General features: G+C 68.4%; 406 protein-coding genes, 7 tRNA genes, 3 rRNA genes, 1 other RNA gene, 7 pseudogenes and 1 riboswitch (2 of these 425 only partly in view). Of the genes and pseudogenes, 186 read left to right on the top strand and 238 right to left on the bottom strand.

Annotated elements, in window-relative coordinates:
• Window positions 1-91 carry the 5' portion of a helix-turn-helix transcriptional regulator gene (locus JWS14_RS23920; RefSeq protein ID WP_072947367.1) on the bottom strand. 860 nt of this gene lie to the left of the window's left edge, so 91 of the gene's 951 nt are visible here — the first part of the coding sequence; it begins with the start codon at window positions 89-91; the stop codon falls past the left edge of the window.
• Window positions 92-152: 61 nt separating this feature from the next.
• Here JWS14_RS23920 and JWS14_RS23915 point away from each other — a divergent pair, with 61 nt between their 5' ends.
• Window positions 153-734: a TIGR03086 family metal-binding protein gene (locus tag JWS14_RS23915; protein ID WP_095862998.1), complete on the top strand. Its 582-nt coding sequence runs from the start codon at window positions 153-155 to the stop codon at window positions 732-734.
• Window positions 735-802: 68 nt separating this feature from the next.
• On the opposite strand, the gene JWS14_RS23910 is transcribed toward JWS14_RS23915, so the two are convergent.
• The 18 genes from JWS14_RS23910 to JWS14_RS23825 form a co-directional block, all read right to left on the bottom strand.
• A complete protein-coding gene (locus tag JWS14_RS23910; protein WP_072947365.1) occupies window positions 803-3,340 on the bottom strand; it encodes an ATP-dependent Clp protease ATP-binding subunit in 2,538 nt (845 codons plus the stop codon).
• Between the two features lie 485 nt (window positions 3,341-3,825).
• Entirely contained in the window at window positions 3,826-4,761 is a 936-nt protein-coding gene (locus tag JWS14_RS23905; RefSeq protein WP_206014532.1) for an esterase/lipase family protein, read from the bottom strand.
• 99 nt (window positions 4,762-4,860) lie between these two features.
• On the bottom strand, window positions 4,861-5,211 hold the full coding sequence (locus JWS14_RS23900; RefSeq protein ID WP_072947363.1) for a histone-like nucleoid-structuring protein Lsr2: 351 nt from the start codon (window positions 5,209-5,211) through the stop codon (window positions 4,861-4,863).
• 138 nt (window positions 5,212-5,349) lie between these two features.
• Window positions 5,350-6,861 (bottom strand): lysine--tRNA ligase, encoded by a 1,512-nt coding sequence (lysS, locus tag JWS14_RS23895; protein WP_072947362.1) that lies wholly within the window; start codon window positions 6,859-6,861, stop codon window positions 5,350-5,352.
• Between the two features lie 143 nt (window positions 6,862-7,004).
• The gene (locus JWS14_RS23890; RefSeq protein ID WP_012691510.1) at window positions 7,005-7,427 is read right to left on the bottom strand and encodes a rhodanese-like domain-containing protein; all 423 of its coding nucleotides are present in this window, start codon (window positions 7,425-7,427) and stop codon (window positions 7,005-7,007) included.
• A complete protein-coding gene (locus JWS14_RS23885) occupies window positions 7,424-7,957 on the bottom strand; it encodes a cysteine dioxygenase (protein WP_072947361.1) in 534 nt (177 codons plus the stop codon). The genes JWS14_RS23890 and JWS14_RS23885 overlap by 4 nt, the downstream gene beginning before the upstream one ends.
• A gap of 122 nt (window positions 7,958-8,079) precedes the next feature.
• A complete protein-coding gene (locus JWS14_RS23880) occupies window positions 8,080-8,895 on the bottom strand; it encodes a type III pantothenate kinase (protein WP_072947360.1) in 816 nt (271 codons plus the stop codon).
• A 3-nt stretch (window positions 8,896-8,898) separates the two neighbouring features.
• Entirely contained in the window at window positions 8,899-9,345 is a 447-nt protein-coding gene (gene panD, locus JWS14_RS23875) for an aspartate 1-decarboxylase (RefSeq protein WP_072947359.1), read from the bottom strand.
• Between the two features lie 18 nt (window positions 9,346-9,363).
• Entirely contained in the window at window positions 9,364-10,299 is a 936-nt protein-coding gene (gene panC / locus JWS14_RS23870) for a pantoate--beta-alanine ligase (RefSeq protein WP_072947400.1), read from the bottom strand.
• Window positions 10,300-10,304: 5 nt separating this feature from the next.
• Window positions 10,305-11,231, bottom strand: a complete 927-nt coding sequence (locus JWS14_RS23865; protein WP_072947358.1) for a Rossmann-like and DUF2520 domain-containing protein — start codon at window positions 11,229-11,231, stop codon at window positions 10,305-10,307.
• Between the two features lie 147 nt (window positions 11,232-11,378).
• Window positions 11,379-12,356, bottom strand: coding sequence for a DUF6779 domain-containing protein (locus JWS14_RS23860; protein ID WP_072947357.1), 978 nt, complete (start codon window positions 12,354-12,356; stop codon window positions 11,379-11,381).
• 70 nt (window positions 12,357-12,426) lie between these two features.
• On the bottom strand, window positions 12,427-12,894 hold the full coding sequence (locus tag JWS14_RS23855) for a DUF3180 domain-containing protein (RefSeq protein WP_206014531.1): 468 nt from the start codon (window positions 12,892-12,894) through the stop codon (window positions 12,427-12,429).
• Between the two features lie 20 nt (window positions 12,895-12,914).
• A complete protein-coding gene (gene folK / locus JWS14_RS23850; protein ID WP_095862991.1) occupies window positions 12,915-13,427 on the bottom strand; it encodes a 2-amino-4-hydroxy-6-hydroxymethyldihydropteridine diphosphokinase in 513 nt (170 codons plus the stop codon).
• Window positions 13,424-13,786: a dihydroneopterin aldolase gene (gene folB / locus JWS14_RS23845; RefSeq protein WP_072947354.1), complete on the bottom strand. Its 363-nt coding sequence runs from the start codon at window positions 13,784-13,786 to the stop codon at window positions 13,424-13,426. The genes folK and folB overlap by 4 nt, the downstream gene beginning before the upstream one ends.
• Entirely contained in the window at window positions 13,779-14,636 is an 858-nt protein-coding gene (gene folP, locus JWS14_RS23840; protein WP_206014530.1) for a dihydropteroate synthase, read from the bottom strand. Before folP ends, folB begins: the two co-directional genes overlap by 8 nt.
• Window positions 14,633-15,250 carry a GTP cyclohydrolase I FolE gene (folE, locus tag JWS14_RS23835; RefSeq protein WP_043826734.1) on the bottom strand — a complete coding sequence of 206 codons (618 nt, stop codon included), beginning with the start codon at window positions 15,248-15,250 and terminating at the stop codon, window positions 14,633-14,635. Before folE ends, folP begins: the two co-directional genes overlap by 4 nt.
• A 60-nt stretch (window positions 15,251-15,310) precedes the next feature.
• Complete coding sequence (ftsH, locus tag JWS14_RS23830) at window positions 15,311-17,599, bottom strand: ATP-dependent zinc metalloprotease FtsH (protein ID WP_206014529.1); 2,289 nt, start codon at window positions 17,597-17,599, stop codon at window positions 15,311-15,313.
• A 212-nt stretch (window positions 17,600-17,811) separates the two neighbouring features.
• A complete protein-coding gene (locus JWS14_RS23825; protein ID WP_206014528.1) occupies window positions 17,812-19,158 on the bottom strand; it encodes an amidase in 1,347 nt (448 codons plus the stop codon).
• 164 nt (window positions 19,159-19,322) lie between these two features.
• Between JWS14_RS23825 and JWS14_RS23820 the strand changes: the two genes are divergently transcribed.
• Window positions 19,323-21,443 (top strand): serine/threonine-protein kinase, encoded by a 2,121-nt coding sequence (locus tag JWS14_RS23820; RefSeq protein WP_206014527.1) that lies wholly within the window; start codon window positions 19,323-19,325, stop codon window positions 21,441-21,443.
• A gap of 10 nt (window positions 21,444-21,453) precedes the next feature.
• Here the strand turns inward: JWS14_RS23820 and hpt are convergent, their stop codons facing one another.
• Genes hpt through dacB form a run of 4 tightly spaced genes read right to left on the bottom strand, consistent with a single transcriptional unit; the run spans window position 21,454 to window position 25,444 of the window.
• Entirely contained in the window at window positions 21,454-22,008 is a 555-nt protein-coding gene (hpt, locus tag JWS14_RS23815) for a hypoxanthine phosphoribosyltransferase (RefSeq protein WP_072947351.1), read from the bottom strand.
• Between the two features lie 4 nt (window positions 22,009-22,012).
• Window positions 22,013-22,993, bottom strand: coding sequence for a tRNA lysidine(34) synthetase TilS (gene tilS, locus JWS14_RS23810; protein WP_206014526.1), 981 nt, complete (start codon window positions 22,991-22,993; stop codon window positions 22,013-22,015).
• A 19-nt stretch (window positions 22,994-23,012) separates the two neighbouring features.
• Window positions 23,013-24,059: a zinc-dependent metalloprotease gene (locus JWS14_RS23805; protein WP_095863583.1), complete on the bottom strand. Its 1,047-nt coding sequence runs from the start codon at window positions 24,057-24,059 to the stop codon at window positions 23,013-23,015.
• Window positions 24,059-25,444 (bottom strand): D-alanyl-D-alanine carboxypeptidase/D-alanyl-D-alanine endopeptidase, encoded by a 1,386-nt coding sequence (gene dacB, locus JWS14_RS23800; RefSeq protein ID WP_072947397.1) that lies wholly within the window; start codon window positions 25,442-25,444, stop codon window positions 24,059-24,061. Before dacB ends, JWS14_RS23805 begins: the two co-directional genes overlap by 1 nt.
• Before the next feature lie 131 nt (window positions 25,445-25,575).
• On the opposite strand from dacB, the gene JWS14_RS23795 reads away from it, so the two are divergent.
• A complete protein-coding gene (locus JWS14_RS23795; protein ID WP_072947348.1) occupies window positions 25,576-26,067 on the top strand; it encodes an inorganic diphosphatase in 492 nt (163 codons plus the stop codon).
• Between the two features lie 66 nt (window positions 26,068-26,133).
• Here the strand turns inward: JWS14_RS23795 and JWS14_RS23790 are convergent, their stop codons facing one another.
• The gene (locus tag JWS14_RS23790) at window positions 26,134-27,831 is read right to left on the bottom strand and encodes an MDR family MFS transporter (RefSeq protein ID WP_206014525.1); all 1,698 of its coding nucleotides are present in this window, start codon (window positions 27,829-27,831) and stop codon (window positions 26,134-26,136) included.
• A 75-nt stretch (window positions 27,832-27,906) separates the two neighbouring features.
• A complete protein-coding gene (locus tag JWS14_RS23785; RefSeq protein ID WP_206014524.1) occupies window positions 27,907-28,737 on the bottom strand; it encodes a crotonase/enoyl-CoA hydratase family protein in 831 nt (276 codons plus the stop codon).
• Between the two features lie 82 nt (window positions 28,738-28,819).
• On the opposite strand from JWS14_RS23785, the gene JWS14_RS23780 reads away from it, so the two are divergent.
• Together JWS14_RS23780 and JWS14_RS23775 are read left to right on the top strand one after the other, a co-directional pair.
• The gene (locus tag JWS14_RS23780) at window positions 28,820-30,139 is read left to right on the top strand and encodes an FAD-dependent monooxygenase family protein (RefSeq protein WP_206014523.1); all 1,320 of its coding nucleotides are present in this window, start codon (window positions 28,820-28,822) and stop codon (window positions 30,137-30,139) included.
• A 75-nt stretch (window positions 30,140-30,214) separates the two neighbouring features.
• Entirely contained in the window at window positions 30,215-31,282 is a 1,068-nt protein-coding gene (locus tag JWS14_RS23775) for an alpha/beta fold hydrolase (RefSeq protein ID WP_206014522.1), read from the top strand.
• Between the two features lie 21 nt (window positions 31,283-31,303).
• Here JWS14_RS23775 and JWS14_RS23770 read toward each other — a convergent pair whose 3' ends face one another.
• Window positions 31,304-32,014, bottom strand: coding sequence for a TetR/AcrR family transcriptional regulator (locus JWS14_RS23770; protein WP_206016170.1), 711 nt, complete (start codon window positions 32,012-32,014; stop codon window positions 31,304-31,306).
• Here JWS14_RS23770 and JWS14_RS23765 point away from each other — a divergent pair.
• The 3 genes from JWS14_RS23765 (at window position 32,007) to JWS14_RS23755 (ending at window position 34,311) form a co-directional block, all read left to right on the top strand.
• Window positions 32,007-33,098 carry an ABC transporter permease gene (locus JWS14_RS23765; protein ID WP_206014521.1) on the top strand — a complete coding sequence of 364 codons (1,092 nt, stop codon included), beginning with the start codon at window positions 32,007-32,009 and terminating at the stop codon, window positions 33,096-33,098. The genes JWS14_RS23770 and JWS14_RS23765 overlap by 8 nt on opposite strands.
• Before the next feature lie 34 nt (window positions 33,099-33,132).
• Entirely contained in the window at window positions 33,133-33,606 is a 474-nt protein-coding gene (locus JWS14_RS23760; protein WP_072947342.1) for a YbaK/EbsC family protein, read from the top strand.
• A 66-nt stretch (window positions 33,607-33,672) separates the two neighbouring features.
• Entirely contained in the window at window positions 33,673-34,311 is a 639-nt protein-coding gene (locus tag JWS14_RS23755; RefSeq protein WP_206014520.1) for a flavin reductase family protein, read from the top strand.
• A gap of 5 nt (window positions 34,312-34,316) precedes the next feature.
• Here the strand turns inward: JWS14_RS23755 and JWS14_RS23750 are convergent, their stop codons facing one another.
• The 3 genes and pseudogenes from JWS14_RS23750 to JWS14_RS23740 all read right to left on the bottom strand — a co-directional run.
• Window positions 34,317-34,943, bottom strand: coding sequence for an LLM class oxidoreductase (locus tag JWS14_RS23750; protein WP_072947341.1), 627 nt, complete (start codon window positions 34,941-34,943; stop codon window positions 34,317-34,319).
• Between the two features lie 152 nt (window positions 34,944-35,095).
• The gene (locus JWS14_RS23745) at window positions 35,096-36,391 is read right to left on the bottom strand and encodes an aminotransferase class V-fold PLP-dependent enzyme (RefSeq protein ID WP_095862983.1); all 1,296 of its coding nucleotides are present in this window, start codon (window positions 36,389-36,391) and stop codon (window positions 35,096-35,098) included.
• Window positions 36,392-36,442: 51 nt separating this feature from the next.
• A riboswitch (SAM riboswitch) is annotated at window positions 36,443-36,557 on the bottom strand.
• A gap of 79 nt (window positions 36,558-36,636) precedes the next feature.
• A pseudogene (locus JWS14_RS23740) lies at window positions 36,637-37,301 on the bottom strand (mammalian cell entry protein); the annotation flags it as partial.
• Window positions 37,302-37,610: 309 nt separating this feature from the next.
• On the opposite strand from JWS14_RS23740, the gene JWS14_RS23735 reads away from it, so the two are divergent.
• The 4 genes from JWS14_RS23735 to JWS14_RS23720 are packed head-to-tail and all read left to right on the top strand — an operon-like array spanning window position 37,611 to window position 41,762.
• Window positions 37,611-39,092 carry a purine-cytosine permease family protein gene (locus JWS14_RS23735; protein WP_087559826.1) on the top strand — a complete coding sequence of 494 codons (1,482 nt, stop codon included), beginning with the start codon at window positions 37,611-37,613 and terminating at the stop codon, window positions 39,090-39,092.
• A gap of 26 nt (window positions 39,093-39,118) precedes the next feature.
• Complete coding sequence (locus tag JWS14_RS23730; protein ID WP_072947337.1) at window positions 39,119-39,745, top strand: TetR/AcrR family transcriptional regulator; 627 nt, start codon at window positions 39,119-39,121, stop codon at window positions 39,743-39,745.
• Complete coding sequence (locus tag JWS14_RS23725; protein WP_206014519.1) at window positions 39,742-40,740, top strand: nitrilase-related carbon-nitrogen hydrolase; 999 nt, start codon at window positions 39,742-39,744, stop codon at window positions 40,738-40,740. The genes JWS14_RS23730 and JWS14_RS23725 overlap by 4 nt, the downstream gene beginning before the upstream one ends.
• Window positions 40,737-41,762, top strand: a complete 1,026-nt coding sequence (locus tag JWS14_RS23720; protein ID WP_072947335.1) for an agmatine deiminase family protein — start codon at window positions 40,737-40,739, stop codon at window positions 41,760-41,762. Before JWS14_RS23725 ends, JWS14_RS23720 begins: the two co-directional genes overlap by 4 nt.
• On the opposite strand, the gene JWS14_RS23715 is transcribed toward JWS14_RS23720, so the two are convergent.
• Both JWS14_RS23715 and JWS14_RS23710 read right to left on the bottom strand, forming a co-directional pair.
• Window positions 41,741-42,994 carry an RNA polymerase sigma factor gene (locus tag JWS14_RS23715; RefSeq protein WP_206014518.1) on the bottom strand — a complete coding sequence of 418 codons (1,254 nt, stop codon included), beginning with the start codon at window positions 42,992-42,994 and terminating at the stop codon, window positions 41,741-41,743. The genes JWS14_RS23720 and JWS14_RS23715 overlap by 22 nt on opposite strands.
• Complete coding sequence (locus JWS14_RS23710) at window positions 42,994-43,695, bottom strand: YciI family protein (RefSeq protein ID WP_206014517.1); 702 nt, start codon at window positions 43,693-43,695, stop codon at window positions 42,994-42,996. Before JWS14_RS23710 ends, JWS14_RS23715 begins: the two co-directional genes overlap by 1 nt.
• Before the next feature lie 219 nt (window positions 43,696-43,914).
• Between JWS14_RS23710 and JWS14_RS23705 the strand changes: the two genes are divergently transcribed.
• The gene (locus JWS14_RS23705; RefSeq protein ID WP_095862979.1) at window positions 43,915-47,805 is read left to right on the top strand and encodes a Pls/PosA family non-ribosomal peptide synthetase; all 3,891 of its coding nucleotides are present in this window, start codon (window positions 43,915-43,917) and stop codon (window positions 47,803-47,805) included.
• Window positions 47,806-47,819: 14 nt separating this feature from the next.
• Window positions 47,820-49,118 (top strand): M1 family metallopeptidase, encoded by a 1,299-nt coding sequence (locus tag JWS14_RS23700; RefSeq protein ID WP_072947393.1) that lies wholly within the window; start codon window positions 47,820-47,822, stop codon window positions 49,116-49,118.
• Here JWS14_RS23700 and JWS14_RS23695 read toward each other — a convergent pair.
• The 10 genes from JWS14_RS23695 to JWS14_RS23650 form a co-directional block, all read right to left on the bottom strand.
• On the bottom strand, window positions 49,049-50,383 hold the full coding sequence (locus tag JWS14_RS23695; RefSeq protein WP_206014516.1) for an MFS transporter: 1,335 nt from the start codon (window positions 50,381-50,383) through the stop codon (window positions 49,049-49,051). The two genes, JWS14_RS23700 and JWS14_RS23695, sit on opposite strands and share 70 nt — an antisense overlap.
• The gene (locus tag JWS14_RS23690) at window positions 50,380-51,027 is read right to left on the bottom strand and encodes a GntR family transcriptional regulator (RefSeq protein WP_095862977.1); all 648 of its coding nucleotides are present in this window, start codon (window positions 51,025-51,027) and stop codon (window positions 50,380-50,382) included. Before JWS14_RS23690 ends, JWS14_RS23695 begins: the two co-directional genes overlap by 4 nt.
• Window positions 51,028-51,067: 40 nt before the next feature.
• Complete coding sequence (locus JWS14_RS23685) at window positions 51,068-51,499, bottom strand: RidA family protein (protein WP_095862976.1); 432 nt, start codon at window positions 51,497-51,499, stop codon at window positions 51,068-51,070.
• On the bottom strand, window positions 51,492-53,084 hold the full coding sequence (locus JWS14_RS23680; protein ID WP_206014515.1) for a gamma-glutamyltransferase family protein: 1,593 nt from the start codon (window positions 53,082-53,084) through the stop codon (window positions 51,492-51,494). Before JWS14_RS23680 ends, JWS14_RS23685 begins: the two co-directional genes overlap by 8 nt.
• Window positions 53,081-53,443: a Rieske (2Fe-2S) protein gene (locus JWS14_RS23675; protein WP_206014514.1), complete on the bottom strand. Its 363-nt coding sequence runs from the start codon at window positions 53,441-53,443 to the stop codon at window positions 53,081-53,083. The genes JWS14_RS23680 and JWS14_RS23675 overlap by 4 nt, the downstream gene beginning before the upstream one ends.
• Before the next feature lie 29 nt (window positions 53,444-53,472).
• Window positions 53,473-54,915 carry an aldehyde dehydrogenase family protein gene (locus JWS14_RS23670; RefSeq protein ID WP_206014513.1) on the bottom strand — a complete coding sequence of 481 codons (1,443 nt, stop codon included), beginning with the start codon at window positions 54,913-54,915 and terminating at the stop codon, window positions 53,473-53,475.
• Complete coding sequence (locus tag JWS14_RS23665) at window positions 54,912-56,153, bottom strand: NAD(P)/FAD-dependent oxidoreductase (RefSeq protein ID WP_206014512.1); 1,242 nt, start codon at window positions 56,151-56,153, stop codon at window positions 54,912-54,914. The genes JWS14_RS23670 and JWS14_RS23665 overlap by 4 nt, the downstream gene beginning before the upstream one ends.
• Before the next feature lie 16 nt (window positions 56,154-56,169).
• Complete coding sequence (locus tag JWS14_RS23660; RefSeq protein ID WP_087559799.1) at window positions 56,170-56,526, bottom strand: Rieske (2Fe-2S) protein; 357 nt, start codon at window positions 56,524-56,526, stop codon at window positions 56,170-56,172.
• Window positions 56,527-56,590: 64 nt separating this feature from the next.
• Complete coding sequence (locus JWS14_RS23655) at window positions 56,591-57,310, bottom strand: iron-containing redox enzyme family protein (protein WP_072947323.1); 720 nt, start codon at window positions 57,308-57,310, stop codon at window positions 56,591-56,593.
• Between the two features lie 154 nt (window positions 57,311-57,464).
• Entirely contained in the window at window positions 57,465-57,911 is a 447-nt protein-coding gene (locus JWS14_RS23650; RefSeq protein ID WP_072947392.1) for a GlcG/HbpS family heme-binding protein, read from the bottom strand.
• A gap of 179 nt (window positions 57,912-58,090) precedes the next feature.
• Between JWS14_RS23650 and JWS14_RS23645 the strand changes: the two genes are divergently transcribed.
• Window positions 58,091-59,782: a PucR family transcriptional regulator gene (locus tag JWS14_RS23645; RefSeq protein WP_206014511.1), complete on the top strand. Its 1,692-nt coding sequence runs from the start codon at window positions 58,091-58,093 to the stop codon at window positions 59,780-59,782.
• A gap of 3 nt (window positions 59,783-59,785) precedes the next feature.
• On the opposite strand, the gene JWS14_RS23640 is transcribed toward JWS14_RS23645, so the two are convergent.
• The gene (locus tag JWS14_RS23640; protein WP_206016168.1) at window positions 59,786-61,168 is read right to left on the bottom strand and encodes an MFS transporter; all 1,383 of its coding nucleotides are present in this window, start codon (window positions 61,166-61,168) and stop codon (window positions 59,786-59,788) included.
• A 312-nt stretch (window positions 61,169-61,480) separates the two neighbouring features.
• Between JWS14_RS23640 and JWS14_RS23635 the strand changes: the two genes are divergently transcribed.
• Complete coding sequence (locus JWS14_RS23635) at window positions 61,481-63,058, top strand: hypothetical protein (protein WP_206014510.1); 1,578 nt, start codon at window positions 61,481-61,483, stop codon at window positions 63,056-63,058.
• Between the two features lie 39 nt (window positions 63,059-63,097).
• Here JWS14_RS23635 and JWS14_RS23630 read toward each other — a convergent pair whose 3' ends face one another.
• Complete coding sequence (locus JWS14_RS23630; protein ID WP_206014509.1) at window positions 63,098-63,958, bottom strand: LysR family transcriptional regulator; 861 nt, start codon at window positions 63,956-63,958, stop codon at window positions 63,098-63,100.
• A gap of 83 nt (window positions 63,959-64,041) precedes the next feature.
• Here JWS14_RS23630 and JWS14_RS23625 point away from each other — a divergent pair, with 83 nt between their 5' ends.
• Complete coding sequence (locus JWS14_RS23625; protein ID WP_072947319.1) at window positions 64,042-65,046, top strand: bile acid:sodium symporter family protein; 1,005 nt, start codon at window positions 64,042-64,044, stop codon at window positions 65,044-65,046.
• 8 nt (window positions 65,047-65,054) lie between these two features.
• Here JWS14_RS23625 and ehuA read toward each other — a convergent pair whose 3' ends face one another.
• The 15 genes from ehuA to JWS14_RS23555 form a co-directional block, all read right to left on the bottom strand.
• Window positions 65,055-65,816 (bottom strand): ectoine/hydroxyectoine ABC transporter ATP-binding protein EhuA, encoded by a 762-nt coding sequence (gene ehuA, locus JWS14_RS23620; protein ID WP_072947318.1) that lies wholly within the window; start codon window positions 65,814-65,816, stop codon window positions 65,055-65,057.
• A 19-nt stretch (window positions 65,817-65,835) separates the two neighbouring features.
• Window positions 65,836-66,480 (bottom strand): ectoine/hydroxyectoine ABC transporter permease subunit EhuD, encoded by a 645-nt coding sequence (ehuD, locus tag JWS14_RS23615; protein ID WP_072947317.1) that lies wholly within the window; start codon window positions 66,478-66,480, stop codon window positions 65,836-65,838.
• A complete protein-coding gene (ehuC, locus tag JWS14_RS23610; RefSeq protein WP_072947316.1) occupies window positions 66,477-67,208 on the bottom strand; it encodes an ectoine/hydroxyectoine ABC transporter permease subunit EhuC in 732 nt (243 codons plus the stop codon). Before ehuC ends, ehuD begins: the two co-directional genes overlap by 4 nt.
• 22 nt (window positions 67,209-67,230) lie before the next feature.
• The gene (ehuB, locus tag JWS14_RS23605; RefSeq protein WP_206014508.1) at window positions 67,231-68,115 is read right to left on the bottom strand and encodes an ectoine/hydroxyectoine ABC transporter substrate-binding protein EhuB; all 885 of its coding nucleotides are present in this window, start codon (window positions 68,113-68,115) and stop codon (window positions 67,231-67,233) included.
• A gap of 227 nt (window positions 68,116-68,342) precedes the next feature.
• Window positions 68,343-68,459 (bottom strand): 5S ribosomal RNA (rrf, locus tag JWS14_RS23600).
• Window positions 68,460-68,596: 137 nt separating this feature from the next.
• Window positions 68,597-71,729: ribosomal RNA gene (locus JWS14_RS23595) — 23S ribosomal RNA — on the bottom strand.
• 328 nt (window positions 71,730-72,057) lie between these two features.
• Window positions 72,058-73,575, bottom strand: a 16S ribosomal RNA gene (locus JWS14_RS23590).
• Together the 16S, 23S and 5S rRNA genes form the textbook arrangement of a ribosomal RNA operon.
• Window positions 73,576-74,114: 539 nt before the next feature.
• A complete protein-coding gene (locus JWS14_RS23585) occupies window positions 74,115-74,312 on the bottom strand; it encodes a hypothetical protein (RefSeq protein ID WP_072938013.1) in 198 nt (65 codons plus the stop codon).
• Window positions 74,313-74,360: 48 nt separating this feature from the next.
• Complete coding sequence (locus JWS14_RS51170) at window positions 74,361-74,483, bottom strand: hypothetical protein (RefSeq protein ID WP_005248443.1); 123 nt, start codon at window positions 74,481-74,483, stop codon at window positions 74,361-74,363.
• Window positions 74,484-74,525: 42 nt separating this feature from the next.
• Window positions 74,526-74,963 (bottom strand): DUF2752 domain-containing protein, encoded by a 438-nt coding sequence (locus JWS14_RS23580; protein WP_072938015.1) that lies wholly within the window; start codon window positions 74,961-74,963, stop codon window positions 74,526-74,528.
• Between the two features lie 98 nt (window positions 74,964-75,061).
• Window positions 75,062-75,134, bottom strand: a tRNA-Thr gene (locus JWS14_RS23575).
• A gap of 31 nt (window positions 75,135-75,165) precedes the next feature.
• Window positions 75,166-76,380, bottom strand: coding sequence for a DNA polymerase III subunit delta' (locus JWS14_RS23570; protein ID WP_206014507.1), 1,215 nt, complete (start codon window positions 76,378-76,380; stop codon window positions 75,166-75,168).
• 52 nt (window positions 76,381-76,432) lie between these two features.
• A complete protein-coding gene (topA, locus tag JWS14_RS23565) occupies window positions 76,433-79,354 on the bottom strand; it encodes a type I DNA topoisomerase (RefSeq protein ID WP_072938018.1) in 2,922 nt (973 codons plus the stop codon).
• A 137-nt stretch (window positions 79,355-79,491) separates the two neighbouring features.
• A complete protein-coding gene (locus JWS14_RS23560; RefSeq protein WP_072938019.1) occupies window positions 79,492-80,076 on the bottom strand; it encodes a hypothetical protein in 585 nt (194 codons plus the stop codon).
• Between the two features lie 141 nt (window positions 80,077-80,217).
• Window positions 80,218-80,421: a cold-shock protein gene (locus tag JWS14_RS23555; RefSeq protein ID WP_005248460.1), complete on the bottom strand. Its 204-nt coding sequence runs from the start codon at window positions 80,419-80,421 to the stop codon at window positions 80,218-80,220.
• Window positions 80,422-80,817: 396 nt separating this feature from the next.
• Between JWS14_RS23555 and JWS14_RS23550 the strand changes: the two genes are divergently transcribed.
• Complete coding sequence (locus JWS14_RS23550) at window positions 80,818-83,181, top strand: DEAD/DEAH box helicase (protein ID WP_206014506.1); 2,364 nt, start codon at window positions 80,818-80,820, stop codon at window positions 83,179-83,181.
• Window positions 83,182-83,196: 15 nt separating this feature from the next.
• Here the strand turns inward: JWS14_RS23550 and JWS14_RS23545 are convergent, their stop codons facing one another.
• Window positions 83,197-83,979, bottom strand: a complete 783-nt coding sequence (locus tag JWS14_RS23545; protein ID WP_206014505.1) for a CoA-transferase subunit beta — start codon at window positions 83,977-83,979, stop codon at window positions 83,197-83,199.
• Window positions 83,976-84,896: a CoA transferase subunit A gene (locus JWS14_RS23540; RefSeq protein ID WP_095862969.1), complete on the bottom strand. Its 921-nt coding sequence runs from the start codon at window positions 84,894-84,896 to the stop codon at window positions 83,976-83,978. Before JWS14_RS23540 ends, JWS14_RS23545 begins: the two co-directional genes overlap by 4 nt.
• Window positions 84,897-85,006: 110 nt before the next feature.
• Between JWS14_RS23540 and JWS14_RS23535 the strand changes: the two genes are divergently transcribed.
• Window positions 85,007-85,903, top strand: coding sequence for a LysR family transcriptional regulator (locus tag JWS14_RS23535; RefSeq protein WP_095862968.1), 897 nt, complete (start codon window positions 85,007-85,009; stop codon window positions 85,901-85,903).
• Window positions 85,904-85,931: 28 nt separating this feature from the next.
• Here the strand turns inward: JWS14_RS23535 and JWS14_RS23530 are convergent, their stop codons facing one another.
• The 8 genes from JWS14_RS23530 to ssd form a co-directional block, all read right to left on the bottom strand.
• Window positions 85,932-87,341 carry an MFS transporter gene (locus JWS14_RS23530; protein WP_206014504.1) on the bottom strand — a complete coding sequence of 470 codons (1,410 nt, stop codon included), beginning with the start codon at window positions 87,339-87,341 and terminating at the stop codon, window positions 85,932-85,934.
• A 189-nt stretch (window positions 87,342-87,530) separates the two neighbouring features.
• Window positions 87,531-87,887, bottom strand: a complete 357-nt coding sequence (locus JWS14_RS23525) for an Rv3654c family TadE-like protein (protein ID WP_206014503.1) — start codon at window positions 87,885-87,887, stop codon at window positions 87,531-87,533.
• Window positions 87,884-88,258, bottom strand: coding sequence for a TadE family type IV pilus minor pilin (locus JWS14_RS23520; RefSeq protein WP_206014502.1), 375 nt, complete (start codon window positions 88,256-88,258; stop codon window positions 87,884-87,886). Before JWS14_RS23520 ends, JWS14_RS23525 begins: the two co-directional genes overlap by 4 nt.
• Window positions 88,258-88,476, bottom strand: a complete 219-nt coding sequence (locus JWS14_RS23515) for a DUF4244 domain-containing protein (RefSeq protein WP_012691430.1) — start codon at window positions 88,474-88,476, stop codon at window positions 88,258-88,260. Before JWS14_RS23515 ends, JWS14_RS23520 begins: the two co-directional genes overlap by 1 nt.
• A gap of 57 nt (window positions 88,477-88,533) precedes the next feature.
• The gene (locus JWS14_RS23510) at window positions 88,534-89,121 is read right to left on the bottom strand and encodes a type II secretion system F family protein (RefSeq protein WP_072938032.1); all 588 of its coding nucleotides are present in this window, start codon (window positions 89,119-89,121) and stop codon (window positions 88,534-88,536) included.
• Window positions 89,118-89,909, bottom strand: coding sequence for a type II secretion system F family protein (locus tag JWS14_RS23505; RefSeq protein ID WP_095863579.1), 792 nt, complete (start codon window positions 89,907-89,909; stop codon window positions 89,118-89,120). The genes JWS14_RS23510 and JWS14_RS23505 overlap by 4 nt, the downstream gene beginning before the upstream one ends.
• The gene (locus JWS14_RS23500; RefSeq protein WP_206014501.1) at window positions 89,906-91,105 is read right to left on the bottom strand and encodes a TadA family conjugal transfer-associated ATPase; all 1,200 of its coding nucleotides are present in this window, start codon (window positions 91,103-91,105) and stop codon (window positions 89,906-89,908) included. Before JWS14_RS23500 ends, JWS14_RS23505 begins: the two co-directional genes overlap by 4 nt.
• Window positions 91,102-92,187: a septum site-determining protein Ssd gene (gene ssd / locus JWS14_RS23495; RefSeq protein WP_206014500.1), complete on the bottom strand. Its 1,086-nt coding sequence runs from the start codon at window positions 92,185-92,187 to the stop codon at window positions 91,102-91,104. The genes JWS14_RS23500 and ssd overlap by 4 nt, the downstream gene beginning before the upstream one ends.
• A 383-nt stretch (window positions 92,188-92,570) precedes the next feature.
• Between ssd and JWS14_RS23490 the strand changes: the two genes are divergently transcribed.
• Entirely contained in the window at window positions 92,571-93,407 is an 837-nt protein-coding gene (locus tag JWS14_RS23490; RefSeq protein WP_072938036.1) for an HAD-IB family hydrolase, read from the top strand.
• A 414-nt stretch (window positions 93,408-93,821) separates the two neighbouring features.
• Here JWS14_RS23490 and JWS14_RS23485 read toward each other — a convergent pair whose 3' ends face one another.
• From JWS14_RS23485 to JWS14_RS23465, 5 genes are all read right to left on the bottom strand, one after another.
• The gene (locus JWS14_RS23485; RefSeq protein WP_206014499.1) at window positions 93,822-94,571 is read right to left on the bottom strand and encodes a Fic family protein; all 750 of its coding nucleotides are present in this window, start codon (window positions 94,569-94,571) and stop codon (window positions 93,822-93,824) included.
• Window positions 94,572-94,602: 31 nt separating this feature from the next.
• On the bottom strand, window positions 94,603-96,339 hold the full coding sequence (locus JWS14_RS23480; RefSeq protein ID WP_241031449.1) for a dipeptide ABC transporter ATP-binding protein: 1,737 nt from the start codon (window positions 96,337-96,339) through the stop codon (window positions 94,603-94,605).
• Between the two features lie 5 nt (window positions 96,340-96,344).
• A complete protein-coding gene (locus JWS14_RS23475; RefSeq protein WP_072938040.1) occupies window positions 96,345-97,319 on the bottom strand; it encodes an ABC transporter permease in 975 nt (324 codons plus the stop codon).
• Window positions 97,312-98,238, bottom strand: a complete 927-nt coding sequence (locus JWS14_RS23470) for an ABC transporter permease (protein ID WP_072938042.1) — start codon at window positions 98,236-98,238, stop codon at window positions 97,312-97,314. Before JWS14_RS23470 ends, JWS14_RS23475 begins: the two co-directional genes overlap by 8 nt.
• A 122-nt stretch (window positions 98,239-98,360) precedes the next feature.
• Window positions 98,361-99,977, bottom strand: coding sequence for a peptide ABC transporter substrate-binding protein (locus tag JWS14_RS23465; RefSeq protein ID WP_072938044.1), 1,617 nt, complete (start codon window positions 99,975-99,977; stop codon window positions 98,361-98,363).
• A 316-nt stretch (window positions 99,978-100,293) separates the two neighbouring features.
• On the opposite strand from JWS14_RS23465, the gene acs reads away from it, so the two are divergent.
• Window positions 100,294-102,288: an acetate--CoA ligase gene (acs, locus tag JWS14_RS23460; protein WP_206014498.1), complete on the top strand. Its 1,995-nt coding sequence runs from the start codon at window positions 100,294-100,296 to the stop codon at window positions 102,286-102,288.
• Between the two features lie 51 nt (window positions 102,289-102,339).
• Here acs and JWS14_RS23455 read toward each other — a convergent pair whose 3' ends face one another.
• Together JWS14_RS23455 and JWS14_RS23450 are read right to left on the bottom strand one after the other, a co-directional pair.
• Window positions 102,340-104,157 carry an adenylate/guanylate cyclase domain-containing protein gene (locus JWS14_RS23455; RefSeq protein ID WP_206014497.1) on the bottom strand — a complete coding sequence of 606 codons (1,818 nt, stop codon included), beginning with the start codon at window positions 104,155-104,157 and terminating at the stop codon, window positions 102,340-102,342.
• A 71-nt stretch (window positions 104,158-104,228) separates the two neighbouring features.
• Window positions 104,229-105,614 (bottom strand): MFS transporter, encoded by a 1,386-nt coding sequence (locus JWS14_RS23450; RefSeq protein ID WP_072938050.1) that lies wholly within the window; start codon window positions 105,612-105,614, stop codon window positions 104,229-104,231.
• Between the two features lie 176 nt (window positions 105,615-105,790).
• Between JWS14_RS23450 and nhaA the strand changes: the two genes are divergently transcribed.
• Genes nhaA through JWS14_RS23435 form a run of 3 tightly spaced genes read left to right on the top strand, consistent with a single transcriptional unit; the run spans window position 105,791 to window position 108,495 of the window.
• Complete coding sequence (nhaA, locus tag JWS14_RS23445; RefSeq protein WP_206014496.1) at window positions 105,791-107,026, top strand: Na+/H+ antiporter NhaA; 1,236 nt, start codon at window positions 105,791-105,793, stop codon at window positions 107,024-107,026.
• Entirely contained in the window at window positions 107,023-107,547 is a 525-nt protein-coding gene (locus JWS14_RS23440; protein ID WP_072938053.1) for a phage holin family protein, read from the top strand. The genes nhaA and JWS14_RS23440 overlap by 4 nt, the downstream gene beginning before the upstream one ends.
• 9 nt (window positions 107,548-107,556) lie before the next feature.
• Window positions 107,557-108,495: an alpha/beta fold hydrolase gene (locus tag JWS14_RS23435; protein WP_206014495.1), complete on the top strand. Its 939-nt coding sequence runs from the start codon at window positions 107,557-107,559 to the stop codon at window positions 108,493-108,495.
• Window positions 108,496-108,498: 3 nt separating this feature from the next.
• Here JWS14_RS23435 and marP read toward each other — a convergent pair whose 3' ends face one another.
• Genes marP through nth form a run of 4 tightly spaced genes read right to left on the bottom strand, consistent with a single transcriptional unit; the run spans window position 108,499 to window position 111,964 of the window.
• Window positions 108,499-109,689 carry an acid resistance serine protease MarP gene (gene marP, locus JWS14_RS23430; RefSeq protein WP_072938056.1) on the bottom strand — a complete coding sequence of 397 codons (1,191 nt, stop codon included), beginning with the start codon at window positions 109,687-109,689 and terminating at the stop codon, window positions 108,499-108,501.
• Window positions 109,686-110,447: an NUDIX hydrolase gene (locus tag JWS14_RS23425; protein ID WP_206014494.1), complete on the bottom strand. Its 762-nt coding sequence runs from the start codon at window positions 110,445-110,447 to the stop codon at window positions 109,686-109,688. Before JWS14_RS23425 ends, marP begins: the two co-directional genes overlap by 4 nt.
• Complete coding sequence (locus tag JWS14_RS23420) at window positions 110,444-111,106, bottom strand: TlpA family protein disulfide reductase (protein ID WP_095862957.1); 663 nt, start codon at window positions 111,104-111,106, stop codon at window positions 110,444-110,446. Before JWS14_RS23420 ends, JWS14_RS23425 begins: the two co-directional genes overlap by 4 nt.
• A gap of 12 nt (window positions 111,107-111,118) precedes the next feature.
• The gene (gene nth, locus JWS14_RS23415; protein WP_072938061.1) at window positions 111,119-111,964 is read right to left on the bottom strand and encodes an endonuclease III; all 846 of its coding nucleotides are present in this window, start codon (window positions 111,962-111,964) and stop codon (window positions 111,119-111,121) included.
• A 21-nt stretch (window positions 111,965-111,985) separates the two neighbouring features.
• Between nth and JWS14_RS23410 the strand changes: the two genes are divergently transcribed.
• Window positions 111,986-112,258 carry a hypothetical protein gene (locus JWS14_RS23410; RefSeq protein WP_072938063.1) on the top strand — a complete coding sequence of 91 codons (273 nt, stop codon included), beginning with the start codon at window positions 111,986-111,988 and terminating at the stop codon, window positions 112,256-112,258.
• A gap of 218 nt (window positions 112,259-112,476) precedes the next feature.
• Complete coding sequence (locus JWS14_RS23405) at window positions 112,477-113,151, top strand: Crp/Fnr family transcriptional regulator (protein WP_005256089.1); 675 nt, start codon at window positions 112,477-112,479, stop codon at window positions 113,149-113,151.
• 63 nt (window positions 113,152-113,214) lie between these two features.
• Here the strand turns inward: JWS14_RS23405 and JWS14_RS23400 are convergent, their stop codons facing one another.
• The 3 genes from JWS14_RS23400 to JWS14_RS23390 are packed head-to-tail and all read right to left on the bottom strand — an operon-like array spanning window position 113,215 to window position 114,657.
• Window positions 113,215-114,006 carry an MBL fold metallo-hydrolase gene (locus tag JWS14_RS23400; protein WP_206014493.1) on the bottom strand — a complete coding sequence of 264 codons (792 nt, stop codon included), beginning with the start codon at window positions 114,004-114,006 and terminating at the stop codon, window positions 113,215-113,217.
• Between the two features lie 4 nt (window positions 114,007-114,010).
• A complete protein-coding gene (locus JWS14_RS23395) occupies window positions 114,011-114,487 on the bottom strand; it encodes a RidA family protein (RefSeq protein WP_206014492.1) in 477 nt (158 codons plus the stop codon).
• Between the two features lie 5 nt (window positions 114,488-114,492).
• Window positions 114,493-114,657 carry a Sp36 family protein gene (locus JWS14_RS23390; protein ID WP_005248493.1) on the bottom strand — a complete coding sequence of 55 codons (165 nt, stop codon included), beginning with the start codon at window positions 114,655-114,657 and terminating at the stop codon, window positions 114,493-114,495.
• Window positions 114,658-114,712: 55 nt separating this feature from the next.
• Between JWS14_RS23390 and bagA the strand changes: the two genes are divergently transcribed.
• Window positions 114,713-115,729, top strand: coding sequence for an ATPase BagA (gene bagA, locus JWS14_RS23385; RefSeq protein ID WP_095862954.1), 1,017 nt, complete (start codon window positions 114,713-114,715; stop codon window positions 115,727-115,729).
• Window positions 115,726-116,865, top strand: coding sequence for an ATPase BagB (gene bagB / locus JWS14_RS23380; protein ID WP_072938071.1), 1,140 nt, complete (start codon window positions 115,726-115,728; stop codon window positions 116,863-116,865). Before bagA ends, bagB begins: the two co-directional genes overlap by 4 nt.
• A 67-nt stretch (window positions 116,866-116,932) precedes the next feature.
• On the opposite strand, the gene JWS14_RS23375 is transcribed toward bagB, so the two are convergent.
• Window positions 116,933-117,256 (bottom strand): WhiB family transcriptional regulator, encoded by a 324-nt coding sequence (locus JWS14_RS23375; RefSeq protein WP_072938072.1) that lies wholly within the window; start codon window positions 117,254-117,256, stop codon window positions 116,933-116,935.
• A gap of 259 nt (window positions 117,257-117,515) precedes the next feature.
• On the opposite strand from JWS14_RS23375, the gene JWS14_RS23370 reads away from it, so the two are divergent.
• Window positions 117,516-119,861: a penicillin-binding protein gene (locus JWS14_RS23370; protein WP_072938074.1), complete on the top strand. Its 2,346-nt coding sequence runs from the start codon at window positions 117,516-117,518 to the stop codon at window positions 119,859-119,861.
• 54 nt (window positions 119,862-119,915) lie between these two features.
• On the opposite strand, the gene JWS14_RS23365 is transcribed toward JWS14_RS23370, so the two are convergent.
• Window positions 119,916-120,383 (bottom strand): GatB/YqeY domain-containing protein, encoded by a 468-nt coding sequence (locus tag JWS14_RS23365; protein WP_005248498.1) that lies wholly within the window; start codon window positions 120,381-120,383, stop codon window positions 119,916-119,918.
• A 67-nt stretch (window positions 120,384-120,450) separates the two neighbouring features.
• On the opposite strand from JWS14_RS23365, the gene JWS14_RS23360 reads away from it, so the two are divergent.
• From JWS14_RS23360 to JWS14_RS23350, 3 genes are all read left to right on the top strand, one after another.
• Window positions 120,451-121,422, top strand: coding sequence for a metallophosphoesterase (locus JWS14_RS23360; protein WP_072938076.1), 972 nt, complete (start codon window positions 120,451-120,453; stop codon window positions 121,420-121,422).
• A gap of 54 nt (window positions 121,423-121,476) precedes the next feature.
• Window positions 121,477-121,550, top strand: a tRNA-Pro gene (locus JWS14_RS23355).
• Window positions 121,551-121,678: 128 nt separating this feature from the next.
• Complete coding sequence (locus JWS14_RS23350; RefSeq protein WP_095862952.1) at window positions 121,679-122,686, top strand: ABC transporter substrate-binding protein; 1,008 nt, start codon at window positions 121,679-121,681, stop codon at window positions 122,684-122,686.
• 17 nt (window positions 122,687-122,703) lie between these two features.
• Here the strand turns inward: JWS14_RS23350 and JWS14_RS23345 are convergent, their stop codons facing one another.
• From JWS14_RS23345 to JWS14_RS23330, 4 genes and pseudogenes are all read right to left on the bottom strand, one after another.
• Window positions 122,704-123,507: a metal-dependent hydrolase gene (locus JWS14_RS23345; protein ID WP_206014491.1), complete on the bottom strand. Its 804-nt coding sequence runs from the start codon at window positions 123,505-123,507 to the stop codon at window positions 122,704-122,706.
• Between the two features lie 289 nt (window positions 123,508-123,796).
• A pseudogene (locus JWS14_RS23340) lies at window positions 123,797-125,260 on the bottom strand (catalase); the annotation flags it as partial.
• Window positions 125,261-125,275: 15 nt separating this feature from the next.
• Window positions 125,276-127,079: pseudogene (locus JWS14_RS23335) on the bottom strand (zinc ribbon domain-containing protein).
• A 551-nt stretch (window positions 127,080-127,630) separates the two neighbouring features.
• Window positions 127,631-128,089 (bottom strand): Fur family transcriptional regulator, encoded by a 459-nt coding sequence (locus JWS14_RS23330; protein WP_206014490.1) that lies wholly within the window; start codon window positions 128,087-128,089, stop codon window positions 127,631-127,633.
• A 93-nt stretch (window positions 128,090-128,182) separates the two neighbouring features.
• Between JWS14_RS23330 and JWS14_RS23325 the strand changes: the two genes are divergently transcribed.
• Both JWS14_RS23325 and JWS14_RS23320 read left to right on the top strand, forming a co-directional pair.
• On the top strand, window positions 128,183-128,494 hold the full coding sequence (locus tag JWS14_RS23325; protein ID WP_206014489.1) for an ArsR/SmtB family transcription factor: 312 nt from the start codon (window positions 128,183-128,185) through the stop codon (window positions 128,492-128,494).
• Window positions 128,491-128,901, top strand: coding sequence for an SRPBCC family protein (locus JWS14_RS23320; RefSeq protein ID WP_095862949.1), 411 nt, complete (start codon window positions 128,491-128,493; stop codon window positions 128,899-128,901). The genes JWS14_RS23325 and JWS14_RS23320 overlap by 4 nt, the downstream gene beginning before the upstream one ends.
• A gap of 12 nt (window positions 128,902-128,913) precedes the next feature.
• Here JWS14_RS23320 and JWS14_RS23315 read toward each other — a convergent pair whose 3' ends face one another.
• From JWS14_RS23315 to JWS14_RS23290, 6 genes are all read right to left on the bottom strand, one after another.
• A complete protein-coding gene (locus JWS14_RS23315) occupies window positions 128,914-129,564 on the bottom strand; it encodes an acetoacetate decarboxylase family protein (RefSeq protein WP_095862948.1) in 651 nt (216 codons plus the stop codon).
• On the bottom strand, window positions 129,548-131,260 hold the full coding sequence (locus JWS14_RS23310; protein ID WP_206014488.1) for an FAD-dependent oxidoreductase: 1,713 nt from the start codon (window positions 131,258-131,260) through the stop codon (window positions 129,548-129,550). Before JWS14_RS23310 ends, JWS14_RS23315 begins: the two co-directional genes overlap by 17 nt.
• Window positions 131,257-132,747: a flavin-containing monooxygenase gene (locus JWS14_RS23305; protein WP_206014487.1), complete on the bottom strand. Its 1,491-nt coding sequence runs from the start codon at window positions 132,745-132,747 to the stop codon at window positions 131,257-131,259. The genes JWS14_RS23310 and JWS14_RS23305 overlap by 4 nt, the downstream gene beginning before the upstream one ends.
• A complete protein-coding gene (locus tag JWS14_RS23300) occupies window positions 132,744-133,337 on the bottom strand; it encodes a TetR/AcrR family transcriptional regulator (protein WP_206014486.1) in 594 nt (197 codons plus the stop codon). Before JWS14_RS23300 ends, JWS14_RS23305 begins: the two co-directional genes overlap by 4 nt.
• Before the next feature lie 157 nt (window positions 133,338-133,494).
• Window positions 133,495-135,174, bottom strand: coding sequence for a transposase (locus JWS14_RS23295; protein WP_420855122.1), 1,680 nt, complete (start codon window positions 135,172-135,174; stop codon window positions 133,495-133,497).
• 99 nt (window positions 135,175-135,273) lie between these two features.
• Window positions 135,274-137,064: a multicopper oxidase family protein gene (locus JWS14_RS23290; protein ID WP_206014484.1), complete on the bottom strand. Its 1,791-nt coding sequence runs from the start codon at window positions 137,062-137,064 to the stop codon at window positions 135,274-135,276.
• Window positions 137,065-137,209: 145 nt separating this feature from the next.
• Here JWS14_RS23290 and JWS14_RS23285 point away from each other — a divergent pair, with 145 nt between their 5' ends.
• Both JWS14_RS23285 and JWS14_RS23280 read left to right on the top strand, forming a co-directional pair.
• On the top strand, window positions 137,210-138,148 hold the full coding sequence (locus JWS14_RS23285; RefSeq protein WP_206014483.1) for a formylglycine-generating enzyme family protein: 939 nt from the start codon (window positions 137,210-137,212) through the stop codon (window positions 138,146-138,148).
• An 87-nt stretch (window positions 138,149-138,235) separates the two neighbouring features.
• Window positions 138,236-139,141, top strand: coding sequence for a hypothetical protein (locus JWS14_RS23280; protein WP_206014482.1), 906 nt, complete (start codon window positions 138,236-138,238; stop codon window positions 139,139-139,141).
• On the opposite strand, the gene JWS14_RS23275 is transcribed toward JWS14_RS23280, so the two are convergent.
• The 8 genes from JWS14_RS23275 to JWS14_RS23240 all read right to left on the bottom strand — a co-directional run bounded on the left by JWS14_RS23275 (window position 139,088) and on the right by JWS14_RS23240 (window position 147,950).
• Entirely contained in the window at window positions 139,088-139,753 is a 666-nt protein-coding gene (locus JWS14_RS23275; RefSeq protein WP_206014481.1) for a GAP family protein, read from the bottom strand. The genes JWS14_RS23280 and JWS14_RS23275 overlap by 54 nt on opposite strands.
• 88 nt (window positions 139,754-139,841) lie before the next feature.
• The gene (locus JWS14_RS23270) at window positions 139,842-140,963 is read right to left on the bottom strand and encodes an alpha/beta hydrolase family protein (protein WP_206014480.1); all 1,122 of its coding nucleotides are present in this window, start codon (window positions 140,961-140,963) and stop codon (window positions 139,842-139,844) included.
• A gap of 78 nt (window positions 140,964-141,041) precedes the next feature.
• A complete protein-coding gene (locus tag JWS14_RS23265) occupies window positions 141,042-142,073 on the bottom strand; it encodes an aspartate-semialdehyde dehydrogenase (RefSeq protein ID WP_072938097.1) in 1,032 nt (343 codons plus the stop codon).
• 2 nt (window positions 142,074-142,075) lie between these two features.
• On the bottom strand, window positions 142,076-143,341 hold the full coding sequence (locus JWS14_RS23260) for an aspartate kinase (RefSeq protein WP_072938098.1): 1,266 nt from the start codon (window positions 143,339-143,341) through the stop codon (window positions 142,076-142,078).
• Between the two features lie 95 nt (window positions 143,342-143,436).
• Window positions 143,437-144,408, bottom strand: a complete 972-nt coding sequence (locus tag JWS14_RS23255) for a hypothetical protein (RefSeq protein ID WP_206014479.1) — start codon at window positions 144,406-144,408, stop codon at window positions 143,437-143,439.
• Between the two features lie 54 nt (window positions 144,409-144,462).
• The gene (locus JWS14_RS23250) at window positions 144,463-145,806 is read right to left on the bottom strand and encodes a DUF1254 domain-containing protein (RefSeq protein WP_241031448.1); all 1,344 of its coding nucleotides are present in this window, start codon (window positions 145,804-145,806) and stop codon (window positions 144,463-144,465) included.
• Window positions 145,803-147,515 carry a SulP family inorganic anion transporter gene (locus JWS14_RS23245; RefSeq protein WP_206014478.1) on the bottom strand — a complete coding sequence of 571 codons (1,713 nt, stop codon included), beginning with the start codon at window positions 147,513-147,515 and terminating at the stop codon, window positions 145,803-145,805. The genes JWS14_RS23250 and JWS14_RS23245 overlap by 4 nt, the downstream gene beginning before the upstream one ends.
• Before the next feature lie 12 nt (window positions 147,516-147,527).
• Window positions 147,528-147,950 carry a DUF7144 family membrane protein gene (locus JWS14_RS23240; RefSeq protein WP_083395660.1) on the bottom strand — a complete coding sequence of 141 codons (423 nt, stop codon included), beginning with the start codon at window positions 147,948-147,950 and terminating at the stop codon, window positions 147,528-147,530.
• Between the two features lie 172 nt (window positions 147,951-148,122).
• Here JWS14_RS23240 and JWS14_RS23235 point away from each other — a divergent pair, with 172 nt between their 5' ends.
• Together JWS14_RS23235 and JWS14_RS23230 are read left to right on the top strand one after the other, a co-directional pair.
• Window positions 148,123-149,247, top strand: a complete 1,125-nt coding sequence (locus JWS14_RS23235; RefSeq protein ID WP_206014477.1) for an AI-2E family transporter — start codon at window positions 148,123-148,125, stop codon at window positions 149,245-149,247.
• Complete coding sequence (locus JWS14_RS23230; RefSeq protein ID WP_095862935.1) at window positions 149,244-151,052, top strand: alkyl/aryl-sulfatase; 1,809 nt, start codon at window positions 149,244-149,246, stop codon at window positions 151,050-151,052. The genes JWS14_RS23235 and JWS14_RS23230 overlap by 4 nt, the downstream gene beginning before the upstream one ends.
• Window positions 151,053-151,121: 69 nt before the next feature.
• On the opposite strand, the gene JWS14_RS23225 is transcribed toward JWS14_RS23230, so the two are convergent.
• Window positions 151,122-152,411: a M23 family metallopeptidase gene (locus JWS14_RS23225; protein ID WP_206014476.1), complete on the bottom strand. Its 1,290-nt coding sequence runs from the start codon at window positions 152,409-152,411 to the stop codon at window positions 151,122-151,124.
• A gap of 335 nt (window positions 152,412-152,746) precedes the next feature.
• On the opposite strand from JWS14_RS23225, the gene JWS14_RS23220 reads away from it, so the two are divergent.
• The 3 genes from JWS14_RS23220 (at window position 152,747) to JWS14_RS23210 (ending at window position 157,497) form a co-directional block, all read left to right on the top strand.
• Window positions 152,747-155,299: a winged helix-turn-helix domain-containing protein gene (locus JWS14_RS23220; protein ID WP_206014475.1), complete on the top strand. Its 2,553-nt coding sequence runs from the start codon at window positions 152,747-152,749 to the stop codon at window positions 155,297-155,299.
• Between the two features lie 90 nt (window positions 155,300-155,389).
• Window positions 155,390-155,638 carry a hypothetical protein gene (locus JWS14_RS23215; RefSeq protein ID WP_072938116.1) on the top strand — a complete coding sequence of 83 codons (249 nt, stop codon included), beginning with the start codon at window positions 155,390-155,392 and terminating at the stop codon, window positions 155,636-155,638.
• A 50-nt stretch (window positions 155,639-155,688) separates the two neighbouring features.
• Window positions 155,689-157,497 carry a serine/threonine-protein kinase PknD gene (locus JWS14_RS23210; RefSeq protein WP_206014474.1) on the top strand — a complete coding sequence of 603 codons (1,809 nt, stop codon included), beginning with the start codon at window positions 155,689-155,691 and terminating at the stop codon, window positions 157,495-157,497.
• 4 nt (window positions 157,498-157,501) lie between these two features.
• On the opposite strand, the gene JWS14_RS23205 is transcribed toward JWS14_RS23210, so the two are convergent.
• Together JWS14_RS23205 and JWS14_RS23200 are read right to left on the bottom strand one after the other, a co-directional pair.
• Entirely contained in the window at window positions 157,502-157,837 is a 336-nt protein-coding gene (locus JWS14_RS23205) for a WhiB family transcriptional regulator (protein ID WP_005253437.1), read from the bottom strand.
• Window positions 157,822-158,826: an ROK family glucokinase gene (locus JWS14_RS23200; RefSeq protein WP_072938118.1), complete on the bottom strand. Its 1,005-nt coding sequence runs from the start codon at window positions 158,824-158,826 to the stop codon at window positions 157,822-157,824. The genes JWS14_RS23205 and JWS14_RS23200 overlap by 16 nt, the downstream gene beginning before the upstream one ends.
• A 264-nt stretch (window positions 158,827-159,090) precedes the next feature.
• On the opposite strand from JWS14_RS23200, the gene JWS14_RS23195 reads away from it, so the two are divergent.
• Together JWS14_RS23195 and JWS14_RS23190 are read left to right on the top strand one after the other, a co-directional pair.
• Window positions 159,091-160,098: an FUSC family protein gene (locus JWS14_RS23195; protein ID WP_206014473.1), complete on the top strand. Its 1,008-nt coding sequence runs from the start codon at window positions 159,091-159,093 to the stop codon at window positions 160,096-160,098.
• A gap of 209 nt (window positions 160,099-160,307) precedes the next feature.
• Window positions 160,308-161,390, top strand: a complete 1,083-nt coding sequence (locus JWS14_RS23190) for an ABC transporter ATP-binding protein (RefSeq protein ID WP_206014472.1) — start codon at window positions 160,308-160,310, stop codon at window positions 161,388-161,390.
• 2 nt (window positions 161,391-161,392) lie between these two features.
• On the opposite strand, the gene JWS14_RS23185 is transcribed toward JWS14_RS23190, so the two are convergent.
• The gene (locus tag JWS14_RS23185) at window positions 161,393-162,409 is read right to left on the bottom strand and encodes a LacI family DNA-binding transcriptional regulator (RefSeq protein ID WP_206014471.1); all 1,017 of its coding nucleotides are present in this window, start codon (window positions 162,407-162,409) and stop codon (window positions 161,393-161,395) included.
• 183 nt (window positions 162,410-162,592) lie between these two features.
• On the opposite strand from JWS14_RS23185, the gene JWS14_RS23180 reads away from it, so the two are divergent.
• From JWS14_RS23180 to JWS14_RS23140, 9 genes are all read left to right on the top strand, one after another.
• Window positions 162,593-164,278 carry a glycoside hydrolase family 13 protein gene (locus JWS14_RS23180; protein ID WP_206014470.1) on the top strand — a complete coding sequence of 562 codons (1,686 nt, stop codon included), beginning with the start codon at window positions 162,593-162,595 and terminating at the stop codon, window positions 164,276-164,278.
• On the top strand, window positions 164,275-165,540 hold the full coding sequence (locus JWS14_RS23175) for an ABC transporter substrate-binding protein (RefSeq protein WP_206014469.1): 1,266 nt from the start codon (window positions 164,275-164,277) through the stop codon (window positions 165,538-165,540). The genes JWS14_RS23180 and JWS14_RS23175 overlap by 4 nt, the downstream gene beginning before the upstream one ends.
• A 13-nt stretch (window positions 165,541-165,553) precedes the next feature.
• Window positions 165,554-166,579 (top strand): carbohydrate ABC transporter permease, encoded by a 1,026-nt coding sequence (locus JWS14_RS23170; RefSeq protein WP_072938123.1) that lies wholly within the window; start codon window positions 165,554-165,556, stop codon window positions 166,577-166,579.
• A gap of 3 nt (window positions 166,580-166,582) precedes the next feature.
• Entirely contained in the window at window positions 166,583-167,470 is an 888-nt protein-coding gene (locus JWS14_RS23165) for a carbohydrate ABC transporter permease (RefSeq protein WP_095862930.1), read from the top strand.
• A gap of 90 nt (window positions 167,471-167,560) precedes the next feature.
• On the top strand, window positions 167,561-168,766 hold the full coding sequence (locus JWS14_RS23160; RefSeq protein ID WP_206014468.1) for a low temperature requirement protein A: 1,206 nt from the start codon (window positions 167,561-167,563) through the stop codon (window positions 168,764-168,766).
• A 124-nt stretch (window positions 168,767-168,890) separates the two neighbouring features.
• Entirely contained in the window at window positions 168,891-170,141 is a 1,251-nt protein-coding gene (locus JWS14_RS23155; RefSeq protein ID WP_206014467.1) for a molybdopterin-dependent oxidoreductase, read from the top strand.
• A 1-nt stretch (window position 170,142) separates the two neighbouring features.
• Complete coding sequence (locus tag JWS14_RS23150; RefSeq protein ID WP_206014466.1) at window positions 170,143-170,655, top strand: hypothetical protein; 513 nt, start codon at window positions 170,143-170,145, stop codon at window positions 170,653-170,655.
• Between the two features lie 11 nt (window positions 170,656-170,666).
• Complete coding sequence (locus JWS14_RS23145; protein WP_241031447.1) at window positions 170,667-171,311, top strand: methyltransferase domain-containing protein; 645 nt, start codon at window positions 170,667-170,669, stop codon at window positions 171,309-171,311.
• Window positions 171,312-171,398: 87 nt separating this feature from the next.
• On the top strand, window positions 171,399-172,067 hold the full coding sequence (locus tag JWS14_RS23140; RefSeq protein ID WP_206014464.1) for a hypothetical protein: 669 nt from the start codon (window positions 171,399-171,401) through the stop codon (window positions 172,065-172,067).
• 38 nt (window positions 172,068-172,105) lie between these two features.
• Here the strand turns inward: JWS14_RS23140 and JWS14_RS23135 are convergent, their stop codons facing one another.
• On the bottom strand, window positions 172,106-173,518 hold the full coding sequence (locus JWS14_RS23135) for a hypothetical protein (RefSeq protein ID WP_206014463.1): 1,413 nt from the start codon (window positions 173,516-173,518) through the stop codon (window positions 172,106-172,108).
• Window positions 173,519-173,538: 20 nt separating this feature from the next.
• Here JWS14_RS23135 and JWS14_RS23130 point away from each other — a divergent pair, with 20 nt between their 5' ends.
• The 5 genes from JWS14_RS23130 to JWS14_RS23110 are packed head-to-tail and all read left to right on the top strand — an operon-like array spanning window position 173,539 to window position 177,951.
• The gene (locus JWS14_RS23130; protein ID WP_206014462.1) at window positions 173,539-174,345 is read left to right on the top strand and encodes an S-methyl-5'-thioadenosine phosphorylase; all 807 of its coding nucleotides are present in this window, start codon (window positions 173,539-173,541) and stop codon (window positions 174,343-174,345) included.
• On the top strand, window positions 174,342-175,409 hold the full coding sequence (locus JWS14_RS23125; RefSeq protein ID WP_206014461.1) for an NAD-dependent epimerase/dehydratase family protein: 1,068 nt from the start codon (window positions 174,342-174,344) through the stop codon (window positions 175,407-175,409). The genes JWS14_RS23130 and JWS14_RS23125 overlap by 4 nt, the downstream gene beginning before the upstream one ends.
• The gene (locus tag JWS14_RS23120; protein WP_420855121.1) at window positions 175,402-176,064 is read left to right on the top strand and encodes a glycosyltransferase family 2 protein; all 663 of its coding nucleotides are present in this window, start codon (window positions 175,402-175,404) and stop codon (window positions 176,062-176,064) included. The genes JWS14_RS23125 and JWS14_RS23120 overlap by 8 nt, the downstream gene beginning before the upstream one ends.
• The gene (locus JWS14_RS23115) at window positions 176,061-176,735 is read left to right on the top strand and encodes a TIGR04282 family arsenosugar biosynthesis glycosyltransferase (protein ID WP_072938138.1); all 675 of its coding nucleotides are present in this window, start codon (window positions 176,061-176,063) and stop codon (window positions 176,733-176,735) included. The genes JWS14_RS23120 and JWS14_RS23115 overlap by 4 nt, the downstream gene beginning before the upstream one ends.
• Before the next feature lie 46 nt (window positions 176,736-176,781).
• Complete coding sequence (locus JWS14_RS23110; RefSeq protein WP_206014460.1) at window positions 176,782-177,951, top strand: alpha/beta fold hydrolase; 1,170 nt, start codon at window positions 176,782-176,784, stop codon at window positions 177,949-177,951.
• On the opposite strand, the gene JWS14_RS23105 is transcribed toward JWS14_RS23110, so the two are convergent.
• Window positions 177,920-178,846: a phosphatase PAP2 family protein gene (locus JWS14_RS23105; RefSeq protein ID WP_241031446.1), complete on the bottom strand. Its 927-nt coding sequence runs from the start codon at window positions 178,844-178,846 to the stop codon at window positions 177,920-177,922. The genes JWS14_RS23110 and JWS14_RS23105 overlap by 32 nt on opposite strands.
• A 6-nt stretch (window positions 178,847-178,852) precedes the next feature.
• Window positions 178,853-179,638 carry a crotonase/enoyl-CoA hydratase family protein gene (locus JWS14_RS23100; protein WP_206014458.1) on the bottom strand — a complete coding sequence of 262 codons (786 nt, stop codon included), beginning with the start codon at window positions 179,636-179,638 and terminating at the stop codon, window positions 178,853-178,855.
• A 79-nt stretch (window positions 179,639-179,717) separates the two neighbouring features.
• On the opposite strand from JWS14_RS23100, the gene JWS14_RS23095 reads away from it, so the two are divergent.
• From JWS14_RS23095 to JWS14_RS23085, 3 genes are read left to right on the top strand one after another with little or no spacing between them, the layout of a single operon-like run.
• The gene (locus JWS14_RS23095; protein WP_206014457.1) at window positions 179,718-180,329 is read left to right on the top strand and encodes a TetR/AcrR family transcriptional regulator; all 612 of its coding nucleotides are present in this window, start codon (window positions 179,718-179,720) and stop codon (window positions 180,327-180,329) included.
• Window positions 180,326-181,963 carry an acyl-CoA dehydrogenase family protein gene (locus JWS14_RS23090; RefSeq protein ID WP_072938147.1) on the top strand — a complete coding sequence of 546 codons (1,638 nt, stop codon included), beginning with the start codon at window positions 180,326-180,328 and terminating at the stop codon, window positions 181,961-181,963. Before JWS14_RS23095 ends, JWS14_RS23090 begins: the two co-directional genes overlap by 4 nt.
• Entirely contained in the window at window positions 181,960-182,973 is a 1,014-nt protein-coding gene (locus tag JWS14_RS23085) for a crotonase/enoyl-CoA hydratase family protein (protein WP_206014456.1), read from the top strand. Before JWS14_RS23090 ends, JWS14_RS23085 begins: the two co-directional genes overlap by 4 nt.
• Before the next feature lie 24 nt (window positions 182,974-182,997).
• Here the strand turns inward: JWS14_RS23085 and JWS14_RS23080 are convergent, their stop codons facing one another.
• Entirely contained in the window at window positions 182,998-184,257 is a 1,260-nt protein-coding gene (locus tag JWS14_RS23080) for an RNA polymerase sigma factor (RefSeq protein WP_206014455.1), read from the bottom strand.
• Between the two features lies 1 nt (window position 184,258).
• The gene (locus JWS14_RS23075; protein ID WP_072938154.1) at window positions 184,259-184,699 is read right to left on the bottom strand and encodes a YciI family protein; all 441 of its coding nucleotides are present in this window, start codon (window positions 184,697-184,699) and stop codon (window positions 184,259-184,261) included.
• A 215-nt stretch (window positions 184,700-184,914) separates the two neighbouring features.
• Between JWS14_RS23075 and JWS14_RS23070 the strand changes: the two genes are divergently transcribed.
• The gene (locus tag JWS14_RS23070; protein WP_206014454.1) at window positions 184,915-186,738 is read left to right on the top strand and encodes a flavin-containing monooxygenase; all 1,824 of its coding nucleotides are present in this window, start codon (window positions 184,915-184,917) and stop codon (window positions 186,736-186,738) included.
• A gap of 101 nt (window positions 186,739-186,839) precedes the next feature.
• On the opposite strand, the gene JWS14_RS23065 is transcribed toward JWS14_RS23070, so the two are convergent.
• Window positions 186,840-187,274, bottom strand: coding sequence for an SRPBCC family protein (locus JWS14_RS23065; protein WP_206014453.1), 435 nt, complete (start codon window positions 187,272-187,274; stop codon window positions 186,840-186,842).
• Between the two features lie 9 nt (window positions 187,275-187,283).
• Window positions 187,284-187,583: a DUF4193 domain-containing protein gene (locus JWS14_RS23060; protein WP_005248611.1), complete on the bottom strand. Its 300-nt coding sequence runs from the start codon at window positions 187,581-187,583 to the stop codon at window positions 187,284-187,286.
• Between the two features lie 459 nt (window positions 187,584-188,042).
• On the opposite strand from JWS14_RS23060, the gene JWS14_RS23055 reads away from it, so the two are divergent.
• A complete protein-coding gene (locus JWS14_RS23055; RefSeq protein ID WP_206014452.1) occupies window positions 188,043-189,053 on the top strand; it encodes an iron-siderophore ABC transporter substrate-binding protein in 1,011 nt (336 codons plus the stop codon).
• Window positions 189,054-189,057: 4 nt separating this feature from the next.
• Here JWS14_RS23055 and JWS14_RS23050 read toward each other — a convergent pair whose 3' ends face one another.
• From JWS14_RS23050 to JWS14_RS23035, 4 genes are all read right to left on the bottom strand, one after another.
• Window positions 189,058-191,442 (bottom strand): glutamate--cysteine ligase, encoded by a 2,385-nt coding sequence (locus JWS14_RS23050; protein WP_206014451.1) that lies wholly within the window; start codon window positions 191,440-191,442, stop codon window positions 189,058-189,060.
• A gap of 167 nt (window positions 191,443-191,609) precedes the next feature.
• Window positions 191,610-193,580: a gamma-glutamyltransferase gene (gene ggt, locus JWS14_RS23045; RefSeq protein ID WP_206014450.1), complete on the bottom strand. Its 1,971-nt coding sequence runs from the start codon at window positions 193,578-193,580 to the stop codon at window positions 191,610-191,612.
• Window positions 193,581-193,617: 37 nt separating this feature from the next.
• Window positions 193,618-195,183 (bottom strand): FUSC family protein, encoded by a 1,566-nt coding sequence (locus tag JWS14_RS23040; RefSeq protein WP_241031445.1) that lies wholly within the window; start codon window positions 195,181-195,183, stop codon window positions 193,618-193,620.
• Window positions 195,184-195,374: 191 nt separating this feature from the next.
• Entirely contained in the window at window positions 195,375-196,163 is a 789-nt protein-coding gene (locus JWS14_RS23035) for a putative protein N(5)-glutamine methyltransferase (RefSeq protein WP_072938174.1), read from the bottom strand.
• A 348-nt stretch (window positions 196,164-196,511) separates the two neighbouring features.
• Between JWS14_RS23035 and JWS14_RS23030 the strand changes: the two genes are divergently transcribed.
• From JWS14_RS23030 to JWS14_RS23020, 3 genes are all read left to right on the top strand, one after another.
• Window positions 196,512-207,095 carry a type I polyketide synthase gene (locus tag JWS14_RS23030; protein WP_206014449.1) on the top strand — a complete coding sequence of 3,528 codons (10,584 nt, stop codon included), beginning with the start codon at window positions 196,512-196,514 and terminating at the stop codon, window positions 207,093-207,095.
• Between the two features lie 94 nt (window positions 207,096-207,189).
• The gene (locus JWS14_RS23025) at window positions 207,190-207,603 is read left to right on the top strand and encodes a DUF732 domain-containing protein (RefSeq protein ID WP_072938179.1); all 414 of its coding nucleotides are present in this window, start codon (window positions 207,190-207,192) and stop codon (window positions 207,601-207,603) included.
• A gap of 152 nt (window positions 207,604-207,755) precedes the next feature.
• Window positions 207,756-208,721 carry a pirin family protein gene (locus tag JWS14_RS23020; protein ID WP_072938182.1) on the top strand — a complete coding sequence of 322 codons (966 nt, stop codon included), beginning with the start codon at window positions 207,756-207,758 and terminating at the stop codon, window positions 208,719-208,721.
• Window positions 208,722-208,811: 90 nt separating this feature from the next.
• Here JWS14_RS23020 and JWS14_RS23015 read toward each other — a convergent pair whose 3' ends face one another.
• Together JWS14_RS23015 and JWS14_RS23010 are read right to left on the bottom strand one after the other, a co-directional pair.
• Window positions 208,812-209,162, bottom strand: coding sequence for a DUF8021 domain-containing protein (locus JWS14_RS23015; RefSeq protein ID WP_072938185.1), 351 nt, complete (start codon window positions 209,160-209,162; stop codon window positions 208,812-208,814).
• A gap of 1 nt (window position 209,163) precedes the next feature.
• On the bottom strand, window positions 209,164-210,183 hold the full coding sequence (locus JWS14_RS23010; protein WP_206014448.1) for a hypothetical protein: 1,020 nt from the start codon (window positions 210,181-210,183) through the stop codon (window positions 209,164-209,166).
• A gap of 203 nt (window positions 210,184-210,386) precedes the next feature.
• Here JWS14_RS23010 and leuA point away from each other — a divergent pair, with 203 nt between their 5' ends.
• From leuA to JWS14_RS22990, 4 genes are all read left to right on the top strand, one after another.
• Window positions 210,387-212,195 (top strand): 2-isopropylmalate synthase, encoded by a 1,809-nt coding sequence (gene leuA / locus JWS14_RS23005; RefSeq protein WP_095862918.1) that lies wholly within the window; start codon window positions 210,387-210,389, stop codon window positions 212,193-212,195.
• Between the two features lie 176 nt (window positions 212,196-212,371).
• Window positions 212,372-214,111 carry an aa3-type cytochrome oxidase subunit I gene (gene ctaD / locus JWS14_RS23000; RefSeq protein WP_072938193.1) on the top strand — a complete coding sequence of 580 codons (1,740 nt, stop codon included), beginning with the start codon at window positions 212,372-212,374 and terminating at the stop codon, window positions 214,109-214,111.
• 416 nt (window positions 214,112-214,527) lie between these two features.
• Window positions 214,528-220,014, top strand: a complete 5,487-nt coding sequence (locus JWS14_RS22995) for an ATP-binding protein (protein ID WP_206014447.1) — start codon at window positions 214,528-214,530, stop codon at window positions 220,012-220,014.
• A 164-nt stretch (window positions 220,015-220,178) separates the two neighbouring features.
• The gene (locus JWS14_RS22990; protein WP_072938202.1) at window positions 220,179-220,559 is read left to right on the top strand and encodes an SHOCT domain-containing protein; all 381 of its coding nucleotides are present in this window, start codon (window positions 220,179-220,181) and stop codon (window positions 220,557-220,559) included.
• A 58-nt stretch (window positions 220,560-220,617) separates the two neighbouring features.
• On the opposite strand, the gene JWS14_RS22985 is transcribed toward JWS14_RS22990, so the two are convergent.
• The gene (locus JWS14_RS22985; protein ID WP_206014446.1) at window positions 220,618-221,511 is read right to left on the bottom strand and encodes a LysR family transcriptional regulator; all 894 of its coding nucleotides are present in this window, start codon (window positions 221,509-221,511) and stop codon (window positions 220,618-220,620) included.
• A 72-nt stretch (window positions 221,512-221,583) separates the two neighbouring features.
• Between JWS14_RS22985 and JWS14_RS22980 the strand changes: the two are divergent.
• From JWS14_RS22980 to JWS14_RS22970, 3 genes and pseudogenes are all read left to right on the top strand, one after another.
• Window positions 221,584-222,502, top strand: a pseudogene (locus tag JWS14_RS22980) (EamA family transporter).
• Window positions 222,503-222,527: 25 nt separating this feature from the next.
• A complete protein-coding gene (locus tag JWS14_RS22975) occupies window positions 222,528-223,781 on the top strand; it encodes a Mur ligase family protein (RefSeq protein ID WP_072938465.1) in 1,254 nt (417 codons plus the stop codon).
• Entirely contained in the window at window positions 223,774-224,484 is a 711-nt protein-coding gene (locus tag JWS14_RS22970) for a type 1 glutamine amidotransferase (protein WP_206014445.1), read from the top strand. Before JWS14_RS22975 ends, JWS14_RS22970 begins: the two co-directional genes overlap by 8 nt.
• An 80-nt stretch (window positions 224,485-224,564) precedes the next feature.
• Here the strand turns inward: JWS14_RS22970 and JWS14_RS22965 are convergent, their stop codons facing one another.
• A complete protein-coding gene (locus JWS14_RS22965) occupies window positions 224,565-225,581 on the bottom strand; it encodes a type IV toxin-antitoxin system AbiEi family antitoxin domain-containing protein (RefSeq protein ID WP_206014444.1) in 1,017 nt (338 codons plus the stop codon).
• Window positions 225,582-225,783: 202 nt separating this feature from the next.
• On the opposite strand from JWS14_RS22965, the gene JWS14_RS22960 reads away from it, so the two are divergent.
• A complete protein-coding gene (locus tag JWS14_RS22960; protein WP_072938213.1) occupies window positions 225,784-226,230 on the top strand; it encodes an SRPBCC family protein in 447 nt (148 codons plus the stop codon).
• Window positions 226,227-226,559: an ArsR/SmtB family transcription factor gene (locus tag JWS14_RS22955; protein ID WP_072938215.1), complete on the top strand. Its 333-nt coding sequence runs from the start codon at window positions 226,227-226,229 to the stop codon at window positions 226,557-226,559. The genes JWS14_RS22960 and JWS14_RS22955 overlap by 4 nt, the downstream gene beginning before the upstream one ends.
• A gap of 125 nt (window positions 226,560-226,684) precedes the next feature.
• On the opposite strand, the gene JWS14_RS22950 is transcribed toward JWS14_RS22955, so the two are convergent.
• From JWS14_RS22950 to JWS14_RS22930, 5 genes are all read right to left on the bottom strand, one after another.
• The gene (locus tag JWS14_RS22950; RefSeq protein WP_206014443.1) at window positions 226,685-228,142 is read right to left on the bottom strand and encodes an MFS transporter; all 1,458 of its coding nucleotides are present in this window, start codon (window positions 228,140-228,142) and stop codon (window positions 226,685-226,687) included.
• An 84-nt stretch (window positions 228,143-228,226) separates the two neighbouring features.
• Window positions 228,227-228,799, bottom strand: coding sequence for a TetR/AcrR family transcriptional regulator (locus tag JWS14_RS22945; RefSeq protein ID WP_072938221.1), 573 nt, complete (start codon window positions 228,797-228,799; stop codon window positions 228,227-228,229).
• Entirely contained in the window at window positions 228,796-229,404 is a 609-nt protein-coding gene (gene recR / locus JWS14_RS22940; RefSeq protein ID WP_005248644.1) for a recombination mediator RecR, read from the bottom strand. The genes JWS14_RS22945 and recR overlap by 4 nt, the downstream gene beginning before the upstream one ends.
• A 9-nt stretch (window positions 229,405-229,413) precedes the next feature.
• Window positions 229,414-229,755, bottom strand: coding sequence for a YbaB/EbfC family nucleoid-associated protein (locus JWS14_RS22935; protein ID WP_012691319.1), 342 nt, complete (start codon window positions 229,753-229,755; stop codon window positions 229,414-229,416).
• Window positions 229,756-229,871: 116 nt separating this feature from the next.
• Window positions 229,872-230,306, bottom strand: coding sequence for an SRPBCC family protein (locus JWS14_RS22930; RefSeq protein WP_072938224.1), 435 nt, complete (start codon window positions 230,304-230,306; stop codon window positions 229,872-229,874).
• A 247-nt stretch (window positions 230,307-230,553) separates the two neighbouring features.
• On the opposite strand from JWS14_RS22930, the gene JWS14_RS22925 reads away from it, so the two are divergent.
• Together JWS14_RS22925 and JWS14_RS22920 are read left to right on the top strand one after the other, a co-directional pair.
• A complete protein-coding gene (locus tag JWS14_RS22925; protein ID WP_072938227.1) occupies window positions 230,554-232,005 on the top strand; it encodes an FAD-binding oxidoreductase in 1,452 nt (483 codons plus the stop codon).
• Complete coding sequence (locus JWS14_RS22920; protein WP_206014442.1) at window positions 232,002-233,303, top strand: class I SAM-dependent methyltransferase; 1,302 nt, start codon at window positions 232,002-232,004, stop codon at window positions 233,301-233,303. Before JWS14_RS22925 ends, JWS14_RS22920 begins: the two co-directional genes overlap by 4 nt.
• 23 nt (window positions 233,304-233,326) lie before the next feature.
• Here the strand turns inward: JWS14_RS22920 and JWS14_RS22915 are convergent, their stop codons facing one another.
• The 3 genes from JWS14_RS22915 to JWS14_RS22905 all read right to left on the bottom strand — a co-directional run bounded on the left by JWS14_RS22915 (window position 233,327) and on the right by JWS14_RS22905 (window position 237,916).
• On the bottom strand, window positions 233,327-234,376 hold the full coding sequence (locus JWS14_RS22915) for a type IV toxin-antitoxin system AbiEi family antitoxin domain-containing protein (RefSeq protein ID WP_206014441.1): 1,050 nt from the start codon (window positions 234,374-234,376) through the stop codon (window positions 233,327-233,329).
• Between the two features lie 154 nt (window positions 234,377-234,530).
• Complete coding sequence (locus JWS14_RS22910) at window positions 234,531-236,672, bottom strand: 3-hydroxyacyl-CoA dehydrogenase NAD-binding domain-containing protein (protein ID WP_206014440.1); 2,142 nt, start codon at window positions 236,670-236,672, stop codon at window positions 234,531-234,533.
• 29 nt (window positions 236,673-236,701) lie between these two features.
• Window positions 236,702-237,916, bottom strand: a complete 1,215-nt coding sequence (locus JWS14_RS22905) for an acetyl-CoA C-acetyltransferase (protein ID WP_095862907.1) — start codon at window positions 237,914-237,916, stop codon at window positions 236,702-236,704.
• Between the two features lie 235 nt (window positions 237,917-238,151).
• Between JWS14_RS22905 and JWS14_RS22900 the strand changes: the two genes are divergently transcribed.
• Window positions 238,152-239,801: an amidase gene (locus JWS14_RS22900; RefSeq protein WP_206014439.1), complete on the top strand. Its 1,650-nt coding sequence runs from the start codon at window positions 238,152-238,154 to the stop codon at window positions 239,799-239,801.
• A gap of 10 nt (window positions 239,802-239,811) precedes the next feature.
• Here the strand turns inward: JWS14_RS22900 and JWS14_RS22895 are convergent, their stop codons facing one another.
• The 4 genes from JWS14_RS22895 to JWS14_RS22880 form a co-directional block, all read right to left on the bottom strand.
• On the bottom strand, window positions 239,812-240,486 hold the full coding sequence (locus tag JWS14_RS22895; RefSeq protein WP_095862905.1) for a response regulator: 675 nt from the start codon (window positions 240,484-240,486) through the stop codon (window positions 239,812-239,814).
• A complete protein-coding gene (locus tag JWS14_RS22890; protein ID WP_206014438.1) occupies window positions 240,483-242,450 on the bottom strand; it encodes a sensor histidine kinase in 1,968 nt (655 codons plus the stop codon). Before JWS14_RS22890 ends, JWS14_RS22895 begins: the two co-directional genes overlap by 4 nt.
• A 20-nt stretch (window positions 242,451-242,470) precedes the next feature.
• Window positions 242,471-243,169, bottom strand: coding sequence for a hypothetical protein (locus tag JWS14_RS22885; protein ID WP_179377629.1), 699 nt, complete (start codon window positions 243,167-243,169; stop codon window positions 242,471-242,473).
• Window positions 243,170-243,245: 76 nt separating this feature from the next.
• On the bottom strand, window positions 243,246-245,489 hold the full coding sequence (locus tag JWS14_RS22880) for a DNA polymerase III subunit gamma and tau (RefSeq protein ID WP_206014437.1): 2,244 nt from the start codon (window positions 245,487-245,489) through the stop codon (window positions 243,246-243,248).
• 210 nt (window positions 245,490-245,699) lie between these two features.
• On the opposite strand from JWS14_RS22880, the gene JWS14_RS22875 reads away from it, so the two are divergent.
• Window positions 245,700-247,046, top strand: a complete 1,347-nt coding sequence (locus JWS14_RS22875; protein WP_072938252.1) for an ammonium transporter — start codon at window positions 245,700-245,702, stop codon at window positions 247,044-247,046.
• 36 nt (window positions 247,047-247,082) lie between these two features.
• Here the strand turns inward: JWS14_RS22875 and JWS14_RS22870 are convergent, their stop codons facing one another.
• The gene (locus tag JWS14_RS22870) at window positions 247,083-247,676 is read right to left on the bottom strand and encodes an HhH-GPD-type base excision DNA repair protein (RefSeq protein ID WP_072938255.1); all 594 of its coding nucleotides are present in this window, start codon (window positions 247,674-247,676) and stop codon (window positions 247,083-247,085) included.
• A gap of 78 nt (window positions 247,677-247,754) precedes the next feature.
• A complete protein-coding gene (gene fes, locus JWS14_RS22865; protein ID WP_206014436.1) occupies window positions 247,755-248,987 on the bottom strand; it encodes an enterochelin esterase in 1,233 nt (410 codons plus the stop codon).
• 73 nt (window positions 248,988-249,060) lie between these two features.
• On the opposite strand from fes, the gene fepB reads away from it, so the two are divergent.
• Both fepB and JWS14_RS22855 read left to right on the top strand, forming a co-directional pair.
• A complete protein-coding gene (gene fepB, locus JWS14_RS22860; protein WP_206014435.1) occupies window positions 249,061-250,071 on the top strand; it encodes a Fe2+-enterobactin ABC transporter substrate-binding protein in 1,011 nt (336 codons plus the stop codon).
• 86 nt (window positions 250,072-250,157) lie between these two features.
• A complete protein-coding gene (locus JWS14_RS22855; RefSeq protein WP_072938260.1) occupies window positions 250,158-250,985 on the top strand; it encodes a DUF1206 domain-containing protein in 828 nt (275 codons plus the stop codon).
• A 51-nt stretch (window positions 250,986-251,036) separates the two neighbouring features.
• Here JWS14_RS22855 and JWS14_RS22850 read toward each other — a convergent pair whose 3' ends face one another.
• Both JWS14_RS22850 and ffs read right to left on the bottom strand, forming a co-directional pair.
• Entirely contained in the window at window positions 251,037-252,335 is a 1,299-nt protein-coding gene (locus JWS14_RS22850) for an aspartate aminotransferase type Ic (RefSeq protein ID WP_206014434.1), read from the bottom strand.
• A 43-nt stretch (window positions 252,336-252,378) separates the two neighbouring features.
• Window positions 252,379-252,473: signal recognition particle sRNA small type (gene ffs, locus JWS14_RS22845), an RNA gene on the bottom strand.
• Window positions 252,474-252,598: 125 nt separating this feature from the next.
• Between ffs and JWS14_RS22840 the strand changes: the two genes are divergently transcribed.
• From JWS14_RS22840 to JWS14_RS22825, 4 genes are all read left to right on the top strand, one after another.
• The gene (locus JWS14_RS22840) at window positions 252,599-253,093 is read left to right on the top strand and encodes a DUF3558 family protein (RefSeq protein WP_206014433.1); all 495 of its coding nucleotides are present in this window, start codon (window positions 252,599-252,601) and stop codon (window positions 253,091-253,093) included.
• Between the two features lie 59 nt (window positions 253,094-253,152).
• Window positions 253,153-253,240 (top strand) — tRNA-Ser (locus JWS14_RS22835).
• Window positions 253,241-253,451: 211 nt separating this feature from the next.
• Window positions 253,452-254,411 carry an alpha/beta hydrolase gene (locus JWS14_RS22830; RefSeq protein ID WP_095862900.1) on the top strand — a complete coding sequence of 320 codons (960 nt, stop codon included), beginning with the start codon at window positions 253,452-253,454 and terminating at the stop codon, window positions 254,409-254,411.
• An 84-nt stretch (window positions 254,412-254,495) separates the two neighbouring features.
• Entirely contained in the window at window positions 254,496-255,179 is a 684-nt protein-coding gene (locus tag JWS14_RS22825; RefSeq protein ID WP_206014432.1) for a YoaK family protein, read from the top strand.
• Here JWS14_RS22825 and JWS14_RS22820 read toward each other — a convergent pair.
• Entirely contained in the window at window positions 255,154-255,735 is a 582-nt protein-coding gene (locus JWS14_RS22820; RefSeq protein ID WP_241031443.1) for a COG4315 family predicted lipoprotein, read from the bottom strand. The two genes, JWS14_RS22825 and JWS14_RS22820, sit on opposite strands and share 26 nt — an antisense overlap.
• A 90-nt stretch (window positions 255,736-255,825) precedes the next feature.
• On the opposite strand from JWS14_RS22820, the gene JWS14_RS22815 reads away from it, so the two are divergent.
• The 3 genes from JWS14_RS22815 to JWS14_RS22805 are packed head-to-tail and all read left to right on the top strand — an operon-like array spanning window position 255,826 to window position 258,779.
• Window positions 255,826-256,635, top strand: coding sequence for a helix-turn-helix domain-containing protein (locus JWS14_RS22815; RefSeq protein ID WP_206014431.1), 810 nt, complete (start codon window positions 255,826-255,828; stop codon window positions 256,633-256,635).
• Window positions 256,632-257,192, top strand: a complete 561-nt coding sequence (locus tag JWS14_RS22810) for a TIGR03086 family metal-binding protein (protein ID WP_206014430.1) — start codon at window positions 256,632-256,634, stop codon at window positions 257,190-257,192. Before JWS14_RS22815 ends, JWS14_RS22810 begins: the two co-directional genes overlap by 4 nt.
• Window positions 257,193-257,240: 48 nt before the next feature.
• Entirely contained in the window at window positions 257,241-258,779 is a 1,539-nt protein-coding gene (locus tag JWS14_RS22805; RefSeq protein WP_206014429.1) for a metallophosphoesterase, read from the top strand.
• 112 nt (window positions 258,780-258,891) lie between these two features.
• On the opposite strand, the gene JWS14_RS22800 is transcribed toward JWS14_RS22805, so the two are convergent.
• The gene (locus tag JWS14_RS22800; RefSeq protein ID WP_206014428.1) at window positions 258,892-259,473 is read right to left on the bottom strand and encodes a TetR/AcrR family transcriptional regulator; all 582 of its coding nucleotides are present in this window, start codon (window positions 259,471-259,473) and stop codon (window positions 258,892-258,894) included.
• An 82-nt stretch (window positions 259,474-259,555) separates the two neighbouring features.
• On the opposite strand from JWS14_RS22800, the gene JWS14_RS22795 reads away from it, so the two are divergent.
• The 3 genes from JWS14_RS22795 to gluQRS all read left to right on the top strand — a co-directional run bounded on the left by JWS14_RS22795 (window position 259,556) and on the right by gluQRS (window position 261,794).
• Window positions 259,556-260,134: a dihydrofolate reductase family protein gene (locus JWS14_RS22795; RefSeq protein WP_206014427.1), complete on the top strand. Its 579-nt coding sequence runs from the start codon at window positions 259,556-259,558 to the stop codon at window positions 260,132-260,134.
• A 79-nt stretch (window positions 260,135-260,213) separates the two neighbouring features.
• Window positions 260,214-260,825, top strand: coding sequence for a TetR/AcrR family transcriptional regulator (locus tag JWS14_RS22790; RefSeq protein ID WP_206014426.1), 612 nt, complete (start codon window positions 260,214-260,216; stop codon window positions 260,823-260,825).
• 12 nt (window positions 260,826-260,837) lie between these two features.
• The gene (gluQRS, locus tag JWS14_RS22785) at window positions 260,838-261,794 is read left to right on the top strand and encodes a tRNA glutamyl-Q(34) synthetase GluQRS (protein WP_206014425.1); all 957 of its coding nucleotides are present in this window, start codon (window positions 260,838-260,840) and stop codon (window positions 261,792-261,794) included.
• Here gluQRS and JWS14_RS22780 read toward each other — a convergent pair.
• The gene (locus tag JWS14_RS22780; protein WP_206016157.1) at window positions 261,763-262,326 is read right to left on the bottom strand and encodes a DUF4190 domain-containing protein; all 564 of its coding nucleotides are present in this window, start codon (window positions 262,324-262,326) and stop codon (window positions 261,763-261,765) included. The two genes, gluQRS and JWS14_RS22780, sit on opposite strands and share 32 nt — an antisense overlap.
• 207 nt (window positions 262,327-262,533) lie before the next feature.
• Between JWS14_RS22780 and JWS14_RS22775 the strand changes: the two genes are divergently transcribed.
• From JWS14_RS22775 to JWS14_RS22765, 3 genes are all read left to right on the top strand, one after another.
• Window positions 262,534-263,538: a DUF2189 domain-containing protein gene (locus JWS14_RS22775; RefSeq protein WP_241031442.1), complete on the top strand. Its 1,005-nt coding sequence runs from the start codon at window positions 262,534-262,536 to the stop codon at window positions 263,536-263,538.
• Window positions 263,539-263,682: 144 nt separating this feature from the next.
• Window positions 263,683-264,318 (top strand): RDD family protein, encoded by a 636-nt coding sequence (locus JWS14_RS22770; protein WP_206014424.1) that lies wholly within the window; start codon window positions 263,683-263,685, stop codon window positions 264,316-264,318.
• Between the two features lie 115 nt (window positions 264,319-264,433).
• Window positions 264,434-265,159: a queuosine precursor transporter gene (locus tag JWS14_RS22765; RefSeq protein ID WP_095862892.1), complete on the top strand. Its 726-nt coding sequence runs from the start codon at window positions 264,434-264,436 to the stop codon at window positions 265,157-265,159.
• Window positions 265,160-265,202: 43 nt separating this feature from the next.
• Here JWS14_RS22765 and tgt read toward each other — a convergent pair whose 3' ends face one another.
• Window positions 265,203-266,447, bottom strand: coding sequence for a tRNA guanosine(34) transglycosylase Tgt (tgt, locus tag JWS14_RS22760; protein ID WP_206014423.1), 1,245 nt, complete (start codon window positions 266,445-266,447; stop codon window positions 265,203-265,205).
• 106 nt (window positions 266,448-266,553) lie between these two features.
• Between tgt and JWS14_RS22755 the strand changes: the two genes are divergently transcribed.
• The gene (locus JWS14_RS22755; RefSeq protein WP_206014422.1) at window positions 266,554-268,437 is read left to right on the top strand and encodes a sulfatase-like hydrolase/transferase; all 1,884 of its coding nucleotides are present in this window, start codon (window positions 266,554-266,556) and stop codon (window positions 268,435-268,437) included.
• 5 nt (window positions 268,438-268,442) lie between these two features.
• Complete coding sequence (locus JWS14_RS22750) at window positions 268,443-269,684, top strand: hypothetical protein (RefSeq protein WP_206014421.1); 1,242 nt, start codon at window positions 268,443-268,445, stop codon at window positions 269,682-269,684.
• Window positions 269,685-269,726: 42 nt separating this feature from the next.
• Here JWS14_RS22750 and JWS14_RS22745 read toward each other — a convergent pair whose 3' ends face one another.
• The 4 genes from JWS14_RS22745 to JWS14_RS22730 form a co-directional block, all read right to left on the bottom strand.
• Entirely contained in the window at window positions 269,727-271,676 is a 1,950-nt protein-coding gene (locus JWS14_RS22745; protein ID WP_072938308.1) for an ABC transporter ATP-binding protein, read from the bottom strand.
• Window positions 271,673-273,406: an ABC transporter ATP-binding protein gene (locus JWS14_RS22740; RefSeq protein ID WP_206014420.1), complete on the bottom strand. Its 1,734-nt coding sequence runs from the start codon at window positions 273,404-273,406 to the stop codon at window positions 271,673-271,675. The genes JWS14_RS22745 and JWS14_RS22740 overlap by 4 nt, the downstream gene beginning before the upstream one ends.
• Window positions 273,407-273,550: 144 nt before the next feature.
• Window positions 273,551-275,899: an MMPL family transporter gene (locus tag JWS14_RS22735; protein ID WP_206014419.1), complete on the bottom strand. Its 2,349-nt coding sequence runs from the start codon at window positions 275,897-275,899 to the stop codon at window positions 273,551-273,553.
• Between the two features lie 50 nt (window positions 275,900-275,949).
• A complete protein-coding gene (locus JWS14_RS22730) occupies window positions 275,950-276,552 on the bottom strand; it encodes a TetR/AcrR family transcriptional regulator (RefSeq protein ID WP_072938316.1) in 603 nt (200 codons plus the stop codon).
• Between the two features lie 121 nt (window positions 276,553-276,673).
• Here JWS14_RS22730 and JWS14_RS22725 point away from each other — a divergent pair, with 121 nt between their 5' ends.
• From JWS14_RS22725 to JWS14_RS22705, 5 genes are all read left to right on the top strand, one after another.
• Window positions 276,674-277,489, top strand: coding sequence for a class I SAM-dependent methyltransferase (locus JWS14_RS22725; RefSeq protein WP_206014418.1), 816 nt, complete (start codon window positions 276,674-276,676; stop codon window positions 277,487-277,489).
• A 136-nt stretch (window positions 277,490-277,625) separates the two neighbouring features.
• On the top strand, window positions 277,626-278,696 hold the full coding sequence (locus tag JWS14_RS22720; protein WP_072938477.1) for an aromatic ring-hydroxylating oxygenase subunit alpha: 1,071 nt from the start codon (window positions 277,626-277,628) through the stop codon (window positions 278,694-278,696).
• 18 nt (window positions 278,697-278,714) lie between these two features.
• Entirely contained in the window at window positions 278,715-278,930 is a 216-nt protein-coding gene (locus JWS14_RS22715; RefSeq protein WP_072938321.1) for a hypothetical protein, read from the top strand.
• Window positions 278,931-278,949: 19 nt separating this feature from the next.
• Window positions 278,950-279,909: a PDR/VanB family oxidoreductase gene (locus JWS14_RS22710; RefSeq protein ID WP_206014417.1), complete on the top strand. Its 960-nt coding sequence runs from the start codon at window positions 278,950-278,952 to the stop codon at window positions 279,907-279,909.
• A gap of 15 nt (window positions 279,910-279,924) precedes the next feature.
• Window positions 279,925-280,677, top strand: a complete 753-nt coding sequence (locus tag JWS14_RS22705; protein ID WP_072938327.1) for an IclR family transcriptional regulator — start codon at window positions 279,925-279,927, stop codon at window positions 280,675-280,677.
• On the opposite strand, the gene JWS14_RS22700 is transcribed toward JWS14_RS22705, so the two are convergent.
• Window positions 280,643-281,140 (bottom strand): RrF2 family transcriptional regulator, encoded by a 498-nt coding sequence (locus tag JWS14_RS22700; protein WP_206014416.1) that lies wholly within the window; start codon window positions 281,138-281,140, stop codon window positions 280,643-280,645. The two genes, JWS14_RS22705 and JWS14_RS22700, sit on opposite strands and share 35 nt — an antisense overlap.
• A 108-nt stretch (window positions 281,141-281,248) precedes the next feature.
• Between JWS14_RS22700 and JWS14_RS22695 the strand changes: the two genes are divergently transcribed.
• Window positions 281,249-282,217: a sterol desaturase family protein gene (locus tag JWS14_RS22695; protein WP_206014415.1), complete on the top strand. Its 969-nt coding sequence runs from the start codon at window positions 281,249-281,251 to the stop codon at window positions 282,215-282,217.
• Here JWS14_RS22695 and JWS14_RS22690 read toward each other — a convergent pair.
• From JWS14_RS22690 to JWS14_RS22670, 5 genes are all read right to left on the bottom strand, one after another.
• A complete protein-coding gene (locus JWS14_RS22690) occupies window positions 282,149-282,832 on the bottom strand; it encodes a YceI family protein (RefSeq protein WP_072938333.1) in 684 nt (227 codons plus the stop codon). The genes JWS14_RS22695 and JWS14_RS22690 overlap by 69 nt on opposite strands.
• A gap of 125 nt (window positions 282,833-282,957) precedes the next feature.
• Window positions 282,958-283,048, bottom strand: a tRNA-Ser gene (locus JWS14_RS22685).
• Window positions 283,049-283,104: 56 nt separating this feature from the next.
• Complete coding sequence (locus JWS14_RS22680; protein WP_009477222.1) at window positions 283,105-283,296, bottom strand: CsbD family protein; 192 nt, start codon at window positions 283,294-283,296, stop codon at window positions 283,105-283,107.
• 138 nt (window positions 283,297-283,434) lie between these two features.
• The gene (locus JWS14_RS22675) at window positions 283,435-283,893 is read right to left on the bottom strand and encodes a nucleoside deaminase (protein ID WP_005561213.1); all 459 of its coding nucleotides are present in this window, start codon (window positions 283,891-283,893) and stop codon (window positions 283,435-283,437) included.
• A gap of 11 nt (window positions 283,894-283,904) precedes the next feature.
• Window positions 283,905-284,444, bottom strand: a complete 540-nt coding sequence (locus JWS14_RS22670; RefSeq protein ID WP_095862882.1) for a tRNA adenosine deaminase-associated protein — start codon at window positions 284,442-284,444, stop codon at window positions 283,905-283,907.
• A 49-nt stretch (window positions 284,445-284,493) separates the two neighbouring features.
• Between JWS14_RS22670 and JWS14_RS22665 the strand changes: the two genes are divergently transcribed.
• On the top strand, window positions 284,494-285,462 hold the full coding sequence (locus tag JWS14_RS22665) for a prephenate dehydrogenase (RefSeq protein ID WP_206014414.1): 969 nt from the start codon (window positions 284,494-284,496) through the stop codon (window positions 285,460-285,462).
• 49 nt (window positions 285,463-285,511) lie between these two features.
• On the opposite strand, the gene JWS14_RS22660 is transcribed toward JWS14_RS22665, so the two are convergent.
• Genes JWS14_RS22660 through JWS14_RS22650 form a run of 3 tightly spaced genes read right to left on the bottom strand, consistent with a single transcriptional unit; the run spans window position 285,512 to window position 288,815 of the window.
• Window positions 285,512-286,099, bottom strand: coding sequence for a putative glycolipid-binding domain-containing protein (locus JWS14_RS22660; RefSeq protein ID WP_072938341.1), 588 nt, complete (start codon window positions 286,097-286,099; stop codon window positions 285,512-285,514).
• Window positions 286,096-287,193 carry a hypothetical protein gene (locus JWS14_RS22655; protein WP_072938344.1) on the bottom strand — a complete coding sequence of 366 codons (1,098 nt, stop codon included), beginning with the start codon at window positions 287,191-287,193 and terminating at the stop codon, window positions 286,096-286,098. The genes JWS14_RS22660 and JWS14_RS22655 overlap by 4 nt, the downstream gene beginning before the upstream one ends.
• 41 nt (window positions 287,194-287,234) lie before the next feature.
• Complete coding sequence (locus JWS14_RS22650) at window positions 287,235-288,815, bottom strand: cation:proton antiporter (protein WP_206014413.1); 1,581 nt, start codon at window positions 288,813-288,815, stop codon at window positions 287,235-287,237.
• A 175-nt stretch (window positions 288,816-288,990) separates the two neighbouring features.
• Between JWS14_RS22650 and JWS14_RS22645 the strand changes: the two genes are divergently transcribed.
• From JWS14_RS22645 to JWS14_RS22625, 5 genes are all read left to right on the top strand, one after another.
• Window positions 288,991-290,136 (top strand): DNA cytosine methyltransferase, encoded by a 1,146-nt coding sequence (locus tag JWS14_RS22645; protein ID WP_206016155.1) that lies wholly within the window; start codon window positions 288,991-288,993, stop codon window positions 290,134-290,136.
• A 15-nt stretch (window positions 290,137-290,151) separates the two neighbouring features.
• Window positions 290,152-290,553, top strand: coding sequence for a very short patch repair endonuclease (locus tag JWS14_RS22640; RefSeq protein ID WP_206014412.1), 402 nt, complete (start codon window positions 290,152-290,154; stop codon window positions 290,551-290,553).
• Window positions 290,554-290,657: 104 nt separating this feature from the next.
• On the top strand, window positions 290,658-290,927 hold the full coding sequence (locus JWS14_RS22635) for a hypothetical protein (protein WP_095863575.1): 270 nt from the start codon (window positions 290,658-290,660) through the stop codon (window positions 290,925-290,927).
• 61 nt (window positions 290,928-290,988) lie between these two features.
• Window positions 290,989-291,645 (top strand): class I SAM-dependent methyltransferase, encoded by a 657-nt coding sequence (locus JWS14_RS22630; protein ID WP_095862880.1) that lies wholly within the window; start codon window positions 290,989-290,991, stop codon window positions 291,643-291,645.
• Window positions 291,646-291,697: 52 nt separating this feature from the next.
• Window positions 291,698-292,129 carry a nitroreductase family deazaflavin-dependent oxidoreductase gene (locus JWS14_RS22625; protein ID WP_095862879.1) on the top strand — a complete coding sequence of 144 codons (432 nt, stop codon included), beginning with the start codon at window positions 291,698-291,700 and terminating at the stop codon, window positions 292,127-292,129.
• Here the strand turns inward: JWS14_RS22625 and JWS14_RS22620 are convergent.
• The 4 genes from JWS14_RS22620 to JWS14_RS22605 all read right to left on the bottom strand — a co-directional run bounded on the left by JWS14_RS22620 (window position 292,113) and on the right by JWS14_RS22605 (window position 297,232).
• Entirely contained in the window at window positions 292,113-292,925 is an 813-nt protein-coding gene (locus JWS14_RS22620) for an NAD(P)H-binding protein (RefSeq protein WP_095862878.1), read from the bottom strand. The genes JWS14_RS22625 and JWS14_RS22620 overlap by 17 nt on opposite strands.
• A 77-nt stretch (window positions 292,926-293,002) precedes the next feature.
• Window positions 293,003-294,319 carry a serine hydrolase domain-containing protein gene (locus tag JWS14_RS22615; protein WP_206014411.1) on the bottom strand — a complete coding sequence of 439 codons (1,317 nt, stop codon included), beginning with the start codon at window positions 294,317-294,319 and terminating at the stop codon, window positions 293,003-293,005.
• Window positions 294,320-294,422: 103 nt separating this feature from the next.
• Complete coding sequence (locus tag JWS14_RS22610) at window positions 294,423-295,991, bottom strand: MFS transporter (protein ID WP_072938366.1); 1,569 nt, start codon at window positions 295,989-295,991, stop codon at window positions 294,423-294,425.
• Window positions 295,988-297,232, bottom strand: coding sequence for a cation:proton antiporter (locus JWS14_RS22605; protein WP_206014410.1), 1,245 nt, complete (start codon window positions 297,230-297,232; stop codon window positions 295,988-295,990). Before JWS14_RS22605 ends, JWS14_RS22610 begins: the two co-directional genes overlap by 4 nt.
• Window positions 297,233-297,415: 183 nt before the next feature.
• Between JWS14_RS22605 and JWS14_RS22600 the strand changes: the two genes are divergently transcribed.
• Together JWS14_RS22600 and JWS14_RS22595 are read left to right on the top strand one after the other, a co-directional pair.
• Entirely contained in the window at window positions 297,416-297,844 is a 429-nt protein-coding gene (locus JWS14_RS22600) for a DUF6325 family protein (protein WP_072938371.1), read from the top strand.
• A 28-nt stretch (window positions 297,845-297,872) separates the two neighbouring features.
• Entirely contained in the window at window positions 297,873-298,208 is a 336-nt protein-coding gene (locus tag JWS14_RS22595) for an SHOCT domain-containing protein (RefSeq protein ID WP_095862875.1), read from the top strand.
• A 50-nt stretch (window positions 298,209-298,258) separates the two neighbouring features.
• On the opposite strand, the pseudogene JWS14_RS22590 reads toward JWS14_RS22595, so the two are convergent.
• Window positions 298,259-299,072: pseudogene (locus JWS14_RS22590) on the bottom strand (NAD(P)-dependent oxidoreductase).
• A 17-nt stretch (window positions 299,073-299,089) separates the two neighbouring features.
• Here JWS14_RS22590 and JWS14_RS51475 point away from each other — a divergent pair.
• Window positions 299,090-299,246: pseudogene (locus JWS14_RS51475) on the top strand (MFS transporter); the annotation flags it as partial.
• Window positions 299,247-299,324: 78 nt separating this feature from the next.
• On the opposite strand, the gene JWS14_RS22585 reads toward JWS14_RS51475, so the two are convergent.
• Window positions 299,325-300,467 (bottom strand): RNA-guided endonuclease InsQ/TnpB family protein, encoded by a 1,143-nt coding sequence (locus tag JWS14_RS22585; protein ID WP_206014409.1) that lies wholly within the window; start codon window positions 300,465-300,467, stop codon window positions 299,325-299,327.
• A gap of 73 nt (window positions 300,468-300,540) precedes the next feature.
• Between JWS14_RS22585 and JWS14_RS22580 the strand changes: the two are divergent.
• The 3 genes and pseudogenes from JWS14_RS22580 to JWS14_RS22570 form a co-directional block, all read left to right on the top strand.
• Window positions 300,541-301,247: pseudogene (locus tag JWS14_RS22580) on the top strand (MFS transporter); the annotation flags it as partial.
• Complete coding sequence (locus JWS14_RS22575) at window positions 301,244-301,984, top strand: fumarylacetoacetate hydrolase family protein (protein ID WP_206014408.1); 741 nt, start codon at window positions 301,244-301,246, stop codon at window positions 301,982-301,984. The pseudogene JWS14_RS22580 and the gene JWS14_RS22575, both read left to right, overlap by 4 nt.
• A complete protein-coding gene (locus JWS14_RS22570) occupies window positions 301,981-302,748 on the top strand; it encodes an SDR family oxidoreductase (RefSeq protein ID WP_206014407.1) in 768 nt (255 codons plus the stop codon). The genes JWS14_RS22575 and JWS14_RS22570 overlap by 4 nt, the downstream gene beginning before the upstream one ends.
• Window positions 302,749-302,752: 4 nt before the next feature.
• Here the strand turns inward: JWS14_RS22570 and JWS14_RS22565 are convergent, their stop codons facing one another.
• The gene (locus tag JWS14_RS22565; RefSeq protein WP_206014406.1) at window positions 302,753-303,664 is read right to left on the bottom strand and encodes a LysR family transcriptional regulator; all 912 of its coding nucleotides are present in this window, start codon (window positions 303,662-303,664) and stop codon (window positions 302,753-302,755) included.
• A gap of 101 nt (window positions 303,665-303,765) precedes the next feature.
• Between JWS14_RS22565 and JWS14_RS22560 the strand changes: the two genes are divergently transcribed.
• The gene (locus JWS14_RS22560; RefSeq protein WP_087561567.1) at window positions 303,766-304,131 is read left to right on the top strand and encodes a YybH family protein; all 366 of its coding nucleotides are present in this window, start codon (window positions 303,766-303,768) and stop codon (window positions 304,129-304,131) included.
• An 86-nt stretch (window positions 304,132-304,217) separates the two neighbouring features.
• Window positions 304,218-304,691: a hypothetical protein gene (locus tag JWS14_RS22555; protein WP_179377628.1), complete on the top strand. Its 474-nt coding sequence runs from the start codon at window positions 304,218-304,220 to the stop codon at window positions 304,689-304,691.
• 3 nt (window positions 304,692-304,694) lie between these two features.
• Here the strand turns inward: JWS14_RS22555 and JWS14_RS22550 are convergent, their stop codons facing one another.
• On the bottom strand, window positions 304,695-305,054 hold the full coding sequence (locus tag JWS14_RS22550) for an Rv2640c family ArsR-like transcriptional regulator (RefSeq protein WP_072938387.1): 360 nt from the start codon (window positions 305,052-305,054) through the stop codon (window positions 304,695-304,697).
• A gap of 93 nt (window positions 305,055-305,147) precedes the next feature.
• Here JWS14_RS22550 and JWS14_RS22545 point away from each other — a divergent pair, with 93 nt between their 5' ends.
• On the top strand, window positions 305,148-305,621 hold the full coding sequence (locus tag JWS14_RS22545; protein WP_206014405.1) for an ArsI/CadI family heavy metal resistance metalloenzyme: 474 nt from the start codon (window positions 305,148-305,150) through the stop codon (window positions 305,619-305,621).
• A gap of 54 nt (window positions 305,622-305,675) precedes the next feature.
• Here JWS14_RS22545 and JWS14_RS22540 read toward each other — a convergent pair.
• The 3 genes from JWS14_RS22540 to JWS14_RS22530 form a co-directional block, all read right to left on the bottom strand.
• Window positions 305,676-305,748: transfer RNA gene (locus JWS14_RS22540), tRNA-Arg, on the bottom strand.
• Between the two features lie 45 nt (window positions 305,749-305,793).
• Window positions 305,794-305,885: transfer RNA gene (locus tag JWS14_RS22535), tRNA-Ser, on the bottom strand.
• Between the two features lie 99 nt (window positions 305,886-305,984).
• Window positions 305,985-306,710, bottom strand: a complete 726-nt coding sequence (locus tag JWS14_RS22530; protein WP_206014404.1) for a dienelactone hydrolase family protein — start codon at window positions 306,708-306,710, stop codon at window positions 305,985-305,987.
• A 61-nt stretch (window positions 306,711-306,771) separates the two neighbouring features.
• On the opposite strand from JWS14_RS22530, the gene hisC reads away from it, so the two are divergent.
• Both hisC and JWS14_RS22520 read left to right on the top strand, forming a co-directional pair.
• Window positions 306,772-307,848, top strand: a complete 1,077-nt coding sequence (hisC, locus tag JWS14_RS22525) for a histidinol-phosphate transaminase (RefSeq protein WP_206014403.1) — start codon at window positions 306,772-306,774, stop codon at window positions 307,846-307,848.
• 89 nt (window positions 307,849-307,937) lie between these two features.
• Complete coding sequence (locus JWS14_RS22520; protein ID WP_206014402.1) at window positions 307,938-309,635, top strand: bifunctional metallophosphatase/5'-nucleotidase; 1,698 nt, start codon at window positions 307,938-307,940, stop codon at window positions 309,633-309,635.
• 9 nt (window positions 309,636-309,644) lie between these two features.
• Here JWS14_RS22520 and JWS14_RS22515 read toward each other — a convergent pair whose 3' ends face one another.
• Together JWS14_RS22515 and JWS14_RS22510 are read right to left on the bottom strand one after the other, a co-directional pair.
• Window positions 309,645-310,646, bottom strand: a complete 1,002-nt coding sequence (locus tag JWS14_RS22515; RefSeq protein ID WP_206014401.1) for an alpha/beta hydrolase — start codon at window positions 310,644-310,646, stop codon at window positions 309,645-309,647.
• A 155-nt stretch (window positions 310,647-310,801) separates the two neighbouring features.
• Window positions 310,802-311,434: a maleylpyruvate isomerase family mycothiol-dependent enzyme gene (locus tag JWS14_RS22510; RefSeq protein WP_072938407.1), complete on the bottom strand. Its 633-nt coding sequence runs from the start codon at window positions 311,432-311,434 to the stop codon at window positions 310,802-310,804.
• A gap of 142 nt (window positions 311,435-311,576) precedes the next feature.
• Here JWS14_RS22510 and JWS14_RS51780 point away from each other — a divergent pair, with 142 nt between their 5' ends.
• The 4 genes from JWS14_RS51780 to JWS14_RS22490 are packed head-to-tail and all read left to right on the top strand — an operon-like array spanning window position 311,577 to window position 314,009.
• Window positions 311,577-311,843: an ArsR/SmtB family transcription factor gene (locus JWS14_RS51780; protein ID WP_241031441.1), complete on the top strand. Its 267-nt coding sequence runs from the start codon at window positions 311,577-311,579 to the stop codon at window positions 311,841-311,843.
• Window positions 311,843-312,826: a TIGR03086 family metal-binding protein gene (locus JWS14_RS22500; RefSeq protein ID WP_072938412.1), complete on the top strand. Its 984-nt coding sequence runs from the start codon at window positions 311,843-311,845 to the stop codon at window positions 312,824-312,826. The genes JWS14_RS51780 and JWS14_RS22500 overlap by 1 nt, the downstream gene beginning before the upstream one ends.
• 26 nt (window positions 312,827-312,852) lie before the next feature.
• The gene (locus tag JWS14_RS22495; RefSeq protein WP_095862864.1) at window positions 312,853-313,644 is read left to right on the top strand and encodes a VOC family protein; all 792 of its coding nucleotides are present in this window, start codon (window positions 312,853-312,855) and stop codon (window positions 313,642-313,644) included.
• A 2-nt stretch (window positions 313,645-313,646) separates the two neighbouring features.
• Window positions 313,647-314,009: a TfoX/Sxy family protein gene (locus tag JWS14_RS22490; RefSeq protein ID WP_095862863.1), complete on the top strand. Its 363-nt coding sequence runs from the start codon at window positions 313,647-313,649 to the stop codon at window positions 314,007-314,009.
• 52 nt (window positions 314,010-314,061) lie between these two features.
• Here JWS14_RS22490 and JWS14_RS22485 read toward each other — a convergent pair.
• Window positions 314,062-314,149, bottom strand: a tRNA-Ser gene (locus JWS14_RS22485).
• Between the two features lie 42 nt (window positions 314,150-314,191).
• Window positions 314,192-314,674: a MarR family winged helix-turn-helix transcriptional regulator gene (locus tag JWS14_RS22480; protein WP_072938420.1), complete on the bottom strand. Its 483-nt coding sequence runs from the start codon at window positions 314,672-314,674 to the stop codon at window positions 314,192-314,194.
• A 122-nt stretch (window positions 314,675-314,796) separates the two neighbouring features.
• On the opposite strand from JWS14_RS22480, the gene JWS14_RS22475 reads away from it, so the two are divergent.
• A complete protein-coding gene (locus JWS14_RS22475) occupies window positions 314,797-315,792 on the top strand; it encodes an NAD(P)H-quinone oxidoreductase (RefSeq protein ID WP_072938423.1) in 996 nt (331 codons plus the stop codon).
• A 72-nt stretch (window positions 315,793-315,864) separates the two neighbouring features.
• Here JWS14_RS22475 and JWS14_RS22470 read toward each other — a convergent pair whose 3' ends face one another.
• Window positions 315,865-317,067, bottom strand: coding sequence for a cysteine desulfurase-like protein (locus tag JWS14_RS22470; protein WP_012691164.1), 1,203 nt, complete (start codon window positions 317,065-317,067; stop codon window positions 315,865-315,867).
• A gap of 132 nt (window positions 317,068-317,199) precedes the next feature.
• Between JWS14_RS22470 and JWS14_RS22465 the strand changes: the two genes are divergently transcribed.
• The 6 genes from JWS14_RS22465 to JWS14_RS22440 all read left to right on the top strand — a co-directional run bounded on the left by JWS14_RS22465 (window position 317,200) and on the right by JWS14_RS22440 (window position 322,718).
• The gene (locus JWS14_RS22465; protein ID WP_206014400.1) at window positions 317,200-317,787 is read left to right on the top strand and encodes a bacterial proteasome activator family protein; all 588 of its coding nucleotides are present in this window, start codon (window positions 317,200-317,202) and stop codon (window positions 317,785-317,787) included.
• A 48-nt stretch (window positions 317,788-317,835) separates the two neighbouring features.
• On the top strand, window positions 317,836-318,708 hold the full coding sequence (gene wzm / locus JWS14_RS22460) for a galactan export ABC transporter permease subunit Wzm/RfbD (protein WP_005248784.1): 873 nt from the start codon (window positions 317,836-317,838) through the stop codon (window positions 318,706-318,708).
• 9 nt (window positions 318,709-318,717) lie between these two features.
• Window positions 318,718-319,614 carry a galactan export ABC transporter ATP-binding subunit Wzt/RfbE gene (wzt, locus tag JWS14_RS22455; protein WP_072938429.1) on the top strand — a complete coding sequence of 299 codons (897 nt, stop codon included), beginning with the start codon at window positions 318,718-318,720 and terminating at the stop codon, window positions 319,612-319,614.
• Window positions 319,611-320,522, top strand: coding sequence for a galactofuranosyltransferase GlfT1 (gene glfT1 / locus JWS14_RS22450; RefSeq protein ID WP_206014399.1), 912 nt, complete (start codon window positions 319,611-319,613; stop codon window positions 320,520-320,522). Before wzt ends, glfT1 begins: the two co-directional genes overlap by 4 nt.
• 172 nt (window positions 320,523-320,694) lie before the next feature.
• On the top strand, window positions 320,695-321,777 hold the full coding sequence (gene rsgA / locus JWS14_RS22445) for a ribosome small subunit-dependent GTPase A (protein ID WP_206014398.1): 1,083 nt from the start codon (window positions 320,695-320,697) through the stop codon (window positions 321,775-321,777).
• A 65-nt stretch (window positions 321,778-321,842) separates the two neighbouring features.
• Complete coding sequence (locus JWS14_RS22440) at window positions 321,843-322,718, top strand: class I SAM-dependent methyltransferase (RefSeq protein ID WP_206014397.1); 876 nt, start codon at window positions 321,843-321,845, stop codon at window positions 322,716-322,718.
• Here the strand turns inward: JWS14_RS22440 and JWS14_RS22435 are convergent.
• The 3 genes from JWS14_RS22435 to JWS14_RS22425 all read right to left on the bottom strand — a co-directional run bounded on the left by JWS14_RS22435 (window position 322,690) and on the right by JWS14_RS22425 (window position 326,984).
• The gene (locus tag JWS14_RS22435; protein ID WP_095862859.1) at window positions 322,690-324,213 is read right to left on the bottom strand and encodes a glycosyltransferase family 39 protein; all 1,524 of its coding nucleotides are present in this window, start codon (window positions 324,211-324,213) and stop codon (window positions 322,690-322,692) included. The genes JWS14_RS22440 and JWS14_RS22435 overlap by 29 nt on opposite strands.
• A complete protein-coding gene (locus tag JWS14_RS22430) occupies window positions 324,210-326,099 on the bottom strand; it encodes a glycosyltransferase (RefSeq protein ID WP_206014396.1) in 1,890 nt (629 codons plus the stop codon). The genes JWS14_RS22435 and JWS14_RS22430 overlap by 4 nt, the downstream gene beginning before the upstream one ends.
• An 81-nt stretch (window positions 326,100-326,180) precedes the next feature.
• Window positions 326,181-326,984: a glycosyltransferase gene (locus tag JWS14_RS22425; RefSeq protein ID WP_206014395.1), complete on the bottom strand. Its 804-nt coding sequence runs from the start codon at window positions 326,982-326,984 to the stop codon at window positions 326,181-326,183.
• A 49-nt stretch (window positions 326,985-327,033) separates the two neighbouring features.
• Here JWS14_RS22425 and JWS14_RS22420 point away from each other — a divergent pair, with 49 nt between their 5' ends.
• Window positions 327,034-329,250 carry a glycosyltransferase family protein gene (locus JWS14_RS22420; RefSeq protein ID WP_206016153.1) on the top strand — a complete coding sequence of 739 codons (2,217 nt, stop codon included), beginning with the start codon at window positions 327,034-327,036 and terminating at the stop codon, window positions 329,248-329,250.
• Here the strand turns inward: JWS14_RS22420 and JWS14_RS22415 are convergent.
• The gene (locus tag JWS14_RS22415; RefSeq protein ID WP_206014394.1) at window positions 329,222-330,064 is read right to left on the bottom strand and encodes an SGNH/GDSL hydrolase family protein; all 843 of its coding nucleotides are present in this window, start codon (window positions 330,062-330,064) and stop codon (window positions 329,222-329,224) included. The genes JWS14_RS22420 and JWS14_RS22415 overlap by 29 nt on opposite strands.
• Window positions 330,065-330,125: 61 nt before the next feature.
• Window positions 330,126-330,749 (bottom strand): helix-turn-helix domain-containing protein, encoded by a 624-nt coding sequence (locus tag JWS14_RS22410; RefSeq protein WP_072938491.1) that lies wholly within the window; start codon window positions 330,747-330,749, stop codon window positions 330,126-330,128.
• An 86-nt stretch (window positions 330,750-330,835) separates the two neighbouring features.
• On the opposite strand from JWS14_RS22410, the gene JWS14_RS22405 reads away from it, so the two are divergent.
• A complete protein-coding gene (locus JWS14_RS22405; protein ID WP_206014393.1) occupies window positions 330,836-331,792 on the top strand; it encodes an NAD(P)/FAD-dependent oxidoreductase in 957 nt (318 codons plus the stop codon).
• Here JWS14_RS22405 and JWS14_RS22400 read toward each other — a convergent pair.
• Both JWS14_RS22400 and JWS14_RS22395 read right to left on the bottom strand, forming a co-directional pair.
• The gene (locus tag JWS14_RS22400) at window positions 331,782-332,741 is read right to left on the bottom strand and encodes a Gfo/Idh/MocA family protein (protein WP_072938496.1); all 960 of its coding nucleotides are present in this window, start codon (window positions 332,739-332,741) and stop codon (window positions 331,782-331,784) included. The two genes, JWS14_RS22405 and JWS14_RS22400, sit on opposite strands and share 11 nt — an antisense overlap.
• Window positions 332,741-333,841, bottom strand: coding sequence for a DegT/DnrJ/EryC1/StrS family aminotransferase (locus JWS14_RS22395; protein WP_206014392.1), 1,101 nt, complete (start codon window positions 333,839-333,841; stop codon window positions 332,741-332,743). Before JWS14_RS22395 ends, JWS14_RS22400 begins: the two co-directional genes overlap by 1 nt.
• A 105-nt stretch (window positions 333,842-333,946) precedes the next feature.
• Between JWS14_RS22395 and JWS14_RS22390 the strand changes: the two genes are divergently transcribed.
• The 3 genes from JWS14_RS22390 (at window position 333,947) to JWS14_RS22380 (ending at window position 336,530) form a co-directional block, all read left to right on the top strand.
• The gene (locus tag JWS14_RS22390) at window positions 333,947-334,666 is read left to right on the top strand and encodes a DapH/DapD/GlmU-related protein (protein ID WP_206014391.1); all 720 of its coding nucleotides are present in this window, start codon (window positions 333,947-333,949) and stop codon (window positions 334,664-334,666) included.
• Window positions 334,667-334,735: 69 nt separating this feature from the next.
• Window positions 334,736-335,728 (top strand): lysylphosphatidylglycerol synthase transmembrane domain-containing protein, encoded by a 993-nt coding sequence (locus JWS14_RS22385; RefSeq protein WP_206014390.1) that lies wholly within the window; start codon window positions 334,736-334,738, stop codon window positions 335,726-335,728.
• A gap of 10 nt (window positions 335,729-335,738) precedes the next feature.
• Window positions 335,739-336,530, top strand: coding sequence for a class I SAM-dependent methyltransferase (locus JWS14_RS22380; RefSeq protein ID WP_206014389.1), 792 nt, complete (start codon window positions 335,739-335,741; stop codon window positions 336,528-336,530).
• A 22-nt stretch (window positions 336,531-336,552) separates the two neighbouring features.
• Here JWS14_RS22380 and rfbB read toward each other — a convergent pair whose 3' ends face one another.
• Complete coding sequence (gene rfbB, locus JWS14_RS22375; RefSeq protein WP_206014388.1) at window positions 336,553-337,557, bottom strand: dTDP-glucose 4,6-dehydratase; 1,005 nt, start codon at window positions 337,555-337,557, stop codon at window positions 336,553-336,555.
• Window positions 337,558-337,620: 63 nt separating this feature from the next.
• Here rfbB and rfbA point away from each other — a divergent pair, with 63 nt between their 5' ends.
• The 3 genes from rfbA to JWS14_RS22360 all read left to right on the top strand — a co-directional run bounded on the left by rfbA (window position 337,621) and on the right by JWS14_RS22360 (window position 339,966).
• Window positions 337,621-338,496 (top strand): glucose-1-phosphate thymidylyltransferase RfbA, encoded by an 876-nt coding sequence (gene rfbA, locus JWS14_RS22370; protein WP_095862848.1) that lies wholly within the window; start codon window positions 337,621-337,623, stop codon window positions 338,494-338,496.
• A 1-nt stretch (window position 338,497) separates the two neighbouring features.
• Window positions 338,498-339,079 carry a dTDP-4-dehydrorhamnose 3,5-epimerase family protein gene (locus JWS14_RS22365; RefSeq protein WP_072938515.1) on the top strand — a complete coding sequence of 194 codons (582 nt, stop codon included), beginning with the start codon at window positions 338,498-338,500 and terminating at the stop codon, window positions 339,077-339,079.
• 77 nt (window positions 339,080-339,156) lie between these two features.
• A complete protein-coding gene (locus JWS14_RS22360; protein ID WP_072938518.1) occupies window positions 339,157-339,966 on the top strand; it encodes an enoyl-CoA hydratase in 810 nt (269 codons plus the stop codon).
• Here the strand turns inward: JWS14_RS22360 and JWS14_RS22355 are convergent.
• From JWS14_RS22355 to JWS14_RS22315, 9 genes are all read right to left on the bottom strand, one after another.
• Complete coding sequence (locus JWS14_RS22355; RefSeq protein WP_206014387.1) at window positions 339,963-341,411, bottom strand: rhamnulokinase; 1,449 nt, start codon at window positions 341,409-341,411, stop codon at window positions 339,963-339,965. The two genes, JWS14_RS22360 and JWS14_RS22355, sit on opposite strands and share 4 nt — an antisense overlap.
• Window positions 341,411-343,450, bottom strand: coding sequence for a bifunctional aldolase/short-chain dehydrogenase (locus JWS14_RS22350; RefSeq protein WP_206014386.1), 2,040 nt, complete (start codon window positions 343,448-343,450; stop codon window positions 341,411-341,413). Before JWS14_RS22350 ends, JWS14_RS22355 begins: the two co-directional genes overlap by 1 nt.
• A 29-nt stretch (window positions 343,451-343,479) precedes the next feature.
• On the bottom strand, window positions 343,480-344,925 hold the full coding sequence (locus JWS14_RS22345; protein ID WP_206014385.1) for an L-fucose/L-arabinose isomerase family protein: 1,446 nt from the start codon (window positions 344,923-344,925) through the stop codon (window positions 343,480-343,482).
• Window positions 344,925-346,106, bottom strand: coding sequence for an L-rhamnose isomerase (rhaI, locus tag JWS14_RS22340; RefSeq protein ID WP_095862843.1), 1,182 nt, complete (start codon window positions 346,104-346,106; stop codon window positions 344,925-344,927). Before rhaI ends, JWS14_RS22345 begins: the two co-directional genes overlap by 1 nt.
• Before the next feature lie 6 nt (window positions 346,107-346,112).
• Window positions 346,113-346,475: an L-rhamnose mutarotase gene (locus tag JWS14_RS22335; RefSeq protein WP_206014384.1), complete on the bottom strand. Its 363-nt coding sequence runs from the start codon at window positions 346,473-346,475 to the stop codon at window positions 346,113-346,115.
• 8 nt (window positions 346,476-346,483) lie between these two features.
• Complete coding sequence (rhaS, locus tag JWS14_RS22330; protein ID WP_037228161.1) at window positions 346,484-347,560, bottom strand: rhamnose ABC transporter substrate-binding protein; 1,077 nt, start codon at window positions 347,558-347,560, stop codon at window positions 346,484-346,486.
• Window positions 347,561-347,629: 69 nt separating this feature from the next.
• Complete coding sequence (locus tag JWS14_RS22325; RefSeq protein ID WP_206014383.1) at window positions 347,630-348,676, bottom strand: ABC transporter permease; 1,047 nt, start codon at window positions 348,674-348,676, stop codon at window positions 347,630-347,632.
• Window positions 348,666-349,721: an ABC transporter permease gene (locus tag JWS14_RS22320; RefSeq protein ID WP_206014382.1), complete on the bottom strand. Its 1,056-nt coding sequence runs from the start codon at window positions 349,719-349,721 to the stop codon at window positions 348,666-348,668. The genes JWS14_RS22325 and JWS14_RS22320 overlap by 11 nt, the downstream gene beginning before the upstream one ends.
• Entirely contained in the window at window positions 349,718-351,229 is a 1,512-nt protein-coding gene (locus tag JWS14_RS22315) for a sugar ABC transporter ATP-binding protein (protein ID WP_206014381.1), read from the bottom strand. The genes JWS14_RS22320 and JWS14_RS22315 overlap by 4 nt, the downstream gene beginning before the upstream one ends.
• A 292-nt stretch (window positions 351,230-351,521) precedes the next feature.
• On the opposite strand from JWS14_RS22315, the gene JWS14_RS22310 reads away from it, so the two are divergent.
• Genes JWS14_RS22310 through JWS14_RS22300 form a run of 3 tightly spaced genes read left to right on the top strand, consistent with a single transcriptional unit; the run spans window position 351,522 to window position 354,113 of the window.
• The gene (locus JWS14_RS22310; RefSeq protein WP_206014380.1) at window positions 351,522-352,541 is read left to right on the top strand and encodes a LacI family DNA-binding transcriptional regulator; all 1,020 of its coding nucleotides are present in this window, start codon (window positions 351,522-351,524) and stop codon (window positions 352,539-352,541) included.
• A 60-nt stretch (window positions 352,542-352,601) separates the two neighbouring features.
• Complete coding sequence (locus JWS14_RS22305) at window positions 352,602-353,009, top strand: TIGR03618 family F420-dependent PPOX class oxidoreductase (protein ID WP_206014379.1); 408 nt, start codon at window positions 352,602-352,604, stop codon at window positions 353,007-353,009.
• Between the two features lie 27 nt (window positions 353,010-353,036).
• The gene (locus tag JWS14_RS22300; protein WP_206014378.1) at window positions 353,037-354,113 is read left to right on the top strand and encodes a S1C family serine protease; all 1,077 of its coding nucleotides are present in this window, start codon (window positions 353,037-353,039) and stop codon (window positions 354,111-354,113) included.
• On the opposite strand, the gene JWS14_RS22295 is transcribed toward JWS14_RS22300, so the two are convergent.
• The 3 genes from JWS14_RS22295 to JWS14_RS22285 form a co-directional block, all read right to left on the bottom strand.
• The gene (locus JWS14_RS22295; protein WP_072938547.1) at window positions 354,114-355,151 is read right to left on the bottom strand and encodes an alpha/beta hydrolase; all 1,038 of its coding nucleotides are present in this window, start codon (window positions 355,149-355,151) and stop codon (window positions 354,114-354,116) included.
• Between the two features lie 147 nt (window positions 355,152-355,298).
• The gene (locus JWS14_RS22290; protein ID WP_206014377.1) at window positions 355,299-356,240 is read right to left on the bottom strand and encodes a PIN domain-containing protein; all 942 of its coding nucleotides are present in this window, start codon (window positions 356,238-356,240) and stop codon (window positions 355,299-355,301) included.
• A 124-nt stretch (window positions 356,241-356,364) separates the two neighbouring features.
• Window positions 356,365-356,841, bottom strand: a complete 477-nt coding sequence (locus tag JWS14_RS22285; RefSeq protein WP_072938553.1) for a GtrA family protein — start codon at window positions 356,839-356,841, stop codon at window positions 356,365-356,367.
• A gap of 80 nt (window positions 356,842-356,921) precedes the next feature.
• Here JWS14_RS22285 and JWS14_RS22280 point away from each other — a divergent pair, with 80 nt between their 5' ends.
• From JWS14_RS22280 to JWS14_RS22265, 4 genes are all read left to right on the top strand, one after another.
• Entirely contained in the window at window positions 356,922-358,355 is a 1,434-nt protein-coding gene (locus JWS14_RS22280) for a decaprenylphosphoryl-beta-D-ribose oxidase (protein ID WP_072938591.1), read from the top strand.
• Complete coding sequence (locus JWS14_RS22275) at window positions 358,355-359,116, top strand: decaprenylphospho-beta-D-erythro-pentofuranosid-2-ulose 2-reductase (protein WP_072938555.1); 762 nt, start codon at window positions 358,355-358,357, stop codon at window positions 359,114-359,116. Before JWS14_RS22280 ends, JWS14_RS22275 begins: the two co-directional genes overlap by 1 nt.
• 11 nt (window positions 359,117-359,127) lie before the next feature.
• Window positions 359,128-361,020, top strand: coding sequence for a galactan 5-O-arabinofuranosyltransferase (locus JWS14_RS22270; RefSeq protein WP_206014376.1), 1,893 nt, complete (start codon window positions 359,128-359,130; stop codon window positions 361,018-361,020).
• Between the two features lie 112 nt (window positions 361,021-361,132).
• Window positions 361,133-361,408, top strand: a complete 276-nt coding sequence (locus JWS14_RS22265; RefSeq protein WP_072938560.1) for a hypothetical protein — start codon at window positions 361,133-361,135, stop codon at window positions 361,406-361,408.
• On the opposite strand, the gene JWS14_RS22260 is transcribed toward JWS14_RS22265, so the two are convergent.
• Complete coding sequence (locus JWS14_RS22260) at window positions 361,405-362,106, bottom strand: MspA family porin (RefSeq protein ID WP_072938563.1); 702 nt, start codon at window positions 362,104-362,106, stop codon at window positions 361,405-361,407. The two genes, JWS14_RS22265 and JWS14_RS22260, sit on opposite strands and share 4 nt — an antisense overlap.
• Before the next feature lie 214 nt (window positions 362,107-362,320).
• On the opposite strand from JWS14_RS22260, the gene JWS14_RS22255 reads away from it, so the two are divergent.
• From JWS14_RS22255 to JWS14_RS22240, 4 genes are all read left to right on the top strand, one after another.
• The gene (locus JWS14_RS22255; RefSeq protein ID WP_206014375.1) at window positions 362,321-364,117 is read left to right on the top strand and encodes a glycosyl transferase; all 1,797 of its coding nucleotides are present in this window, start codon (window positions 362,321-362,323) and stop codon (window positions 364,115-364,117) included.
• Window positions 364,118-364,172: 55 nt separating this feature from the next.
• On the top strand, window positions 364,173-367,406 hold the full coding sequence (locus tag JWS14_RS22250) for an arabinosyltransferase domain-containing protein (protein ID WP_206014374.1): 3,234 nt from the start codon (window positions 364,173-364,175) through the stop codon (window positions 367,404-367,406).
• 66 nt (window positions 367,407-367,472) lie between these two features.
• Window positions 367,473-370,796 carry an arabinosyltransferase domain-containing protein gene (locus JWS14_RS22245; RefSeq protein WP_206014373.1) on the top strand — a complete coding sequence of 1,108 codons (3,324 nt, stop codon included), beginning with the start codon at window positions 367,473-367,475 and terminating at the stop codon, window positions 370,794-370,796.
• 108 nt (window positions 370,797-370,904) lie between these two features.
• Window positions 370,905-371,879 carry a hypothetical protein gene (locus JWS14_RS22240; protein ID WP_206014372.1) on the top strand — a complete coding sequence of 325 codons (975 nt, stop codon included), beginning with the start codon at window positions 370,905-370,907 and terminating at the stop codon, window positions 371,877-371,879.
• Between the two features lie 26 nt (window positions 371,880-371,905).
• Here JWS14_RS22240 and JWS14_RS22235 read toward each other — a convergent pair whose 3' ends face one another.
• The 14 genes from JWS14_RS22235 to glf all read right to left on the bottom strand — a co-directional run bounded on the left by JWS14_RS22235 (window position 371,906) and on the right by glf (window position 394,610).
• Window positions 371,906-373,450, bottom strand: a complete 1,545-nt coding sequence (locus JWS14_RS22235) for an acyl-CoA carboxylase subunit beta (protein WP_072938577.1) — start codon at window positions 373,448-373,450, stop codon at window positions 371,906-371,908.
• The gene (pks13, locus tag JWS14_RS22230) at window positions 373,447-378,516 is read right to left on the bottom strand and encodes a polyketide synthase Pks13 (protein WP_420855120.1); all 5,070 of its coding nucleotides are present in this window, start codon (window positions 378,514-378,516) and stop codon (window positions 373,447-373,449) included. Before pks13 ends, JWS14_RS22235 begins: the two co-directional genes overlap by 4 nt.
• Before the next feature lie 31 nt (window positions 378,517-378,547).
• Window positions 378,548-380,443 (bottom strand): long-chain-fatty-acid--AMP ligase FadD32, encoded by a 1,896-nt coding sequence (gene fadD32 / locus JWS14_RS22225; RefSeq protein ID WP_072938582.1) that lies wholly within the window; start codon window positions 380,441-380,443, stop codon window positions 378,548-378,550.
• A 187-nt stretch (window positions 380,444-380,630) separates the two neighbouring features.
• Window positions 380,631-381,620 (bottom strand): LLM class F420-dependent oxidoreductase, encoded by a 990-nt coding sequence (locus JWS14_RS22220; protein ID WP_009477140.1) that lies wholly within the window; start codon window positions 381,618-381,620, stop codon window positions 380,631-380,633.
• A gap of 192 nt (window positions 381,621-381,812) precedes the next feature.
• Window positions 381,813-382,793 (bottom strand): cutinase family protein, encoded by a 981-nt coding sequence (locus JWS14_RS22215; protein WP_074933804.1) that lies wholly within the window; start codon window positions 382,791-382,793, stop codon window positions 381,813-381,815.
• A 6-nt stretch (window positions 382,794-382,799) separates the two neighbouring features.
• Window positions 382,800-383,378: a DUF732 domain-containing protein gene (locus JWS14_RS22210; RefSeq protein ID WP_095862829.1), complete on the bottom strand. Its 579-nt coding sequence runs from the start codon at window positions 383,376-383,378 to the stop codon at window positions 382,800-382,802.
• Between the two features lie 126 nt (window positions 383,379-383,504).
• A complete protein-coding gene (locus JWS14_RS22205) occupies window positions 383,505-385,391 on the bottom strand; it encodes an alpha/beta hydrolase-fold protein (RefSeq protein ID WP_206014371.1) in 1,887 nt (628 codons plus the stop codon).
• Between the two features lie 131 nt (window positions 385,392-385,522).
• The gene (locus JWS14_RS22200) at window positions 385,523-386,518 is read right to left on the bottom strand and encodes an alpha/beta hydrolase (protein ID WP_083395667.1); all 996 of its coding nucleotides are present in this window, start codon (window positions 386,516-386,518) and stop codon (window positions 385,523-385,525) included.
• 291 nt (window positions 386,519-386,809) lie between these two features.
• A complete protein-coding gene (locus tag JWS14_RS22195) occupies window positions 386,810-387,820 on the bottom strand; it encodes an alpha/beta hydrolase (RefSeq protein ID WP_072938600.1) in 1,011 nt (336 codons plus the stop codon).
• A 337-nt stretch (window positions 387,821-388,157) separates the two neighbouring features.
• Window positions 388,158-390,077, bottom strand: a complete 1,920-nt coding sequence (locus tag JWS14_RS22190; RefSeq protein WP_095862828.1) for an arabinofuranosyltransferase AftB family protein — start codon at window positions 390,075-390,077, stop codon at window positions 388,158-388,160.
• Window position 390,078: 1 nt separating this feature from the next.
• The gene (locus tag JWS14_RS22185; protein ID WP_072938605.1) at window positions 390,079-390,984 is read right to left on the bottom strand and encodes a decaprenyl-phosphate phosphoribosyltransferase; all 906 of its coding nucleotides are present in this window, start codon (window positions 390,982-390,984) and stop codon (window positions 390,079-390,081) included.
• The gene (locus tag JWS14_RS22180; RefSeq protein ID WP_012691118.1) at window positions 390,981-391,499 is read right to left on the bottom strand and encodes a phosphatase PAP2 family protein; all 519 of its coding nucleotides are present in this window, start codon (window positions 391,497-391,499) and stop codon (window positions 390,981-390,983) included. The genes JWS14_RS22185 and JWS14_RS22180 overlap by 4 nt, the downstream gene beginning before the upstream one ends.
• Window positions 391,480-393,396, bottom strand: coding sequence for a glycosyltransferase (locus tag JWS14_RS22175; RefSeq protein ID WP_072938608.1), 1,917 nt, complete (start codon window positions 393,394-393,396; stop codon window positions 391,480-391,482). The genes JWS14_RS22180 and JWS14_RS22175 overlap by 20 nt, the downstream gene beginning before the upstream one ends.
• Complete coding sequence (gene glf / locus JWS14_RS22170) at window positions 393,393-394,610, bottom strand: UDP-galactopyranose mutase (protein ID WP_206014370.1); 1,218 nt, start codon at window positions 394,608-394,610, stop codon at window positions 393,393-393,395. Before glf ends, JWS14_RS22175 begins: the two co-directional genes overlap by 4 nt.
• A 147-nt stretch (window positions 394,611-394,757) precedes the next feature.
• Here glf and JWS14_RS22165 point away from each other — a divergent pair, with 147 nt between their 5' ends.
• Window positions 394,758-395,882 (top strand): glycosyltransferase, encoded by a 1,125-nt coding sequence (locus tag JWS14_RS22165; RefSeq protein ID WP_095862825.1) that lies wholly within the window; start codon window positions 394,758-394,760, stop codon window positions 395,880-395,882.
• Here the strand turns inward: JWS14_RS22165 and JWS14_RS22160 are convergent.
• A complete protein-coding gene (locus tag JWS14_RS22160) occupies window positions 395,879-397,459 on the bottom strand; it encodes a SpoIID/LytB domain-containing protein (protein WP_206014369.1) in 1,581 nt (526 codons plus the stop codon). The two genes, JWS14_RS22165 and JWS14_RS22160, sit on opposite strands and share 4 nt — an antisense overlap.
• Before the next feature lie 236 nt (window positions 397,460-397,695).
• Between JWS14_RS22160 and JWS14_RS22155 the strand changes: the two genes are divergently transcribed.
• A complete protein-coding gene (locus JWS14_RS22155) occupies window positions 397,696-399,849 on the top strand; it encodes an N-acetylmuramoyl-L-alanine amidase (RefSeq protein ID WP_206014368.1) in 2,154 nt (717 codons plus the stop codon).
• A 31-nt stretch (window positions 399,850-399,880) separates the two neighbouring features.
• Here the strand turns inward: JWS14_RS22155 and JWS14_RS22150 are convergent, their stop codons facing one another.
• From JWS14_RS22150 to JWS14_RS22140, 3 genes are read right to left on the bottom strand one after another with little or no spacing between them, the layout of a single operon-like run.
• A complete protein-coding gene (locus tag JWS14_RS22150) occupies window positions 399,881-400,702 on the bottom strand; it encodes a Cof-type HAD-IIB family hydrolase (protein ID WP_072938619.1) in 822 nt (273 codons plus the stop codon).
• Between the two features lie 44 nt (window positions 400,703-400,746).
• A complete protein-coding gene (locus tag JWS14_RS22145; RefSeq protein WP_095862821.1) occupies window positions 400,747-401,478 on the bottom strand; it encodes a lysophospholipid acyltransferase family protein in 732 nt (243 codons plus the stop codon).
• An 11-nt stretch (window positions 401,479-401,489) separates the two neighbouring features.
• Entirely contained in the window at window positions 401,490-402,245 is a 756-nt protein-coding gene (locus JWS14_RS22140; protein ID WP_072938622.1) for a lysophospholipid acyltransferase family protein, read from the bottom strand.
• Between the two features lie 89 nt (window positions 402,246-402,334).
• Between JWS14_RS22140 and JWS14_RS22135 the strand changes: the two genes are divergently transcribed.
• Entirely contained in the window at window positions 402,335-403,162 is an 828-nt protein-coding gene (locus JWS14_RS22135; RefSeq protein ID WP_206014367.1) for a hypothetical protein, read from the top strand.
• A 99-nt stretch (window positions 403,163-403,261) separates the two neighbouring features.
• The gene (locus JWS14_RS22130) at window positions 403,262-404,809 is read left to right on the top strand and encodes a Rieske 2Fe-2S domain-containing protein (RefSeq protein ID WP_072938627.1); all 1,548 of its coding nucleotides are present in this window, start codon (window positions 403,262-403,264) and stop codon (window positions 404,807-404,809) included.
• Window positions 404,810-404,861: 52 nt separating this feature from the next.
• Here the strand turns inward: JWS14_RS22130 and bfr are convergent, their stop codons facing one another.
• From bfr to JWS14_RS22110, 4 genes are all read right to left on the bottom strand, one after another.
• Window positions 404,862-405,347 (bottom strand): bacterioferritin, encoded by a 486-nt coding sequence (bfr, locus tag JWS14_RS22125; protein WP_072938629.1) that lies wholly within the window; start codon window positions 405,345-405,347, stop codon window positions 404,862-404,864.
• A 90-nt stretch (window positions 405,348-405,437) separates the two neighbouring features.
• Window positions 405,438-405,620, bottom strand: a complete 183-nt coding sequence (locus tag JWS14_RS22120) for a (2Fe-2S)-binding protein (protein ID WP_012691106.1) — start codon at window positions 405,618-405,620, stop codon at window positions 405,438-405,440.
• Window positions 405,621-405,714: 94 nt separating this feature from the next.
• Window positions 405,715-406,971 (bottom strand): serine--tRNA ligase, encoded by a 1,257-nt coding sequence (gene serS / locus JWS14_RS22115; protein WP_072938633.1) that lies wholly within the window; start codon window positions 406,969-406,971, stop codon window positions 405,715-405,717.
• 33 nt (window positions 406,972-407,004) lie between these two features.
• Window positions 407,005-407,424: an ankyrin repeat domain-containing protein gene (locus JWS14_RS22110; RefSeq protein WP_072938635.1), complete on the bottom strand. Its 420-nt coding sequence runs from the start codon at window positions 407,422-407,424 to the stop codon at window positions 407,005-407,007.
• A gap of 81 nt (window positions 407,425-407,505) precedes the next feature.
• Between JWS14_RS22110 and JWS14_RS22105 the strand changes: the two genes are divergently transcribed.
• The 5 genes from JWS14_RS22105 (at window position 407,506) to JWS14_RS22085 (ending at window position 411,443) form a co-directional block, all read left to right on the top strand.
• Window positions 407,506-408,612: a septum formation family protein gene (locus JWS14_RS22105; protein WP_206014366.1), complete on the top strand. Its 1,107-nt coding sequence runs from the start codon at window positions 407,506-407,508 to the stop codon at window positions 408,610-408,612.
• A 1-nt stretch (window position 408,613) separates the two neighbouring features.
• Entirely contained in the window at window positions 408,614-408,964 is a 351-nt protein-coding gene (locus JWS14_RS22100) for a metallopeptidase family protein (RefSeq protein WP_009477115.1), read from the top strand.
• A gap of 151 nt (window positions 408,965-409,115) precedes the next feature.
• Complete coding sequence (locus JWS14_RS22095) at window positions 409,116-409,421, top strand: PE family protein (RefSeq protein ID WP_072938642.1); 306 nt, start codon at window positions 409,116-409,118, stop codon at window positions 409,419-409,421.
• Window positions 409,422-409,455: 34 nt separating this feature from the next.
• Window positions 409,456-410,652 (top strand): PPE family protein, encoded by a 1,197-nt coding sequence (locus JWS14_RS22090; RefSeq protein WP_206014365.1) that lies wholly within the window; start codon window positions 409,456-409,458, stop codon window positions 410,650-410,652.
• Window positions 410,649-411,443 carry an ESX secretion-associated protein EspG gene (locus JWS14_RS22085; RefSeq protein ID WP_206014364.1) on the top strand — a complete coding sequence of 265 codons (795 nt, stop codon included), beginning with the start codon at window positions 410,649-410,651 and terminating at the stop codon, window positions 411,441-411,443. The genes JWS14_RS22090 and JWS14_RS22085 overlap by 4 nt, the downstream gene beginning before the upstream one ends.
• A gap of 1 nt (window position 411,444) precedes the next feature.
• Here the strand turns inward: JWS14_RS22085 and JWS14_RS22080 are convergent, their stop codons facing one another.
• The 4 genes from JWS14_RS22080 to JWS14_RS22065 are packed head-to-tail and all read right to left on the bottom strand — an operon-like array spanning window position 411,445 to window position 415,237.
• Window positions 411,445-412,848, bottom strand: a complete 1,404-nt coding sequence (locus JWS14_RS22080) for a lipase maturation factor family protein (protein ID WP_072938648.1) — start codon at window positions 412,846-412,848, stop codon at window positions 411,445-411,447.
• 55 nt (window positions 412,849-412,903) lie between these two features.
• A complete protein-coding gene (locus JWS14_RS22075) occupies window positions 412,904-413,575 on the bottom strand; it encodes a histidine phosphatase family protein (protein ID WP_072938650.1) in 672 nt (223 codons plus the stop codon).
• Window positions 413,572-414,489: a prephenate dehydratase gene (pheA, locus tag JWS14_RS22070; RefSeq protein WP_206014363.1), complete on the bottom strand. Its 918-nt coding sequence runs from the start codon at window positions 414,487-414,489 to the stop codon at window positions 413,572-413,574. Before pheA ends, JWS14_RS22075 begins: the two co-directional genes overlap by 4 nt.
• Window positions 414,490-414,544: 55 nt before the next feature.
• The gene (locus JWS14_RS22065; RefSeq protein WP_206014362.1) at window positions 414,545-415,237 is read right to left on the bottom strand and encodes a hypothetical protein; all 693 of its coding nucleotides are present in this window, start codon (window positions 415,235-415,237) and stop codon (window positions 414,545-414,547) included.
• Between the two features lie 114 nt (window positions 415,238-415,351).
• Here JWS14_RS22065 and JWS14_RS22060 point away from each other — a divergent pair, with 114 nt between their 5' ends.
• The 4 genes from JWS14_RS22060 (at window position 415,352) to JWS14_RS22045 (ending at window position 419,020) form a co-directional block, all read left to right on the top strand.
• Window positions 415,352-416,116 (top strand): DUF2470 domain-containing protein, encoded by a 765-nt coding sequence (locus JWS14_RS22060; RefSeq protein WP_007298301.1) that lies wholly within the window; start codon window positions 415,352-415,354, stop codon window positions 416,114-416,116.
• Window positions 416,117-416,153: 37 nt separating this feature from the next.
• Window positions 416,154-416,972, top strand: coding sequence for a CPBP family intramembrane glutamic endopeptidase (locus JWS14_RS22055; RefSeq protein WP_072938656.1), 819 nt, complete (start codon window positions 416,154-416,156; stop codon window positions 416,970-416,972).
• Between the two features lie 258 nt (window positions 416,973-417,230).
• Window positions 417,231-418,445 carry an LCP family protein gene (locus JWS14_RS22050; protein WP_241031438.1) on the top strand — a complete coding sequence of 405 codons (1,215 nt, stop codon included), beginning with the start codon at window positions 417,231-417,233 and terminating at the stop codon, window positions 418,443-418,445.
• A 23-nt stretch (window positions 418,446-418,468) separates the two neighbouring features.
• Entirely contained in the window at window positions 418,469-419,020 is a 552-nt protein-coding gene (locus JWS14_RS22045; protein ID WP_206014361.1) for a ferritin, read from the top strand.
• Window positions 419,021-419,029: 9 nt separating this feature from the next.
• On the opposite strand, the gene JWS14_RS22040 is transcribed toward JWS14_RS22045, so the two are convergent.
• Window positions 419,030-420,220, bottom strand: a complete 1,191-nt coding sequence (locus JWS14_RS22040) for a lipase family protein (protein WP_206014360.1) — start codon at window positions 420,218-420,220, stop codon at window positions 419,030-419,032.
• A gap of 224 nt (window positions 420,221-420,444) precedes the next feature.
• Between JWS14_RS22040 and JWS14_RS22035 the strand changes: the two genes are divergently transcribed.
• Window positions 420,445-420,990 carry a ferritin gene (locus JWS14_RS22035; RefSeq protein WP_124390723.1) on the top strand — a complete coding sequence of 182 codons (546 nt, stop codon included), beginning with the start codon at window positions 420,445-420,447 and terminating at the stop codon, window positions 420,988-420,990.
• Between the two features lie 66 nt (window positions 420,991-421,056).
• On the opposite strand, the gene JWS14_RS22030 is transcribed toward JWS14_RS22035, so the two are convergent.
• The 3 genes from JWS14_RS22030 to JWS14_RS22020 are packed head-to-tail and all read right to left on the bottom strand — an operon-like array spanning window position 421,057 to window position 423,761.
• The gene (locus tag JWS14_RS22030) at window positions 421,057-421,971 is read right to left on the bottom strand and encodes a DUF5926 family protein (protein WP_005248874.1); all 915 of its coding nucleotides are present in this window, start codon (window positions 421,969-421,971) and stop codon (window positions 421,057-421,059) included.
• Between the two features lie 33 nt (window positions 421,972-422,004).
• Window positions 422,005-422,769, bottom strand: a complete 765-nt coding sequence (locus tag JWS14_RS22025) for a glycerophosphodiester phosphodiesterase (protein WP_072938670.1) — start codon at window positions 422,767-422,769, stop codon at window positions 422,005-422,007.
• Window positions 422,766-423,761, bottom strand: coding sequence for a DUF4328 domain-containing protein (locus JWS14_RS22020; RefSeq protein ID WP_072938673.1), 996 nt, complete (start codon window positions 423,759-423,761; stop codon window positions 422,766-422,768). The genes JWS14_RS22025 and JWS14_RS22020 overlap by 4 nt, the downstream gene beginning before the upstream one ends.
• A gap of 456 nt (window positions 423,762-424,217) precedes the next feature.
• Between JWS14_RS22020 and JWS14_RS22015 the strand changes: the two genes are divergently transcribed.
• Complete coding sequence (locus tag JWS14_RS22015) at window positions 424,218-425,999, top strand: hypothetical protein (protein ID WP_206014359.1); 1,782 nt, start codon at window positions 424,218-424,220, stop codon at window positions 425,997-425,999.
• Here JWS14_RS22015 and JWS14_RS22010 read toward each other — a convergent pair whose 3' ends face one another.
• Window positions 426,000-426,866 (bottom strand): S49 family peptidase, encoded by an 867-nt coding sequence (locus JWS14_RS22010; protein ID WP_072938680.1) that lies wholly within the window; start codon window positions 426,864-426,866, stop codon window positions 426,000-426,002.
• 41 nt (window positions 426,867-426,907) lie between these two features.
• On the opposite strand from JWS14_RS22010, the gene JWS14_RS22005 reads away from it, so the two are divergent.
• Both JWS14_RS22005 and JWS14_RS22000 read left to right on the top strand, forming a co-directional pair.
• Window positions 426,908-427,837: an LLM class F420-dependent oxidoreductase gene (locus tag JWS14_RS22005; protein ID WP_072938683.1), complete on the top strand. Its 930-nt coding sequence runs from the start codon at window positions 426,908-426,910 to the stop codon at window positions 427,835-427,837.
• 153 nt (window positions 427,838-427,990) lie between these two features.
• Window positions 427,991-428,302, top strand: a complete 312-nt coding sequence (locus JWS14_RS22000; protein ID WP_072938686.1) for a DUF3303 domain-containing protein — start codon at window positions 427,991-427,993, stop codon at window positions 428,300-428,302.
• A 7-nt stretch (window positions 428,303-428,309) separates the two neighbouring features.
• On the opposite strand, the gene JWS14_RS21995 is transcribed toward JWS14_RS22000, so the two are convergent.
• Both JWS14_RS21995 and JWS14_RS21990 read right to left on the bottom strand, forming a co-directional pair.
• Window positions 428,310-428,903 (bottom strand): Rv1733c family protein, encoded by a 594-nt coding sequence (locus JWS14_RS21995; protein ID WP_072938689.1) that lies wholly within the window; start codon window positions 428,901-428,903, stop codon window positions 428,310-428,312.
• A gap of 108 nt (window positions 428,904-429,011) precedes the next feature.
• The gene (locus JWS14_RS21990; RefSeq protein WP_206014358.1) at window positions 429,012-429,953 is read right to left on the bottom strand and encodes an AraC family transcriptional regulator; all 942 of its coding nucleotides are present in this window, start codon (window positions 429,951-429,953) and stop codon (window positions 429,012-429,014) included.
• Between the two features lie 79 nt (window positions 429,954-430,032).
• Between JWS14_RS21990 and JWS14_RS21985 the strand changes: the two genes are divergently transcribed.
• Window positions 430,033-430,863, top strand: coding sequence for a Rossmann-fold NAD(P)-binding domain-containing protein (locus JWS14_RS21985; RefSeq protein WP_206014357.1), 831 nt, complete (start codon window positions 430,033-430,035; stop codon window positions 430,861-430,863).
• Window positions 430,864-430,865: 2 nt separating this feature from the next.
• Entirely contained in the window at window positions 430,866-431,333 is a 468-nt protein-coding gene (locus JWS14_RS21980; RefSeq protein WP_072938697.1) for an anthrone oxygenase family protein, read from the top strand.
• Between the two features lie 11 nt (window positions 431,334-431,344).
• Here JWS14_RS21980 and msrA read toward each other — a convergent pair whose 3' ends face one another.
• Complete coding sequence (gene msrA / locus JWS14_RS21975) at window positions 431,345-432,055, bottom strand: peptide-methionine (S)-S-oxide reductase MsrA (RefSeq protein ID WP_072938700.1); 711 nt, start codon at window positions 432,053-432,055, stop codon at window positions 431,345-431,347.
• Window positions 432,015-433,208 carry an acyltransferase family protein gene (locus tag JWS14_RS21970; RefSeq protein WP_206014356.1) on the bottom strand — a complete coding sequence of 398 codons (1,194 nt, stop codon included), beginning with the start codon at window positions 433,206-433,208 and terminating at the stop codon, window positions 432,015-432,017. Before JWS14_RS21970 ends, msrA begins: the two co-directional genes overlap by 41 nt.
• 258 nt (window positions 433,209-433,466) lie before the next feature.
• Between JWS14_RS21970 and JWS14_RS21965 the strand changes: the two genes are divergently transcribed.
• Both JWS14_RS21965 and JWS14_RS21960 read left to right on the top strand, forming a co-directional pair.
• Entirely contained in the window at window positions 433,467-434,090 is a 624-nt protein-coding gene (locus JWS14_RS21965; protein ID WP_012691075.1) for a superoxide dismutase, read from the top strand.
• Between the two features lie 117 nt (window positions 434,091-434,207).
• Window positions 434,208-435,647 carry an amidase gene (locus JWS14_RS21960; protein ID WP_206014355.1) on the top strand — a complete coding sequence of 480 codons (1,440 nt, stop codon included), beginning with the start codon at window positions 434,208-434,210 and terminating at the stop codon, window positions 435,645-435,647.
• A gap of 3 nt (window positions 435,648-435,650) precedes the next feature.
• Here the strand turns inward: JWS14_RS21960 and JWS14_RS21955 are convergent, their stop codons facing one another.
• Window positions 435,651-437,000 (bottom strand): YhgE/Pip domain-containing protein, encoded by a 1,350-nt coding sequence (locus JWS14_RS21955; RefSeq protein WP_206014354.1) that lies wholly within the window; start codon window positions 436,998-437,000, stop codon window positions 435,651-435,653.
• 201 nt (window positions 437,001-437,201) lie between these two features.
• On the opposite strand from JWS14_RS21955, the gene JWS14_RS21950 reads away from it, so the two are divergent.
• The 5 genes from JWS14_RS21950 (at window position 437,202) to JWS14_RS21930 (ending at window position 442,276) form a co-directional block, all read left to right on the top strand.
• Window positions 437,202-437,729, top strand: coding sequence for a peptidase (locus JWS14_RS21950; RefSeq protein ID WP_072938714.1), 528 nt, complete (start codon window positions 437,202-437,204; stop codon window positions 437,727-437,729).
• A gap of 281 nt (window positions 437,730-438,010) precedes the next feature.
• Window positions 438,011-438,715 (top strand): TMEM165/GDT1 family protein, encoded by a 705-nt coding sequence (locus JWS14_RS21945; protein ID WP_095862800.1) that lies wholly within the window; start codon window positions 438,011-438,013, stop codon window positions 438,713-438,715.
• Window positions 438,716-438,797: 82 nt separating this feature from the next.
• Window positions 438,798-440,474 (top strand): NAD(P)/FAD-dependent oxidoreductase, encoded by a 1,677-nt coding sequence (locus JWS14_RS21940; RefSeq protein WP_072938720.1) that lies wholly within the window; start codon window positions 438,798-438,800, stop codon window positions 440,472-440,474.
• A gap of 13 nt (window positions 440,475-440,487) precedes the next feature.
• The gene (locus JWS14_RS21935; RefSeq protein ID WP_072938722.1) at window positions 440,488-441,936 is read left to right on the top strand and encodes an ATP-binding protein; all 1,449 of its coding nucleotides are present in this window, start codon (window positions 440,488-440,490) and stop codon (window positions 441,934-441,936) included.
• A complete protein-coding gene (locus JWS14_RS21930) occupies window positions 441,929-442,276 on the top strand; it encodes a UBP-type zinc finger domain-containing protein (protein WP_206014353.1) in 348 nt (115 codons plus the stop codon). Before JWS14_RS21935 ends, JWS14_RS21930 begins: the two co-directional genes overlap by 8 nt.
• Before the next feature lies 1 nt (window position 442,277).
• Here JWS14_RS21930 and JWS14_RS21925 read toward each other — a convergent pair whose 3' ends face one another.
• Complete coding sequence (locus tag JWS14_RS21925; RefSeq protein ID WP_072938728.1) at window positions 442,278-442,625, bottom strand: hypothetical protein; 348 nt, start codon at window positions 442,623-442,625, stop codon at window positions 442,278-442,280.
• 156 nt (window positions 442,626-442,781) lie between these two features.
• Here JWS14_RS21925 and JWS14_RS21920 point away from each other — a divergent pair, with 156 nt between their 5' ends.
• The 5 genes from JWS14_RS21920 to JWS14_RS21900 all read left to right on the top strand — a co-directional run bounded on the left by JWS14_RS21920 (window position 442,782) and on the right by JWS14_RS21900 (window position 447,738).
• The gene (locus JWS14_RS21920; RefSeq protein WP_206014352.1) at window positions 442,782-443,549 is read left to right on the top strand and encodes an SDR family NAD(P)-dependent oxidoreductase; all 768 of its coding nucleotides are present in this window, start codon (window positions 442,782-442,784) and stop codon (window positions 443,547-443,549) included.
• Between the two features lie 83 nt (window positions 443,550-443,632).
• Window positions 443,633-444,262 (top strand): class I SAM-dependent methyltransferase, encoded by a 630-nt coding sequence (locus JWS14_RS21915; RefSeq protein ID WP_206014351.1) that lies wholly within the window; start codon window positions 443,633-443,635, stop codon window positions 444,260-444,262.
• Between the two features lie 74 nt (window positions 444,263-444,336).
• Window positions 444,337-444,672 carry a hypothetical protein gene (locus JWS14_RS21910; RefSeq protein WP_206014350.1) on the top strand — a complete coding sequence of 112 codons (336 nt, stop codon included), beginning with the start codon at window positions 444,337-444,339 and terminating at the stop codon, window positions 444,670-444,672.
• A complete protein-coding gene (locus tag JWS14_RS21905; RefSeq protein WP_206014349.1) occupies window positions 444,669-446,954 on the top strand; it encodes a TPR repeat domain-containing protein in 2,286 nt (761 codons plus the stop codon). Before JWS14_RS21910 ends, JWS14_RS21905 begins: the two co-directional genes overlap by 4 nt.
• Before the next feature lie 148 nt (window positions 446,955-447,102).
• Entirely contained in the window at window positions 447,103-447,738 is a 636-nt protein-coding gene (locus tag JWS14_RS21900) for a hypothetical protein (protein WP_143051418.1), read from the top strand.
• A 51-nt stretch (window positions 447,739-447,789) separates the two neighbouring features.
• Here JWS14_RS21900 and JWS14_RS21895 read toward each other — a convergent pair whose 3' ends face one another.
• Both JWS14_RS21895 and JWS14_RS21890 read right to left on the bottom strand, forming a co-directional pair.
• Window positions 447,790-448,464 (bottom strand): YoaK family protein, encoded by a 675-nt coding sequence (locus JWS14_RS21895; RefSeq protein ID WP_072938743.1) that lies wholly within the window; start codon window positions 448,462-448,464, stop codon window positions 447,790-447,792.
• Between the two features lie 37 nt (window positions 448,465-448,501).
• Window positions 448,502-450,058, bottom strand: a complete 1,557-nt coding sequence (locus tag JWS14_RS21890) for a TM0106 family RecB-like putative nuclease (protein WP_206014348.1) — start codon at window positions 450,056-450,058, stop codon at window positions 448,502-448,504.
• Between the two features lie 162 nt (window positions 450,059-450,220).
• Here JWS14_RS21890 and JWS14_RS21885 point away from each other — a divergent pair, with 162 nt between their 5' ends.
• Genes JWS14_RS21885 through JWS14_RS21865 form a run of 5 tightly spaced genes read left to right on the top strand, consistent with a single transcriptional unit; the run spans window position 450,221 to window position 453,593 of the window.
• Entirely contained in the window at window positions 450,221-450,874 is a 654-nt protein-coding gene (locus JWS14_RS21885; RefSeq protein WP_095862793.1) for a DUF6474 family protein, read from the top strand.
• Window positions 450,875-450,890: 16 nt separating this feature from the next.
• On the top strand, window positions 450,891-451,409 hold the full coding sequence (locus JWS14_RS21880) for a hypothetical protein (protein WP_206014347.1): 519 nt from the start codon (window positions 450,891-450,893) through the stop codon (window positions 451,407-451,409).
• Window positions 451,410-451,450: 41 nt separating this feature from the next.
• A complete protein-coding gene (locus tag JWS14_RS21875) occupies window positions 451,451-452,119 on the top strand; it encodes a YcnI family copper-binding membrane protein (RefSeq protein ID WP_206014346.1) in 669 nt (222 codons plus the stop codon).
• The gene (locus JWS14_RS21870; RefSeq protein WP_206014345.1) at window positions 452,116-452,649 is read left to right on the top strand and encodes a copper resistance CopC family protein; all 534 of its coding nucleotides are present in this window, start codon (window positions 452,116-452,118) and stop codon (window positions 452,647-452,649) included. Before JWS14_RS21875 ends, JWS14_RS21870 begins: the two co-directional genes overlap by 4 nt.
• A gap of 5 nt (window positions 452,650-452,654) precedes the next feature.
• Complete coding sequence (locus JWS14_RS21865; RefSeq protein ID WP_072938754.1) at window positions 452,655-453,593, top strand: CopD family protein; 939 nt, start codon at window positions 452,655-452,657, stop codon at window positions 453,591-453,593.
• A gap of 50 nt (window positions 453,594-453,643) precedes the next feature.
• Here the strand turns inward: JWS14_RS21865 and JWS14_RS21860 are convergent, their stop codons facing one another.
• On the bottom strand, window positions 453,644-454,549 hold the full coding sequence (locus tag JWS14_RS21860) for an NADP-dependent oxidoreductase (protein WP_476748565.1): 906 nt from the start codon (window positions 454,547-454,549) through the stop codon (window positions 453,644-453,646).
• A gap of 149 nt (window positions 454,550-454,698) precedes the next feature.
• Between JWS14_RS21860 and JWS14_RS21855 the strand changes: the two genes are divergently transcribed.
• Window positions 454,699-455,064, top strand: coding sequence for a RidA family protein (locus JWS14_RS21855; RefSeq protein WP_072949157.1), 366 nt, complete (start codon window positions 454,699-454,701; stop codon window positions 455,062-455,064).
• 108 nt (window positions 455,065-455,172) lie between these two features.
• A complete protein-coding gene (locus tag JWS14_RS21850; RefSeq protein ID WP_174705575.1) occupies window positions 455,173-455,733 on the top strand; it encodes a MarR family winged helix-turn-helix transcriptional regulator in 561 nt (186 codons plus the stop codon).
• A gap of 9 nt (window positions 455,734-455,742) precedes the next feature.
• Here JWS14_RS21850 and JWS14_RS21845 read toward each other — a convergent pair whose 3' ends face one another.
• The 7 genes from JWS14_RS21845 to JWS14_RS21815 all read right to left on the bottom strand — a co-directional run.
• Window positions 455,743-456,360 carry a TetR/AcrR family transcriptional regulator gene (locus JWS14_RS21845; protein WP_206014344.1) on the bottom strand — a complete coding sequence of 206 codons (618 nt, stop codon included), beginning with the start codon at window positions 456,358-456,360 and terminating at the stop codon, window positions 455,743-455,745.
• A gap of 90 nt (window positions 456,361-456,450) precedes the next feature.
• A complete protein-coding gene (locus JWS14_RS21840) occupies window positions 456,451-457,482 on the bottom strand; it encodes an aromatic ring-hydroxylating oxygenase subunit alpha (RefSeq protein ID WP_072949159.1) in 1,032 nt (343 codons plus the stop codon).
• Window positions 457,483-457,484: 2 nt separating this feature from the next.
• The gene (locus JWS14_RS21835; RefSeq protein ID WP_072949161.1) at window positions 457,485-457,697 is read right to left on the bottom strand and encodes a recombinase-like helix-turn-helix domain-containing protein; all 213 of its coding nucleotides are present in this window, start codon (window positions 457,695-457,697) and stop codon (window positions 457,485-457,487) included.
• Window positions 457,698-457,709: 12 nt separating this feature from the next.
• A complete protein-coding gene (locus JWS14_RS21830; protein ID WP_206014343.1) occupies window positions 457,710-458,669 on the bottom strand; it encodes a PDR/VanB family oxidoreductase in 960 nt (319 codons plus the stop codon).
• Window positions 458,670-458,772: 103 nt separating this feature from the next.
• On the bottom strand, window positions 458,773-459,507 hold the full coding sequence (locus tag JWS14_RS21825) for an oxygen-binding di-iron domain-containing protein (RefSeq protein WP_072949163.1): 735 nt from the start codon (window positions 459,505-459,507) through the stop codon (window positions 458,773-458,775).
• Window positions 459,508-459,519: 12 nt separating this feature from the next.
• A complete protein-coding gene (locus tag JWS14_RS21820; protein WP_167372184.1) occupies window positions 459,520-459,660 on the bottom strand; it encodes a hypothetical protein in 141 nt (46 codons plus the stop codon).
• A gap of 8 nt (window positions 459,661-459,668) precedes the next feature.
• On the bottom strand, window positions 459,669-459,942 hold the final stretch of the coding sequence (locus JWS14_RS21815; protein WP_206014342.1) for an FAD-dependent monooxygenase. Its footprint extends 845 nt past the window's final position; only the last 274 of its 1,119 coding nucleotides appear in the window; its start codon lies off the right edge, out of view; it ends in the stop codon at window positions 459,669-459,671.

Here is a 459,942-nt window from a genome sequence, read left to right as displayed (position 1 = left end):
ACACCTCGAGTTCGCGGGCCAGCGCCGCAGCCGACATTCGCCCACGGTTGCGGAGCAGGAGGACGAGCGAGAGCAGACGGTCGGCGCGCATGCGGAAAGTCTGTCAGAAATACACGACAGAGGATGTCATGTATTGCGGCGATAGTTGCCTCATGACAAACACGACAGATCCCCGGCCCCTGTACCGCGAAGCCCTCACCTGGACCACCGGTCTCATCGAGAACGTCCGCGAGGACCAGTTGACGGCATCCACCCCGTGCGCCGACTTCGACGTCCGCACCATGCTCGGCCACCTCGTCGCCACCGTGGAGCGTGCCCGCGTGATCGGTGAGGGCGGCGACCCGGCCACCGTTCCGCTCGTCGTCACCGACATCCCCGACGAGGGCTACGCGGACGCCTACCGGTCGGCCGCCGACCGCATGTGGCCCGTCTGGACCGACGACAGCCGCCTCGACGCAACGGTGACCGCCCCGTGGGGCACCGTCCCCGGCCGCGCCGCGATCTGGGGCTACATCAACGAGACGCTCGTGCACGGCTGGGATCTGGCGGTCGCCACCGGCCAGCCCTCCGAAACCCGCCCCGAACTCGCGGAGGCCATGCTCGCCGTCGCACAGCGCGCGATCCCGGCGGAACCACGCGGCGGGCACGTGCCGTTCGCGGACGTGGTCGAGCCGCACCCCACCGCCGGTCCCACCGAGCGCCTCGTCAACTGGTCGGGACGCAAGAGCATCTGAACCCCGCACACACGAACGGGCCGCCGGTGGAAACCACCGGCGGCCCGTCTCGTTCGACTACTGCCCGACTACTCCGAGTCGGCTGCGCCCGACTTGGCCAGGTCGACCGGAACCTCGTCGGGCACCGTGACCGGCTTCGTCTCGCCGCGGAACGTGAACTTCGCGTCCTCGCCCGCGCCTTCGCCGTCCCAGTTCTCGACGTCGACGTACACGATCTGACCGGGGCCGACCTCGCCGAAGAGGATCTTCTCCGACAGCTGGTCCTCGATCTCGCGCTGGATGGTGCGACGCAGCGGCCGCGCACCCAGGACCGGATCGAAGCCACGCTTGGCCAGCAGCGACTTCGCCTTGTCGGTGACCTCCATCGTCATGTCCTTGTTCTTCAAGGCCACCTCGACGCGCGCAACCATCAGGTCCACCATCTGAACGATCTGCTCGGTGGTGAGCTGGTGGAACACGACGATGTCGTCGATGCGGTTGAGGAACTCGGGCCGGAAGTGCTTCTTCAGCTCGTCGTGGACCTTGAGCTTCATCCGCTCGTAGTTCGACTCGTCGCCCTTACCGGACGTGAAGCCGAGACCCACTGCCTTGGAGATGTCCGACGTGCCGAGGTTCGAGGTGAAGATGAGCACCGTGTTCTTGAAGTCCACGGTCCGGCCCTGACCGTCGGTGAGACGGCCGTCTTCGAGCACCTGCAGGAGGGTGTTGTAGATCTCCTGGTGTGCCTTCTCGATCTCGTCGAACAGCACCACGCTGAACGGCTTGCGGCGCACCTTCTCGGTGAGCTGTCCGCCCTCTTCGTAGCCGACGTAGCCGGGAGGGGCACCGAACAGCCGCGACGCGGTGAAGCGGTCGTGGAACTCACCCATGTCGATCTGGATGAGAGCGTCGTCCTCACCGAACAGGAAGTTGGCGAGCGACTTGGCCAGCTCGGTCTTACCGACACCGGACGGGCCGGCGAAGATGAACGAACCGGACGGACGCTTCGGGTCCTTCAGGCCGGCACGGGTACGACGGATGGCCTTGGCGACGGCCTTGACCGCGTCTTCCTGACCGATGATCCGCTTGTGCAGCTCCTCCTCCATGCGGAGCAGACGGGTGGTCTCCTCCTCGGTGAGCTTGAACACGGGGATGCCGGTCCAGTTACCCAGGACCTCGGCGATCTGCTCGTCGTCGACCTCGGCGATGACGTCCAGGTCACCGGAACGCCACTGCTTCTCCCGCTCTGCACGCTGAGCGACGAGGGTCTTCTCCTTGTCGCGCAGGTTCGCGGCCTTCTCGAAGTCCTGCGCGTCGATCGCGGACTCCTTCTCGCGGCGGGCGTCGGCGATCTTGTCGTCGAACTCGCGGAGGTCCGGCGGTGCGGTCATCCGGCGGATGCGCATCCGTGCTCCGGCCTCGTCGATGAGGTCGATGGCCTTGTCCGGCAGGAAGCGGTCGTTGATGTAGCGATCGGCCAGGGTGGCCGCGGCGACGAGTGCACCGTCCGTGATGGACACGCGGTGATGCGCCTCGTAACGGTCGCGCAGACCCTTGAGGATCTCGATGGTGTGCTCCACCGTCGGCTCGCCGACCTGCACCGGCTGGAAGCGGCGCTCGAGTGCGGCGTCCTTCTCGATGTACTTGCGGTACTCGTCGAGGGTGGTCGCACCGATGGTCTGCAGCTCACCGCGGGCCAGCTTCGGCTTGAGGATCGAGGCCGCGTCGATGGCGCCCTCGGCCGCGCCGGCACCCACCAGGGTGTGCAGCTCGTCGATGAACAGAATGATGTCGCCGCGGGTGTTGATCTCCTTGAGGACCTTCTTCAGGCGCTCTTCGAAGTCACCGCGGTAGCGGCTGCCTGCCACGAGCGACCCGAGGTCGAGCGTGTACAGCTGCTTGTCCTTGAGCGTCTCGGGGACCTCGCCGTTGACGATGGCCTGAGCGAGACCTTCGACGACGGCGGTCTTACCGACACCGGGCTCACCGATCAGCACGGGGTTGTTCTTGGTACGGCGCGACAGCACCTGCATGACGCGCTCGATTTCCTTCGAGCGGCCGATGACGGGGTCGAGCTTGCCTTCGAGGGCCGCCTGGGTGAGGTTGCGACCGAACTGGTCGAGCACCAGCGACGTGGACGGGGTGCCCGCCTCGCCACGAGTGCCGCCGGATTCGGCCGGCTCCTTGCCCTGGTAACCGGAAAGCAGCTGGATGACCTGCTGACGGACCCGGTTGAGATCGGCGCCGAGCTTCACCAGAACCTGCGCTGCGACGCCTTCACCCTCGCGGATGAGGCCGAGCAGGATGTGCTCCGTACCGATGTAGTTGTGTCCGAGCTGCAGTGCCTCGCGCAGGCTGAGCTCCAGGACTTTTTTGGCACGCGGGGTGAAGGGGATGTGGCCGGACGGGGCCTGCTGGCCCTGGCCGATGATCTCCTCGACCTGGCTGCGCACTCCTTCGAGGGAGATGCCCAACGACTCCAGCGACTTGGCAGCGACACCTTCGCCCTCGTGAATGAGGCCGAGCAGGATGTGCTCCGTACCGATGTAGTTGTGGTTGAGCATCCTGGCTTCTTCTTGAGCCAGGACAACAACGCGCCGTGCGCGATCGGTGAACCTCTCGAACATCGCTCTCCCTCACACTTTCCGACGTGCAGTCACGAGACCGGGTGTCTCGTCCCTGTTCGCCGCGTTTCGCTCCGGCACTACAAGCAGATCGCCAGCGCCTGCTCCGAGGGCAGAAGCCCCCAACCGACGAAGGTTCCACGACCCCAGCTATTACTCTAGTTGGCTGCCGATCGACCTGCTGCCCCTCCACCCCTTTAGGTGGGCGAGCACGCCTGCTTATTCGTATTTAACGCCCCAGCTCCGGCAATCGTTTCCCCTTCGCTGTACGCCTGGAGCGAACAGGTCCGGTGGTGCCTGTGAAGGGCACCCGGTCGATAGAGGCCGGCGGCCCGCTCCCCGAGGGGGCGAGACCTGCGTATCCGGACAGGGTATGTCGACGAGCTGTGAGTTCGCCACCCATTCGTTTCCGCCGGGGTCGGCGGCGTTACCCAGCGGGTTGCCCAGGCCTCCCCCGGTAACTGGCGGCAGATGGATCTCGCGGGGGGCTACCCCGCGACAGGGGCGACGAAACTGCACGGCACCACGCGCGGATTGTCGCGGTCCAGCGCGTTCAGGACGAAACCGGCGGCGCGGGCGGAGCCGGCGACGGCGACGTGGTCGGAATAGTCCTGCTGGCACCCGTCCTGGACGACGATGTTGATGGTGTCCGGCCCCGGCTCGAGGCCGCTCGTGTACGGGACGACCAGTTCGTCGTAGCGAGTGACGATGTTCGTGTACTCGATCCCGGGGACGTAGACCCCGCCCGCGCGCATGCGGTCGATGAACTTCGACCCCTGAAGCATCTCGGGACACGCCTGGCAGACGGGGAAACCTGCCGCCACCGCGTCGTCGATGCCGAGCGAACGCAGGAACCGGCCTGCACTGATCTGATCGTTTCCGTACGTGCCCTGCCACGGCGGGGCGAGCGACACGATCTTCGCGACCTTGTCCGCACCCCCGAAGAACTTCACGTAATTGTTCGCCTGCACCGTGCCCTGGGAATGTCCCACCAGGTCGACTTTCGCGGCGCCCGTACTCGCCAGCACCTGATCGACGAACGCGGCGATCTGAGCGGTGCCGGTGTCGATGGGCGTCATTCCGCCGATCGCGTCGAGCGGCCAGGGCAGGTCGGGGAAGTTGCCGTAGGTGAGGGAGTACACGCAGTAGCCCTCGTTGGCGAGCAGGGGTGCATACACCGCCCAGTTGGTCTGGCGCGCGCCTCCCGTCCCGTGGACGAGGACCACCGGTTCGGGATGCGCGTCACTCGGCCGGCAGGACCAGTCGTTCGAGCCCGGGGCCGAACCGTCCGGATTTCCCAATTCGAGGGGCACTCCGGCGAGGAACGAATCCGGCACCGGATAGGCAGGCGCTGCGGATGCCACCCCGGCCCACATAACGAAAGCCAGGAACAGAATCCCTGAAACGGACACGCAGCGGCGCACAGCTACCCCCAGACTCCCCGAATGTCGGATCAGAGCGGGACGGTAACAGTCCAGGTCGCCTTGCGGAGCGAATCAGCGAATTCTGTTCCCAGCTAACTTTCAGTTCGCCTTGTTGTAGGCCTCGATAATTTCGGCGGAGATACGGCCGCGCGCAGAAACCTTTTTGTTGTTCTTGCGCGCCCATTCCCGGATAGCGGCGCTCTGTTCCCGGTCGACCGAAACTCGGGACTTGGTGACGGCCGGGGCCGCCACCGCTTTGCCGCGCTTGCGCGAGCTCACCTTGCGCGCGTGGGAAACCCACACGTCGAGCTGCTCGCGCAATTTCGCCGCATTCTCCGAGGAAAGGTCGATCTCGTACTGAACACCATCGAGTCCGAACTCGACCGTCTCGTCGGCAGACGCCTCTTGATCGACATCGTCGATCAGGGTGACAGTGACCTTCTTAGCCATGGGATGAAATTCCTCTCGAATGAAGCGACGTCTCATCGTCAACGTGAGCTACGACCCGAGGTAACCATACCCCTGTTCTTCCGATTCGGAATACGAGGAATGGATCGAATTTATCCGCGCGAATTCACCCCCAGCGAATCAGCGAGAAGAAGGCCGAACAATGGGAAAGAGGATTGTTTCGCGGATTCCCAATCCCGTCAATGCCATGAGCAGACGGTCGATTCCCATTCCGGTACCGGTGGTCGGCGGCATTCCCTGCTCCATTGCGGCGAGGAATTCTTCGTCGAGGGCCATCGCCTCGTCGTCGCCGGCCGACGCGAGACGCGCCTGATCGACGAACCGCTCACGCTGGATCACAGGATCGACCAATTCCGAATAGCCCGTGGCCAACTCGAACCCACGGATGTAGAGGTCCCACTTCTCGGTCACCCCGGCCTTGCTGCGGTGGTCACGAGTCAGCGGTGACGTCTCGACCGGGAAATCACGGACGAAAGTCGGCTCGAACAACTGGTCGCCGCACTGGTGCTCCCACAGTTCCTCGACCAGCTTCCCGTGCCCGTAACCCTTGTCCTTCGGGACTTCGAGGCCCACCTTCTCGGCGAGAGCCAGCAATTCCTCGACCGTGGTATCCGGAGTGACCTCGACACCGATCGCCTGCGACAGCGACGGATACATCTCGAGGGTCTTCCATTCACCGCTCAGGTCGTATTCGGTGCCATCGGCAAGAGTGACGACCTGCGAACCGAAAGCGGCCTGCGCCACCTCCTGAACGAGTTCGCGGATCATGACGGCCGAATCGTCATATGTGCCGTAAGCCTCGTACGTCTCGAGCATCGCGAATTCCGGCGAGTGCGTCGAGTCGACGCCCTCGTTGCGGAAATTCCGGTTGATCTCGAAAACCTTCTCGATACCGCCCACGACGCACCGCTTCAGGAACAGTTCGGGGGCGATCCGGAGATACAGGTCGATGTCGAGGGCATTGGAATGCGTGATGAAGGGACGGGCCGCCGCGCCACCTGCCACCGTCTGCAGCATCGGCGTCTCGACCTCGAGGAACCCGCGACGCTCGAGCGCGTTCCGGAGCTCACGGACCACTGCCACACGCTTACGCGCATTGTCCCGCGCCTCGGGGCGCACGATCAGATCGGCGTAACGCTGCCGGACCCGGGACTCCTCGTTCATCTCCTTGTGCGCAACGGGCAGAGGCCGGAGCGACTTGGACGCAATCTGCCACGAATCGGCCATCACGCTCAGCTCACCGCGACGGGAGCTGATCACCTCACCGTGCACGAACACGAAGTCACCGAGGTCGACATCGGCCTTCCACGACACGAGAGCGTCCTCGCCGACAGCGGCGAGACTGATCATCGCCTGCAGCTGAGTGCCGTCGCCTTCCTGCAGCGTCGCGAAGCACAACTTGCCCGTGTTGCGCACGAAGATCACCCGGCCGGCGACACCGACCTGGTCGCCCGTGGTCGTGTCGGGCTCGAGGTCCGGATACTTGGCGCGGATCTCCGCCAGCGAGTGGGTGCGCGCCACCGACACCGGGTACGCCTGGCGTCCCTCCGCGAGAATGCGCTCACGCTTCTCCTGGCGGATCCGAAGCTGCTCGGGGGTGTCGTCGACTGGCTGGGCTGCTACTTCACTCACGGGTCACCAGCCTAATCGACAGCCGGTCGTGCCCCTATTCAGAGGTCAGCGTTCATCCCGACGGCTCGCCGTCAGCACCGACCGACGGCTCGCCGTCAGCACCGACCGACGGCTCGCCGTCAGCACCGACCGACGGCTCGCCGTCAGTGCGCCGAGACGGTGGCCAACTCCCGCACGCAGTGCTGCGTCGCGATGAGCGACCCCAGCAGCCCCGCCGCCTTGATCGCCTTGTACCCGCCGACGAGGTCGGTCGCCTTGTGGAGACCCAGCTCCTGCAGGGCCGCCGCGGCGAGGCTCGACGTGTAGCCCTCGGAGCAGACGATGATCCACTCGACGTCGTGATCCACGGCCAGCGCCAAGTGCGCCGAGCTGGTGGGATCGCAGCGCCACTCGAGGACGTTGCGTTCGATGGCGAGCGCGCCGGGCAGTGTCCCCTCGATCGCGCGCTGCGCCTGCGGGCGGATGTCCACCACGATCGCGCCGCGCGCCACGGCCTCGGGCAGCTCGAACGCGTACATCCGGTCGATCTTGGTGCGGGCCTCTTCGAGCATCTGGTCGATGTTCACTTCGAACCGCCCTCGGGGAGATCGGTGAGCTCGGTCCGGGTACGGCGCAGCGTGCCGTGGTCCGTGACCTCGTAATAGGACATGGCCGACAATGGCGGCGAGTAAGCGTGCACGCTCAGCGTCGGCGTCACCGCCTGTGCCCCGGGTGCGTCCGGCGCCCGCACCACGTCGTGGACCCAGCCGAGCGGAAACGAGGCCTGATCGCCGGCGTCGAGGATGCGGTGACGCAGTTGATCACCCGCCCAACGGAACTCGGACAGCGCGCCGCTGAGAACGGTGAGCGCACCGAAAGATCCTGCGTGGTCGTGCAATTCGGTATTCCGGTCGGGAACCCAGCTGATCAGCCAGACATCGACGTCGTCGTCCGAGTAGAGCCGGGTCGACCAGCGCTCGTCGGTGGGCCAGCTCTGCGGGAGCAGGACGTCGTGGCGGCCGTCGAGGACCTCGGAAGCACCCTGATCGGTGATGCGCAGCAGGTCAGCCGGGCGAAGACGGGTGGGTACAGATGCAGAAGAATACGTTGCGAGCACGAGAGAGACTCCCAGAAGTGTGAATTGGTCAAGGCAGCGTTCAGCCTCGACAACACTCCTGAGCACTCGTGCAGAGATTCACGGGGACCATTCTGACATAACTTCCGCGAAGAGGGAACCCATCAGTCGAGCGGACTGCGACGCGCTCCCTTGCGGGCCTGATTCCGCTCGTAGACCAGGCGCAGCCCTTCGAGCGTGAGATCCGGTTCGTGCTCGTCGACGGTCTCCGTCTCGGGCATGATCAGCGGCGCACGGTCGCCGGTCGCGATCACCACCACGTCGGAACCGGAGAAGGCGGGCAGTTCCCTGCGCACCCGGCGGACCAGTCCGTCGACGAGGCCGGCGAAACCGAACACCGCACCCGACTGCATGCATTCGACGGTGTTCTTGCCGACGACGGAGCGCGGCCGCACCAGTTCGACCTTGCGCAGCGCCGCCGACTGCGACGCGAGTGCGTCCGAGGAGATCTCGAGGCCGGGCGCGATGGCGCCGCCGAGGAACTCACCCTTCGCGGACACGACGTCGACGCACGTGGACGTCCCGAAGTCGACCACGATGCACGGCGCGTCGTAGAGGTGATGCGCCGCAAGACTGTTCACGATCCGGTCGGCGCCGACCTCTTTGGGGTTGTCGACGAGCAGCGGAACACCGGTTCGCACCCCGGGTTCCACCAGCACGTGCGGGACGTGCCCCCAGTACCGCGTCAGCATCACGCGGATCTCCCGCAGCACCGACGGCACCGTCGACAGCGCGGACACCCCCGTGATCTGATCGGTGTGCGCGCCGAGGAGCCCGCGGAAGATGAGCGCCAGTTCGTCGGCCGTCATCCTCGCATCGGTGCGCATCCGCCAGTCCTGCACCAACTTCGAATGTTCACCGGTACCGGTGAACAGTCCGAGAACGATGTTCGTGTTCCGGACGTCGACGGTGAGGAGCACGGGTTACACCAAACTGGATTCGCGCTCGGCGTCGAGCGTCGACAGCATGCGCGGGGTGATCAGGCCGGAGCCCTCCGGCGCGTGCGCCGGGTCGGCACCGAGTTCGACCGGCGTGTTCGCGGCGTCGACGAACACGACGCGCGGCTCGTAGTCGCGCACCTCCTGCTCGTTCATGACGCCGTAGGCGATGAGGATGACGAGATCGCCGGGCTTGACCAGATGCGCTGCCGCACCGTTGATCCCGATGACACCGCTTCCCCGCTCGCCGGCGATGACATAGGTTTCGAGCCGCGCGCCGTTGTCGATGTCGACGATGCACACCTGCTCACCCTCGAGGAGGTCGGCGGCATCCATCAGATCCTGGTCGACCGTCACCGAGCCCACGTAGTGCAGGTCGGCGTGTGTGACGGTGGCGCGATGGATCTTAGACTTCATCATGGTGCGAAACATGTTCCGGTCCTTACTCTTCTAGCGGGAAAGAAGTTCGTCTGTCGCCGACGCGTCCGAGGCCTCGGTGTCACGTTCGAGGAAACCGGTGCCGACGGCGACACCGACGTTGTCGATCAAGCGGGTGTTTCCGAGCCTGGCGGCGACGAGCAGCCGGCCATCGCCTCGCGCGGGGGCCGGACCGAGGTCGACGCCCCGCACCTCGAGGTAGTCGACCTCCACCTCGGGGGTGGACGCCAGCACCTCGCGCGCGGTGGCGAGGATCGCCTCGGCGCCCCCGGCCGCGGCGTGGGCACCGGCGATCAGGGCCGCGGACAACGTCGTCGCCGCGTTCCGCTGATCCTCGTCGAGGTAGCGGTTCCGCGAGGACAGCGCGAGTCCGTCGTGTTCACGCACGGTGGGCACCCCGAAGATCCGGACGTCGAAGTTCAGGTCGGTCACCATCTGCCGGATCAGTGTCAGCTGCTGGTAGTCCTTCTCGCCGAAGTACGCGACGTGCGGTGCGGCGATCTGCAGCAGCTTGGCGACGACGGTGAGCATGCCCGCGAAGTGCGTGGGCCTGGACGCGCCCTCCAGCTCTGCGCCCAGCGGTCCGGGGTGGATCGTCGTCCGCGGACCGGCCGGGTACATGGTGGCCGCGGTCGGCACGAACGCCAGCTCGACTCCGGCCTCACGCAGCAGTTCGAGATCGGCGTCGAGGGTGCGCGGGTAGGCGTCGAGGTCTTCGCCGGCACCGAACTGCAACGGGTTGACGAAGATCGAGACGATCACCACCGCGCCGGTGAGCTTGGCCTGCCGCACCAGTTCCAGGTGACCCGTGTGGAGGGCTCCCATCGTGGGCACGAGCGCGACCTGGCGGCCGACGCCGCGCAGCGCCTTCGAGACCCGCGTCAGCACGCTCGGGTCGTGGTGCACGGTCAGTTCGCCGCGCTTGTATCCGCCCTGCAGATCGCTCACGGGGCTCACCTCCGGTCTTCCAGGATGTCCAGCAGTTCAGGTGGGGCGCCGGCGCGCTGCGCCGACCTCAGCGAGAGGGCCCGGTAGCCGGCCGCAATCCGCGGATCGACCTCCTCGAGGACGCGCAGATGCGTGGCCACCGCCTCGGAGTCGCCCCGGGCGACGGGCCCGGTGAGCGCCGCGGGTCCGCGGCGCAGCGCGTTGTCGAGCGCCGCGGACAGCAGCGGCTGCAGAACTCGTTCGGCCAGGCCGTTCGGATCGTCGCCGATCAACTCCTGGCCGAGCAGTTCCTGGCCTTCGAGCGCGACTCGCAGTGCGGCGACGGCGTCGACGACGAGCGTGACCAGGTGGTTGCTGCCGTGAGCGAGAGCGGCGTGGTACAGCGGCCGCATGTCCTCGCGGACCCGCACCGGCTCGCCGCCGATCTCGAGAACCAGCGACTGCGCGATCGCGTAGCCGATGTCGTCGGCGGCGGTGATACCGAAACAGGCGGATGCGAGACGGACCGTGTCCTCGTCGTGGCCGGTGAACGTCATCGCGGGGTGAATCGCGAGCGGAACGACACCCTGCTCGGTGAGGGGGCCGAGGATCCCGATGCCGTTCGCGCCGGACGTGTGGGCCACGATCGCGCGACCCGGCACGGCACCGGTCGAGGCCAGCCCCGCGATCAGCGACGGCAGTTCGGCGTCGGGGACAGCGAGAATGAGCAGTTCGGAGCGGGCCGCGACCTCCGAGACCGGCAGAATCTCGGTCTCGGGAAGCCGAGTACGTGCCCGATGCCGTGACGCGTCGGAGACGGCCGAGCAGGCGACGACGACGTGACCCGCCCGCTCCAACGCGGCACCGATTGCTGTTCCGACCCGGCCGGCGGAGACGATTCCTACCGTCAATCTCGCAGGCGCAGGGCCATTAGTGATCCCGAAAGAGGTCACCTTCGTCCTCTCGTTCGTTCCAGTCCCGCTCGGCGGGTACCAGACGTTCCACGGTGAGGATAGCCCGGCTCGAACTCGGCCCGCCATGCGCAGGCAGAGTGATATATGCCTCACACCGTGCGGGTTGATCCTCGGGCGAGTCGGAGCCTATTCGGCCCGGCGACGCCTGCCTCCGGCGCTCTGGGACGCCCCCGACGCGGACTGCATGTTGGCCATGATCTCGGCGACGGACAGCCCGTTCGAGTGCGCGCCCGAAGAGTCGTCGTCCTCCGCCGCCCGCCTGCGGCCCCGCCGCCCCTCGGGCTCCGGCTCGGCCGCCTCGGGCTCCGGCTCGGGGTCCGTGGGCTCTGGTTCCGGCTCGGCGACAGGCGCGGGCGCGACCTTCGCGACGGGCGCGGGCGCGGTGACCGGCGCGATCTTGGCAACAGGCTCCGGCGTGGGCTCCGGTTCCGGTTCGACCTCGATCTCGGGTTCGGTCTGTCCGGCGCCGGCGGGCTCGACGATGGACGTCTCGGCGGTGACCGGATCGTCGTCGGGATTCGCGAAATGCGAAGACTGCGCGGAACCGCTCTGATGCCCGGCTCCCGCGGCGTGCCCCGCGCCCGGGATGTACAGGCCCGAGGCGGCCGGCTGATAGCTGCTGTACGAGCCGCCTGCGAGTTCCTGCACACGCGTCGAATCCGCCCGCAGCGCGATCCGTTCGGTCGGCATCGCGCCGTCGAACAGTGCCTCGAGATTCTTGCGGAGCGACGAGAGTTCGGCGCGCAGCGCGGCGAGTTCCTCTGCATCGGCACGCACTTCGCTGCGCACCCGCTTCTCGACGGTGAGCTCGTATTCGCGCCGTGCCGAGATCTCCCGCTCGAGCTGCAACTCGTAGACGGTCTGCAGGTCGCTGACCTTCGCCTTGTCGAGCGCCGACTCGCGCCGGTACTTCGTCATGGCGATGGCACCGACCGTGGCGGCCCAGAGCGCGGCCACCAGTCCCACGCGCAGGAGTTGGACGCTGTCGCTGAAGATCAGGAACAGGGACGCGATCACCGCGAGAGCGAGCAGACCCGCAACGATCATCTGGCTCGCGCTGCGCCTGTTGCGGCGCGCAGACTTGAGGCGACCAGGATTCGTCATGGTGCCAAGGGTACTTGGCCGCGAAGGGTGCACCGCGCATTCCATCCGACCTGCGGCGATCCCCTGTGCCCTAATGCGCGGGCTCGTCCGAGGGGTCGTCGGGGGTGCGGCAGCAGTGTTCCAGCCACAGCGCCGCACCGACGAGCGCCAGTGCCGCGACGAGACCGACCCACGCGCCGGGACTGTCCGAGCCGGCGGCGCGCAACACCGACTGCTGCGGAAGCAGGTACAGCAGGAAGCCTCCCCACACCCCGGCCGTCGCGGCGCCGACGAGTGCGGATGCCTTGGCCAGAGCGGCAACCCGGGCGGCGGTGATCGGGTGCAGCTGACGCGGCCCGTCACCCACCTGATGGTTACTGACCCGGGATCGCACCATGAACGCGAGCACGACCTCGATCAGCGCGACCGGATACAACGACGCCCCCGCGTACACGGGGACGGGCGGGAACGACCCGTAGAACACGCGCACCAGGATCCAGGTGGCGGCGACGGCGAGCGCGGCGAGGAACAGCAGATCCCAGATGCGGGTGGGTTTCATCGTGCCCGTCGGCTCCGGCTTCATCGCGACCGCCGGTCCAGAGCGAGGTCCGTCCGGTGCACACCGGCCCGCTCTTCGGCGTCCAGCAGCGGCAGCAGCGCGTCCACGCGGGTCGTCGTGCCGTCGACCGGCAACGCGGCGTCGGGTTCGACGTCCAGCCACGGAATCAGCACGAAGGCACGTTCGTGAGCTCGCGGGTGCGGCAACGTCAGTTCCGGGTCGTCGCTGCGGATGTCGTCGCACGTGACGACGTCGACGTCGAGCGTGCGCGGACCCCACCGCTCCACCCGCACCCGGTCGGCGGCGGCCTCGAGTTCCTGCCCACGTCGCAGCCAGCCGTAGCCGTCGAGGGCGGGATCGTCCGCGACGAGGACCGCGTTGAGGAAGTCCTGCTGCTCGACGCCGCCCCACGGCGCCGTCGAATACACCGGGGAGACCGCAACGACCGCGTCACCCAGACCGTCGAGGACGGACTGCAGGTGGGCAAGGCTGTCGCCGACGTTCGACCCGATCGACAGCACCGCGCGACTCATGGTCTCGACCTGTGCGCCACCACCGCGACGTCCGCGAAGGTCAGCGGGATCGGCGCGGACGGCTTGTGCAACACCACCTCAGTGCTCCGGACGCGGGGGTCGGTCATCACCCCGTCCGCGATCTCGGCCGCCACGGTCTCGATCAGGTCCCGGGAGGGGCCCGCGATGATCGCGGCCGCACGCTCGGCGAGGCCGCCGTAGTCCAGGGTGTCGCCGAGGTCGTCCGACGCCGCGGCGGGCGCGAGGTCCATCCAGACGGTGATGTCGACGTAGAAGTCCTGACCGTCCCGCTTCTCGTGGTCGAAGACACCGTGATTGCCGCGAACCTTCAATCCGCGCAACTCGATTCGATCACTCACGTCCGGCTGCACCCCTCGTCCAGGCCTCGGCGACCGCGATGGCGTCGAGCGAGGCCTGTGCGTCGTGCACACGCACTCCCCACGCTCCGTGGGTCGCGGCGAGCGCCGACACGACGGCGGTCGCGGTCTCCCGGCCCGCAGGGGGACGGGGTTCGCCGTCCGCATCCGCGAGCAGCGAACCCAGGAACCGCTTGCGGGATGCGCCGACGAGAACGGGGAATCCCAGCTCGTTGAACTCGGGCAGCGCCTTCAGCAGCGCCCAGTTGTGATCGGAGTTCTTCGCGAAACCGAGACCCGGATCCAGCACCAGCGAGCCCGGATCCACCCCGGCCTTCACGGCAAGGTCGACCTGCGTCATCAGTTCGTCCCGGACCTCACGGACCACGTCGCCGTAGTGGTCGGCGGTACCGCGGTGCACGTAGTCGCCGGCCGAACGCCAATGCATCAGGATCCACGGAACTCCGGCGTCCGCGACCACCGACGCCATCGCCGCATCGGCCCGGCCACCGGCGACGTCGTTGATGATCGACGCGCCCGCGCCGATCGCGGCCTCCGCGACGGACGCCCGCATCGTGTCGACGCTGACGCAGATGCCCTCGGCGACTAGGTCCGCGATGACGGGTGCGACCCGTCCGGCCTCGACGTCCGGATCGACCCGCGCCGCGCCCGGCCGGGTGGACTCGCCGCCGACGTCGACGATGTCGACGCCGAGACGCTTCAACGCGAGACCGCGCTCGAGCGCCGCGTCACGATCGAGGAAGCGTCCGCCGTCGGAGAAGGAATCGGTGGTGACGTTGAGAATCCCCATCACCACGGTGCGGCCCGGTGAGGGCAGCTCGATCACGGTCACTTCCGCAGAATAAGGTCCAGAGCCTCGGAACGTGAGGCCGCGCTGGACTGGAGCAGACCACGCACCGCGGAGGTGGTGGTACTCGCACCAGGCTTGCGGATCCCCCGCATCGCCATGCACAGGTGCTCGGCCTCGATGACCACGATCGCACCGCGCGGATCGAGCTTGCGCATGACGGCGTCGGCGATCTGGCTGGTCAGACGCTCCTGGACCTGCGGGCGCTTGGCATACAGGTCGACCACGCGGGCCAGCTTCGACAGCCCGGTCACCTTGCCCGTCCGGCCCGGGATGTACCCGACGTGCGCGACCCCGTGAAACGACACGAGGTGGTGCTCACACGTGGAGTACAGCGGAATGTCGCGGACGAGCACCAACTCCTGGTGCCCCTCGTCGAACGTCGTGTTCAACACGGTGTCCGGATCGGTGTACAGGCCCGCGAAGACCTCGCGGTACGACCGCGCCACGCGGGCGGGCGTATCGCGGAGTCCGGGACGATCAGGGTCTTCACCGATCGCGATCAGCAGTTCCCGCACCGCAGCCTCGGCACGCGGCTGATCGAACACCCGGCCTGTCTCGAGTGCCACGGGCTCACTACCGAGATGATTCACCGACAACCGAAACTCCTCCAGTACCGGGACCGATCGTCCCGAAGCAACAGCCTAGTGTCGGGCGGATCAGTTCGATCCGTCCGGTCCTTTCCAGGCCCTCGTCTGCGCATCGTCGTCCCCGGCGCCCCGCTGCTCGTGCGGCGGATTCCACTGGTTCCCCGGACCCTGGTTGGTGCCCGGCCCCTGATTGCCGGGGTACTGCCCCTCCGGACTCTGGTTGCCCGGATCGCGGGGCGGCCAGCCCGGAGCCGACCATCCCGCGGGGGCGCCGTAGTCGGGACGCGGCTGCGTCATGCCGCCCTGCGGCCGGGCCGGAGTCGGCTGCGAGTAGCCGTTGGCGGGCGCCGGCTGCGGGTACTGCTGCTGCGGCGGGGCCTGCTGCGACTGCTGCTGCGCGAACACCGGTTCGGGCTGCTGGGGCCACGGCTCGCCGCGCTCGGTAGCGAGTTCCCGCGGCGTCTTGACCGGCGGCTTGTCGGACGGGGTCCGGTGCCCGAAGTCGTTGAACGCCGTGATCCGGGGGCGCTTCTCGACGCTGTGGAAGATCTTCTCGAGATCCTTGCGGGTGAGGGTCTCCCGCTCGAGCAGTTCCGTGGCCAGGATGTCCAGCACGTCGCGGTACTCGTTGAGGATCGCCCACGCCTCGGTGTGCGCGGCCTCGATGAGGTTGCGGACCTCTTCGTCGATCTCGCGCGCGACCTCGTGGGAGTAGTCGGACTGCTGCCCCATCGACCGGCCCAGGAACGGGTCGCCGCCCTCCTGGCCGTACCGCACGGCACCCAGCTTGGCGCTCATGCCGTACTCGGTGACCATCGACCGGGCGATCTTCGTCGCCATGTCGATGTCGGAGGACGCACCGGTGGTGGGCTCGTGGAACACGAGTTCCTCGGCCGCGCGGCCACCCATCGCCATGACCAGGCGGGCGATCATCTCGGACCGTGTCATCAGGCCCTTGTCGTCCTCGGGCACCGTCATCGCGTGACCGCCGGTGCGGCCGCGGGCGAGGATGGTGACCTTGTAGACGGGCTCGATGTCGGGCATCGCCCACGCGGCGAGCGTGTGCCCGCCCTCGTGATACGCGGTGATCTTCTTCTCGTGCTCGCTGATGATGCGGCTCTTGCGGCGCGGACCGCCGACGACACGGTCGACGGACTCCTCGAGCGCTGCCTCCGTGATGACGGTGCCGTTCTCGCGGGCCGTGAGCAGCGCCGCCTCGTTGATGACGTTGGCCAGATCGGCACCCGACATTCCGACGGTGCGCTTGGCCAGGCCCTCGAGGTCGGCGTGCTGGTCGATCGGCTTGCCCTGCGAGTGCACCTTCAGGATGGCGCGACGGCCGGCGAGGTCGGGGGCGCCGACCGGGATCTGCCGGTCGAAGCGGCCCGGACGCAGCAACGCCGGGTCCAGGATGTCGGGGCGGTTGGTGGCGGCGATCAGGATGATGCCGGTGCGGTCACCGAAGCCGTCCATCTCCACCAGCAACTGGTTGAGGGTCTGCTCACGCTCGTCGTGACCGCCACCGAGACCGGCGCCACGCTGGCGTCCGACGGCGTCGATCTCGTCGACGAAGATGATGCAGGGGCTGTTCTGCTTGGCCTGGTCGAACATGTCGCGCACGCGGGACGCACCGACACCGACGAACATCTCGACGAAGTCCGAACCGGAGATCGTGAAGAACGGGACACCGGCCTCGCCTGCCACCGCGCGGGCGAGCAGGGTCTTACCGGTTCCGGGCGGACCGTAGAGCAGGACACCCTTGGGAATCTTCGCGCCCAGTGCCTGGTAGCGCGCCGGATTCTGCAGGAAGTCCTTGATCTCGTACAGCTCCTCGACGGCCTCGTCCGCACCCGCGACGTCGGCGAAGGTCGTCTTCGGCATGTCCTTGGACAGCTGCTTGGCCTTCGACTTGCCGAAGCCCATGACGCCGCCGCGGCCGCCGCCCTGCATGCGGCTCATCACGAAGAAGAAGATGCCGAGCAGGATCACCATCGGCAGGACGAACAGCAGGATGGACGTGAGCCAGCTCTCCTGCGTGACCGTGGTGTTGTAGCTCTGCAGACCCTTGTCGGAGATCTCGTTGAAGATCTGCTCCGACGCCGACGCCGGATACTTGGCGAGGATCTCGGTCTTGCCGTCGGTGGCGTCGTTGCCGTCCTTCAGCCACAGGCGCACCTGCTGCTCCCGGTCGTCGATCTGCGCCTTCTCGACGTTGTTCGCGTCGAGCTGCGCGATCGCCACGGAGGTGTCGACACCCTTGAAGCCGCGCGTGTCGTTGCCGAAGTAGCTGAAGGCGTAGATCACCAGCAGGATGCCGGCAACTATCGCCAGGTTTCGAAACACAGTCTTACGGTTCATACAGGTCGGCCGAGATGGCCGGTCCTTTCGAGAGTGCGGGTCTTCCGGGTGCGCCTTCCGGCTGCCAACCGGACAAACCAGGTTACCGCGAAGGCACCCCGGCGACTCCAGGTAGCAGCCAACCGCTGTCGCGAGCGGTCTCTATTTCGTTCAACGCGCGCGGCGGCCCATCGGTTCCCTCCGCCTCGATCCGGGTCCGGATGTGCGGGAGGTCACCGCGTAGGCGCGACCCTCGGCCAGCCGCCGCCGACCCGCTCGATGTGGGCGGCGAGGGCCAGGATTCTGGCCTCTCCGCCGGGTGGCGCCGCGATCTGCACGGCCAGTGGGGTGCCCGAATGCGAGTGCGTGCCGACGGGGACACTGGCCGCCGGCCAGCCGACGAGATTCCACAGCGCGCTGAGCGGGGCGTACCGCACGTTGGCCACGATGTTCGACAACCACGACCGCTCGCTCCACGTCGTCGCCGCGAGCGGCGGCTGCGCGAGCGCGGGGGTGATCACCACGTCGTAGTTCTCGAAGAAGGCGCGCAGCGAGTCCTCGAGCCTGTTCACCTGCTGCGGGCGGACGAACCGGCCCAGCGCGCGGCCCAACGCGACGTGCCTGCGGGTCCGCGGCTGCAGTCGCCTGCGGTCGAGGCCCTCCGCGTCGGCGGCCGTTCCCGCCGTCCAGCGGGCGAGAACCGGAATCAGGTTGACCGGGTACGGCAACGTCGCGGGCTCCACGTCGTGGCCCGAGCCGGTCAGTTCCGTCCCCGCACGCACGGCCGCGTCCCGCCACTGCGGATCGACCGTGGCCAGGAACGTCGGCGACCCCGACGCCACCGCGATCCGCAGTGGCTCCGACGGCCCGATCCTTGCGAGTTCGGGACGGTCGGCGATCACGGACAGCATGAGGGCGGCGTCGTCGACGGTCGTGGCGATGGGCCCGTTCTCGGCCATGCCGAACCAGGAGGTGGCGCCGAGTTCGGACGGCACAACTCCCCTGCCCGGTTTGATACCGAACACTCCGCAGTTCGCCGACGGGATGCGGATCGACCCCAGACCGTCGGTCCCGTGCGCCAGCGGCACCATTCCCGCGGCGACGGCGGCGGCCGCTCCCCCGGACGAGCCGCCGCAGGTCCGGGACGGATTCCACGGGTTGCGGGTGATGTGGCCGGGCGCATCGGTGGTTCCCCACACCGCCAGTTCGGGCAGGGTCGTCAGGCCCACCACCACCGCTCCCGCCGCCCGCAGTCGCGCCACGACCGGATGGTCGGCGGCCCTCGGTTCGGCGCTGGTCGCGCCTGATCCCTCGCGCATCGGCAGCCCGGCCACGGGGATGACGTCCTTGATCGCGACGGGCACTCCGGCCAGTGGAAGAGTGGCCAGATCCGGTCGGCGGGACAGGGCCAGCGCTTCGGCTCGGGCGTGGTCGCCGAGGACCGCGGCGAACGCCTGGATCTTCGGTTCACGCTCCGCGATGGCCGCGAGCGCGGCCTCGACCTGCTCCATCGGGCTCGAGACGCCCGAGCGGACCTGCTCGGCGACGACGACGGCTGAGGTGAACGGGGAGTCCCCCATCATCCGAGTATATGGTGCAGCGCAGCAGCGATTTCGAGTATTCGCGCTGGATACGGTAGGTCTGCGGGGTTACCATTCGCTTGTCCCTGGATGGGACTCTTCACACCGCTCCAGACAACCTCGATGTGCCCAGAGAACCCGCCCAGTAGAACCCTCGATGTGCAATGACCAGAGGAAACGGGTCGGGCAGAGACGGATCGGCCGCTGGATCGGACTCTGCCGAACGGACCGTCGGAGTCACGAACTCCGAACACGAGAGCAGCGAAGCGACGGTCGCGGCCGGCCCGTCGACGGTGACGGCTGAGCAAAAACTGTCGGCACGGACGATGACCGCCGAGCAGACCGCCGCGTCCGAACAAACCGCTGCCGCCGAACAGACCGCGGAGGCCGAGCGAACCGCTGCCGCCGAACAGACCGCGGAGGCCCGTCCGACCGTGACCGCCCGGCAGCCGGACACGCTCATCACCATGCCGCCCGGCAATGCGGCGCTCGACGACGTGGAGGTCGGGCAGCAGGTCGACGACTTCGATCTGCTGATGGGGCTGGGCAGCGGCGCGTTCGGCCGCGTGTTCCTCGCACGCCAGCGGTCGATGCAGCGTCTCGTCGCGGTGAAGATCTCCCACGACAAGGGCAACGAGCCGCAGACCCTCGCGCAACTCGACCACGACTACATCGTCCGCGTGTTCGACCAGCGGCTGCTCGAGGACCGTCAACTGCGCCTGCTCTACATGCAGTACCTGCCGGGTGGCACCCTGCTGCGGGTTCTGCGGCGCGTGCGCGTCACCCCCGAGCGGGAGCGGACCGGCAGCCTGCTGCTCGACGTCGTCGACGAGGAAATGCGGGAGAAGGGCGAACTCAGGCCCACCGACTCGAGTGTGCGCGACGAGATCGCGTCCCTCACCTGGCCCGAGACGATCGCGTGGCTGGGACGGCGACTGGCCGAGGCCCTCGACTACGCAGGCAAGCGCGGCGTCCTGCACCGCGACATCAAACCCGCCAACATCCTGCTGACGGCGGAGGGTGTGCCCAAGCTCGCCGATTTCAACATCAGTTTCAGCGACACCGTCACCGGGGCGTCACCGCTCGCCTACTTCGGTGGGTCCCTGGCCTACATGTCCCCCGAGCAACTCGAGGCGTGTCACCGCGGAATGCCGGGAACGGCGGCGGACCTCGACACCCGCAGCGACATCTTCGCGCTCGGGGTGATGCTGTGGGAGCTGATGTGCGGGCGGCGTCCGTTCCAGGACGAGGACGTGTCGAGCGAGTCGCTCGCCGCACTCGAGGCGATGCTGGACAGCCGCAGCCGCGACGTCGACCCGGAGTTCCTGGACCAGTTGCCCGCCGACTGCCCGCCGTCGCTGCGCCGGGTACTGCTGACGTGTCTGGCGCCGAAGCCGGAGGACCGGTGGTCGTCCGGCGCCGAACTGGCCCAGCAGTTCGACCTGTGCCTGAACCCGCGGGCCCGTGATCTCGTCGATCCGCCGCCGAACAGTTGGCGCATGCGGTTGCGCCGCTTCGCGCTTCCGATTCTGGTTTTCGGTATCGCGGTGCCGAACGCGCTCGCGGGCGCGTACAACTATCACCACAACAAGATGCTGATCATCAGCAATCTGACGCCGGAGGCGCAGCAGTCGTTCGAGGGGATCCAGTTGGTGATCAACTCGATCGCTTTCCCGTTGGGCGCTATCATGCTGCTCTACTGGTGCCGCTACCCGCTGCTGGTTCCGCGGGGTCTGCGCAAGGGCCGGACGTACGACCGCCAGACCCTGGCCCGAGCCCGCACCGACACGTTGCTGCTCGGCGACCGCGTGGTGCTCGTGGTGTTCGGGTTGTGGGTGATCGCGGGAATCGCCTATCCGATTTCCCTGCAATTGGCGGCGGGGAACGTGCCGCCGGGCGCGTACGTGCACTTCATCGCGTCGCTGATCGTGTGTGGTGCGGTGTCGGTGGCGTACCCGTTCTTCGTGGTGGCGTTCTTCGCGGTGCGCTGCATCTACCCGACCCTGCTACCGCAGGACATCGCGAGCAGCGCCGACGCGCACAAACTGCGGGGACTCGACCGCCGCAGCACGCTGTATCTCGCGGTGGCCGCGTCGGTTCCGCTGGCCGGTGTGGCCGGGGTGACGTTCCTGTCGCCCGACGAGATCACGCTGGTGATCATCGCCGTCCGCATCCTGTGCGTCGGCGGCATCTTCGCGTTCGTCGGCGTGTACTGGCTGTTCCGCCAGCTGGAGCAGGATCTGCGGGCGCTGGAGCTCGCCGTGTCCCACGAACCCGTCCGCTGACGGGCGGGGTTCAGCCGCCGTAGACGGAGGGCTCGAGCGTTCCGATGTACGGCAGGTCGCGGTAGCGCTCGGCGTAGTCGAGGCCGTAGCCGACGACGAATTCGTTGGGAATGTCGAAGCCGACGTTCGCGACGTTGATGTCGACCTTGATGGCGTCGGGCTTGCGCAGCAGCGTGACGACCTCGAGCGACGCCGGGTTCCGCGTCGAGAGGTTGCGCATCAGCCAGGACAGTGTGAGACCGGAGTCGATGATGTCCTCGACGATCAGCACGTGGCGGCCGGCGATGTCCTTGTCGAGGTCCTTGAGGATGCGCACGACACCCGAGGACGATGTGGACGACCCGTAGGAGCTGACGGCCATGAACTCCATCTGGGTGGGGATGGGGAGGGCCCGCGCGAAGTCGGTCATGAAGAAGATGGCGCCCTTGAGGACACCCACCAGGAGCAGATCCCCTTCCGGGGCGCCCTCCGGGTAGCGCTTGGCGATCTCCTCGGCCAGTTCGACGGTACGTCGACGGATCTCGTCCTCGGAGATCAGTACCGATGCGATGTCGCCTTCGTACACGCGATCAAACCCTTCGTCGGTCGTCCAATCCGACGTTCAGCCTGCCACGTCGTCGGCGGACCACCAACCTCGCGTCCGGAGTTCCGCCCCCGATCGCTACCTGTCCCTGTCCCCGCCACCGTGCGACGAGGTCGTCCACGGCCCGCAGCTGGGTATCTCCGAGACCGCGCGCACCAGCGGCGAGGAGCCAGCTGCGCAGCACCCGCCGGCGGACGGGTGGCGCCGACAGAGCGAGCACGGCCGCGTCGATTTCGCCGTCCACCACGACGTTCGCTCCGGCGTCGGCGGCCAGCGCGTCGAGGACCGCCCCTTCCTCGCGCAGGTGCTCGCCGGTGCGGGCGAGGGCCCCGGCGACGCCGCCGCCCAGGACGTCCTCCAGCAGCGGCAGCACCTCGGTGCGCAGCCGCACCCGGACGAAGTCGGGTGAACTGTTGTGCGGATCCTCGTGCGGGCGCAGGCCTAGTTCCGCGCAGGTCTGCCGGGTCACCGCGCGTCGCACGTCCAGCAGCGGCCTGCCCCATGGGCTGTCGTAGGGGCTCATTCCCCAGATGGATCGACCGCCCGAACCGCGCGACAGCCCCAGCAACACCGTTTCGGCCTGATCGTCGAGGGTGTGCCCCAGCAGCACCGGGCGGCTTCCGCGCGCCGAGTCGAGGGCCCGGTAGCGGGCCTGCCGGGCGGCGGCCTCGAGCCCGCCGGTTCCGGTGACGTCGACGGGAAGCACCTCGGCGCCCGCGCAGCCCAGGGCCCGGGCACGCGCTGCCGCCTCGTCGGCGACGGCGTCCGACCCCGGCTGCAGCCGGTGATCGACGACCAGGGCGATAGCCGAACGCGCCTCGGCGGCGGCCGCCGCGGTCAGTGCCAGTGAATCGGCGCCGCCCGACAGAGCGACCGCGACGTCGCCGTCCGGCGCGTGTGCCGCGATCCAGCGCCGCACCGCGTGACGAACCTCGAGGATCGCCCGCTCCTCGGGAAGCACTGTCACCGGCTCAGTCCTTCGCGAATCAGCCCAGCACCCGGGACACCCAGGCGTCCGGCGCGTCGATCTCCGCGAGCCGGGGCAACGTGTCGGGGCCCGTCCACACGACGTTGAACCGGTCCATCCCGACCTTGTCCACGACAGCGTCGACGAACGCCTTGCCGCGCACGTACTGCGCCATTTTCGCGTCCATTCCGAGCAGCGCCCGGATGACGCGCTGCACCGGGTTGCTCTTGCGGCGGCGCCGGCTGTCGAAGGCCGCGCGGATGGCGGCCACCGACGGCACGACCGCGGGACCGACCGCGTCCATCACGTGGTCCGCGTGCCCCTCGAGAAGGGTGCCGAGCACCAGCAGACGGTCGAGTGCCTCACGCTGCGGCTCGGCCTGGGTCGCGCGCAGGAGTCCGACGATGCCGCCCGGTGCGCCCGACTCGTCGGGCTCCGTGCGCCCACGGTCGCGCAGCGCGGAGGACAACCGGCCGACCATGTCGGTGATCGACTCGTCCTCGGCGGATCCGAGGGTCTCCACCGACTCCTGCATGTACCCGGTGAGCCACGGCGAAGACGAGAACTGCACCCGGTGCGTCACCTCGTGGAGGCACACCCAGAGCCGGAAGTCGCTGGGCCGCACCCGCAGTGTGCGCTCGACGGACACCACATTGGGCGCGACGAGCAGCAGGGTCCCGTTGTCGCCGGTGAACGGGTCGTACTGGCCGAGGATCGCCGAGGACAGGTAGGCGAGCATCGCCCCGGCCTGAATGCCCGCCGGCTTGCCGAGGAGCATGCCGGGGGCGGCGTCGCCGCCGGTGAGTTGCGACATCGAATGCGCGGCGGCGTGGATCCACCCCGCCCGGTCGAGGATCTGGGCGGTGGGCACCGGCAGTCCGTCGGCGAGGCCGGTGACTTCCCGGACGGGCAGTTCCGCGCGCATCGACGCGTCGGCCAGTTCCGCGACCACGGTTTCGGCCGTGTACCGCGACGTGGCGGGCCCGCTGCGCGCCAGCCTCACTCCCGTCCTGGCTGCGAGTTTCCAGTCGACGGCACCGCTGAAGGCATTTCCCTCGGCGGCCATCACTCGCACCCGCACGTGCGGAGCGCGGCCGCCAGTGCGTCGAGCGCGGGACGGCTGACCTCCGGCGGGCGGTCGTTGGACATCAGCGCGAACGTGAGGACGCGCCCGTTCTGGTCCACCACGTAGCCGGCGAGGGCGCTGGCCGTGGACAGGGTGCCGGTCTTCGCGCGCACCCATCCGGCGCCTGTGCGGTTCCCCGACGCGTACCGGTCCGACAGGCTGCCCGTGGCACCGGCCACCGGCAGGTAGTCGAGCATCGGCCGCAGGGCGGGATTCCCCTCCCCGGCGGACGCCGTCAGGACCTGGTCGAGCGTGTGCGGTGCGATGCGGTCGTCCACGGACAGCCCGCTCGCGTCGTGCAGCGTGAGCCCCGACAGATCGAATCCGGCACCGGACAGGGTCTGGCCGATGGTCGCGACGGCGCCCGCGAACGATGCTTCCGCGCCGGCATTCATGGCAACCTCCCGCCCGATCGCTTCGGCAAGCACATTGTCCGAGTGTTCCATCATCTGCCGCAACCGGTCGCGCAGCGGCGCGGACTGCACACTCGCGACGGTGGCGGCGCCGGGTGCCGCGACGCCCGACGCGACCGCAGACGGGTCGACGCCGAGCGCACCGGCCAGCGTCCGCCCGGCGTCGAGCGCGGGCGTCGAACTGCGCGGCGACTCGTCCACGAGTGGGTCGGCGCGTCCGCCGTCGATCATGATCGGCTCGGTGGGGGTGATGAATCCGGCGCCGACATCGGTCGGGAACCACCCCTGCGCCATGGTGTCGCCCGAGTAGATGCCGGTGTCGACCACGATGCGCGTCACCTGGATGCCCGCGTTCCGGATCTGATCGACCAGTTGCGAGATGTGCGCCGCACCCGGGTAGTAGCCGTTCTCCCCGACCGGCTTCGCGGTGAGAGTGGGATCACCACCGGCGACGAGGACGATCTCCCCGGGAGTCGCCCCCTGCACCACCTTCGTCGTGACGCGGTGGTCGGACGGCAACGACAGCAGCGCGGATCCCGCGGTGAGGACCTTGGTGGTCGACGCAGGCGTCATCGGGGTCTGCGGGTTGACGCTCCACAACACCTGACCGGTGACCGCGTCGGCGACCGTTCCGCTGAACTTGCCGAGGTCGGGGTTGGCGGCGGCCGGATCGACCGCGGCCGCGATCCCCTGCGCAGTCGGCATCGGCGCGTCGTCCGGGACCGGCGTGACCTGCGGGGCCGCGATGATCGGCGCCGGTGCGGGGGCGATCGTCAGTTCACCGCGGCCCGCCGACGCGTTGTGCGCGCTCACCGCGACCACCAGCACGGCGGCCATCGCGAGCACCACGACGACGACCGACGCGAACAGAATTCGCATGTTCCGACGGTGGCGTCCCGCCAACGAGCCCATCTTCTTCTTTCCCTGGCCCGGCAACGCGCCTCCGTCTTCACTGTGATTCGTGGGTGGTCAGACAACCAACCTTATCCTCGACCCGATATCCTCTCCCCGAATCATCATCGACACGACAGCGAGGAATCGGCGTGGAGTTCGACGTCACCATCGAGATCCCCAAGGGTCAGCGAAACAAGTACGAGGTCGACCACGTGACCGGTCGCGTGAAGCTGGACCGCTACCTGTACACCGCGTTCGGCTACCCGGCCGACTACGGCTACATCGAGAACACCCTCGGCGAGGACGGCGACCCGCTGGACGCGCTGGTTCTGCTCCCCGAGTCCGTGTTCCCGGGAGTCATCGTCGAGGCACGTCCCGTCGGCATGTTCAAGATGGTCGACGAGGCCGGCGGCGACGACAAGGTGCTGTGTGTGCCCGCCGGCGACCCGCGCTGGGACCACATCCAGGACATCGGCGACGTCCCGCAGTTCGAACTGGACGCCATCAAGCACTTCTTCGTCCACTACAAGGACCTCGAGCCGGGCAAGCACGTCGAGGCGGCCGACTGGGTCGGGCTCGCCGAGGCGAAGGCCGAGGTCGAGGCCTCGCTCGAGCGTCTGAAGGACAACGGCGGGCACTGAGCCCGACGTTCGTTCAAGCGGCGCCCAGTCCTCCCGTCATCGGGTGGACCGGGCGCCGTTGCCGTCTCACTCCCCCGCGTCGCCGCGGGCCGCGGCCTGCAGTCCGGACTCGCTGCGCAGGGGTACTTCCTTCCACAGCACGGTGAGGACGAACGCGACGACGGCGAGTACCGAGACGCTGAGGAAGACGGATCCGATGGCGTCGGCGAATCCTTGCCGGAACGGCAGGGCGAGCACGTCGTCGAGTCTTCCGATCACCGAACTGTCCGTGAGGACGCCGCTGACACCTGCGTGGTCGGGGCTGAGCATTCCCTGACCCATGGCGGCCTCGGCGGGGTCGTTGCTCTGCGCGGCGGCTACGACTGCCCGCCGGAAGTCGGAGGTGCCTGCGGCGGCCGTCACGCGCTCGCCGATGGCCGGGGTGAGGCGGGAGAAGAGGATCGACAGGAAGATCGCGACGCCTGCGGTGCCGCCGATCTGCCGGAAGAAGGTGGCCGCTCCGGTCGACACCCCCATGTCCTGCGGGGGCAGGGCGTTCTGAATGGCGAGGGTGAGCGGCTGCATCAGGTTTCCGAGACCGAGTCCCAGGATCAGCATGAACGCCATCACGACGGGCATCGGGGTGTCGGCTGCGAGCGTGTGCAGCAGGAACGCGGCGACCGCGATCAGGGCGGTCCCCAGGATCGGGAAGTACCGGTACCGCCCGGTCCGCGAGATCATCTGGCCGCTGACCACCGACCCGGCCATGAGACCGAGGACCATCGGCAGGATCTGGAACCCGGCGAGGGTGGGGCTCGAGCCCTTCACCACCTGCAGGTACTGGGGCAGGAGGGTGATGCCGCCGAACATCACGGCGCCCACGACGAGGCTGATGACGACGCCGAGCGCGAAGGTGCTGTTGCGGAAGAAGCGCATCGGGATGAGCGCGTCGTCCTTCATCGCCAGTTCCACGAGCACGAACGCGAGCACGCCGACGACGCCGATCACGTAGCACGCCAACGACTTCGAGTTTCCCCATCCCCAGGTGTGCCCCTGTTCGGCGACGACGAGCAACGGCACGACACCCACCGCGAGGGCGATCGCGCCCCACCAGTCGATCCGCCTGCTTCCGCCCGGTCGCCGCGGAAGCTGCAGCACCCGGGAGACGACGGTGAGCGCGACCAGCCCCACCGGCACGTTGACCAGGAAAACCCAACGCCAGCCGTCGATTCCGAGGATCACGTCCTGCCCGGCGAACAGTCCGCCGAGCACCGGCCCGAGCACGCTGGACGTGCCGAACACCGCCAGGAAGTAGCCCTGATACTTGGCGCGCTCACGCGGGGAGACGATGTCGCCGATGATGGTGAGCGCCAACGAGAACAGGCCGCCGGCGCCGAGTCCCTGCACCGCGCGGAAGGCCGCGAGCATGTACATCGACGTCGAGAACGTGCACAGGACCGAGCCGATCACGAACACCGTGATGGCGAACATGAAGAACGGCTTGCGGCCGTAGATGTCGGACAGCTTGCCGTAGAGCGGCGTCGCCAGGGTCGCGGTGACGAGGTAGGCGGTGGTGGCCCACGCCTGCAGCGAGTAGCCGTCGAGGTCGTCGGCGATGGTGCGGATCGCCGTCGCCACGATCGTCTGATCGAGCGCGGCGAGGAACATGCCGAGCATCAACCCGCTGAGTACAGCCAGGATCTGCCGGTGGGTGTAGGCCACCGGCGTTTCGACCGAATTCGACACTGTTTCCTCGCTGCGCTGTCGTTTACTTGTAGTCGGCAAGTATGCGAGCGCAGCGAGGATTCGGGCAACTGTTGGACTGGGCTTTACCTGCGGATAAGCTCTGCCGCCGCCGGACTACTCGCCCTTGAACTCGGGGGCGCGCTTCTCGAAGACTGCGGTGATCGCCTCGGTCAGGTCCTGAGACGGCAGGAACGCAGCGTTCCACGCGGCGACGTAGCGGAGGCTGTCGTCGACGGCGGCCGCCCGGGAGTGGTCGAGGACGTCCTTGATGCCGTGCACGACGAGCGGCGGGTTCGCCGCGATCTCGGCTGCGGTGGCGTGCGCGGCCGCGAGGACGGCGTCGGCGTCCGCGAAGACGTCGTTGACGAGACCGATCTTCTGCGCGCGGTCCGCGTCGATGTCCTTGCCGGTGAGTGCGAGTTCCCGCAGATGGCCGTCGCCGATGATGGCGGGCAGCCGGGCGAAGCTGCCCATGTCGGCGACGATCGCGACCTTCACCTCACGGATGCTGAACTTCGCGTCGGCGCCGGCATAGCGGATGTCGCAGGCGGAGATCAGGTCGACGCCGCCGCCGATGCACCAGCCCTGGACGGCCGCGACCACCGGCTTGCGGCAGTCGGCGACCGCGTTGATGCCGGACTGCATCCGCTTGATCATGTCGTGGAACGCGGTGCGCGGGCCTGCCTGTGCCTTGTCCGCGAGGACGGAGCCGAAGCTGCCGCTCATGGCGGGCAGGTCGAGACCGAAGGAGAAGTTCTTGCCCGAGCCCGCGATCACCACGGCCCGCACATCCGGATCGGAGTCGAGTTCACCGAAGATCTCGGGGAGCTCGCTCCAGAAATCCGGCCCCATCGCGTTGCCCTTGCCGGGTCCGGTGAGTGTCACCTGCGCGACGTGATCCTTGCGCTCGACGGTGAACGCATTCCAGGTCTTCTGTTCGGTCATTACTCGAGAGTAACCTCCGCTCGCCGGTGTCAGGAGAAATACCCTGGAGGTCTCAGCATCGCCTTGCGAACGGACAGCCGCGATGACGCATCGGACGACCCCGGGTGGCGACGCCGTGGTCGTCGGCGCCGGAATGGGTGGTCTACTGGCCGCTGCGGCGCTCGGCAGCACGTTCCGGAACGTCGTCGTCCTCGACCGCGACGTTCTTCCCCACGCGGCCACGGCGCGCCGGTGTGTGCCGCAGGCCCGGCACGTGCACGCTCTCCTCGCCGGTGGGCAGGCCGCGATGGAGGACCTCCTGCCGGGTCTCGTGCCCGAACTCCTGACCCTCGGCGCCACCGCGGGCGACGCGCTCGGCGACATCCGGTGGATCGTCGACGGGCATCGGATGGCCCGCGCGACCAGCGGGGTTCCCGGCATTCTCGCCAGCAGGCCGCTCGTCGAGTGGCAGGTGCGGCAGCGGATCCAGGCCCTGCCGAACGTGCGGATCCTGGACCGTTCCGACGTCACGGGTCTCGCCCTGGACGGCGGGAGGGTGACCGGCGCGACCGTGCAGCACCGGGGCGGGGCTCCGCCGGAGGTCGTCCGGGCCGATCTCGTCGTGGATTCGTCGGGCCGCAGTTCGCAAAGCGTCGCCCGGCTCGGCGCGCTGGGGTTTTCGCCGCCGTCCGAGTCGCAGGTGGCCGTGAACGTCAGCTACGCGACGAGGCACTTCCGGCTCGACCCGCCGCATCTGGACGGAGATTCCGGCATCGGGATGGCGCCGGGACCGTCGAGTCCGCGCAGTGGATTCATGGGCGTGCAGGAGAACGGCACGTGGATCGTCACTCTCGCCGGGTACGGCGACGACGTGCCGCCGCTGGATCCGGGCGGGTTCCTCGACTTCGTGAAGTCGTTCCCGGCTCCGGACATGTACGACGCACTGCGCACGGCCGAACCGGTGGACGACGGCGTGCGCTACCGGATCCCGACGACCGTCCGGCGGCACTATTCCGCGGACGATCTGCCGCCGAACTATCTGCCGTTCGCGGACGCCATCTGCTCGTTCAATCCCATCTACGGTCAGGGGATGAGTGTCGCCGCGGTGGAGGCGCAGATCCTGCGGGACTGCCTGCGGTCGGGTCGGACGCATCTCGCTCGCCGGTTCCTGCGCGGGGCGAACCGGTGCATCGATGCCGCGTGGACCCTCACCGCCGACAATGACCTCCGGATCCCGGCCGTGCCGGGACGACGGTCGGCGCGGGTGCGGTTCGCCAATGCCTATGCGTCCCGGCTCGACCGGGCCGCGTCCGTGGACCCGGCCGTGGGGTCCGCTTTCCTCCGGGTGACGCATCTCCTCGACCGTCCGGGGACGTTGCTCCGACCGGCGACGGTGCTGCGGGTTCTGCTCGCCTCCCGCTGACGGACCACCGCAGGATTACCTGTATGTTGACGTCACAGATACCTGGAGGATCTGCGCCGCCACGAGAGGAAATCCGTGCTCGACATCGCCTGGAACCCGACGCTGAACACGCTGACCCGCAACGCCTGGCGGCTGTCCTTCGGCGGCGGCATCGCGCCCGTCCAGCGCACCCCGTCGACCCGCATCCACGAGGCACCCCATCAGGACCTGTACCGGTTCGACGGTTCCGACACCGACGACGACCGGCCCATCCTCCTCGTGCCGCCGCTCGCCGCGCCCGCACAGTGCTTCGACCTCCGGCCCGGCCAGAGCCTGGCCGCGCACCTGGCCGGGTCGGGAAAGGCCACGTATCTCGTCGACTACGGAACGATGGGCTACGCCGACCGCGGCCTGGGGTTCGAGGACTGGGTGGACAACTTCATCCCGGCCGCCGTCGACCGCGTGTCCCGGCTCCACGACGGCGCACCCGTCGACCTGATCGGCTGGAGCCTCGGCGGCACGATGTCGCTGCTCACGGCCGCCGGCCGGGGCGATCTGCCGATCGGTTCGGTGACGGCGATCGGCACGCCGATCGACTACGAGTCGGTGACCATGATCGCGCCGTTGCGGGCGGTCGGCCGGTTCACCGGCGACCGTCCCCTCACCACCGCCACGGGAGCGATGGGCGGACTGCCCGCGCCACTGGTCCAGGCCAGCTACCGTTTCACCGCACTCCAGCGCGAACTCACCAAGCCGTGGTTCATCGCGCGGAACCTGCACGACACCGAGACCCTGGCCCGCATGGAGTCCATCGACCGGTTCATGGCCGACATGCCCGGGTACCCCGCACGCTTCTTCCGCCAGGTCTGCACTCAGCTGATCCTCGGGAACGCGCTCGCCACAGGGAGCTTCGAGACCAGGAACGGCGCGATCGCGCTCGCCGATCTGACGGTGCCGGTCCTCGCGATCGGCGGCACCGAGGACGTCATCGCCCCGATCCCGTCGGTCCGGGCGGCGACGGACGTGCTCACCGGGTCACCGTCGGTGCGGTTCGAGTCCGCGCCGGGCAGTCACCTGGGACTCGTCGCGGGCCCGAAGGCCAAGGACTCCACGTGGGCACACATCGACGGCTTCCTCGACGGGGTCGTCGCGCAGACCGCCTGACATCAGCCCGGCCCGGGCTGTTCAAACGAGCCCGGCCCGGGCGACGGCACCTGCGAACAACGCGGTGACCGCGGCGCCCATCGTCTGCTGGTCCACTTCCTCCGGGTCGACCGAGTGTTCGAGCACGAGGCCGGAGATGAGGGCCATCAGCGAGATGGCCGTGGTGCGGACGTCGAACGTGTCGTCGACTCCCCACTCCCGCGCGCGCTCGCCGATCAATTCGACGAGCCGTCCCCGCAGTTGCCGCCGTTCCCGCAGGTAAGCCTGCGCGATCTGCGGGTCGCGGGCGGCGAGCACACCGAATTCGAGTACCAGCAGCGACCAGCCCGGCTCACGCACCATCCACGACGCGACGGCCTCGCCACCCTTCCCCGCGGCGTCCGTCGGGTTCATACCGGCGATCTCGGCGAGCACCCGTCCCGCGAGTTCGAGTGAGCGCGCCGCGAAGAGTTCGGCGAACAGGTCCTGTTTCGACTCGAAGTTCGAGTAGACCGCGCCCTTGGTGAATCCGGCCCGGCGCGCGACCTCGGCGAGCCGGGCCGCACTGAAGCCACGTTCCGCGAATTCCTCCGCCGCCGCGTCGAGGAGGCGCCGGCGTACGACGTCGCGACCGGGACGCGTCGTCGGCGTCCATTCGGTGTGACGACTGTCCGGTTGACGTTCTTCAGTCACGATACCTATGGTATTCAATACCCACGGTATCGACAAGGATCGAGGACGTCCGATGACCATCACCGCCAGCGAAACCACCACCCCGGCTCCCGCGCACCACGACAGCCCGGTGTCGAAATACGGCGCGCCCAAGGTGATGGCCGCGCTGGTCTTCGGTGTTCTCCTCCTCCAGCTCGGCTTCATCCTCAGTTACGTGGCCGCGTTCCATCAGCCGACGCCCCGCGACATCGAGATCGGTGTCGTCGCCGCGGCGGGACTGCCCGCCGGGACGGACCAGCAGGTCGCCGACCGGCTCGACGCGATCGACGGCAGGCCGCTCCGCGCACGGGTCGTCTCGGACACCGCGGACGCCCGTCGCCTCCTCCACGACCGCGAGATCCAGGGCGCGTTCGTCATCAATCCCGCCGGCCCCGACACCCTGATCACGGCGAGCGCGGGCGGCAGTTCCATCTCGAGCGCACTCGAATCTGTCTTCACCCAGGTGGAGAACAGTCAGGGTCGCGAGTTCACCGTTCGCGACGAGATTCCCGTCGGTGCACACGACAACCGCGGGCTGTCCGGTTTCTATCTGGCGATCGGGTGGGTGGTCGGCGGCTACCTGCTCGCGGCGGCGATCGGCCTGTTCATCGGCGCCCCTCGGACGCTGCGCCAGGCGTCGGCGCACACGGCCGTCCTGTTCGGCTACGCCCTGCTCTCCGGCGCCCTCGGCGCCCTGATCACGACGCACGTGCTCGGCACGTTCGCGGGCCACTGGTTCCCGCTGTGGCTCCTCGGGACCGGTGTCGTCTTCGGCACGGCCGTGTTCACGCTCGGCCTGCGCGCCTCGGTCGGCATCCTCGCGGTGCCGCTCGCGATCGCCGTCTTCGTCATCCTGGGCAATCCCAGCGCCGGCGGGGCGTTCGGTTCGAACGTCATCCCCACGTTCTACGCGGCCATTGGACGGTGGATCACCCCCGGCGCGGGTACCGAGGGAATCCGCAGCATCGTGTATTTCGACGACGTGGGGCTGGGACAGCCCGCGCTCGCCCTCGCGCTGTACTCCGCGGTCGGGCTGGGACTGCTGTTCGGGTTCACCGTCCGGCGGCTCCGGAAGCTGGAATCGACTACGCCCCGTTCCGATGTCGTGTCGGAAGACGCTTCTTGATGTCGTTCCAGGGGAATGGACCTACTCTTGGTTCATGCCGACGCCCTTGCACCCCCACGCCGCGCATGTCGCCGAGACTCTGATCGCGCGAGGGCACCATGGGGTGATCGTGACCCAGCCCGACTCCACCCACACCGCGGCCGAGGCGGCGGAGTCTCTGGGGGTCGATGTCGGCGCCATCACCAAGTCGCTGGTGTTCCTCCTCGACGACGACCCGATCCTGCTCCTCGTGTCGGGGGCGCACGAGGTGGATCTGGCGAACACGGGCAAACGACTGCAGGGGAATCTGACCCAGGCACCCCTCGACATGGTGCGGATCGCGACCGGGCAGCCGATCGGCGGTATCGCCCCGCTCGGCCATCCCACGAACCTTCCGACCTACGTCGACAACGCCCTGTCGGAGTACGCGGAACTGTGGGCGGCCGCCGGTCACCCGGACACCGTCTTCCGCACGTCGTTCTCGGAGTTGGTCCGGATCACCGCGGGCCTGGCGATCGACGTCGACTGAATCCCGGGCGGTTCCCGCCCTTATAGTTGACGTCAGATCTCGTGAACGAGAAAGACGCGCGCGAGAATGACCGCGCTCGAGAATGACACAGTGCCCACACGGGCCGACCCGGAGAATGATTTGTCCGACAGAGCCGAGAACGCCGATACCGTCGATGGTTCGGACCTCCCCCACGACCCCGAACTCGCCCCCGGAATCTGTGCGGAGGATTACCGCGCAGCCCTGCGCCGTCACCCGGCGGGCGTCACCATCGTGACCCTCGACTCGGGATCGGGCCCGGTCGGCTTCACCGCATCCTCGTTTTCGTCCGTCTCGCTGGCCCCGCCGCTGGTGTCGTTCAACATCGCGAACACGTCGTCGAGCATCGATGCGCTCCACTCGGCGGGCTCGCTGGTGATCCACCTGCTCGGGGAGCACCAGCAGCACCTGGCTCAGCGCTTCTCGCGGAGCGCGGACCAGCGGTTCTCCGACGAGTCGCTGTGGGCGCGGCTCGACACCGGCGAACCGGTTCTCCACGGAACTCCCAGCTGGATGCGGGTCGTCGTGGACCAGTTGATCCCGGTCGGCGACCACACGCTCGTCATCGGCCTCGTCACCCGCGTCCACGCCGAGGCCGACGACGATTCCGCGTCGGCTCCCCTGCTGTATCACGAGGGCCGGTACTACCGGCCCACTCCGCTGGGTTCAGCGAACAACGGCAACTGACCTGGTCAGGACGCCAGCACCCGTTCGACGCGGGGCAGGTCGAAGCGGCGCAGCGCCTCGTCCACCGCTTCGGCGGACGTGACGAGACCCCGCTGCTCCAGCCACGGGAGGGTGCCGTCGACGAGCTGCTCGAGAACCCTGGGCAGCGACAGCGGGAGCAGGGTCACGCCGTCGGCGACGCCGGCCGCCTGGATGTCGGCGATGAGGCCGGCGAGGCCGACCGGAGTTCCGATGTACTGCAACGACACCGGTGTGCGCGGTGTGTCCAGCGCACTGTCGAGGAGAGCCAGTTCCTTGCGCGCGGCGCGGGCTTCTCCGGCGATGAGCACCTCGAGGTCCACCAGGACGGTGACGCTGTCGGGGTCGCGGCCGTCGGCGACGATCTCGGCACGGATCCGCGCGCGCTCCTGCTGCGCCTCACGCAGATCGGCGGCCCGGATCCGGACGACGTTCGGCGGGAACGACGTGAGGTCGAGCTGATCCGTCGAGTCGGCGGTCAGGTCCACCCAGTAGTCGGCACCGTTGATCGGCCGCGTGCCTGCGGCGCCCTCGGCGGCCGGGTGGTGTCCCGATCCGGTCAGCTCGACGGCGACGCGAAGGGGACGGGAAACGAAGGCATTGTCTCGAGACATAAGGGTTCCTCGGGAATGACGTGTGCGTGTGAGTGAAACGGAGCGGGAAGACCGGTCAGCTCGAACACATACCCGAGGCGGTTCGGCACAGATCGACATACCGACGGCACCAGTGAGCAATCATTGTGCTCCCAGCCTGCGATGCCATGCCGTCATACTAGCGCGTCTCGCGAAAAGCGGGTCTCGGGCACCGGATTCCACTGGCCGCTCTCCTTGGCGTAGGCCCAGTTCCGGCGTCCCGCCACCAGGGTGCACACGGCGTCGACCAGCCGATCCACGTCCTCCGAGCAGCTTCCGAGACCCAGGCTCACCCGCACGGCACCGTCGGGCTTGCCGAGGCGGCCGAGCAGCGGGTGTGCGCAGAAGCGTCCGTCGCGAACTCCGATTCCGTGTTCGGCGGACAGGTAGGCGGCGATCTCCCCCGGCTCGAAACCGTCGATCGTGAACGTCACGATTCCCACGGTGTCGGGGGCGTCCGACCACAGCCGCAGGAACTCCAGGCCGTCGACGGAGCCGAGGCCGTCGAGCAGCCGGCCGGTGAGTGCCGCCTCGTGTTCGGCCACCGTGCCGAAGTCGAGTTCGGACAGCGCATCGCACGCGGCGGCGAGGGCAGCGGCGCCGAGCACGTTGGGGGTTCCCGCCTCATGCCGGGCGGGGGCAGGCGCCCACTGGGTGGATTCGACGGTCACGTTCCGGACCGCGCCGCCGCCCGCGAGGTAGGGCTCGGCGGCGTCGAGCCAGTCCCGGCGGCCCACGAGCACGCCGGCGCCGAACGGGGCGTACAGCTTGTGCCCGGAGAAGGCGAGGTAGTCGACACCCCACTCCTCGACGTCGATGCGGCGGTGCGGTGCGAGCTGAGCGGCGTCGACGAGAATCCGTGCGCCGCAACGATGCGCCACCTCGGCGAGGGCGGCGATCGGCAGCACCTCACCGGTGACGTTGGACGCCCCCGTCACCGCGAGCAGGGCGGTGGGCTTGGAGCACAGTTCGGCGACGAGCAGCCGGACGGTTTCGGCCAGCGTGTCCGCCGCCCGCACGACGCGAGAGTCCTTCCACGGCAGCAGGTTCGCGTGGTGTTCGATGTCGAGGACGACGGTGCTGCCGGGAACGCAGCCGGCGAGCAGGTTCAGCGAGTCGGTGGTGTTGCGGGTGAACACCACCACCTGGTCGTCGCACGCTCCGACGAATCGGGCCACCGAGTCGCGGGCGTTCTCGTAGCACTCGGTCGACACCCGCGAGGCGTAACCGGCGCCGCGGTGCACGCTGGAGTACGTCGGAAGCAGGGCCCCGATACGGTCCGTCACCTGCGCCAACGCCGGCGCACTGGCCGCGTAGTCGAAGTTCACGTAGGTGCAGTCGCCGCCCTGAACGAGCGGAACCCGCAGGTCGGAACCCGAAACCTGAGCCAGGGGGGCAACACACACGTCAGCGGTCAATACAGCAGTCATCACGACATCCCTCGTAGTCAGGGACTCGTCGCAGGGTCGGTGCCCTCTCGGAGTCCGCGCTTGCCGGGTTCGGTATGAACCTCAGCCTGGTCGTCACCCGGAGCACCCCGCCGCGGTGGAGGGTTGCCGACCAGCTAGCCGGGGCTTGACGCTGGTACTCGTGACCTGTTTCGAAGATTGCAGGATCGGCGCGCAGTTGTCAACCCGACACCGGGAGGGTCCGGGATCCGGGCTCGGCGCTCGCGTCAGTTGGGGGTGACTCCGAGCAGCGGGGCGAGCTGATTCGCAATCGGGTTGAGGTCCAGCTTGTTCGGGTCATTCTTGGGCGTGGAGTCCCACGGCTGAACGGTGGCGGGGTCGCCGAACACGATCCGGTTCGCGCTGCGGACGCCGGTGAGACTGCCCTGCGGGGCCGCACAGATGGCGGCGGTGTTCTGCGGGAAGTCCTGCTGCGTGTCGTCGAAGTTCGGATCCTGGCGCTTCATCTCCCGGAGGATCGCCCGGGTGCCCTCGTACCCGACGGTGCACGACGGCGGGTTGTTCGTCTCGGCCACCCGGCCCAGGTGCACGGAGATCACCTTCGCCGTGGCGGACAGGTTGGCGAGGTTCGTCGTGATGCCGGGGCCCGCATCCGAGACCAGTTGCCCCAGTTGCTTGCTCGTGGGATTTCCGTTGTCGATCAGCCGCCGGACATCGGGGTCGCTGCTGCGCAGCCGGTCCGCGAGCGGCTGAAGGTCTTCACCCTTTCCGTCGAATGCCGCGCCGAGTTCCGTCACGACGGTGTGGAGCGCGTCGATCGGCGCGGATTCGGTCAATCCCTTTGTGCTGGCGAGTAACTCCCCGAGGGCATCGGCGTGGCCGTGTCCCCCGGGGGGCGACGAGAACGAAGCCGATCAGCTGCCACCGGACCATCGGCGACCTCACCGTGCGCCCTCGATGTCGCGCCGATCGAGCGCCGTCCCCGCAGCGGTGAGCCGGTGCCGGCTCACGAGACGACCGATAGTGGCGGCGGCAGACACAGGCACTCCGATGACTGGTAAATACATGAGACGAACGGTCACACGTATGTCTTGACCGATCGTCGGAGCAGCGCAAACTCCGCGCCAACCGCCGTGGTGCACGTCACCCCCCGGTCTTGACTGAATTTTCAGTTTGGAATATGTTCGGTGCCCAACAGGACGTGATACCGGTCACCTCCGCCCCGAATGTGAGGTCCGCAGTGTCCACGAATCTCGACCCGACGACGCCCCTCGACGACACCGCTCCCTCCCCGCCGGAGGATCGGTTCGGACACGTCGAGACGATCGGCGTGGAGTACATCCCCGAATCGGAACGCGATTCGCGACCGCTCAACATGCTCGCGGTGTTCTTCGGCGGCAATCTGGCGTTCTCCGTGATCGTGTTCGGCTGGCTCCCCATCACATTCGGGCTCAGCTTCGGCAGCGCGCTGGCGGCCAGCGCGATCGGCATCGGGCTCGGAACGCTCCTCATCGCTCCCCTGTCACTCCTGGGCCCGCGCACCGGCACGAACAACACCGTGTCGAGTGGTGCGCACTTCGGCGTGAGCGGACGGATGATCGGCTCGGGGCTCACCCTCCTCTTCGCCCTCGCGTACGCAGCGATCGCGGTCTGGACGTCGGGGGACGCACTGATCGCCGCCGCCCACCGCCTGTTCGGCACACCGGTCGACAACGGCATGCTCGCCCTCGGCTACGGCATCATCGCCGCCGAGATCGTGGCCGTCGCACTGTTCGGCCACGGCACGGTGGTCGCGCTCCAGAAGTTCGTGCTGCCCGTCGTCGCCGCACTACTCTTGCTGGGGGTCTTCGCGTTCGGTGGCCACTTCGACGGCGGCGCGGGCAGCGGCGACTACCTGCTCGGCGGTTTCTGGCCGACCTGGATTCTGGCCGTGGTCCTCGCCGTCGGCGGTCCGCTGTCCTACGCCCCGACGCTCGGCGACTACAGCAGGCGGATCTCCCGGGTGCGGTTCAGCGACCGTTCGATCGTCGCGGCCACCATGGCCGGCATCTTCTTCGGACTGTTCCTGACCGCGGCATTCGGTTCGTTCACCGCGTCGACGTTCACCACGCTGAGCGACTCCTACGTCGCCGACCTGGTGGCGGAGGCTCCCGGCTGGTACGTGCTGCCGATCGTCCTCGTCGCCCTCGCGGGCGGACTCGGCCAGGGCGTCCTCAACGTCTACGCCAGCGGGCTCGACCTGGAGGCGCTGATCCCCCGTTTGCGCCGCGTCCACACGACGCTGATCACGTCGGCGCTCGCGGTGGCCCTGCTCTACATCGGTGTCTTCGTCGTCGACGCCGTCGATTCGATCACGGCGATGACGTTGGTGCTCAACGGTTTCGCCGCGCCGTGGGTCGCGATCAACGTCGCCGGCTTCCTGGTTGCGCGGCGAGGGCAGTACGACGCCGTCGATCTCCAGGTGTTCAACCTGGGCCGGAAGGGCGGGCGGTACTGGTTCACCGGCGGCTGGAACCTTCGCGCCGTCATCCCCTGGGCCGCAGGATCGCTGTTCGGCCTGCTCGCGGTCGACACGTCGCTGTACTCCGGGCCTCTTGCCGACATCGCGCACGGTGTCGATGTCAGTCTGATCGGATCGTCGGTCATCGCCGTGGCCGGCTACCTCGTCGCGCTGCGACTGTGGCCCGAACACGTGGCCCCGGTCGAGGCGCCGTCGTCCTAGCACGACACGAACCGAAGGAGATTCCGATGAGCGAGCGACGCGACGCGATTCTGAAGGCCAGCGCGACGGCGATTGCCCAGCGAGGTATCCGCGGGCTGCGCGTCAACGATGTCGCGGAGGTCGCGGGCGTCTCGCCGGGACTGCTGTACTACCACTTCAAGGATCGCATCGGCCTGCTCGAGGCCGCCCTGAACTACATCAACGACCGTGCCCGCGACTACCGCAGCGAGGGCGAGGGGTCCGCGGACTCCGCACGCGACCGGCTCACCCGCTCGCTCCTCGGCGAGATCCAGGACCGCCCCGAGGTCGTGGAGAACTCGCTGGCCTGGAACGAGTTACGCGCCTCCGCCGTGTACGAGGAGGCGCTGCGGGAGCCCCTCGCGCGGACCACCGCCGCGTGGGTTGCCGAGATCGCCGACGCGATCACGCAGGCGCAGGCCACCGGCGAGATCTCCCCCTCCCTCGACCCCCGGCGCACCGCGGTCACGATGACCGCCCTCGTCGAAGGACTGTCCGGGCGGTGGCTCTGCAAGGAGATCTCCACCGAGGACGCCCGCTCCCACCTGCTCGGCGCGATCGACGTCGTGATGTCCGAGCCCCCCAACCGCACCACCGACAACCCCGTCACCACCAGAACGAAGGAAAAACGATGACCATCCGCACGATCACCGCGCTGCCCGCACCCTCCTCCCCCGCACGTTCCACGGCGTCCGCCCGCACTCCGCTGCGGGTCGGGTTGGTGCAGCACCGCTGGCTCGCCGACGCGGACGCATTGCGCACCGGGTTGACCGACGCGATCGGTGAGGCGGCCGCCCTCGGCGCGGCAGTGGTGTTCCTGCCGGAACTCACGCTGTCGAAGTACCCCGCCGACACCCGCGCGACCGGGACACCCGGGCGCGACGCCGAGGACCTCACGACCGGACCGACATACAGTTTCGCGGCCGCCGCCGCTGCCCGCCACCAGGTATGCGTGCATGCCTCCCTCTACGAACGAGCCGACGGCCCCGACGGTCTCGGTTTCAACACCGCCATCCTCGTGTCCCCGTCCGGTGAACTGCTGTCCCGGACACGCAAGCTGCACATCCCCGTCAGCGCCGGATACTACGAGGACACCTACTTCCGCGGCGGCCCCGCCGACGACGCCTACCCCGTCTACCGGCCTGCCGAACTGGGCGGCGCCGCCCTCGGACTGCCGACGTGCTGGGACGAATGGTTCCCCGAGGTGGCGCGGATGTACTCGCTCGCCGGCGCGGAGATCCTGGTCTACCCCACCGCGATCGGGTCCGAGCCGAGCTTCCCGGCGTTCGACACGCAGCCGATCTGGCAGCACGTGATCGTCGGAAACGGCATCACCAGTGGCACATTCATGGTTGTCCCGAACCGTTGCGGCAACGAGGGCGGCATCGACTTCTACGGTTCCTCGTTCATCTCCGACCCGTACGGCCGAGTGCTGGTGTCCGCTCCCCGCGACGAGGAAGCGGTCCTCGTGGCCGACCTCGACCTCGACCAGCGCAAGGACTGGCTCGACCTCTTCCCGTTCCTGACCACCCGTAGGCCGGACACGTACACCCGGCTGACGGACGCCGTCGACCACGAGCACCCCTACGGTCTTCCGTCGACGGTCGCCGCCGCGGAGACCCGGTCATGACCTGGCGGATGCCCAGCGAGACGGAACCTCAGGAGCGGGTCTGGATGGCGTTCCCGCCTCTCGGGGCGTCGATGACCGCGACGGCGGACGACGCCCACGAGGCGCGGACCGCGTGGGCGGCCGCCGCCCACGCGGTCGCCGAATTCGAACCGGTCACCATGGTCGTCGATCCGGCAGACAGGAACGTCGCCCGGCAGTACCTGTCCCCGGACATCGACGTGGTCGAGGCGCCCCTCGACGACGCCTGGATGCGCGACATCGGTCCCACGTTCGTCCTCGACGAGGAGGACCGCCTCGGTGCCGTCGACTGGGTGTTCAACGGCTGGGGACAGCAGGAGTGGGCCACCTGGGACCACGACCGCTCCATCGGCGCGGCCGTCACGGCGTGGTCGGGCGCCCGGCCGGTCCCATCGTCGATGGTCAACGAAGGCGGCGGAATTCAGGTGGACGGCCACGGAACCGTGTTCGTCACCGAAACGGTGCAACTGGACCCACTGCGCAACCCCGGCCTGGACGCGGCCGGGGTCGAGGCGGAACTCGCGCGCACGATCGGCGCCGAGCACGTCGTCTGGCTGCCGCGCGGCCTGACGCGGGATTCCGAGAAGTTCGGCACCAAGGGGCACGTCGACATCGTCGCGGCGCTTCCCGCACCCGGGGTGGTCCTGGTGCACTGCCAGCGCGACCCGTCCCACCCCGACCACGAGGTGACCGCCGAGATCTTGAAGGTGCTGTCCGACAGCCGTGACCGGTCCGGTGCGCCGTGGCGGATCGTCGAGGTGCCCGCGCCGACGGTCCTGCGTGACGAGGAGGGGTGGGTCGACTACAGCTACATCAATCACCTCGTCGTCAACGGCGGCGTCATCGCGTGCGGCTTCGACGACCCCCACGACGCCCTCGCCCGCGACATCCTGTCGAGCGTCTACCCGGGTCGTCGCGTCGTCACCGTCGATGCCCGGCAGATCTTCGCGCGGGGCGGCGGCATCCACTGCATCACCCAGCATCAGCCGCGCGGGCGGATCTGACGGGCACCGGTTTCGCCGTCCACTTCCGTGAGCCGTCGGGTCAGGAAACGCCGGGTCGGTTCGTTCGCCGCCAGTGCGATCGCGGCGCGGTATTCCACGCTCGCCTCCGCCGGCCTGCCTGCTCGGCGCAGCAGGTCGGCGCGGGTGGCGTGCAGGGTGTGCGTCCGGGCCAGCCTCGGTTCCCCGGCGAGCGCGTCCACCTCGGCGAGGCCGGCGTCGGGACCGTCACGGAAACTCACGGCGACAGCGTGATTGAGACGGACTGCGGGTGAGTCACCGTACGCGGCGAGATCGTCGTATCCGGAGACGACGGCGTCCCAGTCGGTGGCTTCCCAGTTCGGCGCCGTCGCGTGGGCGGCGGCAATCGCGGCCTGCGCGCTGTACGGACCGCCTCCCCGGCGCCGGGCGGCCCGCAGGCACACGACGCCTTCCTCGATCTTCGCCCGGTCCCACCGCCTGCGATCCTGGCACTCGAGCGGGACGAGGTCACCGGCGTCGTCGATGCGCTGGGTCCGCCTGCTGTCGTGGAACAGCATGAGCGCCATCAACGCCCACGCCTCACCCTCGTCCGGCATCAGCTCGCACAGCAACCGGCCGAGCCGCAGCGCCTCGTCGCAGAGTTCGTCCCGGATCGCGGCGTCACCGGACGTGGCCGAATACCCCTCGGTGAACACCAGGTAGATGCAGGCGAGCACCTGCGGGGTGCGCTCCGGAAGCAGATGGTCGGGCGGAACCCGGAACGGGATCCCGGCCGTCCGGATCTTGGCCTTGGCGCGGCTGAGCCGTTGGGACACGGTCGGTTCCGGAGCGAGGAACAACCGGGCGATCTCCGCAGGCCTCAGCCCGGCCACCAGCCGGAGCGTCAACGCCACCTGCGACTCCAAGGACAGCGCGGGATGGCAGCACGTGAACATGAGCCGCAACTGGTCGTCACGCACGGGCCACACCTCTTCCTCGTCCGGAGGCGGAACGAGCCTCGCCGCATCGTGCTCCTTGTCGCCGCGCAGCGACTCCCTGCGTAACCGGTCCAGTGCCCGGTTGCGGGCGACGGTCGTGATCCAGGCCCCCGGGTTGTTCGGCACACCCGAATCCGGCCAGCTGCGGATCGCCTCGGCGAACGCCTCCTGCACCGCGTCTTCCGCGAGGGACAGGTCACCGACCATCCGAGCCACGGTGGCCAGCGCCCGACCGGACTCCTCCCGAAAGACGCGGCTCAGCGTGTCGCCGTCCATTACTCGGCGAAGTCGACGATCTGCCGGAGTTCGATGCAGCCTTTCGGCGACACCGGGATCTTCGCCGACAACGCGATCGCGCTCTCCCGGTCGTCGGCTGCGAGCACGTACAGACCGTTCGCGACCTCGGTGGTCTCGGCGAAGGGGCCGTCGGTGAGCAGAAGTTCGCCGTCGCGGACGCGGATCGTCGTCGCGGAGTCCGGCGGATACAGGGCTCCGCCACCATGCACCGCGGACCCGGCGAGGCGACCGAACTTCTCGTGCTCGGCCATCCCCTCGTCCCACTGGGGTGTGCCCGGCGACACCGCCGCCGCCACCGGTTCGCGGAGCAGCGCCATCCAGCAGCCTTTCTGATCGGTCACGGGCATCCACTCGAACATCGGCCACAACTCGATGATCGCCTCGGGGATGTGCCGCGCGACATTCAGCACCTCGTCCAGGTCCGGTCCCTCGAGAACGTAGAAACCACCGATCACCTCCGCGGTCTCCGCGAACGGACCGTCCGTGATCAGCGCGTGGCCGCCCTCGTTCCGGATGGTCGCCGCCTCCGTGCTCGGATACAAGGCACCACCTCCTACGATCGCGGAGCCCGCTCTCTCCGTGAACGCCTGATGGCGCGCAACGGCCACCGCGAACTCCGGACTGTCCGGTGCCCATTCTGTGGCGTTCTTCTCGTCCGCCAGCAATGCCAGGTAGTACATGGGGTCATCCTTCCTCGGTTCGAAGGAACTCGGGTGCTCCCTCTGACCAGACGACGAAGAAAAGTAGCGAACTTATACATCCGCGGCGAGAAACCTCCAACAGCAGGTGAAGAATGGTCGAAGAAGGCCTGCCAACCACCAACTGTTCACCATCTGGCCACTTGATCGTGAGATAACGAGCCGTACGCACCACTACCCGCTCAGAGAAGGAATCCTGGATTGTCTCTCCAGTCGCCGACGGATTCGGACCTGTCGCTCCGTATACCCCGGGAATTCCTCCGCCGTGAATTCGCACCGGCGCCGCGCACCCTCGTCGACATCCTGTTCGCGACGGCCGAGGCGAACCCCGAAGCCCCCGCGATCGACGACGGCACCACGTCGCTGACGTACCAGGAACTGCTCGAGGAGATCCGGCAGACCGCCGACGTCCTCGCCGGATCGGGAGTCGGGGCCGGCGATCGTGTCGGAATCCGCATGCCGTCCGGGTCGTGCTCGCTGTACGTCGCCATTCTGGCGACGCTCGCCGTCGGCGCCGCGTACGTGCCGGTCGACGCGGACGACCCCGAAGAACGCGCCGAACTCGTGTTCGGCGAGGCGCAGGTGCGGTGTGTGGTGACCGGTACCGGGATCATGGCCGGCACCGCACCGGCCAGGGCCGACGCGCCGAGCGCCCGCCCGCCGACCGTCGACGACGACGCGTGGATCATCTTCACCTCCGGGTCCACCGGCACCCCCAAGGGTGTCGCGGTGAACCATCGCAACGCGGCCGCGTTCGTGGACGCCGAGGCCCGGATGTTTCTGCAGGAAGACCCGATCCGGCCCGGCGACCGGGTGCTCGCCGGACTGTCGGTGGCGTTCGACGCGTCCTGCGAGGAGATGTGGCTGGCGTGGCGTCACGGCGCCTGCCTGGTTCCCGCACCCCGGTCGCTGGTGCGCAGCGGCATGGACCTCGGCCCGTGGCTCGTCGCCCGCGACGTCAGCATCGTCTCGACGGTGCCGACCCTGGCGTCGCTGTGGCCCGCCGAGGCCCTCGAGGCCGTGCGCCTGCTGATCTTCGGCGGCGAGGCCTGCCCGCCCGAACTGGCCGAACGCCTCGCCGTCGACGGTCGCGAGGTGTGGAACACGTACGGGCCCACCGAGGCGACGGTCGTGGCCTGCGGCGCCCTGATGGACGGTCGGAGCCCGGTCAGCATCGGCCTCCCGCTGGACGGCTGGGACCTCGCCGTCGTCGACGGATCCGGCGAACCCGTACCCGAGGGCGAGGTCGGCGAACTGGTCATCGGCGGTGTCGGCCTGGCCCGGTACCTCGACCCGGCGAAGGACGCCGAGAAGTACGCCCCGATGCCGACGCTCGGCTGGGATCGGGCCTACCGGAGCGGCGACCTGGTCCGCCTCGACCGCCGCGGACTGCTGTTCCAGGGCCGCGCCGACGACCAGGTGAAACTCGGCGGCAGGCGGATCGAGCTGGGCGAGGTCGACAACGCGCTGCAGAACCTCCCCGGCGTCGGCGGCGCCGCCGCGGCCGTGCGCCGGACCGGCGCCGGTCACCAGATCCTCGTCGGCTACCTGGCCAGCACCAACCCCGACTTCGACCTCAAGGCCGCGCACACCGCGCTCACCGGCCAGCTTCCGGCTGCGCTGGTCCCGCGGCTGGTGCTGGTCGACGAACTCCCCACCCGCACGTCGGGGAAGGTCGATCGCAACGCCCTTCCCTGGCCGCCGCCGGGCGTCGACGACGCCGCGGAGAAGCTGGGCCTCGAGGGCACACCGGCGTGGGTCGCCGAGTTGTGGACGTCGATTCTGGGCGCCGAGATCACCGGAACCGACGACGACTTCTTCGAACTCGGCGGTGGTTCCCTCTCCGCCGCCCAGCTGGTCACGGCGCTGCGCGAACGGTTCCCCGAAGTGACTGTCGCGCAACTCTACGATCATCCGCGGCTCGGTTCCCTCGCCGAATACCTCGACGAGCTGGCGCCGATCGACGCCGCCGAACCCCGCATCGTCACCCCGACTCCGCGGCGAAGCCAGCTCGCGCAGATCGCGGCCACGGTCCCGCTCACCACGCTCACCGGTCTGCAGTGGGTGACGTGGCTGGCGATCGCGAACAACGTCTTCTCCTGGTTCACGACCGTGTCCTGGGCGCCGACGGTGTCGTGGTGGTGGATTCTGCTCGCGTTCTTCGCGTTCATCAGCCCGGTCGGCCGGATGGCCATCTCGGTGCTCGGTTCACGGATCCTGCTGCGCGGGCTCGAGCCGGGAACGTACCCCCGCGGCGGCAGCGAACACCTGCGACTGTGGGTGGCACTGCGCCTCACCGAGGCCAGCGGCGCCGCGAACCTGTCCGGGGCCCCGTGGATGCTCTACTACGCGCGGGCGCTCGGCGCCGACGTCGGCAAGGGCGTCGACCTGCACACGCTGCCGCCGGTCACCGGCATGCTCGAACTCGGCGACGGCTGCTCCGTCGAACCGGAGGTCGACCTGTCCGGGCACTGGGTGGACGGCGACGTCGTGCACATCGGCGGGATCAAGATCGGCCCCGGCGCCTCGGTCGGCGCGCGATCGACGCTGCTGCCCGGCGCCACCATCGGACGTAACGCCGAAGTCGAGGCCGGTTCCGCCGTGTTCGGACGCGTCAAGGCCAATCAGCACTGGGCCGGTTCACCGGCGGTCAAGGTCGGCAAGGCGGTCCACCCGTGGCCGGAAGGGACCCCGCGCCGCGCGGCCTACTGGGTTCCCGCGTTCGGCGTGACGTCCATGCTCATCGCCGGACTGCCGATCTTCGCCCTCGTCGCAGGCATCGTGGTCGTCGGGTGGTGGATCCGCGACGCGGCAACGGTCGGGGCGGCCGCACTCCAGTCGCTGGTGATCCTCCCCGTCGCGACGCTCGTCAGCCTCGCCGTGTTCGCCGTCCTCACGGTCGTGTCCGTCCGGCTGCTGTCGATCAGGTTGCGCGAGGGCTACCACCCGGTCCGTAGTCGCATCGGCTGGCAGGTGTGGGCCACCGAACGGCTCATGGATTCGGCCCGCACGTTCCTGTTCCCGCTGTACGCGAGCCTGCTGACACCGGGTTGGCTGCGGTTGCTCGGCGCCCGGATCGGCAAGAACGTGGAAGCGTCGACCGTCCTCATGCTGCCGAAGTTCACGACCGTGGCGGACGGCGCGTTCCTCGCCGACGACACGATGATCGCGAGTTACGAACTCGGCGGCGGCTGGATGCACATCGAGCACGCGAAGGTCGGCAAGCGCGCGTTCCTCGGCAACTCCGGGATGACCGGCCCGGGTAGGCGGGTCCCCAAGAACGGTCTCGTCGCCGTGCTGTCGGCCACGCCGTCGAAGGCGAAATCCGGTTCCTCCTGGCTGGGCAGTCCGCCTGTCCGCCTCCGCCGGGCGCCCGGCGACACCGACGCCTCCCGCACGTTCCGTCCGCCGTTCCGGCTCAAGGTCGCTCGTGCCGTCGTCGAAACGTGCCGTCTCCTTCCCGTGATGGTGACGTTCGGGATCGGGCTCGGCGTGCTGTTCGCGGTGGAGGTGATGGCCGGCCGCGTCGGTTTCTGGCTCGCGGCGCTGGCCAGCGGGCTCGTGCTCCTCGTCGCGGGTGCGGCCGCCGGACTGATCTCCGTCATCGCGAAGTGGCTGGTGGTGGGTCGGATCGGCAAGATCGAACACCCGCTGTGGAGTTCGTTCGTGTGGCGGAACGAGGTGTCGGACGCGTTCGTGGAGACCGTCGCCGCACCCTGGTTCGCGCGCGCCGCCACCGGCACCGCAGTGCTGAACGTCTGGTTGCGCGGCCTCGGCGCCACCATCGGCAAGGGGGTGTGGTGTGAAACCTACTGGCTCCCCGAGGCCGATCTCGTGACGCTGGGCGACGGGGCGACCGTGGAACGGGGGTGCGTGGTGCAGACTCACCTGTTCCATGATCGGATCATGTCCATGGACACCGTCATCCTCGGAGCCGGAGCCACCCTCGGGCCGCACTGTGTCGCGCTGCCCGCCGCCCGGATCGGCGAAGGCGGCACGGTCGGACCGGCCTCCCTCGTCATGCGCGGCGACTCCGTGCCGCCGTCCACGCGGTGGCAGGGGAACCCGATCGCCCCCTGGGCGGCCACGTGAAGTCCGACAAGGGGATGGACGAGCCGGTCGACCCGTACCTCCCCCAAAACGGCAACCGTGGATACCGGGTGTCCCGGTACGAACTCGACCTCACCTACAAGGTCCACAGCAACCGGCTGACGGGCAAGGCCACGATCACCGCGGTCACGACCGCGGTACGTTCCCGGTTCGCCCTGGACCTGGCGGCCGGCATGCACGTCACGAAGGTCGCGGCCAACGGTTCCCGCAACACGAAGTGGCTGCACCGCAACGGCAAGCTGATCATCACGCCCGCGCAGAAGATCCCCCCGGGCGGCGCTCTCGTGCTCACCATCCAGTACGGGGGTTCGCCGAAACCGATCCGCAGCATGTGGGGTGAGGTCGGGTGGGAGGAATTGTCCGAGGGCGCCCTCGTCGCCAGTCAGCCCAACGGGGCGGCGTCCTGGTTCCCGTGCGACGACCATCCCAGCTCGAAAGCCAGCTACCGCATCGCGATCACGACCGATTCGCCGTACTACACGGTGGCCAACGGCGCGCTGGTGAGCAAACAGACCCGGGCCAGTCAGACGACGTGGGTGTACGAGCAGACCGAGCCGATGCCGAGTTACCTCGCCACCATCCAAATCGGGCCGTACGAGCGCCGCAGGTTCGGTTCCGGTGGTGTTCCCATGTTCGCCGTCCACCCGCCGCGGCTACGAGCGTCGTTCGACGTGGACTTCGGCCGACAGCCCCAGATGATGGACGTGTTCTCCCGGTTGTTCGGCCCCTACCCGTTCGCCGACTACACGGTGGTCGTGACGGACGACGAGTTGGAGATCCCGCTCGAGGCGCAGGGACTGTCCATCTTCGGCGCCAACCATTGCACCGGCAGGCGCTGGGCCGAGCGTCTGGTGGCGCACGAACTGGCCCACCAATGGTTCGGCAACAGCCTGACGCTCGGCCAGTGGCGGGACATCTGGTTGCACGAAGGCTTCGCCTGTTACGCCGAGTGGATCTGGTCGGAGAATTCCGGTGGACATTCGGCGCACCAACTCGCCCTGCAGGCGCATCAGGGCCTGGCCCGTAAACCACAGGACCTGATGATCGCCGATCCGGGACCGCAGCTGATGTTCGACGACCGCGTCTACAAGCGCGGCGCGCTCACGCTCCACGCGCTGCGGCGCCGGCTCGGCGACGACAAGTTCTTCGCGTTGCTGCGCGAGTGGACCCTGGCCCATCGCCACTCCACCGTCACGAGCGAGCAGTTCACCGATCTGGCCGCCCACTACACCGACGAATCGCTGCGCCTGCTGTGGGATTCGTGGCTCGGGGAGAAGACGCTGCCGTCGATGTGATCTGACGCCGCTTCCGAATTCGGCAGGTGCGCGCGCCACTTCGTGAGGGCGAGCGCGAGGCAGCCGACGGCCGCGACCGCCCCGAACACGAACATTCTCGGGTACGTCACCGCCGGGAACGTCTCGGACAGGTACGCCATCACGACGGGTGTCCCGAACCCCAGATACGTCAGCGAGTAGAAGACCGCGGTCAGTCCGGCGAGGTCGTCCGGGCCCGCGATCCGCTGGATCTCCTGCAGTCCCGACACCATCGCCATGCCGTATCCGCAGCCGAGCACGACGGCCGCGGCGAGCGCGAGCGGGACGGTCAGCGCGGACGCCGCGACCACCGCGACACCCATTCCGGCGACGACGACAACGAGCGAGACCACGACGGCCCGCGCGTTCCGGGGAGTGTCGATCTTGCGGCCGAGAGCCTGGATGGCGAAACCCGCCCCGAGGCCGACCATGCACATGAGCGCGGAGAACGCGAGCGGCAGCCCACCGGTGTTCCGGGACATCAGCGACGGGAGCACCGCGTAGGCGGCGGCCGCCGTGCCGAACACCCACGGCGCGAGCGGCACGATCACGAACAGGAACCGCTTGTGCGCGGCGGACCGGATCGCGAGGTCGCGGGCGAGGGAGACTCGTTCGGAGACGGGCTGGGCCGCGCGGGTCTCGGGGGCCCGCCACAGCGCGACGGCTGCGGCGACGGCGATCGCACTGTGCACGGCGTAGGACAGGACGCTCGGCAGCGGCGCCCACTGCGCGAGAATACCGGCGACACCAGCACCCAGGCCGAACCCACCCGTCAGGCTCATCGCGGCCCGCCGCGCACCCGCACCGTCCGCGGCCGCGGGATCCCACGGCGGGGTCGACAACTCCTTCACCCAGCTGCCGCCGACGGCCATGCCGAGGCCGAGCGCGACGCCGCACAGGACGCGGCCGACGATGAGCATCGCCGCGGAGTCGGCGCCGAGGGCCAGGAGTGCGGAGCCGGCGACCGTCAGGAACGGCGCGGGGAGCAGGATCGGCCGTCGTCCCAGCCGGTCGGACAGTGGTCCGCCGAGGAGCAGGGCGGGCACGATCCCGACGACGTAGGCGAACAGGAACAGGTCGACCGTGACCGGTGAGAATCCGTGATCGGCGCGGTACATCCCGAGCAGCGGCGTGAACTCGTTGCCACCCCAGGCGACGGCGAACATGGTCGCGGCCACCAGCATCCAGGCGCGCGGCGACGCGAGGGCCTGCGGCATCTCCGTCGGGTATTCGCGGACGGCGGTCATCGCGCAACTCCTCTCGGGTTGAGGGCGTGGACCTGGCGCATGTGGACGAGCACCGCGGCGTCGAAGCCGGCGGCGTCACCGGCCTCGACGAGTTCCGTCAGCTGTTCGTGGTCGGCGATGATCCTGGGCAGCTGTCCCGGGTCGCGGGTGATGGAGTGTGCCGTCATCCGGCGCTGGCGCTCGCGGATGCTGGAGTAGAACGTCGCGAGCAGCGGGTTCTCGCCCGCCTCGACGATCATCCGGTGGAAGTCGGCGTCGGCGGCGCTGAAGGCCGCGACGTCGCCTCGTGCGGCGATCTCGCGCTGCTCCGCGAGGTTCTCGCGCAGGCGGGCGACGAGGAGTTGGCGGGCGTGCGGCTGATCGGCGAGCACCCGGACGCTGTGTGTCTCGACGAGTTGGCGGGCGTCGACCACGTGTTCCGCCTCGCCGTCCGCGACGGGCACGACGAGCGCGCCCCGCTTCGGGTACAGCCGCATCCAGCCCTCGGCCTCGAGCCGGAGGAAGGCCTCGCGCACCGGGGTGCGGCTGAGCCCCATCCGTCCGGCGATCTCGCCCTCGCTGATCAGCTCACCGCCGGGCAGGCCGCCCGACAGGATGAGTTCCTTGACCTCGCGATAGGCCTGCTCCGCGGCGGAATACAACATAGACACAAGATGTATTTATACTCCTGAGCCGAGGACGGGTCTATGCCGAGACGGCCACTGTGAGCTCTATCTCCACGGGCGCGCCGGACGGCAGGGCGTACACGCCGATCGCGCTGCGCACCGGCAGCGCGCCGGGTCCCAGGCATTCGACCAGCACGTCGGACGCACCGTCGGCCACCGCGGACAGCTCGCGGAAGTCCGGGGCACACGCGACGAAGACGCTCATCCGCAGGCACCGGGAGATGGCGGCCGTGCCACCGACGGCCGCGGCGACGGCGGCGATCGCGTTTCTCGCCGCCAACCCGGCCGCCTCCCGGGCCCGCGGAATGTCCAGGTCTCGTCCGACGACACCGGCCACGGTCAGCACCCCGTCGCGGCGCGGTGTCATCCCCGCGCTGTACGCGATCCCGTCGTGCACGACGGCGGGGATGTAGCGGCCCTGCGGCCGCGGGACGGATTCCGGCTCAGACACCGAGCGCTATCCCTTCCTGACGAGGGTCGGCGGCACCGGACAGCAGTCCGCGTGCGGTGTCGACGGAGATGATCTGAGCGCTGCCGCCTGCCGCCCACGGCCCCTGCACCGCGACGTCGTGACCCAGCCGCTCCAACTCGGCACGCACCTTCTCCGGGATACGGGACTCGCAGCGCAGTTCCGCCGGGCGGCCGACCACGTCGGCGTCGCTGCCGGGGAAGACCGTGAAGCGGGGGGCCGCGACGGCCTCCGCCGGGTCGAGTCCGTGGTCGAGCAGGTGCGAGATCAGTTGCATGTTCCACTGCACCTGCCCGTCTCCGCCCGGGGTGTTGCCGACGTGCAGCAGATTCCCGGACGTGTCGGTGACGACCCACGCGTTGAGGGTGTGCAGCGGCTTGCGTCGCGGCGCCGCGGCGTTCGGATGTCCCGGGATCAGGTAGGCCCCGCGGCCGTATCGGTTGTTCAGCACCACCCCGGTGCCGGGGACGGTCATCTTGGCGCCGAACGTGAAGGCGAGGGAGTGGATGAAACTGACGGCACGGCCGTCGGCGTCCACTGCGACGGTGGAGGTGGTGTCTCCCGCGCTCACACTGAAGGCGCCCGACGACGCCCGATGACGGTCCAGCCGGTCCCGCGCCGACCCGACCGCGGCCGGCTCGAGGACCGCCTGCCACCCGTCGTTGCCGGCGCCGCAGGTCGCGAGCCGATCCTCGAACGCCAGGCGCGCCGCTCTCGCCATGCGGTCGACGGCCGGAGCGGTCAGCCACGGGGAGAAGCCGACGACGCCATCATTCAGCGCTGCCTGCTGCAGCACCATCCATCCGGGTGTGGGCAACGGCGTCTGGTGCACGACCGCGCCGGCGTAGTGGCCGCTGATCGCGGACTCCGGTCGCACGTCGGCGCCTGCCTCCCACTCGTCCCCGCCGAACGGCGCTCCTCCGGCGCGGAGCGCGTCGACGGCCCGCCGAGCGAACGAGCCGGTGTAGAAACCGTGCACGTCGCGCGCCAGTTGACGGAGGAATCCGGCCAGGTCGCGCTGCGGCAGCAACTCCCCGACCTGCGGTAACCGCCCGCCCGGCAGATACACGGCACGCAGTCCGGGGTCGGCGGCGATCGCGGCCTGCGCCTCCCGCACGTCGTCGCGAGTCTTGGCCGAGCAGGGCAGCCCCTTCTCGGCCGCGCGGACCGCCGGCGCCCAGAGATCCCCCAGCGAGCGGGTGGCCCCACCCGCGTGGAGTGCGGCGAGGGCGGCCGGCGCTCCGGGAACCGCCACCGCCAGCGCCCCGTCGAGGGGAACCGACCGCAGCCCGCGTTCGGTGTAGAAGTCCACGTCGGCGCCGTCGGGCCCGAAGCCGCTGCCCCCGACCGTCCACACCGTTCCGTCGGGTTCGCGGACGACGGCGAACGCGTCGCCGCCGATCCCGCACTGGCCGGGCAACGTCAGCCAGGTCATCGCGGCCATGGCCAGTGTCGCGTCGATCGCGTTGCCGCCGTCGGCGAGTACGCGCGCACCGACCGTGCTCGCCGCGGGATGACTGGACGAGACCATGCCGTCGGTGGAGAGGGTGGACGGTCGAAGGTTCACTTCGTGCACCCCCGCGCGGCCCGCCGGCGCGGAATGGAACTGGTGTCGTCCGGGTCGATGCCGACGAAGATCTCGCCGTCACGTTCCTCTACGGGATAGGTCTTGATGGCCACCGTCGCCGGCGGGCATACCGGCTCACCGGTCTCGATGTCGAACACGCTTCCGTGGCAGGAACATCCGATGCCGTCGTCCACGAGTTTCCCGGACGAGAGCAGGCAGTCCAGGTGCGTGCAGTAGTTGGACGTGGCGTAGGCCTTCCCGTTCAGGCGGGCCACGGCGAACTCGTGGTCACCGGCGAAGAAGCGGCGCACGATGCCTTCGGAAACCTGTCCGGAGCGCGCAACGCGAGTGAATTCCATGGTCTTCTCCCTCTGTCGACAGGTCGGTCTCAGGCCGAAGGGCTGAGGTAGACGGTCTTTTCGGCTTGGTAGAACTGCATCATCGAGTCCCCCGCCTGTTCCTTGTGGGTCTGCGTGCTCGACGCCTTGTACCCGCCGAACGGCGCGTTCATGCTCATGCCGGTGGTGGGCTGGTTGATCTTCACCAGGCCCGATTCGGAACGGCCTGCGAACGCGAGCGCCCTGGTCACGTCGTTGGTGACGATTCCGGCGCTGAGCCCGAATTCGGTGTCGTTCGCGAGTGCGACCGCCTCGTCGAAGCCGGCGGCCCGCAAGAATACCAGCAGTGGTCCGAACACCTCTTCCGTCACCACCCGCATGTCCGGGCTGCCTCCGGCGAACACGGTCGGGACGGCGAAATAGCCGTTCTCGATGTCGAGACTGGTTCCGCCACAGACCAGTTCGGCGCCTTCGTCACGGCCAATCTGCACGTACTCGAGGAACTTGGCGAGCTGCCCCGCGCTCGCGAGAGCACCCATCCCCACTCCCGGGTCCGCGCCCGGCCCGACGGTGATCTCGCCGGCGAGTTCCACCACGCGGTCCAGCAACCGGTCGTGGATCGAGTCCACCGCGATCACCCGACTGGTGCCCGTGCAGGCCTGCCCGGACAACCCGAAGGCGCCCTTGACGATCAGCGCTGCCGCCTTGTCCACGTCTGCGTCGTCGAGGACGACGACGGGATTCTTGCCGCCCATCTCGAGTTGACTCCGGCGCGACGGACCCACCGCCGCGTGGATCGCGCGGCCCACGCCGGTGGAGCCGGTGAACGTCACGGCGTCGACGCGCTCGTCCGCCGCGATTGCGGCGCCGGCGCGGCCGGAGCCCTGGACCAGAGCGACGGCCCCGGCCGGAAGCCCCCCGGCCAGCAGCGCCTCGACCAGCCGCTGTCCCATCAGCGGCGTCAACTCGGACGGTTTGAACACCACGACATTTCCCGCGGCGAGGGAAGGTCCCAGTTTGCGTGACGGGATGTTGAGCGGGAAGTTCCACGGGGTGATCGCGCCGACGATGCCGACGGGTTCGCGCAGGGTGATGACCAGTCCCTCGCCCGGGGTGGGATACGTGCTGCCGGTGGTCCGGAGCGCCTCACCCGCGTAGAAGCGCAGGTTCATCGGAGTGCGGCCGACTTCCATCGTCGCCTCCGCCCGGGTCTTGCCCTCCTCTCGAACGAGTTCGTCGACGAGTTCGGCTGCCCGCGTCTCAAGGTGCGCGGCGGCACCTTCCAGAATCGCCGCGCGGCGTTCCGGGGGCGTCGCGGCCCACTGCGGCGCCGCCTTGGCCAGCGCGCCCACGGCGGCATCCACGTCCGCCTCGGTGGAATCGGGGAACACGCCGATCACGTCGTGGTGGTCGGCGGGGTTGCGCCGCTCGAACACCTCGCCCGAGAACGACGGAACCCACTGCCCGTCGATCAAATTGAGTCCCTCGATCATGACACCGTCACCAATTCCTCGTCGTCCTCGTCCATCAGGTCGAACAGGTCGACGCTCTCGTCCGCCAACCGGGCCGGTGCGATCGCCCGGCCGATCAGTTCCCTGGCCGCGCCGATCTCCTCGCCGCGGTCGAGCGTGAAGGCGCCGCGCACGACGCCGCGGTCCAGATAGAAGGCGGTGAATTCGCCGCTGTCGGCGCTGCCGCGGAATACCAGGTCCGTGTAGGTGGCGGCGCCGGTGAACTGGATGTTCTTGCCGAACTGATCGGACCAGAACCAGTGCGCGGGGTCCACGACCCCGACGCGCCCGAGCATCAGGTTCGCCGTCGCGGCCCCCTGTTTACTCGCGTTGTCGAAGTGTTCGACGCGCACGTGCCTGCCTGCCGCGTCGGAGAATCGGGCCGCCACGTCGCCGGCGGCGTACACGTGCGGAACCGACGTCCGCCCCTGCGCATCCACGAGGATTCCGCCGTCGACGGCCAGTCCGGAGGCCTGCGCGACCTCGACGTTGGGGACGATCCCGATCCCGACCACCACGACGTCGGCCTCAATCACGTCTCCGCCCTCGAGCGCGATGAGCACGCCGTCCGGCCGGGTCGTCACGGCGTCGACCCGGACGCCGCCGCGTACGGTGACGCCGTTCTCGCGCTGCAACCGCGTGCAGACATCGCCCATCTCGGGCCCGAGAATCCGGGCGAGAGGCACCGCGTCCGCCTCGAGGACCGTCACCTCCGCGCCGAGAGTTCGCGCGGTGGCAGCAATTTCGAGTCCGACGAAACCGCCGCCGATCAGCACCAGTCGAACGCCGGGGCGAAGCTGGGCGGCGAGCCGTTCGGCGTCGTCGATCGTCCTCAGGTAGTGCACCCGTTCCGGTGCGGGGCCGGTCACCGGCATCGTGCGCGGCCTGCCGCCGGTCGCGACGAGGACGGCATCGGCCGCGATGCTCCGCCCGTCGGACAGTTCGACCGATCCGCCGCTCGCGTCGATCCGCGTCACCGTCGTGCCGGTGAGGAGTTCGACGTTCTGCTGGTCTCGCCATGCGTCGGGCAGGAGCATCAACGATTCGCGGTCCTCCTGCCCGGCGAGGAATTCCTTGGACAGCGGTGGGCGCTGATACGGCGCGTGCGGCTCGTCGCCGACGAGGAGGATCCTGCCGTCGAACCCTCGGCGCCGCAGGGTGCGCGCCGCGACAGCGGCGGTCTGGCCGGCACCGATGGTGACGATGGTGTTCAGCGTCATGGTGTCACTCGCTCTCTCAGTCGACTTCGGCCGGCGAAGTCGCGGTCTCGGCGTAATCGGGGCTGCGGGTGAGATCGACGTAGACGACGTCGTCCTCGACCTTCACCGCGTAGGTCGGCTGGCACAGGTCCTGGTCTTCCTCGTAGCCGGTGTCGAGGTCGAACGCCCACTGGTGGCCCGGGCAGATGACGCGCCCGTGCAGCAGTGTGCCTTTCGCCAGCGACCGATCCTGATGGACGCACAGATCACGGAAGGCGTAGATCCGGTCGTCGGTCTGGAACAGGGCGATCGCGGTGTCCCCGGCCTCGACTCGAAGCTTCCGGCGGCGGCCGAGTTCGCGCACGGTGACCAGCCGGGTCCAGTTCGTCTCCATCGTTCTCTCCTGTCGGGCGGCCTGCGTCCGGAGGGGCCCGGTCCGGGCCCCTCCCTTCGCACGGTCAGGCGGTCGCGAGCGTGAGGTCCGGTGCCACGTACGTGTCGTAGAGACCCTTCGTGTACGAGAAGCGCATCTCGGCTCCCCACTGCACGAGTTGCAGGCAACGCTGCTGCAGCTGCGGGGTGTCCGCGTGGTCGAGCACGATCTGGTATCCGCGCTCACCGTGCACGACGTCCGACGTGATGTGCAGGTCGAAGAACTCGATCTCGTCCTCGGTGAACCCGTACACCTCACGCAGCGGGACGATCTGCTTCTTGTAGATGCTCGGAACCTGCGACTCGAGTCCGACGACGAGTGCGGCGGTGGCCACGACGAAGTGTTCACGCTGCGACACCGCGTAGCACCAGGACTGCAATCCGCGGGTGATCGCATTCATGTTCGACGGATCCTCGACGCGTTCCTTCGTGGTGCCGCACGCCTCGGCGAACTTGATGAGGAGGTCGGTGTGCCGGATGTCGGCCAGTTCCTCCTCGTACATGTTCTGGAGGGTGAAATCCTTTGCATTGGTGAAGGTGTCGGGGGTGTTCGAGTAGATATTCGCGAGGTAGTCGGCGAAGGGACCGACGTAGTGGTAGTGGTTCTCCGCCCACCGCGCGAAGTGGTGCTTCTCGAGCTTGCCCTCGGCCCACGCCTTGCTGAACGACGCGTTCTTCGCCTCGCGGCCCTTGATGGCGTTCTCCAGAGCTGTGCGGAATTCGTCCCTGCCCAGTAGTTCGGTCATGATGTGCCTCGTCTTCCTCGGATATGAGATGGTTGGGGAATGCTCCGACTGGAGTGAATTCGACGGTATCGACTCGAGATCGGGGCGACCACGGTCGAAGTGACTGCGACGGAACGGTTTCGATGTGCACGTTGTCGGCACACGGGGAAGTTTGTCAGTTGCGCACTACCGCGAGAGCTTCGAACTCGGCCAGCATCGCCGCTCCGACCGCCTTGTCCTGCTTGCCGTTTCCGCCGCTGATCCCGATGCCGCCGACGATCTGGCCGTCGAAGACGAGGGGGAATCCGCCGACGAACACCGCGAACTTGCCCGGCAGCATGTGGCTGATGCCGAATGCCTCGTTCCCGGGCAGAGCGGGGCCGTCCGGGGCCTCGTTGAACAGGTGCGTGGCCCGCTCGTGGCCGGCCGCGGTGAACGCCTTGGCGATCGCGATGTCGACTCCGGTGAGGCGCGCTCCGGGCAGTCGGTGCAGGGCCAGGACGTTGCCGCCGTCGTCGCAGACGCACAGGGTCTGCTTGACGCCGATTTCCTCGGCCTTCGCGCGTCCCGCGGCGAGCAGCGGGAGTGCGTCGTCGAGGGTGATGCGGTGAACCTGATGCATGGTCTTCTCCGTTGCGTATTCGGGAGGAAGTGATGCACCGATTTCTATCACCGGCATCGCCGGCGGAACCATGGTCAAACTATCCGGCAATTTCCGTGAAATCAGGGCATAGTGCATAGGCAGTGCAGGTGCGCGCTCCGCCATACTGCACCTTTCGACTCCAGCCGAGGAGGTCCATAGTGGACGACACCACGACGCCGAACGCGGACGACGAGCGACTGTCGCTGCGCGGCCTGCTCGAAGAGCCACTGCTCGCGTCGGCCCGGGTGCTGTCCGGCACGGACGCCCTGAGCGGCCCGGTGACGTGGTGCCTGCCGTGGGGTGAGGTGATGAGCAGGCCCGACTCGCTCGCCGAGGTCGCTGTCTACACCCGGCTCGAAACCCTGTCCGCACCCGGACGCGAACTCGAGTCGCTGGTGGCGCGGGGTGCCGGCGTCCTCCTGGTCGACGGGTCGGCGCCCGTAGGCATCACCTGGCCGACCGGACTGACGGTCGTGGAACTGGGATTTCCCGTAGGGTTCACGGCGCTCAACCGACTCCTCGCCGAGCGCGCACTCACCCAGGAAGCGCACGTGATGCGTTATGCGCTCACCGTGCATCAGTCGCTCGCGGGGTTGCTGCACCGTGGGGCGGGCCTGCCGATGCTGATCCGCGAGGTCGCGGCGCTGACCTCGGACGTCGCGGTCGCTCTGGATGTCCGGGGACGCCTCCTCGCGCACGCCGGACTTCCGGACGCCGAGGACGCGGGCACCGTCGCGCTGCTCGACGCGCTCGCCGACGCCCTGCCGCGGTTGGAGGAATCGCCACCGGCACGGATGCACAACGTGCACGTGATCCGCCTGGAGCATCCGGATGGACTGTTCGCCCCCACGACGGCGGTCGCCGGGGCGATGCAACTGGCAGGCCGCTACGAGGGCTGGGTCGTCGTCATCGTGCCCGGGGCCAACCCGCGCAGGCACGACATCGCGCAGCACCGGGTGGTCGTCGAGCAGGCCGGGACGATCATCGGCACCGAGATGCTCCGGCAGCGGAGCGTGGACGAGGCCGAGGAGCGGGCCCGGGGCGACTTCGTTCAGGCCCTGGTGCACGGCAACTTCGCCAACGACCACGACCTGCGCACCCGGGCCGCACTGCACGAGATCGATCTGGACCTGCACTACATCGTGTTCGTCGCTCCCGGTCTCGTCGACCGGGCGGCGGGACGACCCGGCGCGAGCATGGTCCGGCTGGCTCGCTACGCCGCCGGCGTGCTCCCCCGTCCGGGCGTACGTTCTCATGTCACCGTCATCGGCGACGTGCTCGTGGTGATCCGATCCCTGAGTTCCGCCGGCGCCCCCGGCGTCGACTCGGAGATCGGCGAGTACGCGCACGCCATGGCGCTCGATCTCGAAACCCGGTTGGGCCAGCGGATTCCCGTTGCCCACGGTCGCCCGGCGGCGGGCGCCCGCGACATCGGGGAAAGCTACCGCGAGGCCCGCATCACCCTGGGTATCGCCCAGCGGCTCGGGCTGTCCGGCTCGGTGGCCTACAACGACCTGCGCGGGTTCAGCGTGCTCGCCCGCGCCACCGACACCGACGAGAGCCGTCGGCTCATCCGTGACGTTCTCGGCCCCCTTCGGGCGTCGAATTCGCACGCCGACACCGAGGAGTTGCTGTTCGCCTATCTCGAAGAAGGCGGCAACATCAACGCCGCCGCGCGGCGGCTCCGGATCCACCGGAACACGATGATCGCCAAGCTCGACCGCACGTCGCGGCTCATCGGCATGGACATCCGGGAACCGGAGAACCAGTTCACGCTGTGGCTGGCGCTCCGGCTCGATCTGCTCTCCCAGGTGCAGGACACGGTCAACAACGAGATCGTGACTCGCTAGACCTCACGCGGCCACCGGGTCTTCGCCGATGAAGGTCCCGGCCAATCCTGCGACGACGACGAGGGCGGCGACGACGAACAGCAGCCCGTACGGATCGGACGCCAGGTGTGCGGACACGCCGACCCAGGCGGCGCCCACGGCGGAACCGCCGAAGCGGATGAGGTTGAACAGTCCCAGACCCGTCCCCACGGCCCCCGCGGGCGACCGGGTCGAACCGGCCGCGGCGGGCGTCTGAACCATGCCGATTCCCAGTCCGGCGACGACGAGTACGGCTCCGAGCGCGACCGGGTTCCGGACGTCGGCGGACAACGTGATCGCCAGTGCCACTTGGCTACCGATCAACACGGCCAGACCGGATCGCATCACCACCCGGGCCCCGATCCTGTCGACGAGACGCCCGACGACGGGTGCCACGCACGTCATGACGACCGGCAGCACGAAGAGCATCAGCCCGGCCTGCGTGGTCGAACTGCCCGAGCCCGTCAGGTAGAGCGGAAGCGCGAGCAATACTGCCCCCAGCGCGAACATTTGAGTGAAGGCGGCGAGAGCGCTACGCAGAAAACGTGATTCGATCACCAGGTCGATGGGCACGAACGGGTTCGCCGCCCGCCTGCAGTGGATCACGAACGCGGCAATGACGGCGACTCCGAGGCCGATGGTCGCGATGCTGGCCCAGGCGGGCACCTGCTCCTGCGAGACGGTCGTGAGACCGAGGATCAGCAGGGCCGCCCCGAGTGTGACGGTGAGCGCCCCGATCACGTCGAGCCGCATCTTCTTGCCGGGGTATCTCGGGATGTAGCGGAGGGTCGCGGCGAATCCGATCAGGGCGACCGGCACCAGTGGCACGAACGCCCACCGCCAGCCCCACCAGTCGCTGACGATTCCGCCCATGGACGGACCCACGGCCTGACCGATGCCGTTCACCGCCGCCCACGCGCCGACGGCGCTCGCCCGCCGCGCGGGTCCGAACAGCCACGCGATCAGCCCCATGACCGCGGGCGCGAACGCGGCCGCCGCGATCCCGCCGAGCGACCGCCAGATCACGAGCGCAGGCAGCGACGGCGCGAGCGCCGCGCCGAGGGAACAGACCGCGGTCCCCAGCAGGGCGGCGCAGTACACGCGCCTGCGACCGAACCGGTCCCCGATCCACCCGGCCAGCGGCATCGTCGTCGCGAATGTGAGGAGGAATCCGACGACGACGAAGATGCCGCCACCGAGTCCGGCGTCGAAGTCCGTGAGGATCGCGTTCAGCGGAACGTTGACGATGTTGTTGCTGACCGTGCCGACGAACGTTCCGGCGAGCAGCGCCGCCAGCGCGGGCGACGTGCCCGGTCCTCGTTCCTCACTCGCGGTTGCGCTCCGCGCCTGACCGATCGCCGTCATCATAGAGTCCACTTTCATCCGAGAATTCGCGCTTCGGCGATGCCCGTTCTCGCCGCGCAACCCTTGACACGCCCGCCCTCAAATTTGGTTAGGCAATCCTAATTATGAACACAAGATTCCGGAAAGGGCCTCTCCCGAGCATTCCTTTACTTACGCGTGACAACAAGCAATCCTGCGGAAAAATGCCGGGCACAATGCACAAATACGCTGGTTATCGATGTGCACTCTGGACGTTGACCCTGGAAAACGCCCCGCGCAGTATCACTGCACTGTGACTAGTGCCACTAGTCTGTACCTATTTCGAAGGGGCGCACCGTGGATGTAAGTCTCACCGCCGCACATTGGGTGTATCTCGGAGGAATCGTCGTCATCCTCGGGACGATGCTCATGCGGAAGAACATCGTCGTCCCCGCCGTCATCGGCACGTTCCTGACCGCGTTCGTGTTCTCCGACAGCCTCGTCACCGGTCTCGCGTCGATCTTCAACGCGAGCCTCGTCGCCGCCCGCGAGCTCTTCAACATCTTCCTCATCATCTCGTTGGTGACCGCAATGCTCGGCGCCCTCCGGCAGATGGGCGCCGACAGGTTGATGGTCGCCCCGTTCCGGCGCGTCATGCGCGGCGGCACCAGCAGCTTCATCGTCCTGGCCGTCGTCACCTACACGATCTCGCTGTTCTTCTGGCCCACCCCGGCGGTTCCGTTGATCGGCGCCGTCCTCATCCCCGTCGCCATTCGCGCCGGCCTTCCCCCGATGGCCGTCGGCATGGCCATCGCCATCTGCGGGCAGGGCATGGCGCTGTCCTCGGACTACATCATCAAGGTGGCGCCGGGCCTGTCGGCCAAGTCGGCGGGCGTCGATCCGGACGTCGTCGCGGACCGCGCCCTGGTGATGTCCATGATCGTCGGCCTCACCGCGCTCGTCATCGCCTACGTCACGCAGCGCAGGCACATGCGCCGCCCCGCGCCGGAACTGCTCACCGACTGGGAGTCACGCGCGGAGAGCGACTTCGGCAAGCCCGTCGGCGACGCCCCCGACGGCGGTGCGGCCCCCACCGGCGGCGGGACGACGACCGGTCCCGCACCGGCCGAGGCGGCGACGACTACCGCTCCGCAGACGTCGACGGCAGTCCTCGCCGAACCCGTCACGGCGTCGGCGCGGCAGGTCATCGACGACACGTTCAAGAGCATCCGCGCCGCAAAGACTTTCGCGGTGCTCGTGCCCACCGCGTATCTGGCGTTCATCGTCTACCTCATGGTCGGCAAATTCACCGACCTGGTGCCCGACCTCAAGGGCGGCGACGCGGCAGCGATGGTCGGCGGCATCGCGGCGCTCATCCTGTTCGCGGCCGCCGCGACCAACGACAAGAAGGGCTTCCTCGAAACGACGTCCGAGCATCTGATCGACGGCCTGGTCTTCGCGTTCAAGGCGATGGGCATCGTGATCCCGATCGCCGGCTTCTTCTTCATCGGCAACGGTGACTTCTCCGCCGCCATTCTCGGGCTTCCCGCGGACGCGACCGGTCCGACGTTGCTGTTCGACCTGGTCAACGCCGCACAGTCCCACCTGCCCCAGAACGCGTTCGTCACGTCGTTCGGCATTCTCGCCATCGGAATGATCGCGGGACTCGAAGGCTCCGGCTTCACGGGCCTGCCGCTGACCGGTTCGCTCGCAGGCGCACTCGGACCCGCGGTCGGAATGGATCCCGCAACCCTGGCTGCGATCGGTCAGATGGGAAACATCTGGTCCGGCGGCGGAACGCTCGTCGCGTGGTCGTCGCTGATCGCGGTGGCCGGTTTCGCCCGGGTGCCCGTCCTCGAACTCGCCCGGAAGTGTTTCGTGCCGGTGGTGTCCGGCCTGGTGCTGTCCACAGCGCTGTCCGTCCTCATCTTCTGAAAGCTCGACGGCCTCGGTGGGGCAGCCCTCCCACCGAGGTCACGCGCGCAGTCGATCCGCGTTCTCGAGGATGGCGGCGCGCAACGCCTGCTCCGGTTCGCTGAGAACGCTCCGGCGGGCCTCCAGCACGAATTCGACGTCGACCGCGGCCCCCCACTCGTCGCGCGAACGCATCCGCACCGGAACCAGCCCCGCGGGTGGAAGGGTCTCCGCGTGGAACACGACGCCGAGACCCGCGAGGCAGGCGGCCCGCAACCCGTTCAAGCTGTCCGTCACACAGGCCACGCGCGCGCCGCGCCCGGATTTCTCCAGGGCGTCCAGCGCCGCTGCCCGCGTGATCGACGGCGGCGGGTACGTCACCAGCGGCACCGGGCCCTCGGCGTCCGGCACGAAATCGGGTGCGGCGAAAAACGCCAACCGGTCGGTCCACACCAGTTCCCCGTGCCGGTCTCCTCGGCGACGCTTCCCGAAGACCAGGTCCAGCCGGCCTTCGTGCAGTTGCCGGAACAGCACTTCGCTCAACGCCACGGTGAGTTCGAGATCCACGAGCGGATGGCTGCGCCGGAACTCGCCCAGAATCCGGGGGAGTTCGTGCAGAACCAGATCTTCGGACGCGCCGAACCGGACGCGTCCGCGCACCCCGGACTGCGTGAAGTAGCGTTCGGCGTCCGAGTGCCGCTCGAGTATCGACGTCGCGAACCCCACCATCACGGAGCCGTCCGCCGTCAGTTCGACCGAATGCGTGTCCCGCAGAAACAGGCGGCGACCGGCGGCGTTCTCGAGTTTGCCGACGTGCTGGCTGACCGTCGATTGCCGCAGGTCCAGGCGCCGGGCGGCGGCGGTGAAGCTCCTGGTGCGCGCGACCGCCAGGAAGCTCCGCAGGTGAACCGGATCGAACATGATCCATTGTTATCACGGTTCAGCATTACAGTAAACGTCACTATCGCCTTTCGAAATATCCGCGGATTCCTTACGGTCGAACCATGCTGACCAAGATCCCGCTGCTCGGAAGACTCGATCCGTTCATCATCGGCATCCTGATCACCGTCGGGATCGCCAGCCTGCTCCCCGCTGACGGCACGGCCCTGACGGCGTTCACCTGGGCCACGAAGGTTGCTGTCGGAATTCTGTTCTTCCTCTACGGCGCCCGGCTCTCCACACAGGAGGCGCTGCAGGGCCTGCGTCACTGGCGGCTCCACCTCACCATCCTCGCGGCGACGTTCGTCATCTTCCCGCTCCTCGGAATCGCCGCACGCGTGCTGGTCCCGACGATCCTGACCCAGCCGCTGTATCTGGGCCTTCTGTACGTCTGCCTCCTGCCGTCGACCGTCCAGTCGTCGATCGCCTTCGTGTCGATCGCCCGCGGCAACGTGCCCGGGGCGATCGTCAGCGCGTCGTTCTCCAACATCCTCGGCATCGTCGTCACTCCGCTGCTCGTGGCGTTGTTGATGACGAGCGAGGGTGCGGGTTTCGACGCGTCCTCCGCGATCGGCATCCTCGTCATGCTGCTGCTCCCGTTCATCGCCGGTCAGGCCGTGCGACGGTGGATCGGTCCGTGGGTGAAGAAGCACGGCGCACCGCTCAAGCTCGTCGACCGGGGGTCGATCCTGCTGGTCGTCTACGTCGCATTCAGCGAAGGAATGAACGAGGGCATCTGGGGCACGCTGTCCGTCGGCCGGCTCCTCGGCCTGCTCGCGGTGTGCGCGGTGCTGCTCGCGATCGTCCTGTCCCTCACCTGGTTCGGGTCGAAGCGACTCGGGTTCGACCGGGCCGATCAGATCACGATTACGTTCTGCGGGTCGAAGAAGAGCCTCGCCACCGGTCTTCCGATGGCCACCGTCCTGTTCGCCAGCCAGCCGATCGGCCTGATCGTGCTGCCGCTCATGCTGTTCCACCAACTGCAGTTGCTGGTGTGCGCGTGGATGGCAGGCAGGCTGGCACGGCGCGCTCCCGCCGACGACACGGAACTCGCGACCACCTCACGCTAGTCCGGGAATCAGTCGGCCAGTACAGCCTTCAGGAACGTCTTGGTGCGCTCGTGTTTCGGCGCAGTGAAGATCGTGGCCGGGTCGCCTTCTTCCACGATGCGGCCCGCGTCGAACATCATCACCCGGTTCGACACGTCCCGCGCGAACTGCATCTCGTGTGTGACGATCAGCATCGTGATGTCGGTGGTGCGCGCGACGTCCCTGAGCACGTCGAGGACGTCCGCCACCAACTCCGGATCCAGTGCCGACGTCACCTCGTCGAGCAGCAGGATGTCGGGGTCCATCGCCAGGGCTCGCGCGATCGCGACCCGCTGCTGCTGACCACCGGACAGCTGCGTCGGGTGCGCGGTCTCCTTGTCCGACAGACCGACCGTCTCGAGCAACTCACGTGCCCGCTTCGCGGCCGCGGCCTTGTCCAGGCCGAGCACGTGGATAGGCGCTTCGGTGATGTTCTCGATCACGTTCATGTTGGGGAACAGGTTGAACTGCTGGAAGACCATGCCGATCCGGCGTCGTATCCGGCGCACGTACTTCTCCGACGCCGGAACGAGTTTGCTGCCCTTCTCCTCGTGCGTCAGCGGCGCTCCGTCCACCCAGATGACGCCGTCGTTCACCTTCTCGAGGGTCATGAGCAGCCGCAGGATCGTCGTCTTCCCCGATCCGCTCGGACCGATGAGGGTCACACGGTCGCCGCGTTCGACCTGAAAATCCAGGTGATCGAGCACGACATGGTCGCCGAACTGCTTGACGACGTCGTCGAATCGGATCATCGGGGTTGCTGCGCTCGCGTCATCGGGCAAGACGTCTCTCCAATCGCCGTATGAGCAGGGACGTCGGGTAGCTGGCGAGCAGGAAGATCACACCCGCCAGCGTCAACGGTTCGAGGTACTGGAAGTGCCGGGCACCGAACTGTTGTGCGGCCGTCACCATCTCCACCACAGTGATGGCGAACAGGAACGGGGTGTCCTTGAACATCGACACCGCGTAGTTGCCCAGCGCCGGGACGACGCGACGGATGGCCTGCGGCAGAATGATCGCCCGCCACGTCCGGGTCGGCGCTATGGACAACGCCCGCGCCGCCTCCCACTGACCGACGGGCACCGCTTCGATCCCCGCCCGGTACACCTCTGCCATGTACGTCGAATAATGAATTCCGAGCACCACCACACCGATCTGCAGCGGAGACAGTCCCGTGAACGTGTAGTACACGAACAGCAGTTGCACGACGAGCGGGGTCAGCCGGATGAATTCGCTGACCGCGCGGACCGGCACACTCACCCACCGCGGTGCGGCCTGCCGGATCAACGCGATGACGAGTCCGAGTACGACGGAGATCAGGAACCCGAGCACGGTGGCGATCAGGGTGATCTTGAAACCCTCGAGCAGCACGGGCAGAGCCTCGAATGCGCGGTCCCAGCTCCAGTGGGCACTCATTGTTTCGCCGCCTCCAATCCCCGTGGATCGGACGGTGCGAGACTGAAGATTTCACGCAGAGACGGCCCCGTGCCGAGGCGATTCTTCGCCCGCACCTCGAGCGCGTTCATCAGCAGGGTCAGCACATAGCCGATGACGAAATAGATGACGAGCCCCACACCGAACGCGAAGAGCGTGTTCCCGGTCGTCTGCCGCAGCTGGTCGATCTCGAAGGTCAAGTCCTGCAAAAGGATGTAGCTCGCGAGCGCGGTGCCCTTGAGGAGCTGGATCAGCAGATTCGTCAGCGGAGGAATCATCTCGGCCCACGCCTGCGGGAAGACCACCCGGCGCAGCCGTTGCCAGTGACTGAAGTCCAGTGCCGTCGCCGCCTCCCACTGCGATTGCGGCACCGAGTTGATCGCACCGCGGACCACCTCGGCTCCGTAGGCGCCGTAGTTGAGCCCGAGCGCGAGGATCCCGCACAGCACCGGGTCGATGAGATAGCCGAACAGCGGAACCACGTAGAACAACCAGAACAACTGCACCAACAGCGAAGTGCCCCGGAAGAATTCGATGAACGCGCGAGCCGATCCCCGGATCACGATGTTGTGGGCACGGGCAGCCAACCCGAGAGCGAGCGCGAGCACGAACGCCAGGAGCGCGCCTCCCGCCGTCAGTTGGAGCGTGACGACGATGCCTTCCTGGATGCTCGGCCACGCATCCAGCAGCGCGTCGATGTTGTCCTTCACAGGCAGCAGACCCCGGCGTCGATCAGCCGGTCTCGCCGCAGAGTTTGGCGGTGGTCAGGTTCGGATCGGGCAGTTCCTCTTCGGTGAATCCGAACGGTCCGACGATCGACAGGTACTTCTCCTTGTCGGAGGTGATCTTGGCGAGTTCGGCGTTGTAGGCGTCGCGCAACTCCGTGTCCTCCTTCCGGAAGACCGTTCCGCCGGCGCCGACCTGGGGCACCCCGTCGATCACTGCGACGAACGAGTTGGTCACCTCCACCGGGACCTGCGGGTTGTTCTGCGCCAGCCAGTTCAGCGAGATCCCGGTGAGCGCAAAGACATCCGCTCGCCCGTTGGCGACGGCGTCCATTCCGTCCTGCGGCGACGCCACCTGCATCGCGTCGATTCCGAGTTGCTGCGCGTAGTCCGATTCGATCGCCCCGGTCATCGCGGCCATCCGCACCCCGCTCTGCTGCACCGATTGCATGTCGGTGAGGTTCGCGGGATTGCCCTTGGGCACCATCAGCGCGGTCGTGTAGTTGAATTCCGGCTCACTGAACGCTGCCTGCTCGCAGCGCTGCGGCAGGATCGACATGCCGGCACTGACGACGTCGAAGCGGCGGGCCTGCAGTCCGGGAATGAGGGCTCCGAAGTCGGTGCTCACGCCCTCGACGTTGTCGATGCCGAGGTTCTTGAAGATTTCCCGGTGCAACGCCACGGTGGCGCCGGTCAACTTTCCGTCCTGCTCGAAGCTGTACGGCGCCTCGCCGGCGAAACCGACGGTCACCGTTCCGCTGTCCTGCAGTTGCTGGAGGAGCGATCCGCCGCTCGCGGTGTCGGTCTTCGTGCACCCCGCGACGGAGCCGGCGGCCACCATCAAGCCTGCGAACGCGACAGCCGCTCTGACAGCCGGACGTTGTTTCGACATCGTGCTCGTCACCACAGATTCCCCTTCGTCACCTCGGGTGATCCGGGAGGACGCGCACCGCACGGCACGATCCCAACGGATCTGCCCGGGCCACGTTACGCAGGCGAAGGACCTGCCAAAGGGGAACCGGGGGGACGTTACCGCAGCGTTATCAAGTTGCGGTGGGTGAAAGTGTTGTGAAATGCCGAAAGCCCCCCAACATGGTTGGGGGGCTTTCGGTAACGGATGTTCGGCGGTGTCCTACTCTCCCACACCCTGTCGGGTGCAGTACCATCGGCGCTGGAGGGCTTAGCTTCCGGGTTCGGAATGGGACCGGGCGTTTCCCCTCCGCTATGGCCGCCGTAACTCTATGAAACTGTCACACGGAACATCAGCGAAGACACAACCACACATCGTTGGACCGATGGTGGTGGTGGTTCTTCTTCTTCAGTTCCGAAACGTGTGTTGTTTCAGATACTGCACAGTGGACGCGTAGCTTCTTTGTGGTAAGTCCTCGGCCTATTAGTACCAGTCACCTGCATCCGTTACCGGACTTCCAGTTCTGGCCTATCAACCCGGTGGTCTGCCGGGGGCCTTACCCCCTCGAGGGGGTGAGAAACCTCATCTTGGAACAGGCTTCCCGCTTAGATGCTTTCAGCGGTTATCCCTTCCGAACGTAGCTAACCAGCGGTGCTCCTGGTGGAACAACTGGCACACCAGAGGTTCGTCCGTCCCGGTCCTCTCGTACTAGGGACAGCCTTCCTCAAGTTTCTAACGCGCGCGGCGGATAGAGACCGAACTGTCTCACGACGTTCTAAACCCAGCTCGCGTGCCGCTTTAATGGGCGAACAGCCCAACCCTTGGGACCTACTCCAGCCCCAGGATGCGACGAGCCGACATCGAGGTGCCAAACCATCCCGTCGATATGGACTCTTGGGGAAGATCAGCCTGTTATCCCCGGGGTACCTTTTATCCGTTGAGCGACACCGCTTCCACTTGCCGGTGCCGGATCACTAGTCCCGACTTTCGTCCCTGCTCGACCTGTCAGTCTCACAGTCAAGCTCCCTTGTGCACTTGCACTCGACACCTGATTGCCAACCAGGCTGAGGGAACCTTTGGGCGCCTCCGTTACATTTTGGGAGGCAACCGCCCCAGTTAAACTACCCACCAGGCACTGTCCCTGAACCAGATCATGGTCCGAGGTTAGAGGTCCAATACGATCAGAGTGGTATTTCAACAACGACTCCACACTCACTGGCGTGAGCGCTTCACAGTCTCCCACCTATCCTACACAAACCGAACCGAACACCAATACCAAGCTGTAGTGAAGGTCCCGGGGTCTTTTCGTCCTGCCGCGCGTAACGAGCATCTTTACTCGTAATGCAATTTCGCCGAGTCTATGGTTGAGACAGCTGAGAAGTCGTTACGCCATTCGTGCAGGTCGGAACTTACCCGACAAGGAATTTCGCTACCTTAGGATGGTTATAGTTACCACCGCCGTTTACTGGGGCTTAAATTCTCAGCTTCGCTCCGAAGAGCTAACCGGTCCTCTTAACCTTCCAGCACCGGGCAGGCGTCAGTCCGTATACATCGTCTTACGACTTCGCACGGACCTGTGTTTTTAGTAAACAGTCGCTTCTCACTGGTCTCTGCGGCCCCACCCAGCTCACACTGCAAGAGTGATCACCGGACGAGGCCCCCCTTCTCCCGAAGTTACGGGGGCATTTTGCCGAGTTCCTTAACCATAGTTATCTCGATCGCCTTAGTATTCTCTACCTGACCACCTGTGTCGGTTTGGGGTACGGGCCGTGTGAAAGCTCGCTAGAGGCTTTTCTCGGCAGCATAGGATCACTGAATTCGCCTCATTCGGCTATGCGTCACCTCTCAGGCTGTGTGAATGGCGGATTTGCCTACCATTCGCCCTACAGGCTTACACCAGTATTACCACTGACTGGCTCAGCTACCTTCCTGCGTCACCCCATCGCTTGGCTACTACCAGATCAGGTCCCATGCATCCACATCCAGGGCCCCCGAAGGGACGTAAGGACGCTTCAGGATGGTTAGTATCACTGATTCACCAGGGGCGCGTTCACACGGGTACGGGAATATCAACCCGTTGTCCATCGGCTACGCCTGTCGGCCTCGTCTTAGGTCCCGACTCACCCTGGGCGGATTAACCTGGCCCAGGAACCCTTGGTCATTCGGCGGACGAGTTTCTCACTCGTCTTTCGCTACTCATGCCTGCATTCTCACTCGTGTGGCCTCCACGGCTGGGTCACCCCGCCGCTTCCATGGCCACACGACGCTCCCCTACCCATCCACACCACTGCCCACGACTCCGCAGAATCGCAGGGGTGCATTGTGTGAATGCCGCAGCTTCGGTGGTGTACTTGAGCCCCGCTACATTGTCGGCGCAGGATCACTTGACCAGTGAGCTATTACGCACTCTTTCAAGGGTGGCTGCTTCTAAGCCAACCTCCTGGTTGTCTTCGCGACCCCACATCCTTTTCCACTTAGTACACGCTTAGGGACCTTAGCTGGCGATCTGGGCTGTTTCCCTCTCGACTACGAACCTTATCGCCCGCAGTCTCACTGCCGCGCTCTCACTCACCGGCATTCGGAGTTTGGCTGATTTCGGTAAGCTTGTGGGCCCCCTAGACCATCCAGTAGCTCTACCTCCGGTGAGAAACACGCGACGCTGCACCTAAATGCATTTCGGGGAGAACCAGCTATCACGGAGTTTGATTGGCCTTTCACCCCTACCCACAGCTCATCCCCTCAGTTTTCAACCTAAGTGGGTTCGGTCCTCCACGACGTCTTACCGTCGCTTCAACCTGGCCATGGGTAGATCACTCCGCTTCGGGTCTAGAACATGCCACTAAAACGCCCTATTCGGACTCGCTTTCGCTACGGCTACCCCACACGGGTTAACCTCGCGACATGCCACTAACTCGCAGGCTCATTCTTCAAAAGGCACGCCATCACCCCCCACACCGAAGTGTGCGAAGGCTTTGACGGATTGTAAGCGCACGGTTTCAGGTACTATTTCACTCCCCTCCCGGGGTACTTTTCACCTTTCCCTCACGGTACTAGTCCGCTATCGGTCACCAGGGAGTATTCAGGCTTATCGGGTGGTCCCGACAGATTCACACCAGATTTCACGGGCCCGGTGCTACTTGGGTTTCCATCACGACAGTCATCATGTTTTCGTGTACGGGACTCTCACCCTCTACGACAGGCCGTTCCAGACCACTTCCACTAACACAATGATTTCTTACTGTCGGCCAACACGGCAGCATTGACAAGATGAACCCCACAACCCCACGAATGCAACACCTGCCGGCTATCACACATCCATGGTTTAGCCTCTTCCGCTTTCGCTCGCCACTACTCACGGAATCACTATTGTTTTCTCTTCCTGTGGGTACTGAGATGTTTCACTTCCCCACGTTCCCTCCACACACCCTATATATTCAGGTGCGGGTAACACGACATCACTCGTGCTGGGTTTCCCCATTCGGACATCCTCGGATCTCAGCTCGGTTGACAGCTCCCCGAGGCTTATCGCAGCCTCCTACGTCCTTCATCGGCTCCTGGTGCCAAGGCATCCACCGTACGCTCTTCATTACTTACAACAAAGATGCTCGCGTCCACTGTGCAGTTCTCAAACAACACACAACCAACCATGTTCTTGTCGCCACCGAACACCGGGAAAACCCGGCCGGTATGACCACCATGATCGCTTGTCGTTCTTACCTGGAAAAAACACTCGCGTGTTCTCTCAGGACCCAACAGTGCATCGATATATCACCCGCCGGCCGATCATCAGATCGACCGATACGCGGGAAAATGTGTCAGTGTTCCACCCATGAGCGTCTGCCGTTCCACATGCGGGAACGAAACAGTCTCTGCCAGAGGAGAAATCAACCTGTGTTGATCTCCTACTGGAGATGTGCTCCTTAGAAAGGAGGTGATCCAGCCGCACCTTCCGGTACGGCTACCTTGTTACGACTTCGTCCCAATCGCCGATCCCACCTTCGACGGCTCCCTCCCACAAGGGGTTAGGCCACCGGCTTCGGGTGTTACCGACTTTCATGACGTGACGGGCGGTGTGTACAAGGCCCGGGAACGTATTCACCGCAGCGTTGCTGATCTGCGATTACTAGCGACTCCGACTTCACGGGGTCGAGTTGCAGACCCCGATCCGAACTGAGACCGGCTTTAAGGGATTCGCTCCACCTCACGGTATCGCAGCCCTCTGTACCGGCCATTGTAGCATGTGTGAAGCCCTGGACATAAGGGGCATGATGACTTGACGTCGTCCCCACCTTCCTCCGAGTTGACCCCGGCAGTCTCTTACGAGTCCCCACCATTACGTGCTGGCAACATAAGACAAGGGTTGCGCTCGTTGCGGGACTTAACCCAACATCTCACGACACGAGCTGACGACAGCCATGCACCACCTGTATACCGACCACAAGGGGGGCCGTATCTCTACGGCTTTCCGGTATATGTCAAACCCAGGTAAGGTTCTTCGCGTTGCATCGAATTAATCCACATGCTCCGCCGCTTGTGCGGGCCCCCGTCAATTCCTTTGAGTTTTAGCCTTGCGGCCGTACTCCCCAGGCGGGGCGCTTAATGCGTTAGCTACGGCACGGATCCCGTGGAAGGAACCCACACCTAGCGCCCACCGTTTACGGCGTGGACTACCAGGGTATCTAATCCTGTTCGCTACCCACGCTTTCGCTCCTCAGCGTCAGTTACTGCCCAGAGACCCGCCTTCGCCACCGGTGTTCCTCCTGATATCTGCGCATTTCACCGCTACACCAGGAATTCCAGTCTCCCCTGCAGTACTCAAGTCTGCCCGTATCGCCTGCAAGCTCGAGGTTGAGCCTCGAGTTTTCACAGACGACGCGACAAACCGCCTACGAGCTCTTTACGCCCAGTAATTCCGGACAACGCTTGCACCCTACGTATTACCGCGGCTGCTGGCACGTAGTTGGCCGGTGCTTCTTCTGCAGGTACCGTCACTCTCGCTTCGTCCCTGCTGAAAGAGGTTTACAACCCGAAGGCCGTCATCCCTCACGCGGCGTCGCTGCATCAGGCTTTCGCCCATTGTGCAATATTCCCCACTGCTGCCTCCCGTAGGAGTCTGGGCCGTGTCTCAGTCCCAGTGTGGCCGGTCACCCTCTCAGGTCGGCTACCCGTCGTCGCCTTGGTAGGCCATTACCCCACCAACAAGCTGATAGGCCGCGGGCCCATCCTGCACCAGTAAACCTTTCCACCAAAAACCATGCAGTCCTTGGTCATATCCGGTATTAGACCCAGTTTCCCAGGCTTATCCCGAAGTGCAGGGCAGATCACCCACGTGTTACTCACCCGTTCGCCGCTCGTGTACCCCGAAGGGCCTTACCGCTCGACTTGCATGTGTTAAGCACGCCGCCAGCGTTCGTCCTGAGCCAGGATCAAACTCTCCGTTGAAGACTCTAGATTTCACAGGCGAACCCGTTAATCAGTCATAGACATCGAGTCAAATCACTAGCGATCAAAAACTCAAACTAGCATTATCAAACACTGACCCCCCACCGACGGAAGAAGGAGGGAAGCCAGCAAATACCCACACCACAACATCAACCAAACCCCAAGAGGCGGTTGAACACTCGTGATGCGGAGTACCAAAAACATTTGGCACTGACATTCATCGACACACTGTTGAGTTCTCAAAGAACACGCGCACACCATCACTGCCGAAGTATCAACTTCAGCCTCTCCGGGGCAACCGTTCCATCTTATCCTACCAGCCTCACCGGCGCAAGCCGTGACGCTGATCAAGATCAAACCGGGATGGAAACACCACCATACACGGCGGTGAACTTCCGATTTACCAGGCGCCTTCGTCCAACCTCGTGTCCCCCGCCTTCCGGCCGGGGTCGGTGTCCGTGTCGCTCTGACCTGGAATAAGTTACGCGAAGGGAAACGAGAACACCAAATCGCCAGGTCAACGTCGCTATTCGGCCGATTCAGGGCACCCAGTACTTGGCAGCCAGCTCCTCGATCACCAGATCTCCCTCCGATGCCTGTTCCAACGTCGCGAGGTCGGAGTCGATGGAGACCAATCGTGGGTCGTCCCCCTCCGCCTCCTGGACCGGGTGCCCCCCGTCCTCGGCCAGCTGACGCAACAGCTTCTCGCGCACCCGGTCCTTCAGCGAATCGCTCATATCGAAATCATGGTCGTGCGGCGATGGGTTGTCGAGAGTGCAACACGGTCACTCCTCGGTCTCGTCCGGCGCCTTCACGTTGTCGCTCTTGCCGAAGACTCGCAGCGCGGTCGGAATGAGGACGATCAGCGCGCCCAGGATCGCGATCAACGAAAAGACCTGCATTGCCATCTGTGAACCGACTCTCTGTTTCGTGCCCGCGGCGACCAGGTGTCAGACCGGCGCGAGCCAGCTTCCCCAAGATGTGTTCCTGGTGACGGTAAACGCCGCAAGCACAATGAGCACACCCACTGTCACTCGCGGTCCCACCACGAAGACGCGGTCGCGTCGTCCTTGCCAGCGGTGACGTGCCCAGCCGATCCAGGCGAAAACCATGACCGCGATGAACGGGACGATCAGAACATTGCCGGCGACGGCCGCGCCGAGGTCGAGGTTGGTCAGGTCGTGCACTGCCCGCAGCCCGCCACAGGCCGGGCACCACCACCCGGTCAGGGCGTAGACGGGACAGAAACCGTACGAACCCGGTTGATGCGGATCCCGGAAGTGGAGGACGGCGGTCGCGACCACGGCGCCGGCGGCGACAGCGGCGGGTGCTCCGAGTGCACGCAGACCGACCGCCCGCGTCGCCGGAGTTCCACTCTGGGTGTCCACCCGTCCAGTCTTCCCGATTCTTCCGGTCTGCGGTGGATCGGACCCCGGAGACGACTCTGGCCCTTCCCGACTGATCGGGAAGGGCCAGAGGACCGCTGAGCTGCCTGAGAGAATCGAACTCTCGACCTTTTCATTACGAGTGAAATGCTCTACCGACTGAGCTAAGGCAGCGGTGCCTTTCGGCGGTGGCGAGTCTAGCGCCTCAACCCCGAGTATGCGAAAACGGCTCCCTGAACGCGTCGCCGAGACTGGCCACCATGGCGTCGACAGCCCACTGCGGTTTGACGTTGACGGTGATCGCCTCGCGGCACTCCAGGACGGCTTCGATGCACTTCAGAAGGCCTTCCGGGGTTGTTCGCGACGCGAGGTCGGCGGCTCGATCGGCCATGTCCGGGTGATTCGCGGCGGCGTTCGACTTCCACGCGACGGCGATCGCGTCGCGGTAGAGACCGGCCAGATCGATCAGTGCGCGGTCGAGTGCGTCGCGGCCCGTGCGGGTGGCCCGGGACTTCTGGCGCTTCTCGAGATCCTTCAGCACGCCTGCCGAACCACGGAGGGCTCCGGCCGCACCCTTACCGGTACCGCCCGCGCCCAGAGCGGTGCGCAACTCTTCGGTCTCCTGCTCGTCCCGAGCGGCGCTCATCTCCTTCGCCTCCGCGTCGGCGGAACGCACAAGTTCCTCCGCTGCGGCGAACGCGGTGGCCGGCCGCAGCGCCGCGACCGCCAGATCGAGCGCGTCCTTCCGACGCACCTTGGCGTTCAGATCCGTCGCGAGACGCCGGGCGCGCCCGACGTGGCCGCCGCTGATCGAGGCCGCCAGTTGCGCGTCTTCGGGGGCCAGGCCGTCCCGCTCACGCAGGACCTTGGCGATGGAGTCGGCCGAAGGCGTCACGAGATGGATGTGCCGGCAGCGCGACCGCAGCGTCACGGAGATGTCCTGCGGGTCGACGGACGGCGCGCACAGCAGGAACACGGTGCGGTCCGGTGGCTCCTCCACCACTTTCAGGAGCGCGTTGGCCGCACCCTCGGTGAGCCGGTCCGCGTCCTCGACGACGACAATCTGCCAGCGCCCGGTACTGGGACGGCGGGCGGCGGTCTGCACGATGGCGCGCATCTCCTTGACGCTGATGCTCAGGCCCTCGGGGACGACCTGCCGGACGTCGCCGTGGGTGCCGGCCATCGCGGTGGTGCAGGCGTGGCAGGCGCCGCAGCCGGGTGTGCCGTCGCTCGTGCACTGCAGGGCGGCGGCGAAACACTGCGCCGCCACCGACCTACCCGAGCCGGGCGGGCCGGTGAACAGCCACGAATGCGTCATCGCGGAGCCCATCTCGCCGACTCCACGACGGGCGGCAGTCGCCGCGGCCGTCAGCTCGGACTCGACGTCCTCCTGGCCCACCAACCGGTCGAATACCGTCATCGCGCCAGCCTAACCGGCACGTGCGACATCCCTACCGGCCCGCGGTACCGGCTCACGCCTTCTTGTCCGCGGCCTTCGTCGAGGCGGCCTTCTTGGCGGGTGCCTTCTTGGCGGCGGTCTTTTTCGCAGCCTTCTTGGCGGGCGCCTTCTTCGCAGCGGCCTTCTTCTTGACGGGGCCGCGGGCACGCCGATCCGCGAGCAGTTCCGAAGCGCGAGCGTCGGTGATGGACTCCACCTCGTCGCCCTTGCGGAGGCTGGCGTTGGTTTCACCGTCCGTGACGTACGGTCCGAACCGGCCGTCCTTGATCACCATCGGCTTCTCGCTGACCGAGTCGACGCCCAGCTCACGCAGCGGCGGGGTGGCGGCGGCCTGACGTCCGCGACGTTTCGGTTCCGCGTAGATCTTCAGCGCCTCGTCGAGGGTCACCGTGAACATCTGGTCCTCGTTGGCGAGGGACCGCGAGTCCGTGCCCTTCTTCAGGTACGGGCCGTAGCGGCCGTTCTGCGCGGTGATCTCCTCCTTCGACTCCGGATCGACACCCACCACACGCGGCAGCGACAGCAGCTTGAGGGCGTCGTCGAGGGTCACCGTCGCCAGGTCCATGGACTTGAGCAGCGAGCCCGTCCGCGGCTTCGGGCCGGTGGCCTTCTTCGCCGCCTTCTTCGCGGGTGCCTTCTTGGCAGCAGCGGTCTTCGTCTTGGTCGTCCCGTCGGCCGATTCGTCGGGCACCGGCACCACGGCCGGCTCGGGCTCCGGTTCCGGCTCGGGCAGGATCTCGGTGACGTACGGGCCGAAGCGGCCCTCCTTCGCGACGATCTCGTGCCCGGTCAGCGGGTCGACGCCCAGCTTGCGACCCTCCTGCGGCGTCGAGAACAGCTTCTCCGCGTACTCCGGTGTCAACTCGTCCGGCGGAAGGTCGTCGGGCAGGTTGGCGCGCTGGGAGATGAGGTCGCCCTCGGGGTCGTCCGGGTTCTGGACCATCCGTTCGAGATACGGACCGAACCGTCCGACGCGGACGTGCACTTCCCGTCCCTCGGCGTCGTCGAAGAGCCGGATCGAGTTGACCTCGCGGGCGTCGATCTCTTCGAGGTTGACGCCGACCATCTTCTTCAGGCCGCCCTCACGGGCCACCGAACCCTCGGCTCCGTGATCGCCGCCGAAGTAGAAACTGCTGAGCCAGTTGCCGCGCTGTTCGCGGCCACCGGCGATCGCGTCGAGGTCGTCTTCCATGCCGGCGGTGAAGTCGAAGTCGACCAACCGTCCGAAGTGCATCTCGAGAAGGCCGATGACGGCGAACGCCACCCAGGACGGGACCAGCGCGCTGCCGCGCTTATAGACGTATCCGCGATCGAGGATGGTCTTGATGATCGACGAATACGTGGACGGGCGGCCGATGCCCAGCTCTTCGAGGGTCTTGATCAGGCTCGCCTCGGTGTACCGGGCGGGTGGGTTGGTGGTGTGGCCGTCGGGGTCGAGTTTGGTGGCGGTGACCGCCTGGCCCTCGACGAGCACCGGCAGACGGGACTCGGCGTCGTCGGACTGGCCGCCGGCCTCCTCGTCGACGCTCTCCACGTAGGCCTTCAGGAAGCCGGCGAACGTGATGGTGCGGCCCGACGACGAGAACGTGCACTCCTCGCCGGTGCCCGCGGTTCCGGTGATCCGCAGCGTCAGCGTCGTGCCCCGTGCGTCGGCCATCTGCGACGCGACGGTGCGCTGCCAGATCAGCTCGTACAGACGGAACTCGTCGGTGTCGAGGCGCGAATGCAGCTGACCGGGGGTCTGGAACACGTCGCCGGCGGGGCGGATCGCCTCGTGTGCCTCCTGCGCGTTCTTGACCTTGCGGGTGTACTGCCGCGGAGTGTCGTGCACATACTCGGCCCCGTACAACTCGGTGGCCTGCGCCCGGGCGGCAGCGATCGCCGACGACGACAGCGTCGTCGAGTCGGTTCGCATGTAGGTGATGTAGCCGTTCTCGTACAGCCGCTGCGCGATGCGCATGGTCCGCTCGGACGTGAACCGCAGCTTGCGGCCCGCCTCCTGCTGCAGCGTCGACGTCATGAACGGTGCATAGGGCTTGCGGGTGTACGGCTTGCTCTCCGCGGAGGAGACGGTGAGATCGACACCCGCGAGGGACTCGGCCAGGCGCTGCGCCCGCGCCTCGTCCAGAACCGTGACGGTGCTCGTCTTCAGCTGTCCGTCCGAACCGAAGTCGCGGCCGGAGGCCACCCGGGACCCGTCGACGGTCACCAGACGCGCCCCGAAACTGCGGGGGCTGGCGTCCGCGCCAGCGTCGAGAGTGGCGGAGATGTCCCAGTAGGAGGCCGAGCGGAACGCCATCCGCTCGCGTTCGCGCTGCACGATGACGCGGGTCGCGACGGACTGCACGCGGCCTGCCGACAGCCGCGGCATGACCTTCTTCCACAGCACGGGGCTGACCTCGTAGCCGTACAGACGGTCGAGGATGCGGCGGGTCTCCTGCGCGTCGACCAGGTCGGTGTCGAGCTCGCGGGTGTCCTCGGCCGCCGCGCGGATGGCCGGCTCGGTGATCTCGTGGAAGACCATCCGGCGAACCGGGATCTTCGGCTTGAGCGTCTCGAGGAGGTGCCAGGCGATCGCTTCGCCCTCGCGGTCGGGGTCGGTGGCGAGGAAGAGTTCGTCGGCGTCCTTGAGGAGGCTCTTCAGCTCCGTGACCTTGGACTTCTTCTCCGGGCTGACCACGTAGAGAGGTTCGAAGTCCTGGTCGACGTTGACGCCGAGCCGCGCCCACGGCTCACCTTTGTACTTGGCCGGGACGTCGGCGGCTCCTCGCGGAAGGTCGCGGATGTGGCCGACCGACGCCTCGACGACATAGTTCTTTCCGAGGTACGGGGCGATCTTGCGGGCCTTGGTCGGCGACTCGACGATCACGAGGCGGCGAGGCTGGCCGGACGCTCCCGCCGCACCCTGTGCACTGCCGTTGTCCCCTTTAGCCACGTGAAGCCCGAGCCTTCCTGAAGTCGATCGCTGCCACTCGACAGTTGTGCAGACAAACCCTTTTATACCCGGTTCGCCTATTACTAGAGTGACATACCCGGAACCCATCCTCGCAGATCAGTACCGTCTACGCGGCCCTACACGTGGGGCCAACCGGTACGGTCGTCCACATTTCCGGGAGCCTCGCCGATGCTCTCGACGAGTCTGCCGAGCCTACGCCGACCCGAGATCCGGAGACCCGGACCGGACCCACGGGTGCCGATCAGCGTCGGCGCGATGCCCGACCGCATCAAGGCCTGGGCCAACGGCGCGTGGGTATCCGGGGCGTGCGGATCGAGTCCGAGGACGAACCGTTCGCCCTCCGCTTCACCCCTGCCCGACGCCAGCGCCCACACCCTCAGCTGACGCCCCGACGGCACCCAGCCGGAGGGCACCGCCTTGACCGCTCCCCTCGTCCACTGGTCCGCGAGAGGCCGCAGGTCGACGACGGACGCGGTGCGGACCAGGGGACTACCTTCGTCGCTCCGCGTGATCTCGACCTCGAGTCCGGCCTGCGCGATCAGCTCCGCGATCGCCTCCGCCCGCCACTGCGCGTCGACCACGATGGAGATGCGCGCCCGCCCGCCGGACGTGACCACCTGGCCCGTCGCCGCGAGAAGACCACACAGATCGGTGATCGCCGGCGGCATCGCCTCCGCAGAGAAGAAGGAGAGCTGGCTCACTGAAGTACCCCCTTTTGCCACGGCACCGTTGCCGTGAAAACGACTCGTCCCCCACCGCCTCAGGCGATGGGGGACGAATCAGACGCGGCCACGAGGACCCCGCCTATCTGATTTACGTGTTCACGAACGTGAACGGCAGAATCAGACTGCGCGAACGCCGGTTGCCTGGGGACCCTTGGTGCCCTGGCCGACCTCGAACTCCACGCGCTGGTTCTCCTCGAGGGTGCGGAAGCCGCTGCCCTGGATCTCGGAGTAGTGAACGAAGACGTCAGCGGAGCCGTCTTCGGGTGCGATGAAGCCGAAGCCCTTTTCCGCGTTGAACCACTTCACAGTGCCCTGTGCCATGCTTTTCCTTCTCTTTCTAACCACCGGATTCGGCGGACAGCACATACAGTCCGCCGGGCCGGTTCCGACCGCTGTACTTCTAGATTTCCCCCTCAGGAAAAGCAGAGCACCGCGTTCGCAACATCGATCCTGCGAACGTTCACTCTTTCAAGCCTACGAACACAGAAGCTGCGACCAGTTGTAGTCAACCATGAACTCCGGGAACGCAACAGTCGAAATCCGAACAATTCACACAAAAAGTTGATCTTGTAGCGAACAGGCACGGAACTGGGCATTAGCGACGGCGTCGCGACACCCCGGGCGACAGGCCCGAAGGGGCACTCGTTATCATCAAATGCGCAGGTCGTGGCGGTGTGGAAGCTACTCGCCCGTCCCTACGACAGCCCGGAGACTTCAGTGAGCACACCGTTTTCACCCCGTGACGACAGTGGAAATACGGGCGAAACATACGGCCGAACACTGCTGAACCGAGTCCTCGAGGGTGTTCCCCGGGACGAAAAACCGCTCACTTTCGCCGCAGAAATGCCCGCCCGGACTTCTCAGCTGTCGGAATGGCCGGCCTGGGCGCACCCCAGCGTCGTCCGTGCCATGCAGGAGAACGGGATCGCCCGTCCCTGGACTCATCAGGCCGCTGCCGCCGACCTGGCGCATCACGGGACGAACGTCGTGGTGTCCACCGGCACCGCTTCGGGTAAATCCCTCGCCTACCAGCTTCCGGTACTCACCACTCTGGCAACGGATCCGCGGGCGACCGCGCTCTACCTCTCGCCGACCAAGGCGCTGGGAGCGGACCAGCTCCGGGCGGTGACGGCCCTCATCGACTCCGAGGTCCTGGACGCCGGGGACGACCTGCGCGGTGCGTGCCCGTGTGTGTTCGACGGCGACACCCCCCTCGAGGTGCGGCACTGGGCCCGGGAGAACTCGCGGTGGCTCTTCACGAACCCCGACATGCTGCACATCTCGCTTCTCCGGACCCATCAGCGATGGGCGCACTTCTTCCGCAATCTGGCGTACGTGGTGATCGACGAATGCCACTCCTACCGTGGCGTCTTCGGTTCGAACGTCGCGCTCGTGCTGCGGCGGCTGCGGCGCATCGCGGCGCGGTACGGCGCCGACCCCGTCTTCGTCCTCGCGTCCGCCACCACAGCCGACCCCGGGGCGGCGGCGTCGAGGCTGATCGGGGCGCCCTGCGCCGAGATCGTGGAAGACGGTTCGCCGCACGGTCCCCGGACCGTCGCACTGTGGGAACCCCCGCTCATGCGGGAGGTCACCGGGGAGAACGGGAGCCCCGTCAGGCGGCCCGCCGGCTCCGAGGCCGCCCGCATCATGGCCGATCTGATGGTCGAAGGCGCCCGCACGCTGACGTTCGTGCGCTCCCGCCGGGGCGCCGAGCTGACCGCGATGGCGACCAAACGCCTACTCGGGGAGATCGATCCCGAACTCGCGTTGCGCGTCGCGTCGTACCGGGCCGGTTACCTGGCCGAGGACCGGCGTGAACTCGAGACAGCCCTCGCCGACGGCACCCTGCTGGGGGCGGCGACGACGAATGCGCTGGAACTGGGCGTCGACATCGCCGGCCTCGACGCCGTCGTGGTCGCCGGGTTCCCCGGGACGGTGGCGTCGTTCTGGCAGCAGGGCGGCCGGTCCGGCCGGCGCGGCGAAGGCTCGCTCGTCGTGCTGGTCGCGCGCGACGACCCGCTCGACACGTACCTCGTCCATCATCCGTCCGCGCTGCTCGACAAGCCCGTCGAGGCCACCGTCACCGACCCGAGCAATCCGTACGTTCTCGGCCCGCAGTTGCTCTGCGCGGCAATGGAACTACCACTGTCCGACGCGGAGGCCGAAGCGTTCGGGGCGCTCGACGTGCTCGCGAAGCTGTCGGAGCAGGGCCTGATCCGACGGCGCGCACACGGCTGGTTCGTCACCGCCGGCACAAATCCTCATGGCGCAGTGGATATCCGGGGTGGAATCGGTACCCAGGTTGCGATTGTCGTGTCGGAATCCGGACGCATGCTCGGGACCGTCGACACCGGCCGCGCTCCCGCCACAGCGCACCCCGGTGCCGTCCACATCCATCAGGGCGAGTCGTACGTCGTCGACGAACTCGACCTCGACCAGGGCCTCGCCCTGGTCCACGCCGAGGACCCCGACTGGACGACGTCGGCCCGCGAAACCACCGAGATCACCGTCACCTCGGTGCTCGAGCAGAAGCAGTTCGGCGATGTCGAAGTCGCGCTCGTCGAGGTCGAGGTGACCCATCAGGTGATCGGGTACCTGCGGCGACTGTCGTCCGGCGAAATCCTCGATGCCGTCGAACTGGACATGCCGAAGCACACCCTCCCCACCCGCGCGGTGATGTACACGGTCACCCCGGAACTCCTGCTGCAGGCGGGTGTTCCGGCGGAACGCGTGCCCGGGGCACTCCACGCGGCGGAACATGCGGCGATCGGGCTCCTGCCGCTCGTCGCGGTGTGCGATCGAGGCGACATCGGCGGCGTCTCCACGGCGTTGCACGCCGACACCGGACTTCCCACCGTGTTCGTCTACGACGGTCACGCCGGTGGCGCCGGATTCGCCGACCGGGGGCACGCCGAACTCACCCGCTGGCTCGGCGCGACCCGCGAAGCGATCCGCTCGTGCGAATGCGCGTCCGGGTGCCCGTCCTGCGTGTACTCGCCGAAGTGCGGAAACGGCAACGATCCCCTGGACAAGGACGGGGCGATCCAGGTCCTCTCCGCGGTGCTGGACTCGCTCGGCTGAGATACCGCCTTCCGATCAGCGCAGATACAACCGCACCGTGTCGATCACATCGCGGAGCAGGTGAATCTCCTCGCCGGTCGGCGGCGCGGTGACCGTGAGATCGTCGGCGACCTTCAACTCCCAGCCGGTCTGCGCCCGCACGTCGTCGACGGTGACCCCCTCGTGCACGCTGACCAACTCGAGTTCGTCGAACGGGCCCTGCCGCGACAGCACGCCGAGGTTCGTGAACACCTTCGTCACCCCGCGGCCGCGAGGAGCGATCCCGTCACCCGCCGCCCGGGCCCGGACCGGGCTCGGCGACGTGCAGAAGTCGAGTTCCGCGGGGAAGGCGCTCGGATCGTGTCGCCGCATCACCACGAAGATCTCGCCGGCGTTGGGCATGATTTCCACGGCACCACCGGCACCGGGCAATCGGACCGTCGGCCTGTCCCAGTCGCCGATGATGCTGGTGTTGAGGCTGCCGTACCTGTCGATCTGGGCCGCACCGAGAAACCCGACGTCGACGTTGCCGCCCTGCAGCACGTACCCGAACAACGCCGACATCGACACCACCGACTCCGCACCCGACACGACCACCGAGTCTGCGATGCCCTCGGCCATCGCGCTGGGATGGGCGCCGCACACACCCGATTCGTAGATCAGTTCGACATCCGGGTTGCTGGTCCGCTTGGCCAGGTCGACGGCGAGCGTCGGCAGGCCGACGCCGGCGAAGACACGCCTCTTGCCTGCGAGTTCGCGGGCGGCAACGGACACGATGACCTCGGTCGCCGAGATCCCTCCGACTCGTGCTGAGGTCATTTTCTGCTCCCGTAGTCGACTGGTTCGGACAATCGAGGCGCGACGGCGAGGTCGTCCCAGTAGTCGCCGCCGAGTTTGTCCAGGTACTCCTCGTGATTCGCGGTGCCGTGCACCCATTCCTTCAGCCACGCCTGCAGGAGTCCCGAGTCCTTGCTGATAGCGGTCCAGCGCCGGTAGAACGCGCAGTCCCGGTCGTAGTAGCCCTGCACGTACGAGGGATGCGCCCCACGCGGACAGACGACGACGGCGTCGACGGCGTGGGAGGGGATCAACGTGCGGTTGGGGTCGGAGCGGACGACCTCGTCGTCGACGATCTCCTCGACGACCACGATCGCCTTCCTCGCGGCGTAGACCGCCTCCTGCTGGACCCCGGAGATCCCCCAGATCTGCACATTGCCGTGGCGGTCCGCGCGCTGCGCGTGAACGATGGTGACGTCCGGGTTCAGCGGCGGCACGACGTAGACGGTGCCCTCCCCGTAGGGGTCGTCGACCAGTCGAATTCGGGGATTGAGCCGCGGAAGGTCGCTTCCGGCGTAGGACCGCAGCGGAAAGAACGGCAGACCGGCGGCGCCCGCCTGATAGCGGCAGACCATTCCGTAGTGGCTGTACTCCTCGACCTCGAGCGGCACCGGATCGTGACGCTCGATGCGGCGTCGCAACTCGTGCAGGGACCCGGCCGAGCCGCTCGCGAAGAACGACGCCACGAGCTTGGTGACGCAGCCGGCGGCCACGAGTTGATCCGACACGATGTCCGGCGTCATCCGGCACAGCGTGAGGTTCTGGCGCTGCTGCCGGATGATCTCGTGCGCAGCCGCGAACGAGATGAGATGCGAGAAGCCCTCGAGGCACACGGTCATGCCGTCTTCGACGTACGTCTCGATGGCGTCCGCCATACTGACCACTTTGCTCATTGCCATGCCCTTCTCCGGACCGGCCGGGGGTCGCTTCGGGAACCTTCCCACCGGATTACCGCCGTCGCGCTCAATAGTGTTGACAGTTCTATTGCTCGAACTGCAATAGTTCTGGTGTGGAGATTTCTCAGATCACTGCCTTTCTCGCGGTCGCCGAGGAGTTGCACTTCGGCAGGGCCGCACAGCGCCTGCACTCGGCTCAGCCGCCGCTGAGCAGAACCATTCGGCAACTGGAGAAGCAGCTCGGGGCAACCCTGTTCGACCGGAACACGCGGAACGTCCGCCTCACCTCCGCCGGCGAGGCACTGCTCGGCCCGGCGCGCGAGGTCCTGGACGCCTGCCGGCTCGCGGAGATCGCCGTCGCCGCCGCCGGGCGCGGCCAGGTCGGCCGGGTGCGCATCGGCTTCTCCGGCGTCTCGTCCCATCTGCTCATCGGACGGTGGGCGAAACTCGTCCGGCACACTCATCCGGGAATCGAATTCGTTTTGAACAGTTCCGCTTTCGCGAGCGAGGCACTGAACAAACTCCTCGACGGAACCCTCGATATCGGCCTGGGCCGGTGGATCTTCACCCCACCCGGCATCGCGTCCCGCGTCATCCTCAACGAGGATTTCGTGGTGGCCATGACCGTCGACCACCCGCTCGCCGGCAGGGACGGCGTCCGGATCGAGGAGCTCGCGACCGAGCCCTGGGTGGCGCTGCCCGCCGATCCCGGATCCGCGCTGCGCGACTCCCTGCAGAGGGCCGCCCACGACGCCGGTTTCACGCCCCGGATCGTGCAGAGTGCGCCGGACTCGATGTCGTTGATGGCGTTGGTGTCCGCGGAGGTCGGCTGCGCGTTGACCGTCTCCTCCGTCGTCGAGAACGTCAACAACCCGGATGTCGTGTTCCTCCCGCTGATCGGAGGTCCCAGCACCCTGCAGTTGCGGATCGCGTGGCGTGCAGACGACGACAGCGCCGCGTTGCGGGAAGTCCTCAGGCTGTCCGAAGAGGCGTTGCCGACTCCGGAATGACTGCCCACTCCGGAATGACACCGCGCGGTCAGGAGTGGGCTGTCGCATGTGCCTGCCCTGCGCTCGGAGTGCCGTCCGCCTCGTCGTCTTCCTCGACGTCGACTTGCAGTTCGTCGGCGTCGGATTGCTCCGCCGTCGACAACCGGCGCGCGTCGAATCCGGTCCGGTTCAATAGCAGGAGCGTGCAGACCAGCGACACGGCGGCGTAGCCGGCCGACACGAAGGCGACACCGACGATGTTGCCGGACGAGTTGAGCATCCACTGCGCCAGCACCGGTGTGCCGCCGCCGACGATCAGCGAACACAGCTGGTAGGCCGCCGACAAGCCGGTGTAGCGGATGTTGGCGGGGAAGGCACGCGCGAGCACACCGGCGATGGCGCCGTAGAACATCGAATGCGGAATGGTTGCGAGGCACATCATGACCACGGCGACGGCGAAGTTCTCGGTCCGGATCGCGAAGAACATCGCCGGCATCAGGACGAACTCGGGAATCACCATGATGCACATGGCTTTCCGCATATCGATCCGGGACACCAGGACGGCGCCGAACGGCTGCACGATGAACTGCACCACGAGGGCGATCGCGATGGCACCGAGGAACGTGCCACGGTCGTAGCCGAGTTCGCTGGTGGCCCACGACAACGCAAAGGTGTTCTTGAAGTACGTCACCTGCGCCAGGGGCAGCGCGCCCGCACCGAGCAGGACGAGGACCCAATGCTTGCGCAACACCTCACCGATCGGCAGTGCGACGGTCTTCTTGCGCTTCAGCACGGTCTTCATGGCGTCCGACTCTTCGAGTTTGAGGCGGATGATCATGCCGACGATCACCAGGACCGCGGAGATCAGGAACGGGATTCGCCAGCCGTACAGCACGAATTCCGGGGTGGGCATCGCGGAGAGCAGGAAGAACGCCATCGTGGCCAGAAGGTTTCCGGCGGGCGACCCCTGCTGCGCGAACGCGGAGTACAGAATTCCCTTGCCCTTGGGTGCGTTCTCACTGGCGATCAGGACGGCCCCGCCCCACTCGCCACCCACGGCCACGCCCTGAACGACGCGGAGGAAGACCAGTGCGACAGGCGCCCACACCCCGATCTGTGCGTAGGAGGGCAGGAGGCCGATCCCGACCGTGGCGGTCCCCATCATCACGAGCGTGATGACGAGGGTGGTCTTCCGGCCGATCTTGTCGCCGAGATGCCCGAAGACGATGCCACCGATCGGTCGGGCGAGGAACCCGGCCCACAGCGTGACGAATGCGAGCAGGGTGCCCATGCCTGCGGGCAGGGTGTCGGAGAAGAACACCTGACCGAAGACCAGGGCGGACGCGGTGCCGTAGATGTAGAAGTCGTACCACTCGATGGTGGTGCCGATGAACGAGGCGATGCCCGCTCTCCGCGCTTTCGTCTCGGCCTCGGTCCGCTTCGGTGGTGCCGTGGTCATGTAGTGCCCTCTCTCGCCAAGGGGAGTGGTGTGAATGGAAACCAGCTCGCTTCAGTGAGACTCGCATCACAGGATCCATGCCGTCCAATACTTCTCCAGCCGGGGATTATTACCGATCTGGTCATAATCCGGGAAACCCCGCGCACGCTGGAGCGATGGGCCGCCACCAGTGCCGCCCCGCCGTCGACGTCACTCCGCGGGGCCCGCCCTCGCCACCGCCCGGGCGTCCCGGACCCCCGGCACGGACAGCAGCACCGGCGCGGTGACCGCGACCTCCACGGCCCAGTCGTCGACCTCACAGGACACGACCTCGGTGCGCATCCGCCCCGCGACCTCCCGCGCCGCGTCGCACGCCGCGTCGGTGCCGCGGTCCAGACCGACGGCCGCGGCGAGAGCGGCCAGATCCGCGGCGGACTGCGCCCGGTGCCGCACCGCCACCGCCGAACCGACGTGCACCAGCATCGCCGTGACCACCACCAGGGCCGCGAGCGCACAACACGCCAGCACCGTCGCGGCACCGCGGTCGTCGGAGATCCCCGACCTCACCGGCTTCCCCCGCTCCACCCCGGCACCGTTGGTTCGAGAGCGGCCACCGCCTCCGCGGAGATGTCCACCAGCGGAAGAAGTGGGCTGTGTGCCCGCACGGTCGCGACGACGAACTCCCCCTCGGTCCGTACCGACACCTCGGCGCCGCCCGGGGCCACCCGCTCCGCCGCGGAGATCGCCGACTCGTGATCTCCGCGGGCGGCGAGCCGGGCGGCCTCGCGCGCCGAATCGACACACCGGACGTGCAGCGTCACCGCGGTGATCGCGCCGACACACAGCACGACCACCGCGACGATCGACGCGATCGCAATCGCCGCCTCCACCGTGACGCCGCCTGCCTCCGACCGGCGCAGGTTCTCGGCGGACCTCATCACACCGCGGTGTTCAGCGCTTTGTCGATGATGTTGGTCAACGCCGTGACGATGCTGTCGCCGGTGACGACCGAATACAGGACGGCCCCGAACGCCGCGGCCGCGATGGTGCCGATGGCGTACTCGGCGGTCGACATGCCGTCCTCGTCCGTCGCGAGCAGCGCGAGGTGCGCCGTCAGTGCCCGCACTGCCGCCAGAGACCGGATTCCGTGTTTCATGGTGTTCCCCCTTCAGAGTGTCCGGCGCAGCGGTTCTGCGCCGGAAGTGTCTGCGTGTCACAGCAACCCGCCGTCCAGCACGCGCGAGGCGAGCCCCACGACGACCGGGATGATCCCGAGGCAGATGAACGCCGGCAGGAAGCACAACCCGAGCGGACCGCTGATGAGCACACCCGCTCGTTCGGCCGATGCCGCCGCCAGATGCTCGACCTGGGTTCGGCCGTCGGCGGCGAGTTCCGTCATCGAACCGGCAAGCGACGAACCCGATGCCGCCGACCGTCGCGCCATCCGAGCGAGCGATTCGGTGGCCGGGTCCGACGCCGCCGCCTCCCACGCGGTCGCCGCGTCGGCCCCCAGCGCGAGTAGGTCTGCGGCGCGGCGGAGCGATTCCGACAGCGGCGCCGGCGCGGACCGCGACACGGCCTGCGCCGCGGTCGCGACCGGCAACCCTGCGCGCAGGCACGCTGCCAGCAGGTCGAAGGCGGCGGCGGTCGCGAGCGGGTCCTCGCGGCGCGCGGGGTCGTCCGCCGTGGCCACCGCATTGCCCGGACCGCCGGTGTCGCCGCGCAGTCGCTGCACCGGTGATCTGGGTGCGGGGAGAACCAACACGGCGCAGGCGAGGAGAAGTACCGCGCCCCAGATCATCCCGTCACCCGCCCGGTGATCCGGTCGGTCCACAGCAGTCCCGCGCACACCAATCCCGCACCGAGCAGCAGCAGGATGCCGCCCACCCCGCCGCCGAACAGCACCGCCAGCGGGGACGCCCCCATCATCTGACCCAGACCGACACCCAGGAGCGGCAGCCCGGCCAGCACGGTCGCCGTCGCCCTCGCTCCGGCGAGGGACGCCTCGGTCCGCTGACGGAAGCGACTGCGCCCCAGGAGGTCCGTCCGCGCCGCCTCGAGCAGTTCCGCCAGCGCGAGACCGTGCGCGTCGGCCACCGCCCAGATGTCGGCGATCCGCCCCAACTCGGTGCCGACACGGGAGTCCGCGATCCGGAACCCGTCGGCGGCGGATCCCCCGAGCCGCGAGCGCGCCGAAGCGGCCCGGAACGCCGCCGACACACTGCCCACCGATTCGTCGGCCGCGGTCTGACATGCCGCGGCGGGATGCGCGCCCACCCGAAGTTCCGCCGTTACCACCTCGAGGCCCGCCAGCACGACGCGCAGATCGGCGTCCTTCGCCTTCGCCGACCGACGTCGCACCGACCTGAACCGCACTGTCGCACAGACGATCACCGACGCCAGAACCGCGCAGATCCCGCCGAGTTCGTACACGACCGGAGCGCAGACGACCGCCGCCGGAACCGCCCAGGGCAGACGCATCCGCCGCCCGGAACCTCCCCGCCCGGTCACCGCGAGCAAGCGCGGACGCGACCGCGCGGACGGCACCGCCAGTACCGCACACGCAAGCACCACCAGACCTGCGATCACGACGCCTCCCGAGGAGAAGCCGACCGTTCCCGCCGAGAACACCAGAGGCGGAGCCGGTCCACCGCCGGCCCCTCCCCCCTGTCGTGACTCCAGGCGGGAACGATCGTGACGCGTCCGTGCTCGTCGCGAGTGACGACACCGATCTGCGTCAACTGCCGCGCTCCACTCGACGACCGGTGGACGTGCAGGATCACCTGCACGGCCGCGGCCAGCTGACTGTGCAGCGCCGCGCGGTCCATTCCGCCCAGTGCCGCAAGCGCTTCGAGCCGGGCGGGCACCTCCTCTGGCGAGTTGGCGTGCACCGTCCCGGCGCCGCCGTCGTGCCCCGTGTTGAGCGCCGTCAGCAGGTCGACCACCTCCGCGCCGCGCACCTCGCCCACGACGATCCGATCGGGTCGCATACGGAGGGACTGACGGACGAGGTCCCGGACGGTCACCTCGCCCACGCCCTCGACGTTGGGTGCCCGGGCCACCAGCCTGACCACGTGCGGGTGCGTCGGCGCCAACTCTGCGGCGTCCTCCACGCACACGATCCGTTCCGCCGGGTCCACCGCACCCAGCAACGCGGCCAGCAGCGTGGTCTTCCCCGCCCCGGTGCCGCCGGTGACGAGGAAGGCGAGGCGTGCGTGCACGATCTTCACCAGCAGATCGTGGGCCGCCTCGGTCACGGCGCCGCCCGCGACGAGCGCACCCAGCCCCTGGGTGGCCGGGCGCAGCACCCGCAGCGACAGGCAGGTGCCGCCCTGAGCGACGGGCGCCAGTACGGCATGAAGCCGTACACCGAACGAGCCGTTTCCGACGTCCCGCAGCCTTCCGTCGACCCACGGCTGGGCGTCGTCGAGGCGGCGGCCGGCAGACAGCGCGAGTCGCTGGGCGAGTCGGCGCACGGCTGCTTCGTCCGTGAACCGGACCGCTGCGCGCTCGAGTCCGCGGCCGCGGTCCACCCACACCCGGTCCGGCGCCGTGACGAGCACGTCCGCGACACCAGGCTCCGTCACCAGCGACTCGAGCGGGCCTGCGCCCGTGAGTTCGGTCATGAGCACCCGCAACGCACCGAGCAGGTCGGTGTCGCCGAGCACGCCGCCGGACTCGGTCCGGATGGCCGCGGCAACCGTCGCGGGTGTCGGCTCGCCGGACGTGTGCGCGAGGCGTTCGCGCACCCGGTCGAGGAGGTCGGGGGTGACGAGGGAACTCATGCCGCCCACTCCCGTGTGCGCGGTCTGCTGCCGACGGTGTCGAGGACCGCCTCGGCCGCGGCGCCCAGCGGGGAGCGCCGCCCCGGCCGCAGACCGCCGTGTTCAAGCATTCCGGTGAGCGCGCGCTCGGCGCGCATCGACGCGATCAGCGGCAGGTTGAGGACCTCCGCCACGTCTGCCCCGCGAAGCCCGCCAGGTGCCGGGCCACGGACCACGAGTCCCTGATTGGGATTCCGTTCGGTGATCCACTGCGACACCTTCCCCGCGGCGATGCAGGCCCGGACGGTCGCGGGCACGACGAGAACCACGAGGTCGGCGAGTTCGAGGACGGCCTCCGTGACCGGACCCGGGAACCGCGACACGTCGCACACGACCAGTTCGCCGGCGTGACGCCCGGCGTCGGTGACGGCGCGGTCCGCGGCCGCCGTCGGTCCCGCGCCGTGCCCGGTCCTGCTGCAGGCGAGGACCCGCAGGTGCTCGCCTCGAGCGGGCAGCGCGTCCCGGAGCGCGCCCGAAGAGATCCGGCCGCCTTCGATCGACAGTCCCGACCACCGCAGTCCGGGCACGTCCTCGATGCCCAGCAGCACGTCGAGCCCGGATCCCCACGAGTCGGTGTCGAGCAGCAGTGTGAGCTGCGACCGCGCCGCCGCGGTGAGGGCGGTCGCCGCCGCCAGGGTGGAGGCGCCGGCTCCGCCGCACCCGCCGACCACGGCGACGACGGTTCCGTCCGCTTCGGGCCGCTGGGGTTGCTCGCCGAGAACGGCGACCAGGGCCGACTCGTCGTCGGGCACGGCCAGCACGTGTTCGGCACCGACCGCTGTCGCGATCCGCCACTCGTCGATGCCCGGCGGCCCGTCGCACAGCAGCACGACCCGCCGCCGGCGTGGAAGCCGGTTGCGGCACGCGGCGGCGGCACGCGCGTCGAGCACGACGATCGGCGCGCTGCCCCAGGCGTGCCGGGCGTCGGCGACGTCGGTCTCGTTCAGCGTCCGGTCGGCCGCTGCCGCCACGCGCCTGATGCTGTGCAGCAGCGCCGGATCGTCTACCAGAACCAGCACTTCGCCACCGTCATGTGCGTCCATGCAGCGAGCGTGCCCGCTGCCGGAGACCGCGGAAAGGTGCCCTTTGCGAATTGTGGACAACTTCGGGGCTGGGGATAAGAACTGGTACTACCGCACCAATTTCTAGAGAGCAGAGAGCGAAGGATGGCAGAGCGCCCACAAACAGAGGACGACCCTCGCCAGGGGGGGAGGAGGCGAGGGTCGTCAGTGTTCAGCCCCGGGGGGTCGGGCTGAACATCGTCCGGATCAAATCCGGACATCAGCAATACTACACCTCCCCAGATCAGTATTTGCAAGTTCAACTGTTCAAATGTTTTACGGTGTCGGAGATACCGAACGCCCCTGTTCCGGGCCGTGACACGGAACGCGCACCCCGGGCCGAAGTCCGCATATCCTTGGAAATTGTGACCGCGAAGCCACAGAGAAGTGCCAAGACAGGTCGACACACCGAGACGGGTCGGGTTGCCGCATTCTTCGACCTCGACAAGACGATCATCGCGAAATCCAGCACCCTCGCGTTCAGCAGACCGTTCTTCGACCAGGGCCTGATCAATCGACGGTCCGTCCTCAAGAGCAGTTACGCGCAGTTCCTGTTCCTGCTGTCGGGCGCGGACCACGATCAGATGGAGCGGATGCGCGCCTACCTCACGAGCATGTGCGCGGGCTGGAACGTGGAGCAGGTCCGGTCCGTCGTCGCCGAGACCCTCCACGACATCGTCGACCCCCTGGTATTCGCGGAGGCCGCCGACCTCATCGCGGACCACAAGCTGCGGGGTCACGACGTCATCGTCGTCTCGGCGTCGGGCGAGGAGGTGGTGACGCCGATCGCCGAAGCACTCGGGGCGACACGCAGCATGGCCACCCGCATGGCGGTCGCGGACGGGCTCTACACGGGCGAGGTGGAGTTCTACTGCTACGGCGAGGGCAAGGTCGAGGCGATGCGGCAACTGGCCGACGAATACCACTACGACCTGTCGGCATGCTACGCCTACTCCGACTCCGTGACCGACCTGCCGATGCTGACCGCGGTCGGCCACCCGACGGCCGTCAACCCGGACCGGGCGCTCCGGAAGGCCGCGGCCGGAAACGGTTGGCCCATATTGACTTTCTCGAATCCGGTCTCCCTCAGGGCGCGCCTCCAGGCGCCGTCCGCCACCACCCTGGCGACCACCGCCGCGGTGAGCGTCGGGGCCCTGGTGGCGGGCGCATTCACCTATGGAGTGTTGCGCCGCAAGCGCTGACCGCCGCAACCCGCGACACGGTCACAAACCTAATTTGATACTTGCTGTGAGGGGGGTCACGGGGTACAAAGGAGTTACGGAAGAACGGAAGGCCAAGGTCGACCCAGAAGAGAAGGATCGATCTCCCGACCAGGATTCCCAGCACGGGCACTAGGCACCCACGCGAAGCATAAGCCACTATAAGGGCAAAAGCGTTGTGGGCCTGCGAGACTCGAGTCTTCACCGGCAAGGACCCTGCACAGGTTGCAAGGACGACCCGACGATATTCGGACTCTCGCCGAGGCCACCCACACAACCCACCATTGCACGCTTGGTAACCGGTTGTCCGTGCTATCGGGCGGCGAAGTCGACACCAGTCGGCAGCGCCGCCCGTTTCACATGTTCGGGAACATGTTGCAGTGCAACGGATTCGAGTTAACTTGCCGCCGCTTCCGCGATGGACGTGGCCTCACGGGCCCCGGCCTCCAGCGCACCGCAGCAGAGGACGACCCAGCTCCCGACCCCGTCCGGCTCGCCCGAGGCGAAGGCCGCTGCCCCGTTGCGGTACGCCTGCTGCCGGCGCAGCCAGCTGACCTCCGGAACCCCGAGATTGTGGGGATCGAGCCCGCTCGACACCGAGACCAGACGGGATGCGGCGCGCGCGACGATGCCGTCGCCCACCCCGAACGGCCTCAGCGTCAACAATTCCCCGTGCACCACAGCCGCCAGAACGGGCGCGGGTGCAGCGGTTCCTCCCGTCACGAGCTGAGCCAGACCGTCCAGCCGCTCCGCGACGCCGGACCCGGCTCGCGGCCTGCCGAGCAATTCCTGATCCTCCACGAGGTCGGCCGCGGCCAGCAGATGCAGCCGGGCAAGGGCCTGCAGGGGCGCCCGCTGCCACGTGGACTGCAGAAGCGTGAGGGCGTCACCGTCGATAGCCTGCCCGACGCGCAGGGCACCCGACAGGATGGGGTCGCCGGCCTCGCCGGGGGCGGGCAGTTCGGTGCTGCCCCCGTCCAGCGACGCGGAGGCGCGGGCCGCCCGGACCGCCGCCTCGGCCGCCGTGGTCGGCCAGCCGCGCCGGTTGGTCCTGTGCCGGTGAACCGCGCCGAGCGCGTCGCGCGCACGGTCCGCGGCTTCGCGGACACCGGGAAGGTCGACGAGGGGCTGCAACGGGTCGCTCACGTACTGGAACGCTACCCGGCGCCGCCGCGGGTCAGGCGCCGAGCCGGATCGATCCGCCGGGAATCGCGTCCAGCAGCTTCCGCGTGTACTCCTCCTTCGGCGACGTGAAGACCTCGTCGGTGGTGGCTTTCTCCACGATCGCGCCGACAGACATGACGAGCACGTCGTCGGCGATCTGCCGCACCACCGCCAGGTCGTGGGTGATGAACAGGTACGTCAGCCCCAGCTCCGCCTGCAGGTCGTTCAGCAGCGTGAGGATCTGGTCCTGGACCAGCACGTCGAGCGCCGACACCGCCTCGTCGCACACCACCATCTCGGGCTGCAGCGCCAGCGCCCGGGCGATCGCCACCCGCTGCCGCTGGCCACCCGACAACTCGTTCGGGAACCTCCGCATGACAGAAGCCGGCAACGCCACCTTGTCCAGCAGGTCGCGTACCCGCGCTTCCCGCTCCGCCTTTGTCCCCACCTTGTGGGTGCGCAGGGGCTCCTCGACGGTGCGGAAGATCGAGTACATCGGGTCGAGCGTGCCGTACGGGTTCTGGAAGATCGGCTGCACCCGCCGGCGGAACGCGAGCGTCTCCCTGCGGTCCAGCGTCGCGACGTCCTTGCCGTCGAACACCACATTCCCCGCCGTCGGAGCGAGCAGTCCCAGCACCATCTGCGCGACCGTCGACTTGCCCGACCCCGACTCGCCGACGATGGCCGTGGTCGTCCCACGCCGGACCGCGAACGAGACGTCGTCGACGGCGGTGAAGTCGGTGGACTTCCGTAGCCCGTGGCGGATCTTGAACACCTTGGTCAGCCCGGTGGCCACGACCACGTCGTCGGTGGCCTTGCCGAATTCGACGCCGATCTGCCCGTGCTCCTCGGCCTCGCCCACCACCTCGAGCGCGTGCTCCCGGATGTCCGCCCGGGCCAGCGAAGAACTCCGCCGTTGCGACGCCAGCGACGGCGCCGCGGCCACCAGTTTCCGGGTGTACGGGTGACGCGGCCGCTGCAGGATCTCCAGTGCCGGCCCCGCCTCGACCACCCGTCCCTTGCTCATCACGATCAGGTGCTCCGCCCGCTCGGCCGCCAGACCGAGGTCGTGGGTGATGAGCAGGACCGCGGTGCCGAGTTCGTCGGTGAGACCGTCGAGGTGGTCGAGGATCTGACGTTGGACCGTCACGTCGAGGGCGGACGTGGGCTCGTCCGCGATCAGCAGTTGCGGGCGGGCCGACAGCCCGATGGCGATGAGCGCGCGCTGGCGCATGCCCCCGGAGAACTCGTGCGGATACTGGCCCAGCCGGTTCTCGGCGTCGGCGAGGCCCGCCTCCTCGAGGAGTTCGGCGGCCCGCGCCTTCGCGGCCTTGCCCTTCGCGATCCCGTTGGCTTCCAACGCCTCCTCGATCTGGAACCCGACCTTCCACACCGGGTTGAGGTTGGACATCGGGTCCTGCGGGACGAGGCCGATCTTCTTCCCGCGCAGTGCGACGAACTCCCGCTCGGGCGCCTCCGCGAGGTCCTGCCCCTCGAACAGGATCCGGCCGCCGGTCACCTTTCCCGTTCCGGGCAGCAGGTTGATGATCGCGTGGGCGGTGGTGGATTTGCCCGAACCGGACTCACCGACGATAGCCACCGTCTGCCCCGGATACACCGTGAGGCTGGCCCCACGCACCGCGGGCACGAGCCCGGAATGGGACTGGAACGACACCTCCAGGTCCCGGATCTCGAGCAGCGGCACCTCGTCGGCCGAATTCTGCGGTCCGGCCGGATCGTTCGCGGTCATCGCGCTCACCTCTTCCGGGCCTTGGGGTCGAGCGCGTCCCGGAGAGCGTCGCCCATCATGATGAAGCCGAGGACCGTGATCGCCAGGGCGGTCGCCGGGTAGAACAGGATCGGCGAACCCTGGCGCAGGGTGACCTGGGCGGTGCTGATGTCTCCGCCCCACGAGATCTCGGTGGACGGCAGCCCGATGCCGAGGAAGGACAGCGTCGCCTCGGCCACGATGTAGATGCCGAGGGAGATGGTCGCGATCACGATGATCGGAGCGAGGGAGTTCGGCAGCACGTGCCGGATCAGGGTGCGCACGTTCGAGACGCCGAGCGCCCGCGACGCCATCACGTAGTCGTTGCCCTTCGCCGAGATCACCGCGCCCCGAGCGATTCTCGCCATCTGCGGCCACCCGAACAGGGCGAGGACGACGATCAGCGTCCAGATGGTGCGGTTGGTGAACAGCTGCATCAGGACGATCGCCGCGAGGATGAGCGGAATGCCGAAGAAGATGTCGGCGACCCGGGACAGCAGCGAGTCCACCGCGCCGCCGTAGAACCCGGCGACCGAACCGAACACCACGCCCACCACGAGCACGATCGACGTGACGCCGACACCCACCAGCACCGACGCCCGCGCCCCGTGGATCGTGCGGGAGTAGATGTCGCAGCCCTGCTTGTCGAATCCGAACCAGTGCCCCGCCGACGGCCCCTGCATGCTGAACGCGAGATCGCAGAACCGCGGGTCGGTGCTGGTGAACACGTCCGGAAACGCCGCCACGGCGATCACCACGACGATGATCACCGATGCGACCAGGAACAGCGGGCGCTTACGCAGATCGCGCCATGCATCCGACCACATGCTCGTCGGCGGCTGGTCGATGTGGACGGCGTCGGTCTCCCCGGGCGCCGCCACTTCCTCGGGCGCCACGAAATGCGCCTGACGGGTCTTCCGGTCGCCCGTTCCGGCGGACTCGTTCTCCACTTTCTCAGACATAACGAATCCTCGGGTCGAGCGCGGCGTACAGGAGGTCGACGATCAGGTTGGCGAGCAGATAGATGACGATCAGCACCGTCACGAAGGACACCACCGTGGGCGCCTCACCGCGGGTGACCGCCTGATAGATCGTGCCGCCGACACCGTTGATGTTGAAGATGCCCTCCGTGACGATCGCGCCGCCCATCAGGGTGGCGAGATCGGCGCCGAGGAAGGTGACCACCGGGATCAGCGAGTTCCGCAGCACGTGCACCTGCACCACCCGGCGCCGCGAAAGACCCTTGGCGGTCGCGGTCCTCACGTAGTCGGCGGTGAGGTTCTCGGCGACCGACGTCCGCGTGAGCCGGAGCACGTACGCGAACGACACCGACCCGAGGACGAAGGCGGGCAGCAGAAGATTCTTGAAGCTGGTGTTGCCCCCGACCGTCGGCGGCACCAGCCCCCACTTCACGCCGATGAAGAACTGGGCGAGGAAACCGATGACGAAGATCGGGATCGCGATGATCACCAGGCTGACGAGGAGGACGGTGCTGTCGAAGATGCCGCCCTTGCGGAGCCCGGCGAACAGGCCGAAGCCGATCCCGAAGATCCCCTCGATCGCGAGTGCCATCAGAGACAACTTGATGGTGATCGGAAAGGCCTGCGCCAGAACCTCGCTGACCGGGCGACCGGAGAAGGACGTACCGAAGTCGAGCGTGAAGATGCCTTTCAGATACAGGAAATACTGCATCAGGAACGGTTGGTCGAGGTGGTACCGGGCGCGGAGCTGCGCCGCCACCGCGGGGCTGAGGGCCTTGTCGCCCGCCAATGCCGCGATCGGGTCTCCGGGCAGCAAGAAAACCATCGCGTAGATCAGGAACGTGGCCCCGATGAACACGGGAATCATCTGGAGCAAACGGCGACCGACGTACCAGAGCATCGGATCACCTCCTATTCGTCGGGGGCCGTGACGTCAGGAATCCGGAGCCTCGGCCCGTATTCCCGAACGGGGCCGCGAACTGACAGCTCGCGGCCCCACCCGTCGGAGAAAACTCCCGTGCGTCAGTTCTTCTCGATGTCCGAGTACATCGGGATGCCCTTCCAGTCGATGACCACGTTCGACACGTTCTCGGACCAGCCGCTCGCCGCGTTGCGGTACCACGTCGGGACCGCGGGCAGGTCGTGCAGGAGAACCTCCTGCGCCTGGTTCAGCAGGTCCTGCGCCTTTCCGGGATCGACCTCACCCGCGGAGGCTCGCAGCAGCCGGTCGAACTCGGGGTTCGAATAGTCGCCGTCGTTGGAGCTGCCGCCGGTCTGGTAGTTCTGCGCGAGGAAGCCGTACTGCTGCGGGTAGTCGCCCTGCCACCCCGAACGGAACGCGCTGGGGATGGTCCGGTTGGTGGCCTCCGTGCGGATCTGCGCGAACGTCGGATACTCCTTGCCCTTCGCGTCGATTCCGAGGGTGTTGCGGATGTTGTTGGCGGTGGCGTCGACCCATTCCTTGTGGCCGCCGTCGCCGTTGTACGCGATCTCGAAACTGCCCGACCACGGGGCGATGGCGTCGGCCTGGGCCCACAGCCTCTTCGCCGCCTCCGGGTCGTACTTCAGGTTGCTGTTGCCGACGAGCGAATCCGACCAGCCCTCGATGGCGGGGCTGGTGAAGTCGAGCGCGGGGGTGCGGGTGTTGTTGTAGATCTGCTGGGTGATCTGGTCTCGGTTGATCGCCATCGAGATGGCCTGCCGGCGCAGCGTGCCCTCCTCACCGCTGAAATGCGGTAGACGGCCCGGGATGGTGAACGTCTCGATGGTCGCGGACGGCTGGTTCACGGTGCGACCCGGCAGGTCGGTCTCGAACGTGGTGACGGCACTCGGCGGCACCTGGTCGAGGACGTCGACATTGCCCGCGAGCAGATCCGTGTATGCCGTGTCGAGGCTGTTGTACATGACGAAGTCGACGCCGGCGTTCTTCGGCTTACGGTTGCCGTTGTAGTCGGGGTTCACGACGGTGTCGATTCGCACGTTGTGCTGCCACGCCCCGGGACCCGACATCATGTATGGCCCGTTGCCGATGGGATTCTCGCCGAACGCGGCCATGTCCTGGTACGCCACCGCGGGCAGCGGGTAGTACGCGGCGAAACCGAGACGGTCCGGGAAGGCGGACTCGGGTTGCTTCAGTTCGATCGTGAACGTCGAATCGTCGACCACCTTCAGTCCCGACATGGTCTGCGCCGTGGGGTTCTCGGCAGCGACCTCGTCGTAGCCCTGGATCGGGTCGAAGAAGGACGCCTGGAGCTGCGCGTTCGTCGACAGCGCGCCGTAGTTCCAGGCGTCGACGAACGAGGCCGCGGTCACCGGCGTGCCGTCCGTGAACGTCCAGCCGTCCTTCAGCTTCACGGTGAAGTTCTTGCCGTCGGTCGTCTCGATGGACTCGGCGACCTCGTTGTTCACTCCACCGTCGGAGTCGTAGGAGACGAGCCCCGCGAACAGCGCATCGACGACGCGGCCACCCTGATTCTCGCTGGTATTGGTGGGAATCAACGGATTCTGCGGTTCACCTGCCCAGGCGTTGACGATTCCGCTGCCACCCCCGCCCGTCGAGTCACCGGACGAGCAGGCGGACAGCATCCCTGCTGCCAGGCCAACCGCCAGAACGGCGGTTGCCACACGTGTGATGCGCAAGACGATCCTCCCAGATCTGCATGGTTCCGGGCAGCCGTGCCGGGCGCAGCCCGAACGATGGGATGACGATAAGTCAACGTTTCAATCTGTGTGGCCACGACGGGTGAAACTCGCGGAATCGGCATCCGATCGAAACATCGTCGGCGCTGGGGTCGCCACTCGTCGTCCGCGCTTGCCGTCCGTCGCGCCCATTCGACCGATCGTCGCAGAATATGGGCATGCAACCTTGTGCAACGGTGCGCTCGGGAGCCCTTGTGACTACCCTCACACGTGCTAGAAGTGCCGAATTCGAGACTGGAAAGAAGGCCGGCCCACAATGACCAGTGCAGCACAGGCGAGCGGAGCGACGGGGAATGCCGCACAGGCGAGCGGAGCGACGGATCAGTCGGACCACTCTGATGCCGTCCCGCAGGTATATCCGCCGAGCCCCGAGTTCACCGCCGCGGCCAACGCCGGCCCCGAACTGCAGGCTGCCGCAGACGAGGACCGACTCGCATTCTGGGCGACACAGGCCGAGCGCCTGCACTGGCACACGCCCTTCTCCGAGGTACTCGACTGGTCCGACGCACCCGTCGCGAAATGGTTCGTCGGCGGCGAGTTGAATGTCGCCTACAACTGCGTCGACCGGCACGTTCTCGCCGGCAACGGCGACCGCGTCGCCATCCACTTCGAAGGCGAACCGGGCGACACCCGCGACCTCACCTACAACGACCTGCTCACCGAAGTCAGCAAGGCCGCCAACACCTTCACCGACCTCGGACTCGTCGCCGGCGACCGCGTCGCGATCTACATGCCGATGATCCCCGAGGCCATCGTCACCATGCTCGCCTGCGCCCGCCTGGGCCTGACCCACTCGGTGGTCTTCGCCGGCTTCTCCGCCAGCGCCCTGCGCTCCCGCATCGACGACGCCGAAGCCAAGCTCGTCGTCACCGTCGACGGGCAGTGGCGCCGCGGCCAGGCCGCACCCCTCAAGCCCGCCGTCGACGAGGCGGTCGACGGGGCCGCGTCCGTCGAGCACGTCCTCGTCGTCAAGCGCACCGGCATCGACGTCGCGGTCACCGAGGGCCGGGACCTGTGGTGGCACGAGACCGTCGACAAGGCCTCCGGCACCCATCAGGCGACCCCGTTCGACTCCGAGCACCCGCTGTTCATCCTCTACACCTCCGGCACCACCGGAAAACCCAAGGGCATCATCCACACCTCCGGCGGCTACCTCACCCAGGCCTCCTACACCCACCACAACGTCTTCGACCACAAGGCCGGCCAGGACGTGTACTGGTGCACCGCCGACATCGGCTGGGTCACCGGCCACAGCTACATCGTCTACGGGCCCCTGTCCAACGGCGTCACCCAGGTGGTCTACGAGGGCACCCCGAACTCCCCCGACGAGCACCGCCACTTCCAGATCATCGAAAAATACGGTGTCAGCATCTACTACACCGCACCCACCCTGGTGCGCACATTCATGAAGTGGGGCCGCGACATCCCCGACGCCCACGACCTGTCCAGCATCCGGCTCCTCGGCTCGGTGGGCGAACCCATCAACCCCGAGGCCTGGAAATGGTTCCGCGAGGTGATCGGCGGCAACCAGGCCCCGATCGTCGACACCTGGTGGCAGACCGAGACCGGCGCCATCATGATCTCCCCGCTGCCCGGGATCACCGCCACCAAACCCGGCTCCGCGATGGCACCGCTGCCCGGCATCTCCGCGAAGATCGTCGACGACGACGCGAACGAACTCGGCGCCGGCGGCTCCGGCTACCTCGTCCTCGACAAGCCGTGGCCGGCGATGCTCCGCGGCATCTGGGGCGACATGGACCGCTACCGCGACACCTACTGGTCCCGCTACCCCGAGCAGGGCTGGTACTTCGCCGGTGACGGTGCCAAGTACGACGAGGACGGCGCCCTGTGGGTGCTCGGCCGCGTCGACGACGTCATGAACGTCTCCGGACACCGCATCTCCACCTCCGAGGTCGAATCCGCCCTCGTCGGACACCACGGGGTCGCCGAGGCCGCCGTCGTCGGCGCCGCCGACGAGACCACCGGCCAGGGCATCGTCGCGTTCGTCATCCTCCGCGAAGGTGTGGAGAACACCGGCGACACCCTCATCGCCGAACTCAAGGCCGAGGTGTCCCGGGAGATCAGCCCGATCGCCAAGCCCCGCCAGATCACGATCGTCCCCGAACTCCCCAAGACGAGGTCGGGCAAGATCATGCGGCGCCTGCTCAAGGACATCGCCGAAGGCCGCGACCTCGGCGACACCTCCACCCTCGTCGACCCCAAGGTCTTCGACGCCATCCGCGGCAAGTAGGGCGCTCCGCGCCCCGTGAGTGGTTGACGAGTCTCTGCACTCCTCAACCACTCACGGGCGGCGAAGCCTCCACAGCGTCTGCTCCTCGCCGATTCCCTTCAGCCCGGTGGTGAAGACGTCGCACCGGTGGCCGGACGTCGCGAGCAGCGGCGCCACCTCCGGGTCGTCGTGAACGGCCCGGGACAGGACGATGTCGCCGCCCGCGGCACAGCCCTGCACCCGGGCCGCCAGGTTGACCGTCGCACCGAAGTAGTCGGTGCGGCCGGCGTTGTCGATCATCACGGCGGGCCCCTGGTGCAACCCGACTTTCAACGACACCGAGTCGTCGTCGCCGAGGTGCCGGCGGCGGAAGTCGTCCCAGCCCGCCTGCATCGACGCCGCCGCAGACCAGCCCTCCCGCGCGTCGGCGAACGTCGCCATGACCGCGTCACCCATCTGCTTCACGACGCTGCCGTTCTCGCGGACCACCGCGTCACGCAGGTAGCGGAAATGGCTCTGCACGAACGCAAACGCCCGGACGTCGCCGATGCGCTCGTACAGGGCGGTCGAACCGCTCAGATCCGTGAACAGCACCGCCAGGTTCGCGATCCCGATCTCGTCGCCCGGCGCCACCCCCTGATCCGGGAACAGGTCCTGGAAACCGTCGAGCGACGTCACGAGCGCGCCGGTCGCCGCAGCGTCCTTCCACCGCTCCCGCTCGACCACCACCAGCGCCTCACCGGGCAGCCGGTTCGCGACCTCCAGCAGGCAGGCACCGTCGGTGCCGGGCGCATCACGCACCCGGAGTTCACCGGGCCCGCAGTCGACCCGAAGCGTGCCACCGGCAGGACCGACCTCGCAGGCCACCGGGGCGCCCACCTGGTAGCACCGGATGCGCAGCCACCCGGGGTCGAGTTCGAGTCGCTCGCAGCGCCGCTCCCCCGGCTCGAGCCGCAACTGAGCCACCGCCGACGGTGAATTCGCCGGACCACCGATGCAGTACCGGGCCCGCTCCGCCCGGCGGACGGCCGGGTTGACGTCGAAGCGGATCTCCACCGACCGCGCGAGGTCCGTGTCGAACGCGATGTCGCACGTGTCGCAGTGGACGCGGCTCGGCAACTGTCGAATGTGGGCGGCGTCCTCGCGGGCGGTCCGGCAGACCGGGCACAGCACGCTCCAGCTCAGGTCCAGCAGACCACAGTCCGCGGCGTGGAGGAAGACGTACAGCAGCTGTATCCTGTCGGCACCCCAGCGGTCCGCAAGCTCGAACGGGCGCATGCCCGTCACCTCCAGGTCGGACGCGGTCCGCAAGTGGGACTCCAAGCGCCCGATCAGGTTCGGGGCGTCGTGCGATCGCGACAGCTGCGCCGTGCGGAGTTCCAGCCTGCCTGCGTCGAGTTGCTCCGGCGGCGGCAGGGCGGGGACGGCATGCGCGCGCGGGTCGCGGACGTGTCGTTCCAGCGCGTGCGCGAGCGCCACCGTCTTCCTTATTCCCGTGCGCGCCAGCAGCGTTCGCGCGGCGATCGTCCCGAACCGGGTGCGCGGGACGATCCGGGCGAACACCTCGACCTCGGTGGCGTCGGCGGCCGGGTGGAGCCGGACACCCGTGGACACCTCCACGAGCGGACCGCGGGAGAAACGTCGAAGGACCTGATAGAAGCGGCCCTCGACCCACTCGAACGGGAACTCCTCGTACCGCACCCGCCGCCCGTACGAACGCGTCTCCGCGGAATAGTGCCCCTTGCGCCGGCGGTCCAGCATCGGAGCGAAGCGCACCGGCGACAGATCGATGTTGCGATTGAGCCGATCGGTATCGGCGAGGAACGACCACAGATCCTGCTTCGGCAGCCGGATCCGGGCCGTCCTGGACAGCAGCACGGCTTTCGCCATGCAAGAACTATAGGCGCTCCGCGCCTGTGCGCCTTTCTGGTTGCTCCTGCTACCAGAAAGGCGCACGGGGACTACACCCCTACGTCGTCGAGGGACTCGTTCTTCGTCTCCTTCATCACCAGCAGCGCGATGAACGTGAGCGCGGCGGCGATCAGCAGGTAGATGCCCACCCAGCCGACGCCGTACGACGTGGCGAGCCAGGTGGCGATGAACGGTGCGACGGCGGCGCCCAGGATGCTGGCGGTGTTGTAGGCGATCCCCGAACCCGTGTAGCGCACGTTGGTCGGGAACAGCTCCGGCAGAACGGCGCTCATCGGCCCGAAGGTCATTCCCATCAACAACATTCCGATTGCCAGGAACACGAGCATGCGGGCGTTGCCCATGCCGTCCTGGTTCAGCATGACACCGAACGTGAGGCCGAACAGCATGATGAACCCGGTGATCGTGAGCAGCGTGATGCGGCGCCCGAAGCGGTCGGCCAGCCACCCCGACACGGGGACGGCGGCCGCGAAGAACAGGACCGCGACCAGTTGCAGCACCAGGAAGTCGGTGTAATGGAACCCGGCTCCCGTGCCGCCCTGCGCGGGGGTCTTGCCGGTGCCGTAACTCAGCACCCAGGTGGTCATGATGTAGAAGAGCGTGTAGGTGGCGAGCATGACGAACGTGCCGATGATCAACTGACGCCAGCTGGTCTTGAACACCTCGGCGATCGGGGTCTTCACCTTCTCGCCGCGCGCGACGGCGCGGGCGAACACGGGCGTCTCCTCCAGCTTGAGCCGCACGTACAGACCGATCATCACCATGATCGCGCTGAGCAGGAACGGGATCCGCCAGCCCCAGGTGAGGAACGCGCCGTCCAGGTCGGGGCTGCTGTTGTCGTGGTCCAGGAACAGCGTGATGATCAGGAACAGACCGTTGGCGAGGAAGAAGCCGATCGGCGCGCCCAGCTGCGGCCACATGGCCGCCCACGCGCGCTTGCCCTTCTGGGCGGTCTCGGTCGCGAGCAGTGCCGCGCCACTCCACTCACCGCCCAGTCCCAGACCCTGGCAGAAGCGCATCAACGCCAGCAGCGCGGGCGCGACGATGCCGATCTGATGGTAGGTCGGCAGCAGACCGATCACGAACGTCGCGATGCCCATGGTGAGGAGTGAGCCGACGAGCGTCGTCTTGCGTCCGATGCGGTCGCCGAAGTGGCCGAACAGGATCGAACCGAGCGGCCGGGCGACGAAGGCGAGACCGAACGTGGCGAGGGACGCCAGCAGGGCGGTGGTGCCGTTTCCCTTGGGGAAGAACAGATGCGGGAACACGGATACGGCCGCGGTCGCATAGATGTAGAAGTCGTAGAACTCGATGGACGTTCCCACCATGCTCGCAACGACGATCCGGCTTCTGGGTACGCCGGCGACGGTGGCCCCGCCGTCCGGTTCTGGCTTCGACGTATCGACGGCACTGCTCACTCGACTTACTCCTGCACGATGCTATTTCAACTATTGGGACGATAGTCCATTCCTTAGGAATTGAACACCTCGTGTCTTTCGCTTGGCAAATTGGATAAGCTCTCCTCGGTACGCCGGGAAGTCTGGTCGGCAGAGCATTTGCCGTACCCCGACCACATCGAAAGCGAGCGACCCCGGTGACCCAGCCCCTCCGCTCCGAACTCTCCCGCTACCTCCGCACCGAGACGGTCGGCGGTTCGATCCTGCTCGCCGCCGCCGCGGTCGCCCTCCTGTGGGCGAACTCCCCCGTCTCGGATTCCTACTTCGCGTTGCGCGACTGGACGATCGGCCCGGAGGCGCTCCACCTGAACCTGACGGTCGGGACGTGGGCGCAGGACGGGCTGCTGGCGGTCTTCTTCTTCGTCGCCGGCCTGGAACTGAAACGAGAACTGGTGGTGGGCGAACTCGCCGACCGCAAACGTGCGCTGCTCCCGATCATCGCGGCCTGCGGCGGGGTGGTGGTGCCCGCGATCATCGCCGCGACGATCGGCGCCGGAACACCCGGCATGGACCGCGGCTGGGCCATCCCCGTCGCCACCGACATCGCGTTCGCACTGGGTGTGCTGGCGCTGACCGGGTCCCGCATCCCCGCGAGCGCCCGCGTGTTCCTGCTCAGCCTGGCCGTCGTCGACGACCTTCTCGCGATCGTGCTCATCGCCGTCCTGTTCACCAGTTCGATCGCCGTGCTGTGGCTGCTGGGCGCCGCCGTGTGCCTGGTCGTCTACGCCGTCGCCCAGCACCGGCGCATCACCACTCCACTGCTCTACGTTCCGCTCGCACTGTTCGCCTGGTACTGCATGCACCAAGCCGGAATCCACGCCACGCTGGCCGGCGTCGCTCTCGGCCTCCTCACCCGGGTGCGGCGCGACCCCGGCGAACGCGAATCCCCCGCGTCCCGCCTCGAGCACCGCATCCAGCCGTTGTCGGCGGGCTTCTGTGTCCCGGTGTTCGCCCTGTTCGCGTCCGGGGTCGCCCTCAGCAGCGAGCTCCTCGGGCAGCTGTTCACCGACCCCATCTCGCAGTCCGTGATCGCCGGGCTCCTCGTCGGCAAGACCGTCGGCATCTTCGGCGTCTCCTGGCTCGCGATCCGCCTGGGTATCGCGAAGAAACCGCGTGCACTGGGGTTCCGGGACATGTTTGCCCTCTCAGTGCTCGGTGCGATCGGGTTCACCGTTAGCCTTCTCGTAGCGGATCTCGCGCTTGCGGGAATCGGTGACGGCAGCGCGGCCGAAATAGCTAAGGTCGCGGTGCTCGTGACATCGTTGACAGCGTCGCTGATCGGATCAGCGTTACTGTGGCGACGCGGTCGGGCCCATGCGGCCCGGCAGGATGACTCGGACGTGCAAGAGCTACCTGGAGGGGTCGACAAGTGAGCATCACTCACGGCAAGGGAGACAGCCCGCGTTATACGGGAGACGGGGTGCCGAACACGGTGTCGTCGATCCCGCTCACGGACGTGGACGCTCAGACACCCGGCGAGGCGAGCCTCGGCACGCTGGTCAAGCATGCGACCGCGCAGGTGTCCACCCTCGTCCGCGCCGAGGTCGAGCTCGCGAAGGCCGAGGTCACCGGTGAGGTCAAGAAGGGCCTGCAGGGCAGCCTGTTCTTCATCCTCGCGTTCACCGTGCTGCTGTTCAGCTCGTTCTTCTTCTTCTTCTTCCTCGCCGAACTCCTCGACGTGTGGATCGCCCGCTGGCTGGCGTTCCTGATCGTCTTCCTGATCATGCTCGTGGTGACGGCGATCCTCGCGCTGCTCGGTTATCTGCGGGTACGCAAACTCCGCGCACCCGAGAAGACCATCGACTCCCTGAGGCAGGCCAAGACGGTGCTGCCCACGTCGTACTCGGATGCGGAGGCCCATCTCGCATCGCCCACCGGACGTCACGCGCGGTAATTCGCTCCTGTGGCACCACCCGATCCGTCCACCGTCCGTTTCGACGGCCCCTGGATTCATCGCGACATCCATGCCAACGGAATCCGATTCCACACCGTCGAGGTCGGCGCATCCGCACCGGATGCGCCGCTCGTCATCCTGCTGCACGGGTTCGCGGACTTCTGGTGGTCGTGGCGCCACCAGCTGACCGCGCTGTCCGAGCAGGGGTACCGGGCCGTCGCCGTCGACCTCCGCGGCTACGGCGATTCCGACAAACCGCCGCGCGGCTACGACGGGTGGACGCTGGCCGGCGACATCGCCGGCCTGATCCGGGCGATGGGCTATGGCGAGGCAACACTGGTCGGGCATGCCGACGGCGGCCTGGTCTGCTGGGCCACGGCGGTCCTCCATGCTCGTCTCGTCCGGTCGATTGCACTGGTCAGCTCGCCGCATCCACTCGCGCTCAAGCAGGCCGTCCTCCACGACCGCTACCAGCGCAAAGCTTTGCTGCCCTCGTTCGTCTCCTGCCAGGTGCCGTGGCGTCCCGAACGTCGCCTCACCCGGGACAACGGGTCGGAGGTCGAGCGGTTGATCCGCGAACGCTCCGGCCCCGGCTGGACCGCGAATCCGGAATTCGACGTCGTCGTGTCACGGATGCGGTCGGCGATCCAGATTCCCGGCACCGCGCACTGCACCCTGGAGTACCAGCGGTGGGCGTTCCGCAGCCAGTTCCGGCCGGACGGCAGCCGGTTCATGGCGTCGATGGATCAGACGCTGCGGATCCCCGTCCTGCACCTGCACGGCGACCTCGACCCGTACGTGCTCGCGGACACCGTGCGCCGCAGCCACCGCTTCGCACCCACCCAGCAGATGCAGACCGTGCCCGGCGTGGGCCACTACGCGCACTGGGAAGCCCCGGAACGCGTCAACGCCGCACTGCTCGACCTCGTCGCGCCCCGCACGGCCTGACCGTCAGAGGATGCACGCCCCGGTGTCCACGGCGACCGACGCCCCGGACGCCGCCTGCAACTGACGCGACACCTCGGCGGCGGTGAGCACGAACCCGGTGTCGCTGTTGTCGACGGCGGCGCCGAAGACCACCCCGAGCACCCGGCCGTCGCTGTCGACGAGCGGTCCGCCGGAGTTGCCCTGCCGGATGGAACCGCGGACCGTGTACACCTCACGCTGGACGGTGCCCGCCCGGTAGATGTCGGGACCGCTGAGGTCCAGGATCTCCCGGACCCGCGCGGCGCTCGCCGTGTACGGGCCGCCGCCCGGGTAGCCGAGCACCAGCGCGTTGTCGCCGGTCTGCGCCGGCTCGGGGGCGAAGTTCAGGACGGGCGCGTCCAGTCCGGGCACCTCGAGGACCGCGACGTCGGCGGACGGGTCGAACAGCACGACCTCGGCGTCCATCGGCCCGTTCGCGGTGTCGACGACGATCCCGGCCGTTCCCGCGACCACGTGCGCGTTGGTCATCACCCGGTCGGGTGCCACGACGAACCCGGATCCCTCCAGCGCGCGCTGGCAACTCGGGGCAACACCCCGGATCCTCAGCACGCTCGACTGCAGCGAGGACGCGACGGGGCTCTCCAGGACGCTGGCGTCCGGCGGGTCGACGGTCGTGATGGGGGTGCGCCCGAACGGCCCGATGACGTCGGGAAGCCCGGACGTGTCGAGCAGCGCGGTGAACTCGGTGGGCAGTTGCCGCATCCAGGCGGGCGCGATGTTGTCGACCGTCTCGAGGACGGTCGACCCGCGCACCGCCGCCGCCAGCTGAGGCTGGGACGAGGACGTGAGCGGGATCGCCAGCAGCCACGCCGCGACGAACACCGCGACCGCCTGTACGCAGGCGCCGATCACGCTGTCGACGGACCGCGCGACCGGACTGTGCATGCTTCCCCGCGCGGCTCGGCCGAGGACCATGCCCGCGACTTCGCCGACGATGACCAGCACCACGATGAGGGCGATGCCGACCAGCACGCGACCGCGGCCCTCGTCCACGTGCACCAGCACGTGGGGGGCGATCAGGATGCCCGCGACCGCGCCCAGCACCACGCCGATGAAGGCGAGTACCGACGCCACGGCGCCCTGACGCCAGCCCGACGTCGCGGCGACGAAGGCGATCAGCACGATCGCCAGGTCGATCCAGTGCGAGCCCGTCATCGCTCGGCCGCCGGCCGGCCGTGACCGTGGGTCAGGTGGTCGTCGTCGAGGTCGTTGTCGAGTTCGGCGAGGACGGTGTCGAGGTCGCGGATGTCGCGGCGGTCCCACTCCTGTTCCCAGCCGGAGACGGCGAACAGCGCGGCCAGGATGCCGGCGGTGAAACCCCACACGAGCATGCCGTCGACGGCGAACGCGGGCCCCTGGTATCCGGCCGGGTGGCGCACCTGGAACCGGTTCCGCGGATCGATCAGGGTGTGCACGGGAACCCGGGCGACACGTTCGGCCTCCGCGGGATCGACCACGCCGACCGCGCTGGGCTTCTCCCAGTACGCGAGGACGGGAGTGACGTCGAAGCCGGACGGCGGGATGAAGATCTCCTCGAGCACGGCGAGCGGGCGGACACCGGACGGGTCGAGTCCCGTCTCCTCCTGGGCCTCCCGCAGCGCGGTGGCGATGGGTCCCTCGTCTCCGGGATCGCTGGCGCCCCCGGGGAATGCCACCTGGCCACTGTGCTGACGCATCGTGGACGCACGCTGGGTGAGCAAAATGTCGGCGTCGGCGGGCAGGCCGCCCGACATCAGCGGGTCCGCCTCGACGGGACCGCCGAACAACACGAGCACCGCGGCCTCACGGGTGATCGCGCCACGGGGTGCCCGCCGATCGAGAACGGGGTTGATCCTGTGCGGGTCGGCCGGCGTGCGGTGCACGACCCGGCGCAGCCAGGGCGGAACGGCGACGCCGTCCACGAAAGACGTCATGCCGCCACCCCCAGGTTCTGTTCGACGGCGTCCGCGATCTCGTCGACACTGCGGAACGGCTGCGGCAGCACCTTCGCCACCGTGCCGTCGGGCCGGATCAGCACCGAGACCGGGAGGACGGGAGGGGCCCCGACCGCGACGCGGACGCGACCGTCGCCGTCTTGCACACCGGGCAGGGTGACGGAGTAATCGATGAGCCGCGACAGCGCGCTGGACTCGTTGGGATCGGTGTGCACCGTAAGCACGGTAACCGCGTCGCCCGCACGATCCGAAAACTGCTGCATATAGGGCAGCTCCTCGGCGCAGGGGCCACACCAGTACGCCCACAGGTTCAGCAGCGCCGGTTTACCACCGAGCGCGGCCGCCAGATCCACCTGACTGCCGTCGCCCACGCATTCCAGTGTGATGCCGGACAGCACCGGATCCGCCGAAGGCCCGGACGCGGCCGCCGGGGCGGGGCACGGAGCCAGGCCCGCCTGCGTCCTCAGTGCCGCGAGCGCGTCGGGATCGGCGCTCACCGACGTCGGGGTGCTGCCGCCCGCACCGAACCGGTCCTCGTACGACGGCGTCTCCGCGTCGTCGCCCCGCGGCCAGATCGCGACGACGAGAGCCACCACGACCACGAGGGCGGCCAGACTCCACCGCGCTGCACTAGACACTCGTATCTACCCTCACCTGCCGGCCAGACGCAGCAGATGCTCCGTCTCCGGTCCACGAACCAGTTCGGCGGCGACATCCGGGTCGATCGGGCCGAGCCCGTACGACGGACAGTCCTTGGCGAGCACACACACCCCGCAGGCGGGCTTGCGGGCGTGGCAGACGCGCCTGCCGTGGAAGATCACCCGGTGCGAGAGCAGCGTCCACTCCTTGCGCTCGATCAGGGCGCCGATCGCGTGCTCGACCTTGACCGGGTCTTCCTCCTCGGTCCACTTCCACCGCCGCACGAGCCGGCCGAAGTGGGTGTCGACGGTGATTCCCGGCACATCGAACGCGTTGCCGAGGATCACGTTGGCCGTCTTCCGGCCGATCCCGGGCAGCGTCACGAGGTCCTTCAGATTGCCGGGGACCTCGCCGTCGAAGCGTTCGAGCAGAGCCTGCCCGAGCCCGATCAGCGAGTTCGTCTTGTTGCGGTAGAAACCCGTGGACCGGATGTACTCCTCGAGTTCGGTCCGTTCGGCCTCCGCGTATGCCTTCGCATCGGGGTAGCGGGCGAACAGCGCCGGCGTCACCATGTTCACCCGCACGTCAGTGCACTGCGCGGACAGGATCGTCGCGACGGCGAGGTCCAGGGGTGTGGTGAAGTCGAGTTCGCAATAGACGTGAGGGAAGGCCTCGGCGAGCCTGCGGTTCATCCGCCGGGCGCGCCGGACGAGTCCGAGTCGGGTTTCTTCCTGCTTCGCGGCCCGCGAACGGGTGCGTCCACGCACTTCGGAGCCGTCGCTGGGGGTCGCATGCACGGGATCAACTCTACGGATACCCGACCGATCCGAATTGCTGCTGTGTCGCTTCTGAGACATTTGCAGTGTTTACTTCCCGGTATGCAAGGTCTCGCTGTGGTCCTCTTCCCAGTGCTGCTGATGCTGTTTGCGCTGGCAATGGAGCGGGTGGAGTTCAGACTCCGCCGGCTCACGGTTCGTCAGCAAGAGGTGGAAGAGTTCCTCGACCAGGCAAGTCACGACGAAGTGGCCACCCTGGCCCACGAAGGTTTCCCCCACGCATTGGCACGCTTCCATCGACGTCGCAAGGGGCGGTCGGGCTTCGAATCCGACGACGCCGACATCACCGGAGTGGGCTCGCGGCGCGCCAGCTGACCCCTGGAAACCCCCGCAAAGACGCACCACCGGACGCATCATCCGGTTAACTTTTGCGACTTCCGTGGCATCGGTCACTCAGACCGAGCCGTCTCAACGTAGACTTCAGAGCCGTACCTGTTGCACAGCGACACGCCGCGGATCACCGGGGCATCGTCGACATGCAGCAAATCGCGCACAATATGCATACAGACGAACAATATTCCCAAGGAGCGCACGTGGACGACGTCCTGGCAAGAGCCGGCATCTTCCAAGGAGTCGAGCCCTCAGCGGTAGCGGCGCTGACCAAGCAGCTGCAGCCTGTCGACTTCCCCCGCGGACATGTCATCTTCAACGAAGGTGAGCCCGGTGACCGCCTGTACATCATCGTTTCCGGCAAGGTGAAGATCGGCCGCCGCTCGCCGGACGGCCGTGAGAACCTGCTGACGATCATGGGCCCGTCCGACATGTTCGGTGAGCTGTCCATCTTCGACCCGGGTCCGCGTACGTCCACCGCGACCACGGTCACCGAGGTCCGCGCGGTCAGCATGGACCGCGAAGCGCTCAAGGCGTGGATCGACCACCGCCCCGAGATCGCCGAACAGCTGCTGCGGGTCCTCGCGCGCCGTCTGCGTCGTACCAACAACAACCTGGCCGACCTCATCTTCACGGACGTCCCCGGTCGTGTCGCCAAGGCGCTGCTGCAGCTCGCACAGCGGTTCGGCACCCAGGAGGCGGGCTCACTGCGCGTCACCCACGACCTCACGCAGGAAGAGATCGCCCAGCTCGTCGGCGCTTCCCGCGAGACCGTCAACAAGGCGCTCGCCGACTTCGCGCACCGCGGATGGCTGCGCCTCGAAGGCAAGAGTGTGCTGATCTCCGACTCCGAGCGCCTGGCACGTCGCGCACGGTAGTCCCCGCATCCACGACTTCGGCCACCCCCTCACAGCGAGGGGGTGGCCGAAGTCGTTATGCGGTCAGTCGAGGCTGCGCAGATAGGCGAGCTGCACGTTGACGGACTTCTCCGCCACCGGCCACAACTTCGGGTCGACGTCGGAGTAGACGTGCTCGACCACCTCGCGGACCGTGGGGGTGCCCCCGAGCGCACCGAGCGCGGCCCGCACCTGGTCGAGCCGCTCCTCGCGATGATCGAGGTACTGCTGCGCCACGACGTTCAGTTCGGGCAGTTCGGGTCCGTGGCCGGGCATCACCCGGTGTCCGGTGCCGAGGTCCAGCAGCCGGCGCAGCGACGACAGGTAGTCGGCGAGGTCGCCGTCCGAGTCGTCGAGCACCGTGGTGCCGCGGCCGAGGATCGTATCGCCGGTGAGGACGGTGCCCTCACCTTCCACGGTGAAGGACACCGAGTCCTTCGTGTGCCCGGGCGTGGCGATCACCGTGAGGGTGAGCCCGGCGACGTCGATGGTCTCACCGTCCACGAGGGGTTCGCCGCCGCCGCGAAGGAACTCGGGGTCCACCGAGCGCACGGGCGCGCCGGTGAGTTCGAAGAACCGCTGCACTCCCCCGGTGTGGTCGAAGTGACGGTGAGTGATCAGCGTCAATGCGACCGGTCCGAGTGCCGCGACGCGGGCGAGGTGCTCCTCGTCGGCGTCGCCCGGGTCGACCACCACGCACTCGTCCCGGCCCGGCGCGCGCAGAATCCACGTGTTGGTTCCGTCGAGCGTCATCATGCCGGGATTGTTTTCGAGCACGACCGAGACGATCGGGGTGACCTCCCGCACCTGGGCGTAGGCCGGATGGGCAAGCGTCATGGCTCTACGACTCCGGTTGCACTTCGGCGATGAGTTCCACCTCGACGGGGGCGCCGAGCGGCAGTTCCGCGACACCGACGGCCGAGCGTGCGTGGGCCCCGGCTTCGCCGAACACCTCGCCGAGGAATTCGGAGGCACCGTTCACGACGCCGGGCTGACCGGTGAAGCCCTCGGCGGAGGCGACGAACCCGACGACCTTGACGATCCGCACCACCGAGTCGATGCCGACGAGGGCGTCGACCGCCGCCAGCGCGTTGAGTGCACACGCCCGGGCCGCGGCCTTGGCGTCCTCGTCCGACACACCGGCGCCGAGCTTGCCCGCGATCGTCAGCTTGCCCTCGACGATCGGCAGCTGCCCGGACGTGTAGACGTAATTGCCGGTGCGCACGGCGGGCACGTAGGCGGCCACCGGCGGAACGACGGACGGCAGCGTGATGCCGAGTTCACTCAGGCGGGCGGACCAGTTCCGAGTCTCTGCCACGGCCCTCAGCCCTTCGGACGCTTCAGGTACGCGACGTGCTGCTCACCGGTGGGTCCGGGCAGCACCGTCACCAGTTCCCAGCCGTCGGTGCCCCACTGATCGAGGATCTGCTTGGTCGCATGTGTGAGCAGCGGAACGGTGGCGTACTCCCAGGAAGTCAATTCACTCATGCCGGTGAGCCTATCCCCCGCACATCCTGGCTCCCAGACTTATAGGCTCGACCCCGTGGTTGCATCCCCAGACCAGCTCACCCCGACGTGGCCCGAGAAGGCCGCGCGGGCCCGGCTGCACTTCGTCTCCGGAAAGGGCGGCACCGGAAAGTCCACGGTGGCCGCCGCGTTGGCGCTCGCCCTGGCCGAGGGTGGGCGCCGCGTGCTACTGGTGGAAGTCGAGGGCAGGCAGGGGATCGCTCAGCTCTTCGACGTGCCCCCGCTGCCGCCGCAGGAGACGAAGGTCGCGGCCGCCGAGGGTGGCGGAGAGGTCATGGCACTGGCCATCGACATCGAGACCGCGTTCCTCGAATACCTCGAGATGTTCTACAACCTCGGGTTCGCGGGCCGCGCTATGCGCAAGTTCGGCGCCATCGAGTTCGCCACCACCATCGCACCGGGCCTCCGGGACGTGCTGCTGACCGGCAAGATCAAGGAATGTGTGGTGCGCTCCGACAAGTCGGGTAAACGGGTGTACGACGCGGTCGTCGTCGACGCCCCGCCGACCGGGCGGATCGGCAACTTCCTCGACGTGACGAAGGCGATGGCCGACCTCGCGAAGGGCGGGCCGGTGCGCTCGCAGAGCGAGGGCGTGGTGCGCCTGCTGCATTCCGACGAGACCGTCGTCCACCTCGTGACGCTGCTCGAGGCGCTGCCGGTGCAGGAGACCACCGACGCCGCAGAGGAACTGGCCCGCGCCGACCTGCGGCTGGGCACCGTCGTCGTCAACCGCACCAGCCCGCAGTTCCTGCCCGCCGACACCCTCGCCGACGTCGCGAAGGGCCGCATCGACGCCGAGGCCGTCCGGGCCGGACTGCAGAAGACCGGGATCACCCTGGACGAAGAGAATTTCGCCGGGTTGCTCACCGAGACGATCGAACACGCGTCCGTCCTCGAAGCGCAGGAGGAGAGCGCCGGACAGCTCAGCGAAGTGGACGGGGCGCGGCTGCACCTGCCGTCCCTCGCCGACGGTGTGGACCTGGGCGGGCTGTACGAGCTCGCGGAATATCTGACGGAACAGGGTGTCCGATGACCCAGACAACTGAACACGAGCGTCGCCGCACCGCCTCCGCACTCGATGTCGCGGGGATTCTGGAGAACAGGGCAACGCGGATCGTCGTCTGCTGCGGAGCCGGCGGCGTCGGCAAGACCACCACGGCGGCGTCGCTGGCACTGCGCGCGGCGGAGCAGGGACGCAAGGTGGTCGTGCTGACCATCGACCCGGCACGCCGGCTCGCGCAGGCTCTCGGCGTCGCGGAACTCGACAACACGCCGCAGCCCGTGCAGCTCGGACCGGACGCGACGGGCGAACTGCACGCCATGATGCTCAACATGCGCCGCACGTTCGACGAGATGGTGATCGAGCACTCCACGCCGGAGAAGGCGGAGCAGATTCTCGCGAACCCCTTCTATCAGACCGTCGCCAGCTCGTTCTCGGGAACGCAGGAATACATGGCGATGGAGAAGCTGGGGCAACTCGCCTCCAGCGACGAGTGGGATCTGGTGGTCGTCGACACGCCACCGTCGCGCAACGCCCTGGACTTCCTCGACGCACCCCAGCGTCTGGGCGCGTTTCTCGACGGCCGCATGATCCGGTTGCTCACCGCGCCCGGCCGCGGCCTCACCCGGCTCGTCACCGGCGCGATGGGCCTGGCGCTGCGCGGTGTGTCCACCATCGTCGGCAGTCAGATGCTGTCGGACGCCTCAAGTTTCGTCCAGTCACTGGACTCGATGTTCGGCGGCTTCCGGGAAAGGGCAACGCGCACTTACGAATTGCTCCGGCAGCCGGGAACGAAATTTCTGGTGATCGCCGCAGCGGAACCGGATGCGCTGCGTGAGGCGGCTTTCTTCGTCGACCGGCTCGCAGGCGACGAGATGCCGCTCGCGGGCCTCGTCCTGAATCGGACGCACCCCACTCTCAGTTCCCTGTCGGCCGATCACGCGGTCACTGCCGCCGACCAACTCGGGGACCAAGACCCCCTCACCGCCGCTGTGCTGCGAATCCACGCCCATCGGGCGGTGATCGCCAAGCGTGAGGTCCAACTACTGAGCCGGTTCACGGCGGCCCACCCTCGGGTGCCGATCGTCGGCGTGCCCTCGCTGCCGTTCGAGGTGTCGGACCTCGAGGCCTTGAGAGCGGTAGGCGACCAGCTCACCCGGACGAGCTGATCAGCTCGCTACCGGAGAACCGGTCACCCGCCTGTGTCCTGCCTGACTGCGAATCCGATCCCGAATCTCAGACAGCGGACTGGTGCTGCCGCTGAGCTTCGAAGAAATCGGACCATGAGTCCACCTCGGGGTGCTGCTTGAGCAACGCCCGGCGTTGACGTTCCGTCATGCCACCCCACACGCCGAACTCGACACGGTTGTCGAGTGCATCGGCTCCGCACTGCATCAATACCGGGCAATGCCGGCAAATGGTTGCGGCCTTGCGCTGTGCTGCGCCGCGTACAAAGAGTTGATCGGGATCGACTTCCCGGCAACGGGCCTGGGTGACCCAGGCGATTCGCGCTTCTGCTTGCTCGACGTCCAGACGGCTGGTTGGGGTGGTCATGTGCATTCGTTTCCCCTCTTCGAGTCTGCGCAAACCCAGCGCGTAGCACGCCGAGGCTGCACCACATAAGCGATGGGGTGTTATCTCCATCACACTGTTCCAACAATTTAGGTAAAGAAACCGCCACGCGCAAGACGGTGAACATGCTTTTTTGGTACGCCCGTCCATACCCCGTGCTCAGGGCATTTTCCTGGCCGAATTCTGCGCCCAACCAGCGCACCCTCAGACCCCACGTAGTCTGTAGATCGTGTCGATTGCAAAAACAGTGGGGAAGCTCGCAGGATCCTCCGCCTTGGCAGGAGTGCTCCTCGCCGGCGTGATGTTTCCGCTCGCCGGAGGCTTCGGTTACGCCTCCAACAGGGCGGCTGACACCGTCGACAACGTCTCCGCCGAACTGGTCGAAGGAACGGTTCCCGCAGTCTCGACGATGGTCGACTCCGCGGGCAATCCCATCGCGTGGCTGTACGACCAGCGCCGCTTCGAAGTGCCCAGCGACAAGATCTCCAACGAGATGAAGCTCGCCATCGTCTCCGTCGAGGACCGCCGGTTCCCGGAGCACAAGGGCGTCGACTGGCAGGGCACGATGCGCGCCTTCCTGACCAACACCACCAGCGGCGAGGTGCAGCAGGGCGCGTCGACACTCGACCAGCAGTACGTGAAGAACTACCAACTGCTCGTCGTCGCCAAAACCGACGCCGAACGCCGGGCCGCGATCGAGACGACGCCCGCCCGCAAGATCCGCGAGATCCGGATGGCGCTGACGCTCGACAAGGAACTCACCAAGGACGAGATCCTCACCCGCTACCTCAACCTGGTGCCGTTCGGCAACGCCTCGTTCGGCATCCAGGACGCCGCCCAGACGTACTTCGGCATCGACGCGTCCGAACTGAACACCCAGCAGTCCGCGATGCTCGCGGGCATGGTGCAGTCCAGTTCGGCGCTGAACCCGTACACGAACCCCGAGGGCGTCCTCGAACGCCGCAACGTGGTTCTCGACACGATGATCTCGAGCATCCCCGAGCGCGCCGCCGAACTGCGGGAGCTCAAGGAGACGCCCCTCGGCGTGCTGCCCGAACCCAACCGTCTGCCCCGCGGGTGCATCGCCGCCGGCGACCGCGGCTTCTTCTGCGACTACGCCCTGCAGTACCTGGCGAACGCCGGCATCAGCCGGGAGCAGATCGACAAGGGCGGCTACCTGATCAAGACGACGCTCGACCCCGCGGTGCAGGCGTCCACCAAGGCTGCGCTCACCGCGAAGGCCAGCCCCGGACTCGACGGCATCGCCAACGTCATGAACGTGGTCCAGCCCGGCCAGGATTCACACCGCATCCTCGCGATGGGCAGTAGCCGCACCTACGGTCTCGACGCGAACGCCAACGAAACCGTGCAGGCCCAGCCGTACTCGCTGGCCGGTCACGGCGCCGGGTCGATCTTCAAGATCTTCACGACCGCCGCCGCCATGGAGAAGGGCCTCGGCACCAACGCCGTCCTGGACGTCCCCGGACGGTTCGAGGCCCGCGGCATGGGTAGCGGTGGTGCCCGCGGATGCCCGGCGGCCACGTACTGCGTCGAGAACGCAGGCAAGTACCCGGCGTCGCTGTCGGTGACGGACGCGCTCGCACAGTCGCCCAACACGGCGTTCGTCAAGCTCATCCAGGCCACCGGCGTCGCCCCCACCGTCGACATGGCGGTGCGGCTGGGGCTGCGGTCGTACGCCGACCCCGGCACCTCCGGATTCGACGACCGCAGCATGGCGGATTTCCAGAAGGATCAGAATCTGGGTTCGTTCACCCTCGGACCCACCTGGGTCAATCCGCTGGAACTGTCGAATGTCGCGGCAACGCTCGCGTCGCACGGCAAGTGGTGCCCGCCCACCCCCATCGATTCGGTCTTCGACCGTGAAGGCAAGCCCGTCTCGGTCACGCAGCAGGCCTGCGAGCAGGTGGTCGAGCCCGGCCTCGCGGACACCCTCGCCAATGCCATGAGCAAGGACGACAAGGCAGGCGGCACGTCGGCCGGGGCCGCGGGCAGCGCCGGCTGGACCCTCCCGATGGCGGGTAAGACCGGAACCACCGAGTCCCACATGTCGTCGGGCTTCCTCGGGTTCACCAACAACTTCGCCGCCGCCGTCTACGTGTTCGGCGACTCGCCGACACCGGGCGAGATCTGCTCGGGCCCGCTACGGCCCTGTGGCGACGGAAATCTCTACGGCGGTAACGAGCCCGCCCAGACGTGGTTCGCTGCGATGAATCCCGTCGCCAACAACTTCGGGCCGACGACGCTGCCGCCGATCGATCAGAAGTACGCGCGGGGTTCGCAGAACGGTCAGGTTCCGGACGTCACCGGCCTGAGCCAGTCGGCCGCGACGTCCCGCCTGCAGGGAGCCGGATTCACCGTGAACGCGATCACCACCGCGTCACAGGTCGCCAAGGGGACGGTCACGAGCTCGGCGCCGTCCGGTTCGGCGATTCCGGGGTCGACGATCACGATCTACGTCAGCGACGGATCGGTGAAGGCCGCTCCCCCGCAGGCCCCGGCTCAGGGGATCCCCGTTCCGCCCATCCAGCTGCCCGGCCTGCCGCCGATCCAGCTGCCGCCCATACCCCGGTGACCCGCAGGTGAGTGGGAAAGTGTGTAGGCGCACGCTTTCCCACTCACGTGGGGGTCAGAGGCGGGACTTCACCGCGTGCGAGAGCCGCGAACCGTCCGCCTTGCCGCCCGCAAGCGCGCCGGCGGCCTTCATGACCTGACCCATCTGACGCATGCCGGGACGCTCACCGATCTCCTCGGCCACCTGGGCGATGGCGGTGTCCACGACGTCGACGAGTTCGGCGTCGGTCAGCGGCGTCGGCAGGTACTCGTCGATGATCTGCGCCTCGGCCCGCTCCTGCGCTGCCAGCTCACCCCGACCGTTCTCGGTGTAGATCTCGGCGGACTCGCCGCGCTTCTTCGACTCCTTCGCGAGGACCTTCAGCACCTCGTCGTCGGTGAGTTCGCGGGCTTCCTTGCCGGAAACCTCTTCGGTCTGCACGGCGGCCATCAGCATGCGGATCGTGGCGGTGCGCAGCGAATCCTTGGCCTTCATGGCGGCCGTCATGTCGGAGCGCAGTCTTGCTTTCAGTGAATCTGGCATGGGCGAAACGCTACGCGCCCCGATTTGTCCACTGCATCTCGATTGCGCTCATCAGTATCCTGGAAGAGTGTCTGACGAGTTCCGCACCAACCTGACCCGCGCCGCCCTGGGTACGGCGGGTGCCGCCGCCCTCGGCATCGGCTACGCCTCGCTCATCGAGCGCAATGCGTTCGCGCTGCGTGAGGTCACGATGCCGGTGCTCGAACCCGGGTCGTCGACGCTCCGTGTGCTGCACATCAGCGACCTGCACATGATGCCCGGACAGCGGCTGAAACAGAACTGGCTGCGGGAACTCGACAACCTCGACCCCGACCTCGTCGTGAACACCGGCGACAACCTGTCGCACCAGCGGGCGGTGCCCGCCGTGGTCCAGGCGCTGGGGAATCTGCTCGCCCGCCCCGGACTGTTCGTGTTCGGCAGCAACGACTACTTCGCGCCGAAACCGAAGAACCCGTTCGAGTACTTCCGCAAGGATCGCAAGCGCATCCTCGGCGAGCCGCTGCCGTGGGGCGACCTGCGGGCCGCGTTCACCGAACGCGGCTGGTTCGACGTCACGCACGTGCGCCGCGACCTCGAGGTGTCGGGGGTCCGGATCGCGTCGGCCGGGGTCGACGATCCGCACCTCCAGCGCGACCGGTACGACACCATCGCCGGTCCGCCCAATCCGCTGGCCGATCTCCGGCTGGGCATCACCCACTCGCCCGAGCCGCGGGTTCTCGATCGGTTCGCGGACGACGGGTACGACCTGGTGCTGGCCGGCCACACGCACGGCGGTCAGCTGTGCCTGCCGTTCTACGGCGCACTCGTCACCAACTGCGACATCGACCGCTCACGGGTGAAGGGGCCGTCCAAGTGGGGGGCGCACACCCAGCTGCACGTGTCCGCCGGGATCGGGACGTCGCCGTGGGCGCCGGCCCGCTTCTGCTGCCGCCCCGAGGCGACGCTCCTGACGTTGGTCCCGGCTCAGCGCGGCGGCTCGGACTCCGACACCGCGCGGGCTCGCGCCGAGTCGTCGGAGAGCACCGTTTTACGCAATTGACCAGGGGATTTAATGGTGACTGGTTGGGTAATGTAAGCTAGCCGAGGTTCAACACGGGGTGTGGCGCAGCTTGGTAGCGCGCTTCGTTCGGGACGAAGAGGTCGTGGGTTCAAATCCCGCCACCCCGACAGTGTGAGACACCGAGAAGAGGCCTCGACCGGTTCGCCGGTCGAGGCCTCTTCTGCGTGGTGGGGACGTTTTCCGGTTGCCCGGACCCCGCGGCCACCGCTCCGAAACCTCAGGCTAGCCTCACCTCATGTCATCGAGGCTCTACGTACGCGCCGGGCTGGTCGCCCTGGCCAGCGTCTTTCTCGCCGCCTGCGGCACCACCGACACCGGTTCGACCGCCGGCAACACCGACGTCGCCACCGGCGGCCGCCAGTTCGCCACGGCGGACGCCGAGACCGCCAAACTCGGCACCGATGCCGAACCCGGCGTCTTCCCCCGGACCATCACCCACGCGCTCGGGGAAACCGTCATCGAGAAGAAGCCCGAGCGGGTGATCGTCCTCGACGGCGGCGAGCTGGACGACGTGCTCTCCCTGGGAATCACGCCCGTCGGACTGGCCAGCCCAGAGAGCGCCGCCGGACAGCCGTCCTACCTGGCCGACAAGCTCGCCGGAGTCCCGGACGTCGGGACCACCAACAACCTGAACCTCGAGGCGATCTCCGCGCTCCAGCCCGATCTGATCCTCGGCAGCAAGCTGCGCGCCGACAAGCTGTACCCGCAGCTGTCGTCGATCGCACCGACCGTATTCGGCATCCGCCCCGGCTTCCCGTGGAAGGAGAACTTCCTGCTCGTCGCGGACGCCCTCGGCGAGGAGACCAAAGCGGAGGACGTGCTCAACGCCTACCAGACCCGCGCGGACGAGGTCCGGGAGTCCATCACCGGCGAGCCGACGATCTCGCTGGTCCGGTTCATGTCCGGCAAGATCCGCCTCTACGGCAACCTGTCGTTCATCGGTGTCATCCTGCAGGACGTCGGGCTCCCGCGCCCCACGGTGCAGAACATCGACGAACTCGCCGTCGAGGTGAGTCAGGAGACGATCGGCGAAGCGGACGCCGACCGGATCTTCTACTCCAGCTACGGCGCACCCGAGACCACCGACGAGTCGACCGTGGTCGGCGGCCCGCTGTGGAATCAGATGCAGGCAGTGAAGGACGGCAAGTCCGTGCACGTCAGCGACGAGACCTGGTTCCTCGCGCTCGGACCGACCGGGGCGATGCTCGTCCTCGACGACCTCGAGAAGATGCTCGCCGCCTGAGTTCCCGAATCCCCGAGTCACTTCGGCGCGGGCACGAACGCGTCGTAGATTGCCTGCGGCGCACCGTCGATGGCCCAGATGACCATGAGTCCGACGGCCACCGTCAGGGCGGGCCCGAGCACGACCTTCTCGAAGGGCCCGCCCGCCCGGATGGACAGGAACGACGGGAGCCGGAACTCCCACCACCGTTCCTTGCCGAGCGTGAGGAACGGCGCAAGAAAGGGGACGCCCTCCTTGGTGATGGCGTCCCCAAGACAGTGGGTTGCGCAGCCGAGGGCCACCGCGACGCCGAGCCCGGTGGAACCGGCCTCGGTGGGATACGACTGCCAGGTGAGCGCGGACAGCACCGCGGCGACCGCCGAAACCGCCAGCCAGCCTTTTTCTTTGGCCAGCTCACCGGCCAGCCCGCGCAGGGCCAGGCCGAGGCAGACGAACAGCGTCGCGATGATGGCGGGCTTGCCGAACTGGACGACGAGCGCGGACACTCCGGCCCCGATGCCGGTCGCAAACAGGGCGGTGTGGGTGAGCGTGCGGTGCCCACCCCGCCGCTTGCCGTCCCGTTTGCCCTTGGTGATCGTGTAGAAACCCAGCGACACCGCGTCGACACCCTTCGCGACGACGCTGCTGACCGGACCGAACGAACGCGACACCGTCGACTGGCTCGTGTCGAGGTCCGGGAGCAGCGCCGCCCCGGCGCACACCGCCGCGAACGTGAGGGTCTCGGCGGTGGACGTGGGCCCACCCCAGTCGAGCGGCAGCAGATCTGCCACCGCCAGACCGACGGCCGCACCGGACATTGCGTGGGTGGGACCCATCACCATGGAAGACAGCACCTTTCGACCCCGACTCGGGACACGGTCATCCGAGCCGGTGTCCTGACACCACTCAACCTAGCAACAACATCCGACACACCCGTCACACACCTGTGAGTACTTGTTAACCGCCGGCGGTTAAGAAGTACTCACGGGTGCGAAGCGCATGGGGGATGATGGAATCGTGCGGTGCGTGCAGCCGGGCGAAGGAGGGTCGTCGTGGAAACTGTGGTGGTATTCGTTCTCGCGTTGCTGATCTATTGGTGGGGCCTGCTCTGAGCGTGCCCCACCAACGACATCAGTTCCCGGCCTGTCCTTCCCGGACACCGATTTCCACTCGCTTGCCCAGGTCGGGGTCGACGCTCTTCCAGTAGTCGAACACCCGCAGCAGAACCGGTTCGCTGACACCGCCGAGTGCGTGACCGACGATGTTGTTCACCAGGCGGTCGCGTTCTTCGTCGCTCAGGACCTCGCGGACGAGGGTGGCCGCCTGCGTGAAATCGCCGTCCTCGGCGTGCTCGACGTAACCGGCGCGCACCGACTCACCGTCGAACGCCCAGAGGCCTTCGTCGCCCGCGAGCGACGCGTCGGCGTGCGGGCCGCCGTACGAGTTCGGCGCGTACACCGGGGTCTCGGGTGAATTGGTGGCGTACCGCATCGCGCCGTCCTGCGAGTACGAGTTCACCTGGTTCTTCGGGGCGTTGACCGGCAGTTGCGCGTAGTTGGCGCCGATGCGGTACCGGTGCGCGTCCGCGTAGGAGAAGACCCGCCCGAGCAGCATCTTGTCGGGTGAGAAACCGATTCCCGGAACGACATTCGACGGTTCGAACGACGCCTGCTCGATCTGGGCGAAGAAGTTGTCGGGGTTCCGGTTGAGGGTCCACTTGCCGACCTCGATCAGCGGGTAATCCTTCTGCGACCACACCTTCGTGAGGTCGAACGGGTTGAACCGGTAGCCCTCGGCCTCGTCGACGGGCATGACCTGGACCTTCAGCGTCCAGCTGGGGAACTCGCCGCGGGCGATCGTGTCGTACAGGTCGGCGCGGTGATGGTCGGGGTCGGTGCCCGCGAGGGTGTCGGCCTCGTCCTGGGTGAGAAACTCGATGCCCTGGTCGGTCTTGAAGTGGTACTTCACCCAGAACCGCTCGCCGTCGGCGTTGACCCACTGGTACGTGTGCGAGCCGAAGCCGTCCATGTGCCGCCACGTCTTCGGGATGCCGCGGTCACCCATCAGCCACGTCACCTGGTGCGCAGACTCGGGCCGCAGCGTCCAGAAGTCCCACTGCATGTTGTGGTCGCGCAGACCGGATCCGGGCAGCCGCTTCTGCGAGTGGATGAAGTCGGGGAACTTGATCGGGTCCTTGATGAAGAAGACGGGCGTGTTGTTGCCGACGAGGTCGTAGTTGCCGTCCTCGGTGTAGAACTTCACGGCGAATCCGCGCGGGTCGCGCCAGGTGTCGGGGCTGCCCTGCTCACCTGCGACCGTGGAGAAGCGCACCAGCGATTCGGTCTTCGCGCCGGGCTGGAACAGCGTGGCCTTCGTGTACCGGCTCACGTCGTGGGTGACGACCAGTTCGCCGAACGCGCCGGCGCCCTTGGCGTGGACGACGCGCTCCGGGACGCGCTCGCGGTTGAACTGCGCGAGCTTCTCGACGAGGTAGTGGTCGTGCAGCAGGATGGGGCCCTGAGTCCCGGCGGTGAGCGACTCGTTGTCGCTGGCGACGGGAATCCCGGCGTTGGTGGTGGTCGCGCGCTGTGTTTCGGCATGGCAAAGCGTCTACGTAGATCTCATACTGTCTGCCACTTGCGTGGCGGCGTGGGAGATGGACGTGTGTCACGGCTACCCGCATCACCGTGAGGTGGTGCGGGTTTGACCGTGTCCCACACCGACGCTTGTGGTGCAGGAACATGCTGTTTCGGAGTCACCCCACCCGCGGTGTCACGGTGGGCAGGCTGCGGCGGACCCGGCGATGCCGCGGCCGACGCGGGGTCGGACTGGTCTTGTCCCGGGACCGGCGCACCGGTGCGTGCTCGGCGACCCGAATCGCCGGCAGCTGCCCACGCCGCCGGGTGGCCTTGTTTTTGCCGAGGAGCGCGCGTTTGGCGAGGTTCACCCCCGCGACGTGGTCCCGGTTGCCGCCGACCCGGCAGCCCGGGCACCACGCGGTGTGATAGCCGCCGGGGCGGGCGAGGGGTTCGTCGCAGCCCGGACACTGTGCCGAGGATCCTCGGGCGGGCACCGAGACCACCACGATACCGACACCGGCGGCGGTGTGGGCGAGAGCGGCGGTCGCTTTACGGCGGGCGGACTGCGCGGCCCGATTGTTGTTGACCCGGCCATGCCCGCGGGTCTCGAGGGTGGTCAGGTCTTCCACCGCGATCACCCGTGCGCCCGCCGAGGTGGCGTAGTCGGTGACCTGCCGGGCGAAGTGGAAGGCCAGTTCTCGGTTGATCTTTCCCCGCTTGATACCCACCGCCTCGCGGTGGGCGTCGAGGACGGCGATCTTCGCCTCCAGCCGGGCGCGGACCTCGGGTGGGGCGGTGGCGGCCAGTCGCGTCAGCCGGGCCGCCTTGCGGTGCAGCATCTGCCCCTCGGCCTGCAGGCGGGCGAGTTTCGTCCCGAGGCCGCGGTCGTCGTAGGTGACGCCCCGGTAATCGGAGACCAGCCCCTCCGGGCCCTCTGCTGCGGTGGCGGCGGCGCCGAGAGTGGCCGGGGACCAGTCCACGCCCACCGCGGAAGTTCCCGATGTCAGATCAGCGGCGGGGACCGTCTCGGTGGCCGCGCACCGCCACAACAGGCCTTTCCGGTCGAGGACGAGGGTGGGGAGATGCCAGTCGGTGATCGGCCGGTCGTGCAGGTGCGGTGGGATCGCGGCGGTCAACCGGACTCGTCGCCACTGCGCATGTCCTGTCGGGGCGACGGTGGTGGGCAGTTTGACGGTCAACGTCATGACGGCGTCGGTGACGGTGATGTGTGCGAGTTGTCGATCCGCTGCGGACAGCCGAGCCATCGCCGAGGTCTTCGGTGGTGCCTGCATGTCGGTGATCCGCAGCCACGCCTGCACCGCGCCGTCGGTGCGGCAGGCGCGCGCGGTGAGCTGCCGCACCACGCCCCGGGCGAAACCCAATGGCACCCAGTCACCCGGTTCGGTCGGCGGCGCCAGAGTGCCAGTGGCCGGGTCGAACCGGGCCGACAGTGCAGTAATCGCGGTGTCTCGGTATGTCAGGGTCCGCAGCGTCGCCATCGCCTGTGCGGTGACCACCCGGGTGACACGTGACGGAATGTAGACATCGTCCGGGTAGTGCGGGGTCCAGCCCAGACGCGCAGCAGCGACATGGCCCTGCGTCGGGAGCTTGCGGCCCTGGCGGTCCACGCCGGCGGCGAGGACATCGAAGGTGGCCGGTCGCCACAGCCGCGACAGCAGCCGCGCTTCGGCGCCCGAGATCAGGTCGAGCAGCCACCCCACCCGGGTGTCGACATCGTCGAGTCCGATCGGCTCACCGGTGATGTCATCGACCGCCAGGTAGGGGCGGGTGGTGAACGAGAACTGCCGCAGCGCAGGCAATCCGGTATCGGCCATCAGCTGGCCCACCTCAACGCCATGATCGTCTTCCATCAGCTCCCCCACCCGAGACTGTGTCCCCATCCTCACCGACGGTCTCGACCCTAACGCCGACCACCGACACGTCACGCTCGATCCACGCCACCCCGAAACCCGCGCCGACCGATCCCGCCACCACCCGCACCACCGCGAACCGGCCGGTGGCCGCGTCGTCACCCACCCGATTCACACCCGCTCGAGTCTCTCCCGTGGACCGGAACCACGATCCTGGTAGGCTCTGCACCAGGTGCCGTTGGCACGCCCACGCAACGTCACATCCTGATCGGCGGGTGAGGGGTCCTGGCCAGTCGAGCCGGACACCCAGCAATACAACTGCTTCCGCCCCGTCGGCCCGAACACTCTCCGGTGCAGGTCCATCCAGGTTGACGTCGCGATCCTCCCGGTCGAAAACTCGCTGACCGGAAACCTGTACGCCGAGGGGCCTACGACGCGGCCCCCTAGACCCCCACCCAGTTGAGAGCCTCCAGGTTGCAATCGGGTGAGGGTGTATCGGCGGGAACGAACCGGGATCAGGACAGGGCTGCTGCCGACCCGGTTTCGCTCTGCGCGTCGGCCTGGCACTGAGAGCAGAGCCCCCAGAAGACGACCTCGGCCTCGTCGATCTCGAATCCGTGGGCCTGCGAGGGGTCGAGGCACGGTGCCTCGCCGACCGCGAAGTCCACGTCCACGACGGTCCCGCAGCTGCGGCACACGAGGTGGTGGTGGTTGTCTCCGGTACGGGTTTCGAACCGTGCGGGCGATCCCGCGGGTTCGATACGTCTGAGCAGACCGGCGGCGGTGCACGCCTTGAGGACGTCGTATACCGCCTGGGTGGAGACCGATCCCAGCTCTTCGCGGACTACGGCTGCGATGTCGTCGACGTCGGAATGCGGCCGTACGGCAACCGCATTCAACACTGCAACACGTGGTGCAGTGACACGGAGGCCCACGCCGCGCAGCTGCGCTGTGGGATCCGTGCCGTGTTGCATGTGTTCCAGTATCGCGCCTTTTTGGAATTAGTCAAGAAAAGGATGTGTCGGAGATTATTGACATGTCGGAAATCTCCGACATAAGCTCGCCCCGTGCCCGACGACGACGTCTTCCTCGCCCTCGCCAACCCCGTGCGACGGCGTCTGCTGGAAATCCTGGTGGACGGACCGCTCACCGCCGGGGAGCTCGCGGGCCGGTTCGACCTCAGCCGCCCCGCGGTGGCGGAGCATCTACAGGTGCTGCGCCGGGCCGGGCTCGTCCGCGACGAACCGTCCGGACGGCAGCGGCACTACCACCTGACCGCCGAGCCGCTCGCCGACGTGGGCGACTGGCTGCACCCGTTCGAGCGGTTCTGGCATCACCGCCTGCGCACACTCGCCGACTTCCTCGAGGAGGACTCGTGACCGACCGCACCACCACCCGGATCTCCGTCGACCAGTTCATCGCCGCGCCGCCGGCCAAGGTGTGGCGCGCCCTCACCGAGCCGGATCTGCTCGCCCGCTGGTGGGCCGCGGGCGACATCGCCGCCACCGTCGGGCACCGGTTCCACCTCGACATGCCCGGCTGGGGCGCCGTGCCCTGCGAAGTGGTCGAGGTCGAGCCGGAACGGCGCTTCGTCTACACGTTCACCGAGAACTGGACGCTGGTGTGGCGCCTCGTTCCCGAGGGTGCGGGCACGCGCCTGTTCCTCGACCACTCGGGCTTCGACCTCGACGACAAACGCAGCCGCGACGCGTTCGAGCGGATGGGTCCGGGCTGGCGCGACACCGTGTTGCCGCGCCTCGCCGGCGTCGCCGCGGAGATCGCGTAGCGCCCCGGGCTGTCAGCGCCTACGCGCGGGCCCGGTGGTCATCCGGCCGTCCGTGATCACGACGCCGTGATGCGTTCCCGGCGTCAGCCAGTCGGCGAGCGTGGGTCCGTCGGCCGCCACGTCCACGCGGGCGTACCGAAAGTGGCCGCGGAGCCGCGCGGACGCCGTCACGAGACCACGACCGTCGTCACCCGGTTGCGCGAACCCCAGCGCTCCGGCGATCGGTAGCCGCGGTCCGCGCGGCCGGGTGCTCGTGGTGACGCGCCACGCCCCGGACGACGCCTCGAAGTCGCCGTGCACGTCGCCGCCGAACTCGGCAGGCACCTTGGGCAGGCTCCAGTGTGCACGTCCACCGTGCACGGAGGGTTCCGAATCCACGGCGATGAACGGGACCGCCATGCGCGGCAGGACGCCGATACGACGCCCCGGCGCGCGGAGCACCGGGCTGGCGAGGATTTCCCGGTAGGGCCCGACGGGCGAGTCGAGATAGTCGACCATCATCGCGAGGGTCATCGGGACGGTGGCGCCGCCGGGTCCGAGGGCGCGGGCGGCCGCGGTGCTACGGTGCCACCACAGCGTCGCGCGGACGGCCGCCGGCCACGGGGGCGGTGAGCTCTCGGGCCAGTCGGTGCGGTCGGTGGTCGATTCAGGCACGCTCCACATCGACTGTCTCCCTTCGGTTCACGACCGTCAGCGGAAGCCGCAGTGCGCCCGGCGCGTCGGCGGGCACCACCGGATTCCGGGGCGGTGACGGTGCGATACGTACGTATGGCTTGCCTGGCTCGGGCCGGGTGTCGGTCTCACCCCTGTTGGGCCACAGCGCGAACGCGCGCTCGGCCTGGGCGGTGATGGTGAGCGACGGGTTGACGCCGAGGTTCGCGCTCACCACCGACCCGTCGGCCACGTGCAGCCCGTCGTGTCCGTACGCGCGCAGGTAGGGGTCGACGACCCCGGTGTCCGGCGAGTCCCCGATGGCGCATCCCCCGAGGAAATGCGCGGTCATCGGAATGTTCACGACGTCGGCGACGGAGCCGCCGGGGTCTCCCCCGATCCGCGCGGCCACCTTCCTGATGGCCGTGTGCCCCTGAGGGATCCATTCGGGCGGCGGATCCCCGGGACCCGGACGGCTGGTGACCGCGCGCCCGAGTCGGCCCTTCCCTTTGGCGAGCTCGAGCGAATTGTCGTCGGTCTGCATCACGAGCGCGATCACGGTGCGCTCCGACCAGTGCCGCACCGACAGGCTGCGGGCGAACGCCTCGGGCCGGCGCAGCGCGACTCCCACCGTTTTCAGCAGCCGCGGCGCCCGGCCGCCGCCGTCGCTGAGGACGGTCTGCAGCAGCCCGATCGCGTTGCTGCCCTTGCCGTACCGCACCGGCTCGATGTGGGTGTGGTCGTCCGGGTGGAACGAGGACGTGATGGCCACGCCTTTCGTGAAGTCGGTGTCGCGGTTCCTGGCCGTGGCCGCGAGCACCGCCTCCGAGTTGGTGCGTACCACCGACCCCAGCCTCGGCGACAACCGTGGCAGCGCACCGGATTCCTTCATCGCCAGCAGCAGCCGGGCGGTACCGTACGTGCCCGCGGCGACCACCACCTGGTCGGCGGTGAACGTGCGCTCCCGCCTACGGATTCCGTCGGTGCGGCGGGTCCGCAACTCGTAGCCGCCGCCCAGCCGGGGGCGCAACGCTTTCACCGTCGTCAGCGGATGGACCCGGGCGCCCGCCTTCTCCGCGAGGTGGAGGTAATTCTTGACGAGCGTGTTCTTCGCTCCCACACGGCAACCCGTCATGCAACTGCCGCACTCGGTGCACCCCGTGCGGTCGGGACCCTCGCCGCCGAAGAACGGGTCGGCCACCCGCGACCCCGGTTCGCCGAAGAAGACACCCACCGGTGTGGACGTGAACGTCGCACCGGCGCCCATCTCCTCGGCCACCTCGCGCATGACGGCATCGGCAGGGGTGAACGACGGATTGGTCGTCACCCCCAGCATCCGCTTCGCCTGCTCGTAGTACGGGGCCAGCTCCGACTGCCAGTCGGTGATGTGCGCCCACTGCCGGTCCTCGAAGAAGCGGCGCGGCGGCTGGTACAGCGTGTTCGCGTAGTTCAGCGATCCACCGCCGACCCCGGCGCCGGCCATGACCAGGACGTCGGGCAGGAGGTGGATCCGTTGCACGCCGTAACAGCCCAGCCAGGGTGCCCACAGGTAGCGTCGCAACCGCCAGCTCGTCTCGGGCAGTTCGTCGTCGGTGAAGCGCCTGCCCGCCTCGAGAACACCGACCCGGTACCCCTTCTCGGTGAGCCGGAGCGCCGCGACGCTGCCGCCGAAACCGGAGCCGACCACGACCACGTCGTAATGCGTCACGCGACGGTCTTCTTCGCCGTCCTGCGCCGGGATACGTAGTTCTCCCGGTCGAAGCGCTGCAACTGCGAGCGGAACTTCCAGGTGAACGTCGGCCACTGGACGGAGTTCCGGCCCTCGGAGTCGTAGTACCAGCTCGAGCAGCCGCCCTTGTTCCAGACGGTGGTCTGCAGTTCGGACTGGATGCGGGTGTTGTATCGGCGCTGCGCCTCCTCGGTGACCTCGAAAGCCGCGATTCCGTTGTGGTGCATCGCCGTCAACGCGTCGGCGATGTACGCGGACTGCGATTCGAGCATGTAGACGATGGAGCTGTGACCGAGATTGGTGTTGGGCCCGTACATCAGGAACAGGTTGGGGAACCCGGCGACGGTGGTCCCCTTGTACGCACTCGGGCTCCCGGCCCAGTGCTCGGCGAGGGTGCGGCCGTTCGCCCCGCGCAACGCGTGCGCCACCGGCGGTTCCGTCGGCGTGAACCCGGTCGCGAAGATGATGGTGTCGACCTTGTGCTCGTTGCCCACCGCGTCGACGACGCCGTCCGCTGTCACCCCGGCGAGTCCGGCGTCGACGAGCGTGACGTCGGGGCGGTCGAGGGTTCGGAGCCAGTCGTTCGACAGCAGCATCCGCTTGCAGCCGATCGTGAAGTTCGGTGTGAGCTTGCGGCGCAGTTCGGGATCGCGCACCTGCCTGCGGAGGTGCACCCGGGCCACCGCCTCGAACACCGGCAGCAGTCCGGTGGCGTGGGCGAGCACCCCGCCCAAGGCTTCCCGGAAGCTGTACACCGAACCGCGGACTACCTTCTGCACCAACGGCAGTCGCCGGTAGAGGGTCTTCTCGGCGTCCGGCAATGCACGGTCGAGTCGCGGGATCACCCAGGCGGGGGTGCGCTGGAACACGGTGAGGTGCCCGGCGACGGGCGCGATCTCGGGCACGAACTGCACCGCCGACGCGCCGGTTCCGATGACAGCCACGCGTTCACCGGTGAGGTCGTGGTCGTGATTCCACGTGGCCGAATGGAACGTGGTGCCGCCGAAGGTTTCCAGCCCGGGCATGTCCGGGACGCTGGGTGTCGACAGCGCACCGGTCGCGGCCACCACAACGTCGGCCGTCAGCGTTCCGCGGCTCGTCCGAACGGTCCAGACGGCCGCGTCGTCGCCCCAGTGCGCCTCCTGCAGTTCGCACTCGGTGACCACCCGGGACCGGACACCGGTGTCGGCCGCGACCTTCTTCAGGTAGCGATGGATCTCAGGCTGGCGGGCGAACGTGTGACTCCAGTCGGCGCTGGGCGCGAACGAGTACGAGTACAGCGACGTCGGGACGTCGCACGCGCACCCCGGGTAGGTGTTGTCGCGCCACGTGCCGCCGACGTCGTCGCCGCGCTCGATGATCAGGACGTCGGCCTGCGGCTGCGTCTGCAGGATGCGCGCCGCCAGGCCCATGCCCGCGAAACCCGCCCCCACGATCAGGGTGTGTACGTGCTGCGGAAGATTCACGACTTCTCCACCTTCGATTCCCACACGGGCAACAGCCGCGCGCGTAGTGACTGTTCGGCCTCGGGGGTGCGGAACAGTGCCGACACCGCCAGACCGCGAACCAATTCGATACTGAGCTCGATGGCGTCGGAGTCGAACCGATCGCCGAACACCTCCGCCGACCCGCGACGCAGCGCGTCGGTGACCTTCCGCTCCAGCGGGACCGTCGCCTCGAACAGGGCCGGGTCGGTGCGGGCGGCCACCCACAGTTCGAGGGCCGCGTAGAACAGCGGTCCGGAGAAGGCGTCGGCGAGCACCTCGATCCCGCGGCCGGCATCCACTTCGGCGGCGAGGATCTCCTCCATCCGCTTGTCCACGAGATGCTCCACCGCGGCAACCACCAGCGACTCCTTGGTCGGGAAGTGGTGCAACTGCGCGCCGCGCGACACCCCTGCCCGCCGCGCGATGCCCTGCGTCGTGGTGCGGGCGTATCCGAGCTCGACCAGAGAGTCGACGGCCGCGTCGAGCAGCTTCGTGCGCATCGCCGCGGTCCGCTCGGCCTGCGTGCGGGTCGTTTTGGCTACTGCCGTGTCAGGTGTCACACTCAGCACTGTAAGCGGAAAAAAGAAAACAGTCCAGACTGCTTGTAAGTGCACCTGTGAGTACTTATTAACCGCGGGGGGGATGTTGCGGAATTGAGTGACGGTGGTGTGGCTGTGTTCGGCGCGTTGGGCGGGTGCCGGTGCGGGCGGGGGTGGCCCCGCCTGGTCAGGTGGTGGCCGGGAGGGTGTTTCCTGCGGTCAGGTGGGTGAGGATCTTGCCGATGTTGTGGACCGCGGCGTGGAAGGCCCATTCGCTGCGGGCCCGGTCGAGGCCGCGGCTGGTGAACCGGCGGAATCCGAGGTTGTGTTTGGCGTGCCCGAACACGGTTTCGGCGATGGGTGAGCGTTGGCGGTAGGTGGCGATGCCGGCCTCGGTGCGCAGTCGGTGGGTCATCGCTGCGATCGGATCGGCTTGTGGTGGTGGGGATCCGGTGACCGGGTTCTCGGCCGCCGCGGTTTCGAGGTCACGGGCTTTGCCGGTGGCGATCAACCGGTCCGGGCCCGGGGCGGTCAGATTCTCGCGGGAGCAGTAGCCGGCGTCGAAGAGCATCACCCCGATCAACTCCTCCGGAGCCGGAGCCGGAGCCGGAGCCGGGGCCGGAGCCGGGGCCGGGGCCGGAGCGGGGGCGGGGTTCGGGTTGGTGTGGCGGCGGGTGGTGTCGATCAGTTGCGCGGCCTTACCGGCCTTGTCGACCATCTCGGGGAAGTAGGCGTAGTCGGCGGGGCCGGTCCCGACCCCGGTGGCCAGGATCACCCCGTCCACGCTGGTGAAGGCCTGGCAGTTGTAGCCCTGCAGCCAGCCGCCGCCGCGCAGCGGCTGCAGCCGCGAGTCGGGGTCGGTGGTGTTGCGGCGACGCTGCCCGGCGGTGGCATCGCGTGCGGCCTGCTTGCGCAGGGCGGTGTCGAGTTCGGTGCGCCGCCGCCGGACCAGGTGGTGCTCGGCGACCGGTTTCGGGACGAACCCGCCCCGGGCCCCGGACGCGGTGCGCTCCTCGAATCGGTCGAGCACCGCCTGCTGGGCGGTGACCGCCTGGGCCAGTCGCCGCTCGGCGGCGGCGACCTCGGCCCCGACCGGGACCCGGCCCATCACCGTCTGGCCGGCGTCGAGCCGGGCCAGGTAGTGCCGCGACTTCCCGTCCCGCTCGGACTGCTCGGCCTGCTTGTCCGCGTCGAGCTGCGCCAACGCCTCCGCGATCCGCGCCGACCGGGTGCCCGGATCGGCCAACTCCGCCGGCACCTGGCCCGGGCCCGGATCGTCCTCGCCGTAGAGGTCGTCCTCGGCGTCATCGGTGGCCGCGTGCGCCGCCGCGGCGGCCGCGGCGATCCGCGCGGCCTCGGCGGCGGCGGCCTTGCGGAGCCCGGCCTCGGTGCGGTTGGCGTCCTTCGAGGCGTTCGAGGCGATCTTCACCCCGTCCAACGCGATCGTTTCGAGCCGCCCCAACCCCAGCGACGCCGCCAGGATCAGGACCTGCGTGAACAGGTCCTGACAGGCGGTGTGATTGTCCTTGCGGAACCGGGAGATCGTCACGTGGTCGGGGGTGTCGCCGGCGCAGATCACCCGGTAGGACACCACCTCGGTGCAGGCCCGCTCGATCTGCCGGGAGGACCGCATCCCCCGCGACCACGCCCAGATCAGCAGGGTCACCAGCATGTCCGGGTCGTACCCGGCCCGGCCGGCGCCCCCGGTGCGACGAGAAGCGTGGAACGCCGAGGTGTCGAGATGGGAGTCGACGATCTCGATCACCGTCCACACCGGATGCGTGGGCGGCACCCACTCCCGCATGTCCGGCGGCAACAGGAACTGCTGATCACGATTCACCGGTCGATATCCCTTGGCCACCAACACATTATCCAGGAAACCCCAGGTCAGACCATGGTGACACGCGGACACCCCGACCCGGAATTTTGCAACAGCCCCCGGGACGTTAATAAGTACTCACGGGCCTCAGGGCACGAGGCGGTACCGCAGCATCATGTCGTGGTCCTCGTGGTCGAGCATGTGGCAGTGCCACACGTACCCCTGCAGGGGATGCGGGGACTGCTCCATGTGGCCGCCACCGGAGTGATCCATCGTGTGCGCCGCCGACATCCCGAACGTGGCGTCCGGGTCGAAGCCGAGTTCGTCCGCCGTCGGGAACCGGACGACGATCCGGGTGATCGAGTTCGCGTCCGCAATCACGGTGTCCTTGAACCCGGACTCCCACACCTGCGGCGCCAGGTTCGGCCCGAGAACGAACGGGTCCGCCGACGGCGTCCACCGCACCCCGACCGCGGGTACCGGGACGGCCTGCATCAGGGCGTTCGTGTCGATCGCCTGCCGTCCGATCACCCGGAACGTCACCAGATGCAGGTGGATCGGATGCGGTTCGGGCGTGACGTTGACGATGTTCCACTGCTCGACGGTCCCCTGCCGGGGCATCTCGATGTCGTCGGTCGTGTAGCGCAGGTTGTTCAGCGACATCAGCGGCGACGGCTGACCCAGACCCTGCGCGAGCTGCATCACCGACACGTTGCGCACCACCGACGGCCGCGCGACGGGCGGGAGCACGGCGAGGCCACGGCTTCCGCCCCGCAGCGTCTCCGGCACGCCACCGGTGAACCCGGCGGCGGGCCCCACCCGGAACCGGCAGAACCGCGGCATGATCTGCACGCCGCGTTGCGCGACCTGCGCCGGGATCGGCTCGTCGTTGCGCAGTTCCACCGTCGTACCCGGGGCGAGGGCCCCGAAGTCGACGAGGAGGTCCACCCGCTCCCCCGGTCCGAGGCGGACGTGGTCGGTGGCGACGGGCGCGTCGAGCAGCCCGCCCTCGGCGCCGATCACCCAGAACCTCATCCGGTTCTCGAAGAACAGATTCCACACGCTGAACGACGCGGCGTTCACCATCCGCAGCCGGTACAGGCCGCGCGCCACCGGCATCTCCGGCCACACCTTGCCGTTCACCACCCCCACGTCGCCGGGGGTGGCGGCCTCCCAGCTGCCCTGCGGATTCAGCGGGTTGGAGCGGACACTCTGCCGTCCGTCGTCGGTGAAGTTCTTGTCCTGCAACACCAGCGGCAGTTCGAACTCGCCCGCAGGCAGACCGAGCGGGTTGCCGGTCTGACCGGTGTCGTACTCGTCGCGCAGCAGGTACATGCCCGCCAGCCCTGCGTAGATGTTGAGCCGGGTGACGCCCATCGCGTGGTCGTGATACCAGAGCGCGCAGGCGTCCTGCCGGTTCGGGAACTCGTGCACCATCCCCTGTCCCGGCCGCATCGTGTCCTCGGGGTGTCCGTCGAACTCGGGGGGCGTCCGTCCGCCGTGCAGGTGCAGCGACGTCGGGACCTGGGTGCGGTCCTGCTCGCTCACGCCGTGGATCCGCGTGTCGACGTCGGCGGCGAGGGGGTTGCTCGTGATGTCGTTGCGGTAGGTCAGTGAGGTCCGTTCGCCGACGTGCGCCTCGATCGTCGGGCCCAGGTAATCCATGCCGCCGTAGCCGAGGGCCGGGGATGCAGGCAGGTCGGGATGGAACACGTGCATCGTGCTGCTCGCGTGCACCTCGACGGCGGTCCCGCCGAGCACCGGCAACGGCGGCAACTGTTCCCGGAACGGCTGCAGCGGCGGCGAGGAGAAGACGAACGGCCGCAGTGGATCGATCCCGAACGGGTAGGCGCTCGCCGACCCCGCTCCGACGGCGCCGAGCCCGGCCGTCAGCGCCAGACCACGCACGAACGACCTACGCGGAATTCGTCCATCCATACGGTGGAGCCCCCTGCACGATGCGACCAGCGCTGCGACTGGAGTAGCCGACTCGAGTAGCCGACGGTACCCCAACCGTCGCTGCGCGCACCCGGTTTACGGGCGCACCGTCGCACGACGGCCGTCGTCGTGCCAGTCTGACCCCATGACTCGTGCAGTTCCGAAGAACATGGCATGGATCCCCGGTGGCACCTTCTGGATGGGTTCGGAGGACTTCTACCCCGAGGAACGCCCCGTCCACCAGGTGACGGTCGACGGGTTCTGGATGGACTCGCACCAGGTCACCGTCGCCGAGTTCCGGCGGTTCGTGAAGGACACCGGCCACGTCACGACCGCCGAGATCGCCCCCGACCCCACCCAGTACCCCGGCGCGGATCCGGCGTTGCTCGTGCCCGGTTCGCTGGTGTTCACCCCGACCCCCGGCCCCGTGCCCCTCGACGACTTCACCCGCTGGTGGTCGTTCACGCCGGGCGCCGACTGGCGGCACCCGGAGGGTCCGGGCAGCAACGTCGGCGGACGCGAACGCCATCCCGTCACCCACGTGTCGTGGTTCGACGCCCGCGCCTACGCGGAGTGGGCGGGCAAGGACCTGCCGACCGAGGCCGAATGGGAGTTCGCCGCCCGCGGCGGCCTGGACCGGAAGCCGTTCGTGTGGGGCGACGAGCACGAACCGGGTGGCAGGCCCGGCGGAAACGTGTGGCAGGGGCAGTTCCCGTGGGAGAACCTCCTCGAGGACGGGTTCGCCGGGACGTCGCCGGTCGGCCATTTCCGGCCCAACGGTTACGGACTCGGCGACATGGCCGGCAACGTGTGGGAATGGACCACCGACTACTTCACCGCGGATCACTCCGCGGGCGGCAAGAACGTGGCACCCGCGAGTTCCTGCTGCATTCCGGCGAACCCCCGCATCGACACCGCTGTCGCCGCGGACCCGCACGAGCCGTACGCGCGCCGCGTGATCAAGGGCGGCTCGCATCTCTGCGCGCCCAACTACTGCCTCCGCTACCGGCCCTCGGCCCGGCAGGGTGACACCGAGGAGACGTCGACCTGCCACATCGGGTTCCGGTGCATCGTCCGCCCGTGACCGGACCCCGCGTTCTCACCTGACGCGGATGATGACAACCCGTCCGAATCGGTGTTCGCTCGAAGAGTGCGGTCGACGAAACTATCTGTGGCGCTGGCCAGGGAAGCTCTGGCCGCGCACACCGAAACGGCAAACGGCTGGCTCCAGGGGACCCCGCCCGGGCGCACGGTCCGGCGCATCATCGACGGGCTGGTGGGGATCGAACTCTTCGACAGGTCGATGACGCTCGCCGCCAGGATCTTCACGTCCGTGCTGCCCGTGATGATCGCGGCATCCACACTGAGCAGTTGGAACGTGACCGCAAGCACCATCAAGACCCAGTTCGGCTTCGACCCCACGGAACTGACATCCACCTCCGGCGACGTCGACACCACGAACCCCTCCTTCGCCGCGTTCGGGGTCGTCGGGCTGCTGATGATCGCGATCAGCGGCACGTCCTTCGCGCGGGCCCTCGCCCGGGTCTACGGCAAGATCTGGAACGTCCCGTCGATCAGCCTCCGAGACGCCTGGCGGTGGCTCGTCGTCCTGTTCGCCGTCGCGCTGTCGGGGACGGCGATCGGCCTGGCCAGCGAGCTCACGAACGTCCGGTTCATCGGGCCACCTCTCGCAGTCGCCGGGGAGTTCGCGGTGTGGATGGCCGTGTGGACCCTCAGCCCGTACCTGTTGACGATAGGCACCCTCAAGGGTCGCGTGCTCTGGGCGACCGGGATGCTGACCGCCGCCGCGCTCACCGCCCTCCACGTCGGCGGACGCCTCGTCCTGCCCCGGATCACCGCCGCCGCGCAACACCAGTTCGGGTCGCTCGGCCTGGTATTCACCGCGATCAGCTGGCTGTTCGTCCTGTCCGTCGTGATCGTAGGGTCCGCGGTGATCGTCAAGGCCATCGCGCTCGACGAGGGCTACGTCGGGCACTACCTGCGCGGACCGGACGCGGTCGCGTCAGAACAGGCCGCCGAGTCCCTTCCCGAGAACGACGGCGCCCATCACGAGTAGCAGCACGCTCATCACGGCGGCGTTGTTGGCCTGCAGCCAGACCTTGAGGCTGTCGAGGGTGCCGCGCATCCTGTCGGCGGCCACGGCGTACGCGACCACCGGGACGAGGACGGTCGACCCGGCCAGCACGGTGTACACGACCAGGGCCACCACCTGCTCTGCCCCGCTCACGCCGGCGGTGCCGATTCCGACGCCCGCGGACACGCAGAGCAGCAGGTTCTTGGGATTGATCGCCGCCAGCGCGAATGCGAGTCCCGTGGACTTCACGAAGTTCAGGTCGTCGATGGCCTGCATCCACTTCGGGGGTTCCGCGTCGGCGTTGCGACTTCGCCACTGCCGTCCCGCGAGCAGGAGCAGCAGCACACCCAGAACGACTTTCACCCACGACGCCGTCGCGGAAGGGCCGTCGGAGTCGGACGCGTCGACGCTGCCGGCGAGAAGCACGAAGATCCCTGTCGCGACGACGATGCCCAGGATCCAGCCGACACCGAAGCCCGCGCTCGCCCCGCCCGCACGCTTCGACAGCAACATGAGGATGACGGCGATGATCGGTATCGGCGAGATCGCGACACCCACCGCGAGCGGTAACAGTTCTCCGATGACTGAGCCCATGTCCGAACCGTAGGGTCGGGCGGCCGTGTCCGCCTCGCACGTCCCGGGTGAGGTGAGCGGCAAAGCGTGCTCGGGGACGCTTTGCCACTCACCTGGGGGACAGCACGCGCGCGGCGAACGCGAGGGACTCCGGCATGGAGGCCATCAGCGACCCGCGATGGTCCTCACCGACGAGTTGCTGGAATTCGACGTTCACCCCGTGCTGCCGCATCTCGGCGAGCTGCGCCCACGTCAACGGAATCGGCACCGACGCATCGGACAAACTGTGCACCACCCGCAGGGGACGGTCGAGGCCGTCGACGGGCACCTGCTGCATCTCCCGGAACAGCTCCCGGAACCGGTCGTTCCACAGCGGCGCCGCGAACAGGTCGCCGACCGACGTGGGGTGGGCGAGAAGGTACCGGCCGAGTTCGCGGCTGCACGTCACCTTCGCGAACTCCATCAGGTCGAGTCCCGTCGGCGACAGGTAGCGCCGGATGTCGACCTCGGGACGCTGGTCGTCGATACCGGCGAGGGTCAACAACGCGTAGTTCACGATTCCGGTGGTCGGCAGAGCCGGAACTGCGGGACCCGCGGCCGGGAAGAGCTGCTCGAGGTGGGTCGGCGCGGCCACGGCGACGGCGCCCCGGAAGTCGAGCGCGGGTGCCCGGGTGATGGCCTCGCGGGCGGCGAAGTAGGTCGCCTGCCCGCCCTGCGACAGTCCTGTAACGATCCACCGGTCGGCGAGCACGTCGCCGTAGACCTCGTGCGCGGCCAGGACGACGTCGACGGCGTTCGCGGCGGCCGCCGGACCGTCCAGATAGGCGTTGACACCCGCTGTGCCGATTCCCGCGTAATCCGTTGCCGCGACGGCATACCCGGCTGCGAGCCACTGCTCGATCGCGGGCAGCTCGACGTAGTTGAACCCGGCGACGGACGGTGCGCACTGATCGGCGACACCGACGGTGCCGTGGGCGTAGGACACCACCGGCCAGCCGCCGGCGGGCGGGTCGCCGTGGGGAAGGAAGACCGATCCGGTCGATTCACCGGTCGCGGTGGAGGTACGCAGGGTGGAGTACTGCACCCGGACGCTGTCTCCCGCCTGGGCGGGGACCGTACCGGAGGGCAGCTCCTCCTGCGACAGCAGGATCCCGGGCGGCTGCGCGGAGACCTCGGCCGCGCCGGTGAGCAGCAGCAGAACCGCCGCCACCGCAGCCCCGACCACTCTCATCGGCCCAGTATCCACCCGCAACCGACACGTGAGTGGCAAAGCGTGCGGGAGCACACTTTGCCACTCACGTCGGGGGAGCTAGACGAGCAGTTCGGCGATCTGAATGGTGTTGAGGGCGGCACCCTTACGCAGGTTGTCGCCGGACACGAACAGCGCCAGACCGCGACCCTCCGGGACACCCGGGTCCTGACGGATCCGCCCGACCAGCGACGGGTCGCTGCCCGCAGCCTGGAGCGGGGTGGGGACGTCCACGAGCTGCACACCGGGAGCCTTCGACAGGATCTCCTGCGCGCGTGCCACCGACAGCGGACGCTCGAACTCGGCGTTGATCGACAACGAGTGACCCGTGATCACGGGGACGCGGACGCACGTGCCCGACACCAGCAGGTCGGGCAGGCCGAGGATCTTGCGGCTCTCGTTGCGGAGCTTCTGGTCCTCGTCCGTCTCACCGCTGCCGTCGTCGACGATGGAGCCGGCCAGCGGCAGCACGTTGAACGCGATCGGTGCGACGTACTTGTTCGGGGCCGGGAAGTCGACGGCACTGCCGTCGTGGACCAGCTTCTCCGCGTCGCCGATGACGGCGCGGGCCTGGCCCACCAGCTCCTCGACACCGGCGATGCCGCTGCCGGAGACGGCCTGGTAGCTCGACACGATGAGACGCTGCAGTCCGGCCTCGTCGTGCAGGACCTTCAGCACCGGCATCGCGGCCATGGTGGTGCAGTTGGGGTTGGCGATGATGCCCTTCGGCGGGTTCTTCGCCTGCTCCGGGTTCACCTCGCTGACGACCAGCGGCACGTCGGGATCCTTGCGGAACGCCGAAGAGTTGTCGACGACGGTGGCACCGGCCGCCGCGAAGCGCGGGGCCTGCTCACGAGACAGCGTGGCACCGGCCGAGAACAGGGCGATGTCGATGCCCTTCAGGTCCTCGTCGGACGTCGCGGACGCGTCCTCGACGACGATCTCCTCGCCGCGGAACGGCAGCTTCTTGCCCGCCGACCGCGCGGAGGCGAAGAACCGCACCTTGTCCGCGGGGAAATTGCGTTCCTCGAGGAGGGTGCGCATGACGATGCCGACCTGTCCGGTGGCACCGACGACAGCGATGGTGGTCATGATTACCGTCCCGTTCCTGCGTGCACGACGGCTTCTTCGTCGCCGCCGAGCTCGAATGCATCGTGGATCGCCTTGACGGCCTTGTCCAGCTCCACGTCCTTGACGAGCACCGAGATGCGGATCTCCGACGTGGAGATGAGGTCGATGTTGACGCCGGCCTTCGCGAGCGCCTCACAGAATGTCGCGGTGACGCCCGGGTGGCTCTTCATGCCCGCACCGACCAGCGACACCTTGCCGATGTGGTCGTCGAACAGCACCTGCGTGAAGCCGATCTCGCCCTGCAGCTTGGTCAGCTTCTCGACCGCCCGCGGGCCGTCGGCCGTCGGCAGGGTGAACGTGATGTCCGTCTTGCCGGTCTCGACCTTCGAGATGTTCTGCAGCACCATGTCGATGTTGATCTCCGCATCAGCCACCGCGCGGAAGACCTGCGCGGCGTAACCGGGGGTGTCGGGCAGGCCGACGACGGTGATCTTGGACTCGCCGCGATCGTGCGCGACTCCGGTGATGATTGCCTCTTCCACGGGGATGTCCTCCATCGATCCGGACACGATGGTGCCCGGCTTGGTCGTGTATGACGAACGGACGTGCACAGGCACGTTGTAGCGGCGGGCGTACTCGACGCAGCGGAGCATGAGCACCTTCGCGCCGCACGCCGCGAGTTCGAGCATCTCCTCGAACGACACCGTCTCGAGCCGCTGCGCGTCGGGAACGATGCGCGGGTCGGCGGTGAAAATTCCGTCGACGTCGGTGTAGATCTCGCAGACGTCGGCCTCGAGGGCTGCGGCGAGGGCCACCGCGGTGGTGTCCGAACCGCCGCGCCCGAGGGTCGTCACGTCCTTGCTGTCCTGGCTGACGCCCTGGAATCCGGCGACGAGGACGATCGAGCCCTCGTCGAGCGCATCCCGGACGCGGCCCGGTGTGACGTCGATGATCTTGGCGTTGCCGTGAGCACCGGTGGTGATGACACCCGCCTGCGAGCCCGTGAACGAACGGGCCTCCGCACCGAGCGAATGAATTGCCATTGCGACGAGAGAATTGGAGATGCGCTCACCGGAGGTCAGCAGCATGTCCATTTCGCGGGCGGGTGGGGCTGGGCACACCTGCTGAGCCAGATCGAGCAGCTCATCAGTGGTGTCCCCCATCGCTGAAACCACGACGACGACATCGTTGCCGGCCTTCTTGGTCTCGACGATCCGTTCAGCCACTCGTCGGATTCTCTCGGCGGTTGCCACCGAGGATCCGCCGTACTTCTGGACGACGAGAGCCACGCGTTTCTACCTCCAGGTCGATGAATCTGTACTGGTCCAGCTGTCGAGCTTACCGGCGGAGTCCAATCTGATCCCGGGTGAGTCCGGTCGGACGCCTATCCGAACGCCGTGTTCGCGGCGTCCGCGACCCTTGCCACGGCGGCGCAGTTCGGGCCGTGAACAGTGACGACTGCACCCGCGTGGCCGAGCCTGCGGGTGAACTCGTCGACACCCGCTCCGGGCCGTGTGATGTCGATCGGCTCACCCATCGGGCTCGTCCACCGGCACCGGTCGCCGACCGTCTCCGGCTCGGCGGGAACAAGTGGTCTGTTTTCCTTCACCGGCGACATCGTGAACGACACGGTCACCTCGCTCCCGGGCACCCAATTCGGGTTCGGGAACAGGACGCAGTCGAACGGGGCAGGCGGCGACTCCGGATCGACGACGCGTCCGCCCGCCGTGGTCCCCAGCACGTCGAGGACTTCGCAGGGGTCGTGGACGGCGAGCGCCACCTGATCCGGGGAGCCGGCGTCGCGGGCGGGCAGCCCCGACCGCATCCTGTCGATCGCCGAGTCCAGTACCGCGTCGGCCAGCGGGCAGGCGTCCTGGCCCGCGACGGTTCCGGCGCGGACGGTCGCGGGCTGCCGTCCCACCTGTTCGTCGTCGATTCCGAGGGGCAGCCGGAAGACACGCTCGCACGTCCCGCGGGTCAGGTCGGCGCCCGCGCCGCGGTAGACGGTCATTCCGTCCACCGTCTCCGGCCGCGTCAGCGACGCGTCGGACAGCATCGACGGCAGCAGGGACACCTCCACATAGGTGGTGACGCCGTCGGGCCGCGTCATCAGCGCCGAGCACACCGGCAGTTGCACGGCCGACCCGTACTGCTGGACCGTCCCGGCGTGCCGCACCACCGCCTCGTCGAGCAGTCCGCACGGATCGGCGGCGCGGAGTTCATCCTCGACGTGGACGTGCCGCTGCTGGTCCGGACTCAGTTCCTGCAGCGGGGACGCTCCCGCGGTCCCCGACACGCTGTGCGCGCACCCGGACGTGATCGCGGCGCACAGGAGCGCCGCGGCGACTTTCTTCACTCGATCCCCCCTCGAATCGGCCCGAACACTACCGCCGATTCACTGTCTCCCGGATCACATGGTCTTCACGATCGGCGGGATCTCGAACGTTCCGTCGAACACCTCGGCCCGGGGGCTGTACATCCGCAGCATCGGCCGGAATCCCGCGTCCGGTGTGGGCAGCCAGTTGGCGCGGGCGACCGGGTCGGCCGGGGCGGTCGCGCCGAGCGTGATGGTCAGCGAACCGTCGTCGGCGAACACCAGTCCCGGGGTGCGGTCGCCGATCGAGTAGCGGTCGAGGGGATTGTCGACGAGAAAGAACTCCGGGAGGTCGTACATGGTGATCGACCAGAACGCGTCGACGGGCGGGGTCGGCGCGAACGTGAGTGTGTAGGTGTGTTCGCCGGACAGTTCGTTGCCTTCGCTGTCGTGGTAGATCGGCGCGTATGCGGCCTCGTAGCCGTGGTTGCCCCACAGTCCCGCCATCGCGGCGCCGGCCCGCAGTCCCAGTGCCTTCGAGCGGTCCTCGATCCGCCACTCGGGTGAGTTCACGGTGCCGACCTCGAAGAAGTCGTCGTTGTAGTCGAAGGCGTGGTACATCAACTGCCAGCCGTTGACGACCGCCGCACCGGCGCCCGATTTCAGTGCGGCAACCAACGATCGGTGCCCGGCCTCGGCGCCCGCCGTGAGGACGGACGCGAGGTCCGGCGGCGCCTCGAGGTACGGCGACGCCCCGGTCTCGAGCAACCCGAGTGGGGCGAACATCTGCTCGGCGATCAGGTCCTGCGCGGCGGGCGGGTACGCCTGCGAATACACCCGCAGCTTCTCCCAGAACCGAAGGTCCTCGGGGACGTTCGGGTCGGGCGCGGGCAGACCGACCACCTGTGCCTGGTCGCCGACAGGTTCCAACGTCAGGGCCGACTGCAGTGCCTTCACCCGCTCCAGATCGGCCTCGCCGTCGCAGGCCCAGCGGCCGACGATGGTGCCCACCGACGTGGGGAACGCGATCCGCGTCGCGCCGGCGGGGACCTCGCCGGACCACCCGGGGCCGGTCAGCAGATAACGGCCGGCCGCCGTTCCCGTCGCGCGTTTGCCGACGTACGCGAAATTGTCGGTCCACGCGTCGACGAACTGCAGCACGTAGTACGCGCCGCCGCTGTCGGGCACCCGGAGCAGTTGCGGTCCGTGGCCGAGGTCGATCTGGGCGATCGAGTAGACGGTGTCGTTGTTGACCGAGACGAACGTGTCCCGCGGCCCGGCGAGTGTGCGGGCATGGCTGAACGTGTTGAAGGGTCCCGCGTCGAGGCTCCCCATCCCCTCCGACACGAAGCGGTTCACCTGGTCGAGATCGAACACCAGCGGAAACCCGTACACCCACGCCTTCGCGGCGAGTTCCTGCAATTCTGCGCTGACGGTCACGAATCCTCCTCTGGCCGTTTCCGGCTCACATCGGCAAGTGCTTCCCGCACGGTCGGGTACAGGCCGACGGGTGAAGTTCCGGAGTCCGCCCGGCGCATCGTGTCGCGGAACTGGCCGATGTCGCGGGCGACCCGGAGGTCGACGCCCTTGCGTTTCAGGGCGTCCCGCAGTTGCCCGAGCATCTGCGCCGCACTGACGTCGATGAACGGGGACGTCTCCGCGTCAAGCACCACCGTCCTGGTGTCGTCGGTGCACAGTTCTTCGATGCGGTCCTTCACGTGATCGGCGTTGGCGAAGAACAATCCGGACTCCACCCGCACGACCACCACGTGCGGGGTGGAGGGCAGTTCGGGGTGGCGTTCGGCGTCCACCCACAGCGACCCGTCCTTCACGAGCGCCGCGACGTGCGGGCGGGAGGCCCGGTAGAGCAGCAGGAGCATGGAGACGCCGATGCCGATGACCAGCCCGGGCAGGGTGTCGAACAGCAGGACGCCCACCATCGCCGCGAGAGCCGCCGCGAAGTCGGCGCGCGCGGCGTGGCCGTAGATGCTGCCCAGCCGCCTCGTCCACACCCCGTACAGCCCGCGGAGCGCGGCGATGTCGACGAGTTCGACGACGGCGGCGATCACCACCGCGGCCAGGGTCGCTTCGGGCAGGTTCTCGAAGAGGCCGGTGAGGAACAGCAGCGTGACCACGGTCAGCGCGGCGACGACGAGACCGCTGACCTGAGATTTGGCGCCCGCCCCTCCATTCACCGCCGTCTTGGAGAGGCTGCCGTTGACCACCATTCCCGAGCACAGCCCGGAACCGAGGTTTGCGGTGCCGAGGCCGAGAAGTTCCCGGTTCGGGTCGATCTCGTAGCCTTCCTTCGCCGCGTATGTCTTCGCGGCGCCGAGACCTTCGGCGAAGCCGATCAGCAGCACCCCGACCGCCGGACCCAGCAGGTCCACGTAGTCGTCGAACCCGACTCCGGCCGGCAGACCGAGCGAGGGCAGACCCGGATCGATGTGACCGACGATGTCGACGCCCCGGTCGTCCAGCCCGAACAGCGACACCGCCGCGATCCCGAGGAGCACGGCGAGCAGGGATCCCGGGACCAGCGGCAGCCAGCGTTTGAACCCGAGCACCACCACCAGGCTGAGACCGCCGACGACGAGCGTCACCCAGTGCAGGTCCCCGAGATGGGTGAGCACCCCCCAGGCCTGTTCGAAGAAGTTGCCCTTCTCCTTCTCCACTCCGAACAGCGCGGGCACCTGTCCGATGATGATGGTGAGGGCGAGGCCGACGATGAAGCCCTTCAGCACCGGCTCGGAGATGAACGAGGCGATGAATCCGAGGCGCAGCAGACCGGCCAGCAGCCCCGCGATCCCGGTGGCGATCGCGAGGACGGCGGACAGCGCTGCATACTTTCCGCCGTCCGCACCGGCCAGCGGCGCGACGATCGCCGCCGACAGGGCTGCGGTCGCCGACATCGGACCCACCACGAGGTGACGCGAACTGCCCGCCGCCGCGTACAGGATCAGTGCCGGGACCGCCGCGTAGAGGCCGACGACCGGTGGCACCCCCGCGATGGTCGCGTAGGCCAGTGCCTCCGGGACCAGCACCGCCCACACGGTCAGGCCCGCGATCACATCGGGCCTGACCCACCCCCGTTGGTAGTCCCGCAGCGAGCCGAACACCGGCCAGGTGCCGGTCACGGTACTCACCACGTCGTCATCGTCCTAGTCCCTGGCGGTGTCCCAGGTGGTGACCGCCCAGATCACGACGACGTCGAGTGCGATGATCAGAATCGACCACAGCGGGTAGTAGGGCAGCCACAGGAAGTTGGCGAGGATCGACAGCGCGGCGATGCAGACCGCGACGACGCGAGCCCACGTGGCGCCCGTCATCAGTCCGATCGCGCTGATGGCCAGGACGACGCCCAGCACGATGTGGATCCAGCCCCACGCGGTGGTGTCGAACTGGTAGGTGTACTGGACGCCGATGACCAGCAGATCGTCGGACGCGACTGCGGCGATGCCCTGGAAGAACGAGATCACGCCGACGGTCAGCAGCAATATCGCCGCTGCCAGTGAAGTTCCTGCTGCAAAACCCTGTTTCACAGGGCTGTCCGTCCTGGACTCCGGGGTAGTCGTCATGTCCATGCCCTTCTCGAAAGTGTGTTTGCGAACAGTCGAATCGTCCGACCCCCGGCGGGGGGAGGCATCATCCGCGCCGGGTGATCCTCATCTGCAACGGATGATGTGACGCCGACGCGCCGGTGCAAGAGTCGAATCGGGGCATCCCGGAACCCCCGGCGTTGCGAAGGGACACGCGATGATCGATCCGCAGGACGTATCCGGCGCGGAGCCGGACTCTCGGTGGTCGATGCCGCGGGGCCTGATCGTGATCCTCGGACTGGCCGCGCTCGTCGTCACCGTGGCCGGGATCCAGGTGGCGGCACCGATCCTCGCCCCGATCTTCCTCGCCCTCATGCTCACCGTCGCGGTCCATCCGCTCCCCGTATGGCTGCACGGGAAGGGCGTGCCCGCGTGGCTCGCGACGATCGCCGCGATCCTGGTCGTCAACGGCATCCTCGTCGTACTCGTGCTGTCGCTGGCGCTGTCGGTCGCGCAGCTCGCCACGCTGCTCCCGCAGTACGCGGACGACTTCACGTCCCTCATCGACGACGCTCAGAGCTTCCTGAACAGCAACGGCGTGAACTCCGCCAGCGCCCAGACCATGCTCTCCCAGGTGGATTACGCCACGGTGTTCGGTTTCGTGGACGGCATCCTGCAGGCGATGCTGGGAATCTTCTCGAACCTGCTGTTCCTCGCCGCCCTCCTGCTGTTCATGGCGGTCGACGGAAGCTCCTACGGTTCGCGGATGGGCATCGTCACGCGGATGCGCCCCGACATCGCCACCGCCCTCTCCGCCTTCTCCCTCGGCACCCGCAAGTACCTGGTCGTGACCACCGTCTTCGGATTGATCGTCGCGGTCATCGACACCGGGGCACTGTGGGCACTGGGGATTCCGCTGCCGGTCCTGTGGGGCCTGCTGTCGTTCATCACCAACTACATCCCGAACGTCGGCTTCGTTCTCGGACTCGTCCCACCCGCCCTGCTCGCGCTGCTGCAGGGCGGTCCGGGACTGATGCTGACGGTCATCGTCCTGTACAGCGTCATCAACGTCATCATCCAGTCCGTGATCCAGCCCAAGTTCGTCGGGGACGCCGTCGGCCTGTCCGTGACCTTCACGTTCCTGTCGCTGGTGTTCTGGACGTGGATCCTCGGACCGCTCGGCGCGATCCTCGCCATCCCGCTGACGCTGATGGCGAAGGCACTGCTGATCGACATCGACCCGTCCACGAGGTGGGTCAACACGATCCTCAGCAGCTCTCCCACACCCCCGGCACCGGCCACCACCCCCACCCCGCCACGACACGAGAAGGAAGAACCATGACACCCGACTTCTCCGACACCACCGATTTCGAGGACGCCGACCGCGGTTTCGTCGACCGTCTCGACCCCTGCACCGTCACGGACGCGGACGGTCGCGCGGTGTGGGACATGCAGGAGTATGCGTTCCTGTCCGGCGACTGCCCGGACACGGCCGACCCGAGTCTGTGGCGGCAATCGCAACTGTGCGCGAAGGACGGTCTGTACGAGGTCACCGAGGGCATCTACCAGCTACGCGGAATCGACCTGTCCAACATGACGATCGTCGAGGGCGAGACAGGTGTCCTGGTGATCGACCCGCTCATCTCGCAGGAGACCGCGGCCGCCGCGCTCGCGCTGTACCGGAAGAACCGGGGCGACCGGCCCGTCACCGGCGTCATCTACACGCACTCCCACATCGACCACTTCGGCGGTGTCTTCGGCGTCCTCCCGGACGGTCGCGGCGACGTCCCGATCCTCGCCCCCGAAGGGTTCCTCGAACACGCGGTCTCCGAGAACATCTACGCCGGAACGGCAATGGGCAGGCGCGCCACCTACATGTACGGACCGCTGCTGCCCAAGGGTCCGCGCGGGCACCTCGGTGCGGGGCTCGGAACGAACACGTCGACCGGCAGGCCGGGGCTGATCCCGCCGACCGTCGACATCACCCACACCGGTCAGGAGGAGACCGTCGACGGCATCCGGATCCTCTTCCAGGTGACACCGGGAACGGAGGCGCCCGCCGAGATGAACTTCCTGTTCCCGGACCACCGGGCACTGTGCATGGCGGAGAACGCCACCCACAACCTGCACAATCTCCTCACGTTGCGCGGCGCACTGGTCCGCGATCCCCGCGCCTGGTCGCGGTATCTCGACCAGGCGATCGAGATGTTCGATGGCGGCTACGACGTCGCGTTCGCGTCCCACCACTGGCCGACGTGGGGTCGCGACCGGGTGGTGAAATTCCTGTCGGAGCAGCGCGACCTGTACCAGTACCTGCACGACCAGACGCTGAGAATGCTCAACGCAGGACTGACCGGGATCGAGATCGCCGAAAACTTCCCGCTGCCGCCCGCCCTCGAATCCGCCTGGCATGCGCGCGGGTACTACGGCTCGGTCAGCCACAACGTGAAGGCGATCTACCAGCGGTACATGGGCTGGTTCGACGGCAACCCGACGTCGCTGTGGCAGCATCCACCCGAAAGCGTGGCCACCCGCTACGTCGAGTGCATGGGCGGCCAGGACGAGGTCCGGTCGAAGGCGACGCAGTACCTCGAGCGCGGAGACCTGCGGTTCGCGGCCGAACTGCTCAAGCACGCCGTGTTCGCCGACCCCTCCGACGACGCGGCCAAGGACCTGCTGGCCCGCACGTACGAGCAACTCGGGTTCGGCGCAGAGAACGCGACGTGGCGCAACTTCTACCTCACCGGGGCACTCGAACTGCGCGGCGGCATCGTCGCCCCGCCGCTCAGCGACCTCGGCGCGGACATGCTGAGCGCCCTGACGATCGACCAGATCTTCGACTCCGTCGCCCTCCGCATCAACGGCCCGCGGGCCTGGGACGCGACCCTCGTCGCGGAGTGGCACTTCACCGAACCCGAAGCGCACTACCGGACGACGTTGTCCAACGGCGCGCTCATCCAGACGGTCGCGCCGAGGACGCCGACGCAACCGGACGTCACGCTGACCCTGACGAAGATGCAATTGCTCGCCCTGTTCGCCGGCCGGGGTCTGGAGGGCATCGAGGTGACGGGTGACCCGTCGAAACTCCTCGCCCTCACCGAATTGCTCGACCCGCCCGACAACGCGTTCCCGATCGTCACGCCGTAGGCGCTCCGCGCCCGTGCGCCTTTCTGGTTGTTTCCAGCTACCAGAAAGGCGCACGGGCGGCGGAGCCGCCTATCCGAAGTCGACGATCGCGAGGTTGCTCGGAAGCTGATCCGTCCGCGGCTCACCGCTGGGCAGTTTTCCCTGCAGGAACTGCCCCGACAGGTAGTCGTCCGCGTCGAGGATCTGCTTCGGCGCCACCTGCCCCTCGTATTCAAAGCTGTCGAAGACGTACGGCAGGGAGTCGGCGTAGAGCAGGCTCGGGCCGTTCATAAGCTGGAAGTGCAGGTGCGACGCGTTGGCGTTGCCGGTGTTCCCGAGTTTCGCGAGGGTGTCGCCCTTCGAGACCTTGTCCCCGGGCTTGACGAGCAGCGAACCCTCGATGAAGTGCGCGTACATCGCGTAGACGCCGCCCCCGAGGTCGAGGACGACGTGGTTTCCGTCGACGTTCTCGACGGTGAGTTTCGCGGCGAGTTCCGGCACCTCGGCGGGCAGTGTGCCCGGGGCGTTGGCGGGCACGTTGTCGAGCGTGGCCACGACCGTTCCGTCGGCGACGGCGTACACGTCGGACCCGTAGTCGACGTAGCTTTCGTTCTTCGTCCGGTCGCCGGTGTAGAACTCGCCCTGGTCGTTGGTGCGTTTCCAGTCGATCGCGAACCGCTGACTGTTGTTGATCTTGCCGTCGACCGGGAGCGGCGACGTCCGGTGCGGGAAGCCCGGCAGGCAGCAGCCGTTGAGGGCAATCCAGTTGTCGCCCTTCAGCGGTGGCGAGATGACGCGTGGGGTCCCGGCATCGATGTCGAGGGCGGTGGTCAGATAGTCGACGGCGGACGGTTCCCGCGACGACGGAGCCGCGGCGGCGCTGCCGTAGAGGTGGTGGAGCACCGCCTTCGGGGCCTGATCGAGCGAGTCGAACGTGTAGTCGACGAACACGATGCGACTTTCCTGCGGCGGAATCGCCGTGGAGGTGGCGGCCGGCGCGGTGAGCATCCGCAACCGGTTGCAGTCGCCGTACGGACAATTCGGCTCGACGAGCGCCGCACCGGAGAACGACGCGATCACCTTCGCCGGGTCGGTCCCGTCGACGACGTCCAGTTTGTCGAGGGTCGCCGGGACGGGTGTCGCGTTCGTCAACTGGAGGTCGTAAGCGACGTGGTACTTCCCGTCGGTTCCCGGGAACGGGAAGGTCGGATCACCGATCGGGGTGAGGATCAGTCCCGTGTAGGCGTCGGGCACGGTGACCGCGCCGGTCCCGCCTGCCGTCGTCGGCGACGCGCTCGTCTCCAGCGCATCGTCGCTGGTCGAGCACCCCGCAGCGACGAGTGCGATCGACATCATCAGCCCGGCCACTGCCAACTTCATGGTCACTCCATTCAGGCACTTCGCCGCTGCCGTGTGCTCTCCGACGTGGCCATGGTCCGCCGATCCGCCGGCTACGGATTCACCCGTCTCGTGTGAACTTCGGATTGCTGCCGGTTTGCGGAAACCACGTTCATCCACACAGAACACCGGGTTCTCGCTAAAATCATCGCACCGGCTTACTGCGTCGGAGATTGACGTTTGTCGAAGATCGTTTCTCGGTGCAGCGAGAATTGGGGGTCGGCGTGGCGGCAGCACCGCTCGGGGAATTTCATCTGAGTACTCGAATACCTTCGAGTGCAGGGGGTCGAACGGTCACCCGGACCCGCCTGCACACCATGCTCACCGACGCGCTCACCGACGAGACCCACCCCTATCCGGTCGCGCTGGTCTGCGCGCCTGCCGGGTCGGGAAAGACGCGGGCGGTGGCCGACTGGGCGCGGGAGTTGCTGGCCGCCGACGACGCTCCGACCATTGCCTGGCTCACGATCGAGGAGCGGCACAACGACCTCGACGTCGTCCACCGGGCGATCCTCCGCGCGCTCACCGACTCCGGAAATCCTCGTCTGCAGAAGGCGTGCGCCGGGCTCGTTTCCGAGTCACCGGACCTCGGCGCCACATTGTCGGCCGCGTTGCACGAACTCGGCGAGAACATCTGGATGATCATCGACGACGCCCATCTCCTGCGCGACACCGACGTGCTCACCGACCTCGAGTCGTTCATGCGCTGGCAACCACCGATGCTGCGGACGGTCATCGTCGGACGGTTCGAGCCGCCGCTCGCGCTGCAGCGGCTTCGCCTGGACGGCAGGCTGTTCACGCTCACGGCAACGGATCTCGCCTTCACGTCCGACGAGTCCGCCGAGATGCTCGACGAGCACGGCGTGGTGCTGTCCCCGGACGATCTCGACGCCCTGATGGTTCGCACGGAGGGCTGGGCTGCCGGAATCCGGCTGGCGGGAATGTCTTTGGAAGGACATCCGGATCCGAGCCGATTGATCGCCGAGTTCTCGGGCGACCGCCGGGCCGTCGCCGACTATCTCATCGAGGAGGTCCTCGCCGGCCAGACCGACGAGATGCGCGAGTTCCTCCTGCGCACGTCCGTCCCCGTCTCGTTCACGGTCGAACTCGCCGAGAAACTCACGGGCTGCACCGACGCGCACGGCAACATCGATTGGCTCGAGCACCACAATTTCCTGATCAGCCGGATCACCGAGAACCCCACGCACTACCGCTACCACCCGCTGCTGCGCAGCTATCTGCGCGCGGAGATCAGCCGGATCGGCCACGTCGAAGTCGAGCATCTCGAATTGACGGCGGCCCACTGGCACGACGAATTCGGGGATGCACTGCTCGCACTCGAACACGCGGTGAACTCCGGTGATCACGACGAGATCGTGGCTCTGCTGGCCCGGACGTCGCTGCCCCTGATCATCGGCGGCCACGGCGAGGCCGTCGACCGGATTCTCACGAGGGCGCCCCGTGCGTCGCAGGACCATCCGTCGGCGCGGCTGCTCCGCGCCGCCGCCGCGCTCGCCTCGGGAAACATCCCGGTGGCCACGTCCACCCTCGAACTCCTCGACCGCAGGAAGTCGGGTCTGCTGGTGGACGGCGCCACCGAATCCCGGGTGCACCTGCTGCTCCGCGAATCGCTGCGGGTGCAGACCGCGATCGGCACCGGCGACATCGAGACCGCGCTGAAGCGGCTGCAGAGCGTGGGCGGCGGATCGAGCGGCGACCCCGATCTCGATGCGTTCGTCCTGCTCCAGGAAGGGCGTGCGCTGCTCTTCCTCGGACGGGACGACGAGGCGGAGGCCGTGCTCGGGAGGTCGCTCGCGCACGCGAGGCTCGGCGACGCACCGTTGAGCGTCATGTACTGCCTGGGGACTCTCGCCGCCGTCTCGATGTCGCGGGGGGACGTGACGGTGGCGTCCGAGCTGGTGGACGAGGCCCTGACGATCGGCCGGACGCAGTCGGCGACGAGCGATCCGACGTTCCAGTTGACGAAGCTCATCGACTCCTGGTGCCGCTACATGCGGATGGACCCCGACGCCGCCCGCGTCGCCGCCGAATCCGCCGAGGCGTTGCGTCGCGCGAGCACCGGAACCGCCGGTCTCGCCGACGGCGCCGCGGCCCTGTTCGGTCTCGACGAGTCCGAACACCGGCACGGTTCGGTGACGATGGTGCATGCGGACAGCCCCGTGTCGTCCGCGCTGCCGATGCCGCCGGGAATCCGGGCGGTGCTGCTGCCCGCCATCCAGTACGCGTATCTGTCCGCCGGTGAGATCGGGTGGGCGCACGAGTTGGCCACCGAGGCGCAGGCCTTCCTCGGGCCCACCGGCGACACACCCCTCGTCGAGGCGATCATTCACCTGCACCTGCACCGCCTCGACCTGGCCCGCCGGACGATCCAGCCGGTCCTGGACGGTGAACTGGAATGCGCCGCGGGCACCAACCTGATCGCGGCGTGGCTCGTGGACGCGTCGATCGCGCTTGCCCGCAAACATGATTCGCGCGCCCACAGCGCACTCACCGAGGCGTTGCGTCTCGCGGAGCCGCAGTCGGTGCTGCGTCCGTTCCACGACTGCGGACCACAGATCCGGGATCTCCTCGTGCGGAGCACCGGCCGGTTCGGGGTCCTCGAACCGTTCGCGGAGAGGCTCCGCGCGTCGTTTCCGCGGTCGGAGAGCACGGCATCCGACATGCTCACTCCCCGTGAACTGGAACTCCTCGTGGAGCTTCCGTCGTGGCGCACCGCCGAGCAGATCGCGGCCGACCTGTGCGTGTCGGTGAACACGGTGAAGACGCATCTGCGCGGGATCTACCGCAAACTCGGCGTCACGTCCCGCCGCGACGCGATCGCCGCCGCGCAACACAACGGTTTGCTCTGAGACGGTTCACCACTTGCGGGTGAGGCGCGTCGCCGTTCCGTCGGTCACCCTGAAATCTACGGCTGACCGAGTTCTGGAACGACGATGCGAATGAAGGAGCCCGCCGTGGTGCGTCCTGAATCGAACTGGCCCGGCAAGGTCAGGTACGCCTTCCTGATCAGCGGCGCCCTGTCCGATCGGGTGCTGGCGGCCTTCCCCGAGTTGGACGTCTCGGACGTCACGACCGGTGACACGACGCTCTACGGTCCGGTCGACGGCCCGACGGATCTCCGGGGCATGCTGGCCCGCTTCGACGCGCTGGGACTGACCGTCATCGAGATGCGCAGGCTACCGGACTGACCGGGCGTCGGGGTTCAATGGGGAAGGGTCCCGGGAGGCGGTGAAGCCGAGTGAGCGGCGAGTTCGAACCGGGCACGGTGTTTGCCGGCTACGTGATCGAACGGGTTCTGGGACGAGGCGGGATGGGCACCGTCTACCTCGCCCAGCATCCCAACCTGCCGCGCAAGGTCGCTCTCAAACTGCTCGACACGTCGTGGACGAGCGACGACTACGTCCGGTCGCGTTTCGAGTCGGAAGCGGACCACGCCGCCCATCTCGACCATCCCAACATCGTCACCGTCCACGACCGCGGCCGCGAGGGCGGCCGGTTGTGGATCGCGATGCAGTACGTTCCCGGCGTCGACGCCCGGAGAGCGCTCAATTCCGGGGCACTGGACGTGGAGCGCGCCGTGCACATCATCAGCGAGACCGGGAAGGCGCTCGATCACGCGCACGGGGCGGGGATCCTGCATCGCGACGTGAAGCCGGCGAACATCCTGCTCGCGCCGGGCGACCCCGAACGTGTGCTGCTCACCGATTTCGGCACCGCAAAGGCCCTGGACGAGACGCATCAGCTGACCCGCACCGGGATGCTGGTGGCGACGCTGCACTACGCGGCGCCCGAGCAGATCGAGGGCCGGAAACTCGACCACCGTGTCGACATCTATGCGTTGGGCTGCACCTTCTTCCATCTGCTCACCAACGAACCGCCGTTTCCGGGGACCACCGCGTCCTCGGTGATGCACGGTCATCTGAATGGGCCGATTCCCAAGCCGAGCGTGGTGCGACCGGGGCTGCCCGCCGGTGTCGACGCCGTCGTCGCGCGCGCCATGGCCAAGGAGCGCGAGGAGCGCTACTCGACATGTCGTGAGTTCAGCGACGCCGTCCACGCGATCGAGTGGGACGCGCCCGGCAGCGTCACCCGTCCTGCCGCCCTCGCCGACTCCGCCGCGACCACCCGGACGAGCCGTCCCGCCGTGACCCGGCCCGACGCCGAGCCGGGTGCGGAGCCGACGACACCGACAACGGTCGCGGGCCGGTGGCGGCGCACACGCTGGCTGCTCGCCGCCCTTCTGGCGGTTGTCCTCGTCGCCGCCGCTGTCGCCTATGTCGTCTGGCCGGGCGAGGAGTCGGCCGACAGGCAGGTGGTGCTCCCGCTGACCGGCTTGCAGGGCCCGGCCGGGCTCGCGGTCTCGGGCAGCGGGAACCTGTACATCGCGGACAGCGCGGCCAAGCAGGTTCTGGAGGTGCGCGCCGGATCCTACGAGCAGGCGGTTCTTCCCTTCACCGGACTCGACGTTCCGCAAGGAGTTGCGGTCAGCACGTCCGGCGACGTGTACGTCTCCGATCTCGTGACCAACACCGTGACGATGCTGCACGGCAGCACCCAGGTACCGATGCCGATCGGCGGGTTGAATCAGCCGTTCGGAATCGCGCTCGGGCCGGATGGAACGCTGTACGTCGCGGACACGCTGAACAACCGGGTGATGGCCCTGCGCGACGTCACCGCCGCTCCCGTCGAGGTACCCCTGACGGTGATCGGGCCGTTCGCCGTCGCCGTCGGTGAGCAGGGCGATCTGTACGTCGGCACGCCCAACAAGGTGCTCGCGTGGAACGCCGCCACCCGCGCCCAGAGCTTCCTGCCGTTCACCGACCTCCAGAGCGTCGGTGGTGTCGTGGTCGACGACGAAGGAACCGTGTACGCGATCGACCAGAACCACAATCGGATTCTGCGGCTGCCCGCCGGTTCGGACGAGCAGGAGGTCCTCCCGTTCACGGGCCTGGACCAGCCGGAAGGGATCGCCGTGTCGAGCCGGGGCGATGTGTACGTCGCGGACACCGACAACAGCCGGGTGGTCATGCTGCCCGCGGGCAGTTGACCGGTCAGGCCTGGCGTGCCAAGTCGAACCCGAACGATTCCGCGACCGCCTCGTCCACCCGCCCGTGGTGATTGGCGAGCAGTTCTTCGCGTTCGTTCGCGGAGAGACCGCCCCAGATGCCGTACGGTTCACCGACACTGAGCGCGTGCTCCCGGCACTGCACCAGCACGGGGCAGCCGCGGCAGATCATCTTGGCGCGGAAGTCCCGCATCTCGCGCGCCCGGCCACGTTCGCGGTCGGGGTGGAAGAAGGTGGACGATTCGTAGCCGCGGCACGCGGCGTCCCTCTGCCAGTCCCACACCTCGGCGACCGGAATGGGAAGACTCAACCGATTGGACATTGCACTCCTCCAGATACTCGTGAGCCGTTGTGTGCGAGCCCGAGAACTCGTTCCCGGGCCAGATCGGCGGCGCCGACGATGCCGACGTTCGCGCCGAGTTCCGCCAGTCGCACCTCGGCGACCGGTCGATGTGCGCGTCCCGTGAGACGGTTCTCGAAAGCGGCGGCGGCGGGACCGCGCAGCAGTTCACCGGCCTCGCAGACTCCCCCGCCGATGATGAACAGGTCGGGGTCGAAGAACGCGGCGATGTCCGCCATGCCGTGTCCCAGCCAGGAACCGATCACCCGGAAACATTCGAGCGCGGCGGGGTCGCCGTCCTGTGCGGCGGCGGTGACGTGCAGGCCGGTGATGGCGTCGGCCCTGCCGCCTGCGCGGGCGAGGAGGTCGGCGGCGAAACCGGGCGACACGTTCGCGAGGTCCTGCGCTTCCCGGACGAGTGCCCGCCCGCTGGCGTAACGCTCCCAGCAGCCGTGGTTGCCGCAGCCGCACCGGCGGCCGTGCGGTTCGACGTTGAGGTGCCCGAACTCCGCGGCCACCCCGAACTTGCCGCGGTGGAGGACGCCGTCGACGACGATGCCGCCGCCGATCCCGGTTCCCACGGTGAGCACGACGACGGTCTGTCCCGTCCGCCCGGCCCCGAAGCGCGCTTCGCCCCAGGCGGCGGCGTTGGCGTCGTTCTCCACCACCGTCGGCAATCCGCACGCCGCTTCGACCACCGCACCGAGCGGTTCGTTGCGCCAGGCGAGGTTCGGGGCGAACAGCACGGTGCTGAGGTCGGCGGCGACGAAGCCTGCCGCGCCGATGCCGACGGCCTGGACCGGGTGGGTATCGGCCAGATCCCGGACGAGTTCGGCGATGACGTTCTCGACACCGCGCGCATCGTGGGACGGGGTGTCACGACGCACCATCCGGTGGATGACTCCGTCGGTGTCGACCACGCCGGCAGCGATCTTCGTGCCACCCACGTCGATGCCAATTGTCAGAGCCATGTCTCGTGTCCTCTTCAAATCTACGAGTGAGCGGTGTCACGCTGACACTAGAGGACCTTTGGCTCGTTATCAATACGTACTTTGGTTTTTCTGAGAACAAAGTGCTGGGTATGTCAGCACCGACCGGCCGCTTCGCGATCTCATCCCCGAGGAGTGATCCGCGTCCGCACAGGTAGGAGGAATCTGAGATCGCGATCGCCGAATCGCACGAAGGAGGATTCGATGAGCTCCCCTGGGTCGATCGAGTCGGCAGGCCCGTAGCTCGTGCCCGGCGCCCACGAGCAGCCGGAACCGGGTGAGACCGGCACCCGGCGTATGGACTGGCAATGGCGGGCCGCGGCGCTCGGCGCCGTCGACGCCGCGCCGGCCGCCGCGGTCACCGCCGCCGTCGCCGTCCCGTCGGGTGTCGCGCTGGCGGTGGGGGTGCTGCCCGCGGCGATCATGGGACTGCCGCCGACCCGACGGGCGCGGGCTACACTGATTCTCATCGGGATCCTGACCGGGCTGCCGATGGTGCTGGGCTCACTCGTCGCCCGCACACCCCTGCTGGCGATCGTGGTCGTGTTCGCCCTCGCAGTCGGTGCGGCGGCGCTCGCGCGGACCACCGTCGCGAAGCGGCGAAACCTCGGCAGGGTCTTGTCGACGCTGTCGGTGCCGCTGGTCGGAGTCGGGCTCAGCTACGACGACCCGGCGACAGCAGTCGGGCTCGCGGTGCTCATGATCGGCGGTTCGGTGTTCGCGTATGCCGTTTCGCTGCCGCTCCCCGAACATGCTGCCGACGCGCCCGTTCGGCCCGGGACCGCGATCACCCTCGGGTACGGCGTCCGACTCGGCGCCGCAGGCGCGACCGCCGCCGCGATCGGGTTCGCCCTCGGCCTCGACCACGTCGGCTGGGCCTGCGCAGCAGCACTTCTCGTGATGCGTCCCGACACCGACGAACAGGTGACGCGCATGGCGGGACGGATCGCGTCGATGCTCATCGGGGGAACGGCGGCCGTGCTCGTCGTCGGTGCGACTCCCGCCGACTGGGTCTACAGCGCTGCCGTCGTCGCGGTCGTCGCGACTGCCGCGGCAACCCACCGCAGTCGCTGGTACGTGACCTCCACGTTCACCACGTTCCTCGTGTTCGTCCTGCTGCTGTATTCCGATCCCGAACAGGCCGGATACCCCTTCACCGAACGGCTTTCCGAAACCGTGCTCGGCGTCGCCATCGCGTTCCTCTTCGGCATCGCCGTCCCCGCCCTGGGGCGTCGGACGCAGTTGCCGCACTGACGGGGCGGAATGTTCGACGGACGAGCGGGACGCTCGTTCGATCTGACGCAACGAGCGTCCCGTTCGTCCGGAGTGGGCGTGGACGCCGGACGCCCGAGTGGACAAGCCCTGTGATCTGCGCCATAGTTTTCTCCCGTCGGCACAAGCCGACGCGCCCCTGACACTCGGATCGTCCGGCACGTTCCTGCCGGTGGAGGGATTCATTTCTCATGGCAACAATCACGTATGACCGCGCTACCAGGCTCTTTCCCGGGTCCGACGTCCCCGCCGTCGACCAACTCGACCTGCACATCGAGGACGGCGAGTTCCTCGTCCTCGTCGGCCCGTCCGGCTGCGGAAAATCCACGTCGCTGCGGATGCTCGCCGGACTGGAGGACGTCGACGGCGGCCAGATCCTGATCGGCGGCCGCGACGTCACGCACGCCGAACCCAAGGATCGCGACATCGCGATGGTCTTCCAGAACTACGCGCTCTACCCGCACATGACCGTCGCCGAGAACATGGGCTTCGCCCTCAAACTCGCAGGCACCGACAAGTCCGAGATCCGCACCCGCGTCGCGGAGGCCGCCGACATGCTCGACCTCGGCGCCTACCTCGACCGCAAACCCAAGGCACTCTCCGGCGGCCAGCGGCAGCGAGTTGCCATGGGCCGCGCCATCGTCCGGCAACCGCAGGTGTTCCTGATGGACGAGCCGCTGTCGAACCTCGACGCGAAGCTGCGCGTGCAGACCCGTACCCAGATCGCCCAGCTCCAGCGCCGCCTCGGCACCACCACCGTTTACGTCACCCACGACCAGGTCGAGGCCATGACGATGGGCGACCGTGTCGCCGTCCTCAAGGGCGGCGTGCTGCAGCAGTGCGCCTCCCCGCGCGAGCTCTACCGCCGGCCCGCGAACGTGTTCGTCGCCGGGTTCATGGGCTCACCGTCGATGAATCTGTTCACCGTGCCCGTCACCGACGGCGGCGTGCTGGTCGGCGACCAGCTGGTGCCCGTCCCCCGCGACGCCCTGACCGCGGCGGGCGGGCGTGAGGTGATCTTCGGGATCCGTCCCGAGCACGTCGAGATCGCCGATTCCGGCGGACTGAAACTCGAGATCGACGTCGTCGAGGAGCTCGGCTCCGAGGCATTCGTGTTCGGCCGCACCACCGTCCACGGGCGAACCGAGAACCTGGTCGCGCGCGTCGACTGGCGCAACCCACCCGAGAAGGGCCAGGTCGTGCACGTCCGCGTCGACGAGGCACACGCGCACCTCTTCGCCACCGACGCGGCGGGCGAGCGCCTGGTGCGCTGACCTCAGAGTTCCGCGGGACGGGCGGTCGAGCCCCTGACCACCAGGTGGGTCGGGAGCACGACCGCCCGTTCCGCCGGTTCCCGCCCGCTCAGCAGGTCCACGACCACCCGGCCCGCCGCCGCTCCCTGCTCTCCCACCGGTTGCCGGACCGTGGTCAGGTCGGCCAGCTCCGCCGTCGGGTGATCGTCGATGCCGATCACCGACATCCCGGCCGGGACGGGTACCCCCGCTCGCCGCAGCGTGCGTAGCGCTCCGACTGCGACCTCGTCGGAATGACAGAACACCGCGGTGGGCACGTCGGCCCGGCTGAGCAGCAGTTCCATGCCGCGCTCGCCGCCCTCGACGCCCCAGGGCACGGTCGCGATGCAGTCGTCGTCGAGTCCGGCGTCGGCGAGTGCACCGTGGAAACCCGCGACCCGGGCGATGTCGCCCGCCCAGGACCGCCCTTCCGGGTCGACGGTGCGGATCATGCCGATCCGCGTGTGCCCGATCCTGATCAGATGGCCGACGGCCTGGCGCGCGGCCAGTTCGTCGTCGATCCGGACGGACGGGAAGTCACCGGCGTGCGCGCCGATGACCACCACGGTCACGTCCATCTCCTCGAGCCGTGCCCGCTCCGGCCCGGTCAGCGGAAACGCCACGGCGATGACCGCATCGACCTTGCGGCGCAACGGAAGTCGCTCGAAGAACGATTCACGCTGGGACGACTCCTCGAGGCAGTACAGCATCACGTCCAGGTCGGCGGCACGGAGTTCGTGTTCGATGCCGGCGAGGACCCGTGAGTAGAACCAGGCGTCGATCCACGGCACGACGACGGCCACCCGGCCCGTCGCGCCGCCCGACAGCTTCGACGCCTCGGGCGAGATGACGTACGCCAACTCGTCGGCGACCCGCTGAATCCGCAGTCGCGTCGCGTCGGACACCCCCTTCTCGCCGCGCAGCGCACGGGAGACGGTGGCGATCGAGACGCCGGTGCGGCGCGCGACGTCGGCCATGTTCACGGACTGCTTGGGGATCACGTTCCCACAGTAAGCGAGCAACGCAAATATTTGCGCAAGTTCCTCACGGAACGCAAGCCGCTGTAGTGCGGAAAAGAAATCACCCTGTTCGAGTTGACAGCAACCTGTGATGTGCCTCACGCTCATTACGCAAACGTTTACGCATCACATTCGCCCATCCCATCCCCGCACCGAGGAGATTCGATGACCCAGTCCGTGGAGTCGACCGCAACCACCGTCGCGAGCCGGCACCCCGAAGCCTGGTGGAAGACGGCCGTCGTCTACCAGGTCTACATCCGCAGCTTCGCCGACGGGAACGGCGACGGCATCGGCGACCTCACCGGGTTGCGGTCCAAGCTGCCCTACCTCGCCGACCTCGGCGTCGACGCCGTGTGGATCAACCCCTGGTACCCGTCGCCGATGGCGGATGCCGGCTACGACGTCGCCGACTTCCGCGACATCGAGCCGTCGTACGGCACGCTCGCGGAGGGTGAGGCGTTCATCGCCGAGGCCCACGAGCTGGGGATCCGCGTGATCCTCGACATCGTGCCCAACCACACCTCCAGCGAGCACCGCTGGTTCGGGGCCGCGCTCCGCGACGAGCCCGGAGCACGCGAGCGCTACATCTTCCGGCCCGGCCGCGGCCCGGCGGGCGACGAGCCGCCCAACGACTGGCAGAGCGCATTCGGCGGTCCCGCGTGGAGCCGTCTCGACACCGGCGAGTGGTACCTGCACCTGTTCGCTCCCGCACAGCCCGACCTCAACTGGGAGCACCCCGAGGTCCGTGCGGAGTTCGAGGACATCCTGCGCTTCTGGTTCGACAAGGGCGTCGACGGCTTCCGGATCGACGTCGCCCACGGCCTGGCCAAGGATCCCGCACTGCCCGATGCCGGTGAGCGCCTTCCCGGTTCGCAGCACACCGACCCCCACCCCGCGTGGGACCAGGATGCCGTCCACGAGGTGTACCGGGGCTGGCGGACCGTCGCCAACGCCTACAACGACCGCGTCTTCGTCGCTGAGGCCTGGGTTCCCGGCAACGACCGGCTGGCCCGGTACCTGCGCCCCGACGAACTCCACACCGCGTTCCAGTTCGACTTCCTGCGCGCCCCGTGGCGCTCGGACAGCATTCGCGCCGTGATCGACGACGCGCTCGAGCAGGCTGCCACCGTCGGCGCACCCGCCACCTGGGTGCTCTCCAACCACGACGTGCCCCGCACCGTCACCCGCTACTCCCGCTCGCAGCCCGACCACCTCGTCGAAACCGATTGGGAGCGCGCCCGCTGGGCGCTCGAGGAGCCGAACCACGACCTGGGCAGGCGCCGTGCCCGCGCCGCCGCGCTGCTGCAGCTGGCATTGCCCGGCACCGCGTACATCTACCAGGGCGAGGAACTCGGACTGGAAGAGGTCGAGGACCTTCCCGACGACGTCCGTCAGGATCCGACGTGGTTCCAGACCGGCTTCACCGACTGCGGCCGCGACGGCTGCCGGGTGCCGATCCCGTGGTCGAACGACGCAGTGCCGTACGGCTTCTCCCCGTTCGACGCGGAAGAGGACACCTGGCTTCCGCAGCCCGGGCACTGGGCCCCGCACACCGCGGAAGCGCAGGCGGGCCACCCCGAGTCGTTCCTCACGCTGTACCGCCGGGCGCTGGAACTGCGGCCCGAGTTCTTCGACACCCCGCATCCCCTCGAGTGGCTCGACACTCCCCCGGGCGTTCTCGCGTTCGCCCGCGGCGCAGTGCAGTGCTGGGTGAACACCGGCACCGAACCGGCCGCACTTCCCGAAGGCTCGACCGTGGTGCTCGGTTCAATCGCCGGCATCACCGGCGGACTGCTCCCGTCCGACGCCGCGGTGTGGCTGTCGGAACCGGGCTCGGGTGAATCACGATGAAGCGCGTCGCCGCCGCCGCGGTGGCCGTCGGGGTCCTGTTCGCGGCGACGTCCTGCGCCGATCAGGGCATCGACGCCGCCGCGCAGGCGGAAAAGCAGAACCTGGACGGCCGCGGACCCATCACCTACGTGCAGGGTAAGGACAACTCCAACGTCGTCCGGCCGTTGATCGACGAGTGGAACGCCACCCATCCCGGTGAGGAGGTGACGTTCAAGGAGCAGTCCGACCAGGCCGACCAGCAGCACGAGGACCTGGTGCAGCATTTCCAGTCCCGCGATCCCGGCTACGACGTCGCCGTCGTCGACGTCGTGTGGACCGCCGAATTCGCGGCCCGCGGATGGCTGCAACCGCTCGAGGGCCCGATGGCGATCGACACGTCCGGCCTGCTCCCCGCCACCGTCGCGGGGGCCACATACGGGGGCGTCCTGTACGCGGCGCCGCAGACCAGCGACGGCGCCCTGCTCTACTACCGCACCGACCTGCTCGATCACCCGCCCGCCACCTGGGACGAGCTGATCGGCACGTGCGGGACGGCGCAGCAGGCCGGAATCGGCTGCTACGCCGGCCAGTACGCCAAGTACGAGGGCCTGACCGTCAACGCGTCCGAGGCCATCAACACGGCGGGCGGGTCGATCCTCGGACCGGACGGCGTGACCCCGACGATGACCACCCCGGAAGCCAAGGCGGGCCTGCAGTCCCTGGTCGACGCGTACCGTTCGGGTGCGATTCCCCGCGAGTCCGTCACGTTCCAGGAAGAGCAGGCCCGGCAGGCGTTCCAGAGCGGCGACCTGCTGTTCATGCGCAACTGGCCGTACGCGTACAGCCTGATGAACGGTCAGGGCAGTTCCGCGGTGTCCGGCAAGTTCGCGGTGGCGCCGCTGCCGGGGAAGAACGGGCCCGGTCACTCGACACTCGGCGGGCACAGCGCCGCGATCAACGTGTACTCGGAGCACAAGGCCACCGCGTCCGACTTCCTGAAGTTCTTCCTGGAGAAGAAGTCGCAGGCGTTCTTCCTCTCGCAGGGGTCGCTCGCGCCCGTCCGCGCCGACGTCTACGACGACCCGGAACTGATCGAGCAGTACCCGTACATCCCCACGCTGAAGACGTCGATCGAGAACGCCGTGACCCGGCCGGTGACCCCGTTCTATCCCGCGGTCACCCGGGCCGTGCAGAACAACGCGTACGCCGCGATCAAGGGCGAGAAGACGGTGGACCAGGCCGCCGCCGACATCCAGTCCGCGATCGCCGCGGCCGGGTCCTAGAGGAGACAAGCCGATGACCGTTCACGAACTCTCGGAACCGACGACCGAGGTCGTCCCGCAACCGGATTCGTCCGAAACGCCGCCACGGCCCCGGAAGGGACGCAGCAGGGCAGCAATGCTCCTGGTTCTGCCGACCATGATCCTGCTCGGCATCGTCGTCCTGTACCCGGTGATCAGTGCGATGGTGATGTCGCTGTTCAAGGACCCGACCATCGACCCCGCCACCGGCAAATTCGTCGACCAGGGCTTCGCGGGACTGTCGAACTACACGCACTGGCTGTTCCAGCGGTGCACCGACACGACCGGAGCGTCGGTGTCCTGCCCCGGCGGCACACTGGGATCACTGTTCTGGCAGTCGATGTGGGTCACCGTGTTCTTCACCGTGGTCACCGTCACCATCGAGGTCGCGCTGGGACTCTGGTTCGCCACCATCATGAACCGGGCGTTCCGCGGCCGGGCACTGCTGCGGACCAGCATCCTCGTCGCGTGGGCCATCCCGACCGCCGTCACCGCGAAACTGTGGTACTTCGTCTTCGCCTACGACGGCATCGCCAACAAACTGCTCGGCACGGACATTCTGTGGACGGGTGACACGTGGCCCGCCCGGTTCGCCGTCGTGATCGCCGACGCCTGGAAGACCACTCCGTTCGTGGCGTTGCTGATCCTCGCCGGACTGCAGATGGTGCCCGCCGAGGTGTACGAGGCGGCGCGGATGGACGGCGCCGGCGCGTGGCAGCGGTTCCGTTCGATCACGTTGCCCCTCATCAAGCCGGCCATTCTGGTGGCGGTCCTCTTCCGCGTCCTCGACGTCCTGCGGATCTACGACCTCCCGGCGATCCTCACCGGCGGTGGCGGCGGCGACGGCACCGCCACCACCACACTGTCGATCCTCGTGATCGACCAGATGCGCCAGGGATTCAACAGCGCGTCCGCCCTCTCCACGATCACGTTCCTGTTCATCTTCGCCGTCGCCTACGTCCTCGTGAAGGTGATGGGCGTCAACGTGATCGACACCCAAGAGCAGCAGCGAAAGGCCTGACCCATGTCCACAGCAGTCGTCACGCCGGGAATTCCCCGGCCCACGGTGGCGCGCAGGCGCCGGGGACCGTCGCTCGCGTCGATCCGCACTTACGCGGGCCTCGCGGTGATCGTCGTCTGGGGTCTGGCCCCCGTCTACTGGATGGTGGTCACCGCCTTCCGGGACTCCGACTACACGTTCGACACCACCCCGTGGCCCACCCACGTCACGTTGGACAACTTCGCGAACGTGTTCTCCACGGACGCCGGTAACCACTTCGCCCGGGCGCTCGTCAACAGCACGATCATCGGCGCCGTCACCACCGCGATCGGACTGATCGTGGGGGTCGGCACCGCGTACGCACTGGCGCGGTTGCAGTTCCGGGGCAAACACGCGGTCCTCGGGATCATCCTGGCCGCGTCGATGTTCCCGGGTGTCGCCGTCCTGACACCGCTGTTCCAGCTGTTCACGTCGATGGGCTGGTTCGGCACGTATCAGGCGCTGATCATCCCGAACATCTCGTTCGTGCTGCCCCTCACCATCTACACCCTCACCGCATTCTTCAAGGAACTGCCGTGGGAACTCGAGGAGGCGGCCCGGATCGACGGGGCCAGCAGGCGGCAGGCGTTCCGAATGGTGCTGCTGCCCTTGGCCGCACCGGGACTGTTCACCACCGCGATCCTCGCCTTCATCGCGTCGTGGAACGAATACCTGATCTCGAGCCAGCTGTCCAACGACATCACCCAGCCGGCCACCGTCGCCATCGCACAATTCGCGGGAAGCAAACCGCACGAGGAGCCGTTCACGTCGGTGATGGCCGCGGGAACGGTCGTGACCATCCCGCTCGTCATCATCGTGCTGCTCCTGCAGCGCCGCATCGTGTCGGGCCTCACCGCGGGCGGCGTCAAGTAGAGCACCCGTGAGTACTTGTTAACCGCCCGACGTTAACAAGTACTCACGGGGGGTTTTGCCGGGCCGCCCTCCGGTGGCAGCATTCTTCCCGTGACCTTTGCCCATCGTCTGCGTCCCCGTCTCGTCGAAGAGCGAGCGTCGGTGTCGCCGCTCGAGCTGTTCTTCGACCTCGTCTTCGTCTTCGCGCTCACCCGTGTCACCGACCTGATGGCCGAGGACCCCACCGGCGTCAATCTGCTGCGCGGCGCCCTCGTGATGGCCGTGCTGTGGTGGAGCTGGGTGGGGTACGCGTGGCTCTGCAACCTCGTGCGCGCCGACGAGGGCATCGTCCGGGTCGTGATGTTCGGTGCGATGGGCGCCATGTTCGTCACCGCGTTGACGATCCCCGAGGCCTTCGACGACCTCGCGGGCGGACTCGACGGACCCGTCATCTTCGCCCTCGGCTACTTCGTCGTCCGGCTCCTGCACCTGGTGATGTTCTGGGTGGTCAGCCGCGAGGACCCGCAACTCCGCGGCCAGGTGCTCCGCTTCGCGCCCAGCATGCTGACCGGCACCGTGTTCCTGCTCGTCGCGTCGCAGCTCACCGGTACCGCGCAGACCGTCATGTGGATCCTGGCCCTCGCCGGCGACTACCTCGGGACACTGGTCGGCGGGACCGACTGGCGGTTGCGGTCGGTCAGCCACTTCGCGGAGCGGCACGGGCTCATCATCATCGTCGCGCTGGGCGAGTCGATCGTGTCGATCGGCATCGGCGTCGCGAGCCTGCCGATCTCGTGGGCGATCATCGTCGCGTCCCTGCTGGGGCTCGCGGTGTCGGGACTGCTGTGGTGGTCGTACTTCGACGTCACGTCCCTGGCGGTGGAGCACGCGTTCGAGGAGGCGACCGGTGCGCGTCAGATCAAGATCGCCCGCAACTGCTACAGCTTCATCCACCTGCCGATGGTGATCGGGATCGTGATGCTGTCGCTGGGTCTGAAGAAGATCCTGTCGTACGTCGGCGACGGCAACCATCACCGGCTGGTGGATCCGCTGTACGGCTGGCCGCTGGTGGCACTGTTCGGTGGCGCGGCTCTGTACCTCCTCGCGCTGGTCGCCTTCAAGGCGTACGCGACGAGGTCGGTAACCGTGCCGCGCGTCGTGACGGCGGTCGTGCTGATCGCGCTGCTCCCCGTCGTCTGGCACGTCCCCGCCCTCGCCACCCTCGGCGTGCTGACCGCAGTCCTGCTCGCGATGATCGGATACGAGATGGTTCGCTACGACCAGCCCCGGGACGAGATCAGGCACGGCCACCCGTGAGTACTTGTTAACGTCGGGCGGTTAACAAGTACTCACGGGCCCGAAGGGCATACCCGTCCTGCACGGCGGCGGTACCGAATCACCTCTGAGGCTCGAGACGATCGAGCCGGAGGGATTGATCACGATGACCGACCATTCACGCGGCCCACGGCTCCGCAGTCCACTGCGCGGACCATGGTTGACCTCGGTATTCGGCCTCGTACTGCTGATCGGGCTGCCCGTCGTCATCGTCACGGGGCTGCTCTCCTACATCGCGTACGGGCCCCAGTTCGGGCAGGCCCGCCCCGGCGACGTCGGCTGGCTGCACCTCCCGTACTTCGCGTGGCCCACCCGGCCGTCGTGGCTGTACCGGCTCACGCAGGGTCTGCACGTCGGGCTCGGACTGATCCTGGTGCCGATCGTGCTCGCCAAACTGTGGTCGGTGATCCCGAAACTCTTCGTGTTTCCGCCGGTGCGGTCGCCGGCGCAGGCCCTCGAACGGCTGTCGCTGATCGCCCTGGTCGGCGGTGCGCTGTTCGAGATCATCACCGGCGTCCTGAACATCCAGTACGACTACATCTTCGGTTTCGACTTCTACACGGCGCACTACTGGGGCGCGTGGGTCTTCATCGCCGGGTTCGTGACACACACGATCCTGAAGGTGCCGTTGATGGTGCGATCGCTGCGGTCCCGGTCGTTCCGGGAAGTGCTGCGTACGTCCCGCGCCGACACCCGGCCCGAACCGGCGGACGAGAACGGCCTCGTGGCCGAGGACCCCACCCCGGCCACGATCAGCAGGCGCGGCGCCCTCGCCCTCGTCGGTGGCGGCGCCGCGCTCGTCGCGGTGCTGTCGGTCGGGCAGACCACCGGCGGATTCCTGCGGGGCGCCGCGCTGCTGCTGCCGCGCGGTCGCTCGTACGGCGACGGCCCCAACGACTTTCAGATCAACCGGACGGCCGCGGCCGCGCAGATCACCCCGGAACAGACGGACGACACCTGGCGACTGACGGTTGAGGGTGGCGCGGAACCGGTACAGCTGAGCCGAAGTCAGCTGCGCGCGATGCCGTCGCACACCGCGTCCCTCCCGATCGCGTGCGTCGAGGGGTGGTCCACCGTCGAGACGTGGACGGGCGTGCGACTGCGTGACCTCGCGGACGTCGCGGGGGTGGCGGCGTTCGGCTCGGCGAAGGTGACGTCGCTGGAGCGGTCGGGGGCGTTCAATCAGGCGGTGCTCACGGCCGATCAGGTGCGCGACGCCGACGCCCTGCTCGCCCTCGAGGTGAACGGCGCGGAACTGTCCCTCGACCACGGCTATCCCGCCCGGATCATCGTTCCCGCCCTGCCCGGCGTCCACAACACCAAATGGGTGCAGTCCATCGAATTCCGGGAGGCGTGAGATGCGCCGATTCGCCCGCGTCTACGGAGCCGACCCGCTGCATCTGCTGGCCGTGCTGTTCACGTTCGCACTCGCCGGGTACGCGGTCTCGGTGGTGGGTCTGCCGAATCTGTGGAATCCGGACGTGTGGTGGAAGTCGATCGCCGTGTGGTTCCTCGGTGCGGTGATCGCCCACGACCTCATGCTGTTCCCGCTGTACGCACTCGCCGACCGGTCTTTGACGTCGGGGCTGGACGCGGTCCGGGGACGGAGACGCCCACGGTCCCGGACGGTTCCGGCGCTGAACTACATTCGCGTGCCGGCGCTCGCGTCCGGGCTGACGCTGCTGCTGTTCCTGCCGGGGATCATCGAGCAGGGCGCCGACGCATATCTTGCGGCGACGGGGTTGACGCAGGAACCGTATCTCGACCGCTGGCTGCTGCTCAGTGCCGCGTTCTTCGCGCTCTCCGCTCTCACCTACGCCACCCGACTCGCGCTGTCCCGCAACGACGACGGCGCGGTGAGCCGACCATGAGGAAGAGCGGGATGTCCACGGACCTCCTGCTGCGGCGGGCGTCGGCGGGGCTCCCGTGCTGGGTGCGTGATGCGCGGGGAACGCGGCGCGCCCTGCCGCTCGACCGGTGGATGGGCGGCGACTCGGCTTCGCTCGCCGATCGGATCGCCGACCGTGTGATGCTGGCGGGGTGTCACGGCGCCACCGTCGATCTCGGATGCGGTCCCGGCCGGCTCACCGCGGCGCTCGTGTCCGCCGGTGTCACAGCGCTGGGCGTCGATTCATCCGTCACGGCAGTGCAACTCACGATCCGCCGCGGCGGCGTCGCGTTGCATCGGGACATCTTCGCGCCGCTGCCGCGGTCGGGGAACTGGGACCGCGTGCTGCTCGCCGACGGCAACATCGGCATCGGCGGCGAACCCGTTCGCGTGCTCAGCCGCGCACGAGAGCTGTTGCAACCGAACGGAATTGTGATCGCCGAGGTGGATCCGCCGACCACGGCGGGGGTGCGCCGTGAACTCCTGCGCTGGGAGACGGAGCATCTCGCTGGAGACTGGTTCGCCTGGGCGAGCGTGGGTGTGGCCGCCGTGTCCGAGGTCGCGCGCGTGGCCGGGCTGCGGGTGATCAATGTTCTGCAGCATGCGAATCGGCACTTCGCGCGGATGGAATGGGCGTAAGAGCTCCCATCCGCCGGGGAAGTAGCGCCGAATACCTAGTGAACATCCACCCACCACCCCTTCCTCCGGAAAGGTTGTTTGATCATCATGTCGAACTATCGAAAAGCACTCGCAGCAGCGGCCATCGGCGCCCTGGCACTGACCCCGCTCGCGGCGTGCTCGAGCAATGATTCGAGTGCATCCTCGAATATGAGCGCAGCAGCATCCTCCCAGCCCGCACCCGTCGCCCAGGTCGACAACCTGACCGGGGTGAGTACCGCCGTCGCTCTCGATCCCGGCTTCACCGGGGCGCTGACGACGCTCGGCCTCACACCCGGAGTGGTGGGCACGGCAACCCTCGCCGACGGATCGGTCAGCTTCCCGATCACCGGCGGCAACGTGAAGTACTGGGAGCCGGGCACGGTCGACCCCTACGTGCAGGGCGAGATCATGCACGACGGCAGCGGATTGTCGCTGGCGGCGCCCGGAACCGTCGTCGAACTCACCGATTTCGCGATCGATCCGGGCACGTCGCTCCTCACCGGCGACGTGAGCGTCAACGGTTCACCCGCGGCAACCGACGCGGTGCTGTTCGATCTCAACGGCCGCACGCTGAAGCCTCTGCAGACCGGACCGAACGACACGGCGATCCTGCAGGGCACCGAGGTCAAGATCTCGGCGGACGCCGCCGGTCTGCTGAACCAGACGTTCAAGACCGACGCCGTCACGCCGGGGCTGCTGGTCGGGATCGCCACCATCACGATCGCGACCAAGTGACCGTAGGCCGTCGAACGGCTACCCGGATGCGCCGGCCGTCACCAGTTCGTGAACAGCAGATGGTTGACGGCCAGCGCACCGGCGGCCTGCACCGCGAGCCAGAACCGATGGCTTCCGCGCGGCAGGAGTGCGGGGGCGGCGAGGAGCCACCATTCGAACGGCAACCAGATCCGCTCGGTCTCCGCCTTGCTCAGCGCGCTCAGGTCGGCGATCACCACCGCGAGGAGCGCGGCGGCCGCCAGAACGGGAACCGGCGACAGCGCCCGCACCCGCGACCAGGCGAACGTCCGGGGCAGTGCGGCGGGCACCGCCAACCCGACCGCGCAGATCAGCGACGCGAAGTTGGCCCAGCCCCAGTAGGCGAAGGGGCGGTCCGACGCGATGCCCTGGTAGTACCGTTCCTGCACCAACTGGTAGCCGTCGAACCACCAGAATCCGCACAGCGTGAACACGGCGGCCACCGCGAGCGCGCCGACCAGTGCGCCGGCCAGCGGCCGGGCCGTGCGCGCGATCACCAGGACGGCGACCGCGGGAATCGCCATCAGGGTGAGCCCGTAGCTGAGGTAGACGCCGAATCCGAGCAGCACCCCTGCGGCCACGGCGACGAGCGCGGGGACCGGAACGGCGCGGGTCGCCGACAGCGCCAGCAGGGCGATCCCCCACGCCACCACGCCGGCGAACAGCGCGTCCGCCGACACCGCCACCCAGATCGCGGCGGGTGCGAGCACGAGGAACGGGGCCGCGCGCCGGGCCGTCGCCTCGTCACCGAGCGCCCGGACGGCGACGATCACGGCGGCGCCGGCACTCGACCCGACCGTGACGCACAGCGTGGACGCCCACGCGCCGCCGTCGAGTCCGACCCGGTCGAGCCAGATGAAGGTCAAGAGCGCACCGGGCGGGTGCCCCGACACGTGGGTGGTCCACGAATCGGGCTGCAGGTCCAGGATCCGGTCGGCGAAGCCCCGCAGCGTCGCCGGGATGTCCGTGACACCGGGGACCTCGTGCAGGTACTCGTCGGTGGAGGTCAGGCGGTCGACGAACCCGCGCCGCCAGCCGTCGACCAGTGCGAGCGCCATCGCCCACAGGGCGGACCCGAGCCACACCCCGACCGTGAGGCGCCGCCACGACAGCGTCTGCGCCAGCCCGGGACCCCACACCACGACCGCCGCCGCGAAGACGACGGCGACCGGGCTGCCCCACCCGAAATGCACGTCGCGGAACCCGAACAGCGGCGCGGCGTCCGCGAAATCCCGCACACTCTCTGCCGTCCGGTTGACGATGGGGGTGATCGTCTCGTTCCCCAGATACGGGACGACGAACGCAACCACCACGAGGACCAGGGCGAGCCCGGCGCCGGCGAAGTCGCGGTAGAGGAAATTCCGTTCGCCGGTGCGCTGTGGGGATCCGATGACGTCATCTCCTTCGACGAAAGTCGCACTCGCGCCCAGCATAACGACGGAGGATGGAGCGTATGACCGCAACGAGTTCACCCGACCCGGTCCGCGCGGACGTCGCCGTGATCGGGGGAAGCGGCTTCTACTCGTTCTTCGACGAGGGAGCCATGGAAGTCACGATCGACACTCCGTACGGCGGCCCCAGCGCCCCGATCACGGTCGGCGACGTGGACGGCAGGACGGTGGCGTTCCTCCCCCGCCACGGCGCCCGGCACGAATTCGCTCCCCACACCATCCCGTACCGCGCGAACCTGTGGGCGCTGCGCACGCTGGGCGTGCAGCGGGTGTTCGCACCCTGCGCCGCCGGCAGCCTCACCCCGGACCTGGGACCGGGCACGATGGTCGTGCCGGACCAGTTGGTCGACCGCACCAGCGGCCGCGCGCAGACGTACTTCGACGGCGGCGGCGTGCACGTCCAGTTCGCCGACCCGTACTGCGCCGACCTGCGCAAGGCCGCCGCCCGGCCGGGCACCGTCGAGGGCGGTGTGCTGGTGGTGGTCGAGGGACCACGGTTCTCGACCCGGGCCGAGAGCCTGTGGTTCGCCCGGCAGGGCTGGACCCTCGTCAACATGACGGGCCATCCCGAGGCGGTGCTCGCCCGGGAGCTCGAGATGTGCTACGCCACCATCGCTTTGGTCACCGATCTCGATGCGGGAATCGAGACCGGCGACGGGGTGCGGGCCGTGGACGTGTTCGCCGAGTTCCAGCGCAACCTCGGTTCACTGAAGACGTTGGTCCGGTCCGCGATCGCCGCCGCCCCCGACGGACCCTGCGACGCCTGCCGGGTCCACGAGGGTGTGACCCTGCCGATCGAGTTGCCATGACGGCAACACGCGTACTGCTCACGGGCGCAGCTGGATTCATCGGCGGCCACGTCCGCGCCGCACTGACCGAGGCCGGCCACGACGTCGTCGCCGTCGACGCACTGCTTCCGTCCGCGCACGGCACCGGCGCCGAACCCCCGGACGGTGTGCGGCGTGCCGACGTGCGCGACCTGCCAGCCCTGACCGAATTGCTGAGGGGTGTGGACGTGGTGTGTCATCAGGCTGCCGTCGTCGGCGCCGGCGTGGATGTGAGCGACGCCCCGGCCTATGCCAGTCACAACGATCTCGGCACGGCGACGCTGCTCGCCGCGATGCACGAGTCGGGTTGCCGGCGGCTGATACTCGCGTCGTCGATGGTCGTCTACGGGGCGGGCCGGTATCGCAACAGCCGGGGCGAGTTCGTGGAGCCGGCACCCCGGCGGGCCGAGGACCTCGAGGCGGGGATCTTCGACGAGACGGACCCCGGCACGGGTGAGCCCCTGGAGTGGGCGCTCGTGGAGGAGAATTCGCCGCTGCGGCCGCGGAGTCTCTACGCCGCGGCCAAGGTGGCCCAGGAGCACTACGCCCTCGCCTGGGCACTGGCCACCGGCGGTTCCGTGACGGCGCTGCGCTACCACAACGTGTACGGCGACCACATGCCGCGCAACACCCCGTACTCCGGGGTGGCCGCGATGTTCCGCTCCGCCCTCGAGAACGGCGACCCTCCGCGCGTGTTCGAGGACGGCAGGCAGACGCGGGATTTCGTGCACGTCCACGACGTCGCGGCGGCGAACGTGGCCGCGATCGAGGCGGCGTTGCCGGGTTTCTCGGCGTTCAATGTGTGTTCGGGACAACCGATCACGATCGGCGAGGTGGCCGCGACGCTCGCGCGTTCGTACGGAGGGTCCGAACCCGTCGTCACCGGCGAGTACCGTCCCGGCGACGTGCGGCACATCGTCGCCGACCCCCGGCTGGCCCGGGAGCGGCTGGGGTTCCGGGCGCAGATCCTGCCCGCCGAGGGGATCGCGGCGTTCGCGTATGCACCCCTGAGGGATGCCGCGCCGGCGGGACCTCCCCGTGTCTGAGCGCGCGCCGATCTCTCCGCGGGACGTCACCGTCGTGATCCCGTGCATGAACGAGGCCGGTTCCCTGCCCGGAGTACTGGCCGCGGTGCCGCCCGATTACCGGACGGTGGTGGTGGACAACAACTCCACCGACGACACCGCCGCGGTCGCGGTGGCACACGGAGCGTCGGTGGTGCGGGAGCCCGTCCCGGGATACGGTTCGGCCGTGCACGCCGGGGTGCTGGCGGCGCAGACCATGGCGGTCTGCGTGCTGGACGGCGACGGCTCGATGGATCCGGGTGAACTCCCCCGGCTGGTCGCCGCCCTGGACTCGGGCGCCGACCTCGCCGTGGGGCGGCGACGGGGAACGTGGCCGCTGCACAGCAGGATCGGCAACGCCGTCCTCGCCGCCCGGCTCCGGCGCCGGTACGGGCTGCCGATCCACGACCTCGGTGCGATGAGAGCCGTACGCAGGCAGGACCTTCTCGATCTGGGGGTCGACAACCGCAGGTCCGGCTACCCACTGCAGCTTCTCGTGCTCGCGGGCCGCGCCCACTGGCGGGTCGTGGAGCAGGACGTCACGTATCGCCCGCGCACCGCGGGCACGTCGAAGGTGTCGGGTTCGCTGAAGGGCACCGTCGTCGCCGTCCACGACTTCTGGAAGGTGATCGGGTGACCCTCGACGTCGCCGTCCTCGTCGTCGCGAAGGCTCCAGTGCCCGGCTTCGCGAAAACCCGGCTGGCGCGGGACGTCGGCGACACAAGGGCCGCCGGCCTCGCCGCCGCCTCGCTGCTGGACACGCTCGACGCCGTCGCCGGGGCCGGGGTGGCGCAGCGGGTGGTGGCGATGACCGGCGACCTCGCCCGCGCGGTCCGGGGCAGCGACATCGCCGCGACGCTGAGCAGTTTCACCGTGGTGCCGCAGCGGGGTGAGAGTTTCGCGGAGCGGTTGGTGAACGCCCACGCCGACACGTTCGGCCATTTCGGTCTGCCGATTCTCCAGATCGGAATGGACACACCACAAGTGACGGCGGGACTGCTCGCCGACTCGGCGGACCTCCTCACCGAGCGGCGGGGCCGATGCGCCCTCGGGCTCGCGGAGGACGGCGGGTGGTGGATTCTCGGTGTGCCCGATGCGGTTTCGGCGCGGGCGATACTCTCCGTTCCCACGTCGAGTCCGGACACCGGGCGCCTCACCCGGGCGGCACTGCTCGCGGCCGGCGCCGAGGTGCTGTCGCTGCCGACGCTCCGCGACGTCGACTACGCGTCCGACGTCGCCCCGGTCGCCGCGCTCTGCCCGGATTCCAGCCGCTTCCGCCGTGAGTACTTGTCAACGTCGGGCGGTTAACAAGTACTCACGGGCGGCGGAGCCGCCACGCGTACCCTCGGAGTAGATGCCGGAGAGAGTGACACGCCATCCGTCCACCGTGGCCGACTGGAGCAACGACCGCCGCAAGGCGCGACTGCACGCGACACGGCTCGGTCACCGGTGGCAGAAATTCGGTCGCACCAGGCGCTTCCTCGCCGCCGTCGCGCTCGGCACCGTTCCCCTGCTCCTCGCCGGCGGCCAGTACTGGGTCCACGACGTCCAGCCCGAACGCCAGCGGCTCGCACTGACCCAGCCGCAGATCCACGAGGTGTACGACGCGCAGTCGCCCACCGACCACGACACCGCCGTCGTCGACCTCGTCGGCCTCGGCAACAAGGACGCCACCGACACGGCCAGGACGCTGTCCTCGTACGGCGGCATCGGGCGGGTCTGGGCGGTCCAGTACGACAACGGCGGTATCGACACCAAGGTGATCAGCGAACTGATCGCCGCCCGCGCAGCCGACGAAGGGATCGACAACGTCGTCCTGTCCGGGCACAGCATGGGCGGCGTCGTCGCGCTGGAGGTGGCACAGCACATCTACGAGGACACCGACGCCAACCTCATCGGCGTGGTGCTCGACTGCACCCCGGTGGACCTGCACGCCGTCCGGGCCGGGAGCCGGGACAGCGGCGAGGACATGTTGCGGTGGATCGGCTGGCTGCCCGGCGCGCGGGAGAGCAGGACGATGCGCGTGCTGGTGGAGACCGCGGCCCGGCAGAGCAGATTCCTGGACACGAAGTCGGACTGGTATCCGCACGTCGACGTCGACGAATTCCGCGACGTCCTCGACGAGGTCCTCACCGAGAAGGTCCTGTCGGAGGACGTCGCGAGCAACGGGCTGATCGAATCGCAGTTCAAGACCATCGTCGCGTCCGGCGCCATCGACAACCTGAAGTCGCTGGCGGTGGAGTCGGACGACAAACCGCGACCGGGGATCGTCTTCATGCGTCCCCGCGCGGGCTGGAAGGATCCGGTGGTCGACGTCGACTACACGCAGAAGATCCTCGTCGAACAGTCCGGTGGGACCGACGGCGCACTGCTGGTGGCGAAACTCGACGGAACCGGCCACGCGAACCCGAACCAGCAACCGGTCGTGTACAACGAGGCGATCGTCAAGCGCATCCTGCCGTTCCTCCGCACCACGCTCGACGAGGTGTCGGTCACCAGCGACGCCTCGGGTGGCCGACGGTGAGATCTCGGCCAGGCAACGTCGTCGTGTGGGACTCCCACGCCCGCGCCAGGAGGATCGCCAGCCCCAGATACGCCCATCCCGCCAGCACGTCCACGACGTAGTGCTCGCCGCCGTAGACCAGGACGAACGCCATGGCGACCGGGTACGCCGCCAGCAGCACGCGCGACCACAGATTCTTCGCGAACGGCCACAACGCGACCGCCACCAGCAGCGCGAACGCGGCGTGCAGCGACGGCAGCGCGGCGACCGGATTGCTCTGCGCCTCCAGCCACCGCGTGCTGACATCCATGGGAACGACACCGAATCCGAAGCCCGCGACGCGACCCACGCTGCCGGAGATCACGTCCCCCTCGGCGGCCAGCCACGGCGGCACGGACGGAAGCAGAATGTACGTGACCAGCCCGAGATAGGACAACAGCAGCACCCGACGCATGTACCCCGACCACACGTCGCGCGAATACACGTAGAAGACGGCCGCGAGCACCCACGGCACGAGGAAGTGACTGGTGTAGACGATCCCCGTGAGCAGAGTCCACCACGGCAGCTCACCCGTCGGAGGCAGCAGAGTCTCCTGCAACCACACGGTGGGAATCGTGCCACCGAAGAGCCAGCTCTCCACGGTCACCAGTTCCTGCGCCCGCACGGGCATCCCGAGGTGGTGGGCGACACCCCGGCTGAGGTCGTAGACGACGAGGGCAGCGATGAGCGGCAACCAGTCCCACACGACCCGCACATGGTCCCGCCACGGCCGGTCGATCGTGAACGCGATCAGGCCCGCGACGATCCACGTCGCCTGGTAGATGCGGTCGGTGGGCAGCCCCAGCGTGAAGATCGTGACGGACAGCGCGAGCAGGTATGCGCTCCATGCCACCGCCCGTGAGTACTTGTTAACCACGGGCGGTTAAGAAGTACTCACGGGCGCAGCATCCCCGTGCCTGCCTGCCCCGGCGGCGAAGCGCGCGGCGCCCTCGATCATTCCGTTGGCCAGAGAGATTGCGCCGTGCCGGAATTCGTTCAGCAGGGCCTGATCCTCGGTGAGCCCCGACTGCTCCAGCAGCGACAACCGGTCCTGCCGCAGGCACATCTGGGGCAGGCCGGCGATCTCGGTGGCCAGTTGCCGGGCTGCGGTGAGGGCCTCCCCCGCCGCGACCTTCCGGTTGATCAGCCCGATACTCAGGGCTTCGTCGGCGTCGACCGGCCGCCCGGTGAGGACGAGGTCCATCGCGCGGCTCTCCCCGATGAGCCTCGGCAGGCGGACGGTTCCGCCGTCGATGAGCGGCACGCCCCAGCGTCGGCAGAACACTCCGAGGACGGCGTCCGCACCGGCGACCCGCAGGTCGGCCCACAACGCGAGTTCGAGCCCGCCCGCCACCGCGTGCCCGTCGATCGCGGCGATCACCGGTTTCGACAACCGCATCCGGGAGATACCCATCGGCGCGTCGCCGTCGGGCGCCACCCGATTCCCGGTCCCGGAACTGATCGCCTTGAGATCCGCTCCCGCGCAAAATGTTCCGCCCTCGCCGTGCAGCACCGCGACGGACGCGGCCTCGTCCGCGTCGAAGGCGCGGAAGGCGTCGGCGAGCGCCTCGGCGGTGGGCCGGTCGACCGCGTTGCGGACTTCGGGCCGATTCAGGCTGATCGTCGTGACCGGGCCGTCCTTGCGGACGAGTACCAAATCGGAAGTCATCGCATGCGCCTTTCCTCGCCTGTGTAGCCGACGCTAGCACCCTTGACGCAAGAACGGAACGGGTGTTCACTTCTTGGGTATGGCCTACCGGCGCACACCCGCAGTCCAGGAACGCCTGGACGCTCTCCGCACCACCCTCATCGACTCCGCGATCGGGCTGATCGCCCGCGACGGTTACGCCGGATGCTCGATCTCCGCGGTCGCGGCCGAGGCGGGGGTCGGCACCGGCACCGTCTACCGGCACTTCGCGAACAAGGGCGAACTGTTCGCGGAAGTGTTCCGCATCGTCTGCAGTCGCGAGGTGAGCGCCGCCGTCGAATCCGGTAACACCGCCCGTGCCGACGAGGGTCGTTGCGTCGCCGCCGTTTCCGCCTCCGTCGCCACGTTCGCCGAACGCGCGCTGCGCGCACCCACCCTGGCGTACGCACTGCTCGTGGAACCCGTCGACCCGCAGGTCGACACGGAGCGCCTGCTGTTCCGCGAATCGTTCCGCGACGCCCTCGCGGTGGCGATCGCCGGCGCCGTCGAGGCCGGGGAGATCCCGGACCAGGACGCGTCGGTCACGGCCGCCTGCATCGTCGGCGCCATCGGCGAAGCACTGATCCTGCCCCTCGCCCGCGGCGCCGCCGACGCCGCGATCATCCCCGCCCTGCTCACGTTCACCCTTCGATCCCTCGGGAGCCCGACATGAGTGCCACACACGAGGTCGTCAACCAGGTGCCGCCGCTGATCAATTTCGACGCCGCCGATTACGCACCGATCCTCGAAGCGCTGCAACGCGAAGGCGCCCACGACGCGCTCGAAGAATTGCACGACGTGGGACGCCTCGCCGGGAGCGAGGAGGCGCAGCGCTGGGGCGACCTCGCCGAGGCGCACCCTCCCGTCCTGCGCACCCACGACCGCTACGGCCACCGAATCGACGAGGTCGAGTACGACCCGGCCTACCACCAGCTGATGACCACCGCCGTCGAGATGGGCCTGCACGGCGCACCGTGGGCCGACCCGCACCCGCGCGCCCACCTGGTACGGGCCGCGAAGATGGCGGTGTGGGGCCAGGTCGACGCCGGCCACGGCTGCCCGATCTCCATGACGTATGCCGTCGTCCCCGCCCTCCGGCACAACCGTGAGCTGGCGGAACGATACGAACCGTTGCTCACCGCCCGGGTCTACGATCCCGCGCTGCATCCTCCGCTGACGAAGGCCGGGCTGATCGCCGGGATGTCGATGACGGAGAAGCAGGGCGGCTCCGACGTCCGCGCGGGCACCACCCGGGCCGTGCCGCAGTCCGATGGCAGCTACCTGCTGACCGGGCACAAGTGGTTCACGTCGGCGCCGATGTCCGACGTGTTCCTGGTGCTCGCCCAGGCACCCGGCGGACTGTCGTGCTTCTTCCTGCCCAGAGTCCTGCCGGACGGGACCCGCAACCGAATGCACCTGCAGCGCCTCAAGGACAAGCTCGGCAACCACTCCAACGCCAGCAGCGAGGTCGAGTACGACGAGGCCGTTGCCTGGCTCGTCGGCGAGGAAGGTCGCGGGGTTCCGACGATCATCGAGATGGTCAACATGACCCGCCTCGACTGCACCATCGGCACGTCCACCGGCATGCGGGTCGGCACGGCGCAGGCCGCACATCACGCCGTGCACCGCAGCGCGTTCGGCGCCCACCTGGTGGATCAGCCGCTGATGCGGAACGTGCTCGCCGACCTCGCCGTCGAGTCGGAGGCGGCTACGACCGTCGCCCTGTGGCTGGCCGCGCTGACCGACCGGGCGACCGCGGGCGACGAGCACGCGAACACGCTCCGCCGCATCTCGCTGTCGGTCAGCAAGTATTTCGTCTGCAAGCGCGGGCCGATCCATGCCGCCGAGGCCCTGGAATGCCTGGGCGGCAACGGGTACGTGGAGGAATCCCGGATGCCGCGACTGTACCGGGAGGCGCCCCTGCTGTCGGTGTGGGAGGGCTCCGGCAACGTCGCCGCCCTGGACACCCTGCGCGCGATGGCCAAACAGCCGGAGACGCTTCAGGTGTTCTTCGACGAACTCGGCGCGACCGCCGGCGCCGACGCGCGACTCGACGCCGCCGTCACGGATCTGAAGGCGAGTTTCGGCGACCTCGACACGCTCGAGCACCGGGCGCGGCGAATCGTCGGCGACATGGCGGTCGCCCTCCAGGGTTCGCTGCTCGTCCGCCACGGGCACCCGGCGGTGGCCGACGCGTTCTGCGTCAGCCGGCTGTCCGGCGACTGGGGCACCGTGTTCGGCACACTGCCGACCGGCGTCGACACCGCCGCCATCATCGACCGCGCCACCCCCAAGGTGGGGTCATGACCGACCACGCCGGCACCCGCCCGGCGGCCTGGCGCGACGGCTGGGACGAGGGCGCAGACTCCCTGTTCGCGGGTCGTGAACCGGACCGGGCCGACGAGCCGGAGTACCGGACCCTCAGCTACGAGGTGACCGGACGCATCGCCCGGATCACGTTCGACCGGCCGGAGCACGGCAACGCGATCACCGCCGACACTCCCGTGGAGCTCGCCGCCACCGTGGAACGCGCCGACCTCGACCCGCGCGTGCACGTGATCCTGCTGTCGGGGCGCGGTAAAGGATTTTGCGGCGGATACGACCTGGGCGTCTTCGCGGAGAACAGCGGCGGCAGCGGCGAACGACCGGGCGAGACGACGGGCACCGTCCTCGATCCGATCGTGCAGGCACGCAACCACAATCCGTTCGCCAACTGGGATCCGATGGCCGACTACGCGATGATGAGCCGGTTCAACCGTGGCTTCGCGAGCCTGCTGCACGCGAACAAGCCGACCGTCGCGAAGATCCACGGATTCTGCGTGGCGGGCGGCACCGACATCGCGCTGTACTGCGACCAGATCGTCGCCGCGGACGACACGAAGATCGGCTATCCCCCGACTCGGGTGTGGGGTGTGCCGGCCGCCGGCATGTGGGCGCACCGCCTCGGCGACCAGCGGGCGAAACGACTCCTCCTCACCGGCGACTGCATCACCGGACGGCAGGCGGCCGAGTGGGGTCTCGCCGTGGAGTCGGCGCCCGCGGACGAACTCGACCGCCGCACCGAGGACCTCGTCGAGCGGATCGCGCAGATGCCGATCAACCAGCTGATGATGGTCAAACTCGCGATGAACAGCGCGCTGCTCGCGCAGGGCGTCGCCAACTCGACGATGGTGAGCACCGTCTTCGACGGCATGTCCCGGCACACCCGCGAGGGGTATGCGTTCCAATTACGTTCGGCCACCGCCGGATTCCGTGAGGCCGTCCGCGAACGCGACGAGCCGTTCGGCGACCACAAGCAGTCCCGGCCCGGATCCTGATCCGCGCTGCGACCACCGGTCACGTCACGATTCGGTGCGCGCGGACGCGGCGGCGGCCCGTGCCATGAGCAGGTTGCGTTCACGCCGGGTGGGTGCGGTGGCCGCGGCGTCCTCGAGCGTCCGGGCTGCCTCCTCGTAGCGGCCGAGGCGTTCGAGAACTTCGCCTCGCACCGCGCCGTACAGATGGAGGCGGGCCAGCCGAGGATCGTCCCGCACCGCGTCGAGGGCGGCCAGCGCCGCGTCCGGGCCGTCCGAATGCAGCAGCGCCACCGCGCGATTGAGTTCCACCACCGGCGACGGCGCCACCTGCGCCAGCGCGTCGTACAGGGCGACGATCGCCTCCCAGTCCGTGTCCTCGAAACGAGGCGCCCGGGCGTGACATCCGGCGATCGCGGCCTGCAACGAATAGGGACCGAGCGGGCGGCCCAGCGCGACGGCCCGCTCCAGCGCGGCATTACCGTGCTTCAACAGGATGCGGTCCCACCGCGACCGGTCCTGATCCTGCAACAGGATCGGCTCGCCGCCCGGGCCCAGCCGAGCGGCGAACCGCGACGCCTGCAACTCGGTCAGCGCCACCAGTCCGTGCACCTCGGGCTCACGGGGTAGCAGTCCGGCGAGGACACGGGCGAGCCGCATCGCCTCGGCGGCGAGGTCACGTCGTATCCAGTCCTCACCCGACGTGGCGGCGTAGCCCTCGTTGAACACCAGGTAGACCACCTCGAGCACCGCCGACAGTCGCGCCGGAAGTTCCTCGCGCGCCGGCACCTCGAACGGCACCTTCGCCTCCGACAGCGTCCGCTTGGCCCTGCTGATCCGCTGTCCCATCGTCGCCGACGGCACCAGGAACGCCCGCGCGATCTCGTCCGTCCGGAGACCACCCACCAGCCGGAGTGTCAACGCCACCCGCGACTCCCGGGGAAGCACCGGGTGACACGCCACGAACACCAGCGCCAGCAGATCGTCCTCCACACCCTCGACCGCGTCCGGCGCGGGCATCGCGCTCGGCTGCTGCGCCGACGGGTCCACGGCGATCTGCGTGTACTTCGACTGCTGCGACCGCTCACGGCGAATCCGATCGATCGCCTTGTGTTTGGCCGTCGCCGTCAGCCACGCACCCGGATTGTCCGGGACGCCGTCCCGCGGCCACTGCTCCAGCGCCAGCACGAACGCGTCCTGCGCGATCTCCTCGGCCGTGCCGACATCACGGACGAGACGGGTGAGGGACGCGATGAGCCGCGGCGACTCCATCCGCCACACCGCCTCGACCGTGCGCCGCGCGTCCATGTCAGCGGTCGGGGTGCTGCTCGCGGATCCGCGCCGCGAGCGCCTCTTCCCGCTCCCGCAACTCCGGCGTGAACTCGTCCCCGAAGTCGTCCGACTCGAAGATCGGCCGCACCTCGATCAGCTGTCGTATTCCGGTGCCGGGGTCGGCGGGGCACTTCTTCACCCACTCGATCGCCTCCTCGAGGGACCGCACCTCCCAGATCCAGAAACCCGCGACGATCTCCTTCGACTCCGTGAACGGGCCGTCGACCACCGACGTCGTGCCGCCCTCGAACACCACCCGCGCCCCGGCGCTGGTCGGCTTCAGACCCTGCCCGTCGAGCATGATCCCGGCGTTCACCAAGTCCTCGTTGTACGCGCTCATCGCGGCGAGCATCGCCTCCGTCGGGGCGATCTTGTCTTCGTCGGCTCCGGCACCCTCGATCATCACCATGACCCGCATGATTTCCTCCTCGATTGTGGTCGGTCCCGGCCTCTGCCCGGACTCACACGGTACGTCGAACGGCGGGCCCGGTTTTCGACATCAGCCGTGAGTACTTGTTAACCGCCAGCGGTTGGCAAGTACTCACGGGGGGCGATTGCAACACGATGCAACGCTTGCCGCTCAGCTCCGACCGGCGTGTGCTGTATGTCACATACCGAGCGAAGGAGAGGTACATGACACAGACGGTCCAGCCGACTGAGGTGCAGACGACCCTGACCCCCCAGGAACGCGTCGACCTGTGGTTGGCGAGCTTCGAATCCGCTCTCGCCACGCGCGACGTCGATCGCGCCGCGGGCATGTTCGCCGTCGACAGTTTCTGGCGGGACCTGGTGGCGTTCACCTGGAACCTCAAGACCGTGGAGGGGCGCGACGCCGTCGCCGCGATGCTGCACGCACGCCTCGACGACACCGACCCGACGAACTTCCGCACCACCGAGACCCCGGACGAGGCGGACGGCGTCACGTCCGCGTGGATCGAATTCGAGACGGCGACGGGCCGGGGCAAGGGGCACCTGCGGCTGAAGGACGACGAGGCGTGGACGTTCCTCACCACCATGCAGGAGTTGAAGGGCTACGAGGAACGCCGGGGACGGAACCGCGTCAAGGGCGCGGTCCACGGTTCCGGCGGCGACACCCAGAGCTGGGCGGAGAAGCGGGAGATCGAGGAGCGGGAACTCGGCTACACCCGGCAGCCGTACGTTCTCGTGATCGGCGGCGGCCAGGGCGGCATCGCGCTCGGCGCACGGCTGCGCCAACTCGGGGTGCCGGCCATCGTCGTCGACAAGAACGAACGCCCCGGCGACCAGTGGCGCAACCGGTACAAGTCGCTGTGCCTGCACGACCCGGTCTGGTACGACCACCTGCCGTACATGCAGTTCCCGGACAACTGGCCGGTGTTCGCCCCGAAGGACAAGATCGGCGACTGGCTCGAGATGTACACGAAGGTGATGGAGATTCCGTACTGGGCGTCCACCACCTGCACGTCCGCGAGGTTCGACGAAGAAACGAAGGAGTGGACCGTCGTCCTCGACCGCGACGGCGAAGAGGTGGTGCTCCACCCGAAGCAGTTGGTGCTCGCCACCGGCATGTCGGGCAAACCGAACGTTCCGACGTTCCCCGGCCAGGACGTCTTCCGCGGTGAGCAGCACCACTCGAGCCGGCACCCCGGTCCGGACGCCTACGCCGGGAAGCGCGTCGTCGTCGTCGGAGCCAACAACTCGGCGCACGACATCTGCAAGGCGCTCTTCGAGACCGGCGCCGACGTGACGATGCTGCAGCGGTCGTCCACGCACATCGTGAAGTCGGATTCGCTGATGGACCTCGGCCTCGGCGACCTCTACTCGGAGCGCGCGCTCGCGGCGGGCATGACGACGGAGAAGGCCGACCTCACGTTCGCGTCGCTGCCGTACAAGATCATGCACGAATTCCAGATCCCGATCTATCAGAAGATCGCCGAACGGGACAAAGACTTCTACGAGCGACTCGAAAAGGCCGGTTTCAAGCTCGATTTCGGTGACGACGGTTCCGGTCTGTTCATGAAGTACCTGCGCCGCGGGTCCGGCTACTACATCGACGTCGGCGCGTCCGAACTCGTCGCGGACGGCAGCATCCACCTCGTGTCCGGACAGGTCGACCATCTCAGCGAGGACGCCGTGGTTCTCACCGACGGCACCGAGTTGCCTGCCGACCTCGTCGTCTACGCCACCGGCTACGGGTCGATGAACGGCTGGGCCGCCGACCTCATGGGCCAGGAAGTGGCCGACAAGGTCGGAAAGTGCTGGGGTCTCGGCTCCGACACCACCAAGGACCCCGGGCCGTGGGAGGGCGAACAGCGCAACATGTGGAAGCCCACCCAGCAGGAAGCGCTGTGGTTCCACGGCGGCAACCTGCACCAGTCGCGGCACTACTCGCTGTACCTCGCCCTGCAGCTCAAAGCGCGGCACGAGGAGATCCCGACACCGGTCTACGGGCTGCAGGAGGTGCATCACCTCAGCTGATCGGTCCCGACACAACGCGGGCGCCTCGCATCGTGCGGGGCGCCCGCACACTGTGTGCGTCCAGACACGGTGTGCGGCCAGACACGGTGTGCGGCAGATTGTTACCTCGCCTCGAGGACCCCGGTCATCTGTTTGACGGTCTTGCCCGCGAGTACCTCGAACGCGAGGCGGGCGGCGGGGTCGGCGAAGCGCGCCAGGCCGGTGAATTCGAGATGCGCGCGGTAGGTGATCGACGTCGAGGCGTCGTGCACCTTCTCGAACGACAGGTCGTCCGACGTGACCGCGGCTCCGTTGCGACCCTCGAAGACGACGTGATCGGGGTCGTCGCGGGTCATGCGGTAGGTGAGTTCGGTGGTGCGCCCGAAGAACGAGGACACGTTGTGCCATTCCGTGCCCACCGCCACCGGACCGGGCGTGGTCTGCTCGCACTTCTCGGTCCCGGGATCCCAGGCCGTGGTGTTCGCGAAGTCACGCAGGTATGCGACGACTTCCCCGAGCGGTGAGGCGACGGTGAACGTTCTGCTGACGTCGGCCACGCGGGCCTCCTATGCGCAGTCGCGGCAGATCAGCTGCCCGCCCTCTTCGGACGCGAGACGCGAACGATGATGGACCAGGAAGCAACTGCTACAGGTGAATTCGTCGGCCCTCTTCGGGACGACCCGGACCGTGAGTTCCTCACCGGACAGGTCGGCGCCGGGCAGTTCGAAGGACTCCGCCGTGTCGGTCTCCTCGACGTCGACGACGGACGACTGCGAGTCGTTCCTCCGTGTCTTCAGTTCTTCGAGCGAGTCCGCGGCGAGTTCGTCGTCGACGGTAACCCGTGGTGCGTCGTAGTCGGTTGCCATGACTTCCTCCCTTTGGCTCATTTTCCCCGTGTCGTGAAATTCCACACTTGCGGGGCACGGTTGCTAGACAACGCACCGATCCCGCATTTTGTTCCCGGGCGGCCACAGCTGCCCTGTGATTGCGGGATGCCCGTTCCGGGTACCACTCAATCAGCCGATCGGAAGGTGGTCTGTCGATGACGAGTGCGCGCGACGAGCACGGCAATCCCGTGCCCGACCCGGAGCCGGTGCCGCCGTCACCGGGCCCTCCTCCGGTGCCGCCGACGCCGACACCACCCCACCCGTTTCCGCCGGAGCCGGGTCCGGAACCCGCACCGCCCGAGCCGGGACCGCAGCCTGGTCCGCCGGGGCCGACGCCGCCCCCTGGTCCGCCGATTCCCGAGCCGACTCCCCCGTTTCCGCCACAGATGCACAGCCCCACCCACCCCCTGTAGGTCCTCACCTACAGGGAGGTAGTGGATGCGAACGCTCAACCGTCGCAAGTTCCTGACCGTGAGCGCCGGGGTCGGCATGGCCGCCGTCGCCGCAGCGTGCTCGTCCGGCACCGAAGCCGGCTCCGAAGGCGACACCCGGTCGGTGACGCACAAGAAGGGAACGACCGAAGTCCCGGGCGACCCCCAGCGGATCGTCACCGTCGGCTACTCCGACCAGGACACGCTCCTCGCGTTCGGACGGACGCCGGTCGGCGTCACCGACTGGTACGGCGACTATCCGGACGCCACCTGGCCCTGGGCCCAGGACGCGCTCGGCGGTGCGCACCCCGAAGTCTTCAACCGCGGACAGTTCACCGGTGAGGCCAACTTCGCGTACGAGGAGATCGCGAAACTCGGCCCCGACCTGATCCTCGCGCTGTACATCGACGTCGACGACGACGCGTATCAGCGACTTTCGGCCATCGCGCCCACCGTCACGACATCTCCGGACTACCCCGATTTCGGCATGCCGTGGCAGGACGCCGTCCGCATCGTCGGCACCACCCTCGGCGAGGACCGGAAGGCGGATCAACTCGTCGCCGACGTCGACGACCTGGTCGCGCAACAGCGCGCCGCCCACCCCGAATTCGAGGGCAAGACGGTCGCGGTGGCCGAACTGGGCGACGCCGGCTCGTTCTACGTCCGCTCCCCGAACGACCCCCGCTCACGCCTGATGACATCGCTCGGGTTCGTCGTCCCGGAGCAGATCACCCAGCTCGCGGGCGACCAGGACGCGTTCACCATCAGCAAGGAACAGCTGAACATCCTCGACGTCGACGTCCTCGTCTGGAACGTGGGCAGCAGCCCCGGCGCCGAAGCGCAGATCACCGCGGACCCCGTCTATCAGTCACTGCCGGTGGCGAAGGCCGGACGGGCCGTGTTCGTCGACGACCCCACCGTCTCCGGCGCTCTCACCTGGGGCACCGTCCTCAGCCTCCCTTACGCCGTCGACGCCCTCGTGCCGAAACTGGCGGAGGCCGCCGGCAAACCGGCCTGACCGTTCACTCCGACTCGTCTTCGAGCCGGGTGAGCGCGACCAGCGTCCGGACCCCGTGCACCATGGCGCGTTCGTCGAGGTTGAAACCCGGCTGGTGCAGCTCCTGGGGTGTGCCGGTGCCGTCCCACACGCCGAGCCTGGCCATCGCGCCCGGGACCTTCTCGAGGTACCAGGCGAAGTCCTCGCCGCCGCTGGACTGATGGGCCTCGCCCAGGTGGTCGAAGCCGACGACCGATTCGATCGCCTCACGCAGGTCGGCGGTGCAGTCGGGATCGTTGACGACGGGCGGGACACCTTGCCGGTAGGAGAGCTCGTACCGCACGTTGTACGGTGCGAGCAGGTGGCAGATCGCGTCCGTGACCAGCGGTTCGAGCAAGGCCCACGTCTCGCGGGACGCACTGCGCAGGGTGCCGACCAGTTCACCCGACTCGGGCACGGAGTTCGCGGCCTGCCCCGCGGCCACCTTGCCCCACGTGAGGACGGTCGCGGTGCGGGCGTCGATGCGGCGGTCGAGCACGGACGCGAGTCCCGTCACCAGGACGGCGGCGGCGTGGATCAGATCGCCGGTCAGGTGCGGCCGGGCGGTGTGCCCGCCCGACGACCACAACCGCACGGTGACGGAGTCGTTGGACGAGGTGATCGGCCCGGTCCGGGTGGCCAGCTTGCCGACTTCGAGGTGCGGGTCGCAGTGCAGCGCGAAGATCTTCGACACCCCGTCGAGTGCGCCCGCGGCGATCGTGTCGACGGAGCCGCCGGGTGTCGTCTCCTCGGCGGGCTGGAAGATGAGCCGGACTCGGGTCCGCGGCGGGTACTTCACGAGGACCGACGCCGCCCCCATCAGCATCGTGGTGTGGGCGTCGTGACCGCACGCGTGCGACACCCCGGGGACCGTCGACTCGAACGGGAGACCCGTCGCCTCGGCGACCGGGAGTGCATCGAGGTCGGCGCGCAGTGCGACGCAGTCGCCCGTCTCCGGGCCGAGGTCGCACCACAGGCCGGTGCCGCCGGGCAACACGACGGGTTCGAGTCCGAGACCCATGAGGTGGTTGCGCACGATTCCGGTGGTCCGGCGTTCCTCGAACGACAGCTCCGGATGCGCGTGCAGATCCCGGCGCCACTCGATCAGCTTCTTCTCGTCGAGCTCCGTCGACTCCGTCCACGTCATGTCGGCGGTGTCGGCGCGATCCCACAGCCTGGCGCTCCAGTACCGCCGGGTCCGGCGACCACCGATCGAGGTCGGGTCCGTCCGGGGCGGCGCGGGCGGGACCTCCACCTCCGGGAGGTGTTCGGTGCGGCCCGCCGTCTCTGCGAGCAGCAGGTCGACGACGTCGGTGAGCCGGCCTCGGCGAGCGAGCGCGTGACGTTGCCGGGCCGCGGAACTCCCGTGGGCGGACGCCTCGGCGGACAACTCCAGCACGGTGTCCCAGTCGCCTGTCTGCTCGAGCTGCGGTCGCAGCGAGTTCACGAAGTCGCCGACGAGGTCGGACGCGGGACGCGCCTGCGGAAACCGCACGTCGACCAACTCCCCCTCCAACCCCGACCGCGCCGCCCGCCACAACGCCGCCCGCGTCAGGGTCGGGACCACCTCGACGCCCTTCGTCCCTGCGCGCAGACCCTCCACCTCGCGTTCGACGAGCGCCCGGAAGAGGGCGGCGACGAGCACGACCGTGTCCAGCCGGGGGCAGCTGTCGCACACCCGCAACTCCAGGGTCGGAAGCTTCACCGACGGCCGGACGTCGAAATACGCCATGCCCGGGTCGCTGATCACCCCGCTGGCGACCAGGTCGTCGATCAGGGCGCCGTACTCGACGGCCGAGGCGACGGGCGCGGCCGGACCGGTGCTGGGCCAGCGCAACCACAGAAGCGTCCGCGCGCTCGCATAGCCGGTGTCCGCACCGTCCGACCGGAACGGGGAACTTGCGCTGAGCGCCAGGAGGACGGGCATGTGCGGGGCGACACGGTGCGCGACCTGCACGGCCTCGTCACGGTCGGGCAGGTCGACGTGAACCTGGGTGCCGCAGATCAGCTGCTCACGGGCGAGCACCTGGTAGTCCGCGAGCATCCGACGGTAGCGCTGCGTCCCCGTCACGTGCATCTCCGCGGGCAGCGCCAGCGGCATCGAACCCGCGGCCGCCACTCCGATCCCGAGCCCCTCGGCCGCGTCGATCAGCACCGTCCGGTGCCGCTCCAGATCACTGCGCAGGCCGCCGAGGTCGGCGTACACACCGCTGTTCACCTCGACGACGCACTGCTGGAGTTCGTCGACGTACACGTCGTCGGGAAGTCGTGCCAGCAACTCCGGCGCGCGGGTGGTCAGGCGCCGGGTCTTGCGATCGATGAGATGGAATTCCTCTTCGACCCCCACTTTCCGTGGGTCGCTGACGAGCACGATGTGCCTCTATTTCCCTGTGGCACCCTCGGTATGGTCGAAGAACGCCCAGGTGCCGTCCGGGGGATCGTTCACATCGTTGTTCGCCATGGTCGATGGGTTCCCCGCCGGTCGGGGTCTGAACCATCGGATGGACTATCCCCTCTTCTTCACACCGCATTCGCGGTTCAGCCGGTGCCGTCACCCATCACCGCGCCCTCCCGCCGCGGGTCCGCGCCGCCGACCCACCCCGAGTCCTGACGCTGCAGCGCACTGAGCCCGCTGGACTGCGGTGCGACCGACACCTGGTGACCCATCGCCCGCAGTTGCACGATCAACGGGTCGGCGGCGCCGTCGTCGACCGCGTCGATGTTCGGATGCTCTCCGCCGACGCCGGTGACCGGGGTGTTGGCCGCCCCGAAGTCGACCGCCGACACGGCCTGCTGCGGGTTCAGGCCCCAATCCAGCATTCCCACGAGCGTTTTCACGACGAACTGGATGATCACCGAACCGCCCGGCGACCCGGTCGCGAACTGGACGTCGCCGCGTGAGCCGTCGCTGCCGCGGTCGAAGACGAGTGTCGGTGCCATCGAACTCCGCGGCCGCTTACCCGGTTCGACGCGGTTGGCGAGGGGCGCCCCGTCGGGGCCGACCGGCTGGGCCGAGAAGTCGGTGAGCTGATTGTTGAGCACGAAGCCGTCCGTCATGTGGAACGAGCCGAACGCCGATTCCACCGTCGTCGTCATCGATGCGACGTTGCCGTATTGGTCGGCGATCGAGATGTGGCTGGTGCCGTGTTCCTTGTCCTGCGGCTGCACACCGAGCGGAACGGGCCCGAAGTTGCCGGGTTGCGCGGTGCCCATGCTCTTGCCCGGGTCGATGAGGCCGGCCCGCTGCTTCAGGTAGTCCTCGTTCAGCAGTGTGTCGAGGGAATTGCCGGGCAGCGGAACGAAATCGGAGTCCGCGACGTACTTGTCCCGGTCGGCGTACGCCAGGCGCTCGGCCTCGGAGATGAGGTGCACGGCCTCCGCCGTCGGCTTTCCGCCGTTGTCGTCGAGGTTCGTCGGCCCGTACTGCGACAGGTCGAAGTTCTCCAGGATGCCGAGCGTCGCCGCGACCGCGGTGCCGCCGGACGACGGGTTCGGCATGCCGCAGATCTCGTGGTCGCGGTACGGCGTGCACAGCGGTGTCCGCTTCTTCGCCTGGTAGTTGGCGAGGTCGTCGAGGGTCATCTGGCCGGGTGTGCGGCCGCCCGACGCGGTCGCCGTCGCGTCGACGATGCCCTGGGCGATCGCCCCTGTGTAGAAGGCGTCGGCGCCGCCCGCGGCGATCGCTCCGAGCGTCTTGGCCATGGCCGGGTTCGTCAGCTTCGTCCCGGCCGGCTTCGGGCTGCCGTCGGGGTTCAGGAAGTACGCCTTCGACGGCTCGTCGACGGCCAGGTCGGGCGCGGACGCGGCGATCTGCCCGGCCATCCGCGGGCTGATCTCCAGCCCCTGGTCGGCGAGGGAGATGGCCGGGTCGAACAGTTCCCGCCACGCGTCCCGCCCGTGGTCGCGGTGCGCCATCTCGAGCATCCGCAGGACGCCGGGCACCCCGATGGACCGTCCGCTCGCGCGGGCGTCGGGCTTGGGCTCGGTGCGGTCGGTGTCGCTGATCCAGCGGAGGTAGTTCTCCGTCGCGGCCATCGGCGCGACCTCGCGCCCGTCGTACGCCTCGACACTGTTCTGCCCGGCGTCGTAATAGAGCAGGAACGCGCCGCCGCCGATTCCGGAGGACTGCGGTTCGACGAGACCGAGAACGGTCTGCGCCACGATCAGCGCGTCGGCGGCCGTCCCGCCGTCCCGCAGCACCTCGCACGCAGCCTGCGTCGACACCGGATTGGCGGTGGAGACCGCATACGACGCGGTGGTCACGGGCGTCATCCCGGAGCGGTACACGGTGGCGATCTCGGGGTTGGTCGCAAGGTTCTGGGTGGTCGGCGCCGGGCCGGGCGGTGGCGGCGCCTTGGAGACCGGGGTGCCGTTGGGAACATCCGCGCACGTGGCCGCCGAATCGCCCTGCGGTTCCTCGTCCGACGAGCACGCGGCCAGCACCCCGACGCAGAGAGCCGCGGCCAACGAGGCCCGAAATACTGTTCCGATTCCCGTCACAGGACCCATCACCGAACCCTAACAGCGGGAATCCGGCGACGACCGGCTAAAGACGAGGTCCGAAGTGCCGGGTGAGGATTCGGTACCCGAGCTCGTGCAGATGGTGGTGCTCGCGCCACCGGTCGCGGGTCCACGCCGGGTCGGTGTGGGCGGCGGTGATCGCGGCGGTCGTCGATGCGTGCAGATCGAACTCGAGGTCCCGGCAGAGTTCGGCGACGGCACCCGGTTCCCGGGCGTCGCCGAGCCGCCCGATCGTCGCGGCCACCTGCTCGTCCGCGTCGCTCAGGATCCGCCGGTACGAACCAGGGAGCACGGTCCACAACACCACCAGCGCCACCGCGACACCGAGCACGGTCTCGACGAGCCTGTCGCGGGACACGGTCATCAGGTCCACGTGCGTGCCGCGGCTACCGAGCACCAGGGCGAGCGGGGTGATGAACACCATCGCCAGGCCGTAATTGCGGACGAGGAACGCCTCGATCCCCGCCATCAGACCCGCCACCACGAGGACCAGCACCGCCGCCGACAGGTCGAGCGACGACAGCACGGCGAGCACCACCAGTCCGAGCACCGTTCCGAAGAACCGGTGCAGCCCGCGGTACGTCCCCAGCACCCGGTCCGGTCCCTGGTGCAGGATCATCGCCGCGGTGATCACCGCCCAGTCGGGCCTGCCGACACCGAACCCCAGCGCGAGGAGACCGGCCGCGGGGCACGCGACCAGCAGTCGCGCGACGATCGTCCAGGACCGGCCCCGCAGATGCGAAGCCCGGCCGAGCCGATAGCGGATCGACGGCCGCGGAAGCGGGACCTGCGGCCGCAGGTCGTCGACATCCGACGCGTGGTCCGCGTCGACACCGTCCACCGTCGCCGCACAGCGCAGGTGCGCCGCGCGCAACGTGCGGGTCAGCGGGTGATCACCGCCGACGAGGGCGGCGTCGTGGAGGCATTGCCAGGCGGCGTGCAGCGACCGCACCGCGTCCCGCCGGGAACCGGGCGAGGACCCGTCGGAGAGTGCGGTGTCGACTGCGGCGACCGCAGTCGCGACCGCGGCACGCTCGGGGGTGCGTGGCCGAACGATCAGCCCCGACATCGACACGATCAACGCCGACACCGCCCCGGCCGCCGCCCAGGCCGTCACCTCCGCCACGGAGACACCGAGCGCAGGCAGCGCGGACGAGATCTCCACGGTGAGCAGCGGAAGGAAGGCGCCCGGCGCGCCGAGTCGCAGTCCGTCGACGACGAACGCGCAGACGGCGACGACCACGGTCATCGCGAGGACGAGCGCCATCCCCCACAACGCGGACCCGCCCGCCGCCGTCGCGTCGTGCACGAATGCGCCGACCGCGGCGCCGACGCCGGCCAGGAGCACCATCACAGCGGCGGCGATCGACACCACCCGCCACCGCACCCGGTACGCCCGGCCCTCGCCGTAGACGACGGCGAACGCACCCAGGGTGGCGGTCGCCGCGACAGCCGAATGTCCGAGCGCGACCCCCGCCAGCGCGGGCAGGCCCACGGCCACGCCGGCGCGGACCACGCCCGGCCAGCGTCGACCCAGCTTGGGCACCCCGAGAAGCAGCGACCGTGCCGGGGCCGGCGCAGGGATCGGCACACCGTGATCCCGCGATCCGGTTCCCTGATCCTGCGCACCTACCGACACGACCACCCACCCTACGAGCGGTCGCGTCACTCGAAGCAGTCGATGAGGTGCATCTCACGTGTGACTCCCCACGTGAGTGACAAAGTGTGCCCCGGGACGCTTTGCCACTCACCTGGGGGGGTCGCTCACCTGGGGGTGGTCGCTCACCTGGGATTGGCGCCGACGACGACGGTGGCGCCCACCTCGCCGGACGTCTCGATCCGGGTGGTGAGCCCGGCCGCCGCGAACGCCTCGGCGGTAAGCGGGGCCTGACTCTCGCTGGTCTCGATCAGCAGATGGCCGCCCGGCGCGAGCCAGTCGCGCGCCCCGGCGGTGACGCGCCGCTGGATGTCGAGTCCGTCGGCGCCGCCGTCCAGTGAGACCCGCGGCTCGTGGAACCGCGCTTCCGGCGGCATCAACCTGATCGCGTCGGTGGGCACGTAGGGGGCGTTGGCCACCAGGACGTCGATGCGTCCCCTCAGCGCGGTCGGCAACGGTGCGTACAGGTCGCCCTCGAACACCCGGGCCGGTTCGGCGAGGTTGCGTCGCGCGCACCGGACCGCGGCAGGGTCGATGTCGACCGCGTACAACTCGACGCCGTCGAGGGTGTCGGCGAGCGCGGCGCCCACCGCCCCCGAACCGCAGCACAGGTCGACCACGACCGCGTGCGGGCACGCGAGGGCGGCGGCCTGCTCGACGAGGAACGCGGTGCGACGCCGCGGCACGAACACCCGCGGATCGACCTCGATCCGGAGCCCGCAGAATTCGGCCCAGCCGAGGACGTGTTCGAGCGGGACGCCTGCGACGCGGCGGTCCAGCATCGAGGCGAGTTCGTCCGACGTCCGGGCGGCGGCGACGATCAGGCGCGCCTCGTCCTCGGCGAACACACAACCGGCGGCGCGCAGCCTCGTGACGAGGACGAACTCGAGGGACGGGGAGAGAGACACTGGCATGGGAGAGCCTTTCGGAATGCCGATGGGCGCTCTCCCGGTCACCTTATGTCGGTACGACCGCGCGGTCGCGAAGTGAGAGCACCCGACCTGAACGAACGGACACGGGACTCACCTCCTCGATACGGATCCTGCTCGGAGTCGCAACACTACCGACAGCGGTGGTCGCCGGGAAGCCGAACAGCCGGAATCGGCATACACCGGAGCGACGGTGGGTATCCCCTTGGCGTGCCGAGCTGACCAGGTGGATCGGTCGTCGGCGCGAAGCTCGGACCGCTCCATCCGCATCGTGACGGCGGATACAATCGAGGTTTCCGCGCTACGTATGGCGGATCTCGGATAGGACCTCGTATGGCCGATCAGGCGAAGCTTCTCGACTATCTGAAGCGCGTCACCGCGGACCTCTATCAGGCGCGGGAGAAGCTCCGTGAGGTCGAGGGCGTGAGCCGCGAACCGATCGCCGTCATCGGCATGGGCTGCAGGTTCCCCGGCGGTGTGCGATCGCCGCGGGACCTGTGGCGGCTGGTCGAGTCGGGTTCGGACACCGTCGCCGGGTTCCCCGAGGACCGCGGCTGGGGCCTGGCGGATCTCTACGACCCGAAGGCCGAGCAGGCCGGTAAGACGTACACGGTGCAGGGCAGTTTCCTCGACGACCCCGCCGGGTTCGACCCCGAGGTCTTCGGCATCTCGCCGCGCGAGGCGCTGGCGATGGATCCGCAGCAGCGGCTTCTCCTCGAGACGAGCTGGGAGACGTTCGAGCATGCCGGCATCGACCCGCGGTCGGTGCACGGCAGGCAGGTCGGCGTCTTCACCGGGCTGTCCGGCATCGACTACGCGGCGCGGGCGGGCGGCATGCCGCCCGAGGATCTGGAGGGTTACTTCATCACCGGCAACGCGATGAGCGTCGCGTCCGGCCGGGTGGCGTACAGCTTCGGCCTCAACGGACCCGCGATCACGGTCGACACCGCGTGCTCGTCGTCGTTGGTGTCCATCCACCTCGCCATGCAGGCGCTGCGCAGCGGTGAGTGCGAACTGGCGCTGGCGGGCGGAGCGACCGTCATGGCGACCCCCGCGGTGTTCGTGGAGTTCAGCCGTCAGCGCGGGCTGGCCCGCGACGGGCGGTGCAAGGCGTTCTCCGCCGCGGCGGACGGCACGGCGTGGGGCGAGGGCGCGGGGATGGTCGCGCTGGAGCGACTGTCCGACGCGGAGCGCAAGGGCCGCCGGATCCTGGCCGTCATCCGGGGCAGCGCGGTGAACCAGGACGGCGCCAGCAACGGCCTGACCGCGCCGAACCGGCAGGCTCAGGAGCGGGTGATCGCGCAGGCGCTGGCGAATGCGGGGCTCGGACCCGGCGACGTCGACGTGGTCGAGGCGCACGGCACGGGCACGAAACTGGGTGACCCGATCGAGGCGTCCGCCCTCCTGGCCGCTTACGGCCGCGAGCGCCCCGCCGACCGTCCGTTGTGGCTCGGCTCGGTGAAGTCGAATCTCGGGCACACCCAGGCGGCCGCGGGCGTCGCCGGGGTGATCAAGATGATCATGGCGATGCGGCACGGTGTCCTGCCGAAGACTCTGCACGTGGACCGGCCGACCCCGCACGTCGACTGGTCCGCCGGTGCGGTGTCGCTGCTCACCGAGAACCGGGAGTGGCCCGAATCCGACCGTCCCCGCCGGGCCGCGGTCTCGTCGTTCGGCATCAGCGGCACCAACGCCCACGTCGTGCTGGAAGAGGCGCCGCCGGTCGAGCCTTCACTCGGCGAACCACCCCGTCCACCTGACGAAGTCGTCGCCTGGTTCGTGTCGGGACACACCGAGCCCGCACTGCGCGCGCAGGCCGAGCGGCTCCGCGAGTACGTCAGCGGCCACCCCGACCTGACGCCCGCCGCGGTGGCAGGCGCCCTGCTGGGTTCCCGGGCCACGTTCGACCATCGCGCCGCCGTGATCGGCGCACAGCCCCACGCCCTGCTGAACGGTCTCGACGCGCTCAGCCGCGGCGCGCCCAGCGCCGACGTGGTCACCGGTGTGGCGCTGGAGGCCGGCGACCGGCCGGTGTTCGTCTTCCCCGGCCAGGGTTCGCAGTGGGTGGGCATGGCCACCGAACTGCTGGACACGTCACCGGTGTTCGCCGACACCGTGCGGGAGTGCGCCGAAGCGCTGGCTCCGTACACGAACTTCTCGCTGCTGGACGTGCTGCGCGACCGCGATCCTGCCGCGCTCGACCGGGTCGACGTGGTGCAACCGGCGCTGTTCGCGATGATGGTCGGGCTCGCCGGGCTGTGGCGTTCCCACGGCGTCGAACCGGCGGCGGTGGTCGGGCATTCGCAGGGCGAGATCGCGGCCGCGTACGTCTCGGGGGCGCTGAGTCTTTCCGACGCGGCGCTCGTCGTGGCGGCCCGCAGCCGGGTGATCGGCGCGTCGGCCCGGCGGGGCGGCGGGATGGCGTCGGTGACGCTGCCCGCGGACCTCGTGCGGGAGAAGATTCAGCCCTGGGCCGGGGCCGTCGAGGTCGCGGCGATCAACGGTCCGTCCGCGACGGTGATCTCCGGCCCCGTCGACGCCCTCGACCTGCTGATCGCACAGTTGCAGAGCGACGGCGTCCAGGCCAGGCGGATCGCGGTGGAATACGCCTCGCACTGCGCGGACGTGTCCGTACTGCGTGAGCCGATTCTCGACGTCCTCGCGTCGATCACCCCCCGCCGGTCGCGGATTCCGTTCTACTCGTCGGTGACCGGTGGCGTGCTGGACGGCACCGCGCTGGACGCCGACTACTGGTACCGCAATCTGCGCCGGACCGTCCGGTTCGAGCAGGCGACGAGATCACTGGCCGCGGACGGGTACCGGTTGTTCGTCGAGTCGTGCAGCCACCCCGTCCTCACAGTGGCGTTGCAGGAAACCCTCGACTCGGCGGGCGTCGCCGGCCGCGCCATCGGCACCATCCGCCGCGACCGCGCGGGGCTGCGGCAGTTCACCGCCGCGCTCGCCGAGGCGCAGGTCCACGGACTGCACGTCGAGTGGGACCGGGTGAGCTGGGCCCGGCACGACAACCGGCAGCAGTGGGTGGACCTCCCCACGTACGCCTTCCAGCATCGCCGCTACTGGCTGGAGAGCCCGGTTCCGCAGGGCGATTTCGCGTCCACGGGCATGGAGCCGGGCGGACACCCGATGCTCGCCGCGTCGGTCGAACTCGGCGACGGCCGGGGCGCCGTGTTCACGGGACTGCTGTCGCCCCAACGCCTTCCCTGGCTGAGCGACCACGGCATCGACGGCACGGTCATCCTGCCGGGCACGGCTTTCGTGGAACTCGCCCTGCACGCGGGGAACCGCGTCGGGTGCGGCCGGCTCGAGGAACTCGCCATCGAGGCACCCCTGGTGATTCCCGCGGAGGGCGAGGTGGCATTGCAGGTGAGCGTGCTCGCCGACGGCGAGGCGGGCCGATCCACGGTGTCGGTGCACTCCCGGCCCGCGGATGCCGCGCCGGACACGCCATGGACCCGGCATGCCACCGGCACGCTCACGGTCGCCGCGGACACCGCCGACTCCCTCGAACAGCAGTGGCCACCCGCGGAGGTCACGCCGATCGACGTGCGGGGCCTGTACGACGTGCTCGACGACGCCGGCTACGAGTACGGCCCGGCCTTCCGGGGCCTGAAGGCGGCGTGGCGCCGGGGCGACGACCTGTACGGCGAGGTGCGGCTGAGCGGAGAGGACCCGGCCGCCGCGGTCGCGGGGTACGGGATCCATCCGGCGGTACTCGATGCGGCGCTGCACCTGATTGCGCTCGGAGCCGCGGACACCGGCATCCGGCTGCCGTTCGCCTGGGACAAGGTGCAACTGCACGCCGTGGGCGCCTCCGCCCTGCGCGTGCACGTCACCACGACCGGGCCCGAGCGGTACCGGGTCTCCGCGTACGACGCGGCAGGCAGACCGGTGTTGACCGCCGAGTCGCTGGCGCTGCGGCCGCTCGGCGAGGCGGGTGTGCCCGCCGCCCGGGTCCGCGACAGCCTGTACCGGGTGGAGTGGATGCCGGTGGGTGCGTCCAGCACGTCTCCGGCGAATCTGATGCCACTCGACGAGGCGCTGGCGGGCGGTGATCCGGAAGGTCGCGTGCTGTGGCTCGACCGCGCACCGGGCGACGAGGCGGACGTGCCGGCCCGGTCGCACGCCGCCGCGGAGTCGACGCTGCAGGCGGTCCGGTCCTGGCTCGGCGACGATCGCCTGGCCGAGACCCGCCTGCTGGTCACGACGCGGCTCGCGGTGGCGGTCCGGGACGACGACCCGGTCGACGACGTGTCCGCCGCGCCCGCGTGGGGGCTGATCGGCGCGGTGCAGAACGAGCACCCGGACCGCATCACCCTGGTCGACCTGGACGCGGCGGCCGGTGAACTCTCCGATCCCGCGCTGCTGTCCATGGCCCTGGCCTGCAACGAACCTCAGCTCGCGGTCCGGGACGGGGTGCTGCTGGCGCCGATGCTCGCGGCGGTGACCCCCGCGACGGCCGCGCCCGACGCGGGCCCCGCCACGTTCGGCCCGGACGGCACCGTCCTGATCACGGGCGGCACCGGCACCATCGGCAGGCTGATCGCCCGGCACCTCGTCGCGCAGCACGGGGTGCGGCGGCTGGTGCTGACCGGCCGGCGCGCGCTCGACGCCGAGGCCGAAGACGAACTGCGGGCCGAGTTCGCCGAGTCGGGAACGGAAGTCGACGCTGTCTCGTGCGACGTGGCCGACCGCGACGCGGTGGCCGCGCTGCTCGCCGGCATTCCCGACCTGTCCGGCGTGATCCACGCCGCCGGCGTGCTCGAGGACGCCACCGCCGCCACCCTGAGCGCGGAGCAGTTGCACGCGGTTCTGCGCCCCAAGGTGGACGGCGCCTGGCATCTGCACGACCTCACGCGGGACCGCGACCTGTCGGCGTTCGTGTTGTTCTCCTCGGCGGCGGGCGTGCTCGGCGGCGCGGGACAGGCGAACTATGCGGCGGCGAACGTCTTCCTCGACGCACTCGCACAGCACCGCCGTGCCCGCGGGCTGCCCGCGACGTCCATGGCCTGGGGGCTGTGGGACCGGCCCAGCGGGATGACGTCCCATCTGAATGCGGCCGATCTGGACAGGTTGCAGCGCAACGGCATCGACACCATCAGCCCGGAGGCAGGGCTGGCACTGTTCGACGCCGCACTCGCCGTGAATCGTCCGTTGATCGTGCCGGTCCGGCTGTCGACGCGCGCCTCCCAATCCGAGGGCGAGTCGCTGCCGCCGATCCTGCGCCGGGTGCTCGGGGTCCGTCGTCGCCGCGCCGCTGCCGCCGATTCCCCGACCGGCCTGGCCGAGGAGTTGCGGGCACTGGACCCCGGAGAGCGGCACAGCCGGGTGCTCGACATCGTCACCACCCACGTGGCGGCCGTGCTGGGTCACGAAGGCAAGGAGGCGATCGACCCGGAACGTGCCTTCAAGCAACTCGGTTTCGACTCGCTGACCGCGGTGCAACTGCGCAATCAGCTGGCGACCGCCACCGGTGTGCGTCTGGCCGCGACGGTGGTGTTCGACCATCCCACCGCGGACGCGCTCACCCAGGAACTGGTGTCCCGCCTGCTCGGGGACGAGGCGGCTCCGCAGCCGGCAGGCCCGACACGGGCCCGGCGGGACGACGACCCGATCGTGATCGTCGGGATGGCGTGCCGCTACCCGGGCAAGGTGTACAGCCCGGAGGACTTGTGGCGACTCGTCCGCGACGGCCACAACGCGGTGGGCGCGTATCCCCACAACCGGGGCTGGAATCTCGACGAGGTGTACGACCCCGACCCGAACCGACCTGGCACCACGTACATGAAGGAGGGCGGGTTCCTCTACGACGCAGACGAATTCGACGCCGCGTTCTTCGGCATCAGCCCGCGCGAGGCGATCGCGATGGATCCGCAGCACCGACTGCTCCTCGAAAGCGCGTGGGAAGCCCTGGAACAGGCCGGGATCCAGCCGACCGCGCCCGGACTCACCGACACCGGTGTGTTCGTCGGGCTGATGGGCGGCGACTACGGCTTCCACCTGATGGCGCAGCGCAACGTCGACGCCGAGGGCTATCTGATGACGGGGACCAGCAACAGCGTCGCGTCCGGCCGGATCTCCTACACGCTCGGCTTCACCGGTCCCGCGATCACGGTGGACACGGCGTGCTCGTCGTCGCTGGTGGCCATGCATCTCGCGGCGCGGGCGCTGCGCGACGGTGAATGCACGCTGGCGCTGGCCGGCGGGGCGACGGTGATGGCCACACCCGGTGTGCTGGTCGAGTTCAGCCGCCAGCGCGGGCTCGCCTCGGACGGACGCTGCAAGCCGTTCTCCGACCGGGCCGACGGCACCGGGCTCAGCGAGGGCGCGGGAATGGTGGTGCTGGAACGGCTCAGCGACGCCCGGCGCAACGGGCACCGGGTGCTGGCGATCGTCCGCGGATCCGCGGTCAACCAGGACGGGGCGTCCAACGGGTTGACCGCCCCGAACGGGCCGTCCCAGGAACGCGTCATCCGCCAGGCTCTGGCCGACGCCGCGCTCGGCCCCACCGACATCGACGCCGTGGAGGCGCACGGCACCGGCACGACGCTCGGCGACCCGATCGAGGCGCAGGCGCTGCTCGCCGCGTACGGGCAGGGCCGGGAGGGCAGGCCGCTCTGGCTCGGTTCCGTCAAGTCGAACATCGGCCATTCCCAGGCGGCGGCGGGCGTCGCCGGCGTGATCAAGATGGTGATGGCGATGCGGCACGGGGTGCTGCCCCCGAGCCTGCACGGCGACGTCCCCACCCGGCACGTCGACTGGACCGCGGGCGAGGTGTCGCTGCTCGGCGAATCGGTTGCGTGGCCGGAAACCGGGCGGCCCCGGCGGGCGGCCGTGTCGTCCTTCGGGATCAGCGGCACCAATTCGCACATGATCCTCGAACAGCCACCCGAGGACGTGGTGCCGGAGGCCTCGCCGCCGTCGGCGTCGCCACTGGTGTGGGTGCTCTCCGGGAAGACCGGCGACGCACTGCGCGCGCAGGCCACCCGGTTGGCGGAATTCCTCGACACGAGCGAGACCGAACTCCCGGACCCGGCCGACCTCGCCTACTCGCTGGCCACCACCCGATCCGGTTTCACGCACCGCGCCGCGGTGATCGGGCAAACGCTGGACGACCTGCGCGACGGCCTCGCCCGCATCGTCACGGAGCGTCCCGGCGGCAACGTCGTCACCGGGACGAGCGCCCGCGGCAAGACGGCGTTCATGTTCACCGGCCAGGGCGCGCAGCGCATCGGCATGGGCCGCGGCCTCTACGACGCCTACCCGGTGTTCGCGACGGCACTGGACGAGGTCTGCTCCGTCCTCGACGAGCATGTGGAAACCCCGGTACGGCAGGTGATCTGGGACGAGGACGACGGCGCGAAGCTCGACAGCACCGAATACACCCAGCCGGCCCTGTTCGCGATCGAGGTCGCGCTGTATCGGCTGCTGCGGGAGTGGGGCATCACCCCCGACTACCTGATCGGCCATTCGATCGGCGAGATCACCGCGGCCCACGTCGCGGGCGTCTTCAGCCTGCCCGATGCGGCTGCCCTGGTCGGTGACCGGGGACGGTTGATGCAGTCCACCAAACCGGGTCTGATGATCGCCGTCCGGGCACGCGAGGAGGACATCCTGCCGCGGATCGACGGCCGCGTCGATCTCGCGGCCGTCAACGGCGCCGAATCCGTCGTCCTCGCCGGCGGCGAACGCGACGTGCACGCCGTCGCCGCCGAACTGTCCGCCGCCGGACTGAAGACCACGAGCCTGCGGGTCGAACGGGCCTTCCACTCGACCCTGATGGATCCCATTCTCGACCAGTTCACCGCCGTGCTGTCCAAGCTGACGGCGCAGCCGCCGAAGATCCCGGTCGTCTCCAACGTCACCGGACGCGTCGCCGCCGCCGAGGAACTCGTGTCCCCGGAGTACTGGACCCGGCACATCCGGCACACGGTGCGGTTCCACGACGGCATTCGCGCCCTCGACGAACTCGGCGTCACCCGCCTCGTCGAGGTCGGTCCCGGCGCGACCCTGGCGGCACTCGCCGCCGAGGTCGTCCCGAACACGATCGCCACACTGCCCGGGCGCGAGAACGAGGCGCACGGGATCATCGAGGCGGTCGCCGCCGCCTACGTGCAGGGCGCAACCGTCGACTGGGATCGGGTGCTGCCCGGCCGCCGCCGCGTGGCCCTGCCCACGTACGCATTCCAGCGCCGCTCCTACTGGCCGACGGCGGCCGTCCGGAACACCGGCGATCCGACCGAACTGGGGCTGACCCCGTCCGATCATCCGCTGCTCGGTGCCGCGGTGACCCTCGACGACGATGCGACCCTGTTCACGGGACAGCTGTCGCTGCACCGGGATCCCTGGCTCGTGTCACCGTCGGTCGACGACGGCGACACCCCGGTACCCGACCACGGCGAGGCGAAGACGGTGCTGCCCGCGGTGCCGGTCGAGCTCGCCCTGCACGCGGCCCACCACGTCGGTCTCGACCACATCGACGAACTCACCCTGCACCACCCGCTCGTCCTCCCGACGTCGGGGCTGGCCTCGATCCGGGTGCTCGTGTCGCCGCCGGGCACCACCGGGGCCCGCAGCGTCACCGTCTCGTCGAAGTCGGGTGACCCCGACAGCCCGGACAGCTGGGTTCGGAACGCGTCGGCGACAATCGACGACGTCGCCGGCTCGTCGGCCCAAGTGCCGCAACAGGATCCGGGCGACACCGAGACCGAGGTGCGGCTCGGGGACGGCGTCGACACGAGTGGGTTCGGCATCCACCCGGTGCTGCTGCAGGCCGCGATCGAACCCCTCCTCGGGTGGGACGGCTGGCCCCAGACGTGGTCGGGAATCCGTCTGCACACCGTCGGTGCCGACGCGGTGACCGCCCGGTTCACGCCCGGCGACGACGGGAGGCACCGCGTCGCCGCCGTCGACCCCGCCGGTGAACCGGTGCTGACCGTCGATGCGCTGCGCGTGGTGCAGCGGGCGGACGACGGGGGTCGTCCGGCGTCGCTGCGACTGCACCGGACCGCCTGGATCCGGGTGGAGGTCGCGCCGTCCGAGCCTCGCGGACCGGTGGTCGTCCTCGGCGCCGACGGGTTCGGCGACCCGGGCACCGGTTCGACGTTCCCGGGGTGTCCCGACCTGGAGGCGTTGCGGACGGCGATGGAGTCCGGGCCGGACGAAGACGACCGGCGTCCGTGGACGGTGCTGGTCGGGTGCGCGACCGACGGCGACCACGGTCCGGACGCGACCCACGAACTGTGCACGCGGGTGCTGCGACTGCTGCAGGAGTGGCAGGACGACGAGACGTTCGCCGACAACCCGCTCGTGATCGTGACCCGCAACGCCATGGTCACCGACGACGGGCAGGACCACGACGCTCGCCCCGACCTCGCGGCCGCGGCGGTGTGGGGCCTGGTGGGCTCCGCCCAGAACGAGAACCCGGACCGGTTCGTGCTGATCGACCTCGACGACGCGTCGGACGCCGAGGCCGCGATCACGTCGGCACTGGCGAGCGGGGAACCGCAGGTGGCGGCCCGGAACGGCACCCTCTGTGCACCGCGGTTGCGGCGCATGCCCGCCGTCGACGAACCGACCCCGTTCGATCCCGGCGGCACGGTGCTGGTCACCGGCGGCACCGGCACGGTCGGGTCTCTGGTCGCCCACCACCTGGTGACCGAGCACGGGGTACGACACCTGGTGCTGACCAGCAGGCGCGGGCCCGGCGCCGAGGGCAGCGACCGGTTGCGCCGCGAACTGGGCGATCTGGGCGCCGAGGTGAGCATCGTCGCCTGCGACACCGCGGACGAGTCGGCGGTCGCCGGGTTGCTGGCGGGAATACCGTCCGAGCATCCACTGACGGCGGTGATCCACGCGGCAGGAGTGATCGACGACGGCACCCTGGCGTCGCTGACTCCCGAGCGACTCGACACGGTCCTGCGGCCGAAGGTCGATGCGGCCTGGCACCTGCACCGGTTGACCACGGACAGCGACCTGCGGGCGTTCGTCGTGTTCTCCTCACTCGCCGGCGTCCTCGGCGCTCCCGGGCAGGCGAACTATGCGGCCGCGAACATGTTCCTCGACGCCCTCGCCCACCACCGGCACGCCCTCGGGCTGCCCGGACTCTCGATCGCGTGGGGCATGTGGGCGACACCCAGCGCCATGACCGACAACCTCGGTGCCATCGACCTCGCCCGCGCCCGCCTCAGCGGGATGGTTCCCATGCCCGCAGCCGACGGCCTGGCGCTGTTCGACAGCGCGCTGGCCGCCGGTGCCCCCACCGTCGCGGCCGCGCGGTTCGACCACTCCGGTTCGGCCGCACCGTACGTTCCCCCACCGCTGCGGGGCCTGATCCGGGAGTCGCGCCCCCACGCCGCGGGATCGGACTCGGTCGTGACCGGGCCGAACGGGTCGGGGCCGTCGGACTGGTCGCAGCGACTCGCCGACCTGTCGATCCCCGAACAGCGGCACCTGATGCTCGACCTCGTGCGGGGCGGGGCCGCCACCGTGCTCGGCTACGACGCGTCCGACTCCGTGGACCCCGACCAGGCGTTCAAGGAACTCGGCTTCGATTCACTCGCGGCCGTCGCGCTCCGCAACCATCTCGGCGCCGCCACAGGGCTGCGGTTGCCGCCGACCATGGTGTTCGACCACCCGAGTCCGCGGGCCGTCGCCGAGTTCCTGCGCTCGGAACTCGTTCCGGATCCGATGTCGGTGGCGCTCGCCGACGTCGACCGGCTTCGCGCCACCATCGCCGAACTCGGCGACGACGCCGAGGCGCGGTCGGCCATCGCGCAACGCCTCGGAAGCCTCCTCGCCGAGGTCGGAACGTCCGACGACGCACATGCCGCCGCGGTCGACAAGATTCATGCCGCAACGAGTGAGGAGATCCTGGACCTGATCGATCGCGGTCTCTGACCGGGAACAGCGTGGGTGATCGCCGCCGGGAACACCGGCACCGCAGGCGATACGATCGTCGCCGTCACAGGCCTCGAAAGGAATCACACGCCCCATGCGCCGCACCCTTGCTCTGACCGCCCTCACCGTCTGCTCCGCGGCACTCCTCACCGCCTGCGGTGGTGGCGACACCGACACCGCAGCATCCGAGACCACGTCCGCCTCGGCGTCCGTGGCGGCGCGGACGACGGCCGCCACCGCGCCCGGCAGCCGAGTGTTCGCGGTCGCCGACGACCCGCAGACGGCCGCCGACTATCTGGCCTACCTGCGCGCGAACAACCAGACCGTCACCGACGACGACCTGGCGGTCCATCAGGCCGGCGAGATCTGCACCGCCCTCGACGCGGGCAAACCGCTCGACCAGGTGCGTGAGGAGTGGACGCCGATGCTCACCAACGACGGCGTCTACCCGTACATCATCGGCGCGATCACGCGGTACTGCCCGGACCACGAGAACGTCCTCAACTAGGCGCTCCGCGCCCGTGCGTGGTTAACGAGTCTCTGCGCTCGCCGGCCACGCACGGGCGGCGGAGCCGCCCTGTGGGAATACCTGGACGCAGCGGGTGTTACACACCATGCAGTAGTTGAATAATCAATTACCTGAGTACGAGGAGACACCCCATGCCAGCCGTGACGGTCGACAACATCCTTGCCCTGCCGCGTATCGACGCGCCTGCTCCCGGCGCCGTCGACCGCCCGGTCCGTTCGCTCACCACCGCACCCGTCGGGTACGAGGGCGAAGGGTTCCCGGTGCGCCGCGCGTTCGCCGGCATCGACCTACCGGCCCTCGACCCGTTCATCCACATGGACCAGATGGGCGAGGTCGACTACGCACCCGGTGAACCCAAGGGCACCCCGTGGCATCCGCACCGCGGCTTCGAGACCGTCACCTACATGATCGACGGCATCATGGAGCACCAGGATTCCAACGGCGGCGGCGGAACCATCGGTGGCGGCGACACCCAGTGGATGACCGCGGGTGGCGGCATCCTGCACATCGAGACCCCGCCCGAGCATCTGGTGACGAGCGGTGGCCTGTTCCACGGCGTCCAACTGTGGGTGAACCTGCCGCGCGACAACAAGATGGCCGCACCCCGCTACCAGGACATCACCGGCGCGAAGGTGGCCCTGCTGTCCTCGTCCGACGGCGGCGCTCTCGTTCGCGTGATCGCCGGCGACGTGGACGGTCACCACGGTCCCGGTTCCACCTACACGCCGATCAGCCTCGTCCACGCGACGGTCGCGCCGGGTGCGAGCCTGACGCTGCCGTGGAACCCCGAGTTCAACGCGCTCGCCTACGTCCTCGCGGGCGAGGGGCTCGTCGGGTCGGAGCGCCGTCCGATCCGCATGGGTCAGACGGCCGTCTTCGGACGCGGTGACACCCTGACGATCGCCGCGGCCGACACACAGGATTCGCGGACCAAGTCGTTCGAGGTGTTCCTCCTCGGCGGCAAGCCGATCCGCGAGCCCGTCGCGATGGCCGGACCGTTCGTCATGAACACCAAGGCCGAGGTACTGCAGGCGTTCGAGGACTTCCAGGCCGGTCGCCTGGGTTCCGTTCCCGCAGCGCACGAGACGCTCGCCTGACGGGTACGTGAGCGGCAAAGCGCGCGCGAGCACACTTTGCCACTCACGTACCGGAAGTCCCAGCGCGACAACCGCTCAGGGTGCGACCGGTCAGGGTCGCCGGATCTTCGCGTCGATGCGGTGGATGCGCAGGTCGTGTGGCGGGATCCGGAACGTCTCGACCACCCGGACCGTCGCGAGGGTGCGGCCGAGGAGTCCGGCGTCCAGGAGGTAGTCGACGGTGACGTCGTCGCCGTCGACCGTCCACACGCAGTCGCGGATCGACCGGATCACCCGGTACTGGGGGCCGCCGGACAGGCTTCGGCGCAGGTGATTTCCGGAGAATGCCGTCTTCAGCCCCATCTCGTACCGCACGGCCCGGGGTTCGATGGGCACCGAGTTGCCGTCGTGGCTGAGCAACGCGTCCAGATAGGCCCGGGCGACATCGACCTGTGTGTTCATCTCAGTAGTCGAACACTTCGGTCGCGGCGAGCACCAGCGTTTCCGCGTCGTCGCAGCTAGGTGCGGACGCCGCGACGGACGCCGTCAGCCGGTTGCCGATTTTGTCCCGTTCGCTCATCGGGCTCGACGGCACGTTCGTGTCGAACACTTCCCCCGGATAGAAGTAGTAGTGGCATTCGATCGCGTCCCGGAAGTAGGTGAACGGCTTGTCGTCGAGTTCGACCGTTTCGGGTCCGCCGGCCTGCGACGGTTCCGGCGACAGCGCCAGCTGCACGGACGCCTCGGCGCCGCCGCGGAGTGTCAGGAGACATTCGTAGGGGCGGCTGCCGGGGGTGAACGTCTCGACGCCCCGTCCGGGCAGCTGCTCGACCACCCGGCACGGATCCTGTTGCGCGAGAGGAATATCCGACGGCCAAGACACCGAGGACCCCAGCCTGCCCACGACCGATGCGAGTACCGTGTGCGCCTCCGCGCAGTCGTCGCCCGCCGCGGAGTCGCCCGTCCCGCCTGCCCCGTCGAGGTACGACACGTGCCCCCAGCGCCCCGGCGCGTCTGCCGCGCCCGGGACCGGCGGCAGCGAGAAGTAGAGGGTGCACGTGCCCGGGAGTGCGCCGGCCGCGGGACGCACCTCGATTCCCGACGTCGCCTCCCCCGCACCGGTGCGCTCCGTGGGTTCGCGTTCACCCACCGTCACCTCGACCCAGACGGGGTTGGCGGGGGTGCCGCGGGCAGGCACCAGTTCGGCGTGGCAGGTCGACAGGTCGCCGACGGGCCCGTACGCGGTGACCTGCCCGAACGAGGCGATCAGATCTCGGTCGAGCAGACCGCACGGGGCGAGGTCGCGGGCCGCGGCGGCGACGGCCAACTCCGCGCGGGTGTGCTCGCTGACCGGCAGGCCGTAGATCGGCTCGCCTGTCCGGGCGACGCTCGGCGCCCCCGCGACGACGCCGGAACACGACACCAGCAGCATCGCAAAAGTGGCGGCCACCAGCGGTGATACCACCGTCGCGCTGCGGCCCACCGCTCTCTCCTCACTCGGACTTCGAACCCCGGCACGCGAACGATGGTGCCCGGAGTACAGTGCTGAGTATGCAGCGCGCACTCCTCCTTGGTTGCCGCGACGGGGTCTGATCCAGACTGGCTTCCCGTCGCGGGGTTTCGCGTGCGCCGGTCGACACAGCCGTTGGACTCAGAAAGTCCACATCGAACCTGGAGATCAATCCCATGTCCCCCGCTGACGCCTTTACCTCCGGATCGCGCACCATCACGCCGCCGTCCAAGCCTGCTCCCTCCGATCAGCCGGAATGGAACACGCAGAAGAATTCGTCGATGCCGACGTTCCGCTACCGCTCCTTCTCCGAGGAAGTGGAGCCGGTGTCGCTGCCGGATCGCACGTGGCCCGACAAGATCATCGACCGCGCCCCGCAGTGGTGCGCCGTCGATCTCCGTGACGGCAACCAGGCACTGATCGACCCGATGAGCCCCGCCCGCAAGCGCCGCATGTTCGAACTGCTGGTGCGGATGGGGTACAAGGAGATCGAGGTCGGCTTCCCGTCCGCGAGCCAGACGGATTTCGACTTCGTCCGCGAGATCATCGAAGACGGCGCGATTCCGGACGACGTCACCATTCAGGTGCTCACGCAGTCCCGGCCGGAGCTGATCAAGCGCACGTTCGAGGCCTGTGAGGGCGCGAACAAGGTGATCGTCCACTTCTACAACTCGACGTCCGTCCTGCAGCGCCGGGTGGTGTTCAAGGCCGACCGCGAGGTGATCAAGAAGATCGCGACGGACGCGGCGACCCTGGCCCTCGAAGAGGCGAAGAACTACCCGGACACGCAGTGGCGCTGGGAGTACTCCCCCGAGTCATACACCGGCACGGAACTCGAGTACGCCAAGGAGGTGTGCGACGCCGTCACCGAGGTGCTGCAGCCGACGCCGCAGAACCCGGTGATCCTGAACCTGCCCGCCACCGTCGAGATGGCGACGCCGAACGTGTACGCCGACTCCATCGAGTGGATGCACCGCAACCTGGCCCGCCGCGACTCGGTCATCCTGTCGCTGCACCCGCACAACGACCGCGGCACCGGCGTGGCCGCCGCCGAACTGGGTTACCAGGCCGGGGCCGACCGCATCGAGGGCTGCCTGTTCGGTAACGGCGAGCGCACCGGCAACGTCTGCCTGGTCACGCTCGGACTCAACATGTTCACCCGGGGCGTCGACCCGCAGATCGACTTCTCGAACATCGACGAGATCCGCCGCACCGTCGAGTACTGCAACCAGCTGCCCGTCCACGAGCGCCACCCGTACGGCGGCGACCTCGTGTATACGGCGTTCTCCGGCAGCCACCAGGACGCGATCAACAAGGGTCTCGACGCGATGAAGTTCGACGCCGACTCGCAGGACGCGGACGTCGACGACATCCTGTGGGCGGTCCCCTACCTGCCGATCGACCCGAAGGACGTGGGCCGCACGTACGAGGCTGTGATCCGCGTGAACTCGCAGTCCGGCAAGGGCGGCGTCGCGTACATCATGAAGGCCGATCACGGGCTGGTGCTGCCGCGTCGCCTGCAGATCGAGTTCTCGCAGGCCGTCCAGCGGATCACCGACGGCGAGGGCGGCGAGGTGTCGCCCAAGGAGATGTGGGACGTCTTCCACGAGGAGTACCTGGCTCCGATCACGCCGCTCGAGCGGATGAAGCAGAAGGTCACCGCGGCCGAGGAGGACGGCGGCACCGACTCCATCACCGCGACGGTGAAGGTCGACGGCAAGGAGCACGAGATCTCGGGTTCGGGCAACGGCCCGCTCGCCGCGTTCGTCGACGCGCTCGCCACGATCGACTTCGACGTGCGGGTCCTCGACTACTCGGAGCACGCCATGTCGGCGGGCGACGACGCCCAGGCGGCCGCGTACGTCGAGTGCGCGGTGACCGCTCCCGACGGGCGGAACACCGTGGTCTGGGGTGTCGGCATCGCGACATCGATCACCACCGCGTCGCTGCGCGCCGTCGTCTCGGCGGTCAACCGGGCGCACTGACCGCTGCCGCACCACCGCTGCCGCAGGCGCGCATCACGTGCACCTGCGGCAGCGTCGTTTCCGGGGCCGCTCATTTTCAGGCCCTCGGAAAATGGCGCTCTCCGGGCACCGGGTGACTACCCTGGTAACGGAGTCCACACCGGACCCGAACCGCCTCGGACCCCTCGGGGGGCGTCGTGAATCTGGCATTTCAACAGCATCGTCCGGTCCGTCCGTATCCGGCCCGGCGCCGCGCCAAGGGCAGCTTCTTCTACAAGATGATCACGACGACGGATCCCAAGGACCTGGGGATTCTGTACCTGATCACGTCGTTCGCCTTCTTCATGGCCGGCGGTCTGATGGCGCTGCTGATCCGCGGCGAACTGGCCGTCCCGGGTCTGCAGTTCCTGTCGAACGAGCAGTACAACCAGCTGTTCACGATGCACGGCACGATCATGCTGCTGCTGTATGCGACGCCGATCGTGTTCGGGTTCGCCAACTACATCCTGCCGCTGCAGATCGGTGCTCCCGACGTCGCGTTTCCCCGCCTCAACGCGTTCAGTTACTGGGCGTTCCTGTTCGGCGGGACCATCGCGATCGCGGGCTTCGTCACCCCGGGCGGTGCCGCGGACTTCGGCTGGACGGCGTACTCGCCGCTGACGAGCGCGCTGCACTCGCCAGGCGTCGGCGCCGACCTGTGGATCATGGGGCTGGCGCTGTCCGGCCTCGGCACCATCCTCGGCGGGGTCAACATGATCACCACCGTCATCTGCCTGCGGGCGCCGGGCATGACGATGTTCCGGATGCCGATCTTCACGTGGAACATCTTCGTCACCAGCATCCTGATCCTGGTCGCGTTCCCGATCCTCACGGCCGCGCTGATGGGTCTGTTCGTCGACCGGCACCTGGGCGGGAACCTGTACGACCCGGCGACCGGCGGCGTGCTGTTGTGGCAGCACCTGTTCTGGTTCTTCGGCCACCCGGAGGTGTACATCGTGGCGCTGCCGTTCTTCGGCATCGTCACGGAGGTCTTCCCGGTGTTCAGCCGCAAGCCGGTGTTCGGGTACAACGGGCTCGTCTACGCGACGATCGCCATCGCGGCCCTGTCGATCGCCGTGTGGGCGCACCACATGTACGCGACCGGCGCGGTGCTGCTGCCGTTCTTCTCGTTCATGACGTTCCTGATCGCGGTGCCCACCGGGGTGAAGATCTTCAACTGGGTCGGCACCATGTGGAAGGGTCAGCTGACGTTCGAGACCCCCATGCTGTTCTCGCTCGGCTTCCTCATCACGTTCATCTTCGGCGGCCTCACCGGCGTCATCCTCGCGAGCCCGCCGCTGGACTTCCACGTCACGGACAGCTACTTCGTCATCGCCCACTTCCACTACGTGCTGTTCGGGACGATCGTCTTCGCCACCTACGCCGGCATCTACTTCTGGTTCCCGAAGATGACCGGACGCATGCTCGACGAACGCCTCGGCAAGTGGCACTTCTGGACGACGTTCACGGGGTTCCACGGCACGTTCCTCGTCCAGCACTGGCTCGGTGCGGAGGGGATGCCGCGCCGCTACGCCGACTACCTGCCCTCGGACGGCTTCACCGTCCTCAACTCGGTGTCGACGGTGTTCGCGTTCGTCCTCGGGGCATCGACGGTGCCGTTCGTCTGGAACGTCTTCAAGAGCTACCGGTACGGCGAGGTGGTGACGGTGGACGACCCGTGGGGTTTCGGCAACTCCCTCGAGTGGGCGACCAGCTGCCCGCCGCCGCGGCACAACTTCACGGAGTTGCCGCGCATCCGCTCCGAGCGGCCGGCGTTCGAACTGCACTATCCGCACATGGTCGACCGGATGCACCGCGAGGCGCACGTGGGCCTGCGGGGCGCGGTGGCGCACGCGACCGAACCCGCCGCCGCCGAACCGAAGGTGAACCCTCAGTAACTTCCGTGTGAAAGTTCCCGTCTGCGAGAACATCTCGAAAAACCGGACGAAACCGACTCCGTGACAACGGGTTGCAGACAACTCGCCGAAGGACGCCCAGTTCGACGGAAATCCGGCCTTCTTACTCTCTCGTAGGGTCGACACGCAATTCCTTGAAGACTTGACAAGCCGATCGGGGCCCCGCAGAAGTTACGCGCGGGTACATATTTTCGACGTTATGCTCGCATTCCCCGAGCATCGGCCCTGCAACGACGCAGGTCCGACGATCGCGTTCGGGGCGCCCCTGGAGGTAGTCAAGCGGGTTGTGCAGGGGTGCACGTGTCCGCGAAGGCGGCACCCAGTCCTCGGCGGACATGGCCTTGGCCATCGAAACACTCTGCGGATCAATGAGTTTTACGGAAACGGAGCGATAACAGATGTTCAAGCGAATAGCGATAGTGAACCGCGGCGAGGCGGCCGTCCGCCTGATTCGCGCGGTGCGCGAACTGAACGCCGAGCACAACTACGGCATCCGCACGATCGCCCTGCACACCGAGGCGGAACGTCGCGCGATGTTCGTCCGGCAGGCCGACGAAGGTGTGTGCTTGCGCACAGTCAAGACCGGCACCGCCTACCTCGACCACGCCGAGCTGGCCCGCGCGCTGCGCGAGAGCAAGGCCGACGCCGTGTGGGTCGGCTGGGGCTTCGTCGCCGAGGATCCCGCGTTCGTCGAGGTCTGCGAGCAGCTCGGCATCACGTTCATCGGCCCGCCCGCCGAATCGATGCGCCTGCTGGGCGACAAGGTCGAGGCCAAGCTCCTCGCCGAGAAGGTGGAGGTCCCGGTCGCACCGTGGAGCGGTGGCCCCGTCGCCACCCGCGCCGACGCCCGCCGTCACGCCCAGGCCATCGGCTACCCGCTCATCATCAAGGCCCGCTCCGGCGGCGGTGGCCGCGGTATCCGCAAGGTGTGGTCGGAAGACGAACTCGAACTCGCGCTCGAACGCACCCAGGGTGAGGCCCAGCGGTCCTTCGGCGACCCCGTCGTGTTCATCGAGCGGCTGGTCACCGACGCACGCCACGTCGAGGTACAGGTCATTGCCGACAACTTCGGCAACGTCTGGGCTCCCGGTGTGCGCGACTGCTCCATCCAGCGCAAGAACCAGAAGGTCATCGAGGAGTCCAGCTCCCCGCTCCTCACCACCGAGCAGTCGAACCACTTGCGCACCGTCTCCGCCGAGCTCGTGCGCGCCGCCGGCTACCGCGGCGCCGGCACGGTCGAGTACCTGTACCAGCCCGAGCAGAAGACGTTCACGTTCCTCGAGGTCAACACCCGCCTGCAGGTGGAGCACCCCATCACCGAGGCCACCACGGGCATCGACCTGGTGAAGCTGCAGATCCTCGTCGCCAGCGGTGAGCCGCTCGTCGGCGACTGCCCGCCCGAGTTCGGTCACGCCGTCGAGGCCCGCCTCAACGCGGAGGACGCCGCCAACGGCTTCGCTCCCGCACCCGGCGCCGTGCAGCTGCTCAAGTTCCCGCTCGGCAGCGGTCTCCGCGTCGACACCGGCATCGCCCAGGGCGACGTCATCCCGCCCGACTACGACTCGATGGTCGCCAAGGTCATCGCCTGGGGTCGCGACCGCTCCGAGGCCCTCGCGCGTCTGCGCACCGCACTGCGCGAGACCACCGTCGTCCTGCAGGGCGGCACCACCACGAAGTCGTTCCTCCTCGAACTGCTCGACCGCGACGAGGTCATCTCCGCGTCCGCGGACACCGGCTGGCTCGACCGCACCGGCGTCGGTAGCGTCACGACGCCCACCAAGGTGGCCGATGTCGCACTGATCGCCGCCGCCATCGACGTCTACGACGCCGAGGAGAAGCTCGAGCGGGAGGCGTTCCTGTCGTCCGCTCGCGGTGGCCGCCCCCGCGCCGGTCACGCCATCGGCCGCAAGGTCGAGCTCAGCTACCAGGGCCAGGCCTACGGCCTCACCGTCACGCAGGTCGGCGCCCACACCTACCGTGTCGACGGCGACAGCCCCGACGTCGAGGTCGAGGTCGATCGGCTCAGCGAATTCGAGAGCCGCCTCGTCGTCGGCACCCGCCGCCACCACGTGGTGTCGGTCGCCGGCCGCGCCCAGTACCTCGTCGAGGTCGACGGCATCAGCCACCAGATCAGCCAGGACGAGGCCGGTGTCGTCCGCGCACCCGCTCCCGCAGTCGTGGTCGCGGTGCCCGTGTCCGTCGGCGACGAGGTCGAGGTAGGCGACACGCTGGTCGTCCTCGAGAGCATGAAGATGGAGACCGCCGTCCGTGCGCCCGTCGCAGGCCGGGTCCGCGAAGTTCTCGCGATGGTCAACTCCCAGGTCGACGCCGGCACCGCACTGCTGCGCGTCGAGGAGACCGCGGAGGAGTCCACCGCTCCGAAGTCGCCGCGCGTCGAATTCGTGGTCGCCGTCCCCGCCTCGAAGGGCGACGTCCGCACCGACGCCCTCGAGCAGATCGACGCGCTCGCCGCGCTGCTCACCGGATACGACGTCAGCGCGAAGCGGGCAGGCGTGCTCCTCGCCGACTACGAGAAGCTTCGCGCCGACATCGCGGGCGACGCGGATCTGGTGCAGGCGGAACTCGCCCTGCTGAACACGTTCGCGGACATCTGCGAGATCGGACGTAACCGTCCCACCGCAGCCGAGGAGGACGCTGACGAGCGCGTCCACAGCCCGCGCGAGCACTTCCACACCTACCTGCACACCCTCGACGTCGAACTCGAAGGCCTGCCGGAGTCGTTCACGACCCGGCTGTCGCGGGCGCTGCGTCACTACGACGTCACCGACCTCGAGCGCAACGGCGAGCTGGAGGAGGCGGTCTACCGCCTGTTCCTCGCGCAGCAGCGCATGGACAACCAGGTTCCCGTCATCGCCGCCCTGCTCGACCGGTGGCTGAACGAGGGCAACGCTCCCGGCCGCGCACCCAGCGGACTCGGCGAGGTCCTGGACCGGCTCATCACCGCCACCCAGGTCCGTTACCCGGTGATCGGCAACGTCGCCCGCAACGTGCGGTTCCGGTTCTTCGACGAGCCGCAGATCCGCAAGGCCCGCGAGCAGGTGTACGACGGTGTCCGCGGCAGCCTCGAGTACCTCGCCGAGAACCCCGGCGCCGGCGACTACCAGGAACGCCTCGAGGCCCTGGTCGCCACCCCGCAGTCGCTGACCGAACTCCTCGGACAGCGGATCGCACGCAAGAGCACGACCGTCGGCCCGCTGCTCGAGGTCGTCACCCGGCGCTACTACGACATCCGCACGCTCGAGGACGTCACCGCCTTCGAACGCAACGGACGCCGTTTCGTCACCGGCAACTTCGACCTGCTCGGCGAGCGCCTGAACCTGGTCTCCGCCGTCGGCGAGTACGCCGAACTGCCCGGCGCGCTCGACGAGATCGGTGCCGTCGCCTCGGAGAACCCCGAGAACCTCGTCCTCGACCTCTACCTGTCGTGGACCGCGCCGCCCGCCGACCCGGACACCATGTCCGAGGACCTGCGGAAGGCACTGACGGCGCTGCCGCTGGCCGCGACCTGCCGCCGCGTCACGGTGTCCGTCTTCGGCGGAACCGACGTCGACGTCCGCAAGTTCACCTACCGCCCGGACGCTGGTGTCCTCGCGGAGGAGAAGCTGATCCGGGACATGCACCCGCTCACCGGCCAGCGACTCGACCTGTGGCGTCTGAAGAACTTCGACGGCACCCGCCTCCCCGCGGCCGCCGAGACGTTCCTGTTCAACCTGGTCTCGCGCGACAACCCCACCGACGAACGCCTCATCGCGCTCGCCGAGGTCCGCGACATCACGCCGGTCCGCAACGAGGACGGCCAGGTCGTCGGTGTTCCCGCCGCGGAACGCGTGCTGCAGTCGTGCCTCGACGGCATCCGCCGGGCGCAGGCCACGCGCGGCAGCAAGCGCAAGCTCGACGCCAACCGCGTCGTGCTGTACGTGTGGCCGAAGATCGACGTTCCCGTCGAGGATCTCGAGGCGTTCGCCCGGGTCGCGGCACCGCTCACCGCGGGTGCCGGCCTCGAGGAGATCACCGTGATCGCCCGCCTCCAGGGCGAGCCCGGCACGGAGTCGCGGGAGAAGGCTCTGCGCTTCTCCTACCGCACCGGCGCCGGTGTGGTCGTCAAGGTCACCGAACCGCCGACCGAGCCGCTGCAGCCGCTCGACGCGTACACGCAGAAGGTCCGCAGCTCCCGTGCCCGCGGCACCGTCTACCCGTACGAGCTGATCCCGCTGCTCACCGGTCGCGACGGCAGCTTCGTCGAGCACGACCTGGACGAGTCGGGCCAGTTGGTGCCCGTGGAGCGTCCGTACGGCCAGAACAAGGCCGGCCTCGTCGTCGGTCTGGTCACGGCCCGCACCGACCGGCACCCCGAGGGCATGACCCGCGTCGCGCTGTTCGGTGACCCGACGAAGGCACTGGGCACCGTCGCGGAGGCCGAGTGCGCCCGCCTCGTCGCCGGTGTCGACCTGGCCGAGAAGCTGGGTGTTCCCGTCGAGTGGTTCGCGCTGTCGTCCGGCGCGACGATCTCCATGGACAGCGGCACCGAGAACATGGACTGGGTGTCCCGCGGTCTGCGTCGCCTCATCACGTTCACGCAGGACGGTGGCGAGGTCAACGTGATCGTGGCCGGCATCAACGTCGGTGCGCAGCCGTACTGGAACGCCGAAGCCACGATGCTGATGCACACCAAGGGCATCCTCGTCATGACGCCCGACAGCGCCATGGTGCTCACCGGCAAGAACTCGCTCGACTACTCGGGTGGCGTCTCGGCCGAGGACAACTTCGGCATCGGTGGTTACGACCGCGTGATGGGCCCCAACGGTGAGGCGCAGTACTGGGCGCCGAACCTGCCCGCCGCGTGCGAGATCCTGTTCGCGCACTACGACCACGCGTACGTCGTTGCCGGAGAACGCTTCCCGCGTCGGGCGCAGACCAGCGACCCGATCGGGCGCGACGTGCGGTCCTTCCCGCACATCCACCCGTCCAGCGACTTCACCACGGTCGGCGACATCTTCTCCGCGGAGACGAACCCGGAACGCAAGAAGCCGTTCGACATTCGCACGGTGATGCGTTCACTCGTCGACCAGGACCACACGGTGCTGGAGCGGTGGGCCGACATGGCGGACGCCGACACGTCCGTCGTGTTCGACGCACACCTCGGCGGATACCCGGTGAGCGTCATCGGCATCGAGTCGCGGGCCATCGCCCGTAAGGGATGGTCGCCGGCCAACGGTCCCGACCAGTGGACCGCGGGCACGCTGTTCCCGCAGTCGTCGAAGAAGACGGCCCGCGCGATCAACGCCGCCAGCGGCAGCCGGCCGCTCGTGGTGCTGGCCAACCTGTCCGGATTCGACGGTTCCCCGGACTCGCTGCGGCACATCCAGCTCGAGTACGGCGCCGAGATCGGCCGCGCCATCGTCAATTTCGACGGCCCGATCGTGTTCTGCGTCGTCTCCCGCTACCACGGTGGCGCGTTCGTGGTGTTCTCCGGAGCACTGAACGACAACATGGAGGTGCTGGCGGTCGAGGGCTCGTTCGCCTCGGTCCTCGGTGGCGCCCCCGCCGCGGCCGTCGTCTTCACCCGTGAGGTCAACTCGCGGGTGGCGGCGGACCCGTCGATCCGGGAGCTCGAGGCCAACCTGGCGGGCGCCCAGAACGACGCCCAGCAGGCTCACCTGCGGGTGGAGCTGGCGGCCCAGCAGGCTGCGGTGCGGAACGAGAAGCTCGGTGAGGTCGCGGCCGAGTTCGAGGCCGTGCACAACATCCAGCGGGCACAGCGGGTCGGCTCCGTCGACGCCGTCATCCCCGCCGTGGAGCTGCGTCCGTACATCATCGGTGCGGTCGAGCGCGGCATGCGCCGGGCGGTCGAAGCCGGCAAGTAGTCCCCACCCGAACGGCCGCGGCACCTACCGGTGTCGCGGCCGTTCGGCGTTCGCGGGCGTGGCGTCAGGTCGGCCCGCATTTCACCTGTTTCGGATGACGCGGGCGCCCCGACCCGGTGCGATAGTCAGCGCAGAGTGAATTCGACTGTGAATGGAGCGCTGCTATGGACTCTTTCTGGGACTTTCTCTGGGTGATCATCGTCACCTTCGGCTTCGTGGCCTACCTGATCCTGTTGTTCTCCATCATCACCGACCTGTTCCGCGACCATAAGACGTCGGGCTGGGTGAAGGCGATCTGGATCGTCTTCCTGTTCTTCGTCCCGCTGCTGACCGCGCTCGTGTACCTCATCACCCGGAGCAAGAGCATGGCCGAGCGGTCGATGGCGGCCGCGCAGGAGGCGAAGCAGGCGCAGGACAGCTACATCCGTTCCGTCGCGGGCAAGTCCTCGGCCGAGCAGATCGCTGACGCGAAGGCCCTCCTCGACGCGGGCACCATCACGCAGGCGGAATACGACACGCTGAAGGCGAAGGCGCTGAGCAGCTGAGCGCCCGCCCCGACGAAGGCCCGCCTGCCCGGCGGGCCTTCTTCCGTTTCCGGTCCCTTCACTCCGCGATCCGGGCCGCGACGTCCCGGAACGCCTGCAGCACGGTGGCGACGGCGGGAACGTCGTCGGCTGCGGGTCTGCGCGCCAGTTCGTAGATGCGGGCGGCGCGCACCCCGGCCAGGGGAAGCTGAATCACCGCGCGGCTGGTCACCGCGTGCCGGGCCAGCAGGGCCACGCCGTGACCGCCGGCGACGAGTTCCTCGATGACCCGGAAGTCGTTGATGCGCATCGCCACGTGCGGCTGCACACCGGTCGCGGCGGCCACCGACATCAGCACGTCGTCGACGGGAAATCCGCCGCGCACACTGATCCACCGCTCGTCGGCCAGCTGGTCCGGCCGGACCGCGTCCTGTCCGGCGAGCGGATGGCCGGGCGGCAGGATCAGGTCGATGGGCTCGCGCATCAGCGGCTCGGCCGTCACCCGCGGCGACGACGTGTCCGGGGCCCGCTCGTCGCGGTGGGTCAGCACCACGTCGTAATCGGCGAGCAGTGCGGGCACCGCGGCCGCGGGCAGGTCCTCGTCCCGCGCCTGCACATCCACCCCGCTTCCCGCGAGCGCGTCCAGTAGTCCGGGCAGCAGCAGCGCGGCCCCGGACGGGAACAGCGCCACCCGCACCCGGCCGCGCGGCGAACCGCGGTAGGCGCTCATCTCCGCCGCCGCGCGGTCCAGGGCGGCCACGACGTCGTCGGCGCGGACGACGAGGGCCTGACCGGCATCGGTGAGCCGCAGCCGGCGGCCTGCCGGTTCGAGCAGCGTCACCCCGGCCTCCCGCGAGAGGATCTTGAGCTGCTGGGACACCGCCGACGGCGTCATCGACAACGCCTGTGCGGTCGCCGCCACCGTCCCGCGGTCCGCTAACTCGCGGAGCACGCGCAAACGGGTCGCATCCATGTAGCAAAACTACATCGATGGTGCACATTTATGCGCTTGTCCTGATTGTTTCCGGCCCTCACGATGGAATGCATGACCTCCCGCGACCGGCTGCTCGGACTCACCGTCGTCGTCCTGTGGGGGGCTCAACTTCCTCGCCATCCGCGCAGGCCTCGACCACTTCCCGCCGTTCTTCTTCGCGGCCCTGCGATTCTTCGTCATCGCGATCCCGGTGATCCTGTTCGTTCCCCGTCCGCAGGTCCCACTGAAATGGCTGCTCGTGTACGGCCTCGGATTCGGTGTCGGCCAGTTCGCCTTCCTGTTCTGGGCCATGCACGTCGGGATGCCGACCGGGCTGGCGTCGCTGGTGCTGCAGTCCTCGGCGCCGTTCACGGTGGTCCTCGGCGCTGCCGCGCTGCGGGAGCGGCTGCGGCCGACGCAGGTGGGCGGGCTGCTCGTGGCGATCGCCGGGATGACCCTCATCGGCTGGGACCGCGCCCAGCACGCCGCGCTGCTGCCGATGGCCCTGACCCTGTTCGCGGGACTGTCGTGGGCGCTGGGCAACATCGGCAATCGCAAGGCCGCGTCGGATCAGCCGATGCGTCTGATGCTGTGGATGTGCGTCATCCCACCGCTGCCGATGCTGGCGCTGTCGCTCGGTGTGGAGGGCCCGTCGGCCGGCTGGGACTCCCTGACGTCCTCGCTGCACGGCACCGGCCCGCTGGCGCTCGCGGGCCTCGCCTACATCGTGATCCTCGGCACGGTCGCGGGCTCGGGTCTGTGGACGGCGCTGCTCAGCCGCTACCCCGCGGGGACGGTCGCGCCGTTCTCCCTGCTGGTCCCGATCGTCGGGATCGGGGCGTCCTGGCTGGTGCTGCACGAGGAGCCGAGCGTCCTGTCGCTGATCGGCGGGGCCGTCGTCATCGCCGGTGCCACCGCCACCCAGGTGAGTGGCAAAGTGCGTCCGAGCACACTTTCGCACTCACGTGCCCCCGCGCGAGTCGGCGTCTGACCGGACCCTGTGCAAAACTCGCGGAGTGAGTACTGGAACTGGGATCACGACGCGCGGCAAGGTCGCCCTGCGCGCAGCGGCCGCGGCCTCGTGGGCGTCGCAGAAGGCCGGGCGCGGCAAGGGCTCGATGATCGGCGGACTGATCGCCCTCAAGATCGACCCGACCCTGATGGAACAGCTCGGCGCCCACCGGCGCACCGCGGTGATCACCGGCACCAACGGCAAGTCCACCACCACCCGGATGACAGCGGCGGCGCTCTCCACGCTCGGTGAGGTCGCGACGCAGGCGGACGGCGCCAACATGGACGCCGGCATCGTCGCCGCGCTCAGCACCCGCGTCCACGCGCCCCTCGCCGCCCTCGAGGTCGACGAACTGCACGTCCCGCACGTCAGCGACGCCGTCAACCCCGAAGCCCTCGTTCTGCTCAATCTCAGCCGCGATCAGCTCGACCGCGTCGGCGAGATCAACATGATCGAACGCAAACTCCGCGCCTGCGTCGCCGCGCACCCGGAGTCCGTCGTGATCGCCAATTGCGACGACGTCCTCGTCACCTCGGTCGCCTACGACGCGAAGAACGTCGTCTGGGTCGCCGCGGGCGGCGGCTGGGCCAGCGACGCCGCCAGCTGTCCGCGCACCGGCGAACCCATCGTCTGGGAGGGCTCCCACTGGCGAAGCACCGGCTCCGACTTCGCGCGCCCCACCCCCGACTGGTGGCTGGACGACGAAAACCTGTACGGGCCCGACGGTCTGAAGATCCCGATGACGCTCGCCCTACCCGGGCGCGCCAACCGCGGCAACGCCGCGCAGGCCGTCGCGGCGGCCGTCGCGATGGGCGCCAAGGCGGAGGACGCGGTCGCCGCCGCGGCCACCGTGCAGGAGGTCGCGGGCCGCTACAGCACCGTCGAGGTCGGTTCGCACTCCGTGCACATGCTGCTCGCCAAGAACCCCGCCGGCTGGCAGGAAGCGCTGTCGATGATCGACCCCACCGTCGACGGCCTCGTGATCGCCGTCAACGGGCAGGTCCCCGACGGCGAGGACCTGTCCTGGCTGTGGGACGTGCGGTTCGAGCACTTCGAGGGCGTCAAGGTGGTGGCGGCCGGCGAACGCGGCACCGACCTGGCCGTCCGCCTCACGTACGCCGGAGTCGAGCACACCCTTGACCCGAACCCGTTGCGGGCCATCGCGTCCTGCCCACCCGGACGCGTCGAGGTGCTCGCCAACTACACCGCCTTCCGCGACCTGAACACCGCCATCGCGAAGGAGGCTCGCAATGCCTGACTCGACCGTACGCATCGGCCTGGTGCTGCCCGATGTGATGGGCACCTACGGCGACGGCGGCAACGCCCTGATCCTCCGGCAGCGACTGCGGATGCGCGGCTACGACGCGGAGATCGTCGAGATCACGCTGAACGACCCGGTCCCGGAGTCCCTCGACGTGTACACGCTCGGCGGCGCCGAGGACTCGGCGCAGCGCCTCGCCACCCGGCACCTCGCCAAGTACCCCGGACTGCAGAAGGCCGCCGAACGCGGCGCCCCCGTCCTGGCGATCTGTGCCGCCATCCAGGTGCTCGGCAACTGGTACGAGACGTCGAGCGGCGAACGCGTCGACGGTGTGTCGATGCTCGACGTCACCACCTCCCCGCAGGCGACGCGGTCCATCGGTGAAGTGATCACGACCCCGCAGATGGACGGGTTGACGCAGCCGCTGACGGGGTTCGAAAACCACCGCGGCGGAACCACACTCGGCGCCGGAGCCCGCGGTCTCGCCCGGGTCACGCACGGCGTCGGCAACGGCGTCGGGGACGGGCTCGAGGGCGTCGTCCAGGGTTCCGTGATCGGCACGTACATGCACGGACCCGCGCTCGCCCGCAACCCCGAACTCGCCGACCTGCTACTGAAGCGGGCACTGGGCGTCGACGAACTCGCGCCCCTCGACCTGCCCGAGGTCGAGCAGCTGCGCCGGGAGCGCCTGCGCGTCTAGGTGAGCGCCAAAGCGTGGTCCCGCACGCTTTTCCACTCACCTGCGCAGGTGAGTGGGAAAGCGTCCCCGGACACTCTTTTTCACTCACGTGGGCAGGCGGGACAGCGGTGCGTCGTGTCGGCCCAGCCCTCACGGACCAGCACCCGGCGCACCTCCTCGAACACCCCGCATGGGTCGCGGGTGGTCTCGTCCCACCCGTAGACCAACCGCGGACGATCGGCGAGTTCCGCGGCATTGTCACGTCGACGGTCACGGAAGCGGGACTGCCGGCCGCTGTGGTACTGCTGCCCGTCGAGCCGGACGATCAGCGGGACTCCCGTCGGGCTGTAGTCGACGTCCTCGTACAGAATCCGGCCGTCCACGACGTGCGGCATCTGGCGTTTCCCCGTCGGCAGTCCGTGCGACCTCTCGACGTCGAGCGCATATCGGTGTTCGAGGACGGATTGGACGCCGTCGCCGAGCAGCGTCACGGCGTCGGCGATGTCCGTCGCGTGCCGGTACGGGCGCCGCAGCTCGAGTTTCCGACGGAGGGCGTCGACGTGGACCTTGCCGTTCGTGGCCGCTTCGATCAATCGCGCTGCCGCTTCCTTCGGGGTTGCCTCGGACACAGCGAGGTCGAACACCGTGTCGGCCCTCGATGTTCGGGGTTGGCGGAACGGGACGGCGATGTGCCCGAACGCCCGGGACCGATGGACCACGACGCCACCGTGCACGACGGCGTTGCCGGCGGAGGTCGGGCGTGGACCGCCCGGTGCACGTACCGTCGGCCCCTGGTTCACCGCCGAGCACTTGTAGGGCACGGTGATGTGGACGGGAGCGAAAGGGTCGTCGATGCGGAGCATCCCCCACTCCTCGGCCGCGGTCCGGTGACTGAGGATCGCGCGCCCGCCACCGTAGAGAAGCGCGGCGGAGAGGGCCATCGGGCGCGTGAGCGGGCCGTTGGTCACCGCGATTACCCGGGGAAACACCCTCAACCATTGCCCGGTGACCACCCGGTGCCGGAGCGCGGTGGCACTGACGCCGTGCGCCCGTAGCTGTGCCGTGGTGACGACGCCGTCCTGGGCGTCGAGAAGTGCTTGCCAAGAGTCGTGTTCCATGCCGGAAACGGTGTCGGCCCGCTCCGACACGGATCGGTCCCGCAGACCCAGTTATCCACAGGCTGTGCATAAACCAGGTGAGTGGCAAAGCGTCCTGGGGCACGCTTTGCCACTCACGTATCAGTGCAACCTGGCAGTTGCACAAAGCGGGCGACATGTGCAACCATGGAGTTGCAGAATAACCGCGAGGAAGGTGGCCGTCATGGACGCATCGAGCAGCATCACCCGGACCGTTGTCGTGAACGCCCCGAGATCGGCGGTGTGGGCGGCAATCACGGATCCCGACAAGATCAGTCAGTGGTTCGGGCAGCGCACATCGCTCGATCTCAGCGTCGGCGGCGAGGCCGCCTTCACGTGGGACGAGCACGGCACCGCCCGCGCCGTCGTCACGGAGGTCGACGAACCGAACGCGTTCGGCTTCCGCTGGGCCGCCGACATCGACGCCGACCCGGTGATCGGCAACTCGACTCTGGTGCGGTTCACGCTGTCCGAGCACGCCGCCGGCACCGAACTGACCGTCGTCGAAACTGGATTCGACGACCTCGACCGCGACGTTGCCGACCAGAAGCGGGCCCGCGAGGCCAACGTCCAGGGCTGGCACGCCGAACTCGACGAACTGGTCGCGTACCTGCACGGCGTGAAGGCATGACGGTGGGCACGTATGCCGAACTGGCCTCGGTGTTCGCGGCGCTGTCCGACGAGACCCGCTGGGAGATCCTGACCGAACTGGGGCGATCAGACCAGTCGGCGTCGTCGCTGGCCACGCGACTTCCGGTGTCGCGGCAGGCCATCGCGAAGCACCTGACCGCGCTACAGGCGTGCGGGCTGGTCGAGTCGGTGAAGGTGGGCCGCGAGATCCGCTACCGCGCGCTGGGCGCCGAACTGAACAAGACGGCGCGGACGCTGGAGCGGATCGGGGCCGAGTGGGACCGTCGTTTGGCCGCCATCAAGGAGATCGCGGAATCGATGGAGGAGTAAAGACCCCAGACAGGGGTTCGGCCGGGAATGCTTCTGCATTCTCGGCCGGATCTCTGCTTCTCGAGTTTTCTCTGCTCACAGGTACATTTCCTCGATCCGCATCACTGACGATACACGCGAGTGATCTACGTCACAAGGGGTTCCACCGGACTTTTCTTCGTCCGATCGTGCCCGGGCAGGGTCAGGGATACCGCGAACACCAGGACCGCGAGCACGGCGCACACCCCGTAGGCGATCGAGAATCCGGCGGCGGAGGCGACCCCGCCCACCATGCTCGCCGCCAGGACCGTCGCGACGACCGCACTGCACATGGTCGTGCCCATCGTCCGCAGCAACACGTTGACGCCGTTGGCCGCGGCCATCTGCGTGGACGGCACGGCACGGACGATCAGCATCGGCAGCGTGCTGTACACCAGCGCCGTGCCGGTGGCCGCGACCCCGAGAGCCGCGATCACCAGCCACAGCTCCTTGTGCGGCACGGTGTGCAGTGCGTAGCCGAGGACCAGGCAGATCGCGCCCGACAGGATCGTCACCTTGGACCCGTAGCGCTCGGACACCCGGGCGCCGACCTGCGCGAACACGATCATCGACAGGCTCGTCGGGAGCTGGCACACCGCGGCCTGGAGGATGGTCAGGCCGTAGCCGGCGTCGCCACGGGGCGCCTGAAGCAGCTGCGTGGTGATGAGGGCGTTTCCATAGAACGCGAAGCCGACGAGCAGCGCCGTGACGTGGGGCAGCAGCACCGACCGTCGCGCCGACACCCGCAGGTCCACGAGCGGGTTCCGGTTGCGTAGCTGCTGATATCCCCACAGCGCGAACAGGAACACCGCGGACCCGAACATGCCGAGCACCGCGGGACTTCCCCAGCCCCACGAGCTGCCCTGGGTGATCGGGACGAGCAGGCAGATGAGCGCGGCGGTGAGGCCGACGGCGCCGACCCCGTCGAACCGCCCGCCCGACCGCACCTCGGACTCGCGGATGAACAGCACCGCGGCCACGGTGACCGCGAGCCCGATTCCCGCGATGACCCAGAAGAGCACGTGCCAGTTGGAGTACTCGGCGACGGCCGCCGCGAACGGCAGTCCGAGCGCGGTGCCGATCCCGAGGGTCGAACTCATCATGGCAATGGCGCCGTGGACCTTCTCACGCGGCAGTTCGTCGCGGAGGATCGAGATTCCGACCGGGATGACGGCGGCGCCCGCCCCCTGCAGTCCCCGCGCGAAGATCAGGAAGGCGATGTCGGACGTCACGGCGCAGATCAACGCGCCGATCGTCATGAACGCGAATGCGACGAGAAGCATCCGCTTCTTGCCGAACATGTCGGCGAGCCTGCCGAAGATCGGGGTGACCACCGCGCCGACCAGGAGGGTGGTGGTGATCAGCCAGGACACCGACGTCTGACTCGCGCCGGTGAACGTCGGCATGCTGGGCAGGAGGGGCACCATGACCGTCTGCAGGACGGCCTGGAACACGCCCGCGAACGCGAGAATCGGGAAGAGGTAACGCGATCCGTTGGCCGATGCGGGTTGCGCGCCCGGGTGATCCGCGAGCGCCGAGAGCGGGCGCGGCAACGAGATCGTCAAATGTCACCCCTCGCGCAGCTGGTAAATGGTTGTTCACCACATTAGGTGAACAACCATTTACCCCGCAAGCCCGACAATCCGCCCTCAGCCGTCGAGCAACTCCTGCACCAGCGGGGCGTACTGCGCCACGACCTCGTCCGGGGTGCCCGTCGCATGCTCCTGCATCATCTTGCGGCGCATGACGGCGAGACCCGTCAGCATCGACATCACCAGTTCCGCGCGCAGCCGGCCACCCGACCCGGGCAGTCGTTCGGCCAGCGTGTCGATCATCTGCGTCGAATAATTGGCCCGCAGCTTCCGGCTGGCCTCCTCGCTCGGCCCGCTCATGAACAGGATGCTCAACGACAACGGCTTGTACGGCTCGAGCGGCCGCGCGAACATCGACACCATCCGCTCACCGAGACCGTCCAGCGGACCGCTGAACAGCAGCTCCGCGGCGGCACGGAAGTCGACGAGGGCGTCGAACAGCTGCTCCTTCGACCCGAAGTACTTGATGATCAGCGGTGCGCTGACCCCCGCGTCCTCGGCGATGTCCTTGAGCGTGATCTCCCGATACGGACGCGTCGCGAACGCCCGGCCCGCAGCGTCGACGATCAGCGACCGCGACTGTTCGGCCGTCCGCTTCACCGGCGCCGCGGTGCCCGGATCCGACGTCACAGCGTGCGCCTCCCCGACAACGCCCGGCCCAGCGTGAGCTCGTCGGCGAACTCGAGGTCGCCGCCCATCGGCAGACCCGACGCGAGCCGGCTGACCGTGAGACCGGGGAAGTCCCGAAGCATCCGCACCAGATACGTCGCGGTGGCCTCGCCCTCGGTGTTGGGATCGGTCGCGATGATCACCTCGGAGACGTCGACGCCGTCCTCCTGATTACCGATGCGCGCGAGCAACTCCCGGATCCGCAGCTGGTCGGGGCCCACCCCGGACAGCGGATCCAGCGCGCCGCCCAGAACGTGATAGCGGCCCTTGAACTCGCGGGTGCGCTCCACGGCCTGGACGTCCTTCGGCTCCTCGACCACACAGATCACCGTGCGGTCGCGGCGCGGATCGGCGCAGATGCGGCAGTGCTCCTTGTCGGACACCGTGCCGCACACCACGCAGAACTGGACGCCGTCACGCACCCGCTGCAGCGCGTTCTTGAGCCGGTCGATCTCCGGCGGCTCGACACTGAGCAGGTGGAACGCGATGCGCTGCGCGCTCTTCGGCCCGACGCCGGGCAGCTTGCCCAGCTCGTCGATCAGATCCTGAACCGGACCTTCGTACACGCCGCGCCTCTAGAAACCGGGGAGGCCAGGCAGGCCGCCCCCACCGAATCCACCCGCGAGCGGACCGAGCTTCTGCGCCGCGATCTCCTGTGCCTTGCTCGACGCGTCCTCGATCGCACCGATCACGAGGTCCTGCAGAGTCTCCACGTCGTCGGGATCGACGACCTTCGGATCGATCTTCAGACCGACCACTTCACCTGTCCCCTTGACCGTCGCGGTCACGAGTCCGCCACCGGCCTGCCCGGTGACCTCGGCCTCGGCCATCTCCTGCTGCGCGGCCATCAGCTGCTGCTGCATCTGCTGCGCCTGCGCGAGGAGCTGCGACATGTCGGGTTGTCCACCTGGTTGCACTGACGTGGTCCTTTCTGCTGTTTCCCCTGCCAGCGTAGACCGTGACCGTCAGCGCGGTCCGGCGCCGACGCCGTCGTGCGAATCCCGTCGACGGCGCCGGAGCGAACGGGACCGGGTCAGCCGAGTTCGCGCTCGAGGTTCGCCAGCACCTGCCCCTGGATCTTCTTCAGACCCAGCGGGGCGAACGTCTTCTCGAAGAAGCCGCCGATGCCGCCCGCACCCTTCCACTCGGTGGTCGTGGTGACCGTCGACCCGCTGCCGCTCGGCGCGACGACCCAGGTGGTGACGAGCGACGAGTTCGCGTCCGTCTCGGTGATCGTGTTGCCCGCCACGGTGACCGTCGCCTTGATGTCGCGGGACCGCTTCTCGGTGGCCTTCAGCGTCCACTGCGCGACGGTGCCGTCGCCCTGCCCGCCCTCGAGGACGCGGTAGTCCAGGTACTGCTCCGAGAGGATGCGCGGACGCACCGTCTCGTAGTCCGTCAAAGCCGCGAGCGCCTTCTCCGGTGTGGCTGCGACGGTGATCGAACTGCTCGCGCTGACCTGGCCCACTGTCTGACTCCTCTTGTACGATTTGTACGAAACTGCTTCCTCCTCCCATCCTGCCTTCCGTCCTCGAGTCCGGGCGATGACGTGGCAATCTATTGTGAGGTAGCTCACTTCGGCATGGTCGCGACCCGCACATTGATGAGACATTTGTGTGAATCTTGGGTCGCGCGCGCCGATATGCGTGGCTTGAACCCCCGGAGAGGGATAGCGTCAAGGTGTGGCTGCCTCTTCGGTTGAACTACTGAAAAGCATGCGGGAGGGTGGACGCCCCTTCCGTGCGCATCGCACTCTGCCCGTCACGGGGATCGACGCCCATCGCGCCGGCGTCCGACGACTCCTCGCGTCCTACCGCGCGATTCCCACGGACGCCACCGTGCGGCTCGCGAAGAAGACGTCCAATCTGTTCCGGGCCCGGGCGCAGACCAGCGCACCCGGCCTCGACGTCTCCGGCCTCGGCGGGGTCATCGCCGTCGACCCGCAGGCCCGGACGGCGGATGTCGCCGGAATGTGCACCTACGAGGACCTGGTGGACGCCACCCTGCCGTATGGGTTGGCGCCGCTGGTGGTTCCGCAGCTCAAGACCATCACCCTCGGTGGCGCGGTCACCGGCCTCGGCATCGAGTCGACGTCGTTCCGCAGCGGGCTCCCCCACGAATCGGTCCTCGAGATCGACGTCCTGACCGGCAACGGCGACATCGTCACCGCGACACCGGAAGGCGAGAACTCCGACCTGTTCTGGGGGTTCCCCAACTCCTACGGAACACTCGGCTACTCGACGCGTCTGCGCATCCAGCTCGAGCCCGTCAAACGGTATGTGGCACTGCGGCATCTGCGTTTCGACTCGCTGGACGAACTGCAGTCGGCGATGGATCGCATCGTCACCGAGCGCGTCCACGACGGCATCCCCGTCGACTACCTGGACGGTGTCGTCTTCACCGAGTCCGAGAGTTACCTCACGCTGGGCCATCAGACCGACGAGGGCGGCCCCGTCAGTGACTACACCGGCCAGAACATCTTCTACCGGTCCATCCAGCACAGTTCCGTGAACCACCCGAAAACGGACAAACTCACCATCCGAGACTATCTGTGGCGCTGGGACACCGACTGGTTCTGGTGCTCGCGCGCCTTCGGCGCCCAGAACCCCACCGTCCGCCGGCTGTGGCCGAAGAAGCTCCTCCGCAGCAGCTTCTACTGGAAGCTCATCGCCCTCGACCACAAGTACGACATCGGCGACCGACTCGAGAAGCGCAAGGGCAACCCGCCGCGGGAACGCGTCGTGCAGGACGTCGAAGTGCCCATCGAGCGCACCGCGGACTTCGTCCGCTGGTTCCTCGACGAGATCCCCATCGAGCCGCTGTGGCTGTGCCCGTTGCGGTTGCGGGAACCCGCCCCCGCAGGCGCGTCTTCGCAACGCCCCTGGCCCCTGTACCCCCTCGAACCGAAACGTACCTACGTGAACATCGGCTTCTGGTCCTCGGTACCCATCGTCCCGGGCCGGCCCGAGGGGGCGGCGAATCGGCTGATCGAAGACAAGGTCAGCGACTTCGACGGACACAAGTCCCTCTACTCCGATTCGTACTATTCACGAGAAGACTTCGAACGCCTCTACTACGGCGGCGATCGATACACGGAACTGAAAAAACGCTACGACCCCAAATCACGATTACTGGACCTTTTCTCCAAGGCGGTGCAACGTCGATGACAACCCTGAAAGCTTCACGCTCGCAAGACCACAAGCTGACCATCGCAGAGATTCTCGAAACTCTGTCCGACGGCATGCTCCCCCTGCGGTTCTCCGCCTACGACGGCAGCGCCGCAGGCCCGGAGGACGCCCCCTACGGGCTCCACCTCAAGACGACCAGGGGCACCACCTACCTGGCGACCGCCCCCGGCGACCTCGGCATGGCCCGGGCCTACGTATCCGGCGACCTCGAGGCCCGCGGCGTCCACCCCGGCGATCCGTACGAGATCCTCCGCGTCATGGGCGACGAACTGCACTTCCGTCGTCCGTCCGCGCTCACGCTCGCCGCCATCACCCGCTCGCTCGGCTGGGATCTGCTGCGCCCCATCGCCCCTCCCCCGCAGGAGCACCTCCCGCGGTGGCGTCGGGTCGCGGAAGGACTGCGGCACTCCAAGTCCCGCGACGCCGAGGTCATCCACCACCACTACGACGTCTCGAACACCTTCTACGAGTACGTCCTCGGGCCATCCATGACGTACACGTGCGCGTGTTACGAGAACGCCGAGCAGACCCTCGAAGTGGCACAGGAAAACAAGTACCGCCTCGTCTTCGAGAAGCTCGGCCTCCAGCCCGGCGACCGCCTGCTCGACATCGGTTGCGGCTGGGGATCGATGGTCCGGTTCGCCGCACGCCGCGGCGTCAAGGTCATCGGCGTCACCCTGTCCCGCGAACAGGCCGAATGGGCGCAGAAGGCCATCGCCGAAGAGGGGCTGTCCGACCTCGCCGAGGTCCGGTTCTCCGACTACCGCGACGTCCCCGAAACCGGATTCGACGCCATCTCCTCCATCGGACTGACCGAGCACATCGGCGTCGGCAACTACCCCGCCTACTTCGGACTGCTGCAGAGCAAACTCCGCGAAGGCGGCCGGCTGCTGAACCACTGCATCACCCGGCCCGACAACCAGAGTCAGGCCCGCGCAGGCGGGTTCATCGACCGGTATGTGTTCCCGGACGGCGAACTCACCGGCTCCGGACGCATCATCTCCGAGATCCAGAACGTCGGACTCGAGGTGCGACACGAGGAGAACCTGCGCGAACACTACGCACTCACCCTCGCCGGATGGTGCCAGAACCTGGTCGACAACTGGGACGCCTGCGTCGAAGAGGTCGGGGAAGGCACCGCCCGCGTGTGGGGCCTCTACATGGCCGGGTCGCGACTCGGCTTCGAACGCAACGTCGTTCAGCTGCACCAGGTCCTCGCCGTCAAGCTCGGGCCGAAGGGCGAGGCGCATGTCCCGCTCCGGCCGTGGTGGAAGTAGGCGGCTCCGCCGCCCGTGAGTGGTTAAGGAGTCTCTGCACTCCTTGACCACTCACAGGCCCGGCAGGGGTTTTCGCCGGGCCTGCTCCACCCCTCCCGAACCAGCACGGTCTCCACTTCCTGGGCCACGACGCACGGATTTTTCGTCACCTCGTCGAACCCGTACACGAGTCGCGGCCGCCCCTGCAGTTCCGCCGCGTTGTCGCGTCGGCGGTCCCGGAACGCCACCTCCGCCATCGCGTGCGCGCGGCGACCGTCGAGTCGGACGATGAGCGGCACACCGTGGTCGGAGTAGTCGCAGTCCTCGAAGAGGGTGCGTCCGTCCACGACTACCGGTGACTGCCTCCGCGCCCGCGGCAGCGCGTGCGCATCCTCGACGTCGGTGGCATAGCGGTACTCGAGCACCGACTGCACTCCGTCGGCGAGCAGTCGTACCGCATCCACGAGCGCCTTGCCGTACCGACGTGGTCGTCGCTCCTCCATGCGTCGCCGGATGTCGCGCAGTGGGATCCGGGCATTGGTCACGAGCGCGACGAGCCGGGTGTAAGCGTCCCGTGCCGTGGGCTCGGCGATCGCCACATCCAGAGCCGTGTCCGCCCTTGCCGTCCGGGGTTGGTCCGTATCGACGGCAATGTAGTCGTGCGCCCGCGACCGGTGCACGATGACTCCCGGATGCACGACAGTTCCTTCCCGGTGGCACAGACTGACCGACGCGAGGCCCGCACCGACAACGGTCGGCGGCTGGGTGATCGCCGATCTTCCGTAGGGAACGGTGATGTGCACGGGGCGTGCAGGATCGACACGAATCATGTGCCATTCCTCGGCGGCAGTGTGGTGGCTGAGGACTGCGCCCTTGCCTCCGAAGAGCAACGCGGCTTCCAGCGACATCTCACGAGTGATCGGTCCGTTGCTCACCGAATAGATACCGTGGAGCACTGCTTGCCATCGACCGGATTCGACGCGGTGCCGGACCCGGCTGCGGGGAAACCCGAGGGCGTGGAGTTGCGTGTGGGTGATCAGGCCGAACTGCGCGTCGGCGACGTCTTTCAGGGCGGCGAATTGCGTGGAGGTCATACCGGGCACGGTCACCGAGACCCCCGACGGGTCTCGGTGTCGCACCTGGGGAAATGAATTGCCCTGTGGATAACCCACAGGTTGGGGATAACTCAGCCCGTGCGTGGTTAACGAGTCCAGAGACTCCTTAACCACGCACGGGCGGCGGAGCCGCCTACGCCTTCAGCGACGCCGGCGGGGTGAAACGCTCGCCGTACTTGGCAGCGAGTTCTTCGGCGCGCTTGACGAAGCCGGCCTGGCCGCCTTCGTAGCCCTGGATGTACTGCGACACACCGCCGGTCCAGGCGGGGAAGCCGATACCCATGATGGAGCCGATGTTGGCGTCGGCGGTGGTGAGGAGCACGCCCTCGTCGAAGCATTTCTGCGTTTCGATGGCCTCGATGAACAGCATGCGCTCGATGAGGTCCTGGAACGGGACTTCGAGTTCCTTGGAACCGAAGTTCTCCCGCAGCCCGGTCCACAGGCCGGTGCGTTTGCCGTCGGCGTAGTCGTAGAAGCCTGCGCCGCCGAGTTTGCCCTTGCGGTCGAACTTGTCGACCATCGTGTTGATGACGTCGCCTGCCGGGTCGGCGGGCAGTTCCTTGCCTTCGGCCTTCGCGGCTTCCGCGGTTTCCTTGCGGATCTTCTGCATCAGCGTGAGGTTCAGCTCGTCGGACAGCTGCAGGGGTGCCGCCGGGTAGCCGGCCTGCATGCCTGCCTGTTCGATGGTGGCGGGCTCGATGCCCTCCGCGAGCATGGCGATGGCCTCGTTGATGAACGTGCCGATGACGCGGGACGTGAAGAAGCCGCGCGAGTCGTTGACGACGATCGGCGTCTTGCGGATGGCCTGCACGTAGTCGAAGACGCGGGCGAGGGCCTCGTCGGACGTCTTCTCGCCGCGGATGATCTCGACGAGCGGCATCTTGTCCACGGGAGAGAAGAAGTGGATTCCGATGAAGTCCTCTTGCCGCTTCACGCCCGTCGCCAGACCGGTGATGGGCAGGGTCGACGTGTTCGAGCCGAGCAGCGCCTTCGGGTCGACGATGTCCTCGATCTCCTGGAAGACCTTGTGCTTCAGTTCCTGCGACTCGAACACGGCCTCGACGACGAAGTCGACACCGGCGAAGTCGGCGGGGTCGGCGGTCGGCGTGATGCGGTCGAGCAGCGTCTTCGACTTCTCCTCGGTGGTCTTGCCCCGCGACAGCGCCTTGGCCTCGATGCCCTCGGAGTACGCCTTGCCCTTGGTGGCGGCCTCGATGGTGACGTCCTTGAGGACGACGTCGAATCCGGCTTTCGCGGAGACGTAGGCGATTCCGGCGCCCATCATTCCGGCACCGAGCACACCGACCTTGGTGATGGGTGTCTTCTCGATGCCCTCAGGGCGGGACGCGCCGGAGTTGATGGCCTGCAGGTCGAAGAAGAACGCCTGGATCATGTTCTTCGCGACCTGACCGGTGACCAGCGACGTGAAGTAGCGGGCCTCGATGAGGAGCGCGTTGTCGATGTCGACCTGCGAACCCTCGACGGCGGCGGCCATGATGGCGCGCGGTGCCGGCATGGGTGCGCCCTTGAGCTGCTTGCGCAGGTTCGCGGGAAACGCGGGCAGGTTCGCGGCGAACGCCGGGGTGGACGGGGTGCCGCCGGGGATCCGGTAGCCCTTCTTGTCCCACGGCTGGACGCCGCCCTCGGGGTTGGCCTTGATCCACGCCTTCGCGGCGGGCACCAGATCCTCGACCGAGGACACGACCTCGTCGACGAGTCCGACCTCCTTGGCCTGCACCGGTCCACGCTGCTGGCCCTGCAGCAGCACCTGCATGAGGGCGTTCTGCAGTCCGAGCATGCGGACGGTGCGCACGACGCCACCGCCGCCGGGCAGCAGGCCGAGGGTGACCTCGGGCAGGCCGATCTTGACGCCCTTCACGTCCGCCGCGACGCGGTGATGCGTGGCCAGGGCGATCTCGAGTCCGCCGCCGAGTGCGGCGCCGTTGATGGCGGCGACGACGGGCTTGCCCAGAGTCTCGAGGCGGCGCAGATCCGACTTGATCGCGACGCTGTGGCTGTAGATCTCGTCGGCGTTCTCCGGGCCGACCTTGATCATGTTCTTGAGGTCGCCGCCGGCGAAGAACGTCTTCTTGCCGGACGTGATCACGACACCGGTGATGGAGTCCTTCTCGTCGACGAGGCGGTCGACGGTCGCCTTCATCGAGGAGATGTAGGCGTCGTTCATGGTGTTCGCGCCCTGGTTGGGATCGTCGATGGTGAGCACGACGATGCCGTCGGCGTCCTGCTCCCAGTTGATGATGTTCTGCTCGCTCACTGCTTCAAGTCTCCTGATGGTCCGGGCGGTCAGACGCGCTCGATGATGGTGGCGACGCCCATACCGCCGCCGATGCACAGGGTGATGAGGGCGTACCGGGCGTTCCGGCGCTCGAGCTCGTCGATCATGGTGCCGGTGATCATGGCGCCGGTGGCTCCGAGCGGGTGCCCCATCGCGATGGCACCGCCGTTGACGTTGAGCTTCTCGTCGGGGATGTTCAGGTCCTTCTGGAACTTGAGCACCACGGACGCGAACGCCTCGTTGATCTCGAACAGGTCGATGTCGTCGACGGTCAGACCGGCGGCGGCGAGCACCTTCTTCGAGGCCGGGGTGGGGCCGGTGAGCATGATCGTGGAGTCGGCACCGCTGGTGGCCGTCGCGACGACGCGGGCGCGCGGGGTCAGGCTCATGTCCTTGCCGGCCTGCTCGGATCCGACGAGGACCAGTGCGGCGCCGTCGACGATGCCGGAGCTGTTGCCGCCGTGGTGGACGTGGTTGATCTTCTCCACCCAGTGGTACTTCTGCAGCGCCACGGCGTCGAAGCCGCCCATCTCGCCGACGCCGGCGAAGGACGGGTTGAGGCCCGCGAGGTTCTCGAGAGTGGTGCCGGGACGCATGTGCTCGTCCTGGTCGAGGACGACGAGGCCGTTGATGTCCTTGACCGGGACGACGGACTTGGCGAAGTAGCCGCCGGTCCACGCCTTCGCGGCGAGGTCCTGCGAGCGGACGGCGTACGCGTCGACGTCCTCGCGGGAGAAGCCTTCGATGGTGGCGATCAGGTCGGCGCCCACGCCCTGGGGGACGAAGTAGTTGTCGTAGTTGGTGGCCGGGTCGAGCGCCCACGGTCCGCCGTCGGAGCCCATCGGCACGCGGGACATCGATTCGACGCCGCCGGCGATGACCAGTTCGTCCCAGCCGGACCGCACCTTCTGCGCGGCGGTGTTGACGGCCTCGAGGCCGGACGCGCAGAACCGGTTCAGCTGCACGCCGCCGACGGTATCGGGCAGTCCGGCGTCGTTGACCGCGACGCGGGCGATGTCCATGCCCTGATCGCCGACGGGGGTGACGACGCCGAGGACCAGATCGGAGATGCGATCCTCGTCCAGGTCGGGGAAGCGGGCGCGGAGCTCGTCGATCAGGCCGGTGACCAGCGAGATCGGCTTGACCGAGTGCAGGGAACCGGTCTTCTTTCCGCGGCCGCGCGGGGTCCGGATGGCTTCATAAATGAATGCCTCTGTGGTCACTGTGGAGTGTTCCTTCCTTATCTGCGTCGACGCCGACCGTGCACACGGCGCTCTGCACGGGGCATACCCCGGCACATTTACCTTAGAACGTGTTGCAAAACAGGAGGAAGGACCGAAGTGATCGTGGATCGTGACCCAGGCGATCACGACGGGGCGATCTCGACCCTGCCGGACCCGCCGTTTCGTGCTGTAATGGCGCGGCGCTCGACGCGACCCGAGCGGAGGAGAATACGCTGTGACCACCCGACTGTCCCGCCGGCAATTGTTCGGCGCCGCGACCGCGGGTGCGGTGACCGTTGCCGGCCTGGGGCGTGCCGGCGCGACCGCGAATCCGGCACACCGCCTGCCGTCGCCCGCCGCGGTTTCCGCGTCCGATCCGGCACTTCTGAGTGCCGTCGAGGCGGCGGCGCTGTTGCAGTCCCGGGCGCTGCATCCGCGCGAACTGCTCGACGCGTGCCTGTCGCGCAGTGCGGCGCACGACGGCGGCGTCGAGGCGTGGATCCGGATCTACCCGGAGCAGGCCTACGAGGCCGCGGAGTCCGCCGCGCGGCGACTGGCGGCCGGGTCCGCCCCGCTGGTCTGCGGACTGCCGATCGCGCTGAAGGATCTGTACGCGGTGGCCGGGCTGCCCGTGACCGCGTCGAGCGGCGTCCTCGACGGGAACATCGCCGCGGGCGACGCCGGGGTGTGGCGGCAACTGCGCGACGCGGGCATGGTGCTGATGGGCCACGCGCACACCCACGAATTCGCCATCGGAACCGCGACGCCGCAGGTCGGGAACCCGTGGGACGTCGCGTATTCGCCGGGCGGCTCGTCCGGTGGCAGCGCCGCCGCCCTCGCCGCCCGGTTCACGCCCTGCGCGCTGGGAACGGACACCGGCGGTTCGTTGCGCATCCCCGCGAGCGCGTGCGGGATCACGTCGATCAAAGCGACGTTCGGTCGGTGCAGCACCAGCGGGGTGATTCCGCTGACCTGGACCCGCGATCACACCGGTCCGATGGGTCGCAGCATCGCCGACGCGTCGCTGCTCCTGAGCCACATGGCGGGCGTCGACGTCGACGATCCCAGCACGTCGGTGGGCCCCGACGTTCCCGCGGAGGGGTACCCGCTGGCCGCCGCGGGCGGGTCACGTCCGCTGTCCGGCAGACGTTTCGGGTTGCCGCACGGTGTCGCCGACGACCTGCCCGGCCCGATCGGGACGTTGTTCGCCGGGTTCCTCGACCTCGTCCGCGCATTGGGCGGCGAGATCGTCGACGTCGCCGAGCCCGAGGTCCCGACGGGGCTGCTGAGTGGGGATTACGCCGAATTCGGCTCGTACCACCGGCAGTTCGCGGACCGGCTCCCGGCATACGGCGCGGAGTCGGCGCTCGCCGCGACCGCGGCGATGGCGAGCCTCGCCCTGCCCGTCGCCGACTACTTCGCCCTCGAACGCGCGCGCCTGCGTTTCCAGCACGACTACAACCGGATGTTCGCCGAGCACCGGCTGGACGCGATTCTGCGTCCCGGCGCGCTCACCGACGGGGTGCGGCGCGACGACCTCTCCGATTCGAGTGTGTTCGCCGGTGCGCGGGAGAACTACTTCTGGGCCAACTACACGGGCGCACCGGTCGTCTGCACGCCGGTGGGCCGGTCCGCGGCCACCGGCATTCCGTTCGGGGTGCAGCTGGGCGGGGTCCCGTGGTCCGAGGCGGCGCTGATCTCCATCGTCCTGGAACTGCAGGAGGCGCAGCCGGTGTGGCGGGACGCGCCGCCACTCGGCGCCGCGCCCCGGCAGATCCCCGAAGTGCGGGTCGCGGCCCCGGGCGCTGGGCCCACCGCGACCAACACGGACGACACCGGCCCGGGCATCCGATTCGTGCCGACCACCTCGACTGCGGCGGTGTGACCCCGGCGCCTCAGGTGTCGAGTCCGAGGCCCGCGTCCCGTGCCCGCACGATGGCGGCGGGACGGTCGGGCACACCCAGCTTGGCGAGCACGTTCGACACGTGGTTGCGCACCGTCTTCGGGCTCAGCACGAGTCTGCGCGAGATGCTCGCGTTGTCGTAGCCGCGGGCGACGAGGTCGAGGACCTCCCGTTCGCGATCGGTGAGTTCCGGAAACACGGTGGGTTCCATCCGGCGCGAGGCGGCCATGAAGCTCATCGCGCGGGCCGCGACCGCGGCGCCGAGGATCACCTCCCCGTTGGCGACCGCCCGGACCGCGCGTTCGACCTCCCCCGGATCGGCCCCCTTCACCAGGTAGCCGCGCGCCCCGGCACGCACCGACGCGACCAGCGATTCGTCGTCCTCGTGCATGGTGACCACGAGCACCCGCAGGGCGGGGTACCGCTCGACGAGCCGCCGGGTGGCGTCCACCCCCGAACCGTCGCCGAGTTCGAGATCCATGAGCACGACGTCGACGTCCCCGTCGACGACGTCGAGCGCCTCCGCGACGGAACTGGCCTGCGCGGCCACCTCCATGCCGTCCAGGGTCGACAGCAACGCGACCATGCCCAGCCGGAACACCGGGTGGTCGTCGACGACGGCTACCCGGATGGACGAGGTGGTGGAACTTTTCGTGCCCGCGCTCATGATGCGGTCAACGGTAACCGGGCGGTGACCACCGTGCCTGTCGGACGGCCGGATTCGATGTGCAGCGTGCCGCCGAGTTCGTGTGCCCGCTCGCGCATCGACCGGGTGCCGACGCCGCCGCCCCCGGCCGGATCGAACCCGCACCCGTCGTCGTGGATGACGACCGTCAGCACCTCCCGGGCGACCGTGGCGTCGACCCGGCAGCCGTCGGCACCGCTGTGCCTGCGCGCGTTGGTGACGGCCTCGACGACGATCCCGTACGCCGCGGCGCTGATCTCCGCGCCCAGCCTCGGCGGCGGATCGGCTTGCACCCGCAGCTGGAACCCGCTGCGCGACTGGCTGGCCGCCAGTTCGTGCAGCGCCGGGACCAGTCCGAGTTCGTCGAGCACCGGCGGGAACATGCTGCGCGACAGCTGCCGGACGCCTTCCACCTGATGGTCGAGTTGCTCCTGCAGCGCGTCGATGAGTTCCGCGGCGGCCACCGGATCGGAGCCGAGCAGGTTCCGGGCGCCCTGCAGGCCCAGCCGGATGCCCGCGAGCGAGGGACCCAGGCCGTCGTGCAGTTCGCGGCGAATCATCTGCCGCTCCTCCAGTCGCACGGACGCCAGCCGACGCCGCGCCTCCTGCAGGTTCTCCGCCGACTGCAGCACGACGAGACCGGCCGTCACGACCGCCGACAGTTCGGTGAGCGATCGTCGGGTGCGCGCCCCCAGCGATTCCCCCGGCGGCGCCGTCACGACCATCGTCCCCAGCACCGCACCGCGGTGCACCAACTCCACCGACTCGGCAGGTCCCGTCGCCGAACCCCACACGGCGGCAACCCCGCCGGCGCGCCGCACGGACACGGATTCGAGCCGCAACGCGACGCCGACGCCGGCAGCGAGACCCTCGAGGAGTTGTTCCGGGGTCTCGGCGCTGCCGAACTGCCTGCCGAGGGTGCGGACGGCCCGCGCCGGATCCTCGCCCTCGCCGTACACCAGGCGGTGCACCCGCCGCTGCAACCACAACCGCACCGGCTGCACCGCGACGGCGACGACACCCGCCGCGACCACCTGCGCCCCCACCGAATCGCCGTCGGGCAGCAGTGCCGTCAGCGCCGCGACCACCACCACGTACAGCACCAGCAGCGCAACGGTGAGGGTGCCGGCCACCGTCGCGCGGCTGACGGCCAGGTTCAACCCCCACATGCGCTGACGCAGGATGCACACCAGAATCGCGACCGGGTAGAACGCCTGAACCGCCAAGTGCACCAACGGGTTGAGCACCCACAGCCCCGGCAGCGACGCGGGCAGCGCCAGCGGAATGTACGCGGCCGTCATCAGCGCCGTGCCGAGGCACATCCAGCCGAGACCGACGCGCTCGCCGGGTGGGCCGTGCCGCCACCGCCACCCGCAGTCCGCTGCCGCCGCGAAACCGACCACGAGGACGGGCGCGATCTGCCAGACCGCGGGGATCCCGGTAAACGTGCGGGACCAGAAGTACCAGGCCGTCGCGGCGACACCGGCGAGGACGCCGAGTTTCGCGCCGACGCCGAGCGGATGGTCGCGGATCAGCCACGGCACGATCAGGAACAGGCTCAGTGTCCCGGGAATCCACGCCGTGTTCTGCAACGGCGACAGCACATCGGCCCATGGCAGCCCCGGACGCACGGCCGCGAGTTGCGAATAGCTGTAGCCAAGCGCGGCGAGACCCACGCCGATCGCGGTGAGCCCCAGGATGATCGGCACCGGGTGCACCCGCCGCGCGAGCACGACACCCGCCACAGTTCCGTAGACCGCCGCCCCGACGACGTCCACCAGGAAGAACAGCTGATTCGAATCGATGCCCGGATCGGCCCGGACGAACGCCACCACCGACAGAACGACCAGGATCCACGCGGACACCGCCATGACGGCAGCGGGTACGGGCGCACCGCCCGCACCTGCCGACCCCTCGGTCCTCGGAGTGTCCTTCTGCTTCGCCATGGTGCGAACGAGTATCTCCCTTACTCGCGCACGGTGTCGGCGAAAGCGAACCCGATCGCGCTCACCAGCACCCACAGCGGCCCGGTGAACCCCGCGAGGTACTGCAGCGGTGAGACGCCGATGACGGCGGTCACCAGGCCCAGCACCAGGCTGACCCAGCCGATCCACCGCGGGCCCGCGTGCCCGCGGAGCAACGCGACGGCCACCGCCAGCGCACTGACTCCCGCACCCGCCCACAGCCACGGAATGGTGCCCATCCAGTGGCCGCCGACCACCGCGAACTCCGGCACCAGCCGGCTCGTGTCACCGAGGCCGAACACCAGCTCGGTGGTCAGCCCGGTCCCCAGCAGGCACGCCGCCGACGTCAGGACCAGTCCGAACGCCGCGACCGACGGCAGGATGCTCTCGGCAGGTAACGCCGCCCGCAGTCGCTGGCACAGCCCGGCGGCGAAGACGAGGATCAGCAGCGCCGCGGTCATGATCGACACGTGCATCACCAGGATCCCGGTGCGCTGTCCGACGAGCCCGGTCATGATGGCGACCGCGTCGCCGGCCGACGCCTCCACGTACACCGCGTCGACCGACATGCTCGCCTGGATGCCGACGATTCCGGCCACGCCGGCGACGACCCCGACGTAGGCCCACCACCGGCCGCTTCGCGGTCGCGCGGTCGCCGGGACCTCGTTCTGCACGCCGTCTGGAACATTCACTGTGCTCATGAGACGACGATCGGGCACCCGGCGTCCCGGGCACCAGGGGCGGATGTCCCGATGTGGCGGGACCGCGCCGTCCGGTTCAGCCTTCGAGCTTCTTGGCCCCGAGCATGTCCTTGAGCAGTTCGAACGCCACGTCTTCCGGGTCGCGGCGAGTCGCGGGGTCGGCGGGTTCCGCCGCCTCCTTGAACATCTCTTCTTCGTCCTCGGGTGTGGAGACGGGCGGCGTCGACGCCGAAGCCTCGTAGTCGATCGGCCCGGGATCGTCCGGGTAGTCCGGTGCCTCCGGCGGCGGAATGTCGTCGTCCGGTTCGGACGACGGACGTGCCTGCGCCGCACCCGGACCCGCATCGGTGCTCCGTGCGTCGGACTGCTGCTGCGGGCGCTGCGCAGCCCGCTCCTGGCTGGGCCGGGAGAACCGGGGTGCGCCTGCAGGCTTCGTCGGCGCCGCGGCAGCCTTCGCGGCCGGTGGGGGCGGCGCCGTCGGGGCACCGGCCTGATACTCCACTTCCCAGGTGCCGCCGAACATCTCGGACAGCACCTCGGTGATCACCTGAGCGTTGTGCGGCGACGCGATCCGAGCGCCCAGATTGGGGACCGGGTGCGCCAGGATCAGGCGGTTGCCTTGCACGTCGTGCACCGTGGCGGCGGACAACATCGCGGGCAGGATCTTGTTCCGCTGGCTTACCTTCTCGCGCAGCGAATTCCAGGCCTCGCGCAGGACCGCAGCATCCGGACCCGCGGATGCGGCGGGTGCCGCCTCCACCTCGGGTGCGAGCGGCGGCTCCGGCTCCGGTTCGGGAGTCGGCTCCGGCGCAGGAGTGGGAGCGGGAGCGGGTTCCGGCTCGGGTGCAGGAGTCGGCGCGGGTTCGGGTGCCGGCTCGGGCACGGGCCGCGGCGTCGGCTCGGGTGCCGGCTCCGGAACGGGTGTCGGCTCGGGCTGAGGCGTCGGCTCCGGTTCGGGAACGGGGGCGGGCGCGGGCTCCGGAACAGGCCGCGGCATCGGCTCGGGTTCCGGCTCGGGCGGCGGCGGCACGGTGGCCGCCGCGGCCTGGCGCATCGACGGTCGCTGGAACTTCGGCTCGGGTTCCGGTTCGGCGGGCGGTTGCGGCGCGCGCTCCGGTGCCGCGGCGGGCCGCTCGGCTGCGGCGGCGACCGGCGCGGAGCCTGCGGGCGGAAGTCCGCGCTCGACGCGTTCGAGCCGCTGCAGCACGGCCGACTCCGCATCGGACGCGGACGGCAGCAGCATCCGGGCGCACATCACTTCGAGCAGCAGGCGGGGGGCCGTGGCGCCGCGCATCTCGCCGAGACCGGCGTGGATCACCTCGGCGTAGCGGGTGAGCGTCGCGGGACCGATCCGCTGGACCTGGGCGCGCATGTGCTCGAGCACGTCGCCGGGTGCATCGACGAGGCCGCGTTCGGCGGCGTCGGGGACGGCCTGCATCAGGATGAGGTCGCGGAGGCGCTCGAGCAGGTCGACGGCGAAGCGCCGCGGATCGTGCCCGGCGTCCATGACGCGGTCGACCGTCCCGAACAGTGCGGCACCGTCGCCGGTGGCCAGCGCGTCCACGGCGTCGTCGATCAGCGCGACGTCGGTGACGCCGAGCAGCGCGAGCGCGCGCGGGTAGGTGACGCCCTCGTTGCCGGCGCCGGCGAGGAGTTGGTCGAGGATGCTCAGCGAGTCACGCGGGGACCCGCCGCCGGCACGGATGACCAGCGGATACACCGGGTCGGCGACCGGCACGCTCTCCTGCTGGCAGATCTTCTCCAGCAACCCGCGCATCGTCGTCGGCGCGAGCAGCCGGAACGGGTAGTGATGGGTGCGCGAACGGATGGTCGGCAGCACCTTCTCGGGTTCGGTGGTCGCGAAGATGAAGATGAGGTGCTCCGGCGGCTCCTCCACGATCTTGAGGAGGGCGTTGAAACCCGCCGTGGTGACCATGTGGGCCTCGTCCACGATGAACACCCGGTACCGGGACTCGGCAGGCGCGTAGAACGCGCGGTCGCGCAGTTCACGGGTGTCGTCGACGCCACCGTGGCTGGCCGCGTCGAGTTCGGTGACGTCGAGGTTGCCCGAGCCGCCGGGGCCGAGCGCCACGCACGAGGGGCACTGGCCGCACGGCGTCGAGGTCGGGCCCTCCACGCAGTTCAGCGATCGGGCCAGGATGCGGGCAGACGACGTCTTGCCACAGCCGCGGGGACCGGAGAACAGATACGCGTGGTTGATCCGTCCGGCGTCGAGAGCGGTGCTCAGTGGTTCGGTGACGTGCTCCTGCCCCACCACCTCGGCGAAGGATGCGGGTCGGTACTTCCGGTACAGGGCCACGCGGAAAGACTACCGGCGGTCCCCGACAGTCCGGCCCGGGTGGTCGAAGCGCCTGCTCGGCACCCGCTCGGGGCCCTACTCACAAGCAGAAATCCGGACCTGACCGGATTGCGTAACACGTTCGCAACGCATCGGCATCACCGTTGAAACGGCCCGCGGCCATCGTGAATTTCCGCACCTGGTTTCGTCCGGGTGTGTGAGGAGAATGTCGTGCCTGCAATCGACGCCGGAGCAACCGCCTGGCTTCTGATCAGTACCGCGCTGGTCCTGCTGATGACCCCGGGGCTCGCCCTGTTCTACGGCGGGATGGTCCGCTCCACCGGCGTACTGAACATGATCATGATGAGCTTCGTGTCGATCGCACTCGTCACGGTCGCCTGGCTGGTGGCCGGGTACTCCCTCATCTTCGGCGACGACATCGGGGGCGGACTGATCGGCGGGCTCGAGCACCTGGGGATGGCGGGCATCGACCCGACCACCGTCCACGGGCAGGTCCCCGAGATCCTGTTCGCCACGTTCCAGCTGACATTCGCGATCATCACCGCCGCGCTGATCAGCGGTGCGATCGCCGACCGGGCCAAGTTCTCGGCCTGGATGATCTTCGTGCCCGTCTGGGCCCTCGTCGTCTACGCGCCCGTCGCGCACTGGGTGTGGAACCCGCAGGGCTGGATCGCGCAGTTCGGCGCCCTCGACTACGCGGGCGGACTGGTCGTCGAGATCGTGTCCGGCGCGTCGGGCCTGGCGTTGGCCCTGGTCCTGGGCCCGCGGCTCGGATTCAAGTCCGAGTCGATGCGGCCCCACAACCTTCCGCTGGTGCTGCTCGGTGTCGGCCTGCTCTGGTTCGGCTGGTTCGGTTTCAACGCGGGTTCCGCTCTCGCCGCCGACGGCACGGCCGCCGCGATCTTCCTGAACACCCTCGTCGCCGGGTGCACCGGCCTGCTCGGCTGGCTCCTCGTCGAGCAGAAGCGCGACGGTCACCCCACGACGTTCGGTGCGGCGTCCGGCGTCGTCGCCGGGCTGGTCGCGATCACCCCGTCCTGCGGCACGGTGAGCATGGTCGGCGCGGTGATCGTCGGCGCAGTGGCCGGTGTGGTCTGCTCGTTCGCCGTCGGCTGGAAGTTCCGCCTCGGATACGACGACTCGCTCGACGTCGTCGGTGTCCACCTGATGGGCGGCATCGTCGGCACGATCCTGATCGGACTGCTGGCCACCGAGGTGATGACGGGCGGAGCCGAAGGCCTCCTGTACGGGGGCGGGTTCGCGCAACTCGGCAAGCAGGTGCTGGCCGTGGTGGTCGTCGCCCTGTACGCGTTCGGTGTGACGTACGGGCTGGGCAAGCTGATCGACCGGATCTTCGGGTTCCGGGTGAGCGCCGAGGACGAGTCCTCCGGCATCGACCTCGCGCTGCACGCCGAATCGGCGTACGAACACGGTGTGCTCGGCCACGGACCCCTCGGCGGCGGCCAGGGCAACAGCGTCTTTCCGTGGATGCACGAGGCCGAACGCAGGCGGCAACTCGACGCGGAACGGAAGCAGGACCGAGACGACACGGAGTAGCGGCGGCTACTTTTTGACGACACGGAGTAGCGGCGGCTACATCTTCTTCGCTGCCGCCGCCTTCTTCGCGTCTGCCTTCGCGGCCTTCTTGAACTCGCGGACCTCGTGGAGACTCTTGTCGTCGACGACGTCCGCGATCGAACGCCGGGACCCCTCGGTGCCGTAGTCGCCTGCTGCTTCGCGCCAGCCCTTCGGCTCGACTCCGATCTGCTTGCCGAGCAGCGCCAGGAAGATGCGGGCCTTCTGGTCGCCGTACCCCGGGAGCGCCTTCAACCGTTTCAGCACTTCTTTGCCGTCGGGGTCGCCGCTCGTCCACAGCGCCTCGACGCTGCCGTCGTAGTTCTCGACGAGGAACGCGCACAACGACTGGATGCGGGTGGCCATCGATCCGGGGAACCGGTGGACGGCGGGGGTCTGTGAGCAGACGGCCGCGAACGCTTCCGGATCCATCTCCGCGATGCGGTGCACTTCGAGGCCGCCGATCCGGTCGTCGAGTTTCTTGGGGCCCGCGAACGCCGTCTCCATCGGAACCTGCTGATCGAGCAGCATCCCGATGAGCAACGCCAGCGGATCACTCGCGAGGAGTGCGTCGGCGTCCGGATCCCCTACCAGGTTCAGCGTGCGTGCCATGGTTCGATCCTGCCATCCCGCGGTGGGGCGGGTGCGCCCTTCACCGCGACGCGCGGTTTATTCACAGAGTTATCCACATCACTGCATTACCGGTGCGTAACCCAGCATCGAGGCGACGCCGGCGACGAGTCCGTCACGCCAGTGCAGCGCGTCGTGACCCCCGCAGAACTCGCGGTAGCGCACGTCGTGGCCGGCGCCGGCCAGCAGGTCGCGGACTTCGCGGTTGGGTTCGACGAGCATCCATTCGAGTGTCCCGACCTCCAGGCTGAACCGACTGCGCGACGGGGCGGCGGCGCGGACGCGGTTCTGGAACGGGACTCCCGGCCCCGATCCGGGCCACCAGAACGACCCGGACAGGCTGACGGCGCACCCGAACACGTGCGGCACCGCCAGCGCGAGGTGGCAGGCCGTCAATCCGCCCAGGCTGCAGCCGGCCACGATCGTCGACGCCGGGTCGTCGGTGACGGCCCGGTCCCGCCGCAGCCACGGGAGCAGTTCGCCGGTGAGACCCGCGGCGAACGCGGGGCTGCAGCCCAGTTCCTCGGATCGCAGTCCGGGTCCGACGCTGTCGACCATCACGACGAGCGGAACCCGGTGACCGGCAGGTCCGAGCGCGTCGACGGCACCTGCGATCGGCAGGTCGACCGCCCACGTCCGGCCGTCGAGCAGCACCACCACCGGACGAGATCCGGCGGCGAGTCCGGGCGGTTCGTAGACCCACACCGACCGTGGTGTGCCCGATAGCGTGAACGTCGTCTCGTGGAGTTCGCCGCGGCCGGGCCGGTCCGTCCACCAGCGCTGCGCGGGCGCCGCGGGCATCACCGCCTCGGAGCAGTCGCCGGCCTGCACCGCTCGGGTGGGCAGCGGGTTGAACGGGTCGGGTCGTGCGCCGGCGAGTATGTTCCGCCACCACTGCCAGCCCGGGGTGCCGTCGCCGGGACGGGTCAGCGGTTCCGTCCGGGGAATGAAACGGTAGGCGCCACGCCAGTTCTCGGGCACCTCGATCGACAGCGACCACAGGTCGGTGCCGGGGAGCCGCGACAGCGCGGCCCGTTCCGGCCGGGATCGGTCGGTGATTCCGTTGGCGTCGAGGTAGACGTGCCGCGTGTGTGACACGCGTTCGTCGCCCTCGGGGTCCCGCCAGCAGAACGTCGCGATCACGCAGCCGCGGTCGGCCCCGTCGCGTTCGACGAGGGGGCTGCCCGCTGCGGCGAGGCGGTCCCAGAACGCGGGGACGTCGTCGGGTGCCAGGTCGTCGATCGCCCGCGTGCGCACGACGCGGCGCTCCGGTCCTGGCACCCGTTTCAGCATCCACTTCCCCATTCGAATATAGGTAACGCTACCCTAAGTCACATTCCTTACCCGTGCGAAAGAGAGTCCCGCCGTGAAACTTCGTCGCTCACTGGCAGCCCTCGCTGTCCTCGCCTTCGGGATCGGCGCGGCCGCGTGCTCGTCCGATCCCGCTACCGAGTCCGCGACCACCGGCAACCCCGCAGCGCCCGACCAGAGCTGGCCGCGCACCGTCACCGACGAGACGGGCAGCGTCACGATCGAACACAAGCCCGAGCGAATCGTGTCGACCAGCGTCACACTCACCGGCTCGCTGCTCGCCCTCGACGCACCCCTCATCGGCACCGGCGCGCAGCGACCGAGCGACGTGACCGACGAGAACGGCCTGTTCACGCAGTGGGCGGACATCGCCGCCGAGCGTGGCGTCGACACGCTCTACCAGGGCGAACCCAACGTCGAGAAGATCACCGCCGCCGATCCGGACCTCATCTTCGTGTCCGCCACGGGCGGCGACTCGGCAGTCGATCAGGTGGACACGCTGAGGCAGATCGCGCCCGTCGTGGTGCTGCGGTACGACGACAAGTCGTGGCAGGACCTCAGCGGTCGGATCGCGGCGGCCATCGGGGCCGAGGAGCAGGCCGAAGCCCTCGTCGCGAAGTTCGACCGGCAACTCGACGACGCCAAGTCGGCACTCGGCGACAAGGTCGCCGCCGCGAACCCGGTGAACGTGCCCGCCTACAACTCGCCCGAGGAGTCGCGGATGTTCACCGCCGAATCGGCGCAGGGCATTCTGCTGGAACGCCTCGGATTCTCGCTCGCCGAGCTGCCCGCCGACATCAGCGCAGCCGACAAGGGCATCATGTCCGGCCGCAAGGACGTCGTGCCGGTCGGGCAGGAGAACCTGCCGCGGGCCGTGCCCGGCAACACCACGTTCATCGTGATCGGTGACGCGGCGGACGCCGAGCGGTTCCTCGCCGATCCGACGTTGCAGCAGACCCCGTCCGTGGAGAAGAAGCAGGTGATCGGTCTCGGGAAGGACAGCTTCCGGCTCGACTACTACAGCGCCACCAACCTGATCGACCGGGTCACGAACGCAGTGCGATAGCGCTCGGTCCGTGTCGGCGCGGCCCGTACCGGGTACCTCTACGTCAAGGGACTCCGGTCCATACACACGACACCGAAGGACATCCGATGGCCCAGGACGGAACGAATCGAGCCAGCGGGATGAGCCGTGCCGTGGACAGGGCAACCGACAGCACCACTTTCGAACGGGTCGCGCGGGCGGGCCACGTGATGAGCGGCTTCGTCCACCTGCTGATCGCGTACATCATCGTTCAGCTGGCGTTCGGCAGCGGCGGCAACGCCGATCAGTCCGGGGCCCTCGGCACGCTGGCCGCCGAGCCCGGCGGCCGGTTCGCGCTGTGGGTGGCGATGGTCGCGTTCATCGCGATGGCGCTGTGGCGGCTCGCCGAGACCGTTCTCGGCCCGCACGCCACCGAGAAGTCCGACGACGACACGTCGCTGCTCGACCGTGCGAAGGCGTTCGGTCTGGCCGTCGTCTACTTCGCGTTCGCCTTCTCGGCCTACCAGTTCGCGAGTGGTGGCGGGAAATCGAGCGGACAGCAGAACGCCGGAATGAGCGCACGCCTCATGGAGTCCGGGGGCGGCAAGTTCCTGCTCGTGGTGGTGGGTCTCGTCGCCATCGCGATCGGCGGGTACCACGTCTACAAGGGCGCGTCGAAGAACTTCCTGGACGACCTGAAGGGCACCCCGTCGAAACTCGTCGAGCCCCTCGGAGTGGTCGGCTACGTGGCCAAGGGCCTCGTCATCGCGGGCGCGGGCCTGCTGGTGATCGTGGCGGTCTTCAACTCCGACCCGTCCAAGGCCACCGGCCTCGACGGCGCGGTGAAAACCCTCGGCTCGGCGCCGTTCGGGCAGTTCCTGCTGGTCCTCGCCGCGCTGGGCATCGCCGCGTACGGGCTGTACAGCTTCGTGATGGCGCGCTACGCCAGGATGTAGAGACACCTCCGGCCGCGCACCCGAGACAGGTGAGCGGCCGGAGGTCTGCTGCTAGGACTTCGGCAGGTCCAGGCGTGATTCGGTGGCCGCGAGCAGCACGCACGTCGCGACGCCGTTCATCGACTTGTCCAGATCCTCCATCGAGGGGAAGCTCGGCGCGAGCCGGATGTTCTTGTCTTCCGGGTCGATTCCGTACGGGAACGCCGATCCCGCGGCGGTGAGCGCGATCCCCGCGTCCTTCGCCAGGGCGATGACGCGCTTCGCGGTGCCCTCGACGACGTCCAGGCTGATGAAGTATCCGCCCTTCGGCTCCGTCCACGACGCCACCTTCGACGCCCCGAGACGGTCCTCGAGGATCTTCAGGACGAGCGCGAACTTCGGCGCCAGGATCTCGCGGTGCTTCTCCATATGGGCGCGAACCCCGTCGGCGTCACCGAAGAACCGCAGGTGCCGCAGCTGGTTCAGCTTGTCCGGGCCGATGCTCTTCTTGCCGAGGAACTTCTGGTACCAGGCCAGGTTCGCGGTCGAGGAACCGAAGAAGCTGACGCCCGCACCGGCGAACGTGATCTTCGACGTCGACGCGAACACGAGCGGCCGGTTGGGGTGACCCGCCTCCGCTGCCATCCCGAGGATGTCCAGCGACGGCGCCGTCTCGCCGACCAGCGGATGCACCGCGTAGGCGTTGTCCCAGAACAGCCGGAAGTCGGGGGCGGCGGCCGGCATCGACGCCAGCGCCCGCGTGACCTCTTCCGAGTACACCGCGCCCGTGGGGTTGGAGTAGTTGGGAACGGCCCACAGACCCTTGATCTGCGGATCGTTCGCGACGAGCTCGGAGATGACACCGACGTCGGGGCCGTCCGGGCGCATCGGCACCGGGATCATCTCGATGCCGTAGGTCTCGGTGATCCCGAAGTGACGGTCGTAGCCGGGCGCCGGGCACAGGAACTTGACCTTCTCCTCCTGCGACCACGGGCGCGGGGAGTCGGGGGTGCCGTGCAGCAGAGCGAACACGACGTTGTCGTGCATGATCTCGAGGCTGGCGTTGTTGCCGGCGAGCAGGTTCTCGACGGGGATGCCGAGCAGTTCACCGAAGATCGCGCGCAGTTCCGGCAGACCGGTGAGCCCGCCGTAGTTGCGGGTGTCGGTACCGTTGCCGTCGCGGAAGTCGCCGTCACCGGGCAGCGCCAGCAGCGCCGCCGACAGATCCAGTTGCTCGGGCGAAGGCTTGCCGCGGGTGAGGTCGAGCGTGAGCTTCTCCGTCTTCAGCTGCGCGTAGCTCGCAGTCTGGCGCTCATGCTCCGAAAGTAGTTCCTCATGGCTCATCAACCCGATCTGGGTCTGGTTGGTCATCAGGAGCGGCCTCTCACCGACATCGGGGGTCGGGTATGCGAAAGATAGGGGACCCCGCGCACCCGGCAGAGCCCGTTGACCCTTGCTGCCTTCCGGCCCTGGGGGAGTTCACAGGATGCGCGCCGCGCGGGATCCACCACAGAGTGTAGACGGCCCCGAGCCGCTACCGGGATCCACCCCGGCCCGCGCCCGACGCCGCACGTCAGACCACGTCCAGTGCTACGGTCGCCCCCGCATTCGGCCACCGTCGGCAAAGGATCGGGATGAAACTCAGAAGGACAGCACACGCAGCGGCCCTCGCCGTCGTCGTCGCAGCATTGTCGGCGTGCGGCGGGAGCAGCGAAGACGCGGCCACGTCCGATGCGGTCAGCTGGGACGTGGCCGAGCCGTGCTCGCTCGCGGACGACGCGACGCTCGCACCGCTCCTGACGGCAGGCGCCGGCGAGGGCACAGCCACCGACAGTCCGGAACGTCGCGCGTGCACGTGGGGCAAACCGGAGGCGCTGAACACTGTGACCGTCACCACCACGAGCGCGCCGGAACCGGTCGACGCCCTGCGCACGATCGACGTCGGCGGACTCGAGGGCCGGGCGCTCGCCGAGAGCAAGTACCAGTGCATCCTCGAGGTCACCACCGACGCGGGCACGCTGTCGATCGAGTCGAAATTCGGCCTGGACGCAACTGCGAACCCGGACACGTCCTGCGACCGGTCCGTGCCCCTCGCCGAGCACGCCCTCGGCCAGCTGAAGTGGGCGTAGAACCGGCGGCCACCTGGCCGTTTAACGGTGAGCCGTCGTCGTTGGGTATGCTCCTCCACGGAGGATTCGCCTAGTGGCCTATGGCGCTCGCCTGGAACGCGGGTTGGGTTAACGCCCTCAGGGGTTCAAATCCCCTATCCTCCGCCACAGGAACCCCTGTGAACCGCTGCAACGTGGTTCGCGGGGGTTTCTTGCATCTCCGGGCAAACCAGGCGGCGCCGCCCTCGGACCGCCGCCTGCAGACCCGTCCGCGCCGAGAATCCCAGGCCACGACAGGCACAACCCGTTATCTTCCTGTTATCGTCTCCGGTGCAGCGTTCGCTGTGCAGTGTCTGTTACGAGATAAAAGGACATTCGGATGGCGATACGTCGCACCCGCGCGCTGATCGTGGGCCTGGTCGCAGTGTTGGCATCGGGCCTCGTGTCCGTACTGGCCGGAACCGGCATCGCGCATGCCGACTCGGCCCTGATCTCGGTGTACTCACCGTCGATGGACAAGGACATTCCCGTCAAGGTGCTCAAGGCCGCGGGTGGCGGTCCCGCGCCGACGCTGTACCTGCTCGACGGTCTGCGCGCGCCGGACGACAACAACGGCTGGCTGATCGAGACCGACGTGGAGAACTTCTTCGCCGGCAAGCACGTCAACGTGGTCATCCCGTTCGGCGGCGGCGGCACCTTCTACTCCGACTGGCTGCGCGACGACCCGAAGCTGGGCCGCGTGAAGTGGGAGACCTTCCTGACCAACGAACTGCCCCCGGTGATGGCTTCGCAGTTCGGCAGCGATGGCGTGAACAACGCGGTCGCGGGTCTGTCGATGAGCGGTACCTCCGCGTTGAACCTCGCCATTCACCGCCCCGACTTCTACAAGGCGGTCGCGTCCTACAGCGGGTACCCAACGGCCAGCTCGCCCGGCTTCGCGCAGGGCATCCAGGTTTCGGTCGCCCAGATGGGCGGCAACGCGCAGAACATGTGGGGCTTCTGGCCGTCCGCAGCCTGGATCCGCAACGATCCGCTGCTCAACGTCGGCGCACTGCGCGGCAAGTCCGTCTACATCTCGTCCGGTGCGGGTTCGGCGGCAGGCGATCCCACCGTCGACCCGGACAGCAAGTCGTTCGACCCGGTGAAGTTCTCGCAGACGGTTCCCCTCGAGACCGCCTCGGGCCTCAGCAGCAAGGTCTTCGTCCCCGCGGCGCAGCGCGCAGGCGCCAAGCTGCAGACGCACATCGCCGACGAGGGCCTGCACACGTGGAACTACTGGCAGGACCGCCTGCACGAGTCCTGGGCCAACACGCTCGCGCCCGCACTCGGCACGTCCTAGTCGAGGCGTTCGCACCTCCTGAACTCCGCCACAGCGGCCCCCGATCTCCGGATCGGGGGCCGCTGTCGTTCGCCGCGGTGTTTGATGTGTGATGTGCCGATCGACGACAGCAGGCAGATGCTCGTGCTGGCGGTGGTGCTGTCCGCGCTGGCCGGCTACGTCGACGCGCTCGGATTCATCACGCTCGGCGGGTTCTTCGTCGCGTTCATGAGCGGCAATCTCACCCGGTTCAGTGTCGGGTTCGCGGACGGGGCGTGGGCGCATGCGCTGACGGCCGCCGCGGTGATCGGCACGTTCGTCCTCGGCTGCGCCCTGGGCGCCGTGGTCGTGCACCTGTCCGATCGCAGGCGGCTGCCCGTCCGGACGACGGTGCTCGCCGTCGTGTCCGGACTTCTCATCGCAGGCGCCGTCGCCGCGACCGTCGGGGCGAGCACCGTGGCCGTCGGCGCGATGCTGCTCGCCATGGGCGCGGAGAACTCCTTCTTCCAGAAGGACGGCGAGGTCACCATCGGCCTCACCTACATGACGGGCGCCCTCGTGAAGATGGGCCACCGGCTTGCCGCGGCGCTGTTCGGCGGGCCGCGGTGGGCGTGGCTACGACATTTCGCGCTGTGGGCGGGCCTGGTGGCAGGAGCGGTGACGGGCGCTCTCTCGCACCACTGGATCGGGTTGGACGCCCTGTGGTTCGCCGCCGGACTGTCGGCGGCGCTGACCGTCACCGTCCATCTGCGGATCGACCGCGCTACTCGCCGCCCGCAGTTGTCGTGACCGGGTTGCCTGCGGAGTCGAGGGTCCACCACACGCTGCCGACCGCCTGCCCGTATGCGTCACCGGGTTCGTTGTCATCCTTGTACCGGTACACGGGTCGCCCGTTCACGGTGAGCTGATGGGTGCCGTCCGCCGCGGGGATGGTGTCGATGACGACTTCCTTCAGCCCCTGCACCGTCGGGTTCTCGGTGACGGCGGTGACCGGCGGCCACGACTGCAGGCACGTGTCGCGGCACGAACTGGCACCGGAGCCGACCTCGTCCTTGTCGTACACGTAGACCGTCATCCCGCCTTCGTCGACCATCACCTCGCCGAGCGTCGTCGGTCCCATCTTCAGGACGGGTGTTCCGGGCGCGGCGGGTGGGGACGTCGGCGTCGGGGACACCGGGGCGTTGCCGCCCGTGTCGCCGGAATCCGTGCGGTCGTAGGCGCAACTCGAGAAGGTCAGGCTGACGGCGGCGATCGCTGCCAGCGCCCATGTTCGTCTCATGGAGTCCTCGTTCTCTGTGACGGCGTAGTGGCGGGCCTCCTGGGGAACCTCTGCGGACCCGTACATACAGTTCACCTCGAGTTGCGTGCCGGTGCGGGCACTTCGGGCGATGTGACGGGCCCGCACGTGTCGGTACCCGTCATTAGGCTCCTGTGCATGGGCTGGTACACGCCGACCTCGTCGGCACCCGACCTTGCCGGCACGCTCGTGTGCGGGTGGTCCGCGCGCACGCAGGGCGAGCATCTGCTGGTGCCGGACGCGTGCATGGACATCCTGTGGATCCGGGGTGTGGGGATCCGGGTGTGCGGTCCCGAGACCACGGCCTGGTCGTTCACGCTGCCGCCGGGCACCGAATCCGTCGGCGTCCGTTTCCGTCCCGGCGCCGGCTCGCATCTGCTGCGGACGTCGGCGGCCGAGGTCCGCAACATCCGGGTCGGCCTCGGCGACGTACTCGGGTCCACGTGGGAACGGACACTGACCGACCGGCTCGACAACGCGCCCGGCCACGCGGAACGAATCGCCCTGTTCGAGAACGCCGTGCGCGCGTGGCGGAGCCGCGGGCCGGAGGCCGACCCGCTGATCGGCACCGTGCGGCGGGCCCTGGCCCGGCAGTCGTGGAACGTGGGCGCGCTCGCCGACGCCGCCTCCGTCACGGAGCGGCAACTGCAGCGGCGATGCAACGACGCGTTCGGATACGGTCCCGCGACGCTCCGCGGAATCCTGCGGCTGCAACGGTTCATGGCGCTCGCGCAGTCGGGGACCCGGACGGGTCTCGCCGCACTCGCCGCCACCGCCGGCTACAGCGACCAGGCGCACCTGTCGCGGGAATGCCGGCGGATCTCCTCGCTCACCCCGTCCGAGCTCCTCGCCAGCGAGGCCCCCGACTGGCACGGAAACGAATCCGTCGTCGATGTCGGAAATGTTCAAGCCGTCGGGCCCCGGACGGGGGAAGAATCGGCAGCATGACCTCGACAACCGAAACCCCCGCAGCCCACTACCGCGACCTCGCCGCGAAGTTCACGAAGCGCGTCGAATCCGTGCCCGCCGCACGCTGGGACGACGCGTCTCCGTGTGACGGCTGGACGGCCCGCGACGTCGTGCGGCACGTGATCGACACGCAGCGCTACATCGTCACCGTCGTCGATCTGGAACTGCCGGAGCCGCCGTCCGTCGACGAAGACCCGGTTGCCGCGTGGGCGGCAACGCGCGACGGCATGCAGGAGATCCTGGACGATCCGGCCAAGGCGGGCCGCGAGTACGACGGGCATTTCGGCCGCACCGAACTCGGCAAGACCGTCGACAGCTTCTACTGCTTCGACCTGGTGGTGCACGGCTGGGACCTCGCGCGGGCCACCGGCCTCGACGAGACCATCCCTGCCGACGACCTGACCTGGGTGGGTGGCGTCGCGGAGCAGCTGGGCGACAACATCCGCACGGCCGGAGTGTGCGGCCCGGCCGTGGACGTCCCCGCGGACTCCGACGAGCAGACCCGGGTCCTGGCCTTCCTCGGCCGCAAGGCCTGACGGTCCTTCCACCTCACCCCTGCCCGGCCGCGCTTGTAACCTCGAGTCATGAGCGTGCCGGGCAGGATCGCCGCGCTGACGGCGGTGTCACTGGCCGCGGCGCTGCTCGGCGGTGACGTGGTCGCGGTGGCCGATCCCGAACCCCGGGGTGCGTCCGGACTGCCCGCCCGCGGCCTGGTCACGTCGGCGCCGCTCACGTCGGCGCTGATGTTCGCCGGGACCTCCGGCGAGGCCACCCCGTCGCAGCGGGTTCCGGGTGCGGAGTCGGACGGGATGTCGGCCACCGGTCACGACTTCGGCGAATACCCGTACATGCGGTACGAGGTCCGGTTCGGTCCGGACACCGCGGGCTCGGATGTGACGTGGCACGGACGTTCGGTGAATCTCGACGACCTCGCGATGCACGTGTGGGACGAGGAAACGCAGAGTTGGGGTGAGCCGGTCGCGACAGCGCAGCCGTCCGAGCCTGGCGGCCCGGTCACGCTGACCACCCGGATCGAGGGCGAGGACGCCGCGCAGATCCTCGTCATCGACAGCCCGCGACAGGACCGGAGTTTCCGCGAGGCCAACGCGACCGCCGACCAGCAGTTCGCCGACCCGGACACGTACGACTTCGCGTTGCAGCACATCACCGACACCCAGTACGTGTCCCGGGACCGGCCCGAGGTGTATTTCGACATGACCCGCTGGACCGCGGAGAACGCCGCCGAACGCAAGATCGCGTATTCGATGCACACCGGCGACCTCGTCCAGAGCTGGATACGTCCGGGGGCGCCCGAGTCCCGCGCGCGCCCCGAGTTCGAGGTGGCGGACCGCGCGATGGCGACGCTCGAGGACGCCGGAGTCCCGTACGGGGTCCTGCCCGGCAACCACGACAACCTGTGGAACGTGGGCGGACGGCTCATTCCCGGCGAGCACGAGAAGAACCACGCCCTCTACAACGAGTTCTTCGGTCCGTGGCGGTTCCGCGACCGGCCGTACTGGGGTGAATCCGTCACGGACACGGACAATTCGGCGCACTACGACCTGCTCGACATCGCCGGCGCGAAATTCCTGATGCTCTACATCGGCTACAACCCGCCCGAGCACGTCCTGCAGTGGGCCGAGGACGTGCTGGCCGCCCACCCGGACCGCAACGTGGTGATCGGCAGCCACTACTACCTGGACGAGGACGGCTCGCTGCGGATGAGCGGGTTCGGCGACATCGGTACCAGTGCCGGCCAGCAGATCTGGAACCGGCTCGTCGTCCCGTTCGACACGGTGTTCCTGGTCCTCGCGGGGCACGTCGACGGGCAGACGACGGTCACCGACCGGACGGTGGGCGACACCGACCGGAAGGTCGTGGAGTTGCTGGCCGACTACCAGTACTTCACGGTGAACGGTCTCCGCGAGACCGGCTTCCAGCGACTGCTGCAGTTCGACGTCGACGGTGGAACCCTCGCGGTCACGACGCACTCCCCGACCCTGGACAGCTTCCGGGTGGAGGACTTCGATCCGCAGCGCCGCTACGCGGCCGGTGACGGCGACTTCGTCACCGACATGGAATTGCGGGCCGACCTGCCGCGCGCCGTCATCCCCGCGCCCTGAGATGGAGTCGATCAGCTGCGCGACAACCGGCACGTCGTCCGGGCCGCGACGGACGAACTGATGCACGCCCTCATGACGCTGTCGGGCCAGAAGTACATGGACGCCTACACGCTCAGGCGTCCGGCGTAGCGACGGCGCGCGTCACCAGATCGGCGATGAGCCGGTCGGTGTCGACGCCCTCGAGCACCCCGGGCAGCGTCAGGTGCTCGACGATGAGCGCATTCATTGCGAGGTAGAGCATCAGCACGGTGCCGCGGTCGCCGGGCAGTCCCGAGTCGAGGTGAAACCCGATGTCGCGCTCCAGGTTGCCGGAGATGGTGCGCGTCAGCGTGGTGCGCAACTCGGGTCGGCGGACCGCTTCGAGCCGCAACTCCTGCAACGCGAGGTAGCCCGTCCGGTCGCCGGTGATCCGGCCGAACAGTCCCTGCATGTACTCGATCACGAGGTCGAGATTCTGCGGCTTGCGGACACTGTCCTCGATCACCGAGGGGTCGGGGCCCATCCGCTCGTGAATCCGCTTGCCGACCTGGTCGAACAGGTCGTCGCGGCTGGCGAAGTAGTTGGAGGCCGTCCCCTTGGGCACGTTCGCCTCGACGTCGACGGCACGGAAGGTGAGGCCGCGCGCACCCTCTCGCGCAAGCACTTCGATCGCTGCGTTCACGAGTGCCGCACGTCGTTCCGGATTCTGCGCCATCGACACTCCTCGAAAAAGGACTTGCAACCACTGTAGTCATAGTACTACAAATGGAGTAGTTACCGACTGCGGGAGGACTCACATGCGAAAACTCGTCTACTACGTCGCCACCACCATCGACGGATTCATCGCCGGCGCCGACGGCGCGGATCCCAGCGGCACCGTCTTCGAGCTCGAGGGTGATCACATGCCCGCGATGATCGCCGAGTACCCCGAAACGGTCCCCACCCATGTGCGGGCAGCGATGGGAATCGATGCCCCCAACCGGCATTTCGACACACTGCTCATGGGCCGCGCCAGCTATCAGCCCGGCCTCGACCTCGGCGTGACCAGCCCGTACGCGCATCTGCGACAGTACGTGTTCTCGACGACGATCACCGAGTCGCCCGACCCGGACGTTCAGATCGTCTCGGGCGATCCGATCGAGAAGGTGCGCGAACTCAAGAAGGAGGACGGCAAGGACATCTGGCTGTGCGGCGGCGGGAAGCTGGCCGCCGCGGTGCAACCCGAGGTCGACGAGCTCCGGATCAAGCTCAACCCCGTGGCGATCGGCACCGGCATTCCGCTGTTCGACGGCGAATTCGACCCCCAGCGGTTCCGGCTGACCTCGACCCGCGCATTCGAGAGCGGGATGATTTTCCTGACGTACGTTCGCCGATAACCGGAGTCACACCCGCCACTTGCGCCGACACGGGCACCTGACGCATGTATTGATTCAATACGTAAGTAATGTTCGAGGCATGCGCGAACGCCGGTACTCGTCCACCAGCCCCGAACACCTGGCTGCGGCCCTGTTCGACGTCGCGGCCGAGTCGGGCCTCGAGGGCGCCAGCGTGCGCGAGGTCGCCAAGAGGGCGGGTGTGTCCATCGGCGCCGTGCAGCACCACTTCTCCACGAAGGACGAGATGTTCGCGTTCGCGCTGCGCACCCTCGTCGACACACTGCTCACCCGCCTGGCGGATATCGACCGCGGCGGCGACCCCGCCGAGGACCTGTTCGCCGCGATGTCGCAGTTGCTCCCCCTCGACGAGTCACGGTCGCGGGAAGCGCACGTCAGGGCGGCATTCGCCGTCCGGGCGGCCACCTCCCCGTCGCTCGCCGAGATCCGGCGCACCACCCTGTTCACCATCCGCACCGGACTGTCCGCGGTGCTCATCGCGATCGGCACCCCGGAAGCGGAAACCCGTGCGGCGCTTCTCCTCGCCACCGTCGACGGCCTCGCCCTCGAGGCGATCGGCAGTCCGGACCTGTACCCGGCCGAGTACCTCGAGCACGCCCTGAACGTCCAGATCGGCATGATTCTGCAGGGCGCCGACGTCGTGCCGTCGTCGTCGATCGAACTGGCCAGCTGATCCCTCGACCCAATGTCACATCCGTCTCGTCAGAGTGAACCGCTGCCCCGTCACGCGGAGGGCGCGGGACGGTTCGCGCCCAGCCCCTCCGGCGACCTGCACCTCGGCAACCTGCGGACGGCCGTGCTGGCATGGCTGTTCGCCCGGTCCACCGGCCGTCGATTCCTCCTGCGCGTCGAAGACCTGGACCGCGTCCGCGACGGCGCCCGGGACCGGCAACTGGCCGACCTCGCGGAACTCGGTCTCGACTGGGACGGCGACGTCGTGTCGCAGTCGCACCGACTGCCGCGGTACGACGCCGCCATCGCCGAACTCCACGCCGCCGGCCTCACGTACGAGTGCTTCTGCACGAGAAGAGAAATCCTGAAGGCGGCGTCGGCCCCGCACGCACCCCAGGGCGCCTACCCGGGGACCTGCCGCAACCTGACACCGGACGAGCGTGCCGACCGGCTCGCCGGCGGGCGACCACCGGCCCTGCGTCTGCGCGCCGACGTCACGTCGTTCACCATCGACGACGTCCTGCACGGAAGCTACTCCGGAATGGTGGACGACCTCGTGCTGCGCCGCGGCGACGGAACACCCGCGTACAACCTCGCGGTGGTCGTCGACGACGCCGCCCAGGGGATCGATCAGGTGGTGCGCGGCGACGACCTGCTCTCGTCCGCGCCCCGCCAGGCGTACCTCGCGGGACTGCTCGGGCTCACCGCCCCCGCGTACGCACACGTCGCGCTCGCCCTCAACGAGGACGGCAAACGGCTCGCGAAACGTGACGGCGCCGTCACCCTCACCGACCTGAAAGCGTTGGGACGCACACCGAGCGACGTCCTCGGGGTGCTGGCGGCGTCGCTCGGGCTCGCGGAACCGGGCGAGGCCGTGGATCTCGGGACCCTCCTCGCCCGATTCGACCCGGCCCGCCTGCACCGCGAACCGTGGGTGGTCAGGCCCCCGACGCCGCCGCGATCAGCATGATCACGAAGAACAGGATCCACCCGACGACGTAGGCGCCGCCGATGGCGATCCCGGCGATCGCGAGCCCACGGCCTTCCTGACCGGACTGCTTGATCTGGCCCAGCGCCACGATGCCGAGGATGATGCCGACAATGGAGCCGACACCGTAGAAGCAACCTCCGACGATCGACGTGATCAGCGACGCGATCGCGAGACCGTTCGTCCCGCGCGACTGCGGGTAGGGCGCGCCGTATGGGTTCGGGGCGCCGTACTGCGGGGCGGGGCCACCGTATTGGCCCGCCGCCCCGTACTGATTGGGGGCGCCGTACTGATTCGGGGTGCCGTACTGATTCGGGGCGGCGTACGGGTTGGGCGTCCCGTACTGCTGCTGGCTGGGGGCCCCGTACTGGTCGCCGCCGTATTGATTCGGCGCGGCATACGGATTCGGAGACGTCCCGTACGCGCCCGGCTGCTGATAGTCGGGGTACTTCTCGGTGGGCGCCGAATACGTGGGATAACCGGATTCGTCGACCCCGTATCCGTCGCGCGGCAAGGGCGGAACCTCGCCGTAAGTGGGTGGTGTCTGCCCGTTGTACGGATTCGAATCGTCCGATCCCCCAGAATTAGTCACGATAACCAGCGTAAAGCATCAAAACCGCAGGAGAAGAAGCAGACCAAAGGGAGGCGGGTAAAGGATTGTCCACGTAGTGTTTATTCGCACTGTCACGCGCGAGCACTCAACTCTTGCTGAGGGGATCACATGACGACTGGTGGATACGACCCTAACGACAAACCCGAAGGTGGTGACCAGGGCGGATACCCTCCGCGGGGCAATCCTCCACCGCCGCCCGGCGGATATCCGCCGCCCCCGGGGAATTACCCACCGCCGCCGCAGGGACCGCCGCCCGGCGGATATCCGCCACCGCCTCCCGGCGGAAACTATCCCCCTCCGCCCGGTGGAAACTACCCGCCGCCCCCCGGTAATTACCCACCGCCGCCGCAAGGACCCCCGCCCGGCGGTAATTACCCGCCGCCGCAGGGAAATTACCCGCCCCCTCCGCAGGGACCGCCCGGCGGATATCCGCCGCCCCCGCCGATGTCGGATTACGGCGCCCCGGGGCAGACGCCGGGACAGTTCTCGGTGGGTGACGCGATCGGCTACGGCTGGAACAAGTTCAAGGACAACGCGCTCATCTGGATCGGCATCCTGCTGATCGCCGCCGTCATCCAGGTGGTGCTGAACCTCATCTTCGGCGGCTTCAGCACGTCGTCCGACATGAGTTCGGCGTTCTCGGTGTGGCGCATCATCGGTTCGATCGTCACCACCATCGTCGGATACCTGATCAACGCGGCGCTCGTGCGGGGCGCGCTGCACGAGGTGGACGGCAACAAGCCGGCGTTCGGGTCGTTCTTCCAGTTCACCAACGTCGGGGCGATCATCATCGCCAGCGTCATCATCGGTGTCGCCTCCATCATCGGTTTCTTCCTGCTCGTCATCCCGGGTCTGATCGTTATCTTCCTGACCTGGTGGACGCTGCAGTTCGTCATCGATCAGAACGAGGACGCGATCACCGGCATCAAGTCGAGCTTCCGGACGATCTCGCAGAACGTCGGCCCGGTGCTGCTGCTGGCCCTGGCCCTCGTCGGCATCAACATCGTCGGTGCAATCCTCTGCGGCGTCGGACTTCTCGTCTCGATCCCGATCACGATCATCGCGTCGACCTACGCGTACCGCGTGCTCACCGGCCGTTACGTCGCGGCCTGACCGTTCGCTCCCCACGGGTGAGCGCGCTCCCGCCCCTCGGGCAGGAAGCGCGCTCACCCGTTTTGCTACTCCCGTCACTCGAGTCACTCCCACCCCTTGCGTAAGGTGCTCAGGCGTCATCCGAGACGATTCGAGGGGGAACACATGACTACTGGCGGATTCGATCCCAACCAGGGACAGCAACCGTTCGGCGGGCAGCAGTACGGGCAACCGCACTACAACGGGGCGGGGCAGCAGTACGGGCAGCAACAGTTCGGCGCACCACCGCAGTTCGATTCGGCGCAGCAAGCCGGCACCCAGCCGTTCGCGCAGCCGGACTTCGGATTCACCCCGTCCCGGCCGGGCGAACTCCTTCCCCGCCTGGGCGCGCGGGTGATCGACGGCCTGATCGTCGGCATTCCGACGGCCGTGGTCACCATCGTCATCTCGCTGGTGCTGGGTACCTTCCTGGGCAGCGCCCTGGGCGCGATCCTCACCGCCGTCGCCGCCGTGGGCTACTTCGTGTTCCTCGAGACGACGCGGGGCCAGACCGTCGGCAAGCAGGTCCTGGGTCTGCGCGTCGAGGGCCCGAACGGCGGACTGCCCACCCAGCAGCAGTCGCTGACCAGGAACGGCTTCTACGTCCTCGCCGCGCTCGGCGGGTTCCCGTTCCTCGGGTTCCTGTTCGGACTGGTCGGGTTCGTCACGGCGATCGTCATCGCCGTGACGATCAACGGCAGCCCCACCAAGCAGGGCAAGCACGACGAACTGGCAGGCGGCACGCGCGTCGTCCAGGGTTAGCCCGGCACGGCCATCGCGCGGGTGAACGTACCTTTCAACGCCTCAGATCGGACAAAAGGTACGTTCACCCGTTCCTGATTCGCGCCTCTCCCCGTGCAAGTGCTTGGATTGCGGCGTGACAGCCTCAGATCAGCAGACCAAGCCAGACCACGCGACGTTCGCGCACGTCAGCCGGGGGTACTACCCCACGTTCGTTGCCCTCTTCACGGCGACGCTGCTGATCTCGAATATCTGCGCGACGAAAGGCGTCGCATTCTTCGCCGACTCGTCGCTCACCATCGGCCCGCTGCAGATCCTGCCGGTCATCACCGATGGCGGCTTCTTCCTGTTCCCGCTGGCCTACATCCTCGGCGACGTGCTCAGCGAGGTGTACGGGTTCAAAGCGACGCGACGCGCGATCTACCTGGGCTTCGGTGCCCTGATCCTGGCCGCGTTCTGCTTCTGGCTCCTCATCGAACTGCCGTCCGCCGACTTCTACGAGAACCAGGAGGCGCTGCGGTCCGTCGTCGGCGTCTACCCGCGACTGCTGCTCGCCGGGCTGGCCGGGTACTTCGTCGGGCAGATGCTGAACTCGGTGACGCTGGTCCTGATCAAGGAGCGGACCAAGGAGAAGCACCTGTGGGCGCGGCTCATCGGCTCCACCATCGTCGGTGAGTTCGCCGACACCCTGATCTTCTGCTCCATCGCCGCCGGCGCGATCGGCATCAGCACGTGGAGCGATTTCGTCAACTACGTGATCGTCGGATTCCTGTGGAAGACCCTGGTGGAGGTGCTGGTCATGCCGATCACGTACCGCGTCATCGCGTACGTGAAGAAGCGCGAACCCACCTACCAGCTCTGACCCGCACGTGAGTGGGAAAGCGTCCCCGGGGACGCTTTCCCACTCACGTGCGGTAGAAGCGGCCCAGCGTCTCGGCCTTGAACTCCTCGAAGTAGCCGCCCTCGATGCTGGCGCGGATCTGATCGACCAACCGCACCGTGAAGCGTTCGTTGTGGATCGTGCACAACGTGGACGCCAGCATTTCCTTCGCCTTGAACAGGTGGTGGATGTAGGCGCTGGTGTAGTTCGCGCACGTGTAGCAGTCGCAGTTCTCGTCGATCGGGGTGAAATCACGCCGGAAGCGGCTGGTGTTGATGTTGAACCGGCCGTCCGGGTGGTAGATCGCGGCGTTGCGCGCGACCCGCGACGGGTTCACACAGTCGAACGTGTCGGCGCCGTTCTCGATGGCCACGAAGACGTCGTCCGGCTCGCTGATGCCGAGCATGTGCCGCGGCTTGTGCTCGGGCAGCTCCTCGTTGCACCAGCGGACGATGGTGCCCAGGTTCTGCTTCTCGAGCGCCCCGCCGATGCCGTACCCGTCGAAGCCGCGTCCGCTCTCCCCGGTGATCGACTCCAGCCCCCGGCACGCCTGCCGCCGCAGGTCCTCGTACTGCGCGCCCTGGACGACCCCGAACAACGCCTGGTACGGGCGGTGGGCGCGTTCGGCGGTGAGCTTCTCGTGCTCGGCGATGCAGCGCACCGCCCACGCCTGCGTCCGCTCCACCGACTGCTCCTGGTAGCCGCGGGTGTTCAGCAGCGTCGTGAGCTCGTCGAACGCGAACATGATGTCGGCGCCGAGCTGATGCTGGATCTGCATCGACACCTCGGGGGTGAACCGGTGCCGCGACCCGTCCAGGTGCGATTTGAACGTGACGCCGTCGTCGTCGACGGTCGCGAGGCGTTCCTTGCCCTTCGCGATGACGTCGTCGGAGCGCACCCCAACCGCTTCCATCGCGAGGACCTTCTTGAATCCGACGCCCAGCGACATCACCTGGAATCCGCCGCTGTCGGTGAACGTCGGGCCGTCCCAGTTCATGAACTTGCCGAGCCCGCCGGCCTCGTCCACGATGTCCGGTCCCGGCTGCAGGTACAGGTGGTACGCGTTGGCGAGCAGCGACTGCGCGCCCAGGTCCTTCATGCTCTCCGGCAGCACCGCCTTGACGGTGGCCTTGGTGCCGACGGCCACGAACGACGGCGTCGCGATGTCGCCGTGCGGGGTGTGAATGGTTCCGGTTCGGCCGAGCTGTCCGTCGAGTCGGGTGCCGACGGTGAAGAACGGATCGGGCGGGGTCGGGACTACGGCATTCACGGGTGTATCCAATCACGCGCGACATTTCCGGCGACACATCACTACTTCGTTCGAAAGTGGGTACAGAGAGTGTGACGATCCCATCCCCTCGACCGGAGGAACCGCCATGAGCGACGAGAAGACCGGCCATCGGATCGACAGGCGAACGTTTCTCTCGGGTGCCGCGGTCGCGGGCGGGGTGACCGTGATGTCGGGTCTCTTCGACCGTCGAGCGGACGCGTCGGAGCAACCGCTGCGCCGCCAGCCGAACAACTACGTGCAGCCCAACATCGTGTTCATCGTCGTCGACGAGATGCGGTTTCCCCAGGTCTTTCCGGCCGGTATCACCACTCCCGATCAGTTCCTGCAACGGTTCATGCCCAACCTCTACAAGTTGTGGGCGCCCGGGGTGAAGTTCACGCAGCACTACACGGCCGGGGTGGCGTGCAGCCCCGGCCGCGCATGTTTCGTCACCGGGCTCTACCCGCTGCAGAACTGGATGCTGCAGACCCGGACCGGCAATCGGGCGTCGCCGGTTCCGTCCCCGGCCATGGGGCGGGAGTTCCCGACGTACGGCAAGCTGCTGCGGCAGGCGGGGTACGTCACACCGTACGTCGGGAAGTGGCATCTGTCGCCGTCGCCGGACGAGGATTCGGGACTCGCCCCCGGCTACCTCGAGGAGTACGGGTTCGACGGACTGACGATGCCCGACATCATCGGATTGAACGGTGAGGGCTTCGAATTCGACGGGCACATCGCCGACCAGGCCGCGGCGTGGTTGTCGACGCGCAAACCCTCCGACGGCCCGTTCTGCCTCACGGCGAGCTTCGTGAACCCGCACGACCAGCAGTTCTTCTGGGCCGGAACGGAAGCGGAACGCTACCAGTCGCTGTACGCGAACAACGTTCCCCCGCTCAGCCCCGCCCGGACGTGGTCGGTGACCACCGGTGAGAGCGACCCGCCGCGGCTGGGCTACCCGTCCGTGCCGCCCAACTGGGAACCCGAGAAGGCGCTGCAGTCGAAACCGAGCACCCAGGTGTTCGCGCGGGAGTTCCAGGCGCTGGTGTGGGGCGGCGTCACCGACGACGTCCAGAACCTGTCGAACTACTACCTCCAGCCATACGGCCAGGGCACCGATCCCGACCGGCACATCGCGTTCGCGCCGTACACGTACTGGGAACGGGCACTGGACAGTTACACCAACGTGCTGTCGATGGTCGATCACCACATCGGCACCGTGATCGATTCGCTGCCGGAAGACGTCGCGGCGAACACCGTCTTCGTCATGACGTCCGATCACGGCGAATACGCCGGGGCGCACGGCTTCGTCGCGGGCAAGCTGTCCACCGCCTACGACGAGGCGTTCCACATCCCGCTGATCGTTGCTGACCCGACCGGGCGGTTCACCGGCGACACCGACACCCCGCGCGGCCAGCTCACGTCGAGCGTCGACGTCGTGCCGCTGCTCGCGACGCTCGGCTACGGCGACCGGAACTGGATGTCCGGGGACCTGTTCGCGACGTATGCCGAGCGCGTCGACCTCCTGCCGCTGCTGCGGAGCAACGCCGCGGCAGGACGCGACCACGTCCTCCTCGCCACCAACGAGCACGCACCGCAGGGGATCAACTGGAACAACTCGCCCACCCACATCTACGTGCTGCGCACCCCCGAGGCGAAGGTCGCGGTGTATTCGAAGTGGTTGGGGCCCACCGCCTACGTCGACCCGGCGTCGTTCCAGTACGAGTTCTACGACTACGCCACCGACCGCGGTCGGGCGGAACTCGACAACACCTTCGATCACGACCCGCGCGGCCCCGCGATGGCCGCCCAGTTGATGACCCAGTATCTGCCGACTCAGCTCGCCGCGCCGCTGCCCCCGGCGTTCGCTCAGCAGAGCGCGGACGCGATGGCCCGGTACCTCACCTACATCCAGGTGATCAACCGGTACACCCCCGGCCAGATCGACCGCGAGGGCATCGACAAGCTGACCGCGTTCGGGGAGGTGTTCTGACGGATATGGCCGGGAAAATTGTTGCCGCCGTGCTGGTTCTGCTGATGTGGTCGGGTGGGGTCTCCGTCGCCTCCGCGGCCCCGCCGCCGACGGCGCAGTGCGCGTGGCAGTTCATGTCCAACTCGACGGTGCTGAATGTCGCGTTCCCCGACGCCAGCGCGACGTACTGGGTTCTGCCCTACGCGTTGGCGTCCGGCGACACCATCGAACTGAGCGGCACCTACCCGGCCGCCCGCTATTTCTCGCTCAACACGTACGGAACCAACTTCGACACGGTCGACACGTTGCGCGACAACCAGATCGGGCCCGACCCGGGCAGCGGCAACCCTTTCACCGACGCCTCAGCAGGTTCGCTGCCTGCAACGCAGAAGCGCTGGCACGCGACGGTCGTGACCGGTCCGGCCGATCACGCGCGCAACCAGATCCAGGCCCTGCCCGCCGGGGCCGGCGCGCAGTCGGTACCCGTCGGCTTCCTCATCATCCGGGTGTACGTGCCCGACGATCCGGCATCACCGTCGGGCGGAGTCCCATTGCCCGACGTGACACTGACGTCCGCGGGCCGGACGTCGCCGGTGCCGACGTGCGGATCCGAATTCGACCCGTCCGCCTACGACAACGGCCCGCTCGGACAGGTCGCGGAGGCCGGCTTCGATCAGATCATCGCCGGCGCCGCGTCCGGCGCGTTCCCCGGCAACGTGCCCGAGGCGACGTTCGTGAACCCGGCGAGCACGTCGGGCCTGTTCCCCAACGGCGACAACAAATACGTCGGAGCGGGGCTGACCTATCAGCCCGGACGCATCGTCGTCGTGCAGGGCCGGGCGCCCACGTTCCCCGACACCCGTGCGGGACAACCCGTCACGGCACCCGGCCGCCAGGTGCGGTACTGGTCGATGTGCCAGAACGACCAGCTGACGCCCTACCCGGTCGTCGCGTGCGCCGCCGACTTCCAGACCCGCACCGACGGCGACGGCAACTACACGTACGTCGTCGCCGCACCTCAGGACGTCCCCGCCCGCGCCGCAGCCGACCCGACCGTCACCGTCATCCCCTGGGGCTCCACCGACGTCGCGAAGAAGGTGCTGTTCCTGCGGTACATGCTGCCGTCCGACGCCTTCTACCCGCAGTCGGTGCAGGCGTCGCAGAGCAATCACACCGACCCCGCCACCACGATGGGTCCGTACTATCCGCGCTCCGCCTACTGCGACACCGCCACCTTCGAGGCCGGCGGAAGCACTGCGTGCCTGTGAGTACTTGTTAACCGCCCGTGGTTAATAAGTACTCACAGGCGTTTACGCACTGACGAACTGGCTGTTGTAGAGACGGTAGTACGCGCCGCGGGTGAGGAGCAGGTCTTCGTGACTGCCCTGCTCGACGATGCGACCGTCCTCCATGACGACGATGAGGTCTGCGTCGCGGATGGTCGACAGCCGGTGGGCGATCACGAAACTCGTGCGATCGCTGCGCAGGACTGCCGTCGCATGCTGGACGAGCAGTTCGGTGCGGGTGTCGACGGAACTGGTTGCCTCGTCCAGGATCAGGATCGACGGTTGAGAGATGAAGGCCCGGGCGATGGTGATCAGCTGCTTCTCACCGGCGCTGATGTTGCTGCCTTCTTCGTCGATGACGGTGTCGTAGCCGTCGGGCAGCGAGTGGACGAACCGGTCGACGTAGCTGATCCGGGCGGCCGCCTGGATCTCTTCCTCGGTGGCGCCGGGACGTCCGTACGCGATGTTGTCGCGGATGGTGCCGCCGAACAGCCACGCGTCCTGCAGGACCATGCCGATGCGGGACCGCAGGTCGTCTCGCGACATCTCGGCGATGTCGACGCCGTCGAGGAGAATTCTGCCGCCGTCGAGTTCGTAGAACCGCAGGATCAGGTTGACGAGGGTGGTCTTGCCTGCGCCGGTGGGTCCGACGATGGCCACCATCTGGCCGGGTTCGGCGACCAGCGACAGGTTCTCGATCAGCGGCTTCTCCGGCGTGTAGCCGAACGAGACGTCCGAGAACTCCACCCGGCCCGAGACCTCGGCCGGGTTGGGTGCGTCGGCCGGGTCCGGGTTTTCCTCGTCCTCGTCGAGGATGGCGAACACCCGCTCGGCGGACGCCACACCCGACTGCATGAGGTTGACCATGGCCCCGATCTGGGTGAGGGGCTGGGTGAACTGGCGCGAGTACTGGATGAAGGCCTGCACGTCGCCGAGGCTCATGGTGCCGGACGCCACCCGCATGCCACCGAGGACGGCGATGGCCACGAAGTTGAGGTTTCCGAGGAACATGATCGCGGGCATGATCAGGCCCGAGATGAACTGGGCCCGGTAGCTGGCCTGGTAGAGCGCCTCGTTCTGCTCCTCGAACCGTGCCTCCACCTCACGGCCGCGGCCGAACACGGTGACCAGTTCGTGGCCCGTGTACGCCTCTTCCACGTGCGAGTTGAGCTCGCCGGTCGACTTCCACTGCGACACGAAGTGCGTCTTGGACCGTTTCGCGATCTGCGCCGTCACCAGGATCGACAGCGGCACCGTCAGCACGGCGATCAGCGCGAGCAGCGGCGAGATGACGATCATCATCACGAGGATGCCGATCACCGTCATCGCCGACACGATCAGCTGGCTCATCGTCTGCTGCAGCGACTGCGAGACGTTGTCGATGTCGTTGGTGACCCGGCTGAGCAGGTCGCCGCGGGAGTGGGAGTCGAAGTACCGCAGCGGAAGTCGGTGGATTTTCCGTTCGACCTCGGCGCGCAGGTTCTTCACGACACCCTGCACGACGATGTTCAGCAGGAAACCCGACAGCCACATGAACACCGACGACCCCAGGTACAGGGCCAGCACGATCGCCAGCACCCGGCCGAGTGCCGTGAAGTCGATACCGACCCCGGGGACGACGGCCATGCCGGACACCATGTCGGCGAACGTGTTCTGACCGTCGGCCCGCAGCGCGGCGACGGCCTGATCCTTCGACATTCCGGCGGGCAACTGCGCGCCGATGATGCCGTCGAAGATCAGGTTCGTGCCCTGGCCGAGCATGCGCGGCGCGATCGACGTGAGCACCACCGACACGGCGGCGACGAGGAAAACGACGCCGACGGCGATCCGGTGGGGACGCAGCCGACGCAGCAGCCGCTTGGTGGACGGCCACAGATCGTGCGGCTTGGACCCCGGGGCTCCCGGAGCGACCGGTCCCGGAATACGCGGGCCGACGGGCCTTTCGGCGGTGGTGGTGGTTGCGCGATCGCTCATAGTGCTTCCTGGACCGATCGTTGGGATTCGACGATCTCGACGTAACACGGACACGTCTCGAGCAGTTCGTCGTGGGTTCCGATTCCGACCACCGCGCCGTCCTCGAGGACCACGATCTGCTCGGCCTTCACGATCGTCGAGACCCGCTGGGCGACGACGATGACGCACGCGTCCGAGGTCTCGGGTTTGAGTGCGGCACGCAGCCGGGCGTCGGTGGTGAGGTCGAGGGCGGAGAACGAGTCGTCGAACAGGTAGATCGACGGACGACGCACCAGCGCCCGCGCGATGGCGAGCCGCTGCCGCTGACCGCCGGAGACGGTCGTGCCGCCCTGCGCGACCGGGGTGTCGAGGCCCTCGGGCATGGCGCGCACGAAATCGGCGGCCTGCGCGATCTCCAGCGCCCGCCACAGTTCCTCGTCGGTGGCGTCGGGTTTGCCGTACCGGAGATTGGTGGCGACGGTGCCCGAGAACAGGTACGGCCGCTGCGGGACCAGTCCGATGCCGGCCCGCAGGACGTCCAGGTCGATGCGGCGCACATCCGTGTCGGACACGGTGACCGCGCCCGACGTGGCGTCGATGAGGCGCGGGATCAGCGACAGCAGCGTCGTCTTACCGGAGCCGGTGCCGCCGATGATCGCGGTGGTCTTGCCGGGTTCGGCGCGGAAACTGATGTCGCGCAACACGGGCTCGTCGGCGCCGGGGAACTTGAACTGGGCGTCGCGCAGTTCCACCACCCCGGGGTTCTGCAGCACGGTGACCGGATCGACCGGCGGCACCACGGTGGAGTCCGTGCCGAGCACCTCGCCGATGCGTTCGGCGCACACGGTGGCGCGGGGCGCCATCATCGCGATGAACGAGGCCATCATCACCGACATCAGAATCTGCATGATGTAGCTGAGCATCGCGGTCAGCGAGCCGACCTGCATGGTGCCGCTGTTGATCTCGTGACCGCCGAACCAGATGACGGCGACGCTGGTGACGTTCGCGATCACCATCACGAGCGGGAACATCACCGCCGTCAGCCTGCCGACCCGCAGGGCGGTCTGGGTGAGCTGCTCGTTGGCGTCGCCGAACCGCTGCATCTCGGAGCGCTCGCGGACGAACGCCCGCACCACGCGGATGCCGGTGATCTGCTCACGCAGCACCCGGTTGACCCCGTCGATGCGGGTCTGCATCTCCCGGAACGCGGGCACCATCCGCGAGATCACGAAACCCATGGACAGCGCGAGCACCGGCACGGTGACCGCCAGGATCCAGGCCAGTCCGGCGTCCTGCCGGATCGACATCACGACGCCGCCGACGCACATGATCGGGGCCATCACGAGAATCGTGCAGCTCATCACGACGAGCATCTGCACCTGCTGCACGTCGTTCGTGTTGCGGGTGATCAGCGACGGCGCGCCGAAACGGCCGAACTCCCGGGACGAGAAACTCCCGACCTGATGCATGACGGCGCGGCGCACATCGCGCCCGAAACCCATTGCGGCACGGGCACCGAAGAACACCGAACCGATCGAGCAGATGATCTGCACGACGGTGACGAGCAGCATCATGACGCCCGTGGACAGGATGTAGGCCGTGTCGCCCTTGGTGACGCCGTTGTCGATGAGATCGGCGTTAAGACTGGGCAGGTAGAGCGCGGCCGCGGTCGCGACCAGCTGGAACAAGACGACCGCCGTGAGCTCCCGCTTGTACGGGCGGAGGTACGTGGTGAGCAGGGCATTCAACATGGGCAGCAGCGATCCTGGCGGGTCATCATTATGTCCGAAGGTTACCAACAGAAACGACCGCAGGCCCGCGGATTTTCGGGCCTGCGGCCTTGTGCGCCTTTCTGGTAGCGGGAACTACCAAAAAGGCGCACGGGCGCGGAGCGCCTACCGGACGGGCTGCAGCGATTCGTCCGCGTCGTGCAGCACCTTCTTCAGCTTCTCGCCTTCGATGTCGACGTTGGGCAGGATCTTGTCCAGCCACTTCGGCAGCCACCAGGCCTTGTCGCCGAGCAGTGCCATCACCGACGGGATGATCACCATGCGCATGATGAAGGCGTCGAAGAACACGGCGGCCGCGAGGGCGAAGCCGATCGACTTGATGAACGAGTTCGGCTCGGCGATGAAGGCCGCGAACACCGAGATCATGATGACCGCGGCGGCGCTGACCACCCGGGCACCGTGGTTGAAGCCGACGGTGACGGCCTGTTTCGAGGTCGCGCCGTGCACGTATTCCTCCCGCATCCGGGTCACCAGGAACACCTGGTAGTCCATCGCGAGTCCGAACACGACACCGATCAGGAAGATCGGCATGAAGCTGACGATCGGCTGCGGGTTGGAGATGATGCCGCCCCAGCCTTCCTGGAACACCGCGACGGTGGCACCGAATGTGGCCGCGACGCTGAGGAGGAAGCCGAGCGTGGCGGTCAGCGGCACCAGCAGCGAGCGGAACACGAGCAGCAGCAGGAGGAAGGCCAGGCCCACGACCACCGCGAGGTACGGGATCAGCGCGTCCTGCAGCGTGTCGGACACGTCGCCTTCGAGCGCGGTCTGTCCGGTGACGCCGTAGTTGACGCCGATCGAGTCGTGCAGATCTGCCTCCGCCCCGCGGATGTTGCTCACCTGGTCCATCGTGGCCGGATCGCTGGGGGCACTGCTCGGCGTGACCAGGATCTGCGCGGTGTCGCCGGCCTTGTTGACGCCGACGACCTGCGCGTTGGACACGTCGTCCTGCGCGGTGATGGTCTTCACGACCTCACCGAACGCCTCCGACGGTGTGCCGGTGGTGACGTCCTTGGCGTCGACGACGACGAGCAGCGGACCGTTCTTGCCGGGGCCGAAGCCCTCGCTGACGAGGTCGTAGGCCTGCCGGGAGCTGGTGGCGGGGTCGCCGGTGCCTTCGCCGGGCAGGGCCAGGCTCAGGCCGGTCGCGGGGATGGCGAGCGCCCCGAGCACCACGACGCCGGCGATCAGCGGAATCGCGGGCCTGCGGACGACGGCGCTGATGTACCGCAGGGCGAGGCTCGGCTTGCCCTCGTCGTCCTCGAGGTCGCGACTGCTGAGGAACGGGATCTTGCCTGCGAACGCCTTCTTCCCGAACAGCCCGAGGATCGCGGGCAGGAGTGTCAGGGCGATCGAGACGGCGATGAACACCGTGAACGCGGCCGCGGCACCCATGTCGGAGAGGAACGGGATCCCGACGACGCGCAGCGCGATCAGGGCGATGATCACCGTGAGACCGGCGAACACCACGGCGGAGCCGGCGGTGCCGACGGCCCGTCCGGCCGCCTCCGAGCGGTCGTCCGTGAGGGTGAGTTCGTGCCGGAACCGGGACACGATGAACAGCGAGTAGTCGATGGCGACGGCGAGGCCGATCATGATGGCCAGCGTGGGTGTCATCGAGCTGAGGTCGGTGAATCCGGTGGCGACGGTGATGCCGAGGCTGCCGATCATGATGCCGATGATCGCGGTGATCAACGGCAGACCCGCGGCCACTAGAGAACCGAACGTCAGCGCGAGCACGACCGCGGCCACGCCGATGCCGACGAGTTCGGTGGAGCCGCCGGGCGGCTCGGCTTCGTTGGCGGCGGACCCGCTGATCTCGACGGTCAGTCCGGCGTTGCGGCCGGCGTCGGCAGCGGCCGAGATCTGGTCGCGCAGGGCCTGGTCGACGTCGCCCATGCCGCCCTTGAACGGCACCTCGACGTAGCCGACGGTCTTGTCGGCGTTCAGCGGCGACAGCGCCTGCGCGTTCGCGACGGCGTCCGCTTCGCTGATTCCCTTGTCGGCCGCCGTCGATTTCGCCATCTCGACGAGCTGATCGTTCGCCGTGACGGGGTTGACCAGCGCCTTCGCGGCGTCGGCGCCCGAAGCACTGGCGGGATCGACCTTGGCGGCGTCCTGGACCTGTTCGATGCCGCGCACCTTGGCGAGCACGGCGTCCATCGCCTGCTGACTCTGCTCGCTCTCGAGGGTCTGCCCCTCGGGTGCGGCGAACACGTAGCGCGCGCTGACGGCGTTCATCGGATCGCTGCCCGCGGCCTCGGGGAAGCGTTCGGCCATCAGGTCCTGCGCCTGCTGCGCAGGGGTGCCCGGGATGGAGAACGAGTCCTTCGTGGGCCCGGACAGCGTGGCCGCCCCGACGCCCATGAGCACCAGGATCACCAACCAGACGCTGAGGACCGCGCCTTTTCGCCGATAGGCGAATCTGCCGATCCGATAGAGATAGGTGGCCACGGGAGGCTCCTTGTGAGTCGGTGGAAAGAAGGGTGGTTCGGGGCAGCCGGTTACGGCTGCGGGATTCCCTGACGGAGTTGACGCATGGCGTCGCGGACGAGTTCTTCGGGTCCGCTGGCGCCGGTCTTGCCGCTGCGCCACAGGTCGATCGACGCCTTGCACGCCGATCCGACCGCCATGTGCAGCAGGTTGGGGTAGAGGTCGGTGTCGATGTTCGTGCCGGTGCGTTCGGCGATCACTTCGCCGATGAGGCGCGTGACCCGGAGATGCACTTCGAGCTTCTTCGCGAGCAGCGCGGGGCTGGACTCGACGAGGTCCATCATCACGGCGGTCTCTTCGAGCGGCTTCCCGGGAGCGGTGACGATCTGGACCACCACGTGCTCGAGGGAATCCCAGATCGGCTCGTCCTCGGGGCGGGCGCGGAGCAGGTCCACCCAGTCGTGGACGGACTGCTCGAAGTGCGCGAGGACCGCCTCTTCCTTGCTGGAGAAGTAGTTGTGGAACGTCCGGGTAGAGACTCCCGCCTCGGACGCGATGGCGTCAGCGGTGACGCATTCGATGCCCAGCGCCCGGGCCAGGCGTGCGGCGGCGCCGCTGAGGGCTGCGCGGGTGGCGGCCTTCTTGCGGTCCCGCAGTCCGATTTCCGAAATCACTACACCGACGGTACAGAACTTGCGCAGCTCTGCAAATTTGCGTGAGTGTGCAATTTTTATGTCCTTGCCCACAGTTCCCGCGACACTGTGTCGGGGGTCACCGCGGCGTTACGGTGGACCCATGTCCGATCCGACGGCACCGCTGTCGTTCCGGGCGGACGAGATCGACCGCGCCGCCCTGGACCAACTCGCGTCCGTTCTCGACGTCCAGGCCGCGCGCCCGGGAATCCGGCGACTGCGCGAGTGGTCGTTCGCCGCCCTGCACGTGCAGCCGGGCGAGAGCGCGCTCGACATCGGCTCGGGCACCGGATCGGAGACCCGAGCACTCGCGGGCGCGGTCACCGCGGCGGGCCGGGCGATCGGGCTCGATCCCAATCCCGGCATGGCCCTCCTCGCCCGGGAGCGGACCGAGGAGGAGGGCTCGACCGCGCAATTCGTGATCGGCGACGCATACTCGCTGCCGTTCCCCGACAACCGCCTCGACGTCGTGCGCAGCGAGCGGGTCTTCCAGCACCTGAGCGAACCGGACCGCGCGGTGGCGGAAGTGGTCCGCGTTCTGCGGCCCGGTGGGCGCGGCGTGATCGTCGACAGCGACTGGGGCACGGCGATCATGCACCCCGGCGATCCCCTGGTCCTGCAGAAGATCATGGACGTGATGCTGGCGCACACCGCCAACCCGCACTCCGGGCGACTGCTCCCGGGTCAGCTCACCGCCGCCGGACTCGTCGTCGAGGACGTCGGCTCGGAGGCGTTGATCCAGGATCCGGACGACGTGACCGGCCCTCTCGTCCAGATGATGACCGCCGCCGCGATCGCCGAGGGAGCGATCACCGCCGCACAAAGCGACGAACTGCTGGACCAGTTGACCGCCGCCGCCCGCAGCGGCGACTTCCACATGTCGGTGACGATGTTCGCGTACCTCGTCCGCAAGCCCTGACGAAACCCTTCCGGCATTCGGAAACCGAGTGTGGTGGATCACCTCCGGTGCCGCACAGTGGTGGGGACGACGCTGCCGCCTCTTCGAGTCCGGCGTCACGAATCACACAGCAGCCCAGCATATTCCGGAGGCACTCATGTCCACGATCGCCCGCAACCAGTGGTACGTCGCAGCCTACGGCCGCGAGGTCGGACGCGAACTGTTCTCGCGCACCATCTGCGAGGAGCCGATCCTGTTCTGGCGCACCGAGGCCGGGGAGGCCGTCGCGATGAGCGACCGCTGCGTGCACCGCCGCTACCCGCTGTCCGAGGCGCCGAGCCGGCTCGACGGCGACAGTGTGGTCTGCGGCTACCACGGTTTCACCTACGGCAGCGACGGCGGCTGCGTGTTCGTCCCCGGCCAGGCCCGCGTTCCCCGCACGGCCCGGCTGCGCTCGTACCAGGTGGTCGAGCAGGACTCGTTCGTGTGGGTGTGGATCGCCGACCCGGACAACCCCGAGCAGGGCGATCCCACCCGCATCCCCCGCGCACCGTGGATGGACTCCCCCGACTACACCGTCGTGTCCGGCATGGAGCCGATCGACTGCAACTACGGCCTGCTCGTCGACAACCTGATGGATCTCTCGCACGAGACGTACCTGCACGGCGGCTACATCGGCACCCCCGAGGTGGCGGAAACCCCGATCACCACGGAGATCGACGAGGACCGGAACGTCATCTACGTATCGCGGCACATGGACGACGCGGAGTGCCCGCCGTTCTACTCCGAGTCCACGGGCATCGAGGGTCGCATCACCCGCTGGCAGGACATCGAGTACACGCCGCCGTGCCTGTACCTGCTGCACAGCCGCATCGCCCCGGTCGGCGCACCGCTGCCCGGCGACGACGGCTCCGACCCGCACGCGTTCCACAGCGAGATCGTCTACGCGATCACCCCGTCGACGGAGAACTCCACCCTCGACTTCTGGGCCGTGGCCCGCGACTTCGCGATCGGCGACGACGCCGTCACGACGTTCCTGGCCGAGAACAACCGCACCGTCGTCATGCAGGACGTCGTGGCGCTGAACATCCTGCAGCAGGCGCTCGGCACCGAGAAAGACGGCTACCAGGAGTTGTCGATCAACATCGACGCCGGCGGACTCGGCGCTCGCCGCCTCCTGAAGAAGCTGGCCGGCGCGTCGCAGGCCGTCACCGCCGCGGCGGGCTGACCGGTGGAACCGACGAGGATGCTCCGCGGGACCCGCGTGATGCGCATCGTGTGGCTGCCAGGTTCGGACCTGCTCGAGGGCGAGTGCCACTGCGGCGCCCGCCACGTGGCCGAGGAACCCGCCGCCCTGTGGGAGTGGTTGCTCGCCTGCCCCGACGGCCACCACCCCGCCGACCCGCCGGTGCCCGCGGTGCCGCTGCCCGCCGCGCCGGCATCCACCCCCGTCCCCGCCTGACCTCCCGGAAGAGACCGCCATGCCTACCCCACCCGAACCCGTGCTCGAACTGGAGCTGACCACCCGGACCCTCGGCGCCGACGGCGTCGTCGTGCTGGAATTCCGCGACCCTGCAGGCGCCGACCTGCCCGCGTGGACGCCGGGTGCGCACGTCGACCTGATCCTGACACCCGAGCTCACCCGCCAGTACTCGCTGTGCGGCGACCCGGCCGACACCGGCACCTGGCGCGTCGCCGTGCTGCGGGAGGCGATGGGCCGCGGCGGTTCGCAGTTCGTGCACGACAAGCTGAGCGAGGGCGACCGCGTCACGGTCCGGGGTCCGCGCAACCATTTCGAGCTCGAGCCGTCACCGCGGTACGTGTTCGTCGCCGGCGGCATCGGGATCACCCCGATCCTCACGATGGCGCAGGCCGCGGAGACCGCGGGCGCCGACTGGGCCCTCGTCTACGGCGGACGCAGCCGCAGTTCGATGGCGTTCGCCGACGTCCTCGCCGAGCGGTTCGGCGAGCGGGTGGTGATCCACCCCCAGGACGAGCACGGGTTCATCGACCTGCCGGGGCTGCTCGGCGACGTCCGGGAGAACACCCTCGTCTACTGCTGCGGGCCCGCGCCGCTGCTCGACGCCGTCACCGCTCACTGCGACCGCTGGCCGTCCGGCACGCTGCACCTCGAGCGGTTCGCGGCCAAGGACCTCGACGAACCGGTCCGGGCCGAGGGGTTCGAGGTGGAGCTGACGCTGAGCGGCAAGACCGTCATCGTGCCGCCCGAGCAGTCGATCCTGCAGGCCGTCACCGCCGCAGGCGTCCAGGTGCTGTCGTCCTGCGAGGAGGGGACGTGCGGAACCTGCGAGACGACCGTGCTCGGCGGTACTGTCGATCACCGGGATTCCCTGCTCACAGCGGACGAGCAGGCCGAGGGCGACACCATGATGATCTGCGTCTCGCGTGCGAGCTGTCCACGCCTGACGCTGGAACTGTGAGACGGAGACCGAGTAATGGCGATCACCGGTTCGGTGACCATTCGCTCGTTGCGGCTCCTCGAACTGTTCACCCCCGCGTCGCCGCGGCTGACCCTCAGCGACCTGTCGCGCAAGTCCGGGTACCCGCTGAGCACCGTGCACCGGCTGACCAGCGACCTCATCGAATGGGGCGCCCTCGAACGTGACAGCAGCGGTCGCTTCACGGTTGGGCTGAAGCTGTGGGAGATCGCGTCGCTCGCACCGCGCGGCACGATGCTCCGCGAACTGGCGATGCCGGTGATGGAGGACCTGTCGCAGATCACGCGGGAGAACGTGCAGCTCGGCATCGCGGAGGGCACCGAGGTCGTGTTCGTCGAACGCATCGCCGGACAGAAGGCGGTGCCCGTCCAGACCCGCGTCGGCGGCAGGTTCCCGCTGACGGCGTCCGGCATCGGGCTGGCCCTGCTCGCGTACATGCCGACCGACGTGCAGGAGCAGGTGCTGGCCGGGCCGATCGAGAAGTTCACCGAACGGACCGTCACCGACCCCGTCGTGCTGCGAAGGACCCTCGCCGAGATCCGCCGGTCCGAGGTCGCGATCAGTGATCGTCAGGTGACCATGGACGCCGTCTCCGTCGCGGCCCCGATCTTCGAACGTCCCGGAACGGCGGTCGCGGCCGTGTCGCTGGTGGTGTCGGCGGAGGGGGCGTCGCTCAACGCGCTGGTCCCACTGGTGCGCGCGGCAGGCCGGACGATCAGCCGCGCGCTGCGCCCTCGTCAGCCGACGTAGCCGGCCGGGTGCGACGCTCCCAGGCGCCGGGGTCGGACGTCAACGTGGTGAGGAATCCCGGTAGTTGCCCGTTCGCCACGTCCGCGAGGCTCACGTTCTCGAGCACGGCGCGCAGGTTCACTCGCACCGCGATCCACACGTCCTGCAGTTTCGCGGCCGGTCCGCCGTAGTCGACGTCTTCGGGGCGTTCACCGCGCACCGACGCCAGCGGACCCTCGACGGTCCGGATCACGTCGGCGATCGTGATGTCCTCGGCGGGCCGCGCCAGCCAGTAGCCGCCGTCGGGTCCGCGCCGGCTGTTGACCAGTCCGCCGCGGCGGAGGTCGGCGAGCACGGCCTCGAGGAACTTGTGCGGAATGGTCTGCGACTGTGCCAGGAACTCGGCCTTGGACGGGGACGGCCCGGCCGCAGCGAGTTCGATCAGCGTCCGCACGGCGTAGTCCACCTTTGCGGTGATGTGCACACCGAATTCCTACCATCCAAGTATGAAAACCGGCAACTCACGTTTAGTGATGCGTGTCACTCCGAGGTACATTGAACTGGACGATCGTCTTGTATGGAGGAAAGCAGCATGTGGGACACCGTGACGTCGGCATGGAATTCGGCGCTGCTGACACCCCTGCACGAGCCGGTGACACTGGCCATCCCCGCGTTCGTGCTGTTCCTCGCCCTCGAATGGTTCGCGGCCCGGCACCTCGAGGACGCCGCGATCGACCCCGACGGCCGATCCCGCCCGGTCCGCGGCGGCTACGAGCGCCGCGACGCCCGGGCGAGCATCTCGATGGGTGCCGTGTCCATCCTGACGACGACGTTCTGGAAGGTGCTGGCCCTGATCGGGTACTCCGCGATCTGGGTGTACCTCGCACCGTGGCACCTGCCCGCGGACGCCTGGTACACGTGGGTGATCCTCATCCTCGGCGTCGACGTGCTGTTCTACACGTATCACCGGATGTCACACCGCATCCGCCTGATCTGGGCCACCCACCAGGCGCACCATTCGAGCGAGTACTTCAACTTCTCCACCGCACTCCGCCAGAAGTGGAACAACAGCGCCGAGATCCTGATGTGGATTCCGTTGCCGCTGATCGGCATTCCGCCGTGGATGGTGTTCATCGGATTCTCCGTGAACCTCGTCTACCAATTCTGGGTCCACACCGAGCGCATCGACAAGTTGCCCCGGCCCGTCGAGTTCGTGTTCAACACCCCGTCACACCATCGCGTCCACCACGGCTGCGACCCCGAATACCTCGACCGGAACTACGCCGGCATCCTCATCGTGTGGGACCGGATGTTCGGCACGTTCCAACCCGAAACGCATCGCCCCACCTACGGACTCACCAAACCGGTGGGCACCTACAACATCTGGAAGCTGCAGACCCACGAATACGCCGCCATCGGCCGGGACTGGCGCCGGGCGTCGTCGTGGCGCGACAAGCTCGGCTACGTGTTCGGCCCGCCCGGCTGGACGCCGTCAGGAACGGGCGAAGCTGACCAGGAAGTCGACCGTGCCGTTGCCGTCCACGGTCACGAAACCCAGTGACGGCGGCGTCACACCGAAGTCCGTCCAGGTGACCGGGATGCTGCCCGACGCGATGAGGTCGTCGCCGGAACGCAGCACGTCGACGTCGACGGTCACCGGACGCGACTGCCCCTTCAGCGTCAGCGTGCCCTGCGCGGACACCGTACCCACGGAACCGTCCGCGGGCAGCCCCGACAGATCGACCGGGGAGTCGAGCGTGAACGTGGCCGTCGGGAACGTCGCGGTGTCCATCACGTTGCCGCGGAACTGGCCGTCGCGCCGGGACTGATCGGTCGCGATCGTCGCCACCTGCACGGTCACGTCGCCGGCGGTGAGTTTCTCGCCCTCGACGGTCGCGTTGCCGGTCACGTCGCCGGTCGACCCGACCACGGTGACACTGGCGCCGTTGAGGATCTCGTGGACGGTGTACCCGGCCGCCGTCTCGTTGGAGCCCTGCCCGGGTGTGACGGTCCACTGCCCGTCGACCGATCCGGTGGCCGCCTCCGCGCCCTCGGTCGACACCGACGCCGCCGGTGCGTCGTCCTCTGCGATGAATTGGCCGTAGAACCACGGTCCCACCAGGAGCGCGAGTACGACAACGACCACTGCGCCGACCAACCACCACAGCTTTTTCATGAGCTCAGGCTAGTTGCAGCTTCAAGGGATGTCACCCGGAACGACCTGCGAAAGTGCTGTGAACGAGCGTCACGGGACCGACACACAAAAAAAGCTCCCCACCTGCATGCGCAGGTGGGGAGCTTTGGCGGTGGCGGAGGGATTTGAACCCTCGGACGGGGGTTACCCGTCACACGCTTTCGAGGCGTGCTCCTTAGGCCGCTCGGACACGCCACCGCCGGTGACTTTACCGGATGTGGCGCCCGAGCCTGAAATCGCCAGGTGAAGCCGCTTTACGTGAGCTTGTCCTTGAGGTTCTTCGCGGCGTCCTTGACCTTCTCGCCGGCATCCTTCACCGCCGAGGAAGCCTGGTCGGCCTTGCCCTCGTCGCGAAGGTCCGGGTCGCCGGTCGCTTTGCCCGTGGCTTCCTTCGCCTGGCCCTTGAGGTCTTCCGCCTTGTTCGAAGCTTTGTCTGCGATTCCCACGAGATACCTCCGTGAATCCGATTTCGAACCCGGTGACGGGTCCGGCGGCGCCTCGTCAGCGCCTGTCTCCAGAGAAGCACGGGTCATGTGGACCCGGCCACAATGTGTCGAGTACCCCACGAAAGCGTTTAAAACCGGTCAGCGCCGCTCACGGAAGAAGTCTTCGAGGATGCCGGCGCACTCGTCCTCGAGAACACCACCCCTGACCTGCGGGCGGTGCGTGAGGCGCCGATCGCGGACGACATCCCACAGCGAGCCGACGGCACCGGTCTTCGGCTCCCACGCTCCGAACACGACCCGGGAGATCCGGGCCAGCACGAGCGCGCCCGCGCACATCGTGCACGGCTCCAGCGTCACCGCGAGCGTCGCCCCCTCGAGGCGCCACCCGTCTCCGTACACCCGCGCCGCGGCCCGCAACGCGATGATCTCCGCGTGGGCCGTCGGATCCGACATCGCCTCCCGCGAGTTCACGGCCCGCGACACCTCGACGCCGTCCGCGTCGAACACCACCGCACCCACGGGCACGTCGGCGTCGGTGGCGGCGCGGGCCGCCTCGATCGCCGCGCGGATCATCCGCTCGTCGTCCTGAAGAGTCACGGCGTGCGGGACTACCGGGGAAGCTTGTCGAGGACCCCGGTCAGCTCCGTGGTGAATCCGAGCCGCTGCGCGATCATCCCGAGCTGCTCGTCGGGGTAGAGATCCGTCTCGGACGTGATGACCGCCAGAACGGGTTCGGGCAGCCCGAGGTCGGCGAGCAGCGACAGGTCGCCCTCCTCCCACGGCTCGATGTCGTCGAGGTCGTCCGGATCGATGTCCGGAACCTCGACGTTGAGCGCCTCGAGGACGTCGGCGGCGATGTCGTAGTCGATGGCGGCGGTGGCGTCGGACAGCAGCAGACGCGTTCCCGACGGCGCCGGACGGAGCACGATGAAGAACTCGTCGTCCACGTCCAGCAGACCGAAGAACGCGCCCGCGCTACGGAGGGCCCGAAGCTCCTCCTCCGCGACGCTCAGACTGGTCAGAGCAGCCGAAGTGAGGGCCTTCACCTTCCACCGGCCGTCCTCGTGTACTACTGCGACACCGAAGCCCTCCAGATCCTCTGCCCGATCCGTGGAGGCGCTGTTGTTTTCCGCGCGCTGTGCAGCCATGAGCGCAACGGTAGCCCGCTGGGTGCCGGTAAATGAAGTCCGCCGTCGAATGTGCCAACCTGTTCGGGTGTCTGAAACCCCTTCCACACCTCCGGTGTGCGTGCTCGGCCTGGGATTGATCGGCGGTTCGCTGCTGCGTGCGGCAGTGCGCGCGGGCCGCGAAGCGTGGGGTCACAACCGGTCCGCACCGTCCGTCGACGCCGCCCGCGCGGACGGATTCGACGCCGACACCGATCTGGTCGCGGTGCTGCAGCGTGCGTCCGCCGAATCCGCGCTGATCGTGATCGCGGTCCCAGTGCCCGCCGTCGCCGCCACCCTCACCGCGATCGCCCTGTACGCATCGAACTGCCCGATCACCGACGTCGTCAGCGTCAAGGCCGAGGTCGCGGCGGCCGCGGCCCGCCAGGGACTCGCCGGCCGGTATGTGGGCGGGCATCCGATGGCGGGAACGTCGGCGTCCGGGTGGAGCGTCGGCAGCCCCGACCTGTTCCGGGAGGCCGTGTGGGTGGTCGGCACGGACGACGGCGTCGACCCGGGCATCTGGACGCAGGTCGCGCAGCTCGCATTGGACTGCGGTTCCGTCGTCGTGCCCGCCGAGTCTGCCGAGCACGACCGGGCGGTCGCGCGCATCTCGCACCTGCCGCACCTGCTGGCCGAGACCCTCGCGATCACCGGAGCCCGCGGCGGACCGCTGGCGCTGGGCCTGGCGGCCGGCTCGTTCCGCGACGGCACCCGGGTGGCGGGCAGCGCGCCCGGGCTCGTCCGGGCCATGTGCGAGGGCAACCGGGACGCCCTGCTGATCGCACTGGACGAGGCGCTGACACTGCTGCAGGACGCCCGGACCGAACTGGCGGAGCAGTCGTCGACGGCGGGACTCGTCGAAGACGGTCACGGCGCGCGCCAGACGTACGACAACCAGGAGACCTGGGAGATCACCGGCATCGTTCCCGGCCACGAAGGCTGGATCGAGGAGATGCGTGACGCCGGCCGGCGCGGGGGGCGGCTCCGCCGCCTGTGAGTGCCCGGCGAGTGCAGGGACTCGTTAACCGCGCACGGGCGCGAAGCGCCTAAATCCGTTCCGCCAGGCCCGGGTAGTCGATGATGAACCCGTCGCGGTCGACCGTCACCGAGGAACTCGACACCGGCGACAGGACGTGGATGCCGTCCGGACCGCTGCTGTAGGTGAGGATCGCGCCCTCGACCCGCAGGTCCAGGAGGTTCACGTAGACGACGGGGACCTCGACGTCCTCGGACCCGAGGTGCAGTCCGTACCGCCGGATGGGCAGGGCGTTGAAGAAGGGGCTGAGCACCATGTCGACGTCGAGGGCTCCCTCGAACGTGGACCGCTGGTGGTTGGCGCCGTGCTCCACCATCCACGTGCCCTCTTCGTCCCGGCTGATCGACATCTGCCGCTCACCGGCCGCGACGGACGTCCGCAACGACAGCCGGCGGGTGACGCCGCTCTCGTCGGTGACGAGGTCGTAGGACGCGCTGAACGCGGGATGCTCGGGGCACTCGCCGCCGATGATCCGGCCTGCAGCCTTGATGCGGTCGCCATTGAGCTGGACGCGCACCGATTCCATTCGGGGTGCGTTGTCCGCCCGCCACGTCAGTACTGCGGGCCAGGTCGAGGCACCGGAGGCTTGGATGCTCACCTGTCTACGGTAAGCGACGACGGCTCCCGGGGTGGCAACGGGCCGAGTTTCGTTGCAGCAGAGTTGTCGAGAGTCAGTGCCCGGGCTCGTTCCGTGACCGCGATGCGCGACGAGAAGACGACGAGGGCGCCGAGTCCGACCGCGACGTTCAGCAGTGCCCCGAATTCCTGTGCGACGAAATCGAACACCTCGGTGAGGAGCACCGTGACCAGTGCTGCCGCCCGCAGGAACTGCAGCGGCCACAGTTTGCCGTTCCGCAGTCGCACGACGGCCGACCAGCACAGGACGAACGCGATCGCGGATCCGGTGAGCTGGCCGATCGTCGTGATGTCGGTTCCCTCGTCGCCGCGGAGGTCGTCGTCGAGGGTGATCACGGCGCTGAGCAGTCCCAGGGTGGAGAACAGGGTGAGGAGCACGGCCGCGGTCCAGAGCATGCCGGGGCCCTTCGCGAAGGCGGGGGTCGCGCGGCGGGCCAGCTCCCTGGCCGTCGGCACGGTCCGGCCGTTCCGGTCCGGGCAGTGGTCGAGCAGATCCCGCACCGACGTCAGTGTCGCCTCGTCCGCCCCGGCGGCGGCCGCCCGGCGCAACTGTGCCAGCGCCTGTAGCCGGCGCGCCCGGTCCAGACCGCGGTCCAGGCCGCCGAGCGCGATGGCGGCGGCGTTGGCGACGTCCTCCGTCGGGGTCGGCGGCCGCACGTCGTGCAGCGACCGGTTGACCAGCAGTAACACGACGATCACCACGTACATGATCGCGACGGACGGCCGGTAGAAGTAGTCGTTGGTCTTGGTGACGAACTTGCCGATCTCGTCGAGGAACAGCCCGAACCCGATCCCGCCGATCACGACACCCAGGACCCGCGGTTTCATTCCGAGGAACGAGAACACGGTCACGAGCGCCACGACCATGCCGAGTCCGCCCCACAGGACGTGCGCGATGTGTAGCGACGATCCCCCGACCTGTGGATAACCGGTGAGGTGGAGGTAGGCGCGGGTGAGCAGGATCGTGCAGATCCCGATAATGACGAACGCTTCGACGAGGCCGCTGCCCTGGGCGTCACGCACGAGGTGCGACCGGTTCCGGAAACCCGAGATCATGCCGCCTCCCTGTGTTCCCACCTACAGGAAGTCTAGGACTCTCAGTGGTGGAAAGTCTGCGTGTTGCTCGCCGAGGACAGGCGGTCCAGACGCTCGAGTACGCGGTCGACGACGTGCGGGTCCTGCCCCTTTTCGTTGCGCGCCCGCAACACTTCTGCCTGCGCCGCGGTCAGCGCCCCGCGCTGCAGCGCCCGCAGTTCGTCGCGGCGGGTCTTGAGTTGTTCGATGCGCTGCGAGTATTCGGGCGAGTGGATGCCGGGTGCGGAGTCCTCCTCGAGGCGGTCGTAGAGGGCCTTGAGCCGGGCCACCGATTCGGGCGGCAGCGTGGTGGGCGCGGAGGTCACGACCTCGAGAGCCGCGTGCCGTGCCCGCTCGACCAGCGCCCGCTCCTCGGCGTCCTCCGCGTCCGCGACCCCGGCGACGCCGAGCGCCTTCACCAGCCACGGCAGCGTGAATCCCGGAATGACCATGCTCATCACCAGCACGACGGCCGCGATGACGACGGCTTCGGACCGCCACGGGAAGTCGTCGACCGGCAGACTCAGCGCCAACGCCAGGGTGACGAGTCCGCGCATCCCGCACCACGTCATGACCACGGCTTCGGCGGGCGTGCGGGGCGCGGACGACGCGTTGTCCTCGTAGCCGCGGATGTACAGCCAGGTGACCCCCATCCACAGCGCTCGGACCACCACCAGCACCACCCCGATGACGACGCCGTGCCACACCATCGTCCACAGGTCGCTGCCGGCGTCGTCGACGATCTGGCGGAATTCGAGACCCATCAGACCGAACGCGATGCCGGTGACCAGCAGTTCGGCGACGTGCCAGAAGGAGGCACTGGCCAGGCGGTCCTCGGCGTCCACCTCGGAGTCGGCGGCGCTCATCTGCACCGCGGCGACCACCACGGCGATGACGCCGGACGCGTGGATCTCCTCGGCCAGCAGGTACACGACGAACGGGATGACCAGGGTCAGTCCGCTGCGACCGGGGACGTCCACGATCCGCACCACCAGCCACGAACCCACCCAGCCGGACGCCAGACCGATCAGCACCGCGGCCACCGCGGTGTACAGAAAGTGCAGCACCTCGAACCCGAAGTGCAGGTCCTCGCCGGCAATCGTCGCGGCGAGCGCCGCCTGGAACGCGACCAGCGCGGCGGCGTCGTTGAACAGGCCCTCCGTCTGTAGGACTCCGACGAGCCGACGCGGAATCCCGACGGGTTCGGCGACGGCCTCGACCGCCACCGGGTCGGGTGGGGCCGTCATCGCGCCGATCGCGATGGCGGCCGCCAGTGTGATGCCGGGCACCAGCGCCCAGGCCGTCCACGCGACCGCGGCCGTCGTGACGATGACGAGGCCGACGGAGTGGACGACGATGGTCTTCCAGCGGTCGACGAACATCGCCCACGACGTCCGGCGGGCCAGCGCCCACAGCAGCGGCGGCAGGAACAGCGGCAGGATCAGTTCGGGTTCGAGTTCGACGTGCGGAATGCCGGGGACGAACGCGGCGCCTGCGGTGACGATCGTGAGCAGCACCGGCCAGGGTGCGTGGAATCGGTCACCGAGTCCGACGATCAGGACTGTGACGAGCATGAGCCCGATCACCACGATCAGCTGATCCACGCTGGGACGCCTCCTCGGCTCGTTATCATGTGTGGCTGCGCCACCCGTGAGTACTTGTTAACCGCCCGAGGTTAATAAGTACTCACGGGTCGTTGGTCAAAGCGGCCACAGATCTCGAGTAACGTTCTCGGGTGACTGGTTCGTGAGGAAGGGTGCCGTGACGTCAACCGGGAGCATGGTGGGCCTGTTCGCCGGTATCGGCGGGCTCGAGTTGGGTCTGAGGGAGCACGGCTGGAACACCGAACTGCTCTGTGAGATCGACCCGGGCGCCCAGGCGGTTCTGCGTACCCGATTCACGGACGTCCCAGTGCATTCCGATGTCACCAAGCTGCGTTCCCTCCCCCAGGACATTGAACTCGTCGCCGCCGGATTCCCCTGCCAGGACCTCTCCCAGGCCGGCCGGACCGCGGGCATCACCGGTGCACGCTCCGGTCTCGTCGACGAAGTGTTCCGGTTGGTGAAGCGGAAGAAGGGCCCGCGCTGGCTCCTCATCGAGAACGTGCCGTTCATGCTGCAGCTGGGTCGCGGGGCGGCTATGAGGCACATCACGGACGCCCTCGAGGACCTCGGCTACACGTGGGCGTACCGGGTGGTCGACGCGCGCGCTTTCGGACTCCCCCAGCGCCGGCAGCGGGTCCTGATGCTCGCCTCCCGCACCGAGGATCCCCGCGCGGTCCTGTTCGGTGAGGACGCCGGGGAACGCCCCGTCGACGACCCCACTGACTTCCCGTGCGGTTTCTACTGGACCGAGGGCACCCGGGGCCTCGGGTGGGCGGTCAACGCGGTGCCCACCCTCAAGGGCGGTTCGTCCGTCGGGATCGCGAGCCCGCCCGCAGTGCGACTGCCGTCGGGCGAGATCGTCACCCCGGGTCTCGTGGACGCCGAACGCCTGCAGGGCTTCGACCCCGACTGGACGGCGCCCGCCGCGCTGGTGCCCGGTCTGCGGAACAGTCATCGGTGGAAGCTCGTCGGCAACGCGGTGAGTGTGCGGATGGCGTCGTGGGTCGGGCGGCGGCTGCTCGAGCCGGGCGAGTACGAGCGGGGCATCGAGACGCCGATGAAGCCCGGCGACGCGTGGCCCGTCGCGGCGTGGGGCAGCAACCGTCAGGCCTTCCGCGTGCACACGTCGACGTGGCCGGTGCAGGAGCCGTACGAGGATCTCAGTGGCTTCCTCGAGGACACCCGGTTGCTGTCGGCGCGCGCGACCGCCGGGTTCCTGAAGCGGGCCCGGATGGGCAATCTGCGTTTCGTGCCCGGGTTCATCGACGACGTCGAGAGCCACCTCGACCGCATGGGCGGCTTCCCCGAGGCTGCCGCGTAGCCGGACGGACCTGCGATGCCGGCGACCGACCCCGCGACCAGCGCCCGGATGCGGGCGCAGCGGCGGCGCGACACGGCACCCGAACTCGCGTTGCGCCGCGAACTACACCGCCGCGGGGCCCGGTACTACGTGGACCGGGCGCCGATGAAGGGTGTCCGGCGGCGCGCCGACCTGGTGTTTCCGCGACGCAAGGTGGCCGTGTATGTGGACGGGTGTTTCTGGCACAGCTGCCCGCAGCACGCCACGTTCCCGAAGAACAACGCGCAGTGGTGGGCCGAGAAACTCGCTGGAAACGTCACCCGCGACCGGGACACCGACGCGACGCTCACCGACGCCGGGTGGACGGTGGTGCGGATCTGGGAGCACGAGAATCCGGTGGTCGCCGCGGATCGGGTTCAGGCCGCGCTGCGTCGCTGACGGTGAAGGTGTTGCACTTCCCACCCCTTGGGGGTCTGGTCGCCGACGCCGGATCGGTGCAGGATGGTGTCATCAGCAACCGTTCGAACCACATTCGGAGGCGCATGATGATCCGCCGTATCGTCGCGGCGGCCTCCATTGCGATTGCAGCAGCGGCCGTCCCACTCGTCGGTCCGGGGGCCTATGCGATGGCTGCCCCCGGCGACACGTACATCAGCAATCCCCCGGCCAACCCTGCGGATCAGGGCTTCTGCGAGGACCAGGCCGCCCTCGCCAACAATCTCGCCGCCAAGGGCGACTTCGCGCGTGCCGACGGCGTCGTGTCGGCCGCGAACATGAGCGGTTGCCGGATCTACACGTTCTCCAGCCCGTAATCGCTTGCCGTTCCGGCAACGGAATTCCCGGTTGGACGGCTCCGCGCGGCACAGTGGGGGCATGACCCACGAGCACACACCGGACACGACCGATTTCCTCAGCCAGGAGTTCTGGGACGAGCGCTACCGTTCGACCACCGCGGTGTGGAGCGGCAACCCCAACCCGCGCCTCGTCGAGCAGATCGCGGACGTCACCCCCGGCGGCGCCCTCGACGTCGGCAGCGGCGAGGGTGCCGACGCGATCTGGCTGGCTACCCGCGGGTGGAACGTCACCGGAGTGGACGTGTCCACGGTGGCATTGGAACGCGCCGCCGCACGAGCCGCCGAGGCCGGTTCCGAAATCGCGGACCGGACGACGTGGGAGCAGGCCGACATTGTGTCGTGGGAGCCGCCTGCCCGCCGATTCGACCTGGTGTCGGCGCATTTCATGCATCTGCCCGGACCCGCCCGCGAGTCCCTGCACCGGCGCCTGGCGGGAGCCGTCCGCCCCGGCGGGCGCCTGCTCGTCGTCGGACACCATCCGTCCGATCTGGAGACGTCCGTCGGGCGGCCCAATGTTCCCGACATGTTGTTCACCCCGGAGCAGGTCGCGGCTGTGCTGGACCCCGCGGAATGGGAGATTCTCGTGTCGGCGGTCCCGTCCCGTGAGGCGCTCGACCCCGACGGTCGGCCCGTCACGATTCACGACACCGTTCTGCACGCGGTTCGCCGAGCCTGACGACGGTCTACCCTGTGGGCACGATCTCTTCCGATGCCGAGACGAGGACGCCGTGGCCGACCTGTTCGTGAAAACCCTTCAGCTGCACCAGTTCGTCTACGAACACAGCGGCGGCTGGGTGGGGCATCGGTTGTTGTTCGGGATGCCGACCCTACTGCTGCGCAGCGTCGGCCGGAAGTCCGGGCAGCCGCGCACCTCGGCGTTGACCTACGGCCGCGACGGCGCGAGTTATCTGGTCGTCGCGTCGAAGGGCGGTGCGCCGACGTCGCCGGCCTGGATGCACAACGTGCTGGCCGCCCCGACCTGCGAGATCCAGGTGGGCCGCGACCACATCACCGTGGCGGCGCGGAAAGTGCTTCCGGGCGAACCGGATTACGACCGGATGTGGGCGACGATGAACGAGATCAACCACGGCCGGTACCGCGACTATCAGAAGAAGACGGACCGCCCGATTCCCGTCATCGCGCTCACCCCGAACCGCTGAACTCGGCGGCGTGCGCCGACGCCCACTGCGCGAACGTGGTCGCCGGGCGCCCGGTGAGTTGCTCGACGAGGCGGTTCGCCTGCTGCGGGGCGTCGACCAGGCTCGCCATCCCGTCCAGGTACCAGCGGGCGTACTCCCCCATCGCCGGTGTCAGGACGTCCACCGCCTCGTCCAGCGGCACCTGCCGGTACTCGAGGTTCCGGCCGAGGGCCGCGCCCAGTTCCCGGACGAGGTCCGCGCGGGTGATCGTCGCGGGACCGGTCAGTGCGTACGACTTGCCGACGTGTCCGTCGTCGAGGAGGGCGACGGCCGCGACCTCCGCGATGTCGTCCATGGCTATCGGCGCGTTCGCCGCGGCCGGGTACGGCTCACGGACGGTGTCGCCGGCGGCGATCTGCGGTGCCAGGATTCCCGCGTTCTCCATGAACTCGCCGGGCCACAGGTGGGTCCATTCGATGCCGGACGCCTCGACGGCGCGTGCGACGTCGCCCCAGTGGCCGTCGTGGGGGCCGGAGAGGTCGACGACGTGCCGGACTCCGGCCTGCTTCGCCAGGCGCAGCGCGTCCGGGGCGGTGTCGGGAGTCGGTGCGAGGTAGAGGGAATCGACGCCGTCGAACGCCACGGGCAGGCTGTCGAGTCTGCGCAGGTATCCCTCGACGACGGTGACCGAGTCCGGAAGTTGCGCCTTGTCAGGATGATTCGTGAGGGCACGGACGTCCGTCGCACCCCGCGCGAGCAGGTGGTCGACGAGCATTCGGCCGATGTTCCCGGTTGCCCCCGTCACGAGAATCGTCATTTCTGCACGCTACTACCGCGCCCGGGCACGTGAGTGGCAAAGTGTGCCCGGGCACGCTTTGCCACTCACGTCGGGGGTCAGCTGGTCGGCGGGGCGGGCGTCGTGGACGACGCCGGGGTCTCCGACGGCGTCGGCGTGGCCGGGGACGACGCGTCCGGATTCTGCACCCCGGGCCTGAGCCGGTAGACGTGTTCGGGCGAGATGATCTCGGTCACGGCTCCCGCCAGCGCCGTGCTCGGTTCGCTGTCCTCGTAGGGGACGTCGGTGTTGAGCATGATCGCGACCGTGGTCTCCTTCTCGGGAAGGTAGATGCACACGGTCTGGTAGCCGGGGAGGCTGCCGTTGTGTCCGATCCAGCCCGCGATGTCGAAGATGCCCAGGCCGTAGCCGACATCGGACGCCAGCCCCGGCGCGGTCACCGTCTCGAGCCGCTGTGCCTGCGTGGCAGGCTGCAGCAGTGTTCCGGTGGCCAGCGCGGGCGCCCAGATGCGCAGGTCGTCGAGGGTGGAGATCATGGCGCCTGCCGCCCATCCCCAGGACGGATTCCAGTCGGTGGCGACGGCTTCCTTCTCGTCCAGGGTCTGCTCGGTGTAGCCCTGCGCGTGCGGTTCGGGAAACGCGTTGGTGGTCGGGAAACTGGTGTCCGCCATCTTCAACGGCTGGAGAATCTTCTGCGAGACGTACTCCGGGAGCGGTATTCCGCTGACCTTCTCGACGACGAGCCCCAGCAGGACCGTGTTCGTGTTCGAATACTCGAAACCCTGACCGGGTGGGAAGGACGCGGGCTGCGTGAACGCGTAACCCAGCAGTTCTTGCGGCGTGAATGCCCGCATCGGGTCGGAGAGCAACGCCTGCTGGAAGTCCTTGTTTGCCGTGTAGTTGGGCAGCCCACTTTGCATCCGGGCGAGCTGGCGCAGCGTGATCTGGTCGCCCGCAGGCACGCCCTCCACGTATTTCGAGATCGGGTCGTCGAGGGCCACCTTGTCTTCGTCGACCAGCTGCAGCAGACCCGTGACCGTGAATGTCTTTGTTACACTGCCGATCCGGTGATAGAAGTCGGTCTCCATCGGCGCGCCCGTCGACTTGTCGGCGACGCCGAACGCCTTCACGTAGTCACCGTCCGGGCCCCACACGCCGACGATCGCGCCGGGAATCGCCGCCATCGACATCGTCTTGTCGATCGCCTCGTCGAGTCGGTCCGCGACACCGGGGTCGATCTGGGCGGCGCCCGCCTCGGCACCCGCCGATCCCGCCTGCGTCGTCGTCGAGGTCGCGGAGGTGCCCGTGGAGGAGGAGTCATCGGAGCACGCCGCCGTCACCACCAGCAGCAATGCTGCCGCGACCGCCGCGAGGCCCCGTCGCCGATTCGTCTTGGTCACGACCTGAGCTGTCATCGTGCGGTCCCGTCGTCGAGGTGCCCCTCTCGGGAATTTACCCCGCGACCGCCGGGCGAATGTACCTTTCGGCGCTTCCGAGGCGACCGACGGTACGTTCGCCCTACTGCGCACTCTCGGTCGCGTATTCGGCCAGCAGCCGCTTCTCCTCGTCGCGGCGGGGGAAGAAGAAGAACACCACCAGCGCCCCGGCGCACACCACCAGGATCGCGGCGAGGTACGCGCGGTCGTCGCCGTCCAGGAAGGCGCTACGGGCGGCCGCGATGATCTGCTCGGCGTACTGCGGATAGCGTTCCGCGAGCACCTCGGCGCTGGAGTACGACTTCGTGAGCGCCGCTTGGGTTTCCGCGTTGATCTGGCCGGCGTCCGGCGACGAGGCGATCGTGGCGGACAGCGACTTCGCGTAACCGGCGGTGAGCACCGCGCCGAGGATCGACTGCATGATCGCGCCACCGAGGTCGCGTTGCAGGTCGGACGTGCCCGACGCCATACCCGCCCGCGACACCGGCACCGAACCGGTCAGCGACCGCGACGCCGGGGTTCCCGCGAACCCGACCCCGATGCCGACGAACGCGTAGGCCAGCGCCACCCACCAGAACGTCGCGTTCTCGTCCCACCACACCAGCGCGACGACCAGTCCGAGGACGACGAACAGGTAACCCAGGAGCAGGGTGAACCGGGAGCCGTGCGATTCGATGAGTTTCGCGGAGCGGGGTGCGACGACGACCATCGCGACGGCGGCCGGGATGATCGCGGATCCGGCGGCGAGCGTGGAGTACTCGAGCACGTTCTGGAGGAACTGCTGCCCGATGAACATCGCTCCCATCAAGGCGCCGAACACGATCACCCCGCCGACAGCGGCCACCCAGAACGTCGGGCGGGCGGCGACGTGCAGATCGAACAGTGGGTGCGCCGCCCGCCGTTGCTGCAGGAAGAACGCGGCACCCGCGGCGAGAGCGATCAGGCCGAGACCGACGGCGAGTGCCCCGGAGCCGTCCACGGGCGCGAAATTGATCGCGAGGATGAGGGCGGCGATGAAGACGACGGAGATGATGCCGCCGAGATTGTCGACGGGATCGGTCGTTTCGTTGACGTGGGCGGGCACCCACAGGATGGCGCTGACGAGGGCGAGACCGGCGAGCGGAAGGGTCACGAGGAACACCGAGCCCCAATGGAACTGCTCGAGGAGCGCCCCCGACACGATCGGTCCGAGCGAGGAGATCGCGCCACCGAGAGCCGACCACAGTGCGATCGCCTTGGTGCGCGGCGGTCCCGACCACAGCGCGGTGATGATCGCGAGGGTGGTGGGGAACGCGAGCCCGGCGGAGACGCCGCCGAGAACTCGTGCGAGAAAAAGTATTTCGAAGTTCCCGGCGAAACCCGCGATCGCCGACGCCGGCAGCGACAGCGCCATGCCGAGCACCAGCATCTGCTTGCGCCCGTAGCGGTCGCCGAGCGCCCCGAGGTAGAGGACCGACGCGGCCAGCCCGAGGGAGTAGGCCACTGCGATGAGGTTCAGCTGCGTCTGACTCGCGTCGAACGCGCGGCCGATGTCGGGGAGCGCGACGTTCGCGACGGACAGGTTCAGGTTGGCGACGGCGGCGACGAGGATGAGGGTCGCGAGGGTCAGCGTCGCGCGGGCCGGCGCCTGCGTCGATTCGGTTCGAGTCACGGTCTGCTCCCGGGGTTCTGGTCTCCTCGTGCGCCCGGGCCGGTCGAGTCGGCCACCGGTTCGGGCGCCGACGCGAGCAACGATGCCGCGAGCGGGAAGAGGAGGACGGTGATCGCACCCGCCGCGACGAGCACGGAGGCATTGGCGGACGTCATGTCGCCCGAGTCGACGGCCACTCCGGTGACGGCGACGATCAGCGGCAGACCGGTTCCCGCGTACAGCGCCAGCTGGGTGCGTTCGCGGACGGTGAAGGGCGGGTCCGTACCGTCGGCGCCGCGGTCGAATCTTCCGGCGACGTAGACCGGTCCCGACCGCACCAGCAGAATCAGCAGGACGAACGCGATCAGGACGCCGGGTTCGGACGCCACCGCGGCGACGTCGATGGCCATGCCCGACGTCACGAAGAAGATCGGGATCAGGAAACCGAACGCGAGGCCGTCGAGTTTGGTTTCGAGTGTCTCGTCGCCTTCGGGGGTGGCACGCCGCAGGATGAATCCCGCCGCGAATGCTCCGAGGATGGTGTCGAGGCCGAACTCCGCCGCGAGAACGGTGAGTGCGACGAGGAGCAGCATCGTCAGCCGGACCGTGGTCTGCGACGTCGTCTCCGACCCCGACCGGATGATCGCCGTGATCCGGGAGCCCTCGCGCCGCACGCGGGCGGGGATGAACGCGACCAGCACCGCCGCGGCCGTGAACAGCCCGAGGACCACGATGGACGCCACCGACCCCCGGGACCCGAGCAGCACCGCCATCGCGACGACGGGTCCGAGTTCGCCGAACGCGCCGTGATCGAGGATCGTCCTGCCCAACCGGGTGTCGAGTCCGCCCGCGTCCCGGAGGATCGGCAGGAGCGTGCCGAGCGCGGTCGACGTCATGGCGATGGCCACCGCCGTTCCCGCGTCGACCAGGTGGGACAGGCTCAGCAGCGACACCACCGTGAACGCCAGCGCCAGCGAGATCAGCCACGTCAACAGTGCCCGCCTGCCGCCACGACCGGTGATCTCGGCCGTGTCGATCTCGTAGCCGGCCAGCAGGAACAGCAGTCCCAGCCCCAGTTCGCGCAGCAGGTCGATCTCGCTGCCCGCGACCGCAAGGTCGAAGACGTGCGGGCCGATGACGATCCCGGCTACGAGCAGCAGCACGACCTCGGGCACCAGCTTGCGGGGGAACAGCCCGGCGAGCAGCGGGGCGATCACGGCGCAGGCCACGATCCAGAAAAGCGAGGCTCCCACGGAAGGCATGCATCACCCGTCTCTCGAACCACCCGGCAACGGCACTGGGCTCGAGCCTCACAGAACCCGGACCCCGGGGCATCATCCGTCAGGGATGAACGGCGGCGCGCGGAATCACCCGTCGCGGATGATGCGCATCCACCGGCCGGTGGCGATCATCGACACCAGGGCACCCCAGCGCAGGGAGAGAAGATGTCGATTTCAGCTGAAGATGTCGGTCCGGTCGCGTTCCTGTTTCTCACCTTTCCGGGTGAGCGGGCCGATCCCGCGGTGATCGACACGTTCCGCGAGGTGGTCGCCCAGGGTGTGGTCACCATCCTCGATCTCGTGTTCGTCTCCAAGGGAACCGACGGCACGCTGCGCCAGGTGGAGGTGGACGAGGACCTCGACAGCATCGGACTCGCCGCCCTGTCCCTCGAAGCCAAGGCGCTGATCAGCGACGAGGACCTCGAGGTGGTGCGCGAATCACTGGAGCCGGGCACGTCGGCGGTGGCGATCGTGTACGAGCAGACGTGGGCGCGCAAGCTCGCGGCCGCGTCCCGCCACGCCGGCGGCGAGGTGGCTCTCCACCTGCACATCCCGCGCGAGGTGGTCGAGGCGGCCATCGCCGCCGCGGTCTGACGGTCACGAACGGAAACGGAGCAACGACATGGTTTTCAGGGGTCCACGCCGCATGGGACGTCCCGGGCTGCTCGGCACGGTGGCCCGGACAGCGGTCATCACCGGCACCGCACGGGCGACGTCGAACGCGATGAACCGGCGCGCCGCCAACAAGGACGCGGAGCAGCAGGCTCGGATCGACGAGGCGGCGCAGCAGCAGTATGCGGAACAGCAAGCAGCACAACAGCAGGCACCTCCGCCGCCGGCACCCGCGGGCGGCGACGACCTGGTGTCCCGCCTCCAGGAACTCGCCCGCCTGAAGGAGGCCGGCGTGCTCACGGACGAGGAGTTCGCGGCGGCGAAGGCGAAACTACTCGGGTCCTGACGGGGCCACGACGATCCGCCCGCCGGACGCGCCGTCGTGGCTCCGGATCGTCAGTAGAACTCGACGGTGTCGACGCGGTTGATCAGTTCCTCGCCGTCGAGGAACCGGGTGGCGTTGCGCGCGAACAGTTCCGCGATGAGGCGGTCCTCCGCGGGATTCAACGCCGCGGTGTGCGGGCTGACCAGCACGTTCGGATGAGTCCACAGCGGGCTGTCGGATGCCAGCGGCTCGGACGCGAACACGTCCAGCGCGGCGAAGCCGACCCGCCCGTCCTCGATGGCCGCGGTCATGGCGACCTCGTCGACGACGCTGCCCCGGCCCACGCTCACCATCGTCACTCCGGGCTTGACGGCACCGAATACCTTTGCGCTGACCAGGCCTTCGGTGGCGCTGGTTCCGGGGAGCGTCACGACGATGCCGTCCGCGTCGCCGACCACGTCGGCCAGCCGGTCGGGGTGCACGATCTCGTCGACCCCCTCGACCGCGGTGTCGCGCCTGCTCGTTCCCACGACCGTCGCGCCGAGGGCCTTCAGCTTCAGTGCCGTCGCCCGGCCGATGCTGCCCAGTCCGACGATGACGATGCCCGGCCGCCTTCACCTGGGCCCCGCCGCCGGCCGGCATCGTGTGCACCCAGCGGAGGCCGGGGTTGACGCGCGCCGTTCTCGTCAGTGCCGCGGGGGTTTCGTCGGGCACGCCGTACAGGGCCTGCGCCGAATCGACCAGGTCGTCGAAGGCTTTCTGCTGCTCCGCGGTCCGGGTGAACGACGGATCGCCGGAGTGATCGCCCGGGAATCGGGACGGCGGCAGCAGATCCTGCTCGCGGACGAAGTCGATGCGCGGTTCCGCCCGGGTGACGAGACCGATGAGTTCCTCGCTGACGGGGGCAGATCGATCGTGAACTGCTCCTCGCCTGGGTGTGGCGGGTGCTGTTCCTGGCCTCCATCTTCCTCATCGCCGTCACCGTGTTCATCCGCTCCGCATGCAGGCATGCAGGAGAGCCCCACGTTTATGGAGAAGCAGGACCAGTTGACGTCCTCTCGGCCGTGAACGATCGAGATTCCCCTCGGGACTCGCGTCCCGAGGTTCCTGTTTCACCGACAGTCGCCGCCCCACACGTTATGTGCGAGGTGGTCTCACACCGTCTCCGCAGGCTGCCACCGTCAGTCCGACGGCCAAAATGTTCCTTGCCGCGTTCACGTCGCGGTCGTGGACGACGCCGCATCGGCACGTCCACTCCCGCACGTCCAGCGGCATCGCCGAGGCGACCGCCCCGCACACCGAGCAGGTCTTCGACGACGGACAGAACCGGTCGATCACCACCACCCGCCGCCCGTACCAGTCGGCCTTGTACTCGAGCATCGACCGGAACTCGGACCACCCCGCATCCGAGATCACCCGAGACAACGACCGATTCTTGACCATGTTCCGCACACTCAGATCCTCGATGGCGATCACTTGGTTTTCGCGCACCAGTCGAGTGGAAAGTGTGTGCAGATAATCGCGGCGCCGATCGGCGATCCGACCATGAATCTTCGCGACCTTCAGTCGGGCCTTGGCCCGGTTCCGGGACCCCTTCTGCTTCTTGGCCAGTGCCCGCTGCGCCTTCACCAGCCGCGCACGATCCCTGCGCTCGTGGCGCGGGTTGGCGATCTTCTCCCCCGTCGACAGCGTGTACAGGCTCGTGATCCCGGCATCGAGCCCGACCACCCGATCGGTCGGCTCGAGCTCGCTGATCGTGTCCTCGACGAGAATCGAAATGTGGTACTGACCACGAGCATTACGCGACACCGTCACCTGCGACGGCACGGCCCCCTCCGGCAGCGGCCTCGACCACCGAATATCCAGAGGTTCGGACTGCTTGGCCAACCGGACCTCCCCACCCCGGTAGGTGAAGCAGTTCGAATAGTAGGTCGCCGACTCCTTCGACCGCCCCTTCCTCTTGAACTGCGGGTAGCCGGCCTGCTTGCGCCAGAACTTCTCGAACGCACCCTGCAACTGCCGCAGCGACTCCTGCAACGGCCCCTTCGACGGCTCCGCCAACCACGCGGTCCCCGCGTCCCGCTTCCATCCGGTGAGCATCTTCGAGGTGTCCGCATAGGTGACCCGCCGCTGCTCCTGCGACCACGCCCGCGTCCGCTCGGCCAACGCCCGGTTGTAGACATACCGGGTGCACCCGAACGTCCGAGCAAGCTGTTCCGCCTGCACCGCAGTCGGATAGAAACGGTACTTGAACGCCCGCTTCACCACCCTCCCCGCCATGACCCAGACACTAGCCACACGGTCCGACAAACCAGATCGGCTATCCCGGCCCTGAAGGACCGGGTTTGCGCCGAAAGACTCACGGATCAGCGAGAGCCCGTTCCGGGAACTGATCGGCAGTTCGATGCCCAGCGTGCTCCGCGGCATCGGCTGCGGATGGCGGAGAACGGCGGCTCGTACATCTTCCAGACCCTCGGCATCAGCTACGTGACGACGGTGGTGGGGGTCAGCAAGTCGATCGGACCGCTCGCCATCGCCTGCGGCGCCGCCATCGGCATGCTCGTCATCCCGTTCTCGGGCGCGCTGTCTGACCGCTTCGGCCGGATGCGGGTGTACCGATTCGGTGCGGCGCTGCAACTCGTCCTCGCCGTCCCGTCGTGGTGGCTGCTCTCGCTCGGCAACCCCTACCTCGTGGTCGCGACCCTCGCCGTCAGCTATGGGATCGGCGTCAACGTGATGCTCGGCGCGCAGTGCGCCGCCCTGCCCGAGCTGTTCGGAAACCGTCACCGCTACATCGGCGTCGCGGTCGCCCGGGAGACGAGCGCGATCCTCGCCGGCGGCATCGCGCCCTTCGTCGGCGCGCTGCTGCTGTCGCTGATGAACAACTCGTGGGTGCCGCTCGCGATCTACGTGCTGGTCCTCAGCGTCATCACGTTCGCCACGACGTTCGTGACACCCGAAACCCGTGGCCGCGACCTCGGGCTCGCGTGGGATGCGATGGCCGATCCGGTGCACGGACCGGATGCCGTTGCTCCGTCCAAGGATCGGGTCGACGCATGAGGCTGGCCCGCATCGCGACCGATTCGGGACCGCGGCCGGTGTGCCTGCGGGACGGTCGCTGGCACGAGGTGGCCGACCAGTTCGCGGACACCGTGACGTTCACCGGACCCGCACACGACGTCGACGGGGCGCGCCTGCTCGCGCCTTCCGAACCGCGGGTCCTGCTCGGGATGGCGCACAACGGCGCACCCGGAGATCGCGACCTCCCGTTGCAAGCGTTCATGAAGTCGGCGCGCACGGTGATCGGCCCCGAACATCCGATCGTCGTCGACGAACGGCTGGGGAAGGTCGTCGTGGAGGGCGAACTGGCCGTCGTCATCCGGCGCACGTGCCGCAACCTGCGCCCCGAGGACGTTCCGTCCGCGATCCTCGGCTACACGATCGGCAACGACGTCACCGCCGTGGAGCAGATCGCACTGGACGACAAGCTCACCCAGGCGAAACACGGCGACGGCTTCACCCCGCTGGGCCCGTGGATCGAAACGGACCTCGACCCCGGCGACGTGCCGATCGCGGTGCGCGTCAACGGGGTCACCGTGGCGGAGGCGTCCACGGAGCAGCTCGCCTGGAACGTGTCCGAGCAACTGGTCCATCTCACCCGATATCTGACGCTGGGACCGGGAGACGTCGTGCTCACGGGTTGCCCGTTCACGTCCGGCCCGGTCGAACCGGGCGACCGCGCCGAGATCACGCTCGACGGAATCGGCACACTGAGCAATCCGGTGCGTGCGATGTGAACCTCTTCGATCTGTCCGGGCGCATCGCCCTGGTCACCGGTTCGAGCCGGGGAATCGGCTACGCCCTCGCGCGGGGCCTGGCCGGGGCGGGCGCCACGATCGTCCTCAACGGGGTGTCGGCCGAGCGCCTCGCGCAGGCACGCGCACATCTCGGCGAGGAATTCGGCGACACCCGTGTCCACGCGTACGCGTTCGACGTCACCGATCCCGAGCGGGTGACCGAGTCCGTCGACCGGATCGAGTCGGAGGTCGGGCCGATCGAGATCCTGGTGAACAACGCTGCGCTGCAACACCGTCAGCCGCTGCTCGATGTCACGCTCGAGGACTGGAACAGGGTGCTCACGACCGACCTCACCAGCGCCTTCCTCGTCGGGCGTGCGGTCGCCCGGTTCCAGATCGGCCGTGGGAGCGGGAAGATCGTCAACGTCTGCTCGGTGCAGAGCGACCTGGCCCGGCCCACCATCGCGCCGTACACCGCCGCGAAGGGCGGGCTGCGGAATCTGACCCGCGCGATGACGGCCGAATGGGCGGCGTCGGGGCTGCAGATCAACGGCCTCGCGCCCGGCTACATCCACACCGAGATGACGCAGGCCCTCGTCGACGACACCGAGTTCGACACCTGGCTCCGCGGCCGGGCGCCGGCAGGCCGGTGGGGCACCCCGGACGACCTCGTGGGTCCGGCGGTGTGGCTGGCGTCGGACGCCTCCCGGTACGTCAACGGTCAGGTGATCTTCGTCGACGGCGGGATGACGTCGGTGGTGTGAGGAGTCACCGGCCGACGGCGGCGGCGGGTGCGGTCTGCACGTCCCCGAAGGAGCGGCGGGTGTGCCGGACGAGTTCGCGGAGCGCGGGACCTCCGAGGCTCTTCCAGACCAGCGCGAGCACGGCCGGGATGTCGACGCCGTCGAGGGCGACCGCCGTCAGCCGGTCCCGGTAGTCCGTGGCCATCGACTCACTGAGGATCGCGACCCCCAGCCCGCGGATCGCGAGATCGGCGACGGCGTCGGGTGCGCTCGCCTGCAGGGCGATGTCGGGGCGGAGGCCGGCGGCCGCACACGCCTCGTCGAACACCGTCCGGATGCCCGTTCCGGTCGGCATACATACGATCGCATGGTCGCCGAGTTCGGCCAGCGTGACTCGCGACTGCCCCGCCAGCGGGTGATCCGGCGACACGGCGGCGACCAGCCCTTCGCTGATGATCGGGAAGGCGTCCAACCCCTCCGGCGGGGCGGTCGAGGTGGCAACGAGAGCGAGATCGATCGCACCGGCGCGGACGCGTTCGACGAGGCGGTCGGAGCTGTCCTCCGTCAGCGTGATCTCGATCCCGGGATGCGCGACGTGGAACGCGGACAACGCGTCGAACAGCGGCTTGATCGTGCACGCGGTGACCATCCCGACGACGAGCCTGCCCCGGATCAGCTGGTTCACGTCGTCGACGGCCTGCCGCATCGCGTCGGCCGAGGCGAGTGCCGCGCGGGCGTGCAGCAGCGCCGCCTCCCCCGCCGCCGTGAGCGTCGCCGTCCTGCTGGACCGGTCGATCAGCGTGGCGCCGAGGTCGTGCTCGAGCTGCCGGATCTGCGCGCTGACCCCCGACTGGCTGATGTGGACGCGTTCCGCGGCGCGGGTGAAGTTCGCTTCCTCGGCGACCGCGACGAAGTACTCGAGCTGCCTCAGTTCCATAACCAATGATTCTAGTATTCAGCAGAACTATCTGTTGGACTTCCGGTTGCGGGGGCACCACCCTGGAAAGGGACAGCAGTTCACCCACGAAAGGATTCCCGGTGACCGACTACGAGAAGGCCCAGAACCCCGAAGACCTCACCCGGCTGTTCGTCGAGCGCAGCAACGCCGGAGACGCGGCCGGAGTCGCCGCCCTGTACGAGGAGAACGCCGTCATGGCGTACCCGCCCGGCAGCCGGACGGTCGGCCGGGCCGCCATCCGGAAGCTGTGGGAGTCGGTGCTCGCAAACGCGCCGCACTTCGAACCGGAGACGCCGCTCCCCACCCTGATCAGTGATGACATCGCGCTCACGTCCACCCCACCGAAGGACGGATCCGGCGCGCGGGCTCAGGTCGTCCGCAGGCAGCCGGACGGAACCTGGCTCAGGCTCCTCGACCAGCCGGAGTTCGTCCCGCCCACCAGCTGAGACCGGGTCTGCGCCGGCCTCTACACGGCATGAACTTCGTTGTCCACCATTGCATCTGCATTCGGATCGGTGGGATCATAGAGGTCATGCGCAGACCGCGTTGGCCGGCAGTAGCACCACCCACCACCGGAGGACACCGGGTGCACGGCCCCCTGCTCCTCACGGCCGAAGACGACCTCACGCTCGAGCTGTTCGAGGTCGTGGCGTTCGCGGACGGACTCCATCTCCGGATGGCCCTGACCGCCACGGGCAGGCCCGCGGAGCTGGCGCAGTACGAGACCCGCTCACTGTCCGACCCCGGCGATCCCTCGACGCGGTGGTCCTATCTGTCGGTGCGGGCGCGCGTCGACGACGTCGAGGGTGAAGCCGACCCCTACCATCCGGCGGCGGCGTCGAAACCGTGCGGGAGCGGGCCGCCCGAGTACCGGACCGAGCCGCACTACTGGCTCGACGCGATCCCGGCGTCGGGATTCATCTCGGTCACCGCCGGCTGGCCGAGGATCGGCCTCGGTTCGACGACCACCACCATCGGCATCGAATCGAGCACGCGAACGTCGTGACCGTCAGGTGCAGCAGTTGGGGTCGAGGACGACCCGCAGTGCGTCGAGAGCATCCGGTCGAGCGCTGTAGAAGACGTTCATGCCGCGACGAACAGGCTGGACCATTCCCGCCTTCTTCAGCTGGCCGAGGTGGTGGCTGACGGTCGATTCGGACAGCCCCACGCCGGTCGCGAGATCGCACGTGCACACCTCACCCTCGCTCGCGGTCAGCAGGATCGACATCAGCTTGATGCGGACCGGGTCGGCCAGTGCCTTGAGGCGCAGCGCGAGGTGCAGGGCGGCCTCGTCGGTCATCGGGGCGGCCGAGACGGGCGCGCAGCAGATCGGCGCGGAGACATCTACGACCGGCAACGTCTTGGGCATGAATCCATCCTCCCAGGTTCTTGACATATGTCAAAAAGGTGGGATTCTGGAAGTGCAAGAAATTCGACATATGTCACACAGGTGGAGGTTGTCATGTCCCGCGCCCAGCTCGCCCTCAATGTCGACAATCTGGAGGAAGCAGTCACGTTCTACTCGAAACTGTTCGATACACCACCGGCGAAACTGAAGCCGGGGTACGCGAACTTCGCCATCGCGCAGCCACCCCTCAAGCTGGTGCTGCTGGAGAATCCCGGCATGGGCGGCACCGTCAACCACCTCGGCATCGAGGTCGAATCGAGCACCGAAGTGCACGAGGAGATCACCCGGCTGACCGGGGAAGGCCTCTTCACCGACGAGGAGCTCGGCACCACCTGTTGCTTCGCCACCCAGGACAAGGTGTGGGTCACCGGCCCCGCCGGCGAGAAGTGGGAGGTCTACACCGTGCTCGCCGACTCCGACACGTTCGGGTCGAGCCCTCGGCACAGCGATTCCGACACCGAGGAGGCCACCTGCTGCGGCACCGCCTCGGACGGCGAGAAGGCCTCCGCGGGCACGTCTTGCTGCTAGCCGACAAAGAGAAACCCCGCCACCTGCATCACAGCAGTCGACGGGGCTTCTTTGTGCGCCCGAAGGGATTCGAACCCCTAACCTCTTGATCCGTAGTCAAGTGCTCTATCCGTTGAGCTACGGGCGCATGTTCTTCAGTTGTCTAACTCTCACCGGCCGACTAGGCCCGGTGTGGCGGAGGCGAGAGGATTTGAACCTCCGGTCCCTCGTAAAAGGGACAACTCATTAGCAGTGAGTCCCATTCGGCCGCTCTGGCACGCCTCCCTGGGGTGGTTCCGATCCCTTCGGACCGCCGGTGCGAAAGATTACACACCTTTCCACCACAAAGGCAAAACGGCTGGTCAGCGCGCAGGAATGGCCGCTCTAACGCAGGTTGACGTCGAACCAGTCGAAGATCCGACGCTGCGCGTCGACGATGGCCTGGGCTCCCGGGTCGTCGTCCTTGCCGTCGGGCACCTGTGGCGGTTCGTCGGCCCGGTGCGCAAGCCCGGCGTAACTCACGACGAGTCCCGCGACGTCGGACTTGGCGGTGGCGTCGCGCAGCATCTCGACCTGATCCGGTGGCGTGGACGGATCGTCCTCCCCGTAGAGACCGAGCCACGGCGCCTTCAGCCCGGGCGCCGCGTGCACCAGCGCGGGCGCGTCCTCCGACAGCGGTTCGACGATCCCACGGGCGGCGACACTCACGGCGGCGCCGACGGGACGCGTCGTGGCGACGAGCAGGGCGGCGGTCCCGGCGTCGTCGAAACCGAGCACCCCCACGCAGTCGGCGTAGATGCCCCGCGCGATCAGCCAGTCGAAGGTGGCGTCGAAGTCGGCGAACAGCGATTCGCCGAACACCTCGACGTCGCTGGGCGCCGGTTCCCGGTGGAAGAGGTGCGGCGCTACCGTCACCCACCCTTCCATCGCGAGCGAGCGCATCAGATCGAGGAGAGGTTCGCTGAACGTGCGCGACTCGTGCAGGATCACGATCCCGCCCCGCGCCGGACCGTCCGGTTCCACCGCGGTGAGCGGAACACGCATCTGAGGGCTTTCCGGCGCGTCTCCGGACGTCCGCAGGGCTGCACTGTCCCTGAAGAATCCCGACATGTCCCTACCTTGGCACGAAGGGGGCGTCGGCGCAGTGGATCGGGAGGCGCATAATCGCCTGGTGACTCCGCGAACCAGGGCAGACCTCGACACGATCCCGGCCTACATCCCCGGCAAGAGCTTTCCGGGCGCGATCAAGCTGGCGAGCAACGAGACCACGCTGGGCCCGCTGCCGAGCGTGCTGGACGCCATCGCGGACGCCGCCGCCAACGCGAACCGGTACCCGGACAACGGTCACGTCACCCTGATCGCGGCCCTCGCCGACCACCTCGGGGTGGCCACGGAGAACATCGCCGCGGGGTGCGGTTCGGTGAGCCTGTGCCAGGAATTGGTGCAGGCCACGTGCAACGACGGCGACGAGGTCATCTTCGCGTGGCGCTCCTTCGAGGCCTATCCCGTGGTCACCCAGGTCGGCGGGGCGACGCCCGTCAAGGTTCCCCTCACCGCCGACCACGGGCACGACCTCGACGCGATGCTGGCCGCGATCACCGACCGCACCCGGCTGATCTTCGTCTGCAACCCGAACAACCCCACCGGCAACGCGCTGACGAAGGCCGAACTCGAGCGGTTCCTCGACGCCGTTCCCTCCGACGTCCTCGTGGCCCTCGACGAGGCCTACTTCGAGTACAACCGGTCCGACGCCGACGGCGTCGCCCTGTTCCGCGGACGCCCCAACGTGGTGGTGCTGCGCACGTTCTCCAAGGCGTACGGCCTGGCCGGCATCCGCGTGGGGTACGCGGTCGCCGATCCGGCGGTCGTCACCGCGCTGAGCAAGGTGCACATCGCGTTCGCGGTCAATGCCGTCGCGCAGGCCGCCGCCATCGCGTCGCTGGCCGCGTCCGGAGAACTGCTGGCACGCACGGACGGCGTCGTCGCCGAGCGGAACCGGGTTCGCGACGCCCTCCTCGCCGCCGGGTACGAGGTACCCGAATCCGCCGCCAACTTCGTCTACCTCCCGCTGGGCACCCGTTCCGGAGCGTTCGGTGCGGCCAGTGCCGAGGCCGGTGTTCTGCTGCGCCCGTACGGCGACGACGGGGTGCGGATCACGATCGGCGATCCCGCGGAGAACGATGCGTTCCTCGCGTTCGCGACGAGCACCGAGGCGCGCTCGATCGCGAACGTCGCGGTCCGGGCGTAACGCTCGAGACGTAACCGTTACCCACGGGTACAACGCACGTCACTCCTTGTTGGCAGACTCAGTGAGGTTTTGCCGAAGGGAGACCGCACATGCGTCGCCGCGCCGTGATCCGCACCGCCGTGCTGGCGGCCGGACTGGCGACGACGCTGGCGATCTCGGTGACGTCGGGGCCGACGGCGCAGGCCCAGGATTCGGCGGTCTCCGTCCGGCTCCTCGCCTTCAACGACCTCCACGGCAGCCTCCAACCGCCGCCCGGCGTCCGCAGCCAGGTCAAGCACGCCGACGGTTCGCTGGTCCCGGCCGGCGGCGCCGCCTACCTGGCCGCCTACGTCGCCCAGCTGCGCGGGCAGGCCACCCGTTCGCTGCTGTATTCGGTGGGCGACAACTGGGGGTCGTCGGCGCTCGAATCCGCGATGTTTCACGACGAACCGACCGTGCAGCTGCTCGACAGAATGGGCGTCGACGCGTCCGCGATCGGCAATCACGAGCTCGACGAGGGGTACACGGAGTTCCGGCGGATGCAGACCGGCGGCTGCCATCCCGTCGACGGCTGCCGGTTCGGAAACACGTTCGCGGGCGCGGACTTCCCGCTCCTCGCCGCGAACATGGAGTTCGACGACGGCGCACCTGCGACACTGCCGTTCACCGTCGACTACGTGGAAGGCATCCCGGTCGGGGTCATCGCGACCATGCCCGCCGATACCGCCACGATGGTGACACCGGAGGGCGTGGGCGGACTGCGCTTCACGGACGAGCTCACCGCCGTCGACCGGACCGCGGATCTCCTCGACTTCTTCGGCGTGCGGGCCATCGTGCTGCTGATGCACAGGGGAGCCGAACCCGTCGCCGACAACGGCCCCAATTCGTGCGAGGTGACGTCGGGACCGGCACGCGACCTCGCACTGCGGGCGTCCCCGAAGGTCGACGTCATCTTCACGGCCGACAGCCACCAGCAGTACAACTGCTCGTTTCCCGACCCGATGGGGAACCCGCGCGTGATGATGCAGGGCGCGTCCCACGGCCGCATCATCTCCGTGGTCGACGTGTCGATCGACCGCACCACCCGCGACGTCCTGCGCGACCGCGCGTCCGCGTTCAATCAGGTGGTCACCCACGACATCCCGCCCGACCCCGACATCCAGGCGCTCGCCGACAGCGCTGCCGCCCAGGCCTCCCGGGTCGGTGCGGCGCGGGTGGCGTCGCTGTCCGGCGACCTCACCCGCGACGAGACCCGCAGCGGTGAATCGACCCTCGGGAACGCCGTCGCCGACGCCCAGCTGTCCGCCGGGTCCGGGCACGGCGCCCAGGTGGCGCTCACCAACCCCGGTGGGCTCCGCGAAGACCTGCTGCGGGGCGCCGACGGCGCCGTCACCTACGGGCAGACGTACGCCGCTCAACCGTTCGGCAACACCCTCGAGGTCCTGACCGTCACCGGCGCGGTGCTGAAGGCCGCTTTGGAGCAGCAGTTCCAGCCCCGCGGCGACGGCAGGGTCACGGAACGGATCCTGGCGCCGTCTCACTCGCTGACGTACACCCTGAATCGCTCGGCGATCGTCGGCGAACGCATCTCGGACCTCCGGGTGAACGGCGAGGCAGTCGACCCCGCCGTCTCCTACCGGGTGGCGGTCAACAAGTTCCTCGCCGACGGCGGCGACGGCTTCGACGCCTTCCGCACCCGCACCGAGGCGGTGCACGCGGGCTGCGACCTCGACGCCTTCACGACGTATCTGGGAACGAATTCACCGGTCACGCCGCCGAACACCGACCGGATCACCGTAGTCGGCTAGGAACGCCGGTCAGACGCCGAGCGCGCTCTTCAGTACCGGCCACGACGTGCGCAGTTCGTCCTGCCAGTACGGCCACGAATGCGTGCCGAAGTTGCGGTAGGTGAACGTCGCCGGGATCGCGAGCTGGGTCAGGCGCTGCTGGAACGTCTGCGTGCAGAGATTCGCCGCCGCCTCGAGGGGCCCGCCCACCGCGATGGTCGACGCGATGTCTCCGGTGATCTCGTACGGTCCGGGAAGACCGTTGCCGGTGGAGATGTAGATCTGCTTGCCGCGCAGCGCTTCGGCGTTCACCGACGGATCGTGAGCGGTCCAGGCGGGATCGGTGTCGGGACCCCACATGTTGGCCGGGTTCCCGCCCTTGAACGCCACCGTGCCGCGGACCGAGTCACGCGAGCTGGGGTTCGAGTTGTCGAGGCATCCGCTGTAGGCCGCCAGTCCGCGGTAGAGCTGCGGGTGCCTGGTGACGAGGTTGGCGGCGCCCATCGCGCCCATCGACACACCCGCGACGGCGTTGACGCCGTTGCCGCTGAAGTTCTTGTCGATGATGGGCGGGAGTTCGTTGGCCAGGAACGTCTCCCACTTGTTGATTCCCAGCGTGGGGTCGGGCTGCAGCCAGTCGGTGTAATAGCTGGCGGTGCCACCCACCGGGAGCACCACGTTGACCTTCTTGTCGGCGAAGAACTGGACGACGTCCGTCTTCTGCGTCCACGTGCTTTCCCGGAAGTCCGACTCGGCGCCGGCGCTGACGCCGTCGAGCAGATACAGCGACGGCCGCGAGCCGCCACCGGCCGGGTGCAGGACCTGGACCTGCACGACGCGGCCCATGGCGGGGGAATTGATGAAGACGGCGCTGCGGGTATCGGTGAGCGGGACGATCTTGTCGACGCTCGCGACGCCGTTGCCCTGAGGCGCGACCGGAGCGGGCGCCGGATCGGCCACAGCAGTGAACGCCGGCCCCAGAAGGGTCAGTGACACTGCCAGACCGACAGCAGCCATTGCTTCGCGACGCATAAAGTAAACCCTCTTCCCCGGACTGTGTGGACCCCGATTGCACAGTACAAAATGCGTCCGGTCAACAAGAGCTTAGAGGGTTTGCGACAGCTGCGTGCTCCACCGTGATCACGTTGTAGTCACCACGGTTCACACGGCTGCGGATTGCGCGACCGCTACTTGGGCAAGGCCGACTTCAACTGGTCCAGACCGTCTCCGCTGAGTTCGTCGAGCGCGGCGCGCCGACCCGTCATCGCCAGCACCAGCGCCAGCATCGGGCCGGAGACCTCAGGTCCCGATCCGGTGGTCCAGTCGGTGTCGGTGGCCCGCAGCGTCAGCCCGGCGACCCGCGACTTCGACCCGATCAGCAGGTTCGAATTCTTGTAGAAGTCGGCGACGCGGACGACGGCGTCCATCGGGTACTCGTGCGCGATGCCGAGCGGCCGGCGGATGTCCTCGCCGTGGACGATCATCTCGCCCAGCATGGCGTCGATCGGGCCCGGTGGGTGGGTGGAGTCGGCCATGTGCGCCCGGAACTCGTCGAGCGCCTCCGCCGGTGTTCCTTCCTCTTCGTGCGCGATGTCCTTCTCGAACATGGTGTTGATCCGAAATCCCGACCCGACGAGCTTTCCGACGAACTTCGGCGGCGTCATCTTCTCCGTCGCCGTCATGTGCGCGAACACGTCCCGCACTGTCCACCGCTCGCAGAGCGACGGCGTCGACCACTGAGTGTCGGTCAGCGGTTCGAGGTCGTCCACCAGGGCGCGGCGTTCTTCGTGAATCGTGGGCCAGGGGCTTGACGTTGTCATTTTTCACTCCCTCGTCGCCAAGAATTCTCCCACCTCAGGACGTCGGCGGCGAGACCCATTGCACAACGTGTTAGTCACGACTAACGTATTGATCGTGCTCGATCAGTTGGAAGTCGCAGCTGAGCCCACCCGGAGACGCCTCATGCAACTGCTGACCGCAGGTGAACAGACCGTCAACAACCTCGCCGCACACTTCCCCGCGAGCCGGTCTGCGATCTCGCAACATCTCCGGGTGCTCACCGAGGCCGGACTGGTCACCGCGCGCAAGGACGGACGCTTCAGGTACTACCGGCTCGATCCTCAGGGACTCGCACAGCTCCGCATGTTGTTCGACTCCTTCTGGATCGACGAACTCGACCGCCTCGTCGCGGACGCCACCGACGAAGCAGGACCCAAAGGAGACAGCTGATGCCATTCGACAAAACCGTCGTCGTCCCGCTGGACCCCGACGCCACGTTCGATCTCGTCACCAGACCGGACCGCTTGCGGCGGTGGCAGACCGTCGCGGCCCGCGTCGACCTGCAGGCCGGCGGCGAGTACCGGTGGACCGTCGTTCCCGGGCACTCGGCGGCGGGCACCTTCCGGGAGGTCGTGCCCGGCAAGCGGGTGGTGTTCGGGTGGGGCTGGGAGGGCGACGAGGAACTCCCACCGGGATCGTCCACCGTGACGGTCACTCTCACCCCGACCGCCGGCGGCACCGAGGTGCGCCTCGTGCACGACGGGCTCGATGCCGAACAGGCCGCCCGCCACGCGGAGGGCTGGAACCATTACCTCGACCGGCTCGTCGCCGCCGCGCAGACGAGCGACGCCGGGCCCGACGACTGGGCGGCCGCACCGGACCCGCTCGACGAACTGTCCAGCGCCGAGGCGACATTGGCTGTCGTGCAACACGTCCTGCGCGGCGTCACGGCGGACGACATGTCCAAGCAGACGCCGTGCACCGAGTTCACCGTCTCGCAACTCACCGATCACCTGGCCGGTTCGATCACCGCCCTCGGCGGCGCGGCGGGCGCGACATTCGACGACGACCCCGGCAAACCCGTCGAGGCCAGAATCGCCGACCTCGCCCAGCCCGCACTGGAGGCATGGCGCAATCGCGGCCTCGACGGCACCGTGACGCTCGGGCCGAACAACGCTCCCGCAACCGTCGCGGCGGGGATCCTGTCGATCGAATTCCTGGTCCATGCCTGGGATTTCGCGGCAGCGACCGATGGCGACGTTGCCGTTTCCGAGCCACTCGCCGAATACGTGCTGGCGTTGGCACACAAGATCATCTCGCCCGAAGGCAGGAAGGCCGTCGGGTTCGACGACCCCGTACCCGCCCCGCACACCAGCGACGCGGTGACCCGGCTCATCGCCTACACCGGCCGCCACCCCGTCCCGGCGGCCTGACACCCCTCACACGGAAAGGTCCAGTCATGCCCATCAAGTCGGAATACGCCCAGGGAACACCGAGCTGGGTAGACCTGCAAACCAGCGATCAGGACGCGGCCAAGAAGTTCTATGCGGAACTGCTCGGCTGGAAGTACGACGACCGGCCGATGCCCGAGGGCCCCGTCTACTCGATGGCCACGGTGCGCGGCGAGAACGTCGCCGCCATCGCGCCGCTGCCGCCCGAGGCAGCGAAGGCCGGGGCGCCGGCGAACTGGAACACGTACATCGCCGTCGACGACGTCGACGCGACGGTCGCGAAGGTCCCCGGCGCCGGCGGCCAGGTGCTGATGCCTGCATTCGACATCTCGGACGCCGGCCGCATGTCCTTCGTCACCGACCCCACCGGGGCGGCCGTCGGATTGTGGCAGGCGAAGAGGCACATCGGCGCCTCGCTCGTCGGCGACCCGGGCGCGTGCCTGTGGAACGAACTGAACACCGGCGACGTCGACAAGGCGCTCGCGTTCTACAACAGCGTCTTCGGGATCACCTCGTCGACGATGTCCATGGGGCCGGAGTACACGTACCACCTGCTGGAGGTGGGCGAGGATCAGGTCGGTGGCTGCGGTCAGCCGATGACGCCGGGCACGCCGAACCACTGGCGGGTGTACTTCGCCGTCGAGAACGTCGACGCGAGCGCAGCCAAGGTCGTCGAACTCGGCGGCACGATCGTCGAAGAAGCGATGGACATCCCTACCGTCGGCCGCATGGCCGGTGTCACCGACCCGCAGGGCGCGACGTTCAGCATCATGACGCCCGAGGAACGTCAGGATCAGTAACGGTGAAGATGCCCACACCCTCCGAGGAGGACAAGCAGTTCTTCCGCTCGCTGATCCCCGACACCCCCGGCGTCGAGGTGAAGCCGATGTTCGGCAATCTGGGCGCGTTCGTGAACGGCAACATGTTCGCCGGGCTGCTCGGGCCGAGCGTCGGGGTGCGGCTCCTCACCGAGCAGGCGAAGGCCGAACTGGCCTCCGCCGACGGCGTCGGCGGTTTCGGCCCGGGTGAGAAGCCGATGCGCGAGTACCTGGCCCTGCCCGACCGGTGGCGGGACACCCCGGACCTCGCCACCCCGTGGATCGAACGCGCGCTCGCCGAGATCGCCGAACTTCCGCCGAAGCAGCCGAAGCCGCGGAAGAAGTAGAAACGACTGCAGCCCGGACCTGGAGCGAAACCAGGTCGGGGCTGCCGGTCGTTGGCGGAAGCGGAGGGATTTGAACCCCCGGTCGCTTTCACGACGCTCGCTTTCAAGGCGAGTGCATTCGGCCGCTCTGCCACGCTTCCGTGGGCGATCTTATCGGTATGGAGGCGGCATCGGGCAACCGGTCAGCGGTCGCCGATGGCCTTGTCGACGCGTTCGAACACCTCGGCGAGAACCTTGAGCTGAGACTTGGTGAGCAGATCGACGAGGTTGCTGCGCACCCCGGCCACATGGGTGGGGGCCGCGTCGGCGAGCCGGGCGCGACCTTCGTCGGTGATGACGGCGAGCACCCCACGGCCGTCCTCGAGGCAGGTGTCGCGGGTGACCATGCCCTGCGATTCCATCCGCCGGATCTGGTGGGTGAGGCGGCTGCGGGAGGAGAGGACGCCGTCCGCGAGATCGCTCATGCGCAGCGAGCCGTCCGGCGACTCGGACAACAACACCAGAATCCGGTAGTCCGCGAGGGAGAGGTCGTGCTTCTCCTGCAGATCCCGGTTGAGGACGTCCATCAGCCGCTGGTTGCCGTCCATGTAGCCGCGCCATGCGCGCATCTCGGCCGGCGTCAACCAGTTGGTCGCGGCTTCGGCGTCGGAGGTTTCTGCTGTCACAGGTTCACATTCTAGTAGTGCGACATTACTTTCCAGTAGCGTGCGGTGTCCGAAGAGGCCGAGCGGTCGCTCGGACCGGTCGCGGGCACCGGACGGCGCCGCGTTTCGCTAGCGTCGTTCCCATGTATGCGATCACGATCGATCAGCCGGGCGGCCCCGAAGTCATGACGTGGGCCGAGCAGCCGGACCCGGAACTTCCCCCCGGTCACGTTCTCCTCGACGTCGCCGCGACGGCCGTCAACCGCGCCGACCTGCTGCAGCGTCAGGGGTTCTATCCCCCGCCGCCCGGGGCCAGCGACATCCTCGGGCTCGAATGCTCCGGCACCATCGCCGAACTCGGCGAGGGAGTGTCCGGGTGGTCCGTCGGCGACCAGGTGTGTGCGCTGCTGGCCGGCGGCGGGTACGCGGAGAAGGTGGCCGTCCCCGCGTCACAACTTCTCCCGCTGCCCGAGGGCGTCGATCTGCTCGTCGCGGCGTCGCTGCCGGAGGTCGCGTGCACGGTGTGGGCGAACGTCGTGATGGGCGCCGGACTGTCCCGCGGCGACGTGCTGCTGGTCCATGGCGGTGGCGGCGGCATCGGCACCCACGCCATCCAGGTCGGCGTCGCGCTGGGGGCCCGGGTGGCCGTCACCGCCGGATCCGAGGAGAAGCTGGCGCGCTGCCGCGAACTCGGCGCCGACATCCTCGTCAACTACCGGGAAGCCGATTTCGTCGACGAGATCCGCAAGGCGACGGACGGACACGGCGCCGATGTGATCCTCGACAACATGGGCGGCGCGTACCTGGGCCGCAACGTCGACGTGCTCGCCGCCGACGGCCGGCTCGTCGTCATCGGCATGCAGGGCGGCCGGAAGGGCGAACTGGACCTGGGCAAGGTGCTGGCCAAACGCGCCCACGTCACGGCGGCGGGACTGCGGGGGCGGCCCGAGTCGGGTCGCGAGGGCAAGGCCGACATCGTCGCCGACGTCCGCAAGCGGTTGTGGCCGCTGATCGCGGAGGGCGCGGTGCATCCCATCGTCTCGGCGGAACTGCCGATCACCGAGGCGCCGCGCGGACACGAATTGCTCGACTCCGCCGACACCGTCGGCAAGGTGATCCTGACGATCCCGCGGAACTGACGCTTCGTCCGGTGTGACATTCGTCGTTCCCCTCCGGTGCAACGAATGTCACACCGGGCCGGCCGGCTGTGTTCAGCCGAGGGTGGCGAGCTCGTTCACGAGCTGGTCGATCTCGTAGCGGGTGGTGTACGGCGCGAGACCGATGGTGACGGCGCCGCCCTCGTCGTTGACGCCGAGGGCGTCGAGCAGCCGGGAGCCGCCGTGGACACCGCTGACGGTGGCGATGCGCTTGTCGGCGAGGTGCGACGCCACCTTGTCGGCCGAGACTCCGGCGACGGTGAAGCTGAGCGTCGGAACCCGGCTCGGCGACCGCCCGATGACCATGACCTGCGGTAGCCGCTTCAACGAGGACATGAGGTGGTCGAACAGGGTGTCCTGGTAGTTCTGCAGCGAGCTGATGGACGCCTCGAGCTTCTCGCGCCGGGAACCGGTGGCCGACTCGTCGAGGTTCGCGAGGAAGTCGATCGACGTGGTGAGGCCGGCGAGGAGCGCGAACTGGTGCACCCCGACCTCGAGACGTTCGACACCCCGCGCATACGGGTTGAGCGACACGGCCGGGATGCGGTCGAGGAGCGACGGGTCGCGGAACACAAGTGCCCCGACCTGCGGTCCGCCCCAGGAGGTGGCGCCGACGGCGACGACGTCCGCACCGAGTTCGTTGATGTCGACGTGCGCGTAGGGGGCGGCGCCGATCGCGTCGACGACCATCAGTCCGCCGACTTCGTGGACGCGGTCCGAGGCGACGCGGACGTCGGGCGCCGAGCCGACGATCGGGGAGGCCGCGGTGAGTGCGACCAGGCGCGTCGTGGTGGTGATGAGGTCCTGGAACTGCCAGCTGGGGAGTTCGCAGGTCTCGATCTCGACCTCCGCCCACCGCACCTGGGCGCCGTAGCGGCTGGCGACGCGCAGCCAGGGGGCCACGTTCGCTTCCTCGTCGAGGCGGGAGAGCACGAGCCCGGTTCCGAGACCGAGTCGCGTGCTCAGCGACTCCGCCAGCCAGGCCAGGAGAACGGATCGGTCGGGTCCGAGGACGACCCCGGCGGGATCGCCTCCGACCAGGTCGGCGACGGCTGCTCGGGCCGCATCGAGAACCGCCGCACTGCGCCGGCTGGACACATGTCGTCCGGTCGACGAGGAGGCAGAAGCCCGGAAGGCCGTGGAGACAGTGCGCGACACCGCGTCCGGAATCTGCATGCCGGCCTGCGGATCGAGATGGATCCAACCGTCGCCGAGTGAGGGGATGAGTCCCCGAACGCGGGCAACGTCGTAAGCCATGCCCGACACTCTAAGACCCCAAGTCAATACGGTCGAAGCCAGCCATCGGTTGTTGTCGAATGCAACAAAGAGGGAAAGGGCCAAATCGGACGCACTTTCGCACTGCCGCGCAGGAACAGCCAAGATGGAGGCATGACGAACTCGGAGAATGAACACGTAGTCGTGATCGGTCCCGACGGTCAGCCCATGGCGATTCCCGTCGCGGAGGCCGCGAGCAAGCCCGAGGGCTCCGACGCCGCCGCAGCCGCCGAGAACGGGAACGGCGCCGAGTCGGTGGCCGACATGGTGGAGCAGCCGGCCAAGGTCATGCGCATCGGAACGATGATCAAGCAGCTCCTCGAGGAGGTGCGTGCGGCACCGCTCGACGACGCCAGCCGCAACCGGCTGAAGGAGATCCACAAGTCGTCTATCCGCGAGCTCGAGCAGGGCCTGGCCCCCGAGCTGCGCGAGGAACTCGAACGCCTCACGCTGCCCTTCACCGACGACACCGTCCCCACCGACGCCGAACTCCGCATCGCGCAGGCGCAGCTGGTGGGGTGGCTCGAAGGACTGTTCCACGGCATCCAGACGGCCCTGTTCGCCCAGCAGATGGCGGCCCGCTCCCAGCTCGAGCAGATGCGTCAGGGAGCCCTGCCTCCGGGCATCAGCATGGGCAACCCGCACGGGCCGCACAACAACGATCCGGGATCGCAGTCGAGCGGTACCGGCCAGTACCTGTAGCAACGGGCAAAACAGCATGGAACTCGACTCCCGGTAGGCTCGGTGCCCGTGTCAGCATCCGCTATCGAAACCGAGGCCGCAGGCGGCCCGCTCCCGGCGTCCGATTCGCAGACCTTCCGTCGCGCGTTCAAGGACCTCAGGGACGGCTTCGCTCAGCGCGAGCTGTGGCTGAGCCTCGGCTGGCAGGACATCAAGCAGCGCTACCGCCGGTCGGTGATCGGCCCGTTCTGGATCACGATCGCCACCGGCGTGCAGGCCGCGGCGATGGGCATCCTCTACTCGGCCCTGCTGGACATCCCGCTGGACGAGTTCCTGCCGTACGTCACGGTGGGTCTGATCGTCTGGAACCTCATCAGCGCGAGCATCCTCGAGGGGTCCGAGGTGTTCATCGCCAACGAGGGGCTGATCAAACAGCTACCGTCGGCGCTGAGCGTCCACGTGTACCGGCTGGTGTGGCGGCAGCTGCTGCTGTTCGCCCACAACCTCGTCATCTACGTGATCATGCTGTTCGCGTTCGGGGTGTGGCGGCACCTGACCTGGATGTCGCTGGCCGCGATTCCCGCGATCGCACTGATCGTCGTCAACGCGGCGTGGGTGTCGATCATGTTCGGCATCTTCTCCACCCGCTACCGGGACATCGCGCCGATCCTCGGCAGCATGACGCTGCTGCTGTTCGTGCTGACACCGATCATGTGGACCACGCAGAGCCTCGAGGCGCAGGGCGGTCAGGCCGCCGAGCGCGTCAAGCTCGCCGAGCTGAACCCGCTGTTCCACTACCTCGACATCGTGCGCGCGCCGATGATCGGCCAGGACCAGCAGGCGTACCACTGGTACATCGTGCTGGCCATCACCGTCGTCGGGTGGACCGCCGCCATCCTCGCGCTTCGCAAGTACCGGGCCCGCGTGCCCTACTGGGTATAGGGGTTTGCCATGACAGAACACGTGAGCATCGAGACGCGGAACGCCTGCGTCGACTTTCCGATCTTCGACGCCAAGTCCCGATCGCTGAAGAAGGCGTTCCTCGGCAAGGCCGGCGGATCCATCGGGCGCAACAACTCGGACGTCGTGGTGGTCGAGGCCCTGCGCGACATCAACCTGTCGCTGAAGGAAGGCGACCGGATCGGTCTGGTCGGCCACAACGGTGCCGGCAAGTCGACGCTGCTGCGCCTGCTGTCCGGCATCTACGAGCCCACCCGCGGCAGCGCGAGCATCCGCGGCCGCGTGGCGCCGGTCTTCGACCTCGGTGTCGGCATGGACCCCGAGATCTCCGGCTACGAGAACATCATCATCCGCGGGCTGTTCCTCGGGCAGACCCGTAAGCAGATGCTCGCGAAGATGGACGAGATCGCCGAGTTCACCGAACTGGGCGAGTACCTGTCGATGCCGCTGCGCACGTACTCCACCGGTATGCGCGTGCGCGTCGCGATGGGCGTGGTCACCAGCATCGACCCGGAGATCCTGCTGCTCGACGAAGGCATCGGCGCCGTCGACGCGGAGTTCATGAAGAAGGCGCGCGTACGGCTGCAGGCGCTGGTGGAGCGGTCCGGCATCCTGGTGTTCGCCAGCCACTCCAACGAGTTCCTCGCCCAGCTCTGCGACCGGGCCATGTGGATCGACCACGGTCAGGTCCGGCAGGAGGGCGGCATCGAGGACGTCGTCCGCGCGTACGAGGGCGACGACGCCGCCGACCACGTCCGCCATGTCATCTACGAGATGGACCGGGAGAAGTCCGGGCTGAGCGCCTCGGCCGAACGGGACGTCCGTAGCGACAGATCGAACGAGCGTCCCGTTCGCACGGTCGCGGAAGCCGAGGCGGAGTCCGCGTGAGCGCTGCTGCCGAGCGGATCGTCGGCGTCGTCGTCACCCACAAACGCCGCGAACTGCTGGCGGAGTCGCTGAAGGTCCTCGGCTCACAGACGCGTCCGCTGGACCATCTGGTGGTCGTGGACAACGCCGCCGAGGACGACGTGCGCGCACTCGTCGAATCGGCAGGGATCCCCACCAGCTACCTCGGGTCGCAGCACAATCTGGGCGGGGCGGGCGGCTTCGCCCTGGGGATTCTGTACGCCCTCTCGCTCGGCGCCGACTGGGTGTGGCTCGCCGACGACGACGGCAGGCCCGAGGGGCCGAAGGTCCTGGAGACGCTGCTCGACTGCGCCGAGCGGCACGGGCTGGCCGAGGTGTCGCCCGTGGTCTGTGACATCGACGACCCCGACCGTCTCGCGTTCCCGCTGCGCCGCGGCGTGGAGTGGCGTCGGCTGCGGTCCGAACTGTTCGCCGACGGCGACGACTCGGCCGACCTGCTTCCCGGCATCGCGTCGCTGTTCAACGGCGCCCTGTTCCGGGCGTCGGCGATCGACACGGTCGGTGTCCCCGACCTGCGGCTGTTCGTCCGCGGCGACGAGGTGGAGGTGCATCGCCGGCTGGTGCGGTCGGGGCTGCCGTTCGGCACCTGCCTGCAGACGGCGTACGTGCACCCGAACGGCGCGGAGGAGTTCAAGCCGATCCTCGGCGGCCGGATGCACACGCAGTACCCGGACAACGAGACGAAACGGTTCTTCACCTACCGCAACCGCGGCTATCTGCTGTCGCAGCCGGGCATGCGGAAGCTGCTGCCGCAGGAGTGGGTGCGGTTCGGGTGGTATTTCCTCGTCACGCGGCGTGATCCGCAGGGGCTGCGGGAGTGGATGCGGCTGCGCAAGCTGGGCCGTCAGGAGCGGTTCGAGCGGCCGTAAATTCGGTTGCGCCCGGGTTCCGCCGGGTGGGAGCATCGTGGGGTTCCGGTCGATAGACCCCAGTGTTTCGACCCTCAGGTGCTGCGAAGGAGTGAGTGTCCGATGACTGTCTCGTCGGTCGACGCCGCGTGCGTCCACTCCCCCTTCCCCCTCGCCTGACCGAACCCGCGCAGTGGTCCGGTCGGCACTCATCGACCCGAGGATCACACCCATCATGTTCGATTCCGGACACCTCCTGCCCTACGGCTGGAACGACACACTTTCCGACACCTTCGACAGTTACCCGGCCGACGGCAGCGAGCCCGGGCGGGTGATCCGCGTGGACCGCGGTCGCTGCGACGTCGCCGCGCCCGCCGGCGTCGTCCGCGCCCTCGCCGGCGAGCACACGCTCTGCACCGGCGACTGGGTGACGGTCCACCGGCACGGCGACGACATCGCCGTCGCCGACCTGTTCCCCCGGCGCAGCGCGATCGTCCGGTCGTCCGCGTCCGGCCGGTCCGAGGGGCAACTCCTCGCGGCCAACGTCGACACGGTGGTGATCGCCGCCGCACTGGACACCGCCCTCGATCTCGGGCGCATCGAACGACTGCTCGCACTGTCGTGGGAGAGCGGCGCGCAGCCGGTGGTCGTCCTCACCAAATCCGATACCGTGCACGACGTTTCCCTCGCGACCGCCGAAGTGGCGGCGGTGGCTCCGGGCGCGACCGTGGTCGCGGTGAGCGCCGATACCGGCGACGGCATCGACATCCTCACCGCAGTGATCGACGGGACCGTCGCCCTCATCGGACCGTCGGGCGCGGGCAAGTCGACGCTCGCGAACGCGTTGCTCGGCGAGGACGTGCTCGCCACCGGACGCGTCCGCGAGGGCGACAACAAGGGACGGCACACGACGGCACACCGGGAACTTCTGCCACTGCCGTCCGGCGGCGCTCTGATCGACACGCCGGGACTGCGGGGCGTCGGCATGTGGGACGCGGCCGACGGCATCGACAAGACGTTCCCCGAGATCGAGGAACTCGCGGCGCAGTGCCGGTTCGCGGACTGCTCGCACGAAGCCGAACCCGGGTGCGCGGTCCAGGGCGCGGTGGCGGGCGGCGAACTACCCGAACGCAGACTCGCCAGCTACCGCAAGCTGATTCGCGAGAACGGGTGGATCGCGTCCCGCACCGACGCACGGCTGCGGGCCGAGCGGGAGCGCGAGTGGAAGACCATCGCCCGTCGGCAACGCCAGATGTACCGCAGTCGCGGTCACTGATCTGGGTAAACGACCCGCATCCCGGTTGACTCCCTGAGCCGGGATGCGGGTGGCAACATGGGGCTATGTTCGATCTTCGGAGAAAGGCCCGTCTGAAGTTTCAACGTGCCATGTCCGAGGTGGTCGCCGAGTCCGACCGGCGCTCCCGCGAGCTCACCGAGAACCAGCACGACCAGACCCTTGCCGAGCTGACCGCGACCAACCAGGAACTGGCCCGGGTGCTGTCCGAGCTGTCCGATGCCCGCATGGAGATCTCCGACGTCCAGCAGCGGCTCGGCGAACTCGAGCAGCAGGCCCGCCGCGACATCACCCAGGCGCTGGACGTGCGGGCCACGAAGGAGGCCGCGGAGTTCGTGCTCGAGCACATGCCGAAGGCGCCTGTGTTCTGGAATCCGCAGGACACGTTGCGGTACGGGCTGTCGCAGGTGGAGGTCGAGGGGCTGGCGCTCGAGTTCGGGGTGGCGTCGGGCACGACGCTCCGGATCATCGTCGAAGAGTTGAAGGACGCCGAGCACGAGGTGTTCGGGTTCGACGTGTTCTCCGGTCTGCCGCAGACGTGGCGCACCGGGTTCCCGGCCGGGGAGTTCGCGCAGGAGAAACTGCCCAAGGTACGCGGCGCGGAGCTGGTGCCCGGGCTGTTCGAGGACACGCTGTCGGGCTTCCTCGAGAAGCATCCCGGACCGGCGTCGTTCGTGCATCTCGACGCCGACCTGTACTCGTCGACGAAGTCGGTGCTCGACCGGCTCGAACAACGGCTCGTCGCGGGCACGGTGATCGTGTTCGACGAGTTCTTCAACTTCCCCGGCTGGCAGGAGCACGAGTACCGGGCGTGGACGGAGTTCGTCGACCGCACCGACGTCGGATTCGAGTACCTCAGCTACACCGCCAACCACGAGCAGGTGGTCGTGCGGATCACCGCACCAGTTTCACCGCCTGGGTGACGTTGAACGTCGCGCGGTCGTCGATCCGCAGCCCGGACCGGGCGAGCGCGGCGAACGCCTCGGTGTCCTCGAAGTGGTACGGCGGCAGCGTCCACACCTCGTTGGACGTGTGCCGGATGATGCGCTCGCTGTCGCGTTCGTAGTCGGTGAAGAACCAGACCACGGAGCAGGAGTCGAGCGCGCCGGCGAGGTCCGGGACGGCGAGTTCGTCGTCCCACAGCGACCCCCGGCTCGCGGCGGTGGTCCCGAGCCCGATGTCGCGGGTCCCGTCGAACGCCTCCGGCCGCACGTCCTTGACGAGCCGCAGCGACGTGGGGTTCCACGCCGGTTTGTCGAACAGCACGCAGTCACCGGGCCGGAGGTGCTGCCCGGCGAAGACGTTGACGGTGCTGAAGTCCATACCGCTGGGTTTCGCCCACTGTTCGCGCTGGGCGACGTAGCCCGGCGACGCGGCGACCGCGAGCACGGCCAGCACCGCGGCGGACTGCCACCATTTCCGGGTCAGCGCGGCCAGGCACAGCCCGCCGATCAGGGCCACCGCCGGCGTCGTGAACGTGAAGTACCGCGGAAGGTACACCGGGCTGCGCAGCAGCGAGTAGGCGAGCAGCAGCGCCATCGGCACCGCGACCCACGGCAGCGCGACGGACAGCGCCGGCGGCAGCCGGTGACCGCGCACCAGGGCCACCGCCCCGGCCACCACGAGCACGGCGAACAGCACGGCGAACCACGGTGCGCCGACGAACCACTGGTACTCGGCCACGGCCCGCGGCAGGTTGCGGTCGAGCGGCGGGATCCACGCCACCTGGACGGCTTCCCGGCGCACCAGCGCCACGAACGGCGCCGCGACCACCATCCCCACCGCCGTCGCCGACCCCCATCCGAGCCAGGACCGCCGGGCCGCACGCAGCAGCAGGAGCGTCAGCAGGTTCGCGGGCACCAGCGTGAGGAGGTAGACGAACAGCACGATCGACACCGCCAGGCCCGCGGCGTACAACGCCCACAGCCACCACCGCCGGAGTCTCAGTGCCGCAAGGAGAATCACGGTCAGCCAGACCGCGGCCGCCGCCGTGGCCGCGTATCCGCGGGCCTCCGCGGCCGCCCACGTGACGCTGGGCAGGACCACGAACAGGAGCCCGGACAGCACCGCCACCCGCCGGGTCGAGATCAGCGCACCGAGCACCACCACACCCGCGCCCGCGGCGCCCACGGCCAGGGCGCTCGGGAACCGCGCCGAGAACTCCGAGGCCCCGAACACCGCGAACCAATAGCGCATCGCGACGTAATACAGACCGTGCACGGCATCGATGTGGCCGAGCAGATTCGACAGGTCCGGCCGGGACCGCTGACTCGAATACAGCGTCGCGACCTCGTCGTACCAGAACGACGGACGCCAACTCCACGCCGCACCGAGCAGCACACCGACAGCGAAGACGAGCAGCGAATCCCGGGACAGCCCACGCACATCGCGGGCCGGCGACGGTCCGGGCAACGTCACTGACCGTACAGGCGAGCCCAGTTCTCCCGGCTGGTGAGCTGCGGCAACGCATCCCGGTACTGGCGCTGCGTCGACGCCGCATCCTCGCGGAACCGCTTCATCAGCTTCGCGGTCCGGGCCGTGAGTTCGCGCGCGGTCTCCTTGTCGCGGCGGCGCACCCGCACCCCGGACTGGGACGCGTCGGTGATGACGGCGGTGTCGAACAGCGACACGTGCCACCAGTGCGCCTCGGCCACAGGAATACTCGCGACACCGTGCTGGGTGCGGCCGAGCCACTGGTACGCCGCACGCTTGGCGAGGACGAGGTCGATCTTGCTCTTGTCCGGCTCGAAACCCGCATACCGGGTGACGAGGTCGGAGTTGCGGACACCGGGGATGTTCGTCGCGGGATGCTTGACGGTTTCGGGGAACCGCTTGCGTTCCTCCCGGATCGCCGCCAGCACGGCCTGACCGCCGTCCTCGAGCACCTTCGGCCCCTCGAGAAAGTCCTCGATACCGCGGATCATGGTGTACGCCAACCCGTACTGCATCGACACGAGGTACTGGGTGATCTCCCGCGTCATCATCTTGCTCAGCGACTTCGCGTCGAAGTCACTGTGCAGCGCGGCGGCGATCAGCGAGTTGCGGATGCTGAAGTACTTGGCCCAGTCGTCGCGGTCCTTCCAGTGGAAGTCCGCGTGCCACACACCGGCGTTGGGCAGCGTGACCGTGACGAATCCGGCCGCGCGGGCGCGAATGCCGTACTCGATGTCGTCCCACTGGAAGAACATCGGCAGCGGGAGCCCGATCTGCGCGACCACCTCGGCCGGGATCAGGCACGACCACCACGCGTTGTAGCCGGCGTCGACGCGCTTGTGCTGCTTCTTCTTCAGCAGGTTGATGTCGTGCCGCGACCCGGCCGCCCAGCGGCCCGCCTTCAGCTTCGACAGGTCCGCTTCCTCCGCGCTGACGTGCAGGTGCTCCGGGTTCATCAGGTACAGCATCTGCGCGCCGACGAGCGTCGGCTCGGTGGTGACGTTGGCGAACGCGTTCATCCGCAGGATCGACTCCGGCTCGCACAGGATGTCGTCGTCCATCAGGATCAGGTTGGCGTGCTCGTTGATGCCCGACACCTCGTACATGCCGCGGGTGAAGCCGCCGGCCCCGCCCAGGTTCGGCTGTCGCAAGTAGACGAGTTTGTCGCCCAGGATCTCGGCGACCTCGGTGAACTTCTCCCGGTCCGACACGTGGTCGCTGCCCTGGTCGACGACGTACACGGCGTCGATGCCGGACGCCATCGTCGGGTCGTTCGCGATGGCGGCGACGGTCTCGGCGCAGTCGTCGGCGCGGTTGAACGTGCAGATCGCGATCGCGGCGGGACGGATCACCGACGGCGTGGCGACGGTCCACTCCAGTTCACTCACGGCGAGGGCGCCGTCGACGGCGGTGAACTCCACCCACAGGGAGCCGCCGTCGAGATAGGCGTCAAGCTTCGCGGACAGCGTCGCCGTGCCCGTGCCGTCGATCTCCGTCGTCGACAGGATGCGGGAGTTGCCGCCCGAATCGGAGCCGCGTAGCGCCACCACGGCGCGGCCGTCGGCCTCGTGGCGGAAACCGACGGTCACGTCGGTGACCGTGGTCCAGCGCTGGTAGTAGCTGGCCGCGAACCGGCCGAAGTAGGTGTCGGTGTCGACCGTCGCACCCTTCTCGAGGTGCACGACGTGCCGCTCGCGGTGGGCGCGGCCCTTGACGATCCTGGCGTACAGGTCGTCCTTCACCCGGGTGGTCGGTCCCGTGAACAGACCTCGCGCCACCACCAAGCGGTCGGGTGCGCGATGCTCGGTGAGAGCACTCCGGACCGCGGCCGTGCTCCCGTCCACAGGTGCTACCGACGCAGACTCGTTCATAGTGCTCCTACTGTTCCCCGCGAGAGGTGGGCTGGACCGCACCAACGCGACGGCACGATCCTCTTCTCGGTTCGCAGGGTATCAACCTCGCGGCGCGCTCCCCGACCATGCGAGGCGACCTCCGTCCCGGTGACGGGCCCGCAGCCGGAACAGTCCCACCCCCATCGCGAGCACATCGGCCCTGGATATGCGGGTTTCGTGGCTGTCGTGGTCGGCGCTCAGACGCACCGGCACCTCGACCGGGACGAGGCCTGCGCGCTCCGCGAGGTAGACGAGTTCGGTGGTGAACAGGAACCCGGGCTCGACGAGGTCGGGAACGAGGCGGCGGACCAGGTCTCCGTCCATCAGGACGGTGCCCTGGGGGTCGCCGGTGCGCATCCCGAGGACCACCCGGCGCAGCGCCGCGAAACCCCACGTCAGGGTTCCCCGGAGGGCGCCGCGCCGCACCTGCGAGTCGGGGTGGGCCTTGGACCCGATCACGACTTCGGGCAGGCGGCCGTCGTGGGCGGCGGCGAACGTCTCGGCGCCGTCGAGGTCGTCGAACCCGAACGGCAGGTCGTCGGCGGTGAGCAGCACGTGCGCGCCGCGACTCGCCTCCGCGCCCGTCCGCAATGCGTTGCCCATGCCCTTCGCGCTCCGCAGGACGGTGAGCGTCACCTGCCCGGGCGCCCAGTCCGCGACGAGGCGGGTGCAGATGTCCACGGTGCCGTCGGTGGAGCCGTTCTCGACGACGATGATCTCGACGTCGTGGCCTGCCAGCCGTTCGGCCACCCGGCGGACGGTCTGCTCGATGACGGCGGCGGAATTGTAGGCGGGCACGACGACGGAGAGCGCCTTCGGCGCACGTGCGCCTTTCTGGTCGTGGGAACAACCGAAAAGGCGCACGGGCGCAGCCTAACTCGTAGGCTCGGAGTCCGTGGCACCCTCCGCGTCCGTGTCCTCGACGTTCACCCGATCGATACGCGGCGTCCCGGAGTGGGCGGTGGCACTCGCGGTCGCGGTGGCTGCCGCGACCGTCGCGACGGTTCCCCGGATCGTGTACGACCGCTTCTACTACGGCGGCGACATGCTCGAATCGTTCGTGCCGTCCTGGCACCGGATCGGCGGGGAACTGCTCGCCGGGCGGTGGCTCGCCGTCAATCCCGACGCCTGGATCGGTGGCAACTACGCGGGCGAGGCCGCCTACGGTCTCTACAACCCCGTCAACCTCGCCAACTACATGCTGGCCGCGAAGTTCGAGAACCTGTCGGTCGCGTCGTTCGTGATCATGGCCGAGTTCCTCGCGCTGTTCGCCCTCGGCACGTATCTGCTGTGCCGCGAATACGGCGCCCGCCGCGGTGCCGCTGTCCTCGCCGGGCTGACGATTCCGTTCAGCGGTTTCACCCTGTTCTACGAGGCGGCGGGCTGGCCGTCCGGGATGATGGCCATCGCCTGGGTGACGCTGTTCTGGTGGTCGGCGCTCCGTCTCTCGCGCGGCCGCACGAACCCGCTGATCACGTTCCTGATCGGCGCGCTGACGGTGAGCATGGGCAACCCGTACGCCGCGCTCGGCGCCGTGGTGATTCTCCTCGGCCTCGGGATCGGCCTCCTGGTCCAGCGGGAGTTCTTCCGGTTGCTCGTGCTCGTGATCACCGGCGCGTGCGCGGGCACCGCCGCGCTGGTGACGTACCTGCCGCTGTTCCTCAGCGTCGACGTCACCACCCGCGCAGGCAGCACCGGCATCTTCAACGACACGTTCCTGCAGCCGCAGATCGGCGGGCCCGCGGGAATGAGCAGCCCGTCGTATCTCCCCGTGATCATGACGTTCGGGGGTCCCGTCGAGGTGATCCCGTCGCTGTACCTCGCGTGGTTCGTGCTGCCGCTGCTGCCGTGGCTGCCGTGGGGCCGGATCCGCGCGCTGTTCGCGTCCCCGGGGTTCCGCCGCGCGCACGGGCGACCGCTCGTCAGCCTCGCGATCATCACGGTCGTCTACTTCCTCTTCACGTTCGGACCGTCGAACGTCGGAATGTTCCGCTGGCCGATCCGGCTGGTCGAATACCTCTACCTGTGCGTGGTGATCGGTCTGTCGCTCGCGCTGTCGCTGGGCCTTGCCCGTGACCGGGTGCGCCGGCGGGCGACGGCGTCGGCGGTGCTGATCGCATTGGGCTTCTATCTGGCGTTCGCGTCCTCCCCGGCCCTGACCGGCAGGCATGCGCTGTTCACGCTGCTCGTCGCGGCGCTGTGCGCGATCGCGTACGTCGCCTGGCGCACCCTGGGCCCGAGCGGTCTCGTCGCCGCTCTCGTTCTGGGAACGGTGGCGGTGACCGCCGCGCAGGTCTGGTCCCTCACCCACGACGTCGACCGCGGCAGCCGCGTCGACCCGTCCAGCACGTCGCTGCTGTCCGCGCAGACCGACCGCTACCAGGGCACCGTCCTGCAACTCGCCGACCTCGGCGACACCTCCCCCGAGGACGTCACCGCAGGCCGGATCCTGTTCGGCAACGAGATCATGGCGTCGTCCGCGGTGAGCAGCATCAACGCGTACACCGGCATCGGGTTCACCGAATTCCAGGAGGCCCTGTGCATGGACTACCGAGGCGCCGTCTGCCCCGGCGTGTACGGGGCACTCTGGCAGCCGGTGAACGCGGACATTCCGATTCCGCTGATCGACTACCTGCGGGTGTCGACGCTGGTGGTGGAGCACCGCCTCGTGCCCGAGGTGGAGACGGCACCGCCCCCACCCGGCTGGCACGTCACCGAACGCAGCGACTCCCGGACGGTACTGCAGCGCGACCGGCCGCTGCCCCTGCCCGGGCGGGTGTCGTTCGCGTCCGACGGCGTCCGGGTGCTCTCGTCCGACACCGAAGCGGCGACGGAGACCGTGCGGGTGACGGGCAGCGGCGGCACCGTCTCGTTCGCCCGCCTCGCGTGGCCCGGCTACTCGGCCACCGTGGACGGCGAGCCGGTGGACGCGACCGCGGGCTGGCACGGTCTGCTCGAGGTGTCGGTGCCGCCGGGTGACCACGAACTGGTGGTGACGTTCCGGCCGCCGCGGCAGAACCTGTCCGTCGCGGCGTTCGGGGCCGCGACGGTCGTGGTGCTGATCCTGTCCGTCGTCGACGCGGTGGTCCGCCGCCGGAAGCTCAGCGCGGCGACCACCCGGACGACGTGAGCGCCGACACCTCGGTGGAGCCGGACCCCGCGACCGCCGCGGACGACAACGCGTCGGCGATCAACTGGTGGCCGATCTGGTTCGGGTGGTCGCCGTCGTCGGCCAGCAGTCCGGTGGGATCGCCGTCGCCCCACGTTCCCTTGAACGTGCTGAACAGGTCGACGTACGTGGCGCCCTCCGAGCCCGCGACCTCCGAGATGACGTCGTTGGCGCGCAACGTCAGCGCGGCGCTGTCCCGCAGGAACTGCGGGCCGTACAACTCGCGGGCCACGTCGCCGTCCGGGAAGACGTCCCAGTACCCGGTGACCAGCACCGCGGTCGGCTGACCGGCCCGCAGTTCGGTGATGCGGTCGAGCACGGACGTCAACGTGGTCTGCAGTTGCGGCAGCACCGGCGCGAAGCAGCCGAGCCCGTCGTCGCCGCCGCAGTCGCCGTCCAGGTAGTCGTCGAGTTCGGTGTAGAAGTCGTTGGCGCCGATCGTGACGGTGACGAGATCGGCGGCACCCACGGCGTCGGCGTCGTATGCACCGGGTTCGAGGGAATCGAGCAGGTCGGTGCTGGTCCAGCCCCCGACACCCAGATTGGCCACCTGGACGGGCAGCGCCGTGTCGCCGGACAGCTGATCGCCGAACAGTTCCACGAACGGCGTGCATCCGGGGCATCCGTCACCGGCCGGGATCGAATCGCCCAGGCCCACCAGGGTCGCGACCGCGGGCGACTCCGGCTGCGCCACCGGCGGTGCCGTCGACGTGGAGCAGCCGGCGAGGAGCGGAATCAGAACCGCTACGGGAACACCGAGAATCCAGCGTCGCACGGGGCCTCCCCATCACGTCCTGCGCCTCGGAGGTAGCGCTCGTCACCGGTCCGCACGAATTCTACCGACGGTCGGTGCCGGACGCCGTTCCCCGCGGGACGGTCCGGACGTGCGCCCGCTCGCCCTGGGGACCGAACAGGCTGAGGATCTCCACCGGCTGCGGTCCGGGATTGCCGAACCAGTGCGGCACATGGGTGTCGAACTCCGCGACCTCCCCCGGCGTCAGGATCACGTCGTGTTCGCCGAGCAGCAGTCGCAGCCGGCCGGACAGGACGTACAGCCATTCGTAACCCTCGTGGACCTGCAGGTTCGGTACCGCGGTCGGGTCGCCCGGCGGGATCACGTGCTTGAACGCCTGGATCCCGCCGGGCCTGCGGGTGAGCGGGATGATCGTCGTGCCGTTGCGGTCGAGGGGCCGCAGGTGGACGCGGGGGTCGCCGGTGGCGGGTGCGTCGACCAGTTCGTCCAGGGGCAATTGGTGGGCGCGGGCCAGCAGCAGCATCAGTTCGAGGGTGGGTTTGCGCTGGCCGGCCTCCAGCCGCGACAGCGTGCTCACCGAGATCCCGGTGGACTCGGAGAGCTGGGCGAGGGTCGCGCCGCGCTGCTGCCGCAGTGCTTTGAGCCGCGGTCCCACGGCGTCGAGGACACCGTCCAGATCGGGTAGGTCGTCGTTCACACCACCCATGTTGCCACACTGGCAAACATTCTTGCCAGGATCGCGATCTGCCCGGACAGTGGACGTCACGAGGTCGACGAACGAAGGAGAACGCGATGGATGACAGTTACGACGTGGTGGTCATCGGCGGCGGCGCGGCCGGACTCAGCGGGGCACTGACCCTGTCGCGGGCCCGCCGATCCGTGCTCGTGATCGACGCGGGCGAACCCCGCAACGCACCGGCCGGGCACATTCACAACTATCTTGGCCGAGAGGGCACCCCTCCCGGTGAACTCCTGGCCATCGGACGCAAGGAGGTCGCCGGATACGGCGGGGAGATCGTGACCGGCACCGTCACGTCCGCCGAGAAGGTCGGGGACGGGGAGTTCCGGGTGACGCTCGCCGACGGCCGGGCCGTCGGGGCGCGACGGCTACTCGTGACCACCGGCCTCGTCGACGTCCTCCCCGACATCCCCGGGGTGGCCGAACGGTGGGGACGCGACGTCCTACACTGTCCGTACTGCCACGGGTGGGAGGTCCGGGACCAGCCGGTGGGCGTCCTGGCCGGCAGTCCGCTGGCGGTGCACCAGGCGCTGATGTGGAGCCAGTGGACCGATCGGGTGACGTTGTTCCTGAACGACGCGAACGAGCCCACCGGCGAGGAGTACGAGCAACTCGCCGCCCGCGGCGTCGCCGTGATCGACGGCGCGGTGGCCGGACTCGAGGTGCGGGACGACCGGCTGACCGGTGTCCGGCTGCGCACGGGCCGGGTCTTCCCCCTGGCCGCCGTCGTGGTCCCGCCGCTGTTCCGGGCCCGCGCCGACTTCCTCACGACCCTCGGCCTGGGCACCACCGAGATGGAGATGGCCGGACACGTGATCGGCACCGCCGTCGCCGCCGACGCGACCGGCGCCACCGCGGTTCCCGGGGTGTGGGTGGCCGGCAACGTCGCGGACCCGAAGGCGCAGGTCATCGTCGCCGCCGGAGCCGGACTGACCGCCGCCGCCACCCTCAACGCCGACCTCATCGCGGAAGACACCCGCCTGGCGGTCGCCGGAGCGCTCAGCCGGTAGCCGACACGGTCGCCTCGTGGACCACGCGGTGCGCGGGCAGGATCGACTCGCGCTCCGCGTCGGCGTCCCCCTCTCCGCCGACCAGCCCGACGTAATGCGCGAGCTGGGCGGCGAGGGGTTCGTCGCTGTAGCGGATGGTCGGGATCTCGATGACGGTCTGCTGCTTGTACCCGTCGGCGGGCAGGTCGTCGTCGATGTGCCGGTAGATGGTGATGTCGCGGCGCAGCAGGTCGATCTCGATCAGACGGTCCGGCTCCAGCAGCGACAACTGCCGGACCTTCCGCTGACTCACCCGGCTCGCCGAGATGGTGGCCACCGCCCCGGATTCGAACCGCAGCACCGCCTCCGCGCAGTCCTCGGCCTCGTTGCGCCGCGAACTGTCGTGGAAGTAACCGAATTCGGCCTTCACCCCGACCGGCGGCGATCCGACGAATCCGATCGCGAGGTCCACGTCGTGGATCAGCAGGTCCGTCGCGACGCCGGTGGGGATGCGGGACACGAACGGCGAGTGCCGGATTCCGTTGACCTGCCACACGTCACCGGCGAATTCGCGGGCCGTCCGGACCGCCGGGTTGAATCGCTCGAGCAGACCGCACATCAGCGGGACGCCGGTCGCGGCGGCACGTTTCACCAGATCGGTGCTCTCCTCGTACGTTGCGGCGAGCGGCTTTTCGACGAGCAGCGGCTTTCCGAGGTCCAGGATGCGGCCCGCCACTTCGTAGTGTGCGGGGGTCGCCGCCGCGACGACGACGGCGTCGATGCCGTCCAGGTCGTCGAAATCCGCGGCCCACTCGGTACCGAACCGGGCGGCGACGTCCCGTCCGTGGTCTTCCCGCGGCTCCACCAGCAGCGCCAGGTCGCACAGCGGCGACTGCGCGAGGACGCGGGCGTGCAGCGATCCCATCTTCCCGGATCCGACGAGCGCGATCCGCGGTCGTGTGGACGTCATCACGCCTCCATCGCCTCGCGCACCGCCGCGACGATCCGGTCGACGTCGTCGGTGGAGAGCGCGGCGTGAACGGGGATGCTGAGGCACCGGCGGGCCACCGACGTCGCGACCGGTGTCGGCGAGGCGATCACCCGGGGATGGTCGCGGTAGCAGTCGTAGTCGTAGACGGTCCTCGGGTAGTAGACGCCGCTGCCCACTCCCCGCTCGCCCAGACGCTGCGCGAGGGCGTCGCGGTCGATCGGCGCATCCGGCGCGAGGACCACGGTGAACTGGTGCCACACGTGCCCGCGGCCCGCGAGTTCCGAAGGCAGCACGAGACCTTCGACGTCCTTCAGCCCGGTCCGCAGCGCTTCCGCGTTGCGCCGGCGCGACTCCACCTGCTGCAGATACGAACCCAGTTGCGGCAACCCGACACTGGCCTGCAGATCCGTCATCCGGAAGTTCTGGCCCGCCATCTCGTACTCGTAGCGCCCGCGCATGCCCTGGTTCCGCAGCACCCGCAACCGGTCGGCCACCGCGTCGTCGTCCGTCGTGACCATTCCGCCCTCGGCGGTGGTGAGATTCTTGGTGGCGTAGAACGAGAAGCAGCCGAGCCCGAAACTGCCCGCGCCCCTGCCGTCGAACGTAGCGCCGTGCGCCTGCGCGGCGTCCTCGACCACGGCCAGTCCCCGCGACTCGGCCAGCGGCATCAGCGCACCCATGTCCGCGGTCTGCCCGTACAGGTGCACCGGCATCAGCACCCGGGTGCGGTCGTTCACGCAGTGCTCCGCCACGTCGGGGTCGATCGCGAAGTCGGCCTCCCCGATGTCGGCGAACCGTGCCGTCGCGCCGGCGTCGAGGATCGCGTTGAGCGTGGCCACGAACGTGAACGGGGTGGTGAGTACCTCGTCCCCGGGCTGCAGGTCCAGCACCCGCAGGGCCGCGATCAGCGCGGTGGTGCCGCTGTTGACGGCCACCGCGTGCCGGGTGCCGACGAGTTCGGCGAACCCCTCCTCGAACCTCGCGACCTTCGGTCCCTGCGCGACCATCCCGGATCGCAGGGTGTCGAGGACCTCGCGCTCGACATCCTCGCCGAAGGAAATACTCGAGATCGCGATCACGGTTCCTCCGATAGATTGACGTGCAGTTCACACCGTCTTCACAGATTGCAACCACTTGAAGGTTCCCACGGTCTGCACGGCTCCTGGAAGGAATCCGAAACTTTCATGACCATCGGTGAAAACTGCGAGATCCACCCGACCGTCGTGATAGGCGACGGCGTCACCGTCGGAGACCGGGTCAGCATCGGACCGTATGCCGTCCTCACCGGCCCCCTCGACATCGGCGACGACTGCTGGATCGGCGCCCACGCGACGCTCGGGGCCCCGCCGGAGTGGATCGGGAAGACGCATCCCCGCACGTGGACGGAGGTCAGCCCGCACCGGGGTGTGGTGATCGGCGCGGGCACCGTGATCCGGGAGATGAGCGCCGTCCAGCAGGGCGCCGAGCGGCCGACGACCATCGGGCGCGGCGGATTCGTCATGAACCACACGTCCGTCGAGCACGACGTCCGGATCGGCGAGGACTGCGTCCTCTCGCCGTCGAGCACCCTCGGCGGTCACGTGACCCTCGGCGACGGCGTCAATCTCGGCATGAGCGCGGTGGTGCATCAGCGGCGGGTGATCGGGGCGCGCGCAATGGTCGGAATGGGATCGGTCGTCGCCAAGGACATTCCGCCGTTCGCCACGGTGTTCGGCAATCCCGCCGCCCTGCGGGGCACCAACCGGGTGGGGATGAGCCGGTCCGGGATCGCCGACCAGGACATCGAGGCGGTGGAGAATCTGTTCGCCTCGGGGCGGCTCGACGCCGGCGCGGAACTCCCGCGGTCGCTCGCCGACGCGTTCGCCTGGTGGCGGGAGTTGGCGGTGAAACCGCTCGTTTCCTGATCCTGCGCCCGCCGATTGCTATCGTCGGAACCGAACGCTGCACTGCTGCAGCGCACTGCCGGTGAGGGGGTGGTTCTCGTGGACACCGATCCCGAGATCGTCCCGGACCGCGGTGGCCGCGCCGTCCTGATGCACGCGCTGCGGATCCTCGTCACCCTCGCGATCGTCGTCGCCGTCGTGTTCGCCGTGAAATCGCAGTGGGCCGAGGTCCGGGACACGATCACCCAGCTGGACTGGTGGGCGCTCGCCGTCTCCGCGGTGTTCGTCTTCCTCGGCATGGGCGCCGCGGTGCGCGCGTGGCAGCACGCGCTCGGCGCGCTCGAACACCCGATTCCCGCGTTCGACGCCGCCCGGTGCTACCTGGTCGGCCAGCTCGGCAAATATCTGCCGGGCAGCGTGTGGGCGTTCGTCCTCCAGACCGAACTCGTCCGCCGGGCCGGGGTGTCGCGTGCCAACGGATTCGTCGCCGTCCTCGTCACCGTGGGGCTGAGCATCACGTCCGCGCTGGTCGTCGGGCTGCTGGCACTGCCCGCCCTGTTCCACATCAGCACCGTCGCGGCGGTCGCGGTGATCGTCCTCGTCCCCATCGCCCTCGTCTGCTGCTATCCCCCGATCCTCACGCGGCTGGTGAACCTGACCCTGCGGATCCTGCGGCGCGCCCCGCTGCACCGGCAGTTGACGATGCACAAGATCGGGCGTGCCCTCGGCTGGTGCGCCGTCAGCTGGGTGCTGTACGGCGTGCATCTCTGGTTCCTCGCGTCGAGCACGTCGGGATTCGCGGTGGGCACCCTGGTGCAGTGCATCGGCGCGATCGCCCTCGGCATGTGCGCCGGCGTGCTTGTGGTCGTCGCGCCGTCCGGCATCGGGGTACGCGAGGCCGTCGTCGTCGCGGCGCTGTCCCCGTTCATGGACAGCGGGGTGGCGCTCGGGCTGGCCCTCGCGTCCCGCCTGGTGTTCACGCTGTGCGAGGTGCTCGCCGGCTTCGTCGCCGCGGTCGCCGGTTCGCGCTCGCTGCGCAATGCCCTCGTGCACGAGGATTCCCGGGTGCCGCAGCCGTCGTGAGGAGACCGCGATGACGGACGCCTGGGAGGTCGATCCCGCGTACGAGAACTACATCGGCCGCTGGAGCAGGCTGGTCGCGCCGCAGTTCCTGCGGTGGCTGGCCGCAGGCCCGGGCGGCGCCTGGTGCGACGTGGGTTGCGGGACCGGCGCCCTCGCCCACACCGTTCTCCGCACAGCCGACCCGGCCCGGGTGGTCGGGGTCGAGCCTTCGGCCCCGTTCGCCGCGGCGGCCCGGGCCGGCGCGGACGATCCCCGCTTCGAGGTGCGGCCGGGGACCGCCGAAGCGATCCCCGCCGCCGACGGCGAGTTCGACCGCGTGGTGTCCGGGCTGGTCCTCAACTTCGTTCCCCGTCCGGTCGAGGGGCTCGCCGAGATGCGCCGCGTCACCCGGGCCGGCGGGACCGTCGCCGGATACGTGTGGGACTACGCGGACGGCATGCAGATGATCCGCGTCTTCTGGGACGCCGCGCGCGAGCTCGACGCCACGGCCGCGACCCTCGACGAGGGTGCCCGCTTCCCGCTCTGCCGGCCGCAGCCTCTCCGCGATGCGCTGTCCGCCGCGGAGCTGGCTGGGGTGGAGGTGCACCCGCTCGACGTTCCCACCGTGTTCGCCGGCTTCGACGATTTCTGGCGGCCGTTCCTGGGCGGTCAGGGCCCCGCGCCCGGCTACTGCATCTCTCTGCCCGCCGGACGTCGAACCGCGCTGCGCGACCTGCTCGCTGCCAGATTGCGGCGCGACGAGGCAGGCCGCATCGCACTGACGGCGCGAGTGTGGGCGTTCCGCGGATCGGTCCCGGCCTGACTGCTGTGCAACTACCGGACGCTCAGCCGATGACGGATTCCGTAGCCGCGTACGCCTTCTCCGCGGATTCCTTCTGCGCCCGCCACCACGACTCGTTGTCGCGGTACCACCGCACGGTCGCCTCGAGCCCGCTGCGGAAATCCTCGTACTGCGGCGTCCAGCCCAGTTCCGTGCGCAGGCGCGTCGAGTCGATCGCGTAACGCAGGTCGTGGCCCGGGCGGTCGGTGACGAAGTCGAGGTCGTCGGCGTCGCGGCCGAACAGCTCGAGCAGCGTCCCGACGACGGTCCGGTTGTCGACCTCGCCGTCCGCGCCGATCAGGTACGTCTGGCCGAGAGTGCCCTTCTCCAGGATGGTCCAGACGGCCGCGTTGTGGTCGTCGACGTGGATCCAGTCGCGCACGTTCTTGCCGCTGCCGTACAAACGGGGGCGCACCCCGTCGATCAGGTTGGTGATCTGACGCGGAATGAACTTCTCGACGTGCTGGTACGGGCCGTAGTTGTTGGAACAATTCGACAGGGTGGCCCGCACCCCGAACGACCGCGCCCACGCCCGCACCAGCAGGTCACTCGACGCCTTCGTCGCCGAGTACGGGCTCGACGGGTTGTAGGGGGTCGACTCGGTGAAGCGCTCGGGGTCGTCCAGTTCGAGATCGCCGTACACCTCGTCGGTGGAGATGTGGTGATAGCGGACGTCGTGGACGCGGACGGCCTGCAGCAGCGAGAACGTGCCGATCACGTTCGTCTGCACGAACGGCGTCGGATCGGCCAGGGAATTGTCGTTGTGCGATTCCGCGGCGAAGTGGACCACCGCGTCCGACTCCGCGACCAGGCGATCCACCAGCGCGAAATCCGCCACATCGCCGTGCACGAACTCGATGCGGTCGGCCACGGCGTCGAGCGAGCGCCGGTTGCCGGCGTACGTCAGCGCGTCGAGCACCGTCACCTGCACGTCCGGCCGCTCGGCGACCGTCTGGTGCACGAAATTCGCACCGATGAACCCGGCGCCGCCTGTCACGAGAAGCCTCATGTGCACCCACCCTAGTGGCGAGCCCGAGTTTCTATCCGGCGCGAACACTGGAACACTGCGCACATGCGCGGAATCATCCTGGCAGGCGGCACCGGGTCCCGATTGCACCCGATCACCCTCGGCGTGAGCAAGCAACTGGTCCCGGTCTACGACAAGCCGATGATCTACTACCCGCTCTCCACCCTGATGCTGGCGAACATCCGCGACATCCTCGTCATCACCACCCCGCACGACGCCGAGCAGTTCCGCCGGCTCCTCGGCGACGGCTCCCAGTTCGGGGTGAACCTCACGTACAAGGTGCAGGAGGAGCCGAACGGCCTGGCGCAGGCGTTCGTCCTCGGCGCCGACCACATCGGCGGCGAATCCGTGTCCCTCGTACTCGGCGACAACATCTTCTACGGCCCCGGCCTCGGTTCCCGGCTGAACCGCTTCGAGAACATCGACGGCGGCGCCGTGTTCGCCTACTGGGTGTCCGATCCCAGCGCGTACGGTGTGGTCGAATTCGACGACACCGGCCGGGCGATGTCGATCGAAGAGAAGCCCGCCACCCCGAAGTCCAACTTCTCGATCCCCGGGCTGTACTTCTACGACAACGACGTCGTCTCCATCGCGCGCAATCTGAAGCCGTCGGACCGCGGCGAATACGAGATCACCGACGTCAACCAGGCCTACCTGCAGGCGGGACGGTTGCAGGTCGAGGTGCTTCCCCGCGGAACCGCGTGGCTCGACACCGGCACCGTCGATTCGCTGCTCGAGGCGTCGAACTTCGTCCGCACGCTCGAGCACCGGCAGGGGCTGAAGATCGGCGTCCCGGAAGAGGTCGCGTGGCGCCGCGGGTTCATCACCGACGCCGAACTGTGTTCGCGTGCTGAGGCTCTCGGCAAATCGGGGTACGGCGACTACCTCCTCGAACTTCTCGAACGCGGCAAGGACTGGTGACGTGGAGTATCGGGAACTGAAGGTCCCCGGCGCCTGGGAGATCACCCCACGGCAGTTCGGCGACGACCGCGGCGTGTTCCTCGAATGGTTCAAGGGCTCGGAGTTCGAGGCCGCCGTCGGGCATCCTCTCGAACTCGCTCAGGCCAACTGCTCGGTGTCCGCCGCCGGTGTCCTGCGCGGTATCCACTACACCGACAATCCGCCCGGGCAGGCGAAATACGTCACCTGCGTCAAGGGCGCGTTCCTCGACGTCATCGTCGATCTCCGGGTGGGGTCGCCGATGTTCGGGCAGTGGGATTCGGTGCTCATCGACGACGTCGACCGCCGCGCCGTCTACCTTCCGGCCGGCGTCGGCCACGCGATCCTGTCCCTCGAGGACGCGTCGACCGTGATGTACCTGTGCTCGATCGAGTACACCCCGGCCCTCGACCACGACCTGCACCCGCTCGACCCCGATCTGGGCATCGACTGGCCCACGACGGGCCGGGACGGCAACCCGCTGACGTTCCAGCTGTCCGAGAAGGATTCGGCGGCGCCGTCGCTGAAGCAGGCGCTGGACGCCGGGCTACTGCCCCCCATGTGAGTGTTTTCGTGTGCCCGGGTACACGAAAACACTCACATGGCCGGTGACTCACGAGAACGTGTTCTAGTATCGAGGGCGTGACCTTCGTCGTCGTCGACCACCCCCGGCCGGGTATCGCCCTGGTCACGCTCAACCGCCCGGAACGCATGAACGCGATGGCGTTCGACGTGATGATCCCGTTCCGCGACGCGCTGGAGGAGATAAGCAACGACAACTCGGTCCGCGCGGTGGTCGTCACCGGCGCCGGCCGCGGCTTCTGCTCGGGCGCCGACCAGAGATCCGCGGGCCCGCTCCCCCACGTCGACGGCCTCACCCCGCCGACCGTGGCGCTGCGGGCCATGGAGATGCTCGACAACGTGGTGCTCTCGCTCCGCCGGATGCATCAGCCGGTGATCAGCGCCGTCAACGGCGCCGCCATCGGCGGCGGGCTGTGCCTGGCGCTCGCCTCCGACATCCGGATCGCGGCGGAGGACGCCTACTTCCGGGCGGCCGGCATCAACAACGGGCTGACGGCCAGCGAACTGGGCCTGAGCTACCTGCTGCCCCGCGCGATCGGTTCGTCCCGGGCCTTCGAGATCATGCTGTCCGGGCGGGACGTGCACGCCGCGGAGGCGGAGCGGATCGGACTCGTGTCGCGGTGCGTGCCCGGTGAGGACCTCCTGGACGAATGCTTCGACCTCGCCGAACGCATGTCGCGCTTCTCCCGGCCGGGCCTGGAGTTGACGAAGCGCACGCTGTGGTCGGGACTCGACGCCGCCTCACTCGAAGCCCACCTCCACCAGGAGGGTCTCGGACAGCTGCTGGTGCGGCTGCTGACCGACAACTTCGAGGAGGCGACCGCCGCGCGGAAGGACAAGCGCGAACCGCGGTTCCGGGACCGGCGCTAGGCCCGGGACAGCGACGGCGCGAACTCGCGCAGGGTGAACGAATTCGACACGACCGCACGCAGTTCGGCGAGTCCCCCGGACAGCACACCGGCCGCCCGCGCCTGCACCAGGACGTTGCCGAGGGCGGAACCCTCGACGGGTCCGGCGACGACGGGCAGCCCGGTGGCGTCCGCCGTCAGCCGGCACAGCAGCGCGTTCTGGGATCCGCCGCCGACGATGTGCACCACGTCGATCGGGGTGCCGGTCAGTTCGACGATCGACTGCACCGACCGCCGGTACGCGTCCGCGAGACTGTCCATCACACAGCGGATCACCTCGGCCGGACCGTCCGGCACGCGCTGACCCGTCCGCGCGCATTCGGCGGCGATGCGGGCGGGCATGTCGCCCGGCGGCAGGAACACCGGCAGGTCCGGGTCGATCACGGAGCCGAGGTCGGTCAGCGCTGCGGCGTCGTCCAGCAGGTCCTGCAGCGATACGTCGAGTCCGTCGGCCTGCCACTGCCGCATCGACTCCTGCACCAGCCACATGCCCATCACGTTCCGCAGCAGCCGGGTGGTGCCGTCGACGCCGGCCTCGTTGGTGAACCCCGCCGCCCGCACGTCCTCGGTGCGCACCGGGCCGGGCAGTTCCGTTCCCACCAGCGACCAGGTGCCCGACGCGATGTACACGAACCGCGTGCTCGCCGCGGGTACCGCGACGACGGCCGACGCCGTGTCGTGGCTGCCGACGGCCACCACCATCGGGGGACGGTCCGTCGCCCCGATGTCTTCGGCGACGTCGGGCCGGACGGCCCCGATCGCCGAGCCGGGCTCCGCCAACGGCGGCAGCACGCGGTCGTCGAGACCGAGCCGGGCGACGAGCGCACGGTCCCAGTCGCGGCTCACCGGATCGAGCAGACCGGTGGTGGACGCATTGGTCACCTCGCCGACCCGAACCCCGCTGAGCCAGTACGCCAGAAGGTCGGGGATCATCAGCAACTGCTCCGCCACGTCGAGCCGCTGCGCGCCGCTCTCCCGCTCGGCCAGCAGCTGGTACACCGTGTTGAACGGCAGTTGTGCGATGCCGTTGCGCTCGAACAACTCCCGATCCGGGATCGACGATCGCATCCCGGCCGCGACGCCCCCCGCCCGCTGGTCGCGGTAGTGGTACGGCATCCCGAGGAGGGAGCCGTCGCCGCCGAGCAGCCCGTAATCCACCGCCCACGTGTCGATTCCGATCGACACGAGGACGTCACCGCGGGCCACGGCCTCCATTGCCGCGGCCCGCAGCCCGTCCAGCAGACCCCGGTAGAGGCCGGCCAGATCCCAGTGCAGCGATCCACCCAGCCGCACCGGGCGGTTGGGGAAGCGCGCGACCTCGTCGAGGGTGATCACACCGTCGGCGACGCGGCCCAGCATCACCCGCCCGCTGGACGCGCCCAGGTCGATCGCGGCGAACACGTCCATCAGCGCAGGAACGCCGCAGCGACACCGGCATCCACCGGGATGTGCAGTCCGGTCGTGTGCGTGAGGTCGCCGCCGGTGAGCGCGAACACCGCGTTGGCGACGTGCTCGGGCAGCACCTCCCGCTTGAGCAGGGTGCGCTGCGCGTAGTACTCGCCCAGCTTCTCCTCCTCGACGCCGTACACGGCGGCCCGCTTGGCGCCCCAGCCGCCGGCGAAGATGCCCGAACCCCGCACCACACCGTCCGGGTTGATGCCGTTGACGCGGATGCCGTACTCGCCCAGCTCCGCCGCGAGCAGCCGCACCTGGTGCGCCTGGTCGGCCTTCGTCGCGGAGTACGCGATGTTGTTGGGCCCGGCGAACACCGAGTTCTTCGAGGAGATGTAGACGATGTCGCCGCCCATCGCCTGGGCGGTCATCACCCGCGCCGCCTCCCGCGACACCAGGAAGGAGCCCTTCGCCATCACGTCGTGCTGCAGGTCCCAATCCTTCTCGGTGGTCTCGAGCAGCGGCTTGGAGATCGACAGTCCGGCATTGTTGACGACGAGGTCTACTCCGCCGAACGCCAGGACAGCGGCCTCGAACGCCGCGGCGACCTGGTCGGCGCTGGTCACGTCCGCTGCGACGCCGACGGCGACGTCACTGCCGCCGATCTCGGCGGCGGCCTCGGCCGCCTTCGCCTGGTCGAGGTCGGCGATGACGACGCACGCGCCCTCCGCGGCGAGGCGCTGCGCGATCGCCTTGCCGATTCCCGACGCGGAACCGGTGACCAGCGCGATGCGGGTGGCGAGCGGCGCCGGCTTCGGCATGCGGGCCAGCTTCGCCTCCTCGAGGGCCCAGTACTCGATGCGGAACTTCTCCCGCTCGTCGATCGGCTGGTACGTGGAGATGGCCTCGGCGCCGCGCATCACGTTGATCGCGTTGACGTAGAACTCGCCCGCCACCCGCGCGGTCTGCTTGTTCGCGCCGAACGAGAACATCCCGACGCCGGGGACCAGGACGATGGCCGGGTCGGCGCCGCGCATCGCCGGGCTGTCCGGCTCCGCGTACTCGGCGTAGTACCGGGCGTAGTCCTCGCGGTAGGCGGTGTGCAGTTCACGCAGTCGCGCGGTGACCTCCTCGAGCGACGCGGTCGGCGGCAGGTCGAGGACCATCGGCCGGACCTTGGTGCGGAGGAAGTGATCCGGGCACGACGTACCCAGCGCGGCGAGACGCGGATGCTCGTGCGCCGCCAGGAAGTTCAGCACCTCCTCGCTGTCGGTGAAGTGCCCCACCTGCGGGCGATCGGTGGAGGCCAGTCCCCGCAGCAGCGGGAACAGCGCGGCGGCGCGGCGGCGGCGCTCCTCGGCGGGCAGTGCTTCGTAGCCCGCGATCGCGGGACCGAACGGCTCCTCGCGGCCGTTGTCGGCGATGAACTGCTCGGCGGTGCGGATGATCTCGAGCGAACGCTGCTCGCACTCCTCGCTCGTCGACCCCCACGCGGTGATGCCGTGCCCGCCCAGGATGCAACCGATCGCCTGCGGGTTCGCCTCCGCGATGGCCGAGATGTCGAGACCAAGCTGGAAACCGGGGCGGCGCCACGGAACCCACACCACCCGGTCGCCGAAGCACTTGCGGGTCAACTCCTCACCGTCCGCGGCGGTCGCGAACGCGATACCGGAATCGGGGTGCAGGTGGTCGACGTGCGGCGCGTTCACCAGACCGTGCATGGCGGTGTCGATGGACGGCGCGGCGCCGCCCTTGCCGTGCAGGCAGTAGTCGAATGCGGCGACCATGTCGTCCTCGGCGTCGAGGCCCGGGTAGACGTCGGTCAGGGCGCGGACCCGGTCAAGGCGCAGCGCGGCGAGTCCGGCGGGCTTCAGCGTGCCGAGGTCTCCGCCGGAACCCTTCACCCAGACGAGGTCCACCTCGGCGCCGGTCACAGGGTCGACGTCGGTGCCCTTGGCGGAGGTGTTGCCGCCGGCGTAGTTGGTGTTCCGAGCGTCGGCGCCCAGTCTGTTGGACCGTGCGATCAGTTCGGCGATGGTGCTCGTGGCGTTCACTTCTTGTTTCTCCCTCGAGATTCTTGACTTCAGACCCGGATGAATTCGACGCCGAGCAACTCTGCTGCGGCCTTGATCGCGCCGGCCCGGTGGCCGACGCACAACGCCCAGTGGTGGCCGGTCCCGGTGGCACTCCACTCGTCCGTCCACTCCCCCGGGTCCCGGCCGAAGTCGACCCGCGACGTGGTGTTGCCGATGGCGAGGAGCGGCCCGGGGACCACTTCGCCCTCGGACGCGATGAACGAGTACGAGCCGTCGCGGTTCTGCCCGACCGCGAAGGTCGTGACGGGCCCGTGGGTCACGTCGAACTCGACGCTGACGCCGTACCCTCGCTTGCCGTGATAGACACCGAGACCGCGGAGCAGCGGTTCGGTTGACGAGATCTGCAGATGGGCCGGTCCGTCGTGACCCATTTCGACGACGCCGTCGCGGAAGTTCAGTGCCTGCAGTTCCGTGAACGATCCACCGGCGCCCATCCGGTCCGAGACCAGCATCGCGACCGCGGTGCGAATGTCGTACTCCCCGGCCAGCGGAATACCGCGGGCCGTGAGCAGGGACGCTCCGAGAATCATTCCGGCGCCGAGTTGTTCGTGGAGTTCACCACCCAGCCCGCGGTGGTAGTACGCCATGGCGTCGAGTTCGAAGTCCGCGACGAGACGGTCGAGTCCCACGGAGACCCGGGCTCCCCACGCGAGATCGTCCGCGTTCACCGAACCGTCGAGCGCGAACACATCGTTCGCGAGTGCGATGCGGTCCGCGGTCTCACGGTCGGAGACCGCATCGACCCGCACCCGGAGGTCGTCGAATTCGAGCACCTCCACGTGCGCGCCGAACTGGGACGACAGCAGCGTCATGTCCGTCGAGATGTCGAGCATCCCCGGGTACAGGTGACCCATGAGTCCGAGCCGGCCGTGCCGCAGGGCAGCCCGTGCCGAGGCGGCACTCACCCAGGCGTCGATGCGCCGCCAGGCGTTCTCGTCGTGCAGATACCCGGACACCGACCGGAAGTCGATGCCGCTGCGCCGGAACACGTTCGCGACCTCCGGCAGCGGACACTGCCCGCAGTAGGCCAGCCACGTCCCCGTGTCGGTGTTCGCGTGATCCATCGCCTCGGTCGGCTGCAGGTCGATCAGCAGCACCGGCACGTTGGTGCGCTGCGCGATCGGCAGCACCATCGACGATGTCAGGTAGGTGGTCAGGAAGATCACCACGAGGTCGCAGTCGGCCTGCCTCAGCGTCTCGGCCGCGACGGCGGACTCCTGCGGGTCGGAGACGAATCCGGCATCGACGACCTGGCAGTCCCGTTCCTCGAATCGGCCCGTCACGTAACGGGCTGATTCCTGCAGGACGCCCCGGAGGCCGGGGAACTGCGGCCAGTAGGCGCCGAGCCCACCCGACACCAGCCCCAGCCGGGTCTTCCGGGGACGCACCCGGTCGAGGTGAGCGGGCACGGTATTCGTCGTCGCCACGGTCATCACGCGCCCCAACTCGCCTGGTTTCCGCCCACCCGCTCGCGCTCGATCCGCTCCAGGTAGCCGGAGCGCGCGAACGCGCCGATCGGGTCGGCGTCACGGCCCTGCGATTCGCGCAGTTCGGCGAGCAGCGGCCGGACGTCGGTGTTGTAACCGTCCATCAGCACCGCGTGCGCGCCGAGCACGTCACCCGACTGCTGGGCCGCCTCGAGGGCGTCCCCGTCGACGAGCAGTGCCTTGGCCGTGGCTTCCTGGACGTTCATGATCGACCGGATCTGGCCGGGGATCTTCGGCTCGATGTTGTGACACTGGTCGAGCATGAAGTTCACGCGCGAGTCCGGGAGGTGCGCGCCGGCCCGGACGATCTCGTGCATGATCCGGAACAGCTGGAACGGGTCCGCGGATCCGACGATCAGGTCGTCGTCGGCGTAGAAGCGGGAGTTGAAGTCGAACGCGCCGAGCCGTCCCTGCCGGATCAGCTGGGCGACGATGAATTCGATGTTCGTGCCCGGTGCGTGATGACCGGTGTCCAGCACGACCTGGGCCTTCTCGCCCAGCGCCAGACAGTGCAGCAGCGACGTTCCCCAGTCGGGGATGTCGGTGGTGTAGAAGTACGGCTCGAAGAACTTGTACTCGATCAGCAGGCGGTGATCGTCGTCGAGTTCGGCGTAGATCTTCTGCAGCGAATCGGCGAGCCGATCCTGCCGGGCGCGGATCGAATCCTGGCCTGCGTAGTTGGTGCCGTCGGGCAGCCACAGCTTCAGATCCTTCGATCCCGTGGCCCGCATGACGTCGACGCACTCGACGTGGTGGGCGACAGCCTTCGCACGGATCTTCGGGTCGGCGTTGGTGAGCGACCCCAGCTTGTAGTCGTCGTCCTGGAACACGTTGGAGTTGATCGCCCCCAGCGACACCCCCTGATCGGCGGCGTACGCGGCGAGTTTGCCGAAGTCGTCGACGCGGTCCCACGGGATGTGCAACGACACCCGCGGCGCCGCCCCGGTCACGCGATGCACCTGTGCGGCGTCCTCGATTTTCTCGTACGGGTCGCGCGGGACACCTGCCGTGGCGAACACCTTGAATCGGGTGCCGGAGTTCCCGTATGCCCAACTGGGAACTTCGATTCCGAAGTCGGCAAGGGCGGCGATGTCGCCGGCGGTGCGCCGAATGTCAGTTGCCGTCATGGTGAATCATCCTTCGGTGGAGATCGTGTGGTCGAGAACGGTGTGGAGTTGGGCGTCCAGGTCGAAGATCTCGGTGAGGAGCGTGAATCCCTCGTCGGGGGCCACCCCGTCGAGTTCGAAGAACGGCGCCATGTCGTGTTGCCAACGCCTGTTGACGTCGGTGCGCGCCATAGCCGCCTGCGCCTGTTCGAGATCTGCCGACTCGACGTAGCCGACGATCAGCCCGTCCGGCCGGATGTGCAGCGAATAGTTGTGCCACCCGCTGGCTTTCAGGGCCTCCAGCATCTCCGGCCAGACCTGGGCGTGCCGGCGAACGTACTCGTCGATCCGGTCCGGCCGGAGTTGCAGGGTGAAGCAGTACTTGTTCATCGGACGGTTCAGAAGTTGTACTGGTCGATGGTGTTCGCGTCGAACACGGTGGGCGGGCCGAGCACGACCTCGCCGCCGGCGCCGATCGTGTACTCGCCGAGCTTGCCAGCCGTGAACTTCTGTCCCTCGGCGCCGGTGATCTGACCGGATGCCAGTGCGGCACCGGCGTAGGCGGAGAGGTAGCCGATGTTGGTCGGGTCCCAGAGGGCGAATTCCTTGACGGTGCCGTTCTTCACGTATTCCCGCATCTGGTTCGGGGTACCGAGGCCGGTGAGCACGATGTTGCCCTTGTAGCTCGACGACGAGATGTAGCGCGCCGCGGCGGCGATGCCGACCGTCGTGGGCGACACGATCGCCTTCAGGTCGGGGTAGGTCTGCAGCAGGCCCTGCGTTTCCTGGAACGACTTCTGGTCGTCGTCGTTGCCGTACACCGTGGCCACCAGTTCGATGTTCCGGTATTCCGGCTTGCTCGCGAGCTCCGCCTTCAGCACCTCGATCCACGCGTTCTGGTTGGTGGCGTTGGGTGTCGCGGACAGCACCGCGATCTTGCCGGTGCCGCCGATCTGCTCGCTCGTCATCTTCGCGAGCGTCTCGCCGACGCCCTGGGTGGTGGCCTGGTTGATGAACAGGTCGCGGCAGTCCTCGGCCGCGTCGGAATCGAACGTCACGACCTTGATGCCTGCGTCGCGGGCCTGGTTCAGCGAGGGGCACACGGCATTCGGATCGTTGGCGGCGATGTTGATGACGTTCTGGCCCTGCTGGATCAGCGTGTTGATGTACGACACCTGCGAGGACGCGCTCGCATCGTTGGGGCCGACGAGCTTGTACTCGCCGCCGAACTCCTCCACGGCGGTCTTGCCACCGCCGACCTCGATGTCGGAGTACGGGTTGTTGAGCTGCTTGGGGAGGAACGCGACCTGCAGACCGTCCTGGATCGGCGCGTCGGGGTTCGCGGTCCCGGTGGCGCGGTCGCCACCCCCCGAGTTCGATGCCGAATCCTGGGTGGTGCCGCCGCAGGCCGTCAATCCGATCGAGACTGCGACGATCCCCGCCAGGGGAACGAAGGTCCGGCGGAATCGGGTCATGGTGGATCCTTTCCTCGTGTTCGCGTCACCGCGAACGCTGAAGTGAGAAAGAGCGGTGAAGCAGGGAATTCAGGGCGCGTTTTTCAGCTTTCGACGCTGCGCGGACGTCCGCACGGTCTTCAGCAGGTTCGGAAGCAGAACCGCGACGATCAGGAGAACACCGGTGACGATGGTGAGTGCCTCGTTCGAGATGTCCTCGAGGCGCAGCGCATTCTGCAGCGTGGCGAGCAGCACCACCGCGGCGAGCACGCCCGCCAGCCGGCCCTTGCCGCCGAAGATCGACACTCCGCCGAGGAGCACCGCCGCGACCACGGCCAGTTCGAGACCGGATCCGTTGTCGGCCCGGGCGCTCGAGTACCGCAGGCTCCACAGCACCCCGGCGAGGGCGGCGACCGCCCCGCACACCACGTAGAGCCAGAACTTCAGCCGCGCCCCGTCGATGCCGGCGAAGCGTGCGGCCGTGTCGCTGGCGCCGGTGGCGTAGATGTCGCGGCCGAGCGGGGTGGCCTGGAGGATCACCGCGAACACGACGGCCGCGACGACCAGCGGGATGGCGAGATTGGGGATGGCCGTGCCGCCGACCGTTCCCGTGACCCACGACGTGTATGCGCGGGGGAAGTTGGACACCGCCTGGTCACCGAGGAGGACGAACGCGAGCCCCCGGAACAGGGCCAGGGTACCGATCGTGACGGCGAGAGACGGCAACCCCAGCCTGGCGACGAGGAAACCGTTGAGGGCACCGAGGAGGCAGCCGAGCAGGATGCACATCGGGATGATCGCCTCGATGGCGAAGCCGTTGTTCCACATCCAGCCCATCGCGGCGCCGCTCAGCCCCAGGACGCTCGCCACCGACAGGTCGATCTCGCCGGTGATGATGATGAACGTCATCGGCAGTGCGATCAGGAAGATCGGTGCCAGGTCGAGAACGAGGAACGTGAAGTTCCGGCTGCTCCCGAAGTCGGGGTTGGTGACCGAGGCGACCACCAGCACGACGATCGTGATGGCGATGATCACCGAGTCCCAGCCGGCGAGCACCTCGCGGATTCGGCCGACCGTCGACGTCCCCGCGGTGTCCGGCTGTGCGGTCGTCGCCGGCTCGATGGTGTCAGTCGACATGGGCGCTCCTCTTCCGAAGTTGCTGTGCGGCACGCACCGCGAGCAGTCGATCGGCCGCGATGGCGATGAGAATCAGCGCACCGACGATGGCCTGCTGCCAGAACTGGTTGATCTGGAGAACGGGCAGCGAACTGTTGATGGTGGTCAGGAGCAGCGCGCCGAGCGCCGCGCCCCAGACGGTGCCGACGCCGCCGACCACGGCGACACCGCCCACGACGGCGGCCGCGATCACGTTGAGTTCGTAGCCGGATCCGGCGGCGGCGTCGACGGTGCCGAACCGCGCCGCGAACATGACCCCGGCGACTCCGGCCATGGCCCCGGAGAACACGAAGGCGAGCAGGACGCGCTTGCCGACGGCGATGCCCGCGAGTTCGGCGGCGTGGCCGTTCGACCCGATGGCGTAGAGGTCGCGTCCACTGCGATAGCGACGCAGATACACACCGGCGAGAACAACGGCCACCACCGCGACGATCACGAGCACCGGCACACCGAGAAGCGTTGCGGTGCCGAGCTTCAGGAAGTCCGGCGGCATCTCGTCGGCGGTGATCTGCTCGCCACCCGCCCACAGGTAGGCGATGCCGCGGAAGATGTACATCGTGCCGAGCGTGACGACCAGGGCGGGAACGCCGCCGAACCGCACCAGCAGCGCGTTGGCGAGTCCGCAGACCGCGCCGACGGCGATCCCCGCGAGGATCCCCACCACGATCGGTGCACCGTCGGCACCCGACATCACACTGCCCGCGGCGAACGCCGACAGCCCGAGCACCGAGCCGACCGACAGGTCGATGTTCTTGGTGATCATGACGACGGTCTGCCCGACCACCAGCACACCGACGATCGACGCGGCCAGCAGAATGTCGCGAATGCTCTGGGAGGAAAGGAAATTGCCGTTCTGCATCGTGGTGACCACGACCAGCACGATCAGCGCGGCGAGGATGCCGAGCGAACGGACCTGCAGCACCTTCTCGATCAGCGACGGACCCCCGTCCGACTTCACCTGTGGCTTCGCGGCGCCCGCAGGCGCGACGCGGGTGGGTGCGCTCATGCGGCGGCCTCCGAACCCGTTGCAGCGAACATGATCTTCTCCTCGTCGGCCTCGGCCCTGCTCAGTTCCGACACGATTCGTCCTTCCCTCATCACAAGGACGCGATCGGCCATTCCGAGCACCTCCGGCAATTCGGAGGAGATCATCACGACGGCGACGCCTTCACTGGCGAGCGTCGAGATGATCCGGTGCACTTCGGCTTTGGTGCCGACGTCGATACCGCGGGTGGGTTCGTCCACGATCAGGACGCTCGGCGCGGTGGCCATCCACTTGGCGAGCACGACCTTCTGCTGATTGCCGCCGGACAGCACCCCGACGGGGTCGGTGATGCGCGCGTACTTGGTCTGCAGTTTCTTCGTCCACTCGTAGGCCGACCGGCGCTCACGTCCCCCGAAGAGGAACCCGAACCGGGCGAGAGCGGACGACCGCGTCAACGTGGCGTTGCGCTCGATCGACATGTCCAGGATCAGGCCCTGCTGGCGACGGTCCTCCGGGACGAGCGCCATTCCCGCGCGCATCGCGGCCTTCGGATCGCCCTTGCGCAGGCTCTTGCCTCGCACCCGGACGTCGCCGCTGTCACGGGGGTCCACACCGAACGCCGACTGCATGACCTCGGAGCGGCCGGCACCGACCAGCCCGGACAGTGCCACGATCTCGCCGGCGCGCACCTGGAAACTGATGTCGGAGAACACCCCGGCTCGCGACAGGTTCTCGACCTCGAGGACGACCGCCCCCGGTTCCACGTCGATCTTCGGGAACAGGGCGCCGAGGTCGCGGCCGACCATGCTGCGGACGAGGTCGTCGACCGTCAGGCCCGCCAGTTCCGATGTGGCGATGTGCCGTCCGTCGCGCATCACGGTGACCCGCTGGCACAGCGCGAAGATCTCCTCGAAGCGGTGCGAGATGAACATGACCGCCGCGCCGGACGCGCACAGGGACCGGGTGACCTTGAACAGCCGCTCCACCTCGTTGCCGGACAGGGCCGCGGTCGGCTCGTCCATGACGATGACGTTGGCGTCGGTGGACAGCGCCTTCGCGATCTCGACCAACTGCTGATCGGCGATCGACAGTCCGCTGGCCGGCCGGTCCGGGTCCATCGGGACCCCGAGACGGTCGAACAGCGCGCGGGCGGCTGTGTTCATCGCGCCGCGGTCGATCATGCCGAAGCGGGCCCGCGGCTGGGTGCCGATGAAGATGTTCTCCGCGATCGTGAGGTCGGGGAACAGGGTCGGCTCCTGGTAGATGACCGCGATACCCCTGGCCTTGGCATCCGAGGGCGACCCGAGCGACACTTCCTCACCGCCGACGAGCATCGATCCGGTGTCGGGGCCGTGCACGCCGGCGAGCATCTTCACGATGGTCGACTTGCCTGCACCGTTCTCTCCGACGAGGGCGTGCGCCTCGCCGCCGTAGAGCGGAAACGACACACCCTGAACAGCAGCGACGTTGCCGAAGGACTTGGTGACGTCCCGTACTTCCAGCAACGGCACCGCAGGGGGGACGCTCATTCAGCACCTCCGATTGAAACGGTTCATTTCTTGTTTATGAAGCTAGAAGTGACAGGCGCCACAAGTCAAGAGGTTCGGTAGAGCCGGTCACCACCGTGACCTTATCGTTATAAAAGCACGCCAGGTCGCTTACCGGATATTCCGCATCGTCTCGCCTGACAGCCGGTCTTGATTCCGGCCCCGCGGACGGCGATACTGTGAATGAAGCGATTCAAGAGCACTGGATTGTTCTCGGGCACCGGCCGACGCGACAATGTGCGCTGTCGAACGAGCCGGCTGAAGGGGGAATCGGATGGCAGCGTCCATGCGCGAGGTCGCCGCACTCGCGGGCGTCTCGATGGGAACGATCAGCAACGTGCTCAACCACCCCGAACTGGTGTCGGAGGCGACCCGCCAGCGAGTACACGAGGCCATCACCCAGCTCGGCTTCGTCCGCAACGACGCCGCCCGCCAACTCCGCGCCGGCCAGTCACGGATGCTCGCCGTCGTCGTCCTCGACGCGCGGAACCCCTTCTTCGTCGACGTCGCGTCGGGAGCCGAGGAAGTCGCCGAGGCGAACGAACTGCTGATGGTCATGATCAGCACCGGCGAATCGGAAGAACGCGAGAACCGGCAGCTCGGCCAGCTCATGGAACAACGCGTCCACGGAATCCTGCTCTGCCCCACCGGCGAGAGCACGCCGATGCTCGCCAACCTCGACCGTCAGGGCACCCCGGTGGTCCTGCTCGACCGCGGGTCCCGCACACCCGGCCGATCCTCCGTCGCCGTCGACGACGTCCACGGCGGCAGGATCGCCGCCCGCCACCTGATGGAGCAGGGGCACCGGAACCTCGTGTTCGTCGGCGGGCCCGACACCATCAGGCAGGTCCGCGACCGCCGGGACGGGGCGCTCAGCGCCGTCGCGGAATCGGCGAGCACCCGCATGCGCACCGTCGCCACCCGATCCCTCAGCATCGAGGCCGGCACCCACGCGGCCCGCGAGATTCTCGCGATGCCGCCGCAGGAGCGGCCCACGGCGGCGTTCTGCGCCAACGACCTGCTCGCACTCGGTGTGCTCCAGGAGTTCATCCAGCACGGCAAGCGCGTGCCCGAAGACCTCGCGATCGTCGGGTACGACGACATCGACTACGCCGCCGGTGCGGCCGTGCCGCTGACCTCCGTCGCCCAGCCGCGGAACGAACTGGGACGGGCGGCGGCCGAACTCCTGCTCGATCAGGTCAACAACCCCGACACCCACAAGCACCAGCAGCTCTCGTTCACCCCGACCCTCGTCGTCCGGGAGTCCACGGCCGCCTGCCCCGTGCGTGGTTGACGAGCGTCTGGACTCGTCAACCGCGCACCGGGCCGGAGGCCTCAGGGGTATCTTTCGGACATGTCGAAGCCACCTCTGACACCGAAGGCCGCCGAGATGTTCGCCCGGCCCAATTACGCCACCGTCGCCTGCGTCCGACCCGACGGGCAGCCCGTGTCCGTGGCCACCTGGTATCTGTTCGAGGGCGGCAGGGTGCTGGTCAACATGGACGCCGAGCGGAAGCGCCTCGACTACCTGCGGGGCGATCCCCGGGTCAGCCTCACCGCGATGGATCCCGGCGACTGGATCACCCACGTCAGCGTCCAGGGCCGGGTGACGGAGTTCGTCGACGACGAAGACCTCGCCGACATCGACCGCCTCGCGACGCATTACACCGGCAACCCGTACCCCGTCCGCGACCGGAAACGGGTCAGCGCCTGGATCGAGACCGACACCTGGCACGGCTGGGGGTCGCTGAAACAGTCCTGACCGAATCCGCGCCGACGACACCCGGGCATGACGACGCCCCGCGCCGCAACGGTCCTCGCCGTGGCCACGGCGGTGATCGGCAGCCTGCTGCTGAGCGCACCGACGGTCCGCGAATCGGGGCCGCCCGCGGCAACGGTGGCCCAGCCCGCGCCGCCTCCGCCACCGCCGCCCGTCGTCCTGACCCCGGAAGAGGTCGAGGCCAGGGTGATCCCGGCGATCGTCACCCTCGTCGCCGACTCGGGGCTCGTCGAAACCGCGGGAACGGGGATAGTGCTCACCCCCGACGGCGTCGTCCTCACCAATCATCACGTGATCGACGGTGCACTCGACATCAGCGCGGTGAGCCTCGGCAACGGTGCGGAGTACGTCGCGGACGTGCTCGGTTACGACAGTTCGCGCGACATCGCGGTCCTCCGGCTCCAGGGCGCGGGCGACCTTTCCGCCGCGCCCCTCGCGAAGGACACCGCCGTCGGCATCGGTGATCCGGTAACCGCGGTGGGCAACGCCGAAGGGGGCGGAGTCCCGGTGGCGGCACGGGGTTTCGTGACCGATCTCGGGCAGGCGATCACCGCTCGCAGTTCCACCGACGGTTCCCGGAACCGGCTGAACGGGTTGATCCAGATCGATGCGGCGGTCCGGCCCGGCGACTCCGGTGGCCCGCTCGTCGACGCCACCGCCGCCGTCATCGGCGTGAACACCGCGGGCAACGCCGACTCCGATCCCACCAAACCCGCTCCCGCCCAGCCGAGGTCGTATGCGGTGCCCATCGACACCGCGATGACGATCGTCGATCAGGTTCGCGCCGGGACGGCGTCCGCCACCGTGCACATCGGCGACACCCCCCTCCTCGGGATCAGCGTCACCGACGATCCTCGTGGCGCCGAGGTCCTCTGGGTCAGCATCGGCACCCCCGCCGACGACGCGGGCATCGACATCGGGGACGTCGTCACCGAATTCGACGGAATCCCGATCCGGTCCTCGGACGACCTCAGCGGGCTCATGATCGCGCGGCACCCCGGCGACGCGGTCGAAATCCGCTGGCTCGACGAGACCAGGAGGCCGCGGTCGACCACGATCGTGCTGGAGAAGGGCCCGCCGCGGTAGTCAGGCGGTCTTGTCCCGGGCGACACCGTCGTCCGGCCGCACCCGCGTCGCGACGAACCGCGCGATACGCCGAAGCACCACACGACTTTCCGGCAGACCGGGCCACAACGCCGGAAACGCATGCACCTGACCGTCCCAGATCTGCAGCGTCGTCGGCACACCCGCACCGCTCAGCCGATGCGCCATCAGCTCCGAATCCGACCGCAGCACCTCGCCCTCCGCGGCGAACAGCAACGACGGCGGCAGACCCTCGAGCGCACCGTTCACGGGCGACAGCGCGGGGTCGAGCACACCGTCCACCTCGCCGCCCAGCTTGCCGATGGTGACGAGCGCCTCCACGGGCGCGAACACGTCGCGGGCGGCGTTGGCGTGCACCAGCTTGTCGGCGCAGTCCAGGTCCAGCAGCGGCGACAGCCCGACCAGCCCGGCGGGGAGATCGACACCCTCCTCGCGGGCCTTCAACGCCGTCGCGAACACGAGGAACCCACCCGCCGAATCACCGGCGAACACCGTCCCGCCCGCCTGGGCTCCGTTCTCCAGCAACCACTTGTATGCCGTCAGACAGTCGTCGACGGAACCGCTGATGTTCGTGTCGGGCAGTTGCCGGTAGCCGACGTGCATCACCGGCAGTCCGGTCAGCTTCGCGATCGTCGCGACCACCGGCCGGTGCGTGTTCAGCCCGCAGCACAGGAACCCGCCGCCGTGGAGATAGAGGACGACACCGTCGCTCAGCTCCGGTGAGACTCCCGGGGCGCGCACGATCTCCGCGTCGAACCCGGGCAGCCGCACCTTCTGGCGGCGGATACCGGAAGCGGGGCGCATCCCCGCCGCGAGGTCCAGCAGCGCGGCCCTGCGGATCGCCGACTCGTTGATCGGCGCCATCCGCACCACGGGCCGGAGGAACCATCTGCATGCCTGGTAGAGAACCTGGGATTCGATACTCGGCCCCGCCAGCCGCGCACCCGAACGGTATTGGACGGTCGGTGTCCCATTCCGCTGCTGCACAGACGGCTTGCGGTCGTTCGGCACAGATTTCATGCCTTCTCCCCTGGTCGCCGATACCCGTCGCCGTTGACGGATACGTAAGTTCAACCTTGGAGTACCCGCCACGCTCGTGCGTCGCTGATGGTGGCTTCGGCCCCAAGTCGTTATGCCCGGTGCCCGAATCGTTACCGGCGGGTCGGATCAGCCGAAATCGAGATCGTCCAGCTCCTCCACCACGGTGACCTTGCGCTTGCGGCCACCCCGCATCCGGCCGATGCCACGGCGTCCGCCGGTGTCCGCGTTGCCGGACGGCAGGATCCGCTGCGGCGCCACCCGGGGGCGCGCCACGTGCGCGGGCGGCGGCGCGACCCGGGGTTCCACAGGGTCGGACACGACGAGGGGCGTCCGGGGCGGCGGGGCCGCGACCACGGGCCGTGGTGCCGCGGCCACGGTGGGCGGTGCCGCGACGGCGGCAGGCGGGGCGGGGACCGCGGCAGGCGGGGCGGCGATCGGCACGGAGACCCGTTCACGGCGGGGCAGGCCGGCGTCCCGCAGATCCACGTCGTCGAGCCCGGTCACCCACCGCAGCCGGTGGTCGAGACCGCGGTCCTGCAGCTCGGCCCAGATCTCGTCGTGCCACGCCCCGGGCTCGCCGCTCCCGAACGCCCGGGAGTTCGCGCTGACCCACACCACGTCCTCGGACGGGCGGCGGTCCGCGATGTCCAGGACCGTCAGCCAGTTCACCGTGGCCGTGTAGCCGCGCCGCTTCCGGTCCACATACGGGCGGCGGCGCTGCAGTTCACGGGCGGCGACTTCGAGGTGTGAGGTGTACGCCGGCTCGATCACGTCGCAGCCCATCGCCTCCAACTGCCGGGCGAGCGAGTCGACGTAACCGTCGGCCTTGGCCCGCGCGGCGTCCACGAACGCAGACAGGTCGTCGCGGAGCCCGAGCCGGTCGTACATCCGTGCCTGGACGGTGAGGGCCTCGATCATCGCGACCGACTCCCGCTGGTACCGGTGGGCGACCTCGACGAGGACGAGGCGGGGGACGAGCACTCGGCTGCCCCGGTCGAGGGCGTCGCGGACGAACGTCTCGAAGCGCGCGTCTCGCGTGACGGCCGAAGTATCGAGGACAATCAGCATTGATCGATTCTCACCGAACGCGTCGGCAGCGCCAGGGAAGTTGCTGAGTCGTTACCGAAACACCCGACCAGTCGGTATCGCAGCACCCGCCGGGGCATTGCCGCCCGGTTGCCGGGCGGCCATCTCAGTGGATCTTGAAGATCACCGCGCGCTGCACGACGAAGTTGATGACCGTCGCCGTGCCCTGCGCGATGACGAACGCGAGCGGCAGACGCCACCATTCGTCGGGGAATGCGTGGTACATCACCCAGTTGAGGCCCACCTGCACCGCAAACGTGACGGCGTACAGGATCACGACGGCGACGAAGCGGGCGCGGCTCGGTTCGGCCTTGAACGTCCACCGGCGATTGATCAGGTACGCGGTGGTGGTGCCCGCGATGAAGCTGATCGACTTCGCCACGTTGACGGGCAGCCCGACCACCTCGAACAGCAGGAAGTACAGGCCGAAGTCGACGACCGCCGACAGTCCACCGGTCAGGACGAAACGGACGATCTGCGTCTTCAGGTCCAGTGCGTCGTCGGCGATGTTCTCGGTGACGGGGATCTCGACGGGGAGCGGAACGTGAGGTTCGTGCTCGTGACTCGGCTGGGTTTCTGACACGACGACGAGGCTAGCGCCCCGTGAGTACTTCTTAACCGCCCGCGGTTAACAAGTACTCACAGGCGGTAGCCTCTATGCCGATGTCCACGACAGCAGAAGAGACGCCCACCCAGGCGCTCCCCACACAGACCCGCACCCTCACCGGCTGGGGACGCACCGCGCCCACCACCGCGCAGGTGCTGTCCACTCCCGACGTGGAGGTGATCGCGCAAGCGGTCGCCCAGGTCGCGGAGCAGAACGAGTCGAAGCCGGCTCACCTGCAGCGTGGGGTGATCGCCCGTGGCCTCGGCCGCTCCTACGGCGACCCGGCGCAGAACGCCGGTGGCCTGGTCATCGACATGAATGCGCTGAACCGGATCCATCGCATCGACCGCGACACCCACCTCGTGGAGGTCGACGCCGGCGTCAACCTGGATCAGCTGATGAAGGCGGCGCTGCCGTTCGGCCTGTGGGTTCCGGTGCTGCCGGGCACCCGGCAGGTCACCATCGGCGGTGCCATCGGCTCCGACATCCACGGCAAGAACCATCACAGCGCCGGCAGCTTCGGCAACCATGTGGTGTCGCTGGACCTGCTCACCGCCGACGGCAAGGTGCGGACGCTGACGCCGAAGGGCGGCCGCAACGACCCCAAGGGCGCCCTGTTCTGGGCGACGATCGGCGGCATGGGCCTGACGGGCATCATCCTCAAGGCGACCATCAAGATGACGCCGACCGAGACGGCGTATTTCATCGCCGACGGCGACGTCACCCAGACGCTCGACGAGACCATCGCGCTGCACAGCGACGGCAGCGAGGCCAACTACGAGTACTCGAGCGCCTGGTTCGACGCCATCGCCGCGCCCCCGAAGCTGGGCCGGGCCGCGGTCTCCCGGGGCTCGCTGGCGAAGCTCGACCAGTTGCCGGCGAAGTTGCAGAAGAATCCGCTGGCGTTCGACGCGCCGCAGCTGCTGACGTTCCCGGACGTGTTCCCGAACGGCCTGGCCAACAAGTTCAACTTCTCGATGATCGGCGAGCTGTGGTTCCGGAAGTCCGGCACCTACCGCGACAAGGTTCAGAACTTGACGCAGTTCTACCACCCGCTCGACATGTTCGGTGAGTGGAACCGCGCCTACGGATCGAACGGATTCCTGCAGTACCAGTTCGTGGTGCCGACCACCGCGGTCGAGGAGTTCAAGGCGATCATCCGCGACATCCAGACGTCGGGGCACTACTCGTTCCTCAACGTGTTCAAGCTGTTCGGCGAGGGCAACCAGGCGCCGCTGAGCTTCCCGATCCCGGGCTGGAACATCTGCGTCGACTTCCGCATCAAGCCCGGCCTGAACGAGTTCGTCACCGAACTCGACAAGCGGGTCCTGAAGTTCGGCGGCCGTCTCTACACGGCCAAGGATTCGCGGACCACCGCCGAGACGTTCCACGCCATGTACCCGCGGATCGACGAGTGGATCGCCACCCGCCGCAAGTACGACCCCACCAATGTCTTCGCCTCCGATATGTCCAGAAGGTTGGAACTGTAGTGATCAACGCTGTCGGGAACCCCCAGACCCTCCTGCTGCTCGGTGGCACCTCCGAGATCGGTCTCGCGATCTGCGAGGAGTACCTGAAGAAGGCGCCGATGCGGGTGATCCTCGCCGCGCTGCCCGGCGACCCCGGGCGCGACGGCGCGGTAGCCCAGCTGAAGGCGGCAGGCGCCAACGCCGTCGATGTCATCGACTTCGACGCCGTCGACACCGAGAGCCACCCGAAGGTCATCGACGACGCCTGGGCGAAAGGCGACGTCGACGTCACCATCGTCGCGTTCGGCCTCCTCGGCGACGCCGAGGAACTGTGGCAGAACCAGCGCAAGGCCGTCCAGATCGCCGAGGTCAACTACACCGCGGCCGTGTCCGTCGGCGTCCTGGTCGGCGAGAAGATGAAGGCACAGGGCTTCGGCCAGATCATCGCCATGTCGTCCGCCGCGGGCGAGCGCGTGCGCCGCTCCAACTTCGTGTACGGCTCCACCAAGGCCGGACTCGACGGCTTCTACCTCGGACTCGGTGAGGCCCTGCGTGAGTTCGGTCCGCGCGTCCTCGTCATCCGTCCCGGCCAGGTCCGCACCCGCATGTCCGCGGACGTGAAGGAAGCCCCGCTGACGGTGAACAAGGAAGACGTGGCCAAACTCGCCGTCACGTCGGCGGAGAAGGGCAAGGATCTCGTCTGGGCGCCCGGCGCATTCCGGTACGTGATGATGATCCTGCGGCACATCCCGCGACCGATCTTCAAGAAGCTGCCCATCTAAGCTTCGCCCTCGTGACGGAAGCAGACGTAGCACCGGCCCGACGGTCCCTGTCGACAGCTGCCGAAATGCTGCTGGGGGCCGTCGTGGCCGCGGTGGTGGCAGCGGTCGGACTGTTCGCGTTCGGGCGGGTGCAGTGGCCTGCGTTCAACTCGTCCAACGTGACCCAGGCCGTCACGACGGTCGGCCAGGTCGTGGCCATCGCGGGTATCGCGGTGTCGGTGCTGCTGGTCCGGCTGCACCGGGCCGCGCGGTTCGCCCGGCTGCTGTCGTGGGCGAGCCTGTCCGGCTTCGTCACCGTCACACTCGGTCTGCCGCTGGCCGCGACCAAGCTGTACCTGCACGGTGTCTCCGTCGACCAGGAGTTCCGCACCGAATACCTCACGCGGCTGACGGACTCGGCCGCACTGCGCGACATGACGTACGCCGACCTGCCGCCGTACTACCCGGCCGGCTGGTTCTGGGCGGGTGGGCGCGTCGCCAACCTCCTCGGCATGGACGGCTGGGAAGCGTTCAAGCCGTACGCCATCGGATCCCTCGCCGTCGCCGCCGTCGTCGCACTGGTGTTGTGGAGCAACCTGATCCGCCACGACCTGGCCATCGTGGTGTCCCTCGCGACGACGGCCCTCGTCCTGGCCTACGGTTCGCCGGAACCGTACGGCGCCGTCATCACGCTGCTGATCGGTCCCGCGCTTGTCCTCGCCTGGGGCGGCCTGAATCGTGCCGACGGGCGCGGCGGTTGGGGTGCCGTGATCGGCACCGGCCTGTTCCTCGGTCTCGCCGCCACGTTCTACACGCTGTATCTCGGTCTCGCCGCCTTCGCGATCACCCTGCTCGCACTGCTGGCGGCGGCGCTGCGCGTGCGCGCCCGGAAGTCGTGGCGGGCGGCGGTCGACCCGCTGGTCCGGCTGATCGTGATCGCCGCCGTGTCCGGGCTCCTCGCCCTGACCGTGTGGCTGCCGTATCTACTGAAGGTCGTGGGTGGTTCGCCCGCCGCGTCGGGAACCGCGCTGCACTACCTGCCCGAGGCGGGCGCACAGCTGCCGTTGCCGATGATCCACTTCTCCCTCACCGGGGCGTTGTGCCTGCTCGGCACCATCTGGCTCGTCGCCCGCGCGTCGACGTCACGGCGCGCGCAGGCCCTCGGCGTCGGAGTGGTGGCCATCTACCTGTGGTCGCTGTTGTCGATGGCGTTCACGGTGCTCGGCAGCACCCTGCTCTCGTTCCGGCTCGAGCCCGTGCTGATCGTCCTGCTCGGCGCGGCAGGCGTCTTCGGATTCGTCGAATTCGCGGGGTGGCTCGTGCTCGCGACCAGCGACAACCCGCGGGTCAAGGGTGCGGTCCTGGTGATCGGCGTGCTGGGTGCGCTGTCGTTCGTCCAGAACATCCCGAAGTTCCTCGACGCCGACATCGCCGTCGCCTACACCGACACCGACGGCAACGGCGAACGCGCCGACCAGCGCCCACCCGGTGCCGCCGCCCACTACGCGGCGGTCGACGAACTCATCCGGGCGCAGGTCCCCCGCGACCGCGACGACACGGTGGCCCTCACCGCCGACACCAGCTTCCTCAGCTTCTACCCCTACCTCGGGTTCCAGGCGCTGACGTCGCATTACTCGAATCCCTTGGCGGACTTCGCCGGACGCGCCCGGACCATCGCGGAGTGGAGCGAGCTCGAGACACCCGACCAGCTGGTGGCCGCACTCGACGCGGCGCCGTGGCGGGCGCCCGACGCGTTCGTGTTCCGGCAGGGCCCCGACGGATACACGCTGCGGCTCGCCGAGGACGTGTATCCCAACGACCCCAACGTGCGCCGCTACACCGTCACGTTCCCGAAGGAACTGTTCGACGACCCGCGATTCACGGTGTCGGAGACCGGACCGTTCGTCGTCGTCACAAGAAACTGATCGGTCTGTTCGCGTTTACTCGGCCCTGCTCGCGGGAACACCGCAGCCAATCAGGGAAGCGGGTATTTTCCGCGCCCCGAGGGGAATTGTCGGGTCGTCGCGAGGAGCGGTCATGCCGGATGCAGTGGAACCTCGACGTGCCGGCAGCGGTGCCGAAGACTATCTTCTCGGCACCGCTCCCGGTGAGGTGATCGTGCATGCCGGACTCGCAACGACGATCGGAGCGATCATCGGTGTCTACGTCGGGCACTGGGCGCTTTTCGTGGTCGCAGTGCTCGGCGCCGCCGTGTTCGTCGCCGGCGACGTCGTCGTCCATCTGAGTCGACAAAGGTCGCCGGACATCAGTCCGGCGACCCCTGTCAGGCACCCTGTCGGGCGGGCTGCCTAGTTGAGCTTCTGCGGCACGCCGTAAGTCATCACGGTGTCACCGTTCTCCGTCACGGCCATCGCGTACGGACGGATGGTGACCGGCCCGATAGCACCGGAGATGGAGCCATGAACTCCCTGCATCCTGACCACAGCCGCCGATCCGTCGAACTCCTGCCCCTCGAGGAGCGGGACGGTGGTGATTCCACCCGGTTCCAGGTCGATATCGAGTTCCTGCGACGGAATGATGTCACCGGCGAGTTCCGCGTTGGTCCCTGCGTTCAGGTCCAGCGTGAAGTCGGGGACGAGTCCCAGGTTGATTCCATTACTCGACCCGATTGCGAACCCGAGTCCGGGCGAGTTGAGGACGATGGTCGCGCCTGCCAACGAGACCGGGTAACCGATCTGATAACCGACGGTGAGCTGAGTTCCCTTGAACTCTTCCGCGTTCGGCCCGGTGATGGCGACCCCCGCGTAACCGTTGTGGAAGAACTCCACGCTGGTAGGTACGCCGTCCAGCGGCGGTACGACCTGATACTGCGTGTCGCCCTGGACGACTTCGATGCGATTCCCTCGTGCATCGATCACGGAGCTGGAATTGTCCACGCCGGCCGACGCCGTGCCGTTGCCCATGACCATGGCGAGCGCGGCGATGCCTGCGACTGCAACCGTCCGTGTGAAGCGTTTGTACCCAAATCGAGATGTGCTGATGTCCGTCATGCCGACCCCATTCAGAATGCACTGCAACCGATACGGAAAAGCATGCTGAGCGTAACCAGTGGGGCAGAAGAATATCCCTGTATTGATCAGAAGTTCACAAATCAACTTGATGTGATACACGCAACAATTACCCGATCGCAACCCAGGAAGCTCTCAGCGACCTCCGGTACCCTCGATCGATTGACATCGACCCGAGAACCGGAGGCGCTGCTGCGTGACTGAGATACTCACCCCGGTCGAGACGACTCGGCCCGCCGGGAGCACCAGCACCACCGCTCGCCCTGTCCGCTCCCGTTTCCGGCCGCACCCGGCCGATGTCGCAGCGGTCGTCTTCTATGTCGGCCTGGCCGCATTCGTGTTGGCCCGCCAGTGGAAACACCTCGGAACCGGCTATCTGGTGCGCAGCGGCCAGGACCAGACCATGTGGGAGTGGTTCTTCGCGGTCGCCGCACGCTCGCTGGTCCGTCTGGAGAACCCGCTGTCCAGCGACCTGCAGAACTATCCACTGGGCGTCAATCTCATGGGCAACACGGCGATGTTCGGCATCAGCATTCCGCTGGCGCCCATCACACTGTTGTTCGGACCGAACGTCACATTCACTCTGGCACTCACACTTGGCCTGTCGGGCACGGCAATTGCCTGGTATTGGGTCTTCTCACGGCACGTCGTGTCCTCGCGACTCGCGGCGGCCGTCGGCGGCGGCCTGTGCGGTTTCGCACCCGCCCTGATCTCGCACACCAACGGGCATCCCAACTTCGTCGCCCTGTTCCTGCTGCCCTTCATCGCGCTCGCCGTGATCAGGCTGGGCAGCGGCGCGCGACCCGTGCGCGACGGCATCGTGCTGGGACTGCTGATCGCCTACCAGATCTTCCTCGGCGAGGAACCCCTGCTGATCTACGCGCTGGCGTTCACGGTGTTCGGGATCGCCTACGCGGCGTCGCGCCCGCGGACCGCGTTCGCGGCAGTCAGGCACAGCATCAAGGGTTTTGCGGTCGCGGGCGGCGTCGCGCTGGCCGTCGCCGCCGTTCCCCTGTGGTGGCAGTTCTTCGGGCCCGACAGCTACCGCGCGATCGAACACGGCCCGGTGGGCAACGATACCGAGTCGTTCACCAGCTTTCCGACATCCTCCCTGGCAGGCGAGCCCGGGTCCGCCGAGTTCAGCATGAACGCCACCGAGGAGAACGCGTACTTCGGCTGGCCCCTGCTGATTCTCCTCGGCCTGTCCGCCCTGTGGCTGTGGCGGATGCCGCTCGCACGCGCGGCGGCCGCCACGGTCGGGGTGATGGGTGTCCTGTCGCTCGGGACGTCGCTGACGATCGGCGGCTGGGACACCGGAATTCCGTTGCCGTGGAAGCTGATCTCACACCTGCCGCTCCTCGAGTCCGTCCTCGAGTCGCGCTTCGCGATGGGCTGCCTGCCCGCCGCCGCGCTGCTGCTCACGCTCGGCACCGACCGCGCCCTGGCGTCCGCCCGCGAGGGCCAGCGGACCACCACGCTGCTGTGGGTCGGGTGGCTCGTGGTGGCGCTGCTTCCGCTGACGCCGACACCCCTGGCAGTCGTGCAGCGGGACGCCGCGCCGAACTTCTTCGCCGACGGTACGTGGCGGGACTACGTCACCGACGGTTCCGTCGTCACGGTGCCGCTCCCCTCCCCGGAAAACGCCCGGATGCTGCGCTGGCAGACCGAGCAGGATCTCGCATTCCCCATTGCCGGTGGATATTTCGTCGGCCCGGCCGGCAGCGAGCAGCGGGGCAAGTACGGGCCCGACGACCGCCCCACCGCACTACTGCTCGCGTCCGCGCAGTCGTCCGGCCAGGTACCGGTCATCGACGACGCGACGAGGGCCCAGGCGCTGACCGACCTGAAGTTCTGGAACGCCGACGTCCTGGTCCTGCCGCACACCCAGAACGATCGCGTCCTGCGCGAGACGGTCCGGCAACTCGTCGGGGCGCCGGCGAAACCCGTCGACGGCGTGTGGCTGTGGGACGTGCGGTGGCTGCACCACCCGTGAGTACTTATCAACCGCCGGACGTTAATAAGTACTCACGGGTGACTAACATCGTGCTGTGCCACAACCGCCGCTGCCCGACGTCCGGAGCATCCGCACTTCCCGGCTCATCGCGATCGTCACCGGCCTGATCGGTTTCGTTCTCGCGCTGGCCACCCCGTTCCTGCCGGTGAAGCAGGACGCCGCGACGATCGACTGGCCGCAGAACGGCACGCTCGGCAGCGTCGAGGCGCCCCTGGTCTCGTACACGCCGCTGGCCCTGCAGGTGAACGTTCCCTGCTCGGTGTTCACGCAACTCGGGCCCGACGGCGGCACCGTCGTCTCCACCCTCCCGAACCGGGCGCCCGACTTCGAGAAGAACGGCCTCGTCGTGAAGGCGGGGGCCGGCGGCACGGTCGACGTCACCCTTCGCGGCAGGTCCCTGATCTCGGCGGGTGCGGGGGACCTGCAGGGCTGCACCGGTCTCACCGTCACGTCCGACTACCAGCGGACGTCGGCCGAGGTCACGGGCACCGCCGAACCGCTCGCCGGTTCCGTCGAGGGCGACCAGCGACCGCAGATGGTCGGCCTGTTCACCGACCTGCAGGGGGCGGCGCCCGCCGACTTGAGCGTGCACGTCGACCTCGACTCCCGGTTCTCGTCGAGCCCGACGCTGCTCAAACTGCTGGCGATGATCGTGTGCGTCCTCGCGACGCTGACGTCGCTGTACGCGTTGCACCGCGTGGACGGCATCGACGGCAGGCGCGCCCGCCGCTTCCTGCCTGCGCACTGGTGGAAGTTCACCGGCGTCGACGCCGTCGTGATCGGGACGCTGCTGCTGTGGCACGTGGTGGGCGCGAACACGTCCGACGACGGCTATCTCCTGGGCATGGCGCGGGTGTCGGAGCATTCCGGTTACATGGCCAACTATTTCCGCTGGTTCGGCGTCCCCGAGGCGCCGTTCGGCTGGTCGTACGAACTGCTCGCGACGCTGGCGAAGGTGAGCACGGCGAGCATGTGGATGCGACTGCCGACGCTGCTCGCGGCGCTGCTCTGCTGGATGGTGATCAGCCGGGAGGTCATTCCCCGCCTCGGTGTCGCCGTGCGCCGCAACAGGACTGCCCTCTGGACCGGTGGCCTGGTCTTCCTGGCGTTCTGGTTGCCGTACGACAACGGGTTGCGCCCCGAACCGGTCATCGCGCTCGGCGCCCTCCTCACGTGGTGTTCCATCGAACGGGCCATCGCCACCGGACGACTGCTTCCCGGTGCCGTCGCCGTGCTGATCGCCGCGTTCTCCCTCGCCGCCGGACCGTCCGGGCTGATCTGCATCGCGGCCCTGATCGCGGGTGCGCGGCCGATCCTGCAGATCATCATCGCGCGCGGCCACCGGGTGGGATTTGCGTCCCAGATCCTGCCGATCCTCGCCGCGGGAACGGTCGTGATGGTGGCCGTCTTCGCGGATCAGACACTGGCGACGGTGCTCGAATCGACGCGTGTCCGCACTGTCCTCGGCCCTAACGTGGCATGGTTCGACGAACGGCTGCGCTGGGATTCGCTGATGGGGATCTCCCCGGACGGCTCGCTGGCCCGCCGGTTCGGTGTGTTCGTGATGCTGCTGTGCGTCGTGGTCTGCGTGATGCTGATCCTGCGCAAGGGGAAGGTGCCCGGGACCGCGATCGGGCCGTCGCGCCGCATCCTCGGCATCGTGTTCGCGTCGCTGCTGCTGATGATGTTCACGCCCACCAAGTGGACCCACCACTTCGGGGTGTACGCGGGGCTCGCGGGTTCGGTCGCGGTGCTCGCCGCGGTCGGGGTGGGGGCGGCGAGTATCCGCTCGAAACGGAACCGCACGCTGTTCGCCGCGGGTGTCCTGTTCATCCTCGCGGTCGCGTTCACCAGTTCCAACGGCTGGTGGTACGTCTCCAGCTACGGCGTCCCGTGGTGGGACAAGCCGCCGATGATCGCGGGCAAGGGTTTCTCCACGCTGTTCCTGGGACTCACGGTCCTCATGCTGCTCCTGGCCGCCTGGTACCACGTCCGCGAGCCGTACGAGACGGGCAAGAAGCCCAACGGGAAGCGCGCCCGGATGCTCGCGCCGTCGCCGCTGACCGTCGCGGCCGGTGCCGTCGTCCTGTTCGAGGTGCTGTCGCTGCTGAAGGGGGCCGTCGCGCAGTACCCGGGGTACTCCATCGCGAAGGCCAACATCGAGTCGGTCACCGGCGGCACGTGTGCGCTCGCCGACGAGGTCCTCGTCGAAACCGACCCGACCGCCGCCCTGCTGCAACCGCTCACCCCCGTCACCGACCAGGGCGGTGCGGGCGCGTTCGGTGCGACGTCCGCGGAGGGCTTCACCCCCAACGGCATCGCAGACGACCTCACCGCCGACTCCGAGAAGATCGCGACCGGCGGCGCCAACACCGTCGACACCGAAACCGACGAGACGACCACGGGCACCAGTTCCGGCACCGGTGGCGGCACCGAGGCCACCGCCGGAGTCAACGGCAGCACCGTGACGCTGCCGTTCGGTCTCGACCCCGCCCGAACCCCGGTTCTCGGCAGCTACCAGCCGGGCGGGGAGCAGAAACCCGCCTCCCTCACCACCGGCTGGTACGGGCTGCCCGACCGCAGCGACGACGCACCGATCGTCACGATCTCGGCGGCCGGACGCATCCGGTCGGTCGACGCGGACGGCGTCGTCACCCCCGGCCAGAGCCTGAAGGTCGAGTACGGGGTGGCCGGTCCCGACGGGTCCGTCACCGCGCTCGGCACCGTCGACCCGATCGACATCGGACCGTCCCCGTCCTGGCGCAACCTGCGGGTGCCACTCGACCAGCTGCCCGCCGAGGCGAACACGGTCCGGCTCGTCGCGGACGACCCGGACACCGACCCCGGACAGTGGCTGGCGGTCACGCCGCCCCGGGTGCCGAAGATGCAGACCCTGCAGACCGTCGTCGGGTCCAGCGACCCCGTGCTCCTCGACTGGGCCGTCGGGCTCGCATTCCCCTGCCAACGCCCGTTCGACCACCGGTACGGGGTCGCCGAGGTCCCGCAGTGGCGCGTTCTTCCCGACCGCATCGGCGCCGAGTCCACGAACGCCTGGCAGGACAAGTTCGGCGGCGGCCCGCTGGGCTGGACGGACCAGTTGCTGTCGGCGAGCACCCTGGCCACCTACCTGTCGAACGACTGGGACCGCGACTGGGGTTCGCTCGAGCGGTACACGCCGCTGGACGAGTCGGCGACGCCCGCCGAGGTCGAATCCGAACAGGTGACCAGGTCGGGTACCTGGTCGGCCGGACCGGTGCGTTACTACTAGAAGCGCCCCTACCCTCTGGTAGGCGGCAATATGCCTCCTCAGGTTCCTGACATACCATCGACAACCGTGCCCGACGCTCTGACAACTTCCGTCTCCGATCCCGAAGCCACTTCGCCGCCTGCTCGCCAGGACCGGCGGAGTGAGTACCGGACCGCTCGTCTGATCGCCATCGTCACCGGCCTCATCGGGTTCGTGCTGGCGGTGGCCACCCCGTTCATGCCGGTGCAACAGACCACCGCAGCGGTGAACTGGCCGGAGAACGGCGTCGTCGGCGACCTCGAGGCACCGCTGGTGTCGCAGGTCCCGATCGACATGTCGGCGTCGATCCCGTGTTCGGCGGTGGCCGGGCTTCCCCCGCAGGGCGGAATCCTGCTGGCCACGGCCCCCGCGCAGGGCGAGGGTGCAGCGCTCAACGCGATGTTCGTGCGGGTGTCGGACAAGTCCGTGGACGTGCTCGACCGCAACGTCACCATCGCCACGGCGCCCCGCGCACAGGTGCAGTCGGGCGCCTGTAGCGAGATCCGCATCACATCGAACATCGACGCGACGTCCGCCGAGTTCGTGGGCCTGACGACCCCGACCGGCGACCCGATCGCCGGTTCCCTCACCGGTGACCTCCGCCCGCAGGTGGTGGGCGTGTTCAGCGACCTCCGCGACGGGGCGGCGCCGGCAGGTCTGTCGTTCACGATGAACGTGGACTCCCGGTTCTCGTCGAGCCCCACGCTGATCAAGCTCGTCGCCATGATCGTGGCTCTCCTCGCCACGGCGATCGCCCTGGTCGCCCTCGGCCGCCTCGACGGCACGGACGGGCGCGGGCACCGCAACTTCCTGCCGTCGCACTGGTGGAAGTTCACCGGACTCGACACGATCGTCGTGGGCACGCTGGTGCTGTGGCACTTCATCGGCGCGAACACCTCCGACGACGGCTATCTGCTCACCATGGCCCGGGTCTCCGACCACGCCGGCTACATGGCCAACTACTTCCGCTGGTTCGGCGTCCCCGAGGCGCCGTTCGGCTGGTATTACGACGTCCTCGCGGCGATGGCCAAGATCTCGACGGCCAGCCCGTTCATGCGACTGCCCGCCCTGATCGCCGGGATCCTGTGCTGGATGGTGATCAGCCGGGAGGTCGCTCCGCGCCTCGGCCGGTCGGTCCGGCGCAACAAGGTGGCGCTGTGGACCGGCGGACTCGTGTTCCTCGCGTTCTGGCTGCCCTACAACAACGGTCTGCGGCCCGAGCCCATCGTGGCGCTCGGCGCCCTGCTCACGTGGTGCTCCATCGAGCGTTCCATCGCGACCGGACGTCTCCTTCCCGCGGCCGTCGCCGTCCTGATCGGCGCGTTCACTCTCGCGGCCGCCCCGACGGGTCTGATGTGTGTGGCCGCCCTGCTCGCCGGCGCCCGCCCGCTCGTCCGGATCGTCGTCAAACGCCACCGCCAGGTGGGGACGCTGCCGCTGCTGGCGCCAATCGCGGCGGCGGGCACGATCGTCCTCGTGGTCGTGTTCGCCGACCAGACCATCGCCGCGGTGATGGAGGCCACCAGGGTCCGCACCCTGATCGGCCCGAACCTCGAGTGGTACAAGGACTTCCTGCGCTACTACTACCTGTTCGTCCCGACCGTCGACGGTTCCGTGGCCCGCCGCTTCGCGTTCCTGACGATGATCCTGTGCCTGCTGACGACGCTGTTCATCCTGTTGCGCCGCAGGCGTATTCCCGGTGCCGCCACCGGACCGTCGTGGCGCCTGCTCGGTGTCGTGTTCGGCACGATCTTCTTCATGATGTTCAACCCCACCAAGTGGACCCATCACTTCGGTGCGTACGCGGGCATCGCCGGTTCGCTGGCCGCGCTGACCGCTGTCGCGGTGTCGGCGTCCGCGCTACGGTCGCGCCGCAACCGGACGATCTTCCTGGCCGGACTGCTGCTCATGCTGGCGTTGACGTTCGCGGGCATCAACGGCTACTGGTATGTCTCGAGCTACGGCGTGCCGTGGTTCGACAAGACCGTCTCCATCGGCGGACGCCAGTCCAACACGTTCTTCCTCGTCCTGTTCGGGCTGGCCGTCGCCCTGGCCGCCTGGCAGTACCTGCGTGAGGGATTCGCCGCGCCACCCGTCCGCGCCAACACCGAGAAGGGCAGGCGGATCAGGAAATTCGCGGCCGCCCCGCTCACCGTCGTCGCCGGCATCATGGTGCTGTTCGAAGTCCTCTCCCTCCTCAAGGGCGCCGTCTCCCAGTACCCGGCGTACTCGCTCGCCCGCTCCAACTTCGACTCCCTCACCGGACAGACGTGCGGGCTCGCCGAGGACGTCCTCGTCGAAGGCGACACCAACGGCGGAAACCTCACTCCCATCAACGATCCCGCGCAGCCGCTCGCGAACCCCGCCGACCCGCTCGGCGGAGCGAACCCCGTCGGATTCTCGCCCAACGGGGTGCCGTCCGACCTGACCGCCGACTACGTCGAGGTCAAGCAGGGCATGGGCAACACCGACAACCAGAGCGTCGGGCCCAGCTTCGAGACCGGATCGAGCGCCGGAACCAGCGGCGGCACCGGAAATGTCGGCGTCAACGGCAGCACCGCCAAGCTGCCGTTCGGACTCAACCCGGCCACGACACCCGTCATGGGCAGCTATCAGGAAGGCGTGCAGGAGCCGGCGACGCTGTCGTCCAGCTGGTACGCCCTCCCCGAACGCAGCGACGACACCCCGCTGATCGTCATGTCCGCCGCGGGCCGCATCTGGTCGGTCGACGCAACCGGCGCCCTCACCTACGGTCAGTCGCTGCTGCTCGAATACGGCAAGCGTCAGCCCGACGGCACCGTCCAGGCCCAGGGCACCTACCTGCCCAAGGACATCGGGCCCGCACCGTCGTGGCGCAACCTGCGCGTGCCGATCAGCGAACTGTCCCCCGACGCCGACTCCGTGCGGATCGTCGCCAACGACCCCAACCTCACCGGCGATCAGTGGCTGGCGTTCACCCCGCCGCGGGTTCCGAAGCTCGAGACCCTCAACTCGACGATCGGCAGCTCGCAGCCCGTGCTGCTGGACTGGGCCGTCGGACTGCAGTTCCCGTGCCAGCGCCCGTTCGACCACCAGTACGGTGTCGCGGAGATGCCGAACTACCGCATCCTCCCCGACCGTCCGCTGGCCGTCAGCTCCACCGACACCTGGCAGTCCGCGGAGAACGGTGGCCCCCTCGGCTTCACCGAACTGCTCGCCAGCGCCACCGCCATCCCCACCTACATGCGGGACGACTGGGGACGCGACTGGGGCTCCCTCGAGCGCTTCGACCGGTACTACCCGGACGCCACCGCGGCCACCGTCGACACCGAGACCGCCACCCGGTCCGGACTGTGGAAGCCGGGCACTCTGCGGGTGTACCCCACCCCGTAGCGGTCTCCGGGAGGCGGAGTTGTCCACAACTTTCCGTCCATCCACAGGCCAATTTCCGACCTGGGCTTTTCGGCCGCGGATCCCTGCGCCCGGGGCAGGCTCAGACCCATGCGAACCGAAAGCTGGGCCGAAGACCTCCCCGGGACAACCGCTGCCGGCCGCGACGGAGTGGTCCGAGCGGCTGCCCTGGAACGGCTGGGCGTCGCCAAGGGCACCATCGCCGCGCGCTGCCGCGACGGTGGTCCCTGGCAGCGGATCCTCCCCGGCGTCGTCCTCCTGCACGACGGGCCACCGACAACGCTGCAGCGCAACCTGGCGGCGCTCGAATACGGCGGCCCGGACGCGCTCCTGTCGGGTCACGCCGCGCTGGCCGCGCTCGGCTACCCAGCGTCACCGCCCCGGAACGACGTGCTGCTGCTCATCCCGTCCACCCGGCATCGCCGGGACTGGTCGTACGTGAAGGTCGAGCGGACGCGGCACCTGCCCGCACCCGTCCACCGGGGGCTCCTGCGCCTCGCTCCGCCGCGGCGCAGCCTTCTCGACGCCGGACGTCGCACGCTCACGGCCGAGGCCTGTCACGCGCTCCTGACCGAGGGAATCCGGCGTGGCGACGTGACGATAGACGAACTGGTCCGCGAAATCGCACACGGCAGCGACCGCGGAAGCCACCTGCCGCGGGCAGTCCTGCGTGAACTGACCGAAGACGCGCATTCCGCCGTCCGGGTCCACGCGCAGAATGTGTATGCGACGAGCGGGCTTCCGCCGATGCGGCACGACGTGGACGTGCTGTCCGCGGCCGGGCTGTGGGTCGCCCGGCCCGACGGCTGGCTCGACGACGTCGCCGTCGCCTGGGAGATCGACTCGCCGAAGTACCACTTCTCACCCGAACTGCACGAGGCGACGAGGCAGCGGCGGGCACGGATGCAACGTGAGGGAATCGTCGTCGTGACACACCTGCCGGAGCAGATCCGGGGCGACCCGTCGACCGTTCTCGCCGACCTGCGCGCTGCGTACACGCTGGCCGCGTCGCGCCCCCGGCCGCCGGTGTTCGTGCACACCGAAACGCACCTGCGGTCGGCATGACCGCCGACCGCAGGTGCGGGAACGAACTACAGCGGCATCAGGTCGTGCTTGCGCGGATTACGCTGCACCGTCTTGTCGCGCAGCATCGTCAGCGCCTTGCGGATCTCGAGCCGGGTGGTGGCGGGCTCGATGACGGCGTCGATGTATCCGCGCTCCGCGGCGATGTACGGCGTCGCGATGTTCTCGTTGTAGAAGTTGATCAACTGCCGGCGGACGGCGGGCGCGTTCTCGCCCGCGGCCTCGATCTGCCTGCGACCGATCAGGTCGACAGCGCCCTCGGCGCCCATCACCGCGATGCGGGCGGTCGGCCACGCGAAGTTGATGTCGGCGCCCAACTGCTTCGAGCCCATGACGGCGTAGGCGCCGCCGTAGGCCTTGCGGATCACGACGGTCACCTTCGGCACGGTCGCCGTCACGAACGCGAAGATGAACCGGCCACCGCGCTTGATGACACCGATCCGCTCCTGCTCGAGCCCGGGAAGGAATCCCGGGGTGTCGACCGCGAACACCAGCGGGATGTCGAAGGCGTCACAGATGCGGATGAAATGCGCGGCCTTGTCCGAGGCCTGCGCGTCCAGCGCACCCGCCGCGACCAGCGGCTGGTTCGCGATCACCCCGACCGTGCGGCCGTCGACGCGGGCGAAGCCGGTGATGATGTTCAGCGCCACCTGCCCGCCGATCTCGTGGAACTCGCCGTCGTCGAAGATCCGCAGCAGGATGTCGTGCATGTCGTAGCCGGCGTTGTCGGCGTCCGGGATGAACGTGTCCAGATCGCGGTCGGAGTCCGTGATCTCCGGTTCGAGACCCGGATTGACGACCGGCGGCTTCTCCATGCAACTCGACGGCAGGAAGCTCAGGTACTTGCGCACCCACTCGAACGCGGCCTTCTCGTCGGGCGCCACATGGTGCAGGTTGCCGTACTGGGCCTGATTCCGGGCACCACCGAGTTCGTCGAGGCTGACGTCCTCGCCGGTGATCTTCCGGACCACCTCGGGCCCGGTGACGAACATGTACGACTCCTCGGTGGCCACCAGGACGTCCGTGTTGATCGGCGCGTACACCGCACCGCCTGCGCACTTGCCGAGAATCATCGAGATCTGCGGGCACATGCCCGACAGCGGCTCCTGCCGACGGCCCAGCTCCGCGTACCAGGCCAGCGACGTCACCGCGTCCTGCACCCGGGCTCCGCCGGAGTCGTTGATGCCGACACACGGGCAGCCGATCTTCGCGGCGAACTCCATGATCGCGGCGACCTTGCGGCCGAACATCTCGCCGACCGAACCACCGAACACGGTCTGATCGTGCGAGAACACCGCGACCGGGCGTCCCTCGACGGTCCCGTGGCCGGTGACGACGCCGTCGCTGTACAGCGCATTCGGGTCACCGGGCTGGCGCATCAGACCGCCGACCTCGATGAAACTCCCCGGGTCCAGGAGCATGTCGATACGTTCGCGTGCGCTCGGAATACCCTTCTTCGCGCGCTTGGCAATAGCCTGCTCGCCCGCGGGTTCCTTTGCCGTTTCCAGCTTTTCGCGCAGTTCGGCAAGCTTCTCTGCGGTCGTGGTGGTCATTGATGCGCTCCGGTTCCGGCGGCCTGGATCGCCGCCAGCTTCTTGGTGAGGTCGGCACCGACCTTCGCGATGTACGGCTCGTCGACGATCTGGATGTGATCGCCGCCCACGTGGATGATCTCCAGGTTCTTCACCGCGTCGCCCCAGCCGCCGTCCGGCTTCCGGGTCTTGAACGCGGGCTCCAGGTTCATCACGTCGTCGTGGTAGCGGTCGGCCATGTACAGGACGACGTCGCCGTCGTACTGCTCGAGCTCGGCGGTCTGGATGGCCCGGTTGTCGAGCCACGACGTGCGCTGGTGCTCGATGATTCCGCCCGGAATCTTGGTGCCACTCAGCTTGAGCAGTTCCGTCAGGATCTTGATCTGCTCTTCGTCGCTCTCCGCCGCCGCGAGCTTGTCGTACGGCAGCGGGTAGTCGACGTTGTACGTCTTCTTCGCGAACGCCGCGTACCGCTGCCAGCGCTTACGGATCTCGTCGGGAGTGTCCTCCACCTTTTCCCCGGCCATGACCGTGTCGATCAAGCCGACGATCCGGACGTCCGCACCCGACTCGCGCAGCAGCTTCGCCACCGCGTACGCCAGCACACCGCCCAGCGACCAGCCGTACAGCACGTACGGTCCGTCGCCCTGGATCTCGCGGATCAACGGCAGGTACTCCGCCGCGCGGACATCGATCGGCCCCTCGGTGCGCTCGAACCCGTACATCGGCGTGCCCTCGGGCAGACGCTTCAGCAGCGGCTCGTACGCGACGGTCGACCCGCCTGCCGGGTGGAACACGAACACCGGGACGGCGTCGGATCCCTCCGGGCGAGCCCGCAGCGCGCGGACCAGCCCGTCGATCTTGCCGGAATCCTCGAGGAAGCCGCGCACCACATTGGCCAGTTCCTCGATGGTGGTGGAATCGAGGACGTCGTCGAACGTGATCTCACCGTTCGCGCGCTCCGACAGCCGTGCCGCCAGCTTCTCCGCCGTCTCGTCGTTCAGGATCGGCAGCGTGTTGAAGATGCCCTTGGCGGACTCGCCGGTGACGACGGCCCACGTGGCGAACGTCAGACGTTCGGCGGCGTCGCGCGGCGGAACGTCGGTGCCGGTCGCCTCGGCGAACGCTTCCTTGCTGTCCACGGCGGTTTCCTCGGGCGCAGCCTCCGGGACAGGGGTGGCCGCGATGATCGCCTCGGCCTCCGCCTCCACGGACGTGTCCTCGGCGTCGAGCGGGGCCGCGGCGCCCTGGGAGTCACGAGCGGCCTCCGCATCACGGTCGGCCTCCCCGGCCTCCGCGGCCTCCTCGGCTTCCTTCTCGGCCTTCTGCTTGTCGGCGAGGGCCTGCACCTCTTCGCGGTTCTCGACCGCGTAGCGCAGGTACTTGCCGACCTCCATCAGGTTCGCGTCACGGACCGCCTGCAGCTGCAGCTGCGGGATGTCGAACTCGTACTCGACGCGGTTCTTGATGCGGACGGCCATCAGCGAATCGAGTCCCAGCTCGATCAGCGGGATCTCGGCGGGCAGGTCCTCCGGGGCGTAACCCATGGACTCGGCGACGATCAGCGCGAGACGGTCTTCGAGCGTCTGCGAACCGTTCGGGTCCCACTTCTCGCCGATGTCCTCGACGACCTCGGGCAGCTCCTCCACCGGCGACGTCGTCTGCACCGGCGCCGCACCAACATTCCCCGTCGCTTGGCTCGCCCCGACAACCGGTTCAGGCAATGCCTCACCGGACGTGACGGCGGCGTCGAACAGCAGCGTGAAACTCGCACCGCTCTTCGCGTGCACCTGCAGCGACGCGCCACCCGGATGCGGGTTGAGCGTGGTGGTGAGCGTTCCCTCGGCGGGCGCGTCGGCGTGCAGGACGGACGCGGCGAGCGTCACGTCCGACAGCACCTGCGACGCGGCGGCGGTGACCAGGGCGGGCAGGTCGGTGACCGCGCCGGCCTGGACCTCCCATACGTGGCGGCCGTCGGGCAGCGACACGTGCGCACCCGGAACACGGGTGTTGCCGCTCGAGTCGATCCGGGTCTCCACCCAGTACGGCTTGCGGATCCACGCGGTGCGCGGAACGGCCGCGAAGTCGCCCTCGGGCAGCAGCGAGGACAGGTCGACGGCGTGCCCGTGGACGTAAAGCTGTGCGAGCGCGGCGAGGACACCGAGCGGCTCGTCCTCCTTGCGCTTGAGCGTCTGGATGAGCTGCATGTCGTGCAGGCCGGCGTCGAACGCGGTGGCGGCCACGGACATCAGGGCCACCGGGTTGGGCGCCAGTTCCACGAACGTGGTGTGCCCGCTGCCGACGGCGAGGCGGACGGCGTTGGTGAAGTACACGCTGTGGCGCAGACCCTTGGTCCAGTACTCCTCGCGGTGGATCGGCTCGTGGCCTGCGCGGTAGTAGGTGTCCTGGTCGACGGACGAGTACACGCCCAGCTTCAGCTTGGTCGGTTCGATGCCCGCCAGTTCCGCGGCCAGCTCGCCCAGCAGCGGGTCGACCTGAGAGGTGTGGCTGGCGCCCTTCGTCTTGAGGACGCGGGCCATCTTCTCCTCGCCCTCGGCCCGCGCGACGATGGCGTTGACCTCAGGCTCCGGGCCGCCGATGACGGTGTGCGTCGGGGCCGCGTACACGCAGACCTCGAGGTGCGGGAAATCGGTGAAAACGGTCTCGATCTCGGATGCGCTGTACTCGACGAGCGCCATCAGACGGATGTCGTCGCCCTCGAGCGTTGCCTCGGCCTCGCCCATAAGGCGGGACCGGGCGCAGATCACCCGGACCGCATCCTCGAGCGGCAGGCCACCCGAGATGTATGCGGCAGCGGCCTCGCCCATCGAGTGTCCGACGACGGCCTCGGCCTCGGCGCCGTGGTGACGCAGCAGGGCAGCCAGACCGATCTGGATGGTGAAGATGCCGACCTGCGACGTCTCGACGTCGTAGTCGATCGCGTCGTCGAGGAACTTCTCCTTCATGGAGTAGCCGGCCTCGTCCTCGATCAGCGCGTCGACCTCGTCGATGGCCGCGGCGAACACCGGGTTCTCCAGGTACAGCTGCTTGGCCATCTTGCGGTGCTGCGAACCGAAGCCCGACAGAACCCAGACGGCGCCCTTCGACGACGGCGAGTCCGCGGTGAACACACCCTGCCCGGGCTTGCCTGCGGCGACGGCGCGCAGACCGGTGACGGCCTCCGATCGGGTCTTCGCCAGGACGACGGCCCGCGAGCGCCCGTGGTTGCGGCGCGCGAGAGCGCGGGCGACGTCGGCGAGCGGGGTGGTGCTGCCCTCTTCCGTTTCCAGCCAGTCGGCCAGATCGGCGGCGGCCCGGCGACGGCGCGACGGCAGCGCACCGGACACCGCGAGGACGACCGTCGGCTCGGTCTCGGCCACCGCTACCTCGGCGGGCACGACCGTGTCGGCGGGCTCGGCGGTGTCGTCGACGGCAGGCCCGGTGTACTCGCGCACCACGACGTGGGCGTTGGTGCCACCGAAACCGAATCCGGATACACCGGCGACGGCCGCGCCCGTGTAGCGCGGCCACGCCGCACCCTCGGGAATGACCTGCAGGTGCGCCTTGTCGAACGCGATGTACGGGTTGGGTCCGGCGAAGTTCAGCGTCGGGGGAAGTGTGTCCTCCCGCATCGACAGCACGACCTTGATCAGACCCGCGGCGCCCGCGGCGGCCTCGAGGTGACCGAAGTTGGTCTTGGCCGAGCCGAGCAGGGCGGGCTTGTCGTCGGCGCGTCCACGACCGACGACGCGTCCGAGCGCGTCCGCCTCGATGGGATCGCCGAGGATGGTGCCGGTGCCGTGCGCCTCGATGTAGTCGACGCCTGCCGGGTTGATGCCCGCGTCCCGGTAGGCGTGCCGCAGGACGTCGGCCTGCGCGTCCGGGTTCGGGGCCGCGAGACCGTTGGAACGGCCGTCCTGGTTGACGGCGCTACCGGCGATGACGGCGAAGATCTCGTCGCCGTCACGCTCGGCGTCCTCGAGGCGCTTCAGGACGACGAGACCGCCGCCCTCCGCGCGGATCATGCCGTCGGCGTCGGAGGAGAACGCCTTGATGCGGCCGTTGGGGGCCATCACACCCAGCTGGTCGAAGCCCAGCGTGGCGGGCGGCGCGACGAGCATGTTGACGCCGCCGGCGAGCGCGAGGTCCGACTCACCGGTCCGCAGCGAGCGCACCGCCTGGTGCACCGCGACGAGCGAGGACGAGCAGGCCGTGTCGAGAGCGATGGACGGTCCGCGGAAGTCGTAGAAGTACGACACCCGGTTGGCGACGATGGACGTCGACGTACCGGTCAGCGCGTACGGGTGCGCGTGGACGGGGTCGCTGACGGCGAGCAACTGGTAGTCGTTCGCCGAGCTGCCGATGAACACACCGACCTGCTCGCCCTTGAGGTCGCTGGCCGGGATGCGGGCGTGCTCGAGTGCCTCCCACGTCAGTTCCATCGCGAGGCGCTGCTGCGGGTCGACGTTCGCGACCTCCAGCGGGGACATCGCGAAGAACTCCGCGTCGAACGTCTTCACGTCGTCGAGGTAGCCGCCCTGCGTGTTGGCCTTCTCCACGGCGGCCTTGATCTGCGGGTCGGAGGTGAACTCCTCCCAGCGGCCCTCGGGCAGGTCGGAGATGCCGTCGCGGCCCTCCGCGAGCATCTGCCACATCTCGGCGGGAGTCGTGCCCGCACCCGGGAAGCGTGCGGCCAGGCCCACGATCGCGATGTCGTGCGCGTCCGACGTCGGCGCCGACGCGTAGTAGGCGGCGTCGGCGGAGTCGTCGGGCTGCTCGGGTTCGCCCTCGATGATCCGGGTGGCGAGCGACGCAATGGTGGGGTGCTGATAGGCGACCGTCGCGGTGAGCGTGACTCCGACCAGTTCTTCGATCTCGCCGCTGAGTGCGACGGCGTCACGCGACGACAGACCGAACTCTTCCATCGGGCGGTCGTCGGTGATCTGACCGACCGGTTGCCCGGTTGCGTCGGCAATCCAGTTGCGCAGCCAGTCGCGCAGCTGCGCGACCGTCATGTCACCTGTGCTGCCGGTGACATTCCCCGTCGCTTCGCTCGCCCCGACCCGGTCATCATCTTTTTCAGCCATCAACTCACCAAGCTACCCGTCAGGAAGTGGACTATTCGGAAACGCTATCGGGGAAGGCCGTCTGCGTGTATCCGCCGCGCAGGGTGCCTTCGATGTAGCTCGCCTTGCACGCCCGGCGGGCGATCTTGCCGCTCGACGTGCGAGGAATCGAGCCCGCGGGCACCAGCAGGATGTCGCGCGCCGTGACCCCGTGCCTGGTCGACAGCGCGGCCCGCACCGTGTCGGCGACGGGCTGCGGGTCGGCCTTGCCGGCACCCGGTGCGCGTTCGGCCACGATCACGAGCTGCTCGGAGGAGTCGTCCGCGTCGTAATTCAGACCCGAGTGCGTGTTCTCGAACACGACGGCCGGCAGCTGGTTGGCAGGGACCGCGAACGCGGCCACGAAGCCGGGGCGCAGCGCGGTGCTCGCCTCCTGCGCCGAGAACTCGAGGTCCTGCGGGTAATGGTTGCGCCCGTCGACGATCACGAGGTCCTTGACGCGGCCTGTGATGAACAGCTCACCGTCGATGTACACGCCGTAGTCGCCGGTGCGCATCCAGTTGGCGTCCGCGGACGTACCCTCCGCGTGGCTGCCCTCGGCGAGCCGGTTGGTGAGCTTGTTGTGGAACGTCTCCGCGGTCTCGTCGGTGCGTCCCCAGTAGCCGATGCCGATGTTCTCGCCGTGCAGCCAGATCTCACCGACCCGGTCGTCGGGCTGCTCGATGCGCGACTCCGGGTCGACGATGGCGGCCCACTGGCTGCGCGCGACGTAACCGCAGGACACCTGCGGGATGGCGTTCTCGGCGTCCTGGTCCACCTTCACGACGCGACCGGCGTTGAGTTCGTCGCGATCGACGTAGATGACGCGGGCCTCGTCCGAGTGCCGGGTGGAGGACACGAACAGCGTGGCCTCGGCCATGCCGTACGAGGGCTTGATCGCCGTCTTCGGCAGGCCGTACGGCGCGAACGCCTCGTTGAACTTGCGCATCGACGACGTGGTGACCGGTTCGCTGCCGTTGATGAGGCCGATCACGTTGCTCAGGTCGAGGCTCTCGCCGTTCTTCGGCAGGCCGCGGGCGGCAGCGTGCTCGAACGCGAAGTTGGGTGCGGCCGCGAACGTACCTGCGCCGTCCGACACCGCGGCCAGTTCCTTGATCCACCGGTACGGCCGCTGCACGAACGCGCGCGGACTCATGATGGTGATGTACTTGCCGCCGAGGGCGGGCAGGATGACGGTCAGCAGCCCCATGTCGTGGAACAGCGGCAGCCAGGTGACGCCGCGTGAGTTCTCGTTCAGCTCGATGGAGTCGACCATCTGCAGCGCGTTCGTGCCGACGGCGCGGTGCGTGATCTCCACACCGGCGGGCACCCGGGTCGAGCCGGACGTGTACTGCAGGTACGCGATGTCGTCGAGATCGATCTCGGGGCGCACCCAGGACTCGCCGACGCTGTCGGGGATGGCGTCGACGGCGATGATCCGGGGGCGTTCGGCGGCGGGGAGGGACCGGAAGAACTGTCGAACACCCGCGGCGGAGGAGGTGGCCGTGAGGATGGCGGCAGGCTTGCAGTCACCGAGGACGGCGTGCAGACGGTCGGTGTGGCCGGGTTCGTCGGGGTCGAACAGCGGCACCGAAATCGTTCCGGCGTGGATGGCGGCGAAGAAGGAGATGACGTAGTCGAGACCCTGCGGCGCCAGGACCGCGACACGGTCGCCGGGCTTGGTGACCTGCTGGAGGCGCGCCGCGACGGCACGCAGCCGGTGGCCGAACTGTTCCCAGGTCAGCTCCTGCGCTTCGCCGTCTCTGTCCCGCGAATAGTCGATGTAGCGGTATGCCAGCTCGTCCGAGTTCTCCCGGGTGTGCCGCTGGACGTAGTCGACCAGCGTGCTTCCCGAGTCGAGCCTGATGTGGCCCGTCTCGTCGATAAAATCATCGAACTTCGCGTTCATTCCATCTCCTCCGAAGCGATCACACAGGCATGCCACCGGCATGACTGCGCCCCAGACTTCCTTCGCCGAATCGGATCTTGTAAAACTCGTGGGAAACGACGTAACACGCCACTCACCCGAATAAGTTCATCGATTCCAAACCATCGATATGTTACAGATTGGCATCGCCGCCCTCGGTACGCTGCGTCTACTCGCCCTTCAGTTGCGAGATGATCGGCGCGAACGCATCCATCTGTGTGGGGAACACACCGACGTAGGACATTGTCGTCTTTTCTCGCACCATACGGATCTGATCGGCGATCTCCTCGAAGCTGCCGATCGCGAGATACGGCGAGCTCAGGATGTCTTCGACGGACAGCTTGGTGTCGACCTCGATGTTGGGCGGGAAGCCCTGGTCGAGTGCGGCGAGCGCCATCTCGGCGGTCTGCTCACGGTCGTCGGTGATGACGATGGTGGTGATCGTCCAGTTCAGTTCGATGTCGTCGAACCGGTCACCGGCGGCCTCCCGGATCCGGTCGACGCGCTCCATCGTCTTCTCGAGCGTGACACCCGACAGGAGGAGCTTGCCTTCCTTGCTGGTCGGCGTCGCTACGGAGATGATGTCGGCGTACTTGGCGGCGAGCGCCAGCATCTTGGGGCCGCCGCCGCCGACGGCGATCGGGGGACGCGGACCCTGCCGCGGTCGCGGGCTGCCCGTCAGGCCCTTGATCTGGTAGTACTTGCCGTCGAAGTTGCACTCCTGGCCGCGCAGCAGCACGTCGAGAATCTGCAGGGTCTCCTCGAGCTTGGCGATCCGGACGCCCGGGCGCTCGTAGTCGATGCCGCCCTTGTCGAACTCTTCCTTCATCCAGCCTGCGCCGATGCCGAGTTCGAGGCGGCCACCCGACAGCACGTCGATGGTGGCGGCGTCCTTGGCGAGGATCGCCGGATGCCGGAAGCCGTTGGCGAGGACGGCAGTGCCGAGCCGGATCTTGTCCGTCGCGATCGCGAGCGCGCCGAGCGCGGCGATCGGCCCCACCTGGTTACCCAGGTGGTCCGGGATCATGAAGCTGTCGAACCCGAGTTCCTCGGCCTTCTGCGCAAGCTTGACGAACCGACGCGCGCCGCCCTCGTCCGCGTTGCCCTCTCCGCCTGCCGCGAATCGGAACTTACGCAACGAGCTGGCGTCGGAACTCATGAATAGCTTCTCCTGTGGTGTAACGCCCCCGTTCAGGACGTGAACATCGGTGGGTCGGGCACGGGTGGTGCAGCAACAGTGCAGCACTCTACCGGTGCCGGGAAACGCACACTACCGGCGAGTACGCGCCGCGGCCATCTGCTCGGGACGATTGACGGCACACCGACCACGGTGAACCCATCCGCCACAAAATCAACTGTGGGCCGGGGTCGGGGCGGCCTCTATCTTCTCGGCTGCCCATCCGGCGATCCACTGCGTGGCCGTCGTGCCGGAGTCGTCGACGACGTACGAGTTGTACATCGCGTGGACCGGGTTGTTGTTGTACTCGAGAAGACGCAGCCCGCTGCCGATCCAGTTGCTCGGCTTCAGCGCCTGCGCCGGCGCGTCGCAGATCCCGTCCGTGGGGGCGCAGATCTCGACCGCCCGGTCGGTGAGGTCACCGAAACCGCCGGGCCGCTGACCGGTCATCGTGATGCCCGGGATCTGCAGACCGGCCAGGGACAGTTCGGCGCCCACACCGGTGACCGGCTGCCCGACGTTCGTCGCTGCGGCCGGGTCGCGACGGCCATCGGCGATGAGCCCGACACCCAGCACCAGATCCGCCGGAACAGGGCCGTCACCTGCGCCGATGCTCGAAGCGACGTCGCCGGCGATGACCGCACCCTGGGAGAAGCCGGTGAGCAGGAAGCTGGTCAGCGGGCACTCGGCGTGCCGGCGGACCAGGATGTCGTTGGTGGCGGCGGTGCCGGCGCCGCGGCTGTTGTTGTACGACTGCTGCCCGTCCGGCGGGAACGCGACCGGGTTGGAGAACTGCGCGACGTACGGAACCGTGTACACGTCGGCGCGCGAGGACTCGAACTGCTCCTGCAGCGGACGCGACACGTTGAGCATCAGCGACGCCGGGTTGGCCGTCGGGTTGTACGGGTCGTCGGTGGCGCTGGACTCCCATGTGCCCGGGACGACGACCACCTGGACGTCGGGACAGCTCGCCGGCTGGGCATTGGGACGCTCGGGACCGGGCGGCGTCGGGATCGGTTTGGGCAGCCGCCCTGCGAGCAGATACCAGAGTGCGATCACTGCGACGAGAATCACCAGCAGGACCACGATCAGCACCAGCAGTTTGCGCAGGAGGCTGCTCTTCTTCTTCCGCGTTCCGCGCCCGGTCACCGACATCGGCGTCTACTTGCAGTAGGTCGCGTGTGCGACGTCCATGTAGGTCGTGGCGTTGGCGGTCGCCTGCTCCTGGGTCAGTTCCTTCCCCGCAGCGGACGCCTCGGTGCCGACCATCGCTGTGACGAACACCATCGCTTCGGCGTCGCTCTTGCCCTCGGCCTTGGCCTGGCAGATGAAGTCGGCGGTGCTCACGGCCATGGTGCCGTCGGCGGCGGGCTCGATGCCCTTGGCCTTCAGCGCGTCGAGGAACTTCTGGCCGTCGGCACTGACCGGGACCTCGCTGGGGCCGGGGAAGTCGCCCGGAACTTCCTCGGGCTGCGCCGGCGGCGCGGTGGCCGCCTCGCCGGGGCTCGTCACCGGTGCGGAGGCCGACGCGGAAGCGCTCGCGCTGGGTGCGGCGGACACCGAACTCTCGGCGGAACTGGACGCGGCCGCGGACGTCGTGGTCGCGCTGGTCGACGGGTTGGACGTCGCCGTGGAGTCGTCGCTACCGCACCCGACCAACAATCCGCTCGCTGCGACGGCGAGCGCGCCTACCGCGATCGACCGTCGGAAGGTGGTGCTGATACGTGAGTGCTGCGGCATCTATTTCCGTCCTTGCTTTCCAAGTCGTTGTCTCTCGACAGGGTACAGACGCAGATCGGGCGGAAACCTGGTCCGCCGGACCCGGCTCCGCCCGTTGCGCGTGAGATTTCTAGTACGGTGCGGCCATCAGTGAATCTCGGCCTTGTTGTCGATCACTGTGACGTAACCGGTCTGGAAGTTCTGCTGGACGCCACCGGGAATGGCGAACTTGTCGCTGATCGGGAACCCGAGCCGGCCGCCCTCGTAGCCTGCGCTCTTCCAGGCGTCGAAGATCGGTCCGTTCTCGACGGCCCAGGCGCCCGACAGCGGACTCCAGTAGATGTTGCCGCCCTCGAACTGGTTGAACCGGCCGCCGTCCTTGACGGGGATCTCGCTGGTCTTCGGGAATCCGAGCCAGCCGCCCTCGTAACCGAGTTCGGCGTACTTGCCCATGATCATTCCCTGCACGCGGTGGGTGCCGTTCACGGGACTGAAGTACATGGCGCCGATCTCGAAGCCCTGCACTGCGCCGTCCTTGCCGGGCGTGGGAACTTCCTCGGCCACCGGGTATCCGAGCGGTCCGGCCTCCCAGCCCTGCCGTGCCCACTCGTCCCGGATCGCGCCGCGGACGGCGTGCGCCCCGGTCTGCGGCGACCAGTAGACGGACCCGCGCTCGAAGTGGTTGAAGCGACCACGTCCGTCGGGGGTGGCCAGTTCGGGCGTCGTCGGGTAGCCGAGCGACCCGCCCGGACCGCCGGTCGCCTGGTAGACGCCACCGATGGCGCCGGCCACCGGCTGCGCGCCGGTGTCGGACTTGACGAAGATCCGGCCGTTGCGGAAGTCCTGGACCGTTCCGCCCGCGAGGCTGTACTCGGGGGTCAGGCAGTCGCCGATCCACGGGTTCGCGCCTGCGACACCGGCGATGGACCCACCGGTGGTGCACACCGGCTTCTCGGGTTCGACGTCGACGGCGCTGGCGAGCTGCGGCCACAGCTGGTGGAGTTCGAATTGCCAGTACGGCCACGAGTGCGTGCCGGACGGCCGGTAGTTGACCTGGGCGGGGATGCCCAGCTTGTTGAGCTTGGTCGCGAACGTCTGGGACGTGAGCCGGCTGAGGATCTCGAGCCCCATGCCCGCGTAATTGGTGCTGACGCCCGGGATTCCGGACGGCTGGTCGTACGGACCCGTGGTGCCGCTGCCGCTGGAGATGTACAGGCTGACGCCCTTGAGCTTGTCGGCCAGCAGGTAGGGGTCGTGTTCCTCCCACGCAGAGCTGGTCGGGGGCCCCCACATCGCGTCCGCGTCGAATCCGCCCGCATCGCTCATCGCGTAGGCGACGGCCTGCGGCATGCCGAGCGCCGTGGTGGTGAGCATGCCCGACAGCGACGCGGCGAACTTGAAGAATCCCTGGTTGCGGGCCGCGAGGAACATCGCGGACGTGCCGCCCATCGACAGTCCGACGACGCCGCGTGTCTTGGTGGTGCGCCAATCGCTTTCGAGGATCGGGGGCAGTTCCTTCGTGAGGAACGTCTCCCACTGGTAGTTCTGACCGTTGTCCTGGGCCACCCAGTCGGAGTAGAAGCTGGACTGGCCGCCGACCGGGAGGACGACGTTGATGTTCTTGTCGGCGAAGAACGATTCGGCGTCGGTCTCGAGCGTCCAGCCGTTTTCGTTGTCCTGCGCGCGGAGGCCGTCGAGCATGTAGACGGACGGGAACTTCTCCGTCGGCTTCGAGTTCCAGTCCCGCGCCAGCAGCATCTGCACCTGGATCGGCACACCCATCGACGGGGAGTTGATCCAGATCGCCACGCGACGGTCGGTGAGCCAGTCGACGTGATGGATCGTCGCGCCGCCCGGGGCCTGGGTGGCCACCGGGGCCTGCGCGGCGACTGGCGCAGCCGAGACGGTGGCGGTCTGGGTGAACCCGACCGCCACCGGCACCACGAGCACAGCGGCAAGCGAGGCGAGCGCGCGCCTTCGAACGTTTCCGGTCGACGAACGCTGACGTTCTGCCCTGAACAGGCCTACTCGCATGACGTTCACTCTCTCTCTGCGCGTCGAGGCCAACACGGAGCACGGCCTCGCGTTCCGGTTCTTTCTACACGCAAACAACAGACGAGTGGGAGTGCCGCGCTGTTACAGCTGGTGCAATTGTTACTTCCGAGCTACCCGATCGTGTTGCCGAGATCCCCGGCCAGATCGTGGATCTGCTGCTGCCAGTAGCGCCACGTGTGGATGCCGCGCGGCGGGAAGCTGTAGGTGACGTTCTTCGCGCCGAGGGTCGCCATCTTGACCTGGAAGGCACGCGTGTTCGCCAGCGACAGCGCCTCGAGGCTCGCACCGGTGCTCGCGTTGAACACGTCGATGACGCCGGTCGGTGCGGCTCCGCCGGGGGCGGGGATGCCGTTGGCGGCCGACACCCACAGGCGGGTGTTGTTGTCGCGAAGCTTGTTCGCGAACACGAACGGGTCGTTGCGCAGCCACGCCGGGTTCCACGGCGGGCCCCACATGGCGTCGACGTTGTAGCGGCCGGCGTCGAGCATCGCGACGCGGATCGCCTCACGCATGCCGGGAGCCGAGATGTTCAGGTAGCCCGACAGCGAGCCCGCGTAGTTGAACTGCTCCGGGTGGTAGGCGGCAAGCGTCAGGGCGGCGCTGCCACCCATCGACAGGCCGATGACGCCGTTGCGGGTGGACTGGAAGCCGAGGCGGTTCGCCAGTGCGTCGCGCAGTTCCTCGGTGAGGAACGTCTCCCACTTGTACGGGGTCTTCTGGCCGTTGAAGTTCGAGTTCGACAACCAGTCGGAGTAGAAGCTGGACTGTCCGCCGACCGGCTGGACGACGTTGATGTTCTGCGAGGCGAGGAACGGGCCCGCATCGGTGTTGACTTCCCAGCCGCTCAGGTCGTCCTGCGCGCGCAGGCCGTCGAGCAGGTAGACGACCCGGTTGGTGTTGCCGTCAGCGGCCCGCCAGATGCGGCTCTTGATCGGACCCATGGAGGAGTCGACCCAGAAGTCCTGCGCTGCGGGGTCGAAGGCTGCGGAGGCCGTTGCGCCGCCGCCCACCATGGTCACGCCCAGTGGCAGTGCGACCGCCAGAGCAATTGCGGCGGCGGTACGCCTGGCCCATCCGCTTGTTCTCGTCGAACCCCCAACTCGCATGAACTCGTCTTCCCTCCGCTTGATGCGTCTCGCGCCGCGGCCGCGGCAACCTCTCGATAACTCTCGTGAAAATCTCACGTACAGACGCCACCCGCGCAGCGCTCGCTGCGCGGGTGGCGTCTCGACGGGATCACCTTACTGACAAAAGGACCCGTTGTGCACTCCCGGGGGGAACGGATTCCGAGGTTTTCCTCTCACCCTCCGATCCGTGACCGTGCACTTCAGAACGCACGAGCGCCGCCCCGCCGGTGAGGCGGGGCGGCATTCGCCACGAATGTGGTGGCGTCTAGATCACCAGGCGCCCAGCGTGTCCAGGATCTGGCCGCGGGCCTTCCACAGCTCGGCACCCCAGTACGGCCACGAGTGCGTGCCGTTGGCCGGGAAGTCGAAGGTGGCCGGCACACCGAGGCTGGCCAGACGCACCTGGAAGGCGCGGGTGTTGGCCAGGGCGAGGGCCTCGAGGCCCATGCCGTTCGCGGTGTTGTAGTAGTCGATCGGCGCGCGCGGGTGATCGAATTCACCGGGCAGGCCGCTGGCGGCCGAGATGAACATCGACAGGCCGTTCAGGCGCGGCGCGAAGACGAACGGGTCGTTGCGCAGCCACGCCGGGTTCCACGGCGGGCCCCACATGGCGTCGACGTTGAAGCGGCCGGCGTCGAGCATCGCGACGCGGATCGCCTCACGCATGCCGGGAGCCGAGATGTTCAGGTAGCCGGACAGCGAACCGGCGAACTTGAACTGGTCGCGGTGGTACGCGGCGAGCGTCAGGGCGGCGCTGCCACCCATCGACAGGCCGAGGACGGCGTTGTTGGTGCGCGAGACACCGTAATTGGCCAGGAAGTCGGGCAGTTCCTGGGTCAGGAACGTCTCCCACTTGTAGGTGACGGGCTGACCGTTGAAGTTGCTCGCCGAGTACCAGTCCGAGTAGAAGCTGGACTCGCCGCCGACGGGCATGACCAGGGTCACGTTGTCGTTGCGGTACTGGTCGAACGCGTTGGTCTCGAAACTCCATGCGTTGCGGTCGTTGCGGGCGCGCAGTCCGTCGAGCAGGTACAGCGCCGAGCTACCGCCACGGGCCGCCCACTGGACCTGGACCTTGATCGGCCCCATGGAAGAGGGAACCCACAGTTCCTCGTAGCCACCGGCCGGCGCGGTCTTGGCGGGCCCCGCGTGCGTCGGTGCTGCTGCAGCAACGGCTCCACCAGCGATTCCTGCGCCTACAGGCAGTACCAGTGCGACGGCGCCGATGGCCATCGCACGCTGCTTGAGGCGCTGAGACAACCTCGGTCTGGCAAAACGCATGAATACTGCTCACTCTCTTCGTCTGCGGACTCCGCCAACTGGGCGGCTCCGGCGGATTCCGTCGGGGAACAGGCGACCTGCCGCCCCGGGCACGTGGCCGGGCCGGCAGCGGACCTCTTCCGAGTCACACTGCGCTTGGTGGACTGTATGTCACACGAACTTCCCTGACAAACGCTCGCGGAGCGCTTTTCGGGGAACTTCCAGACCACCGTCACGATGACTCATCATCGACGTACATCGTCGCCGACAGTTCCAGCGTTACACAAACGAGATCTGATGTTCCGACATCGAGATCTGGCCGGGACGCCCCGGTGACACAGGCCCCGCCCGGTACGCCCTATTTGGCCGGTTCCGGGAACGGCGGCTCGAGATTGCACCGCTGAATTTCATATGCGGGCACTCGCTCGATTCGATAACTCGCGAAATGCAGCGCATCCTTGAAATTCTGTTTGAATCGCGGCCATGTCAGTTCCGACCGGTACGACGTCAGCAGGTCCTGAGTCTCGGGGCACGTGAGCGCAACCCGCGCCTCGGTCACCCAATCCTCGTCGAGGAATCCGGGCATCCACGGGTGCTTGTCGATCATTCCCGTGTCCACCACGACCCAGTCGGGGTACAGAGCCTTGTCGTGCCCGATACGGCCGTCGTCCAACCGCTCGGTGTGCGCCGCAAGCGGGTAGGCGAGACCCATCTGGTCCAGCACCCGCACGTCGAGGCCGACGTTCATGCTCGTCATGCCGAGGTTCAGGAAGTACACGGTGTGGCCCGCTCCGTCCTCCGGGATCGGAAGGGGCGGTGGAACGACGAACCAGTACGTGTAGTCGGCGGACGGGATGAGCAGGCCGCCGTCAGGGGTGTCCGAAATGGTCTGGACCATCGCGCGCATGCGCGGATAGTCCAGGTAGTCGTCCGCGCGAATCGGGTGCGCATGACCGGTGTTGAGAACGTAGAAGGCGCGTTCGTCGACAATTCCGGAACGTCCGATAACGACACCTTCCGGCATTCCCGTCGTGTTCGACGCGAAAAATGCCCACACGACGGTGCCGACCCACAGGAAAGCCATTGCCAGGAAAATCGACGATTCCCTGTTACGCCCCCATGATGCGCGGTCCGGAATTCGCACCGGAATTACGGCGACAGGAACGATGAAACAGAACAGAACGGGGAGAAGAACGCGGCCGTGCATGAAGTCGCCGCCGACGCGCAACGAGTACAGACCGAGGATCAGCCCGCTCGCGAGAATGAAGACGACCACGGCATTCTGCGTGCGCAGCCCTCCGCGCAGGCGCGTCAGCCAATTCCCTTCGGTGTGACGAACACCATGCTCGATGTCCTTGTCCCGGCCGCGCCAGGCGATCACGGCGCCGGCGAACAGGAAGACCAGCGGCAGCCACAGCAGGTAAGGGCCGAGCAGGTTCCAGAGGTACGCGAAACCCTGCGACCACTTCGCGCCGCCGGCGTCCTTCGACACCGCGGTATTGGGGTACGGGAGGGCGTAGTAGCCCATGCGCCAGATCTGGTAGCCCACCGGGACGATGCCGGCGACGAACACCATCGCCACCCGCACCACCCACGTGAGGCCGGGCGCCAGGAAGATCATGGCCAGCGACAGCACACCCAGGATCGCCAGTTCGGGCCGCACGAGCGGGCCCATGCCGGCGACGAACGCGAGCGTCAGCACCGAAGTGGTGGACGGGGAGGCCGCCTGGCTCCACCGGACCAGCAGCAGCCAGAGCAGCGCGATCCAGAAGATGACGAGGCAGCTTTCGAGGCCCGACGTCGCGAAGTCGCGGGCCGGGGGCACCGCGATGTACACGAGCACACCGGCGGGCATCAGGAACAGCGTGCCGCCGCCGGCGAAGGATCCACCGCGGTACAGGCGTGCGGTGCCGAACATGGCGAGCACGATCGCCGCCGTGGACAGGATGAGCGCGATCGTCAGAACGACGTATTCGAGCCGGGCCTGGGACAGCCAGCTGAACGCGTAGACGATGTACGTCCACGCGGTGCTGGTGTTGGCCTCGACCCGCTCGCCCGAGTTGAAGACCGGACCGTTGCCCGCGAGCAGGTTCCGGACCGTGCGCAGCACGATCAGACCGTCGTCGGCAATCCATCGCCGCTCCCAGGCGCCCCAGAACATCAGGAGAGCCGAGACGGCCACACCCCCGAGGAAGACCACCCTCGAGAGGATGGCCTTCCGGTGGCGTTCGGTGGTCCGCTCCGCGGCGGCGCCCGATTCCTCGGCGTCGCCTACCAAGTCAGACGAGGTAGACAGCGACACCCACCACTCCGATCCAGGCAATCGCGAGAAGTTGGAGCACGCGGTCGCCCAGCGCGATCTCCTCGGGCTCCCCGGCCTCGCCGCCGTCGACGTCGACGGCGTAACGCAGGATCGCGATCGTGAACGGCACCATGGAGATGGCGTACCAGTTGGTGCCCTTCAGGTCGTCCTGCTGGAACGCCCACAGCCCGTAGCAGAGCACGACCGCGGTGGCGCTCAGCGTCCAGACGAACCGCAGGTACGTCGTGGTGTAGTTCTCGAGGGACTTGCGGATCTTCGCGCCGGTGCGCTCGGCGAGCTGCAGTTCGGCGTACCGCTTACCGGCCGCCATGAACAGCGAACCGAATGCCATGACCAGCAGGAACCACTGCGACAGTGCGATCTCGGCGGCCACACCACCGGCGATGGCGCGCAGCAGGAACCCGGACGAGACGATGCAGATGTCGAGGACGGCCTGGTGTTTGAGGCCGAAGCAGTACGCCAGCTGGATGCCGATGTAGACGGCCATCACGACCGCCAGCTGCCAGTTGGCGAGGAACGACAGGGCGATCGAGCCGCCGAGCAGCACGACCGCCATCGCGAACGCCAGGTTGACGGGCAGCACACCGGCCGCGATGGGACGGAATCGCTTGGTGGGGTGCGCACGGTCCGCTTCGACGTCCATCGCGTCGTTGACGAGGTAGATGCCGGACGCTGCCATGCAGAACACCACGAAGGCGAGTGCGACGGGAAGCAGGACGGCGGATTCCGTCGCCGTGCCCGCGGCGACGGGAGCTGCGAGGACCAGGACGTTCTTGACCCACTGACGCGGGCGGACGGCCTTGACGATGCCAGCCGCCAGGGATGTCGGGGGTCCGGTGACGACGGCCGGTTCCTCGCTCATTTTTCTCCAAACTTCTGCTCGGCCTTCAGCACCGCGACCGCGGAGGCGGCCCCCAGGGCAGATCCGGCGAGCACATCGGTCGGGTAGTGCACTCCCAGAACGAGCCGGGAAAGCAGCATCGGCGGTACCAACAACGCAGGCAAGGGTAGCCCGGTGAGTCGGCCGAGCAGCACCGCAGCCGCTGTGGTGGATGTCGCATGCGAGGACGGGAAGCTCAATTTGCTGGGCGTCGACACGTTGACCTGGATCGACGGGTCGTTCGGCCGCGGGCGGCGGACGATGCGTTTGATCACGATCGAGGCCGCATGGGCACCGACGGCGCCCACGGCGACGCCCGCCCACTGCCGGCGGCGGGGCTTGTCGAGCGCCGCGCCGATGCCGGCGACGGCCACCCACCCGAGGGCGTGCTCACCGAAGTGGGACATGCCCCGCGCGGTCGAGACGACGCCGGGCCTGCTCGCGATCGTCGACTGGACGGTCTGCAGGATCTGGATCTCACTGGATGCCGAAGACACGTTCCCACCTCTCCTTGCTGGTCAGGGCAGGAACGGCGTCCTGGTACTCGCGCTTGAGTTCGGGGAATCGCTGGGCCAGTTCGCGGCGCAGCCGGATCGCTTCCTTCAGCAGCGCGAGCGCCAGCTTGGGGTTGCGCTTGCGGTAGACGACTCCGCGCCCGTCCGCGGTGGTGACGGTGACACCGTCCACCTGGGACAGCAGGAACCAGCGCGCGTCGATGGTGGGCACGTTGAGCTGGGGACGCTCGTGGTGCTGCTCGTGCGCGGGCTTGACGTTGTGGACCAGGCCCTTACCGAGTCGGACGATCTTCGCGAGCGGGTTCGTCGGCAGGCCGACCGCGCCGACTTCCTCACCGGAGGGCATCGGCAGGCTCGTCGACGACGGCAGGACGACGGCGTCCGGGTACTCCTTGCGCATCGCGTGGACGTTGCCGAGCGCGGTGGGGAGCAGTTCGAAGATGTGCTCGGGACCCTGCAGGAAGTCGGCGATGGCCTGGTTCTGGATCGCGACCGTCGAGTATTCGAGGCACAGCAGGTGCTTGATCGTGGCCTTGACCGTGTTGATCACGAGGCCGCGGCCGTTCCCGGGCATGTGCAGGGACGCGACGACGAGACGGTTCCGCAGGTGGAAGTACGCCTGCCAGTCGATGGCGTCGTCCTTGTCGCTCCACGCCATGTGCCAGATCGCGGCACCGGGCATGGTGACGGTCGGGTAGCCGGCGGCGCGGGCCCGCAGACCGTATTCGGCGTCGTCCCATTTGATGAACAGCGGCAGCGGCTGACCGAGTTCCTCGGCGGCCTGCCGGGGGATCATGCACATCCACCAGCCGTTGTAGTCGACGTCGATGCGGCGGTGCAGTAGGCGGGAGTTCTCGCGGTCGCTCAGCGGGTAGCGGGAGAAGTCGTGGTCGTACTCGACGTTCGGGGCGGCCGTCCACATGAAGATGCTGCGGTCGACGACCTCGCCCATCGAGTGCAGGTGGCTGCGCTCCTGGAGGTTCAGCATCTGCCCGCCGACGAGCATCGGCGACTTCGCGAACCGGGACATGGCGAGCGCGCGGAGGATCGAGTCGGGCTCGATCTCGATGTCGTCGTCCATGAACAGGATGTGCTGGCAGTCGGTGGTCTTCAGCGCCTCGTACATGATCCGGCTGTAGCCGCCGGACCCGCCGAGGTTCGCCTGGTCGTGCATCGCCAGCCGGTCGCCGAGCGCCTCCGCGGCCTCCGCGAAGCCGGGCTCGTCCTTGACCTTGCGGGTGCCCTGGTCCGGGATGATGACGGCCTTGACGACATCCATGACGAGCTCGTCGGACGCCAGCGCCGTCAGCGCCTTGACGCAGTCGGTGGGCCGGTTGAACGTGGGGATGCCGACGGCGACGGTGGCCTCACCGGGGGCGTCGACCGGCGCGTACCAGCCTGCGCTCTCCAGCACGACCTCGGTGTCGCTGGTGATGTCGAACCAGATCCAGCCGCCGTCCTCGAACGGCGCCAGCTCGATCTCGAACTCGAGGGCGGCGTCGCCGTCCTGGAACTCGCGGCCCTCGACGTGGATGCGCGAGGAATCGGCCTTCGACCGGTACACGTCGATGCGGCAGTGCCCCGACAGCTCGAGCCGCAGCACCACGGAGTTCAGCGTGCTCCACCGGCGCCAGTAGCTGGCCGGGAACGCGTTGAAGTAGGTGCAGAACGACGCCTCGGACTCGGCGCCGACCGACAGCGACGTCCGCGACAGCGAATGCGCGCGGCGACTGTTGGTCTTCGCTTCCTCCAGGTAGAGGGTGCGGACGTCGAGCGGTTCACCGGCGCGCGGCAGGATCACCCGCTGCAGCAGTGACTTGCCGAGAAGCGGCGCGTCCTCGGTGACCTTCTCCGATTCGAGCAGATGCCGGGCGCTCATTCGGCCTCCCCCACGAGGTCCGCACCGGATTCGAAGTGCGGACGCAGGGAGTTGTCGAACATCGACAGCGCGCTGGCGATCGCCATGTGCATGTCCAGGTACTGGTAGGTGCCGAGACGGCCGCCGAACAGGACCTTGTTCGCGGACATCTCCTCCTTGGCACGGTCGCGGTAGGCGGTGAGCATGGCGCGGTCGTCCGGGGTGTTGATCGGGTAGTACGGCTCGTCCTTGCTCTCCGCGAACCGGGAGAACTCCCGCATGATGACCGTCTTGTCCTTCGGGTAGTCCCGCTCCGGGTGGAAGTGGCGGAACTCGTGGATCCGGGTGAAGGGCACGTCGGCGTCGTTGTAGTTCATGACCGGTGTTCCCTGGAAGTCACCCGTCTCCAGCACCTCGGTCTCGAAGTCGAGGGTGCGCCAGCCCAGCTCGCCCTCGGAGTAGTCGAAGTAGCGGTCGAGGGGGCCCGTGTAGACGACGGGGGCGTCGGGGCTCTCCGCGCGCAGGTCGTCGCGGACGTCGAACCAGTCGGTCTCGAGCCGGACCTCGATCTTCGGGTCCTTCGCCATGTTCTCGAGCCACGCGGTGTAGCCGTCGACGGGCAGGCCCTCGTACGTGTCGTTGAAGTAGCGGTTGTCGAACGTGTACCGCACCGGCAGGCGGGTGATGTTGCCCGCCGGCAGATTCTTCGGATCCGTCTGCCACTGCTTGGCGGTGTAGTCGCGCACGAACGCCTCGTACAGCGGCCGCCCGATCAGGGAGATCGCCTTCTCCTCCAGGTTCGACGCCTCCTTGGAGTCGATCTCGGAGGATTGGTCGGCGATCAGCTTCCGCGCCTCGTCCGGGGTGAAGTAGCGCCCGAAGAACTGCGACACCAGACCCAGGCCCATCGGGAACTGGTACGCCTGGCCCTTGTGCAGCGCGAACACGCGGTGCTGGTAGTTCGTGAATTCGGTGAACTGGGTGACGTAGTCCCACACCCTCTTGTTCGAGGTGTGGAACAGGTGCGCTCCGTACTTGTGGATCTCGATGCCGGTCTCGGGTTCGGCCTCCGAATAGGCGTTTCCGCCCAGGTGATGACGACGGTCGAGCACCAGCACACGCTTACCCAGCTGTGTTGCTGCACGCTCGGCGACGGTCAGTCCGAAAAATCCGGAGCCGACGACGATGAGGTCGTACCGGCCAGGGGCGGTTGTCTCTGGGGTTGCAGCGGTCACGATGAACCAGGGTAAGCGACTCCGCGACCTGTGCGCGGCCAAGGGGTGCAGGGACCCCTTCGGCACGCACGAGGAGTTCTCCCTGTATTCACCGGTTCTGCAGACCTCGTTGTTCGCGTCGACGCGGCGATCGCGCTTCATGAGCGGGTGCGCATCGTCCAGCTGGCGAACTTCTACGGACCGCGGTCGGGCGGGCTCCGCACCGCCCTCCACAACTGGGGTCAGGGGTACGTCGAACGCGGACACGAGGTGATCCTCGTCGTCCCAGGTCAGCGGGACTGTGAGGAGCTGCTGCCGAGTGGGGTCCTGCGGATCACCCGGTCCGCTCCGACCATCCCCTGGACCGGGGGTTATCGCGTCGTCGATCCGCGCAGGGTGGCCGACGTCGTCACCGGGCTCGGACCGGACGTCCTGGAGGTGTCCGACCGGCTGACGCTGCGCGGTTTCGGGGGCTGGGCCCGCGCCCGCGGGGTGCGCAGTGTCGTCGTGTCACACGAGCGCCTCGACCGGCTGCTCGGCCAGTTCGCTCCCCGGCGCGTGGCCCGCGGCTGGGCCGACGTCGCGAACCGCCGGATGGCACGCAACTACGACGCCGTGGTCTGCACGACGGACTTCGCGAGCGAGGAGTTCACCCGGATCGGGGCCCCCAACCTGCACCGGGTCCCGCTCGGTGTCGACCTCGCGATGTTCCACCCCGGCAAACACGACCAGGAGATGCGCGACTCCTTCGCCGATCCGGCGCAGCGTTTCCTTCTGCACTGCGGCCGGTTGTCGGTGGAGAAGCAGGTGGAACGGAGCATCGACGCCGTCCGGCTGTTGCGGCGGCAGGGGCACGACGCCCGGCTGGTCATCGCAGGCGACGGCCCCCGGCGGGAGGCGCTTCAGTACCGGGCCCGGGGGCTTCCCGTGCACTTCACCGGGTTCATCAGCGACAAGGGCCGCCTGGCGTCGCTGTTCGCGTCGGCGGACGTATCGCTGGCGCCCGGACCGCACGAGACGTTCTGCCTGTCGGCGCTCGAGTCGCTGGCGGCGGGCACGCCGGTGGTCGCGTCACAGTCTTCGGCTCTCGCCGAGATCATCACACCCGGCTGCGGCGCCCTGGCCCGGGACCGGGGCCCGGCGTTCGCCGACGCGGTGAGCGGCATCCTCGAGATCCCCTCCCGCACCCGCCGGGCGTCGGCCCGGCGGCGGGCCGAGGACTTCGGCTGGGCCGAGTCGGTCGACGGGATGCTCGCCGTGCTCGAGGGGGCCGCTCCGCTGTCTTCCGTTTAGCTGCCGCCGGTCGGCAGCCACTCGCGGAGCACGCTGGCGTCGATCACCTGCGCCCCCAGTTTCTTCGTCCAGATGATGGTGCCGTTGGTGAACATCCGGAACTTCCCGGCCTCCGACGGCAGCATCATCTCGGGACCGATCGGCGCGCCGAGTGTGCTGTTGACGCCGCCGAGTTCCTTGTACTTCTCGGTGATCGGCGAACCCTCGGTGGTGCCGACGGTGTCCTCGTCCTCGCCGGCGGAGGCGAGGATGGACGGGTCGGGTTCGCCGGGGGCGGCAGGCGGAGCCGGGACAGCGAGTCCGTCACCGAGGGTGAACCAGTCGGACTTGAGCTTCAGCTTCGCCCTCGCCTCGGCGCCGGTCGCCTCGGCGGTCCCCGACGTTCCGACGACCTTCACACCGGTGACGCGTCCGCCGTCGACCCCGAAGTTGTTGCGGGTGACCACCTCGAACGATTCGAGCTCGCCGACGTTGAACGCGGACGCGATGTCGCCCGCGGTGAGGGTCACCACCCAGTCGTGGTTCGGCGACACGGTGTCGCCCTGGTCCTCGATGGCCGGGAACTCGCCGCCGGCGGTGTATCCGCCTGTGGACGAGGAGAATTCGGCAGCGACCGGCTTGTTGTCCTTCGTCAGGATCATGCCCTTGGTGGAACGGACGGCGTCCGTGGTCCGCGGGTCCTCCTTCGAGGAACCGCCGTAGACCTGGCAGCTCTGGGTGTCGCAGGTCTTCGCGTACTCTTCCCGGTTCTCGGCGGCGGCATAGGAGCGGGCCGCGACGGCCTGCGCCCGAAGCGCCTCGGCCCCACCGGTGTCGGCCCAGCCCGCCTTCGCCTCGGCAGGCACCACACCCAGCAGGTAGTCGTCCATGTCGACGACGTTGACGGTGCGCACGGCGGCGCCGTCGAGCGCGACCCCGAGGGCGCCGCGGTAGGGGGTGTCACCGGCGCACAGCTTGAGGTGTTCGTTCGCGGGACGGTCCGGGGCGAGGTCGACCGGGTCGACCCACGGGTGGTCGGTGGCGTCCTGCCACAGGACGTCGCCGGCACATCCGCGGGTGACGACGACGTTGGCGCCGCCGTCCGCGGTCGGCGTCAGGTGGACGGCCTCGCCCGGCCCGACGGGCTTGCCGGCGACGACGGCGCCGGCGTCGGAGTAGACGTCGAGCGGCTGGTCGTCACGCGCCTGCAGCCGGACGCTGATCTGCGCGTCGGCGAGGGTGCCGAGTGTGGTGCCGCCGTAGTAGTGGCCGAGGATGCGCTCGGCCGCCCACCCCTGATCCTTCGCGTACCCGTAGGCGCCCCACTGGCCCATCCCGCGCCCGTGGCCGTTGCCGTGCCCGGACAGCGTGAACGGCGTGTCGGAGGCGACGGTTTCCCGGACGTCCTGGCCGGAGGAGCGCACCTGCACGACCACGCCGGTGACGGCGCCGACGACGAGGACGGGTGCGATGCCGAGCGCCGACGCGCGCAGAAGTCTGGCCCTGAACCCGCGCGGGGCGGGAGGGCCCGCGATGTACCGCCTCCTGCGAGTCCAGGCAGGTCTACCTGCACGAACCCCGAATTCGGTCTTCGCCATCACTGCACTCCTCATCGCTGAACAACGAGCGCTGAGACGGGGCGTGCACCTCGTCTCAGCGGGTCCGAGAAATTCGGGATAAAGTCTCAATGTAAGGTTGAGCGTTATGGACCTGTGTGACTAGTGTGGCAAGAGTGATTGGAGTTAGCAACAACAGTCTCTTCCGTCACACAAGCATCACGAGTTGCAGACACGCGAGGTCGCTCGCAGGAAACTACAACTGAGGAGAGTCCCCCTTGCCGCACCGTCGACCGAAGCCCTCGATCGTCCTCGGGGCTGTCGCCGCGCTGGCTGTCGCAAGTCCCGTTGCGGTCTACGGCATCAGTAGCGCACCCTCGGACGTCCGATCCACGAACGAAACCTCCAACTCCGCCGTGTCCACCGAGATCGCGCAGGTAGTGCTGTCGCAGATCCCCGACATCGTGATCCCGCTGAAGGAACTGACCGGGCTGAACCTGCCGGACGTCAACATCGGCGACCTCCGGAACCTGAAGATCCCGCCGTACCTCCACATCCCCAGCAACGTGCAACTCCCCGGCGGAATCCAGATCCCGAGCCTGCAGATCCCGCTGAAAATCCCCGCCCCGGGCGACGTCTCCGACCCCGCGATCCTGCCCCCGGCCGATCAGCAGCCCGGCGCGATCGTCAAGGAACTGTCCCGCGACACCCCGTTCAGCATGGTGGCGCTCACGTCCGAAACCCTCGCGTCCGCGGAGTCGAAGGTCCGTGCGCTGCAGGCCGACGGAACGTGGGGACAGTGGGTCTCCCCCGACATGATCGACACCCGTCGCACCGACAAGACCGCGTCGGACGGCACGGTCGCCACCGAACCCGTCTACGTCGGGCTGACGAAGGCGATCCAGATCCTCACACCCACCTCCGCACCCGCCCAGGCGGGCGCACCCGCACCCGCACCGGACGCGGTTCCCGCACCCGAGGCACCCGCTCCCGCACCGGCGCCCGCCGCCGGCGGGGCCGCGCCGCTCGGGTACACCCCCGCCGCCGTCAACACGCCGCTGCGACAGCAGCCGGCACGAGCGGGCGCCGACGACGTCACCGCCGTGCTCATCGAACCGGGCAGCGGCCCCGGCGACGCCACGCTCAGCGACATCGCGAGCCCGCTCGACAGCGGCGGCCCCAAGGTCATCAGCCGACAGCAGTGGGGCGCGGACGAGTCCATCCGCTGCCAGGACCCCGACTACGACGACTTCATCGGCGGTGCAACCGTGCACCACACCGCGGGCGCCAACGACTACTCGAAGGCCGAATCGGCCGAGATCGTCCGGGCGATCTACGCGTACCACGCGCAGACGCTCGGCTGGTGCGACATCGGCTACAACGCGCTGGTCGACAAATACGGCCAGATCTTCGAGGGCCGCGCAGGCGGTCTCGACCGTCCCGTCCAGGGCGCACACGCGGGCGGGTTCAACGAGAACACCACCGGCGTCGCGATGATGGGAGACTTCTCGTCCGAGGATCCGCCGCAGGCCACGCTCGACGCCGTCGGCAAGTTCCTCGGCTGGAAGCTCGGCAAGGCCGGACTCGACCCGCTCGGCGAGACGACGATGTACTCCGAGGGCACCGAGTTCACCCCGTACGCGGAGGGTGAGGCCGTCGACCTGCCGGTGATCTTCGCGCACCGCGATGTCGGCAACACGTCCTGCCCGGGCGACGCGGCGTACTCGCACATGGACGAGATCCGGCAGATCGCGGCCGCCAACCTTGGCGGCAACGCGTCGCTGGCCTCGGACGCACACGCGGGTGAGGCTCCGGCGCCGTCCGGCGGTCCGGGCACGGATGCCAGCGGCAGCCTCGGCGCTGGGATCCCCGCCCTGGTCAACGAACTGCTGCGGCTCACCGATCCGTCGCCCGTCGCCCAGAAGTGGGTCGCGGAAGGCGGCGACACCGGCAGGCTCGGCCAGGCCATCACGGGACTATTGCAGGCCAAGGCCGGGAACTCGGGCGCAGAGTTCGCCAACGGCGCCATCTTCACCTCGCCCAACGGCGGCGTGTGGGCGGTCCTCGGCCAGATCTTCAAGACGTGGCAGAGCCTCGGGGCCGACAACGGTGAACTGGGCCTGCCGACCAGTGACGAGTACTCGATCCCGGGCGGTCTGCGCACCGACTTCGAGAACGGCTCGCTGATCTTCAACGAGCTCACCGGCATCGTGACCAAGGTGTTGAAGACGTACAACGACACCTACGCGGAGGCCTACAAGAACGGCGCCCGGGTCGATGCCGCGGCTCCCGTCGCACCGCCCGCGGACCCGGCACAGATTCCGCCGGCCCCCGCCGAGCCCGCTCCGGCACCTGCACCTGCACCTGCACCTGCACCCGAACCGGCTCCCGCGCCCGCTCCCGTCGAGCCGGCACCGGTTCCGGCCGGCTGACCGGGTTACCCCCTCTCGGGCGCTGGTGGTCTCAGGACCACCAGCGCTCGAGTACTTTCGCGACCCCGTCGTCCCAGTTGGTGGCCGTCACCTCGTCGGCGGCGGCCTTGGCGTCGGGATGCGCGTTCTCGACGGCGACACCGCGGCCCGCGAGGTTCAGCATCGGGATGTCGTTGGGCATGTCGCCGAACGCCACGATCTGCGACGCCGTCACGCCGAGCCGTTCCGCGACCAGCGCGAGCCCGGACGCCTTCGTGATGCCCGCCGCCGACAGTTCGATCAGCCCGTTGTCGGTGGAGAACGTGACGTCGGCGCGGCGCCCGATGTGCGGCGCCAGCGCGTCGACCATCGCCTGACTGGACATTTCCGGCACCCGGATCAGCAACTTCACCGCGGGGGCCGCGACGACCTCGTTCTCGGACATCTCGGTGTTGTCGGGGTTGAGCCAGGCGTGCTGGTAGCCGGGCGAGCTGACGAACTGCGGCGTGGCGGCGTCGTGGGCGCTGACCCCGACCCGCTCGGCCGCGAGACCGGCGCCGGGCAGCACGTCGAGCGCGATCGCCGACAGCCAGGTGAGGGTGTCCACGTCCAGGGTCGCGGCGCTGAGCACGCGGTCGCTGTCGCTGTCGTAGATGACGGCGCCGTTCGCGCAGACGGCGAGCGGCGCGTAGCCGAGGCCCTCGACCACGGGATGGATCCAGCGCGGGGGCCTGCCGGTGGCCAGCACGAAGGGTGTCCCCGACGCGACGACCGACGCGACGGCGTCCCGGGTGCGGGCGCTGATGCGCTCGTCCTCCCCGATCAGGGTGCCGTCGACATCGGACGCTACAAGGCTCGGTCGGTCTGGGCTCACCCAGCCATTCTGCCTGCCGGGCCCGCGACGCCACCGGGCGGCCGTTACCGGGACCGGCGTTCCTCCGCCTCGCGGCGGTCCAGCTCGGTGGCTTCCTCGATGGTCGGCGCACTGCCACCGAGACGTCGGGGCACCCAGTACGCGCCCGCCGGATGGTCGAATCCGTCCTGCACCCGGCGCAGGATCGCGCCCATCTCCGCGTGCAGGGTCTCGGTGAGGGCGTCCGCCGGTTCGCGCGGCTCGATCGGCCGTCCCACCTCGACGGTCACCGGGAAGCGGTGCCGTCCAAGTTGTCTCGGCCGGCCTTTGGTGGCGATCCGCTGAGCACCCCACACGATGACGGGCACGATCGGCACCCCGGCATCGATCGCCATGCGCGCCGCACCCGACTTCAGTTCCTTGATCTCGAAGCTCCGGCTGATGGTCGCCTCCGGGTACACCCCCACCAGTTCGCCCTCGCGCAGCCGCTCCACCGCGGTGAGGTAGGCGCCCGCTCCCGCGGTCCGGTCGACCGGGATCACCCCGCATCCGCGCATCAGGAACGCCATCACCTTGTTGTTCGCGAGTTCGGCCTTGGCCATGATCCGCAGTTTGCGGTCCACCGCACCGACCGCGAGTGCCAGCTGGACGAAGTCCAGGTACCCGGTGTGATTGACCGCGAGCACCGCACCGCCCTCGGCGGGGATGTTGTCGAGGCCGACTCGCGTCATCCTCAGCCCCTGGAACAGGGACAACGCCCTGGCCGTCGACTCGACAGCCGCGTAGACCGGCTCCACCGCCACCGTCTCTAGCTACCGGTCTCCCGGGACCGGCGGGCCTGCGCCTTCGCCTCGGCGTCGGCGGCGTCCATCTTGTTCGCCTCGTCGAGCGTCGGCGCACTGCCACCGAGTCGCGCGGGCACCCAGTACTCCCCTGCCGGGTGGTCGTACCCCTGCTGAAGGTCCGCGAGCATCGCGGTCATGGTGGTGTGCAGCTTCTCGGTCAGCTCGGACGCCGGCTCGAACGGCTGGATCGGCTCACCGACGGCAATCGAGATGGGAGTGTTCGTGCGGCCCAGCCGCTTCGGGAACCCCTTGGTCCACACCCGCTGTGCGCCCCAGATGACCACCGGGACGATCGGCACATTCGCCTCGATCGCCATCCGCGCGGCACCCGACTTGAATTCCTTGATCTCGAAGCTCCGGCTGATGGTGGCCTCCGGATAGACGCCCACCAGTTCGCCGCGACGCAGGAAGTCGACGGCCGCCTTGTACGAATCCGAGCCGGCGGCCCGGTCGACCGGAATGTGCTTGAGCGCGCGCATGATCGGGCCCGAAATCTTGTTGTCGAACACTTCCTTCTTCGCCATGAAGCGGACGTACCGCTTCACCCTGCGGGCCGGAAGTCCGGCGTAGGTGAAGTCCATGTAGCCGGTGTGATTGATCGCGATCACCGCCCCACCCGTCGCCGGAATGTGCTGATCACCCTTCACCGTGAACTTCAGCCCCTCGAGGGCGAATACGGTGCGGGCGATGCCGATGACGGTTCGGTAGACGGGTTCCACAATCGGCTAGCGTAGCCGGGTATCCGCGATCTGGCCCGCCGTCGGGGACGGACATTCGGTGGGGAGTCGACAGAAAGGGCGCGCTGGACATGGGTGGCACGGGCAGGAGGGCGCTCATCGCGCCGGTCGTCGCGGTGATCCTCGGGGCGGGGGCGGCGTGCGATTCGCAGTCCGGCATCCCGACGGAGGAGCCCCCGGCCGACGCTGTGTCCGCGCCCACCTCCGCGGCCGAGCCCACGACCACCACACCGCCTGCCCCCGTGCCGCAGGTGGTCGTCGGTGAGGTGCCCGGCAACCCCGCGGCGGTGGACGCGGTCAGAGCCTGGGCCACCGACCTGGTCACCCGGCCCGCCGCCGTCCCCGCGAAATGCTGGACGCTGCCGCCCGCGCAGGCCGCCGACCAGTACGCCGACGCGTCCGCGATCCTCGGGGCGCTCGCGCAACCCGGCCTCGACGGGCAGTTCGCGGTGTCGTGGACGGGCGGCGGGACCACGGTGTCCGTCAAACGCAGCGAGATCGCGTCCGGCTACGCCTGCCCCCACGTCCACCCCGCCGGGACCGTCGACTTCTACACCCCCGCCGACGCCGAGTACGCCGTCACCCGGTTCCTGTCGCGGGAGTCCGGCGCGCCGGTGAACCGGGCGGACACCGAGACCGCCTACCCGCTGATCTGCCCCGGCCTGAGCCCATGGGACCCGGCGGGCACGGGCGCAGGCGGCCGTCCGCCGCTCCGGCTCGACCCCGACGTCCTGGCCGGGACCACCGCGTTCGCCGCCGACGCGATGACCGCCACACCCGTCCGCGGTGACTACCTGGACGTGTCCGTTCCGGTCACCGACGTGTCCGGTGTGACCGTCACCAAGCAGGTCACGCTGTCCATCGGACCCGACGGATATTGCCTGGGCGAAGTGACCTGACCGCACGTGAGTGGCACGGTGTGCTGGAGCGCGCATTGTCACTCACCTGGGGGGAACGCCTACCCTGGAACAGTCGCTCAGCTCCCAGGAGGCATACCAGTGCAGGTCACCAGCGTCGGACACGCCGGATTCCACATCCAGACCGAGGCAGGCTCGATCCTGTGCGACCCGTGGGTCAACCCCGCGTACTTCGGGTCCTGGTTCCCGTTTCCGGACAACACGCAGCTCGACTGGGACACCCTCGGCAACTGCGACTACCTGTACGTGTCGCACCTGCACAAGGACCACTTCGACCCGGAGAACCTGGCCAAGCACGTCGACAAGGACGCGACCGTGCTGCTCCCCGACTATCCGGTGCCGGACCTCAGGCGTGAGCTCGAGGCGCTGGGCTTCCACAAATTCTTCGAGACCGAGGACTCCGTCAAGCACAAGGTCACCGGGCCCAAAGGTGACTTGGACATCATGATCATCGCGCTGCGCGCGCCCGCCGACGGTCCGATCGGCGACTCGGGTCTCGTGGTGTCCGATGGCGAGACCACCTGTTTCAACATGAACGACGCCCGGCCCGTCGACATGGACGTCCTGCACGACGAGTTCGGCAAGATCGATATCCACCTGCTGCAGTACTCGGGCGCCATCTGGTACCCGATGGTCTACGACATTCCGACCAAGACGAAGGCCAACTTCGGCAAGCAGAAGCGTCAGCGCGGCATGGACCGCTGTCGCAGCTACATCGAGCAGGTCGCGGCCACGTGGGTGGTGCCGTCCGCGGGGCCGCCCGTGTTCCTCGACGACGCGCTGCGCTACCTGAACGACGACCGGGGTGACGAGGGCAACATCTTCCCCGACCAGATCACGTTCCTCGAGCAGATGCGGATCCACGGCAACGACGGCGGGATCCTGATGATCCCGGGGTCCACCGCGGACATGAAGGGTGCCGAGCTGACGCTCACGCACCCGATCCCGGACGCCGAGGTCGACAAGATCTTCTCCGATAAGGCCGCATACATCGAGGACATGGCGCAGCGCTTGGCACCGGTCCTCGCCGCCGAGAAGGCCACGTGGGCCCCCGCCGAGGGTGAGCCGCTGCTCGAGGCGCTGAAGGCGAAGTTCGAGCCGATCATGAAGCAGTCCGACCTGATCTGCGACGGCATCGGCTACCCCGTCGGCCTGGTGATGGGCGACGAGACCGTCGTCCTCGACTTCCCGGCGCGCACCGTCCGCCCGCGCGGCGAGAAGGACGGCAAGTACCGGTACGGCTTCCGCATCGCCCCCGAACTGGTGCGCACGGTGCTGCGCGACGACGAGCCCGACTGGGTGAACACCATCTTCCTGTCCACCCGCTTCGAGGCGTGGCGCGTCGGCGGGTACAACGAATTCCTCTACACGTTCTTCAAGTGCCTCACCGACGAGCGCATCGCGTACGCCGACGGCTGGTTCGCCGAGGCCCACGACGACTCCGCGTCGATCGAACTCGGCGGTTACGAGATCCAGCGGCGCTGCCCGCACCTGAAGGCCGACCTGTCGAAGTTCGGCGTCGTCGACGGCACCAACCTCACCTGCAACCTGCACGGCTGGCAGTGGGACCTCGAGTCGGGGCGCTGCAAGACGTCCAAGGGGCACGAACTGCGGTCCACCAAGCTCTGACCCCGGCGGGTGAATGTACCCTTCGGCGCATCTGAGGCGTCGAAGGGTACGTTCAGCCGACGGTCGGCGGCTGATCGACGAGCTGGGCCATGTAGAGCTGGTCGCCCATCTTGTCCATCAACTCGATCTGCGTCTCGAGGTAGTCGATGTGATCCTCTTCTTCCTTGAGGATCCCCTCGAGCAGTTTCGCCGACGTGGCATCGCCCTTCTCGCGGCACATCTGGATGCCCGGACGCAGGCGCTCGACGACCTCGACTTCGATGGAGAGGTCGGAGTGGAACTGCTCGCGCAGGTCCTGCCCGATGCGCAGCGGCAGCAGCTTCTGGTAGTTCGGAAGCGCTTCGAGGAACAGGATCCGGTCGGTGAGGATCTCGGCGTGAGTCATCTCCTCGATGGACTCCGCCCGGGTCTTGTCCGCAAGTTTGGTGAATCCCCAATTGGCTTGCATCTTCGAGTGCAGGAAGTACTGGTTGATCGCGGTCAGCTCACTGGTCAACTGTTCGTTGAGAAGAGCAATGATCTCGTCGTCGCCACGCATGACTTCTCCGTTCGCCCCGGTTGTGGCGAACGTACCACTGGCGATTCCACTGTGTGGCGAATCGCGGGATTCAGTTGTGCTGCAGTTTTGTCACGCGGCCGTGCTACCGACGACCGTCCGCTCGCCCAGAATCTCCTTCAACCGATCTACGCACGTTCCACATCCCCAGCCGGCACCGCATCGCTCACCGATCGCATCCGCGCTGTCGGCCCCGGCGGCACAGTGCTCGTGCACTTCGTCTTCCGTTACGGCCTTGCAGATGCACACGAACATGTGGAGCTCCTCACCAACCAACTGGATTAGGTAAGGGTTACATCATTCTCGCGATCGCGCAAGGGTAGCCTTCCCAAAATCTCGGTGTGGCGCATCACGGTTTCAAAACATCCGTCCCGACGAACGGCACGAGCGCCTCGGGCACCCGCACGGTGCCGTCGGACTGCTGGTGGTTCTCCAGGATGGCGACGATCCACCGGGTGGTGGCGAGGGTGCCGTTGAGGGTTGCGGCCGTCTGCGGCTTCCCGTTCTCGTCGCGGTACCGCACGCCGAGGCGACGAGCCTGGAACGTCGTGCAGTTGGACGTCGACGTGAGCTCGCGGTACGCCTGCTGCGTCGGCACCCAGGCCTCGCAGTCGAACTTGCGAGCCGCCGACGACCCCAGGTCGCCGCCGGCCACGTCGATCACGCGGTACGGCACGTCGATGGCGGCGAGCATGTCGCGCTCCCACGCGAGCAGGCGCTGGTGCTCGGCGTCGGCGTCCTCGGGCTTGCAGTAGGTGAACATCTCCACCTTGTCGAACTGATGCACCCGGATGATGCCGCGGGTGTCCTTGCCGTAACTGCCTGCCTCGCGGCGGAAGCACGTCGACCAGCCGGCGTACCGCTTGGGGCCGTCGGCGAGGTCGAGGATCTCCCCCGAGTGGTACCCGGCCAGCGGGACCTCGGACGTGCCGACGAGGTAGAGGTCGTCGTCGGCGAGGTGGTAGATCTCGTCCGCGTGGGCGCCGAGGAACCCGGTTCCCGCCATGATCTCCGGCCGCACCAGCACCGGCGGGATCATCATCTGGAAGCCGTTGGCCATCGCCTTCTGCGCGGCCAGCTGCAGCATTCCCAGCTGCAGCATGGCGCCGAAGCCGGTGAGGAAGTAGAAGCGGGCGCCCGAGACCTTGGCCCCGCGCTCCATGTCGATCAGCCCCAGCGACTCACCCAGCTCGAGGTGGTCCTTGGGTTCGAAGTCGAACGCCGGAATCTCCCCGACCGTCTCGAGTGTGACGAAGTCGTCCTCACCGCCGGCGGGGGCGCCGTCCTGGACGACGTTGGAGATCGCCCGGTGCGCGGCGTCGAGCGCGGCCTGCGCCTCGTGCTGCTCGGCCTCGGCCTGCTTCACCTTGGCCGCGAGTTCCTTGGATCCCTCGAGCAGCGCCGGACGCTCCTCCGGGGACGCCTGACCGACCTTCTTCCCGAACGCCTTCTGCTCGGCACGCAGGTTGTCGCCGGCGAGAACGGCGGCGCGACGGGACGCGTCGGCCTCGAGCAACGCGTCGACCAGGGCGGGATCTTCGCCACGGGTGCGCTGCGACTCGCGGACGGCGTCGGGGTTCTCGCGGAGGAACTTCAGGTCAATCACGGCTTCAAACCCTACCGGGCGCCGCCGAGCGGCTCACTCCGGTTTCGGTTCCAGCAGGGTCAGGAGGTCCTCGCGGCCGAACATCCGGGCGGCGTCGACGGCGGTCGGATGGCCCGCGGTGGCGTCGGCACCACCGGCGACGAGCGCTCGCACCACGGCGTCCTCGCCCTTGAACAGCGCCCCTGCCAGCGGAGACTGCCCCTTGTCGTTGAGCCGGTCGACGTCGGCCCCGCGGTCGATCAGAACCTGAACGGCCTCGGCGTGACCGTGGTAGGCGGCCAGCATCACCAGCGTGTCGCCATTCTGATTGGCGAGGTTCACCGGGACGCCCGCGTCGAGGTACGTGGCGAGGGACACGGCGTCGCCGGATCGTGCCGTATCGAACACGCGCCCGGCGAGCTCCTGCAGTTCGGGATCCACCGGCTCGGCGGAGCGCTGAGAGTCGTCGCTCATGGTTGTCGAAGTTACCCCGGGTTCGAGCCGATTGCGGGAGTTGTTCTGCTTCCTCGATCGGAACGGGCATTATGGAAATCGATGTCCTCAGATCAGTCGAACGGCGCCGACCCCCAGCCGCAGAATGCCGGGCAACCGGAGAAGGCTCCCCGCAGCATGTCCGCGACCACGACGCGTCGCGCGCTCGCGGCCGTCGCGGCAGGTGCCGTGGTGGCGGCGATTGCCACGGTCGCGATCGCCGGCGGTTTCAACCGGAGCGAGAACCTCCCCACGCACTCGACGAGTGCCGGACCGCAGGCGACGGGTTCGGCGGAGGGCGACGCGTTCTCTTCGGCGACGGCAGGCGACTGCCTCGACTGGACGCCGTCGAACGACCCCCAGGAAGACCGGAAGGACGTCGCGAAGGTCGACTGTGCGGACGAGCACCGGTTCGAGGTGGCGGCGCCGCTGGATCTCAGCGTGTATCCCGGCGCCGAGTTCGGTCCCGGTTCGCGTTACCCGGGTGCGTTGCGGTTCGCCGCACTGCGGGACGAGCACTGCGTGCCCGCCGTCCACTCCTATCTCGGCGCAAAGTTCGATCCGTACGGCAAGTTCAGTGTGGGCTTGATGTTCCCCAGCGAGTCCGGTTGGGCCGCGGGCGAACGCACCCTGCGGTGCGGCCTCCAATTCTCCAGCACGGCAGGAACGTTGCTGCCGTTCACCGGGAAGGTGGCCGAGCAGGACCAATCCAACATCTGGGACCCGGGCACCTGCATCGGCATCAACCAGAACGTGCCGACCGATCCCGTCGACTGCGCGCAACCCCATGCCTTCGAAGTGATCTCCGTCGTCGACCTGGCCACCCAGTTCCCGTCGTCGATGCCGTCCGTCGAGGATCAGGACAAGTATCTCGAAGGCGTGTGCACGCAGGCCGCCAACGAATACCTCGGTTCCGCAGACGCGCTGCGGAACAAGACGCTCACGCTGTTCTGGGACAACCTGGAACTCGACAGCTGGCTCGCAGGCAGCAGACGGGTGAACTGCTCGGTGGGTAAGGAGACCGACGCAGGCGGCTTCTCGACCATCACCGGTTCGGCAAAGGGTGAGATCCTCATCAACGGCGCCGCGCCCGTGCCTCCGCCACCGGTCCCGGAGGGCAGGTCGATGCCGACGCCGCTCCCCGGCGCGGCCCCACCCCCCGGGAACTGATGTGGCGGTGAGCATGACGCCCGACCGATTCGAGGAATTGGTGGGCGACGCACTCGATCTGATTCCACCCCAGCTCGCGGCAGCGATCGACAACGTCGTCGTGCTGGTCGACGACCGCAACGACGAGGACCCGTATCTCCTGGGCCTGTATCACGGGATCGCCCTGACGGAGCGGGACAGTCATTACGGCGGATCGCTGCCCGATACCATTACCGTCTATCGGGACGCCCTCCTCGAAATCTGCAGTTCGGAGGAGGAAGTCGTCCACGAGGTCGCCGTCACCGTGATACACGAGGTTGCGCACTACTTCGGGATAGAAGAAGATCGCTTGCACGAGCTCGGCTGGGGATGAACGGTTTTCCCGAGAAGAATTTCTCGGGATCGGGGGGAACCGAAGAGCGCGGTGCAGCGTCCAAGTGTGTAGGGACAGCTGCACATGCAGTTCGTTTGCCGGGGGGGCAACTGCCTTCCGCCTGCCTAGGTCAAGAAGGAGTTCGACGCACATGCCCGATCTGCACGTCGCACCTGAAGCTCTCGTCGCTGCCGCCGTGGAACTCGACGCGCTCGCCGCGCGTCTCGAGGCAGCGGTCGCTCTCAACTCCGCGGCCATCCGTGTGCTCCCCTCCGGGAGCGAAGAGGTCTCCCTGCACGCCGCCGGTTACTTCAACACCGTCGCGGGCACGTTCACCCCCGCTGTCGCGCAGGGCATTCTCGAGATGCGCGAGACCGCGAACACGCTCCGCACCCAGGCCGCGTTGTATGTCGCGGAGGACGTCGCGCTCGGCGCGACCCTCGCTGCGGGCATGTGACGGCCGGCGCCTCGAAACCACCAGGAGATCAGACATGACCATGGGACTGACAGGTGTCATCTGGTTGCCCCGAGGGGCGACCGTCAACTCGACCACCCTCGTCGCGGGCGCGGGACCGGTGCCGCTGAGCGTGGCGAGCGCGGCGTGGACGGCACTGTCCACCAGCTTCGTCGACGCCAACCTCACGCTGGTGCGTGTGATGGCCGAACTCGCGGCCGGCTGGCAGGGTGTGTCCGCGGCCGCGGCACTCGCGAAGATCACGCCGTTCACGGTGTGGACGGCGGAATGCGCAGAACTCGCCGCGGACACGGCAGCGAAGGCGGGGCTCGAAGCGGGCGCATACACCACCGCCGCGCTCATCATGCCGAGCATCCCCGAGATCGTCGCCGTGAAGACCGCGAAGGCCACCGCGTACACGACGGGTGGTGCGCTCAACGGCACCGCCGCGGCCGCGGAGGCCGCGGACCGTGCGATGGACATCCGCGCGGGGCTCGTGATGGAAGGTTACGAAGCCGCGTCGAACATCCTGGCACTGAAGCGCGCGTACCGGCAGCCCCCGCGGATCGTCACCAAGGCCGATTCGAAGGAGGTCGGGAGTTTCGACGAAATCCCGTCCGACGGTGAATTCGATCCGACACGTGCCGCCGCGGCCGCTCTGATGGCCGCGGGCCAGAACCCGGCCGTCACCACGGCCGCGTCACAGGTCGGCAGCATCGCGGGCACCACCGTCTCCACCGCCACGTCGGCGGCGAGCAACATCGGTGGCGCGGCGCTGTCCGCGGTCACCGGTGGCGGCGCCGCCCCGATGATGGGTGGCGCGCCGATGCTGTCCGGTGGCTCGTACGGCGGAGGTTCCGCGGCGACCAGTGCCGCGGCGGCCCGCACCTCCGTCGGTGGCATCGGCGCCGGCGCGGCAGGCGGGGCGACGCTGCCCGAGGGCTGGGGCAGGACCGACAGCGGCCAGGGGGCACGGCCCGGCGCACCGGCAGCCGCGCCCGGCGGGGTGATCGGAGACGTTCGCGCCGACGTGAACCCGGCCGCGGCAACGCGCGGCGGCACCGGTAGCGGACCGATGTCGGTCGGTCGCGGGGCGGGCGCGGCCGGTTCACAAGACGACGACGAGCGGGAGACCCCCGACTACCTGAAGAACTTCGAGCGCTTCTCGGACGGGCGCACGGTCATTCCCTCGGTCATCGGCGCGAACCCGGACCACCGGGAGTCGGGACGGTGATCGACCTGGGCACCCAGCCGGGCGTACCGACCCTGCCGGCGGTGACCCTGAGCCTCGACGAAATGGATTATCTCGTCGACACGCTCGCGCTCGACGTGCTGCCGGTGGTGCTCGACGCCACCCCGCGGTACGACACGTACGACGCCAGGGACGCCGCGTTCCGCGGCGCCGCCGGCGCCCTCGCCGCCCGGGATCTGCTCCCGGGCGGTGGGGTCCACCCCGAACTCGCCGACCGCCTGCGGGTTCTGGCCCGGCCGCTGTGGGAGATCGCCCTGCGCTGGTACGTCGACGGCAGAATCTCGCGACTGTGCGTCTCCCGGGGCGAGGCACTGTCGGTGCTGGCCCTGCGGGCCGGCGACACGTACGTCGTCCAGGATGCGGGCGCCGACATCTTCGCGCCCGTGATCGGCGCGCTGGGGGCGGTGGAACCGTTGAACGTCGGCGCCGTCAACGCACCCACGGTCCAACTCGGCGAGGCGTTCGATCAGGGCGGGGACGGCAAGTCGCTCGCGGCCGCGCTCGCCGTGCTCGGCGTGCCCGCGGTCGACGCGACGGTTCTGGGCACCGCGATGGCCGGCTGCACCACCTACGCCGAGATCGTCGGAATCGTCTACGGCGACGGGCAATACGATCCGGTCGGCGGGCCCGTCACGGTGTTCGACACGGGGGCCGGGCGCATCGTCGGCACGTCCAGTGTGTCCGCGCACGGCGTGGCGTGGTCGTCTCTCAGCCCCGGCACCCCGCAACGTCTGCGACAGGCGCTGGAGTCGCTGGCCGACCGGCTCCGCTGACCTACACGGGTTGCCGCTTCCACCACGCACCGGTCTCGCGGCGCTCCTTCCAGGTGGTGAATTCGTACCGGTACATGCGCGCACGCACATGTTTCGGCGGCTGATCTGGGAACGGGTTGTACTGCAACAACTTCAGGGTGTCCGGGTCGTTGCGCAGCAGCCGCTCGACGAACCCCCGGAACCACGGTTCGGCGTAGCCGGGCGAGATCGCCGTGAACCAGAGCAACCAGTCGAGCCGCAGGTGATACGGCGCGAATTGGCGCGGCCGCCGGTTGACGTCACCCGGTTTCCCCTTGAAGCCGTACTCCTTCCACTCGGAATGCAGGCCGCGATGAGCGTCGGACGTGCCCTCCACGATCACCTCGTACCGCACCCGGGTGATGCTGCCGAACGCGCCGTACGTGTTGACGAAGTGCCATTTGTTGAACGACGCATTCATGCGCTGGCCGTGGGAGATCAGGTTGCGAATGGGCCAGTAGCTCAACACGACGACGAGCGCGGTCACCGCGATCACCAGCGCAGCGAACGGGACGGGCGCCGAGTCGCTGCCCGCCGGGACGTCGACGGGCAGCACCGTCTCGTACACGCTGTCGGGGATGGCGGACAGACCGAGCACGATGGTCGTCCAGTTCAGCCACGAGAAGTTGCCGCTCGCCACCAGCCACAGCTGGGTGACGATCATGATCGTCGCGGCGACGGCCGCGACCGGTTGCGGCGCGAACAGCCCGAACGGCACCACCAGCTGAGCGAAGTGGTTGCCGAGCACCTCGACCCGGTGCAGCGGCTTCGGCAGCCGGTGGAAGTACCAGCTGAACGGTCCGGGCATGGGCTGGGTTTCGTGGTGGTAGTACAGGCAGGTGAGGTTCTTCCAGCATCGGTCGCCGCGCATCTTGATCAGCCCGGCCCCGAATTCGAGCCGGAACAGCAACCACCTGAGCATCAGCAGCACCAGGATCGGTGGCCCGACCGACGCGTTGCCCAGGAAGATCGCCAGGAAACCTGCCTCTAGCAGCAGCGACTCCCAGCCGAAGCTGTACCAGAGCTGGGAGACGTTGACGATCGAGAGGTACAGCACCCACAGGGCGAACCACACGAGCATGCACACGGCGAGCGGGACGACCTGCGTCAGACCGAGCAGCGCGGCGAGCGACAGTCCGGCGCCGGTCCAGCAGATCCCCTCGAAGAACCGGTCGGAGTAGTGCAGGTGGAAGATACTCGGCGAACGCGTGAACGGGACGGCACGGAGAAACTTCGGGATGGGCAGCATCCCGGTGCTGCCGACGAGCGGCCTGAACTGGTTTCTCGCGGCCAGGAACGCGACGAGGTAGATCGCGGCGAGCCCCTCGGTGACGAGCAGCCGACCGAGCGAATAGTTTTCGCCAACGAACCAATCCAACGCCGTCACTCCTCGAGGACGGTTTCCTCCATCGTCGCGCAACCGCAGGGTGCGCGCAACGACGTCACCCCATCGGATCGTCGGCGCCGGGGATCACCCGGTGCTCGAACGGCGGCTCCACGGTTCCCCAGCGCACGCACTCCCAGCTGCCGCCCGCGAGCGGGGTCAACTCCACCGTCTGGGTGTTGGCCAGGTGATTGTTGGCGGCGAACAGCCCCGGCACCCCGGCCAGTTGTGCTGCCACGAGCCGGATGGCGGCGCCGTGGCTGACCAGCACGACGTCGCCCGAGGCCGCCGGATCGTCGAGGTACTGCTCACGCAGGGAGTCCACGACCGGGACGTACCGGTCGAGGATGTCGTTGGCGGATTCCCCGCCGGGAACCCGGGCGTCCAGTTCGCCGGTGTGCCACAGGTGGAACGTCTTCATGAACAGCTTGTGCGACTCCTCGTCGCTGCGGTCCTCGAGTTCACCGGCCTGCGCCTCGTGCAGTCCTTCCCGCACCTGGACGGCGATGCCCGACGCGAGTTCCACGAACCGCGCCGTCTGCCGGGCGCGCAGTGCCTGCGAGGACACGAGTGCGGCCGTCGTCGCGCGTGCGGCGAGGTCGTTTCCGAGCCGCTCCGCCTGGGAGAGTCCTTCGGGTGTCAGCCGGGCGCCGGGCAGCCTCGTGTCGAGCCTGCGCTCGACGTTCGCCTCGGTCTGCCCGTGCCGGACCAGGATCAGCCTGCCGCTCACGATTCCCTCTCTCCCTGACGGATTCGTTCGATCCAGTCCGCCGCGTCTCCGTCGGACGGCGGGGGCGGGCCGCTCGGGTTGGCGGCGGGCCAGGACCCGAGGAACCGCACGTGCGACTTCCGGTGCAGCGCACGGAACGCCTCGGCGACGAGCGGGTCCTCGATGTGCCCGATGCAGTCGACGAAGAAGCGGTACAGGCCGGGGGTGGTGCGCACCGGGCGTGATTCGATGCGGATGAGATCGATTCCGCGCGTCGCGAACTCGGAGAGCACACCGACGAGGGAGCCGGGGTTGTTGTGGGGTTCGAGGACGGCGGAGGTGCGGTCGCCGCCGGTGCGGGCGGGCACCCGGGTGGGCGCGGTGACCAGAACGAATCGGGTGCGGGCGCTCTTCTCGTCGGCGACCCCGTCGGCGAGGCTGCGCAGCCCGAGCCGTTCGCCGGCGAGGGCGGTGGACACGGCGGCGTCGGCGAGGCCGTTCGCCACGTCCTCGGCGGCGCCGGCGTTGGAGGACGCCGTCTGGAGTTGGGCGCCGGGGCAGTTCTCCTCCAGCCAGATTCGCACCTGACCGGCCGCCACCGGGTACGCCCGCACGGTGCGCACCTGGTCGAGCCGCTCGACGCCCGCCCCGCCGAGGATCGTGAACGCCACGTCGAGTTCGGTCTCGGCCACGATCTGCAGGCGGTCGCCCAGCGCGAGCGAGTCGAGGGTGGGCACCACGGCGCCCTCGACGGAGCTCTCGATGGGAACGACGGCGCCGTCGACGACGCCGTCACGCACCATGGCCAGGGTGGCGGGCGGACTCGTCGCGGCCACCCGCTCCACGGGCCCGTCGAAGGCACCCTCGGCCTCGAGCTGGGCGAGCGCCATCTCCGTGAAGGTTCCCGACGGTCCGAAATACGCGATCTTTGGCACGACTACGAGATTACGCACCGAGCGTTGACGGTCCGGCGCATTGACGGTGAATGTTTTACCGCAGACCCGCGTCCGCCAGCTCACCGGCGACGAGCACCGGGTCGTCGACCTCGACCCCGAGCAGGACCTCGCGGACGGCCTCCGCGGCCTCGGGGATCAGCGAGGCGAGTCTCGTGGGATCCGGGGTCGCGAGCGCCGCCCGCACGTCGTCGCCGCGGAGGGACGCGACCGTCCCCGACAGCAGCGCGAGCACCTCGGCGGTGTCACGGGCCCGCACCACGTATCCGACGTCGGCGTGCGCGAGGACGGCGAGGAAGTCGGCGACCTCGCCGATGGAGTGCCCGCTCGCGAGTCCCGGGATGCGGCCTGCGTCCGCGAGGTGCTGCGCCGTCTCGGCCAGGCCGGCGTCGTCGCTGCCGTCCGCGACGACGAACACCGCGAGCGGGGACGGCAGCCGCAGCGCGACCGCGTCGCCGAGCTGGCCCGCCGGGCAGTCGAGGTGGAACCGGACCGCCTCGTAGGAGGCCTGCTCGCTGGTGCGGAGAACGGCCGGGTCGACGTCGAGCCCCACGATCACACGGCCCGCGTCGGTGCCGACGGCGTCGAGCAGCGCGGACGCCGCGACCACCCGCGGTCCGAATGCGCCACCGGCAGCCGGGCTCGTGTCCCGGGTCCCGCTGAGCAGATCCGCGAGCAACGACTGCGGTCCGCGGGAGCGCGGGACGCCGAGGGAGAGAGGTATGGCCACCGTCCCACCGTATGCCCGCCTCGTGGCCCGGAATCTTTTCGGGTCTTGCCCTCGCCGGTTCCGTCACATTAGGTTAGGGTTACCTCAGTATCGCGGAACCCTGAAGGAGGCTCCATGCCCGTCACGACCACCGGTCCGTCCACCGCCGAGCGTGTGCGTAGCTCGTGCGCACGGACCCAGGACGCGGTACTCGCCGTCGAAGGCAGCGCACCGACCGTCACGTCGGTCCACCACCTGCGGTCCAGCGGCGACGTCGTCGTCGCGGTGCCCACCGAGTCGGCGGCCGCCACGCTGTCCTGGCTCGCCGGCGGCGGCGGAATCCCGGCCGTGCTCGAACTGACCGACAACTCACCGCTCGCGCTGCGCGAGCCCGTGCGGTCGCTCGTCTGGCTGCGCGGCAACCTGCACGCACTGTGCGAGGCACACACCCGCACCCTCGCCGACGAGGTGGCCTCCGAATACCCGCACCCCGGACTACTCGACGTCGGACACGATGCGACGCTGCTGCAACTGCGTCTCGAATCGGCGGTGGTCGCCGATTCGAGTGGCGCCGAACCCGTCGCCCTGGACGATCTGCTCGCCGCCCGGCCCGACCCGTTCTGGGAGATGGAGACCGCCTGGCTCCAGCACCTCGACGAAGACCACCGCGACCTCATCGACATGCTGTCGCGCAAACTTCCGCCCCACATGCGGCGCGGACGCGTCCGCCCCCTGGGCATCGACCGGTACGGACTGCGACTGCGCGTCGAGAACGACCACGGCGATCGCGACATCTGGATGCCGTTCTCCGCGCCGGTCGACGACGCCGTCGCCCTGAGCAGGGCGATCCGGCTGCTGGTGGGATGCCCGTTCGTGAACGGACTCCGCGCGCGCGGCTGACCGGCCCTCCGGTTCGCCGCACGCTAGCGTGTGCGGCGTGATCTCGCGCGCAACGCTCACCTCCTGGCTACAGCCGGCCTCACCCGAACCGGCCGCCCCGGTGGCCGCCGGCACCGAGCGCCGGGCCCTGTGGATCGAGATCACGATCGTCCTGCTCGTCACGTTCGGGACGAGCGGGCTGTCGGGACTGCTGTCGCTGACCGAATCGCTGCTCACACCCGGCAACCTGGCCGACCAGGCCGTCGCGCTCAACGTCGCCCGCGCCGAGAACCAGATCATCGACGTCGCCCGGCAACTGCTCGGCGTCGTGAAACTCCTCGCGTGGGGCGCCCTGGGGCTGTATCTCCTGTGGCGGAGCGGTGCCGGCCCACGCGACGTCGGGCTCGGCCGATTCCGCTGGCGCCCCGACGCGACGCACGGTGTCGGGCTCGCCGCACTGATCGGTCTGCCCGGGCTCGGCTTCTACCTGCTGGCCCGCGCGATCGGCGCCAACCTCACCGTCGTCCCCAGCACGATCGGGGACCACTGGTGGCGTCTGCCCGCGCTGATCCTGTGGGCGATCGCGAATTCCGGCGCGGAGGAAGTGCTCGTCGTCGCGTATCTGATCACCCGGCTGCGGCAACTCGGGTGGAGCGAGAATTCTTCGCTGCTCGCGTCGGCGCTGCTGCGGGGGACGTACCACCTCTACCAGGGCTTCGGCGGCGGGCTGGGCAACGTCGCGATGGGTCTGGTGTTCGGCCGGTACTGGCAGAAGACCGGACGGTTGTGGCCTCTCGTGATCGCTCACGCCACCATCGATTCGGTCGCTTTCGTCGGCTACGCCGCGCTGCGCGGGCACGTCGGCTGGATTCCGTAATCCGGCCGGACCAGTAAAGTCGTGCGGGTGACCGGCGACGCCCCCTATCCTCCGTTGCCGCCCCGTCCGCCTCGGCGGACGCCGGGCGGGCAGCAGGTGCCGCCACCCCCGAACCGCCGAATCCCGCCTCCCGACCAGCGGGTTCCTCCGCAGACCCGGCGGGTGCCGCCGCAGGGTCCGCCGCAACAGGGGCCTCCTGCGCCTCGCCCGCGACACCCCGCGCCGCGTCAGGGTCCGCCGCCGCAGGAGGGCACCCAGGTGATCCGCCGCGACGGCCGGGGCGCCCCGCCGCCGCCCCAGCAGGCCTGGTCCCAGGCCCCGGAACCGCAACTGTCCCGCTCGGCCCCGCCGCAGGGTCCGCGCGGCTACGCACCCACCCAGACGCCGCAGCCGTACCGCGACGCACCACCGCCACCGCCACCGCAGGTGCCCGACCGGCGTCCCCCGCGCACGCCACCACCTCCGCCGCCGCCCGCACCGTCGCGGGCCCCGGAGCCGCCGCAGCAGCGCAGGCCCAGGCGACCACGGCACTGGGGGCGTCGCATCGGCATCCTGTTCCTGGTGCTGGCCCTGGCGCTCGCGGGCATGACCTATTACCTCGACAGTTCGCTGAACCGGATCGACGCGCTGGCCGACTACCCCGGCCGGATCGGCGACACCCCCGGCACGAACTGGCTGCTCGTCGGTTCGGACAGCCGCACGGGGCTGACCCCCGAGCAGGAACAGCAGCTGTCGACCGGCGGCAACAGCGGTCCGGACCGCACCGACACCATCATCGTGGTGCACGTCCCCAGCGGCGGCGGCCCGGCGACGATGGTGAGCATCCCGCGCGACTCGTACGTGTCGATCCCCGGCTACGGCGAGGACAAGATCAACGCGTCGTTCGCGTTCGGTGGTCCGCAACTGCTGACCCAGACGGTCGAGGAGGCGTCCGGTCTGCACATCGACCACTACGCGGAGATCGGATTCGGCGGATTCGCCGGCATCGTCGACGCGATCGGCGGCGTCGACATGTGCCTGGACACCGCCATCGACGACCCGCTCGCGGGGATCAACCTCGCACCCGGCTGCCAGGAACTGTCGGGGGCGCAGGCGCTCGGCTTCGTCCGCAGCCGCGCGACCGCGCTCGCCGACATCGACCGGATGAACCATCAGCGGATGTTCATGGCGGCGTTGATGTCGAAGGCCACCAGTCCGGCGACGTGGCTCAACCCGTTCCGCGTCTGGCCGCTCGTCACCGACACCGCCGCATCGTTGCGCGTCGACGAGAGCGACCACATCTGGAACCTGGCCGCACTCGCCTGGGCGGTTCGCGGCGACATGGTCACGACGACCGTCCCCGTGGGCGGTTTCGAGGACGTCGACGGCTCCGGGAACGTGCTGCTCTGGGATCACGACCGGGCATCGCAGTTCTTCGACGCGCTGGCCAACGACCGTCAGGTCCCAGCCGAACTGGTCACCACCGGACCGTGACGCGCGGCCGTAAACTGACACCCATGACGCACCCGGAGCCGAAGGCACCCAGCGAGTTCCATGCCCTCCTGCAGCAGCAGATCCGCAACGAGTTCACCGCATCCCAGCAGTACATCGCGGTGGCCGTCTATTTCGACTCGCACGATCTCCCGCAACTGGCTCACCGGTTCTATTCGCAGGCCGCCGAGGAGCGCGGCCATGCGCTGATGATGGTCCAGTACCTGATCGACAACAACCTCCAGGTGACCGTCCCCGGCATCGACGACGTGGTCACCGATTTCGATTCGGTGCGCGCCCCCGTCGCACTGGCGGTGGAACGGGAACGCACCGTCACCGAGCAGATCACCAAACTCGCCCGCACGGCCCGCGACACCGGCGACTACCTCGGCGAGCGGTTCATCCAGTGGTTCCTCGAGGAACAGGTCGAGGAGGTCGCAAGCATGCACACGCTCCTGACGATCGTCGAGCGCGCCGGCGACAACCTGTTCGACATCGAGGATTTCATCGCCCGCGAGATGAGCGGCAACTCGCCGGTCCGGCCGGGTGCGCCGAAGCGCGCGGGCGGCGGCGTCTGACCTGACGGGTCAGCAGCGGGTGGGCGCCGGTTCGCCGCGGAATCGCGCGGCCACGTATTCGTACGCGTCCGGAAAGCCCACCACTGCCGTCGTCATGTGCTCGGAAATCTCGTACGGGACGAACGTCAGTCTGGCGCCGGCCGCGCAGTAGCGGTGCGCGGTCTCCGCGATCGAATCGAACGGCGTCAGCCCGTCGAGGGTGCCGTGCCACAGGTAGAGGGGCGCGGTCGGGACACCCTCGTAGTACCGCAGACTGTTCTCGCGCAACACCTGGTGCGCACCCGAACTCGCCATGAGGCTGGTGGACGCGGCCAGCTGTCCGGCGCTGCGGAAGGCGCCGTGGAACAGCAGGAACCGGCGGCATTCGTTCGACATCCACTCGCGCAGCCACAGCCCGGTCGCGTTCAGCTGCGACGAGATCGGCAGCTGCTCCGGGTATTCACGTTCCAAACCGATCGCGGCGGCGAACGCGAGCCCGAACCCCGGATGCGGATTGAACCCCAGACCCAGGGCCATCTGCTCGAGGTCCGCGGGAATCCCACCCGCCACCACCGCGTCGAGTTTCAGTTCGGGCGCATAAGTCGGCGCCAGCGCCGCGGCCCAGGCACTGGCCATACCGCCGCCGGAATATCCGGCCAGCGCCACCGGGCTGTGCGTCAACCCCAGTTCGGCCACCCGCTGGACCGCCCGGACGCTGTCGAGGGTGATCATTCCCCCGAGCTTCGCGGCACCGTACGCGCCGGTCGGGCCGAGATGATCGGGCACCGAAACCGCCCAGCCGCGCTGCAGCCCCAGATACAGGCCCGGCGACTCCTGCAGTTCCAGATTGAACAGCGAGTGCGACGGGGCACATTTGGTTCCGAGCGAATTCACGATCGCCTGATACGACACGAGCGGAGGGTTCGCGACACCGCGGGGAAGCAGCACGGTGGTGACGGCCAGGATCGGATGTCCCGCAGAGTTCGTCGACCGGAACGCGATCTGCCACCCGTCGGAGTTCGCGTACATCCAGGTGTCGATCCGCCGCGTCCGCACGACGTCGCCGGGATTCAGGACCCCGAGGTCGGCGGGGGCCGAATAGAAGGGGTCGGTGTCCGGCCAGGGATACAACGGGTCGGCCTGAACGGGAGCCGGAATCGTCGCGCCCAGGAAAAGGGCACCGAGAATGAACGCTATCCACGCACCGGGTCGTCTCAACATGTGCCTGCGCCTCCGCACCGTCGGAACGGTGTGAATCTTATACAGAGGCCGGGGCCCGGCGACGCGGATTGCCCCGTTCCCGCCCAACCGTTCGTCGCCAGTTCACGTTAGGAAAATGACATCAGAATGGTTCCGAAATTAGGTTGACTTTAGTTTGGGAACGCTTGCCAAAATTAGGTCGAACTTGGATGACACGTGCCCTGACCAGCGATATTATCCATTTCATGACTTCCACTGACGCGCACAAGACGAAATTCCACGCTCTGCTTCACGACCAGATTCGCAACGAATTCAACGCGTCACACCAGTACATCGCGACTGCCGTCTATTTCGACAACTCGGACCTGCCGCAGCTGGCCAAGCACTTCTACAAGCAGGCCGTCGAAGAGCGCAACCACGCCATGATGATCGTCCAGTACTTCCTCGACCGCGACATTTCGGTGGAACTGTCGGGTGTCGACGCGGCGAAGGGCCAGTTCGAGAACGCACGCGAGCCGATCGCACTCGCTCTGACTCAGGAGAAGACGGTCACCGAGCAGATCGTGCAGCTGGCGAGCACCGCCCGCGAGGAGGGTGACTACCTCGGCGAGCAGTTCATGCAGTGGTTCCTCAAGGAGCAGGTCGAGGAGGTCGCGAGCATGACGACGCTGCTGACCATTGCCGACCGCGCGGGCAGCAACCTGTTCGACCTCGAGGAGTTCGTTGCACGCGAGATGAGCGGCCCCGCAGACACGTCCGGCGCACCGCACGCGGCGGGCGGTTCCATCTAGGCGCTTCGCGCCCGTGCGCCTTTCTGGTTGTGGTGGCTACCAGAAAGGCGCACGGGCCCGGAGGGCCTATCGCAACGTCACCTGGCGGCCCCGCAGTCCGTCGCGGGCGCGGCGCTCCTCGGTGGTGAGGGGCGCGTCGACGGCCAGGGCCTCGGCCAGTCGCTGACCGAGTTCGACGGTGGCGGCGGCCCATTCGTTCGCGTGCTTCTCGCGGTCCAGGTCGAACACCGGGACCAGCAGTCCGTGTGTCCGGAAGGACCCGGCGTAGCGCGAACCCTCACCGAGGTGCAGGCCACCGGTCGCGTGCACGCGTGCCAGGGCCAGCATCAGATCGTCCTCGTTCTCCGGGCGCACCCAGCGGATGTGCGCCTTCTCGCCCGCGTCGACCCACCACGCCGCGACGACACCCTCGGCCTCGACGCGCGCGGACGGCATGATCGCCGCATTCGCGTGCTGCACGGTCGTCGCGACCTCGGGTGCCGGCTCCACGCCTTCGGGAATCCACCAGTTGAAATCCTGGTGCACGGTGATGTCGAGAGGTGCGTCCGCGTCGATCACGTCGGCCAGTGCCGGGGTCTCGGATCCCGGGTTGGCGGAGGCCAGCGATTCGCCGGCGGCGGCATCACGGACCCAGGCGACGGACGCGGCCAGGTCGGCGCCGAGGTCGGCGGAGTGCGCCTGGACCTGCACACCGACGAACCCGGTGGCGCTGTCCCCCTCGTCGCGGACCAGCGCCGCGACGGCTCCGGGCAGCACGGTCGCGAGGGTCACGGGACGGGACGAATCCTTGACCGGGAGCGGGGCGGTCGCCGACGGGACGAACTCGCGCAGCGCCACCAGATCGCATTCGGCGGCGAGGCCTTCGAACGGCCGGGTCACGGCCGCCGCGGCGCTCTCCCGTTCCGCCTGCCGCTGCGCGAGCTTCTCGGCGCGGGCGCTACCCGGCTTCGGACCACTGTTTCTCTTGCTCTTCTTTGCCACGACGCCAAAACCTACACGCCGACGCCGGTCCGGTCAGGAGGCCAGCCATTTCTTGGTGCGCCCGGGGTGGTTGGTGGCCACCCAGCTGACTCCGAGTTCGCGGCACAGTTCGACGTCGCTGCGGTTGTCGACGGTCCAGCAGTACGTGGCCCGTCCCGCGGCGGCGGCCTTGTCGACGATGTCCGGGTGTTCGTGCAGCGTTTTCACCGACGGACCGACCGCGGTGGCGCCGACGGTGGTCGCGGCTCCCCCGCCGAGGTACCGGGCGGATTCGCCGAGCAGCACGGTCGGGAGCATCGGCGCCGACCGGCGGATCCGCCACACCGCTCCGGCGGAGAACGACATCACGACGGCGCGGGAGTGGTCGGCGGACGGGGGTGCGGCGATGCCGAAACGTTGCAGTTCGGCGAGGACCTTGCTTTCGACCAGCCCGCCGAAGCGCACGGGGTGCTTGGTTTCGATGAAGAGTTTCACCGGGCGCGCCGTCCAGTCCAGGGTGAGCGCGATCAGCGCGCTCAGCTCGAGAAGTTCGGCGGGCTCCTCCTCGGTCCCGTAGTTGAACTCCGCCAGTTCCTCGAGCGTCATCTCGCTGACGACGCCGGTGCCGGTGGACGTCCGGTCGACGGTGCGGTCGTGGACGCAGACGAGGTGGCCGTCGCGGGTGAGCCGCACGTCGCATTCGAGTCCGTCCGCGCCTTCTTCCAGGGCCAGTTCGTAGGCGGCGAGCGTGTGTTCCGGCATGGCGGCGGATGCGCCTCGGTGGGCCACCACGAGGGGCCCGCGCCGGTCGGGGCTCACGATGCGACGGCTTCCCGGTCGGCGTCCCCGGACGTCTTCTCGGCCGACTTCGCGGCGGGCTTGTCCGCATCGTTCCGCGGCAGCGGATCGGTGGCGATCACCCAGCGGGTGACGGGTTCCTTCGTGCCCTTCAGCGTCCGGCCCTCGAGCCGCCGGAGCACCATCAGCGCGAGGAGCGCGGTCGCCGAGGCGACCAGCGCCGTGAATGCGGCCAGCAGAACGCCGTCCGCCATGGCCTGCAGGCCCGGCCTGGACCGCCAGAACCAGTTGAAGAGAACGAGCACGGCACCGAAGACAAACAGACTCCACCAGGCGCGGACCAGCAGGACCGCGCGGGGGTCGCGGCGGATCACCTCGAGCAGGAAGACTCCCGGCATCACCAGGTTCAGGCCGGGCACCGCGCACCCGACGACGACGTCGGTCGGCGTGCGGGGGTCGGACTTCTTCGCCCGGGCGAACGTGCGGCGACGCATGCGCAGCAGCCAGCACACTCCGGCGATTCCCGACAGCAGCGCGAAGAGCATCCCGCCGGCCTGGCCGAGGAACACGGCGATGTCGGACACGGCGAGCACGGTGGGGTCGATCAGCCGGGTCCGGTTGCGGAGGAGGACGGCGTACCGGCCCAGTTCGGCGAGCACTCCGAATGCGTACAGGCCGATGGTGACGGTGAGGAAGCGCGCGGCCTTGTTTGCGAGCAGTTCCGGCCAGTCCCGGCGGGTGGAGGGGGCTTCGACGTGATCGTGGAGTCCCCAGCGGGGGATCTCGGTGTAGTGCGGGGTGGGGCTCGGCGTCGGCGGCTCGGCCGCGAGACCGCTGCGCTGCAGTGGGGACCGCGCGATCCAGCGGAATCCCCGGCTCGCGGGCGGCTGGTTGTGATCGGTCCGGACGGGCGCGAGCAGCACACCGTGGCAGCGCGGGCACCACTGCGCCGGGGCGCCGAGGACCGGCCACCGGGCCGCGCATCGCGCGCACACCTGAACGACGACGCTCATGCCCTCCGCACCCACTTCACATTGCCGATTCTGTCACGGCCCGCGAATACGGGCAGCCCACGACCGAATCGTCCTTTTTGGGGAGAATGTGTGAGCTGCACCACCGGAAATGCCGAGTTATCCACAGTTTCCACAGGTTCATACACAGTTATGGACAGTGTGAGTGGTGCTTATACACAGGTCAGAGCGCATGTGAATCCGGGATTGTTGACAGCTTCGGGTGAACGGTCCACAACGGTGGATGAATTTGACATCGCAGCTCGGTGAACATTCGGACTCGGTGACCGACGGCTCGGCCCGGAATTACCCCTCCAGTTCGGATCGCCCGCGAAGCGACCCGAGAACTCCGGACCGGCCGTCGTCTCCCCCACCTGTGCCGGGCGAAAATGTCCCGACACTTGATCTGACGCAGCCCGGCGCGGTTTGGTTCCACCCGATCTGTAATCTCGGAAACCGATGACGGAAGACGCCGGATCGCGGTGGGACCTCGGGCCCGCCCGTGTCCTCCGGGTGGCCGCCGCCCTGATCGTGGTGCAACTTCTCGTGCGGACGTGGGTTGCCGCGAACAGCGACTTCTACTGGGACGACCTGATCCTCGCCGGGCGCGGCGGCGGCCTCCCCCTGCTCTCGGGCGACCTCCTGCTCTACGACCACGACGGTCACCTCATGCCGGGGGCCTTCGTGGTGGCGGGTATCGCGACGCGGATCGCGCCGTATCAGTGGATCCTGCCGATGCTGACGATGGTCGTGCTGCAGGCGGTGGCGTCGTACGCGGTGTTCCGGTTGCTTCGCAAGATCCTCGGCCCGCGGCCCGTGCTGCTGGTTCCGCTGGCGCTGTATCTGTTCTCTCCGCTGACCGTGCCGGCGTTCGCGTGGTGGGCGGCGGCGCTCAACGCGCTGCCTCTGCAGATCGCGCTGGCGTGGGTGGCCGGCGACGCCCTCGAACTGTGCCGCACCGGACGGCGGCGGTACGCCGTGTCGGGCACGCTCGTGCTGATCGTGTCGCTGCTGTTCTTCGAAAAGTCCGTCGTCGTCCCGTTCGCCGCGTTCGCGACCGTCGCCCTGCTCGCGCACGTCGGCGAGCGGGAGCGGCCGGTGCGGTCGACGTTGCGGCGGGGCGCGGCCCTGTGGATCCCGTCGGCGGCGGTGCTCGCGGTGTGGGCCGGCTTCTACTTCTCCACCGTCGCGTCGCAGTGGGAATGGGCGGGGGCGTCGCGCGCGTTGGAGTTGCTCCACCACGGCACGTCGCTCGGCCTGCTGCCCACGTTCGTGGGTGGGCCGTGGACGTGGGAGCGGTGGATTCCGAGTCCCCCGTGGGCGTCCCCGTCGACGTCGCTGGAGGTGGTCGGCTGGGTCGTTCTCGTCGCGGCGGTCGTCGCGACGGTCCGGCTGAAGCGGCGGATCGGCTGGGTGTGGGTGCTCACCGCCGGGTACTTCCTGCTGTCGGTGACGGCGATGGTCGTCACGCGGTGGGGCGCGGACACCACGTACGAACTCGCGCAGACCCTGCGCTACTTCACCGACACCGCGGTGATCCTCGCGATCGCCGTCGCCGTGATCGCCCGTGCACCCCGTCGCCGAGCCGAGCCGGTCCGGTTGCGGCCGCTGGTGGCGGCCGGTGCCGTGGTCGCGTTCGTCGCGAGCAGCCTGTGGTCGACGTACACGTTCACCCGCAGCTGGGAGGAGAACCCGACCACCGACTACCTCGCGACCGCGCGGGCGTCGCTCGCCGACCGGGACGACGCGCCGATCCTCCAGCAGCCCACGTCCATCTGGGTGCTGTTGCCGGTGGCGTACCCGAACAACCTGGTGAGCCGGGTCTTCGCCCCGCTCCGCGACCGCCCCGCGTTCTCCGACAGCACCCCGGACCTCCGGATGATCGACGACGCCGGTTCGGTGGTCGACGCCCAGGTGACGTGGGTGCGCGCGATCGAGCCCGGAACCGTCCCGGACTGCGGGCACCTGGTGGACCGGCGCAGTTTCGAGCCGATTCCCCTCGACGGGCCGCTGACCGGCTGGGAGTGGACAGCGCAGCTCAACTACCTGGCCACGGCAGACGGTGAGATCGCCGTCGCGATGGAAGACGGCAGCCCGGTGCGGGTGCCGGTGCACCGCGGCCCGAACTCGGTGTTCGTGCGGCTCACCGGCGGCGGTCAGAGCCTGCGCGTGAGCACCCTGACCCCGGACCTGTCCGTGTGCATCGGGGTGGGCCCGGTCGGGGTGGTCGTGCCGAAGTAGCTACCGCCCGTACCGCGACCAGGCGACGCGGGTGTTCGCCGCACCGACGATCGCGGCGGCCACGTCGTCCCAGCTCGCGGCGGGCAGCCCGAGTTTCGCGAAGAGGGAGCGGCGCGGCCCGGTCATCTCGATCGTGGCGTCGGGGAACCGCTTCTCCACCACCTCGCGCAGTGTGCCGATCCCGTCGACGATGCCGAGTTCGACGGCTCGGCGCCCCAGCCAGACGTCGCCGTCGAAGAGTTCCGCCTCGGCCGCCTTCAGCTTGTCCCCGCGGCGACCGACCACCCAGTCGCGGAACTCGTCGTGGATGCCTTCCTGGATCTGTTCGAGCCACTGCACGTCCTCGGACTTCTCCGCGAAGAACGGGTCGAGGCGGGCCTTCGCCTCGCCTGCCGAATGCAGCCGTCGTTCGATGCCCAGGCGGTCGATCAGTTCGGAGAACCCGAATCCCGCCGAGATGACGCCGACGGAGCCGACCACCGAGGTGGCGGTCGCGTAGATTTCGTCGGCCGCGCAGGCCAGCCAGTAGCCGCCGGACGCGACGACGTCCTCGCAGAACGCGAGCACGGGCAGTTCGTGTTCGGTGGCGAGCTGGCGGATGCGGGCGGCGATGTATTCGCTCTGCGTCGGAGATCCGCCGGGACTGTTGATCAGCAGCGCCACCGCCTTCGCGCCGTGCGTGGTGAACGCGCGCCGCAACGGTTCCTCGACGGACTCGGCGCTCAGCACGCGCCCGAAACCCGCTCCGCCGGACGCGATCATCCCCTGCAGCCGCACCACAGGGACCACCCCGGCGGCGGAGCCCCCGAACGCGTCGGGCAGCTTGTCGGCCAGCGGTTTCGGCAGGTTCAGTGGGATCTTCGCCATGAAATCAGCGTACCGATCAGGGATCGGGCAGAGTGGTTCGCATGGAGTTGCGAATCTTTACCGAACCCCAGCAGGGTGCCACCTACGATGATCTTCTGGCGGTGGCGCAGGCCGCCGAACGTTTCGGGTACGGCGCGTTCTTCCGCTCGGATCACTACCTCGCGATGAACACCGAGGGCCTGCCCGGACCGACGGATGCGTGGATCACGCTGGCGGGCATCGCCCGGGAGACGTCCACGATCCGCCTCGGCACCCTCGTCACGTCCGCGACGTTCCGGCACCCGGGGCCGCTGGCGATCTCGGTGGCGCAGGTGGATCAGATGAGCGGCGGTCGCGTCGACCTCGGCATCGGCGCCGGCTGGTACGAGGAGGAGCACCATGCGTACGGCATCCCGTTCCCGCCGCTGAAGGAGCGGTTCGAGCGGCTCGAGGAGTCCCTCGCCGTGATCACCGGACTGTGGCGCACTCCGCTCGGGGAGACGTTCTCCTACGACGGGACGCATCTGGCGGTCAAGAATTCGCCGGCACTCCCGAAGCCGCGGCAGCCGCAGGGTCCGCCCGTCCTGATCGGCGGCACCGGTAAGAAGAAGACCCCCGCGCTGGCCGCGAAGTACGCGAGCGAGTTCAACGTCCCGTTCCAGTCGATCGACGAGACGCGGGAGGTGTTCGAACGGGTCCGGGTCGCGTGCAAGACGATCGACCGGGACCCCGAGGAGTTGGTGTACTCCAACGCGCTCGTCCTGTGCTGCGGGCGGACGGAGGAGGAGATCGCGAAGCGCGCCCTCAACATCGGACGTGAGGTGAGCGAACTGCGGGAGAACGGCCTCGCCGGGTCGCCTGCCGAACTCGTCGACAAGATCGGCCGTTACGCAGAGGCCGGGTCGCAACGGATCTACCTGCAGACCCTCGACCTCGGCGACCTCGACCACCTGGAACTGGTCGCCGGCGAGGTCGTCCCGCAGCTGAGCTAGGCGGAGGCGGAACCGCCCGTCACACCGTCCGTTCGAGACCGGCACGTTGGTTCGGCGGGCTCAGCAACGTTCCGTTCCCTCTCCGGCGGTGGAATGCTCGAGGTACGTCCGGAACGGCCGTGCGTCGACTCCACGAGGAGATGAACAGGTGCGATGAAGTACGTGATTACGTGGACGGTGCGTGAGGGCGGTTCCGCCGCCGAGAACGAGGAGGCCGCACGGCGGAGCCTCGAAGTGTTCGCAAGATGGACGCCGGCCGAAGGGGCGAACTTCCATCAGTTCCTCGGCCGCCTGGACGGCACCGGCGGATTCGCGTTCGTCGAGGCGGACGATCCGAACGACATCCTGGACGGTCCGACGAAGTTCGGGCCCTTCTTCGAGTTCCACGTCTACCCGGTTGCCGACATCGCCGTCACCACGCAGGCCGCGCAGCACGCGGTCGAATTCCGGGGTGCGATCAGCTGATCCCGGCTCAGTGCCGGGTGGTCGAATCCAGGAACTGGCGGAGGTCGCGGTCCCACTGCGCGTCGCGGGAGCGGTTCAGGGAGGCGCGGCAGATGAGGAAGCCGGACAGCGCGATCATCATCACCGCGAACCAGGTGAACAGTCCGGCGATCACGCCGGCCACGCGGGCGGCGGACGACGACATCGGTTCGGTGGTGAGGTTGCCGTCGGCGTTGACCCAGATGTCCTGCTTCGTTCCCGAAGGAGTTGCGGGGTCGACCGTGATGTCGGCGTGCCGGGTTTCGTCACCCCAGGCCCACTTGGCGGGGGCGGTGTCGACGCCCGACGGTGCGACGTCGGAGGTGACGGACACACCGGTGGAGTCGGCGAGCGTGGTGGCGGTGACGGTGCGGTAGTCCGCGACCTGCTTCTCCGCCAGCGTCAGCTGACTGTCGATGGTCCGGGCGCCCACGAGGATGGCGAGGGGCAGCATCGCGAAGGCGAGCACCACGACCGCGAGGGTGAGCATGTTCTCGATCCGGTCCGAGCGCCGGAGAAGCGGGTTGTGCCGCTGACGAGCCGACCGCTTGCGCAGCCCTCGTGGTTGAGAGTTGTTCCACATTCCGGATCCGGTCCTCTCGCCGACAATTCCCTACCATCCAGGGTCGTACGCAAGGCAAACAAGATCAAGTCGATCCGGTGTGTTATTGGGCACTGTGCCGTAATACACTCATCTGCTCTCCGCCATCTCACGATGCTCCTTGGGGCTCACTCCGCGCACGCGTTTGAACGCCGCACTCAACGCGAATGCACTCCCGTATCCCACCCGTTGCGCCACCGACGCGACCGTGGCGTCGGGTTCGCGAAGCAGATCCGCGGCCAGGGACAGCCGCCAGCCTGCGAGGAAGGTCATAGGCGGTTCGCCGACGAGTTCCGTGAACCGGCGGGCGAGGGCCGCCCGCGACAGTCCGGTTTCCGCGGCGAGCGACTCCACCGTCCACTGGTGTGAGGGGTTGTTCTGCAGGATGCGCATCGCCTTGCCGACCACCGGGTCGCCCTGCGCCCGCACCCAGGACGGCGCTTCGGCCGCCGGCCTCGCGAACCAGGCGCGCAGCACGGCGATCAGCAGCAGGTCGAGGAGGCGGTCGAGGACCGCTTCCTGCCCGGGCTCGTCGCGCACCACTTCGTCGTGCATGAGCGTGACGAGCCGGGAGTCCCAGTCGGCGCGGCGCTGCACGACGAGTTCGGGGAGCGCGGACAGCAGTCGCCGGCTGATCTCGCCGGGGGTTTGATACGTGCCGGTCAGCATGACCGTGCGGCCGTTCGCGCTGTTGCCCCAGGTGCGCACGCCGAGGTCCATCGCCTCGGCGAGCGGTTCGCCGCGGAGCGTCGTGCAACTCTGGTCGGGGTTGATGATCACGTGCGGCGGGGTGTCCGGGTGGTCGGCGACGACGTACCGCTCGGGGCCGCGGATGATCGCGACGTCGCCTTCGGTGAGCTGCACCGGTTCGCCGGTGTGCGGGAGGATCCAGGCTTCGCCGCGGCCCATCGCGACGAGGCTGAGCGGCGCGTGGTCGTCGATCTGCAGCGACCACGGCGGTTCCATGATCGATCGGAGCACGAATGCTCCGGCGGCGCGGGGACCACTGATGAGACCGGCGAGGGGATCCACACGTTCAGCGTAGACGCTCGCGTATGGAACAGCGCTTTTCAACCATGGAAAGTCTCGCTGCCGCCGTCTTGACTGAAACATGACAACGACTCCGCACACCCTCGTCCTCACCGCCACCGGCAAGGTCGGCAGCCGCGTCCTTGCCCGGCTCACCGCCGCAGGCGTGCCCGCCCGCGGCGCCTCCCGGGTCGGCACTCCCCCGTTCGACTGGGAGAACCGGGACACCTGGCTTCCGGCGCTCGACGGCATCACCTCGGTGTACATCGCGTACTACCCGGATCTCGCGGTGCCGGGAGCGGCGGAGGCCGTCGAGGAGTTCGCCGGCCTGGCCGTCGCGAACGGGGCGCGTCGCCTCGTCCTGCTGTCCGGTCGCGGTGAAACCGAGGCGGAGCGTGGCGAACTCGCGATCCGCACGGCGGGCGCCGAGTGGACGATCCTGCGGTCCAGTTGGTTCGGCCAGAATTTCGGCGAGAGTTTCATGCTCGACTCGCTGCTCACCGGCGACCTCGCGCTGCCCGTCGACGGGCACGTGCTCGAACCGTTCGTCGACGCGGACGATCTCGCCGAGATCGCCGTCGCCGCATTGACCGAGGACGGTCACGCCGGCGAACTCTACGAACTGACCGGGCCCCGATTGCTGTCGTTCGGCGACGCCGTCGCCGAGATCGCGGAGGCAACCGGCCGCGAAATCCGATACACGCCAGTTACTTCGGAGGAGTACTCGACGGCGCTGGCAGGCCAGGGGGTACCGTCCGACGCGATCGGCCTGCTCACCTACCTGTTCGACGAGGTGCTGGACGGACGCAACGCCTCACTCACCGACGGGGTGGAACGCGCACTGGGGCGCGCGCCCCGCGACTTCACCGACTACGTCCGCGCCGCAGCAGCGGCCGGGGTCTGGAGGGTTTGATCATGGAGCGCTATCTGACGATCGTCACGGCGGTCGGCGCCGGCGTGGTGGGCGGGGTGATGTTCGCGTTCTCCACGTTCATCATGACCGGGCTCGGTCGCCTGGATCCGGCCCAGGGCATCTCGGCGATGCAGGCGATCAACCGCGAGGCGCCGAACTTCTGGTTCATGACGGCGCTGTTCGGCACCGCGCTGACGTCGATCGCGCTCGCGATCGTCAGTGTGGTGCGGCACGACGGTTCGGCCGTCTACGCGGTGATCGCGTGCGCGCTGTATCTCGTGGGAATCGTCCTGACCATCGTCTACCACGTGCCGCACAACAACGCGCTGGACGCGATCGATCCCTACGCGACGGGCTCGGCGGACTTCTGGCGCGACTACGTGTCGGGCTGGACCGGGTGGAACCACGTGCGCACAGTCAGCGCCATCGCGGCGTCCGCAGTGCTCACGTGGTCCGCGACCCGTGGTTGAGAGTCCGGGACCTACGAGGGCGGCAGGATGTCGGTCTGCGCCGGGACCTCGTCCTGCTTCAACAGGCCGACGGGGCAGCTGACGCCGGTCGCGTGCACGGGGCAGTATCCGCCGGGGTTCTTCGCGAGGTACTGCTGGTGGTAGTCCTCGGCGTAGTAGAACTGCGTGAGCGGCGCGATCTCCGTGGTGATCGCGCCGTACCCGGCTTCGGCGAGCCGCTTCTCGAAGGCCTCACCGGTGGCCTCGGCGATCTCCACCTGCTGTTCGTCGATGGTGTAGATGGCCGAACGGTACTGCGTTCCCTGATCGTTGCCCTGCCGCATACCCTGCGTGGGATCGTGGTTCTCCCAGAACTCCTTGAGGATCTCGGCGTAGGAGATCACCTTCGGATCGAAGACCACGAGCACCGCCTCGGTGTGCCCGGTGCGTCCCGAGCAGGTCTCCTCGTAGGTGGGGTTCGGCGTGTAACCGCCTGCGTACCCCACCGCGGTGGTGTAGACGCCGTCGAGTTGCCAGAACTCCTTCTCGGCGCCCCAGAAACATCCCATGCCCAGCACCGCGGTCTGCATGCCCTCGGGGAACGGGGGTTTCAGGGGGTGACCGTTGACGAAGTGCGTCGCCGGAACCGGGATCGGCTGACTACGTCCGGGGAGGGCGTCCTCAGCGGTGACCATCACGGACTTAGCGGCTGCTCGACCCAGAAGCTCGTCGTACCAAGACATGGTTCGATGCTACGCGCGGTGCCGGAGTGGTCTCCCGGGCGAGCGCCGACTGCATGCGCATCCGCTCGGCGCGGGCGGTGACCCAGCCCGTCGCCGGCACCTCCACCCACCGATAGAGCGCCTCCGACACCAGCGCCGTCACCACCAGAAACGCGATGACGGCCCCGGTCTCGCCGAACGAGCCGACCGTGTGCTCGTACACCCGATAGAGGATCAGGGTGTGGACGAGGTAGATCGCGTAACTGCGGGTCGCGGTCCACCGCACCACGGCCCAGTGCGCCGCGGGTCCGTCGTACCGGCCCACCAGCACGACGCACGCGGTGACGACGGCGAACGTCCAGAGGTAGTGATCGCCCGCCCAGTACACGCGGAAGTCGGTGGCGAGGCGGATCACCTCGACCTGCGCCAGCCCGGCGACGACGATCCACCGGCAGTCCGCGAGCCGCGCCCAGCCGAGGTAGATGATCTGCCCGAGGAACACGGCGGGCAGCGTCGCGGCGATCTTCGACAGCATCGGGACCGTGTACGGCTGCGGCACGTACAGGTTGTAGAGCAGGATCAGGGCGCAGATCGAGGCGCCGGCCATCGGCATCGCGATGGGCAGGGTCCGCAGCACGGGACGCGCGGCGACGCAGGCGAAGTAGAACACGATCTGCACGGCGAGGGTCCACGTGACCCCCAGCACCGCGACCTCCGGTTTGAGGAAGAAACCGCCGAGCACGAAACTCAGCGCGGCGTCGACGTTCGACACCCCGTCCTGGCCGCTGAACATGCCGTTGATGCCGAGGCGGACCAGCACGATCGCGGCGAGGACGGCCACCCAGAATGCGGGCAGGATGCGGCCGAGCCGATTGAACAGGAACTGCCCGGGTTCATGGCGAATGGCCGAACGGGTGATCAACAAACCGGTCAGCATCATGAAGACGGCGACCCCGAGAAACGACAGATGCTGGTTGAGTCCGCCCCGCTCGATGAAGATCTGATAGACGACGTCGATGAACCACCATCCGGTTCCGAGGTCGTCGATCAGATAGAACGAGATGTGTGAGTAGATCACGGCCAGAACAGCGAAAAAGCGGAGCAGATTCGCGCCCGTGAGCTCCACACGCGGCGCGGCCGCATGCGAATCTGCAACAGGTGTCAGCGAAGGCATCGCGTCAGCTTAAGGTTCCGTTCACCGCTCGGACGAATTCTCACGACATTCAGTGTCGCCGTGCCAGCCTTTCTTCGGGTGCCCGAACTTTCCGTTCCGGGAATCGCTCCGTGACCCCAACTGTTGCGCAGGGTGTACCAATGAGATTGGGTATATACCCGAGAACGATTCGCCAAAGGCGGGTGTCAGGCGCGTGCCCACGTGCCGTCGACACCCGGAACACACCAGGGCTCACAGCCCGTTGATGAAGGGACCCTCGTGTCTGTTTACACGCTGCCGGAACTCCCGTACGACTATGCAGCTCTCGAGCCGCACATCTCCGGCAAGATCATGGAACTGCACCACGACAAGCATCACGCCGCGTACGTGACCGGTGCCAACACGGCGCTCGACAAGCTGGCCGAGCTCCGCGAGTCGGACACCCTGCCCGCCGTGGTCAACCTGCACGAGAAGAACCTCGCCTTCCACCTGGGCGGCCACACGAACCACACCGTCTTCTGGAACAACCTCTCCCCGGACGGCGGCGACAAGCCGACCGGTGAGCTCGCGGCCGCGATCGACGACCAGTTCGGCGGCTTCGACGCTTTCCGCAACCACTTCTCGGCCAACGCCAACGCCATTCAGGGCTCCGGCTGGTCCATCCTGGCCTGGGATTCCATCGGCCAGCGCCTGCTCATCGTGCAGCTGTACGACCAGCAGGGCAACATCCCGATCGGCCTCACGCCGCTGCTGCTCCTCGACATGTGGGAGCACGCCTTCTACCTCGACTACCAGAACGTCAAGGGCGACTACGTCAAGGCATTCTGGAACATCGTGAACTGGGCCGACGTCGCCGCTCGCTTCGAGAAGGCACGCACCCAGACCGCGGGCCTGATCGTCTAGTTCTCGCTTTTCGCGGCCACGGGCGCCCGGAACACCGTCTCGGTGTTCCGGGCGCCCGTGGCCGTTTCGGGTGCGAAATCCCGTCCGAGCAGGCCGAGCGTCCAATAGGCTTCTCGAGTGACCGAGTCCAGCATCCCTGCCAGGGACGACACCGTCGTCCACGCCTTCCGCGACGACGCGCTCGGCGACCTCGACGCCACCGGCCTCGCGGCCCGGATCGCCGCCGGGGAGGTGTCGGTCCGCGAGGTGACGGAGGCGGCGATCGCGCGCGCCGAGTCGGTCGGGCCGGCGCTGAACGCCCTGGCGTTCGCCGACTTCGATCGTGCACTGACGGAGGCGGACCGCCCGCACGAGGGCGTGTTCGCGGGAGTGCCGACCGTCGTCAAGGACAATGTGGACGTCGCCGGAGTGCCCACCCAGCACGGCAGCGTCGCGTTCGCCGCGAAACCCGCCCGGGTGGACAGCGACTTCGTCACGCAGTACCTGTCCACGGGTGTGCTCTCGCTGGGCAAGAGCAGGCTGCCGGAGTTCGGGTTCAGCGCGTCCACCGAGTTCATGGACGCCGAGGCCGTGCACAATCCGTGGAATCCCGCGTTTTCGCCGGGTGCGTCGTCGGGTGGTTCGGCGGCGCTCGTCGCCTCGGGTGTGGTGCCCATCGCGCACGCCAACGACGGCGGCGGATCCATCCGCATCCCCGCCGCCGCCTGTGGTCTCGTCGGCCTGAAACCGTCCCGCGGGCGGACGGTCCCCGACGCCATGGACAAGACGCTGCCGATCCGGATCATCGCGCAGGGCGCCGTCACCCGCTCGGTGCGGGACACCGCACGGTGGATGGCGGCCGCCGAACGCTACTACCGCAATCCCACGCTGCCGCCCATCCGGTTGGTCGAGGGGCCGAGCAACACCCGCCTGAAGGTCGGGGTGGTGGTCGATTCGGTCACCGCGTCCCGCACGGACGACGAGACCCGCAAATCGGTCCACGCGACCGCCGATCTGCTCGCGGATCTCGGCCACCACGTCGAGGAGTGCCCGATGCCGGTGGGCACCTCGTTCGTCGAGGACTTCTGCATCTACTGGGGGTTCCTGTCGTTCGTCATCTCCAGCAACGGCAAACGGATGCTCGGACCGGACTTCGACCGCGACGCCACGGACAACCTGACGCGCGGACTCGCCGCGATGTACCGCAAGAACATCGCGAAGACGCCGCGGGTGCTGTACCGGTTGCGGCGCACGTACCGCGAGTACGCGCAGATCTTCCAGAAGTACGACGTGATCCTGTCCCCGACCCTGGCCCACACCACTCCGGAGCTCGGATATCTTTCGCCGGCACAGAGTTTCGAGGAACTGTTCGACAAGCTGATCGCCTACACGGCGTTCACGCCGCTGAACAACGCGTCGGGCGGGCCCGCCATCTCGCTGCCGATGCACGAGACGTCCCGCGGTCTGCCGCTGGCGTCGCACTTCTCGGCCGACCACGGCGACGAGCGGACCCTGCTCGAGTTGGCGTTCGAACTCGAGCAGGCCGCGCCGTGGCGTCGGATCCAGGACGCCGGCTGACGGTCAGGCCCTGCGCCGCAGGCCCATCCACACGACGGCGCCGGCGAGCAGCACGGTGGTGATCCCGAAGCCGACGGCGAGGTGCTCGGCGGTGAGGATCGGCGCCGGTGCGGACAGCGTGCGCGTCACCGCGACCGGTTCGGCGAGCACCGTCGCCAGCTGATTCTGCTGGGCCGCCGTGCGCACCGGCATCGCCGCGACCCCGTTGTTGAGGTCCGTGGACAGCTGCCCGGACAGCGTCTTCAGCTTCGCGAACCCGTCGACGATCTGCGAGGTGGCGCCCTCGAGCATCGCAGGCGCCTGATCGGCGATCGGGACGATGCCGTCGTTCAGTTGCCGGGCCCCGCTGCTCAGCTGAGCGCTGGCGTCGGTGAGTTGACCCATCGCCACCCGCACGAGTTCGCCGAGGTCGGTTTCGGGGCCGACCTGTCCGCCGAGCAGACCGGGCACCGAACCCAGCTGAGCGGAGAGCAGGTCGAGGTCGGCACCGACCTGCCGGAGCGACGGGACCACGTCCGATGCAACGGGTGTGGCGTCGAGGACGCGGATCGCGTCGTCGATCCTGGTGCGCATCTGGGTCGCGCTGGCGTTCGCTTGGCCCAGGGTCAGCCCCAGCGCGCTCAGCCGGTCCGCGAGGCCGTTGGCCGTTCCCGACGTCTCACCGACCACGCCCGCCACCTGATCGGCCACCTCCAGCAGTTGCACCGAACCGGCTCGGGCCGTCTCGAGATACGGGAGCAGGGTGTCGGCGCCCTCGGTGAGCTGTTGCGCAGCATCGTCCGCCGCGGCGGTCCCGGCCGCGAGGAACCCGGCCGTCATTCCCGCCTGCTGGAACCGCGTCCGCGACGAGGACATGTCCGCCAGCAGATCCGTGATGCCGTCCGCGCCGATCTGGGAGGACACCACCCCGGACAGTTCCTCGGACGCCGCGGAGTCGGAACCCGCGACGTCGAGGTCGAGGGTCGCCTGCCGCGGCTTCGCACCCCACACCGAGGAGACGGCCTCGCTGAAGTCCTCGGGCACGGTCACCGTGGCGAACCAGTCGCCGCCCGCCGCCGCGCCCGCGTCGACCACCTGCCAGTCGAACGCCCCGTTCGCCTCGAGCTTCTCGATCAGGGTGTCGCTCGCCCGCACCGGTTTTCCGTCCACGGTCGCGCCGGCGTCGGTGTTGACGATCGCCACGGTCCGGCTGTCGGCCGAGCCGTCGCCGAGGAACACGTATCCGAGCCCGCCTGCGGATGCCAGGACCAGACCTGCCATGGCGGCCGCGGCGACCCGCCGCGGTGTGAGGACCTTTCGCGTCGACTCGGTTCGGGCGTGATTCGCGGAATTCCGTGTGCGCTCAGAGGTCATTCCGGTGAGGGTAGGTGGCTTTCGTAGCGGCAGATTGTGACGATTCTGAGGATTCTCTGAGACGTCTGTGTTCACCTGAGGCAGTTAGCACTCCCATGCTCTTGTGTGCCAGGCACTGTCGGGCGCATTCTTCAAGTACCCAACGAGGTGTGCAGAACGAATCATGTTCGAAGCGTGTCATCACACACCGAGGAGGCAGAGATGAACAGGGACGGCTACATCGGCATCTCGCCCTTCCAGGCCGCGGGTACCTTGCGGGGATTCGTCATTTCCGGGCGCTGGCCCGACACCACCAAGGAGTGGGCTCAGCTCCTGGCGCTCGCCGTGCGGGTGGCGTGCGTTCCGGGGTTGCTCCGCACCACCACGGTCTTCGGAGCGCACGAGGACCTGCCCGAGGAACCCGAGCCCGAGACGGTTGGTCTCGTGGTGGCCGAGGGCACGGTCCTCGGGGAGTTCGCGCTCGCTCCGGGCCGGTTCGCGGATCATCTGCCGCCGGCGCTGATGATGCTGCACCCGCCGTCGGAGACCACCCCGTCGCTCCCGGAGTGCGCGGGCGCGGCCTCGGGCTGTGTTCTGCTCCCGGGTCTCCCCCACCTCGGCCTCGAACACCGCGCGGCGTGGGTGGAGGCGGAGGCGGACGGGACGGTGACGTCCATGGTCAGCCGGGTCGGCATCGACCCGATCAGCGATCCCGACACCGCTGTTTTGGCCATGCTGCTGGCCTCGTGAGGGTACCCGAAGTTTGAGCCCCCGGTACCCCAAACTTCTTGTCGCTTTTGCCTTTTCGTTCGACCCTCGCTAACGTGGGTCGCAACGAAGGGGAGTAGCCCCCAATCGCCTGTGTCGACATACTGGCGCGGCAATCTCGCACTGCGAGATTCCGGGCCCGGCCTGGCGGACCGGTTTCCACACCGGTGGGCGAGACCTTCGGCCGACAGACGCATCGCCGCGTCTGTCAGGCCGGAGGAATCCATTTCATCCTCCGACCCACTACTGGAGGAGGATGTGCCGTGCTGACCGCCGCGCTGCTGAGTTTCGGCGTGATCTTCGTCGCCGAACTGGGAGACAAGTCCCAGCTGATGGCGATGACGTTCGCCCTGCGCTACCGCTGGTGGGTCGTCATCGCCGGCATCACCGTCGCGACCACCGTGGTCCACCTGGTGTCCGTGGCCGTCGGCCACTACCTCGGCGTCGCGCTGCCGACCGCGGCGATCAGCATCGTCGGCGGTATCGCCTTCCTGATCTTCGGCGCGTGGACGCTACGCGGCGACAACCTCAGCGAAGACGAGCAGCTCAAGGCGGGCCGCGCCACCCGCTCCGCGTTCCTGGCCGTCACCTCCGCATTCTTCCTCGCCGAACTCGGCGACAAGACCATGCTCGCCACCATCACCCTCGCCACCGACCACGACACGATCGGCGTGTGGATCGGCTCGACCGTCGGCATGGTGGCGGCCGATGCCCTGGCCATCGTCGTCGGCGCCGTCCTGGGCAAGCATCTGCCCGAGAGCGTCATCCGCATCGGCGCGGCCGTGCTGTTCTTCGCGTTCGGCGTCTGGCTGCTGCTCGAGGGCCTGTTCCCCGGCAACATCGCCGGTCCGATCGCCGGGGCCGCCGTCGTCGTTCTGGCGCTGGCCGGTGCCGCCGGACGCACCGTGTGGTCGCGGCGCCGCCGCGCTGCCGCGGCAGAGCCCGAACAGATGCAGCACCAGGACTGAACCCGGTCGACAAAGACGCGCCCCGGGGCAATACTCGGAGTCCTTGGAGTACCTCGCAGTTCTCACGGACGAGAGGGCGTGTGTGAACCATCCCGTAGCGAGCGGCAAGCCTGCGATTCTCACCGTCGACGACGACCCCGGGGTGTCGCGCGCCGTCGCCCGCGATCTGCGGCGCCGATACGGTGAGAAATACCGGATCATCCGCGCCGAATCCGGCGAATCCGCACTCGACGCGATGAAGCAGATGAAGCTGCGCGGCGATCCCGTCGCGGCCATCCTCGCGGACTACCGCATGCCGGCGATGAGCGGGATCGAGTTCCTCGAGAAGGCCATGGACCTGTACCCGGTCGCGCGTCGGGTGCTGCTCACCGCGTACGCCGACACGGACGCGGCCATCGAGGCGATCAACGTCATCGACCTCGACCACTACCTGCTCAAACCGTGGGATCCGCCCGAAGAGAAGCTGTACCCGGTGGTCGACGCCCTGCTCGAGGCGTGGGCGTCGTCCGATCACCACCCCGCCGAGGAGACGAAGGTCGTGGGACATCGCTGGGCGCCGCGGTCTTCGGAGGTGCGCGAGTTCCTGGCCCGCAACCAGCTGTCGTACCGCTGGTACATGTCGGACGAGCCGGAGGGCGGGCGGTTGCTCAGCGCCGCCGGCGAGGACGGCCGTCGCCTGCCGGTCGTGATCTGCGCCGACGGCGAATGCCTGGTGGAACCGTCGGACACCGAACTGGGCCGGCATCTCGGACTGCGGACCGACCCGTCGGAGAACTTCTACGACCTCGTCGTCGTCGGCGGAGGCCCGGCCGGTCTCGGCGCCGCCGTGTACGGCGCCTCGGAGGGGCTGCGCACCGCGCTGATCGAGCGGACGGCCACCGGTGGGCAGGCGGGGCAGAGTTCGCGCATCGAAAACTACCTCGGGTTCCCCGACGGCGTGTCCGGCGCGCAACTCGCCGAACGGGCCCGCCGGCAGGCCACCCGGTTCGGGGCCGAACTGATCACCACCCGCGACGTCGTGGCGCTCGAGGTCAACGGCTCGGCGCGGACGGTCCGGTTCGCGGACGGCGACACCGTCGACGCGCACACGATCATCCTGGCGACCGGCGTCTCGTACCGGCGTCATCCCGCGCCCGGCGTCGACGACCTCACCGGCCGCGGCGTCTACTACGGTTCCGCCGTCACCGAGGCGGCCCGCTGCACCGACCAGGACGTGTACATCGTCGGCGGGGCCAACTCCGCCGGACAGGCCGCCGTCTACCTGTCACGGGGCGCCCGGACGGTCACCATCGTCGTGCGGGCACAGTCGCTCGAGGATTCGATGTCGTACTACCTCGTCCAGCAGATCGAACGGAACCCGCGCATCCGCGTGCGTCCGTGCACCGAGGTGATCGGCGTCGAGGGCGACGCGCACCTCGAGAAGATCCGGCTGCGCAACAACGCGACCGGCGACGAGCAGACCGTCGACGCCGGATTCCTGTTCCTGTTCATCGGCGCCGCCCCGCGAACCGACTGGCTCGACGGCGTCGTCGCGCGGGACGAGAACGGGTTCGTCGTGTCCGGCCCCGACCTCGTCGTCGACGGCAAGCCGCCGCGCGGCTGGCCCCTCGACCGTCTCCCGCACCACCTCGAGACCAGTGTTCCGGGGATCTTCGCCGCCGGGGACGTGCGCTCGGAGTCGGCGAAGCGGGTGGCGTCGGCGGTCGGCGAAGGCGCCATGGCCGTGATGCTCGTCCACCGCTACATCGGCCAACCATGACCAGGGGCAGACCATGAGCCGACTTCCGTGCGATCCCCCCGAGCTGAGGACGCTGTTCCTCTTCGAGAAGCTCACCGACCACCAGCTCGAGCAGCTCTGCGAGAAGGGGCACGTCGAGCTGATCGAACCCGGCCCGGTGTTCGCGGAGGGTGAGATCGCAACGTGCTTCTACGTGCTGATCGAAGGCGAACTCGTGCTGAGCAAGCTGTCGGGCGGCGAGGAGATCGAGTTCAACCGGACGTCGCAGCGCGGCGTGTACTCCGGGGCCTGGCAGTCGTACCTCGGCGACCGCGCGCCCCAGACGTACACCGCGTCGATGCGCGTCACCGCGCCGTCGAAGTTCTTCGTCCTCGACGCCGACCGGTTCGGGCAGCTGATGCGCGAATGGTTCCCGATGGCCGTGCACCTGCTGGAGGGACTGTTCTTCGGCAACCAGAACGCGAAGCAGGTCGTCGATCAGCGGGAGCGCCTCCTGGCGCTGGGGTCGCTGTCGGCGGGGCTCACGCACGAGCTGAACAACCCGGCGGCCGCCGCGGTCCGGGCGACGGCGTCGCTACGCGACCGGGTGTCGCACATGCGGCAGAAACTCGGTGTCATCGCGTCGGGGGTGTACGACCGGCAGGCGCTGGCCACGTTGATCCGGTTGCAGGAGGAGACCGCCGAACTGGTGGCGAAGGCGCCGACGCTCTCTCCCCTCGAGGCGTCCGACCGCGAGGACGAACTCGGCGACTGGTTCGACGACCACGGCGTCTCCGGCGGCTGGGACCTGGCGCCCACGTTCGTGCAGGCCGGGCTCGACGTGCCGTGGCTGGAACGGATCGTCGCCAGTGTCGACGACGCAGCGATGGTCGAGAGCGCGATCCGCTGGCTCAACTACACCATCGAGACCGAACTGCTGATGAACGAAATCGCCGACTCCACCGCCCGGGTCTCCACGCTCGTGAACGCCGCGAAACAGTACTCGCAGATGGACCGTGCCCCCTACCAGCGCATCGACCTGCGGGAACTCCTCGACAGCTCGCTGGTGATGCTCGGCCGCAAGATCGGCGACTCGATCGCGGTGGTCAAGGAATACGATCCCACGCTGCCGCAGATCCCCGCCTACGCCGCCGAACTCAATCAGGTGTGGACGAACCTCATCGACAACGCGGTCGCCGCCATGAACGGCCACGGCACCCTCACCGTCCGCACCCGGCGCGACGGCGACATGGCGCTCATCGAGATCGGCGACACCGGACCGGGTGTGCCCGAAGAGATCCGGTCACGCATCTTCGAACCGTTCTTCACCACGAAACCCGTGGGCGAGGGAACCGGGCTCGGCCTCGACATCTCCTGGCGCATCGTCGTGAAGAAGCACCGCGGCGACCTGCGCGTGGAATCCGAACCGGGCGACACCCGGTTCCAGGTCCGCATTCCGATCGAACCCGAAGTCGCAGCAGCAGAAGGAGTCACCGATGGGTGAGCTGGACGGAATCGACCCGAGTGTGCCGCCGAGCGGGGAAGGCTGCGTCGAATGCGACAGCGCCGGCGGGTGGTGGGTGCACCTGCGCCGCTGCGCGCAGTGCGGTCACATCGGGTGCTGCGACTCCTCCCCGGAACAGCACGCCACCAAACACGCCGCCGACACCGGGCACCCCGTCGTGCGGAGCTTCGAACCGGGCGAGGACTGGTTCTGGAACTACGCCACCGAGACGGCGTTCGAAGGTCCCGAACTTGCCCCGCCGCAACATCATCCGATCGATCAGACCGTCCCCGGTCCCGGCCCCCGGGTTCCGTCGGACTGGCAGGCGCACGTTCACTGACTCAGAGTTGCGCGAAACGCTGTGCCGTCGCCGCGTCCTGCTCGTCGTACCGGGCCAGCGCCGCTTCGAACTTCGCCTTCAGATCCAGGGCGTAACGCTCGTGCGCGGCGAACGTCCCGACCGCCGAATTCTCTTCCGCGACGCCCGGGCCGCCGATCGCCGTCGCCCGGAACCGCGCGGCCAGTTCCGCCGCCGACCGCAGATGGGTTTCGCCGAGGCCGAAGTTCTCCGGCGCGAGTTCGCGGTGCGCCCGCTCCCGCAGATCCCGCATGTCCGCCGCCAACACCTCGCACGCGGCGATACACCGCACCAACGCGTCCCGATCCACTTCGAGCCGATCCTCGGTCATCCGTCCCCCTACGGTCGTCGCTCCACCCGCGAGAGAAACTACCCGCTCCCCCGTCGGCAATGCTTCCCTCAGCGCTGCCGTCACACCGAGCGACCGTTATGGTGCAGGTCACCAGGGTCGGCCAACGAAGGTCGCCGGAAACGAAGGATGCGAACTGTGGAAATTCAGGGAACCGCCGCACTGGTCACCGGAGCAGCCTCGGGCCTCGGTGCCGCCACCGCCAAGCGTCTCGCCGACGCCGGCGCCACCGTGTTCGGACTGGACCTGCAGCAGTCCATCGAACGCGCCGGCGACACCGTCCCCGACGGCGTCACCCTCCTCGCCACCGACGTCACCAGCGGCGACGAGGTCCAGGCCGCGATCGACACGATCGTCGAGTCGGGTCTGCCGCTGCGCATCGTCGTCAACTGCGCCGGCGTCGGCTGGGCCGGCCGCATCCTGTCGAAGAAGGGCCCGCACGACCTCGAACTGTTCCGCACCGTCATCACCGTCAACCTGCTCGGCACGTTCAACGTCCTGCGCCTCGCCGCCGACGCCATCTCCAAGACCGACACCGTCGACGAGTCCGGGCAGCGCGGCGTCGTCGTCAACACCGCGTCCGTCGCCGCCTTCGAGGGGCAGATCGGCCAGATCGCCTACTCCGCATCCAAGGGCGGGGTGCACGGCATGACCGTCCCCGCCGCCCGCGACCTCGCCCAGTTCGGCATCCGCGTCAACACCATCGCCCCCGGCATCATCGACACCCCGATGCTCGCCGGTGTCACCGACGAATACCGCAAGGGCCTCGAGGCCGGCGTGCCGTTCCCGTCCCGTCTCGGACAGCCCGCCGAGTACGCACAACTGGTCCAGATGATCGTCGAACACGACTACCTCAACGGTGAGACCATTCGTATGGACGGCGCCCTGCGCATGGCGCCGCGGTAGGCGGCTCCGCCGCCCGTGCGCCTTTCTGGTTGCTCCAGCTACCACAACGGCGCACGGGCGCGAAGCGCCCTAGGAGGGCTGAAATGGGGTTCTACTCGGACCGGATCGTTCCGCGACTCGTCGACATCAGTTGCGGGATGAAGTTCACCGAACCGACGCGGCGACGCGTCTGCGCCGGGCTGCGCGGGCGCGTGGTGGAGATCGGATTCGGGTCGGGCCTCAACGTCCCGTTCTATCCGGCCGCCGTCGAGTCGGTGAGCGCCGTCGAACCCGCCGACCTCGGCTGGAAGCTGGCCGGCAAGCGCCTGGCGGCGTCGACGACGCCGGTCGAAAGGTCCGGCCTCGACGGTCAGTCACTCCCCTTCCCCGACAACAGTTTCGACACCGCACTGTCCACCTGGACGATGTGCACCATCCCCGACGCCGACGCCGCACTGCGGGAGATTCGGCGGGTCCTGAAACCCGGCGGCACACTGCATTTCGTCGAGCACGGTCTCGCCCCGGACGAAAACGTCCAGCGGTGGCAGCGCCGGCTCGAACCGATCCAGAAAACCGTCGCCGGTGGTTGCCACCTCACCCGCGACATCCCCGCCCTGGTCACGAACGTCGGTTTCGACATCCAGGACCTCGACCGCTTCTACGAGACAGCCGCACCGAAAATCGTCGGCGCCTACTCACTCGGGGTTGCGGCTTCGCCACCCGTGCACGCCTGAGGAGTCCAGGGACTCGTCAACCACTCACGGGGCGCTAGGCTGCTGTCGATCCGTGAACAGACGAGGGGGGCTTCGTGGGGACGTTGAAAGCTGATCTGGAGCAGCTCGACAAGCTGGGGGGAACTTTGCGCGCACTGGCCGACGAGGCCGTTGGTCTGCGAACCGGTCCGGCGGCAGGACCGTTCGCGTCCACGCTTGGAGGTGTGATGAGCTCCGTCATCGAGGCATCCGGCATCTCCGCGGATCTCGTGGATGCAGCGCTCGTGCCGGCGATCAAGGAACGACTCGGCGAGACCGGCGACGTGATGATCCATGTCGCGCAGGAGTACCGGAACCAGGACGAATCGTCAGCCGACCGGTTCGTCGCCGCCTACACGAACGCCACCGGCGAGTGGAGCGGCGACGCATGAGCCTCACTCGCACCCAGATCGACTCCTGGAATCCCGCGACTCTGACCGAGATCGGTGACGCATGGATCGCCCTCGGCACCAAGGTCGAAGATCTCTTCACCCGATACGTCGACGGCGTGACCAAGGTCAACGACACCTACTGGGAGGGCAAAATCGCCGAGGCCGCCCAGAACCGGGCGAATGCCGACAAGAAGACGGCGCTTGTCGTGGTCGATCAACTGGAAGCACTCGCCAACCGTGCGAAGCAGGGTTTCCACGACGTCGACGCACCCCTGCAGCGGGCGCGGATGGCGATCGTGGCCGCCGAGTCTGCGGGTTTCCGCATAGCCGACGACCTGACGGTCACCGATCCCGGGACCCCCGATCCCGACAACGATCGCGTGAACGACATGACCGGATGGCAACGCGACATCGCCGACGCCGCGTCGGCGACGGAAACTGCCGACGCAACCGTCAGGGACGCACTCGCTTCCGCTCGCGACGGGCTCCGGGCAACGTTCACCTCCGCCGCGGCGCTGGGCTCCGATCAGGGTGCGTCCGACGGAACGCAACTCATCTCCGACCCCGCCGGATTGAATCCCGAACAGATCCAGAGGCTGACCGAGGCCGGGGAACTGACCCCCGAACAACTCGACGCCGTGAACTCCGGCAACGCCGCGACGATCCCTGCGTCGCAGATGGAGTATCTGAATCAGGTCAGCCGGTCACTGGACGGAAAGAGTCCACAGGAGATCCAGCAGATCATGGACAAGCTGCCTCCGGACTCTGCGCGTGCCCTGGCGAACTCGCTTCAGATCGTGTCGAACGACAAGATCACGGCCACCGTCAAGGGCGACTCGCAGGTGCCGACGACCGGCGGCCTGAACCTGCTACCCGACAAGATGGTCGAATCGCTGACCCGGGACGATCTCGTGACCCGCGATTTCAAGATGGTCGGGCCCACCGGTGCATCCAGCGTCGAACTGAACGGAGTCGCCGACAACCAGGCGATCGCCGACATCGTCCAGGCAGGCGATGCACAGTACAAGAGCTGCAGCAGCCTCGATCAGCACCTCCTGGAGGTCGGTCGCCAGTACCTCGACGCCCAGGTCGCGCACGAACAGAACCCGAACCACAAGTTCGAGTACTTCACGGTCGACGGCCGGGGAACCGAGAACACGGCGATCACCGAAGGCATCTTCACCGCCGTCGGCGACGACAAGATCGCCGTCCAGCACGCGGTCACCCAGCCCGACACCGGCCAGAATCTGGTGCGCGACGTCCTCACTCACAACTGGTCCGACAACGGGCAAGCAGCAGCCTCGATGTTCCGGTTCGACGACGCAGAGGCCACTGTCGAGGACCCCCACAACCCGGCCGACGTCGAAGCCGCGACACGCCGCGGGCAGATCATGTCAGCCGTCGCCGAGAACATGAGTACCGACTGGGACACGCTCCGGGGAATACCCGGCACCGACGGGCAATCCGTCGGAGAGGTCAACCCGGACCTTCTTCGGACCATGTCCCACAGCATGAGTCCGTACATCAGCGACCTCGCGGGCGCCGGCCGACCAGAAAACCCCGGCTTCGACATCGGCACCTGGGCAGACCCCGCCGACAACAACCACTTCGGCGGCTCGTCGAACGTATTCGCCGTGATGAACACCGACCCCGAGGCCGGAACACACTTCACCCAGTCCTCGATGCAGGAAATCCTTGCCGCGGAGGGCCGGTACGCACACGACCCCGCGGCACCCCTGGCCGGTGGCGACCTCTCCACCGCAGGCCGAATCCACGGCCTCATGGACAGGGGACTACTCCTCTCGACCGAGGACAGCTACAGCGACAAGGCCGAGCAGGCGCAGGCAATCTACGACCGCAAAGCGGCGGCATACGGCGTTCTCACCAGCATCGGCTCCGTAGGCCTGGACCGCCTTCCCGGCGGGGAATTCATCAACACCATGATCGACGCGGGCGGCGACCCCCTGAAAGACGCCGTCATCGGCAAGGCGCCGGGGCCGGCACCCTCCGTCGCCCTGGAAGCTCCGGACTTCTACCGCGACTACTACAACATTCTTCAAGCGACGCCGGAGCTTCCCGCGAGCTTCCGAGGGGATTACCCCTGGGCATTCGATTCGTCTGGCGACCTCCTGTCTTGGGAGGACCTCCGTTCGAATGCCGAGATGAAAGGTTACGGAAAGGATCCTCTCCAAACCATGTTCAGCAACCTCGGCGATCCGGCCGACGGGAACGGGGAACGTATCCGAAACGGTTACGACGACGTGGTACGCAACGATGGTTGATCGCGCGGGTTTCGCACTCACCTTGGGAACGGTGGTTCTTCTGTCGACCAGCTGCGCCGAGGAAACTGCACCTGAACCGGATCCGCCTCCTCCGGCAGAGACCACGGTCTTGTACTCCAACGTCTGGTCTGGCGGATCCGATGTCGACGTGTCCAACCGGAGCGCCGAACTCGTACGCGCGGCCTACGAGGCGGGAGAACTCACGTCCTATGTAGGCCTGAGCAACTCGTATCCCGGATATGAAAGTGCTGTCGGCGGCCCCGCGAGACAAGGTGATCGCGACAAGGAGGAGTTCCTCACCTGGCGAGAACCTGAGGACACCAGCCAGGCTGCGGGAACGAACTTCGTGTACATCGCCGACTTTGCAACCACGGATTCAAGAGTGGCGGCCACGGTATGTAGTTACGAGCTCTTTTCCGAGCCGCGGCCAAACATCACCCTGAATCCATTGAATGCGGCGTTCCGTGTCGAGCTGGAACGGACCGCCGCCGACCCGGGGCAGCCGGGAATTCCCGACACCGACCCTGCCCAGCAGGACGCTCGTGCGAATCGGGTGCCGACGTGGAATGTGTTCGAGGGCTGGAAGATCACCAAGCTCCACTACCTGCGCCGGCTGGACGGTGACGTCATTCCTCAGGGGTGCACGGACTGGTGGCAGCAGCAGTTCCCGGCATTCGCCGCGAATGCATCCGGCAACCTCGTTCCGCCTCCCGGTTTCGAGCCGCCGACGATGCCGGTCGCCGTCCAGTATCCGGAGTGGATCGGGCCCGCGAATTCGGAGTAGGCGGCTTCGCCGCCCGTGCGTGCGTAAGGAGTCCCTGGACTCGTCAACCGCTCACAGGCGGCGGCGCCGCACGTCGTCGACGTAGAACAGGATGAGGGCGACGATGAGGAGGGCCGCGGGGATCCAGGCGGCGGATCCGCCGAAGTAGCGGGTGGCGAAGGCGCCGAGGACGGCGCCGCCCGCGAAGCTGCTCACGATGGCTGCGTACACCCGGGTGTGCCGCCGCGATTCGGGGATCTTCTCGATGAATCCGGCGTACGCCGCCTCGGTGAAGCGCATGAGGTTGCCGGTGGTGGCGACGGCGATGTAGGACAGCGATCCGATGGTGCGGAACAGGCCGAACTGCATGGCCGCGACGAACGCGATGGGCACGGTGACGAGCGCGTTGGGGACGTCCGGGGGGACGAACGCGACCGCGACGAGGACGACGATCTGCGCGACCATCGCGATCCGGATCGGGTGGTCGAAGACGCTGTGGGCGAGTTCGCCCTTGAGCAGGTGCGCGAATGCGACTCCGACGATGAACGCGAGGATCGGCCACAGGTGTGCGCGTGCGGCGTGGAAGTGCCGCTCGGACAGGTCGATGGCCATGAGGATGACGTTGCCGGTCTGGGCGTTCGCGAAGACGCCGCCGCGGCTGATGTAGGTATAGGCGTCGAGGAAGCCGCCCGCGGCGGTGAGGAGCAGCGCGAACCGCAGCGTCGTGGATGTCTTCGGCACCTCCACCTGACCACCCCTACCGAATCGGGCCCTGCATTGCAGCCTAGAGGTCGGATGCGAGCGGGATCTCGTTCTCGGCCCGATCCGACATCCATTCGCGCAGTACTTTCGTGGCGATAACGTCGTCCTCGTTGTATTGCAGCAGTCGTTCGCGCTGGGTGAGGTCGGGTTCGCCGTCGTAGCCGACGGCTTCGCGGTACCAGCTCATGGATGCTTCGCCTCCGGCGTCGGCGTCACGCCACCGGAATCCGGCGACGGGGGCGATCTTCTTGAGGCCCTTGCCGCCGGGGCAGATGAACTGGTCGCTGATCGCCTGGTAGATGTCGACCCATTGTGGGCTGTCGATGAATTCGCGGATCTCGGCTTCGGTGGGGATGCCGGGCGTCCCGGCGAACCGGCGGGCGGAGTCCAGCAACCACTTGTCCTCGGCGGACCGCGAATAGCAGTAGGCGGCGAAGGTTCTGCCGCTCAGGGCCGCCGCTTCCCGCTCGGCCATCAGCCACGTCCAGAATTCCGCGAACGACCGGGCCTCGTCCTGCGTCGGCACCGGGTCCCAGCTGACGAACGGCCGGTACGCGGACACCCCGTCCACGTTGAGCAGTGTCCCCCACAGGTAGGCGCCGTGCTCCTGGTAGCTCTCCATGTCGACGTCGACCTCGACGTCGGCGCGCGTCACCCGGATCTCGGGGAAGCGTCGCACCAGCGGCGCCCCCGCGAGCCAGGCCTTGGCGGTGACGACGGCGTCCTCGAACGCGCCGTGCGGCCAGTCCTCGAGGGGTTCGCGGTCCCATGCGGCGAGGTCGTCGATGGTGTGGCAGCCCGCGTCGCGCAGCATGTCGGCGCGCGACCCCGTGGCCACCAGGCTCACGTCGTGCGTCTGTGTCAGCTGTTCCTCGCACCCGGGCCACCACGGGCAGGACCGGCATTCGCCGATCCTCGACGGCACGGTCGCCGATTCCCCGCGGGCGACGGCGAGCCGGTCGGCGAAGCGTTCGTCGTAGTCGTCGAGGATGGTGGTGAGGTCGTGCACGTAGATGACGTCGGAGCCGTAACCGATGGCGCCGGCCACCAGGGCGGGACTCGCCAGCCCGTGCCGCTCGAGCATCCGGTATACCTGCGCGACGCGCATCTGGTCACGGACCTGGCTGCGGGGCTTCCGCGCCACGTCCTCCCGCGGTTGCCACTCGAACATTCCCGACGTCACCGCGCCGCGGCCGGGATCGGTGACCTTGTGGTTGACGACGATCACCGGGATGTACCCACCGTGGTCCTCGTCGCGGAGCAGGATCTCGCAGCGCGCCCTCCGGCCGGCGTCGCGGTCGAGCGGGAGCACGGCTCCCCAGATGCGGTCCACGCCCGCCTCGCATGCGGCGAGGGTGTCCTCGGCACGCCGGCGCAGGCTCTGCTCGGTGTCGATCTGCACCCACCGTTCCGGTGCGTGCTCGGTGAGGGTCCGGCGAACCTCGTCACGTTTGGCGGCGGCGGCATCCTGGCGCTGGCGGACGCCCGGGTCCTCCGGCGCGGCCGCGAGTTGTTCGGGGAACGCCGCGTCGAGGTGCACCCGATGGCGGCACCGCGTCAGGGCGCTGGCATCGATCACCGTCCCCGACACCTTTCCGGGAGAGGCGTCGGGTTCTGATTGCTGACCGATATGGGAACACACGATGACGAAGATTATGTGCTCCCCTAGGCTGATCCCGAAGCACCGGATGCAGTTGGTAGCGTGGGCTCCGCTGAAACACCAGGAAAAGGGGTCTTTTCGATGGGGTTGTTGAAGAAACGTAAGTCCCGAGCCACCCGCAAGGCGGAAGCCAAGGCACTCCGGCACAAGGCTGGAGTGGAGGCGAAGCTGAGCGCGAAGAACGAACGGAAACGCGACAAGCAGGCTGCGAAGGCCGGGCGCAAGCTCGAGGCCGCCGAACTGAGGTCGCTGAAGAAGGTCGAGAAGGCTCAGATCGCTGCGTTGAAGGCCGAGGAGAAGGCCGCCGCCCAGAAGGGTTTCACCGTCGCCGCCGTCCGCAAGTACCTCGGCGTCGCTCGACTGCTGACACCGGTGCTGCTGCCGATCGCCTACCGCGCCGCCACCGTCGTGCGCGGGCAGATCGACGCCCGGCGTGCCGACCGGATGGGCATCGACGTCGACCAGCTCGCCAACTTCACCGGGCACGGCGCCAAGCTCAGCGCCCGCATCGCCGGTGCCGAAAGCACCACCACGGAGATCCTCGCGCAGAAGCCGGACGACGCGGAGACGCAGAAGTTCGCCGCCGCCATCCGCGACCGCCTCAGTGATCTCAACACCGCCGTCCGCGCGGCCGAGCAGATGCCGCAGGCCCGCCGCAAGGCCGCCCATCACGCCATCTCGTCCGAACTCGACGGAGTCGAAGCCGATCTCCTCGCCCGCCTCGGCGTGCGCTGAACGACCCGACCACTCGATGTCCCCCGCCCGCCCCGCCGCGACCGCCACCCTTCGTGGGTCGGCGGTCGGTGCGCTCGTCGCCGGTCTCGCGGTCGCGGCGCACGGCATCGGCGGGGGCGGCCTTCACGAATCCGCGGCCCTGACCCTGCTGCTCGTCACGTGCAGCGGTGTCGGCGCGGTCACCGCACAACTGCCCGCCCGCTTCCACGGACCGCTCGCACTCGTGGCGGCCCTCGGCGCCGGCCAGGTTGCCGCGCACTTCGCGCTCACGCTCACCTCGCACATGCACTCGGCGGTCCCCGCCGTGCCGATGGTCGCCGCGCACGCGGCCGCCACCGTCGTCTGCGCGCTGCTGATCGCCAACGCCGAGCGGCTGTACGGTCCCCTCGTCCACGTCTGGCGGGTGGTTCTGCGCGGTGAACCGCAGCCCGTCTCGGCAGCAAAAACGGCGCACCTCCCCGCGCGTCCCGCGAATCCCGTGGACGCCCTCCTGCGCGCGAGCATTTCGCGTCGCGGCCCACCGGTCCTGGTCTGATTCTCACCTTTTCTCCCTTCAGACCTTTCAAAGGACCTTTGATGAATTCCCTCGTTTCCCGTGCCCTTTTCACGGCCGGTGCGGCCGGTGGCGCCATGCTGCTCGCGGCCGGTGTGGCCGCTGCCCACGTGACCGTCGTCGCCCCCGGCGCCGAGCAGGGCGGCTACTCCGTCCTGACGTTCCGCGTTCCCACCGAGTCCGAGACGGCGTCTACCACCAAGCTGACCGTCACACTCCCCGACCTGAAGTCGGCCCGCACCACACCGATGCCGGGGTGGACGTCCGTCGTCGAGAAGGACCCGGCGTCCCAGGTCGCGAAGTCCGTGACGTGGACCGCCGACCCCGGTGTCGGTGTCGCGCCCGGGCAGTTCCAGCAGTTCGAGCTGTCCGCCGGACCGCTGCCGGAGCAGGAAGACGTGTCGTTCCCGGCCACCCAGACGTACAGCGACGGGGAGGTCGTCAACTGGGATCAGGCGGAAGGCCCCGATGGCGCGGAGCCCGACAAGCCGGCCCCCACCCTCACCCTCGCCGCGGCGAGCGGTGAAGATCACAGCCACGACGCCGGCGGCGCCACGACGTCCGAGGAGACCGAGACGACGGCGTCCGGCACCGACGACACCGCCCGCTGGCTCGGCGGCATCGCCCTGGTCCTGGGCGCACTCGGTGCGGCGCTCGGTCTCGGCGCGATGGTCCGGAGCCGTCGAAAATGAGACGACACACCACTGTCACGTCGGTGAAGGTGATCGCGGTCGGACTGCTGACAATGCTCGCGAGCATGCTCGGCGCCGGCACCGCTCTCGCCCATTCCGTCGTGATCAGCTCCACCCCCGAGAACGGCGCGGAAATCGCGTCCGGCCCGGAACGGGTGAGCGTCACGTTCAACGAGGCGCTGCAGGAATCGTTCGCGTCGCTGACCGTGGTGGGACCCGACGGGAACCTGTGGACAAAGGGCGACCCGGTCGTCGAAGGGCCCACGGTCAGTGCCGAACTCGGCGAGCTGGGACCGGCAGGCGTGTACACCGTCGCGTTTCGCGTCACCTCCGCCGACGGGCATCCGGTGAGCGGGACCCGCACGTTCACCCTCACCCAGGAGGGGTCGGGCACACCCGGCGCCGCGGCCGACAGCTCGGGTGAATCCGGCAGTGGCGGAGTTCCGCTGTGGCCGTTCATTGTTGCCGGTGTGCTCGTGTTCGGCGGCGGGCTGTGGTTCGCGCTTCGCAAGCCTCGCGGCGAGAACTGAGCACGGTGGGTGCGGCGCGACAGTCCTGGCTGCTGTTCGCCGTACCCACGTCGCTCGTCGGGGTCGCGTGCGGTTGGGCGCTGGCGCAACCGGAAGACCCGTCGCCGTCGAGCGCTGTCCGGGCGCTGTGCCTGGTGCTCGGTTCGGTCGTCCTCGGACTCGCCGCGCTGGGCTGGTGCAGTCGGGCGGACAGCCGTCCCCTCTTGCGGGACCAACGGCTGTGGCGGTTGTCGACCGCGGTCGCCGGCGCGTGGATGCTCGCCGAGGCCGTGCTGCTGTCGATGACGGCGGCGGAGGCCGACGCCCTGGGGTTGTCCGAGCTGTCGGTCGGGCGGTTCGGTGCCTACGTGACCGAGATCAGTGCGGGACGCGTCGACCTCGCCGTTCTCGTGTGCACGGCCGCGGCCACCGTGTGGTCGGCGGTCGCGTTCCGTCGCAGCGACGCCCGGCTTCCCGTCCCGGTGCTGGTGCTCGCGGCACTGGCCCTGGTGGCCCGGCCGATCACCGGCCACATGTCGCAGCAGGTTCTCGGCTCGGTTCTCGATGTCGTCCACGCGCTGTCCGCCGCCGTGTGGTTCGGACTCCTCGCCGCGCTCGCCCTGATGCTCCGGTCGCGTGGGGACTGGTCGTCGTGGCTGCCGAGGTACTCCGTCGTCGCGTGGCGGTGCGTGTGGCTGCTGACCGCGACCGGTGTGATCGACGCCGCGGTCCGGCTGGGTGGGGTGACGCCCCTGTTCGACACCGGTTACGGCCGCATCGTGCTCGCCAAGGCGGTGGCGTTGGCGGCACTGCTCGGGCTCGGCTGGTGGTGGCGGCGAACGTGGGTCGTCCAGGCGGCCGCGCACCGGATCACCGCGGAAGGGTCCCTGCGGCGCGCGATCGTCGAGGTGGTGGTGATGGCCGTTCCGTTCGGTCTCGCCGCCGCCCTTGCCACCACCGCCTGACCCGTGAGTACTTGTTAACCACGGGCGGTTAATAAGTACTCACGGGCGCGTCAGCGCACGAGGAGGAGCTTCCCGCGGCTGCCACCCTTCTCGCCGGCGCGCTGCGCGTCGGCCGCTTCGGCCAGCGGGAACGTGCGGGCCGGCGGGAGGGCCAGCTTCCCGTCCACGACGAGGGCGCCCAGCCTGCGCAGTGTCTCCGCGCTGCGGTCGCCGGCGTTGCCGGACGAGAAGGTGATTCCCAGCCCGAACGCGGCACCGTCCGACAGCGTCACGATCCGGTCGGTGCCCCCGCGCAGTTCCATCGCCACCTCGAGTCCGCCGAAGCCGAGGTCGAGGACGGCGTCGACGCCGTTCGGGGCGAGTTCACGCACCCGGTCCGCCAGTCCCTCGCCGTACGTCGTGGGGGTCACGCCCAGCTCCCGCAGCGTGTCGTGGTGTTTCTCGCTCGCGGTGCCGATCACGGTGACTCCCGCGTCCAGCGCCAGTTGCGCCGCAATGGTTCCCACCGCACCCGACGCACCGTTCACCAGCAGCGTCTCACCGGACTTCAGCTTCAGGAGCCGGAGTCCCCGAGTGGCGGCCTCGCCGGCGACGGGAATGGTGGCGGCGTCCGTCCAGCTCAGCCCACTCGGCTTCGGCACGACTATCGAGGCGAGCGCGTATTCGGCGTAGCCGCCGGTGTCGGACCAGCCGAACACGTCGTCGCCCACCAGCACACCGGTCGCGTCCGGACCGACCGCGTCGACGACGCCGGCGACCTCGCTGCCCGGGATCTTCGGAAACTGCACCGACATCACCTCGGCCATCGATCCCGACCGCAGCTTCCAGTCGATCGGGTTGACGCCAGCGGCCCTGATGAGGAGGCGCACCTGGTTTCCGGTGGGCTCGGGTACCGGCACGTCGTGGATCTCGAGCACCTCGGGACCGCCGTAGGACGAGTAGGAGACTGCCTTCATGGTCTGGTTCGAATTCGTCATGCCCTCAATCTCGTCCTCGGCGGTCCGTCGCGCCAGGAGTTCGGTCGGACTTCGCTTCCCAGACCCTGTCAATTAGTTTAGCGCTAAGATATAGTGGCCGGAGCAGCCCACCGAGAAAGCGAGCCTCCATGTCCCTCACCGAAGTCACCGCCCACCACCCCTACAGCCCGGCCGTGGTCGCGGGCGGACTGGCGTTCGTCTCCGGCGCACTGTCCGTCGACGCCGAGGGCACCGCCGTCCCGGGCCGCACCGAGGCGCTCGACGCCGCCGTCGACCGCATGGTCGATCGCCTCGCGACCGTCGGCGGGCAGCTGCAGGACGTCGTCAAGCTCACCTACTACGTCACCGACCTGTCGCTGCGCGAGGAGGCGAACCGCCAGTTCGAGCGCATCTTCGACGAGCCGCGTCCCGCACGCACGTTCCTCGAGGTGAGCAGCCTCCCCTACGGCGCCATCGCCGAGATCGACGCCGTCGCGGCGGTCGCGGGCCACTGACGGCACTGACGTCCGGCCGCGCCGCGGGTCCCCGTTTCGAGCAATCGACGGGGACCCGCGGAGCGTCGCCGTCACCTATGCTCGTTTCGATATCTTGGTACTAAACAGATGAGACCCTCGAGAATCCAGGAGGTGCGCCCGGTGACGCAACGCCCCGTTCCAGATCGCGATGCCGTCGACGACATCGTCGACCAGTGGGCCCACCAGTGGCCGGACCTGGATGTGAGTCCGCTGAAAGTGCTGGGCCGCCTGCACCGTTCGTATCTGCGGTACCAGTCGTCCCTCGCGGCGGTGTTCGAGGAGCATGGCATCAACATGGCGTCGTTCGACGTCATGGCCGCCCTCCGACGTTCGGGTCCGCCGTACCGGATGACGTCCGGACAGTTGGCGGAGTCCGCCCTCGTCACTACCGGGGGTGTGACACTGCGCGTCGACCGTCTCGAGAAGGCGGGACTCGTGCAGCGGGAGCGCGACGCCGAGGACCGCCGCATCGTGCACGCGCAACTCACCGACGAGGGCCTGCGGGTGATCGAGAAGGTCGCGGAGGCCCACTTCGCCAACGAGTCCCAGATCCTCAGCGGGATGTCGAAGGACGATCAGGCGGCGCTGGCCGAATTGCTCCGCAAGCTCGAGCACTCGATCGTCGAGAACCAGGCCCCCACCGCCTGAGCGGAAAACTCAGCTGGCCGTGCGGGCGGTCAGATCGGCGACCTCACCGAATCCGATGAATCGTTCGGAGGCCGCCGTCATCTCCACGATGAAGCGTCGCTGCTCGTCCGGCGACGCACCGATCAGGCGCGCCGCACCCGTCCACTGCGCCTCGGCCAGTTTGCGGGCGAGTTGGGCGGGTTCGGCGCACGGCGTCGCGATCCCGGCCTCGTTGAGCCGTTCGATGAACCGGATGTACCGGCCGAGAATCCGGTTGTGTGCCGCCTCGAGTTGTTCGCCGATCACGGGGTCGACGGCCGCGCGGTCCTCGACCATCGTGAACAGGCGGCCGCTGCTGTAGACGGTCTCGATGAACGCCGCGGTGGCGGCGCGCAGGACGATGCGGGGGTCCGCGTCCGGCGGGACCGGGATGCGCTGAGCCTCGACGAACGTGTCGAACACTTCGGCTGCGACGGCACGGAAGGCGTCGTCGCGGGACGCGAACCGGGCGCGGAATTCGGCCTCGGACACTCCGGCAGCAGCGGCGATGACCGCCTCGGTGGTGCGCTCGTACCCCAGTTCGGCGAAGCACCGCCCCGCCGCTTCGACCAGCGCGAGCCGACCCCGATCGTCACCGTTCGTAAGCACCGCTCGCGCCTCCTCGCACCCGGCCGGCGCCCACGTGTCGGCCGTCACACATTCTTAGTTGACATTTCACTCGAGTCAACCCGCGCGACCCTACGCCTCCTGAAGCGCCTTCGCCTGAGCCTCGGCCTGCGCCCGGTAGAGCCTGCGGAGCCGGATGACGCCGAGGTCGTGCTGGTACAGGTTCTCCGCCTGGTCCGCGTCGAATGCCATCGCCTCGAGCATGGTGCGGTCCTGCTCGAGCACCACCCAGTGCCGTTCTTCGAGCTTGGTGCGGTACAGGAACCGCCAGACGTCGCGCTCCCAGCCCTCGACGCGGCGGTAGCGCCAGAAGAACACCGCGGTGGTCTCGGCGTCGATCGGAGTTCCCATGCCGACGATGCCGAACGACCCGCCCGGGCCCGCGGTCGGCGGGTACGGGATCTCGAGGTCCACCCAGTCGATGCCTGTCCGGCAGAATTCGACCCAGTCGAAGTTCACGCCGCGCTGGTCGGTCTTCTCGAAGAAGAATCCGCGGTCGGTTTCGCGGATCCGGAACTTCGCGGACGTCTCCCCGCCGAACATCGAGTGGGATTCGCGGTGCAGGAACGCCCCGTGCATCGGGTCGAGCAGGTTCTCCAGCGTGAACCGCCACGGCGCCTTCCACTCCGCGTAGCAGAGGAAGTGCGAGATGCCGTCGTCGGTGAGGCGCTCGGGCAGTTCGAGGGGTGCGGGTTCGGCGTCGGGGTCGGTGCCGAACCAGGCGAGCACGGCGCCGGCCACTTCCCGCACGGGGAGGCTGGTCACCAGCCGCTTGCCTTCGAGGTTGCAGCCGGGCATCCCGGGGACGGAGACGACGGTGCCGCCGCCGTCCACCTGCACACCGTGGTACTGGCAGGCGACGCGGTCGCCGAGGTGCTGCCCCTGCGACAGCGGAGCGCCGCGGTGCGGGCAGCGGTCGGCGAGCATGCGGAGGGTGCCGTCGGACTGACGGAACAGCAGCCAGTCCTCGCCGAGGCGGCGGATCTTCTTCATGTCTCCGCGCGCGACGAAGTCGGACGGGCACACCGCGTGCCACTGGTCGCGCATCCCGGTCGCGAAGATCTCGTCGCCGGTCAGTGCCGCCTTGTGCAGTCGGTTCACCATGGTCAGGCCCCCATCCGTCGGATCTCGTCCGTGAAAGTGTCGGTGGTCCAGGCGTCGCCGCCGGGACTGTGGATTCCGAGGGCGTTCAGGCCCTTCACCAGGCCTTCGAGGTGGTGCACCCCGGTGCCGAAGACCTCTTCGATCGCACCGGCCAGTTTCCGTTCGTACGGGGTGGGCGCCGCGCCGGACTGGCGTGGTTGCAGATACAGGCTCATGGTTCTTCCCTTCTAGAGATCCAGCACGAGCTCATCGGAGCGGGCGCGGGAAACGCAGATCATGATGGTGGTGCCGGACTCCTGCTCGGAACTGGAGAGCAGGGAGTCGCGGTGGTCGGGGGTGCCGGCGAGGACGCGGGTTTCGCAGGTCCCGCAGATGCCTTCACGGCAGGAGTTGGGGACGTCGACGCCGGATTCCTCGAGGGTGTCGAGGATGGTCCGGTCGGGTGCGACGGTGGCGGAGATGCCGGATCGTTCGCAGATCACGCGGACGGGACGGTCGCCGGCGAGGGTGTCGGCGGGGATCTCCTTGGCCTTGAACCGTTCGAGCCGGATCGCGCCGTCCGGCCAGGAGCCGGCATACCCCTCGACCGCGCCGAGCAGTCCCTCGGGGCCACATGCGTAGACGAGGGTCTCCGCGCGGGCGGTGCCGAGGATGCCGTCGAGGTCGAGGATGCCGTCGGCCTCCTCGGTGACGACGTGGACGCGGTCGCCGTACGGGGACAGCTCGTCGAGGAACGCCATCGACGAGCGGGCGCGGCCGCCGTAGTGCAGTTCCCATTCGGCACCCATGCGTTCGGCCTCGCCGATCATCGCGAGGATCGGCGTGATGCCGATGCCGCCGGCGATGAACACATAGCGCGGCGACGGCAGGAGTTCGAAGTTGTTGCGAGGTGCGCTCACCGACAGGCTGTCGCCGGGCCGCAGCGTCTCGTGGACGTGCCGGGAGCCGCCTCGGCCGGTCACCTCGTGGAGGATCGCGACGCGGTACCCGGTCTTGTCGTCGGGGTCTCCGCAGAGGGAGTACTGACGGATCGTCCCGCGGTTCAGGTGCAGGTCCAGGTGGGCGCCCGGCGTCCACCGGTCGACCGTGCCGCCGTCCTGCCGTTCGAGGCGGAGCGAGACGACGCCCGAGGACTCGACCCGCATCTGACGCACCATCATGGGGACGGTGTCTGCGTCTGTTGTCATCGCTCACTCCCAAGCTCGACCCGAAGGCATAGTTCCTTAGTGCTCAATAATTTAGCACTAAGATGTATTCTGCGCCACAGTCGAGGGGAAATTTCCGGGTCGGCTATTCGGCTTCGCGGTACCGCGCGGCCTCGGCCGCCATCCGCTCCTCGTACGCCTGCGCGAGATCCTGCAGACTCCGCACACAGTCACCGGTGAACACCGGCGCGTGCATCGGCGCCAGCAGCAGCGGTTCCAGATCGGCGAGCCCCCGGATCGTGGGCCCGAGCGCCGGCGTCAGGCACGTCGCGCTCCCCATGTCCTCGGCCGCGATGGCCGGGCCGACGATCTCTTCCTCGGTGGTCGTGGGGTGATGGCCGAACGCGGTGAACAGGTCGCCGCAGAACAGCGTCTGCGTCGTCTCCTCGAAGATCAGCCCGGCGTCCCACCCGTGCGGCACGTGCGGGGTATCGAGGTGACGGACTCGCCTGCTGCCCGTCTCCAGCACGTCGCCGTGTTGCAGGGGACGCGGCGCGCGATCGGCCAGGTCGTTGACCTGCACGAAGCAGCCCATCGCCCCGTGCGCGACCTCCGCGTTCGGCGCGGCCGCCAGCCACGAGTTCATCGCGCCGCACTCGTCGGCCTCGACGTGGCCGAACGTGATCCACCGCAGCCTGTCGAGGGGAATCAGCCGGCCGACCGCCTCGGACACGACCGGGAACAGCGCACGCTGACCGGCGTGGAACAGCAGCGGTTCCTCACCGTCGACGACGAACTGGTTCATGATCAGGTTCGGCTCGTCCAGATACGTGGACAGCCGGTAGATGTCGGGAGCGATCTCGGTAATCGTGGTGTCCATCCCTGGCTCCGATCACGTCGCGGTGTCGTGAGATCCAGCCTTCTCGGGACCGCGGCGGCGCGCAAGATCACGCGGGTACGGCGGCGATGCCTCGACATAGACGTCGACGCCACCGGACAACCCGTAGGTGTCCGGCGGCGTCGCGCCGATCATGCGTCCGTTCAGGCCGAGGCCAATTCCAACGGCACCTGCCAGGCGTCGTATTCGTAGACCCAGTCGCCGTTGCCCGCGACCTTCAGCCACTCGTTGGACCGGGAGCCCCGCTGGATGCGGGAGGTCCGCTGCAGTCGCGTGTCCTGGTAGGTCTGCAGGGCGACCGCGGGGTCGTCGAACAGACTCAGGCAGCGGGACAGGACGACGGCGTCTTCGATCGCCATGCCTGCGCCCTGCGCCATGAACGGCATCATCGGGTGCGCGGCGTCGCCGAGGAGCACG

The organism is Rhodococcus koreensis (genome assembly GCF_017068375.1).
Taxonomy (GTDB): domain Bacteria; phylum Actinomycetota; class Actinomycetes; order Mycobacteriales; family Mycobacteriaceae; genus Rhodococcus_F; species Rhodococcus_F koreensis.
This window is presented reverse-complemented; position numbering and strand designations above follow the sequence as displayed.

Excerpts from the sequence above, each read along its gene's own strand:
- JWS14_RS23915 (WP_095862998.1), top strand. The coding sequence starts at position 153 with ATGACAAACACGACAGATCCCCGGCCCCTGTACCGCGAAGCCCTCACC.
- JWS14_RS23910 (WP_072947365.1), bottom strand. The coding sequence starts at position 3,340 with ATGTTCGAGAGGTTCACCGATCGCGCACGGCGCGTTGTTGTCCTGGCT.
- JWS14_RS23900 (WP_072947363.1), bottom strand. The coding sequence starts at position 5,211 with ATGGCTAAGAAGGTCACTGTCACCCTGATCGACGATGTCGATCAAGAG.
- panD (WP_072947359.1), bottom strand. The coding sequence starts at position 9,345 with ATGTTTCGCACCATGATGAAGTCTAAGATCCATCGCGCCACCGTCACA.
- JWS14_RS23860 (WP_072947357.1), bottom strand. The coding sequence starts at position 12,356 with ATGACGAATCCTGGTCGCCTCAAGTCTGCGCGCCGCAACAGGCGCAGC.
- JWS14_RS23855 (WP_206014531.1), bottom strand. The coding sequence starts at position 12,894 with ATGAAACCCACCCGCATCTGGGATCTGCTGTTCCTCGCCGCGCTCGCC.
- folK (WP_095862991.1), bottom strand. The coding sequence starts at position 13,427 with ATGAGTCGCGCGGTGCTGTCGATCGGGTCGAACGTCGGCGACAGCCTT.
- ftsH (WP_206014529.1), bottom strand. The coding sequence starts at position 17,599 with ATGAACCGTAAGACTGTGTTTCGAAACCTGGCGATAGTTGCCGGCATC.
- JWS14_RS23825 (WP_206014528.1), bottom strand. The coding sequence starts at position 19,158 with ATGGGGGACTCCCCGTTCACCTCAGCCGTCGTCGTCGCCGAGCAGGTC.
- JWS14_RS23820 (WP_206014527.1), top strand. The coding sequence starts at position 19,323 with ATGACCAGAGGAAACGGGTCGGGCAGAGACGGATCGGCCGCTGGATCG.
- JWS14_RS23805 (WP_095863583.1), bottom strand. The coding sequence starts at position 24,059 with ATGGCCGCCGAGGGAAATGCCTTCAGCGGTGCCGTCGACTGGAAACTC.
- dacB (WP_072947397.1), bottom strand. The coding sequence starts at position 25,444 with ATGGGCTCGTTGGCGGGACGCCACCGTCGGAACATGCGAATTCTGTTC.
- JWS14_RS23785 (WP_206014524.1), bottom strand. The coding sequence starts at position 28,737 with ATGACCGAACAGAAGACCTGGAATGCGTTCACCGTCGAGCGCAAGGAT.
- JWS14_RS23780 (WP_206014523.1), top strand. The coding sequence starts at position 28,820 with ATGACGCATCGGACGACCCCGGGTGGCGACGCCGTGGTCGTCGGCGCC.
- JWS14_RS23765 (WP_206014521.1), top strand. The coding sequence starts at position 32,007 with ATGACCATCACCGCCAGCGAAACCACCACCCCGGCTCCCGCGCACCAC.
- JWS14_RS23770 (WP_206016170.1), bottom strand. The coding sequence starts at position 32,014 with ATGGTCATCGGACGTCCTCGATCCTTGTCGATACCGTGGGTATTGAAT.
- JWS14_RS23760 (WP_072947342.1), top strand. The coding sequence starts at position 33,133 with ATGCCGACGCCCTTGCACCCCCACGCCGCGCATGTCGCCGAGACTCTG.
- JWS14_RS23755 (WP_206014520.1), top strand. The coding sequence starts at position 33,673 with ATGACCGCGCTCGAGAATGACACAGTGCCCACACGGGCCGACCCGGAG.
- JWS14_RS23750 (WP_072947341.1), bottom strand. The coding sequence starts at position 34,943 with ATGTCTCGAGACAATGCCTTCGTTTCCCGTCCCCTTCGCGTCGCCGTC.
- JWS14_RS23745 (WP_095862983.1), bottom strand. The coding sequence starts at position 36,391 with ATGACTGCTGTATTGACCGCTGACGTGTGTGTTGCCCCCCTGGCTCAG.
- JWS14_RS23730 (WP_072947337.1), top strand. The coding sequence starts at position 39,119 with ATGAGCGAGCGACGCGACGCGATTCTGAAGGCCAGCGCGACGGCGATT.
- JWS14_RS23725 (WP_206014519.1), top strand. The coding sequence starts at position 39,742 with ATGACCATCCGCACGATCACCGCGCTGCCCGCACCCTCCTCCCCCGCA.
- JWS14_RS23720 (WP_072947335.1), top strand. The coding sequence starts at position 40,737 with ATGACCTGGCGGATGCCCAGCGAGACGGAACCTCAGGAGCGGGTCTGG.
- JWS14_RS23715 (WP_206014518.1), bottom strand. The coding sequence starts at position 42,994 with ATGGACGGCGACACGCTGAGCCGCGTCTTTCGGGAGGAGTCCGGTCGG.
- JWS14_RS23710 (WP_206014517.1), bottom strand. The coding sequence starts at position 43,695 with ATGTACTACCTGGCATTGCTGGCGGACGAGAAGAACGCCACAGAATGG.
- JWS14_RS23700 (WP_072947393.1), top strand. The coding sequence starts at position 47,820 with ATGGACGAGCCGGTCGACCCGTACCTCCCCCAAAACGGCAACCGTGGA.
- JWS14_RS23695 (WP_206014516.1), bottom strand. The coding sequence starts at position 50,383 with ATGACCGCCGTCCGCGAATACCCGACGGAGATGCCGCAGGCCCTCGCG.
- JWS14_RS23690 (WP_095862977.1), bottom strand. The coding sequence starts at position 51,027 with ATGTTGTATTCCGCCGCGGAGCAGGCCTATCGCGAGGTCAAGGAACTC.
- JWS14_RS23675 (WP_206014514.1), bottom strand. The coding sequence starts at position 53,443 with ATGGAATTCACTCGCGTTGCGCGCTCCGGACAGGTTTCCGAAGGCATC.
- JWS14_RS23670 (WP_206014513.1), bottom strand. The coding sequence starts at position 54,915 with ATGATCGAGGGACTCAATTTGATCGACGGGCAGTGGGTTCCGTCGTTC.
- JWS14_RS23665 (WP_206014512.1), bottom strand. The coding sequence starts at position 56,153 with ATGACGCTGAACACCATCGTCACCATCGGTGCCGGCCAGACCGCCGCT.
- JWS14_RS23660 (WP_087559799.1), bottom strand. The coding sequence starts at position 56,526 with ATGGAGACGAACTGGACCCGGCTGGTCACCGTGCGCGAACTCGGCCGC.
- JWS14_RS23655 (WP_072947323.1), bottom strand. The coding sequence starts at position 57,310 with ATGACCGAACTACTGGGCAGGGACGAATTCCGCACAGCTCTGGAGAAC.
- JWS14_RS23650 (WP_072947392.1), bottom strand. The coding sequence starts at position 57,911 with ATGCATCAGGTTCACCGCATCACCCTCGACGACGCACTCCCGCTGCTC.
- JWS14_RS23640 (WP_206016168.1), bottom strand. The coding sequence starts at position 61,168 with ATGATGACGGCGATCGGTCAGGCGCGGAGCGCAACCGCGAGTGAGGAA.
- JWS14_RS23630 (WP_206014509.1), bottom strand. The coding sequence starts at position 63,958 with ATGTTCGATCCGGTTCACCTGCGGAGCTTCCTGGCGGTCGCGCGCACC.
- JWS14_RS23625 (WP_072947319.1), top strand. The coding sequence starts at position 64,042 with ATGCTGACCAAGATCCCGCTGCTCGGAAGACTCGATCCGTTCATCATC.
- ehuA (WP_072947318.1), bottom strand. The coding sequence starts at position 65,816 with ATGATCCGATTCGACGACGTCGTCAAGCAGTTCGGCGACCATGTCGTG.
- ehuD (WP_072947317.1), bottom strand. The coding sequence starts at position 66,480 with ATGAGTGCCCACTGGAGCTGGGACCGCGCATTCGAGGCTCTGCCCGTG.
- ehuB (WP_206014508.1), bottom strand. The coding sequence starts at position 68,115 with ATGTCGAAACAACGTCCGGCTGTCAGAGCGGCTGTCGCGTTCGCAGGC.
- JWS14_RS23585 (WP_072938013.1), bottom strand. The coding sequence starts at position 74,312 with ATGAGCGATTCGCTGAAGGACCGGGTGCGCGAGAAGCTGTTGCGTCAG.
- JWS14_RS51170 (WP_005248443.1), bottom strand. The coding sequence starts at position 74,483 with ATGGCAATGCAGGTCTTTTCGTTGATCGCGATCCTGGGCGCGCTGATC.
- JWS14_RS23570 (WP_206014507.1), bottom strand. The coding sequence starts at position 76,380 with ATGACGGTATTCGACCGGTTGGTGGGCCAGGAGGACGTCGAGTCCGAG.
- JWS14_RS23555 (WP_005248460.1), bottom strand. The coding sequence starts at position 80,421 with ATGGCACAGGGCACTGTGAAGTGGTTCAACGCGGAAAAGGGCTTCGGC.
- JWS14_RS23545 (WP_206014505.1), bottom strand. The coding sequence starts at position 83,979 with ATGACCTCAGCACGAGTCGGAGGGATCTCGGCGACCGAGGTCATCGTG.
- JWS14_RS23540 (WP_095862969.1), bottom strand. The coding sequence starts at position 84,896 with ATGGCAATGAGCAAAGTGGTCAGTATGGCGGACGCCATCGAGACGTAC.
- JWS14_RS23530 (WP_206014504.1), bottom strand. The coding sequence starts at position 87,341 with ATGACCACGGCACCACCGAAGCGGACCGAGGCCGAGACGAAAGCGCGG.
- JWS14_RS23520 (WP_206014502.1), bottom strand. The coding sequence starts at position 88,258 with ATGAGGTCCGCCGAGAACCTGCGCCGGTCGGAGGCAGGCGGCGTCACG.
- JWS14_RS23515 (WP_012691430.1), bottom strand. The coding sequence starts at position 88,476 with ATGAAACACGGAATCCGGTCTCTGGCGGCAGTGCGGGCACTGACGGCG.
- JWS14_RS23510 (WP_072938032.1), bottom strand. The coding sequence starts at position 89,121 with ATGATCTGGGGCGCGGTACTTCTCCTCGCCTGCGCCGTGTTGGTTCTC.
- JWS14_RS23500 (WP_206014501.1), bottom strand. The coding sequence starts at position 91,105 with ATGAGTTCCCTCGTCACCCCCGACCTCCTCGACCGGGTGCGCGAACGC.
- ssd (WP_206014500.1), bottom strand. The coding sequence starts at position 92,187 with ATGGACGCACATGACGGTGGCGAAGTGCTGGTTCTGGTAGACGATCCG.
- JWS14_RS23480 (WP_241031449.1), bottom strand. The coding sequence starts at position 96,339 with ATGACCGCGAACGATCCGGCCGGACCGCAGAATTCGGCCGACGAGGTG.
- JWS14_RS23475 (WP_072938040.1), bottom strand. The coding sequence starts at position 97,319 with ATGTCTGAGAAAGTGGAGAACGAGTCCGCCGGAACGGGCGACCGGAAG.
- JWS14_RS23470 (WP_072938042.1), bottom strand. The coding sequence starts at position 98,238 with ATGCTCTGGTACGTCGGTCGCCGTTTGCTCCAGATGATTCCCGTGTTC.
- acs (WP_206014498.1), top strand. The coding sequence starts at position 100,294 with ATGACCAGTGCAGCACAGGCGAGCGGAGCGACGGGGAATGCCGCACAG.
- JWS14_RS23455 (WP_206014497.1), bottom strand. The coding sequence starts at position 104,157 with ATGGCGAAAGCCGTGCTGCTGTCCAGGACGGCCCGGATCCGGCTGCCG.
- marP (WP_072938056.1), bottom strand. The coding sequence starts at position 109,689 with ATGACGGGCTCGCACTGGATCGACCTGGCGATCGTGCTGATCGCCTTC.
- JWS14_RS23425 (WP_206014494.1), bottom strand. The coding sequence starts at position 110,447 with ATGACGTCTTTCGTGGACGGCGTCGCCGTTCCGCCCTGGCTGCGCCGG.
- nth (WP_072938061.1), bottom strand. The coding sequence starts at position 111,964 with ATGTCTCAGAAGCGACACAGCAGCAATTCGGATCGGTCGGGTATCCGT.
- JWS14_RS23410 (WP_072938063.1), top strand. The coding sequence starts at position 111,986 with ATGCAAGGTCTCGCTGTGGTCCTCTTCCCAGTGCTGCTGATGCTGTTT.
- JWS14_RS23400 (WP_206014493.1), bottom strand. The coding sequence starts at position 114,006 with ATGACGCTTGCCCATCCGGCCTACGCCCAGGTGCGGGAGGTCACCCCG.
- JWS14_RS23390 (WP_005248493.1), bottom strand. The coding sequence starts at position 114,657 with ATGAGTGAATTGACTTCCTGGGAGTACGCCACCGTTCCGCTGCTCACA.
- bagB (WP_072938071.1), top strand. The coding sequence starts at position 115,726 with ATGACCCAGACAACTGAACACGAGCGTCGCCGCACCGCCTCCGCACTC.
- JWS14_RS23375 (WP_072938072.1), bottom strand. The coding sequence starts at position 117,256 with ATGCACATGACCACCCCAACCAGCCGTCTGGACGTCGAGCAAGCAGAA.
- JWS14_RS23365 (WP_005248498.1), bottom strand. The coding sequence starts at position 120,383 with ATGCCAGATTCACTGAAAGCAAGACTGCGCTCCGACATGACGGCCGCC.
- JWS14_RS23350 (WP_095862952.1), top strand. The coding sequence starts at position 121,679 with ATGTCATCGAGGCTCTACGTACGCGCCGGGCTGGTCGCCCTGGCCAGC.
- JWS14_RS23345 (WP_206014491.1), bottom strand. The coding sequence starts at position 123,507 with ATGGTGATGGGTCCCACCCACGCAATGTCCGGTGCGGCCGTCGGTCTG.
- JWS14_RS23330 (WP_206014490.1), bottom strand. The coding sequence starts at position 128,089 with ATGCAACACGGCACGGATCCCACAGCGCAGCTGCGCGGCGTGGGCCTC.
- JWS14_RS23315 (WP_095862948.1), bottom strand. The coding sequence starts at position 129,564 with ATGTGGAGCGTGCCTGAATCGACCACCGACCGCACCGACTGGCCCGAG.
- JWS14_RS23290 (WP_206014484.1), bottom strand. The coding sequence starts at position 137,064 with ATGGATGGACGAATTCCGCGTAGGTCGTTCGTGCGTGGTCTGGCGCTG.
- JWS14_RS23285 (WP_206014483.1), top strand. The coding sequence starts at position 137,210 with ATGACTCGTGCAGTTCCGAAGAACATGGCATGGATCCCCGGTGGCACC.
- JWS14_RS23275 (WP_206014481.1), bottom strand. The coding sequence starts at position 139,753 with ATGGGCTCAGTCATCGGAGAACTGTTACCGCTCGCGGTGGGTGTCGCG.
- JWS14_RS23270 (WP_206014480.1), bottom strand. The coding sequence starts at position 140,963 with ATGAGAGTGGTCGGGGCTGCGGTGGCGGCGGTTCTGCTGCTGCTCACC.
- JWS14_RS23265 (WP_072938097.1), bottom strand. The coding sequence starts at position 142,073 with ATGACCACCATCGCTGTCGTCGGTGCCACCGGACAGGTCGGCATCGTC.
- JWS14_RS23240 (WP_083395660.1), bottom strand. The coding sequence starts at position 147,950 with ATGGACATGACGACTACCCCGGAGTCCAGGACGGACAGCCCTGTGAAA.
- JWS14_RS23235 (WP_206014477.1), top strand. The coding sequence starts at position 148,123 with ATGATCGATCCGCAGGACGTATCCGGCGCGGAGCCGGACTCTCGGTGG.
- JWS14_RS23230 (WP_095862935.1), top strand. The coding sequence starts at position 149,244 with ATGACACCCGACTTCTCCGACACCACCGATTTCGAGGACGCCGACCGC.
- JWS14_RS23225 (WP_206014476.1), bottom strand. The coding sequence starts at position 152,411 with ATGAAGTTGGCAGTGGCCGGGCTGATGATGTCGATCGCACTCGTCGCT.
- JWS14_RS23220 (WP_206014475.1), top strand. The coding sequence starts at position 152,747 with ATGCTCACCGACGCGCTCACCGACGAGACCCACCCCTATCCGGTCGCG.
- JWS14_RS23215 (WP_072938116.1), top strand. The coding sequence starts at position 155,390 with ATGAAGGAGCCCGCCGTGGTGCGTCCTGAATCGAACTGGCCCGGCAAG.
- JWS14_RS23205 (WP_005253437.1), bottom strand. The coding sequence starts at position 157,837 with ATGTCCAATCGGTTGAGTCTTCCCATTCCGGTCGCCGAGGTGTGGGAC.
- JWS14_RS23200 (WP_072938118.1), bottom strand. The coding sequence starts at position 158,826 with ATGGCTCTGACAATTGGCATCGACGTGGGTGGCACGAAGATCGCTGCC.
- JWS14_RS23190 (WP_206014472.1), top strand. The coding sequence starts at position 160,308 with ATGGCAACAATCACGTATGACCGCGCTACCAGGCTCTTTCCCGGGTCC.
- JWS14_RS23180 (WP_206014470.1), top strand. The coding sequence starts at position 162,593 with ATGACCCAGTCCGTGGAGTCGACCGCAACCACCGTCGCGAGCCGGCAC.
- JWS14_RS23175 (WP_206014469.1), top strand. The coding sequence starts at position 164,275 with ATGAAGCGCGTCGCCGCCGCCGCGGTGGCCGTCGGGGTCCTGTTCGCG.
- JWS14_RS23170 (WP_072938123.1), top strand. The coding sequence starts at position 165,554 with ATGACCGTTCACGAACTCTCGGAACCGACGACCGAGGTCGTCCCGCAA.
- JWS14_RS23165 (WP_095862930.1), top strand. The coding sequence starts at position 166,583 with ATGTCCACAGCAGTCGTCACGCCGGGAATTCCCCGGCCCACGGTGGCG.
- JWS14_RS23155 (WP_206014467.1), top strand. The coding sequence starts at position 168,891 with ATGACCGACCATTCACGCGGCCCACGGCTCCGCAGTCCACTGCGCGGA.
- JWS14_RS23150 (WP_206014466.1), top strand. The coding sequence starts at position 170,143 with ATGCGCCGATTCGCCCGCGTCTACGGAGCCGACCCGCTGCATCTGCTG.
- JWS14_RS23145 (WP_241031447.1), top strand. The coding sequence starts at position 170,667 with ATGTCCACGGACCTCCTGCTGCGGCGGGCGTCGGCGGGGCTCCCGTGC.
- JWS14_RS23140 (WP_206014464.1), top strand. The coding sequence starts at position 171,399 with ATGTCGAACTATCGAAAAGCACTCGCAGCAGCGGCCATCGGCGCCCTG.
- JWS14_RS23135 (WP_206014463.1), bottom strand. The coding sequence starts at position 173,518 with ATGCTGGGCGCGAGTGCGACTTTCGTCGAAGGAGATGACGTCATCGGA.
- JWS14_RS23130 (WP_206014462.1), top strand. The coding sequence starts at position 173,539 with ATGACCGCAACGAGTTCACCCGACCCGGTCCGCGCGGACGTCGCCGTG.
- JWS14_RS23125 (WP_206014461.1), top strand. The coding sequence starts at position 174,342 with ATGACGGCAACACGCGTACTGCTCACGGGCGCAGCTGGATTCATCGGC.
- JWS14_RS23110 (WP_206014460.1), top strand. The coding sequence starts at position 176,782 with ATGCCGGAGAGAGTGACACGCCATCCGTCCACCGTGGCCGACTGGAGC.
- JWS14_RS23100 (WP_206014458.1), bottom strand. The coding sequence starts at position 179,638 with ATGACTTCCGATTTGGTACTCGTCCGCAAGGACGGCCCGGTCACGACG.
- JWS14_RS23095 (WP_206014457.1), top strand. The coding sequence starts at position 179,718 with ATGGCCTACCGGCGCACACCCGCAGTCCAGGAACGCCTGGACGCTCTC.
- JWS14_RS23090 (WP_072938147.1), top strand. The coding sequence starts at position 180,326 with ATGAGTGCCACACACGAGGTCGTCAACCAGGTGCCGCCGCTGATCAAT.
- JWS14_RS23085 (WP_206014456.1), top strand. The coding sequence starts at position 181,960 with ATGACCGACCACGCCGGCACCCGCCCGGCGGCCTGGCGCGACGGCTGG.
- JWS14_RS23080 (WP_206014455.1), bottom strand. The coding sequence starts at position 184,257 with ATGGACGCGCGGCGCACGGTCGAGGCGGTGTGGCGGATGGAGTCGCCG.
- JWS14_RS23075 (WP_072938154.1), bottom strand. The coding sequence starts at position 184,699 with ATGCGGGTCATGGTGATGATCGAGGGTGCCGGAGCCGACGAAGACAAG.
- JWS14_RS23070 (WP_206014454.1), top strand. The coding sequence starts at position 184,915 with ATGACACAGACGGTCCAGCCGACTGAGGTGCAGACGACCCTGACCCCC.
- JWS14_RS23060 (WP_005248611.1), bottom strand. The coding sequence starts at position 187,583 with ATGGCAACCGACTACGACGCACCACGGGTTACCGTCGACGACGAACTC.
- JWS14_RS23055 (WP_206014452.1), top strand. The coding sequence starts at position 188,043 with ATGCGAACGCTCAACCGTCGCAAGTTCCTGACCGTGAGCGCCGGGGTC.
- ggt (WP_206014450.1), bottom strand. The coding sequence starts at position 193,580 with ATGGGTCCTGTGACGGGAATCGGAACAGTATTTCGGGCCTCGTTGGCC.
- JWS14_RS23035 (WP_072938174.1), bottom strand. The coding sequence starts at position 196,163 with ATGCCAGTGTCTCTCTCCCCGTCCCTCGAGTTCGTCCTCGTCACGAGG.
- JWS14_RS23030 (WP_206014449.1), top strand. The coding sequence starts at position 196,512 with ATGGCCGATCAGGCGAAGCTTCTCGACTATCTGAAGCGCGTCACCGCG.
- JWS14_RS23025 (WP_072938179.1), top strand. The coding sequence starts at position 207,190 with ATGCGCCGCACCCTTGCTCTGACCGCCCTCACCGTCTGCTCCGCGGCA.
- JWS14_RS23020 (WP_072938182.1), top strand. The coding sequence starts at position 207,756 with ATGCCAGCCGTGACGGTCGACAACATCCTTGCCCTGCCGCGTATCGAC.
- JWS14_RS23015 (WP_072938185.1), bottom strand. The coding sequence starts at position 209,162 with ATGAACACACAGGTCGATGTCGCCCGGGCCTATCTGGACGCGTTGCTC.
- leuA (WP_095862918.1), top strand. The coding sequence starts at position 210,387 with ATGTCCCCCGCTGACGCCTTTACCTCCGGATCGCGCACCATCACGCCG.
- JWS14_RS22995 (WP_206014447.1), top strand. The coding sequence starts at position 214,528 with ATGTTCAAGCGAATAGCGATAGTGAACCGCGGCGAGGCGGCCGTCCGC.
- JWS14_RS22990 (WP_072938202.1), top strand. The coding sequence starts at position 220,179 with ATGGACTCTTTCTGGGACTTTCTCTGGGTGATCATCGTCACCTTCGGC.
- JWS14_RS22985 (WP_206014446.1), bottom strand. The coding sequence starts at position 221,511 with ATGGATGCGACCCGTTTGCGCGTGCTCCGCGAGTTAGCGGACCGCGGG.
- JWS14_RS22970 (WP_206014445.1), top strand. The coding sequence starts at position 223,774 with ATGCCTGACTCGACCGTACGCATCGGCCTGGTGCTGCCCGATGTGATG.
- JWS14_RS22965 (WP_206014444.1), bottom strand. The coding sequence starts at position 225,581 with ATGGAACACGACTCTTGGCAAGCACTTCTCGACGCCCAGGACGGCGTC.
- JWS14_RS22960 (WP_072938213.1), top strand. The coding sequence starts at position 225,784 with ATGGACGCATCGAGCAGCATCACCCGGACCGTTGTCGTGAACGCCCCG.
- JWS14_RS22955 (WP_072938215.1), top strand. The coding sequence starts at position 226,227 with ATGACGGTGGGCACGTATGCCGAACTGGCCTCGGTGTTCGCGGCGCTG.
- JWS14_RS22925 (WP_072938227.1), top strand. The coding sequence starts at position 230,554 with ATGCGGGAGGGTGGACGCCCCTTCCGTGCGCATCGCACTCTGCCCGTC.
- JWS14_RS22920 (WP_206014442.1), top strand. The coding sequence starts at position 232,002 with ATGACAACCCTGAAAGCTTCACGCTCGCAAGACCACAAGCTGACCATC.
- JWS14_RS22915 (WP_206014441.1), bottom strand. The coding sequence starts at position 234,376 with ATGACCTCCACGCAATTCGCCGCCCTGAAAGACGTCGCCGACGCGCAG.
- JWS14_RS22895 (WP_095862905.1), bottom strand. The coding sequence starts at position 240,486 with ATGAGCGCGGGCACGAAAAGTTCCACCACCTCGTCCATCCGGGTAGCC.
- JWS14_RS22890 (WP_206014438.1), bottom strand. The coding sequence starts at position 242,450 with ATGGCGAAGCAGAAGGACACTCCGAGGACCGAGGGGTCGGCAGGTGCG.
- JWS14_RS22885 (WP_179377629.1), bottom strand. The coding sequence starts at position 243,169 with ATGAGCACAGTGAATGTTCCAGACGGCGTGCAGAACGAGGTCCCGGCG.
- JWS14_RS22870 (WP_072938255.1), bottom strand. The coding sequence starts at position 247,676 with ATGGCACGCACGCTGAACCTGGTAGGGGATCCGGACGCCGACGCACTC.
- fes (WP_206014436.1), bottom strand. The coding sequence starts at position 248,987 with ATGCTGAAACGGGTGCCAGGACCGGAGCGCCGCGTCGTGCGCACGCGG.
- JWS14_RS22855 (WP_072938260.1), top strand. The coding sequence starts at position 250,158 with ATGGCCCAGGACGGAACGAATCGAGCCAGCGGGATGAGCCGTGCCGTG.
- JWS14_RS22850 (WP_206014434.1), bottom strand. The coding sequence starts at position 252,335 with ATGACCAACCAGACCCAGATCGGGTTGATGAGCCATGAGGAACTACTT.
- JWS14_RS22840 (WP_206014433.1), top strand. The coding sequence starts at position 252,599 with ATGAAACTCAGAAGGACAGCACACGCAGCGGCCCTCGCCGTCGTCGTC.
- JWS14_RS22830 (WP_095862900.1), top strand. The coding sequence starts at position 253,452 with ATGGCGATACGTCGCACCCGCGCGCTGATCGTGGGCCTGGTCGCAGTG.
- JWS14_RS22825 (WP_206014432.1), top strand. The coding sequence starts at position 254,496 with ATGTGTGATGTGCCGATCGACGACAGCAGGCAGATGCTCGTGCTGGCG.
- JWS14_RS22820 (WP_241031443.1), bottom strand. The coding sequence starts at position 255,735 with ATGTACGGGTCCGCAGAGGTTCCCCAGGAGGCCCGCCACTACGCCGTC.
- JWS14_RS22815 (WP_206014431.1), top strand. The coding sequence starts at position 255,826 with ATGGGCTGGTACACGCCGACCTCGTCGGCACCCGACCTTGCCGGCACG.
- JWS14_RS22810 (WP_206014430.1), top strand. The coding sequence starts at position 256,632 with ATGACCTCGACAACCGAAACCCCCGCAGCCCACTACCGCGACCTCGCC.
- JWS14_RS22805 (WP_206014429.1), top strand. The coding sequence starts at position 257,241 with ATGAGCGTGCCGGGCAGGATCGCCGCGCTGACGGCGGTGTCACTGGCC.
- JWS14_RS22800 (WP_206014428.1), bottom strand. The coding sequence starts at position 259,473 with ATGGCGCAGAATCCGGAACGACGTGCGGCACTCGTGAACGCAGCGATC.
- JWS14_RS22795 (WP_206014427.1), top strand. The coding sequence starts at position 259,556 with ATGCGAAAACTCGTCTACTACGTCGCCACCACCATCGACGGATTCATC.
- JWS14_RS22790 (WP_206014426.1), top strand. The coding sequence starts at position 260,214 with ATGCGCGAACGCCGGTACTCGTCCACCAGCCCCGAACACCTGGCTGCG.
- gluQRS (WP_206014425.1), top strand. The coding sequence starts at position 260,838 with ATGTCACATCCGTCTCGTCAGAGTGAACCGCTGCCCCGTCACGCGGAG.
- JWS14_RS22775 (WP_241031442.1), top strand. The coding sequence starts at position 262,534 with ATGACGACTGGTGGATACGACCCTAACGACAAACCCGAAGGTGGTGAC.
- JWS14_RS22770 (WP_206014424.1), top strand. The coding sequence starts at position 263,683 with ATGACTACTGGCGGATTCGATCCCAACCAGGGACAGCAACCGTTCGGC.
- JWS14_RS22755 (WP_206014422.1), top strand. The coding sequence starts at position 266,554 with ATGAGCGACGAGAAGACCGGCCATCGGATCGACAGGCGAACGTTTCTC.
- JWS14_RS22750 (WP_206014421.1), top strand. The coding sequence starts at position 268,443 with ATGGCCGGGAAAATTGTTGCCGCCGTGCTGGTTCTGCTGATGTGGTCG.
- JWS14_RS22745 (WP_072938308.1), bottom strand. The coding sequence starts at position 271,676 with ATGAGCGATCGCGCAACCACCACCACCGCCGAAAGGCCCGTCGGCCCG.
- JWS14_RS22740 (WP_206014420.1), bottom strand. The coding sequence starts at position 273,406 with ATGTTGAATGCCCTGCTCACCACGTACCTCCGCCCGTACAAGCGGGAG.
- JWS14_RS22725 (WP_206014418.1), top strand. The coding sequence starts at position 276,674 with ATGTCCGATCCGACGGCACCGCTGTCGTTCCGGGCGGACGAGATCGAC.
- JWS14_RS22720 (WP_072938477.1), top strand. The coding sequence starts at position 277,626 with ATGTCCACGATCGCCCGCAACCAGTGGTACGTCGCAGCCTACGGCCGC.
- JWS14_RS22715 (WP_072938321.1), top strand. The coding sequence starts at position 278,715 with ATGCTCCGCGGGACCCGCGTGATGCGCATCGTGTGGCTGCCAGGTTCG.
- JWS14_RS22710 (WP_206014417.1), top strand. The coding sequence starts at position 278,950 with ATGCCTACCCCACCCGAACCCGTGCTCGAACTGGAGCTGACCACCCGG.
- JWS14_RS22705 (WP_072938327.1), top strand. The coding sequence starts at position 279,925 with ATGGCGATCACCGGTTCGGTGACCATTCGCTCGTTGCGGCTCCTCGAA.
- JWS14_RS22695 (WP_206014415.1), top strand. The coding sequence starts at position 281,249 with ATGTGGGACACCGTGACGTCGGCATGGAATTCGGCGCTGCTGACACCC.
- JWS14_RS22690 (WP_072938333.1), bottom strand. The coding sequence starts at position 282,832 with ATGAAAAAGCTGTGGTGGTTGGTCGGCGCAGTGGTCGTTGTCGTACTC.
- JWS14_RS22670 (WP_095862882.1), bottom strand. The coding sequence starts at position 284,444 with ATGGCTGCACAGCGCGCGGAAAACAACAGCGCCTCCACGGATCGGGCA.
- JWS14_RS22665 (WP_206014414.1), top strand. The coding sequence starts at position 284,494 with ATGTGCCAACCTGTTCGGGTGTCTGAAACCCCTTCCACACCTCCGGTG.
- JWS14_RS22655 (WP_072938344.1), bottom strand. The coding sequence starts at position 287,193 with ATGATCTCGGGTTTCCGGAACCGGTCGCACCTCGTGCGTGACGCCCAG.
- JWS14_RS22645 (WP_206016155.1), top strand. The coding sequence starts at position 288,991 with ATGGTGGGCCTGTTCGCCGGTATCGGCGGGCTCGAGTTGGGTCTGAGG.
- JWS14_RS22640 (WP_206014412.1), top strand. The coding sequence starts at position 290,152 with ATGCCGGCGACCGACCCCGCGACCAGCGCCCGGATGCGGGCGCAGCGG.
- JWS14_RS22635 (WP_095863575.1), top strand. The coding sequence starts at position 290,658 with ATGATGATCCGCCGTATCGTCGCGGCGGCCTCCATTGCGATTGCAGCA.
- JWS14_RS22630 (WP_095862880.1), top strand. The coding sequence starts at position 290,989 with ATGACCCACGAGCACACACCGGACACGACCGATTTCCTCAGCCAGGAG.
- JWS14_RS22620 (WP_095862878.1), bottom strand. The coding sequence starts at position 292,925 with ATGACGATTCTCGTGACGGGGGCAACCGGGAACATCGGCCGAATGCTC.
- JWS14_RS22615 (WP_206014411.1), bottom strand. The coding sequence starts at position 294,319 with ATGACAGCTCAGGTCGTGACCAAGACGAATCGGCGACGGGGCCTCGCG.
- JWS14_RS22605 (WP_206014410.1), bottom strand. The coding sequence starts at position 297,232 with ATGCCTTCCGTGGGAGCCTCGCTTTTCTGGATCGTGGCCTGCGCCGTG.
- JWS14_RS22600 (WP_072938371.1), top strand. The coding sequence starts at position 297,416 with ATGTCGATTTCAGCTGAAGATGTCGGTCCGGTCGCGTTCCTGTTTCTC.
- JWS14_RS22595 (WP_095862875.1), top strand. The coding sequence starts at position 297,873 with ATGGTTTTCAGGGGTCCACGCCGCATGGGACGTCCCGGGCTGCTCGGC.
- JWS14_RS22585 (WP_206014409.1), bottom strand. The coding sequence starts at position 300,467 with ATGGCGGGGAGGGTGGTGAAGCGGGCGTTCAAGTACCGTTTCTATCCG.
- JWS14_RS22575 (WP_206014408.1), top strand. The coding sequence starts at position 301,244 with ATGAGGCTGGCCCGCATCGCGACCGATTCGGGACCGCGGCCGGTGTGC.
- JWS14_RS22565 (WP_206014406.1), bottom strand. The coding sequence starts at position 303,664 with ATGGAACTGAGGCAGCTCGAGTACTTCGTCGCGGTCGCCGAGGAAGCG.
- JWS14_RS22555 (WP_179377628.1), top strand. The coding sequence starts at position 304,218 with ATGCGCAGACCGCGTTGGCCGGCAGTAGCACCACCCACCACCGGAGGA.
- JWS14_RS22550 (WP_072938387.1), bottom strand. The coding sequence starts at position 305,054 with ATGCCCAAGACGTTGCCGGTCGTAGATGTCTCCGCGCCGATCTGCTGC.
- JWS14_RS22545 (WP_206014405.1), top strand. The coding sequence starts at position 305,148 with ATGTCCCGCGCCCAGCTCGCCCTCAATGTCGACAATCTGGAGGAAGCA.
- JWS14_RS22530 (WP_206014404.1), bottom strand. The coding sequence starts at position 306,710 with ATGTCGGGATTCTTCAGGGACAGTGCAGCCCTGCGGACGTCCGGAGAC.
- JWS14_RS22520 (WP_206014402.1), top strand. The coding sequence starts at position 307,938 with ATGCGTCGCCGCGCCGTGATCCGCACCGCCGTGCTGGCGGCCGGACTG.
- JWS14_RS22515 (WP_206014401.1), bottom strand. The coding sequence starts at position 310,646 with ATGCGTCGCGAAGCAATGGCTGCTGTCGGTCTGGCAGTGTCACTGACC.
- JWS14_RS22510 (WP_072938407.1), bottom strand. The coding sequence starts at position 311,434 with ATGACAACGTCAAGCCCCTGGCCCACGATTCACGAAGAACGCCGCGCC.
- JWS14_RS51780 (WP_241031441.1), top strand. The coding sequence starts at position 311,577 with ATGCAACTGCTGACCGCAGGTGAACAGACCGTCAACAACCTCGCCGCA.
- JWS14_RS22500 (WP_072938412.1), top strand. The coding sequence starts at position 311,843 with ATGCCATTCGACAAAACCGTCGTCGTCCCGCTGGACCCCGACGCCACG.
- JWS14_RS22495 (WP_095862864.1), top strand. The coding sequence starts at position 312,853 with ATGCCCATCAAGTCGGAATACGCCCAGGGAACACCGAGCTGGGTAGAC.
- JWS14_RS22475 (WP_072938423.1), top strand. The coding sequence starts at position 314,797 with ATGTATGCGATCACGATCGATCAGCCGGGCGGCCCCGAAGTCATGACG.
- JWS14_RS22470 (WP_012691164.1), bottom strand. The coding sequence starts at position 317,067 with ATGGCTTACGACGTTGCCCGCGTTCGGGGACTCATCCCCTCACTCGGC.
- JWS14_RS22465 (WP_206014400.1), top strand. The coding sequence starts at position 317,200 with ATGACGAACTCGGAGAATGAACACGTAGTCGTGATCGGTCCCGACGGT.
- wzt (WP_072938429.1), top strand. The coding sequence starts at position 318,718 with ATGACAGAACACGTGAGCATCGAGACGCGGAACGCCTGCGTCGACTTT.
- JWS14_RS22440 (WP_206014397.1), top strand. The coding sequence starts at position 321,843 with ATGTTCGATCTTCGGAGAAAGGCCCGTCTGAAGTTTCAACGTGCCATG.
- JWS14_RS22430 (WP_206014396.1), bottom strand. The coding sequence starts at position 326,099 with ATGAACGAGTCTGCGTCGGTAGCACCTGTGGACGGGAGCACGGCCGCG.
- JWS14_RS22410 (WP_072938491.1), bottom strand. The coding sequence starts at position 330,749 with ATGGGTGGTGTGAACGACGACCTACCCGATCTGGACGGTGTCCTCGAC.
- JWS14_RS22405 (WP_206014393.1), top strand. The coding sequence starts at position 330,836 with ATGGATGACAGTTACGACGTGGTGGTCATCGGCGGCGGCGCGGCCGGA.
- JWS14_RS22400 (WP_072938496.1), bottom strand. The coding sequence starts at position 332,741 with ATGACGTCCACACGACCGCGGATCGCGCTCGTCGGATCCGGGAAGATG.
- JWS14_RS22390 (WP_206014391.1), top strand. The coding sequence starts at position 333,947 with ATGACCATCGGTGAAAACTGCGAGATCCACCCGACCGTCGTGATAGGC.
- JWS14_RS22380 (WP_206014389.1), top strand. The coding sequence starts at position 335,739 with ATGACGGACGCCTGGGAGGTCGATCCCGCGTACGAGAACTACATCGGC.
- rfbB (WP_206014388.1), bottom strand. The coding sequence starts at position 337,557 with ATGAGGCTTCTCGTGACAGGCGGCGCCGGGTTCATCGGTGCGAATTTC.
- rfbA (WP_095862848.1), top strand. The coding sequence starts at position 337,621 with ATGCGCGGAATCATCCTGGCAGGCGGCACCGGGTCCCGATTGCACCCG.
- JWS14_RS22355 (WP_206014387.1), bottom strand. The coding sequence starts at position 341,411 with ATGGACGTGTTCGCCGCGATCGACCTGGGCGCGTCCAGCGGGCGGGTG.
- JWS14_RS22345 (WP_206014385.1), bottom strand. The coding sequence starts at position 344,925 with ATGACCGTGGCGACGACGAATACCGTGCCCGCTCACCTCGACCGGGTG.
- rhaI (WP_095862843.1), bottom strand. The coding sequence starts at position 346,106 with ATGACGGCAACTGACATTCGGCGCACCGCCGGCGACATCGCCGCCCTT.
- JWS14_RS22335 (WP_206014384.1), bottom strand. The coding sequence starts at position 346,475 with ATGAACAAGTACTGCTTCACCCTGCAACTCCGGCCGGACCGGATCGAC.
- rhaS (WP_037228161.1), bottom strand. The coding sequence starts at position 347,560 with ATGACCCGATTCCGCCGGACCTTCGTTCCCCTGGCGGGGATCGTCGCA.
- JWS14_RS22325 (WP_206014383.1), bottom strand. The coding sequence starts at position 348,676 with ATGTCGACTGACACCATCGAGCCGGCGACGACCGCACAGCCGGACACC.
- JWS14_RS22320 (WP_206014382.1), bottom strand. The coding sequence starts at position 349,721 with ATGAGCGCACCCACCCGCGTCGCGCCTGCGGGCGCCGCGAAGCCACAG.
- JWS14_RS22315 (WP_206014381.1), bottom strand. The coding sequence starts at position 351,229 with ATGAGCGTCCCCCCTGCGGTGCCGTTGCTGGAAGTACGGGACGTCACC.
- JWS14_RS22310 (WP_206014380.1), top strand. The coding sequence starts at position 351,522 with ATGGCAGCGTCCATGCGCGAGGTCGCCGCACTCGCGGGCGTCTCGATG.
- JWS14_RS22305 (WP_206014379.1), top strand. The coding sequence starts at position 352,602 with ATGTCGAAGCCACCTCTGACACCGAAGGCCGCCGAGATGTTCGCCCGG.
- JWS14_RS22300 (WP_206014378.1), top strand. The coding sequence starts at position 353,037 with ATGACGACGCCCCGCGCCGCAACGGTCCTCGCCGTGGCCACGGCGGTG.
- JWS14_RS22295 (WP_072938547.1), bottom strand. The coding sequence starts at position 355,151 with ATGAAATCTGTGCCGAACGACCGCAAGCCGTCTGTGCAGCAGCGGAAT.
- JWS14_RS22290 (WP_206014377.1), bottom strand. The coding sequence starts at position 356,240 with ATGCTGATTGTCCTCGATACTTCGGCCGTCACGCGAGACGCGCGCTTC.
- JWS14_RS22280 (WP_072938591.1), top strand. The coding sequence starts at position 356,922 with ATGTCCACGACAGCAGAAGAGACGCCCACCCAGGCGCTCCCCACACAG.
- JWS14_RS22265 (WP_072938560.1), top strand. The coding sequence starts at position 361,133 with ATGCCGGATGCAGTGGAACCTCGACGTGCCGGCAGCGGTGCCGAAGAC.
- JWS14_RS22260 (WP_072938563.1), bottom strand. The coding sequence starts at position 362,106 with ATGACGGACATCAGCACATCTCGATTTGGGTACAAACGCTTCACACGG.
- JWS14_RS22240 (WP_206014372.1), top strand. The coding sequence starts at position 370,905 with ATGCGAACCGAAAGCTGGGCCGAAGACCTCCCCGGGACAACCGCTGCC.
- JWS14_RS22235 (WP_072938577.1), bottom strand. The coding sequence starts at position 373,450 with ATGACCACCACGACCGCAGAGAAGCTTGCCGAACTGCGCGAAAAGCTG.
- pks13 (WP_420855120.1), bottom strand. The coding sequence starts at position 378,516 with ATGGCTGAAAAAGATGATGACCGGGTCGGGGCGAGCGAAGCGACGGGG.
- fadD32 (WP_072938582.1), bottom strand. The coding sequence starts at position 380,443 with ATGAACGCGAAGTTCGATGATTTTATCGACGAGACGGGCCACATCAGG.
- JWS14_RS22220 (WP_009477140.1), bottom strand. The coding sequence starts at position 381,620 with ATGAGTTCCGACGCCAGCTCGTTGCGTAAGTTCCGATTCGCGGCAGGC.
- JWS14_RS22215 (WP_074933804.1), bottom strand. The coding sequence starts at position 382,793 with ATGTCGGTGACCGGGCGCGGAACGCGGAAGAAGAAGAGCAGCCTCCTG.
- JWS14_RS22210 (WP_095862829.1), bottom strand. The coding sequence starts at position 383,378 with ATGCCGCAGCACTCACGTATCAGCACCACCTTCCGACGGTCGATCGCG.
- JWS14_RS22205 (WP_206014371.1), bottom strand. The coding sequence starts at position 385,391 with ATGCGAGTAGGCCTGTTCAGGGCAGAACGTCAGCGTTCGTCGACCGGA.
- JWS14_RS22200 (WP_083395667.1), bottom strand. The coding sequence starts at position 386,518 with ATGCGAGTTGGGGGTTCGACGAGAACAAGCGGATGGGCCAGGCGTACC.
- JWS14_RS22195 (WP_072938600.1), bottom strand. The coding sequence starts at position 387,820 with ATGCGTTTTGCCAGACCGAGGTTGTCTCAGCGCCTCAAGCAGCGTGCG.
- JWS14_RS22185 (WP_072938605.1), bottom strand. The coding sequence starts at position 390,984 with ATGAGCGAGGAACCGGCCGTCGTCACCGGACCCCCGACATCCCTGGCG.
- JWS14_RS22175 (WP_072938608.1), bottom strand. The coding sequence starts at position 393,396 with ATGAGCGCCCGGCATCTGCTCGAATCGGAGAAGGTCACCGAGGACGCG.
- JWS14_RS22160 (WP_206014369.1), bottom strand. The coding sequence starts at position 397,459 with ATGGCGAAGACCGAATTCGGGGTTCGTGCAGGTAGACCTGCCTGGACT.
- JWS14_RS22135 (WP_206014367.1), top strand. The coding sequence starts at position 402,335 with ATGGGTGGCACGGGCAGGAGGGCGCTCATCGCGCCGGTCGTCGCGGTG.
- bfr (WP_072938629.1), bottom strand. The coding sequence starts at position 405,347 with ATGCGTGGCGACGACGAGATCATTGCTCTTCTCAACGAACAGTTGACC.
- JWS14_RS22120 (WP_012691106.1), bottom strand. The coding sequence starts at position 405,620 with ATGTTCGTGTGCATCTGCAAGGCCGTAACGGAAGACGAAGTGCACGAG.
- JWS14_RS22110 (WP_072938635.1), bottom strand. The coding sequence starts at position 407,424 with ATGAGCGACGACTCTCAGCGCTCCGCCGAGCCGGTGGATCCCGAACTG.
- JWS14_RS22105 (WP_206014366.1), top strand. The coding sequence starts at position 407,506 with ATGTCCTCAGATCAGTCGAACGGCGCCGACCCCCAGCCGCAGAATGCC.
- JWS14_RS22095 (WP_072938642.1), top strand. The coding sequence starts at position 409,116 with ATGCCCGATCTGCACGTCGCACCTGAAGCTCTCGTCGCTGCCGCCGTG.
- JWS14_RS22090 (WP_206014365.1), top strand. The coding sequence starts at position 409,456 with ATGACCATGGGACTGACAGGTGTCATCTGGTTGCCCCGAGGGGCGACC.
- JWS14_RS22060 (WP_007298301.1), top strand. The coding sequence starts at position 415,352 with ATGCCCGTCACGACCACCGGTCCGTCCACCGCCGAGCGTGTGCGTAGC.
- JWS14_RS22045 (WP_206014361.1), top strand. The coding sequence starts at position 418,469 with ATGACGCACCCGGAGCCGAAGGCACCCAGCGAGTTCCATGCCCTCCTG.
- JWS14_RS22040 (WP_206014360.1), bottom strand. The coding sequence starts at position 420,220 with ATGTTGAGACGACCCGGTGCGTGGATAGCGTTCATTCTCGGTGCCCTT.
- JWS14_RS22035 (WP_124390723.1), top strand. The coding sequence starts at position 420,445 with ATGACTTCCACTGACGCGCACAAGACGAAATTCCACGCTCTGCTTCAC.
- JWS14_RS22020 (WP_072938673.1), bottom strand. The coding sequence starts at position 423,761 with ATGAGCGTCGTCGTTCAGGTGTGCGCGCGATGCGCGGCCCGGTGGCCG.
- JWS14_RS22015 (WP_206014359.1), top strand. The coding sequence starts at position 424,218 with ATGACGGAAGACGCCGGATCGCGGTGGGACCTCGGGCCCGCCCGTGTC.
- JWS14_RS22010 (WP_072938680.1), bottom strand. The coding sequence starts at position 426,866 with ATGGCGAAGATCCCACTGAACCTGCCGAAACCGCTGGCCGACAAGCTG.
- JWS14_RS22005 (WP_072938683.1), top strand. The coding sequence starts at position 426,908 with ATGGAGTTGCGAATCTTTACCGAACCCCAGCAGGGTGCCACCTACGAT.
- JWS14_RS22000 (WP_072938686.1), top strand. The coding sequence starts at position 427,991 with ATGAAGTACGTGATTACGTGGACGGTGCGTGAGGGCGGTTCCGCCGCC.
- JWS14_RS21995 (WP_072938689.1), bottom strand. The coding sequence starts at position 428,903 with ATGTGGAACAACTCTCAACCACGAGGGCTGCGCAAGCGGTCGGCTCGT.
- JWS14_RS21985 (WP_206014357.1), top strand. The coding sequence starts at position 430,033 with ATGACAACGACTCCGCACACCCTCGTCCTCACCGCCACCGGCAAGGTC.
- JWS14_RS21980 (WP_072938697.1), top strand. The coding sequence starts at position 430,866 with ATGGAGCGCTATCTGACGATCGTCACGGCGGTCGGCGCCGGCGTGGTG.
- msrA (WP_072938700.1), bottom strand. The coding sequence starts at position 432,055 with ATGTCTTGGTACGACGAGCTTCTGGGTCGAGCAGCCGCTAAGTCCGTG.
- JWS14_RS21970 (WP_206014356.1), bottom strand. The coding sequence starts at position 433,208 with ATGCCTTCGCTGACACCTGTTGCAGATTCGCATGCGGCCGCGCCGCGT.
- JWS14_RS21955 (WP_206014354.1), bottom strand. The coding sequence starts at position 437,000 with ATGACCTCTGAGCGCACACGGAATTCCGCGAATCACGCCCGAACCGAG.
- JWS14_RS21950 (WP_072938714.1), top strand. The coding sequence starts at position 437,202 with ATGAACAGGGACGGCTACATCGGCATCTCGCCCTTCCAGGCCGCGGGT.
- JWS14_RS21935 (WP_072938722.1), top strand. The coding sequence starts at position 440,488 with ATGAGCCGACTTCCGTGCGATCCCCCCGAGCTGAGGACGCTGTTCCTC.
- JWS14_RS21930 (WP_206014353.1), top strand. The coding sequence starts at position 441,929 with ATGGGTGAGCTGGACGGAATCGACCCGAGTGTGCCGCCGAGCGGGGAA.
- JWS14_RS21925 (WP_072938728.1), bottom strand. The coding sequence starts at position 442,625 with ATGACCGAGGATCGGCTCGAAGTGGATCGGGACGCGTTGGTGCGGTGT.
- JWS14_RS21915 (WP_206014351.1), top strand. The coding sequence starts at position 443,633 with ATGGGGTTCTACTCGGACCGGATCGTTCCGCGACTCGTCGACATCAGT.
- JWS14_RS21905 (WP_206014349.1), top strand. The coding sequence starts at position 444,669 with ATGAGCCTCACTCGCACCCAGATCGACTCCTGGAATCCCGCGACTCTG.
- JWS14_RS21885 (WP_095862793.1), top strand. The coding sequence starts at position 450,221 with ATGGGGTTGTTGAAGAAACGTAAGTCCCGAGCCACCCGCAAGGCGGAA.
- JWS14_RS21880 (WP_206014347.1), top strand. The coding sequence starts at position 450,891 with ATGTCCCCCGCCCGCCCCGCCGCGACCGCCACCCTTCGTGGGTCGGCG.
- JWS14_RS21875 (WP_206014346.1), top strand. The coding sequence starts at position 451,451 with ATGAATTCCCTCGTTTCCCGTGCCCTTTTCACGGCCGGTGCGGCCGGT.
- JWS14_RS21870 (WP_206014345.1), top strand. The coding sequence starts at position 452,116 with ATGAGACGACACACCACTGTCACGTCGGTGAAGGTGATCGCGGTCGGA.
- JWS14_RS21860 (WP_476748565.1), bottom strand. The coding sequence starts at position 454,549 with ATGAAGGCAGTCTCCTACTCGTCCTACGGCGGTCCCGAGGTGCTCGAG.
- JWS14_RS21855 (WP_072949157.1), top strand. The coding sequence starts at position 454,699 with ATGTCCCTCACCGAAGTCACCGCCCACCACCCCTACAGCCCGGCCGTG.
- JWS14_RS21850 (WP_174705575.1), top strand. The coding sequence starts at position 455,173 with ATGAGACCCTCGAGAATCCAGGAGGTGCGCCCGGTGACGCAACGCCCC.
- JWS14_RS21840 (WP_072949159.1), bottom strand. The coding sequence starts at position 457,482 with ATGGTGAACCGACTGCACAAGGCGGCACTGACCGGCGACGAGATCTTC.
- JWS14_RS21835 (WP_072949161.1), bottom strand. The coding sequence starts at position 457,697 with ATGAGCCTGTATCTGCAACCACGCCAGTCCGGCGCGGCGCCCACCCCG.
- JWS14_RS21830 (WP_206014343.1), bottom strand. The coding sequence starts at position 458,669 with ATGACAACAGACGCAGACACCGTCCCCATGATGGTGCGTCAGATGCGG.
- JWS14_RS21825 (WP_072949163.1), bottom strand. The coding sequence starts at position 459,507 with ATGGACACCACGATTACCGAGATCGCTCCCGACATCTACCGGCTGTCC.
- JWS14_RS21820 (WP_167372184.1), bottom strand. The coding sequence starts at position 459,660 with ATGATCGGCGCGACGCCGCCGGACACCTACGGGTTGTCCGGTGGCGTC.